The organism is Pseudomonas sp. 50_B (assembly GCF_017491625.1).
GTDB lineage: Bacteria > Pseudomonadota > Gammaproteobacteria > Pseudomonadales > Pseudomonadaceae > Aquipseudomonas > Aquipseudomonas danubii.
Window position 1 is genome coordinate 57,014 of record NZ_JAFGYX010000001.1, and the last position, 446,757, is coordinate 503,770.

The 446,757-nt window shown below is 62.9% G+C and carries 427 protein-coding genes, 1 other RNA gene and 3 pseudogenes (2 of these 431 only partly in view); 218 read left to right on the forward strand and 213 right to left on the reverse strand.

Going from position 1 to position 446,757, the window contains the following annotated elements; translation table 11 throughout:
* Both J5M73_RS00265 and J5M73_RS00270 read right to left on the reverse strand, forming a co-directional pair.
* Positions 1-53: the 5' end (the start) of a hypothetical protein gene (locus J5M73_RS00265; protein ID WP_207166840.1), read on the reverse strand. 538 nt of this gene lie to the left of the window's left edge; only the first 53 of its 591 coding nucleotides appear in the window; its start codon is at positions 51-53; the stop codon falls past the left edge of the window.
* Complete coding sequence (locus J5M73_RS00270) at positions 19-759, reverse strand: SURF1 family protein (RefSeq protein ID WP_102862480.1); 741 nt, start codon at positions 757-759, stop codon at positions 19-21. The genes J5M73_RS00265 and J5M73_RS00270 overlap by 35 nt, the downstream gene beginning before the upstream one ends.
* Before the next feature lie 70 nt (positions 760-829).
* On the opposite strand from J5M73_RS00270, the gene J5M73_RS00275 reads away from it, so the two are divergent.
* Entirely contained in the window at positions 830-1,033 is a 204-nt protein-coding gene (locus J5M73_RS00275; protein ID WP_016967712.1) for a twin transmembrane helix small protein, read from the forward strand.
* A gap of 14 nt (positions 1,034-1,047) precedes the next feature.
* On the opposite strand, the gene J5M73_RS00280 is transcribed toward J5M73_RS00275, so the two are convergent.
* From J5M73_RS00280 to coxB, 4 genes are all read right to left on the reverse strand, one after another.
* The gene (locus J5M73_RS00280; RefSeq protein ID WP_102862479.1) at positions 1,048-1,935 is read right to left on the reverse strand and encodes a cytochrome c oxidase subunit 3; all 888 of its coding nucleotides are present in this window, start codon (positions 1,933-1,935) and stop codon (positions 1,048-1,050) included.
* 33 nt (positions 1,936-1,968) lie between these two features.
* Complete coding sequence (locus tag J5M73_RS00285; protein ID WP_102862478.1) at positions 1,969-2,526, reverse strand: cytochrome c oxidase assembly protein; 558 nt, start codon at positions 2,524-2,526, stop codon at positions 1,969-1,971.
* Positions 2,527-2,625: 99 nt separating this feature from the next.
* The gene (ctaD, locus tag J5M73_RS00290; RefSeq protein WP_102862477.1) at positions 2,626-4,221 is read right to left on the reverse strand and encodes a cytochrome c oxidase subunit I; all 1,596 of its coding nucleotides are present in this window, start codon (positions 4,219-4,221) and stop codon (positions 2,626-2,628) included.
* 82 nt (positions 4,222-4,303) lie between these two features.
* Positions 4,304-5,431 (reverse strand): cytochrome c oxidase subunit II, encoded by a 1,128-nt coding sequence (gene coxB / locus J5M73_RS00295; protein ID WP_102862476.1) that lies wholly within the window; start codon positions 5,429-5,431, stop codon positions 4,304-4,306.
* A gap of 369 nt (positions 5,432-5,800) precedes the next feature.
* On the opposite strand from coxB, the gene J5M73_RS00300 reads away from it, so the two are divergent.
* Complete coding sequence (locus tag J5M73_RS00300; RefSeq protein ID WP_102862475.1) at positions 5,801-6,451, forward strand: hypothetical protein; 651 nt, start codon at positions 5,801-5,803, stop codon at positions 6,449-6,451.
* 65 nt (positions 6,452-6,516) lie between these two features.
* On the opposite strand, the gene J5M73_RS00305 is transcribed toward J5M73_RS00300, so the two are convergent.
* The 3 genes from J5M73_RS00305 to J5M73_RS00315 form a co-directional block, all read right to left on the reverse strand.
* Complete coding sequence (locus J5M73_RS00305; protein ID WP_207814905.1) at positions 6,517-8,052, reverse strand: SulP family inorganic anion transporter; 1,536 nt, start codon at positions 8,050-8,052, stop codon at positions 6,517-6,519.
* Between the two features lie 91 nt (positions 8,053-8,143).
* A complete protein-coding gene (locus J5M73_RS00310; protein WP_102862473.1) occupies positions 8,144-8,878 on the reverse strand; it encodes a carbonic anhydrase in 735 nt (244 codons plus the stop codon).
* A 242-nt stretch (positions 8,879-9,120) separates the two neighbouring features.
* Positions 9,121-10,179 (reverse strand): PA0069 family radical SAM protein, encoded by a 1,059-nt coding sequence (locus J5M73_RS00315; protein ID WP_102862472.1) that lies wholly within the window; start codon positions 10,177-10,179, stop codon positions 9,121-9,123.
* A 193-nt stretch (positions 10,180-10,372) separates the two neighbouring features.
* On the opposite strand from J5M73_RS00315, the gene J5M73_RS00320 reads away from it, so the two are divergent.
* Positions 10,373-10,729 carry a hypothetical protein gene (locus tag J5M73_RS00320; protein ID WP_102862471.1) on the forward strand — a complete coding sequence of 119 codons (357 nt, stop codon included), beginning with the start codon at positions 10,373-10,375 and terminating at the stop codon, positions 10,727-10,729.
* Between the two features lie 46 nt (positions 10,730-10,775).
* Here the strand turns inward: J5M73_RS00320 and J5M73_RS00325 are convergent, their stop codons facing one another.
* The 5 genes from J5M73_RS00325 to prlC all read right to left on the reverse strand — a co-directional run bounded on the left by J5M73_RS00325 (position 10,776) and on the right by prlC (position 17,388).
* Positions 10,776-12,080, reverse strand: coding sequence for a cytochrome c (locus J5M73_RS00325; protein WP_207814906.1), 1,305 nt, complete (start codon positions 12,078-12,080; stop codon positions 10,776-10,778).
* Between the two features lie 12 nt (positions 12,081-12,092).
* Positions 12,093-13,877 carry a GMC family oxidoreductase gene (locus J5M73_RS00330; RefSeq protein ID WP_207814908.1) on the reverse strand — a complete coding sequence of 595 codons (1,785 nt, stop codon included), beginning with the start codon at positions 13,875-13,877 and terminating at the stop codon, positions 12,093-12,095.
* 2 nt (positions 13,878-13,879) lie between these two features.
* Positions 13,880-14,632, reverse strand: coding sequence for a gluconate 2-dehydrogenase subunit 3 family protein (locus J5M73_RS00335; protein WP_207814910.1), 753 nt, complete (start codon positions 14,630-14,632; stop codon positions 13,880-13,882).
* A 429-nt stretch (positions 14,633-15,061) separates the two neighbouring features.
* Positions 15,062-15,340 carry a YheV family putative zinc ribbon protein gene (locus tag J5M73_RS00340; RefSeq protein WP_047290196.1) on the reverse strand — a complete coding sequence of 93 codons (279 nt, stop codon included), beginning with the start codon at positions 15,338-15,340 and terminating at the stop codon, positions 15,062-15,064.
* Positions 15,337-17,388: an oligopeptidase A gene (prlC, locus tag J5M73_RS00345; protein WP_347709940.1), complete on the reverse strand. Its 2,052-nt coding sequence runs from the start codon at positions 17,386-17,388 to the stop codon at positions 15,337-15,339. The genes J5M73_RS00340 and prlC overlap by 4 nt, the downstream gene beginning before the upstream one ends.
* A gap of 114 nt (positions 17,389-17,502) precedes the next feature.
* Here prlC and J5M73_RS00350 point away from each other — a divergent pair, with 114 nt between their 5' ends.
* Together J5M73_RS00350 and J5M73_RS00355 are read left to right on the forward strand one after the other, a co-directional pair.
* Positions 17,503-18,048 carry a gamma carbonic anhydrase family protein gene (locus J5M73_RS00350; protein ID WP_207814914.1) on the forward strand — a complete coding sequence of 182 codons (546 nt, stop codon included), beginning with the start codon at positions 17,503-17,505 and terminating at the stop codon, positions 18,046-18,048.
* A gap of 27 nt (positions 18,049-18,075) precedes the next feature.
* On the forward strand, positions 18,076-18,726 hold the full coding sequence (locus tag J5M73_RS00355; protein ID WP_102862466.1) for an HAD family hydrolase: 651 nt from the start codon (positions 18,076-18,078) through the stop codon (positions 18,724-18,726).
* 27 nt (positions 18,727-18,753) lie between these two features.
* Here J5M73_RS00355 and J5M73_RS00360 read toward each other — a convergent pair whose 3' ends face one another.
* The gene (locus tag J5M73_RS00360; RefSeq protein ID WP_207814916.1) at positions 18,754-19,863 is read right to left on the reverse strand and encodes an aminopeptidase; all 1,110 of its coding nucleotides are present in this window, start codon (positions 19,861-19,863) and stop codon (positions 18,754-18,756) included.
* Between the two features lie 270 nt (positions 19,864-20,133).
* Here J5M73_RS00360 and J5M73_RS00365 point away from each other — a divergent pair, with 270 nt between their 5' ends.
* The gene (locus tag J5M73_RS00365; protein WP_102862464.1) at positions 20,134-20,553 is read left to right on the forward strand and encodes a hypothetical protein; all 420 of its coding nucleotides are present in this window, start codon (positions 20,134-20,136) and stop codon (positions 20,551-20,553) included.
* 6 nt (positions 20,554-20,559) lie between these two features.
* Here J5M73_RS00365 and J5M73_RS00370 read toward each other — a convergent pair whose 3' ends face one another.
* Both J5M73_RS00370 and J5M73_RS00375 read right to left on the reverse strand, forming a co-directional pair.
* Positions 20,560-20,793 carry a DUF1161 domain-containing protein gene (locus J5M73_RS00370; RefSeq protein ID WP_102862463.1) on the reverse strand — a complete coding sequence of 78 codons (234 nt, stop codon included), beginning with the start codon at positions 20,791-20,793 and terminating at the stop codon, positions 20,560-20,562.
* A gap of 151 nt (positions 20,794-20,944) precedes the next feature.
* The gene (locus J5M73_RS00375; protein ID WP_102862462.1) at positions 20,945-21,376 is read right to left on the reverse strand and encodes an OsmC family protein; all 432 of its coding nucleotides are present in this window, start codon (positions 21,374-21,376) and stop codon (positions 20,945-20,947) included.
* 240 nt (positions 21,377-21,616) lie between these two features.
* Here J5M73_RS00375 and J5M73_RS00380 point away from each other — a divergent pair, with 240 nt between their 5' ends.
* On the forward strand, positions 21,617-22,618 hold the full coding sequence (locus tag J5M73_RS00380) for an LLM class flavin-dependent oxidoreductase (protein WP_102862461.1): 1,002 nt from the start codon (positions 21,617-21,619) through the stop codon (positions 22,616-22,618).
* Between the two features lie 66 nt (positions 22,619-22,684).
* On the opposite strand, the gene J5M73_RS00385 is transcribed toward J5M73_RS00380, so the two are convergent.
* On the reverse strand, positions 22,685-22,909 hold the full coding sequence (locus tag J5M73_RS00385; protein ID WP_102862460.1) for a DUF1161 domain-containing protein: 225 nt from the start codon (positions 22,907-22,909) through the stop codon (positions 22,685-22,687).
* 134 nt (positions 22,910-23,043) lie between these two features.
* Complete coding sequence (locus tag J5M73_RS00390) at positions 23,044-23,259, reverse strand: dodecin (protein WP_016965134.1); 216 nt, start codon at positions 23,257-23,259, stop codon at positions 23,044-23,046.
* Positions 23,260-23,417: 158 nt separating this feature from the next.
* Here J5M73_RS00390 and J5M73_RS00395 point away from each other — a divergent pair, with 158 nt between their 5' ends.
* Positions 23,418-23,744, forward strand: a complete 327-nt coding sequence (locus J5M73_RS00395; protein ID WP_102862459.1) for a DUF883 family protein — start codon at positions 23,418-23,420, stop codon at positions 23,742-23,744.
* On the opposite strand, the gene J5M73_RS00400 is transcribed toward J5M73_RS00395, so the two are convergent.
* Complete coding sequence (locus tag J5M73_RS00400; RefSeq protein ID WP_102862458.1) at positions 23,741-24,634, reverse strand: LysR family transcriptional regulator; 894 nt, start codon at positions 24,632-24,634, stop codon at positions 23,741-23,743. The genes J5M73_RS00395 and J5M73_RS00400 overlap by 4 nt on opposite strands.
* Positions 24,635-24,764: 130 nt before the next feature.
* Here J5M73_RS00400 and trpB point away from each other — a divergent pair, with 130 nt between their 5' ends.
* Both trpB and trpA read left to right on the forward strand, forming a co-directional pair.
* Positions 24,765-25,985, forward strand: a complete 1,221-nt coding sequence (trpB, locus tag J5M73_RS00405) for a tryptophan synthase subunit beta (protein ID WP_102862457.1) — start codon at positions 24,765-24,767, stop codon at positions 25,983-25,985.
* Positions 25,985-26,797: a tryptophan synthase subunit alpha gene (gene trpA, locus J5M73_RS00410; protein WP_102862456.1), complete on the forward strand. Its 813-nt coding sequence runs from the start codon at positions 25,985-25,987 to the stop codon at positions 26,795-26,797. Before trpB ends, trpA begins: the two co-directional genes overlap by 1 nt.
* Before the next feature lie 88 nt (positions 26,798-26,885).
* Here trpA and J5M73_RS00415 read toward each other — a convergent pair whose 3' ends face one another.
* Together J5M73_RS00415 and J5M73_RS00420 are read right to left on the reverse strand one after the other, a co-directional pair.
* Complete coding sequence (locus J5M73_RS00415; protein ID WP_102862455.1) at positions 26,886-27,212, reverse strand: DOPA 4,5-dioxygenase family protein; 327 nt, start codon at positions 27,210-27,212, stop codon at positions 26,886-26,888.
* 105 nt (positions 27,213-27,317) lie between these two features.
* On the reverse strand, positions 27,318-28,316 hold the full coding sequence (locus tag J5M73_RS00420) for a LysR family transcriptional regulator (RefSeq protein WP_102881422.1): 999 nt from the start codon (positions 28,314-28,316) through the stop codon (positions 27,318-27,320).
* 232 nt (positions 28,317-28,548) lie between these two features.
* Between J5M73_RS00420 and ubiA (J5M73_RS00425) the strand changes: the two genes are divergently transcribed.
* Both ubiA (J5M73_RS00425) and J5M73_RS00430 read left to right on the forward strand, forming a co-directional pair.
* On the forward strand, positions 28,549-29,457 hold the full coding sequence (gene ubiA, locus J5M73_RS00425; protein WP_102862453.1) for a 4-hydroxybenzoate octaprenyltransferase: 909 nt from the start codon (positions 28,549-28,551) through the stop codon (positions 29,455-29,457).
* A 53-nt stretch (positions 29,458-29,510) separates the two neighbouring features.
* A complete protein-coding gene (locus tag J5M73_RS00430) occupies positions 29,511-29,972 on the forward strand; it encodes a DoxX family protein (protein WP_102862452.1) in 462 nt (153 codons plus the stop codon).
* Here J5M73_RS00430 and J5M73_RS00435 read toward each other — a convergent pair.
* Complete coding sequence (locus J5M73_RS00435) at positions 29,938-30,888, reverse strand: LysR family transcriptional regulator (protein ID WP_115581296.1); 951 nt, start codon at positions 30,886-30,888, stop codon at positions 29,938-29,940. The genes J5M73_RS00430 and J5M73_RS00435 overlap by 35 nt on opposite strands.
* A 114-nt stretch (positions 30,889-31,002) precedes the next feature.
* Between J5M73_RS00435 and betC the strand changes: the two genes are divergently transcribed.
* The 3 genes from betC to J5M73_RS00450 all read left to right on the forward strand — a co-directional run bounded on the left by betC (position 31,003) and on the right by J5M73_RS00450 (position 35,147).
* On the forward strand, positions 31,003-32,517 hold the full coding sequence (betC, locus tag J5M73_RS00440; RefSeq protein WP_207814918.1) for a choline-sulfatase: 1,515 nt from the start codon (positions 31,003-31,005) through the stop codon (positions 32,515-32,517).
* A 15-nt stretch (positions 32,518-32,532) separates the two neighbouring features.
* On the forward strand, positions 32,533-33,450 hold the full coding sequence (gene choX, locus J5M73_RS00445) for a choline ABC transporter substrate-binding protein (protein ID WP_207166825.1): 918 nt from the start codon (positions 32,533-32,535) through the stop codon (positions 33,448-33,450).
* Between the two features lie 128 nt (positions 33,451-33,578).
* Entirely contained in the window at positions 33,579-35,147 is a 1,569-nt protein-coding gene (locus tag J5M73_RS00450) for a SulP family inorganic anion transporter (protein ID WP_207166824.1), read from the forward strand.
* Positions 35,148-35,321: 174 nt separating this feature from the next.
* Here J5M73_RS00450 and aroE read toward each other — a convergent pair whose 3' ends face one another.
* Both aroE and hemF read right to left on the reverse strand, forming a co-directional pair.
* On the reverse strand, positions 35,322-36,143 hold the full coding sequence (gene aroE / locus J5M73_RS00455) for a shikimate dehydrogenase (protein WP_115581293.1): 822 nt from the start codon (positions 36,141-36,143) through the stop codon (positions 35,322-35,324).
* Positions 36,144-36,236: 93 nt separating this feature from the next.
* Positions 36,237-37,154, reverse strand: coding sequence for an oxygen-dependent coproporphyrinogen oxidase (gene hemF / locus J5M73_RS00460; RefSeq protein ID WP_102862446.1), 918 nt, complete (start codon positions 37,152-37,154; stop codon positions 36,237-36,239).
* A 168-nt stretch (positions 37,155-37,322) separates the two neighbouring features.
* Between hemF and J5M73_RS00465 the strand changes: the two genes are divergently transcribed.
* A complete protein-coding gene (locus J5M73_RS00465) occupies positions 37,323-38,300 on the forward strand; it encodes an NADPH:quinone reductase (protein ID WP_102862445.1) in 978 nt (325 codons plus the stop codon).
* A gap of 64 nt (positions 38,301-38,364) precedes the next feature.
* On the opposite strand, the gene J5M73_RS00470 is transcribed toward J5M73_RS00465, so the two are convergent.
* A complete protein-coding gene (locus J5M73_RS00470; RefSeq protein WP_102862444.1) occupies positions 38,365-38,922 on the reverse strand; it encodes an L-threonylcarbamoyladenylate synthase in 558 nt (185 codons plus the stop codon).
* Between the two features lie 54 nt (positions 38,923-38,976).
* A complete protein-coding gene (gene dprA / locus J5M73_RS00475; protein ID WP_207166821.1) occupies positions 38,977-40,083 on the reverse strand; it encodes a DNA-processing protein DprA in 1,107 nt (368 codons plus the stop codon).
* Positions 40,084-40,482: 399 nt separating this feature from the next.
* Here dprA and def point away from each other — a divergent pair, with 399 nt between their 5' ends.
* The 5 genes from def to J5M73_RS00500 all read left to right on the forward strand — a co-directional run bounded on the left by def (position 40,483) and on the right by J5M73_RS00500 (position 45,160).
* The gene (gene def, locus J5M73_RS00480; protein ID WP_102862442.1) at positions 40,483-40,989 is read left to right on the forward strand and encodes a peptide deformylase; all 507 of its coding nucleotides are present in this window, start codon (positions 40,483-40,485) and stop codon (positions 40,987-40,989) included.
* A 69-nt stretch (positions 40,990-41,058) separates the two neighbouring features.
* Complete coding sequence (gene fmt, locus J5M73_RS00485; protein ID WP_207814920.1) at positions 41,059-42,018, forward strand: methionyl-tRNA formyltransferase; 960 nt, start codon at positions 41,059-41,061, stop codon at positions 42,016-42,018.
* A complete protein-coding gene (gene rsmB / locus J5M73_RS00490) occupies positions 42,015-43,340 on the forward strand; it encodes a 16S rRNA (cytosine(967)-C(5))-methyltransferase RsmB (protein ID WP_110594144.1) in 1,326 nt (441 codons plus the stop codon). The genes fmt and rsmB overlap by 4 nt, the downstream gene beginning before the upstream one ends.
* 22 nt (positions 43,341-43,362) lie before the next feature.
* On the forward strand, positions 43,363-44,736 hold the full coding sequence (gene trkA / locus J5M73_RS00495) for a Trk system potassium transporter TrkA (RefSeq protein WP_102862439.1): 1,374 nt from the start codon (positions 43,363-43,365) through the stop codon (positions 44,734-44,736).
* Positions 44,737-44,842: 106 nt separating this feature from the next.
* Positions 44,843-45,160 (forward strand): tetratricopeptide repeat protein, encoded by a 318-nt coding sequence (locus tag J5M73_RS00500; RefSeq protein WP_207814921.1) that lies wholly within the window; start codon positions 44,843-44,845, stop codon positions 45,158-45,160.
* 152 nt (positions 45,161-45,312) lie between these two features.
* Here the strand turns inward: J5M73_RS00500 and J5M73_RS00505 are convergent, their stop codons facing one another.
* From J5M73_RS00505 to tag, 3 genes are all read right to left on the reverse strand, one after another.
* Positions 45,313-45,552 carry a PilZ domain-containing protein gene (locus J5M73_RS00505; RefSeq protein WP_092318073.1) on the reverse strand — a complete coding sequence of 80 codons (240 nt, stop codon included), beginning with the start codon at positions 45,550-45,552 and terminating at the stop codon, positions 45,313-45,315.
* A 72-nt stretch (positions 45,553-45,624) separates the two neighbouring features.
* Positions 45,625-46,512 carry a lysophospholipid acyltransferase gene (locus J5M73_RS00510; protein ID WP_102862437.1) on the reverse strand — a complete coding sequence of 296 codons (888 nt, stop codon included), beginning with the start codon at positions 46,510-46,512 and terminating at the stop codon, positions 45,625-45,627.
* A gap of 43 nt (positions 46,513-46,555) precedes the next feature.
* Positions 46,556-47,119, reverse strand: a complete 564-nt coding sequence (gene tag / locus J5M73_RS00515) for a DNA-3-methyladenine glycosylase I (RefSeq protein WP_115581289.1) — start codon at positions 47,117-47,119, stop codon at positions 46,556-46,558.
* A gap of 81 nt (positions 47,120-47,200) precedes the next feature.
* Here tag and glyQ point away from each other — a divergent pair, with 81 nt between their 5' ends.
* From glyQ to J5M73_RS00535, 4 genes are all read left to right on the forward strand, one after another.
* Positions 47,201-48,154: a glycine--tRNA ligase subunit alpha gene (gene glyQ, locus J5M73_RS00520; RefSeq protein ID WP_003177094.1), complete on the forward strand. Its 954-nt coding sequence runs from the start codon at positions 47,201-47,203 to the stop codon at positions 48,152-48,154.
* On the forward strand, positions 48,151-50,205 hold the full coding sequence (gene glyS / locus J5M73_RS00525; RefSeq protein WP_102862435.1) for a glycine--tRNA ligase subunit beta: 2,055 nt from the start codon (positions 48,151-48,153) through the stop codon (positions 50,203-50,205). The genes glyQ and glyS overlap by 4 nt, the downstream gene beginning before the upstream one ends.
* Positions 50,206-50,222: 17 nt before the next feature.
* Positions 50,223-50,756, forward strand: a complete 534-nt coding sequence (gene gmhB, locus J5M73_RS00530) for a D-glycero-beta-D-manno-heptose 1,7-bisphosphate 7-phosphatase (protein ID WP_092318060.1) — start codon at positions 50,223-50,225, stop codon at positions 50,754-50,756.
* Between the two features lie 82 nt (positions 50,757-50,838).
* Positions 50,839-51,609, forward strand: coding sequence for a lysophospholipid acyltransferase family protein (locus J5M73_RS00535; RefSeq protein ID WP_102862434.1), 771 nt, complete (start codon positions 50,839-50,841; stop codon positions 51,607-51,609).
* Positions 51,610-51,790: 181 nt separating this feature from the next.
* Here the strand turns inward: J5M73_RS00535 and J5M73_RS00540 are convergent, their stop codons facing one another.
* From J5M73_RS00540 to J5M73_RS00550, 3 genes are all read right to left on the reverse strand, one after another.
* Positions 51,791-54,109 (reverse strand): CHASE2 domain-containing protein, encoded by a 2,319-nt coding sequence (locus J5M73_RS00540; protein WP_115581288.1) that lies wholly within the window; start codon positions 54,107-54,109, stop codon positions 51,791-51,793.
* Positions 54,110-54,127: 18 nt separating this feature from the next.
* Complete coding sequence (locus tag J5M73_RS00545) at positions 54,128-55,126, reverse strand: FecR domain-containing protein (RefSeq protein WP_115581287.1); 999 nt, start codon at positions 55,124-55,126, stop codon at positions 54,128-54,130.
* Between the two features lie 401 nt (positions 55,127-55,527).
* Positions 55,528-55,818 (reverse strand): hypothetical protein, encoded by a 291-nt coding sequence (locus tag J5M73_RS00550; RefSeq protein WP_115581286.1) that lies wholly within the window; start codon positions 55,816-55,818, stop codon positions 55,528-55,530.
* Positions 55,819-56,048: 230 nt separating this feature from the next.
* Here J5M73_RS00550 and J5M73_RS00555 point away from each other — a divergent pair, with 230 nt between their 5' ends.
* The gene (locus J5M73_RS00555; RefSeq protein ID WP_102862430.1) at positions 56,049-56,777 is read left to right on the forward strand and encodes a response regulator transcription factor; all 729 of its coding nucleotides are present in this window, start codon (positions 56,049-56,051) and stop codon (positions 56,775-56,777) included.
* Positions 56,778-56,804: 27 nt separating this feature from the next.
* On the opposite strand, the gene J5M73_RS00560 is transcribed toward J5M73_RS00555, so the two are convergent.
* From J5M73_RS00560 to dnaA, 8 genes are all read right to left on the reverse strand, one after another.
* Positions 56,805-57,125 carry a hypothetical protein gene (locus tag J5M73_RS00560; RefSeq protein ID WP_180988543.1) on the reverse strand — a complete coding sequence of 107 codons (321 nt, stop codon included), beginning with the start codon at positions 57,123-57,125 and terminating at the stop codon, positions 56,805-56,807.
* Positions 57,122-57,607, reverse strand: coding sequence for a DUF4265 domain-containing protein (locus J5M73_RS00565; protein ID WP_102862428.1), 486 nt, complete (start codon positions 57,605-57,607; stop codon positions 57,122-57,124). The genes J5M73_RS00560 and J5M73_RS00565 overlap by 4 nt, the downstream gene beginning before the upstream one ends.
* 25 nt (positions 57,608-57,632) lie before the next feature.
* On the reverse strand, positions 57,633-57,908 hold the full coding sequence (locus tag J5M73_RS00570; RefSeq protein ID WP_207814922.1) for a hypothetical protein: 276 nt from the start codon (positions 57,906-57,908) through the stop codon (positions 57,633-57,635).
* 22 nt (positions 57,909-57,930) lie between these two features.
* Complete coding sequence (locus tag J5M73_RS00575; RefSeq protein ID WP_102862426.1) at positions 57,931-58,335, reverse strand: Imm1 family immunity protein; 405 nt, start codon at positions 58,333-58,335, stop codon at positions 57,931-57,933.
* Between the two features lie 121 nt (positions 58,336-58,456).
* Positions 58,457-60,874, reverse strand: a complete 2,418-nt coding sequence (gyrB, locus tag J5M73_RS00580; protein ID WP_102862425.1) for a DNA topoisomerase (ATP-hydrolyzing) subunit B — start codon at positions 60,872-60,874, stop codon at positions 58,457-58,459.
* A 4-nt stretch (positions 60,875-60,878) separates the two neighbouring features.
* On the reverse strand, positions 60,879-61,982 hold the full coding sequence (recF, locus tag J5M73_RS00585; protein ID WP_102862424.1) for a DNA replication/repair protein RecF: 1,104 nt from the start codon (positions 61,980-61,982) through the stop codon (positions 60,879-60,881).
* Positions 61,983-62,002: 20 nt separating this feature from the next.
* Entirely contained in the window at positions 62,003-63,106 is a 1,104-nt protein-coding gene (gene dnaN, locus J5M73_RS00590; protein WP_011058392.1) for a DNA polymerase III subunit beta, read from the reverse strand.
* A gap of 38 nt (positions 63,107-63,144) precedes the next feature.
* A complete protein-coding gene (dnaA, locus tag J5M73_RS00595) occupies positions 63,145-64,686 on the reverse strand; it encodes a chromosomal replication initiator protein DnaA (RefSeq protein ID WP_060842037.1) in 1,542 nt (513 codons plus the stop codon).
* A gap of 566 nt (positions 64,687-65,252) precedes the next feature.
* Between dnaA and rpmH the strand changes: the two genes are divergently transcribed.
* The 5 genes from rpmH (at position 65,253) to mnmE (ending at position 69,196) form a co-directional block, all read left to right on the forward strand.
* Positions 65,253-65,387, forward strand: coding sequence for a 50S ribosomal protein L34 (rpmH, locus tag J5M73_RS00600; RefSeq protein WP_003213577.1), 135 nt, complete (start codon positions 65,253-65,255; stop codon positions 65,385-65,387).
* 16 nt (positions 65,388-65,403) lie between these two features.
* Entirely contained in the window at positions 65,404-65,805 is a 402-nt protein-coding gene (gene rnpA, locus J5M73_RS00605; RefSeq protein WP_197662869.1) for a ribonuclease P protein component, read from the forward strand.
* On the forward strand, positions 65,798-66,043 hold the full coding sequence (gene yidD, locus J5M73_RS00610) for a membrane protein insertion efficiency factor YidD (protein ID WP_003213574.1): 246 nt from the start codon (positions 65,798-65,800) through the stop codon (positions 66,041-66,043). Before rnpA ends, yidD begins: the two co-directional genes overlap by 8 nt.
* Before the next feature lie 2 nt (positions 66,044-66,045).
* The gene (gene yidC / locus J5M73_RS00615) at positions 66,046-67,746 is read left to right on the forward strand and encodes a membrane protein insertase YidC (protein ID WP_110652498.1); all 1,701 of its coding nucleotides are present in this window, start codon (positions 66,046-66,048) and stop codon (positions 67,744-67,746) included.
* Positions 67,747-67,825: 79 nt separating this feature from the next.
* Positions 67,826-69,196, forward strand: a complete 1,371-nt coding sequence (gene mnmE / locus J5M73_RS00620) for a tRNA uridine-5-carboxymethylaminomethyl(34) synthesis GTPase MnmE (RefSeq protein ID WP_115581267.1) — start codon at positions 67,826-67,828, stop codon at positions 69,194-69,196.
* 61 nt (positions 69,197-69,257) lie between these two features.
* Here the strand turns inward: mnmE and J5M73_RS00625 are convergent, their stop codons facing one another.
* The gene (locus J5M73_RS00625) at positions 69,258-70,091 is read right to left on the reverse strand and encodes an AraC family transcriptional regulator (protein ID WP_102862420.1); all 834 of its coding nucleotides are present in this window, start codon (positions 70,089-70,091) and stop codon (positions 69,258-69,260) included.
* Between the two features lie 345 nt (positions 70,092-70,436).
* Between J5M73_RS00625 and J5M73_RS00630 the strand changes: the two genes are divergently transcribed.
* From J5M73_RS00630 to J5M73_RS00750, 25 genes and pseudogenes are all read left to right on the forward strand, one after another.
* Positions 70,437-71,825, forward strand: a complete 1,389-nt coding sequence (locus tag J5M73_RS00630) for an amino acid permease (RefSeq protein WP_207814923.1) — start codon at positions 70,437-70,439, stop codon at positions 71,823-71,825.
* Positions 71,826-71,873: 48 nt separating this feature from the next.
* Complete coding sequence (locus J5M73_RS00635; RefSeq protein WP_102862418.1) at positions 71,874-72,695, forward strand: phytanoyl-CoA dioxygenase family protein; 822 nt, start codon at positions 71,874-71,876, stop codon at positions 72,693-72,695.
* A gap of 128 nt (positions 72,696-72,823) precedes the next feature.
* A complete protein-coding gene (locus J5M73_RS00640) occupies positions 72,824-73,156 on the forward strand; it encodes a hypothetical protein (protein ID WP_102862417.1) in 333 nt (110 codons plus the stop codon).
* Positions 73,157-73,716: 560 nt separating this feature from the next.
* The gene (mnmG, locus tag J5M73_RS00645; protein WP_110594158.1) at positions 73,717-75,609 is read left to right on the forward strand and encodes a tRNA uridine-5-carboxymethylaminomethyl(34) synthesis enzyme MnmG; all 1,893 of its coding nucleotides are present in this window, start codon (positions 73,717-73,719) and stop codon (positions 75,607-75,609) included.
* 5 nt (positions 75,610-75,614) lie between these two features.
* On the forward strand, positions 75,615-76,250 hold the full coding sequence (gene rsmG / locus J5M73_RS00650) for a 16S rRNA (guanine(527)-N(7))-methyltransferase RsmG (RefSeq protein WP_170001428.1): 636 nt from the start codon (positions 75,615-75,617) through the stop codon (positions 76,248-76,250).
* 18 nt (positions 76,251-76,268) lie between these two features.
* Positions 76,269-77,066: a ParA family protein gene (locus J5M73_RS00655; protein ID WP_011064388.1), complete on the forward strand. Its 798-nt coding sequence runs from the start codon at positions 76,269-76,271 to the stop codon at positions 77,064-77,066.
* Between the two features lie 9 nt (positions 77,067-77,075).
* Positions 77,076-77,948 carry a ParB/RepB/Spo0J family partition protein gene (locus J5M73_RS00660; protein WP_011064387.1) on the forward strand — a complete coding sequence of 291 codons (873 nt, stop codon included), beginning with the start codon at positions 77,076-77,078 and terminating at the stop codon, positions 77,946-77,948.
* A gap of 148 nt (positions 77,949-78,096) precedes the next feature.
* A complete protein-coding gene (locus J5M73_RS00665; RefSeq protein WP_016964883.1) occupies positions 78,097-78,504 on the forward strand; it encodes a F0F1 ATP synthase subunit I in 408 nt (135 codons plus the stop codon).
* 16 nt (positions 78,505-78,520) lie between these two features.
* On the forward strand, positions 78,521-79,393 hold the full coding sequence (atpB, locus tag J5M73_RS00670; protein ID WP_102862414.1) for a F0F1 ATP synthase subunit A: 873 nt from the start codon (positions 78,521-78,523) through the stop codon (positions 79,391-79,393).
* Between the two features lie 133 nt (positions 79,394-79,526).
* Positions 79,527-79,784: a F0F1 ATP synthase subunit C gene (gene atpE, locus J5M73_RS00675; protein ID WP_002555987.1), complete on the forward strand. Its 258-nt coding sequence runs from the start codon at positions 79,527-79,529 to the stop codon at positions 79,782-79,784.
* 57 nt (positions 79,785-79,841) lie between these two features.
* Complete coding sequence (locus J5M73_RS00680; RefSeq protein ID WP_011064385.1) at positions 79,842-80,312, forward strand: F0F1 ATP synthase subunit B; 471 nt, start codon at positions 79,842-79,844, stop codon at positions 80,310-80,312.
* A 12-nt stretch (positions 80,313-80,324) separates the two neighbouring features.
* Positions 80,325-80,861, forward strand: a complete 537-nt coding sequence (locus J5M73_RS00685; protein ID WP_102862413.1) for a F0F1 ATP synthase subunit delta — start codon at positions 80,325-80,327, stop codon at positions 80,859-80,861.
* A gap of 21 nt (positions 80,862-80,882) precedes the next feature.
* The gene (gene atpA, locus J5M73_RS00690; RefSeq protein ID WP_102862412.1) at positions 80,883-82,427 is read left to right on the forward strand and encodes a F0F1 ATP synthase subunit alpha; all 1,545 of its coding nucleotides are present in this window, start codon (positions 80,883-80,885) and stop codon (positions 82,425-82,427) included.
* Positions 82,428-82,477: 50 nt separating this feature from the next.
* Positions 82,478-83,338 (forward strand): F0F1 ATP synthase subunit gamma, encoded by an 861-nt coding sequence (gene atpG / locus J5M73_RS00695; RefSeq protein WP_011064382.1) that lies wholly within the window; start codon positions 82,478-82,480, stop codon positions 83,336-83,338.
* A 27-nt stretch (positions 83,339-83,365) separates the two neighbouring features.
* The gene (atpD, locus tag J5M73_RS00700; RefSeq protein ID WP_007924510.1) at positions 83,366-84,742 is read left to right on the forward strand and encodes a F0F1 ATP synthase subunit beta; all 1,377 of its coding nucleotides are present in this window, start codon (positions 83,366-83,368) and stop codon (positions 84,740-84,742) included.
* Positions 84,743-84,787: 45 nt separating this feature from the next.
* On the forward strand, positions 84,788-85,213 hold the full coding sequence (locus J5M73_RS00705) for a F0F1 ATP synthase subunit epsilon (RefSeq protein ID WP_011064380.1): 426 nt from the start codon (positions 84,788-84,790) through the stop codon (positions 85,211-85,213).
* A gap of 115 nt (positions 85,214-85,328) precedes the next feature.
* Positions 85,329-86,696, forward strand: coding sequence for a bifunctional UDP-N-acetylglucosamine diphosphorylase/glucosamine-1-phosphate N-acetyltransferase GlmU (glmU, locus tag J5M73_RS00710; protein WP_102862411.1), 1,368 nt, complete (start codon positions 85,329-85,331; stop codon positions 86,694-86,696).
* 187 nt (positions 86,697-86,883) lie between these two features.
* Positions 86,884-87,651 (forward strand): DeoR family transcriptional regulator, encoded by a 768-nt coding sequence (locus J5M73_RS00715; RefSeq protein WP_102862410.1) that lies wholly within the window; start codon positions 86,884-86,886, stop codon positions 87,649-87,651.
* Positions 87,652-87,661: 10 nt separating this feature from the next.
* The gene (gene glmS, locus J5M73_RS00720) at positions 87,662-89,494 is read left to right on the forward strand and encodes a glutamine--fructose-6-phosphate transaminase (isomerizing) (RefSeq protein ID WP_110594160.1); all 1,833 of its coding nucleotides are present in this window, start codon (positions 87,662-87,664) and stop codon (positions 89,492-89,494) included.
* A gap of 98 nt (positions 89,495-89,592) precedes the next feature.
* Positions 89,593-89,913: a hypothetical protein gene (locus J5M73_RS00725; protein ID WP_102862408.1), complete on the forward strand. Its 321-nt coding sequence runs from the start codon at positions 89,593-89,595 to the stop codon at positions 89,911-89,913.
* A 70-nt stretch (positions 89,914-89,983) separates the two neighbouring features.
* Complete coding sequence (locus J5M73_RS00730) at positions 89,984-90,886, forward strand: LysR family transcriptional regulator (RefSeq protein WP_102862407.1); 903 nt, start codon at positions 89,984-89,986, stop codon at positions 90,884-90,886.
* A 125-nt stretch (positions 90,887-91,011) separates the two neighbouring features.
* Positions 91,012-91,641: a glutathione S-transferase gene (locus J5M73_RS00735; protein WP_102862406.1), complete on the forward strand. Its 630-nt coding sequence runs from the start codon at positions 91,012-91,014 to the stop codon at positions 91,639-91,641.
* Between the two features lie 25 nt (positions 91,642-91,666).
* Positions 91,667-92,542 (forward strand): annotated as a pseudogene (locus tag J5M73_RS00740) (pyridoxamine 5'-phosphate oxidase family protein); the annotation flags it as partial.
* Between the two features lie 156 nt (positions 92,543-92,698).
* On the forward strand, positions 92,699-93,901 hold the full coding sequence (locus J5M73_RS00745) for a DUF3142 domain-containing protein (RefSeq protein ID WP_102862404.1): 1,203 nt from the start codon (positions 92,699-92,701) through the stop codon (positions 93,899-93,901).
* Positions 93,888-96,038, forward strand: a complete 2,151-nt coding sequence (locus J5M73_RS00750; protein WP_102862403.1) for a hypothetical protein — start codon at positions 93,888-93,890, stop codon at positions 96,036-96,038. The genes J5M73_RS00745 and J5M73_RS00750 overlap by 14 nt, the downstream gene beginning before the upstream one ends.
* Positions 96,039-96,383: 345 nt before the next feature.
* Here the strand turns inward: J5M73_RS00750 and J5M73_RS00755 are convergent, their stop codons facing one another.
* Positions 96,384-97,013, reverse strand: coding sequence for a LysE family translocator (locus J5M73_RS00755; protein ID WP_207814924.1), 630 nt, complete (start codon positions 97,011-97,013; stop codon positions 96,384-96,386).
* A gap of 145 nt (positions 97,014-97,158) precedes the next feature.
* On the opposite strand from J5M73_RS00755, the gene J5M73_RS00760 reads away from it, so the two are divergent.
* Positions 97,159-97,632, forward strand: coding sequence for an Lrp/AsnC family transcriptional regulator (locus J5M73_RS00760; RefSeq protein ID WP_016966246.1), 474 nt, complete (start codon positions 97,159-97,161; stop codon positions 97,630-97,632).
* A gap of 170 nt (positions 97,633-97,802) precedes the next feature.
* Here the strand turns inward: J5M73_RS00760 and J5M73_RS00765 are convergent, their stop codons facing one another.
* The 6 genes from J5M73_RS00765 to J5M73_RS00790 are packed head-to-tail and all read right to left on the reverse strand — an operon-like array spanning position 97,803 to position 103,552.
* The gene (locus tag J5M73_RS00765) at positions 97,803-98,735 is read right to left on the reverse strand and encodes a phosphatidate cytidylyltransferase (protein ID WP_102862402.1); all 933 of its coding nucleotides are present in this window, start codon (positions 98,733-98,735) and stop codon (positions 97,803-97,805) included.
* 1 nt (position 98,736) lies between these two features.
* A complete protein-coding gene (locus tag J5M73_RS00770) occupies positions 98,737-99,360 on the reverse strand; it encodes a lysophospholipid acyltransferase family protein (RefSeq protein ID WP_207814925.1) in 624 nt (207 codons plus the stop codon).
* 9 nt (positions 99,361-99,369) lie between these two features.
* Complete coding sequence (locus J5M73_RS00775) at positions 99,370-99,825, reverse strand: hypothetical protein (protein WP_102862400.1); 456 nt, start codon at positions 99,823-99,825, stop codon at positions 99,370-99,372.
* Positions 99,815-101,161, reverse strand: a complete 1,347-nt coding sequence (locus tag J5M73_RS00780; protein ID WP_207814926.1) for a phosphatase PAP2/dual specificity phosphatase family protein — start codon at positions 101,159-101,161, stop codon at positions 99,815-99,817. Before J5M73_RS00780 ends, J5M73_RS00775 begins: the two co-directional genes overlap by 11 nt.
* The gene (locus J5M73_RS00785) at positions 101,161-102,918 is read right to left on the reverse strand and encodes a bifunctional alpha/beta hydrolase/class I SAM-dependent methyltransferase (RefSeq protein WP_207166803.1); all 1,758 of its coding nucleotides are present in this window, start codon (positions 102,916-102,918) and stop codon (positions 101,161-101,163) included. Before J5M73_RS00785 ends, J5M73_RS00780 begins: the two co-directional genes overlap by 1 nt.
* A 10-nt stretch (positions 102,919-102,928) precedes the next feature.
* Positions 102,929-103,552, reverse strand: a complete 624-nt coding sequence (locus J5M73_RS00790) for a CDP-alcohol phosphatidyltransferase family protein (RefSeq protein ID WP_102862398.1) — start codon at positions 103,550-103,552, stop codon at positions 102,929-102,931.
* A gap of 646 nt (positions 103,553-104,198) precedes the next feature.
* Between J5M73_RS00790 and J5M73_RS00795 the strand changes: the two genes are divergently transcribed.
* The 4 genes from J5M73_RS00795 to cfaB all read left to right on the forward strand — a co-directional run bounded on the left by J5M73_RS00795 (position 104,199) and on the right by cfaB (position 107,412).
* Entirely contained in the window at positions 104,199-104,450 is a 252-nt protein-coding gene (locus J5M73_RS00795; RefSeq protein WP_102862397.1) for a hypothetical protein, read from the forward strand.
* Positions 104,451-104,515: 65 nt separating this feature from the next.
* Positions 104,516-105,361: a DUF692 domain-containing protein gene (locus J5M73_RS00800; protein ID WP_102862396.1), complete on the forward strand. Its 846-nt coding sequence runs from the start codon at positions 104,516-104,518 to the stop codon at positions 105,359-105,361.
* Positions 105,352-106,170 (forward strand): DNA-binding domain-containing protein, encoded by an 819-nt coding sequence (locus tag J5M73_RS00805; protein WP_207166802.1) that lies wholly within the window; start codon positions 105,352-105,354, stop codon positions 106,168-106,170. The genes J5M73_RS00800 and J5M73_RS00805 overlap by 10 nt, the downstream gene beginning before the upstream one ends.
* 54 nt (positions 106,171-106,224) lie before the next feature.
* Positions 106,225-107,412 (forward strand): C17 cyclopropane fatty acid synthase CfaB, encoded by a 1,188-nt coding sequence (cfaB, locus tag J5M73_RS00810; RefSeq protein WP_102862394.1) that lies wholly within the window; start codon positions 106,225-106,227, stop codon positions 107,410-107,412.
* A 36-nt stretch (positions 107,413-107,448) separates the two neighbouring features.
* Here cfaB and cls read toward each other — a convergent pair whose 3' ends face one another.
* Positions 107,449-108,888: a cardiolipin synthase gene (gene cls / locus J5M73_RS00815; RefSeq protein WP_207814928.1), complete on the reverse strand. Its 1,440-nt coding sequence runs from the start codon at positions 108,886-108,888 to the stop codon at positions 107,449-107,451.
* A gap of 132 nt (positions 108,889-109,020) precedes the next feature.
* Between cls and J5M73_RS00820 the strand changes: the two genes are divergently transcribed.
* Positions 109,021-109,545 (forward strand): DUF3617 domain-containing protein, encoded by a 525-nt coding sequence (locus tag J5M73_RS00820; protein ID WP_102862392.1) that lies wholly within the window; start codon positions 109,021-109,023, stop codon positions 109,543-109,545.
* Positions 109,546-109,639: 94 nt separating this feature from the next.
* Here J5M73_RS00820 and thrS read toward each other — a convergent pair whose 3' ends face one another.
* The 8 genes from thrS to folE2 are packed head-to-tail and all read right to left on the reverse strand — an operon-like array spanning position 109,640 to position 117,210.
* The gene (gene thrS, locus J5M73_RS00825; RefSeq protein WP_207814930.1) at positions 109,640-111,529 is read right to left on the reverse strand and encodes a threonine--tRNA ligase; all 1,890 of its coding nucleotides are present in this window, start codon (positions 111,527-111,529) and stop codon (positions 109,640-109,642) included.
* Positions 111,530-111,559: 30 nt separating this feature from the next.
* Positions 111,560-112,894, reverse strand: a complete 1,335-nt coding sequence (locus J5M73_RS00830) for a dihydroorotase (RefSeq protein WP_102862390.1) — start codon at positions 112,892-112,894, stop codon at positions 111,560-111,562.
* Between the two features lie 2 nt (positions 112,895-112,896).
* On the reverse strand, positions 112,897-113,457 hold the full coding sequence (locus J5M73_RS00835; protein ID WP_102862389.1) for a carbonate dehydratase: 561 nt from the start codon (positions 113,455-113,457) through the stop codon (positions 112,897-112,899).
* Positions 113,447-113,890: a phosphoribosyl-AMP cyclohydrolase gene (gene hisI, locus J5M73_RS00840; RefSeq protein WP_102862388.1), complete on the reverse strand. Its 444-nt coding sequence runs from the start codon at positions 113,888-113,890 to the stop codon at positions 113,447-113,449. Before hisI ends, J5M73_RS00835 begins: the two co-directional genes overlap by 11 nt.
* Positions 113,887-114,771: a metal ABC transporter substrate-binding protein gene (locus tag J5M73_RS00845; protein ID WP_207814932.1), complete on the reverse strand. Its 885-nt coding sequence runs from the start codon at positions 114,769-114,771 to the stop codon at positions 113,887-113,889. Before J5M73_RS00845 ends, hisI begins: the two co-directional genes overlap by 4 nt.
* Positions 114,772-114,782: 11 nt before the next feature.
* Complete coding sequence (locus J5M73_RS00850; RefSeq protein ID WP_207814933.1) at positions 114,783-115,649, reverse strand: metal ABC transporter permease; 867 nt, start codon at positions 115,647-115,649, stop codon at positions 114,783-114,785.
* Positions 115,649-116,317, reverse strand: coding sequence for an ATP-binding cassette domain-containing protein (locus J5M73_RS00855; protein ID WP_102862385.1), 669 nt, complete (start codon positions 116,315-116,317; stop codon positions 115,649-115,651). Before J5M73_RS00855 ends, J5M73_RS00850 begins: the two co-directional genes overlap by 1 nt.
* On the reverse strand, positions 116,317-117,210 hold the full coding sequence (folE2, locus tag J5M73_RS00860) for a GTP cyclohydrolase FolE2 (RefSeq protein ID WP_207814934.1): 894 nt from the start codon (positions 117,208-117,210) through the stop codon (positions 116,317-116,319). Before folE2 ends, J5M73_RS00855 begins: the two co-directional genes overlap by 1 nt.
* A gap of 130 nt (positions 117,211-117,340) precedes the next feature.
* Here folE2 and J5M73_RS00865 point away from each other — a divergent pair, with 130 nt between their 5' ends.
* Positions 117,341-118,564 (forward strand): N-acetylmuramoyl-L-alanine amidase, encoded by a 1,224-nt coding sequence (locus J5M73_RS00865; protein WP_102862383.1) that lies wholly within the window; start codon positions 117,341-117,343, stop codon positions 118,562-118,564.
* Positions 118,565-118,672: 108 nt separating this feature from the next.
* Here J5M73_RS00865 and J5M73_RS00870 read toward each other — a convergent pair whose 3' ends face one another.
* A complete protein-coding gene (locus tag J5M73_RS00870; RefSeq protein ID WP_102862382.1) occupies positions 118,673-119,047 on the reverse strand; it encodes a glutamine synthetase in 375 nt (124 codons plus the stop codon).
* 122 nt (positions 119,048-119,169) lie between these two features.
* On the opposite strand from J5M73_RS00870, the gene dksA reads away from it, so the two are divergent.
* The 4 genes from dksA (at position 119,170) to J5M73_RS00890 (ending at position 122,651) form a co-directional block, all read left to right on the forward strand.
* Complete coding sequence (gene dksA, locus J5M73_RS00875) at positions 119,170-119,574, forward strand: RNA polymerase-binding protein DksA (RefSeq protein ID WP_102862381.1); 405 nt, start codon at positions 119,170-119,172, stop codon at positions 119,572-119,574.
* 29 nt (positions 119,575-119,603) lie between these two features.
* A complete protein-coding gene (gene zigA / locus J5M73_RS00880) occupies positions 119,604-120,812 on the forward strand; it encodes a zinc metallochaperone GTPase ZigA (protein WP_102862380.1) in 1,209 nt (402 codons plus the stop codon).
* Positions 120,812-121,519, forward strand: a complete 708-nt coding sequence (locus J5M73_RS00885; protein WP_102862379.1) for a DUF1826 domain-containing protein — start codon at positions 120,812-120,814, stop codon at positions 121,517-121,519. Before zigA ends, J5M73_RS00885 begins: the two co-directional genes overlap by 1 nt.
* A 169-nt stretch (positions 121,520-121,688) precedes the next feature.
* Entirely contained in the window at positions 121,689-122,651 is a 963-nt protein-coding gene (locus J5M73_RS00890; protein WP_102862378.1) for a CobW-like GTP-binding protein, read from the forward strand.
* A 21-nt stretch (positions 122,652-122,672) separates the two neighbouring features.
* On the opposite strand, the gene J5M73_RS00895 is transcribed toward J5M73_RS00890, so the two are convergent.
* Positions 122,673-123,065 (reverse strand): DUF3301 domain-containing protein, encoded by a 393-nt coding sequence (locus tag J5M73_RS00895; protein WP_102862377.1) that lies wholly within the window; start codon positions 123,063-123,065, stop codon positions 122,673-122,675.
* 117 nt (positions 123,066-123,182) lie between these two features.
* On the opposite strand from J5M73_RS00895, the gene pdxY reads away from it, so the two are divergent.
* Entirely contained in the window at positions 123,183-124,055 is an 873-nt protein-coding gene (pdxY, locus tag J5M73_RS00900; RefSeq protein ID WP_102862376.1) for a pyridoxal kinase PdxY, read from the forward strand.
* 21 nt (positions 124,056-124,076) lie between these two features.
* Here pdxY and J5M73_RS00905 read toward each other — a convergent pair whose 3' ends face one another.
* Positions 124,077-125,471: an APC family permease gene (locus J5M73_RS00905; RefSeq protein WP_102862375.1), complete on the reverse strand. Its 1,395-nt coding sequence runs from the start codon at positions 125,469-125,471 to the stop codon at positions 124,077-124,079.
* A 261-nt stretch (positions 125,472-125,732) separates the two neighbouring features.
* Positions 125,733-126,218, reverse strand: a complete 486-nt coding sequence (locus tag J5M73_RS00910; protein WP_102862374.1) for an acyl-CoA thioesterase — start codon at positions 126,216-126,218, stop codon at positions 125,733-125,735.
* Positions 126,219-126,505: 287 nt separating this feature from the next.
* On the opposite strand from J5M73_RS00910, the gene J5M73_RS00915 reads away from it, so the two are divergent.
* Positions 126,506-128,269: a cation:proton antiporter gene (locus tag J5M73_RS00915; protein WP_102862373.1), complete on the forward strand. Its 1,764-nt coding sequence runs from the start codon at positions 126,506-126,508 to the stop codon at positions 128,267-128,269.
* Positions 128,270-128,320: 51 nt separating this feature from the next.
* On the opposite strand, the gene J5M73_RS00920 is transcribed toward J5M73_RS00915, so the two are convergent.
* From J5M73_RS00920 to uvrD, 4 genes are all read right to left on the reverse strand, one after another.
* On the reverse strand, positions 128,321-128,728 hold the full coding sequence (locus tag J5M73_RS00920) for an SMI1/KNR4 family protein (protein WP_102862372.1): 408 nt from the start codon (positions 128,726-128,728) through the stop codon (positions 128,321-128,323).
* 136 nt (positions 128,729-128,864) lie between these two features.
* Positions 128,865-129,740: a Tim44 domain-containing protein gene (locus J5M73_RS00925; RefSeq protein ID WP_102862371.1), complete on the reverse strand. Its 876-nt coding sequence runs from the start codon at positions 129,738-129,740 to the stop codon at positions 128,865-128,867.
* 181 nt (positions 129,741-129,921) lie between these two features.
* Positions 129,922-130,362, reverse strand: a complete 441-nt coding sequence (locus tag J5M73_RS00930) for an EamA family transporter (protein ID WP_102862370.1) — start codon at positions 130,360-130,362, stop codon at positions 129,922-129,924.
* Between the two features lie 101 nt (positions 130,363-130,463).
* Entirely contained in the window at positions 130,464-132,647 is a 2,184-nt protein-coding gene (uvrD, locus tag J5M73_RS00935; protein WP_102862369.1) for a DNA helicase II, read from the reverse strand.
* A gap of 246 nt (positions 132,648-132,893) precedes the next feature.
* On the opposite strand from uvrD, the gene J5M73_RS00940 reads away from it, so the two are divergent.
* From J5M73_RS00940 to J5M73_RS31800, 3 genes are all read left to right on the forward strand, one after another.
* Positions 132,894-135,758: an EAL domain-containing protein gene (locus tag J5M73_RS00940; RefSeq protein WP_102862368.1), complete on the forward strand. Its 2,865-nt coding sequence runs from the start codon at positions 132,894-132,896 to the stop codon at positions 135,756-135,758.
* A gap of 167 nt (positions 135,759-135,925) precedes the next feature.
* Complete coding sequence (gene hexR / locus J5M73_RS00945; protein ID WP_011064325.1) at positions 135,926-136,792, forward strand: transcriptional regulator HexR; 867 nt, start codon at positions 135,926-135,928, stop codon at positions 136,790-136,792.
* Between the two features lie 106 nt (positions 136,793-136,898).
* A complete protein-coding gene (locus J5M73_RS31800; protein ID WP_081002137.1) occupies positions 136,899-137,111 on the forward strand; it encodes a hypothetical protein in 213 nt (70 codons plus the stop codon).
* On the opposite strand, the gene J5M73_RS00950 is transcribed toward J5M73_RS31800, so the two are convergent.
* On the reverse strand, positions 137,053-138,015 hold the full coding sequence (locus J5M73_RS00950) for a LysR family transcriptional regulator (protein ID WP_102862367.1): 963 nt from the start codon (positions 138,013-138,015) through the stop codon (positions 137,053-137,055). The two genes, J5M73_RS31800 and J5M73_RS00950, sit on opposite strands and share 59 nt — an antisense overlap.
* A gap of 189 nt (positions 138,016-138,204) precedes the next feature.
* Between J5M73_RS00950 and J5M73_RS00955 the strand changes: the two genes are divergently transcribed.
* The 4 genes and pseudogenes from J5M73_RS00955 to J5M73_RS00970 all read left to right on the forward strand — a co-directional run.
* Positions 138,205-139,620: an acetyl-CoA carboxylase biotin carboxylase subunit gene (locus tag J5M73_RS00955; RefSeq protein ID WP_025131542.1), complete on the forward strand. Its 1,416-nt coding sequence runs from the start codon at positions 138,205-138,207 to the stop codon at positions 139,618-139,620.
* A gap of 11 nt (positions 139,621-139,631) precedes the next feature.
* Positions 139,632-141,440: a sodium-extruding oxaloacetate decarboxylase subunit alpha gene (oadA, locus tag J5M73_RS00960; RefSeq protein ID WP_102862366.1), complete on the forward strand. Its 1,809-nt coding sequence runs from the start codon at positions 139,632-139,634 to the stop codon at positions 141,438-141,440.
* A gap of 270 nt (positions 141,441-141,710) precedes the next feature.
* Positions 141,711-142,985: a HipA domain-containing protein gene (locus tag J5M73_RS00965; RefSeq protein WP_207815002.1), complete on the forward strand. Its 1,275-nt coding sequence runs from the start codon at positions 141,711-141,713 to the stop codon at positions 142,983-142,985.
* Positions 142,982-143,245: pseudogene (locus J5M73_RS00970) on the forward strand (helix-turn-helix transcriptional regulator); the annotation flags it as partial. The gene J5M73_RS00965 and the pseudogene J5M73_RS00970, both read left to right, overlap by 4 nt.
* A gap of 90 nt (positions 143,246-143,335) precedes the next feature.
* On the opposite strand, the gene J5M73_RS00975 reads toward J5M73_RS00970, so the two are convergent.
* Together J5M73_RS00975 and J5M73_RS00980 are read right to left on the reverse strand one after the other, a co-directional pair.
* Positions 143,336-144,172: an amino acid ABC transporter permease gene (locus J5M73_RS00975; RefSeq protein WP_207814938.1), complete on the reverse strand. Its 837-nt coding sequence runs from the start codon at positions 144,170-144,172 to the stop codon at positions 143,336-143,338.
* On the reverse strand, positions 144,169-144,990 hold the full coding sequence (locus J5M73_RS00980; RefSeq protein WP_102862363.1) for an ABC transporter substrate-binding protein: 822 nt from the start codon (positions 144,988-144,990) through the stop codon (positions 144,169-144,171). The genes J5M73_RS00975 and J5M73_RS00980 overlap by 4 nt, the downstream gene beginning before the upstream one ends.
* A 110-nt stretch (positions 144,991-145,100) precedes the next feature.
* Between J5M73_RS00980 and J5M73_RS00985 the strand changes: the two genes are divergently transcribed.
* Positions 145,101-146,000, forward strand: coding sequence for a homocysteine S-methyltransferase family protein (locus tag J5M73_RS00985; protein ID WP_102862362.1), 900 nt, complete (start codon positions 145,101-145,103; stop codon positions 145,998-146,000).
* Positions 146,001-146,183: 183 nt separating this feature from the next.
* Here J5M73_RS00985 and J5M73_RS00990 read toward each other — a convergent pair whose 3' ends face one another.
* Genes J5M73_RS00990 through J5M73_RS01000 form a run of 3 tightly spaced genes read right to left on the reverse strand, consistent with a single transcriptional unit; the run spans position 146,184 to position 147,975 of the window.
* Positions 146,184-146,855: a GNAT family protein gene (locus J5M73_RS00990; protein ID WP_102862361.1), complete on the reverse strand. Its 672-nt coding sequence runs from the start codon at positions 146,853-146,855 to the stop codon at positions 146,184-146,186.
* A 19-nt stretch (positions 146,856-146,874) separates the two neighbouring features.
* Positions 146,875-147,321, reverse strand: a complete 447-nt coding sequence (locus J5M73_RS00995; RefSeq protein WP_102862360.1) for a GNAT family N-acetyltransferase — start codon at positions 147,319-147,321, stop codon at positions 146,875-146,877.
* Positions 147,322-147,351: 30 nt separating this feature from the next.
* Positions 147,352-147,975, reverse strand: a complete 624-nt coding sequence (locus J5M73_RS01000; protein ID WP_102862359.1) for an FMN-binding negative transcriptional regulator — start codon at positions 147,973-147,975, stop codon at positions 147,352-147,354.
* Between the two features lie 102 nt (positions 147,976-148,077).
* On the opposite strand from J5M73_RS01000, the gene J5M73_RS01005 reads away from it, so the two are divergent.
* Complete coding sequence (locus J5M73_RS01005) at positions 148,078-149,628, forward strand: PLP-dependent aminotransferase family protein (RefSeq protein ID WP_102862358.1); 1,551 nt, start codon at positions 148,078-148,080, stop codon at positions 149,626-149,628.
* A gap of 40 nt (positions 149,629-149,668) precedes the next feature.
* Positions 149,669-150,880, forward strand: a complete 1,212-nt coding sequence (locus tag J5M73_RS01010; RefSeq protein ID WP_102862357.1) for a YeeE/YedE family protein — start codon at positions 149,669-149,671, stop codon at positions 150,878-150,880.
* Positions 150,881-151,049: 169 nt separating this feature from the next.
* Here J5M73_RS01010 and J5M73_RS01015 read toward each other — a convergent pair whose 3' ends face one another.
* The 5 genes from J5M73_RS01015 to J5M73_RS01035 all read right to left on the reverse strand — a co-directional run bounded on the left by J5M73_RS01015 (position 151,050) and on the right by J5M73_RS01035 (position 158,368).
* Complete coding sequence (locus J5M73_RS01015; protein WP_102862356.1) at positions 151,050-152,150, reverse strand: polyamine ABC transporter substrate-binding protein; 1,101 nt, start codon at positions 152,148-152,150, stop codon at positions 151,050-151,052.
* Between the two features lie 12 nt (positions 152,151-152,162).
* The gene (locus J5M73_RS01020) at positions 152,163-153,194 is read right to left on the reverse strand and encodes a histone deacetylase family protein (protein ID WP_102862355.1); all 1,032 of its coding nucleotides are present in this window, start codon (positions 153,192-153,194) and stop codon (positions 152,163-152,165) included.
* Between the two features lie 163 nt (positions 153,195-153,357).
* The gene (locus J5M73_RS01025) at positions 153,358-155,271 is read right to left on the reverse strand and encodes an ankyrin repeat domain-containing protein (protein WP_102862534.1); all 1,914 of its coding nucleotides are present in this window, start codon (positions 155,269-155,271) and stop codon (positions 153,358-153,360) included.
* A 110-nt stretch (positions 155,272-155,381) separates the two neighbouring features.
* Entirely contained in the window at positions 155,382-157,178 is a 1,797-nt protein-coding gene (locus J5M73_RS01030; protein WP_243433637.1) for an ankyrin repeat domain-containing protein, read from the reverse strand.
* Positions 157,179-157,375: 197 nt separating this feature from the next.
* Positions 157,376-158,368 carry an AraC family transcriptional regulator gene (locus J5M73_RS01035; RefSeq protein ID WP_102862353.1) on the reverse strand — a complete coding sequence of 331 codons (993 nt, stop codon included), beginning with the start codon at positions 158,366-158,368 and terminating at the stop codon, positions 157,376-157,378.
* Positions 158,369-158,565: 197 nt separating this feature from the next.
* On the opposite strand from J5M73_RS01035, the gene J5M73_RS01040 reads away from it, so the two are divergent.
* The gene (locus J5M73_RS01040; protein ID WP_102862352.1) at positions 158,566-159,111 is read left to right on the forward strand and encodes a hypothetical protein; all 546 of its coding nucleotides are present in this window, start codon (positions 158,566-158,568) and stop codon (positions 159,109-159,111) included.
* 72 nt (positions 159,112-159,183) lie between these two features.
* On the opposite strand, the gene J5M73_RS01045 is transcribed toward J5M73_RS01040, so the two are convergent.
* The 29 genes from J5M73_RS01045 to aspA all read right to left on the reverse strand — a co-directional run bounded on the left by J5M73_RS01045 (position 159,184) and on the right by aspA (position 189,848).
* A complete protein-coding gene (locus J5M73_RS01045; RefSeq protein ID WP_102862351.1) occupies positions 159,184-160,185 on the reverse strand; it encodes an asparaginase in 1,002 nt (333 codons plus the stop codon).
* Positions 160,186-160,289: 104 nt separating this feature from the next.
* Complete coding sequence (locus J5M73_RS01050; RefSeq protein ID WP_102862350.1) at positions 160,290-161,729, reverse strand: alanine/glycine:cation symporter family protein; 1,440 nt, start codon at positions 161,727-161,729, stop codon at positions 160,290-160,292.
* Positions 161,730-162,177: 448 nt separating this feature from the next.
* A complete protein-coding gene (locus J5M73_RS01055) occupies positions 162,178-163,407 on the reverse strand; it encodes a hypothetical protein (protein WP_102862349.1) in 1,230 nt (409 codons plus the stop codon).
* A gap of 324 nt (positions 163,408-163,731) precedes the next feature.
* The gene (locus J5M73_RS01060; protein WP_102862348.1) at positions 163,732-164,691 is read right to left on the reverse strand and encodes a PDR/VanB family oxidoreductase; all 960 of its coding nucleotides are present in this window, start codon (positions 164,689-164,691) and stop codon (positions 163,732-163,734) included.
* A gap of 58 nt (positions 164,692-164,749) precedes the next feature.
* The gene (locus tag J5M73_RS01065; protein ID WP_115581240.1) at positions 164,750-165,784 is read right to left on the reverse strand and encodes an aromatic ring-hydroxylating dioxygenase subunit alpha; all 1,035 of its coding nucleotides are present in this window, start codon (positions 165,782-165,784) and stop codon (positions 164,750-164,752) included.
* A 21-nt stretch (positions 165,785-165,805) separates the two neighbouring features.
* On the reverse strand, positions 165,806-166,033 hold the full coding sequence (locus J5M73_RS01070) for a recombinase-like helix-turn-helix domain-containing protein (RefSeq protein ID WP_102862346.1): 228 nt from the start codon (positions 166,031-166,033) through the stop codon (positions 165,806-165,808).
* A 27-nt stretch (positions 166,034-166,060) separates the two neighbouring features.
* On the reverse strand, positions 166,061-167,026 hold the full coding sequence (locus J5M73_RS01075) for a VOC family protein (protein ID WP_102862345.1): 966 nt from the start codon (positions 167,024-167,026) through the stop codon (positions 166,061-166,063).
* Positions 167,023-168,519, reverse strand: coding sequence for an aldehyde dehydrogenase (locus tag J5M73_RS01080; protein ID WP_102862344.1), 1,497 nt, complete (start codon positions 168,517-168,519; stop codon positions 167,023-167,025). The genes J5M73_RS01075 and J5M73_RS01080 overlap by 4 nt, the downstream gene beginning before the upstream one ends.
* Before the next feature lie 113 nt (positions 168,520-168,632).
* Positions 168,633-169,436 (reverse strand): aspartate dehydrogenase, encoded by an 804-nt coding sequence (locus tag J5M73_RS01085; RefSeq protein WP_102862343.1) that lies wholly within the window; start codon positions 169,434-169,436, stop codon positions 168,633-168,635.
* 10 nt (positions 169,437-169,446) lie between these two features.
* Positions 169,447-171,129 (reverse strand): thiamine pyrophosphate-binding protein, encoded by a 1,683-nt coding sequence (locus J5M73_RS01090; RefSeq protein ID WP_102862342.1) that lies wholly within the window; start codon positions 171,127-171,129, stop codon positions 169,447-169,449.
* Positions 171,122-171,919, reverse strand: a complete 798-nt coding sequence (locus J5M73_RS01095) for an SDR family oxidoreductase (protein WP_102862341.1) — start codon at positions 171,917-171,919, stop codon at positions 171,122-171,124. Before J5M73_RS01095 ends, J5M73_RS01090 begins: the two co-directional genes overlap by 8 nt.
* Before the next feature lies 1 nt (position 171,920).
* Positions 171,921-172,754, reverse strand: a complete 834-nt coding sequence (locus tag J5M73_RS01100; RefSeq protein ID WP_102862340.1) for an IclR family transcriptional regulator — start codon at positions 172,752-172,754, stop codon at positions 171,921-171,923.
* Positions 172,751-173,629: an alpha/beta fold hydrolase gene (locus J5M73_RS01105; protein ID WP_102862339.1), complete on the reverse strand. Its 879-nt coding sequence runs from the start codon at positions 173,627-173,629 to the stop codon at positions 172,751-172,753. The genes J5M73_RS01100 and J5M73_RS01105 overlap by 4 nt, the downstream gene beginning before the upstream one ends.
* 4 nt (positions 173,630-173,633) lie before the next feature.
* Positions 173,634-174,170 (reverse strand): cupin domain-containing protein, encoded by a 537-nt coding sequence (locus J5M73_RS01110; protein WP_060845001.1) that lies wholly within the window; start codon positions 174,168-174,170, stop codon positions 173,634-173,636.
* Positions 174,171-174,182: 12 nt separating this feature from the next.
* A complete protein-coding gene (locus J5M73_RS01115) occupies positions 174,183-174,947 on the reverse strand; it encodes an SDR family oxidoreductase (RefSeq protein WP_102862533.1) in 765 nt (254 codons plus the stop codon).
* Positions 174,947-175,723 (reverse strand): ABC transporter permease, encoded by a 777-nt coding sequence (locus J5M73_RS01120; protein WP_102862338.1) that lies wholly within the window; start codon positions 175,721-175,723, stop codon positions 174,947-174,949. Before J5M73_RS01120 ends, J5M73_RS01115 begins: the two co-directional genes overlap by 1 nt.
* 29 nt (positions 175,724-175,752) lie before the next feature.
* Positions 175,753-176,754: an ABC transporter substrate-binding protein gene (locus J5M73_RS01125; protein ID WP_102862337.1), complete on the reverse strand. Its 1,002-nt coding sequence runs from the start codon at positions 176,752-176,754 to the stop codon at positions 175,753-175,755.
* 37 nt (positions 176,755-176,791) lie between these two features.
* Positions 176,792-177,628, reverse strand: coding sequence for an ABC transporter ATP-binding protein (locus J5M73_RS01130; RefSeq protein WP_162884164.1), 837 nt, complete (start codon positions 177,626-177,628; stop codon positions 176,792-176,794).
* Positions 177,629-178,014: 386 nt separating this feature from the next.
* The gene (locus J5M73_RS01135) at positions 178,015-179,031 is read right to left on the reverse strand and encodes an aromatic ring-hydroxylating dioxygenase subunit alpha (protein ID WP_102862335.1); all 1,017 of its coding nucleotides are present in this window, start codon (positions 179,029-179,031) and stop codon (positions 178,015-178,017) included.
* Complete coding sequence (locus tag J5M73_RS01140) at positions 179,028-180,200, reverse strand: hypothetical protein (RefSeq protein WP_243433623.1); 1,173 nt, start codon at positions 180,198-180,200, stop codon at positions 179,028-179,030. Before J5M73_RS01140 ends, J5M73_RS01135 begins: the two co-directional genes overlap by 4 nt.
* Positions 180,164-181,318, reverse strand: a complete 1,155-nt coding sequence (locus J5M73_RS01145; protein ID WP_115581232.1) for an ATP-grasp domain-containing protein — start codon at positions 181,316-181,318, stop codon at positions 180,164-180,166. The genes J5M73_RS01140 and J5M73_RS01145 overlap by 37 nt, the downstream gene beginning before the upstream one ends.
* Positions 181,306-182,664, reverse strand: a complete 1,359-nt coding sequence (locus tag J5M73_RS01150) for a F390 synthetase-related protein (RefSeq protein WP_207814939.1) — start codon at positions 182,662-182,664, stop codon at positions 181,306-181,308. Before J5M73_RS01150 ends, J5M73_RS01145 begins: the two co-directional genes overlap by 13 nt.
* Positions 182,654-183,508, reverse strand: a complete 855-nt coding sequence (locus J5M73_RS01155; protein ID WP_102862331.1) for an MBL fold metallo-hydrolase — start codon at positions 183,506-183,508, stop codon at positions 182,654-182,656. Before J5M73_RS01155 ends, J5M73_RS01150 begins: the two co-directional genes overlap by 11 nt.
* Positions 183,505-184,512, reverse strand: a complete 1,008-nt coding sequence (locus J5M73_RS01160) for an NAD(P)-dependent oxidoreductase (RefSeq protein ID WP_207814940.1) — start codon at positions 184,510-184,512, stop codon at positions 183,505-183,507. Before J5M73_RS01160 ends, J5M73_RS01155 begins: the two co-directional genes overlap by 4 nt.
* A complete protein-coding gene (locus J5M73_RS01165; RefSeq protein WP_102862329.1) occupies positions 184,512-185,531 on the reverse strand; it encodes a beta-ketoacyl-ACP synthase 3 in 1,020 nt (339 codons plus the stop codon). The genes J5M73_RS01160 and J5M73_RS01165 overlap by 1 nt, the downstream gene beginning before the upstream one ends.
* A 36-nt stretch (positions 185,532-185,567) precedes the next feature.
* Complete coding sequence (locus J5M73_RS01170) at positions 185,568-186,227, reverse strand: YcxB family protein (protein WP_102862328.1); 660 nt, start codon at positions 186,225-186,227, stop codon at positions 185,568-185,570.
* 99 nt (positions 186,228-186,326) lie between these two features.
* A complete protein-coding gene (locus J5M73_RS01175) occupies positions 186,327-187,106 on the reverse strand; it encodes a hypothetical protein (protein ID WP_240321938.1) in 780 nt (259 codons plus the stop codon).
* A gap of 132 nt (positions 187,107-187,238) precedes the next feature.
* Positions 187,239-187,592, reverse strand: a complete 354-nt coding sequence (locus J5M73_RS01180; protein WP_060844991.1) for a DUF3077 domain-containing protein — start codon at positions 187,590-187,592, stop codon at positions 187,239-187,241.
* Between the two features lie 831 nt (positions 187,593-188,423).
* The gene (aspA, locus tag J5M73_RS01185; RefSeq protein ID WP_102862326.1) at positions 188,424-189,848 is read right to left on the reverse strand and encodes an aspartate ammonia-lyase; all 1,425 of its coding nucleotides are present in this window, start codon (positions 189,846-189,848) and stop codon (positions 188,424-188,426) included.
* A 181-nt stretch (positions 189,849-190,029) separates the two neighbouring features.
* Here aspA and J5M73_RS01190 point away from each other — a divergent pair, with 181 nt between their 5' ends.
* The 5 genes from J5M73_RS01190 to J5M73_RS01210 all read left to right on the forward strand — a co-directional run bounded on the left by J5M73_RS01190 (position 190,030) and on the right by J5M73_RS01210 (position 194,019).
* Complete coding sequence (locus J5M73_RS01190; protein WP_102862325.1) at positions 190,030-190,947, forward strand: LysR substrate-binding domain-containing protein; 918 nt, start codon at positions 190,030-190,032, stop codon at positions 190,945-190,947.
* Between the two features lie 458 nt (positions 190,948-191,405).
* Positions 191,406-191,897 (forward strand): 5-(carboxyamino)imidazole ribonucleotide mutase, encoded by a 492-nt coding sequence (purE, locus tag J5M73_RS01195; RefSeq protein WP_016967060.1) that lies wholly within the window; start codon positions 191,406-191,408, stop codon positions 191,895-191,897.
* Between the two features lie 11 nt (positions 191,898-191,908).
* Positions 191,909-192,991 (forward strand): 5-(carboxyamino)imidazole ribonucleotide synthase, encoded by a 1,083-nt coding sequence (locus J5M73_RS01200; RefSeq protein ID WP_102862324.1) that lies wholly within the window; start codon positions 191,909-191,911, stop codon positions 192,989-192,991.
* Positions 192,992-193,098: 107 nt separating this feature from the next.
* Positions 193,099-193,344 carry a GlsB/YeaQ/YmgE family stress response membrane protein gene (locus J5M73_RS01205; protein WP_102862323.1) on the forward strand — a complete coding sequence of 82 codons (246 nt, stop codon included), beginning with the start codon at positions 193,099-193,101 and terminating at the stop codon, positions 193,342-193,344.
* Positions 193,345-193,482: 138 nt separating this feature from the next.
* Entirely contained in the window at positions 193,483-194,019 is a 537-nt protein-coding gene (locus J5M73_RS01210) for a DUF3299 domain-containing protein (RefSeq protein WP_102862322.1), read from the forward strand.
* Between the two features lie 216 nt (positions 194,020-194,235).
* Here the strand turns inward: J5M73_RS01210 and J5M73_RS01215 are convergent, their stop codons facing one another.
* Together J5M73_RS01215 and J5M73_RS01220 are read right to left on the reverse strand one after the other, a co-directional pair.
* A complete protein-coding gene (locus J5M73_RS01215; protein ID WP_102862321.1) occupies positions 194,236-195,135 on the reverse strand; it encodes a D-hexose-6-phosphate mutarotase in 900 nt (299 codons plus the stop codon).
* Between the two features lie 40 nt (positions 195,136-195,175).
* Entirely contained in the window at positions 195,176-195,580 is a 405-nt protein-coding gene (locus J5M73_RS01220) for an acyl-CoA thioesterase (protein ID WP_003229628.1), read from the reverse strand.
* 403 nt (positions 195,581-195,983) lie between these two features.
* Here J5M73_RS01220 and J5M73_RS01225 point away from each other — a divergent pair, with 403 nt between their 5' ends.
* The 10 genes from J5M73_RS01225 (at position 195,984) to J5M73_RS01270 (ending at position 207,668) form a co-directional block, all read left to right on the forward strand.
* Positions 195,984-197,273: an MFS transporter gene (locus J5M73_RS01225; RefSeq protein WP_180988453.1), complete on the forward strand. Its 1,290-nt coding sequence runs from the start codon at positions 195,984-195,986 to the stop codon at positions 197,271-197,273.
* A gap of 262 nt (positions 197,274-197,535) precedes the next feature.
* Positions 197,536-198,519, forward strand: a complete 984-nt coding sequence (locus J5M73_RS01230) for a phosphate ABC transporter substrate-binding protein PstS (RefSeq protein ID WP_102862319.1) — start codon at positions 197,536-197,538, stop codon at positions 198,517-198,519.
* A 222-nt stretch (positions 198,520-198,741) separates the two neighbouring features.
* Complete coding sequence (locus tag J5M73_RS01235; RefSeq protein ID WP_102862318.1) at positions 198,742-201,027, forward strand: ABC transporter permease subunit; 2,286 nt, start codon at positions 198,742-198,744, stop codon at positions 201,025-201,027.
* A 15-nt stretch (positions 201,028-201,042) separates the two neighbouring features.
* On the forward strand, positions 201,043-202,713 hold the full coding sequence (gene pstA, locus J5M73_RS01240; protein ID WP_207814941.1) for a phosphate ABC transporter permease PstA: 1,671 nt from the start codon (positions 201,043-201,045) through the stop codon (positions 202,711-202,713).
* 90 nt (positions 202,714-202,803) lie between these two features.
* Positions 202,804-203,637 (forward strand): phosphate ABC transporter ATP-binding protein PstB, encoded by an 834-nt coding sequence (gene pstB / locus J5M73_RS01245; protein ID WP_102862316.1) that lies wholly within the window; start codon positions 202,804-202,806, stop codon positions 203,635-203,637.
* 113 nt (positions 203,638-203,750) lie between these two features.
* Positions 203,751-204,512, forward strand: coding sequence for a phosphate signaling complex protein PhoU (gene phoU / locus J5M73_RS01250; protein ID WP_025130765.1), 762 nt, complete (start codon positions 203,751-203,753; stop codon positions 204,510-204,512).
* A 166-nt stretch (positions 204,513-204,678) separates the two neighbouring features.
* Positions 204,679-205,632 (forward strand): response regulator, encoded by a 954-nt coding sequence (locus J5M73_RS01255; protein ID WP_102862315.1) that lies wholly within the window; start codon positions 204,679-204,681, stop codon positions 205,630-205,632.
* 435 nt (positions 205,633-206,067) lie between these two features.
* A complete protein-coding gene (locus J5M73_RS01260) occupies positions 206,068-206,403 on the forward strand; it encodes a type II toxin-antitoxin system RelE/ParE family toxin (RefSeq protein WP_102862314.1) in 336 nt (111 codons plus the stop codon).
* Complete coding sequence (locus tag J5M73_RS01265; RefSeq protein ID WP_102862313.1) at positions 206,396-206,710, forward strand: XRE family transcriptional regulator; 315 nt, start codon at positions 206,396-206,398, stop codon at positions 206,708-206,710. The genes J5M73_RS01260 and J5M73_RS01265 overlap by 8 nt, the downstream gene beginning before the upstream one ends.
* Before the next feature lie 61 nt (positions 206,711-206,771).
* Positions 206,772-207,668: a peptidoglycan DD-metalloendopeptidase family protein gene (locus J5M73_RS01270; RefSeq protein ID WP_102862312.1), complete on the forward strand. Its 897-nt coding sequence runs from the start codon at positions 206,772-206,774 to the stop codon at positions 207,666-207,668.
* A gap of 58 nt (positions 207,669-207,726) precedes the next feature.
* Here the strand turns inward: J5M73_RS01270 and J5M73_RS01275 are convergent, their stop codons facing one another.
* From J5M73_RS01275 to phoB, 3 genes are all read right to left on the reverse strand, one after another.
* Complete coding sequence (locus J5M73_RS01275; RefSeq protein ID WP_102862311.1) at positions 207,727-209,067, reverse strand: hemolysin family protein; 1,341 nt, start codon at positions 209,065-209,067, stop codon at positions 207,727-207,729.
* A 117-nt stretch (positions 209,068-209,184) separates the two neighbouring features.
* Complete coding sequence (gene phoR, locus J5M73_RS01280) at positions 209,185-210,513, reverse strand: phosphate regulon sensor histidine kinase PhoR (protein WP_102862310.1); 1,329 nt, start codon at positions 210,511-210,513, stop codon at positions 209,185-209,187.
* Between the two features lie 91 nt (positions 210,514-210,604).
* A complete protein-coding gene (gene phoB, locus J5M73_RS01285) occupies positions 210,605-211,294 on the reverse strand; it encodes a phosphate regulon transcriptional regulator PhoB (protein ID WP_003177195.1) in 690 nt (229 codons plus the stop codon).
* Between the two features lie 151 nt (positions 211,295-211,445).
* Here phoB and J5M73_RS01290 point away from each other — a divergent pair, with 151 nt between their 5' ends.
* Positions 211,446-211,829 (forward strand): hypothetical protein, encoded by a 384-nt coding sequence (locus J5M73_RS01290; protein ID WP_102862309.1) that lies wholly within the window; start codon positions 211,446-211,448, stop codon positions 211,827-211,829.
* A 107-nt stretch (positions 211,830-211,936) separates the two neighbouring features.
* Here J5M73_RS01290 and ubiA (J5M73_RS01295) read toward each other — a convergent pair whose 3' ends face one another.
* Together ubiA (J5M73_RS01295) and J5M73_RS01300 are read right to left on the reverse strand one after the other, a co-directional pair.
* Positions 211,937-212,827, reverse strand: a complete 891-nt coding sequence (gene ubiA, locus J5M73_RS01295; RefSeq protein WP_102862308.1) for a 4-hydroxybenzoate octaprenyltransferase — start codon at positions 212,825-212,827, stop codon at positions 211,937-211,939.
* Positions 212,827-213,390, reverse strand: a complete 564-nt coding sequence (locus tag J5M73_RS01300; protein ID WP_102862307.1) for a chorismate lyase — start codon at positions 213,388-213,390, stop codon at positions 212,827-212,829. The genes ubiA (J5M73_RS01295) and J5M73_RS01300 overlap by 1 nt, the downstream gene beginning before the upstream one ends.
* A gap of 202 nt (positions 213,391-213,592) precedes the next feature.
* Between J5M73_RS01300 and J5M73_RS01305 the strand changes: the two genes are divergently transcribed.
* The 8 genes from J5M73_RS01305 (at position 213,593) to J5M73_RS01340 (ending at position 218,584) form a co-directional block, all read left to right on the forward strand.
* Entirely contained in the window at positions 213,593-213,760 is a 168-nt protein-coding gene (locus tag J5M73_RS01305; RefSeq protein WP_025130776.1) for a rubredoxin, read from the forward strand.
* Between the two features lie 42 nt (positions 213,761-213,802).
* Positions 213,803-214,951 (forward strand): FAD-dependent oxidoreductase, encoded by a 1,149-nt coding sequence (locus J5M73_RS01310; protein WP_102862306.1) that lies wholly within the window; start codon positions 213,803-213,805, stop codon positions 214,949-214,951.
* A 189-nt stretch (positions 214,952-215,140) separates the two neighbouring features.
* Positions 215,141-215,416, forward strand: coding sequence for an HU family DNA-binding protein (locus J5M73_RS01315; protein ID WP_102862305.1), 276 nt, complete (start codon positions 215,141-215,143; stop codon positions 215,414-215,416).
* 166 nt (positions 215,417-215,582) lie between these two features.
* On the forward strand, positions 215,583-216,107 hold the full coding sequence (locus tag J5M73_RS01320; protein ID WP_102862304.1) for a hypothetical protein: 525 nt from the start codon (positions 215,583-215,585) through the stop codon (positions 216,105-216,107).
* Positions 216,095-216,466 carry a hypothetical protein gene (locus J5M73_RS01325; protein WP_102862303.1) on the forward strand — a complete coding sequence of 124 codons (372 nt, stop codon included), beginning with the start codon at positions 216,095-216,097 and terminating at the stop codon, positions 216,464-216,466. Before J5M73_RS01320 ends, J5M73_RS01325 begins: the two co-directional genes overlap by 13 nt.
* 129 nt (positions 216,467-216,595) lie before the next feature.
* Entirely contained in the window at positions 216,596-217,030 is a 435-nt protein-coding gene (locus tag J5M73_RS01330) for a DcrB-related protein (protein ID WP_102862302.1), read from the forward strand.
* Between the two features lie 22 nt (positions 217,031-217,052).
* Positions 217,053-218,312, forward strand: a complete 1,260-nt coding sequence (locus J5M73_RS32030; protein WP_102862301.1) for a PAAR domain-containing protein — start codon at positions 217,053-217,055, stop codon at positions 218,310-218,312.
* Positions 218,313-218,320: 8 nt separating this feature from the next.
* Complete coding sequence (locus J5M73_RS01340; RefSeq protein ID WP_102862300.1) at positions 218,321-218,584, forward strand: hypothetical protein; 264 nt, start codon at positions 218,321-218,323, stop codon at positions 218,582-218,584.
* 18 nt (positions 218,585-218,602) lie between these two features.
* Here J5M73_RS01340 and J5M73_RS01345 read toward each other — a convergent pair whose 3' ends face one another.
* The 13 genes from J5M73_RS01345 to tssA all read right to left on the reverse strand — a co-directional run bounded on the left by J5M73_RS01345 (position 218,603) and on the right by tssA (position 236,672).
* The gene (locus J5M73_RS01345) at positions 218,603-219,031 is read right to left on the reverse strand and encodes a DUF1629 domain-containing protein (protein ID WP_102862299.1); all 429 of its coding nucleotides are present in this window, start codon (positions 219,029-219,031) and stop codon (positions 218,603-218,605) included.
* 4 nt (positions 219,032-219,035) lie between these two features.
* Positions 219,036-219,662 carry a hypothetical protein gene (locus J5M73_RS01350; protein WP_102862298.1) on the reverse strand — a complete coding sequence of 209 codons (627 nt, stop codon included), beginning with the start codon at positions 219,660-219,662 and terminating at the stop codon, positions 219,036-219,038.
* A gap of 15 nt (positions 219,663-219,677) precedes the next feature.
* The gene (locus J5M73_RS01355) at positions 219,678-224,138 is read right to left on the reverse strand and encodes an RHS repeat-associated core domain-containing protein (RefSeq protein ID WP_102862297.1); all 4,461 of its coding nucleotides are present in this window, start codon (positions 224,136-224,138) and stop codon (positions 219,678-219,680) included.
* A gap of 9 nt (positions 224,139-224,147) precedes the next feature.
* Positions 224,148-224,573, reverse strand: a complete 426-nt coding sequence (locus J5M73_RS01360) for a DcrB-related protein (protein WP_060844974.1) — start codon at positions 224,571-224,573, stop codon at positions 224,148-224,150.
* An 18-nt stretch (positions 224,574-224,591) separates the two neighbouring features.
* Complete coding sequence (locus J5M73_RS01365; protein WP_102862296.1) at positions 224,592-226,529, reverse strand: type VI secretion system tip protein VgrG; 1,938 nt, start codon at positions 226,527-226,529, stop codon at positions 224,592-224,594.
* A 182-nt stretch (positions 226,530-226,711) separates the two neighbouring features.
* Positions 226,712-229,387 (reverse strand): type VI secretion system ATPase TssH, encoded by a 2,676-nt coding sequence (gene tssH, locus J5M73_RS01370; protein WP_102862295.1) that lies wholly within the window; start codon positions 229,385-229,387, stop codon positions 226,712-226,714.
* A complete protein-coding gene (tssG, locus tag J5M73_RS01375) occupies positions 229,380-230,432 on the reverse strand; it encodes a type VI secretion system baseplate subunit TssG (protein WP_102862294.1) in 1,053 nt (350 codons plus the stop codon). The genes tssH and tssG overlap by 8 nt, the downstream gene beginning before the upstream one ends.
* A complete protein-coding gene (gene tssF / locus J5M73_RS01380) occupies positions 230,396-232,255 on the reverse strand; it encodes a type VI secretion system baseplate subunit TssF (RefSeq protein ID WP_207814945.1) in 1,860 nt (619 codons plus the stop codon). The genes tssG and tssF overlap by 37 nt, the downstream gene beginning before the upstream one ends.
* Positions 232,252-232,767 carry a type VI secretion system baseplate subunit TssE gene (tssE, locus tag J5M73_RS01385; RefSeq protein ID WP_102862292.1) on the reverse strand — a complete coding sequence of 172 codons (516 nt, stop codon included), beginning with the start codon at positions 232,765-232,767 and terminating at the stop codon, positions 232,252-232,254. The genes tssF and tssE overlap by 4 nt, the downstream gene beginning before the upstream one ends.
* Before the next feature lie 171 nt (positions 232,768-232,938).
* Positions 232,939-233,427, reverse strand: coding sequence for a type VI secretion system tube protein Hcp (locus tag J5M73_RS01390; protein WP_011064257.1), 489 nt, complete (start codon positions 233,425-233,427; stop codon positions 232,939-232,941).
* Positions 233,428-233,545: 118 nt separating this feature from the next.
* Positions 233,546-235,039 carry a type VI secretion system contractile sheath large subunit gene (gene tssC / locus J5M73_RS01395; protein WP_102862291.1) on the reverse strand — a complete coding sequence of 498 codons (1,494 nt, stop codon included), beginning with the start codon at positions 235,037-235,039 and terminating at the stop codon, positions 233,546-233,548.
* A gap of 16 nt (positions 235,040-235,055) precedes the next feature.
* Positions 235,056-235,571 (reverse strand): type VI secretion system contractile sheath small subunit, encoded by a 516-nt coding sequence (gene tssB / locus J5M73_RS01400; RefSeq protein WP_025130792.1) that lies wholly within the window; start codon positions 235,569-235,571, stop codon positions 235,056-235,058.
* An 81-nt stretch (positions 235,572-235,652) separates the two neighbouring features.
* Positions 235,653-236,672 carry a type VI secretion system protein TssA gene (gene tssA / locus J5M73_RS01405; protein ID WP_207814952.1) on the reverse strand — a complete coding sequence of 340 codons (1,020 nt, stop codon included), beginning with the start codon at positions 236,670-236,672 and terminating at the stop codon, positions 235,653-235,655.
* 393 nt (positions 236,673-237,065) lie between these two features.
* On the opposite strand from tssA, the gene tagH reads away from it, so the two are divergent.
* The 13 genes from tagH to J5M73_RS01470 all read left to right on the forward strand — a co-directional run bounded on the left by tagH (position 237,066) and on the right by J5M73_RS01470 (position 254,934).
* Complete coding sequence (gene tagH / locus J5M73_RS01410) at positions 237,066-238,517, forward strand: type VI secretion system-associated FHA domain protein TagH (RefSeq protein ID WP_102862289.1); 1,452 nt, start codon at positions 237,066-237,068, stop codon at positions 238,515-238,517.
* A 64-nt stretch (positions 238,518-238,581) separates the two neighbouring features.
* Positions 238,582-239,088 carry a type VI secretion system lipoprotein TssJ gene (gene tssJ / locus J5M73_RS01415; protein ID WP_102862288.1) on the forward strand — a complete coding sequence of 169 codons (507 nt, stop codon included), beginning with the start codon at positions 238,582-238,584 and terminating at the stop codon, positions 239,086-239,088.
* Between the two features lie 15 nt (positions 239,089-239,103).
* Positions 239,104-240,438: a type VI secretion system baseplate subunit TssK gene (gene tssK, locus J5M73_RS01420; protein WP_102862287.1), complete on the forward strand. Its 1,335-nt coding sequence runs from the start codon at positions 239,104-239,106 to the stop codon at positions 240,436-240,438.
* Positions 240,439-240,444: 6 nt separating this feature from the next.
* On the forward strand, positions 240,445-241,770 hold the full coding sequence (locus J5M73_RS01425) for a DotU family type VI secretion system protein (protein ID WP_102862286.1): 1,326 nt from the start codon (positions 240,445-240,447) through the stop codon (positions 241,768-241,770).
* The gene (tssM, locus tag J5M73_RS01430) at positions 241,767-245,273 is read left to right on the forward strand and encodes a type VI secretion system membrane subunit TssM (RefSeq protein ID WP_102862285.1); all 3,507 of its coding nucleotides are present in this window, start codon (positions 241,767-241,769) and stop codon (positions 245,271-245,273) included. Before J5M73_RS01425 ends, tssM begins: the two co-directional genes overlap by 4 nt.
* Positions 245,270-245,923 (forward strand): type VI secretion system-associated protein TagF, encoded by a 654-nt coding sequence (tagF, locus tag J5M73_RS01435; RefSeq protein ID WP_102862284.1) that lies wholly within the window; start codon positions 245,270-245,272, stop codon positions 245,921-245,923. The genes tssM and tagF overlap by 4 nt, the downstream gene beginning before the upstream one ends.
* A complete protein-coding gene (locus J5M73_RS01440) occupies positions 245,924-246,658 on the forward strand; it encodes a protein phosphatase 2C domain-containing protein (RefSeq protein ID WP_102862283.1) in 735 nt (244 codons plus the stop codon).
* 2 nt (positions 246,659-246,660) lie between these two features.
* Positions 246,661-249,774 (forward strand): serine/threonine-protein kinase, encoded by a 3,114-nt coding sequence (locus J5M73_RS01445; protein ID WP_207814959.1) that lies wholly within the window; start codon positions 246,661-246,663, stop codon positions 249,772-249,774.
* On the forward strand, positions 249,774-250,490 hold the full coding sequence (locus J5M73_RS01450) for an ABC transporter ATP-binding protein (RefSeq protein WP_102862281.1): 717 nt from the start codon (positions 249,774-249,776) through the stop codon (positions 250,488-250,490). The genes J5M73_RS01445 and J5M73_RS01450 overlap by 1 nt, the downstream gene beginning before the upstream one ends.
* On the forward strand, positions 250,490-251,692 hold the full coding sequence (locus J5M73_RS01455; protein ID WP_102862280.1) for an ABC transporter permease: 1,203 nt from the start codon (positions 250,490-250,492) through the stop codon (positions 251,690-251,692). Before J5M73_RS01450 ends, J5M73_RS01455 begins: the two co-directional genes overlap by 1 nt.
* Positions 251,670-253,397 carry an SUMF1/EgtB/PvdO family nonheme iron enzyme gene (locus J5M73_RS01460; RefSeq protein ID WP_180988546.1) on the forward strand — a complete coding sequence of 576 codons (1,728 nt, stop codon included), beginning with the start codon at positions 251,670-251,672 and terminating at the stop codon, positions 253,395-253,397. Before J5M73_RS01455 ends, J5M73_RS01460 begins: the two co-directional genes overlap by 23 nt.
* 83 nt (positions 253,398-253,480) lie before the next feature.
* On the forward strand, positions 253,481-254,410 hold the full coding sequence (gene tagQ, locus J5M73_RS01465; protein WP_102862278.1) for a type VI secretion system-associated lipoprotein TagQ: 930 nt from the start codon (positions 253,481-253,483) through the stop codon (positions 254,408-254,410).
* A gap of 140 nt (positions 254,411-254,550) precedes the next feature.
* Positions 254,551-254,934, forward strand: coding sequence for a helicase (locus J5M73_RS01470; protein ID WP_102862277.1), 384 nt, complete (start codon positions 254,551-254,553; stop codon positions 254,932-254,934).
* A 34-nt stretch (positions 254,935-254,968) separates the two neighbouring features.
* Here J5M73_RS01470 and J5M73_RS01475 read toward each other — a convergent pair whose 3' ends face one another.
* From J5M73_RS01475 to exbB, 6 genes are all read right to left on the reverse strand, one after another.
* Complete coding sequence (locus tag J5M73_RS01475; protein WP_102862276.1) at positions 254,969-256,369, reverse strand: aminoacyl-tRNA deacylase and HDOD domain-containing protein; 1,401 nt, start codon at positions 256,367-256,369, stop codon at positions 254,969-254,971.
* 79 nt (positions 256,370-256,448) lie between these two features.
* Positions 256,449-258,524, reverse strand: coding sequence for an ATP-dependent DNA helicase RecG (recG, locus tag J5M73_RS01480; RefSeq protein WP_102862275.1), 2,076 nt, complete (start codon positions 258,522-258,524; stop codon positions 256,449-256,451).
* A 9-nt stretch (positions 258,525-258,533) separates the two neighbouring features.
* A complete protein-coding gene (locus J5M73_RS01485; RefSeq protein ID WP_102862274.1) occupies positions 258,534-259,454 on the reverse strand; it encodes a hydrogen peroxide-inducible genes activator in 921 nt (306 codons plus the stop codon).
* 147 nt (positions 259,455-259,601) lie between these two features.
* Entirely contained in the window at positions 259,602-260,354 is a 753-nt protein-coding gene (locus tag J5M73_RS01490; protein ID WP_102862273.1) for an energy transducer TonB, read from the reverse strand.
* Positions 260,351-260,779, reverse strand: a complete 429-nt coding sequence (exbD, locus tag J5M73_RS01495) for a TonB system transport protein ExbD (RefSeq protein WP_102862272.1) — start codon at positions 260,777-260,779, stop codon at positions 260,351-260,353. Before exbD ends, J5M73_RS01490 begins: the two co-directional genes overlap by 4 nt.
* A gap of 6 nt (positions 260,780-260,785) precedes the next feature.
* Positions 260,786-261,796: a tonB-system energizer ExbB gene (gene exbB / locus J5M73_RS01500; RefSeq protein ID WP_207814961.1), complete on the reverse strand. Its 1,011-nt coding sequence runs from the start codon at positions 261,794-261,796 to the stop codon at positions 260,786-260,788.
* Between the two features lie 190 nt (positions 261,797-261,986).
* On the opposite strand from exbB, the gene J5M73_RS01505 reads away from it, so the two are divergent.
* Positions 261,987-262,844, forward strand: a complete 858-nt coding sequence (locus J5M73_RS01505) for an SDR family oxidoreductase (RefSeq protein WP_207814963.1) — start codon at positions 261,987-261,989, stop codon at positions 262,842-262,844.
* A 42-nt stretch (positions 262,845-262,886) separates the two neighbouring features.
* Here the strand turns inward: J5M73_RS01505 and J5M73_RS01510 are convergent, their stop codons facing one another.
* From J5M73_RS01510 to J5M73_RS01535, 6 genes are all read right to left on the reverse strand, one after another.
* A complete protein-coding gene (locus J5M73_RS01510; protein ID WP_207814964.1) occupies positions 262,887-263,627 on the reverse strand; it encodes a hypothetical protein in 741 nt (246 codons plus the stop codon).
* Between the two features lie 55 nt (positions 263,628-263,682).
* On the reverse strand, positions 263,683-264,063 hold the full coding sequence (locus J5M73_RS01515; RefSeq protein WP_007921133.1) for a Rid family detoxifying hydrolase: 381 nt from the start codon (positions 264,061-264,063) through the stop codon (positions 263,683-263,685).
* Positions 264,064-264,087: 24 nt separating this feature from the next.
* Positions 264,088-266,193: a bifunctional GTP diphosphokinase/guanosine-3',5'-bis pyrophosphate 3'-pyrophosphohydrolase gene (spoT, locus tag J5M73_RS01520; protein ID WP_102862268.1), complete on the reverse strand. Its 2,106-nt coding sequence runs from the start codon at positions 266,191-266,193 to the stop codon at positions 264,088-264,090.
* A gap of 57 nt (positions 266,194-266,250) precedes the next feature.
* On the reverse strand, positions 266,251-266,514 hold the full coding sequence (gene rpoZ, locus J5M73_RS01525; protein ID WP_007921129.1) for a DNA-directed RNA polymerase subunit omega: 264 nt from the start codon (positions 266,512-266,514) through the stop codon (positions 266,251-266,253).
* A gap of 167 nt (positions 266,515-266,681) precedes the next feature.
* Positions 266,682-267,302: a guanylate kinase gene (gene gmk, locus J5M73_RS01530; RefSeq protein ID WP_102862267.1), complete on the reverse strand. Its 621-nt coding sequence runs from the start codon at positions 267,300-267,302 to the stop codon at positions 266,682-266,684.
* A gap of 10 nt (positions 267,303-267,312) precedes the next feature.
* Positions 267,313-268,176 carry a YicC/YloC family endoribonuclease gene (locus J5M73_RS01535; RefSeq protein WP_102862266.1) on the reverse strand — a complete coding sequence of 288 codons (864 nt, stop codon included), beginning with the start codon at positions 268,174-268,176 and terminating at the stop codon, positions 267,313-267,315.
* A 272-nt stretch (positions 268,177-268,448) separates the two neighbouring features.
* Between J5M73_RS01535 and rph the strand changes: the two genes are divergently transcribed.
* Together rph and J5M73_RS01545 are read left to right on the forward strand one after the other, a co-directional pair.
* On the forward strand, positions 268,449-269,171 hold the full coding sequence (rph, locus tag J5M73_RS01540; protein WP_207814965.1) for a ribonuclease PH: 723 nt from the start codon (positions 268,449-268,451) through the stop codon (positions 269,169-269,171).
* Positions 269,172-269,201: 30 nt separating this feature from the next.
* A complete protein-coding gene (locus J5M73_RS01545) occupies positions 269,202-269,570 on the forward strand; it encodes a DUF4870 domain-containing protein (RefSeq protein WP_102862265.1) in 369 nt (122 codons plus the stop codon).
* Between the two features lie 57 nt (positions 269,571-269,627).
* On the opposite strand, the gene J5M73_RS01550 is transcribed toward J5M73_RS01545, so the two are convergent.
* Positions 269,628-270,407 (reverse strand): exodeoxyribonuclease III, encoded by a 780-nt coding sequence (locus J5M73_RS01550; RefSeq protein WP_102862264.1) that lies wholly within the window; start codon positions 270,405-270,407, stop codon positions 269,628-269,630.
* A gap of 80 nt (positions 270,408-270,487) precedes the next feature.
* On the opposite strand from J5M73_RS01550, the gene pyrE reads away from it, so the two are divergent.
* Positions 270,488-271,132, forward strand: coding sequence for an orotate phosphoribosyltransferase (gene pyrE, locus J5M73_RS01555; RefSeq protein WP_102862263.1), 645 nt, complete (start codon positions 270,488-270,490; stop codon positions 271,130-271,132).
* Positions 271,133-271,300: 168 nt separating this feature from the next.
* On the opposite strand, the gene argB is transcribed toward pyrE, so the two are convergent.
* From argB to coaBC, 4 genes and pseudogenes are all read right to left on the reverse strand, one after another.
* On the reverse strand, positions 271,301-272,206 hold the full coding sequence (argB, locus tag J5M73_RS01560; RefSeq protein WP_011064225.1) for an acetylglutamate kinase: 906 nt from the start codon (positions 272,204-272,206) through the stop codon (positions 271,301-271,303).
* A gap of 24 nt (positions 272,207-272,230) precedes the next feature.
* Positions 272,231-273,631 (reverse strand): annotated as a pseudogene (locus J5M73_RS01565) (phosphomannomutase/phosphoglucomutase); the annotation flags it as partial.
* A gap of 262 nt (positions 273,632-273,893) precedes the next feature.
* A complete protein-coding gene (gene dut, locus J5M73_RS01570; RefSeq protein ID WP_102862261.1) occupies positions 273,894-274,349 on the reverse strand; it encodes a dUTP diphosphatase in 456 nt (151 codons plus the stop codon).
* Between the two features lie 5 nt (positions 274,350-274,354).
* Complete coding sequence (coaBC, locus tag J5M73_RS01575) at positions 274,355-275,563, reverse strand: bifunctional phosphopantothenoylcysteine decarboxylase/phosphopantothenate--cysteine ligase CoaBC (RefSeq protein ID WP_102862260.1); 1,209 nt, start codon at positions 275,561-275,563, stop codon at positions 274,355-274,357.
* Between the two features lie 132 nt (positions 275,564-275,695).
* On the opposite strand from coaBC, the gene radC reads away from it, so the two are divergent.
* On the forward strand, positions 275,696-276,370 hold the full coding sequence (gene radC, locus J5M73_RS01580; protein ID WP_102862259.1) for a DNA repair protein RadC: 675 nt from the start codon (positions 275,696-275,698) through the stop codon (positions 276,368-276,370).
* A gap of 48 nt (positions 276,371-276,418) precedes the next feature.
* On the opposite strand, the gene J5M73_RS01585 is transcribed toward radC, so the two are convergent.
* Positions 276,419-278,002 (reverse strand): ABC transporter substrate-binding protein, encoded by a 1,584-nt coding sequence (locus J5M73_RS01585; protein ID WP_102862258.1) that lies wholly within the window; start codon positions 278,000-278,002, stop codon positions 276,419-276,421.
* Positions 278,003-278,477: 475 nt separating this feature from the next.
* Here J5M73_RS01585 and rpmB point away from each other — a divergent pair, with 475 nt between their 5' ends.
* Together rpmB and rpmG are read left to right on the forward strand one after the other, a co-directional pair.
* Positions 278,478-278,714 (forward strand): 50S ribosomal protein L28, encoded by a 237-nt coding sequence (gene rpmB / locus J5M73_RS01590; RefSeq protein WP_011064219.1) that lies wholly within the window; start codon positions 278,478-278,480, stop codon positions 278,712-278,714.
* A gap of 11 nt (positions 278,715-278,725) precedes the next feature.
* Positions 278,726-278,881: a 50S ribosomal protein L33 gene (rpmG, locus tag J5M73_RS01595; protein ID WP_003177274.1), complete on the forward strand. Its 156-nt coding sequence runs from the start codon at positions 278,726-278,728 to the stop codon at positions 278,879-278,881.
* A gap of 58 nt (positions 278,882-278,939) precedes the next feature.
* Here the strand turns inward: rpmG and J5M73_RS01600 are convergent, their stop codons facing one another.
* Entirely contained in the window at positions 278,940-279,302 is a 363-nt protein-coding gene (locus J5M73_RS01600) for a cupin domain-containing protein (RefSeq protein WP_102862257.1), read from the reverse strand.
* 238 nt (positions 279,303-279,540) lie between these two features.
* On the opposite strand from J5M73_RS01600, the gene J5M73_RS01605 reads away from it, so the two are divergent.
* Both J5M73_RS01605 and J5M73_RS01610 read left to right on the forward strand, forming a co-directional pair.
* Positions 279,541-281,034 (forward strand): aldehyde dehydrogenase, encoded by a 1,494-nt coding sequence (locus J5M73_RS01605; RefSeq protein ID WP_102862256.1) that lies wholly within the window; start codon positions 279,541-279,543, stop codon positions 281,032-281,034.
* Between the two features lie 173 nt (positions 281,035-281,207).
* Positions 281,208-282,356, forward strand: a complete 1,149-nt coding sequence (locus tag J5M73_RS01610) for an MFS transporter (protein ID WP_102862255.1) — start codon at positions 281,208-281,210, stop codon at positions 282,354-282,356.
* Positions 282,357-282,360: 4 nt separating this feature from the next.
* Here the strand turns inward: J5M73_RS01610 and J5M73_RS01615 are convergent, their stop codons facing one another.
* Positions 282,361-283,932 carry a phospholipase D family protein gene (locus tag J5M73_RS01615; protein ID WP_102862254.1) on the reverse strand — a complete coding sequence of 524 codons (1,572 nt, stop codon included), beginning with the start codon at positions 283,930-283,932 and terminating at the stop codon, positions 282,361-282,363.
* A gap of 69 nt (positions 283,933-284,001) precedes the next feature.
* Positions 284,002-285,426, reverse strand: a complete 1,425-nt coding sequence (locus J5M73_RS01620; protein ID WP_102862253.1) for a PLP-dependent aminotransferase family protein — start codon at positions 285,424-285,426, stop codon at positions 284,002-284,004.
* A gap of 180 nt (positions 285,427-285,606) precedes the next feature.
* Here J5M73_RS01620 and J5M73_RS01625 point away from each other — a divergent pair, with 180 nt between their 5' ends.
* Positions 285,607-285,849 (forward strand): DUF1127 domain-containing protein, encoded by a 243-nt coding sequence (locus tag J5M73_RS01625; RefSeq protein WP_102862252.1) that lies wholly within the window; start codon positions 285,607-285,609, stop codon positions 285,847-285,849.
* A 27-nt stretch (positions 285,850-285,876) separates the two neighbouring features.
* Here J5M73_RS01625 and J5M73_RS01630 read toward each other — a convergent pair whose 3' ends face one another.
* The gene (locus J5M73_RS01630) at positions 285,877-287,190 is read right to left on the reverse strand and encodes an FAD-binding oxidoreductase (RefSeq protein ID WP_102862251.1); all 1,314 of its coding nucleotides are present in this window, start codon (positions 287,188-287,190) and stop codon (positions 285,877-285,879) included.
* Positions 287,191-287,338: 148 nt separating this feature from the next.
* Between J5M73_RS01630 and J5M73_RS01635 the strand changes: the two genes are divergently transcribed.
* Positions 287,339-287,692, forward strand: a complete 354-nt coding sequence (locus J5M73_RS01635; RefSeq protein WP_102862531.1) for a YkgJ family cysteine cluster protein — start codon at positions 287,339-287,341, stop codon at positions 287,690-287,692.
* A gap of 47 nt (positions 287,693-287,739) precedes the next feature.
* Here the strand turns inward: J5M73_RS01635 and J5M73_RS01640 are convergent, their stop codons facing one another.
* The gene (locus J5M73_RS01640) at positions 287,740-288,228 is read right to left on the reverse strand and encodes an Lrp/AsnC ligand binding domain-containing protein (RefSeq protein ID WP_011064210.1); all 489 of its coding nucleotides are present in this window, start codon (positions 288,226-288,228) and stop codon (positions 287,740-287,742) included.
* Between the two features lie 157 nt (positions 288,229-288,385).
* Here J5M73_RS01640 and dadA point away from each other — a divergent pair, with 157 nt between their 5' ends.
* From dadA to J5M73_RS01670, 6 genes are all read left to right on the forward strand, one after another.
* On the forward strand, positions 288,386-289,687 hold the full coding sequence (dadA, locus tag J5M73_RS01645) for a D-amino acid dehydrogenase (protein WP_102862530.1): 1,302 nt from the start codon (positions 288,386-288,388) through the stop codon (positions 289,685-289,687).
* On the forward strand, positions 289,659-290,012 hold the full coding sequence (locus J5M73_RS01650) for a RidA family protein (protein ID WP_102862250.1): 354 nt from the start codon (positions 289,659-289,661) through the stop codon (positions 290,010-290,012). Before dadA ends, J5M73_RS01650 begins: the two co-directional genes overlap by 29 nt.
* A 92-nt stretch (positions 290,013-290,104) precedes the next feature.
* Positions 290,105-291,178, forward strand: a complete 1,074-nt coding sequence (gene alr / locus J5M73_RS01655; RefSeq protein ID WP_102862249.1) for an alanine racemase — start codon at positions 290,105-290,107, stop codon at positions 291,176-291,178.
* A 132-nt stretch (positions 291,179-291,310) separates the two neighbouring features.
* Positions 291,311-291,859: a cupin domain-containing protein gene (locus J5M73_RS01660; RefSeq protein WP_102862248.1), complete on the forward strand. Its 549-nt coding sequence runs from the start codon at positions 291,311-291,313 to the stop codon at positions 291,857-291,859.
* A gap of 182 nt (positions 291,860-292,041) precedes the next feature.
* Positions 292,042-292,458 carry a c-type cytochrome gene (locus J5M73_RS01665; RefSeq protein WP_102862247.1) on the forward strand — a complete coding sequence of 139 codons (417 nt, stop codon included), beginning with the start codon at positions 292,042-292,044 and terminating at the stop codon, positions 292,456-292,458.
* Between the two features lie 136 nt (positions 292,459-292,594).
* Positions 292,595-294,523, forward strand: coding sequence for an acetyl-CoA hydrolase/transferase C-terminal domain-containing protein (locus J5M73_RS01670; protein WP_102862246.1), 1,929 nt, complete (start codon positions 292,595-292,597; stop codon positions 294,521-294,523).
* 113 nt (positions 294,524-294,636) lie between these two features.
* Here the strand turns inward: J5M73_RS01670 and J5M73_RS01675 are convergent, their stop codons facing one another.
* Together J5M73_RS01675 and rep are read right to left on the reverse strand one after the other, a co-directional pair.
* Positions 294,637-295,209, reverse strand: coding sequence for a xanthine phosphoribosyltransferase (locus tag J5M73_RS01675; protein ID WP_016968070.1), 573 nt, complete (start codon positions 295,207-295,209; stop codon positions 294,637-294,639).
* Positions 295,210-295,264: 55 nt separating this feature from the next.
* Positions 295,265-297,274 (reverse strand): DNA helicase Rep, encoded by a 2,010-nt coding sequence (gene rep / locus J5M73_RS01680; protein ID WP_102862245.1) that lies wholly within the window; start codon positions 297,272-297,274, stop codon positions 295,265-295,267.
* 267 nt (positions 297,275-297,541) lie between these two features.
* Between rep and J5M73_RS01685 the strand changes: the two genes are divergently transcribed.
* The gene (locus J5M73_RS01685; protein WP_102862244.1) at positions 297,542-299,215 is read left to right on the forward strand and encodes a bifunctional diguanylate cyclase/phosphodiesterase; all 1,674 of its coding nucleotides are present in this window, start codon (positions 297,542-297,544) and stop codon (positions 299,213-299,215) included.
* Positions 299,216-299,269: 54 nt separating this feature from the next.
* On the opposite strand, the gene J5M73_RS01690 is transcribed toward J5M73_RS01685, so the two are convergent.
* On the reverse strand, positions 299,270-300,670 hold the full coding sequence (locus J5M73_RS01690; RefSeq protein ID WP_180988542.1) for a NorM family multidrug efflux MATE transporter: 1,401 nt from the start codon (positions 300,668-300,670) through the stop codon (positions 299,270-299,272).
* A gap of 157 nt (positions 300,671-300,827) precedes the next feature.
* Here J5M73_RS01690 and J5M73_RS01695 point away from each other — a divergent pair, with 157 nt between their 5' ends.
* Together J5M73_RS01695 and J5M73_RS01700 are read left to right on the forward strand one after the other, a co-directional pair.
* A complete protein-coding gene (locus J5M73_RS01695; protein ID WP_102862242.1) occupies positions 300,828-301,748 on the forward strand; it encodes a LysR substrate-binding domain-containing protein in 921 nt (306 codons plus the stop codon).
* A gap of 193 nt (positions 301,749-301,941) precedes the next feature.
* Entirely contained in the window at positions 301,942-303,918 is a 1,977-nt protein-coding gene (locus J5M73_RS01700) for a methyl-accepting chemotaxis protein (protein ID WP_102862241.1), read from the forward strand.
* Positions 303,919-304,004: 86 nt separating this feature from the next.
* On the opposite strand, the gene J5M73_RS01705 is transcribed toward J5M73_RS01700, so the two are convergent.
* On the reverse strand, positions 304,005-304,931 hold the full coding sequence (locus J5M73_RS01705) for an ABC transporter six-transmembrane domain-containing protein (protein ID WP_180988541.1): 927 nt from the start codon (positions 304,929-304,931) through the stop codon (positions 304,005-304,007).
* 113 nt (positions 304,932-305,044) lie between these two features.
* Here J5M73_RS01705 and J5M73_RS01710 point away from each other — a divergent pair, with 113 nt between their 5' ends.
* Positions 305,045-305,623 (forward strand): TetR family transcriptional regulator C-terminal domain-containing protein, encoded by a 579-nt coding sequence (locus J5M73_RS01710; protein ID WP_102862239.1) that lies wholly within the window; start codon positions 305,045-305,047, stop codon positions 305,621-305,623.
* A 113-nt stretch (positions 305,624-305,736) separates the two neighbouring features.
* Complete coding sequence (locus tag J5M73_RS01715) at positions 305,737-306,951, forward strand: aldose 1-epimerase family protein (RefSeq protein WP_102862238.1); 1,215 nt, start codon at positions 305,737-305,739, stop codon at positions 306,949-306,951.
* Between the two features lie 4 nt (positions 306,952-306,955).
* On the opposite strand, the gene J5M73_RS01720 is transcribed toward J5M73_RS01715, so the two are convergent.
* Both J5M73_RS01720 and J5M73_RS01725 read right to left on the reverse strand, forming a co-directional pair.
* On the reverse strand, positions 306,956-308,449 hold the full coding sequence (locus tag J5M73_RS01720; RefSeq protein ID WP_102862237.1) for a YifB family Mg chelatase-like AAA ATPase: 1,494 nt from the start codon (positions 308,447-308,449) through the stop codon (positions 306,956-306,958).
* Between the two features lie 178 nt (positions 308,450-308,627).
* Complete coding sequence (locus J5M73_RS01725; protein ID WP_072451854.1) at positions 308,628-308,888, reverse strand: accessory factor UbiK family protein; 261 nt, start codon at positions 308,886-308,888, stop codon at positions 308,628-308,630.
* Positions 308,889-309,304: 416 nt separating this feature from the next.
* Here J5M73_RS01725 and glnK point away from each other — a divergent pair, with 416 nt between their 5' ends.
* The 4 genes from glnK to sutA all read left to right on the forward strand — a co-directional run bounded on the left by glnK (position 309,305) and on the right by sutA (position 312,075).
* On the forward strand, positions 309,305-309,643 hold the full coding sequence (glnK, locus tag J5M73_RS01730) for a P-II family nitrogen regulator (protein WP_002555808.1): 339 nt from the start codon (positions 309,305-309,307) through the stop codon (positions 309,641-309,643).
* A 33-nt stretch (positions 309,644-309,676) separates the two neighbouring features.
* Positions 309,677-311,014: an ammonium transporter gene (locus J5M73_RS01735; protein ID WP_102862236.1), complete on the forward strand. Its 1,338-nt coding sequence runs from the start codon at positions 309,677-309,679 to the stop codon at positions 311,012-311,014.
* Between the two features lie 209 nt (positions 311,015-311,223).
* Positions 311,224-311,649 carry a secondary thiamine-phosphate synthase enzyme YjbQ gene (locus tag J5M73_RS01740; RefSeq protein ID WP_102862235.1) on the forward strand — a complete coding sequence of 142 codons (426 nt, stop codon included), beginning with the start codon at positions 311,224-311,226 and terminating at the stop codon, positions 311,647-311,649.
* Between the two features lie 102 nt (positions 311,650-311,751).
* Complete coding sequence (gene sutA, locus J5M73_RS01745) at positions 311,752-312,075, forward strand: transcriptional regulator SutA (protein WP_007926654.1); 324 nt, start codon at positions 311,752-311,754, stop codon at positions 312,073-312,075.
* 124 nt (positions 312,076-312,199) lie between these two features.
* On the opposite strand, the gene J5M73_RS01750 is transcribed toward sutA, so the two are convergent.
* From J5M73_RS01750 to J5M73_RS01775, 6 genes are read right to left on the reverse strand one after another with little or no spacing between them, the layout of a single operon-like run.
* The gene (locus J5M73_RS01750) at positions 312,200-312,904 is read right to left on the reverse strand and encodes an HAD family hydrolase (RefSeq protein ID WP_207814966.1); all 705 of its coding nucleotides are present in this window, start codon (positions 312,902-312,904) and stop codon (positions 312,200-312,202) included.
* Positions 312,904-313,800, reverse strand: a complete 897-nt coding sequence (gene xerC / locus J5M73_RS01755; RefSeq protein ID WP_102862233.1) for a tyrosine recombinase XerC — start codon at positions 313,798-313,800, stop codon at positions 312,904-312,906. The genes J5M73_RS01750 and xerC overlap by 1 nt, the downstream gene beginning before the upstream one ends.
* A gap of 2 nt (positions 313,801-313,802) precedes the next feature.
* Positions 313,803-314,528: a DUF484 family protein gene (locus tag J5M73_RS01760; RefSeq protein WP_102862232.1), complete on the reverse strand. Its 726-nt coding sequence runs from the start codon at positions 314,526-314,528 to the stop codon at positions 313,803-313,805.
* Positions 314,529-314,541: 13 nt separating this feature from the next.
* Positions 314,542-315,372, reverse strand: coding sequence for a diaminopimelate epimerase (gene dapF, locus J5M73_RS01765; protein ID WP_102862231.1), 831 nt, complete (start codon positions 315,370-315,372; stop codon positions 314,542-314,544).
* A 4-nt stretch (positions 315,373-315,376) separates the two neighbouring features.
* Positions 315,377-316,624, reverse strand: coding sequence for a diaminopimelate decarboxylase (lysA, locus tag J5M73_RS01770; protein WP_102862230.1), 1,248 nt, complete (start codon positions 316,622-316,624; stop codon positions 315,377-315,379).
* Positions 316,625-316,633: 9 nt separating this feature from the next.
* Positions 316,634-316,792, reverse strand: a complete 159-nt coding sequence (locus J5M73_RS01775) for a lipoprotein (RefSeq protein ID WP_082729310.1) — start codon at positions 316,790-316,792, stop codon at positions 316,634-316,636.
* Between the two features lie 239 nt (positions 316,793-317,031).
* Between J5M73_RS01775 and cyaY the strand changes: the two genes are divergently transcribed.
* From cyaY to rnk, 3 genes are all read left to right on the forward strand, one after another.
* Positions 317,032-317,364, forward strand: a complete 333-nt coding sequence (gene cyaY, locus J5M73_RS01780) for an iron donor protein CyaY (protein WP_102862229.1) — start codon at positions 317,032-317,034, stop codon at positions 317,362-317,364.
* A 4-nt stretch (positions 317,365-317,368) separates the two neighbouring features.
* Positions 317,369-317,602, forward strand: a complete 234-nt coding sequence (locus tag J5M73_RS01785; RefSeq protein WP_102862228.1) for a DUF1289 domain-containing protein — start codon at positions 317,369-317,371, stop codon at positions 317,600-317,602.
* A gap of 142 nt (positions 317,603-317,744) precedes the next feature.
* Complete coding sequence (gene rnk, locus J5M73_RS01790; protein ID WP_011064182.1) at positions 317,745-318,158, forward strand: nucleoside diphosphate kinase regulator; 414 nt, start codon at positions 317,745-317,747, stop codon at positions 318,156-318,158.
* A 7-nt stretch (positions 318,159-318,165) separates the two neighbouring features.
* On the opposite strand, the gene J5M73_RS01795 is transcribed toward rnk, so the two are convergent.
* From J5M73_RS01795 to J5M73_RS01805, 3 genes are all read right to left on the reverse strand, one after another.
* Positions 318,166-321,012 carry a class I adenylate cyclase gene (locus tag J5M73_RS01795; protein WP_102862227.1) on the reverse strand — a complete coding sequence of 949 codons (2,847 nt, stop codon included), beginning with the start codon at positions 321,010-321,012 and terminating at the stop codon, positions 318,166-318,168.
* 167 nt (positions 321,013-321,179) lie between these two features.
* Positions 321,180-321,425 (reverse strand): TIGR02647 family protein, encoded by a 246-nt coding sequence (locus J5M73_RS01800; protein ID WP_025130885.1) that lies wholly within the window; start codon positions 321,423-321,425, stop codon positions 321,180-321,182.
* 193 nt (positions 321,426-321,618) lie between these two features.
* Positions 321,619-321,903: a hypothetical protein gene (locus J5M73_RS01805; RefSeq protein ID WP_102862226.1), complete on the reverse strand. Its 285-nt coding sequence runs from the start codon at positions 321,901-321,903 to the stop codon at positions 321,619-321,621.
* 125 nt (positions 321,904-322,028) lie between these two features.
* Between J5M73_RS01805 and J5M73_RS01810 the strand changes: the two genes are divergently transcribed.
* A complete protein-coding gene (locus tag J5M73_RS01810; protein ID WP_102862225.1) occupies positions 322,029-322,676 on the forward strand; it encodes a glutathione S-transferase in 648 nt (215 codons plus the stop codon).
* A gap of 60 nt (positions 322,677-322,736) precedes the next feature.
* On the opposite strand, the gene argH is transcribed toward J5M73_RS01810, so the two are convergent.
* Positions 322,737-324,131, reverse strand: a complete 1,395-nt coding sequence (gene argH / locus J5M73_RS01815; protein WP_102862224.1) for an argininosuccinate lyase — start codon at positions 324,129-324,131, stop codon at positions 322,737-322,739.
* Between the two features lie 622 nt (positions 324,132-324,753).
* Here argH and J5M73_RS01820 point away from each other — a divergent pair.
* The 7 genes from J5M73_RS01820 to rsd all read left to right on the forward strand — a co-directional run bounded on the left by J5M73_RS01820 (position 324,754) and on the right by rsd (position 331,079).
* Positions 324,754-325,500, forward strand: coding sequence for a LytTR family DNA-binding domain-containing protein (locus tag J5M73_RS01820; protein ID WP_102862223.1), 747 nt, complete (start codon positions 324,754-324,756; stop codon positions 325,498-325,500).
* 126 nt (positions 325,501-325,626) lie between these two features.
* Complete coding sequence (hemC, locus tag J5M73_RS01825) at positions 325,627-326,568, forward strand: hydroxymethylbilane synthase (protein ID WP_102862222.1); 942 nt, start codon at positions 325,627-325,629, stop codon at positions 326,566-326,568.
* Positions 326,565-327,332 carry a uroporphyrinogen-III synthase gene (locus tag J5M73_RS01830; RefSeq protein ID WP_102862221.1) on the forward strand — a complete coding sequence of 256 codons (768 nt, stop codon included), beginning with the start codon at positions 326,565-326,567 and terminating at the stop codon, positions 327,330-327,332. Before hemC ends, J5M73_RS01830 begins: the two co-directional genes overlap by 4 nt.
* 17 nt (positions 327,333-327,349) lie before the next feature.
* Positions 327,350-328,489, forward strand: coding sequence for a uroporphyrinogen-III C-methyltransferase (locus J5M73_RS01835; protein WP_102862220.1), 1,140 nt, complete (start codon positions 327,350-327,352; stop codon positions 328,487-328,489).
* A complete protein-coding gene (locus tag J5M73_RS01840) occupies positions 328,486-329,724 on the forward strand; it encodes a heme biosynthesis protein HemY (protein ID WP_102862219.1) in 1,239 nt (412 codons plus the stop codon). The genes J5M73_RS01835 and J5M73_RS01840 overlap by 4 nt, the downstream gene beginning before the upstream one ends.
* 166 nt (positions 329,725-329,890) lie before the next feature.
* Positions 329,891-330,412 (forward strand): disulfide bond formation protein B, encoded by a 522-nt coding sequence (locus J5M73_RS01845; RefSeq protein ID WP_102862218.1) that lies wholly within the window; start codon positions 329,891-329,893, stop codon positions 330,410-330,412.
* 208 nt (positions 330,413-330,620) lie between these two features.
* Complete coding sequence (gene rsd / locus J5M73_RS01850; protein ID WP_102862217.1) at positions 330,621-331,079, forward strand: sigma D regulator; 459 nt, start codon at positions 330,621-330,623, stop codon at positions 331,077-331,079.
* Positions 331,080-331,140: 61 nt separating this feature from the next.
* On the opposite strand, the gene J5M73_RS01855 is transcribed toward rsd, so the two are convergent.
* Complete coding sequence (locus J5M73_RS01855) at positions 331,141-331,806, reverse strand: FKBP-type peptidyl-prolyl cis-trans isomerase (protein WP_102862216.1); 666 nt, start codon at positions 331,804-331,806, stop codon at positions 331,141-331,143.
* A gap of 193 nt (positions 331,807-331,999) precedes the next feature.
* Here J5M73_RS01855 and J5M73_RS01860 point away from each other — a divergent pair, with 193 nt between their 5' ends.
* Positions 332,000-333,103 (forward strand): AlgP family protein, encoded by a 1,104-nt coding sequence (locus J5M73_RS01860; RefSeq protein ID WP_102862215.1) that lies wholly within the window; start codon positions 332,000-332,002, stop codon positions 333,101-333,103.
* On the opposite strand, the gene J5M73_RS01865 is transcribed toward J5M73_RS01860, so the two are convergent.
* A complete protein-coding gene (locus J5M73_RS01865; protein WP_102862214.1) occupies positions 333,100-333,564 on the reverse strand; it encodes a TIGR02444 family protein in 465 nt (154 codons plus the stop codon). The genes J5M73_RS01860 and J5M73_RS01865 overlap by 4 nt on opposite strands.
* A gap of 50 nt (positions 333,565-333,614) precedes the next feature.
* Between J5M73_RS01865 and J5M73_RS01870 the strand changes: the two genes are divergently transcribed.
* The 3 genes from J5M73_RS01870 to J5M73_RS01880 all read left to right on the forward strand — a co-directional run bounded on the left by J5M73_RS01870 (position 333,615) and on the right by J5M73_RS01880 (position 336,928).
* Positions 333,615-335,525, forward strand: coding sequence for an ATP-binding cassette domain-containing protein (locus tag J5M73_RS01870; RefSeq protein WP_102862213.1), 1,911 nt, complete (start codon positions 333,615-333,617; stop codon positions 335,523-335,525).
* Positions 335,525-336,106 carry a mechanosensitive ion channel family protein gene (locus J5M73_RS01875; RefSeq protein ID WP_102862212.1) on the forward strand — a complete coding sequence of 194 codons (582 nt, stop codon included), beginning with the start codon at positions 335,525-335,527 and terminating at the stop codon, positions 336,104-336,106. Before J5M73_RS01870 ends, J5M73_RS01875 begins: the two co-directional genes overlap by 1 nt.
* A 189-nt stretch (positions 336,107-336,295) precedes the next feature.
* Positions 336,296-336,928 (forward strand): LysE family transporter, encoded by a 633-nt coding sequence (locus tag J5M73_RS01880; protein ID WP_102862211.1) that lies wholly within the window; start codon positions 336,296-336,298, stop codon positions 336,926-336,928.
* A 58-nt stretch (positions 336,929-336,986) separates the two neighbouring features.
* Here J5M73_RS01880 and J5M73_RS01885 read toward each other — a convergent pair whose 3' ends face one another.
* From J5M73_RS01885 to J5M73_RS01905, 5 genes are all read right to left on the reverse strand, one after another.
* Positions 336,987-337,730 carry a penicillin-binding protein activator LpoB gene (locus tag J5M73_RS01885; protein WP_102862210.1) on the reverse strand — a complete coding sequence of 248 codons (744 nt, stop codon included), beginning with the start codon at positions 337,728-337,730 and terminating at the stop codon, positions 336,987-336,989.
* 3 nt (positions 337,731-337,733) lie between these two features.
* Positions 337,734-338,321 (reverse strand): penicillin-binding protein activator LpoB, encoded by a 588-nt coding sequence (gene lpoB, locus J5M73_RS01890; RefSeq protein WP_060841666.1) that lies wholly within the window; start codon positions 338,319-338,321, stop codon positions 337,734-337,736.
* 33 nt (positions 338,322-338,354) lie between these two features.
* The gene (locus tag J5M73_RS01895) at positions 338,355-338,726 is read right to left on the reverse strand and encodes a YcfL family protein (RefSeq protein WP_060841665.1); all 372 of its coding nucleotides are present in this window, start codon (positions 338,724-338,726) and stop codon (positions 338,355-338,357) included.
* Positions 338,727-338,738: 12 nt separating this feature from the next.
* Positions 338,739-340,232 carry a hypothetical protein gene (locus J5M73_RS01900; protein ID WP_102862209.1) on the reverse strand — a complete coding sequence of 498 codons (1,494 nt, stop codon included), beginning with the start codon at positions 340,230-340,232 and terminating at the stop codon, positions 338,739-338,741.
* Positions 340,233-340,436: 204 nt separating this feature from the next.
* Positions 340,437-340,709, reverse strand: coding sequence for a hypothetical protein (locus J5M73_RS01905; protein ID WP_102862208.1), 273 nt, complete (start codon positions 340,707-340,709; stop codon positions 340,437-340,439).
* 47 nt (positions 340,710-340,756) lie between these two features.
* Here J5M73_RS01905 and J5M73_RS01910 point away from each other — a divergent pair, with 47 nt between their 5' ends.
* Both J5M73_RS01910 and J5M73_RS01915 read left to right on the forward strand, forming a co-directional pair.
* Positions 340,757-342,655, forward strand: a complete 1,899-nt coding sequence (locus J5M73_RS01910; protein WP_102862207.1) for a cytochrome c/FTR1 family iron permease — start codon at positions 340,757-340,759, stop codon at positions 342,653-342,655.
* 82 nt (positions 342,656-342,737) lie between these two features.
* The gene (locus J5M73_RS01915; protein WP_102862206.1) at positions 342,738-343,193 is read left to right on the forward strand and encodes a YaiI/YqxD family protein; all 456 of its coding nucleotides are present in this window, start codon (positions 342,738-342,740) and stop codon (positions 343,191-343,193) included.
* A 42-nt stretch (positions 343,194-343,235) separates the two neighbouring features.
* Here the strand turns inward: J5M73_RS01915 and elbB are convergent, their stop codons facing one another.
* On the reverse strand, positions 343,236-343,904 hold the full coding sequence (gene elbB, locus J5M73_RS01920) for an isoprenoid biosynthesis glyoxalase ElbB (protein ID WP_102862205.1): 669 nt from the start codon (positions 343,902-343,904) through the stop codon (positions 343,236-343,238).
* 49 nt (positions 343,905-343,953) lie between these two features.
* On the reverse strand, positions 343,954-344,580 hold the full coding sequence (locus J5M73_RS01925; protein ID WP_102862204.1) for a DedA family protein: 627 nt from the start codon (positions 344,578-344,580) through the stop codon (positions 343,954-343,956).
* A 207-nt stretch (positions 344,581-344,787) separates the two neighbouring features.
* On the opposite strand from J5M73_RS01925, the gene hemB reads away from it, so the two are divergent.
* Positions 344,788-345,801: a porphobilinogen synthase gene (hemB, locus tag J5M73_RS01930; protein ID WP_060841658.1), complete on the forward strand. Its 1,014-nt coding sequence runs from the start codon at positions 344,788-344,790 to the stop codon at positions 345,799-345,801.
* An 18-nt stretch (positions 345,802-345,819) separates the two neighbouring features.
* Positions 345,820-348,033, forward strand: coding sequence for a polyphosphate kinase 1 (gene ppk1, locus J5M73_RS01935; protein ID WP_102862203.1), 2,214 nt, complete (start codon positions 345,820-345,822; stop codon positions 348,031-348,033).
* A 177-nt stretch (positions 348,034-348,210) separates the two neighbouring features.
* Here the strand turns inward: ppk1 and ppx are convergent, their stop codons facing one another.
* The 5 genes from ppx to J5M73_RS01960 all read right to left on the reverse strand — a co-directional run bounded on the left by ppx (position 348,211) and on the right by J5M73_RS01960 (position 352,710).
* Positions 348,211-349,713, reverse strand: coding sequence for an exopolyphosphatase (gene ppx / locus J5M73_RS01940; RefSeq protein ID WP_102881245.1), 1,503 nt, complete (start codon positions 349,711-349,713; stop codon positions 348,211-348,213).
* A 153-nt stretch (positions 349,714-349,866) separates the two neighbouring features.
* The gene (locus J5M73_RS01945) at positions 349,867-350,601 is read right to left on the reverse strand and encodes an amino acid ABC transporter ATP-binding protein (protein ID WP_102862201.1); all 735 of its coding nucleotides are present in this window, start codon (positions 350,599-350,601) and stop codon (positions 349,867-349,869) included.
* Entirely contained in the window at positions 350,588-351,238 is a 651-nt protein-coding gene (locus J5M73_RS01950) for an amino acid ABC transporter permease (RefSeq protein ID WP_102862200.1), read from the reverse strand. Before J5M73_RS01950 ends, J5M73_RS01945 begins: the two co-directional genes overlap by 14 nt.
* Positions 351,235-351,903: an amino acid ABC transporter permease gene (locus tag J5M73_RS01955; RefSeq protein WP_102862199.1), complete on the reverse strand. Its 669-nt coding sequence runs from the start codon at positions 351,901-351,903 to the stop codon at positions 351,235-351,237. Before J5M73_RS01955 ends, J5M73_RS01950 begins: the two co-directional genes overlap by 4 nt.
* A gap of 21 nt (positions 351,904-351,924) precedes the next feature.
* Entirely contained in the window at positions 351,925-352,710 is a 786-nt protein-coding gene (locus tag J5M73_RS01960; protein WP_102862198.1) for a transporter substrate-binding domain-containing protein, read from the reverse strand.
* Between the two features lie 255 nt (positions 352,711-352,965).
* Here J5M73_RS01960 and J5M73_RS01965 point away from each other — a divergent pair, with 255 nt between their 5' ends.
* From J5M73_RS01965 to J5M73_RS01990, 6 genes are all read left to right on the forward strand, one after another.
* Complete coding sequence (locus tag J5M73_RS01965) at positions 352,966-353,670, forward strand: FadR/GntR family transcriptional regulator (RefSeq protein ID WP_102862197.1); 705 nt, start codon at positions 352,966-352,968, stop codon at positions 353,668-353,670.
* A 120-nt stretch (positions 353,671-353,790) separates the two neighbouring features.
* A complete protein-coding gene (trxA, locus tag J5M73_RS01970) occupies positions 353,791-354,120 on the forward strand; it encodes a thioredoxin TrxA (protein WP_016967174.1) in 330 nt (109 codons plus the stop codon).
* 247 nt (positions 354,121-354,367) lie between these two features.
* Positions 354,368-355,627, forward strand: coding sequence for a transcription termination factor Rho (gene rho / locus J5M73_RS01975; protein ID WP_017125454.1), 1,260 nt, complete (start codon positions 354,368-354,370; stop codon positions 355,625-355,627).
* 125 nt (positions 355,628-355,752) lie between these two features.
* Complete coding sequence (gene ubiD / locus J5M73_RS01980; RefSeq protein ID WP_011064155.1) at positions 355,753-357,219, forward strand: 4-hydroxy-3-polyprenylbenzoate decarboxylase; 1,467 nt, start codon at positions 355,753-355,755, stop codon at positions 357,217-357,219.
* Positions 357,219-358,187, forward strand: coding sequence for a CDP-6-deoxy-delta-3,4-glucoseen reductase (locus tag J5M73_RS01985; RefSeq protein ID WP_102862196.1), 969 nt, complete (start codon positions 357,219-357,221; stop codon positions 358,185-358,187). Before ubiD ends, J5M73_RS01985 begins: the two co-directional genes overlap by 1 nt.
* A gap of 212 nt (positions 358,188-358,399) precedes the next feature.
* Positions 358,400-359,050, forward strand: coding sequence for a gamma-glutamylcyclotransferase (locus J5M73_RS01990; RefSeq protein WP_102862195.1), 651 nt, complete (start codon positions 358,400-358,402; stop codon positions 359,048-359,050).
* A gap of 12 nt (positions 359,051-359,062) precedes the next feature.
* Here the strand turns inward: J5M73_RS01990 and J5M73_RS01995 are convergent, their stop codons facing one another.
* Positions 359,063-360,040 carry an NADPH:quinone oxidoreductase family protein gene (locus J5M73_RS01995; RefSeq protein WP_102862194.1) on the reverse strand — a complete coding sequence of 326 codons (978 nt, stop codon included), beginning with the start codon at positions 360,038-360,040 and terminating at the stop codon, positions 359,063-359,065.
* Positions 360,041-360,198: 158 nt separating this feature from the next.
* Here J5M73_RS01995 and J5M73_RS02000 point away from each other — a divergent pair, with 158 nt between their 5' ends.
* On the forward strand, positions 360,199-360,606 hold the full coding sequence (locus J5M73_RS02000; RefSeq protein ID WP_102862193.1) for a flagellar basal body-associated protein FliL: 408 nt from the start codon (positions 360,199-360,201) through the stop codon (positions 360,604-360,606).
* Between the two features lie 101 nt (positions 360,607-360,707).
* Here J5M73_RS02000 and J5M73_RS02005 read toward each other — a convergent pair whose 3' ends face one another.
* From J5M73_RS02005 to J5M73_RS02020, 4 genes are all read right to left on the reverse strand, one after another.
* Positions 360,708-361,826: an ABC transporter permease gene (locus J5M73_RS02005; RefSeq protein ID WP_102862192.1), complete on the reverse strand. Its 1,119-nt coding sequence runs from the start codon at positions 361,824-361,826 to the stop codon at positions 360,708-360,710.
* Positions 361,826-364,540 carry a ribosome-associated ATPase/putative transporter RbbA gene (gene rbbA, locus J5M73_RS02010; RefSeq protein ID WP_102862191.1) on the reverse strand — a complete coding sequence of 905 codons (2,715 nt, stop codon included), beginning with the start codon at positions 364,538-364,540 and terminating at the stop codon, positions 361,826-361,828. The genes J5M73_RS02005 and rbbA overlap by 1 nt, the downstream gene beginning before the upstream one ends.
* Complete coding sequence (locus J5M73_RS02015; protein WP_102862190.1) at positions 364,537-365,502, reverse strand: HlyD family efflux transporter periplasmic adaptor subunit; 966 nt, start codon at positions 365,500-365,502, stop codon at positions 364,537-364,539. The genes rbbA and J5M73_RS02015 overlap by 4 nt, the downstream gene beginning before the upstream one ends.
* A 184-nt stretch (positions 365,503-365,686) precedes the next feature.
* Positions 365,687-366,136 (reverse strand): EVE domain-containing protein, encoded by a 450-nt coding sequence (locus J5M73_RS02020; protein ID WP_102862189.1) that lies wholly within the window; start codon positions 366,134-366,136, stop codon positions 365,687-365,689.
* 47 nt (positions 366,137-366,183) lie between these two features.
* Between J5M73_RS02020 and J5M73_RS02025 the strand changes: the two genes are divergently transcribed.
* Positions 366,184-366,480, forward strand: a complete 297-nt coding sequence (locus tag J5M73_RS02025; RefSeq protein ID WP_102862188.1) for a hypothetical protein — start codon at positions 366,184-366,186, stop codon at positions 366,478-366,480.
* Positions 366,481-366,513: 33 nt separating this feature from the next.
* Here J5M73_RS02025 and J5M73_RS02030 read toward each other — a convergent pair whose 3' ends face one another.
* The 4 genes from J5M73_RS02030 to J5M73_RS02045 all read right to left on the reverse strand — a co-directional run bounded on the left by J5M73_RS02030 (position 366,514) and on the right by J5M73_RS02045 (position 367,940).
* Positions 366,514-367,119, reverse strand: a complete 606-nt coding sequence (locus tag J5M73_RS02030) for a 5-formyltetrahydrofolate cyclo-ligase (RefSeq protein WP_102862187.1) — start codon at positions 367,117-367,119, stop codon at positions 366,514-366,516.
* Between the two features lie 89 nt (positions 367,120-367,208).
* Positions 367,209-367,387, reverse strand: a non-coding RNA gene (gene ssrS / locus J5M73_RS02035) — 6S RNA.
* 23 nt (positions 367,388-367,410) lie between these two features.
* Positions 367,411-367,734, reverse strand: a complete 324-nt coding sequence (locus J5M73_RS02040) for a cell division protein ZapA (protein ID WP_016962902.1) — start codon at positions 367,732-367,734, stop codon at positions 367,411-367,413.
* The gene (locus tag J5M73_RS02045; RefSeq protein ID WP_011064144.1) at positions 367,731-367,940 is read right to left on the reverse strand and encodes a TIGR02449 family protein; all 210 of its coding nucleotides are present in this window, start codon (positions 367,938-367,940) and stop codon (positions 367,731-367,733) included. The genes J5M73_RS02040 and J5M73_RS02045 overlap by 4 nt, the downstream gene beginning before the upstream one ends.
* Before the next feature lie 234 nt (positions 367,941-368,174).
* On the opposite strand from J5M73_RS02045, the gene J5M73_RS02050 reads away from it, so the two are divergent.
* The 9 genes from J5M73_RS02050 to gcvH all read left to right on the forward strand — a co-directional run bounded on the left by J5M73_RS02050 (position 368,175) and on the right by gcvH (position 377,649).
* Positions 368,175-368,732 (forward strand): YecA family protein, encoded by a 558-nt coding sequence (locus tag J5M73_RS02050; protein ID WP_102862186.1) that lies wholly within the window; start codon positions 368,175-368,177, stop codon positions 368,730-368,732.
* 23 nt (positions 368,733-368,755) lie between these two features.
* Positions 368,756-370,090 (forward strand): Xaa-Pro aminopeptidase, encoded by a 1,335-nt coding sequence (gene pepP / locus J5M73_RS02055; RefSeq protein ID WP_102862185.1) that lies wholly within the window; start codon positions 368,756-368,758, stop codon positions 370,088-370,090.
* Positions 370,087-371,274: a 2-octaprenyl-6-methoxyphenyl hydroxylase gene (gene ubiH, locus J5M73_RS02060; RefSeq protein ID WP_102862184.1), complete on the forward strand. Its 1,188-nt coding sequence runs from the start codon at positions 370,087-370,089 to the stop codon at positions 371,272-371,274. The genes pepP and ubiH overlap by 4 nt, the downstream gene beginning before the upstream one ends.
* Entirely contained in the window at positions 371,267-371,752 is a 486-nt protein-coding gene (locus tag J5M73_RS02065; protein ID WP_102862183.1) for a DUF4442 domain-containing protein, read from the forward strand. Before ubiH ends, J5M73_RS02065 begins: the two co-directional genes overlap by 8 nt.
* 9 nt (positions 371,753-371,761) lie before the next feature.
* Positions 371,762-372,979, forward strand: coding sequence for a 2-octaprenyl-3-methyl-6-methoxy-1,4-benzoquinol hydroxylase (locus J5M73_RS02070; RefSeq protein ID WP_162884162.1), 1,218 nt, complete (start codon positions 371,762-371,764; stop codon positions 372,977-372,979).
* 137 nt (positions 372,980-373,116) lie between these two features.
* Positions 373,117-374,118 (forward strand): extracellular solute-binding protein, encoded by a 1,002-nt coding sequence (locus J5M73_RS02075; RefSeq protein ID WP_102862181.1) that lies wholly within the window; start codon positions 373,117-373,119, stop codon positions 374,116-374,118.
* A gap of 241 nt (positions 374,119-374,359) precedes the next feature.
* The gene (locus J5M73_RS02080) at positions 374,360-375,976 is read left to right on the forward strand and encodes an iron ABC transporter permease (RefSeq protein WP_102862180.1); all 1,617 of its coding nucleotides are present in this window, start codon (positions 374,360-374,362) and stop codon (positions 375,974-375,976) included.
* A 154-nt stretch (positions 375,977-376,130) separates the two neighbouring features.
* Positions 376,131-377,213, forward strand: coding sequence for a glycine cleavage system aminomethyltransferase GcvT (gene gcvT, locus J5M73_RS02085; RefSeq protein ID WP_102862179.1), 1,083 nt, complete (start codon positions 376,131-376,133; stop codon positions 377,211-377,213).
* 52 nt (positions 377,214-377,265) lie between these two features.
* Positions 377,266-377,649 carry a glycine cleavage system protein GcvH gene (gcvH, locus tag J5M73_RS02090; RefSeq protein WP_102862178.1) on the forward strand — a complete coding sequence of 128 codons (384 nt, stop codon included), beginning with the start codon at positions 377,266-377,268 and terminating at the stop codon, positions 377,647-377,649.
* Positions 377,650-377,707: 58 nt separating this feature from the next.
* On the opposite strand, the gene J5M73_RS02095 is transcribed toward gcvH, so the two are convergent.
* On the reverse strand, positions 377,708-378,847 hold the full coding sequence (locus tag J5M73_RS02095) for a DegT/DnrJ/EryC1/StrS aminotransferase family protein (RefSeq protein ID WP_207814967.1): 1,140 nt from the start codon (positions 378,845-378,847) through the stop codon (positions 377,708-377,710).
* Positions 378,848-379,038: 191 nt separating this feature from the next.
* Between J5M73_RS02095 and gcvP the strand changes: the two genes are divergently transcribed.
* Positions 379,039-381,912 carry an aminomethyl-transferring glycine dehydrogenase gene (gcvP, locus tag J5M73_RS02100; RefSeq protein WP_207814968.1) on the forward strand — a complete coding sequence of 958 codons (2,874 nt, stop codon included), beginning with the start codon at positions 379,039-379,041 and terminating at the stop codon, positions 381,910-381,912.
* 7 nt (positions 381,913-381,919) lie between these two features.
* Here gcvP and J5M73_RS02105 read toward each other — a convergent pair whose 3' ends face one another.
* The 6 genes from J5M73_RS02105 to J5M73_RS02130 form a co-directional block, all read right to left on the reverse strand.
* Positions 381,920-382,852: a fumarylacetoacetate hydrolase gene (locus J5M73_RS02105; protein ID WP_207814970.1), complete on the reverse strand. Its 933-nt coding sequence runs from the start codon at positions 382,850-382,852 to the stop codon at positions 381,920-381,922.
* Positions 382,853-382,858: 6 nt separating this feature from the next.
* On the reverse strand, positions 382,859-384,136 hold the full coding sequence (locus J5M73_RS02110; protein ID WP_207814972.1) for an MFS transporter: 1,278 nt from the start codon (positions 384,134-384,136) through the stop codon (positions 382,859-382,861).
* A 110-nt stretch (positions 384,137-384,246) separates the two neighbouring features.
* On the reverse strand, positions 384,247-385,296 hold the full coding sequence (locus J5M73_RS02115) for a type III polyketide synthase (protein ID WP_102862173.1): 1,050 nt from the start codon (positions 385,294-385,296) through the stop codon (positions 384,247-384,249).
* A gap of 208 nt (positions 385,297-385,504) precedes the next feature.
* Positions 385,505-385,945, reverse strand: coding sequence for an OB-fold domain-containing protein (locus J5M73_RS02120; RefSeq protein WP_102862172.1), 441 nt, complete (start codon positions 385,943-385,945; stop codon positions 385,505-385,507).
* Positions 385,946-385,957: 12 nt separating this feature from the next.
* Positions 385,958-387,154 carry a thiolase family protein gene (locus J5M73_RS02125; protein ID WP_102862171.1) on the reverse strand — a complete coding sequence of 399 codons (1,197 nt, stop codon included), beginning with the start codon at positions 387,152-387,154 and terminating at the stop codon, positions 385,958-385,960.
* A gap of 29 nt (positions 387,155-387,183) precedes the next feature.
* Entirely contained in the window at positions 387,184-388,272 is a 1,089-nt protein-coding gene (locus J5M73_RS02130) for a hydroxymethylglutaryl-CoA synthase (RefSeq protein ID WP_102862170.1), read from the reverse strand.
* A 462-nt stretch (positions 388,273-388,734) separates the two neighbouring features.
* Between J5M73_RS02130 and J5M73_RS02135 the strand changes: the two genes are divergently transcribed.
* Positions 388,735-389,337: a TetR/AcrR family transcriptional regulator gene (locus tag J5M73_RS02135; RefSeq protein WP_102862169.1), complete on the forward strand. Its 603-nt coding sequence runs from the start codon at positions 388,735-388,737 to the stop codon at positions 389,335-389,337.
* A 52-nt stretch (positions 389,338-389,389) separates the two neighbouring features.
* On the opposite strand, the gene J5M73_RS02140 is transcribed toward J5M73_RS02135, so the two are convergent.
* On the reverse strand, positions 389,390-390,274 hold the full coding sequence (locus J5M73_RS02140) for a 2,4-diacetylphloroglucinol hydrolase (RefSeq protein ID WP_102862168.1): 885 nt from the start codon (positions 390,272-390,274) through the stop codon (positions 389,390-389,392).
* Between the two features lie 142 nt (positions 390,275-390,416).
* On the opposite strand from J5M73_RS02140, the gene J5M73_RS02145 reads away from it, so the two are divergent.
* The gene (locus tag J5M73_RS02145; protein WP_102862167.1) at positions 390,417-391,091 is read left to right on the forward strand and encodes a TetR/AcrR family transcriptional regulator; all 675 of its coding nucleotides are present in this window, start codon (positions 390,417-390,419) and stop codon (positions 391,089-391,091) included.
* Positions 391,092-391,163: 72 nt separating this feature from the next.
* On the opposite strand, the gene J5M73_RS02150 is transcribed toward J5M73_RS02145, so the two are convergent.
* The 6 genes from J5M73_RS02150 to J5M73_RS02175 form a co-directional block, all read right to left on the reverse strand.
* On the reverse strand, positions 391,164-391,481 hold the full coding sequence (locus J5M73_RS02150; RefSeq protein ID WP_016966055.1) for a DUF2388 domain-containing protein: 318 nt from the start codon (positions 391,479-391,481) through the stop codon (positions 391,164-391,166).
* 71 nt (positions 391,482-391,552) lie between these two features.
* Positions 391,553-392,002, reverse strand: a complete 450-nt coding sequence (locus J5M73_RS02155; protein WP_102862165.1) for an NfeD family protein — start codon at positions 392,000-392,002, stop codon at positions 391,553-391,555.
* A gap of 10 nt (positions 392,003-392,012) precedes the next feature.
* On the reverse strand, positions 392,013-392,933 hold the full coding sequence (locus J5M73_RS02160) for an SPFH domain-containing protein (protein WP_102862164.1): 921 nt from the start codon (positions 392,931-392,933) through the stop codon (positions 392,013-392,015).
* Between the two features lie 138 nt (positions 392,934-393,071).
* Positions 393,072-394,679 (reverse strand): methyl-accepting chemotaxis protein, encoded by a 1,608-nt coding sequence (locus J5M73_RS02165; protein ID WP_102862163.1) that lies wholly within the window; start codon positions 394,677-394,679, stop codon positions 393,072-393,074.
* A gap of 80 nt (positions 394,680-394,759) precedes the next feature.
* Complete coding sequence (locus tag J5M73_RS02170) at positions 394,760-396,538, reverse strand: GspE/PulE family protein (protein WP_102862162.1); 1,779 nt, start codon at positions 396,536-396,538, stop codon at positions 394,760-394,762.
* Between the two features lie 111 nt (positions 396,539-396,649).
* Positions 396,650-396,979, reverse strand: coding sequence for a hypothetical protein (locus J5M73_RS02175; RefSeq protein ID WP_102862161.1), 330 nt, complete (start codon positions 396,977-396,979; stop codon positions 396,650-396,652).
* 124 nt (positions 396,980-397,103) lie between these two features.
* Here J5M73_RS02175 and J5M73_RS02180 point away from each other — a divergent pair, with 124 nt between their 5' ends.
* Entirely contained in the window at positions 397,104-397,574 is a 471-nt protein-coding gene (locus tag J5M73_RS02180) for an Lrp/AsnC family transcriptional regulator (protein WP_065902318.1), read from the forward strand.
* A 9-nt stretch (positions 397,575-397,583) separates the two neighbouring features.
* Here the strand turns inward: J5M73_RS02180 and J5M73_RS02185 are convergent, their stop codons facing one another.
* Positions 397,584-398,951, reverse strand: a complete 1,368-nt coding sequence (locus tag J5M73_RS02185) for a CYTH domain-containing protein (protein WP_102862160.1) — start codon at positions 398,949-398,951, stop codon at positions 397,584-397,586.
* 159 nt (positions 398,952-399,110) lie between these two features.
* On the opposite strand from J5M73_RS02185, the gene argE reads away from it, so the two are divergent.
* From argE to coaA, 11 genes are all read left to right on the forward strand, one after another.
* Positions 399,111-400,268, forward strand: coding sequence for an acetylornithine deacetylase (argE, locus tag J5M73_RS02190; RefSeq protein WP_102862159.1), 1,158 nt, complete (start codon positions 399,111-399,113; stop codon positions 400,266-400,268).
* A 136-nt stretch (positions 400,269-400,404) separates the two neighbouring features.
* Entirely contained in the window at positions 400,405-401,703 is a 1,299-nt protein-coding gene (gene argA, locus J5M73_RS02195; protein WP_102862158.1) for an amino-acid N-acetyltransferase, read from the forward strand.
* Between the two features lie 499 nt (positions 401,704-402,202).
* Positions 402,203-403,576 carry an OprD family porin gene (locus tag J5M73_RS02200; protein ID WP_102862157.1) on the forward strand — a complete coding sequence of 458 codons (1,374 nt, stop codon included), beginning with the start codon at positions 402,203-402,205 and terminating at the stop codon, positions 403,574-403,576.
* A 274-nt stretch (positions 403,577-403,850) separates the two neighbouring features.
* Positions 403,851-404,489 (forward strand): peroxiredoxin, encoded by a 639-nt coding sequence (locus tag J5M73_RS02205; RefSeq protein WP_102862156.1) that lies wholly within the window; start codon positions 403,851-403,853, stop codon positions 404,487-404,489.
* A 312-nt stretch (positions 404,490-404,801) separates the two neighbouring features.
* Positions 404,802-405,395 (forward strand): NADPH-dependent FMN reductase, encoded by a 594-nt coding sequence (gene ssuE, locus J5M73_RS02210; RefSeq protein WP_102862155.1) that lies wholly within the window; start codon positions 404,802-404,804, stop codon positions 405,393-405,395.
* A gap of 90 nt (positions 405,396-405,485) precedes the next feature.
* Complete coding sequence (locus J5M73_RS02215) at positions 405,486-406,451, forward strand: sulfonate ABC transporter substrate-binding protein (protein WP_102862154.1); 966 nt, start codon at positions 405,486-405,488, stop codon at positions 406,449-406,451.
* Between the two features lie 24 nt (positions 406,452-406,475).
* Positions 406,476-407,624: an FMNH2-dependent alkanesulfonate monooxygenase gene (ssuD, locus tag J5M73_RS02220; protein WP_102862153.1), complete on the forward strand. Its 1,149-nt coding sequence runs from the start codon at positions 406,476-406,478 to the stop codon at positions 407,622-407,624.
* Positions 407,625-407,633: 9 nt separating this feature from the next.
* Complete coding sequence (gene ssuC, locus J5M73_RS02225) at positions 407,634-408,422, forward strand: aliphatic sulfonate ABC transporter permease SsuC (RefSeq protein WP_102862152.1); 789 nt, start codon at positions 407,634-407,636, stop codon at positions 408,420-408,422.
* Positions 408,419-409,225: an aliphatic sulfonates ABC transporter ATP-binding protein gene (ssuB, locus tag J5M73_RS02230; RefSeq protein ID WP_102862151.1), complete on the forward strand. Its 807-nt coding sequence runs from the start codon at positions 408,419-408,421 to the stop codon at positions 409,223-409,225. Before ssuC ends, ssuB begins: the two co-directional genes overlap by 4 nt.
* Positions 409,226-409,260: 35 nt before the next feature.
* The gene (locus J5M73_RS02235) at positions 409,261-409,476 is read left to right on the forward strand and encodes a TOBE domain-containing protein (protein WP_011064106.1); all 216 of its coding nucleotides are present in this window, start codon (positions 409,261-409,263) and stop codon (positions 409,474-409,476) included.
* A 120-nt stretch (positions 409,477-409,596) separates the two neighbouring features.
* On the forward strand, positions 409,597-410,514 hold the full coding sequence (gene coaA / locus J5M73_RS02240) for a type I pantothenate kinase (RefSeq protein ID WP_102862150.1): 918 nt from the start codon (positions 409,597-409,599) through the stop codon (positions 410,512-410,514).
* Between the two features lie 4 nt (positions 410,515-410,518).
* Here the strand turns inward: coaA and J5M73_RS02245 are convergent, their stop codons facing one another.
* Both J5M73_RS02245 and J5M73_RS02250 read right to left on the reverse strand, forming a co-directional pair.
* Positions 410,519-411,157, reverse strand: coding sequence for a TetR/AcrR family transcriptional regulator (locus J5M73_RS02245; protein ID WP_102862149.1), 639 nt, complete (start codon positions 411,155-411,157; stop codon positions 410,519-410,521).
* A gap of 132 nt (positions 411,158-411,289) precedes the next feature.
* Positions 411,290-412,666, reverse strand: a complete 1,377-nt coding sequence (locus J5M73_RS02250; RefSeq protein ID WP_085581012.1) for a glutamine synthetase family protein — start codon at positions 412,664-412,666, stop codon at positions 411,290-411,292.
* Between the two features lie 278 nt (positions 412,667-412,944).
* On the opposite strand from J5M73_RS02250, the gene J5M73_RS02255 reads away from it, so the two are divergent.
* The 8 genes from J5M73_RS02255 to J5M73_RS02290 all read left to right on the forward strand — a co-directional run bounded on the left by J5M73_RS02255 (position 412,945) and on the right by J5M73_RS02290 (position 422,130).
* Positions 412,945-413,727: a gamma-glutamyl-gamma-aminobutyrate hydrolase family protein gene (locus tag J5M73_RS02255; protein ID WP_102862148.1), complete on the forward strand. Its 783-nt coding sequence runs from the start codon at positions 412,945-412,947 to the stop codon at positions 413,725-413,727.
* Positions 413,728-413,765: 38 nt separating this feature from the next.
* Positions 413,766-415,124, forward strand: a complete 1,359-nt coding sequence (locus J5M73_RS02260) for a glutamine synthetase family protein (RefSeq protein WP_102862147.1) — start codon at positions 413,766-413,768, stop codon at positions 415,122-415,124.
* Between the two features lie 56 nt (positions 415,125-415,180).
* Complete coding sequence (locus tag J5M73_RS02265; protein WP_102862146.1) at positions 415,181-416,545, forward strand: aspartate aminotransferase family protein; 1,365 nt, start codon at positions 415,181-415,183, stop codon at positions 416,543-416,545.
* A 185-nt stretch (positions 416,546-416,730) separates the two neighbouring features.
* On the forward strand, positions 416,731-417,828 hold the full coding sequence (locus J5M73_RS02270) for a polyamine ABC transporter substrate-binding protein (protein ID WP_102862145.1): 1,098 nt from the start codon (positions 416,731-416,733) through the stop codon (positions 417,826-417,828).
* Positions 417,829-418,017: 189 nt separating this feature from the next.
* Positions 418,018-419,112, forward strand: coding sequence for a polyamine ABC transporter substrate-binding protein (locus J5M73_RS02275; RefSeq protein WP_102862144.1), 1,095 nt, complete (start codon positions 418,018-418,020; stop codon positions 419,110-419,112).
* A gap of 71 nt (positions 419,113-419,183) precedes the next feature.
* The gene (potA, locus tag J5M73_RS02280) at positions 419,184-420,326 is read left to right on the forward strand and encodes a polyamine ABC transporter ATP-binding protein (protein WP_041120308.1); all 1,143 of its coding nucleotides are present in this window, start codon (positions 419,184-419,186) and stop codon (positions 420,324-420,326) included.
* A 35-nt stretch (positions 420,327-420,361) separates the two neighbouring features.
* Positions 420,362-421,243, forward strand: coding sequence for an ABC transporter permease subunit (locus J5M73_RS02285; protein WP_177431301.1), 882 nt, complete (start codon positions 420,362-420,364; stop codon positions 421,241-421,243).
* Positions 421,240-422,130, forward strand: coding sequence for an ABC transporter permease subunit (locus J5M73_RS02290; protein ID WP_102862142.1), 891 nt, complete (start codon positions 421,240-421,242; stop codon positions 422,128-422,130). Before J5M73_RS02285 ends, J5M73_RS02290 begins: the two co-directional genes overlap by 4 nt.
* A gap of 186 nt (positions 422,131-422,316) precedes the next feature.
* On the opposite strand, the gene J5M73_RS02295 is transcribed toward J5M73_RS02290, so the two are convergent.
* Positions 422,317-424,725 (reverse strand): penicillin acylase family protein, encoded by a 2,409-nt coding sequence (locus J5M73_RS02295; RefSeq protein ID WP_207166723.1) that lies wholly within the window; start codon positions 424,723-424,725, stop codon positions 422,317-422,319.
* Between the two features lie 107 nt (positions 424,726-424,832).
* Positions 424,833-425,411 (reverse strand): DUF6436 domain-containing protein, encoded by a 579-nt coding sequence (locus J5M73_RS02300; protein ID WP_102862140.1) that lies wholly within the window; start codon positions 425,409-425,411, stop codon positions 424,833-424,835.
* A 111-nt stretch (positions 425,412-425,522) separates the two neighbouring features.
* On the opposite strand from J5M73_RS02300, the gene J5M73_RS02305 reads away from it, so the two are divergent.
* On the forward strand, positions 425,523-426,461 hold the full coding sequence (locus J5M73_RS02305; RefSeq protein WP_102862139.1) for an alpha/beta hydrolase: 939 nt from the start codon (positions 425,523-425,525) through the stop codon (positions 426,459-426,461).
* Positions 426,462-426,608: 147 nt separating this feature from the next.
* Here the strand turns inward: J5M73_RS02305 and J5M73_RS02310 are convergent, their stop codons facing one another.
* Positions 426,609-427,361 (reverse strand): DUF2059 domain-containing protein, encoded by a 753-nt coding sequence (locus J5M73_RS02310; RefSeq protein WP_102862138.1) that lies wholly within the window; start codon positions 427,359-427,361, stop codon positions 426,609-426,611.
* 162 nt (positions 427,362-427,523) lie between these two features.
* Here J5M73_RS02310 and J5M73_RS02315 point away from each other — a divergent pair, with 162 nt between their 5' ends.
* Together J5M73_RS02315 and J5M73_RS02320 are read left to right on the forward strand one after the other, a co-directional pair.
* Entirely contained in the window at positions 427,524-428,156 is a 633-nt protein-coding gene (locus J5M73_RS02315; RefSeq protein WP_162884161.1) for a 2OG-Fe(II) oxygenase, read from the forward strand.
* 2 nt (positions 428,157-428,158) lie between these two features.
* Positions 428,159-428,647 (forward strand): DUF523 domain-containing protein, encoded by a 489-nt coding sequence (locus J5M73_RS02320; protein ID WP_102862529.1) that lies wholly within the window; start codon positions 428,159-428,161, stop codon positions 428,645-428,647.
* 151 nt (positions 428,648-428,798) lie between these two features.
* Here J5M73_RS02320 and J5M73_RS02325 read toward each other — a convergent pair whose 3' ends face one another.
* Positions 428,799-429,584 (reverse strand): transporter substrate-binding domain-containing protein, encoded by a 786-nt coding sequence (locus J5M73_RS02325; protein ID WP_102862136.1) that lies wholly within the window; start codon positions 429,582-429,584, stop codon positions 428,799-428,801.
* 132 nt (positions 429,585-429,716) lie between these two features.
* Between J5M73_RS02325 and J5M73_RS02330 the strand changes: the two genes are divergently transcribed.
* Complete coding sequence (locus J5M73_RS02330; protein ID WP_102862135.1) at positions 429,717-430,154, forward strand: DUF4399 domain-containing protein; 438 nt, start codon at positions 429,717-429,719, stop codon at positions 430,152-430,154.
* A 123-nt stretch (positions 430,155-430,277) separates the two neighbouring features.
* On the opposite strand, the gene serA is transcribed toward J5M73_RS02330, so the two are convergent.
* Complete coding sequence (serA, locus tag J5M73_RS02335; RefSeq protein ID WP_011064084.1) at positions 430,278-431,507, reverse strand: phosphoglycerate dehydrogenase; 1,230 nt, start codon at positions 431,505-431,507, stop codon at positions 430,278-430,280.
* Between the two features lie 204 nt (positions 431,508-431,711).
* Between serA and J5M73_RS02340 the strand changes: the two genes are divergently transcribed.
* The 4 genes from J5M73_RS02340 to J5M73_RS02355 all read left to right on the forward strand — a co-directional run bounded on the left by J5M73_RS02340 (position 431,712) and on the right by J5M73_RS02355 (position 435,916).
* Complete coding sequence (locus tag J5M73_RS02340; RefSeq protein WP_102862134.1) at positions 431,712-433,106, forward strand: FAD-binding oxidoreductase; 1,395 nt, start codon at positions 431,712-431,714, stop codon at positions 433,104-433,106.
* Positions 433,107-433,149: 43 nt separating this feature from the next.
* Positions 433,150-433,815 carry a fumarylacetoacetate hydrolase family protein gene (locus J5M73_RS02345; protein WP_102862133.1) on the forward strand — a complete coding sequence of 222 codons (666 nt, stop codon included), beginning with the start codon at positions 433,150-433,152 and terminating at the stop codon, positions 433,813-433,815.
* A gap of 162 nt (positions 433,816-433,977) precedes the next feature.
* Positions 433,978-434,910: an SdiA-regulated domain-containing protein gene (locus J5M73_RS02350; protein ID WP_102862132.1), complete on the forward strand. Its 933-nt coding sequence runs from the start codon at positions 433,978-433,980 to the stop codon at positions 434,908-434,910.
* A 97-nt stretch (positions 434,911-435,007) separates the two neighbouring features.
* Entirely contained in the window at positions 435,008-435,916 is a 909-nt protein-coding gene (locus J5M73_RS02355) for an SdiA-regulated domain-containing protein (protein WP_102862131.1), read from the forward strand.
* A gap of 84 nt (positions 435,917-436,000) precedes the next feature.
* Here the strand turns inward: J5M73_RS02355 and rpiA are convergent, their stop codons facing one another.
* Positions 436,001-436,672 carry a ribose-5-phosphate isomerase RpiA gene (gene rpiA / locus J5M73_RS02360; RefSeq protein ID WP_102862528.1) on the reverse strand — a complete coding sequence of 224 codons (672 nt, stop codon included), beginning with the start codon at positions 436,670-436,672 and terminating at the stop codon, positions 436,001-436,003.
* Between the two features lie 227 nt (positions 436,673-436,899).
* Here rpiA and ilvA point away from each other — a divergent pair, with 227 nt between their 5' ends.
* Genes ilvA through J5M73_RS02380 form a run of 4 tightly spaced genes read left to right on the forward strand, consistent with a single transcriptional unit; the run spans position 436,900 to position 440,619 of the window.
* On the forward strand, positions 436,900-438,414 hold the full coding sequence (gene ilvA, locus J5M73_RS02365) for a threonine ammonia-lyase, biosynthetic (RefSeq protein WP_102862130.1): 1,515 nt from the start codon (positions 436,900-436,902) through the stop codon (positions 438,412-438,414).
* A 40-nt stretch (positions 438,415-438,454) separates the two neighbouring features.
* Positions 438,455-438,883: a DUF2269 family protein gene (locus tag J5M73_RS02370; protein WP_102862129.1), complete on the forward strand. Its 429-nt coding sequence runs from the start codon at positions 438,455-438,457 to the stop codon at positions 438,881-438,883.
* Between the two features lie 15 nt (positions 438,884-438,898).
* On the forward strand, positions 438,899-440,155 hold the full coding sequence (locus tag J5M73_RS02375; protein WP_102862128.1) for an SDR family oxidoreductase: 1,257 nt from the start codon (positions 438,899-438,901) through the stop codon (positions 440,153-440,155).
* Positions 440,152-440,619, forward strand: a complete 468-nt coding sequence (locus J5M73_RS02380) for a DUF2269 domain-containing protein (RefSeq protein ID WP_102862127.1) — start codon at positions 440,152-440,154, stop codon at positions 440,617-440,619. The genes J5M73_RS02375 and J5M73_RS02380 overlap by 4 nt, the downstream gene beginning before the upstream one ends.
* A gap of 52 nt (positions 440,620-440,671) precedes the next feature.
* On the opposite strand, the gene J5M73_RS02385 is transcribed toward J5M73_RS02380, so the two are convergent.
* Positions 440,672-441,328, reverse strand: coding sequence for an HAD family hydrolase (locus J5M73_RS02385; protein WP_102862126.1), 657 nt, complete (start codon positions 441,326-441,328; stop codon positions 440,672-440,674).
* A gap of 144 nt (positions 441,329-441,472) precedes the next feature.
* On the opposite strand from J5M73_RS02385, the gene J5M73_RS02390 reads away from it, so the two are divergent.
* A complete protein-coding gene (locus tag J5M73_RS02390; RefSeq protein WP_011064073.1) occupies positions 441,473-441,952 on the forward strand; it encodes an RNA pyrophosphohydrolase in 480 nt (159 codons plus the stop codon).
* A 22-nt stretch (positions 441,953-441,974) separates the two neighbouring features.
* The gene (gene ptsP, locus J5M73_RS02395) at positions 441,975-444,254 is read left to right on the forward strand and encodes a phosphoenolpyruvate--protein phosphotransferase (protein WP_102862125.1); all 2,280 of its coding nucleotides are present in this window, start codon (positions 441,975-441,977) and stop codon (positions 444,252-444,254) included.
* A 73-nt stretch (positions 444,255-444,327) separates the two neighbouring features.
* Here the strand turns inward: ptsP and J5M73_RS02400 are convergent, their stop codons facing one another.
* Positions 444,328-445,074 carry an NRDE family protein gene (locus J5M73_RS02400; RefSeq protein ID WP_102862124.1) on the reverse strand — a complete coding sequence of 249 codons (747 nt, stop codon included), beginning with the start codon at positions 445,072-445,074 and terminating at the stop codon, positions 444,328-444,330.
* A 123-nt stretch (positions 445,075-445,197) separates the two neighbouring features.
* On the opposite strand from J5M73_RS02400, the gene J5M73_RS02405 reads away from it, so the two are divergent.
* Both J5M73_RS02405 and lgt read left to right on the forward strand, forming a co-directional pair.
* Positions 445,198-445,980, forward strand: coding sequence for a sulfite exporter TauE/SafE family protein (locus tag J5M73_RS02405; protein WP_102862123.1), 783 nt, complete (start codon positions 445,198-445,200; stop codon positions 445,978-445,980).
* A gap of 81 nt (positions 445,981-446,061) precedes the next feature.
* Positions 446,062-446,757: the 5' portion of a prolipoprotein diacylglyceryl transferase gene (gene lgt, locus J5M73_RS02410; RefSeq protein ID WP_102862122.1), read on the forward strand. The gene runs 114 nt beyond the window's last position; the window shows 696 of its 810 coding nt (coding positions 1-696); its start codon is at positions 446,062-446,064; its stop codon lies beyond the right edge, outside the window.

A 446,757-nucleotide genomic window follows, 5' to 3' on the forward strand; every position in this document is an offset into this window, starting at 1 on the left:
CGGTTGGGCACCTGGGCGTCAGAGATGTTGGGTGGATTCATGGCCGTTCCCATGGCGGTTCTCCCGTGCGTTGTGCCAGCCGAAATAGAGATAGAGGAGCAGCAGGGCCAGGGCCATGGCGAACCACTGCACGGCATAGCCCAGGTGTTTTTCCGGCCCCATGGCCACCACCGGCCAAGCCGTCAGGTAGGCGCCAGCACCGGACTCCTGACGCACTTCATGCTTGAAGCCGCTGCGGCCAAGCTCGGCCCAGAGAGCCTCCGGGTTCACGGCGGTGATCAATCGTGGCCAGCGCGCAGCCGCCGGGTCGGCCTGCAGTTGGAACGCCGCGCCCGGAGAAACGTAGACCCAGGCATCCAGACTCAGGCTCTGTTCCGGGGTGCTGAATGCCGCAGGCGTGCGCCGATCGGGCCAGGGCAGCCAGCCACGATTGACCAGCAACCAGCGCCCGCTGGCCTGATCGAGGAAGGGTTGCAGCAGCTCGACCCCGACCTGGCCGTCGTGCAGGCGGTTGTCCAGGAGCAGGCTGTGATCGGCATCGAAATGACCGTGCAGGCGCACCCGGCGAAAGGCCGGGTCCTCGACCGCCAGCAACTCGAACAACGACACCGGCTCGGCCGCGCGGCGCTCGGCGTAGCTGGTCAGCAATTGGCGCTTCTGCTCGCCACGGCTCAATTGCCAGAAGCCCAGGGAAACCAGCGCAGGCAGCAGCAACAGCACCACCAGGGTCGGCACGACTCCCGGCCGGAAGCCTTTCATGAACGGCCCGCAAGGCTGAGAAATCCACTCGCTATACTGCTGTACATCGCGTTTCCCCCGGAGTCCCACCATGCTCAAAGCAGCCATCGTCCTGATGCTGATTGCCACGGTTATCAGCCTGTTCAGCGGCCTGTTCTTTCTGGTCAAGGACGACAGCCAATCCAAACGCCTGGTGACCGCCTTGAGTATTCGGGTATGCCTGGCCGCGATCACCGTGGGCTTGATCGCCTGGGGTTTCTTCAGCGGCCAGCTGGTGTCCCACGCGCCCTGGTAGGGCGCAGCAGGCCCTCAGAGCACGTAGACAAAAACGAACAGGCCGATCCACACCACATCGACGAAGTGCCAGTACCAGCTGGCTGCTTCAAAGCCGAACTGATGTTCGGCGTCGAAATGCCCACGCATGATGCGCATCAGCATCACGAACAGGATCAAGGTGCCGATGGTCACGTGGGCGCCGTGGAAACCGGTGAGCATGAAGAAGGTGGCGCCGTAGATCCCCGAGCCCAGCGTCAGGCCCAGCTCGCGATAGGCGTGGATGTACTCTTCGGCCTGGAAGCCGAGGAAGGCGCACCCCAGCAGCACGGTCAGCGCCAGCCAGATTTTCAGCGCTCCACGATGGCCTTTCTTCAGGGCATGGTGGGCGATGGTCACGGTGACACTGGAACTGACCAGCAGCACAGTGTTGAGCAGCGGCAAGCCCCAGGGGCTGATGGTGCCCGTGGGCGATGGAAAGAGTTTCGGATCGGGGTTGTTGAGCAGGGGCCAGACGAACTCGAAGTTCGGCCAGAGCATATGGGCGATGCCCTTGTTCCCCTCACCGCCGAGCCAGGGCCCGGACAGGTGTCGCACATAGAACAGCGCGCCGAAGAAGGCCAGGAAGAACATCACTTCGGAAAAGATGAACCAACTCATGCCCCAGCGGAACGAGCGGTCCAGCTGAGCACTGTACAAGCCGGCGCGGCTTTCCTTGATCACCGCGCCAAACCAGCCGAACAGCATGTAGGCCAGCAGCAGGCTACCGACGAAAAAGATCAGCGGGCCATGGGATTCCGGGCGCGCCGCCTTGAGGTCGTTGAACCAGGTCGCCAGGCCGAACACGGTGACGAACATGCCCACCGTCGCAATGATCGGCCACTTGCTCTGGGCAGGAACGTAATAGTGCTCATGAGTCGCCATGGGTTGTTCTCCTTATCGGGCACGCCAGATCGTCTATCCACCGGTCTTGGCGGCAACCGCCACCGGTGGATGACGCGCGGTGATATCGAACAGCGTGTAAGCCAACGTCAGGTGCTTCACATCCTTGGGCATGTCGCGGTCAACGATGAAACGCACCGGCATCTCGATCTTCTCCCCGGGCTGCAGCACCTGCTGGGTAAAGCAGAAGCACTCGGTCTTGTGGAAATACATGGCCGCGCTGCTGGGGGAGATGCTCGGGATGGCCTGGGCGCTCATCGGGTGATCGCTGGGGTTGCGGGCGATGAAGACCATCTCGTTCACCGCCCCCGGATGGACCACGATGTCATCGGACTTGGGATAGAACTCCCAGACCATGTCGATGGCATTGGTGGACAGGAACTGCACCCGCACCTGGCGCGAAGCGTCGATCTGCTGCCCCTGGTCCGCGTACTGCCCGCCGGTCTTGCCATTGATGCCCAAGGCCTTGCACATCACGTCGTAGATCGGCACCAGGGCAAAACCGAAAACGAACATCGCCGCCACCACCAGCAACAGGCGGGTCACCAGCTTCTTCAGCGAGATCTCGGCCATCTCAACGTCCTCCCGAACCTGTAGGAGCCGGCTTGCCGACGAGCAGGGCACCACCTTCTGGCGCCTTCGCGAGCAGGCTCGCTCCTACAACACAGCTGTTCATTTCACTTCCGGTGGCGTGACGAAGGTGTGGTACGGCGCCGGCGATGGAATGCTCCACTCCAGCCCTTCGGCCCCTTCCCACGGCTTGGCCGGGGCCGGTTTGCCACCGCGAATGCACTTGATGACGATGAACAGGAAGAAGATCTGCGTCGCGCCGAAGGTGAAGGCACCGATAGAGGACACCATGTTGAAGTCGGCGAACTGCAGGTTGTAGTCCGGAATCCGCCGCGGCATGCCCGCCAGACCCACGAAGTGCATAGGGAAGAACGCCAGGTTCATGCCGACGAAGGACAGCCAGAAGTGCAGCTTGCCCAGGGTTTCGTCGTACATGTACCCGGTCCACTTGGGCAACCAGTAATAGGCCGAGGCGAAGATCCCGAAGATCGCCCCCGGCACCAGCACGTAGTGGAAGTGCGCCACCACGAAGTAGGTGTCCTGGTACTGGAAGTCCGCCGGGGCGATGGCCAGCATCAACCCGGAAAAGCCGCCAATGGTGAACAGAATGACAAAGGCCACGGCGAACAGCATCGGCGTCTCGAACGTCAGCGCGCCCTGCCACATGGTGCTCACCCAGTTGAACACCTTGACCCCGGTGGGCACGGCAATCAGCAGGGTGGCGTACATGAAGAACAGTTCGCCCACCAGCGGGATGCCCACCACGAACATGTGGTGCGCCCAGACGATGAACGACAGGAAGGCAATGGCTCCGGTGGCATAGACCATCGAGGTGTAGCCGAACAGCGGCTTGCGGCTGAAAGTGGGGATGATCGAGCTGACGGCGCCGAAGGCCGGCAGGATCATGATGTACACCTCGGGATGGCCGAAGAACCAGAACACGTGCTGGAACAAGACCGGGTCGCCGCCGCCGGCGGCACTGAAGAAGCTGGTGCCGAAGTGGATGTCCATCAGCATCATGGTCACGCAGCCGGCCAGCACCGGCATCACTGCGATCAGCAGAAAGGCAGTGATCAGCCAGGTCCAGACGAACAGCGGCATCTTCATCAGGGTCATGCCCGGGGCACGCAGGTTGAGGATGGTGGCGATCACGTTGATCGCCCCCATGATCGAACTGATACCCATCAGGTGGATGGCGAAAATGAAGAAGGTCACGCTTTCCGGGGCGTAGGTGGTGGACAGCGGGGCGTAGAAGGTCCAGCCGAAGTTGGGCCCGCCGCCGGGCATGAATAACGTCGAAACCAGCATCAGGAAGGCCGCCGGCAACAGCCAGAAGCTGAAGTTGTTCATCCGCGGCAGGGCCATGTCCGGGGCGCCGATCATCAGCGGAATCATCCAGTTGGCCAGGCCGACGAAAGCCGGCATCACCGCGCCGAAGACCATCACCAGGCCATGCATGGTGGTCATCTGGTTGAAGAACGCCGGCTCGACGATCTGCAGCCCGGGCTGGAACAGCTCGGCGCGGATCACCATGGCGAACGAGCCGCCGAGGAGGAACATGCTGAAGCTGAACCACAGGTACAGGGTGCCGATATCCTTGTGGTTGGTGGTCAGAACCCAGCGCATCAGGCCCTTGGCGGGACCATGGGCGTGGTCATCATGGCCGGCGTGGCCGTGGTCATCGATCACTGCACTCATGCCCTGTCTCCTGCAAACGGGTGGGCTGGACGCTCAGGGACACTGCACCCCGAGCGGTTGCGGAAATACCCAATAAGCCGGCTCATTTGCTTTCCGCCTGTTTCAGCGCCAGCACTTCTTTTGGCGTGACCATGTCGCCCTTGTTGTTGCCCCAGGCGTTGCGCTCGTAGGTCACCACCGCAGCGATGTCGACTTCCGACAACTGCTTGCCGAAGGCCGCCATGGCAGTCCCCGGTTTGCCGTGAAGGACGATATTCAAGTGATCGCCCTTGGGCCCGGTGGCGATCTTCGAGCCCTTGAGGGCCGGGAACATCGGCGGCAGGCCCTGGCCTTCCGCCTGGTGACAGGCGACGCAAGCGGTGTGGTAGACCTTATCGCCACGGGCCACCAGCTCATCGAGGGTCCATTCCTTGCTGGTCAGCTCCTTGAGCTTGGCGGCCTCGGCCTTGCGCTCGCCCATCCAGGTGTCGTAGTCGGCCTGGCTCTTGACCTCGACCACGATCGGCATGAAGCCGTGGTCCTTGCCGCACAGCTCGGCGCACTGGCCACGGTAGATGCCGGGCTTGTCGACCCGGGTCCAGGCTTCGTTGACGAAGCCCGGGATGGCGTCACGCTTGACCGCAAAGGCCGGCACCCACCAGGAGTGGATCACGTCGGCGGCGGTCACCAGGAAGCGCACCTTGGCCCCCACCGGCAGCACCAGGGGCTGGTCGACTTCCAGCAGGTAGTGCTCGCCCTTGACGCTCTTGTTGTGGATCTGCTCGGCGGGGGTGGCCAGGTTGCTGAAAAACTCCACATCCTGGCCGAGGTATTTGTAGTGCCACTTCCATTGGTAGCCGGTGATCTGGATGTCCACATCCGGCTCGCTGGTGTCGTACATCTTGATCAGGGTCGCCGTCGCCGGGACGGCCATGGCCACCAGGATCAGGAAGGGGATGATGGTCCAGAGGATTTCCACGGTGGTGCTTTCGTGGAACCGGGCCGGGACCTGGCCCGTGGAGCGACGGTGAACGATCATTGACCAGAACATCGCGCCGAAGACGATGACGCCGATCACCACACAGATCCAGAAGATGGTCATGTGCAGGTCGAATACCGCGTGGCTTATCTCGGTAGCCCCAGGCGTCATATTCACCGTCCAGGCGGCTTGCGCCTGGCTGAATATCGACAACAACAGGAGGCCCATCCAGACATGTGGATGTCGCATCATTGCGGGTTCCCCTTATCGTTCTTGTTATCCCGCCGGCTTAACACCTGCGGCAAGGGAGCGGCTGCCTAGACTACGAACTTAAACCGGCCGGGCCTCGCTGCATCTGCAGTCGGGCATCATCAGCTAACTTCACACAATGGCGAGTATAGACAGCGACTCTGACCTCGCAACGCGAGGGCGTAAATCAGCTGAAACACTGGAAAGCAGGTTTGCAGGCCACGGCACAAAAGGGGTCGAGTGCCCGGGATGGCAGAGCGATATAACCCCACCGTCTAAGCATGAAATAATTATGACAAATGCGTCTTAAGCATTTTCGTAAGCAGGCTAACTTATGTGCTCCCTATTCATGTCCTTGTCCCTGGAGTTTTCATGAACACCGCCGCATTGCGCGAGCAGATCCAACTGGCCCGGCAACACGAAGCCAGCACAGGCCTTCTGACCCGTCAGTTGGAAACGCAACTGCCTCACCTGCACCCCGCCATCCAGCTGCCCGAAGTCGACGCCAAGGACGTCATGACCCGTTTCGTCAGCGCCTACATCGACCAGGTTCCAGACCTGCTGGACGCCGCCAATGCGGTGGCCCGTGAAGCCGGAATCGAATCGCAGATCAAGCCGGTACTGAAGATCGCCGAGCAATTCTTCCTCCAGCCGCCGGCCATCATGGACGGCCACGTCGGCCTCGACAGCCTGCTGGACGAAGCCTACCTGGCCCTACGCCTGGTGGAAGAAGTCAACGACCTGTACATCAAGCACTTCGGCCGTCCACTGATCCCCCTGGACATGACGGTCGCCAACCTCATCGCCCACCAACTGATCGGCGAAACCTTCGCCAACCAACTGGACGAAGCGGTGCACCACGCGGTCGACGCCATGCTCAACGAAGAAAGCTTCGCCCTGGAATCCGTGGAAGCCTACCGCGACACACTCAATAGCCCGGACACCGAGGCCGCGTGGAAGCGCTGGCCCTGCCTGTCGCGCCAGCTGGGCGTGGAGCTAGAGCTCGACCAGCCCGCCGCCTGAACCCACTCCTCGCCAGCAAGGCTCGCAACGAGCCTTGTGGCGAAGGGGCAGCCCATTCCCTGCCATCAACTTCTTGCTGACGCCACTCCAATCCCACCACCACTGCTCAAGCGTCCTTCCAGGCGTCGCTTCAAGCCCCGCGCCTCAATCATCAACCGCGAACCCTTGGCCTGATTGGCCCGAGTCCATTCCTCCAGCAGCTCCAGGCAGGCGTGATCGATGTATCTGAGGTGGTTGAGAGGCACATGCACCGTTGTCGCCGGTGGAATGCTCGCCAGAACCCGAGTCAGGGCCGGCACTTTGAGAAAGGTCGCGGCCCCCATCAGTCGCAGCTCCATCTCGCCAGCGGCTGGAAGGTCGATCAGGCTGATCTTCAAGCGCGAGGCCTTGAACGCCAGCTTGGCCAGCGTCAGGGCAAAACCTATCAGCACACCGGTCAGCAGATCGCTGAAGACAATCGCCAGGGCCGTCACCGCGTAGGTCAACATCGGCATCCGCCCGTAGCGCCCCAGGCCGCGAAACACCTTGAGGTCCACCAGCTTGAAGCCGGTGTAGACCAGCACCCCGGCCAGGCTCGCCACTGGAATGCTCTGCAGCACGCTGGACAGCAGCAACACGAAACCCAGCAGCCACAGACCATGGAAGATCGTCGAGAAACGGGTCTGGGCCCCGGCCTGGACGTTGGCCGAACTGCGCACGATGACCCCGGTCATCGGCAAGGCCCCAAGCAGGCCGCAGAGCATATTGCCCACGCCCTGGGCCGACAGTTCACGGTCGAAGTCCGAACGCACGCCGCTGTGCATGCGATCCACTGCAGCGGCAGACAGCAAGGTCTCGGCGCTGGCAATGAAAGCCACGGCGAAGGCCGCGATCAACAGGTTGGGGTCCGCCAGATTGAGCAGGTCGGCGGGGCGCAGCCAGTCGATGGCCTCACTCAGGTTGGCCGGCACCTCGACCCGCTTCACCTCCAGGGCCAGGACCAGGCTGGCCAGGGTCGCCAGGCCCACCCCCAGCAAAGCCCCCGGAATGAAGCGCAGCGATTGTGGCCGCCACTTGTCCCACCCCCACATCAGCGCGATGGTCGACAACCCCAGCAAGCCCGCCTGCCAACCCAGGCTCGGCAAGGCCTGGGCCAGCGCCTGAGGGAAACCGACAAGGTTAGCCAGCCCCGAGGCCTGGGGCGCGGCATCAAGCATCACATGCACCTGGGACAGCACGATCAACACACCTATGCCCGCCAGCATGCCGTAGACCACCGCCGGCGCCGTGACCCGGAACCAGCACCCCAGGCGCAGACGCCCGGCCAGCAATTGCAGCAGCCCGGCCAACAGCAGGATCGGCCCGAGCATGGCCACACCGTGCTGGCGCACCAGTTCGAACACCAGCACCGCCAGCCCGGCAGCCGGACCGCTGACCTGCAAGGGCGAGCCCGCCAGCCAGCCCACCACCAGCCCGCCGATGATCCCGGTGATCAGGCCCTTGGCTGGCGGCAGGCCCGAGGCAATGGCGATCCCCATGCACAGGGGCAGGGCCACCAGAAACACCACCACCGAAGCCAGCAGCTCCCGTGGCAGGACACTTTTCAACTGTGCTGCACGCATGACAGTTCTCCTGACTTTTGTTCAGGCGTGGCAAAGCCGGACCGCCAAACGGCGGCCCTGGCTACAACCACTCAGGTGTATTTAGGCGGGATTAGAAGCGCGCTTTGGGCGTCGCCACGGGGATCGGATGAGTGCCATCGAGCGGCAGGAAACAGCCCTTGTCCGCGTCGTAGGCCTTGATCGAACTGGTCTCGATGTCGTAGACCCAGCCATGGATGAACAATTGGCCGTTGGCCATGCGCGAAGCCACCGAAGGGTGGGTGCGCAGATGCTGCAACTGGGCGATGACGTTCTCCTCGGTCAGCACATGCATGCTGGAGGATTCATCGGCGCAATCGCAGTTCTCGTGGACCATGGTCCGCGCCACTTCGGCGTGCCGCAGCCAGGCCTTGACCGTAGGCATTTTCTCCAGGCTTTGCGGATTGAGCACCGCCCGCATGGCGCCGCAGTCCGAGTGCCCGCAGACGATGATGTGGTGCACCCCAAGGGCCAGCACCGCGTATTCGATCGCCGTGGAAACACCCCCGTTCATCTGCCCATAGGGCGGCACCACGTTGCCCACGTTGCGGGTCACGAACAGGTCGCCGGGAGAGCTCTGGGTAATGAGTTCGGGAACGATGCGCGAATCCGCGCACGCAATGAACATCGCCCTTGGCCGCTGGGCGGTGGCGAGTTTCTTGAACAGCTCTTCCTGCTGCGGGAAGACTTCATGATGAAAATGCAAAAAGCCGTCAACGATATGCTGCAGCGCTGCATCGGCGGTTTCGGCAACCTCGGTGGGTGCGGGAGCCGACGCAGCCAACGGCTGTTTATCCTTGTCACTCATGATTCAGCCTCTCTGTCGGATTTGGTGAATTTTCCAGAATTATCCGGCACGACGCCAGTAATCGATTAAAAAATAACCGGGGCGCCGACCGCGACCCGTCGGTCACTTGATGGGCAAGGTAGCGCTAAAAACTTAACTCAAACTGAATGGAACGCTCTAGAACGCCACTATGGGCGATGTCAAAAGGTGACCAGCGGACCTCCGTCAGCAACATCCGCTAGGCAACCATAGGCCAATGCTTCTCACAGCAACGACATCTGCCCCCCCGGCGGACAGAAGGCCGAGCAATCAAGATCGAAGCCCGCGCGCCGATCGAGCCCCAGGCGCTTGAGCGCCTTGGCGAAACGCTGGGCCAACAGGTCGGCGAAGGGTCCCTCACCGCGCATGCGGCTGCCGAAACGGCTGTCGTAGAGCTCACCACCCCGGCTCTGGCGGATCAGGCTGAGCACATGGGCGGCCCGCTGCGGGTAATGCGCCGCCAGCCACTCCTCGAACAGCGGCGCCACCTCCAGGGGCAGGCGCAGCATCATGTAGGCCGCGCTCTGCGCACCGGCGGCATGGGCCTCGCCGAGCAGGCTTTCCAGCTCGCTGTCGTTGATCATCGGGATCATCGGCGAACACAGCACCCCCACCGGAACGCCCGCTTCACGCATCACCCGGATCGCCCGCAAACGCGCCTTGGGCGCCGCCGCGCGGGGTTCGAGAATGCGCTTCAACTCATCGTCCAGGGTGGTCAGGCTGATCATCACCGCCACCAGCCGCTGCCGGGCCAGCTCGACCAGCAGGTCCAGGTCCCTCAGGACCAGCGAGCCCTTGGTGACGATGGTCACCGGATGCCGATAGCGCAGCAGCACTTCCAGGGTGCGTCGGGTCAGTTGCTGCTCACGCTCGATGGGCTGGTAGGGGTCGGTATTGGACCCCAGGTTGATCGGGGCACAGCGATAGCCGGGCTTGGACAGTTGCTGCTCCAGCAGCGCGGCGGTGTTGCTCTTGGCGATCAGCTTGGTTTCAAAATCCAGCCCCGGGGACATATCCCAATAGGCATGACTGGGCCGCGCATAGCAATAAATGCAGCCGTGCTCACAGCCGCGATAGGGGTTGATCGAGCGATCGAAGGGCAGGTCAGGCGAGGTGTTGCGGGTAATGATGGATTTCGCCGTTTCAAAACGCACCTCGGTGCCCTGGGTCAGCGGCACTTCCTGGTACCAGCCGTCGTCCTCGGCCACCGAACGATTGGGCGCGAAACGATTGTGCGGATTGCTCGCGGTACCGCGACCACGGGGAGGCAGGGGGGTGAACATGGGAGCGCTCCATTACTGTATGCATACACAGTAATGGAGCCGGATTTATCTGACCAGCACCGCCGGACCGAAACCCACCCCCTGCAAGTGAACGCTCCCCAGCGCACACAGGCCGCACCTTCGCCGGCAAGCCGGCTCCTACAGGTTTGTGGCGTTGGGGTATAAGGCAGGCTCAAAGAACAGGAGCGCAAACATGCCCAGGACACCTGGCAGGCTGGAAAAGATCTTCTACGCAGCGGATGCCTACCTCCCCAGCTACGAACAAGGCGCCGACCTGATCATCGTCAGGGCGCCCGATGGCCAGCTCTGGGGCGTGGCCTGCGAATTCGAGCTGTGCACCCAGGACATCGAAAAGGCCGCGGTGAACAACCAGCAACCTTTCGATGAAGCGGACCCGAAGTTCGCCGCGGTGCGCTGGAGCGCCCACCACAATGGCATCGGCCTGCTCCCCGCAAGCTGGGAAGACCTGATGAACGCCGGACTGGCGGACTGCATCGCCGGCTATCAACTGGAAAGCCGCTTGGGCATCCAGCGCTTTACCCAGGACTGAACAGCCACCGCCGGACCGACGCCAGCAGCGGGCGCCGGCCTCGACGCTAGCGACCAGTGAACGGCCCCAAATCATCGTTGGACGTGCTCTGCAGGTCGCCATTGCGCAACGCCGCCACGTCCCCGGCCTTCACCGCCGACGCCTGGTTGCCCCAGCTGCCGCGGATGAAGTTGACCACATCGGCCACCTCCTGGTCCGACAGGCGCCAGGCGAAAGGCGGCATGGTGAAGGTCGACGGCGCGCTGTGGGTGGCCGGCAAGGTGCCGCCCTTGAGCACGATGTGAATCAGCGAGGTGGCATCCGCCGATTGCAGCACCGGATTGCCCGCCAGCGCCGGGAACACCCGGGTGTAGCCCTGGCCGTCGGTGCGATGGCAGGCTGCGCAGTTGTCGATGTACACCGCCGCACCGGGCTGGCTGTCGTCACCTTTCCACAGAGCCTCGGCCACCTGCTGGTCATACGAGTGCGGCTGATCCTTGGGATCATTGGCCGGCAGCGACTTGAGGTAGCGGGCAATCGCCGTCAGGTCGGCCTCGCTCATGTACTGCATGCTGTGCACCACCACATCGCTCATGCCGCCAAACACCGCGCTGCGATCGCTGCGGCCGGTCTTGAGGAACTGCACCAGTTGCTCTTCGCTCCAACTGCCCAGGCCATCCTTGTGGTCACCGCGCAGGCTCTTGGCGATCCAGCCCTCCAGCGGCGCACTGCCGGACAGGAAAGCACTGCCGTCGCTGGCGCTCAGGGCCTTCTCCTGCATGGTCAGGGCCCGGGGCGTGTGGCAGGCACCACAGTGGCCCAGGCCCTCCACCAGATAGGCACCGCGGCTGATCACCGGATCGCTGCCGGTCGCGAGCGCCGGGGTCTCCACGCTCGGGGCGAACAACCAGCGCCAGATCGACAGCGGCCAGCGCATGCTCAGGGGCCAGGGAATGTCGCTGTCCTGGTTGTCCCTGGCCACCGGCGCCACGCCCTTCATGAAGTAGGCGTAGAGCGCCTGCATGTCGGCGTCGCTGACCCGGGCATAGGACGGGAAGGGCATGGCCGGGTACAGGGTACTGCCGCCCTTGGCCACGCCATGGCGCACGGCCTGGTCGAAGTCCTCGAAGCTGTAGTCGCCGATGCCGGTCTTGTCCGGGGTGATGTTGGTGGAATAGATCACCCCGATGGGGGTTTCCATCGCTAGCCCGCCGGCGAACGGCTGGCCGTCCTTGGCGGTGTGGCAGGCCACGCAGTCACCGGCACGGGCCAGGTACTCGCCCTGCTGCACCAGGGCCTGCTGATCCGCTTCGGCGGCGCTGACCGAGGCGCTGCCCAGCAGCGCCAGGGTGGCGATAACGAGTGCTTTCATGGTCATCGCTCCTTATGCCTGCACCAGCGGGCCGGGGTTTTTCAGGTACTGCTCGCGGATCGCCCGGGCCGACCAGTAGGTCAACGCCGCCACCAGGCCGGTGGGGTTGTAGCCCAGGCCTTGAGGGAAGGCCGAAGCCCCGGGAACGAAGACGTTGTGCACGTCCCAGCTCTGCAAGTAGCGGTTCAGGGCACTGGTCTTGGGGTCGGTGCCCATGATCGCGCCACCGTTCAGGTGCGTGGTCTGGTAGGACGCGGTGTTGAAGTGCTCCCCTACCTGCTTGCCCAGCCGGGCAATGGCCTTGGGATTCATCGCCTCGGCGATCTTGCCCATCTTCTCGACCATGAAGCGGTTCATCTTGATGTCGTTTTCCTGCCAGTCGAAGGTCATCCGCAGCAGCGGCAAGCCGTAGGCATCGCGGTACACCGGGTCCAGATCCAGGTAGTTGCCACGGTAGGACTGATGCGCGCCGTGGGCGTCCATGGATACCTGGTGGGTGTAGTAATCGGCAGTGGCCTTCTTCCAGGCGCTGCCCCAAGTCGGGGTGCCCGGTGGGTTCGAGGTGCCGGCAATCGGCCGGCTGCCGGCCTGGTTGACCCACATCGGCGAGCCGCCGACGAAACCGTGCGGGCCGTGGTCGAAGTTATCGGCGTTGAAGTCGTCCACCGCCACACCGTTGCCGCCAGCGCCGATGAAGTTGTTGGTGTGCACGTCCTTGTCGAAGTAGGCCTTGATGGTGGCCATGTTCTGGTAGGCGAAGTTCCTGCCCACCACGCCTTCGCCGCTGATCGGGTCGTAGGGCTTGCCGATGCCCGACAGCAGCATCAGGCGCACGTTGTGCAGCTGGAAGGCGCCGAGGATCACCAGGTCCGCCGGCTGCTCGATCTCCCGGCCCTGGCCATCGACATAGGTGACGCCGGTGGCGCGGGTCTTGCTGCTGTCGAGGTTGACCTTGAGCACGTGGGAATTGGGGCGCAACTCGAAATTCGGCAACGGCTTGAGGGCCGGCAAAATGTTCACGTTGGGCGAGGCCTTGGAATACATGTAGCAGACGTAGCCGCTGCAGAAGCCGCAGAAATTGCACGGGCCCATTTGCGCGCCATAAGGGTTGGTGTAAGGCCCTGAGGTATTGGCCGACGGCAGGTTGTAGGGCTTGTAGCCCACTTCATGGGCGGCTTTCTGGAACAGCTGTGCGGAATAGGTGTTTTTCTGCGACTCCAGGGGGAAGTGGTCCGAGCGATCCGGTGCATAAGGGTTGCCGCCCTTGCCGTCGCCCACCAACTGGCCCTTCACGGTCCAGGCCTGGCCGGAGGTGCCGAAGACCTTTTCCGCGAAGTCGAAGAACGGCTCCAGCTCTTCGTAGCTGACGCCGAAGTCCTGGATGGTCATGTCCTTGGGGATGAAATGCTTGCCGTAGCGCTCTTCGTAATGACTGCGCATGCGCAGTTCGATGGGGTCGACGCGAAAGTGCACGCCAGACCAGTGCAGGCCGGCGCCGCCCACGCCGTTGCCCGGCAGGAAGGCGCCCAGTTGCCGGTTGGGCAAGGCCACGTCGTTGACGCTGTGGCGAATGGTCACCGTTTCTTTGGAAATGTCCTGGAAGAGTTTCTTGCGCACGCTGTAGGTGAGCTCGTCGATCACCTGGGGATAACTGCCGTCAGGGTAGGTGTCCTGCATTGGCCCGCGCTCCAGCGCCAGCACGCTGAGCCCGGCTTCGGTCAGCTCCTTGGCCATGATCGCGCCGGTCCAGCCGAAACCGACGATCACTGCGTCGACCTTCTTCATCACTGTTGCCATGCTCAAGCCCTCTGGCCGCGAATCGATACTGCCGGGAAGGGGTATTGCTCGTTGCGCTCCACCCAATCCATGAAATCGGCGCGTGCGCCGGGAAAGCCGATCAGGGTCCAGCCCACCAGGCCTTGGTTGCCACCGTGGATCGGATCGCTGAAGAAGCCTTCCTTGGTGTTTTGCAGCAGCAGATTGAAGAAAAGCTTGGCCGGGAGCGCCTCGAACTGCGGGGTTCCGGCCTCCAGCTGCTTGAGCAAAGCGTCTCGGGTAGCGCTGTCTTGCGCAGCAAAAACTTGACCTTTGAGGTCTTTGCACCATGCATCCACAGCGGCAATGCCCAGGCGATAGATGTCCTTGGGCACCAGCTTGCTCTGCCAACCCATCTCCGGTGCGGCGTCGGCCTTGAACGGACCTTGCATGTACCACAGGGCGCCGGCGGCGTAGGGGGTGTTCATTTGGCGGTCGATGTACTCCGGCACCCCGGCTTCCAGGGCACCTGGCCCCATTTCGTCCGCCGGGATCAGGCGCTCTACCGCCGCCTTGATGAAGGCCCACTCTTCGGCGCTGAAGTAACTGGGCTCATAGTTCTGGCTGCCGCTGGGCAGCTTGCTCGGCGCCGCCGGCCTGGCAGGGGCGGCCGTCTCGGGCGCGGCCGCCAGCATGGAACTGCCCAGGCCGGTACTGGCGACAGTGACCACAGGGATCAAGGTCAAGGATTTACGCAAAAACTCACGCCGCGGGTTGTCTCGATCTTGATCAGACATGGGTGCACCTCATCAGGCATTGATGGAAAGGTCAGCCGCGTCATGGCGCGACTTTGTGTTTTGGCAACGCAGAAGGCCGGGCAAGACCCGGTTTTTATGAGCACATCAGCAAAATTTGGTTACAAATGGTAGCAGGCTAAGCATTTGGATGAACCGTTTCAGGCGAAAAAAAGATCAGAAGCGGCGGAAAATTACGTATCAGCTTCACGTTTCTCTGACAGTTGGCTCACGGGGCTTTGCTGGCCAATGGCGGCTGCAGCACCCGTGTGTTCGCCACCTGTTCGGTGAAAAGCTGGTTCGAAACGGTGGGGGTCAGGGGGCCGCGTAGGAGCGAGCTGGCTCGCCAAAGCCCACGGGGCGAAGGAAGGATGGCGAATCGTTTCGCCGGCAAGCCGGCTCCTAACAGGGAGCCGGCTTTGTCTGGCGTGGTCAGTCGGTTTTTTTCTTCAACTTGGGGTTGGGGAAGAACTGCACCGATTGCACCTTGGTGTCAGCCACCTTGGGCGTCGCGCTGTTGACCCGGGTCCCGAGTTCCTTGGGCACCGACAGGCCCTGCTCGTTGAGGGTGTCGGAGTAGCCACAGGCCACGCACTCGCGATGGGGTACGTCGTCCTCACTCCACATCATCAGCTTGTCCTGCTCACTGCACGCCGGGCACACCGCGCCGGCGATAAAGCGTTTCTTGGTCTTCACGGGTGCGTCACTCATGCTGCCGCGTCCTCGCTGAGGCCGCTGTGGCGCAAGAGTGCGTCAATCGACGGCGCCCGTCCGCGGAAATCGACAAACAGCACCATCGGCTCCTGGGAGCCGCCACGGGCCAGAATCGCCTCGCGGAACGCCCGCCCGGTGGCCGGGTTGAGCACGCCGTCTTCCTCGAATTTGGAGAAGGCATCGGCCGACAGCACTTCCGCCCACTTGTAGCTGTAGTAGCCCGCGGCATAACCGCCGGCAAAGATGTGGGCGAAGCTGTTGGGGAAACGGTTGTAGGCCGGCGGACGCATCACCGAGACCTCGTCACGCACGGTTTCCAGCACTTGCAGCACGCTGCGGCCATCGCCGTGGGTGGCATGCAGTTCGAAGTCGAACAGCGAGAATTCCAGCTGGCGCACCATCATCAGCCCGGACTGGAAGTTCTTCGCCGCCAGCATCTTCTGCAGCAGGTCCTGGGGCAGCGGCTCGCCGGTTTCATAGTGACCGGAGATCAGCGCCAGGCCTTCCGGCTCCCAGCACCAGTTCTCCATGAACTGGCTCGGCAGCTCCACCGCGTCCCAGGCCACGCCGTTGATACCGGAGACCCCGGCATGCTCGACCCGGGTCAGCAGGTGGTGCAGGCCATGGCCGAACTCGTGGAACAGGGTGGTGACTTCGTCGTGGGTCAGGAGTGCAGGCTTGCCGCTGTCGGCCGGGGTGAAGTTGCACACCAGGTTGGCCACCGGGCTCTGCAACACACCGTCAACGGTGCGGCGACGGTCGCGGGCACCGTCCATCCAGGCACCGCCACGCTTGTTGGAGCGGGCGTAGAGGTCGAAGAAGAAACGGCCGACGTGCTGACCGTTTTCCTTGATTTCGAACAGGCGCACGTCCGGGTGCCAGCTGTCGAAGCCCTGCTGCTCGGCAATCTCGATGCCGTACAGGCGCTGGACAATGGCGAACAGGCCGCCAAGTACCTTGTCGATGGGGAAGTAGGCGCGCAGGGCTTCCTGGGACACGCTGTAACGCTGCTCACGCAGCTTCTCTCCATAGAAACCGCTGTCCCAGCTTTGCAGGTCGGGGCAGCCCTGTTCGGCGGCATAGGCCTTGAGCTGTTCCAGGTCCTGAGCGGCAAAGGGTTTGCTGCGCTTGGCCAGGTCCCGCAGGAAGCTCAGCACCTGATCGCTGGACTCGGCCATCTTGGTGGCCAGGCTCAGCTCGGAAAAGCAGGCAAAGCCCAGGAGCTTGGCCAGTTCCTGACGCAGGTCGAGGATCTCTTCCATCACCGGGCCGTTGTCGTGCTGACCGGCATTAGGGCCTTGGTCCGACGCCCGGGTGCAGTAGGCGGCATAGACCTCTTCACGCAGGGCACGGTCCTGGGCGTAGGTCATCACCGCGTAGTAGCTGGGGAATTCCAGGGTGATCAGCCAGCCGTCCAGGCCTTTGGCCTGGGCCGCGGCGGCCATCTGCGCCTTGGCCGAGTCGGTCAGGCCGGCCAGGGCCGCTTCGTCGGTAATGTGCTTGGTCCAGGCCTGGGTGGCGTCCAGCAACTGGTTGGAGAAACGGCTGGCCAGCTCCGAGAGCCGGCTTTGTACCTCTGCGTAGCGCTGTTGCTGCTCGGGCGGCAGGTCGATGCCCGACAGGCGGAAGTCCCGCAGGGAGTGTTCAAGGATGGTTTTCTGCGCCACGTCGAAACCGGCGGCTTCGGGGCTCTTGGCCAGGGCGTCGAAAGCCTGGAACAGCTCGCGGTTCTGGCCCATTTCCGTGGAGTAGGCGCTCAAGGCCGGCAGGCAGGCCTCGTAGGCTTCACGCAGTTCGGCGCTGTTGCACACCGCGTTGAGGTGGCTGACCGGGCTCCAGGCCGCGCTCAGGCGGTCATTGAGCTCGTCCATGGCCAATACCAGCCCGGCCCAGGTGGGCTGGGTGGCTTGGGTCTTGAGGATTTCAGCGATGGCGGCGCGGTTGTCAGCCAGGATCTGTTCGATGGCCGGTTGCACATGCTCGGCGCGGATCGCCGAGAACGGCGGCAGGTCGTAGGGCTGCAGAAGAGGGTTGTTCACACTCACGGTGGGCACCTTGGCTGGAAGAAACATGCAGGGAAACGTAGCACCATCTTAATTACAATGAGCGGCCACCGCAGCTATAGCCCCCATTAATAAATCTCAGAGAGGCATTCGCACTTGGCCATTCGCAGCTATCAGAACCACACCCCGAGCCTGGGCGAACGGGCCTTTGTCGACCACTCGGCCGTGGTCATCGGCGACGTCGAGATCGGCGCCGACAGCTCGGTCTGGCCCCTGACGGTAATCCGCGGCGACATGCACCGCATCCGCATCGGCGCGCGCACCAGCGTGCAGGACGCCAGCGTGCTGCACATCACCCACGCCGGCCCCTTCAACCCCGACGGCTTCCCGCTGCTGATCGGCGACGACGTGACCATCGCCCACAAGGTCATGCTCCACGGCTGCAGCATCGGCAACCGGGTGCTGATCGGCATGGGCAGCATCGTCATGGACGGCGCGGTGGTGGAAGACGAGGTGATCGTCGGCGCCGGCAGCCTGGTGCCACCGGGCAAGCGCCTGGAAAGCGGCTTTCTCTACGTCGGCAGCCCGGTGAAGCAGGCGCGCCCGCTGACCGACAAGGAGCGCGCCTTCTTCACCTACAGCGCCGCCAACTACGTGAAGCTCAAGGACCTGCACCTGGCCGAAGGCTACGACCGTCCCTGATCTGCTACTGACTGCCGAGGAATTGCCATGCATTACCAAACCGTCCTGTTCGACCTCGACGGCACCCTGACCGATCCCCGCGAAGGCATTACCCGCTCGATCCAGTTCGCCCTGGGCAAGCTGGGGATCGACGAGCCGGACCTGACCCGGCTGGAGCACTTCATCGGCCCGCCGCTGTTACAGGCTTTCATGCAGTTCTACGGTTTCGACGAAGCCCGGGCCTGGGAGGCGGTGAACTTCTATCGCGAACGCTTCAAGGTCACCGGCCTGTATGAGAACCGGGTCTTCGACGGGGTCGCGCCGCTGCTGGAAACACTCGGCGGGCAAGGGCGCCAGCTGTACATCGCCACCTCCAAGCCCTGGGTGTTTGCCCGGGAAATCGCCCGCCACTTCGACTTCGCCCGGCACTTCAAGGTGATCTACGGCAGCGAACTGGACGGTACCCGCACCGACAAAGTGGAGCTGATCGCCCATTTGCTGGAGCAGGAACAGCTGGACCCGGCCAGCACCCTGATGATCGGCGATCGCAAGCACGACCTGATCGGCGCCAAGCGCAATGGCCTGGACGCGGCGGCGGTGGGGTATGGATTCGGCAGCCGTGAGGAGCTGAGTGCCGAAGCTCCGGCCTATCACTTCGAGACGCTGGCCGAGTTGCATCAGGCGTTTTTGCGGCGTTAGAACCGCTGTTCGCCGGCAAGCCGGCGCCTACCGGTCAGGGGTGGGAGCCGGCTTGGTGGATAAGGCGCTCTGCAGCCTGAGCAAATCAGCCTTGCGCTGCTCGGCCGGCAGGCGCCCCAGTTTCTCCACTGCAAGGAAAAACGCCGGCCAGTCGCCATTGACCTCCTTGAACAGCGCGGCAAACGCCGGCACCCATTGGTCGTACAGACCGAAGGGCAGCAGCCGGGCGTTGTTCAACGGTGCGTTGATCCAGGCGTCATAGCGCTTGGAACCGGCCCACTCGCGGTCCCGCAGCTGCCGATAATCCCGGCGCAGCACTTCGAACTCCTGGGCCTTGCGCTGGCGCATCTGCTCGGCGGACAAGGGTTGGGCATACAACTGCTCCAGGCGTTTGCGAGCATCCAGCAACAGCTGGATGAACTGATCCCGTTGACGGACATCAGCGTTGTCCTGAGGCGGCAACCCACGATAGGCCCGCCACTGGCGGGTGCCTTCCTGCTCGACGAAAGTGGCGAAGGACTCATTGAACTCGGTGTCGTCCTTCACATAGAAGCGCTGGTGCGCCAGCTCGTGGAAGATCAGGGTCGCCAGACGCTCATCGCCCCAATGCATCATCGAACTGATGATCGGGTCATCGAACCAGCCCAGGGTCGAATAGGCCTCCACCCCGCCGATCGCCACGTCCATGCCTTTTTGCCGCTGCAGCGCCGCCTCGCCCCGGGCGGCGCCCTGGCTGTAGTAGCCGCGGTAGGCCACGCAACCGGCAATGGGGAAGCAATGGGTCTGCGGGCTCAGGGAAAACTCCGGGGTCGCGAACACGTTCCACACCACATAGGGCCGGCCGATGTCGACGTACAGCCGGTAGCTGTTGTTATCCGGCAGGTGCAGATGCTGGCTGGCAAAGGTACGGGCCCGTTGCGACTGGGCCAGATGGGCCCGCAGGGTCGGGTCGCGGGTGGGGTCGGCGACCACCTGGGCCACCGGCGTGCGAGCCCGCAACAGGTGCATCTGGCCGCTGGCCAACTGGCTGTAGTACGCAACGCTGCTGCAACCGTTGAGCAGCAAAAGCGTCAGGGCCGCAAACAAAAAGCGCAAAAGAGGATCAAGTAACCCATGGCTTGAACGCGGCCTATTCAATTGGAATCATCCACAGAGAGTCTGCCCGCAAGACTATCTCGCCAGCCTGGAGTTTCGCCATGTGCGTGTTACTGCCGACGGCCGCACTCTTGTCTTTCGCCGGCGGCGCCGGACTGCCCGAACCGGCCCCGGCGCAAGCCTGGATCGACCTCGAGCCCCCCAGGACCGCCACCTGCTGGCTGATGAGCAACACACCCTGCTAGAGCGGCGGGCTGCCAGCGCAATTGATCGGCGCTATGCTGAGGGCCTTTCGCTTATTCGGCCTCCGTCATGCGCCCACTTCTGTTGATCCTTGCCCTTGCCACCCTCAGTGCCTGCAGCACACCCCTGCCCAGTGTCGATCCGCAACAGGCCTGGATCGACCTGGCCACGCCGACGCCGGGGGGCAAGCTGGTCATGGCCGAACGCCTGGACAACCAGCGCCTGCGGGACGGGCGTTTCTTCCAGGTCAGCCCCGGCAGCCACGAGCTGATGGTGCGTTTCGACTTCGAGGTATTCGGTGGCGGCATGGGGATGACCACCGATCCCCAGGAGCGACTGTGCTACCTGAGCCTGCGCTACGACCATTTTGAGGCCGGCCAGCGCTATCGCCTGGAGGCGCGCAACCTGGCCTTCACTCCCAGCGCCCGGCTGTACAACGCCAAGCGCGAGATCGTCGCCGAGGAGCGCCTGATCAACTGCGTGCCGTGAGCCGGCTCAGCGATCGTTCTTCTGATAGATGATCTTCTTCGTGCCGTTCTCACAGCTGCCGACCACCATGTTGTTGTCGTGGACCTCGTCGTTGGTGACGATTTCCAGCGTGTAGGAGGCAACGCCCTGGGCCTGGATCTTGGCTTCGATCTCAGCCTTGAGTTCCTCGCAGGGCTTGGGGGCGGCGAAGGCCGATGTGGCCAGCGCACAGCAAACAACCGCCAAGGCAAAACGTTTCATGATCTCAAGCTCCCTTGCTACGGCGCGCACGAGCGTGCGCTGAAGCCGCAGTCGCGTATTCGACCACAGGTTCTTGTCCGCCGCACAGACGCATTCACCGGCATGCCGGCTCCTAGCAACCGAAGCAGGAGCTGGCTTGCCGACGCAACGCTCAACCCAGCAGCGTCGCTTCCAGGCTGATCTTGGCATTGAGCACCTTGGACACCGGACACCCTTCCTTGGCCTTGTTGCTCAGTTCCGTGAACTGCTGCTGGCTGGCGCCGGGGATCTTCGCCTTGAGGATCAGGTGCACCGCCGTGATGGCGAAGCCGCCGTCCACCTGATCCAGGGTCACTTCCGCCTGGGTATCGATGCTGTCCGCCTTGAGCCCGGCATCACCGAGAATCATCGAAAACGCCATGGAGAAGCAGCCCGCATGGGCCGCACCGATCAACTCTTCCGGATTGGTGCCCTTGCCACCTTCAAAACGTGCCTTGAAGCCATAGGGCGCCTCACGCAACACCCCGGTTTCGGTCGAGATCGAGCCGATGCCGGTTTTCAGATCACCTTCCCAATGAGCCGAAGCCTTCTTTTTGATACTCATCTCTTTCTCCTCAAGAACCGGGTGCGAAGGGTCGCACCGCACTTGTTTCTGTTGCCTAAGGGTTCTGAGGATAGATCCGGCGGCAAAGTTCAGCCGGTGTGCGCGACGTCTATTTACCCGACAAATTCACTCTGACTATTGAAACTCGGGTATATGCCCACATTGCATGAGTCTGACATACAAATTTCGGCAGGTTTTGGCTCATGACAAAGGCCTGCACCCCTATGGAGAAGCAGGCCTATGAAACCGCTGTCCGCTGTTAAATTCTCGACCCTCGATCTGGTGCCCGTGCGTGAAGACGGCAGCCCGGCGCAATCCCTGCGCAATTCCCTGGACCTGGCCCAACACGTGGAAAAGTTCGGCTACACCCGCTTCTGGGTCGCCGAACACCACAACATGGATGGCATCGCCAGTTCCGCCACTTCGGTGTTGCTGGGTTATCTGGCCGGTGGGACATCGAGCATTCGCGTCGGCTCCGGCGGGGTCATGCTGCCCAACCACGCACCGCTGGTGATCGCCGAACAGTTCGGCACCCTGGAAAGCCTGTACCCGGGACGCATTGACCTGGGCCTGGGCCGCGCCCCGGGTTCCGACCAGATGACCGCCCGCGCCCTGCGCCGGGAACGCTCCGGCAGCGCCGACGATTTCCCCGAGGACGTGGCGGAACTGATGGCCTACCTCGGCCCGCGTACTCCGGAGCAACGGGTGATCGCAGTACCGGGCACCGGCACCAACGTACCGGTGTGGCTGCTGGGCTCCAGCCTGTTCAGTGCGCAATTGGCCGGGGAACGGGGTTTGCCTTACGCCTTCGCCTCGCATTTCGCACCGCGCTACATGCATGAGGCGATTCGCGTCTATCGCAATCACTTCAAGCCTTCCGCGGTGCTCGACAAACCTTACGTGATGCTGGGCGTGCCTCTGGTAGCAGCGGATACCGATGAACACGCGGATTACCTGGCCACCTCGGTGTACCAGCGGATTCTCGCCCTGATGCGCGGCCAGAGTCTGGTCCAGCGCAAGCCGGTCAACAGCATGGACGGCCTGTGGCTGCCCCATGAGAAGGAGGCGGTGTCGAGTTTCCTGGGGTTGGCGATGATCGGCAGCCCGGCGAAGATCCGCGCCAAGCTGGAGGTGCTGATCGAGCAGACCGGCGCCGACGAACTGATCTTTACCTGCGACCTGTACGAACACGCCGATCGCCTGCACTCCTATGAGTTGCTGGCCCAGGTGATGAAGGGCTAAGGCTGCTTTCGGGCACAAAAAAGCCGACGCTGATGCGTCGGCTTTTCAATGGGCGTCTACAAAGGCTCAACCGCGCTTGTAGACAATCTCCTTGGTGCCGGCTTCGCAGGAGCCAACCACTTTGCCGTCAGCCGCCGCGCCTTTGTCGACCACTTCCAGCGAATAGTGGGTGGCGCCTTTGGCATCGATCTTCGCGGCGATCTCGCTTTTCAGCTCTTCGCACGGCTTGCCGGCGGCAAGGGCAGTTCCCGCAAGACTCAACAAAGCAGCAGCTAATACTAGTTTTTTCATCGGTCACATTCCCTGGTCGGATCAAAAGAGGCGGCGTTGCAGCCAGCCTGACAGAGGCTCAAGACAGTTGTAGCGCTTTGCCACTTCCTATGGCACTCGGCCAGCGCACAAGTTCCAGAGCCTAGCCCAAGCTTTCAACTATTGGCAATCCGGAAGCCTACCTTGAGGGTGACCTGGAAATGCGCCGCTTTACCGTCCTTGATATGACCCCGGGTTTCGGTCACTTCGAACCACTCCAGGTGCTTGATGCTCTTGTGCGCCTCGGCCAGCGCGTTGTTGATTGCCTCTTCGATGCTGTTCGGCGACGAACCCACCAGTTCGACTTTCTTGTAGGTGTGATGATCGGTCATGGCGCTCTCCTTTTTTGCTGTGAAATACAGCCTAGCAGTGATTTTTCTTATTACTTGGGGCGCCAGTGCCAAGGGGTAAGTTCAGATTTTCTGCACTTTCCCAACAGGCCGCAGTCGGAACCTACACAGCCTATTCATCACCCCGCAGGAGAGCCGACATGGCCAACACCTCGTTACGCAAAGCCTCACTGGAAAGTATGGAAGCCGAGATCGAAAGCCTGCTCAAATCCCTGGAAAGCCTCAAGGACGATGCGACTGACGAATCGCGCAAGACCCTCAAGGCCCTCAAGAGCAACGCCGAGAATGCGCTCAAGCATTCCCGCAGCCTGATCAGCGATGCCTATGAAGAAGTCAAAGTCAAAACCCGCGAAACCGGGATCGCCACTCGCGACTACGCCCAGGAACACCCCTGGACCACCGCGGGCGTGGCGGTAGGCGCCATTGGTCTGCTGGCCGCCTACCTGCTGTGCAAGCGCGGTAACTAGAGCGCCTGGCGCAGTTCGTTTTTCAACCACTGCGCCAATTGCCGGGCGCGCCCATCGGCGGCGCGCTTGGGTAACCACAGCGCCAGTTGCCCCGGGGTGTCGGAAAACCCCCACGGGGCAACCAGCCTGCCCGCCAGCAAGTCCTCGGCCACCAGCGGCTCAGGAGCGATTGCCACGCCCAGCCCGGCCACGGCCGCTTCCAGCAAGTAATACAAATGCTCGAAACCCTGCCCGTACTTCAGCGCCTCGGCGCTGATGCCGTTGTGCCGTGCCCAACTGGGCCAGGCCTGGGGACGCGAGGTGGTGTGCAGCAGCGATTCTGCCGCCAGGGCCGCCGCTGGCGCTTCGCGCAAATGCGAGTAACCGGCATAGCGCGGGCTGAGCACCGGCCCGATTCGCTCGCTGGCCAGCTCATAGACCTGCATGTCCGCCGGCCAGGGGGGCTCGGCAAACACCAGCAAGGCATCCAGCCCCGGGCGCCGGGGGTCCAGATCGCCTTCACCGGCAGAAAGGTGCAGGCGCAGGTCCGGCAAGTCGGCATTCAGGCGCCCCAGGCGCGGAATCAGCCAACGCGCCAGCAGGCTGCCGGAGCAGCCGAGCACGAAGGGCGCAGCGGCACTGCCCCGGGTCAGTTCGCCACAGACGTCCCGCAGGCGCTCGAAGGCCTCGCTGCTGGCATCGCGCAGGCGAACCCCGGCATCTGTGAGTTTAATGCCACGGCCATCCTTGACGAAAAGACTCAGGCCCAGGTGTTCTTCCAGCACCTTCAACTGCCGGCTGACTGCGCCGTGGGTCACGTGCAGTTGTTCGGCAGCCTGGCTGACGCTGTTGAGCCGGGCAGTGGCTTCGAAGGCCCGCAGGGCGTTCAGGGGGGGCAGGTCGCGGCTCATGGGATAGGTGAGTTTTCCTGACAGGTTGCGGCGATCTTATCGGTTTTCAGGCTCCAGTGTCAGGGGTAGAGTGGACTCCATTGTCCTTCCACGAATCTGTCATTCCACACACTTCCCCGGGAGCGCTCCAATGACCCAGTCCCAATTGCGTAATGGTCCTGACGACAACGGCCTGTTTGGCGCGTTCGGCGGCCGTTATGTGGCAGAAACCCTGATGCCGCTGATCCTCGACCTGGCCCGTGAATACGAAAAGGCCAAGGAAGATCCCGAGTTTCTCAAGGAGCTGGCCTACTTCCAGCGCGACTACGTCGGCCGTCCCAGCCCGCTGTACTTCGCCGAACGCCTGACCGAACACTGCGGCGGCGCGAAGATCTACCTCAAACGCGAAGAGCTGAACCACACCGGCGCGCACAAGATCAACAACTGCATCGGCCAGATCCTCCTGGCCCGGCGCATGGGCAAGAAACGCATCATCGCCGAGACCGGCGCCGGCATGCACGGCGTAGCCACCGCCACCGTGGCCGCGCGTTTTGGCCTGGATTGCGTCATCTACATGGGCACCACCGACATCGAGCGCCAACAGGCCAACGTGTTCCGCATGAAGCTGCTGGGCGCCGAAGTGATCCCGGTCGTCGCCGGCACCGGCACCCTGAAAGACGCGATGAACGAAGCCCTGCGTGACTGGGTAACCAACGTCGACAGCACCTTCTACCTGATCGGCACCGTGGCCGGCCCGCACCCGTACCCGGCCATGGTCCGCGACTTCCAGGCCGTGATCGGCAAGGAAACCCGCGAGCAGATGCAAGCCCAGGAAGGCCGCCTGCCGGACAGCCTGGTGGCGTGCATCGGCGGCGGCTCCAACGCCATGGGCCTGTTCCACCCGTTCCTCGACGACAAAAGCGTGCAGATCATTGGCGTTGAAGCCGCCGGCTACGGCATCGAGACCGGCAAGCACGCCGCCAGCCTGAACGGCGGCGTACCGGGCGTGCTGCACGGCAACCGCACCTTCCTGCTGCAGGACGACGACGGCCAGATCATCGACGCCCACTCGATTTCCGCCGGCCTCGACTACCCCGGCATCGGCCCGGAACACGCCTGGTTGCACGACATCGGCCGCGTCGAATACACCTCGGTGACCGACGACGAAGCCCTGGCCGCGTTCCACCAGTGCTGTCGCCTGGAAGGCATCATCCCGGCCCTGGAAAGCGCCCACGCCCTGGCCGAAGTCTTCAAGCGCGCACCGACCCTGCCCAAGGATCACCTGATGGTGGTCAACCTCTCGGGCCGCGGCGACAAAGACATGCAAACCGTCATGCACCACATGCAACAGTCCCAGCAGGAGAAACACTGATGAGCCGCCTGCACACCCGCTTTGCCAAGCTCAAGGAACAGAACCGCGCCGCCCTGGTGACCTTCGTCACCGCCGGCGACCCGAACTACGACACTTCCCTGGCGATCCTCAAGGGCCTGCCCGCAGCGGGTGCCGACGTGATCGAACTGGGCATGCCCTTCACCGATCCGATGGCCGACGGCCCGGCGATCCAGCTGGCCAACATCCGCGCCCTGGGGGCCAAGCAAAACCTGGCGAAAACCCTGCAGATGGTCCGCGAGTTCCGCGAAGGCAACCACGAAACGCCGCTGGTGCTGATGGGCTACTACAACCCGATCCACCATTACGGCGTGGCGCGCTTCATTGCCGACGCCAAGGCATCTGGTGTGGATGGCCTGATCGTGGTGGACATGCCGCCGGAACATAACAGCGAGCTGTGCGACCCGGCCCAGGCCGCCGGCATCGACTTCATCCGCCTGACCACCCCAACCACCGACGACGCGCGCCTGCCCAAGGTGCTCGACGGCAGTTCAGGCTTTGTCTACTACGTTTCGGTAGCCGGGGTGACCGGTGCCGGCGCCGCCACCCTGGAACATGTGGAAGAGGCCGTGACCCGCCTGCGGCGCCACACCGACCTGCCCATCAGCATCGGTTTCGGCATCCGCACCCCGGAGCAGGCCGCCGCCATCGCCCGTCTGGCAGACGGCGTGGTCGTGGGCTCGGCACTGATCGACCACATCGCCAACGCCGAGTCTTCCGAGCAAGCGGTGGATGGCGTCCTGAGCCTGTGCGCAGCCCTTTCCGAAGGCGTACGCAAGGCTCGGGTCAGCTGAAGGTAAAGACCAGACCGCAAGATCAGGGGGGCGCAACCAAAGGTTGCGCCCCCCTTTTGCATGGTGTGCACGAGCAACCACCGGCTCCTTAGAACCCCGTCAGATCCAGCGGCCGCATGGCCCCCATCCAGATCGCATGATCGGTGTGATCGAGCAAATCGTCCCCGGTATCCGGGTGCAGGAACACCACCAGCCCCCGGCGATTGAGGGCTAGCCACGGCACTACCTGGGCAAACACCTCAGGGGCGAACGCCAACTGGCAACTCCAGTCCGGATGGGGCCCCACCGGCCGCTCGTGGACCCGACCCATTTTCAGGTCAAACAGCTGCGCGGCCTGCTCGCACAAGGCTCGCGCCTGGTCGATGGTACTGGCGTCGAAGTAGACGTGGGCGTGATAGCCCTTGATCCGTTGCATGCAAACCCTCGCGATAAAAGACCAAGCCTCAAGGCTCGTCACAGAGGCTGAGCAGCCTCTGTGGAAAAAACACCGGCCCCATGAAAACACCGAAAGCCGAGCAGCTCAAAGCGGTTGCGCCAGCGCGCCTGCCACCTCCAGCAACTGCTGGCGCAACCAGAGATGGGCCGGGTCTGCCGTGTTGCGTCCATGCCAGATCGCCAACAGCGACGACGCTTCAACCGCCAGTGGCAGCGCCCGCTGACACAGGCCAAAGCGCTGTTCGAAAGCCCGGGCCAGCGGCCCCGGCACAATCGCCACCAGCCGCGACTGTTCCAGCAACTGCGGCAGCACCAGGGCATGGGGCAGGGTGACCTTGTACTGGGGACTGCGGCCAATCGCCGCCAGCGCCTGCTCCAGGCGCTGGCGATCGAACATCTCCGACTGCCGGGCAATACCGCGCTCAAGAATGTAGCCGTTGACCGCGCCTTCCTCCTGCCCGCCTACCGACAGTGTGATCAATGGCTGGTCCGCCAGGGCCTCAAGGGTCAACTCGGGCAGGTCGAGCAAGGGATGCTCGGGACACATCAGCAACACATCCTGCTGCTGCCAGAGACGGGCGCTGTGCACTCGCTGCGGCAGCTCGGCAAACACCCCCACGGCCAGGTCGATGCGCCCGACGTCGATCTGCTCGGCCAGATCCAGGCGGGTCGCCGGGCGCACCACCAGGTCCACCCCCGGAGCTTCCTGGGCCAGGCGCCGCAATAGCGGTGCCAGCAGCACCGAACTCAGATAGTCATTGGCGGCAAGGGTGAAGGTCCGCGTTGCGCTGGCGGGGTCGAACGCCTCCACGCCCACGGTGCGCTGAATGGTCAGCAGTGCTTCGCGCAGCGGGCCGGCAATGGCTTCGGCACGGGCCGACGGCTGCATGCCCTTGGCGGTGCGAATAAACAACTCGTCCTGCAGGGACTCACGCAACCGGGTCAAGGCATGGCTGACCGCCGACTGGCTCAGATGCAGGCGCTTGCTGGCCAGCAGGATGCTGCGGTCCTCATAGACGGCATCGAAAACCCGTAGCAGGTTGAGGTCGATACGCGGGACGCGGGGCACTTCATCACGGAGCATATTGCATATCCTGCAGGAGGCTATTGCGGATTGTTCCCTTGCCCCAAGGGGCGGGCGCGGGCAACTTTAGCGCATCCGACAAGCGAGCAGATGGCACTGAAAATCAAACCGTGCGATCACGGCCACGGCTTGCCCGAAGTTCAGTGAACGCAACTGACCTGAGTGTTTTTCGACCCCTTTAAACCTCGTCCTCAGTTGCGATCAAGACCGTGCTCAAGTTCAGGGAACCAAGATGCCCGCAAGCCCCGACCTCAATGACATTCGCGCCCACGATTGGGTCGCCACCCGGCTGCCCCGCTCCTGGCAGGCCTACGCCCGCCTGATGCGCCTGGACCGGCCCATCGGCACCTGGCTGACCCTGCTGCCGGCGCTGGCCGCGCTGATCCTCTGCGCCGGACGTATTCCGCAGGTCGGCACCGTGCTGGTGTTCGCCCTCGGCGCCCTACTGATGCGCAGTGCCGGCTGCTGCATCAACGACATCCTCGACCGACGCTTCGACGCCCAGGTCAACCGCACCCGCCAGCGGCCCCTGGCCAAGGGCTCACTGAGCCTGAATCAGGCCCTGGCTTGCCTGGTCGTACTCTTGCTGCTGGCGGCCGCATTACTGCCCTTGCTGCAACCACTGACGGTGCTGCTGGCCCTGGGCTGCGTGCCGCTGACCCTGGTCTACCCGCTGTTCAAACGCTTCACCCACTGGCCCCAGGCGTTTCTCGGCGCGGTGTTCAACTGGGGCGTGCTCATGGCCAGCGTGGAAACCACCGGCAGCCTGCAACCCAGTGCGCTGGCGCTGTGGCTGGGCTGCCTGTTCTGGCAGTTGGGCTACGACACGCTCTATGCCTACAGCGACCGTGAGGACGACCTGAACATGGGCCTGCGCTCCACCGCGACGCTGTTCGCCGAACGGGGCAAGACCTGGATCGCCGGGTTCTACGCCATGACCCTGCTGTGCTGGTGCGGCGCGGGCCTGCTGGCCGGTGCCAACCCGGGCTTTTTCATCGTGCTGCTGCCGATCGCCTTGTCCCTGGCCTACCAGCTCAGCCTGTTCAGTCCGGACCACCCGGAGCCCTGCAACGACCTGTTTCGCAGCAACTTCCACGTCGGCGTGCTGCTACTGGCCGGCGCCTCGGTGGCCATCGTTTAACCGCTGAACACTCAGCAATCGGCAACATTCCCAACCACACAAGGACTTGTCATATGCCTGCCCGCTCAATCGCATCACCACTCTCGGCACCGGAACAATGGGCCGCTCTGTTCCTGCGCCTGGCCCTGGGCGCCATGTACATCGCCCATGCGCTGTTCAAAGTCCTGGTCCTGGGTTGGCCGGGCACCCTCAAGCTGTTCGGCGCCACCGGCATGCCCGAGTGGCTGACCTACCCGGCGGTGTGCGCCGAGCTGGTGGGGGGCTTGTTGCTGATACTCGGGGTCGGCGTGCGCTGGATCGCCCTGGGGCTGCTGCCGATGCTGCTGGGGGCGATTGTCTTCGTCCACGGCGCCCACGGCTGGATCTACACCAGCCCGGGCGGCGGCTGGGAATACCTGGCCTTCCTGGCGGTGGTGTCGGTGTCGCTGGTGTGCCTGGGCAACGGCGCACTGTCCCTGTTGAGCCTGTTCAAGGCGCCGCCTACAGGGCAATGGACGGCAACGACAGCCCCTTGAGAGATTGAGCGCTGCCGGCTTGCTCGGCCATCAGCCAGTCGACGAAGCGCTGGATCAACGGACCACGGCGCTTGCGTGGCGGCAGCACCACGTAGTAGCCGTAGGCGGACAGCGCACTCTGGGCGATCGGCCGGCACAACAGCCCCTGCGCCAGCAAATCGTCCACCAGATGACGCCAGCCGATGGCCACGCCCTGGCCGCCGATGGCCGCCTGGATCAGCAAGGTGTAGTTGTCGAAACGCAATTGCCCCGGGGGCGGGGCGCCAGCCAGGCCCAGTTCGCGGAACACCCCGCTCCAGTCGAACCAGTGGCTGGCGTTTTCACCCCGCAGGTGCAGCAGCGGCATCTCCAGCAGGGCATGGGCGGGCAGGGGAGCCAGACGCTCCTTGAGCAGCAGCGGGCTGCACACCGGAAATACTTCCTCGCTGAACAGCCAGCGACTTTCGCCATGCTTGAAACGCCCGTCGCCGAACAGCACCGCCACGTCGATATCGCTGCGCAGCATGCTGTGGCTGCGTTCACTGGTCACCAGGCTGACGTCCACCTGGGGATTGGCCTCATGAAAGCGATGCAGGCGCGGCATCAGCCAATAGGCGGCGAAGGCGAAGTCCGTGGCCACCTGCAGCACCTCGTGCTGATGCTGTTGGCTCAGGGCACTGAGGCCAGCATCGATGCTCTGCAAGCCAATCTGCACCTGTTCCAGTAACAAGGCGCCGGATTCGGTCAGTTCGATACCGCGGTAGATCCGGTCGAACAGGCGCACGTTCAACCGCTCCTCCAACCGTTTGATCTGCTGGCTGATGGCCGGCTGGGTGGTCCCCAGTTCCACCGCCGCGGCGGTGAAGCTGCGCAAACGGGCCGCTGCTTCAAACACCCGGAGCAGGTCCAGGGACAGGTCGCCAAGGGCTTCATACATAAGCTGTGCTTATCCTAGTCATTGCCGTGCATGGGCTTTACCGCCAAAGACATGGAATCCATGCTCGATCGCAGCACTTTCGCATAACCATCGACTATGGAATGCCGCGAATCCATGAAGCGCAAGAACATTCTTTTCATCATGGCCGACCAGATGGCCGCGCCCTTGCTGCCGTTCTACGGTTCATCGCCGATCAAGCTGCCGCACCTGAGCCGCCTGGCCGCCCGGGGCGTGGTATTCGATGCTGCCTACTGCAACAGCCCACTGTGCGCGCCGTCGCGCTTTACCCTGGTCAGCGGGCAGTTGCCGAGCAGAATCGGCGCCTACGACAACGCTGCGGACTTTCCCGCCGACGTGCCCACCTACGCCCACTACCTGCGGCGCCTGGGCTACCGCACCGCGCTGTCGGGCAAGATGCACTTCTGCGGCCCGGATCAGTTGCACGGCTATGAAGAGCGCCTGACCACCGATATCTACCCCGCCGACTACGGCTGGGCGGTGAACTGGGATGAACCCGAAGTGCGTCCCAGCTGGTACCACAACATGTCCTCGGTGCTGCAGGCTGGGCCCTGCGTGCGCACCAACCAGCTGGATTTCGATGAAGAGGTGGTGTTCAAGGCCCAGCAGTACCTGTTCGACCATGTCCGCGAAGCCGCCGACCAGCCGTTCTGCCTGACGGTGTCCATGACCCACCCCCACGATCCCTACACCATTCCCAAGGCCTTCTGGGACCTGTACCGCGACGACGAAATCCCACTGCCCCAGACCCCGCCGCAGAGCGAACTGGACCCGCATTCCCAGCGCCTGCTCAAGGTCTACGACCTGTGGGACAAGCCGCTGCCTGTGGATAAGATCCGCGATGCGCGACGGGCCTACTTCGGCGCCTGCAGCTACATCGACAGCAACGTCGGCAAGCTGCTGCAGACCCTGGAAGACACCGGGTTGGCGGACGACACCCTGATCGTGTTTTCCGGCGACCACGGCGACATGCTCGGCGAGCGCGGCCTCTGGTACAAAATGCACTGGTTCGAAATGGCCGCCCGGGTGCCGCTGTTGATCTGCGCGCCGGGGCAGTTCGCCGCCGGGCGAGTCAGCGCGGCAGTCTCCACCGCCGACCTGCTGCCGACCCTGGTGGAACTGGCCGGCGGCCGGGTGGAAGCGGACCTGCCCCTGGACGGCCGCTCCCTGGTCCCCCACCTGCTGGGGCAGGGCGGCCACGATGAGGTCTTCGGCGAATACATGGCCGAAGGCACCATCAGCCCGCTGATGATGATTCGTCGGGGCGCCTACAAATTCATCTACAGCGAAGACGACCCCTGCCTACTCTTCGATGTAGCCAACGACCCTCAGGAACACCGCGACCTCAGCCAGTCGGCCGAGCATCGAGCGCTGTTCGACGCCTTCCTCGCCGAAGCCCGGGCCAAGTGGGACATCCCCACCCTTCACCAACAGGTCCTGGCCAGCCAGCGCCGTCGCCGCCTGGTGGCCGACGCCCTGGGCCGGGGCACACGCAAGAGCTGGGATCACCAGCCACTGGTAGACGCCAGTGCGCAATACATGCGCAACCACATCGACCTCGACGATCTGGAGCGCAAGGCGCGTTACCCACAACCCTGCCAACACCAATAATCCAAGGGGAAGAGCATGCAAAAGTTATCCACAGCGCTGGCCGTCGGGTTCCTGGCTCTGGGCAGCACAACCGCCTGGGCCGACTCGTGCGCAACCGTGAAGATGGCCGATCCGGGCTGGAGCGACATCGCCGCCACCAACGCCATCGCCAGCTTTCTACTGGACGGCATGGGCTACAAGGCCAAGATCGACACCCTGGCGGTGCCGATCACCTACGGCGGCCTCAAGGACGGCCAGGTGGATGTGTTCCTGGGCAACTGGATGCCGGCGCAACAGGGCTTCTACGACAAGTTCGTGGCCAATGGCGAGGTGATCCAGCTGGCGAAGAACCTGGAAGGCACCGAGTTCACCCTGGCAGTTCCAGACTACGTGTGGGACGCCGGGGTGCACGACTTTGCCGACCTGAGCAAGTTCGCCGACAAGTTTGACCAGAAGATCTACGGCATCGGCTCCGGTGCCCCGGCCAACCTGTCGCTGCAGGAAATCATCAAGAACAACGAGTTCAGCCTCGGCCAGTGGAAGCTGATCGAGTCCAGCGAGCAGGCGATGCTCGCCGAAGTGTCCCGGGCCACGAAAAAACAGCGCTTCGTGACCTTCCTCGGCTGGACCCCGCACCCGATGAACGTGCAGCTGAACATGCATTACCTGACCGGGGGCGAGAAGTACTTTGGCGCCAGCGGCAGCGTCTACACCCTGACGCGCAAAGGTTATGCACAGGCCTGCCCGAACGTCGGCAAGCTCCTGACCAATCTGCGGTTCACCCAGGACATGGAGAACGCCATCATGGCCGAGGTGGTGAACAAGAAGGTCAGCAACGCCGACGCCGCCAAGGCCTGGATCAAGGCCAACCCGGCGGTGCTGGAGCAATGGCTGGAAGGGGTCCGGACCCTTGATGACAAAGAGGCCCTGGCGGCGGTGAAGGCCAAGTTGTAGCCCGAGGTGCGCCGGCCATTTGCCGGCAAGCCGGCTCCTGGGGGATCAGGGGCCGGCCTCGGCACATGCCCAAGACCGGACAATGCTTTACCCTGGCCCCCCCTGAATCTACCCACCCGTGAGGAACCATGGCCTGGCCCAACCGCCATTCACTCCTGCCTTTCCTCGGCTGGCTGCCACAGCAGACCCGGGCCAGCGTTGGCCGGGATCTGCTGGTGGGCCTGAGCGGCGCGATCCTCGCCCTGCCGCAATCGATCGCCTATGCGCTGATCGCCGGCCTGCCGCCGGAGTACGGCCTGTACGCGGCCATAGTCCCGGTGCTGATCGCCTGCCTCTGGGGTTCGTCCTGGCACCTGATCTGCGGGCCCACGGCAGCGATCTCCATTGTTCTGTATGCCAGCGTCAGCCCTCTGGCCGTGCCGGCATCCGAGGACTACATCACCCTGATCCTGCTGCTGACCCTGCTGGCCGGGGTCTTTCAGTGGCTGCTGGGGCTGCTGCGCTTCGGCGCCCTGGTGAACTTCGTCTCGCATTCGGTGGTGCTGGGTTTCACCCTCGGTGCCGCGGTGGTGATCGCCCTGGGGCAATTGCCCAACCTCCTGGGCCTGGACCTGCCGAACCAGGCCACCGCCCTCAATAGCCTGAGCTTGCTGCTGGAACACCTGGACGCTGTGGACAAGCCTTCGCTGTTGCTGGGGCTGGGCACCCTGATCGTCGGCCTCGGCCTGAAGCTGCTGGCGCCGCGCTGGCCCAGCCTGTTGCTCAGCCTGGTCCTCAGTGCACTGGTGGTCTGGCTGCTGCCGGGGGTGTTCGGGCACGTCAAATTGGTCAGCGCCTTCGTGGGCCGGCTACCGCCCTTGAGCCCGTTGCCACTGGACCTGGATCTGGTCCTGCGGCTGCTGCCCAGTGCCGTGGCGGTGGGGATGCTGGGGCTGGTCACCAGCCTGTCGATTGCCCGCTCACTGTCGGCACGTTCGGAACAACTGCTCGACGCCAACCAGGAAGTCCGCGCCCAGGGCTTGTCGAACATGGTGGGGGCGTTTTTCTCCGGCTACCTGTCCTCCGGCTCCTTCACCCGCTCGGGCTTGAGTTATGAAGCCGGTGCCCGCTCGCCCCTGGCCGGGGTGTTCTCGGCGCTGTGGGTGGCACTGTTCGCGGTGGCCGGCGCCGGGCTGATCGCCCATATCCCGATTCCGGCCATGGCCGGGAGCATTCTGCTGATCTGCTGGGGCCTGGTGGATCATCGGGGCATCCGCGCGCTGTTCCGGGTCAGCCGCGCCGAATTTGTGGTGATGAGCCTGACCTGCATCGCCACCTTGCTCCTGGAGTTGCAGACGGCGATCTATGCCGGGGTCCTGGCGTCGCTGTTCTTCTACCTCAAGCGCACCTCCCAGCCACGGGTGCAGCACTCCAGCGAGGGCGATGCAGACATCCTGCGGGTGGGTGGCTCGATCTTCTTTGGCGCCAGTCATTACCTGCAAGTGCGCATGCAACGCTGCCACGCACCGAAACTGGTGATCGACGCCCGGCAGATCAACTTCATCGACTATTCAGGGGTGGCGATGCTGCACCAGGAGGCGCGCCGGCTGAAACGCCAGGACCGCAGCCTGACCCTGCGCCGGGCACGGCAGACGGTGAAAGAGGAATTGATCAAGCTCGAAGGACCGGAGCACTGCCCGATCCGCTTCGAAGACTGACCCCAAGGTTTGAGGGAGACACCACCTGTGGCGGGCGAGCTTGTTCGCGCTGGCTTGCGCAGCAAGCCCAAGGCCGGCTTCCCGGTTTTGCCTGTCGCTGCGCGATAGCCGGTTTACGACCGCTGCGCGCCCGAGCGGGAGCAAGCTCCCTCGCCACACATAATCTTCAGGGGTTTACAGGGCCAACTGGCGGCGCAGTTCGGCCAGCACCGGGGCGCTGTCCGGGCGCACGCCGCGCCACAGGTAGAAGGCTTCCGCCGCCTGTTCGGCCAGCATGCCCAAACCATCCAGCACCAGCGCCGCGCCATGTTCACTGGCCCAACGGCAGAACGGCGTCGGCTCCTTGGCGTACATCATGTCGTAGCACACCGTTTTGCCCGGCTCGATCAGGCTGCTGGCAATCGGTGGCAGTTCACCCGACAGGCTGGCGGAAGTGGCATTGATGATCAGGTCCACCGACTCCTGCAGCCAATCGAAACCACTGGCCGACACCGGCCCCAGGTCGGCGAACAGTTCGGCCAGCAACTCGGCTTTTTCCACGGTGCGATTGGCGATCACCACCGACGCCGGCCGCTGCGCCAACAGGGGTTCCAAGGCTCCACGCACGGCGCCCCCGGCGCCCAAAAGGAGGATGCGCTTGCCCTTGAGGCTGACCCCGGCGTTGACCGTCAGGTCACGCACCAGTCCGGCGCCGTCGGTGTTGTCTCCCAGCAGAGTGCCGTCCGCTTGCTTGCTCAGGGTGTTCACCGCACCGGCCCGCTGGGCGCGCTCGGTCAGGCTGTCGCACAGGCGATAGGCGTCTTCCTTGAACGGCACGGTGACGTTGGCACCGCGGCCCTGGGCGAAGAAATCGCGGGCGGCACCGGCGAAATCGTCCAGAGGCGCCAGCAGGGTGTTGTATTCCAGTTGCTGGCCGGTCTGCTGGGCGAACAGCCGATGGATCAAGGGTGATTTGCTGTGGCCGATCGGATTACCAAAGACAACGTACTGATCCATCTCTCATCCCATTTGCTCAACACACTGGCAGGAACCGCGTCCGCCTTGAAGGCCTCTTCACCGGCAAGCCGGCTCCTGCGCAGTGGGTGCGGTTTAATTGCTGGCGGCCAGCCAGTCGCGGTCTTGCAGGAAGTATTCGGTCAGGCGCGCTTCTTCGCTGCCCGGCTCGGCCTTCCAGTCGTAGCCCCAGCGCACTTGCGGCGGCAGCGACATGAGGATCGACTCGGTGCGACCACCCGATTGCAGGCCGAACAGGGTGCCACGGTCGTAGACCAGGTTGAACTCCACATAGCGACCGCGACGGAACTCCTGGAACTCGCGCTGCTGCTCGGTATAGGCGTCAGCCTTGCGGCGCTGGACGATGGGCAGATAGGCCTCGATGTAGGCATCGCCGATGGCGCGCATGAAGGCGAAGCTGGTGTCGAAGTCCCATTCGTTGAGGTCGTCGAAGAACAGGCCACCGATGCCCCGCGGTTCGTTGCGGTGCTTGATATGGAAGTAGCTGTCGCACCAGGCCTTGTAGCGCGGGTAGACGTCCGGGCCAAAAGGCGCACAGGCGCGCTCGGCAACCCGGTGCCAATGCACGCAGTCTTCTTCATTGCCGTAGTAGGGGGTCAGGTCGAAGCCGCCGCCGAACCACCAGACCGGCTCTTCACCTTCCTTCTCGGCAATGAAGAAACGCACGTTGGCGTGGGACGTCGGCACATGAGGGTTGTGTGGGTGAATCACCAGGGACACGCCCAGGGCCTCGAAACCCCGGCCGGCCAGTTCCGGACGGTGGGCACTGGCCGAGGGTGGCAGGCCGCTGCCGAACACATGGGAAAAGTTGACCCCACCCTTTTCGATCACTGCGCCGTCGCCGATCACCCGGGTGCGACCGCCACCGCCGGCAGGGCGGGTCCAGGCGTCCTCGATAAAGCGTGCGCCACCGTCTTCGGTTTCCAGTGCAGCGCAAATGCGGTCTTGCAGGTCGAGCAGGTAGGCTTTTACGGCCTCGGTGCGGGTAGTCATGGCATCACCTTGAATCGGGCAAAGCTACGCGGCGCTAGGGATGGAGCAGGGGACGCGCGCAAATGGGCGCGTAGCATAACACCGCGTCGGGGCGCTCCGCAGTTGACGAAGGTCAAGCACAGGAGTCCGATAGAGCACTTTCACGACACGACCAAGGAGAGAGTGCAGATGGCCAAACGTATCCAGTTCCGTGCCCATGGCGGCCCCGAAGTACTCGAGTATGTGGATTACCAGCCCGCCGAACCTGGACCACAGCAGGTTCGCGTCAGCAACAAGGCCATCGGCCTGAACTTCATCGACACCTATTTCCGCAGTGGCCTGTATGCCCCACCAGCATTGCCATCCGGCCTCGGCGCCGAAGGCGCCGGGGTGGTGGAAGCGGTGGGCAGCGCTGTGACGCGCTTCAAGGTAGGTGATCGTGTGGCCTATGGCAGCGGCCCACTGGGCGCCTACAGCGATGTGCATGTACTGCCGGAAGCCAATCTGGTGCATCTGCCAGAGGCCATCAGCTTCGAGCAAGCCGCCGGGGTGATGCTCAAGGGCCTGACCGTGCAGTACCTGCTGCGTCAGACTTATGAACTCAAGGGTGGCGAAACCGTACTGTTCCACGCCGCAGCGGGGGGCGTCGGTTCCCTGGCCTGCCAATGGGCCAAGGCCCTTGGGGTAAAACTGATCGGTACCGTCAGCTCGCCGGAAAAGGCCGCCATTGCCAAAGCCCTCGGCGCCTGGGAAACCATCGACTACAGCCATGAAGACGTCGCCAAGCGCGTGCTGGAACTGACGGATGGCAAGAAGTGCCCGGTGGTGTATGACGGTGTCGGCAAAGACACCTGGCTGACCTCCCTGGATTGCCTGGCACCGCGCGGGCTGATGGTCAGCTTCGGCAATGCCTCGGGAGCGGTGGACGGGGTGAACCTGGGGATTCTCTCAGCCAAGGGCTCGCTGTACGTGACCCGGCCGACCCTGGCCAGCTACGCCAACAATGCCGAGAACCTGCAGCTCATGGCCGACGACCTGTTCGGCATGATTGTCAGCGGCAAGCTGAAGATCGAGATTGGCCAGCGCTTCGCTCTGGCGGACGCGGCCAAGGCCCATATCGAGTTGTCGGCCCGGCGTACTACCGGCTCGACCGTGTTGTTGCCTTAAGCGCTTTCGCCGGCAAGCCGACTCCTACGGATGTTCATAGGAGACGGCTTGCCGGCGAAGCGGTTCAGGAAGGCCGCACCACCTTGCCGGTGGCCAGATCCCGAATCAGGCTCGGGTTCTTGCGCCCGCCCAGGCTGCCGGTGAGCACCAGGTCCAGTTGTCCACGGAAGTACTGCTCGATGCGCAGCCGCGTACGCGCTGCCGGCCGCCCCTGGGGATTGGCCGAAGTGGAAATCAACGGCCCCACCAAGGCACAGAGTTCACGGACCAGCGGATGGTCGCTGACCCTCAACGCCACCGTGTCATGCACCCCGGTCACCCACTCCGGCAGCAGGTTCTGATGGGGCACCAGCCAGGTATTGGGCCCCGGCCAGGTACTGGACATGCGCTCGATCCAGGTATCCGGGAAATCCTCGAAGAGGAAATCGAACTGGTGGATGTTGTCGGCGATCAGGATCAGGCCCTTGTCCACCGACCGTGACTTGATTGCCAGCAGGCGATCCACCGCCTCTTCATTCCACGGATCGCACCCCAGGCCCCAGACCGCTTCGGTTGGATAAGCAATCACCGCCCCTGCGCGAATCTCTCGTGCGGCTTGCTGCACACGCCAACTGCTGACCATTGCCGAATCTCCAGATAAAAGCTGTGCGCAGTTTACCGATCCTGCCTATAAAACCTAGCTCAGACGCGCAAACCAGCGGCCGTTTTCGTTGACGGCCCGCGCCTCGATTTCCAGCTCGGTCAGTGCCGCCAGCACCCGGGGCAGGGACCAGCCGCTGGCAAGCGCCAGGGCCTCGCTGCTGTGGGGGGCCGCCTGAAGCAGCGCCAGCAGCGGATGCTCGCTGGCCTCCAGCGGCGCTGCGGCCGGCGGCGGCAGGTGTTGCCAACCTCTCAGGGTTTCCAGGATGTGCTGCACGCTTTCCACCAGCACCGCGCCGTCACGGATCAGTTGATGACAACCCCGGGCACCGGGGTGATGAATCGAACCGGGGATCGCGTATACCTCGCGGCCTTGCTCGGCCGCCAGGCGGGCGGTGATCAGCGAGCCGCTGGCGACACTGGCTTCCACTACCAGCACCCCCAGGGACAAGCCACTGATGATCCGGTTGCGCCGGGGGAAGTGCTCCGGACGTGGGCCAGTGTCCAGGGGGAACTCGGAAATCACTGCGCTGCCCTGCTCGATCATCGCCCTGGCCAAGGCCCGATGCCGCTGTGGATAACATTTTTCCAGGCCCGTGCCCAACACCCCCACGGTACGCCCACCCACGTCCAGGGCCGCCTGGTGCGCAGCGCCATCGATGCCCAGGGCCAGGCCGCTGGTGATCACGAATCCGGCGGCGGCCAGACTCCGGGAAAACGCCGCGGCCGTGTCCAGTCCCGGACGCGAAGCCCGACGGCTGCCCACCAGCGCCAGCTGCGGCCGTTGCAGAATCGACGGATCGCCGGCCACGAACAACAGCGGTGGGGCATCCTCCAGTTGCGCCAGCAGCGGGGGATAGTCGGGCTGGTCCCACATCAGCAAATGCTGGGCCTGGTTGTCTATCCAGGCCAGTGCGCGGCGGGCGCCTTCCCGGACTTCGACACTGCGCCGGGCATCGGTACAGGCCGTCGGCAGACCCAGGGAGTGCCAGGCGCGGGCCGGGGCACTGAGGGCCTTGGAGGCTGAACCGAAGGCCTGGAGCAAACGCCCAAAGCGCATCGCGCCCAGGGCCGGCAGGCCATGCAAACGTAAACGGGCTTCCAGTTCCGCGGGGGAAATGGCAGCACTGATCGAGTGCGACATGGATCATCCTTGATCGTCATCGGTCCGGCGAAAGCCGGAACAAGCTGTGGATAAGTCTGTTGGTAACTTGTTGAGGAAAGGTTTCCTGCTGCGCCAGGGAGATGCCCTGCCGAGGTCGGCCAAGCGCTGCCCAACCACCCGTGCAGCCAACCGCAAGCACGCCAATCAGGCCTGACGCAGCCGCTTGCAGGTCCAACCGATGGCGGTCCAGCCCAGTAGCAGCAGGGCGAACAGACATTTCCTCAGGGGCTGAATCCCTTTATTATGTGCGTTCGCGTAAAACGCCAGAGCCTGCGCGGCTCGCTCCTTTGCAGAGCACGTTTTGCATCGGCGGCCCAGGTCCAGGACCTGCCAGGACGCCGACTCCGCCCTTACTTCACACGTGTAGCAATTACGCTTATGGCCATTTTAAACATCCTCGAATTCCCCGATTCGCGCCTGCGCACTATCGCCAAACCCGTGGCCGTAGTGGACGACGAAGTGCGTCAGTTGGTCGATGACATGTTTGAAACAATGTATGAGGCCCCAGGCATTGGTCTGGCGGCGACCCAGGTCAACGTGCACAAACGCGTCGTGGTCATGGACCTGTCCGAAGATCGCAGCGAGCCCCGGGTGTTCATCAACCCCGAGTTCGAAGCCCTGACCGACGAGATGGACCAGTATCAGGAAGGCTGCCTTTCGGTGCCGGGTTTCTACGAGAACGTCGACCGTCCGCAGCGCGTCAAGATCAAGGCCCTGGACCGCGACGGCCAGCCCTATGAGCTGATCGCCGAAGGTTTGCTGGCGGTGTGCATCCAGCACGAATGCGACCACCTCAACGGCAAGCTGTTCGTCGACTACCTGTCCACGCTCAAGCGTGACCGGATCAAGAAGAAGCTGGAAAAGCAGCATCGCCAGCAGGCTTGATGACCGTCTTGCAAAGGCTTGCCACGGCAAGCCTTTTTCTTTTCCGCATGTTTAACATCGAGAATTCCCATGACTGAGCCACTGCGCATCGTCTTTGCCGGCACCCCCGAATTCGCCGCCGAACACCTCAAGGCCCTGCTCGACAGCCCTCACCAGATTGTCGCGGTCTACACCCAGCCGGACCGTCCGGCGGGGCGCGGGCAGAAGCTGATGCCAAGCCCGGTCAAACAGCTGGCCCTGGAGCACCAGATCCCGGTGCTGCAACCACCCACCCTGCGCAATGCCGAGGCCCAGGCCGAACTGGCGGCGCTCAAGCCGGACCTGATGGTGGTGGTGGCCTACGGCCTGATCCTGCCTCAGGTGGTACTGGATATTCCGCGCCTGGGCTGCATCAACAGCCACGCCTCCCTGCTGCCGCGCTGGCGCGGTGCCGCGCCGATCCAGCGCGCCGTAGAAGCCGGCGACGAGGCCAGCGGCGTGACCGTGATGTGCATGGAAGCCGGCCTGGACACCGGGCCGATGCTGCTCAAGGTCAGCACCCCGATCAGCGCCCAGGACACCGGCGGCAGTCTGCACGACCGCCTGGCCGAGCTGGGCCCGCCGGCAGTGCTGCAAGCCATCGAAGGCCTCGCCGCCGGCACCCTGGAAGGCGAAATCCAGGACGACAGCCTGGCCACCTACGCCCACAAGTTGAACAAGGATGAAGCGCGCATCGACTGGAATCGCCCGGCCGTGGAGCTGGAGCGCCTGGTCCGGGCCTTCAATCCCTGGCCGATCTGCCACAGCACCCTCAATGGCGAAGCCCTGAAAGTCCTGGCAGCCACCCTGGCCGAAGGCCGTGGCGCCCCGGGCGAGATCCTCGGCGCCAGCAAGGATGGCCTGATCGTCGCCTGCGGTGAGCAGGCGCTGTGCCTGACCCGCCTGCAACTGCCCGGGGGCAAGGCGCTGAACTTCAGCGACCTGTTCAACAGCCGCCGCGAGAAATTCGCCATCGGCACCGTCCTCGGCCAGACGGCGGACGCCCAATGAACCCGCGCCTGGCCGCCGCCAAGGCCCTGACCGCGGTCCTCAACGGCAAGGCCTCGCTCAACAGCTCGCTGCCGGTCCAGCTGGACAAGGTCGAGGTCCGGGACCGCGGCTTCACCCAGGACCTGGCGTTCGGCACCGCGCGCTGGCAGCCGCGGCTGTCGGCGCTGGCGGCCAAGCTGCTGCAGAAGCCGTTCAAGGCCGCCGATGCCGATGTCGAGGCGCTGCTGCTGGTGGGTCTCTATCAGTTGCTCTACACCCGGGTGCCGGCCCACGCCGCCATCGGCGAAACCGTGGGCTGCGCCGACAAGTTGAAAAAGCCCTGGGCCAAGGCTCTGCTCAACGCCGTGCTGCGCCGCGCCCAGCGTGAAAGCGAGGCCCTGTTGGCCGAGCTGGAACATGATCCGGTGGTGCGCACCGCCCACCCACGCTGGCTGCAGAAGTCCCTCAAGGCCTTCTGGCCCGAGCAATGGGAAGCCATCTGCGCCGCCAACAACGCTCACCCGCCGATGATCCTGCGGGTCAATCGCCGTCATCACTCCCGGGATGCCTACCTGAAGCTGTTGAGCCAAGCGGGGGTTGCGGCCAAGGCCTGCGTCTACAGCCAGGACGGCATCGTCCTCGACGAAGCCGGTGATGTGCGCAGCCTGCCGGGCTTTGCCGAAGGCTGGGTCAGCGTCCAGGACGAAGCCGCACAACTGGCTGCCGATCTGCTGGAACTGGCCCCGGGGCAACGGGTGCTGGATGCCTGCTGCGCCCCGGGCGGCAAGACCTGCCACATCCTCGAAGTGCAGCCGCAATTGGCTGGCGTGGTGGCAGTGGACCTGGAAGCCAAGCGCCTGGTGCGAGTGCGAGAAAACCTCGACCGCCTGGGGCTCGATGCCCAGCTGATTGCCGCCGACGGCCGGGATACCCAGGCCTGGTGGGACGGCCAGCCGTTCCAGCGCATCCTGCTGGACGCTCCCTGCTCGGCCACCGGGGTGATTCGTCGCCACCCGGATATCAAACTCACTCGCCAAGCCGAAGACATCGCCGCCCTGGCGCAACTGCAAGGCGAACTGCTGGACGCCCTGTGGCAGACCCTGGAAGTGGGCGGCATCCTGCTCTACGCCACCTGCTCGACCCTGCCCACCGAGAACACCGAAGTGATCGAGGCCTTCCTGTCCCGCACCCCGGGAGCTCGTGAGTTGGACATCGGCGGCCAACTGGGGCAGCCTGCGGCCGGCCTCAAGCAGCCCCACGGACGCCAGTTGCTGGCACAAGAGGGCGGCCACGACGGCTTCTATTACGCCAAACTGATCAAGATCGCCGCAGCTCGCGGCTAAACGGTTTTAAGGGAGTGACTGGATGAAGATCATCATCCTCGGCGCCGGGCAAGTGGGCGGCACGCTGGCGGAACACCTGGCCAGCGAAGCCAACGACATCACCGTGGTCGACACCGACGGCGAACGCCTGCGCGACCTCGGCGACCGCCTGGACATCCGCACCGTGCAGGGCCGCGCCTCGTTCCCGACGGTGCTGCGCCAGGCCGGCGCCGACGACGCCGACATGCTGGTGGCGGTGACCAACAGCGACGAAACCAACATGGTTGCCTGCCAGGTCGCCCACACCCTGTTCCACACCCCGACCAAGATCGCCCGGGTGCGCGAAGCCGCCTACCTGACCCGCGCCGGGCTGTTCGACAACGACGCGATCCCGGTGGACGTGCTGATCAGCCCCGAGCAGGTGGTGACCAACTACATCAAGCGTTTGATCGAACACCCCGGCGCCCTGCAGGTGATCGACTTCGCCGAAGGCAAGGCGCAACTGGTGGCGGTCAAGGCCTATTACGGCGGTCCGCTGGTGGGCCAGCAGCTGCGTCAGTTGCGCGAGCACATGCCCAATGTCGATACCCGGGTGGCGGCGATCTTCCGCCGCGACCGGCCGATCATGCCCAAGGGCGATACGGTGATCGAGGCCGACGACGAGGTGTTCTTCATCGCCGCCAAGGCCCACATCCGCGCGGTGATGAGCGAAATGCGCCGCCTGGAGGAATCCTACAAGCGCATCGTCATCGCCGGTGGCGGGCAGATCGGCGAGCGCCTGGCCGAGGCCATCGAAAGCCGCTACCAGGTGAAGATCATCGAGATGAACCCGGCCCGCTGCCGCTACCTGTCCGACACCCTGGACAGCACCGTGGTGCTGCAGGGCAGCGCCTCGGACCGCGATCTGCTGCTGGAAGAGAACATCGCCGACGCCGATATCTTCCTGGCCCTGACCAACGACGACGAGGCCAACATCATGTCCTCGCTGCTGGCCAAGCGCCTGGGGGCGAAGAAGGTCATGACCATCATCAACAACCCGGCCTATGTCGACCTGATCCAGGGCGGCGATATCGACATTGCCATCAGCCCGCAACTGGCCACCATCGGCACCCTGCTGGCCCACGTGCGCCGCGGCGATATCGTCAGCGTGCACTCCCTGCGCCGTGGCGCGGCGGAAGCCATCGAGGCCATCGCCCACGGCGACGCCAAGTCGAGCAAGGTGATCGGCCGCGCCATCGAGAGCATCGGCTTGCCGCCGGGCACTACCATCGGCGCGATCATTCGCGACGAGGAAGTGCTGATCGCCCACGACGACACGGTGATCGAAGCCGGCGACCACGTGATCCTGTTCCTTGTGGATAAAAAGCACATTCGCGACGTGGAGAAACTGTTCCACGTCGGCCTGAGCTTCTTCTGATCAACCACTGTGTAGCCGCTGCCGCAGACTGCGATCGACTGCACCGCAGGCGCTGCCCTTGCGCAGCCTGCGGCAGCGGCTACATGAGCCCACAGGAGTGACAACGATGCTTGAATCGCTGGAAAAAATGCTCGCCAAGGGCGTGGACAACGCCTTGCTGCGCTTTGGCCTGGGCAAGGGCTATCTGGACCAGGGCGATTTCGCCAGGGCCGCCGAGCACCTGCAGCACTGCGTGAGTTTCGATCCCAAGTATTCAGCGGCCTGGAAGCTGCTGGGCAAGGCTTGCCAGGGACGGGGCGACCTGGCGGCGGCGCGTCAGGCCTGGGAACAGGGCCTGGAAGCGGCCCGGGGGCATGGCGACAAACAGGCAGAAAAGGAAATGACCGTGTTCCTGAAAAAACTCGACCGCCAGTCTCAAGGCTGACCTCTATCCCCTGTAGCCGCTGCCGAAGGCTGCGAACGGCCCGCAGGGACGCAAAGACCTTGAGACGACACAGGTTCGGCTGGAGATCGCCAAGCAAGGCCCTTCGGTCCTTTTCCCAGCCTCGCGGGCTCGGCAGCGGCTACAGGACGATTTCACAGGTAGCGCAGGGCGATCCCTTCCGCGTCCGCCTGGACCACTTCCATGCGCACCCTGGGCGCCGCCGCCGGCAAGCCCTGCACCTGGCCATAGACCACCGCGCCCTTGGGCAATTGCGCCAGGACCGGGCTTTGCACATAGACGCCACTGGCAGACAGGTTGCGAGTCTGCCCCAGGCATTCGCCTATGCTCTCGTGGGAAATCTTGATGCGAAACGACTTGCGGTGCTCGGACATCTTCTGCGCCCTTGTTGTGTGTGCTGTGGATAACGCCCTACGCGAAGTTATCCACAGATCGTGCCAGCTCGGTCAGTACCAGCGTGCCTCACCCGGCGGGCGCTTCTTGAAGCGTTTCATGCTCCACATGTACTGGCTCGGATACGCCCCGACATAGCGCTCGACCACCTTGCTCATGGCCGCACAGGAGGTTTCGGTATCGGTGCTGTACATCTCTTGCGGCGCCGCCTCGAGGATCACCTTGTAGCCCGAGCCATCGGGCAGGCGCAGGGCATGGAGGAACACGCCCACTGCCTTGCCGCCGGCCAGCATGTTCGGCACGAACTTGCTGGTCAGGGCCTGGGTGGCGAAGAAGGGCACGAAGATCCCGGCGGATTCGGCCGGTTCCGGGTCGGCGGGAATGCCCACCGCACCGCCTTTGCGCACTTCCTTGATGACGCTGAGGATGCCTTCCTTGGTGGAGGCCGCCACGCGGTTGCCCAGTTGCACCCGCTGCTTGCGCAGCAGTTCGTCCACCGCCTTGAGCTTGGGCGGACGGTAGAAAATGATCGGTTTGCACTGGCTGCAATAGAAGTGGTTGAGCACTTCCCAGTTGCCCAGGTGGCTGGTGATGCCGACCACGCCCTTGCCCGAGGCCAGGGCGTCCTTGAGTACGTCCAGGCCCTCGACCTCCCGCACCAGAGCAATGGAGCGCTCCGCTGGCCAGATCCAGGCGCAAGCGCTTTCGGTCAGGGACTTGCCGATGTCTTTCAGGCTCTGTCCCACCAGACGCTCGCGCTCGGCGGGGTCCATCTGTGGAAAACATTTGGCCAGGTTGATGCGCACCACGTCGCGGGAGCGATTGGGGGTCTTCCACATGATCCAGCCGATGGCCGCGCCGACCGCCTGCACCGCGCGCCAGGGCAGCAGGGCAAACAACCGCAGAGCGCCCACCAGCAGGGCGCCTTTGAACTTATCCACAAATGACTCCTGATCTGTCGGTCTGAAGCGTGTCGCGAGCCGGCTATTCTAACCGCGCGTTGGTGAGGATGGCGTAACGATCACAGTCGCGGGTGTGATCCATGACCATGCCCGAAGCCTGCATCAGCGCGTAGCAGATGGTCGGGCCGACGAAGGTGAAACCGGCTTTCTGCAGGCCGCGGCTCATGGCTTCGGCCTCCGGGGTCACCGCCGGCACTTCGCTGCGGTCCCGGAAATGATTGATCTTGGGCACACCACCGACGAAGGACCAGAGAAAGGCCACCGGGTCTTCCAGCTCCAGCCAGGCCTGGGCATTGCGCCGGGCGGCGTTGAGCTTGAGGCGGTTGCGGATGATGCCGGGGTCCTGCATCAGGTCCTCGATCTCGGCGTCGCTCATCTGCGCCACGCGCTGCACATCGAAGCCGAACAGCACCTGGCGATAGCGCTCGCGCTTCTTCAGCACGGTGATCCAGGACAGCCCGGCCTGGAACCCTTCGAGCAATAACAACTCGAACAGACGCTGCGCATCGCGCAGCGGCACGCCCCACTCCTGATCGTGATAAGCCATGTACAGCGGATCGTCGGAACACCAAAAGCAGCGTGGCATAAGGCTCCAGGGGGCGTGCGCAGGACTGAATCGGGTATACTCCCGCTCCTTAAATCGCAGCCCAAGTAACAGGTGAATTTCGTGAGCCAGCCTACGCCAGCCGTGCGTACCTTCCAAGACTTGATCCTCGCCCTCCAGCAGTACTGGGCCGAGCAAGGTTGTGTGGTACTTCAGCCCTACGATATGGAAGTAGGCGCCGGCACTTTCCACACCGCTACATTCCTGCGGGCCATCGGCCCGGAAACCTGGAACGCCGCTTATGTGCAGCCCAGTCGTCGCCCGACTGACGGCCGCTACGGCGAAAACCCCAACCGCCTGCAGCACTACTATCAGTTCCAGGTGGTCTTGAAGCCCAACCCGGAGAACTTCCAGGAGCTGTACCTGGGTTCCCTGAAGCACGTGGGCCTGGACCCGCTGGTGCACGACATCCGTTTCGTCGAGGACAACTGGGAATCGCCGACCCTGGGCGCCTGGGGCCTGGGCTGGGAAGTCTGGCTCAACGGGATGGAAGTGACTCAGTTCACCTACTTCCAGCAGGCCGGTGGCATCGAGTGCTACCCGGTGACCGGCGAGATCACCTACGGCCTGGAACGCCTGGCCATGTACCTGCAGGGCGTGGACTCGGTGTACGACCTGGTCTGGGCCGACGGCCCGTTCGGCAAGGTCACCTATGGCGATGTGTTCCACCAGAACGAAGTGGAGCAGTCGACCTACAACTTCGAACACGCCAACGTCGAGAAGCTGTTCGAACTGTTCGATTTCTACGAAAGCGAGGCCAAGCGCCTGATCGAGCTGGATCAGCCGCTGCCGCTGCCGAGCTATGAAATGGTCCTCAAGGCCTCGCACACCTTCAACCTGCTGGATGCACGCCGGGCGATCTCGGTGACTGCGCGTCAGCAGTACATCCTGCGTGTGCGCACCCTGGCGCGTTCCGTGGCGCAAGCCTACCTGCTGGCTCGCGCCAAGCTGGGCTTCCCCATGGCGACCCCGGACCTGCGTGATGAAGTGTTGGCTAAGTTGGAGGCGGCACAATGAGTGCGCAAGATTTTCTGGTTGAACTGGGCACTGAAGAACTGCCACCCAAAGCCCTGAACACCCTGGCCGAAGCCTTCCTGGCCGGCATCGAGAAAGGCCTGCAGAGCGCCGGCCTGAGCTTTCAGGCCAAGCACGTGTACGCCGCGCCACGGCGCCTGGCGGTACTGATCACCCAGCTGGACACCCAGCAGCCGGATCGCAGCATCAACCTCGACGGCCCACCACGCCAGGCGGCCTTCGACGCTGAAGGCAACCCGACCCAGGCGGCCCTGGGTTTTGCCAAGAAGTGCGGCGTCGAACTCAGCGAGATCGATCAGAGCGGCCCGAAACTGCGCTACAGCCAGAGCATCAAGGGCAAGCCGACCGCCAGCCTGCTGCCGACCATCGTCGAAGACTCGCTGAACGACCTGCCGATTCCCAAGCGCATGCGCTGGGCCGCGCGCAAGGAAGAGTTCGTGCGTCCGACCCAATGGCTGGTGATGCTGCTGGGTGACGACGTTATCGACTGCACCATCCTGGCCCAGAAGGCCGGCCGCGATTCCCGTGGCCATCGCTTCCATCATCCGCAAAGCGTGCGCATCACCTCGCCGGCCAACTACCTGGCCGACCTGCGTGCCGCCTACGTACTGGCCGACGCCAACGAGCGTCGCGAGCTGATCAGCAAGCGCACCGCGGAACTGGCGACCCTGCAGGAAGGCACGGCGATCGTCCCGGCGGACCTGCTGGACGAAGTGACCGCCCTGGTGGAATGGCCAGTGCCACTGGTGTGCTCGTTCGAGGAGCGGTTCCTTGAAGTGCCCCAGGAAGCCCTGATCACCACCATGCAGGACAACCAGAAGTACTTCTGCCTGCTGGACGTGGACGGCAAGTTGCTGCCGCGTTTCATCACCGTGGCCAACATCGAGAGCAAGGACCCGCGCCAGATCATCGAGGGCAACGAGAAAGTCGTGCGCCCACGCCTGACCGACGCCGAGTTCTTCTTCAAGCAGGACAAGAAGCAGAAGCTCGAAGACTTCAACCTGCGCCTGCAGAACGTGGTCTTCCAGGAAAAACTCGGCAGCGTCTACGACAAGGCCGAGCGGGTGTCCAAGCTGGCCGCCTTCATTGCCCCGCGTATCGGCGGCGACGCCCAGCGCGCCGCCCGTGCCGGCCTGCTGTCCAAGTGCGACCTGGCCACCGAAATGGTCGGTGAGTTCCCGGAGATGCAAGGCATCGCCGGCTACTACTACGCCCTCAATGACGGCGAGCCGGAAGATGTGGCCCTGGCCCTCAACGAGCAGTACATGCCCCGTGGCGCCGGCGCCGAGCTGCCAAGCACCGTGACCGGTGCCGCCGTGGCCATCGCCGACAAGCTGGACACCCTGGTGGGGATCTTCGGCATCGGCATGCTGCCCACCGGCAGCAAGGACCCCTACGCCCTGCGTCGCGCGGCCCTGGGCGTGCTGCGTATCCTGATCGAGAAGAAGTTCGACCTCGACCTGAACGACGCCGTGGCCTTCGCCGTCAGCGCCTTCGGCAGCAAGGTCAAGGCCGCCGGCCTGGCCGACCAGGTGCTGGAGTTCATCTTCGACCGTCTGCGTGCCCGTTACGAAGACGAAGGCGTGGATGTGGCCACCTACCTGTCGGTACGTGCCCTGAAGCCGGGCTCGGCCCTGGACTTCGACCAGCGCGTGCAAGCCGTGCAGGCCTTCCGCAAGTTGCCGGAAGCCGCCGCCCTGGCCGCGGTGAACAAGCGCGTGTCGAACCTGCTGAGCAAGATCGAAGGCAATGTGCCGACCACCGTCGAAGCCAAGTACTTCGACAACGCCAACGAGTTCTCCCTGTACTCGGCGATCCAGCAGGCGGACCAGGCCGTCCAGCCGATGGCCGCAGCGCGTCAGTACAGCGAGACCCTGGCCCGCCTGGCCGCCCTGCGCGAGCCGGTGGACGCCTTCTTCGAGGCGGTGATGGTCAATGCCGAGGACGCCAAGGTGCGGGCCAACCGCTATGCGCTGCTGGCGCGTCTGCGGGGCCTGTTCCTGGGTGTGGCGGACATTTCGGTACTGAGCTGATCAGGTAAGGAAAGGCTGTGAAACTGCTGATACTCGACCGTGACGGCGTGATCAATCATGACTCCGATGCCTACATCAAATCGGTGCAGGAGTGGATTCCAATCCCCGGCTCGATCGAAGCCATTGCGCAGTTGAGCAAGGCCGGCTGGACGGTGGCGGTCGCCACCAACCAGTCCGGCATCGCTCGCGGCTACTACGACCTGGCCACCCTCGACGCCATGCATGCGCGCCTGCGCGAGCTGGTGGCGGAGCAGGGCGGCGAGGTCGGGCTGATCGTCTATTGCCCCCACGGCCCCGACGAAGGGTGCGCCTGTCGCAAACCGAAACCGGGCATGCTGCGGACCATTGCCGAGCATTACCAGGCAGAACTGACAGGTCTATGGTTTGTCGGTGACAGTCTCGGTGACCTGGAGGCCGCAAAAGCCGTCGACTCTCAGCCAGTATTGGTAAAGACCGGGAAAGGCGAAAAGACCCTGGGGAAAACCCTGCCGGTAGGCACCTTGATTTTTGACGACCTGGCGGCCGTTGCCGCTGAACTTATCCACAATTAGGCCCCTTCTGGCATCCTGACCAAGGACTGTTCGGGAGAGCGCTTTTTAACAGGCGGGCATGCCCGCAATGGTAAATGCCGCTATGTCGATCCTGCAGGCCATCAGAACCTTCTTCTTTTACCTGCTGTTGGGCACCAGTTCCTTGCTGTGGTGCTCCCTGAGCTTTTTTATCGCGCCGTTCCTGCCCTTCAAGGCGCGCTACCGCTTTATCAACGTCTACTGGTGTCGCTGCGCGCTGTGGCTGACCAAGGTATTTCTGAACATTCGCGTGGAAGTGAAGGGCGCGGAAAACGTCCCCGAGCGGCCCTGCGTGATCGTCTCCAATCACCAGAGCACCTGGGAGACCTTCTTCCTCTCGGCCTATTTCGAGCCTTTGAGCCAGGTCCTCAAGCGTGAGTTGCTGTATGTGCCGTTCTTCGGCTGGGCCATGGCCATGCTGCGCCCCATCGCCATCGACCGCGACAACCCCAAGGCCGCGCTCAAGCAGGTGGCGAGCAAGGGCGACGAACTGCTCAAGGACAATGTCTGGGTGCTGATCTTTCCGGAAGGCACTCGCGTGCCCTATGGCACCGTCGGCAAGTTCTCCCGCAGTGGCAGTGCCCTGGCGGTAAACGCCGACCTGCCGGTGCTGCCAGTGGCCCACAACGCCGGCAAGTTCTGGCCGAAGACCGGTTGGGCCAAGCGGCCCGGTACCATTACCGTGACCATTGGCGCGCCCATGTACGCCGAAGGCAGCGGCCCACGCGCCATCGCCGAGCTCAACGACCGGGTGGCGGCCTGGAATGAACAAGCCCAGCGAGATATGGGCTCATTGCCACCATTGGCGACTTCCACGGATAAGATTGCTGTATGAGCTTCTGTGGATAACCTGTGTACGACTATTCGTACAACGGCTGAAATTGACGCATAAATCACTGATTTATATGTATATTTCCCAAGCTCATAAAATGTGGAAAAACGTGCATAAGTTTTACCGCAGCCAAAAAAACCGGCCTTGATGCCGGTTTTTTTTCGCCTGGAATATCCCCGCGCCCTTATTCCTCCAGCAAGGGCAGCTCAAGGATGAAACAGGAACCCTGGCCCACCTCGCTGCGGCAGCTGATCCGCCCTTGATGCCGGTCCACCACCGCCTTGACCATGGACAGTCCCAGGCCCAGGCCATCGATGCCCTTGGCCGAGGCAAACCGCTGGTACTGACCAAACAACAGGGGCAGTTCCTGGGCCGCAATGCCCCGGCCCTGGTCGATGATTTCGCAACGCAGCCAGCCCTCGGCACAGCTCACCCGAACATTGACGGTGGAATTCGCCGGGCTGTACTTGATGGCGTTTTCCAGCAGATTGAACAGGGCCCGGGTCAGCAGCGGCTGATCTGCCAGGACCATGCTCTCGCCTTCCTCGTCCAGATCGTGCACCAGGTGGATATGCTTCAACTGGGCCAGGGTCGTGGCCTGGTCGAAGGCGTCCAGGACCAGCATGGCAAACATGCTCGGCGCGAACTGATAGGCCTCCGACTCGGCCTTGGCCAATTGCACGAATGCCTCGGTCAGCCCCAGGGCTCGACGCACCTGCTGCTCGATCTGGCTGTAGACCTGCCTGGGTGGCGATGGCTGGCGGCTCTGCACGTCCAGCAGCGCGAGGATCGCCGAATGGGGCGCGCGCAGATCATGGGAAAGAAAACGCAGCAGTACGCCCCGTTGCTGTTCGGCGTCCCGCTCGACGCTGAGGTCGGTGAGGCTCAACAACCAACCGATGGCGTTGTCACTGTCCACCGGCAGCAACGGCGCCAGTTCCATGCGCAGGCTGCGTTGCTGAATGTCGCGAAACTCCAGCGCCGTCAGTTGCTCAAGCCTGGGATAGTGCGCAGGTTCCGTCAGGCCCGGATAGCCCAGGGCGGCCAATTGCGCGATCAAGGGCTGCCCGACCAGTGAGTGGGCGAAGACTTCCCGGGCATTGCGATTGGCCAGCAGAATCTTGCCGTCCGGGTCGCTGATCAGGGTCGCCACCGGCAGGTACTCCAAGCCGTCGGCGATAAAGCGCCGGGTATCCCGGGTCCGGCTCAGGGCCTGTTCCAGGGCGACGATCTGCCCTTGCAGCACATCACCGGCGGGGGTCTGGCTACGACGGCGCTCCGGCAACACCTTGGGCTCGTTGTCCAAGCGCTCCAGCTCCCAACCGAAATAGGCCAGGATCACGCTGAGCCGACGCCAGTTCCAGATCAGGTACGCCAGCAGCATGCCCAGCAGGCTGGCCACCGGCGACCACCAGTAGCCCAGACGCAACATCAGCACCGATCCCAAGAGCGCCAGGCCCATGCAACCCAGGGTTATCCACAAGGCGTGACGCGGTCGCCAGAGCAACAACCCGAGCAAGGCTGCGGTCAGGGCCATGGACCACAGCATCCCCGACCACTGGCCCAGGTCGACGATGCTGCGATGCTGCAACAGGCCATTGAGCAGGTTGGCCTGGATCTCCACCCCCGGGGTGGTGCCCTGGCTGCCGGATTGCGGGGTGACATAACGGTCGCCCAGCCCCGGGGCGGTGGAACCGACCAGGATCAGCCGGTCACGCAGCAACTCGGCGGGCACCTCGCCACGCAGCACGCTGACATAGGGCACGCTGGGAAAGCCCGCCGCCTTGTCGATAAAGGCAATACGTACCGGGTTGGCTCGCAGCCAACCCCTGCTGATCTGTGGAGTCGCGGGGCCCGGCATCAGCGGCGACAGCGGGTCGGCTTCGGTGAGCTGGTAGAGCAACCAGGTCAGCTGCGCCCGCGGTGCCTGCTGCGGACCTTCGCGCAGGTAGACGCTGCGCACGGTGCCGTCGGCATCCGCTTGCGCATTGATATGCCCCAGGCCCCGGGCGCAGTGGCGCAGCACCGGCACCGGTGGGATCTCCTCCAGGTCCTGGCCATAGCGAGCAACCCCCTCGCGCAGCACCGGCAGGAACACCGTGCCGGCGCGGCACAGGGCGGCGGCCAACCGGGTGTCGTTTTCCACAGAGCTGCCGGGCTCGCTGAGGATCACATCGAACAGCACGCCTTTGACCTTGGCGTCCGTCAGCCGGTCCAGCAGCTGTCCATGCATCGTCCGGGGCCAGGGCCAGCGTCCCAGTTGCTGCAGGCTGTAGTCGTCGATGGTCACCAACAGAATGCGCGGATCGACCGGCAGCGGGGTAAAGCGTCGCAGGTTGTCATAGAACAGGTTGTTTAACGCCAGGCCCTGGCTCAGGGACAGCAAGGCCGTCAGGGGCAGCAGTATCAGGCCAACCCACAGCCATTCACGTACCAGGCGGCGAAACAGACGCTGGGCCTGGGTCGGTTCACGGCCGTTGGCCCTTTGCTTCCAGAGACTCATCGACGGTCTGCCGACGGCTTATTGAACACGAGTGGTCCTGGGGTAGTAGAAGATGTCATAGACCCCGGTTTCTCCTTCCAGGCCATGCTCATCGAACGCCGAGAGCCGTACATGATAGAAAAACGCCTTCAGGCCAGTGAAGTTCACTTCCGGGGTGCTGGAGAACTGTTCCTGCTTGATGTTGAGGAAATCCTTGTCGGTGGCCACCTGGGCCCGATAGCGACGGGCACCCGGCAACGGTTGCAGGATCAGTTGCCAGACGGGCAGGGCGCCGGTTTGTCCGGCCTGCCCCAGCAGTCGGGGCGCGGCCAGCAGTTCCACCGGTTTGAGCTCGCCCTGCTTCTGAATGCGCAAACCCTGGCGCGCCATGACCTGGACTTCCCCTGGCCGCGGACCTGCAGGTTTATCCACAACGCGCTTGCCGGTACGTTGAGCAGCCTTGCTCGGCGGCTCGTCTTCGCGGCTCACCGCCACCTGGCCGTTGAGCACCTCCACCAGGGATTGCTGATCGTCATTACGCACCCGGAAGTGAGTCCCTCGTACCCCCAACACGCCCACGGGGGTCACGATCTGGAAGCGGTCGTGGTCACTGTTGCGCTTGATCACATAGGACTCGATCTGGCCCTGTTCCAGGACCACCTGAGGAATGCTGTATTGCGTATTGAGTTGCAGGGTGACCTGGGAACTGGAGGGCAACACCACTCGCGAACCATCCCCAAGGGACAGGCTGACGAAAGCCGATGGCGAGGTTTTCACCCCTTCTTTCTCATCGATGCTCATGCCTTCTTCCAGGGCCACCTCGCGGCCCTTGGCATCCAGTTTCCAGGCATCACCCGTCAGATGCTCGACGGTAGCCGGCAAGGGCTGGCCACGGCATTGCTGGTTGTCATCTATATAGGGAAGGCGTTGCGGGGCAGCCTGCACGGCGCACGATGGCAGGATCAGACCCGCTAGCAGCAATGCGGCGCACGCCACCTGCAACCGGCCAACGGACGGAGAAGGGCAGAGGTCATTCATGAATATGCTTTGAGCCTTTGGGAAAACCACGGCGAAATCCTACGCACCATACCTGAGGCAGCGCGTGGGCAGAAAGCCGGACGCTGCGCGGCGTCGCCCAGAGGAGAGAGGACGGGTCGGAACCGGGAGGGAAGCGCACAGGGAGCGAAGAAAGTGACACGTCCCTGTGTCGGAACCGAGGCGACAGGTCGCCCGGCCCAAAGTCCTGAGGAGGCACTCCCTGTATTCCCCTTCAACGACGCACGCAAGCGCGCGTTGTGCCGCCAGCCTGGCGGTTGACACTCCCTGTGTCGGAGCACTTCCAGGTGCCCCCGTGTGCCACTCAGCGAGGAGCAATGTAACGCTGGCCGAGAGGCTGCGACGGATTTGCAATATTTGTTCAGAATCATCGCCGCGTCCTCTTAGAAGACCCACCGCGGCGCGGGTTGCTGCTGAGTCGAAGGCAGGGCTATCCGCCCTATCACCGGTTCGGCGTCCAGGGTCAGGGTCGAGTCACGGCTGACGGGCAAGACCGCCGTCGGCTGGTAGCCATCGACGCTTGTTGCCTGATAGCGGGGGCAGGTCAACGAAGGCAATGCACTGGCACTTATCCCCAGATAAGCAGCCAGCATCAAGCTGAAGAGGCGCACCGGGTCGTCGCCGCTGAATATTCTGACCAGCGCGACCTGGCCTTTCCTTAGCATGTTCCCCATGGTTCTTTTCCTTGCTTGTGCGAGCCGGTATCGTGCTGCTGCAGTAGCCCGCAGGCCCCCGTGCTCCAGGGGCCTTACCGGCTATTTGATATCAGCGTACCGAGGGACCGGGGGCTCAAGAGCAATTCGCCACAATTGTTCAGAATCAGCCAAGACACCTAAACTTCCCCCAGCCCACAGCGCACAAGCGGCTGCCTCGGGCACTCTCGAACCAGAAGGAACGGCCTTGCATGCGTGTCGCAATACTGGATGACGAACCCGCAGAACTGGCACGGGTGGAACAGACACTGCGAGAAATGCCCGGCCCGGGCGAACAGTCCTGGACCCTGCACCGTTTCGAACGGGGAGAGGACCTGTTACGCCAACTGCGGCGGGAAACCTTCGACCTGCTGATTCTCGACTGGCAAGTGCCAGACCTCAGCGGCCTGTCGTTGCTGCGCTGGACCCGCGAGCACATGGACTCGCCTCCGGCGGCCATCATGCTCACCAGCCGTGATGCCGAGAGCGATATCGTCCAGGCCCTGAACACCGGCGCCGATGACTACCTGAGCAAGCCTTTTCGTCCCAACGAACTCAAGGCCCGGGTCAATGCGGTGCTGCGCCGCCACGGCCTGCAGCGCAGCAGCAGCGAGGAGGTCCTGACCTTCAATGACTTGAGTTTCGATGACGCCGAACTGACCGTCACCCGCGCCGGTGCCCCCATCAGCCTGACCGAGCGCGAGTACCGCCTGGCCCGCTGCCTGTTCGCCAACCTGGGCCGGCCGCTGTCCCGGGAGTACCTGTACGAGCGTTTCTGGACCCACGAAGAAATGGTTTCCTCACGGCCCCTGGATACCCACATCTACCGTCTGCGCAACAAGCTCGGACTGACTGCGGACCGTGGCTGGCAGTTGCTGACGATCTACGGCTACGGCTACCGGCTGGAAAGTGTCACGTCACCTGACGAGCAGGGCAACTGACTGCTTGCCGTCAAAAGCGGCTTGAAATCACTGCGGGTCCTGCCAGACATCTTCATAGCCGGCGCGGTCGATGATGAAACGCGTCCCGCTCGGCAGATACAGGTAATCGATCACCTCTGGCAACAGCTCGGGCAGGTGCTCGGCGCACAGGGGCTGGTAGAAATCCACGGCTGTGGAATGTTCGCCGCAGTGGATAAACCAACTGATCGTGCCGTTCTCCGGCAACTCGACCCGGGTGCCATAGATGGGCGACTGCGCCAGGGAACCGGTGGCCAGTGCAATCATCGGCTCCGGTGCCTGGGGGGCGAGGTCGTAGCGTTCACAGATAAGCTGCTGTCTTTCGTTCATTGCTCCAGCCACCAATTGAGCAAGGTCTCGTCATCGGTGTCATCGAGGTTTTTATAGATGTTGGCGTAGTACCACTCGATGCCCGTGGTCTCGCGGAAGCGGTTGAAGAACCGGGCGATGTTGTCCATGCCGTTTCGCGCCGGCACCGACAATGTCAGATTGCCCTTGTAGCGCCCGTCGAGCATGCCGCCCAATTCGCTCGCCACATCCGCCGCCAGGGCAACGATATGTTCTTCAGGAATGTGATCCGCATAAATGTGGATGCAGAAGTTGCCGCCTCGCTTGAGCACCACGGCGGGGGCCTGGGGGTCCTTGATTGAAATGATGTCGCCCTTGGCCAGGTTCAGCGTCAGCCCCGGTGAGTAGAGAATCTCGTAACTGTCCTCATCGAGCCGCCGTACATGCAGCGGCTCATAGACCGGGCCGTGGCTGTTCTGCCCCGCAACAACCCGGATCGATATTTCCTGGTTTTCATCATCCATAACAAATTTCCGAGCAATTGCTGTTTTAAAAAAAGGGTGAAAAGAGCCTGGCCGGGCCCAGCCGCCGCTCGAAGAACAATGACGACTCTCCGCGCTGGGCAAAATCCAGCGTGGTTTTTTCATGGCATTGAAACAGGCTGGGCACTGGAATGAACCGGCCCCACGGCACCTGTGACTCTGCCTGATCAAACAGTACAACGCGCTGTTTATCGTCAGCACTCAGACCACAATCTGCGGCGTTGAAACGCCAGGCGATGGGGAAGCGTGCTTCATCGCATAGGTGGCTGCTTGTACCTGCCAAGGTCAACGTCCTTATTGTCCAGTTAGCCTTCCACTTCCCAGGCCAGATCGGGATCAGCCGAGCCATAGGCCGAGAAATAAGCCAGGGCCTGTCTCGCTCGCTCTTTAACCACACACTGATACCGAGGGTAACTGCCGGACTGGCCGCCGGCGAACAACTCAACCTGCTGATCGTCAGGACTGTCTGCGCTGAGCAGGGTCTGCAACGATTGATCGACGTCCTGGGCGATAAAGACCACATACTGATCGGCCGCACCGCCCCCGATATGCATCAGGGTCTGGTCGCTGAAGAAAAAAACCGTCGAGCTGAAAGCCTTTCCGTCCAGGCGGTTGAACGCGGACAGCACCTGCGTCGAGTCGGGATTCAACCACTCATGGGTGTGACAACGATTACCGGCATATTCATCTTCAATGATTTTCTTGAGCATTTGCCATGACTGCCTTGTCCGGATAAAAACGCAAATCGTTATGGATGAGGGATTGAACAATCTGCCAATAAAAAAGGCCAACGCAAGCGTCGGCCTTTTTATTGTCAGCTGTGTCGCTGGATCAGAAGTCCAGGTTGGACACCGCCAGGGCGTTGCTTTCGATGAAGTCGCGACGAGGCTCGACCGCATCACCCATCAGGGTGTTGAAGATCTGGTCGGCGCCGATGGCGTCCTCGATGGTCACCTTGAGCATGCGGCGCATGCTTGGGTCCATGGTGGTTTCCCACAGCTGGTCAGGGTTCATCTCGCCCAGACCTTTGTATCGCTGGATGGTGTGGCGCTTGGTGCTTTCCGCCATCAGCCAGTCCAGGGCTTCCTTGAACTCGGTGACGGCTTTCTTGCGTTCGCCGCGCTGAACATACGCGCCTTCGTCCAGCAGGGTGCTCAGTTGAGCGCCGAGGGAGACGACGGTCTTGTAGTCGTTGCTGCCGAAGAAGTCGCGGTTGAAGGTGACGTAGTTGGACAGGCCGTGGGAGATCAGCTCGACCTCTGGCAGCCACACATTGCGTTCACGGTCTTCGCGCAGGCTGGCCTTGTAGACCAGGCCCGACTTCTCGGAGGTGCGCAGGCGGGCGTCGTACTTGGCCAGCCAATCCTGCATGGCGGCGTGATCGGACAGTTGCTCCATGGTCACGGCCGGCAGGTAGATGAAGTGCTCGGTCAGTTCCTGCGGGTACAGGCGCGACAGGCGCTTGAGGGTCTTCATCACCATGCGGAAATCGTTGACCAGGCGCTCCAGCGCCTCGCCGGAGATTCCCGGAGCTTCATCGTTCAGGTGCAGGCTGGCATCTTCCAGAGCCGACTGGGTCATGTAGTCTTCCATGGCCTCGTCGTCTTTGATGTACTGCTCTTGCTTGCCTTTCTTGACCTTGTACAGCGGCGGCTGGGCGATGTAGATGTAGCCGCGCTCGATCAGCTCCGGCAACTGACGGAAGAAGAAGGTCAGCAGCAGGGTACGGATGTGCGAACCGTCAACGTCAGCATCGGTCATGATGATGATGTTGTGATAACGCAGCTTGTCGATGTTGTACTCTTCGCGGCCGATGCCGCAGCCCAGCGCGGTGATCAAGGTGCCGACCTCTTGCGAGGAGATCATCTTGTCAAAGCGCGCCTTCTCGACGTTGAGGATCTTGCCCTTGAGCGGCAGGATCGCCTGGGTCTTGCGGTTGCGTCCCTGCTTGGCGGAACCGCCAGCAGAGTCACCTTCCACCAGGTAGAGTTCGGACAGGGCAGGGTCCTTTTCCTGGCAGTCCGCCAGTTTGCCCGGCAGGCCGGCGATATCCAGCGCGCCTTTACGACGGGTCATTTCACGGGCTTTACGCGCCGCTTCACGAGCACGAGCAGCGTCGATCATCTTGCCCACCACCAACTTGGCTTCGTTGGGGTTTTCCAGCAGGAAGTCGGAGAAGTACTTGCCCATTTCCTGTTCGACAGCGGTCTTCACTTCGGAAGACACCAGCTTGTCCTTGGTCTGGGAGCTGAACTTAGGGTCCGGCACCTTCACCGAGATGATCGCGGTCAGGCCTTCACGAGCGTCGTCACCGGTGGTGGCAACCTTGTGCTTCTTGGCCAGGCCTTCGGCTTCGATGTAGGTATTAAGGTTACGCGTCAGAGCAGAACGGAAACCCACCAAGTGGGTGCCGCCATCGCGCTGTGGAATGTTGTTGGTGAAGCACAACAGGTTCTCGTTGAAGCTGTCGTTCCACTGCAGGGCGATTTCCACGCCGATGCCGTCTTCACGCTGGATGTTGAAGTGGAACACCTGGTTGACCGCTGTCTTGTTGGTGTTCAGGTATTCAACGAAGGCACGCAAGCCACCTTCGTACTTGAACAGTTCTTCCTTGCCGCTGCGCTCGTCCTTGAGGACGATGCCGACACCGGAGTTGAGGAAGGACAGTTCACGAATCCGCTTGGCCAGGACGTCCCAGCTGAAGTGGATGTTCTTGAAGGTTTCAGCCGAAGGCTTGAAGTGGATCTGGGTACCGGTGGTTTCGCTGTCGCCAACGATCTTCATCCGCTCTTGTGGAACACCGTGGACATAGGTCTGTTCCCAGATCTTGCCGCTGCGGCGCACAGTGAGGATCAGCTCTTCGGACAGGGCGTTCACTACCGATACACCTACGCCGTGCAGACCGCCGGAGACCTTGTAGGAGTTATCGTCGAACTTACCGCCGGCGTGGAGCACGGTCATGATGACCTCTGCCGCCGAGACGCCTTCTTCTTTATGCACATCCACCGGGATGCCGCGACCGTTGTCGCGAACGGTGATGGATTCGTCCGGGTGGATGATGATGCTGATGTCGTCGCAATGACCGGCCAGCGCTTCGTCGATGGAGTTGTCGACCACCTCGAACACCATGTGGTGCAGACCGCTGCCGTCATCGGTGTCGCCAATGTACATACCGGGACGTTTGCGTACGGCATCCAAACCTTTCAGCACCTTGATGCTGGTCGAGTCGTACGTATTTTCTTCGCTCATGCCTTCACTCCCGATGGTCGTGGGTCTGGGTGATACGGCCTTGTTCCACGTGGAACAAAGCGACTGGCGTTTCCGTCTGCCAGCCTTCCCTCAATAATTCGTGGTCTACACAGGTGATAAACACCTGGCAGCGTAAGTCTTCCAACAAGCGACAAAGTGCGCGGCGATGCTGCTCGTCCAACTCGGACGGCAAGTCATCCACCAGATAAATACACTGACCGCGACGGGCCTGGCTCACCAGGTGCCCCTGGGCAATGCGCAAGGCACAGACCACCAACTTCTGCTGGCCACGGGACAAGATGTCCGCGGCGTTGTGTCCGCCTAAGCGCAGACGCAAATCAGCACGTTGTGGACCGGCCTGGGTATGACCCATTTGCTGATCACGGTGCAGGGCGGCCGCGAGCACTTCACTGAGCTCTCGGTCCTTGTCCCAACCACGGTAATAGCTAAGCGTCAGGCCCTCGAGCTGCAACAACTCGCCCAAGGTCCGCTCAAAGACTGGTTTCAAGGCTTTGATGTATGCGCGGCGGTATTCATCGATTTCAGCGCTGGCCTGACACAGTTCCCGGTCCCAGGCCGCTTGCGAAGCGGCGTCAAGTGTACCATGCCGCAGCCATGAGTTCCGCTGCCGCAGGGCCTTCTGCAAGCGCTGCCAGGTGGACATGAAGCGAGGTTCCACATGGAACACTCCCCAGTCCAGGAACTGTCGGCGGATCTTTGGAGCGCCTTCCAGCAGACGAAAGCTGTCCGGATTGATCAGTTGCAGCGGCAGGATTTCCGCGAGCTGCGCCGCGCTGCGGGCATTCTGACCGTCGATGCGGATCTGGAATTCCCCCTGACGATCCCGGGATATCCCCAGGCTGCTGTGCCCACCCTGGGCCAACTCCACCTGGCCAAAGACCGTACAAGCCAGCTGTTCATACTGGATCACCGGCAGCAGGCGGGCACTGCGAAACGAGCGGGCAAGCCCCAGCAGGTGGATGGCTTCCAGCACGCTGGTCTTGCCACTGCCGTTGGCGCCGTAGAGAAGGTTGATGCGGGGAGAGGGGGAGAAGGTCACCGGGTGCAGATTGCGCACCGCGGTGACCGAGACGCGACTGAGGGACATCTAGCTTCTGCTGAGCATGATTACAGGCGCATCGGCATGACAACGTAAGCCGAGTCATCGTTGTCGGATTCCTGCACCAGCGCACTGCTGTTGGAATCGGACAGGATCAGGCGCACCTGTTCGGTGGTCATCACGCCCAGCACGTCCAGCAGGTAGCTGACGTTGAAGCCGATTTCCAGCGAGCCGCCGTTGTATTCAACACCCACTTCTTCTTCCGCTTCTTCCTGCTCCGGGTTGTTGGCCTGGATCTTCAACTGACCATTGGCCAACTGCAGACGGATACCACGGTACTTCTCGTTGGACAGGATCGCGGTACGGCTGAAAGCTTCACGCAGGGCCTGACGGTCACCCAGTACCAGCTTGTCACCGCCTTTTGGCAGCACGCGCTCGTAGTCAGGGAACTTGCCGTCTACCAGCTTGGAGGTGAAGGTGAACTCGCCGGTAGTGGCGCGAATGTGGTGCTGACCCAGGACGATGCTGACGTTGCCATCGGGCTCGGTGAGCAGACGGGCCAGCTCCAGGATGCCTTTACGCGGCACGATCACCTGGTGACGATCGGGCTGGCCGATATCCGCCTGCATCGAGCACATGGCCAGACGGTGACCGTCGGTGGCCACGGCGCGGATGATCCCGGCGGACACTTCCAGCAGCATGCCGTTGAGGTAGTAGCGCACGTCCTGCTGGGCCATGGCGAAGCTGGTGCGTTCGATCAGGCGACGCAGGCGGCTCTGCTCCAGCTGACAGGTCAGCGAACCCGGGCCTTCTTCCACGGTAGGAAAATCGTTGGCCGGCAGGGTCGACAGAGTGAAGCGGCTACGACCGGCCTTCACCACCAGTTTCTGCTCGTCGACCTTGATGTCGATCAGCGCGTCGTTGGGCAGGCTCTTGCAGATGTCCATCAGCTTGCGCGCGGGAACGGTGATTTCCCCCGGCTCTGCAGGCTCTTCAAGTTGCACACGACCGACCAGCTCGACTTCCAGGTCGGTACCGGTCAGCGACAGTTGCTGGCCTTCGACAACCAGCAGCACGTTGGAAAGTACCGGCAAGGTCTGACGGCGTTCGACGACGCCGGCGACCAGTTGCAGGGGTTTCAACAGGGCTTCGCGTTGAATGGTGAAATGCATGGTCTAGTCCCTTGCCTTAATAAGCTGCGTTGGAGTCATCAAGTGGTCAGAGTACGCAGCAGGTTCTTGTAGTCCTCGCGGATGTCCGCGTCGGATTCCTTAAGTTCATTGATCTTGCGGCAGGCGTGCAGCACCGTAGTGTGGTCGCGGCCACCGAACACATCGCCGATTTCCGGCAGGCTGTGGTTGGTCAGTTCCTTGGACAGGGCCATGGCCACCTGACGGGGGCGGGCTACCGAACGCGAACGTCGCTTGGACAGCAGATCGGAAATCTTGATCTTGTAGTACTCGGCGACGGTGCGCTGGATGTTATCCACAGACACCAGCTTGTCCTGCAGCGCCAGCAGGTCCTTCAACGATTCGCGAATCAGCTCGATGGTGATGTCGCGCCCCATGAAGTGCGAGTGGGCGATGACCCGCTTGAGTGCGCCTTCCAGTTCACGGACGTTGGAACGAATTCGCTGAGCAATGAAGAACGCCGCATCGTGGGGCAGTTCGACTTTGGCCTGGTCGGCCTTCTTCATCAGGATCGCCACCCGGGTTTCCAGTTCCGGCGGTTCGACCGCTACCGTCAGGCCCCAGCCGAAGCGGGACTTGAGGCGTTCTTCCAGGCCTTCGATTTCCTTCGGATAACGGTCGCTGGTGAGAATCACCTGCTGGCCGCCTTCGAGGAGGGCATTGAAGGTGTGGAAGAACTCTTCCTGGGAACGCTCCTTGCGAGCGAAGAACTGGATATCGTCGATCAGCAATGCGTCGACCGAACGATAGAAGCGCTTGAATTCGTTAATGGCGTTGAGCTGCAACGCCTTGACCATATCCGCAACAAAACGCTCGGAATGCAGGTACACGACCTTGGCATTCGGGTTCTTCTTTAATAAGTGGTTACCCACGGCATGCATCAAGTGGGTCTTACCCAGACCGACGCCGCCATAAAGGAAGAGCGGGTTATAGCCATGCTTGGGGTTGTCCGCCACCTGCCAGGCCGCTGCCCGAGCCAGTTGGTTGGACTTACCCTCGACGAAGTTTTCAAAGGTGAAGGTGCGGTTCAGGTAGCTGGTGTGCTTGAGCGCACCTTCTACCTGGACAGTACGCTGCTCAGCGCGTACCGGTGCCTGCTGCGAGCTGGCGCCCGCCATCGGGTCGAAGCTGTCACGAGAGGGTTCTTCGCTGACCTCGGCACTCTTCTGCGCCGCGGCTTTCTTGGCCGGAGCTGAAGTGGGTGCCGGAGTTGGCGCAGGAGCCGCCGCCGGGGTGGCATTGGCTGCTGCCGCTTGCAGCGCTTGCGAGGCAGCGGCGGCCAGTGGCGCATTAGGTGCAGCGCGAGGCGCCGAACTGCGTTTGCTGCCTATTAATAAGGAAAGAACCGGCGCACTGCCGTTGCCGTGTTCATCCAGCAGCTCGAGCACGCGGCCCAGGTACTTTTCGTTGACCCAATCGAGAACAAAACGATTCGGTGCGTAGACACGCAACTCGTCGCCTTCGGCTTCGACCTGTAGCGGACGGATCCAAGTGTTGAATTGCTGGGCAGGCAGCTCATCACGCAGAAGCTCCACGCACTGCTGCCAAAGTTCCACTGACACGGATATCCCCTAAGTTGAAAGCCGGTGAGGCAAAAACAAGCGGCCATTGTAGCGATCAGCCGTCCACTTATCCACATGTAGCGTGCCCTCAGGACACTAAGAATCAACGCCTTACCCCGAATAAACACGACCAATGGTATGTGCATAAGCTCTGTGGATAACCCCACCTGAGGTCATTGCACAACTCGGGTCAAAACTCTGTGGGTAACTCGCCTGTGGATAACCTCTCGTTCCACACACAGGTTTTCCGATAGCGCAGCACAGGCAGGACACCGTTTCTCAACCGTGTTGTCATCCTCTGTACAGTACGGACTATAAGGGCTTAAGCCAGTTATCCACAGAAGGTGCCGTCCCTAGCCTTTATAAGCTTTACAGAAAAGCTTTAAATACTTTCCTTCTTTATTTTTATATCTAGCCAAGACTGACTCACAACCCAGGACCCGGACATACATAGATAAAGGAAAAGCTGGTTGGAAATTGACCTAGAGGCTTGCTTTCTCTAGAATCGCCGATCTCTTAAAACGGGGGCCATTCCGGCCCGTTGTGGACGAACCAGGTAACACGACATGAAACGTACTTTCCAACCAAGCACTATCAAACGCGCTCGTACCCACGGTTTCCGTGCTCGCATGGCTACCAAGAACGGTCGTGCCGTCCTGTCGCGTCGTCGCGCCAAAGGTCGTGCGCGTCTGGCAGTTTGATAATCCGGCACTGGAGGTGAGTCAGGACTTCAGTCGGGAAAAGCGTCTGCTTACCCCCCGGCACTTCAAGGCGGTCTTTGACTCCCCTACCGGCAAGGTTCCGGGGAAAAATCTCCTGCTCCTTGCGCGCAACAACGACCTGGATCATCCCCGTCTGGGGCTCGTGATCGGGAAAAAGAGCGTAAAGCTCTCCGTTGAGCGCAATCGCCTCAAGCGTCTGATGCGCGAATCGTTTCGTCTCCACCAGGACTCACTGGTCGGATGGGATATCGTTATCGTCGCGCGCAAAGGTTTGGGCGATGTAGAAAACCCCGAATTGATTCAGCATTTCGGCAAACTCTGGAAACGTCTGGCACGCAACAAGCCGGAACCAGCAGTCAAATCCGAAACTGTAGGGGTAGACAGTCCCGATGCGTAAACTGGCACTCGTTCCGATCCAGTTTTACCGCTATGCCATTAGTCCTCTGATGGCCAATCACTGTCGTTTCTACCCCAGTTGTTCCTGCTACGCGTTAGAAGCCATCGAAAATCATGGCCTTCTGCGCGGTGGCTGGCTGACCTTTCGTCGTTTAGGTCGCTGTCATCCGTGGAATCCCGGTGGTTATGACCCGGTTCCACCTATCCCTACCTCCCGTTCTTCTTCGATGGCCGAGTAATCATGGATATCAAACGCACGATCCTGATCGTCGCCCTGGCAATCGTGTCCTATGTCATGGTTCTTAAATGGAACCAGGATTATGGCCAGGCTGCCCTGCCGACTCAGAATGTTGCTTCCAGCACGACCGCTCCGGGCTTGCCGGATACGCCAACTGGCACTTCCGCTGCCAACGACGACATTCCACGCGCCGCAAGCGATACCACTGCACCCGCAGAAGCGCCGGTTGCTGCAAGCAAAGATCTCATTCAGATCAAAACGGATGTGCTCGACCTGGCTGTCGATCCACAAGGTGGGGATATCGCGCAACTGCGTTTGCCACTGTATCCACGTCGTCAGGACCACCCGGAAATTCCTTTCCAGCTGTTCGATAACGGCAACGAACGGACTTATCTGGCACAAAGTGGCCTGATTGGCAGCAGCGGCCCGGACGCCAACCCGGCCGGTCGCCCGATCTACTCGGCAGAGAAGAAAAGTTATCAACTGGCTGACGGTCAGGACCAATTGGTGGTCGACCTGAAGTTCAGCAAGGACGGCGTCAACTACATCAAACGCTTCACCCTGAAGCGTGGCCTGTACGACATCACCGTTTCCTACCTGATCGATAACGAAAGCGCGCAACCTTGGACCGGTGCGATGTTCGCCCAGCTCAAGCGCGACGCCAGTTCCGATCCATCCTCCAGCACCGCCACCGGCACTGCGACTTACCTGGGCGCCGCCCTGTGGACAAGTTCCGAGCCGTACAAGAAAGTGTCCATGAAAGACATGGACAAGGTGAACGAGGACAAAACCAAGGCGCCCATCACTGAAAATGTTCAGGGTGGCTGGGTAGCCTGGCTGCAGCACTACTTCGTGACCGCCTGGATTCCGCCAAAAGGCGAAAACAACCAGGTTCTGGCGCGCAAAGACAGCAAAGGCAACTACATCATTGGCTACACCGGCCCTTCGATGACCGTTGCTCCAGGCGCCAAGGCCGAAACCAGTGCCATCTTGTACGCCGGTCCGAAAAGCCAGGCCGTGCTGAAAGAGTTGTCCCCAGGTCTGGAACTGACTGTCGACTACGGCTTCCTGTGGTTCATTGCCCAGCCGATCTTCTGGCTGCTGCAACATATCCACAGCCTGGTGGGTAACTGGGGCTGGTCGATCATCTTCCTGACCATGCTGATCAAGGGGATCTTCTTCCCACTGTCGGCTGCCAGCTACAAGTCGATGGCGCGCATGCGTGCCGTGGCTCCTAAACTGGCCGCGCTGAAGGAAAAATTCGGCGACGATCGTCAGAAAATGTCCCAGGCGATGATGGAGCTGTACAAGAAAGAGAAGATCAATCCGCTGGGCGGCTGCTTGCCGATCCTGGTGCAGATGCCGGTCTTCCTGTCCTTGTACTGGGTACTCCTGGAAAGCGTGGAAATGCGCCAGGCACCGTTCATGCTGTGGATTACCGACCTGTCGATCAAGGATCCGTTCTTCATCCTGCCGATCATCATGGGCGCCACCATGTTCATCCAGCAGCAGTTGAACCCGACGCCTCCGGATCCGATGCAGGCCAAGGTGATGAAAATGATGCCGATCATCTTCACCTTCTTCTTCCTGTGGTTCCCGGCCGGTCTGGTGCTGTACTGGGTAGTGAACAACTGCCTGTCGATCGCACAACAGTGGTACATCACTCGTAAGATCGAAGCGGCTACCAAGAAAGCGGAAGCCTGACCTACGCTGTGGATAACCACACAAGACGCCCCCTAGTGGGGCGTTTTGCTATCTGTCACTTTTGTCTGGATGTCGGGTTATGAATGTCCCTCGTGAAACCATCGCCGCTGTCGCCACTGCCCAAGGTCGCGGTGGCGTGGGCATCGTACGGATTTCCGGGCCCCTGGCGAGCCTGGCCGCCAAGGCCATCAGCGGCCGCGAATTGAAACCGCGGTTTGCGCATTACGGCCCCTTTCTCAGTGAACAGGGAGAGGTGCTGGATGAAGGCATTGCCCTGTATTTCCCGGGGCCGAACTCCTTTACCGGCGAAGATGTGCTGGAGCTGCAGGGCCATGGTGGCCCCATCGTCCTCGACATGTTGCTGCAGCGCTGCCTGGAGCTGGGCTGCCGGCTGGCCCGACCTGGAGAGTTCAGCGAGCGCGCCTTTCTCAATGACAAGCTCGATCTGGCACAAGCAGAAGCCATTGCCGACCTCATCGAGGCCAGTTCTGCACAGGCCGCGCGCAACGCCTTGCGCTCGCTGCAGGGCGCATTCTCCCAGCGTGTGCATAACTTGACCGAACAGCTGATTGCCCTGCGGATCTATGTCGAAGCGGCGATTGATTTTCCCGAGGAGGAAATCGACTTCCTCGCCGATGGCCATGTGTTGAGCATGCTCGATGCGGTCCGCGACGAGTTATCCACAGTACTGAGGGAGGCCGGGCAGGGCGCCTTGCTGCGTGACGGCATGACGGTGGTGATCGCTGGCCGTCCGAACGCCGGCAAGTCCAGCCTGCTCAATGCCCTGGCCGGGCGTGAGGCGGCCATCGTCACTGATATCGCCGGCACAACTCGGGACATTCTCAAGGAACATATCCACATCGACGGCATGCCGTTGCACGTGGTGGACACCGCCGGCCTCAGGGACACCGAGGATCAAGTGGAAAAAATCGGCGTCGAACGTGCGCTCAAGGCCATCAGTGAAGCCGACCGGGTATTGCTGGTGGTGGACGCCACTGCAGCAGAAGCGGCTGATCCCTTCGCCCTGTGGCCTGAATTTCTTGAGCAGCGTCCGGACCCGGCCAAGGTGACCTTGATCCGCAACAAGGCCGATCTGACTGGAGAGCCCATCGCTCTTGAAACCTGTGAGGATGGCCATGTGACCATCAGCCTCAGTGCCATGTCTGCCGGTGTCGGGCTGGATTTGCTACGTGAGCATCTCAAGGCTTGCATGGGTTATGAACAGACGTCGGAAAGCAGCTTCAGTGCCCGCCGCCGGCACCTCGAAGCGTTGCGCTACGCCAGTGCCGCACTGGAGCATGGCCGTGCCCAGCTGACCTTGGCCGGCGCCGGTGAGCTACTGGCCGAGGATCTGCGGCAGGCCCAGCAGTCCCTGGGAGAAATCACCGGGGCCTTCAGTTCCGATGATCTGTTGGGACGGATCTTTTCCAGCTTCTGCATCGGCAAGTAGAGCCGCACCCAGTGAGCTCCGGCAGAGGTTATCCACACCCCCTGCCGGTAGCGGACGGCGTTTATTCCACCGACAGGTAGATGCGCGTCTGCAACTGTGCGGGTGGGGTGACGCGTGGATCGTTCACATAGTGTTCGAACATCGGAAAATCCCCTGGTGTCAGCCCACTGTCAGGCAGCCACTCGGAGAACATCCAGGCATAGGCTTTATCCATCTCGTTGTAGGGGCCCACGTAATTCAGGATTGCGTAGCGCCCTGGAGGAATGTCGAACCTTTCCAGCTGTTCGCCCAAGTCTGCATCGGGCGCGACCGCGACTCCGGCTAGCGAGCGCAATTGCTCAGTCGGGACCTGCTCGGGGTCGTTGAAGTAGACACCGAATCCGCTGGTGTCCGAATGCATGAGCCCCCGGCTGGCGGCCAGCATGAAAGCGCGGGTGAACACCGGACCGATTTCCTGGTAAGAGCCCTGATGAGGCAGGGCTGCCAGAACAACGCCGGGGAAGGTTTCGATTGTGATGGGGTACATATTTGACACCTCAGGGTCGAAAGGACGGGAACGGGTTGCGCGATAACGCCCAGGCGGCAACCCGAAAACACCAGAGAATGCCCGGTTGAACGCCGCCCCCGACTCGTAGCCGGCACGCAAAGCCACCTCGGCCAGATCCGCGTCAGTGCCTGCCAGCGCTGCGGCTGCCAGGTGCATGCGAATGCGTTGCACCGTGGCGTTCAGCGTTTCTCCCATCATTGCGCGGTAGATGCGATGAAAGTGGTAAGCCGACATACAGGCCAGGTCCGCCAGGTGGTACAGGTCCGGATCGCTGTGTGGATGGCTTGCCAGCCAACGCAGCACCGGCTCCATGCGCTGGCCGTAATGGATTCGGGTTGCAGGTTTCATAAGGCCTCCTTGGTACTCCACTGTAGCGACGGCAGATTTGCAGATTTTGCGATTTTTACCGGCCCCGGGGGACAACGACGTTACCTTTACCCCCTTTCCCGATTCCAGCCGATGAACCTGCGGTCTTGAGTAACAGGTCCATTTCGTAAATGGGCTCAAGTTTCCGCCATTTATCCGCACCATCCGACGCGTTCGGCACTTTTATCCTTCATTCCCCAAGTGGTACCTGATTTGCATCCTGACGGGTGTACAGGTTTGTACACCTGAGGAAATAGTCCGGCTATTGCCCCTGGGTCGGCCGATGGACGCCGACGGGGTCGACAGTCCGGCATTCAAGGAACAGAAATGGCTAGCACGACTGCGTTAAACCGTGGCTTGAGCACCCGGCACATCCGTTTCATTGCGCTGGGTTCAGCCATCGGCACCGGGTTGTTCTACGGTTCGGCGGCCGCCATCAAGCAGGCCGGTCCTTCGGTACTGCTGGCGTACCTGATCGGCGGAGCGGCGATCTACCTGACCATGCGCGCCTTGGGGGAAATGGCTGTCAGAAACCCGGTATCGGGTTCCTTCGGGCATTACGCCAGTTGTTATCTCGGACGCTTTCCGGGGTTTCTCACCGGCTGGAGTTATGCTTTTTCGATGCTCATGGTGTGCTTGGCGGACGTCACCGCCTTTGGTGTCTACATGAGCTTGTGGTTCCCCGATACGCCCCGCTGGATCTGGGTGCTGAGCATCGTGCTGGGGATCGGCGCCTTGAACCTGTGCAATGTGCGGATCTTTGGCGAAATGGAGTTCTGGCTATCACTGCTCAAGGTCGCGGCGATCATCGCAATGATCGGCGGAGGCTTTGCGGTACTGCTCTTCGGTATCCAGCTGGGTGACGGACAGCATTCTGTGGGCCTGAGCAACCTGTGGGCCTATGGTGGTTTTTTCCCCAATGGCCTGGAGGGCATGATCGCCTCGTTCACCATTGTCATGTTCGCCTTTGGCGGGATCGAGGTCATTGGCATCACGGCGGGCGAAGCCAAGGACCCGCAACGCATGATTCCCAAAGCGATCAACTCCGTGCCACTGCGGATTCTGATCTTCTACATCCTGACCCTGCTGGTGTTGCTGATGCTGTTTCCCTGGTCCGGTATCGGCAGCCAGGGCAGTCCCTTCGTGCAGATCTTCAGTGGCCTGGGGATAAATTCAGCGGCAACGGTACTGAACCTGGTGGTGATCTCCGCGGTGTTCTCGGCGATCAACACCGACATTTTCAGTGCCGGCCGCATGATGTACGGCATGGCGGCGATCGGTCAGGCCCCTGCGGCGTTTGCCAGCACCTCGCGCTTCGGAGTCCCCTGGATGACGGTGCTGGTGATGTCCGTGGCTCTGCTGTTCGGTGTTTTGCTCAACTACCTGGTACCCGAGGAATTGTTCCTGGTGTTTGCTTCGCTGGTGACCTTCTCGGTGGTCTGGGTATGGCTGATGATCCTGCTCTCGCAGATGGCCATGCGCCGTAGCATGAGCCCGGAGGAAATCGCTGCCCTGGGCTTTCCCGTACCTTTCGGCGCCGCTGGCCAGGTCTGCGCGGTGCTCTTCATGCTGTTCATCTTTGTGGTGCTCGGCGCCTTTGCGCAAACCCGCCTGGCGCTTTATGTCGGTGTCGGCTGGCTGGCCTTGCTGTCACTGGCCTACTGGATATGGATCAGGCCGAACACCGCCCTCACTGATGTGCCCCTCCCGGACTGAGGATCTCGGCCGTTGTGCCGCCCTCCATTGGACGAAAAGGAAAACACCATGCAAGCGTTCCACCTGCCCCCTTCAACCATCGAGGCGTTTCAGCGCGATGGTGCCGTGTGTATTCGCCAGCTGTTCAGTGCCGACGAAGTGGCGCTGCTGGAGCGGGGGATCGAACACAACCTGGCCAGCCCCAGCGAGCGGGCCAAGGTCGCTAGCCAGGCGGATGATCCTGGCTGGTTCTTCGAGGACTTCTGCAACTGGCAGGACAACCCCGACTACAGGCGCTTCATCTTCAACAGCCGGGTAGGCCATGTCGCCAGCCAGCTGATGCAAAGCGACAACGTGCGGCTCTATCACGATCACCTGCTGGTCAAGGAGCCCAACACTCGGCAAGCCACGCCCTGGCATCAGGATCAGCCGTACTACAACGTCGAGGGCCAACAAAACTGCAGCATGTGGATGCCCGTGGACCCGGTGGCGCGGGCATCCACACTGGAGTTTGTCGCCGGTTCCCATCGTGGTCCCTGGCTGATGCCGCGAACCTTCCTGGACAATCAGGCCAAATGGTTTCCCGAAGGCAGTCTGGCGGACCTGCCGGACATCGAAGCCGATCGCTCGGCCTTCACTATCCTTGGCTGGGCCCTGGAACCCGGGGACGCGGTGTTCTTCCACATGCTCACCCTGCATGCCTCTGGCGGTGTGGGGGGAGATCGCCGGCGTCGGGCATTTTCGCTGCGTTTTCTGGGAGATGACATGCGTCATGCCCCCCGACCCTGGCGCACCTCGCCCGAGTTTCCAGGGCTGGCCACGGCTCTGCCTGCCGGGGCGCCGATGGAACATGAGCTTTTCCCTTACTTGTGGACATGCCAGGGCAAATGAAGCCTGTGCAGAAACCAGCGGATCAGCGGCTTGAGGCCGTCGGAAGAATCGGAATCAGCTGATATTCATTCGTTCAAGCCCCGGCCAGCATCCGCGGTCGCTGCTATCAAATGGATGGAAAGGTGTTTATGCGCTTTTGTAGCTATCTCGCGGTACTGGGTCTGGCCCTTGTCTGCCAAGGCAGTTGGGCTCAACTTCCCTCGGATCAGGCGCCTGTGGCGGAGGGTGTCGCCGCCTTCGAGCCGTCCGCCGTTTCGGCCCAGAACTCCCCAGAGGTTGAAGCTCAAAGCTTGAACGACGGGATCTCGACGAACCCATCTCTGGCGGGCAATGACATGGCCAGCGCCTCGATACTCGATAGCGCCAAGGCTGGTTTGAAGAAATACTGGCTGGTCCTGGTCATTGTCACGCTGGCGTTGAGTTGGTGGATACAAGGTCGCCTGGTCAAGCGCCCCGAGTAACCGCTGCAATCATCACCTGGTGTTATCCACAGACAGGCTCGCGCAGCCTGTCTGTTTCTCCCTCTCCCTGATCGATCCGTTGTAGCCGTTGAGGCCACAACAAGGTCGACCTGTGCCTGAGTTTCCCTGGACGCGGATGTTTTCTGTGGATTAAGCCCTGTGAATAACTGCCCTTCAGCTCGGTTGATAACCAGGCTTCAAAACTGAGGAAAACCACGCCTGTGGATAACCACCCCATTCATCCACAGGTTTAAACCGCTTATCCAAGGGCCTCCTGGCCACCTAATCACAGAGTTTAAAACCTCTGTACATATTGAATATAAAGGTCTGTAGCAATCTATCCACAGAAAGGCGTGTGTATAAGAATAAACATAAAAACAAGGATTTAATAAATTTCTCTCTTTTAATTTCTATTGACCGTGATTCATCCACAGCTGGTTAAATTTTGTGCAAAGGGTTCTTTAGGAAGGGCTAAGTCCCTATACTTGCCGCCTTGGTCCAAAAACCAACCCGACAACTACTCCTAATTACTCCTACTTGAAGCAGGCACGAGGTGCGTGGTGGATTTCCCTTCCCGTTTTGAAGTGATCGTCATCGGCGGCGGTCATGCCGGTACCGAGGCAGCACTTGCATCAGCACGCATGGGGGCCAAAACCCTGTTGCTGACGCATAACGTGGAAACCCTCGGAGCAATGAGCTGCAACCCCGCAATTGGTGGGATCGGCAAGAGCCATCTGGTCAAGGAAATCGATGCCCTAGGTGGCGCGATGGCCATGGCGACCGATAAGGGCGGTATTCAGTTTCGTGTGTTGAACAGCCGCAAAGGCCCAGCCGTGCGCGCTACCCGCGCCCAGGCCGACCGTGTTCTGTACAAGGCGGCGGTGCGCGAGATCCTCGAGAACCAGCCGAACCTGTGGATATTTCAACAAGCCGCAGATGACCTGATCGTTGAACAGGATCAGGTACGCGGTGTTGTGACCCAGATGGGTCTGCGTTTCTTCGCGGAATCCGTGGTGCTTACCACCGGAACCTTCCTCGGTGGACTTATCCACATCGGAATGCAGAACTACTCCGGCGGTCGCGCAGGTGATCCACCTTCGATCGCCCTTGCACAACGTCTGCGGGAGTTGCCACTGCGGGTCGGCCGCCTGAAAACCGGTACTCCGCCACGCATCGATGGCCGTTCTGTGGATTTCTCGGTCATGACCGAACAGCCTGGGGATACACCGATTCCGGTGATGTCGTTCCTGGGCTCGAAAGAACAGCATCCACAACAGGTCAGTTGCTGGATTACTCACACCAACGCCCGCACCCACGAGATCATCGCCTCGAACCTCGATCGTTCGCCGATGTATTCCGGGGTGATCGAAGGCATTGGCCCGCGTTACTGCCCGTCGATCGAAGACAAGATCCATCGCTTTGCCGACAAGGAAAGCCATCAGGTGTTTATCGAACCTGAAGGCCTGACCACTCATGAGCTGTACCCGAACGGGATATCCACATCCCTGCCGTTCGACGTGCAGTTGCAGATCGTGCAATCGATCCGCGGCATGGAAAACGCACACATCGTGCGCCCGGGTTATGCCATCGAGTACGACTACTTCGATCCGCGGGATTTGAAATACAGCCTGGAAACCAAGGTCATTGGCGGCCTGTTCTTCGCCGGTCAGATCAACGGCACCACCGGGTACGAAGAAGCCGGCGCCCAGGGTTTGCTGGCCGGGGCCAACGCCGCACTGCGTGCCCAGGGCAAAGACAGCTGGTGCCCGCGCCGCGATGAAGCCTATATCGGTGTGCTGGTGGATGACCTGATTACCCTGGGTACCCAGGAACCGTACCGGATGTTCACTTCCCGGGCCGAATACCGCCTGATTCTGCGCGAAGACAATGCCGACCTGCGCCTGACCGAAAAGGGCCGGGAACTGGGTCTGGTGGATGACGTGCGCTGGGCCGCTTTCTGCAAGAAACGCGAAGGCATTGCCCAGGAAGAGCAACGCCTGAAGTCCACTTGGGTCCGTCCGGGCACCGAGCAGGGCGATGCCATTGCTCAGAAATTCGGTACGCCGCTGACCCACGAGTACAACCTGCTGAACCTGCTGAGCCGTCCGGAAATCGACTACGCTGGTCTGGTCGAAGTGACCGGATACGGCGCAGAAGATCCACAGGTCGCGGAACAGGTCGAGATCAAGACCAAGTACGCCGGCTACATCGATCGCCAGCAGGACGAAATTGCCCGTCTGCGCGCCAGTGAAGACACCAAGCTGCCTGTGGATATCGATTACACCGGCATTTCTGGCCTGTCGAAGGAGATCCAGAGCAAGCTCGGCGCAACCCGTCCGGAAACCCTGGGCCAGGCGTCGCGTATTCCCGGCGTGACCCCGGCGGCGATTTCCCTGTTGATGATTCATTTGAAAAAACGCGGCGCGGGCCGTCAGTTGGAGCAAAGCGCTTGAGTTCTATGGTCACCCCACAACACGCGGATGAGTTATCCACAGGCGCTCGCCAGCTCGGTGTCAATCTGAGCGCAGCCCAGCACGAATTGCTGCTGGGTTACCTGGCCCTGTTGATCAAGTGGAACAAGGCTTACAACCTGACGGCGGTGCGCGACCCGGATGAAATGGTCTCCCGCCATCTGCTCGATAGCTTGAGCGTAATGTCGTTCATCGAAAACGGCCGCTGGCTGGATGTTGGCAGCGGCGGCGGGATGCCCGGTATCCCTCTGGCAATCCTGTTTCCCGAGTCGCAAGTCACCTGCCTGGACAGCAACGGCAAGAAAACCCGCTTCCTGACACAGGTCAAACTCGAACTCAAGCTGGATAACCTGCAAGTTATCCACAGCCGGGTCGAGGCCTTCACGCCTGAACAGCCTTTCAACGGGATCATTTCCCGGGCGTTCAGCAGCATGGAGAACTTCACCAACTGGACCCGCCACCTGGGCGACCGCGATACACGCTGGCTGGCAATGAAGGGCGTCCATCCCTCGGATGAGCTGTTAGCATTGCCGGCAGACTTCCACCTCGATAGCGAACACGCCTTGGCCGTACCCGGTTGCCAAGGCCAACGCCATCTGCTGATACTGCGCCGCACGGCATGATTGGGAACACAAGCAAGAATGGCTAAGGTATTCGCGATAGCGAACCAGAAAGGTGGCGTGGGCAAGACCACCACCTGCATCAACCTCGCAGCATCCCTGGTAGCGACCAAGCGCCGGGTGCTGTTGATCGATCTCGATCCACAGGGCAACGCCACCATGGGTAGCGGTGTGGATAAACACGGTTTGGAAAACTCGGTCTATGACCTGCTGATTGGTGAATGCGACCTGGCCCAGGCCATGCACTTCTCCGAACATGGTGGTTATCAATTGCTGCCGGCCAACCGCGACCTGACGGCCGCGGAAGTGGTGCTGCTGGAAATGCAGATGAAGGAAAGCCGTCTGCGCAGCGCCCTGGCGCCGATTCGTGAAAACTACGACTACATCCTGATCGACTGCCCGCCGTCGCTGTCGATGCTCACCCTCAACGCCCTGGTGGCCGCCGATGGGGTGATTATCCCCATGCAGTGCGAGTACTACGCGCTGGAAGGCCTGAGCGACCTTGTGGATAACATCAAGCGTATCGCTGAACTGCTCAACCCCGAGCTGAAGATCGAAGGCTTGCTGCGTACCATGTTCGACCCGCGCCTGAGCCTGATGAACGATGTTTCCGCGCAGCTCAAGGAACACTTCGGCGATCAGCTGTACGACACCGTGATTCCGCGCAACATCCGTTTGGCCGAGGCGCCGAGCTACGGCATGCCGGCATTGGCGTACGACAAACAATCCCGTGGCGCGCTGGCCTACCTGGCCCTGGCGGGCGAGATGGTTCGCCGGCAACGTAAACAATCGCGCGTCGCAGCCGCCCAGCCAACTTAAGGAATCCCCATGGCCGTCAAGAAACGAGGTCTCGGACGTGGACTGGATGCACTGTTGAGTGGTCCGACTGTCAGCGCACTGGAAGAACAAGCGGTGCAGGCCGACCAGCGTGAGTTGCAACACCTGCCTCTGGACCTGATCCAGCGTGGCAAGTACCAGCCACGCCGGGACATGGACCCGCAGGCACTGGAGGAACTGGCCAACTCGATCAAGAGCCAGGGTGTGATGCAGCCGATCGTGGTCCGTCCCATTGGTGGTGGTCGTTTCGAGATCATCGCCGGTGAACGCCGCTGGCGCGCCAGCCAGCAGGCCGGCCAGGAAACCATCCCGGCGATGGTCCGCGATGTACCGGATGAAACCGCTATCGCCATGGCGCTGATCGAGAATATCCAGCGCGAAGACCTCAATCCCATCGAGGAAGCGGTGGCCCTGCAGCGCCTGCAGCAGGAATTTCAGCTGACTCAGCAACAGGTCGCCGAAGCGGTGGGCAAGTCCCGCGTCAGTGTGGCCAACCTGCTGCGCCTGATTGCCTTGCCTGAGGTAATCAAGACCATGCTGTCCCACGGCGACCTGGAAATGGGTCATGCCCGTGCCTTGCTCGGATTGCCGGAAAATCAACAGGTTGAAGGGGCGCGACACGTTGTCGCACGAGGTCTCACTGTACGTCAGACCGAGGCGCTGGTTCGCCAGTGGCTGAGCGGCAAACAGGAGCCTGCTGAACCGGTCAAGCCAGACCCGGATATCGCCCGTCTCGAGCAGCGCCTGGCCGAGCGCCTAGGCTCTGCGGTGCAGATTCGTCATGGGAAGAAGGGCAAGGGACAGCTGGTGATCGGCTATAACTCCCTGGATGAGCTGCAAGGCGTCCTCGCTCACATTCGCTGAAACATTTCCTCATGTAGCGCGCAGTCGGAAATCACTACCCGGCAGTTGAATAGGGGCTGAACCGCCCCTATACTCTGCGCGCATTTTGTCGGCACAAATTATGCCAAGTTATTGAATTCTGGCGGCCGACCCTTGAGGAGCAAGAGCGATGGAAACCCGCACGCCAAACCGCTTGCCGTTTCATCGCTTGGCGGTTTTTCCGGTTTTATTGGCTCAGTTGGTCATTCTGCTGATAGCCGCTCTGGCGCTTTGGCAATGGCGTGGAGTCGTTGCCGGGTACTCAGGCCTTTGCGGAGGACTGATAGCCTTGCTACCCAATGTGTATTTCGCTCACAGGGCATTTCGGTTTTCCGGCGCTCGAGCGGCCCAAGCCATAGTCCGGTCTTTTTATGCCGGTGAGGCGGGCAAACTGATTTTGACGGCGGTGCTGTTTGCACTGACGTTCGCAGGTGTGAAGCCATTGGCGCCGCTGGCTGTATTCGGCGTCTTCGTGCTGACCCAGCTGGTCAGCTGGTTCGCTCCCCTGCTAATGAGAACAAGACTTTCGAGACCTTAGGGCGTTTGAGGCAACCATGTCAGCAGAAACAACCGCTTCGGGCTATATCCAGCACCACTTGCAGAACCTGACCTTCGGTCAGCTACCCAATGGGAGCTGGGGCTTTGCCCACTCCGCAGCAGAAGCCAAGGAAATGGGCTTCTGGGCATTCCACGTCGATACCCTCGGCTGGTCTGTCGCACTGGGTGTGATCTTCATTCTTCTGTTCCGCATGGCGGCTAAGAAGGCGACTTCCGGCGTGCCGGGCGCTTTGCAGAACTTCGTTGAAGTCATGGTTGGCTTCGTCGATGGCAGCGTGAAGGACAGCTTCCACGGTCGCAGCCCGGTGATCGCACCGCTGGCGTTGACCATTTTCGTCTGGGTGTTCCTGATGAACGCCATCGACCTGGTACCGGTGGACTGGATTCCACAACTGGCCATGTTGATCTCGGGCGATCCGCACATTCCATTCCGTGCCGTATCCACCACTGACCCGAACGCCACCCTGGGCATGGCCCTGTCGGTATTCGCGCTGATCATTTTCTACAGCATCAAGATCAAGGGCATCGGCGGCTTCATCGGCGAGTTGACCCTGCATCCGTTCGGCAGCAAGAACATCTTCGTTCAAGCGCTGCTGATTCCGGTGAACTTCCTGCTGGAATTCGTGACTCTGATTGCCAAGCCGATCTCTCTGGCACTGCGTCTGTTCGGCAACATGTATGCCGGCGAACTGGTGTTCATCCTGATCGCTGTGATGTTCGGCAGTGGTCTGCTGTGGCTCAGCGGCATGGGTGTGGTTCTGCAATGGGCGTGGGCTGTGTTCCACATCCTGATCATTACCCTGCAGGCCTTTATCTTCATGATGCTGACCATCGTCTACCTGTCGATGGCGCACGAAGAGAACCATTAAGACCAGTCTCGACTAGTCTGATGTCCCTCTCGTTGCGGCGAGAGGGGGCCCGTCTCGGGCTCGATGAAACGATTTGTTTTACCGCTTTAATCTAAAAAACCTAAACCATACGACGTAAAAGTCGGGAGGAAAGATGGAAACTGTAGTTGGTCTAACCGCTATCGCTGTTGCACTGTTGATCGGCCTGGGCGCACTGGGTACCGCAATTGGTTTCGGCCTGCTGGGCGGCAAGTTCCTGGAAGGCGCTGCGCGTCAACCAGAAATGGTTCCAATGCTGCAAGTTAAAATGTTCATCGTTGCCGGTCTGCTCGACGCCGTAACCATGATCGGTGTTGGTATCGCTCTGTTCTTCACCTTCGCAAACCCCTTCGTTGGTCAACTCGCTGGCTAATCACTCGAGTATTCGAGTTGATTGGTGTGACGGACAACGAACGAGCGAGGTGTTGGCGTGAACATTAATGCAACCCTGATTGGCCAGTCCGTTGCGTTCTTAATTTTTGTATTGTTCTGCATGAAGTTCATTTGGCCTCCGGTCATTGCTGCTTTGCACGAACGTCAAAAGAAGATCGCGGATGGACTGGACGCTGCCAGCCGAGCAGCTCGTGACCTGGAACTGGCCCAAGATAAAGCGGGTCAGCAACTGCGCGAAGCTAAAGCTCAGGCAGCTGAAATCATTGAGCAAGCCAAGAAGCGCGGTTCTCAGATCGTCGACGAAGCCCGTGAACAGGCTCGTGTCGAAGCTGAACGTGTGAAGGCTCAGGCTCAGGCCGAGATCGAACAGGAACTGAACGGTGTCAAAGACGCGCTGCGTGCCCAACTGGGTAGCCTGGCCGTCAATGGCGCAGAGAAGATCCTGGGTGCCACAATCGATCAAAACGCGCACGCAGAGCTGGTTAACAAACTGGCTGCTGAAATTTAAGCGAGGGCGATCATGGCAGAACTGACCACGTTGGCCCGACCTTACGCTAAGGCGGCCTTCGAGCACGCTCAGGCCCACCAGCAGCTGGCCTCTTGGTCAGCCATGCTCGGCCTGGCTGCAGCGGTGTCACAAGATGACACCATGCAGCGCGTGCTTAAGGCCCCGCGACTGACGAGCGCAGAAAAGGCCAACACTTTTATCGAAGTGTGTGGCGACAAGTTTGATGCACAGGCACAGAATTTCATTCACGTTGCCGCCGAGAACGACCGTCTCCTGCTGTTGCCGGAGATCGCCGCTCTGTTCGACCTGTACAAGGCCGAGCAAGAGAAATCGGTGGATGTGGATGTAACCAGTGCGTTCGCATTGAACCAAGAACAGCAAGACAAACTCGCCAAGGTTCTCAGTGCACGGCTCGGCCGGGAAGTGCGACTGCACGCTGCGGAGGATGCCAGCCTTATTGGTGGCGTCGTAATCCGCGCCGGCGACCTGGTTATCGATGGCTCGATTCGCGGCAAACTCGCGAACCTTGCCGAAGCATTGAAATCTTGAGTTTGAAGGGGCAGCAGAGCAATGCAGCAACTCAATCCTTCCGAAATAAGTGAAATTATCAAGGGCCGCATCGACAAGCTCGATGTGACCTCCCAAGCCCGTAACGAAGGCACTGTCGTCAGCGTATCTGACGGCATCGTGCGGATTCACGGTCTGGCCGACGTCATGTACGGCGAGATGATCGAGTTTCCGGGCGGCGTCTACGGTATGGCCCTCAACCTGGAGCAAGACTCCGTAGGTGCCGTTGTATTGGGCGCGTACACCAGTCTGGCTGAAGGCATGAGCGCCAAGTGCACCGGCCGCATCCTCGAAGTTCCGGTTGGTAAGGAACTGCTGGGTCGCGTAGTCGACGCACTGGGTAACCCAGTTGACGGCAAAGGTCCGCTGAACAACACCGAGACCGATGCGGTCGAGAAAGTTGCTCCAGGCGTGATCTGGCGTAAGTCGGTAGACCAGCCTGTACAGACTGGCTACAAGGCTGTCGATGCCATGATCCCTGTCGGCCGTGGCCAGCGTGAGCTGATCATCGGTGACCGTCAGATCGGTAAGACCGCTCTGGCGATCGACGCGATCATCAACCAGAAAGACAGCGGCATTTTCTGCGTCTACGTAGCGATCGGTCAGAAACAATCGACCATCGCCAACGTGGTTCGCAAGCTGGAAGAAAACGGTGCCCTGGCTAACACCATCATCGTTGCTGCCAGTGCTTCCGAATCGGCTGCACTGCAGTTCCTGGCACCGTACTCCGGTTGCACCATGGGCGAATACTTCCGCGACCGCGGTGAAGACGCGCTGATCGTTTATGACGATCTGTCCAAGCAAGCAGTGGCTTACCGCCAGATTTCCCTGCTGCTGCGCCGTCCACCAGGCCGTGAAGCCTACCCAGGTGACGTGTTCTATCTCCACTCCCGTCTGCTGGAGCGCGCTTCCCGCGTTTCCGAAGAGTACGTAGAGAAGTTCACCAACGGCGCAGTGACTGGCAAGACCGGTTCCCTGACCGCTCTGCCGATCATCGAAACCCAGGCTGGCGACGTTTCCGCGTTCGTTCCGACCAACGTGATTTCCATCACCGACGGTCAGATCTTCCTGGAATCGGCCATGTTCAACTCCGGCATCCGTCCGGCTGTGAACGCCGGTGTTTCGGTATCCCGTGTGGGTGGTGCCGCTCAGACCAAGATCATCAAGAAGCTGTCCGGTGGTATCCGTACCGCTCTGGCTCAGTACCGTGAACTGGCGGCATTCGCCCAGTTCGCTTCTGACCTGGACGAAGCGACCCGTAAGCAACTTGAGCATGGTCAGCGCGTTACCGAGCTGATGAAGCAGAAGCAATATGCGCCGATGTCCATCGCCGACATGTCCTTGTCCCTGTACGCCGCTGAACGTGGCTTCCTGACGGACGTCGAGATTGCCAAAGTTGGTAGCTTCGAACAGGCCATGATTGCTTACTTCAACCGCGATCACGCCGACCTGATGGCGAAGATCAACGTGAAGGGTGACTTCAATGACGAAATCGACGCTGGCCTGAAAGCCGGTATCGAGAAGTTCAAAGCCACCCAAACCTGGTAAGCCGCAGCGGGAGCCGCAAGGCTCCCGCTTGCTAACCTGATAGGTGTTACATGGCAGGCGCAAAAGAGATTCGCAGTAAGATTGCGAGCATCAAAAGCACGCAAAAAATTACCAGCGCCATGGAAAAAGTGGCGGTCAGCAAAATGCGCAAGGCACAAATGCGCATGGCTGCTAGCCGTCCTTATGCGGAGCGCATCCGCCAGGTTATTGGTCATCTGGCCAACGCCAACCCGGAATATCGTCACCCGTTCATGATCGACCGTGCTATCAAGCGCGTCGGTTACGTTGTGGTGAGCAGTGACCGTGGTCTGTGTGGTGGCTTGAACACCAACCTGTTCAAGGCCCTGGTCAAGGACATGGCGGTAAACCGCGAACAAGGCGTCGAGATCGATCTGTGTGTGGTCGGTAGCAAGGGTGCGGCCTTCTTCCGCAACTTCGGCGGTAACGTCGTTGCAGCTATCAGCCATCTGGGTGAAGAGCCGTCGATCAATGACCTGATCGGCAGCGTCAAGGTGATGCTGGATGCGTACCTGGAAGGCCGGATTGACCGCCTGTCCGTGGTATCCAACAAGTTCATCAACACCATGACCCAGCAGCCGACCGTGGAGCAGTTGATTCCACTGGAGGCAACCCCGGATCAAGAACTCAAGCACCACTGGGACTATCTCTACGAACCGGATGCCAAGGAGCTGCTGGACGGCTTGATGGTCCGTTACGTGGAGTCGCAGGTCTACCAGGCGGTGGTCGAGAACAACGCAGCTGAACAAGCGGCGCGGATGATCGCAATGAAGAACGCTACCGACAACGCCGGTGATTTGATCAGCGATTTGCAGCTGATCTACAACAAGGCGCGTCAGGCTGCGATCACCCAAGAGATCTCGGAAATCGTCGGCGGCGCTGCCGCGGTTTAACGGTTCAAATATTCAGAGGATCCAGCTATGAGTAGCGGACGTATCGTTCAAATCATCGGCGCCGTTATCGACGTGGAATTTCCACGCGACAGCGTACCGAGCATCTACGACGCCTTGAAGGTTCAAGGCGCCGAAACCACTCTGGAAGTTCAGCAGCAGCTGGGCGACGGCGTGGTGCGTACCATTGCGATGGGCTCCACCGAAGGCTTGAAGCGCGGTCTGGACGTCAACAACACTGGCGCAGCCATCTCCGTACCGGTCGGTAAAGCGACCCTGGGCCGGATCATGGACGTACTGGGCAACCCAATCGACGAAGCCGGTCCTATCGGTGAAGAAGAGCGTTGGGGCATCCATCGTCCAGCTCCTTCCTTCGCAGAACAGGCAGGCGGCAACGACCTGCTGGAAACCGGGATCAAGGTAATTGACCTGGTTTGCCCGTTCGCCAAGGGCGGTAAAGTCGGTCTGTTCGGTGGTGCCGGTGTAGGCAAGACCGTAAACATGATGGAACTGATCCGTAACATCGCCATCGAGCACAGCGGTTATTCCGTGTTCGCCGGTGTGGGTGAGCGTACTCGTGAGGGTAACGACTTCTACCACGAGATGAAGGATTCCAACGTTCTGGACAAGGTTGCTCTGGTCTACGGCCAGATGAACGAGCCACCAGGAAACCGTCTGCGCGTAGCGCTGACCGGCCTGACCATGGCCGAGAAGTTCCGTGACGAAGGTAACGACGTTCTGCTGTTCGTCGACAACATCTATCGTTACACCCTGGCCGGTACCGAAGTATCCGCACTGCTGGGCCGTATGCCTTCCGCAGTAGGCTACCAGCCGACCCTGGCTGAAGAGATGGGCGTTCTGCAAGAACGTATCACTTCGACCAAGCAAGGCTCGATCACCTCGATCCAAGCGGTATACGTACCTGCGGACGACTTGACCGACCCGTCGCCAGCGACCACCTTCGCCCACTTGGACGCCACCGTCGTTCTGTCCCGTGACATCGCTTCCCTGGGTATCTACCCAGCGGTAGACCCACTGGACTCGACTTCCCGTCAGCTGGACCCGAACGTGATCGGCAACGAACACTACGAGACCGCTCGCGGCGTTCAGTACGTACTGCAGCGTTACAAAGAGCTGAAGGACATCATCGCGATCCTGGGTATGGACGAACTGTCGGAAGCCGACAAGCAGTTGGTATCCCGCGCTCGTAAGATCCAGCGCTTCTTGTCGCAGCCGTTCTTCGTGGCTGAAGTCTTCACTGGTTCTCCAGGCAAATACGTTTCCCTGAAAGACACCATCGCTGGCTTCAAAGGCATCCTCAACGGTGACTACGACCACCTGCCAGAACAAGCGTTCTACATGGTCGGCGGCATCGAAGAAGCGATCGAGAAAGCCAAGAAACTGTAATCCCGGCGCCCGGCAACGGGCGCTAATTTAGGTTGAGGCAAGCAGATGGCTATGACAGTCCATTGCGATATCGTCAGCGCGGAAGGGGAAATCTTCTCCGGTCTGGTGGAGATGGTGGTTGCGCACGGTGAACTGGGTGATCTTGGTATCGCTCTGGGTCACGCACCGCTGATCACCAACCTGAAGCCAGGTCCGATCCGCTTGATCAAGCAGGGCGGGGAAGCCGAGGTGTTCTACATCTCCGGTGGTTTCCTCGAGGTTCAGCCGAACATGGTCAAGGTTCTTGCCGATACCGTGCAACGCGCTGCCGACCTGGACGAAGCCTCCGCTCAGGAAGCCGTCAAGGCTGCTGAGAAGGCCCTGAATGAAAAAGGCGCAGATTTCGACTACGGTTCTGCTGCTGCACGTCTGGCCGAGGCCGCAGCTCAGCTGCGTACCGTCCAGCAGATCCGCAAGAAGTTCGGCGGCTAAGTCGCAGGCTTTCTGTGTGATTGATTAAAAAGGGTAGCCTCGGCTACCCTTTTTATTTTCCGCCATTCACCCCCCTTGGTCGCAGTCGCCGGCCCCCCAGGATTGGTAGCCAGTCATGTCTCTCGAAATCGTTATCCTCGCCGCGGGTCAAGGCACTCGTATGCGCTCGGCGCTGCCGAAGGTGCTTCACCCGGTCGCCGGCAACTCCATGCTCGGGCATGTTATCCACAGCGCCCGGCAACTCGACCCACAGCGGATCCACGTGGTGATCGGTCACGGCGCGGACGCGGTGCGTGAGCGCCTGGCGGCCGATGACCTGAATTTCGTGTTGCAGGACAAGCAACTGGGCACCGGCCACGCGGTGGCCCAGGCTGTACCTTTCATTACCGCCGACACGGTGCTGATCCTCTATGGTGATGTGCCACTGATCGAAGTCGAGACCCTGCAGCGCCTGCTCAAGCAAGCGGGACCTGAACAACTGGGCCTGCTCACCGTCGAGCTGGATGACCCGACCGGCTATGGGCGCATCGTCCGTGACGCCAGTGGCAAGGTCACCGCCATCGTCGAGCAGAAGGATGCCAATGAAGCCCAGCGCGCGATCACCGAAGGCAACACCGGGATTCTCGCGGTGCCCGGCAAGCGCCTCGGCGACTGGACCGGCCGCCTGTCCAACAACAACGCCCAGGGCGAGTACTACCTCACCGACGTGATTGCCATGGCAGTCAGCGACGGCCTGATTGTCGCCACCGAGCAGCCCCACGACGCCATGGAAGTGCAGGGCGCCAACGACCGCAAGCAACTGGCCGAGCTGGAGCGCCACTACCAGCTACGCGCCGCGCGCCGGCTGATGGCCCAGGGCGTGACCCTGCGTGACCCCGCGCGTTTCGACGTGCGCGGCGAAGTCACGGTCGGCCGCGACGTGCTGATCGACATCAACGTGATTCTCGAAGGCCGAGTGGTGATCGAGGACGACGTGGTGATCGGTCCCAACTGTGTGATCAAGGACAGTACCCTGCGCAAGGGCGTGGTGATCAAGGCCAACAGCCACCTGGATGGCGCGGTACTGGGCGAGGGCAGCGATGCCGGCCCGTTCGCTCGCCTGCGTCCCGGCACCGTGCTGGAGGCCCGTGCCCATGTGGGTAACTTTGTCGAACTGAAGAATGCCCACCTGGGCCAGGGCGCCAAGGCCGGTCACCTGACTTACCTGGGCGACGCGGTGATCGGTGCCCGCACCAACATCGGCGCTGGCACCATCACCTGCAACTATGACGGGGTGAACAAGCACAAGACTGTCATGGGCGAAGACGTGTTCATCGGGTCCAACAACTCCCTGGTGGCACCTGTGGATATCTTGTCCGGTGCTACCACGGCCGCCGGCTCCACCATCACCCAGAACGTAGCGCCAGCCCAACTGGCAGTGGGTCGGGCCCGGCAGAAGAACATCGACGGCTGGAAGCGGCCGGAGAAGATCAAGAAAGACTGAGGTTATCCACAACCGCGGCGGACCTGTTCGCCGGTCAGCCAGCTCCTATGCTCAGCGGTAGGGGCTGGCTGAATGTGGGTAACTTCCTACCCAACAACTGCGTTTTTTTCACTTCCTCCGCTTGACGAAGTTTCGATCATAGGTTTTTATTGCGCCTGTTATCTTTCGAATCGAAACTTAAGCCGCCATGTCGAAGCGCAATACCCCCCAACGCCGCCACAATATCCTTGCCTTGCTCAATGAACAGGGCGAAGTGAGCGTTGATGCTTTGGCCAAGCGTTTCGAAACCTCTGAAGTTACGATTCGAAAGGATCTGGCCGCTCTGGAAAGCAATGGCTTGCTACTGCGTCGTTACGGCGGCGCCATCACCATGCCTCAGGAACTGGTCAGCGATCTTGGCCAGCCGGTGTCCCTCTACAAGCAGGCGATTGCCCGGGCCGCGGTACAGCGCATCCGGGAACACGCACGAATCATCATCGACAGTGGCAGCACCACCGCCGCCATGATTCCCGAACTGGGCCAGCAACCCGGCCTGGTGGTGATGACCAACTCGCTGAATGTGGCCAACGCCCTGAGCGAGCTGGAGCACGAACCCGTGCTGTTGATGACTGGCGGCACCTGGGACCCCCATTCCGAATCCTTTCAGGGCCAGGTGGCTGAACAGGTTCTACGCTCATACGACTTCGACCAGCTGTTTATTGGTGCCGACGGCATCGATCTGGCCCGCGGCACCACCACCTTCAACGAATTGCTGGGGTTGAGTCGGGTCATGGCCGAAGTGGCTCGTGAAGTGGTGGTGATGGTCGAATCCGACAAGATCGGCCGCAAGATTCCCAATCTGGAGCTGCCATGGAGCAGCGTCCATACCCTTATTACCGATGATCGCCTGCCCTTTGAGGTCCGCGACCAAATCCAGGCCCGCGGCATAACTCTGATTTGCGCGGCTGTCAGCTAGGAGAAAAACCATGTGTGGAATTGTTGGCGCCGTTGCTGAACGCAATATCACCGCCATTTTGCTGGAAGGCCTCAAGCGTCTCGAATACCGCGGCTATGACAGCGCCGGTGTGGCGGTCTACACCAACGCCGGCAAGCTCGAGCGCATGCGTCGCCCGGGCAAGGTCAGCGAACTGGAACAGGCCCTGGCCAGCGAGCCGCTGGTTGGCCGCCTGGGCATCGCCCACACCCGCTGGGCCACCCACGGCGCGCCGTGCGAGCGTAATGCCCACCCGCATTTCTCCGGCGACCTGGCGATCGTGCACAACGGCATCATCGAGAACCACGAAGCCCTGCGCGCGCAGCTCAGCGCCCTGGGCTACGCGTTCACCTCGGACACTGACACCGAAGTCATCGCCCACCTGCTGAACCACAAGCTCAAGGACCTGGGCGACCTCACCGTGGCGCTCAAGGCCACCGTCAAGGAACTGCACGGTGCCTATGGCCTGGCGGTGATCAGCGCCAGCCAGCCGGACCGCCTGGTGGCAGCCCGCAGCGGCAGCCCGCTGGTGATCGGCCTGGGCCTGGGGGAAAACTTCCTCGCCTCCGACCAACTGGCCTTGCGCCAGGTCACCGACCGCTTCATGTACCTGGAAGAAGGCGACATCGCCGAGATCCGCCGCGACAGCGTGCAGATCTGGGACATCGACGGCAAAGCGGTTGAGCGCGAAGCGGTGCAGTACCGCGATGGCGCCGAAGCGGCGGAGAAGGGCGAGTTTCGTCACTTCATGCTCAAGGAAATCCACGAGCAGCCATCCGTGGTGCAGCGCACCCTGGAAGGTCGCCTGAGCGCTAATCAGGTGCTGGTCCAGGCCTTCGGTCCGCAAGCCGCCGAGCTGTTCGCCAAGGTGCGCAATGTGCAGATCGTTGCCTGCGGCACCAGCTACCACGCTGGCATGGTCGCCCGTTACTGGCTGGAAGAACTGGCCGGCATCCCCTGCCAGGTGGAAGTGGCCAGCGAGTTCCGCTACCGCAAGGTGGTGGTGCAGCCCGACACCCTGTTCGTGACCATCTCCCAGTCCGGCGAAACCGCCGATACCCTGGCGGCCTTGCGCAACGCCAAAGAGCTGGGCTTCCTGGCCAGCCTGGCCATCTGCAACGTCGGCATCAGCTCCCTGGTGCGTGAGTCCGACCTGACCCTGCTGACCCAGGCCGGTCGCGAAATCGGCGTGGCCTCGACCAAGGCCTTCACCACCCAACTGGTGGGCCTGCTATTGCTGACCCTGTCCCTGGGCCAGGTACGTGGCACCCTGGCCGCCGGCGTCGAAGCCGAGCTGGTAGAAGAACTGCGCCGCCTGCCGATCCGCCTGGGTGAAGCCCTGGCCATGGACGGCGTGGTGGAGAAGACTGCCGAACTGTTCGCCGACAAGCACCACACCCTGTTCCTTGGCCGTGGCGCCCAGTACCCGGTAGCGATGGAGGGCTCCCTCAAGCTCAAGGAGATTTCCTACATCCACGCCGAAGCCTACCCGGCCGGCGAGCTCAAGCACGGTCCCCTGGCGCTTGTGGATAACGACATGCCGGTGGTCACCGTGGCGCCGAACAACGAGCTGTTGGAAAAACTCAAATCCAACCTGCAGGAAGTGCGTGCCCGTGGCGGCGAGCTGATCGTGTTTGCCGACGAACAAGCCGGCATGACCAATGGCGAAGGCACCCACGTGATCCAGATGCCGCACATCCACGACATCCTCTCGCCGATTCTCTACACCATCCCGCTGCAACTGCTGTCCTACTACGTTGCCGTGCTCAAGGGCACCGACGTCGACCAGCCGCGCAACCTGGCCAAGTCGGTGACCGTGGAGTGAGTTATCCACAGCTGTCTGCCAGGCAGCTGTGAACCCATCACCCAGAAAGTCCCGGCTTGTGCACAGGCCGGGACTTTTTATTGAGCTGTGGAAAACCTATGAAACTGCGTTTGATTTATGGATGGACGCTGGTCCTGATGCTGGTTGTCCTGCTGCTGGGCGGGCTGACTCCGGTGCTGTCCAACAGCCTGTTGCTGCTCAAGGACCGGGCCAACTTCATTCCCGCCGAATCCTCCATCTGGACCTTCGAGCCGACCCTGATTAATCAGGGTTCTTCTTCCTATTGGTTGTACGGGGAAGATCGGCACTACTACTTCTATTTTTCCTACGCCGAAGATCAGCCTTACCGACTGATTGCCAAGAACAACCCGTGCCCGGGATTCGATCGGCACGATGTCGGCACCTGGTGTATCCCCTGAAGCCCGGGCCCTGGATTATGCTGCTGGCTCGCGGCGCTCACCGGGCAGGCGCTGGCAGTTGAGGTAGGGCATGGACAGGTTCCAGGAAATGCAGGTGTTCGTTTGCGTCGCTCAGGAGCAAGGCTTCGCTGCTGCCGCTCGGCGCCTGAGTCTGTCGGCCGCCAGTGTGACCCGAGCCGTCGCCGCGCTGGAGCAGCGCATCGGCACTCAGTTGTTGATCCGCACCACCCGCAGTGTGCATTTGAGCGAAGCCGGGCAAGGCTACCTGGAGGATTGCCGGCGCATTCTGGCCGAGGTCCAGGACGCCGAGGCTTCGGCCGCTGGCATCCACGCCCAGCCCCGGGGTCAATTGACCCTGACTGCGCCGGTGCTGTTCGGTGACCTCTTCGTCACTCCACTGCTGGTGCGCTACCTGCAACGTTATCCACAGGTCAACGTCAACGCCCTGCTGCTGGACCGGGTGGCGAGCATGGTGGAGGAGGGCATCGACGTGGCGATACGTATCGGCGAGTTGCCCGACAGTGGCCAGCACAGCGTCCGAGTCGGCGAGGTGCGCCGCGTTGTCTGCGCCGCGCCGGAGTTTCTTGCCGTCCACGGCCGTCCCCAGCATCCCGATGACCTGCGCCAGGCGCCGGTGATCGCGCCGTCGTCCGTGGGCCAGGCGCGCAACTGGCAGTTCAACGATGCCGGTCGGCCCTTGAGCATTCGGCCCGAACCGCGGTTGCTGGTCAGCGCCAATCAGGCGGCCATCAGTGCCGCCTGCCTGGGGTTGGGCCTGACCCGAGTGCTGTCCTATCAGGTCGCCGACCAGGTCGCGGCGGGGCAGTTGGAAATTGTCCTCCAGGCCTTCGAGCTGGCGCCCTTGCCGATCCATGTGGTGTACCAGGGCGGGCGCAAGGCGCCGGCGCGAGTGCGCAGCTTTGTCGACTTCGCCGTACAGGCTTTGCGTGAGCATCCATCGCTCAATCCTTGATCAGCGTTGTTGCGCTGGATGAAAGGATGGATTGCGATTTCTGGTGATTCTGTTGTTTTTTCCCAGGGATCAAGATGGGGCTCCCAGCGCGGCACTTCGACCGCGCCTCGTTCGCGGAGTCGACCATGTCTCAGCCACCTATCAAGTTCTACAACTTTCCCCGTTCCGGGCATGCCCATCGGGTCGAGCTGATGCTGTCCCTGCTGGACCTGCCCAGCGAAACCATCTTTGTCGACCTGGCCAAGGGCGCCCACAAGCAGGCGGACTTCCTCGCCCTCAACGTCTTTGGCCAAGTGCCGGTGATCGACGACCAGGGCGTGGTGCTGGCCGATTCCAATGCGATCCTGGTGTATCTGGCCCAGCGTTATGGTCAGGGCCGCTGGTTGCCCAGCGATCCGGTGGGCGCGGCCCAGGTGCAGCGCTGGCTGTCGGTGGCGGCGGGGCAGATCGCCTTTGGACCGGCGGCGGCGCGGTTGATCACGGTGTTTGGCGCCTCGTTCAATGCCGAGGAAGTCATCGCCCGTGCCCACGCGCTGCTCAAGATCATGGATCAGGAGCTGGCGAGCCGGCCCTTCCTGGTAGGGCAGCAGGCGACCATTGCCGATGTCGCGGGCTACAGCTACATCGCCCACGCCCCGGAAGGCAACGTGTCCCTGGACGCTTACCCCCATGTACGGGCCTGGCTGCAGCGTATTGAAGCCTTGCCCGGCTTTGTCCCCATGCCATCCACGGCGGCGGGTTTGAAAAGCGCCTGAAGAGCCACTCTGCGGAGGCCACCACATGAGCACGCATTCACCTTGGCATGCCGGCGAACGGCAATTGCAGCTCCAGGCAGGGGTGGCCGAGCGCATGGAAGCCTTCGGCGCCAAAGTCATCCGTGCGGCCATGCCCGAGCAGCACCAGCAGTTCTTCGGACAACTGCCGTTCATCCTGGTGGGCGCGGTGGATGCCCGAGGCGATCCCTGGGCGAGCCTGCTTGAAGGGCCGCCCGGTTTTGCCCAGGCCCCGCAAGCCAACCTGCTGCGCCTTGCCAGCCTGCCGGCCGCCGATGATCCGCTGCAGTTGCAGGAAGGCGCGGCAGTGGGCCTGTTGGGGATCGAACTGCATACCCGGCGACGCAATCGTCTCAACGGTCGTATCGACGAGCTCGATAGCCGAGGCTTTTGCCTCAGGGTGCAGCAGTCGTTTGGCAACTGCCCGCGCTACATCCAGTTGCGCGATCTGCAGCGGGTGCCCTTGAGCGATCCGGCCAGCCGCCCGGCCCAGCACCGACAGGACCTGGACCCGGCGGCCCGGGCCCTGATCGGCGCCGCCGATACCTTCTTCGTCGCCAGCTATGTCGATGTGGAGGGCCAGCGTGCGGTAGATGTCTCCCATCGTGGCGGCCCGGCCGGGTTCGTTCGGGTCGAAGGCAACTGCCTGACCATCCCGGATTTCGCCGGCAACCTGCATTTCAATACCCTGGGCAACCTGCTGCTCAATCCCCGGGCGGGCTTGCTGTTCATCGACTTTCACAGTGGCGAGTTGCTGCAACTCAGTGGGCGTACCGAAATCATCTTAGGCGGCCCGCTGCTCAGCACCTTCCAGGGCGCCGAGCGCGTGTGGCGCTTTACCGTGGAGCGGCTGGTGCGGCGGCCGGCAGCCCTGTCCCTGCGGGGCTTGTAACGGGCCCTGGGCGCCTGCAGAAAAAAGTCTTCGCCAGCGATTGCCGCCAGCCGCGGCCCTGCGTAGGCTGGCGCGATCTCAAGGTTGATCATCTGCAGAGCGCCCGGCACGCCGGGGCTTTGTTGCGTTAAAGGGAATCAACGATTCATGCTGCCCCGGGTCTTGCTCCGCCTCTTCGCCCTATTGCTTTGCCCGGTGCTGCTCAGCGCCTGCCGCCTCGAAGACGCCCCCCCTCTGGATCAACAACTCTACATCTGGCAACGGCAGTGGACGCCTGCCCACGCCGACGCTCTGGCCGGTTCCCGGGCCGACTTTTCCACAGCCCGGGTCCTGGCCCTGCAGGCTTTTCCACAGGCTGGCTGGAGCCGTGCGCGGATCGACGCCGGCTTGCTCAAGCAGGATGCCCGGCCGTTGATCGCGGTGATCCGCCTCGACGGGCAACTGCCGTCCCTGGATCAGGACGAGATCATCCGTCAGGTCCAGCAACTGCTGACGGACTGGCAGGAGCAGGGCCTGACTCTGGCTGGGATCGAGATCGACCACGATGCCGGCAGCGCGCGCTTGCCTGCCTACGCCAAGCTGCTTGAGCGCTTGCGGGCTGTACTGCCGAGCCAACTGCCCCTGAGCATCACCGCCTTGCCGGCCTGGCTCGACAGTCGTGAGTTGCCGGGCCTGCTGGCCAAGGTCGACAGCAGCGTGCTGCAGGTGCACGCCGTGAGTGATCCTCGGCAGGGCCTGTTCGATCCACGACAAGCCGAGCAATGGGCCCGGCGTTGGGCGCGCATCAGCGACAAACCCTTCTATCTGGCCTTGCCCGCCTACGGCGTCGCCTTGCTCCCCGCTGCCGAAGGCGCGCCCCTGGTGGAAAGCGAGGCGCCGCTGCGACGGCGCGGTCAGCGCCAGGAACTGATGGCCGACCCCGAGCAACTCAGCCAGTTGGCCAGGACCCTGCGCAACGACCCGCCGCCGCACCTGGCCGGTCTGATCTGGTTTCGCCTGCCGCTCAAGGGCGATGTGCGGGCCTGGAGCCTGGAGACCCTGCGGGCGGTGGCCCGGGGCGACGCCCTGGCCGGCCAACTGGGCATCCGCCTGGAGGAACAGGACGGCCTGTTCGACATCCGCTTGAGCAACGCGGGCAACCTCGATCGGCCCTTGCCTGAACAACTGACCCTGGCCGTTGCCCAATGCGACGGATTCGACGGGCTGGGCGGCTATGCCGCGCAGCTGCGCGACGGCCAACTGCGGTTGACCCGCCAACAGACCGGGCGTCTGGCCGCTGGCGCCAGTCGCGCTGTGGGCTGGGCCCGCTGTACAAAAATTGACCAAGGAGCTGCGCATGTTCGTCCCTAGATCCCGTCACCTGCTGTGCCTGAGCCTGTGCCTGCCCCTGGCTCCGGCCCTGGCCTGCGGACCGACTTTCCCCATGCGCCTGCTGGACGACCGCCCACAGACGCTGGCGCAGCTGCCCGAAGGCAGTTTCCAGTTCGAGATCAGCCGCCTGGGTCAGCCCATCGTCGGGCTCATGCCGGTCGCCAAGAATGGCTTCAGTGTCGATTACAGCCTGCCTGACAGCTATTCGGTGCAAGAGCGTAACTGGGCCGAACAGCAAGGGCTGGACCAGGCTCAGCAAACCCTGGTCGGCCAGCTGCGCAAGCTCAATGACGCGCGCGTGGCGGAGCAACAGGGGGCCAGCCTGCCGCTGGAGATCAAGCTCTACACCGCGGGCGCCGTGGCCTTCAGCGTCGGGGATCATGAGTTGGCGGCGGAGTATTTCCGCAAGGTGCTGGCGCTGCCCGCCGAGCAACGCGCCCTGCGCAGTACCTGGGCGGCCTATTCCCTGGGGCGGGCCCTGTCCTTTATCAGCGAGCAAGCCAACGAGCTGGACGATCAGGGCCGGCGCGACATGCGCCAGTCGGCGCGCCAGGCGTTCGCCCAGACCCGTCAGCTGAGCATCGACGCCTTCAGCGATCCCTTGAGCCTGGGCGTCGCCAGCCTGGGGGAGGAGGCCCGCATCCTCAAGGATCAGAACGACTGGAGCCAGGCCATCGATCTGTATGCCGTCCAGAACCAGCTGGGTTCGGAGGTCGGCTACAGCTCCCTGAAGCAGGTGGTGGGCGAATTGAGCGGCCTGCCGGACGCGCAATTGCTGGAGCAGCTCAAGCATCCTTCCGTAGCCCGCTTGCTCACCGCTTCGTTGATCTCCCATCAGGGCTGGTCCTTCGGCGAGCGGCCCGAGTCGGAGGTGAAACTGATCAAGCTGCTGAGCCAGGGCACTGCGGGCAGCTTCGACAACGCCGACCGGCTGGCGGCGCTGAATTACCAGAATGGCGATTTCACCACCGCCCAGCGCTTGCTCGAGCATGCCGGTGATGGCGGCCTGGCCTGGTGGCTGCGGGCCAAGATGGCCCTGCGTGATGGCGACAAGGCGGCTGCTGCCGCCGCATACGCCAAGGCCGCCGCGGCCTTCCCCCGCGACGAGAGCTGGGGCTTTCGCGGCGATTACGACGGCAATTACGAAGACCTCAAGCCCGGTTGCCGGGTCGAAGGCGAAAGCGCCCTGCTGGCCCTGGATCGTGGCGACTACGTGCAAGCCTTCGAGCTGCTCTACCGCAGCGGCGACATCTACTGGCACGACGCAGCCACGGTGGCGGAGCGGGTGCTGACCCTGGATGAACTCAAGCAGTTCGTCGATACCCAGGTACCGGCACCGCCGCCGACGCCCAAGCAGCCGGACGCCTACTACGAAACCCTGCCGATTGCCGCCCAGGTGCGCGAATTGCTCGGCCGGCGCCTGCTGCGCGAAGGCCGCTACGAAGAGGGTTGGGGCTACTTCGACAGCCCGGAGCGCCAGGCCATCGCCAAGGCTTACGGTGAGTACCGGCGCAGCGCCGAGTCGGCCTGGTTGCCCACGCGCCGGGCAGAGGCCTATTACCAGGCCGGCAAGCTGGCCCGTGCCTCGGGCATGGAGATCCTGGGTTACGAAATGGGCCCGGACTATCACAGCCTCTGGGGCAGCTACAGCCTGGAGATCCCGCCGGTGCAGGCCGGGCCCTTTGTCAGCGCCGATGAAGTGCAGCGTCAGCAAGCCACCACCGCCGCGCCCGACGTGCGTTACCACTACCGCTACCTGGCCGGGGAGCTGGGCAACCAGGCCGCGGACTTCCTGCCTCACACCAGCCAGGCCTATGCCGCGGTGCTGTGCAAGGCGGCGCGCTGGACCCGGGGTAGCGATGCGGAGATCGCCTACTACCGGCGCTACGTGGAAAACGGCCCCTTTGTGGAGTGGGCCGGCAACTTTGGCATGAACTGCCAGGAGCCGGACTTCGGCAGCGCCAACAAGCGCTACCTGACCCAGTGGCTGGACGCATCCCGTTCCGCGGTGGCCGAGCACAGGCTGGTTGCTGGCGCCGGTGCCGGCGTGCTGCTGTTGGGGGCGGCCTACCTGTTCCGACGCCGCCGCGCGGTGCCCTCGCACAAGGCGACATAAAGGCGTGCCCCGGATCCTGTAGCCGCTGCCGCAGGCTGCGAACGAGCTGGGCGGCACTCCGACGCAGCGGTCGCGGCGATCTCTGGGGCGCACATTTTGTCGAGGGATCGCCAGGCAAGGTCCTGCGGACCTTCGCGCAGCTTCGCCGAGGCTCAGCAGCGGCTACAGAGCCGTGCTGGTCGGCTTTTTGTAGCCGCTGCCGCAGGCTGCGAACGAGCTGGGCGGCACTCCGACGCAGCGGTCGCGGCGATCTCTGAGGCGCACATTTTGTCGAGGGATCGCCAGGCAAGGTCCTGCGGACCTTCGCGCAGCTTCGCCGAGGCTCAGCAGCGGCTACAGATGCCGTCAGGCCTGCTGGACGAAGGTCAGGCGCAAGGCAAAGCCGATCAGCAGGCTGCCGAACAGCCATTGCTGCACGCGCTGGGCCGAAGGGCTGCGCTGCATCCAGCGGCCCAGCCCGGCGCCGGCCAGGGCGTAGCAGCAGTCGAACAGTCCGCCCACCGCCACCAGCAACACACCCAGGGTGACGAATTGGGGGGCTACCGCGCCGGCCTGGGGATCGATGAACTGCGGCAGCAGCACCGAGCAGAACAGCAGCGCCTTGGGGTTCAGCAGGTTGGTCAGCAGGCCGCGCTGGATCGCCTGGCGCCAGCGCAGGGGCGTGGCCACCACGCCGGCGCTGTCGAGGTTGGGCAGCAGGTTGGCGCGCAGGCACTGGATACCGATCCACAGCAGGTAGGCGGCGCCCGCCAGGCGTACCACGTCGAAGGTCCAGGGGGCGGCCTTGAACAGCGCCGCCAGGCCCAGGGCGGCCAGGGCGACGTGGCAGCCGCGGGAGATCGCCAGCCCCAGGGCCGTGGCCAGTGCCTGGGCCTTGCCCTGGCGGGCACCGGTCTGCAGCAGCAGGATCATGTCGGGGCCGGGCAGCAGGTAGACCACCGCCAGAGCCAGGAAATACATCCACAGTTGCGCCACCTTGCACCCCCATTCGTTGTCGACTCGGTGCGCCCAGTTTAGGGCCACAGGGGCGGGCAGGTGCTTGCGTAATCAACCAGCAAGACGGTGAAAATTGGCATAATCTTCCAGCTTTCAATGGAGCGGCCATCCGGATATGCCAAACATGAAACTCGATGCCTACGACCGCAAGATCCTCGCTGCCCTGCAGCGCGACGGCCGCCTGAGCAATGTGCAACTGGCCGAGGAGATCGGCCTGTCGCCGTCACCCTGTTTACGTCGGGTGCGCATGCTGGAGGAGGCGGGGGTGATCCGTGGTTACCAGGCGACCCTGGACCGGGATGAAGTGGGGCTGGGGCTGACGGTGTTCGTCGGGGTCAAGGTGGAGCGGCACAACGACGCCGAGGCCGAAGCCTTCCGCCAGGCGGTGTTGCAGTTGCCGGAGGTGATCTCGGCGTTCCTGGTGTCCGGCGAGTCGGACTTCCTGCTGCAGGTGGTGGTCCCGGACCTGCGCGGTTACGACCGGTTTCTCACCGGCTGCCTGCTGAAGATCCCCGGGGTCAGCGACATCCGCAGCAACTTCGCCATTCACACGGTGAAAACCCCGGGGCCCCTGCCATTGGGGCACTTGCCCGGCTGATGACCCTGGCCAGCCGGGTCAGCGCCTCACCGGCTTGCTCTAGCTACTGTGGCGAGGGAGCTTGCTCCCGCTCGGTCGCGCAGCGGCCGCAGAATCTGGCTACGCGGGGTGTCAGGTACTTTGCGTTGGCCGGGCCTGGGGCCGCGTTGCAGCCCAGCGCGAGCAAGGGCTCAGGTCCACCAGTAGCGCACCAGGTGGAAGAAGATCGGTGCAGCGAAGCACACCGAGTCCAGGCGATCGAGCATGCCGCCGTGGCCTTCGATCATGTGGCCCCAGTCCTTGACCCCGCGGTCGCGCTTGATCGCCGACATGACGATGCCGCCGGCAAAGCCCAGCAGGTTGATCAGCAGGGCGATCAGGAACGACTGCCAGACATTGAACGGGGTGATCCAGAACAGCGCGCCGCCGATCAAGGACGCCAGGAGGATGCCACCGACAAAGCCCTCGACGGTCTTGGACGGCGACAGGTTGGGGGCGATCTTGCGCTTGCCGAAGAGTTTTCCACAGACGTACTGCAGCACATCCGAGAGCTGCACCACGATCACCAGATAGGCGATCAGCAGCAGGTTGCGGCCTTCGTAGCCGGCGATGTCCAGGGTCAGCAGGGCCGGCACGAAGGACACGCAGAACACCGCGATCATCAGCCCCCACTGAACCTTGGAGGCGCGTTCCAGAAAGTGCGTGCTGTCGCCCCCCAGGGACGCCAGGATTGGCAGCAGCAGGAACACGTAGACCGGGATGAAGATCGAGAACAATCCGTACCAGTCGGAGTAGATCAGCAGGTACTGCAGGGGCAGGGCCAGGTAGAAGGCTGCCACCAGGGCCGGGTAGTCGCTGCGCCGTGTGGGGGTCAGGGTGAGGAATTCGCGCAGGGCGTAGAACGACACCGCGTAGAACAGCAGGATCACCGCCGCCGTGCCGAGCCAGAAGGCGATGCCGATCACCAGCACCATCACCCACCAGGCATTGATCCGCGCATTGAGGTTGTCGATCACCGGGTTGGGTGTGCCGCGGGTGCGCCACTTGAGGATGAAACCGATCAGCGAGGCCAGCACCAGAATGGCGCCGATGCCGCCGAACAACATCAGGGTCTGCTTATCCATTTCAGCTGTGCTCCGGGGCCAGGGCCAGCAGCGCGGCGCGGCTGCGTTCGAGGAAGTGTTCCTTGCTTTCATCCTCTTCCAGGGTCAGTGGCGCACCGAAGCTGGTGGTGCACAGCAGGGGCAGGGGCAGGAAGCGGCCCTTGGGCATGACCCGGTTGAGGTTGGCGATCCACACCGGAATCACCTCTACCTGTGGATAACGTTTGGCCAGGTGGTAGATCCCGCTCTTGAACGGCAGCAGGCCGTCTTCCAGGTTGCGCGTGCCCTCCGGAAAGATGATCAGCGAGTCACCCTGGTCCAGGGCATCGAGCATCGGCTGCATGGGATTGTTATCCACAGCCTCCTTGCGCTCGCGGTCGATCAGCACGCCGTTGAACACCCGGTTGATGATGTAGCGGCGCAGGGGGCTTTTCTGCCAGTAGTCGGCACCGGCCACGGGCCGGGTCAGTTTGCGCAGGGCCGGCGGCAGAGAGGCCCAGAGCAGCACGAAGTCGCCGTGGCTGCTGTGGTTGGCGAAGTAGATCCGCTGCACCGGCTGCGGCGCGGAGCCGAGCCACAGGCTGCGGGCGCCAGTGATGCTGCGGGCGGCGGAGGTGATGAGGTTGGCAACCAGGGGTTCGAACATGGGCATTCCTTATCCGGCGAAGGTCAGCCAGGGGCTGGCCAGGATCAAGCTCAACAGCACCAGCACTTGTGCCGCCAGCAGCAACGCCTGGCGGCGCAGCAGGCCAAGGGCTCCGCGGCTGCGTTGGTCCCAGGGCCGGCCGCCTTTTTCCACAGGCTGCAGGCCGAGGGCGCCCAGGGCCTGATCCAGGGCCTGGGTGCTGTGTTCGAGGGACGCGGGACTATCGGCCACGCGCTGAAACAGATCGGCGTCGAAGGCCACGCGCAGCGCCAGGTACTTTTCCACCAGCCCCAGCAGCACCAGGGCGAGGCTGACGATCAGGCCTCCCAGGCTGACACTGGCCAGCAGGTACTGGCCCAGGCCATACAGGGCGCCCAGTAGGGTCAGGCCTGTGGATAACTGATCCAGGGCCCGGCCCCGGCGCAGCAGGCTGGCGACGCTGTAGAGCTGCATCTCACTGGACATGGGCCGCTCTCTTGCTACTGATCAGGGTTTCCAGCGCCTGCCGATGGGCCGCTTGCAGGACGATCTGCGGGCGTGCCCGCTGGATCTGCACGATGGCCGCGTCCACGGTGGCGGCGCGGCCGCTGTGCAGTAGCCAGGCGGCAATCGCCGTGGCACTGCGCGAATAGCCCAGGGCGCAGCACACCAGCAGCGGGCCTTGCTGGCGCAGGCGTTCAACAGCTTGCGCCGCAGCCAGGCATTGCTCGGGGCTGAGGGCGCACAGGTCCAGTACCGGCAGGCTCTGGTAGGCCTGCAAGCCACGGCGGTCCAGGGACAGCTCGGCGCACAGGTCGAGCACCGCGACAAAGGGGCTGTCCTTGAGCTCGGCTGGGGTGGGCAGGCGGCCGAGCCAGACGTTATCCACAACCTGATCCGGCTGTGGATGTTTTTTTGTCCACAGCCGCGAGTTGATCCAGGCCGCTGCCAGATAGGGCGCCAGCAACCAGCGGGCGGCGGGGCTCAGGCGTCCGTCCTCGCGTTTCTGGAACCCTGCGGCGCCAAGCAGCGCGTAGTTCAGGGCCACCAGCAACAGCGCCACGGCGGGCCAGATCAACCACAGCCCGGTGCCGCCCCAGGTGAAGGCGGCCACCGCCAATAGCGCCGCGCCCAGGGCGTAGCGCCAGGCCAGTTGGCGGCGCCGCGGGTCTTGGGTCCGTTGTGCGCTGAACAGCGGGCTGGGGCGATCCAGCGGCCACAGCCAGACGCACAGCCAGCCGGCCAGGGCGCCGGTGGGCACGTCGACAAAGTGGTGTTGATAAGTGGTGAGCACCGACACCCCGATCAAGCCGAACCAGCCATGCACCAGCCAGCGCCAGAAGCCCTGGCTATGCCGGGCGTAGCAGACCCACAGCACCACCAGCAGCGCGATGTGCAGGGAAGGGGCCTGGTTGAAGGGCTTGTCGAAGCCGGCCAGCACCTCGAACAGCCAGCCGAAGACCCCGTCCAGCTCTGGCCGGGCAAAGGTGAAGCGCAGCGGCCAGAGCAGGAAGCAACTGACCGCGATCACCTGGGCGGTGAGCAGGCGCAGGGCGTGGCGCTTGAGCTCGTCCCGGCTGCGCGGCAGCAGCAGGGAGAAGCCGTAGAGCAGGTCGATGGACCAGTAGGGCACGATGGTCCAGGCCCAGAACGGCATATGCCGCTCCCAATCGAAGACCAGGCTGCCGACGTCGTCGCGCTGGGCCGTGACCCAGGTGGCGAAGCCGTAGGTGCTGAAGAACAGCGGTGCCAAGAGCAGCAGCCAGAGCACCGCCGGTTTCAGCAGGCCCGGCTCCCGCGCCGGCAAGGCGCCCGTACTCATCATTGCACCCGTTGCGCCAGGGACACACTGAAGATCCCCCACTCATCCACGCGCATGGTGATCTTGCGAAAGCCTGCGGCTTCCACCAACTGATCCATTTCCGCCTGGGTGCGGCGGCGCATGACCCAGGCCTGGCCTTCGCGGTGGCTGGTCAGGGCGCGGGCGATCAGTTCCAGTTGCGGGTGCCACGGCTGGCCGGTGTACACCAGGTAGCCGCCGGGTTCCACGGCGCTGGCCAGCCCCGCCAGGGAGCCGCCGACCATCTGGTTGTCGGCGAACAGTTCGTAGAGCCCGGAGACCACCGCCAGGGTCGGCTTGGGATCAAGGGCCGCCAGGTCCTCGCGATCGAAGGCGTTGCCTTTGACGAAGCGCGCGATGTCACCCAGGCCCTTTTCCTGGATCAGGGCACTGCCGTCGCGCACGTTGATGTCGCTGTAGTCGCGCAGCAGGATCGATTCCGGCAGCGGGCTGACCCCTTGCAGGGCTTCGAGGATGTAGCGGCCGTGGCCGGCGGCGATGTCGACGATGCGCACTTCGCTGTCCTGCTCACGGAGCTTTTCCATGGCCAGGCGCAGCAGCTCCTCCACGTGCAGCTTGCGCTGGCGAATGCCGCGCCAGCCGATGGAGTTCAGGTAGTTCTGGTCGATCAGCCGGCCCAGGGCGGAATGCCCGGTGGGCTGGTTGCGGTAGACGTAGTCCAGGGTGCTGCCGGAGTCGAAGCCGGTGTCGAAGCCCAGCTTGACCCCCGCCGACAGCTGGCTGCCCAGGCGCATGCTGGCGCGGGTCGCGCGCCAGTACAGGTCGCGCAGGGAGTTGTGCGGCAGCGGCGCGGCCAGGGCTTCAGATTCGGCGCAGGTCACGCCCAGGCGGTCGGCGTCCAGCAGGGCAGGGCGGTTCAGCGGGCGGGCGAAGTTCTGCAGGATGAAGCGGCGGATGCTGGCCATGGCCGGCGCGCGGTTCTTTTCTCCCAGGGTGTCGTGGAAGAAGCCCGGGAGGATGTGTTTTTCCTTGTGCAGGCTGCCCAGGCGTTCGAAGAACTGCTCCTGGGGCTTGCGGTGCACCACGAAGTCCGAGCCGGAGATCAGCAGTTGGGTCGGCACCTGAATGGCCTGGGCATCGGCCACCACCCGGTCGGCTGCTTCATACAGGCCCAGCAGCACGTTGACCGAGATCGCCTTGGTGATCAGCGGGTCGGCATCGTAGCTGTGGACCCGTTCCGGGTCGTGGCTCAAGAAGCGCGCCTTGACGTAGCTGTTGACGAAGAAGTTGCCGCGAAAGCGCCGCATCAGGGCCAGGCCGGGGCGGGCGAAAGGCACGTACAGCTTGACCTTGAACGCCGGCGAGGCCAGCACCAGGGAGCGAATCCGTGGGGCGTAGTCGTGGACCCAGGTGGAGGCGATCACCGCACCGACGCTCTGGGCCACCACGGCGATGTTTTCTTCATCGATGCCGTGGGCGCTGCCCAGGTGGTCGCAGAAGGTCTGCACGTCGCGCACGCTGGTGGCGAAGCTCGGGCTGTCGCCCCGGGCCCCCGGCGATTGGCCGTGGCCACGGGCGTCCCAGGCGAAGAAGTCGACCTGCGGCAGGTTCAGCTCGTCCACCAGATGGGCAATGCGCCCGGAGTGTTCGTGACCGCGATGAAACAGCATCACCGCCTGCCGCGGTTCGCCGGGGGCCACTTCAGTGGCCGGCCAGTGGCGGTAAAACAGTTCGACGCCGTCATGGGTCCGGAACGTCTGGTGTTGAGCGTCGCGCATTACCATTTCCTTATGCAGAGGGAGCGTTGTGCTGAACTTCTTTGAGGCCCTGGCGGACCCGATTGATCAGGGTGTAGACCAGCAAAGCGGCGACCAGTGCCAACACGCCGTTGATCCACAGGGCGCCGAGCCAGCCCAGGGCGATGCCGGTGGCCAGCACGCCGAGGATGAAGGCGCGGTCGCTTTTGCCCATGGGCCCGTCGTAGCGCCGTGAGGCGCCGACCATCGGCCCGAGCACTCCGGCGTATTCGCTGAACAGCGCCAATAGGGTCACGGCCAGCACCAGCAGCAGGCTGACGCCCGGGAGCAGGGCGAAGGGCAGGATCAGGGCGCTGTCGGCGACCACGTCGCACAGTTCATTGAGGTAGGCGCCCAGGCGCGATTGCTGGCCGAATTCCCGGGCCAGCATGCCGTCGATGGCATTGAGCGCCATGCGCAGGATCATCCACAGCGGAATCAGGGCGAACAGCCAGGTGTGGCTGGCGAACAGGGCGATGACGGTGCCGACCAGGAGTGAGACGACGGCGGCCAGGACGGTGATCTGGTTGGCCGTGGTGCCGTTGTCGTACAGGCGCTGCACCAACGGCCGCAGCAAGTTCTGAAAGCGCGGTTTGAGCTGGTAAATCGAGAGCATGATGGGACGGTTCCTTGTCGCACGCGGTGAGCAGGGCTGGATTATTGCCTTAAATGCCAGGGGCTGACATCAGAAGTTTCTGCTTGAGCAACTGGCTGCCAGTTGTGTCTAGTCTCTGTACGGAAAGCCTGGATACTCGGCGATGCTGTGTTGAAAACGGTCTCGTGCGCGAGTCTGATCGGGATGCTCATTTACACCCCGTAAAGTCGAACGCGACTCAGGCCGTTCCTCGATCGTTTTCGCTTTGCCTGACCTTCGTCTCAAAACTTTTCGTATAGAGACTACGACGCACGCCGTAGCTGAAAAGGCATGGCGTGCGACAAAAAATTCACTCGATGGCTAATACAGCAACGCATTGCCCCAGCGTTATCCGCAGCGCCGGCGCGCCTGGCAGTATTGATCGGCGCGCAATTCCGGGTACTGGTGGATGGTCCGCCGAGCCTGCCGAGCAAAGCATCCGGGTCGCGGTCATGAGTAAGGTTCCACGTGGAACACATGAACTGGGTAGCCCGTGGATTCCCACCGCAAGGCCGCCGCGCAGAATATTTTCATCCCGGCTGTAACGCCGGGGGGCTTCCTCTCTCTAGTGCTATGACGGGATTGCACACGCCTCCCGTCGTCCCCTGCGATTATTGAGGAACAAAAAATGAACATGAAGAAAACCGCTGCTGGTGCTGCCCTGGCTTTCGCTGCCGCCACCCTGTTTGCCGGTGTTGCCACTCAGGCGTCGGCAGCTGATGCCCAGGTTCATTGTTATGGCGTCAACGGCTGCAAAGGCCAGAACGACTGCAAGACCAAAGACCACGCCTGCAAAGGCATGGGCGCTTGCAAAGGCCAGGGCTTCAAGGCGATGACCCAGTCGGAGTGCGAAAAAGCCGGCGGCAAAGTCGGCGAGTAAGCGGCGAATCCGTGCAGCCGCAGTGGGACTGACGACCACTGCGGCCACCTTGCGAGGAGTTCGCTATGTCTGACCTTTCTTCCTGCCTGGGCTATGGCCTGGGTTTGCGCAGCGCCTACTACCAGCAGATTCTCGATGAAGCACCGGACGTCGACTGGTTTGAAGTGGTGTCCGAGAACTTCATGGTCGAGGGCGGCAAGGCTCTCTATTACCTGGACGCCATTGCCGAGCGTTACCCCATCGTGATGCATGGGGTGTCGTTGTCCATTGGCGGTCCCCATGCCCTGGACCTGGACTACCTCAAGCAACTCAAGCAACTGGCCCGGCGGGTTGAGCCGGCCTGGATTTCCGATCACCTGTGCTGGAGCCGCGGCAACGCTCATCAACTGCACGATCTGCTGCCCTTGCCCTATACCGAGGAAAGCCTGGAATACGTGGCGGGCCGGGTGCGCCAGGTGCAGGAGGTGCTGGAGCGTCCCCTGGTGCTGGAGAACGTCTCCAGCTATGTGCGCGCCGCCGCCGATCAGTTCAGCGAGTGGGAGTTTCTGGCCGCCTTGAGCCAGCTCAGTGGCTGCGAGCTGCTGCTGGACGTGAACAACGTCTACGTCAGTTCACGCAATCACGGTTTCGATCCCTGGCAGTTCATCCAGGGGCTGCCGGCGCAACGGGTGCGGCAATTGCATCTGGCCGGGCATCAGGATCATGGCGACTACGTGATCGACACCCATGACCAGCCGGTGTGCGATCCGGTCTGGGCGCTGTATCAGCGCACCCTGCAACACCTTGGACCGGTCGCGACCCTGCTGGAGCGTGACGATCATTTTCCGCCGTTGAGCGAACTGCTCGGCGAACTGCACAAGGCTCGCGCGCTGGGGCAACGGGCGCTGTCCGGGAGGCTTGAATGCGCCTGAACGAATGGCAACTGGCCTTTGAACGCTACCTGCTGGCCGAGCAGTCCCAGGCGGACAGCCTGCTGGGCAACAGCCTGATCGGCGGACCGACCCTGAATGTCGCCACCGGTCTGGCGATTTACCACAACGCCTACCAGGCGCGGCTGCTGGAAGTCATGGTGGCGGACTTTCCGACGATCCTGCAGTGGCTCGGCGATGAGGAGTTCGCGTCACTGGCCGGCGCGTATATACGCCAATCGCCCTCCCTGCATTTCAGCCTGCGCTGGTTGGGGCAGGGCTTCGCCGAGTTCATCCGGGGCCATCTGGTGCCGGAGCAGGGCCTGCCCCTGGCGGAACTGGCGCGCCTGGAGTGGGCGTTCACCCTGGCCTTCGACGCCGCCGAGGCCCAGGTGCTGACGGTGGCGGACATGGCGGCCCTGGACGCCGAAGAGTGGCCGTTGCTGCAACTGCAACTGGCGCCTTGTGTGCAGTGGCTGGACTGCCGCTACAACAGCGTCGCCCAGTGGCGCGCGGTCAAGGATCAGGCGGATTTCCCCGAAAGTGCTTTACTCGAACAAGAGCAGCCTTGCCTGGTATGGCGGGTGGATCGGGTCTGCCGCTATCGCAGCTTGTCGTCAGCAGAAGCCCAAGGGTTGCGAGGCATGATCGAGGCGCAGTGGAGTTTCGCGGAACTCTGTGCCGAGCTGGCCGTCACTTACCTTGAGGGGGCCCCGTTGCAGGCTGCTACCTGGCTCAAACAGTGGGTCGAAGATGGCCTGGTGGTACGCCGCGAGTCCTGGAAAACGGCTGGAAATTCGATAGCCAGCTAATTTCCCAAGATGGTCTACCCTCATTTCAGACGTCTGAAACAAGGGGGATTTTTCATGCTCGCGCAACTTCCACCGGCCTTACAGAATCTGCAATTACCCTTGCGCCTGCGGCTCTGGGATGGCCATGAATTCAATCTTGGGCCGGAGCCCAGCGTCACCATCGTGGTCAAGGACCCGCAGCTGGTTGCGCAATTTACCCATCCCAGCCTGGACGCACTGGGGGGCGCCTTTGTCGAGGGCAAGCTGGAACTCGAAGGCTCCATCAGTGAAGTCATCCGGGTGTGCGATGAGCTGAGCCAGGCCTTGCTGGACGAGGATGACGACGATCAGCCGGTGCGCACACAGCACGACAAGGCCACGGACGCGGCGGCCATTTCCTACCATTACGACCTTTCCAACGCCTTCTATCAGCTCTGGCTCGACAGTGACATGGCCTATTCCTGCGCCTACTTCGAGACCGGCAGCGAGTCCCTGGAGCAGGCCCAGCAAGCCAAATTCCGCCACCTGTGCCGCAAGCTGCGCCTGCAACCGGGGGATTACCTGCTGGATGTCGGTTGCGGTTGGGGCGGGCTGGCCCGTTACGCTGCCCGCGAGTTCGGCGCCAAGGTCTTTGGCATCACCTTGAGCAAGGAGCAACTGGCCCTGGCCCGTGAACGGGTCAGTGCCGAAGGCCTGGACGATCTGGTGGAGCTGCAGCTGCTGGACTATCGCGACCTGCCTCAGGATGGCCGCTTCGACAAGGTGGTGAGCGTCGGCATGTTCGAACATGTGGGCCATGCCAATCTGCCGGAATACTGCCGGACCCTGTTCAACGCGGTGCGCGAGGGCGGCTTGGTGATGAACCACGGCATCACCGCCAAGCACACCGACGGACGTCCCGTGGGCCGGGGCGCCGGGGATTTCATCGAGCGGTATGTATTCCCCAATGGCGAGCTGCCGCACCTGGCGATGATCTCGGCGCAAATCAGCGAGGCCGGGCTGGAAATCGTCGATGTCGAAAGCCTGCGCCTGCATTACGCCCGCACCCTGGATCACTGGAGCGAGCGCCTGGAAGACAACCTGGAGGCGGCCGGCCAGCAGGTGCCGCCGCAAGCGCTACGGATCTGGCGGCTGTACCTGGCGGGTTGCGCCTATGCGTTTGCCAAGGGCTGGATCAATCTGCACCAGATCCTCGCGGTCAAGACCCATGCCGATGGCAGTCATGAGTTGCCCTGGACCCGGGACGACCTCTATTACCCCTAGGCCCGGCAGCGTTTGCTGCAGACCTTGAGTGGCTCCCTAGAGGATCGGTGAAATCAGCCGCGCGACCCGCATGCCCAGTTGTTGCAGGCGGTGAGTCTGGCGGCTTTCTTCCCGGGCGATTTCCCGGGCCTTGGCGAAGTCGGCGTCCAGCATCTGCTCCACCTCGGTGGCGAAGTCGTCGTCCACGGTCAGCAGCATCACTTCGAAATTCAAGCGGAACGAACGGTTGTCCAGGTTGGCGCTGCCAATGGCGCTGATCTCGTTGTCGATTAACACCACCTTTTGATGCAGGAACCCTGGCTGATAACGGAAGACCCGGACCCCGGCGCGCACCGCCTCGAAGGCGTAGAGGCTGGAGGCGGCGTAGACGATGCGATGGTCCGGGCGCGAGGGCAGCAGGATGCGCACGTCCACATCCCGCAACACGGCCAGGCGCAGGGCGGCGAAGACCGCTTCATCGGGAATGAAATACGGGCTGGTGATCCATACCCGTTCGGTGGCGGAATGGATCGCCTCGACGAAGAACAGCGAGCATGTTTCGTAGGCATCGGCGGGGCCGCTGGCGAGCAATTGGCAGAGCACGCCGTCATCCGGGTAGGTGTCCGGAAGGATCAGCGGTGGCAGTTCCCGGGCCGCCCAGAACCAGTCTTCGGCAAAGGACTCCTGCAGGCAGGCCACCACCGGGCCGCTGACCTGCACGTGGGTATCGCGCCAGGGCGCCAGGGGCGGTTTCTTGCCCAGGTATTCGTCACCGACGTTGTGCCCGCCGACAAAACCCAGCAAGCCGTCCACCACCACAATCTTGCGGTGATTGCGGAAGTTCACCTGGAAGCGGTTGAGCCAGCCACTGCGGGTGGCGAAGGCATGCACCTGGACCCCGGCGTCACGCAGGGTCTGCACATAAGCGGCGGGCAGGGAATGGCTGCCGATGCGGTCGTAGAGCAAGTGGATGGAGACGCCTTCGGCGGCCTTTTCCAGCAGCAGGCGTTGCAGGCGTCGGCCCAGCTCGTCGTCGTGAATGATGAAGAACTGGATCAGCACCGCCTTGTGGGAGCGGCGGATGGCATTGAAGATCGCTTCGAAGGTGGCGTCGCCGTTGACCAGCAGGCGCACCTGATTGTTGGCCAGGCACGGCATGCGCCCCAGCTTGGGCATGGCCCGCAGCGTGGCGTAGGCCTGGGAGGCGCGGGCGGTGAGCGCCTCTTCGACCCAGGGTCGCCAGTTCAGCTCATTGATGGCCTTGTGCATTTCCACGTTGGCCTGGCGCCGGGCCTGGATGTAGGCATCGAAGGTGCTGCGGCCGAACACCAGGTAGGGAATCAGGGTCAGGTAGGGCATGAACATCAGTGACAGGGCCCAGGCAATGGCGCCTTGGGCGGTCCTGACGGTGAGCACCGCGTGGATCGCGGCGATCAGCCCGAGAAAATGCAACAGTGCGATGAGATAGCCGAAGAGGTGCGGGCCAAAATAATCCATGGGGCAACCTTTGCTCCTGAAGATTCAATGCCTAACAGACCATGTTCCACAGCGAATGTCGCTATTTTATTCTGCATGCAACGCCGTGCCTTGGCCGAAGTCTAACGGCCACTACTGTCTAGGAGTCATTCGATGAAACTTCGTTTACTGGGTTGGGCCTTGGCGGCGGGATTGGCGCTGCCATTGGCTGCGCAGGCGCAGATGCTGCAACCGGGCTTGTGGGAGCTGACCAGCAGCAACATGAAGGTCGATGACCAGAACTTGCCGGACTTGTCGCTGATTCTTGGCCAGTTGCAGCAACAGATGACCCCGGAACAACGGGCGATGCTGGAGAAACAGGGCGTGACCATGGGCGGCAAGGGTATTCGGGTGTGCTTGACGCCGGACCAGGTGAAATCCGACACCATTCCGCTGCAGGACCCGCAATCGGGTTGCCAGCAGCAGGTCACCGAGCGCAATGGCAATCAATGGAAGTTTCGCTTCAGTTGTCCCAAGGCTCAGGGTAACGGGGTGGCCAAGTTCATCAGTGATCGCGAGTTCACCACCAACGTGATCGGCACCTTCAATGCCACCGGCCTGCAGCAAAAGGGCAGCATGGACACCCGTGCCGTATGGCTGGGCCAGGACTGCGGCACGGTCAAACCCCGCGCCTCCTGACCGACCCTGTAGCAGCGACGGCCGCTGCGCTTGTCGGCGAAGCGGCCCTCCAGGCACCTGGACCAGGGCCTTCGCCGACAGGCCCGGGCACCGGCTAGCCCATCCGTTCCACTACCTGTTCCAGCGTCAGTTGTCCCAGATCCTCGCCATCTCTGCTGCGCAGGCTGACGTAGCCTCCGGCTTTCTCCTTGTCCCCGATCACCAGCAGGTAGGGCACTTTCTGCAGGCTGTGCTCACGGATCTTGTAGCCGATCTTTTCGTTGCGCAGGTCGGCACTGGACCGCAGCCCCTCTCGGCGCAGGCGTTCGCTGATTTCCCAGGCATAGTCCGCCTGAGCTTCGCTGATGTTGAGCACCACCACCTGCTGCGGCGCCAGCCACAAGGGCAGGGCGCCGCCATAGTGCTCGATGAGAATGCCGATGAAACGTTCCAGGGAGCCGAACAGCGCGCGGTGCAGCATCACCGGTTGCCGGCGTTCGCCGTTGTCGGCGATGTAGCTGATGGCGAAGCGCTCGGGGAGGTTGAGATCCACTTGCAGGGTGCCGCACTGCCAGTCGCGGCCGATGGCGTCGCGCAGCACGAACTCCAGTTTCGGACCGTAGAAGGCGCCTTCTCCCGGGTTGAGCCGATAGTCGATCTGCATGCTTTGCAGGGCGCCGACCAGGGCGCTTTCCAGCTGATCCCAGACCTCGTCGCTGCCGATGCGGTTGGCCGGGCGCGTAGAGAGCTTCACCGCCACCTCGTCAAAACCGAACTCCTTATAGATGTCGAACACCAGGGCGATGGTGCGGGCGCATTCGTCCTGCATCTGTTCCGGGGTGCAGAAGATGTGGGCGTCGTCCTGGGTGAAGTGGCGGACCCGCAGCAAGCCGTGCAGTGCCCCTGAAGGTTCATAGCGATGGACCTTGCCGAATTCGGCGATGCGCAGGGGCAGGTCGCGGTAGCTCTTCAAGCCGTGGCCGAAGATCGCCACCGCGCCGGGGCAGTTCATGGGCTTGAGGGCGAAGGTGCGCTGGTCCTCGGTGCTGGTGGTGAACATGTGGTCGCGGTAGTTCTGCCAGTGCCCGGAGGTTTCCCAGAGGCTGCGGTCCATCACATCCGGGGTGTTCACTTCCTGGTAGCCGGCCTGTTCCTGGCGCTGGCGCATGTAGCCGATCAACAGCTTGAACAGGGTCCAGCCCTTGGCGTGCCAGAACACTGAGCCCGGCGCGCAATCGTCGAAGTGGAACAGGTCCAGTTGCTGCCCCAGCTTGCGGTGGTCGCGCTTGGCGGCCTGTTCCTGACGCAGCAGATAGGCGTCCAGATCCTGGCGGGTGGCCCAGCAGGTGCCGTAGATCCGTTGCAATGGCGCGTTGCTGGCATCGCCGCGCCAATAGGCGCCGGCCACCTTGGTCAGCTTGAAGGCCCGCAACTGGCCGGTGGTACGCACGTGGGGGCCGCGGCACAGGTCTTCGAAATCACCCTGGCGGTACAGCGACAGTACGGCCTCCGGGGGCAGGTCGCGGATCAGCTCGACCTTGTAGTGCTCGCCCTGGTCGGCGAAGTGTTGCAGCGCCTGCTCCCGGGACAGCTCGCGGCGGCGCAAGGTGTGGTTGGTGGCGGCAAGGCTGTGCATGCGCGCCTCGATCAGTTCCAGATCCTCGGGGGTGAAAGGGCGCTCATAGGCGAAGTCGTAGAAGAAGCCGTCCTCGATCACCGGGCCGATGGTGACCTGGGCCGAGGGATACAGCTGCTTCACCGCCATGGCCAGCAGGTGGGCGCAGGAGTGACGCAGGACTTCCAGGCCATCGGCATCGGTCGCGGTGACGATGCTCAGGCGGGTGTCGGTGTCCAACAGGTAGTCACAGTCCACCAGCCGGCCATCGACCCGTCCGGCCACGGCGGCTTTGGCCAGGCCGCTGCCAATGCTGGCGGCCACTTCGAACACGGACAACGGCTGGTCGTACTCACGGCACGCGCCATCAGGCAGGGTGATGCGGATCATCTTCGGTGGTCCTTGGTCAGGCTTGGGGGATTAGCGGATGAAGCGCAGGGGCAGGCCCTGACAGTGGTCATACAGACGCCCCTGGTGCCAGGCGAGCTGACCCGAGACCAGGGTGGTGGCGACGCTATGGCGAAAGCGTTGGCCGGCAAACGGCGTCCAGCCGCATTGGGCAAGAATTGGCTGGCGGTCCACAGCCAGGCCCTCGGGCTCGGCGCGGATCAGCACCAAGTCGGCCCAGTAGCCTTCGCGCAGGTAGCCACGGTCGGGGATGGCGAACAGGTCGGCTACCCGGTGGCTGGTCTTGGCCACCAGGGTGGTCAGGGGCAGGACCTGGTCCGCCACCAGTTCCAGCAAGGCCGGCAAGGCGTGCTGCACCAGAGGCAGTCCGGCGGGCGCACGGGTGTAGGGCTGCTGTTTCTGCTCCCAGGTGTGGGGCGCGTGGTCACTGCCGATGATGTCCAGGCGGTGACTGTTGAGGGCCTGACGCAAGGCGTCGCGATCGGCCTGGGTCTTGATCGCCGGGTTGCATTTGATCAGGTGGCCAAGACGCGAGTAGTCACGGTCATCGAACAGCAGGTGGTGCAGGCAGACTTCGGCGGTGATGCGCTTTTCGGCCAGGGGCCGGTCCTCGAATAGGGCCAGTTCCCGGGCGCAGGTCAAGTGCAGGACGTGCAGGCGGGTGCCGTGTTTTTTCGCCAGTTCCACCGCCAGGGACGAGGAGCGGTAGCAGGCCTCGGCGTCGCGAATGCGCGGGTGAGCGGCAGCGGGAATCTGATCGCCATAGAGTTGCTGCCAGCGTTGTTGCTTGAGCTGGATGCTCGGGGTGTGTTCGCAGTGCGCCAGGAGGAGGGTCGGTACCTGGCGAAACAGCCGGTCCAGCACGTGCGGATCGTCCACCAGCATGTTGCCGGTGGAGGCGCCCATGAACACCTTGACCCCGGCGACCTCGGTGGGATCGAGGGCGGCGACGGTGTCGAGGTTGTCGTTGCTGACGCCGAAGTGAAAGCCGTAGTTGGCCACTGAAGCGACCGCTGCGCGGCGTTTCTTGTCGGCCAGGGCGGCCAGGGTCAAGGTCGCCGGCGAGGTGTTGGGCATGTCCATGAAGCTGGTGATGCCACCGGCCACTGCGGCGCGCGACTCGCTATGGATGCTGCCTTTTTCCGGGGCGCCGGGATCGCGAAAGTGCACCTGGTCGTCGATCATCCCTGGCAGCAGCCATTGGCCCTGGGCGTCGATTTCCAGTTCGGCGCTGAGGTGGTCGAGGCTGCCGATGGTCTCGATGCGTCCATGATTGACCAGCAGGTCGGCGTCGAACTCCCGTCCTTCGTTCACCAGGCGGGCATTGCGGATAAGGATTCGGCTCATGCTCAAAACTCGTTCTGCAGGGCCTTGTAGCCGCGGACCAGATCGACGTTGGTACGGGCCACGTCCTCGGAAAACTCCGAGGCGCTGATGCTCACCGGAGGGAACTGCGCCAGGTCGGTCTTGGGGCCGATGCGGGTGGTGGAGGGCACGTAGAAGCCTGGGGGCAGGTCGCGACCGTCCACCACCGAGTTGTGGCGGACCACGCTGCCGTCGCCCACCACGCAGTTGAACAGCACGCTGTTGAAACCGATGAACACCCGGTCGCCGACCACGCAGGGGCCGTGGACGATGGAGCGGTGGGCGATGGAGGTGTGCTGGCCGATGGTGACGGCGGCGCCGGATTTGGAGTGGATCACCACGCCGTCCTGGATGTTCGAATTGGCGCCGATGGTGATGGCTTCCATCTGGCCGCTGGCGTCGACCTCGTCGGCGCGGATCACCGCGTAGGGGCCGACGAACACGTTGTCACCGATCACCACCTTGCCGCAGATGATGGCGGTCTTGTCCACGTAGGCGGATTCAGCGATCACCGGCAGATCGCCGGAAGGGTTTTTACGAATCATGGCGCGAGTCCTTCAAGGGGGAACTGATGACTTCCACCGCGCCATCGCGAATGGCGTTGTAGAAACAGTTGGGGCGGCCGGTGTGGCAGGCGGGGCCTTGTTGCTCCACTTGCAGCAACACGGCGTCGCCATCGCAGTCCAGGCGCGCTTCGATCAGGCGCTGGCGGTGGCCCGAGCTTTCGCCCTTGCGCCACAGGCACTGGCGCGAGCGCGACCAGTAGCAGACCTGGCCGCTGGCCAGGGTTTCGGCCAGGGCCCGGCGGTTCATCCAGGCCAGCATCAGCACCTCACCGCTGTCGTGTTGCTGGGCGATGGCGGCGATCAGTCCGTCGCTGTTCCAGGGCAGGGCATCGAGCACCGCGGTCAGCGGCCAACGACTGCCCTGGGCAGCGCTTTCCAGGTCCAGCAGTGTCAGCGGCGGGCGTTGGATCATGGTCGGCTCAGGGCGTCGTATAGGGTGTTGAGGTTGTATTCGAACAGCCCGATGAAGGTGCTGGCCGGGCCGCTGGCGGAGAGGGCGTCGGAGTACAGGGTGCCGCCGATATGGGCGCCGCTTTCGTCGGCAATCTGCTTGAGCAGGCGGGCGTCCTTGATGTTCTCCATGAACACCGCCTTGATCTTGGCGTTGCGGATCTGGGTGATCAGCGCCGCGACTTCGGCGGCCGAGGGTTCGCGTTCGGTGGACAGACCCTGGGGCGCCATGAAGTCGATACCGTAGGCCTGGCCCAGATAGCCGAAGGCGTCGTGGGAGGTGACGATCTTGCGGTTGCCCGGGGGCAGGGCGCCGAGTTTGGTCTTGGCCTCGGCCAGCAGGCGGTAGATCTGTTGCAGGTAGGCCTGGCTGTTGCGCTGATAGTCAGCCTGGTGGGCCGGGTCGGCGGCGATCAGTGCCTGGGTGATGGTGTTCACATAGAGTTCGCTGTTGGCCAGGTTGTGCCAGGCGTGCGGGTCGGGCACCTGTTCGCCGTCCTCGTCCAGGGTCCGTGGAATCACCCCGCGACTGGCGGTGATCACTTCAGTCTTGGTAGCCGAGCTGGCCACCAGGCGATCCAGCCAGGGTTCGAAGCCCAGGCCGTTCTTGATGATCAGCCGGGCTTTGAGCAGGGCCTTGGCATCGTCCGGCGTGGGTTCGTAGGTGTGGGCGTCTTCATCGGCGCCTACCAGGTTGGTGATCTGTACATGCTCGCCGCCGACCTGGCGGGTGATGTCGGCGAGGATGCTGAAGCTGGTGACCACGGCCAGCTTGTCCGCGGCCTGGGCGGTGGACCACGACAGTGGCAGCAGCAGGCTGAACAGCACGAGTAGAGCGCGCATCGGGAAACACCTCATGGGGATGTGAGCAACGGCGGGCGGTGCAACAGGCCGTGTACCGGACCGAACACCACGGACAGCAGGTACAGGCTGCCCGCCACCAGCACGATGGCTGGTCCGCTGGGCAGCGAGTAATGGAATGACAGCAACAGGCCGAGCCACACCGAGAGACAACCCAGCAGCGCGGCGATGCCCATCAACAGCGGCAGCCGCCGGCTCCAGAAGCGCGAGGCGGCGGCCGGCAGCATCATCAGCCCCACCACCATCAGGGCGCCGATGGCCTGGAAACCGATCACCAGATTGAGCACCACCAGGGTCAGGAACAGGCCGTGAGCCAGGGGACCCAGGCGACTGACGCTGTGCAGGAACAGTGGGTCGAGGGTGTCCAGCAGCAGGGGTTTGTAGATCAGGGCCATGGCCATCAGGCTGACGGCCGAGACCAGGAGCATGCCGTTGAGGGTCGGGCCGTCCACCGCCAGGGCCGAGCCGAACAGCAGGTGCAACAGGTCCAGGCGTTTGCCCGCCAACCCGAGGATCAGTACGCCGCTGGCCAGGGAGATGGGATAGATAGCCGCGATGCTGGCGTCTTCCCGCAGGCCGGTGCGGCGGGTGATCCAGGCCGCGAGGCCGGCCATGCCCAAGCCGGCGCCCAGGCCGCCGAAGGTCAGGGCCGGCAAGCTGAGACCGGCGAACCAGAAGCCCAGGGCGGCGCCAGGGAGGATGCCGTGGGCCACCGCATCACCGATCAGGCTCATGCGCCGCAGGATCAGGAAGACGCCCAGAGGGGCGGTGCTGCAGGCCAGGACCAGGCCGCCGAGCAAGGCCCGGCGCATGAACACGAATTCGCTGAAGGGTTGCCAGAACTGTGCGGCGAACTGCATCACGCCACCTGCGTCTGGAAGGGCGGGGCAATCAGTTCTTGGCTCGGGCCCAAGACACAGCCGCTGCTTTTGACCCACAAGGTCTGAGGGATGTGCTGGCGCACGGCGGCCAGGTCATGACAAACCACCACCAGCGTCCGGCCCTGGGCGTGCCAGCTGTGCAGGTGTTGCCAGAGCAAGGTCTGGCCCGCTTCGTCGAGGGCGGCGTGGGGTTCGTCCAGGAGCAGCAGAGGCGCTTCGGTCAGGCTCAGTCTGGCCAGCAGCGCGCGCTGTAATTCCCCACCGGAAAGGGCCATCAACGGGCGACTTTCCAGACCACTCAAATGCCAGTCTTCGAGCACCGCCTGCAGTTTTTCTGCCCTGGCCCTGGCGGGTTCACGCTTGCCCCAGAAGCCTGCGGCCACCAGCGCTTCGAGGCTGATGGGGAACTGGCGATCGAGGTGTTGCTGTTGCGGCAGAAACGAAAAGCCGCCCCGTTTGGGCGCCGCCAGATCGACCTTGCCGGCCAAGGGCTTTTGCAGCCCAGCCAGGACTTTCAGCAGGCTGCTCTTGCCCGAACCGTTGGCGCCGATGATGGCGCTCAGGCTGCCGCTGGGCAGGTGCAGGTCCAGGGCTGGAGTCAGGGGTTGGCCCGGCGCGCCCCAGCGCAAACCTCGGCAGCGGATCATCAGGCCTCCCAGTTCCAGCGGCTTTGTGCCACGGCGTCGTGGGCGTGCAGGCTTTCCGCATGCACGACCCGCAGTTGGAAGGCGTTGACCCCGGGGGAGCGACGCAGGGCCAGATTCAACCGGCGGGCGGCGTCTTCGCAGAACATCAGGTTTTGTCCGTTGGCCAGGGCGAAGGCCTGTTCATCGGCGCGTTTGACCGCCGTTTGCACGGCGGTGCCCAGGGCGTTTTCCGCGTCGTTGATCAGTGCAATCAACGGCAGTTCGTCGAGGAAGTCGTCCAGGCGCAGATGCAGTTCGGCGTTGCTGCGTTGGCTATGGGGCGTGGCGACTATGCCTTGGGTCGAGCCCAGCCAGGCCAGGATCTCGGCGTGCTGCAATGACCGGTTGGCGAAATCGTCGACGAATTGCTGTTGGATCAACTGACGGGACAGGGCGGCCGAGCAAGGACAGGTGGAGGAATAAGGCACGACGATTTTTAGTTCCACGTGGAACATCGCGTTTTTCAGCCGTGCTTCGATGCTCAACGGATAGCTCTTCCAACCGGCCAAAGGGCTGACCAAGGCCGGGCGTTTGAGCAGCAGATCGAAGTGCAGGCGCAGGTAGGCGCTGTTGGCCAGCCCTTCGTGACTGTCGAGAAAGCGCTGTAGCACTTGGCGCAGTAGAGCAGGCGTGAGGTTGTCCTGTTCGAGCATTTCCAGGGCCAGGTACAGTCGCGACATATGAATGCCTCGCGCCTCGCCGTCGTCGAGGCTGACTCCGGCGTCCGCTTTGGCAGCGATCCGTTGGCTGTCCATCAGTACAGGTAAGGCAATGCCGCACATGCCCACCCATTCCAGGGGCAAGGCTTGGCGTGAGGCCTGCGCGGCGATATCCGGCAGAGTCAGCGCGTTCATGAACAGGTCCGTCGTTAGGAATATTTCTGCATGTTATATTATAACAATACATCCGATGAAACATTTTTCCTCGGCGGTTCTCTGGCCTGTTCTTGTGAGTACGGACGCTCCCTCATCTGCGGTATTTGTCATGCACAGACGTCAATTGCTCAACCTGCTGTTGGCCGGCACGGCCCTGATGTTGCCCTGGGCTGTTTCTGCCGCGCAGATCCGTAATGCGCGGCTGTGGAAAGACGCCGACAAGCTGCGGCTGGTGCTCGATCTGAGTGGCCCGGTGCAGTACAAGACCTTCACTCTGAGCGCACCGGAGCGCTTGATCATCGATTTGAACGGCGCTCGCCTGAGTGGCGATTTCAGTCAGTTGCCCCTGGCCCGTACGGTGATCCGCGCGATCCGCTCCGGGCATTTTGGCCAGGGCGATACACGGATCGTCCTCGACCTGAATGAGCCGGTGCAGCTCAACAGCTTTCTCCTGCCGCCCCAGGATGGGCAGGGCCACCGACTGGTGCTGGACCTGTCTGCGGCCGGCAAGGTGCCGTTGCAGATCGCCGCGGCCGCTGCGCCCCTGGCCCAGCCCGAGGCGTCGCCGGGCAAGCCTCATCCCAAGCGCGACATCATCGTGGTGGTGGACCCTGGCCACGGTGGCAAGGACCCCGGCGCCGTGGGGGCCAAGGGTGAGCGAGAGAAGGATGTGGTGCTGTCCATCGCCCGGTTGCTGGCCAAGCGGCTCAAGCGCGAGAAGGGCTTTGCCGTGAAGCTGGTGCGCAACGACGACTTCTTCGTGCCGCTGCGCAAGCGGGTGGAGATCGCCCGCAAGCACAAGGCCGACATGTTCATCTCGGTGCACGCCGATGCGGCACCGCGCCTTAGCGCCTCCGGTGCCTCGGTGTATGCCTTGTCCGAAGGCGGGGCGACTTCGGCCACTGCGCGCTTCATGGCCCAGCGGGAAAACGATGCCGACCTGCTGGGGGCCAGCAGCCTGCTCAATCTCAAGGACAAGGACCCGATGCTGGCAGGGGTGATTCTCGACATGTCGATGAACGCCACCATTGCCGCCAGCCTGCAGCTAGGGGGCACGGTGCTGGACAGCCTGTCGGGGATCACCACCCTGCACCAGAAGCGCGTGGAACAGGCCGGCTTCGCGGTGCTCAAGTCGCCGGACGTGCCATCGATCCTGGTGGAAACCGGCTTCATCTCCAATCGCCGCGACAGCCAGCAACTGGTCACCACGCGGCATCAGCAGGCGATTGCCGACGGCCTGTTCCAGGGTTTGCAGCGCTACTTCGAAAAGAACCCGCCGGGCAACAGCTATCTGGCCTGGCTCCAGGAAACAAAGAACAGCCGCACCGTATAGGAGCCGGCTAAGAGGCCGTTGGATTGTGCGTCGCCCTGACGGTCGCGTTCGCTGGCAAGCCAGCTCCTACAGCCACCAGCGCCTGCACCTGGCGCGCTGTGGGTGCCTCTAGCAACCGCTGATGCGGCTGCAGGTGAACTTGGCGCTGCTGCCGCCAGAACTGGAGAAGCGATTGCGGGTGGTCCAGCCCACGCGCTGGCTGTAGCCCACCCAGGCTTCACCATCGGAGGCCAGGCCGGTGAAGAAGGTCAGTTGCCCGTAGCGACTGTTGGTCTGCGCCCAGTAGCGTTTGCCGATCACCTCGAACCCGCGCAAGTAAGTCGTGCTGCCCGCCGTGGCGACGCTGTAGGCGTTGCCCAAGGGATCGACGCAGGCCAGCAGGGTGGCGCTGCGGGTGCAGGTGGCCAAGGTACTGGGCATGGCGGCTGTGGCGTGGCCGGCCAGCAGCAGGCTTGAAAGCAGGGTGGGCAGGACAAGGCGCATGGCAGTTCTCGTGGCGACAGGGGCGCAGCATTGCGCCCTTCGTCGTGGTGGGCAAGGGAGTATTGGCTAATCTGCATTGTTATAATATAACATAAAATAAAGCCTGACCCGTGACCCCCGCCATGACTGAACAAGAGCTCCTCGCCGAACCCTCGGCGCATTACATGAACGACGCCCAGCAGGGCTTCTTCCGCGATCTGCTGCTGGCCCAGCGCAGCGAATTGCAGGAGCGCATTGCCGCTGAGTTCGACCAACTGCGCGAGCAGGAACCCCACAGCGACCCCGCCGATATCGGCAGCGCCGAAGAGCAGCGGCAATGGCAACTGCGCCTGCTGGAGCGGGAAAAGAAGCTCCTGGACAAGATCGACGAGGCCCTTGAGCGCCTGGCCCGCGGCGAGTACGGCTGGTGCCGCGACACCGGCGAGCCCATCGGCCTGCAGCGCCTGCTGCTGCGGCCCACCGCCACCTTGTGTATCGAAGCCAAAGAACGCCAAGAGCTGCGCGAACGCCACCAACGGGCGCTTTGACCCAGCCGCGAACCTGATGAGGAACCCCCATGACCGAGCGTCTTCCCGTTACCGTGCTGTCCGGCTTTCTTGGCGCGGGCAAAAGCACCCTGCTCAATCACGTCCTGCGCAACCGCGACAACCTGCGGGTAGCGGTGATCGTCAACGACATGAGCGAAATCAACATCGACGGCAGCGAGGTGCAGCGCGATGTCAGCCTCAACCGCGCTGAAGAGAAGCTGGTGGAGATGAGCAACGGCTGCATCTGCTGCACCCTGCGCGAAGACCTGCTGGAGGAAGTGGGCAAGCTGGCCCGCGACGGGCGCTTCGACTACCTGCTGATCGAGTCCACCGGGATCTCCGAGCCGCTGCCGGTGGCAGAAACCTTCACCTTTCGCGATGAGGCCGGGCAGAGCCTGGCGGACATCGCCCGCCTCGACACCATGGTGACTGTGGTCGATGGCATGAACTTCCTGCTGGATTACCAGGCGGCGGAAAGCCTCGCCAGTCGCGGTGAAACCCTGGGCGAGGAAGACGAGCGTTCGATCACCGACCTGCTGATCGAGCAGGTGGAGTTTGCCGATGTGATCCTGGTCAGCAAGATCGACCTGATCAGCAGCGCCGAGCGCCAGGAGCTGATGGCGATCCTGGCGCGGCTCAACGCCCAGGCAGAGATCATCCCCATGGTCATGGGCCAGGTGCCCTTGGCCAAGATCCTCAATACCGGGCGCTTCGACTTTGAACGCGCGGCCCAGGCGCCGGGCTGGCTGCAGGAGTTGCGCGGCGAGCACGTACCGGAAACCCAGGAGTACGGAATTGCTTCAACCGCCTATCGGGCGCGGCGCCCCTTTCATCCGCAGCGCTTCTTCAACTTCATCAACCGGCCCTGGGTCAACGGCAAGCTGCTGCGCTCCAAAGGCTTCTTCTGGCTGGCCAGCAAGTACCAGGAAGCGGGCAGCTGGTCCCAGGCCGGTGGCTTGATGCGCCACGGTTTTGCCGGGCGCTGGTGGCGCTTCGTGCCCAAGCAGCAATGGCCCCAGGACGAGGAAAGCATGGCGGCGATCCTGCACAACTGGACCCCGGCCACGGGCGACTGTCGCCAGGAGCTGGTGTTCATCGGTCAGAACATCGACTTCACCCGGCTCTGTGCCGAGCTCGACCTGTGCTTGCTGGATGACGATGAAATGGCCCTGGGTGTCGAGGGCTGGAGCCTGATGACCGACCCTTTCGGTGCCTGGCATGAAGAGGAGGCGGCCTGATGCTGACCCTGAGTTCCCCGGTGACTCCACTGAGCATTCCATTGGCGGCCAGGAGCTTGCTGCTGCCTTGTGCGGTGCCGCTGGTTTCCCGGCGCGTGGCCATTGGCCCGACCCCGGCGGTCCTGGCCGAGGTGCTGGACGATGAGGTCAACCTCGGCCTCTGGCAGCGCCAGTTGCCGGCGCACATCGAGGACTTCGGCCAGTTGCTGTTGTCCCTCAACGAGCCCTTGGCCGAGTCCCTGTCCCTGGAACTGCCGGATGAGGATTGCCTACCGAACCTGCGGGGCCTGGCCTCGCGCTTCAGCGACTTGCACGGTTATGACGGCTTTATCGCCGACGTTTCCTGGCTGGTCAGCGCCTTTGCCTGCCTGTTGGGCGCCAAGCGCGTGGGCTTGCGCTTGCGGGTGCTGGACAAGGCCATGTGCCCGCGCTTTCACGTCGACCATGTGCCCGTGCGCCTGATCACCACCTATGCCGGGATTGGCAGCCAGTGGTTGCGCGAGGGGGCGATGGACCGTCGACAACTGGGACAGGCCAGTGCTGAACCCCGAGATCCGGCGCTGATCCAGCAGATCGGCAGCGGTGAGGTGGCGCTGTTCAAGGGCGAGAAGTGGCACGGCAACGAAGGTTTCGGCCTGATCCACCGCTCGCCGCAACTGGCGTCGGGGGAGCGCCGGCTGATCCTTACCCTTGATTGGCTGGGTTGAGCCAGGCGTGTAGCCGCTGCCGAGCCTGCGAGGCTGCGCCAAGGTCCGCAGGACCTTCAGTGCGCTCAAGAACGGCGTCTGCTGCGGCGTCGTTCTTGAGCGCGCGGATTTTCGCCCTGCACGGGAAGGGCGTAGCATCACCTCACAGGCTTTCCGGACCCCCCTTCCCATGCTGCAGAACATTCCTACCCATGTGATCGCCGGCCCCCTGGGGGCCGGCAAGACCAGCCTGATCCGTCATCTGCTGAGCCAGCGCCCGGCCCATGAGCGCTGGGCGGTGCTGATCAATGAGTTCGGCCAGATCGGCCTGGACGCGGCCTTGCTGACTCGGGATGACGATGGCATCGCCCTCGGCGAAGTGGCCGGCGGCTGTCTGTGCTGCGTCAACGGCGCACCGTTTCAGGTGGGCTTGGGGCGCCTGCTGCGCAAGGCCAAGCCGGATCGTCTGTTCATCGAGCCTTCCGGCCTCGGTCACCCGGCGCAATTGCTCAAGCAACTGAGCGTCGCGCCCTGGCAAGGGGTGCTGGCGTTGCAGCCCTGTGTGCTGGTGCTCGACGCCCAGGCCCTGGCGGCCGGCAAGCCGCTGCCCCAGGCCCAGCAGGACGCCCTGTCCAGCGCCGGCTTGTTGGTGTTGAACAAGGACGAACTGCTCAGCGACAGCGATCGGCTGCGGGTGCTGGAGCAGTTGCCGGACCTGCCCTTGTTCTGGACGCGCCACGCCGCCTTGCCCCTGGCCGAGCTACCGGGCCTGGAGGTCAGCGCCGGGGCGACGCTGGAGCACCTGGATGTTCCCCAGGGCCTGGCACAGTTACCGGCGGTGTGGAGCGATCCGGCGTTGCCGATCTGCCTCAGTCAGTCTCAGGAGGAGGGCTGGAGCATCGGCTGGCGCTGGCACCCGAGCCAGCAGTTCGACCTGACCCGGGTCGATCACTGGCTGCAGAACCTCGACTGGCGTCGGGCCAAACTGGTGATCCACAGCGATGAGGGCTGGCGCTCGGGCAATGGCTTGGATAATTCACCGCTGAGCTGGCTGCCCAGCGAATGGCGACGGGATTCGCGCCTGGAGTTGATTTTCAGTGCCCCTCAGGACATGGCCGCCCTGCAAGCCAGCCTCAGCGCTTGCCGCCTGTAGGCGCAGGCTTGCCTGCGCCTCTCACGGCTTGAACTTGCGATGCTCTTCGCGCCACTGACTCAGCTCGATCACCTCGGCGCTGGGCAACGGCTCTTTCACTTCGAATGGATAGGGTGCCAGCTCGATGTGCGCGCTGTGGGCTCCGAACTGAGTGATGGTTCCGGCGTGGCGGGTTTCGCCAGTCACGGTGAATTCGAAGTTGTAGATTCGCGCCAGGCGCCGACGGCCGTTGGCGTCCTTGACCAAACCGATGCGCTTGAGTGCGACGTTGCCGTCCAGCAGCTCGATGTCGAGCCGTGCACAGTGCTGCTTGACCCGCGCCAGCGCCCGTTCCCGCAGGCCGTGGTTGTGCCATAGCCAGGCGGCGCCGGTCGCCAGCAGCATCAGCACAAAAATGTTTCCAAGGGTCAGCATGAAGGTTTGCTCCAACGAAGTGGCGTCAGCTTAACTGCGTCTCCGGTCTGTCGTACAGGCTGCGTTTAGTCGCATACTGCGCGGCTTGAATTCCACCGGTTTTATGGAAAATCCTGCATGAAACGTACGCCCCACCTGCTTGCGATCCAGTCCCATGTGGTTTTCGGCCACGCCGGTAACAGTGCTGCGGTGTTTCCCATGCAGCGGGTCGGGGTGAATGTCTGGCCCCTGAATACCGTACAGTTCTCCAACCACACTCAGTATGGTCACTGGGCCGGAGAAGTGTTGGCGCCCCAGCAGATTCCCGAGCTGGTGGAAGGTATCGCCGCCATCGGCGAGTTGGGCAACTGCGATGCGATTCTCTCCGGTTACCTGGGCAGCGCGGCCCAGGGCCGGGCGATTCTCAGTGGCGTGGCGCGGATCAAGGCGACCAACCCCAAGGCCTTGTACCTGTGCGACCCGGTGATGGGCCATCCGGAGAAGGGCTGCAGCGTGCCGGCGGAAGTCAGCGACTTTCTGCTGGATGAAGCGGTGGCCATGGCGGATTTTCTCTGCCCCAACCAGCTGGAACTGGACAGCTTCTGCGGGCGCAAGCCGCAATCGTTGTTCGATTGCCTGGGCATGGCCCGCTCGCTGCTGGAGAAGGGCCCCAAGGCGGTGCTGGTCAAGCACCTGGACTACCCGGGCAAGTTGGCGGAAGGCTTCGAGATGCTGCTGGTGACCGCCGAGGGCAGCTGGCACCTGCGGCGTCCGCTGCTGGCGTTCCCGCGCCAGCCGGTGGGAGTGGGCGACCTGACGTCGGGTCTGTTCCTGGCCCGGGTGCTGTTGGGTGACAGCCTGGTAGCGGCGTTCGAATTCACCGCCGCGGCGGTGCATGAAGTGCTGCTGGAAACCCAGGCCTGCGCCAGCTACGAGCTGGAGCTGGTGCGGGCCCAGGATCGCATCGCCCATCCGCGGGTGCGGTTCGAGGCCACGCCGATCGGCTTCTGATGGCGACCGGCGTTCAGTGACTCAGGCCTGCTCGGAGAATTGCACCGTCGGCGCCGGCTGACGGAAGCCCCGGGTGTGTACGCCCAGGTACGCCAGGCCCAAGGCGAACCAGGCCAGGCCAATCCCCAGGGTCAGGGCCGAGAGGCTGGTCCACAGCCAGACGATCAGGCCGAAGCCGATCAACGGCAGCAGGCCGTACTGCAGCAGTCGCGCCCCCGTGCGCGGCTGCCCCTGTCCCAGGTGACTCTTGATCACCGCCAGGTTGACCACCGAGAACGCCACCAGCGCGCCGAAGCTGATCATCGACGCCAGGGTGGTGAGGTCGATGACTACTGCCAGCAAGGACACCAGCGACACCAGGACAATGGCGATCACCGGGGTCTTGTAGCGCTCGGACAGGGTGCCGAACACTCGCCGTGGCAAGATGCCGTCGCGGCCCATGCTGAACAGGATGCGCGACACCGAGGCCTGTGACGCCAGGGCCGAACCGGCAGCGCCAGCGACATAGGTGGCAGTGAAGAACATCTCCAGGAAACGTCCGCCGGCGTGCAGCATCACCTCGCTGGCTGCCGAATCGGCGTCCTTGAAGCTGCTGCCGGGGAAGGCCAGCTGGCTGGTCATGGCCAACAGGATGAACAGCAGGCCCGCGCCCAGGGTGGTGATGACAATGGCCCGGGGAATGTCCCGGCGTGGGTCGCGGGTTTCCTCGGCCAGGGTCGATACCGCGTCAAAGCCGAGGAACGACAGGCACAGCACCGCCGCTCCGGCCATTAATGGCAACAGTCCGCTCTGGCTGCCGTCGCCGACCCAGGGCGCGCTCAGGTCCAGGCTCTCGGCCCCGGCCAACTGGCGAATCACCAGGGCCACGAACACCACCACGAACACCATCTGCGCGCAGACGATCAGGTTGCTCATGCTCGATACCGAACCGATGCCGCGAATGTTCAGCAGCGTCACCAGGCTGATGGTCGCCACCACAAAGACCCAGGCTGGCACGGCGGGAAAGGCCAGGTTGAGAAACAGGCCGATCACCAGGTAGTTGATCATTGGTAGAAACAGGTAATCCAGCAGCAGCGACCAGCCGGCAAGAAAGCCGATGCCCGGTCCGAAACTGAGGCTGGCGTAGGAATAGGCCGAGCCGGCAATCGGGTACTTCCTGACCATGACGCTGTAGGACAGGGCGGTGAAGAGCATGGCCAACAGGGTGATCACGTACGCGGCGGCGGTACGCCCGCCGGTGATCTGGGTGACCACGCCGTAGGTGGTGAAGACGGTCAGCGGGACCATGTACACCAGGCCAAAGAACACCAGGGCCGGCAGCCCGAGGATGCGGCGCAGGGAGGTGCCCTGGGCACTGTGGGTGAAATCGCTGGGGGCGAGGGTGGGATTGTCGGAGAGAGTATTGGCGCTGGGCATTGTTATTGTTCTCACGCGTTCGTGGGTTCGAAGGCTCCCCAAACGGGGAGTGCGCTTGTGCCTTGCCCAACGATTCTGGCAGCGGTGCCCCTGGGGCATAACTCTCTATGTGGTCAAAAAGGGATGGATGTGGCCATTCGGGATGACCGCAGAAGACTGCCTGGAGCAGTGGAGGGAGAGGGGGCGAGTGCGCAAGGCTTTGCAGGGGCGTGGCGAGGGGACCGTCCGTGGTCCTGCTGAATCAGCGTATCTGTCTGAGGATCAAGGGCCGTCGGCCTTGATTTCCTGGTAGCGCTTTTCCAGCTCCTGGCGGATCTGCCGACGCTGCTGGGCCTGGATATAGCGGCGCTTGCCGTCGGCGGTCTCGGGCTGCAGCGGTGGCACCTGGGCCGGTTTGCGTTGGTCGTCCACCGCCACCATGGTGAAGAAGCAGCTGTTGGTGTGGCGCACCGAGCGCTCGCGGATGTTCTCGGTCACCACCTTGATACCCACCTCCATGGAGGTGTTGCCGGTGTAGTTGACCGAGGCCAGGAAGGTCACCAGTTCGCCGACATGCACCGGCTCGCGGAAGATCACCTGGTCCACCGACAAGGTCACTACGTAGCGGCCGGCATAACGGCTGGCGCAGGCATAGGCGACTTCGTCGAGGTACTTGAGCAGGGTGCCGCCGTGGACATTGCCAGAGAAATTGGCCATGTCAGGGGTCATCAATACCGTCATCGACAGCTGGGCGTTTCCGGGTTCCATAGCACACTCACGGTTCAAGGCAGGGGTTGCTGGAGCACCTCTGCGGGTGCTGGTTTCAAGGATTTTCAAACCATCGATAACGGGACGCCGGGCCGCGTCGTGCCGTCACGCTCCGGTGGATCTGTTTCCTAATATTGCATCGCCTTTCTGCCAGAAGTCCCGGTGTTAACCTGAAAAACACCCGTTCCAGGGCTTTTTCCGATCATATTTTGGATATTTCTTTGTACTGATCAGATTTTTCTTTTTAGGCGATCTGCGCCGCCCAGCGTTCAAGGAGAACCCCGTCCATGCATGCCATCAGCTTCATTCAGGACTTGGCCGTGATCATGCTGGTCGCAGGTGTAGTGACCATTCTCTTTCATCGATTCAAGCAACCGGTGGTGCTGGGCTACATCGTCGCTGGCTTCATCATCGGTCCCCACACACCGCCGTTCGGCCTGATCCACGACGAACAGACCATCAAGACCCTGGCCGAGCTTGGGGTGATTTTCCTGATGTTCTGCCTGGGGCTGGAATTCAGCCTGCGCAAGCTGTTCAAGGTGGGCGCCACGGCGTTTATCGCGGCGTTCCTGGAAATCGTCCTGATGATCTGGATCGGCTACGAGATCGGTCGCTGGTTCGATTGGAGCACCATGGATTCGCTGTTCCTCGGAGCGATCCTGGCCATTTCCTCCACCACCATCATCGTCAAGGCGCTCAACGACCTGAAGATGAAGAACGAGCGCTTCGCCCAGCTGATCTTCGGTGTGTTGATCGTCGAAGACATTCTCGGCATCGGCATCATAGCCTTGCTGTCGAGTATTGCGGTCAGTGGCACCGTGAGTTCCGGCGATGTGTTCTCCACCGTCGGCAAGCTTTCGCTGTTCATGATCGTGGCGCTGGTGATCGGCATTCTGCTGGTGCCGCGCCTCTTGGCCTACGTGGCCAGGTTCGACAGCAACGAGATGCTGCTGATCACGGTGCTGGGGCTGTGCTTCGGCTTCTGCCTGCTGGTGGTGAAGCTGGAGTACAGCATGGTCCTGGGCGCCTTCCTGATCGGCGCGATCATGGCCGAGTCCCGTCAGTTGCTGAAGATCGAACGGCTGATCGAGCCGGTTCGTGACCTGTTCAGTGCCATCTTCTTTGTCGCCATCGGTCTGATGATCGACCCGCAGATCCTTCTGCAATACGCCTGGCCCATCGCCGTGATCAGCGTGGCAGTGGTGCTGGGCAAGATGCTGTCCTGCGGCATGGGCGCCTTTATCGCGGGTAACGATGGACGGACCTCGTTGCGAGTCGGGATGGGCCTGTCACAGATTGGCGAATTTTCGTTCATCATCGCCGCCCTGGGCATGACCCTGCAGGTCACCAGCGATTTTCTCTATCCGGTCGCGGTTGCCGTGTCGGCGATCACCACCTTGCTCACGCCTTATCTGATTCGCGCGGCCGATCCTTTGTCGCACAAGCTGGCTGGAGTCCTGCCTCAACGCCTGAGCCGGGTGCTGGGCATGTATGGGGAGTGGTTGCGCAGTATCCAGCCTCAGGGGGAGGGCGCATTGCTGGCGTCGATGATCCGCAAGATCCTGCTGCAAGTGGGGGTGAATCTGGCGCTGGTGGTGGCGATCTTCTTTTCCGGCGGCTATTTCGCCAAGCGCATCGGCACTTATCTGGAGGAATGGGTCAGTGATCCTAGCTGGCAGAAGGCGCTGATCTGGGGCGCAGCGTTGCTGCTGTCCCTGCCATTCCTGATTGCCGCCTACCGCAAGCTCAAGGCGCTGTCGATGCTGCTGGCGGAGATGGGGGTCAAGGCGGAAATGGCCGGGCGTCATACCCAGCGAGTGCGTCGGGTGATCGCCGAGGTGATTCCGATCCTGTCGCTACTGGTGATCTTTCTGCTGTTGGCGGCGCTGTCGTCGAGCATCCTGCCGACCCTGGAGTTGCTGGTACTGATTGCCGTGGTGGCGGCGGTGGTGGCCGCGGTGTTGTGGCGCTGGTTCATCCGCGTGCACACGCGGATGCAGGTGGCGCTGATCGAAACCCTCGATCACAGCAAGGACAACGGCGGACATTGACCTTGCCGCTCGCCAGCAGGGCGCTGGCGAGCCGGTTGCAACGGCGGGGGCTCAGCTTTCCAGCCAAACGTCCCGCGCCCAGTGCCACACCGATTCCCAGGACTCTTCGGTGATCAGCTCTTCTTCGCCGGACCACAGCACCACGGTGCCGTCTTCTTCGACGCAGTAGTAGTCGTCGCCGTCCTGGCAGATCGGGATCAGCTCACGAGGCACGCCCAGGTCCCAGGCGGTCGCGGCCACTTCCGGCAGGTAGGTGTGGGATTGCGGGTCGGTGACGGTGACCGGTTCCAGGCTGCCGTAAACCACGTCGCTGACCGTCAACAGGAACTCTTTGAAGACGAACGGGATATTGATGAACAGCTGTTCTTCAATTTCCACCAGTTGGTCTTCGTCCGGCAGTTCCAGGGGGACGGGTACCGGTTCGTTGGCTTCTCGGAGTTGTTCGATGACTTCTTCCACGGCCTGGGTCCTCTTTGCTCTATGGCGCGGTTGTTTGACGGCGGTTTATACAGTAGCTCGCTATAAGTGCAATCGTGAAATGCAAAACCCCGACCTGAGTCGGGGTTTTGCCTTACAGCTGTGACAGCAGAATGAATCAGCCGTTCTGGCGGATACCTGCCACCAGCCATGGCTGGTTGTCGCCCTGGGCGCGTTCCATGTTCCAGCTTTCGCTGAACACTTCGCCCTGGTCGAAGCGCGAGGTCTTCGATACACCGCTGAAGGTCAGGGTGGCGATGGTCTTGTCGGCACGGTCATCCACGCCTTCCAGCTGCACTTGCAGGTTGTCGATGTAGGTGGACTGGAAGCCGTCGCCCAGATCGGCACGTTCCTGTTTCAGGAACTGCAGCATCTGCGGGGTGACGAACTCGGCAATCTTGTCCATTTCGTTGGCGTCCCAGTGTTGCTGCAGGGACTGGAAGTGATTGCGCGCCGCTTCAATGAAGCGCTCTTCGTTGAACCAGGCCGGAGCGTTGATCACCGGACGCGCGGCAGGGGCTGCTGAGCCACCGAAGATCGAACCGCCAGCCGGTTGCTGAGGCTCGAACGCTTCACGCTGCATCGGTGCGTGACCCGCTGGAGCGAACTGCTCCTGCTGCTTGCGACGGCGAGCGGCGATAAAGCGGAAGATCACAAAGGCGATGACCGCCATGATCAGGATGTCGAAGATCTGCATGCCCTGGAAGCCGTCACCCATGAACATGGAGGCCAGCAGGCCACCGGCTGCGATGCCGGCCAGAGGGCCGAGCCAGCGCGAAGCACCACCGGCCTTGGCCGCGGCACCTGCGGCTCCGGCTGCGCCAGCGGTGGCGGCAGCGGCAGGCGCGCCCGGAGTGGTTGGCGCCGCCTGGCGAGTCTGGTGGGTCGGGGCAGCGCCGGCGCTTTTGCCGCCGCCGAAGCGCTTGGCGTTGGCGTCGAGGCTCATCGTCAGGCCGATGCACAGCGCCATGGCGATGCTAAGAAAACGTTTCATAAAGGGGGTTCCCATTTGTGGATGGCACGCGCGCCATATTGCACAGGTGAAGTGTCAGTAGCGAGCGGCATAATGTTTCGGGCTTTTGCCTGACAGGCTCGGTTCAGCTCCGTTCGCCGGCATGCTCGCCGATAGGTTTTTTGTCCTCAAGGACGCGGCTTTGGTTCAATTGCGTCGCCGTTCAGCGACGCAGTGCCAGGAGCACGACGCCGGCGGTGATCAGGCCGATTCCGCCCCACTGGCGCAGATCGAGTTTCTCGCCCAGCAGGGCCACGCCGATGACTGCGACCAACACCACGCTGAGCTTGTCCGCCGGCGCCACCAGAGAGACCGGGCCGAGTTTCAGGGCGCGGAAGTAGCACAGCCAGGAGGCCCCGGTGGCCAGTCCCGACAGCAGCAGGAACAGATAGCTCCTGGTGGAAATCGATCCCAGGGACTGATATTGGCCCGTTGCGTACAAAATCAAGGCCAGGCTGACCAGGACCACCACGGTGCGCAGCAGGGTGGCGAAGTCTGAATTGACGTTTTCTATCCCGACTTTGGCGAAGATCGCCGTCAAAGCGGCGAAAGTTGCCGAGAGCAGCGCCCAGAATGTCCACGAGGAAAAAAAGCCTGAACCCATGTTCGCGCTGCCTTTTCTGCACTGACCTGGCGGAGCCGGCTTGCTGGCGAAGAGGTGGTGCGCCAGTGAGCTTCACCGGCAAGCCGGCGCCTAGGGTCGGGTTAGATGGCTTCCAGCTTGGCGTAGCCGAGCATCAGCCATTTGCTGCCTTCGCTGAAGTTGACCTGGACCCGGGCCTGGGCACCGGCGCCTTCGAAGTTGAGGATCACCCCGTCGCCGAACACCGAGTGCCGCACCGCCTGGCCCAGGCTCAAGCCGATGTCCGGAATCTCGCTGCCGCCGAACAGGCTGCTGGTGCTCTGCGACTGGCCACCGCCGAAAGGCCGGCTGACGCTGTTGGACAGGCGCACTTCCTGAATCAGCCCCTTGGGCACTTCGCGGACGAAGCGCGACACCTTGTTGTAGGTTTCGCTGCCGTACAGGCGACGGGTTTCCGCATAGGTCATCACCAGGTTCTGCATCGCCCGGGTGATGCCGACGTAGGCCAGGCGGCGTTCTTCCTCAAGGCGGCCGGGTTCTTCCAGGCTCATCTTGTGCGGGAACAGGCCTTCTTCCATGCCCACCAGGAACACGTAGGGGAACTCCAGGCCCTTGGCGCTGTGCAGGGTCATCAGTTGCACGCTGTCTTCGTGCTCGTCGGCCTGGGTATCGCCGGCTTCCAGGGACGCGTGGCCGAGGAAGGCCGCCAGCGGCGTCAGGTCCTCGTCTTCTTCGGTGTTCTCGAAGTTGCGCGCGGCGCTCACCAGTTCCTCAAGGTTTTCCACCCGGGCCTGGCCTTTCTCGCCTTTTTCCGCTTCGTGGTAGGCGATCAGCCCTGACTGCTCGATCACCGTCTGGGTCATCAGGTGCAGGGGCATTTCCAGGGTCTTGGCCGCCAGGTTCTCGATCAGCTCGATAAAGGCCCCGAGGGCGCCGGCCGCACGACCGGTGAGGCCTTTATTGGCCACCAGTTGGCGCATGGCTTCCCACATCGACACATCGCTGTGGCGCGCGTGCTCGCGGATGGCTTCGACGGTCTTTTCGCCGATGCCCCGGGCTGGAACGTTGATCACCCGTTCCAGGGCTGCGTCGTTGCCCCGGCCTTCCAGCAAGCGCAGGTAAGCCATGGCGTTCTTGATCTCGGCCCGTTCGAAGAAGCGCTGACCGCCATAGATGCGGTACGGAATGCGCTCGCGCAGCAGGGCTTCTTCCAGCACCCGGGACTGGGCGTTGGAGCGGTAGAGAATGGCGATGTCGCTGCGGGCCAGGCCGGTTTTCAGCGCGCTCTCGATGGTTTCCACGACATAGCGGGCTTCATCGTGCTCGTTGAAGGCGGCGTACAGGTTGATGGCTTCGCCGTCGCCGCCGTCGGTCCACAGTTCCTTGCCCAGGCGTCCGGTGTTGTTGGCGATCAGGGCGTTGGCGGCCTTGAGGATGCCGGCGGTGGAGCGGTAGTTCTGCTCCAGGCGGATCACTTCGGTGTCCGGGAAGTCGGCGGAATACTGATGGATGTTCTCGATCTTCGCTCCACGCCAGCCGTAGATCGACTGGTCGTCGTCGCCCACCACCATCAGGCTGTCGCCCCCCTGGGCCAGCAGCCGCAGCCAGGCGTATTGCACGGCGTTGGTGTCTTGGAACTCGTCCACCAGCACATGGCGGAAGCGCTTCTGGTAGTGCGCCAGCAGGCCCGGGTGGTCGCGCCACAAGTCCAGGGCGCGCAGCAGCAGTTCGGAGAAATCGATGACTCCGGCGCGCTGGCAGGCGGCCTCATAGGCCTCATAGATGCCGCGCATGGTGGCCAGGAAAAGATCGCCGCTGGCCTGGATGTGTTGCGGGCGCAGGCCTTCGTCTTTCTGTCCGTTGATGAACCACTGGGCCTGACGGGCCGGCCAGCGCTGCTCATCCAGGCCCAGCTCGCGGATCACCCGCTTGACCAGGCGTTGCTGGTCGTCGCTGTCGAGAATCTGGAAGGTCTGGCTCAGGCCGGCTTCCTGCCAGTGGGCTCGCAGCAGGCGGTGCGCCAGGCCGTGGAAGGTGCCGACCCACATGCCCGCCGGGTTGATGCCCAGCAATTGCTCGATGCGGTGGCGCATCTCGGCGGCGGCCTTGTTGGTGAAGGTCACCGACAGGATCGAGTGGGGCGAGGCGTTCTCGACCTGGATCAACCAGGCGATACGGTGCACCAGCACACGGGTTTTGCCGGAGCCAGCACCGGCCAGGACCAACTGACGACCCACGGAGGCAGCTACGGCCTGGCGTTGGGCATCGTTGAGGGAGTTCAACAGGAGGGAGAGATCATCGCGCATCGGGGCATTCTAGGGGGCCGCGTCACCCCGGGCAAACCCGGCATTGCATTAGCCGATAAAACAACGGCCGGGGACGACCGGTTGGTCACAGGCCGCAGCCATTGGTGTCTCGCGCGCGCGCACTTGCACGGCGGATTACGGCGGGATTTGTTTTATCGATTTTATGATCCAGAGCAGTTTGGCTCGAGCTTGTGCTTGTGTATGCTCCGCCGACGTTTCGGGCTCTACATTATAAGAATACTGCCTATGACACTTAACCCCGACCCGTCCGGGCCCTTCATGGCGCCGGGGGGCATCCGCCAGCATTACGCCGTCGAGATGGCAGTGGAGCGTACGCGCCTGCTGTATCAGGGCTCGCTGCTGCCGACCCTTTTCATGCTGCTCAACGGTCTGGTGTGCACCTGGTTGCTCTGGAGTCCGGCGCGCTATCTGTTGCTCAGCGTGTGGATGGTCTGGCTGCTGGCCCTGGTGGCCTTGCGGGTGATCCAGGTGGCGGCGTTCGACTCGGCGATTCCCAGTCGCCAGGCGCAGCCCATCTGGCAGCGCATGTTTCTTCTGGGGTCGGCGGTCAGTGGCCTGACCCTGGCCTGCGCCGGCATCGCCCTGGTGCCCACCGACAGCTTTTTGCAGCAGGCCTGGGTTTTCGGCCTGATCGGCGCGGCGATTCTTTCCGCCAGCGTGGCCTACGCGGTCAGCCTGCAGGCCTTTCTCTCCTTCACATTGCCCTGCCTGTTGCCGGCCATCGCCTATCTGTTCTGGGGCGGAGACGATCAGCAGCGCGGCTGGGGCTGGCTTGGGCTGATTCTCCTGGTATCCCTGAGCGTGGTGGCCTGGCAGGTCAACCGCCTGATTCAGCGAGGCCTGTTGCGGCGCTTTCAGAATCAGGCGCTGATCGAGCATCTGCAGGATGCCCAGAGCCGCGGCAGCCAGCTCAACCGCGAGCTGGCCCGTGAGATCGAACAGCGCCGACGGGCCGAAGAACAATTGCGTGAAGCCCAGGCGGGACTGGAGCAGCGGGTGGCCCAGCGCAGCCTGGAGCTGGACCAGGCCAACCAGGCCCTGAGCAAGAGCGAGGCGCGCCTGGCCCTGGCCCTGAATGCCAGCGAGCTGGGACTTTGGGACTGGAACCTGCAGACCGACGAAATCCATCACACCCAGATCAAGGAACTGTTTGGCCTGGAACCCGAAGACGTCACCGCGATGCTCAGCCATCTCAAGCCGCGCCTGCACCCCGAGGATTTGCCGCTGCTCAAACGTGCCCTGGTGGAGCATCTCAAGGGCCGCAGCGAGGATTACCAGGTGGAGTACCGGGTGCGTCATGGCGATGGCCATTGGGTGTGGATCGAGGACCGGGGCAGGGCGGTGGAGCGCAGTCCTGGTGGAAGGGTGTTGCGCATGGTGGGCACGCGGCGGGATATCAGCGCCGACAAGGAAGTGGAGGTGCAGCGCAATCTGGCGGCGACAGTGTTCGAGGCGGCCAGTGAAGGCATCGTCATCCTCGACCCCGAGTACGCCCTGATCGCTGCCAATCAGGCCTTCAGCCAGGTCACGGGCTATCAGATCGAGGACATGCTCGGGCGCAATGTGGTGGAACTGTCCTGTAGCCGCGATGCCCGCCGGCATTACCCGTTGATTCATCAGGCCCTGGAGCAACACGGCAGTTGGCAGGGCGAGCTGGTGGAGACCCGCAAGAACGGCGAGCTCTATCCGCAATGGCTGCAATTGAATGTCGTGCGGGATAAACGAGGGAAAATCCGCCACATCGTGGGCTTCTTCGCCGATCTATCGGCTCGGCGCGAGTCCGAGGAGCGCATGCGCTACCTCACTCACTACGATGAACTCACCGGGCTGGCCAACCGTTCCCTGTTTCGCGAGCGCCTGGGCGAGGCCCACCAACGGGTACGCCAGGGCGGCCGCAGCCTGGCCTTGCTGCACATCAATCTGGATCGCTTCAAGTTGCTCAACGACAGCCTCGGCCATGAAGTGGCCGACCAGTTGCTGCAGAAGATGTCCAGACGACTGGTCAATGCCCTGCCGGAGGCCGACACCATCGCCCGGCTGTCCGGGGATGAGTTCGCTGTGTTGTTCGACGCCTACGGCAGCCTGTCGAGCCTGACGCGGGTGGCGACCCGGCTGCTGAGCAAGCTGCGCCTGCCGATCACCGTCGATGGCCATGAATTGGTGGTCAGCGCCTCCATGGGCATCAGCATGCTGCCGGACAGCGCCCGGGAGATTGCGGCTTTGGTCAGTCAGGCGAACATGGCCATGGCCCACGCCAAGCACCTGGGCGGCAACAACTTCCAGTTCTACACCGAGAGCCTGCAGGCCAGCACTCTGGAGCGTCTGCAACTGGAGAACCAGCTGCGCAAGGCCATCGAAGAAGGCCAGTTGATGGTGTTCTACCAACCCAAGCTGTGCCTGGCCACGGGCCTGCTGAATGCTGCCGAAGCCCTGGTGCGCTGGGATCACCCGACCATGGGCCGGGTGCCGCCGGGGGACTTCATCGGCCTGGCGGAAGAGACCGGGCTGATCGGGCCCATCGGCGAGTTTGTGTTGCGTCAGGCCTGCCGCCAAGCCTGCGACTGGCAGCGCCAGGGGCTGGAGCCGATTCGGGTGTCGGTCAACCTGTCGGTGTATCAACTGCGCCAAGGCAAGCTGGTGAGCCTGGTGCGCCAGGTATTGGAAGAAACCGGCCTGGAGCCGCATTTCCTCGAGCTGGAACTGACTGAAAGCCAGCTCCTGGACAGCGTCGAGCACATCATCGCGACCTTCCAGCAACTGCGTGATCTGGGAGTGAAGCTGGCCATCGATGACTTCGGCACGGGTTACTCGTCCCTGAGCTACCTCAAGCGCATTCCGGTGGACTACGTGAAGATCGACCAGGCCTTTATCCGTGGCCTTGCCGAAGGTGGCGAGGATGCGGCGATTACCCGGGCAATCATTGCCATGGCGCACGGGCTGTCGCTGAAAGTGGTGGCCGAGGGGGTCGAGGACCCGGCGCAGTTGACCTTCCTGCGGGCCGAACACTGCGATGAAGTGCAGGGCTACCTGATCAGTCGTCCGGTGAATGCCGAAGCGCTCGCGCAGCTGTTGCAGGCCCAGTCTCGCTAGTGGGCGGCGACGCCAGCCACAACGGCTACATAAGTCGTACCCGGCTGAAAATGGGGGGCAGGCCGGCAAATTGATGATGCATTGAACAGGCAAAAAGACGATTCCTGTAGTATAACTACAAGCTTGCTACATCCCCGGCGTCAGCCAATAACAATGAGTCCAGCCCTTTGAACCTGTTGCAGCACATCGCCCAGTCACGTCATTTGTTACGCAAATCGGAACTCAAGGTCGCCGATCACGTGCTCCTTGATCCTGCGGCCGTGATGCACAGTTCCATGGCGGACCTGGCCCACAGCGTGGGCATCAGCGAACCGACCATCGTGCGTTTCTGCCGGGCCATCGGTTGCTCCGGTTTTCAGGACCTGAAGCTCAAGTTGGCTCAGAGCCTCGCCGCCGGTGCCAGCTTTGGCCAGTTCGCGATCCATGAAGACGATTCTGTCGCTGACTACAGCCTGAAGATCTTCGACACCACCCTGCACACCCTGATGGAAGTGCGCGAGAAGCTCGATCCGGTGGCCCTGCAGCAGGCGGTGACTGCCATGTCCCAGGCCCAGCGCGTGGAGTTCTACGGCTTTGGCGCGTCTGGCGCGGTGGCGGCGGATGCCCAGCACAAGTTCTTTCGCCTGCTGCTGACTGCGGCGGCCTATTCCGACCCGCACATGCAGGCGATGTCGGCGGTGACCTTGAAGCCTACCGACGTGGCCATCTGTATTTCTCAGTCCGGGCGCTCCAAAGACCTGCTGATCACCGCCAACCTGGTGCGTGAAAGCGGCGCCTCGCTGATCACCCTGTGCCCGAGCCAGACGCCGTTGGCCGAGCTGTCCACGGTCAACCTGGCCATCGATGTGCACGAAGACACCGAGATCTACACCCCGCTGACCTCGCGTATCGCCCACCTGGTGGTGATCGACGTGCTGGCCATGGGCGTGGCCATGGCCCGCGGGCCGAGCCTGGTGAACCACCTCAAGAGCGTCAAGCGCAGCCTTCGCAGCCTGCGTCTGTCGCCCAAGTCGGTCAAAGCCCTGGACGATTGATTCCTGGAGAGGGGCGAATGTTCATCGTCCTGTAACCGACCCGCCGCCAAACCGTAACCGCCGACGTCCATCGTGAAGCTCCCGTACTCGCATTGGGAGACTCGAAATGGCCCGGCCTTACGAAGAGAGCAACAGCGCAGTCAAGACCCGTCGTCAGCAGGAAGATCAGCGCCGCATGGAATTTCGTCGTGCGATCGAACACCGCTTCGAGCTGCGTCAGTTGCAGCAGCAAATCAACGATTACCCCGAGCTTGAGGCCGTTAATTACTGGCAGGCGGCACCCGCGGCTTCCCGTCGAAGCGTTCAACCAGCCCGCTGATCTGCACGCGTTCGCTGCGGATGAATCCCAGGAACGCATGCGCTACCGGTGACAGGCGTTTGGCTTTGGCCTGCACCAGGCACCAGCTGCGAAGCAATGGCAGCTCTTCGACCGGCAACTCGATCAAGCCGCCGGTCGCCAACTCAAGGTTCAGGGCGTGGCGCGTCAGCAAGGCCACGCCCAGACCCGCCCGCACGCACTCGCGCTGAGCTTCCGCCGACGACACTTCGAGGATCTGGGTGAAGTGCACGCGCTTCTCCTTGAAGTATTCCTCGCAGGCCAGGCGGGTGCCCGAGCCGGGCTCGCGCAGCACCAGGGTGTAGGGCTCCAGGTCCTGCAGGCGCAGCGGACCCATGTGGCTCAGGGGATGATCCGGCGGCGCCACGGCGACGATGGGGTTGTTGAGGAAGGGCAGGAACTCCAGCTCCATGTCCTGGGGCACCATGGACATGATCACCAGGTCATCGCGGTTGTCCGAGAGGCGGCGGATCACCTGGGAGCGGTTGACCACCGTCAGTTGCAGGTGGACTTCCGGATGCTGGCGCTTGAAGGCGGCGAACAGGTGCGGGACGAAGTATTTGGCGCTGGATTCCACCGCCAGCTTGAGCTGGCCCTGCAGTGAGCCCTGCATGTCCGAGAGCTGCATGTCGAGGTTTTCCAGGCGCCCGAAGATGTCCCGGCTGGCCCGTTGCAGGGCCTCGGCGGCTTCGGTCATGTAGAGCTTCTTGCCGACGTAATCGAACAGCGGCTGGCCGATCAGCTCCTCCAGCTGACGGATCTGCAGGCTGACCGCGGGCTGGGTGAGATTCATTTCATCGGCGGCGCGGCTGTAGGAGCGTAGATCGCAGACTTCATTGAAAATCTGCAACTGACGTAATGTCAGTCTCATCAAGGACTTACGCATTTTTCAGTGCTCGCGCCAAGGGCTGGTAGCACAACTATAAGTCTTTACTTATGCCCAACCCAATAATTATTGATTTTTGTTAATCCCTCTGCAGAGCTAGTGTGACGCGGCGACTGACTTGAAACATTTGGTCACGCGCCGACTCGGTCTAGCGGGTCGTTTGTTCCAACGGCTCAAGGGAACCTCCAAGTGATAAAAAAGATCCTGATCGCCAACCGTGGTGAGATCGCCGTACGAATCGTGCGTGCCTGCGCCGAGATGGGCATCCGTTCGGTAGCGATCTTCTCCGACGCTGATCGCCATGCCCTGCATGTAAAGCGTGCGGATGAGGCCCACAGCATTGGCGCCGAGCCGCTGGCCGGCTACCTGAACCCCCGCAAGCTGGTGAACCTGGCGGTGGAAACCGGCTGTGATGCCTTGCATCCCGGCTATGGTTTTCTTTCGGAAAACGCCGAACTGGCGGACATCTGCGCCGAACGTGGCATCAAATTCATCGGCCCGTCGGCGGAAGTCATCCGCCGCATGGGCGACAAGACTGAAGCCCGCCGCAGCATGATCAAGGCCGGCGTGCCGGTGACCCCGGGTACCGAAGGCAACGTCGCGGATATCCATGAAGCCCTGACTGAGGGCGACCGCATCGGCTACCCGGTGATGCTCAAGGCCACCTCCGGTGGTGGCGGCCGCGGCATTCGTCGCTGCAACAGCCGTGAAGAGCTGGAGCAGGCGTTCCCCCGAGTGATTTCCGAAGCCACCAAGGCCTTCGGTTCGGCGGAAGTGTTCCTGGAAAAATGCATCGTCAATCCCAAGCACATCGAAGCGCAGATCCTCGGCGACAGCTTTGGCAACGTGGTGCACCTGTTCGAGCGCGACTGCTCGATCCAGCGCCGTAACCAGAAGCTCATCGAGATCGCCCCGAGCCCGCAGTTGACCCCGGAACAGCGCGCCTACATCGGCGACCTGTCGGTGCGCGCGGCCAAGGCCGTGGGCTACGAGAACGCCGGCACCGTGGAGTTCCTGCTCGCCGAGGGCGAGGTGTACTTCATGGAGATGAACACCCGGGTGCAGGTGGAGCACACCATCACCGAGGAGATCACCGGCATCGACATCGTTCGCGAGCAGATCCGCATCGCCTCGGGCCTGCCACTGTCGGTGAAGCAGGAAGACATCCACCACCGTGGTTTTGCCCTGCAGTTCCGGATCAACGCCGAGGACCCGAAGAACAACTTCCTGCCCAGCTTCGGCAAGATCACCCGTTACTACGCCCCCGGCGGACCCGGCGTGCGCACCGACACGGCGATCTACACCGGCTACACCATTCCGCCGTTCTACGACTCCATGTGCCTGAAGCTGGTGGTCTGGGCGCTGACCTGGGAAGAGGCGATGGACCGTGGCCTGCGCGCCCTCGACGACATGCGTCTGCAAGGGGTCAAGACCACCGCCGCCTACTACCAGGAAATCCTGCGTAACCCGGAATTCCGTAGCGGTCAGTTCAATACCAGCTTCGTTGAAAGCCATCCGGAACTGACCAACTACTCGATCAAGCGCAAACCCGAAGAGCTGGCCCTGGCCATCGCCGCCGCCATCGCCGCCCACGCAGGCCTGTGAGGAATAAAACAATGTCCAAGAAGATTCATGTAACCGACACCATCCTGCGCGACGCCCACCAATCGCTGCTGGCGACTCGCATGCGCACCGAAGACATGCTGCCGATCTGCGACAAGCTCGACAAAGTCGGCTACTGGTCCCTGGAAGTCTGGGGCGGCGCGACCTTCGACGCCTGCGTGCGCTTCCTCAAGGAAGACCCCTGGGAGCGCCTGCGCCAATTGCGCGCGGCGCTGCCCAACACCCGTCTGCAGATGCTCCTGCGTGGCCAGAACCTGCTGGGCTACCGCCACTACAGCGACGACGTGGTCAAAGCCTTCGTGGCCAAGGCCGCGGTCAATGGCATCGACGTGTTCCGCATCTTCGACGCCATGAACGACGTGCGTAACCTGCGGGTCGCCATCGAGGCGGTGAAGGCCGCCGGTAAGCACGCCCAGGGCACCATCGCCTACACCACCAGCCCGGTGCACACCATCGAGGCCTTCGTGGCCCAGGCCAAGCAGATGGAAGCCATGGGCTGCGACTCCATCGCCATCAAGGACATGGCTGGCCTGCTGACCCCTTATGCCACCGGCGAGCTGGTCAAGGCGCTGAAGGCCGAGCTGTCGCTGCCGGTGTTCATCCACTCCCACGACACCGCCGGCCTGGCTGCCATGTGCCAGCTCAAGGCCATCGAGAACGGCGCCGACCATATCGACACCGCCATCTCCAGCTTCGCCTGGGGCACCAGCCACCCGGGCACCGAGTCCATGGTCGCGGCCCTTAAAGGCAGCGAGTTCGACACCGGCCTGGACCTGGAGCTGCTGCAAGAGATCGGCCTGTACTTCTACGCCGTGCGCAAGAAGTACCACCAGTTCGAAAGCGAATTCACCGCGGTCGATACCCGGGTGCAAGTCAACCAGGTGCCGGGCGGGATGATTTCCAACCTGGCCAACCAGTTGAAAGAGCAGGGCGCGCTGAACCGCATGGGCGAAGTGCTGGCCGAGATCCCGCGGGTGCGTCACGACCTGGGCTACCCGCCGCTGGTGACCCCGACCTCGCAGATCGTCGGCACCCAGGCGTTCTTCAACGTCCTGGCCGGCGAGCGCTACAAGACCATCACCAACGAAGTGAAGCTCTACCTGCAGGGCGGCTACGGCAAGGCCCCGGGTCAGGTGGACGAAAACCTGCGGCGCCAGGCCATCGGCAGCGAGGACGTGATCGATGTGCGTCCGGCCGACCTGCTGAAACCGGAAATGACCAAGCTGCGCGGCGAAATCGGTGCCCTGGCGCATTCCGAGGAAGACGTGCTGACCTACGCCATGTTCCCGGACATCGGGCGCAAATTCCTCGAAGAGCGTGAGGCCGGCACCCTGGTTCCGGAAGCGTTGCTGCCGATCCCCGAAGCCGGTGGCGTCAGCAAGCCGGGCGGTGAAGGCGTGCCTACCGAGTTCGTCATCGATGTCCACGGCGAAACCTACCGCGTCGACATCACTGGCGTCGGGGTCAAGGCCGAAGGCAAGCGCCACTTCTACCTGTCCATCGACGGCATGCCGGAAGAAGTGGTGTTCGAGCCACTCAACGAGTTCGTCGGCGGCGGCACCAGCAAGCGCAAACAGGCCAGCGCCCCGGGCCATGTCAGCACCACCATGCCGGGCAACATCGTCGATGTGCTGGTCAAGGAAGGCGACGTGGTCAAGGAAGGTCAGGCGGTGCTGATCACCGAGGCCATGAAGATGGAAACCGAAGTCCAGGCGGCCGTCGCCGGCAAGGTCGTGGCGATCCACGTGGCCAAGGGCGACCGGGTCAACCCGGGCGAAATCCTCATCGAAATCGAGGGCTGAGTTCAGGCCCTCATCTGCAACGGTTTACCTCGGGGGAGCTACGGCTCCCCTTTTTTTGGCTTTTTTGAAGTGTCATTTAATGCATTTTATCCAGCCAATAGTTCATTGAAATGTATTTAGATGCACTTATTGGCTCGGAGGCTTGGAATAACTGCAATATAATGCACGGATGATTGAGGCGGAGTCTCTATACACGTGCAGCAAATGACAGGTACCCCAATGCTCCGGCTGACGTTGCAGCTCTACGGCGCAGGGGCGTGGACCGATGCCATGACCCTGAGTTTCGACAACCCCGAAGCGGGCTTTGCCAGCCCTTGCAGCTTTGGTTATGTCCCGCAGTATCTGGTGGACAACCTGGACGCGGTTGCCAGCCCGCTGAGCCGCTCGGTCAGTGCGCAGATACCCTTGGGCTGGGAGCCCTGGCGAGAAGACCGGGCGCCGGCCTTTCTTTATGACCTGGTCGCCACGCCGGCGGCGCGCCGCTTTTTGCTGCGGCAGATCGGCCATGAGCGGCCCGATGGCATGGGCAGCGAGTTGTTCCTCCTGGCCCGAAGCACCGCGGCGCCCATTGGCCATCTGCGGATCAAGGAGTCCCTGGCAGGGCTGCACAGGCGTCCGGCCCTGGACTTCACCCGGGAGCAGGTGGTGACCCTGGATAACCGTTTTCTGGAATACGCCCATGAGCAGGCGGCGGCTTTTGGTGGCACGGCGAGCATCGGCGACGAAGCGCCCAAGCTGTTGCTGACGGAAAACCGCGAGGGCTTGTTGTACCCCGATGCGTTGCTCGATGACGCTTGTGCAGCGCGTCACTGGTGGGTGAAGTTTCCCCGTAACCCGGCTTCGCCGACTGCCTGCGACATTCTCAGAAGCGAGTTCCATTACTACCGGGCGCTGCAGCAGCTGGGTATCGAGACCTTCCCGGCGCCTGGGCTGGCGCTGGAAGAGGGGCGGCGGCCAAGCCTGTGGATGCAGCGTTTTGACCGTCGGCTAACGCCCGCCGGAGTCGAGCGTCTGGCGGTGGAGTCGATCTATTCCCTGGCCGCTCTGGTGGGCCATGGCCAGGGCATGCGCCATACCGAGGTCCTGGGGATTCTCGCCGAACTGTGGCGCGCCACCGGCCAGGAGGCGTCGATCCCTGAACTGGTGGCGGACTACCTGCGGCGCGACCTGCTCAACAGGATTCTCGGCAACACGGACAATCATGGCCGCACGCTTGCGGTGGTTCGCACGGATACAGAGGTGCGCCTGGCCCCGATCCATGACCTGGCGCCCAAGGTCATGGATGACCAGGGGATTGCCCGCACCACCAAATGGCCCGGACGCATGGAAGTAGCCGGTGAGGTCGACTGGCGCCTGGTGTGCGCCAGCCTCAAGCCGCTGCTCGACCCCGAGGCCGCCCTCACGCGCCTGCGCGCAGACGCCGAACAACTGCGGGCCCTGCCGGACCTGCTGAGTGCCGGCGGCCTGCCCGAAGCCACCTTCAATCATCCGCGCATTCACCTGCGCCACCTGGACCGACGCCTGCAGGAGTGGGGATTGCGATGAACATGACGCTGGAAGAGCGCGGGGCCTTGATCGACCACATCCAGCAGGAGCTGGCGGGCGGTCGCTTGTCGCTTGGCGACGCGGTCAAGCGCCTGCGCACTGAAGTCACTGGGCTGCATCAGAGCCAGTTCGCCAGGATGTGCCGGATTTCCCTGCGCACCCTGATCCACATCGAACACGGTGACGGCAACCCGACCCTCAAGTCATTGACGGCGGTGTTCAAGCCATTCGGCCTGCAGATGGGGGTGGTGAAGGTGCAGAAGACCAGCCGCGCCCGTTCGCTGCTCGATGAACTTGAGCACTCGGCAAGAAGCCCGGTTATTCCCGGGCCTTCGACGCTTGCCTGAGCCTTAGCCGCGTTTGGCGTAGCCCTTGCCGTAATGCTTTTCCATCCGTGCCTGGATCAGTTCCAGGCCGATGGACAGCAGCCAGTAGATCAGCGCCGCGGTGCTGAGCATCTCGATGTAGCGGTAGCTGGAGCGGCCATAGGACTGGGCCAGGAACATCACTTCCCAGACCCCCATCACCGAGATCAGCGACGAGTCCTTGAGCATCGAGATGAACTGGTTGGTGGCCGGCGGAATGATGGTGCGCATGGCCTGGGGCAGGGTCACCTGCCAGAAGATCACGCTGTCACTCATGCCCAGGGCCAGGGCCGCCTGGCGTTGGCCGTGGGGCACGCCAAGGATGCCGGCACGGAAAATCTCGCTGAGGTAGGCGCCGTAGTTCAGCGACAGGGCGATGATCCCGGCGGTAATGGCGCCCGGCACCACCCCCAGTTGCGGCAGGCCGAGGTAGATCAGCAGGATCTGGATCAGCAGCGGCGTACCGCGAAAGAACGAGGCATAGAAGCTGGCGATGCCGAAGGCCACGGCGCTGGAAGACAGGCGCGCCAGGGCGGTGACAAAGCCCAGCAGCGACGAGGCGACGATGGAGCAGGCGCAGAGGAACAGGGTCAGCGCCGCGCCCTGGAGAAAGCCGCTGGGGGACAGGTGCAGGCCCAGCAGGTTCGGCAGCTTGTCGAGGATGATCGAGAACTTCAGGTCGAAGCTCAGGAAGAAGCTGGCGAACAGCACCAGCAACGCCACCCAGGTCAGGTACAGACGAGTGCGAAAGCCCAGCAGACGCTTGAGCAGCGGTTCAGCCACCGGTTGCGGTGGCTGAGGCGGTGGCGTGTAGGCAGTCATTGGCTGATATCGGCGCCGATCCATTTCTGCGACAGCTTGCTCAGGGTGCCGTCTTGCTTCAGCTGGGCGAAGACCTCACGCACCTTGGCGTTCCACTGGGCATCGCCTTTCTCGATGGCCACCGAGTTGGGCTCGGCGTACAGCGCCTCGCCGGCCAGCTTGAAGCGCGCATCCTGGGTCAGCCGTGGCTGGGCGGTGACCAGGTTGGTGAGGATCGCATCCAGGCGCACGCCCGGTCCCAGGCCGAGGTCCTGGAAGGCCACGTTGTCGGTGTCGTAGGGGGCGATCTGTACGTTCTCGAAGGGATATTGCAGGTGGGTGTCTTCAGCGCCTTCGATCACCAGGCTCTTGTTCAGGTAGCTCTCGTAGCTGGAGGCGGCGGTCAGGCCGACCTTCTTGTCGCTCAGGTCCTTGGCGCTATGGATACGATCATCCTTGGCGTTGACCACAATCACCGCCGGCGAGGCGTAGTACTGCACCGGGAAGTCGAAGACTTCGGCGCGAGCCTTGCTCGGGGTCATGGAGCAGATGCAGATGTCGTAGCGTCCGCTCCAGCGTCCCGCGGCGATCACATCCCAGGACGGGGTTTCCAGGCGCAGCTTGACGCCGAGCTTGTCGGCCACGGCCTTGGCCACGTCGACATCGAAGCCGTCCAGCTGGTTCTGGTCATTGAGGAACGAGAAGGGCGGGTAGCTTTCCATCAGCACCCCGACCAGCTCCTTTTTCTGCTCGATACGCTCCAGGGTGGCGCCGGCGAAGGCTTGGGAAGAGGCGGTAAGCAGGGTCAGGCCGAGGGCCAGCAGCGGTTTGAAATTCATCGGAATCCTGACTGAAAAAGAGTTGTTATTAACCGAATGGTGCGTATTTAATAGTTATAAGAACGACTCCGGTAGTGAGTTATTTTCATAAGCATATGAGTAAAAAGCATATGGGCGCAGGTAGCACGGTAATTCTGGATGGCGGTATGGGTCGTGAGTTGCAGCGCCGTGGTGCGCCGTTCCGGCAGCCCGAGTGGTCAGCCCTGGCGTTGAGCGAGGACCCCCAGGCGGTGGAGGCGGTGCATGCGGCCTATATCGCCAGCGGTTCCAACGTGATCACCAGCAACAGCTACGCCGTGGTGCCGTTCCACATCGGTGAAGAGCGCTTTGCCGCCGAAGGCCAGGCCCTAGCGGCCCTGGCCGGTGAGCTGGCGCGCCGCGCAGTAGAGGCCTCAGGCAAGCCGGTGCGAGTGGCGGGTTCGTTGCCGCCGCTATTTGGCTCCTATCGCCCGGACCTGTTCGATGCGTCCCGGGTCGAGGAAGTGCTGAGCCCGCTGGTTAAGGGGCTGGCGCCTTTCGTGGACCTGTGGCTCGCAGAAACCCAAAGCTCGATCGCCGAGGCGCGGGCCATCCACGCCGGACTGCCCAAGGATGGCAAGCCGTTCTGGCTGTCCTTCACCCTCAAGGACGAAGAGGTCGATGAAGTGCCGCGCCTGCGTTCCGGCGAGCCGGTGACTGAAGCGGCGGCGGTGGCGGCGCAGTTGGGCGTGCAGACCCTGCTGTTCAACTGCAGCCAGCCGGAGGTGATTGGTGCGGCAGTGGATGCCGCTCGCGAGACCTTCGAGCGCCTGGGGGTGCAGATCCATATCGGCGTGTACGCCAACGCCTTCCCGCCGCAGCCCGAGGATGCCACCGCCAACGACGGCCTGTGCCCCCTGCGCGAAGACCTGGACCCGCCGGGTTATCTGCAATGGGTGGCGGACTGGCACCAGCGCGGTGCCAGCCATGTCGGCGGTTGCTGCGGCATTGGGCCGGAGCATATTGCGGTGCTGGCGCAGAAACTGGGCTGACCCCGTAGCCGCTGCCGCAGGCTGCGCCAAGGTCCGCAGGACCTTCCGAGGCCTTCAACGGCGGCGCCCGCTGCGTCGGATGCCGCCCAGCCCGTTCGCAGCCTGCGGCAGCGGCTACAGGTCTTCTACCAGGCCGGGCTCACCGCCCCCTTGTAGGCGCCGGCTTGCCGGCGAAAACCACGGTTACCCGCGACACTCCGCCAGCGACTTGAGCTGCCCCGCGCCGCTCTGGTTCTCATCGCTGAGCCATTGTTCGAAGCCCTTGGCGATCGCCGGCCATTCCCCGTCCAGGATCGAGAACCACGCGGTATCGCGGTTCTGCCCCTTGGCCACCATGTGCTGGCGAAACACCCCCTCGAAGCTGAAACCCAAACGCTCGGCGGCATAGCGCGAGCGGGCGTTGTCGTTGTTGCACTTCCACTCCAGGCGTCGGTAGCCCAGGGCGAAAGCTTCCTTGGCCAGCAGGTACACCGCCTCGGTGCTCTTGGGCGAGCGCTGCATCGGTGCGCCGAAGGTGACGTGGCCGATCTCGATGCGGCCCTGGGCCGGGACGATGGACATCAGGCTGATCAGGCCCTGGGCCTGGCCACTGGCGCGGTCGATCACGGTGAAGAAATACGGGTCACTGGCAAGGGCGTGGTTAGCGAGCCAGGCATCGAACGCCGCACGCTCGGGGAAGGGGCCATAAGGCAGGTAGTTCCACAGTACGGGGTCTGCGTCCGGGCCTTGCAGCACCTGGAACAGCTCGTCGCCATGGCGCGCCGGGTCGAGCCTTTGCAAACGGATGAAGCGCCCTTCAAGCAGGGTGGCCGAAGGGGCGGGAACGCCTTTCCAGTCGGCGAGAGAAATCGACATGCAGTGGCTCCTTGCGGGTTCAGAGGGGTTTGCGGAACTGGATAAAGCCCGGGCGCTCGGCGATGCGCTCGTAGAGCTGGATGGCCGTGGCATTGGTTTCGTGGGTCAGCCAATGCACCTTGGCGCAGCCGTCCTGTTTCGCCTGGGCGTAGACGAACTCGATCAGCTGGCGGCCGACGCCGGTGCCGCGCTGGTCCGGGGTCACCAGCAGGTCTTGCAGGTAGCAGGCGTTCTCGATGCTCCAGTTGGAGCGGTGGTAGATGAAATGCACCAGGCCCACGGCGCGCTCGCCGTCCCAGGCCAGGGCCGCGTGGGTCGGTTCGCGGGCATCGAGGAAGCGCTGCCAGGTGCTCTGGGTCACGGCGTCCGCCAGTTCGGTTTCGTAGAAGCGCAGGTAGGCCTGCCACAACGGCAGCCAGGCGGCGTGGTCGGCGGTGGTAACCGGGCGGATCTGGATCTGGCTCATGAAAGCTCCTTTATTGTTCTGGGCGGGCACTCAGCCCATCAGTTGCGACAGGTGTTGGTCACGCGGGTCGGCGCTGGCCGCCAGACCGTCGCGGACCCCGGCGATATCTTCGGCATTGCGGTTCTGGCTGAGCTTGCGCTTGCCCTCCAGGCGCTGGATCGGCAGGGCGAAACCGACAATCGCTTTGAGCATGCCGTCGATGTAGTCGGCCGGGGCATCGGCCACTTTCCACGGCTGCGGGCGACCGGCCTCGTGACGTTCGGTCAGGCCCTCGACCACCTGCAGCAACCGCTGCGGGTCGGTGAAGACCTCCGGCTGGCCATAGGCGTGCACCGCCACGTAGTTCCAGGTGGGCACCACTTTGCCGTGTTCGGCCTTGCTCGGATAGAACGAAGGGCTGATATAGGCATCCTCGCCCATGAAGATCAGCAACGCTTCGGCGCCACTGGCGAGCTCGGCGCACTGTGGGTTGGCCTTGGCCAAGTGTCCGTAGAGGGTGCCATTGGCCCCCTGTTCGGGGTCCAGCAGCAGTGGTACGTGGCTAGCCTGCAGGCCCAGGGCGCCCCAGGTCACCAGGGTCGCCAGGCGGCTGTGTTGGATCACGTCCTGCAGGCGGGGGAGGTCTTCATCGACGAAAGCGCGCGGTAGGTACATGGAAAAAATCCTTGGCGAGTGGCTGCATCCTAGGCAGGCTAATGGTTCGTTGTAAGAGCCATCTTTGGTCTATTTTATGGGTCCAATCCCTGGGGCGCCTCGATGAACAGTGCTTTGCCTCCGCTGTCTTTCAACCCTGCCGGGATCGAGCTGGATCGCCGCCAGGGCCTCAGCCGCCAGCTGTACCAGGCTCTGCGCCTGCGGGTGCTGGACGGGCGCCTCGCCAGCGGCACGCGCTTGCCGGCCAGCCGTGATCTGGCGGCGGCATTGGGGATTTCCCGCAACAGCGTGGTGCGCGCCTATGACCAGCTGTATGCCGAGGGTTTTATCGAAGGCCGGGTCGGCGATGGCACCTACGTGGCCCAATTGCCAGAAACCCGCTTACCCATCAAAAAACTATCCACAAAAGTATCCACAGGGTTGTCAACAGGCTTACCCACAGGTTTATCCACAAAATCGACAGAAATAACTGGTGATGCATCCAGTAAAGTTATCCACAGCAGTGGTGTGCAGCGCCTGCAAAAGCATCATCTGAGCACGCCACCCAGTGGCCCGCCGCGGGCTTTCCGGGTCGGCGTGCCGGCTTTCGATCTGTTCCCGTTCGAGGTCTGGGCCAAGCTGAATGCGGCTTTCTGGCGCAGGCCGGACCTGCACCAGCTGTGCTACGGCGATTCCGCTGGCGATTCGCGACTGCGCAGCCTGATCGCCGCTTACCTGCGCAGTGCCCGTGGGCTGCAATGCAGCGCTGAACAAATTGTGATCACCAGTGGCGCGCAACAGGGCATCAGCCTTTGTGCACAGCTGCTGGTGGAGCCCGGCGACAGCGTGGCTGTGGAAAACCCCGGCTATCGGGCGGCCGGTCACGCCTTCGCCGTGGCCGGGGCGCAGTTGCAGGGCGTGGCGGTGGACCAGGAGGGCATCGACTGCCGTCAGCTGGAGCAGTTGCCCACCTGCCGCCTGGCCTATGTCACCCCGTCCCACCAGTACCCCACCGGGGTGATCATGAGCCTGGCCCGGCGCCTGGAGCTGCTGGCCTGGGCCGAGCGCAGCGGCGGCTGGATCGTCGAGGACGACTACGACGGCGAGTACCGCTACAGCGGCGCGCCCCTGGCCCCCCTGGCGGCGCTGGACCGGCAGGGCCGGGTGATCTACGTCGGCACCTTCGGCAAGGTGGCGTTCCCGGCCTTGCGCCTGGGTTACCTGGTGCTGCCGCCGAATCTGGTGCAGGCCTTCGCCCAGCGTCGGGCGGTGGACGTGCGCCACTCCGAGGTCAGCACCCAGGCGGTGATGGCCGAGTTCATGGCCGCCGGGCATTTCCAGCGGCATATCCGGCGCATGCGCCGGGCCGCCCTGAGCCGGCGCAACACCTTGCTCGCCGGCTGGCCCGAGGCGATCCCAGGCGTCGGACCGCTGCCCACGGTGGCCGCCGGGTTGCACCTGACAGTGCGCGTGGACAGCCTGGCCCGGGAGCAGCAACTGCTGGAGCAGGCGGCCAGTGTCGATGTCGAGGTGAACGGCTTGAGCACTTACTGGTTGCCGGAAACCCGGTTGCCCGAGGACCAACGGGCTGGGCTGGTGCTGGGCTTCGCCGCGGTGCCTGAGGCCGATATCCAGGCCGCCCTGGGCCGCCTGCGTCAGGCCTGGCGGGTCTGACGGGGTATACTCGCGGGCCTTTTCCTGCCCGAGAGCCCTCATGAGCCAGACCCTCTCCCTGGCGCCTGAACGCAAGTTCGGCGCTCCGCTGTTCGCCTTGTTGCTCCTGGTGGGCGGTGCCCTGTTCCTGCAGACCCAGGTGGGGGCGCGACAGGTGCTGCTGTTACTGCTGGGTGCCGCCCTGGGGCTCACCCTGTACCACGCCGCCTTCGGTTTCACCTCGGCCTGGCGGGTGTTTATCCGCGATCGGCGCGGTGCTGGCCTGCGCGCGCAGATGGTCATGCTGGCCATGGCGGTGTTGCTGTTCTTCCCGGCGTTGGGGGCGGGCAGCCTGTTCGGCCAGCCGGTGGTGGGGCTGGTGGCGCCGGCCGGGGTGTCGGTGATCTTCGGTGCCTTCATTTTCGGCATCGGCATGCAACTGGGGGGCGGTTGCGCCTCGGGCACCCTGTTCACCGTCGGCGGCGGCAATGCGCGAATGCTGGTGACCCTGGCGTTCTTCATCTGCGGCTCGCTGATTGCCACCCATCATGTGGACTGGTGGTTTGCCTTGCCGTCGCTGCCACCGATCTCCATCGTCCAGAGCTTCGGCGTCGGCCCGGCCCTGGGCTTGAGCCTGTGCCTGTTCGCGCTGATCGCCTTGCTCACCCAGAGCCTGGAAAAACGCCGCTACGGCAGCCTCGAAGCCCCGGTCGCCAGCCAGCACCAGGGCTGGCGCCGCCTGCTGCGCGGCCCCTGGCCGCTGGTCTGGGGCGCGGTGGCCCTGGCGTTGCTCAACTTCGCCACCCTGGCCCTGGCCGGGCGCCCGTGGGGCATCACCTCGGCCTTTGCCCTGTGGGGCGCGAAAGTCGCCAGTGGCTTGGGCGTGGACGTGGGCAGTTGGGTGTTCTGGCAGGGCGCGGCAAACGCCAAGGCCCTGGCGGCCCCGGTGTGGCAGGACATCACCAGCGTCATGGACATCGGCATCGTCCTGGGGGCCTTGCTGGCAGCGGGACTGGCGGGACGTTTTGCCCCCAACCTGAGAATCCCCACCCGTTCCCTGGTGGCGGCGGTGATTGGCGGGCTGCTGCTGGGCTACGGTTCGCGCCTGGCCTATGGCTGCAACATCGGCGCCTACTTCAGCGGCATCGCCTCCGGCAGCCTGCATGGCTGGCTGTGGCTGGTGGCGGCCTTTATCGGCAACGGCGTCGGCGTGCGTCTGCGGCCCTGGTTCTTCGCCGAAGAGCGCAGCCCCCAAGGCCTCAGCGGCTGCTAACCACTTTTCGTGGCGAGGGAGCTTGCTCCCGCTCGCCGCGCAGCGCTCGTAACGCCGACGGTTGCGGTGTATCAGGCAGAACCGGGAAACCGCTCTTGGGCTTGCTGCGCAATTCAGCGCGAGCAAGCTCGCTCGCCACAGGGCGCGCGGTTCCCGTCCTGGATGAGGGTCAGGTACCGGACTTGATCTTGGTCCAGGCCCGGGTCCGCGCCCGCTCTGCATCACGGGGCAGCGGTTGCAGGGTGTACAGGGTGCTCATCGCCGCTTCCGTCGGATACAGGTTGGGGTTGTTGCGGATCGAAGGGTCCACCAGTCCGGTGGCGTCCTTGTTCGGGTTGGGGTAACCGACAAAGTCGCTGACCGGGGCGATCACCTGGGGTTGCAGCAGGTAGTTGATGAAGGTGTAGGCATCTTCCGGGTTCTTGGCGCCTTTAGGGACCGCCAGCATGTCGAACCAGATCGGCGCGCCTTCCTTGGGCAGGCGCATGTCCACGGTCACGCCGTTCTTGGCTTCCTTGGCGCGGTTGGCGGCCTGGGAGAAGCTCCCCGAATAGCCCACGGCCACGCAGATGTCGCCGTTGGCGATATCGGCCATGTACTTGGACGAATGGAAGTAGGTGATGTACGGCCGGATCTTCATCAGCAGCGCTTCAGCTTTCTCGTAGTCCGCCGGCTTCTTGCTGTTGGGGTCCAGGCCCAGGTGCTGCAGGGCCAGGGGCAGGATCTCCGAAGGCGAATCCAGCAGGGCCACGCCGCACTGCTTGAGCTTGCTGATGTTCTCTTCCTTGAAGATCAGGTCCCAGCTGTCCACTGGCGCCTTGTCGCCCAGGGCGGCCTTGACCTTGTCCGGGTTGAAGCCGATCAGGATGGTGCCGTACATGTAGGGCACGGCGAACTGGTTGCCCGGGTCGTTGGCCTCGATCAGCTTCATCAGCTTGGGGTCCAGGTGGTTCCAGTTGGGCAGCTTGCTGCGGTCCAGGGGCTGGAACACCCCGGCCTCGATCTGCTTGGCCAGGAACACGTTGGACGGCACCACCACGTCATACCCGGAGTTGCCGGTCAGCAGCTTGGCTTCCAGGGCTTCGTTGGTGTCGAAGATGTCGTAGACCAGCTTCACCTGACTGTTCTGCGCCTTGAAATCTTCCAGGGCCTTGGGGGTGATGTAGTCGAACCAGTTGTACACCCGCAGCGTGCGCTCCTCGGCGTGGGCGGCGGTGCCCAGCAGGCTGGCGCACAGGGCGGGAACCATTAAGCGTTTGAGTCTTTGCATGATGCGAGTCCCTCACTGGGCGCTTTGAAAACCTTCGAGAACGTTCACGGCGTTGATGCCGATTTCCTCTACCGCGTAACCGCCTTCCATGACGAACAGCGTCGGCTTGCCGAGGGCGGCGATGCGCTTGCCCATGGCCAGGTAATCCGGGCTGTCGAGTTTGAATTGCGAGATCGGGTCGTCCTTGAAAGTGTCCACGCCCAGGGACACCACGATGATGTCGGCGTCATAGCTGTGGATCTGGTTGCAGGCCTGCTCCAGGGCTGCGCTCCACACATCCCAGCCGCTGCCGGCGGCCAGCGGGTAGTTGAAGTTGAAGCCTTCCCCGGCGCCTTCGCCGCTTTCGTCGGCATAGCCCAGGAAGAACGGGAACTCGGCTTCCGGGTGGCCGTGGATCGAGGTGAAGAGCACGTCGCTGCGTGCGTAGAAGATCGACTGGGTGCCGTTGCCGTGGTGGTAGTCGACGTCGAGGATCGCGACTTTCTTGCGGCCCTGGTCGAGGAAGGCCTGGGCGGCGATGGCCGCGTTGTTCAGGTAGCAGTAGCCGCCCATCAGATCGCTGGCGGCGTGGTGTCCTGGTGGCCGGCACAGGGCAAAGGCACTGCGGGCACCGCGCTGGATCACCGCCTGGGCGGTGAGGGCCACTTGCGCCGCGCTGTAGGCCGCCTGCCAGGTGCCGGCGGTGATCGGCGCGCCGCCGTCGAAGCTGTAGTAGCCGAGCTGGCCATGGAGGCTGGTGGGAATCACGCTGCGCAGGGTGCGCGCCGGCCAGGTGTAGGGCAGCAGGTCGCCGTCGATGCCCTGTGCCGCCCAGCGCTCCCAGGCGCCTTTGAAGAAGTCCAGGTAGGCCCGGCTGTGGACACGTTCGATGGGTCCCAGGCCGAAGTCCTTGGGCGCCTCTACCGGGCCAAGGTTGCGGTACTTCACCCGGTCCAGCACATGGTCGGCCCGGGAAGGCATTTCAAAGCAGGGCATCAATTGCCCGTCGATAAGTTCACAACGGCCGTGGTGCAGGTGGTGATCGTCCGAGTAGATCGTCAGCATTTTCTTGTTCTCCGCAGGCTGATTCGGTGGATCACAGTCTTGCGGGGCGCGGGGTTTCGGAGAACGGCAGGAGCGGCCAAAAGGGGATTTATCTGGCCAAAGTGTTTGACCGAAATTCGCCCCTTAAAGAGGCGCGGCGCCCCATTGCGGGGCGCCACGGGGTTCAGCCGGCCGGCGGGGCGGGAACGTAGCGCTGCAGCACTCTGAGCATGTCCTCGCGTTTGTTCCGGGCGATGGCTTCCAGCAACAGCGCGTAGCCCTTTTTCTCGCAGTGCTGGCCGACATTGGGATCGGCGCCTTTTTCCAGCAGAAGGGTGAACAGCTCCAGGGTGTCCTGCTGGCTGACGTAGGGCGCCTTGTCGTCGGCGGAAGTCTTGTCGGCCACCAGGGTCAGCAGGCTCTCGCCGACGGGCTGGTTGTAGCAGGTGCCACGGCCGTAGCTCAGATTGAGGTTGGCACCAGCGGCTATCAGTTGTCGTACGGCTTCGTAGTTGTTGCCCGAGAACGCCCGATACAGCGCGGTTTCACCATTGTCGGTTCTGCGCCGGTCGAGGTTTTGCGGGTGTTGCAGCAGCCAAGTGAAGCCTTGCAGGCTGCGCTTGTTCTCGGCCATCTGCATCAGGGGCGTCTGGCCCTGGCTGTCGGGCTCGTCGAGGGCGACGCCAGCGTCGATGAGGAATTTCAGGCGCCCGCCCAGGCTCAGGTCGGGGCTGTCGCCCAGATCGCGGCGCATGGCCAGGGTCGCCAGGGTGGTCCAGTTGTACAGGCCGCTGGTGTGGGCGCCGTGCTCCAGCAGCAGACGGGCGATGTCCAGGCGCGGGGCGTCCAGGGCATGCAGCAAGGCGCTGCGACCATCGTCGGCCATGACCTCGCCGCTGATGCCACTGGCCAGCAGGCGCTGCACTTCGGCCAGATCGCCGGCATCCACCGCGTCCACCAGCGGCCAGAAGCCCTGGCACGCCTGTGGGTTGGCGGCGTTCAGGCCCAGGCGCTGCAGGACCCGGGGCGGGATGCTCATCTGGCGTTTCAGGCGCAGGCCGCAATACACCCGGTAACCCTCGATGGCCCGGCCCTGGTGGATGTTGTCCTGCGTGCGTTGTTGGTAGATCGCCCAGTCCAGGTCCGCCAGGTTGAGGTAGGTCGGCATGCGCCCGGGGTCACGGCGCAGCACTTCCTTGAGCCAGGGGCGGGCGGTTCTCAGGTGCCCGGCTTCGCTGGTCCAGTAGGCGATGTCGTTGAGCAGGCCGGCGTATTCACGGCGCTCGGTGGCGATGCTGCGAAAGTCACGGGTGACGAAGAAGTCCTCCACCCGGTTGATGCCCGGTTGCTTGTCCTTGGCGGTGCGCAGTTGTTCGTGCAGCGCGCGGAATTCTTTCCAGATGCTGTCCGGGTTCGAGGCTGGCGCTGGCACAAAGGCGTTGACGGTGATCGGCCCGCTGCCTTGGGTGAAAGGGCGGAACCACGGCGGGAATGTCTCCAGGGCCTGCAACCACTGGCGCCCGGTTTCATCGCTGATGGGTTGCAGCGGGGTGAACTCCATCTGGGTCAGGTCCCGGCGGTGACTGATCGCCAGCAGCGGGCGCTGCGGATCGCGCTGGTCGATCAGCAGGTAGCGTCGGCTGAGTTGCCAATCGCTGGGCTCCTGGCACTTGAAGTCGAGCGAGGTCAGGGTGATGCCGGTGTCCAGGGTATTGCTCGTGGGCCAGTTGTCGGCGACTGGCACCGGATACTCCGGGGCCGCACAGGCCCGCAGTTCTTCGGGGCTGAACAGGGCCATGGGCGGCGATTTGTAGACCCGCTGCTGGTACTTCAGGTCCTGATAGGCGTTGAGGTAGAACAGCCCGCGGTACTGGGTCAGGATGATCCGCGCCGGCACTCGCTCCAGGCCCGGCACGGGGAACGGCTTGAGCTGCAGGGTGGCGGTTTCCGGGTAGTCGATGACGAAGTAGCGAGCCATTCCCGACCATTTGATCGCGCCCAGGTCCAGGTCGAAGGCCTGGGCGGCGGGTGCGCCAGCCAGCAGCGCCAGTGCCAGGCCGAGCCCGCGAATGCCGATGCGCCGGGCGATGGCGGTCAATAGGTTCACGTGTGCAGTCCCTTGCCGGTAGAAAGCTCGGCAATGTAATGCAATCGGCGCCGTTGTGCCGGGCTTTGTTTCAGGGGGCTCAGCGGGTTCGGCGCCACGCCTCAAAGGCGAAACGCCGTCGCCGGCGGTGGCGGCGCAAAGCTTTGCAGCACCTTGAGCATGTCGTCGCGCTTGCGTCGGGCCATGATCTCCAGCAGCCAGGTGTAGCCGTTGTTCTTGCAGTAGCGGCCGAGGTTGGGGTCGGCGCCTTTTTCCAGCAGCAGGGTGAACATGTCCAGGCTCTCTTGCTGGCTGACCCAGGGATTGATGACCTCGGGCGAGCCCTGTTCGGCGACGATCATCAGCAGGCTTTCGCGAATCGGCTGCTGTGCGCAGGAATCGCGGCCGTAGCTCAGGTTGAGGTTGGCGCCGGCTTCCACCAGTTGCCGGGCGGCGGCGTAGTTGCCGCCCTTGAGCGCCAGGAACAGCGCGGTTACCGCGTCTGGCCCGCTGCGCTTGTCGAGGTCCTGGGGGTGTTGCAGCAGCCAGTTGAAGCGCTCGATGTCCTCGCGGTTTTTCGCCATTTCCTGCAGCGCGGTGCCGCCCTGGGCATCCTGCTCATCGATGGCGGCACCGGCCTGCAGCAGGAAGTTCAGGCGCTTGGCCTGGTTCAGGTCGGGGTTGTCCTTGAGGTCGCGGCGCATGGCCAGGACCACCTGGGTGCGGCCGTTGTACTGGCCATCGGGGCGGGCGCCATGGGCCAGCAACAGCCGGGCGATGTCCAGGTCGGGCTTGTCCAGGGCGTGCAACAGCGCCGGGCGCCCATCGGCGGCGATCACGTCGCCACTCAGGCCCTTCTCCAGCAGGCGCCGGACTTCGCCCGCGTCACCCTGGTCCACCGCTGTCACCAGCGGCCAGGCGCTTTGGCAGGCCGGTTCGCTGGGGGCCTCAAGGCCCAGGCGCTGGGTGACCCTGGCGGGGACCCCAAGCTGGCGTTGCAGGCGTAGCCCGCAATACAGCCGATAGTTCTCCATGGCCCGGCCCCGGTGCCGGGTGTCTGCGGGCTGCTGTTGGTACAGGCGCCAATCCAGGTCCGCCAGATTGAGGTAGGTCGGCATGCGCCCAGGGTCGCGACGCAGCACGTACGCCAGCCACGGTCGGGCGCTCTGCAACTGGCCGGCCTCGGTGGCCCAATAGGCGATGTCGTTGAGCAGGCCCGGGTAGGTACTGCGCTCGGGGGCGATCGCGCGAAAGTCATGACGGCTGAAGAACTCTTCCACCCGGGCGATGCCCGGAGCCTTGTCTTTGGCATCGCGCAATTGCGTGTGCAGCTGGCGAAATTCTGTCCAGACCTGCTCCGCGCTGGGCGGCGGCGCATAGGGCTTGACGCGCAGCTGGCCGCTGCTGGCGTCAAAGGGTTCCAGCAGCTTCGGGTACTTCTGCAGGGCTTGCAGCCATTGCTGCTGCAGTTCGGGGGTGATCGGTTGCTGCGGGGTGAAGTCGATTTGTGCCTCGCCCTGGCGCTGACCGATGGCCAGCAACGGCCGCTGGGGATCGCGGCTGTCCACCAGCAGATAGCGATTGCTCAACTCCCAGCCTGGGCTCTGGCAGTCGAAACTCAGTTTGGTCAGGCTCAGGGCGGATGCCAGCTGCTTGCTCGACGGCCAGTTGTCCGTGGCCCCAACGGGTCGCTGCTCGGGCACGCAGGCCTGTAGTTCCTGGGCGTTGAACAGCGGCAGGGGCGGCGACTTGTAGACTCGCTGCCGGTACTGCCCATCCGCATAGCCATTGAGATAGAACAGGCCGTGGTATTGGCTGAGGATCACTCGGGCCGGCGCCTGGGCCAGCCCGGGCAGGGCAAAGGGTTCGAGTTGCAGCGTGGCGGTTTCCGGATCGTCCAGGAGGATGTCGCTCTGCATTTCCCACCAGCGGATTTGGGACAGCTCGAAGGCCTGGGCGAGGGGGAGGCCGGCTAGCAGCACCAGCGCCAGGCACCCCCCGCGAATACCGATGCGCCGGGCGATGGCGCCTGTGATTGGGTTCAAGCTTGCAGTCCCTTGCCGGTTTCAAAGCTCGGCAATGTAATGCAATCGGCGTCTTTATGCCGGGGTTTGTCTCAGGGCCGGAACTGGCTCGGCGCCACACCGCTCCAGCGGATGAAGGCATGGCGAAAGCTCGCGGTCTCGCTGAAGCCCAGGGCTTCGGCAATCCGGTAGATGGGCATCTGGTCTTCGCAGAGCATTTGCTTGGCCCGCTCGAAGCGCAGCTCGTCCAGCAGCTCCTGATAGCTGCAGCCCAGGTCGCGCAGGTGGCGGCGCAGGGTCCGGGCCGAGCAGTTCATCTGTTCCGCCAGCCCTTCCAGCCCCGGCGCGGCGTCCAGTTGCGCTGCCAGCAGCTGGCGGATGCGCCCGAGCCAGGCCTGGCGCCCGGTGAACTCGGTGTTCTGTTTGCGGCAACGCTCGGCCATGGCCTGGTGGGTGATGGCATCCGCCAGGGGCAGGGGGTGTTCGAGCCATTGCTGGTCGAAGGCGAAGGCGTTGCTGCGGGCGTTGAACTGCAGCGGACAGTCGAAGGCTTCGCGGTAGCGCTGTTGATAGTCCGGTGCCGGGTAATCGAAGCGCGCCCCCAGCAGCGGCAGGGGGTGGCCCAGCAAGTCGTCGCAGATGACCTTCAGCGACACCAGGCAGAACTCGGTATTGAACGCCGCCAGGGCCGGGCTTTCGCGGTAGCCGGCGGCGGTGAACCAGATGCGCGGGCCGTCGGCTTCCAGGCTCAGTTCGAAAAGTGTTCCCAACAGCGCCGGATAGCGCATGGCCAGGCGCAAAGCGTCACCTAAGGTGGCACTGGTGAGCAGGGCATAGCCGAGCATGCCGTAGGAGGAAACGTGCATGCGCCGGCCCAGTTCCAGGCCGATATCCCGTTGCAGGGCCACGGCATTGGCGCACACCAGCATCTCTTGATTGGTGGTGATGCGGGTGTCGGCGCGGCTCAGGTCGGCGGGGTTTATCCCGCTGCCGGCCAACAGGGCTTCACTGTCCTGGCCCTGTTCCTTGAAGGTGTTGAGCACCAGGGAAACGGCGTTGAGGGTGGTGAGGTGCGAGTGCAGCATGCGCAGATTCCAGCCAGGGGAAGACCCTTAATCGGAGCAAGTTGCATGCCGCCCGCGATCAGACCTGCGGTTTGCCGGCCCGCTGCATGGGGCATTCCGAGCGTTGTGTGGCTAGTGACTTGGCGCTTGATTGGTGCAACCTGCCTGCCATTCATCGCCTGAAGTGGCGGTGCAGCAACCTCGATAAAGGACTATGTATGACCCTCATCCCTGCGCGTTCCCTGCTTCTGGTCTCCGGCTTGCTCCTGAGTTCGCTGTGCCTGGCCGAGGCTGAGCCAGGCAGCGAAAGCACCATCAAGGACTCTGCCAAGTCAGCCGTCTCATCAGCCATTTCGGCAGGCAAGAACCTCTTGGGCGGCGTCAGCGAAGGTGTGCTCGATGGTCGCCAATCGGCGCAAGGCGTCGACGGTGCCTCGATCATTTCCTCCCGTGAGCAAATGAAAGGCCGCGTCGATGTCCAGGTATTGAAAACCGAAGCCGTCGGCGACAGCTTCAACGTCACTCTGGGTTTCAAGAACAGCAGCGACAGCCAGTTGCGACTGATCAACCTCAAGCAGACCGGCGCCCTGCTGGCGATCGACCAGGACGGTTACGCCAACAATCTGACTGTCAGCCTCGACAACCCGGACGAAGTCACCATCCCGGCCAAGGCGGCAGTGCGGCAGAAGTTCGTGTTTGAAGGGCCGATCGAGAGCTCGAGTTCGGTGCGGGTCTGGGGCCAGGATTACGCGGTCAAAAAGTAACCTGACAGCCACCCTCTGCTCGTCGTCGAGCCGGCAGCTACCGCAGTAGCCACCGGCTCCCGAGCGCGAGCTTCAGCTCAACTCGCCACACAGATCGAGTTCGACCAGGCGCCGCACTTCGGCGCTTTCCAGCCCGGCACCGAGCAGCGCATTGAGCTTGCCGAACGCCGCTTCGCGAGTCATGCCGCCACCGGACAGCACGCCCACGCCGCGCAGGCGGCTGCCGGCTTCGTAGATGTCCAGATCCACACCGCCTTCATGGCACTGGGTCACCGCCACCACGACGATGCCTTGCTCCTGTGCGCGCTTGAGGCTGGCCAGGAACGCCGGGTTGTCGCTGGGCCCGGTGCCGCTGCCGAAGCATTCCAGGACCAGGGCCTGGATGCCGCTGTCGAGCACGCCGTCCAGCAGCTCGGCGCCGATGCCGGGGAACAGCGGCAACACACCGACCTTGGCCAGTTGCTTGGCCTGGCGGTAGTCCAGCGCAGCAGGAAGCGCTTCGGCCTTGGCGCCGCCGCCATTGCGTTGCAGGGCGGCGAACGGGTGACGGCCGAAACTGCGGATTTTCGCGCAGCGGGTCGGCGCCAGCAGCTCGCCGTGGAAGTACAGGTGCACCCCCGGTGCCAGGCCCTGGCCCAGGGCCAACAGGGCGCCACTGAGGTTTTCCCAGGCGTCGCTGTCAGGCACACCGGCCGGCAGCATCGAGCCGGTGAACAGCACCCGCGCCGGCAGCCCCAGCAACTGGAAGCTCATGGCGGCGGCGCTGTAGGCCAGGGTGTCGGTGCCATGGAGGATCAGCACGCTGTCGCAACCCTGATCCACGGCTTCGACCACCGCTGCACGCAGGCGCTGCCAGTAGTCGGGGGTCATGTTGGCGCTGTCGATCAGCGGCGCCATCTCGCGAAAGCGCCAGGCCGGCACCACCAGTTCGGGCTGGCTGTCGAGGTAGGCGCGCATGCGCACGTCGAAACCGGACGCCGGGGCCAGGCCGTCGGCGCTGGCCTGCATGCCGATGGTGCCACCGGTGTAGAGCACCATGACGTGCTGGGCGGCAGGGTAGGTCGAAGGGTTCATGGGATTCTCCGAAACGGTGAGTTCCTGTGGGAGCGGGCAAGCCCGCTCGCACATTTATCGCACTGTAACCGACGGGTGCAGAGGATGCGCCCGTCGTTCACCCGTCAGCGTTGCGCTGCGGGCACGCCTTGCGGCTCGGCCTGGGTGACGGCCGAAGATTCGGCAGGCCAGGCCTTCAGGTCCAGGTCCAGATCGGCGAACTTGCGCGAGTCGAACACCGGCTGGTCGACACCGGCGCGGCGCTGCTCGTCGTAGTCGCGCATCACCCGCAGGCCGACCTTGAACAGCATGGCCAGGGCCACCAGGTTGACGAAGGCCAGGCAGGTCATGGTGATGTCGGCGAAGGCGAACACGGTTGTAAGGTCCTGCATCGAACCCCAGACCACCAGCGCCAGCACCAGGCCGCGGAACAGCATCAACACAGTGCGGTTGCGGGTGAGGAACTGCAGGCTGTTCTCGCCCAGGTAGTAGTTGTAGAGGATGCAGGTGAAGACGAACAACGACAGCGCGACACTGACGAACAGGCGGCCCCAGTCACCGACCACGGCGGCCAGCGAGTTCTGGGTCAGGACGATGCCGTCGCCTTCGAAGCCCGGGGTGTAGAAGCCCGACAGCAGGATCAGCAGCGCGGTGCAGGTGCAGATCACGAAGGTGTCGAGGAACACGCTGAAGGCCTGGACCACGCCCTGGGCGCCCGGGTGCTTCACGGCGGCCACGGCGGCCACGTTCGGCGCGCTGCCCAGGCCCGCTTCGTTGGCGAACACGCCACGTTTCACGCCCATGACGATGGCGCTGCCCAGCAGGCCAGCGAAGGCCGGGTCGAGGCCGAAGGCGCTCTTGATGATGGTTTCCAGCATGGCCGGCACGTGTTCGATCTGGGTGCCGATCACGTACAGGGTCACGGCGATGTAGGCCAGGGTCTTGATCGGGACCAGCAGGTCGGACACCGCGGCGATGCGCTTGATGCCGCCGATGAAGGTGATGGCCAGCAGCACCGCCAGGACGATGCCAGTGTGGCGTGGGTCAAAGGCAAAGGCGTCCTGCAGCGAGTGCGTCACGGTGTAGGACTGCAGGCCGATGAAGGCGAAGCCGTAGGTGACCAGCAGCAGGATCGAGAACACCACCGCCATGCCCTTGAGCTTCAGGCCGTGCTGGATGTAGTAGGCCGGGCCGCCGCGGTACAGGCCGTCGCCGTCGGCGCGCTTGTAGACCTGGGCCAGGGTGCACTCGAAGAAGCTGCTGGACATGCCGACCAGCGCGGTCACCCACATCCAGAACACCGCGCCAGGGCCGCCCAGGGTCACGGCGATGCCGACGCCGGCGATGTTGCCCGCGCCGACCCGGCCAGCGAGGCTGAGCATCAGCGCCTGGAACGAGCTGAGCTGGCCGCCGCTGCTTTTCAGGCTGTCGCGGAACACCGCGAACATATGGAGGAAGTGGCGCAATTGAACGAAACGCGAGCGGATCGTGAAGTAGCTGCCGAGCCCGACAATGAGCACGATCAGCACTTTCCCTGAGAGGAAGTCGTTGATGACTTCGAGCATGGATTATTCCTCGCTGTTTTTTGTGTAGGCAAAAGCAGAACGGACGGAAACATTCAGTTACACCGCTGATTGCACGCACGGCAAGGCGGTGGGGCGAGCGTTCGTCCCGGTTCTATATTTCGCGGGTTGTTATTAGTTCGGGTTTCCCGTGGGGTTGAGCCTCGTTACCGACGGCTGTCCACGTGAAGAGGGGGCGCACTATACCGGTGCGCGGGCTCGCCGTCTGCATGTTGCGTGTCGAGCCGAGGAACGGCAGTGCCGGCGGTGGGCTGAAACGGTTCTTGTCCTGCCCGGAAAATCCCGCGAACAGAGGCTCCAAGGGGCCCGTATCATCCCCGCGATACCGTTGCCAACCGTAGGAGCTGGCTGGCCAGCGAAGGGGGCCGCTTGAGCGGTGTCCGTCTTGAAGCCCTGTTCGCCGGCCAGCCGGCTTCTACGGAGCGTGGGATCAGAAGTAGTAGCCGATGTTGATATTGGTCCGGTAATACCACTGGTTGCTGCCGCTGGAGGTGGTGCTGGTGAAGCCGCTGCCATTCTCGGCACCGCCGTAAGGGTTGGCGTTCCTGGCCCAGGTCAGGTCCAGCCAGGCCATCACCGGCAGTGCCAGGAACTGCGCGCCAACGGTGTACATCTGCGAGTCGTCCCAACCTTGTTGGTCTTTGCGCATGTGGCTGTAGTCGTTGTACAGCTTGATCCGCTTGAGTTGCCCAAGCCCAGGAGTGTCGATGTCGTACCCCAGGTTCAGCGAGGCCACGCTGGCCCGGGAGGCGATCAGGTAGGCCGGGGTCAGGCCGTTGCCGCCCATCAACACCGAATGCTTGCTGACGCCATTGGGGTTTTGCGGGTCGAACTGGTAGCGGATGGCCTGGCTGGTCAGGGTCCAGGGACCATGATTGATCACCGCGTGCAGCCCCGCGGCCCAGTAGTCGCCGTTGTCCCGGGTGCTGGCGTTGTACAGCTGGGCGGTGGCGAGCGACACGCCAAGCTCGGTCTTCCAGTCGTCGACGCTGAAGGTCCTGGCCAGCCGGGCGTTGACCTGGTTGCGTTTTTCGTTGTCTTGGCGCGATTGCACGGCGGCGATGGCATTGTCCTTGAGGTCGACGTAGCGGCCGACCTCTGGTGAGAAACGAAGGTCACTGGGCAGCATCCGCGGGAAGTACGCCAGTTGCACATCCCAGCCTTGGTCCTTGTGGCTGTACTTCAAGCCACTGGCGCTGCTGGAGCCGTAGCCGAGAAAAAACGGGATGTGATAGCTCCAGCCGAATTGCGGGTAGGGCTCCAGGCCAAAGGGTTTGAAGGGCGCTCCCAGTTGCAGGGTCGATTGACTGTTCAGCCGATAGCCGACGAAGCCCCGGTCGATGGCGCGCTTGCCGTCATCCTGGAACCAGTAGCCCAGGTCGCCATAGAACTGTTTGTGGCTGGCCTGGATATCCAGGCGGAAGGTGTCGAACAGCAGGCGGCCGTTGTTTTCCGTGGTCTGCCAATGCTCGTCGCGATAATTCAGGCGCAGGGCGCCGCCGATGTCCAGGCTGCTGTCGCCGTCCGTGCTGCGCCAGGAAACATGCGGGAATGGCTTGTTGGCGGCGTTGGCGCGCACCGGTTCGGAAGGCACCGGTTCAACGGCGAAACCGGCGCAACTGATCACTAGCAGGCTGGCACCCAGAGCGTGACGCTTCATCTTGATCTCCTCCTTAATGAATTGAGGAGGGCAAGAGCAGAAACCATGCCAGTCGCCACGCTGTTTTATTATGAGAAAATACTTTTAAATCAATGGTTTATATGAGAAACAAGGCTCCCTTGTACAACCCTTGGAACAGCGGGTTACAGAGGTAACAGGGGGCCTTGCCCGGTGCGTCTTTATTGCACCTTGGGGGTATTACGCGGGCAGGGTGTTTTATGGGCGAACCGATGAGCGGCGTGATCAGGAGCCGGGCTGCCGGCAAAGAGGCGGGCAAAAAAGGCCGATCCCCAGGACCGGCCCCAATTCCTGCAACAGCGAGGTTTACAGATCCAGCACCAGGCGCTGGCTCTTGCAGCCTGAGACACAGACCATCATCGAACGGTTGGCCGCCCGTTCGGCCTTGCTCAGGACCCCGTCGCGGTGGTCAACCTCGCCTTCCAGGACCCGGGTCTCGCAGGAGCCGCAAACCCCTTCGCGGCAGCTGTGGTCGATGTCGCAACCGGCCTCCAGCAGCACCTGTAACAGGCTCAGGCCTGGGGCCACTGCCAGGGTCCGTCCCGACCTTTTCAGCTCCACGCTGTAGTGGCTCCGGGCGTCGGCGCTGGCCGCGATTTCGCCGGCGCTGAAGCGCTCGACATGGCTGTGAACGTAGCCCAGGCGTTCACAGGTGCTTTCAAAGGCATCGAGCATCGGCGTCGGGCCACAGCAATAGAAATGGGTGTCGCCGGGGTAGCCGGTCAGGTAGTCCCCCAGATCCGGCGGCAGGCCCTGCTCGTCGTTGAAGTGGTAACGCACCGGGGCTCCGAGGCTGTCGAGGCTGGCCACCAGCGCCGCTTCCTGGCGCGAGCGGGCGCAGTAGATCAGCTCGGCGGATTTTCCCAGGGCCAGCAGTTGGCGGAACATGCAGTAGATCGGCGTGATGCCGATGCCGCCGGCTACCAGCACGCTGTGCTCGGCAGCCAGATCGAGGGCAAAGTTGTTACGCGGCGCCGAGATCGACAACGCCATGCCCACCCGCAGCTGGCTATGGACGTACTCCGAGCCGCCGCGACTGTTGCGATCACGCAGGATGCCCACCCGGTAATGCCCCGGATCGCCAGGGGCATTGAGCAGCGAATAGCTGCGCACCAGGCCGTTGGCCAGGTGCAAATCGATATGGGCGCCGGCCTCGAAGTCCGGGAACCGGGTGTCGCCCAAGGGCCGCAGTTCGACGCTGATGATGCCCTCGGCTTCATAGTGCAGGCTTTGCACACGGGCCTTGAGGAGCGGGGATGTGCCCATCATTCACCTCTTTCAAGACAGCGCCGGCAGGGGTCGAGCCGACCCCTGCCGGTCAGGTTCACGCCAGTTGCTTGGCGTCGATCAGTTCCAGCTGGGCCTTGGCGGCGTTCTTCAAGTAGCGCCGCAGGCGCACCACTCCCAGGTCGTGCTGGTAGAGGTTCTCCCGCTGGTTGGCGTCAGCCTCCATGAACTCCAGCAGCACCCGGTCCTGCTCCAGCACTGCCCAGTGACGCGCTTCCAGGCGGTTCTTGTAGAGGAACCGCCAGGTGTCGCGCTGCCAGCCGGTCAGCGGCCGGCAGCGCCAGTGGAACACCGCCGCCAGGGCGCGACTGCTGGGGGTGTAACTGCCGATGATGGTGAAGTTGCCTCCCGGGCCGCCGGTTTTCGGGTAGGGAATTTCCAGGCGCAGCCAGTGGCAGCCGTTGTCGAGGAATTCGGTCCAGTCGAAGTTGACCCCGCGTTGGCCTTCCTTCTCGAAGAAAAAGCCCTGGTCGGTGTCGCGGGTGACGAAGCGCGCGGTGGCCTCGCCTTCGCTCATCGAGTGGGACATCTTGTGCAGATAGGTGCCGTGCATCGGGTCCATGACGTTGTCCAGCACATAGCGGTAGTCGCCTTGCCACTCGGTGTAGCAGAGGAAGTGGCTCCATTCGGGATCAGTCAGTTGCTCCGGCAGCACCAACTCCGGCGCCTGCTCCAGATGGGGATCGCTGGCGTTGAACAGGAAGATCGCCCCGGCCGCTTCACGGGTATGGAACATCCGCGTCGGCCGGCTGCCTTCAAGCTTGCACCCGGGGCTGCCGGGCACCTTGAGCACGGTGCCGTCGCAGCGCACTTCGATGCCGTGATAAGGGCATTGCAGGCGATCGCCCAGCACCGGGCCCTGGGACAGCGGCGCGCCACGGTGCGGGCAGTGGTCCTCCAGGGCATGGACGCGGCCATCGTTGTCGCGCCACAGGGCGATCTTGTAGCCCAGGCGGCGGATGGACACGGGCTTGTCCCCCAGGTGCTCCGACGGCAGCACGGGAAACCACAGGTCTTTCAGGCCATTGGCCAGGTGTTGCTCAACAGGATCGACGGTCAGTTGCAGGTTCATTTCTTATTGTCCTCCGACGGGTCATTCGCCCAATCGAGCCATGAGGGTTTTATAGGCATCCGCTGTCCACTTGCCATGGGTCAGCGGGCAGGGTGGGCCTGCCTGGTCGAGGTGCGCCAGCAGGGCCGGCAGTTCGCTGATGCCGTTGCCGAAGGCACGTTCGATGGCGTCGCCCAGCAGATCCTCGAAGGGCGTACTGGGACGTTTACGAGCCTGATGCGGCTCCAGATAGGGTGCGCGGGCGGTCATGTCATGGGTCTCCTTTACGGGGGCTGCTCAGGCTTTGGGTTTATCAGTGAGAAATTTGCCCTGGGGCGCCTCGACGTGTGGCTGGCGCCGGGTGTGGCCGTCGATGCCACCGGCAATCGCCCATTCGGCGAACACCGTGGGCCCGGGCTCGAAGCTGCGGGGCTGCCATTGCCCGGTCAGTTGGTCCTCGTCGGCGTAGTACTCCACCAGGGCCCCGGCGGGGTTCTTGAAGTACCAGAAGAACGCCGACGACACCGGGTGCCGGCCCGGGCCGATTTCCGTGCTCCAGCCGCAACGGGAAATGTGCATGCCGCCGCCAAACACCTCGTGCACATCGCGCACGGTGAAGGCCACATGGTTGAGTCCGGCCCGCGGCGCCGGCAGTTGCAGCATGAACAGGTCGTGATGGCCGCCTTCCTCGGCGCTGCGCAAAAAGGCCCCACGATCCGGGTAGCGGTCCGAGGCCTGGAAGTCGAAGCGCTCGCTGTAGAAGGCTTCGCAGGCGTTCACGTCCTTGACGAAAAACACCACGTGGCCGACCTCGATCGGTGTGGCGCGTTCGTAGATCGGCGCCGGCTTGTTGATCCGGCCCTTGGTCTGCCAGGTGTTGTGGCCACTGCACTCGATGTCCAGGGCGCGCTTGCGGGTCACCTGCAAGCGGATGGCCAGACCGTTGGGGTCGGTGCAGCCGATATACCCGTCGGCTTCGACGAAACCCGGGTCGCTGGCGATGCGCTGGCGGTACAACGCCAGGTCGGCGGCGTTTTCCACGCCCCAGACCACTTCGCGCACCGTGGAACCAGCTTCGATCGCCGGCGGCAGGCCGGGACGGTTCAGGTCCGCCAGCACCACGCGACAGCCGTTGAGGGTTTCAAAGACCACCTCATCCGCCCGGGCGCTGACCTGCTGCAGGCCCCAGTCGCGGAAAAACCGCACGCAGGTGTCGAGGTCCTCGACGCCGTAAGTGACTTCATCAATGCCCAGAACACTCATTGCGCTACCTCGTTGCCCAGACCGGCCCAGGCCAGTGGTTGTGAATTCATGCCCCAGTAGAGGCTCTTCTGTTCCATGTACTGCAGGATCCCCAGGCGGCCCTTTTCCCGGCCCAGGCCGCTGTCGCGCCAGCCGCCGAAGGGGGTGGAAATCGAGAACTGTTTGTAGGTGTTGATCCACACCGTGCCGGCCTGGAGCTTGCGGCCCAGGGCCCAGGCGCGCTTGTAGTCGCGGCTCCAGATCCCGGCCGCGAGGGCATACAGGCTGTCGTTGGCCTGTTCCAGCAACTGCGCTTCATCCTCGAAGGGCAGGGCCACCAGCACTGGGCCGAAGATCTCTTCCTGGCACACCTGCTGCCGGTTGTGCAGGCCTTCGAGGATGGTCGGCGGGTAGTAGAAGCCACGCTCGTAGGCCGCTCCCGCCAGGCGTTCTCCGCCCAGGCGCAGGCAGCCGCCAGCGGCCAGGCCCAGGGCCACATAACGCTCCACCGACTGGCGATGCTCGGCGCTGATCAACGGCCCCATCTGGGTGCGCTCGTGCGCCGGGTCGCCGACCCGCAGCCGGCTCGCCGCGTCCACCAGCCGGTCCATGAACGGCTGGTACAGGCGCCGGGCGACAAACAGCCGCGACCCGGCGATACAGGCCTCGCCCGAGGAACTGAAGATGCCGTACAACACCCCGGCCACGGCGTGGTCAAGGTCGGCGTCGTCGAGCACGATGGTCGGCGACTTGCCGCCCAGCTCCAGGGACACCGGCATCATCTTGTCGGCGGCGATGTGGGCGATGTGCTTGCCAGTGCGGGTGCCACCGGTGAACGAGACCTTTTTCACCAGTGGGTGGCGGGTCAGGGCGTCCCCCAGCAGCGAGCCCTTGCCCGGCAGGACGCTGACCAGCCCCTTGGGCAGCCCGGCGTCGTCACAGATGCGCGCCAGCTGCAGGGCCAGCAGCGGGGTGATTTCCGCCGGTTTGACCACCACCGCATTGCCGGCCGCCAGGGCCGGCGCGATCTTCTGCGCCTCACTGGCGATGGGCGAATTCCAGGGGGTGATCGCGGCGATCACGCCCATGGGTTCGTAGACGCTCAGGCTGACGAAATCCCCCCGGGATGGGGTGATGGTTTCTTCCAGGGTTTCGCAGGCGGCGGCGAAGAACTGAAAGGTCGCAGCCGCACTGGCCACCAGAGCCCGGGTTTCATTGATCGGCTTGCCGTTGTCCTGGCGTTGCAACTGCGCCAGCTCCTCGCTGCGCTCACGGATCAGCCCGGCGATGCGCAGCAGCACCGCCGCCCGCTCATGGGGTTTGCGCTGGGCCCAGCCGCTGTGCAGAAACGCCTGGTGGGCGCCCTGCACCGCCTCCTCGACATCCTGCAGATCGGCGGCATTGAGCCAGGCCACCACCTCGTTGGTGGCGGGGTAGCGGCTGGCATAGCGGGCTCCACGGCCCAGGCGCCAATCACCGGCAATGCAAATGGGTAACGACTGCTCGACGTTCATAAAAACCTCAGCTGCAAGCTGCAAGCTGCAAGCCGCAAGCTACAAGTGACGGCAAGAGCGCTGCGTGCGCTTTGACTTGCCGCTTGTAGCTCAACGCTTGGCGCTGCTCTTACTCATATGGATAGGCCGTGGGCGTGGTTGCCCAGGGCCCGGATCACGCTGTAGACGGTCAGTGCCGACGTCTTGGGATTGGCCGCCAACGGCTTGCCCCGCAGGCTCAGTTCAAAGCCGCCAAAGGCACCTCGGGCCTGGAACTGGTGGACGTTCTCGTCACTGTGGGGGTCGGCGATCAGCGTCACCCGGGTTCGGTCCAGGCCGATCCCGGCCAGGGACAGGGTGGCGGCGACGTTGGCGTTCCTCGGGTACAGCCGCGCGGCTTCCCGGGCGCTGCCCTGGAAAATCACCGTGGCTTGGCTGATGCGCTCCAGGTCGCAGGCCTGTTCGCCAGGGGTGTTTTTCCAGGCCCGGGCCGGTTTGCGCCCGGTGTAGTCCACCGAGTCCAGGCCGCCGACCTTGGCCGCCGACAGCGCGTCGATGCCGCCGATGGCCCCCGGCAGCAGCTCGATACGGGTTCGGCCGCGCTCGGCCGCGGCTTCCAGGCGCTCCACCAGGCCCGGCTGCGAGAGCGCGCCCACCGAGACGATCAGGCAGGCGATGCCCCGTTCCAGCGCGGGCAGTACGTGTTCCTCCAGGGCCTGGTGGCCGGCGCATTCCAGCAGCAGGTCGGGCCGAGCCTCGGCTGGCAGGGCGCTGAGCACCTGGGGTGGATGCTGGAAGCGGGCCAGGCGCTGACGGGCGGCGGCTTCGGAGCCGGGCGAAACGATTACCCGGTCCACCCGCAGTTGCCGGTCCTGTTCCAGCAGTTCCAGTACGCCGAGGCCAATGGCCCCGCAGCCGATCATGGTGATGTGCAACATGGCGCATTCCTCAGGCATTGGCTTTCTGGGCTTGGGTTTCGCTGTTGGGCGGCCCGGCGAACGCGGTGGCGAAGTTGCCGACGCTGAGCATGTCCACCTCCAGCAGGAAGGGGCCGGGCTCGCTCTGGGCGCGGTCCAGCAGGGCGCCGAAATCCTTGAGGTCGCTGACCCGGCCGTGACGCAGGCCAATGGATTCGGCGAGCTTGCTGTAGTCCGGTGTGTGCAGGTCGACGTAGCAGTGACGGCTGCCGTAGACCGCGTCCTGGATGTTGCGGATGACCCCGTAGCGCTGGTCGTTCATCAGCAGGATCACCAGGTTGACGCGCTCCTGGACCAGGGTCGCCAGCTCACCCAGGTTGAGGATGAAACCGCCGTCGCCGGCCAGGGCAAAGACCTTGCGCTGCGGCGCATTGACCGCTGCGGCAACGGCGGCGCCGATGCCCATGGCCAGGCCCTGGCCGATACCGCCGCCCAGGGCGTGGATGCCGCAGCGCGGGTGATAGAGGGTCAGCAGGCGGTTGCCCCAGAGGCTGTTGGACAGGGTCACGTCGCGCACCCAGGTGAAGTCGCGGCCAGTGTGGGTCTGCAACTGCTCGACCATGGCCGAGTAGGGCCCCAGGTCCGCCAGCAACTGCTGGCGCGAGGCGGCGCGCACCGCCTTGAGTTCAGCGAGGAACTCCGGGTCGCCGTGCAGGCGTCCTTCAAGGCGGTCGGCCAGGCCTTCCAGGGCCAGGGCGGCATCGCCACAGACAAACAGCTCGCTGGGGTAGCTGCGGCCTTCGATGGCCGGGTTGGCGTCGATGCGCAACGTGTTGTGGGGCAGCTTCAGGCTGTACTTGAAGGTCTCGTTGCTGCGCAGGCGTGAGCCGGCGATCAGCAGCGCGTCGCAGCTTTGCAGGAACTGCTCGACCTGTTTGTTCTGCGAGAAGGCGCCAAGGCAGCGTTCATCGTCCTCGTTGACCACGCCCCGGCCCTGGGTCGAGGTGATGATCCCCAGCCCCAGGTCCATCAAGCGCTTGACCTGAGGCCCGGCGTGCCGCGCCCCGCCGCCCAGCCAGAGCAGCGGCCGACGGGCTTGCGCCAGGCGTTCGGCCAGTTGGTCCAGGGCCTCGGCGGCGGGCACCGCCACGGCCACTGGCAAGGGCGAGAGGTCCGTGGGCATGGGGATCAGGGTCGACTGGATGTCGATGGGGATTTCCACACTCACCGGCCCGCTGGGCGCGGTCAGGGCGGTCTGCACCGCCAGCTTCAGGGTACTCAGGGCGGTTTCCACGCTGCGCACCCGGAAGGCCGCTTTGGACACCGCCTTGAGCATGCTCAGCTGGTCCCGGGCTTCGTGGATGTAGGCCAGTTCCTGGTCCAGGTAGGGGGTTTCGATCTGCCCGGTCAGGTGCAGCAAGGGCGTGCCGGCGGTCAAGGCTTCGACCAGGGCGCCGGCAGCATTGCCTGCCGCGGTGCCGGTGGAGGTCAGGCACACCCCCAGGCCGCCGCTGGCCCGGGCATAGGCGTCGGCCATGTTGGCCGCCCCGGCTTCGCCCCGGGCCATGACGAAGCGGATATTGCCGCGCACCGCGAAGGCATCGAGGATCGGCATGTTGTGGATCGAGATCACGCCAAAGGCGGCCTTGACGTCGCACTGTTCGAGAAAGGCGGTGATGACCGCTCCGACGGTGACCATTGGTTCATTACGCATGGCGGCAGAGGCCTCCGGAAACATCGATATGGCTGCCCGTGGTGTAAGCGCTTAGAGGCGAGGCCAGGAACAGGATGGCTTGAGCTGCCTCGATCGGCAGGCCCAGGCGTCCCAGGGGAATCTGTTTGCGCTGGGCCAGTTGGGCGGTCCACTGCATCCAGTCGAGGTGGCGCTCCTCCCGGGCTTCGAAGCGCCGGCGCCATTGCCCAGACTCCACCAGGCCCAAGAGGATGCCGTTGACCCGGATGCCATCGGCGGCGAACTCGCTGGCCAATGAGCGCACCAGATTCAGCACCCCGGCGCGGGCCGCGGACGTGGCCACCATGTGTGGTTCTGGCTGGCGCGCCAGCAGCGAGTTGACGCAGACGATTGCCGCTGCGGGCTGGCCATCGAGCTGGGGCTTGAAGGCGTGCACCGGGTTGATCACCGAGAACAACTTGAGGTTGAACTCTTCGCTCCAGGCCGCGGCGCTGGTGTCGGCGAAGGTCGACACCCGGCCTTGCCCGGCGTTGTTGACCAGTACGCTGGCCGGGCCCAGGGCTTTCAGGCTGGCGCTGGCGAAGGCCTCCATGGCGTCGGCATCGAGCACATCGCAGACCCGCGCCAGCAGCTGCGCCTCGGGGAAACGTTCGCGCAGGCTGTGTTCCGCCGCTTGCAGGCGGCCCGGATCGCGGCCACAGAAGGCCACCTTGGCGCCAGCCTGCAGCAGCAGTTCGACGCAGGCCAGGCCGATGCCCGAGGAGCCGCCAGTGACGATGGCCGTGCGGCCTTGCAGTTGATAAAGGCTCATTTCAATCCCTCATCAAGGCGGTGACCCGCGGCAGCCCGTTGTGGGCGGCGCTGTTGTAGTTGAGCAGGCGCGACAGCTCGTCGGCGCTGCGGCGTACCTGCAGCAGCAGTTCGTTGTAGTTGATGTGGCCGACCTGGGCGGTGGCGATGGTCACTCCCAAGGCGGCGACGATGCTGCCGCTCTGATCACGCACCGGGGCCGCCACCGTGGAAATGCTCGGCTCGAAGAACCCTTCGCCGCTGACAAAGCCGCGCTGGCGGTCGGCCTGGACCATGTCGAACAGCGCCATCACGGTGTTTGGCGTGCTGGGGGAGTGCTGTTCCAGGTGTTCCTCCGGGTACAGCTCGCGCAGCTCGGCCAGGGACAAATCCCCCAGCAGCACGCGGCCGAGCACCGTGGCGTGGGCCGGCAGGCGGGTGCCGACACTGACCGCGCTGGAGAACACCGAAGGTGGCGAAACCTTGGCCACGTAGACGATCGAGCGACCGTCGCGCACCACCAGGTTGCTCGGGTAGTTGAGGCGGTCGCACAGCCGCGCCAGCAGTGGCTGGCCCAGCTCGGTGAGCTCCAGCGACGCCAGGTATTCGAAGCCCAGGCGCAGCACCGACATGCCCAGGCGGTATTCATTGCCGCTGCGGGTGACGAAACCCATGGTTTCCAGGGTGGTCAGCAGACGGAAGATGGTCGAGCGCGGCAGGGCCAGGCGCCGGGCCAGCTCCGGGGCAGTGAGGGTGCGGTTGCTGCGGCTGAACTCGCACAGCAGCAACAGGCCCCGTTCCAGGCCCGGGACTATGTATTTGTCCTGAGGGTCCTTCAGCGGATCGGCGTCGTTCATAGGGGTCTACCTGTCAGGGATTCTTCGATGGCGCAGGCCAGGCGGCCCGCCACCACCAGCGGTTGTTCGACGGGGCTGGCGTGGCCCGCGTCGGCGATCAGGTTGAAGCGCGCGCCCAGCGCCTTGGCCAGGGTCCGGCAACCCTCGGCCGGGGTGATGCGGTCGGCTGCGCCGCAATGCACTTCGCAGGGCATGCCGGGTGGGCCATGGCGCAGCAGATCGTCGCCGCACAGCAGCTCGATGGCCTGGCGATACCCGGCAGGGTTCAGCCGCGCCATGTTCCAGCGCACCCAGGCCAGGGCCTGGGGCGTGGCGGAGGGCGAGAGCATCTGGGCGCTGCGCTGTTCGGCCAGGCCGGCGATGCCCAGGCGCTCTAGCGTGTCCAGGCGTTGTTGACGCACCTGCCGGCCCTGCTCGGCCAGCGCTGGCGCGCCGTAGCCCCGGGCCGGGCTGATCAGCAGCAAGCGGCTGACCCGCCGGGCCTGGGTGCTGCGAGCCAGGGCCAGGGCCGGCAACGCGCCCAGGGAGTGCCCCACCAGCACGCATTGCTCGATCTGCAGCGCATCGAGCATCTGCAGCAGCCGGGCGGCGTAGTGCTCGGCTTTCGGCGCGGGGGGTTCCAGCGGGCTGGAGTCACCGTAGCCGGGCGCGTCCCAGGCAATGACCCGGGCCTTGGGCGCCAGGTGCTGTGCGACTTCCAGCCAGGAGGCCGCCCCGGAGCCGATGCCGTGCAGCAGCACCAGCGCCGGCCCCGCGCCGCCTTCACGCAGGGCCTGGCGGCCACCGCTGGCCGTCACCAGGCGCTGGGGAAAGTCCCGGGCCAGCTGGGCTTTCAGGTCTGCCGTCGCTGCCGGTTGAGAGAGGCCTGGGAACATGGCCTTACCCGCGCTTGATCGAAGCCAGAGGGTGCTCTGGCGGGTAAGTCGGGGTGATCGGCTTCTTCGCGCCGAGCATCACGCACATCAGCGCGTCTTCATCGCCGATGTTGATCTCCTCGCGGTACACCCCCGGTGGCACCGACACCAGGTCACGTTCGTTGAGGATGGTTTCAAAGCGCTCGCCGTCCTTTTCCAGCACCAGCTTGAGCCTGCCGCGCAGGACGAAGAACACTTCCTCCACATCAATGTGCAGGTGCGACGGGCCTTCGTGGCCGGCGGGGATGACCATGGTGGAAAAGGTGAAGTGCTCGGCCGGGACGGTGTTGCTGTCGTTGCTGACCCCGGTGCCGCCGGTGCCGATGTAGCGCATCTGCGCGCGGCGGTACTTGGGGTCGTAGTCGGCCTGGAACTTCAGCGCATCCCAGTCGTACTGGCGGGTTGCGTAGCGGGCGATGCGCGTGTTCATCCAGCTTTCCAGGCTGGCCCCGGCCGGGCGTTCCCAGCTTTTGGCTTGCGAGTTGGCGGATAGATCGGTCATGGCAGTCTCCATTCAGGGCATGACGAACCCGCCGTTGACCGGCAGGGTTTGTCCAGTGATGAAACGGGCAAGGTCGGACAGGGCGAACAGCACCGCGCCGCTGACGTCCTCGGGCAGTTGCGGGCGTTGCAGGGCGCGCTGTTCCAGGTACAGGCGATGGCGCGCCTCGGGTACGTAGGCGGTGGCTTCCACTTGCACCAGGCCCGGGGCGATGGCGTTGACGGTGATCCCGTCGCCGCCCAGCTCCCGCGCCAGGCTGCGGGTCATGGCGATGATCGCGCCCTTGCTGGCGACATAGGCCAACAGGTTCGGCGCGCCCCACAGCGGCGTGTCCGAGGCCAGGTTGACGATGGCCCCGCGCCCGCTGGCGCGCAGGGCCGGCAGGCAGCCCTTGGTCATCAGCCAGGTGCCGCGCACGTTGACCTGCATCACCTGATCCCAGGTTTCCAGGGTCAGTTGCTCGCAGCTCTTGCCCCCGGAATGGGTTATCGAGGCGTTGTTCACCAGGCCGTCGAGGCCACCCAGCAGCTCCACGGCGGCGTTGATACAAGCGTCGATGGCGTCGGGGTTCGCCAAGTCCAGGCTCAGGGCGCGGACATCCAGGCCCTGGTGGCGCAGGTCGACGGCGGCCTGTTGCACCCGCTGCTCCAGCACATCGGCAATCACCACCCGGGCTCCGGCGCGGGCGATGGCTTCGGCGAAGGCGTAGCCCAGGCCACGGGCGCCACCGGTAATCAGGACCCGACGGTCCCGCAGCAGATCGTTTGGGGTGTTCATCATTGGCTACTCAACATGGCTTTGGGCAGGTAGTGCAGGACGCGTTTTTCCGCCCAGACCACGGCGCCGTAGGCGATCACCCCGATCAGCGTCAGCATGACGATGGCGACGAACACCCCGGCGGTGTTGCCCTGGCCCTCGGCGTCCACCAGGAGGAAGCCCAGGCCCTGGTTGCCGCCCACCAGCTCGCCCACCGTGACCCCGATCACCGCCAGGGTCGAGGCGATGCGCAGGCCGGAGAACAGCGCGGCCATGGCCGAGGGAAACTCCACCAGGCGGAAGATCTGCCAGCGGCTGGCGCTCATGGTGCGCACCAGATTGATCATGTCCGGGTCCACGGTGCGGATCGCCGACAGCACGTTGATCATCACCGGGAAGAACACGATCAGGATGGCGATCAGGATCTTCGGGTAGACGGTGTAGCCCAGCCACATCACGAACAGCGGGGCGAAGGCCACCTTCGGCGCGATCTGCAAGGCCAGGATGTAGGGCGAGAGCACCGCCTCGGCGGTGGGCGACAGGCCCAGGGACACGCCGATGGTCAGGCCCAGGAAGGCGCCGAGGGCGAAGCCGACGATGATTTCCAGGGCGGTGACCAGGGTGTGCTGCCAGAGGTTGCCGGTCTGCCACATGACCAGGCTTTCCTGGGCCACGCGGCTGAGCTTGGGCATGACAAATTCCGGCATGCCCAGCAGGCCCGGGCCCCACTGCCAGAGCAGCAGGAACACCAGCAGCAGCGCGGCGCTGCCGAGCACGGAGTGATTGAGGGTTTTCATCCGGGGTTGTACCTCGCGAGGGGCGGCGCTCATTGCGCAGCCACCGGGCTGTCGATGAACTGGTTGGTGTAGAGGTCGTCGAGCCTGGGTTCCTGGCTGACGATGCCTTCGCTGACATAGAACTGGCGCACCTGCTCCAGGCGCTGGGGATCGATGCGCCCCAGCACCTGTTGACCGGCATAGACGTGCTCGACATAGAGCTTGAAGATCCGCTCCAGAGCATCCTCCTTGCCGGCGTAGGCCGGTACTGCCTGGGCGAAGGTCAGGGCCGCGGCGCGCGGGTCCTGGATGATGTCGCGCATGCCTTGCAGGGTGGCCTGGACCACCCCGCGCACCAGTTCCGGCTGGTCGCGGATCGCCGTGTCGGAGGCGAGGATCGCCTGGGCCATGCTTTCGAAGATCTGTTCCCGGGGAATCAGTTGCACCTTGATCCCGGCGTCCTCGGCATTGATCACCCAGTCCGGCACCGCGGCCATGGCCTGGGCCTTGCCGGCGGAAAACAGCTGCCAGACCCCGGACGGGCCAGCGGCCTGGATGTCCACATCGCTCTTGCTCAGGCCGGCTTTGCGCAGGGAGGCAAGCAGCGCGTAGTAGGTGGTGTCCGAGTAGGACATCACGGTCAGGGTCTTGCCCTTGAGGTCGCCGATGGCCTTGATCCCGGCGTTTTGCGGTGTGGCGATCAGGGTCACCCCGCCGGCCCCCAGCAGTGCCACCGCGCGCACCGGAATGCCATTGGCCCGGACCACGATCGGGGTGTCGCCGATGGCGCCGCCCATCAGCGCGTTGCCGGCGCCGATCTGCTTGGCCACGTCGACCCCGCCCTTGGCGGCGATAAAGGTCAGGTTGAGGTTGCGGGCGGCGTAGTAGCCCTTTTCCTTGGCGATGATCCACGGCGCGAACGCCGGCAGGTTGGGTGGCGCCGGCAGCAGGTAGGTGACCTCCTGCGGGGCGGCCAGCGCGCCCTGCGCCAGGGTCAGGCCGAGGGCGACAGTAGCGGTGCGGCCGAGTCTTTGAAGCAGCGACTTGAGCATGGGTACTCCTGAATCGGTTGCGGCCTGAGGGCCTTGATCAATGCAGTTCGAGGTCCTGGCCGACTTGCAGCAGCTCCATCAGACGCCCCACCAGCGGGCCGATCTCCGGCAACTTGCGGCGCTCCAGAGGGTTGTCCCGCAGGGGCAGGTCGACGCTGATTTCCTCGACGATGGTTCCCGGGCGGGCGCTCATGACCAGCAGCCGGTCGGACATGGCGATGGCTTCCACCAGGTCGTGGGTGATGAACAGCGCGGTCTTCCCGGTGTCGGCCAGCATCCGCGCCATGTCCTGTTGCAGGATCATCTTGGTCTGGGCGTCGAGGGCCGAGAACGGCTCGTCGAGGAATAGCACCTGGGGGTCGATGGCCAGGGTCCGGGCCAGGGCGGCGCGCTGGCGCATGCCGCCGGACAGCTGGAACGGGTAGTGCTCGGTGAAGCCCTTGAGGTGGCAGCGTTCGAGCAAGTCATTGGCCACTGCTTCCCGGGCGCTGGCCGCCACGCCCTGGATCTCCAGGCCCAGCTCGACGTTACGGCGAATGCTGCGCCAGGGCATCAGCAGGTCTTTTTGCAGCATGAAGGCCACCCGGCGCACCGGCCCGGTCACCGCCTCGCCGCCCACCAGCACCTGGCCTTCGCTGGGCAGGTATAGGCCCGAGCCCATATTGAGCAGGGTGCTCTTGCCACAGCCGGAAGGGCCGATGATCGACACCACCTCGCCGCGGCGGATCTTGAAACTCACGTCACGAATGGCAAAAGGCGCGCTGGACTGACCCTTGCTCGGAAAACACTTACCGACTTTGCGAAATTCGATTTCAGTCGGTGCCAACTCTTCCTGAGGAACAGGGGTATTCCATTGCGGCACGACGGCGTACATCTCTTTCACAGCCATTGGGATAGTTCTCAAGTCTGTTTTATAGGTGATACGTCGTTTAGTGCATGAACAATGCCAGTGAATTTAAGATCTGGTTTTAAGTTATAAAAATCGTTATTAATCAGTTACTTGTAATAAGTAATTTGATTTTTGCTGTGTTTTATATATGAAACGATGTTTATTATCTGGCACGAAACTGCCCAACACTTGGAAGTGGCCTGGGAAGTTGCGAGAGAAGAAGGCTTTGCGGGTAACGGGAAAAACGCGATAAATGCCTTGTTTGTTTTATATATGAAACATGGCACGCGCCAGTCAGCGGCTCTTCATATAAGAGCAGCGGCACCGCAATGATCTATTGCCGAAAGTATCGGGGTGCAAGACGTATCGGGTTACAGCCAGAAGGTTTCATGCCGCTCCTGGAAGTTGTGTATTTCACCCTGTTCCAGCAACTGGCGAATCCACGGCCCCAGCAGATCCAGCGAGCTGTCCAGAGGCGTGGGCCGCTGCCAGCGCAGCGGCACCCGGGCAAAGCGTTGCTGGTTGGCGCTGACGTTCTCCAGGATCTGCCGGTCCTGCTTGAGGATCACCTTGAACAGCGGCTGCAGCACGCCGCGTTTGAGCCAGCCCGGCAGGCGGCCCTGGGCTGTGGCGATGCGGGCGAACAGCCGCAACTGGCCCTCGGCGGCCGGGCTCAGCCAGGCGCTCACCAGCAGGTTGAGCCGGCCCTGGCGGTCGCGGTATTCGATTTCCGCCAGCCCCGGCAGACGAAAGCGCCCCATGCTCAGGCCGCGTTCGCCTTCGAACAGCCGGGAAATCAGCCCGGATTGGGTGCCTTCTTCGCTGTACTGCGCTTCAACCCCGTCTTCGAGCCGATGCACCCAGGCGCGAATGCGCTGGCGCTGGCGATCGTGGCGAATCCAGCCGGCGTGCACGAAGTGGGTGTGGAAACCGTCGAGGAAGTTCTCCGCGGCGTCCTGCAAGCTGCACTGCACCCGGTCGCTGATCCAGAACACATCCAGGGCCTGGGCCTGTTCGGCGGCGGCTACTGGCGGCTCATCCGGCCGCTCGCTGGCAAGGCTGGCCCACACCAGCCCCTGGGCTTCGCAGCTGTGCAGCGGCTGCAGCAAGGGCTGGCTGCAACGCTGCTGCTCCAGCCCGGGCAGTTGAGTACAACGGCCCTGGGGATCGAAGCGCCAGCCGTGGTAGGGGCACTGGATCTGCCCGTCGCGCACCCGGCCGGCGCTCAGCGGCGCAAAGCGATGGGGGCAGCGGTCCGGTAATACGGCAGGGGCGCCCTCGGCGTCGCGAAACAGCACCAGCGGCACGCCGTGCAGGGTGCAGGCCAGGGGCTGCTTGTGCAGTTGCCGGCTGAGGGCGACGGGCCACCAGCCCGAGTGACTGTTCACAGTTTGAGCTTCCTCATCAGCGGTACGCCGATCCGTTGCAGCAGCATCCCCATCAGTTGCCACACCAGCCTGCGCGGCCAGGGCAGGTGGGCGACGTGGATCAGGCTGTATTCGATTTCGGGCTGGCCGCCACGCAGGCGCTTGAAGGCGGCGGCGCCGGAGCTGAAGTTGAGCACCTGACGGCGGTTCACCGCTTCTTGCAGGCACAGCCTTGTCAGTTGCCGGTACAGCCCGGCGCGCTGGGGCAGGGCGGTGTCGTAGCCAACGATGGGGGTGCTGATCAGCGCGCTGTTGGCGAACCAGCCCAGGGCGCCGTCGATGCGGCCTTCGGCGTTGCGCAGGGCGCGCACTTGCAGCCAGCCTTCGGCCTGCCCGCGTTGCAGCCATTGGGCGCTGTAGTGGGGGTTGAGGCGGCTGTATTTATCCAGGTACAGCAGGTTGTACAGCTGCTCGATGCGCTGGAAGTCGGCTTCGTTCAGCTGGCTGCCGGGCACCACTGTATAGGGGCTGCGACGCAGCAAGGTGGCGTCCAGACGAGTGTTGTGGTGGCGCAGGAAGGCTGAATTTTCGCCCTCGCGGCCGTCGAACAGGTACACCTGGCGGCTGGGAATCGCCAGGTAGCCCAGGGCTTGCAGGCGCTTGCGCAGGGCGCGGTTGCTGAAGTCGTTGAGCGAGCGAAAGCCAAAGCCGTGGTCGGGAAACGCCCGGCGCAGCAGCTCGGTGATTGCCGGCAAGTCCGCGCCGTCCCAGTCGGCCGGGTACAGGTTGGTGGACAGCAGCCAGTTGTTGACCTGCACCAGCCGGTCGACCTTGGCCGCGCTCAGCAGCCGGTCTACGCCCTGGGTCAGCAGCCTCAGCGGCCGGGCCAGCCAGGGCCGTTTCAGGCGCTGCAGTTCTTCCCGGGCATAGCCGCTGTAGGCGGTTTGCGGCGACACCACGTAGCAGTTATCCACAGGGTCGTGGCCGTGGTTGATGCTCACCGGGAACTGATGATGGCCGGTGTCCAGCAGGGCCAGGGCGGTGCTGACGTTGCCGATCAGCGCGCCGCCGGCGCAGGTGCGCACGTACTGCCGGGCGTGGCTGTCGTCGGCGCTCGTGGGCTCAAGGGCCAGTTGCTCGGGCATCCACAGCTTCATCGGCGCGTTGCCCCCAGGGGCTGGCCGTTCCATTCGATATCGGCGGTGGAGGCGGCCAGCAGCCCGCAGCGGCGGGTCAGGGCGCGGCCGATGATCTCGCTCAGGCTCAGCAGCTGGGCGGTCAGCGGGCCACGGTCGCCGTCCTGGACGATCACGTCTCGGGCTTGCCGGTAGTCGTGCCAGAACGCCCGGCTCAAGGCCCGTTGCGGCGCGGCCAGAAGCAGCATGGCCAGGGCGATCATCCTGGGTTCCAGGGTCGCCTCCAGCGCAGCGCCGGCTTCGCTGCCCAGCGCCGCTACCAACGGCACACGCTGATCGTCGAACAGGTGCACGCCGCTGGTGGCCCTGGGGTTGCACTCCAGCACGTGGAAGCGGCCGTGCGGGTCCTCGATGAAGTCAAAACCCACCTGCCCGGTGTAGCCGGTGGCCCGGCCGAACTGCTCCAGGAAGGCGCGGATCGGCGCCGGGGCGCAGCTGTGAAAGTAGATTCCCGAGCCACGCCCGACCCGGTAGCGCGGCTGGTAGCTGCTGTGGGCGCGCAATTGGCCGTCCACCAGCACGCTGAAGCTGCAGTATTCCTGGCCGGGGACAAACTGCTGGGCCACCCAGGGCGCCTCGCTGCTGGGCCGGACTTTCGCCAGTTGCGCCGGGCTCGGGCGGATCAGGGTCTGGGAGGCGAAGCGCGAATAGGCCGGCTTGAACACCAGGGCGTCGTGCTCGGCGGCCAGGGCCTGCAACGCGGCCGGGTCATGCAGCACTCGGGTCGGCGGCGCGGCCACGTCCCAGCCCTGGGTCATGGCGGCGAAATCGCCCTTGTGGTGCAGGCGGTGCAGCAGCTCGAAATCGCTGGTGAACACCCGGCACAAAGGTCGCAGGCGCTCCAGGCCGTGGGCCAGGTAGAACACCTCTTCGCAGGTGGGCAGCAGCAGGTCGATGGCCTGTTGGCGGATGACCCCGGCCAGGGCCTCGATCCAGGCATCCGGGTCGTGGCGCGGCTCCGGCAGGCGCACGAAGTGCTCGGCGGCGCGGCTGAAGCGGCTCAGGGGCTGGGCCAGGGAATCGGCCACGGTCACCGTCCAGCCGGCTTGGCTGAAGGCCCGGGCCCACTCCAGGCAGGCCGGGGCCCGGGCGCCGAGAATCAATACACGCATGGCAGTCCCTCGGGTAGTTGCAGCATCAGCAGGCGGCGTCTTTTCGTCTGTGGCGGCGGCGCCTGCCAGTGGCCGAAGCTCAGCTGCGGCGCCTGCAGCCCCTGTTGCGCGCAGAGCTCGGCGAGGGCCTCGCTCAAGCGTTGGCACAGCCCGTGGTAGTCGCCCGAGGTGCGCAGGTTGACCTGCCAGAGCAGTCCGCGCTGGTGGATCTGGTATTCCTCAAGCGTCGCCCCGAGCATCAGCAGGGCCCGGCGCAACAGGTCGGGGTAGAGCGGTGCCAGCTGCTGGCCGTCGAGCCGCGGCAGCCAGAGGATCTCGTCGGCGCGGCCTTCCACGGCGGCGATGGCCCGTTCCGCGCGGCCACAGGGGCAGGGCGCGTCGGCCACTCGCAGGATGTCGTTGAGGCGATAACGCACGATCAGCTGCGTACGCCGGGAAAAGTCGGTGATGATCGGCTGAAAGCGCGTGCGCTCAGGGTCCAGCCACTGCGGCTCGATGTGCAGGTGGCTTTCATTCAGGTGCAGGGTGCCGGCCTCGCAGGTGTAGCCGAGGAAGCCTTCGCTGGCCTGATAGATCTGCCGGGGCTTGAGCCCGAAGGCCTGCTGTACCACCTCGGCGTCGGTAGTTTCCAGCACTTCGGCCACCGACAGAATGTGCCGGGGGCGGATCGTCAACTGCCCGGCCAGGGCCGCCTGGGCCAACCCGCGCAGCACCGTGGCCGGGGCCACCAGCACGTCCGGGTTCTGATGGTTGAGGCGTTGCAGGGAGGCGCTCAGGCCCAGGGTCAGGTCATGAAAGGCGAAGTCGATGCGGCGGCTGGCCAGGGTGGTGTACAGGCGGCTGTTGGCTCGCAGGAAGAAGGCGATGCGCAGCGGCGCCAGCCAGGGGCACAGCAGCCGGGGCAGCAGGGCCCGGGGCAGGGTCCGCGCCAGCAGGATGCCGGCCCAGCGTTGGCGTTCCACGCTGCTGACCAGGAAGACCCCCTGGGCCCCCGAGGTGCCGCTGGACAGGCCTACGGTGATGTCCCCCAGGGTCGGGCTGAAGTCCCGGGAACGCTCGGCCTGCAGGGCCACCGGTAATACTTGTTCCAGGCTCAGGGCGCGGGTGTTGTAGCCGGCGAAATCGCTCATCAGGCTGGCCTTGTCCATGATCGGCAAGCTGTGCAGGCCATCGTGGGTCAGCCCGTTGAAGCGCTGGCCACGGGGCATGACCCGCGCCATGAAGTGCTTGAGGCGTCGGGCCTGCCAGGCTTCCAGGCGCTCGCGGCGACGAAAGCGCAGGGCGTAGCGGCTGAACACGAAGGCGCCGATGCTGCGCAGGGTGCCCAGCAGGCGTTCACTGTTCATGGGCGAACGCCTCCCAGGCCTGGGTGCAATGGGACGGCAGCACCGCCACCGCCGGTTCGCGGCGGATCAGCTGGCCCAGGCCTCTGTAGGTGCGCACATATTGCTGACGGTCGGCGCTGGCAAACCACAGTGCCGGGGCGGCGGGCAGGCGTTCGGCGCGGCAGGCCGGCACCGACCAGCAGGCGTCGGCCACCAGGAACACCGGTCGGCCCTGGGCATCGGGGATGAACAGGCCCAGCTGGCCTTCGCTGTGCCCGGGCAACGGCACGCCGATCAGGCTGCCATCGCCGAACAGGTCCAGGCCCTGCTCGAAGGGTGCTATCCAGCTTGGCAGCGCACAGCTGGGGCTGGCTTCGGCCAGGCGCAGGCGGGCGCTGAAGTCGTCCGGCAGCAAGCCCGGCAGATGGCCGCCGAGGGTGGCGCGCCAACGCTGACCGCGCAGGCTGTCGATATGCCGGTAATCGGCTTCCAGGGCAATGAAACGCGCGTTGGCAAAGTCCCGCAGCCCGGCGATATGGTCGGCGTGGAAGTGGGAAATGATCACATGGCGGATATCCCCCGGGCCGATGCTCAGCTCATGCAACTGCGCCCCCAGCTGTTCGGCCACCGGCAACTGCACCGGCACCGCACTGCGGTACAGGCGCTCGGGCAGGGCGCGGGTGGCCTGGAAGAAGTGCTCGGCGTAGCCGGTGTCGTACAAAATCCAGCCGTGGTCCGGGTGCTGGATCAGCCCGCACAGGGCCGGAAACTGCACCGGCGCCAGGCGCCCGCCACGGTCGGCCATGCATTCCAGATGCTGGCACCAGCCGGCCCGGAGGATCTTCAAACTCACGCTGCGGCTCATGCTCGTTGCCTCTGTTGGGCCAGCCACCATTGGGCGTGCTGGGCGATGCCCTGGTCCTGGCTGATCACCGGGCGATAGCCCAGCTCGCGCTGGATGGCGCTGATGTCCAGGGTCTGACTGAAGGCCAGGACGCCGGCGCCGTAGCGGGTGATCAGGGGTTCGGCGCCGTTGCCCAGGCGCGCCTTGAGCTCCAGCAGGTGCGCCACGCCGTGCACCAGGGGCCAGGGCAGGCGGCGGGTGCGCAGCGGCAGCTGGAAGTGCTCGGCCATCTGTTGCAGCAGGTCCTTGAAGGCCAGCGGCGTGCCATTGCTCAGGTTGTAGACGCACAGCGGGCGCGGCAGGGGCCGGGTCAGGGCCAGCCACACCGCGTGCACCAGATTGTCGACGCAGGTCAGGTCCAGCTGGGCCCGACCGCCGCGCATCAGCGGAATCGCCCCGCGCTGCATCACCCGCAGCAGGCGCGGCATCAGGGTTGCGTCCCAGGGGCCGAACACCGCCCGGGGCCGCAGGATCACGCACTCGGGCAGCTTGGCGTCTGCCAGCAGGGTTTCGGCCTGGGCCTTGCTGCGGGCGTAGTCGTTCACCGGGTTTGGCAGCGGCTGGTCTTCGCGGATACCCAAGCGGTCGCTGAAGTCGAAGTACAGGCTCGGGGTGGAGATGTGCACCAGCCGCGGGATGCGGTTCTTGCCGCAGGCGTGGATCACCTCGGCGGTGGAGTCGAGGTTGGCCCGGGCAAACGCCTGGGGCGACCCCCAGGGTGACGACAGGGCGGCGCAATGCACGATGGCGTCATGCTCGCGGCTGGCGTCGGCCAGCAGGCGCTTGGCCAACGGGCTGCCGTGCTCCAGCGGCAGCCAGCGCACCGGCGCCGGGCTGTGGGCAATCACCTCGGCCGCCGCCTCGGGGTTGCGCCCGCTGAACTGTACCTCACAGCCTTCGGCGGCCAGCTTCCAGACCAGATGCCGACCGATAAAACCGGTACCGCCGGTGACCAGGATCTTCATCAGAACTCCAGGATCATGCCGCCGAGGGACAGGCCCGCGCCGGTGCCGATCAGCAGCAAGGTGTGTCCGCGTTGAATGCGCCCGTCGCGCACCGCGATGTCCAGGGCGGTGGGCAGCGAGGCCGCCACCTGATTGCCGTGCTGGGCAAAGATATCGATGACCTTGTCCGGCCCCAGGCTCAGGCGCTTGGCCGCATGCTGCATGGCCTGCTGGCTGGCTTGATGAGGGATCACCCAGTCGATTTGCCCAAGGGAGAGCCCGGCTTGCAGCAACAGATCGTCCATCAGGTCCGGCAGGTGTTTGGCCGCGAGACGGAACACGCCCTTGCCCTGCATGGCGAAGCTGGTCAGGGGCTCGAACGGCACGTCGATGCGCCGCGGATGAAAGCGCGAACCGCCGGCGGGGATCTGGCACAGCGCCGCGCCTTCGGCGTAGGTCTTCAGGCGCGAGGCGAGGAGCTTCTGCCCGCCATGGCCCGGGCCCAGCACCACCGCCGCCGCGCCGTCGCCGAAGATGCCGCAGACCTCCACCTGCTGCCAGTCCAGGCCGCAGGAAGCGATATCGGCGCACACCAGCAGCACGCGCCGGTAATGCCCGGCCTGGATCGGCCAGGACAAGGTATCCAGGGCGGCGATAAAGCCCAGGCAACTGGCGTTGATGTCCATGGCCGGAATGCCCGACTGCCCCAGGCCCAGCTCCCGTTGCAGCAGCGCGGCGTTGCAGGGCATGCCCTGGTCCTGGGTGCCGCTGGCGCAGACGATCAGGTCCAGCTGGCCAAGCTCCAGGCCGGCCGCCTGCAGGGCCTGGCGCGCGGCACGGGCGCCGAGGCTGGCGGCGGTGTCCGCAGGATCGGCGACGTGGCGCTGCTGCACCCCGCTGATGCGCGCCACGCTACCGGCTTCCAGGCCGAGCTGGCGGTCCAGCTCGGCACTGCTGACCACCCGCTGCGGCAGGGCGTGGCCGGTGCCGAGGATGGCCAGGGCGCGGGCCGGGCGGGGGGAGGACGCTGATGTGTGCATGCAAATTCCGTGTGTGGGGCGTCGGGGGAGGCTTGGTCAGGTGGCGGACGGCGCGACCGGGCATTGGCTCAGAAAGGCTTGCAGCCCTTGCTGATACTCCTCGGCGTCCATCAGTTCGCTGTGTTTGGCGATGCAGTAGCCCATGTTCTTGCGTTGCAGCTCGGCACAGGCCACGACGTAGAAATCGGGGGTTTCCCGCAAGTGAACAACCTGTTCCCAGGCCAGGCCGCTCTGCTTGCCCCGGGCCTTGCTCAGGCTGAAACCCTGGTCGTCGAAGCTCAGGTGGTAAGTGCCCTCGGCCGCCTTCAGCGGCGCGCGCAGGCGGGCTTCGATCAGGCGCTGGTTCACACCCTGCAAAGGCTTGCCGGGCTTGGCGTGATGGGCGGCGATACGGGCGTGCAGGTGGGTGAGCCAGCGCTTGGAAAAGCGCCACCAGAGCATGCTGAAAATCAGCACGAACACCAGCATGGCAATGACTTTTTCCGGGGTGAAACGCTGTTCGGGGAAATAGATCGCCAGGCCGCCGCCGATCAGGCAGAGGGTGAACATCAAGGGGCCGATCAGTCGGGTCTGCCAACGGGCGACGCTGGCCATGATCCGCGCCTGCTGCTGGTCCTGCCTGAGCATTTCCTGGGGCAGTTGTTCGGCGAGCCGGGCTTGGGTGTTGGCAGAGGTGATGCTGTAGTGCAATTCCATGGAGGAGCGAGTCCGAGGTCCGTGTTCGGTGAGGGCGGCAGTCTACCGACTTCTGAGCTGTGGGTAGCAGCGGCGTATGCACCCAGGTCGCCCCTCTGCTCAGGCGGGGAACTGCTCTGTATGCCGCTCTACCCACTGATACAGGCGTTCGTCCAATAGCGGCCGCTGTTGCTGGAAGTGATCCTGGCAGCGGTTGAAGAGCGGGTCCTGGTTGATGCGCATGGCCAGCTCGACGGGGCCTTCGCTTCCGCCATGGGCGGCTCGTAGCTGCTGCTGGCGCTGATCGGCCTGCTCCAGGGTGACCGCCAGGTCGTCCAGTTGCAGGAGCCTGAACTGAGCGATGGCCTGGGACAGGTGAAAGTGCAGGGCGCTGTCGAAACCTTCCCAGCCCTCGAAGGCCAGCCACTCGTGCAGGATCATGAAGCAGCGCGGTGCTGGGGGCAGTTGCTCCAGCGCTGCGAAATCCAGCCAGTACTGACGCGGCAATTGCTCGGCGGTTTCGATGGCCTGGGCGATCAGGTCCAGGGCCTGGCCCGGGTCCCGGTGATGTTTGCGCAGAATGCGCTGGGTCAGGGTGAAGCGCGCTTCTTCTATAGCGTGCAGGGCGCGGTTCAGGTCGTAAGCGGCGTTGAGCAAGTGCTCCCGGGCTTGCTCTTGGGGCAAGCCGGACTTTTCTACCAGCACTTGCAGCAGATCGGATTTGTACAGTTCGGCGGCTTGCTGCGGATTATTGGCGCAGCGGGCGAGCAGGGCCTGGGCGTGGCGCAGGCCGATGGGGATCAGGTGGCGTAGCTGTTGCAGAGCTTGGGTGTGCGTCGGGTCCATCGACAGGGTGCCTTGGTCGTCATTGCCGGTGGCGGCGGGAGGCTGATTATCCACCGTGCCGAGCAAAACCTGTAGCCGCTGCCGCAGGCTGCGAACGGCCCGAAGGGACGCGGGGTTCTCAAGGTCGCTGAAGGTCCTGCGGACCTTGTCGCAGCCTCGCGGGCTCGGCAGCGGCTACAGGTTGCGTCAGGGAGTGGGGCGGGCGCCGTCGAGCAGGGCATCCACCACGGCGCGGGCCATTTCCACGGAATGCACCATGGACCAGATCAGTCCGCGCTCGATGCCGCTGGCCCGTTCGGTGATTTCATCGGACACCTCTTCGGCGCATTTGAGCAGCAAGGAAACGTGCATCAGCGCGTCTTCGGCATTCACCTGGGGCTGTACGGCGAACAGCGGGTGGCCCTGGGCGTCGCGCAGGCCGAAGGGGCGATGGCGGGTGCCATTCAAGGCGGCCAGCAGGTTGGCGTTGGCGCGGTCCAGCTCCGGGTCGCGGCGTGGATGATCGGTTTGGAGAGGTGGGTCGGGGACGAGCTTTTTCATGACTGTCACTCACTCAGTAGTTAACGGACTGCCGAGCTCACTTCCACATGAGGGGTGGCAGTTGTGCGAGGGTGTGGAAGACCGGGACTGAGTAACCCAGCACACCCGAAGGTGTCCCGCGCACAACCGCCATAAAGCGATGCCAACGAAAATACGTCGAGCCATGCTCATGAGCGCTCATGCTTACTCAGGTCCGAACTTCCACATCCGGGCCGCTGATTTGGCAGCGGCACCGGGAGACTGCCTGATCGTTCGAAGGGGTACAAGGCGCTCAAAGGCGTGGGGGATTCTCTCGGATTTGCCCTACAAAACAAAGCGAAACGGCTCCGGCACTGGGCGGTATTCCCTGACAAATCGGGTGCTGGGTAGGGGGATAGGGGCTGTGTTGAATGTGCGAGTGGGGTCGGGCAGGCAGAGTGTGCTGGCAGGTTTTGCGGCCCCTTCGGTGCCGTTCGCAGCCTCGCGGGCTCGGCAGCGGCTACATAGAGGTTGCGGCCGCAGTTCAGGTTGGGGGTGTAGCCGCTGCCGCAGGCTGCGAACGGCCCGAAGGGACGCGGGGTTCTCAAGGTCGCTGAAGGTCCTGCGGACCTTGTCGCAGCCTCGCGGGCTCGGTAGCGGCTACAAAGAGGTGGCGGTCGCAGTTTAGGTTGGGGGGGTAGCCGCTGCCGCAGGCTGCGATCGGCCGCGCAGCGGGCGCGGCGATTTCAACAGCAGGCAAAAACAGCAGGCAAAAAAAAGGGCCTGGAGACGTATCTCCAAGCCCTCAAAAGGTGAGAGGTGTCTAGTCCCTCAACCTGGTGAGCGGTGTTGCATGTTTCGGGGGCGCGGCGGTTACGCTTTCAGCGGAACCAGGCGCGGGGCAATCATGTTTTCCGGACGCAGGATGTCGTCGAGCATGGCGTCGTCCAGCAGGCCTTCTTCGCGCACCAGTTCCAGTACGCCACGGCCACTTTCCAGGGCGATGCGGGCGATACGGGTGGCGTTTTCATAGCCGATGTACGGGTTCAGCGCGGTGACCAGGCCGATGGAGTGCTCCACCAGTTCGCGGCAACGGGTTTCGTTGGCGGTGATGCCGGTGATGCAGTGCTCGCGCAGCATGTCCATGGCGCGTTGCAGCAGGCGGATCGAGTCGAAGATCTTGAAGGCGATCAGCGGCTCCATCACGTTCAGTTGCAGCTGGCCGCCTTCGGCCGCGATGGTCAGGGCCAGGTCGTTGCCGATGATCTGGAACGCCACTTGGTTGACCGCTTCCGGGATCACCGGGTTGACCTTGCCAGGCATGATCGAGCTGCCGGGCTGACGCGCTGGCAGGTTGATTTCGTTGATGCCGGTGCGTGGGCCGCTGGACAGCAGGCGCAGGTCGTTGCAGATCTTCGACAGCTTGACCGCGGTGCGCTTGAGCATGCCGGAGAACAGCACGAAGGCGCCCATGTCGGAGGTGGCTTCGATCAGGTCGGCCGCCGGTACCAGCGGCTGGCCGCTGATGGTGGCCAGGCGTTGTACGGCCAGGGCCTGGTAGCGCGGGTCGGCGTTGATGCCGGTGCCGATGGCGGTGCCGCCCAGGTTGACTTCGGTCAGCACTTCCGGCGCCAGGGTCTTCAGGCGAGCCAGGTCTTCACCCAGGGTGGTGGCGAAGGCCTTGAATTCCTGGCCGAGGGTCATCGGCACGGCGTCTTGCAGCTGGGTACGGCCCATTTTCAGGACGTGGCTGAATTCTTCACCCTTGGCGGCGAACGACTGGATCAGGCTGTCGAGGCTGGCCAGCAGGGCGTCGTGACCCAGCAGCAGACCCAGGCGGATCGCGGTCGGGTAGGCGTCGTTGGTGGACTGCGCCATGTTCACGTCGTTGTTCGGGTGCAGGTACTGGTATTCGCCCTTGCTGTGGCCCATGGCCTCCAGCGCGATGTTGGCGATGACTTCGTTGGCATTCATGTTGGTGGAAGTGCCAGCGCCGCCTTGAATCATGTCCACCACGAACTCTTCGTGGAAGTCGCCGCGGATCAGGCGGGCACAGGCCTCGCTGATGGCCGCATGCTTGGCTTCGCTCAGATGACCCAGTTCGCGGTTGGCGTCAGCAGCTGCCTGCTTGACCATTGCCAGGGCCACGACCAGTTTTGGGTAGTGCGAAATCGGAACGCCGGAGAGGCGGAAGTTGTTCACCGCTCGCAGGGTCTGGATGCCGTAATACGCTTGAGCCGGTACTTCGAGTACGCCAAGCAGGTCTTTTTCTGTGCGGAAAGATGCAGCGGAGGACATGACGGAGATCATCTCGGTAGGGACCCGGTCTGTGCCGGGAACGCTGCGAATCCTAGGCCGAAGGGAATTTTTGGGCCAATGCTGTTAAACACTGGGCTATGCATATTCGGCATAATGCCGGTGTGACGCCGCTTTGCCGGCGAGCGTGTGACCTAAAATGGTGCGTGTCCGGGAGGACGTGATGAATCTGGAAAGCAAATGGCTCGAGGACTTCAGTGCCCTGGCCGCCACCCGCAGCTTTTCCCAGGCTGCCGAGCGACGTTTCGTGACCCAGCCGGCCTTCAGCCGGCGCATTCGCAGCCTGGAAGCGGCCCTGGGCCTGACCCTGGTCAACCGCTCGCGCACGCCGGTGGAACTGACGGCGGCGGGGCAGCTGTTCCTGGTCACCGCGCGCACCGTGGTCGAACAGCTCGGCGAGGTGGTGCGTCACCTGCATCATCTGGAAGGTGGCCAGGGCGAGGTGATGCAGGTGGCGGCGGCTCACTCCCTGGCGCTGGGCTTCTTCCCGCGCTGGATCGCGCAACTGCGCAATGAAGGGCTGAACATCGCCACGCGGCTGGTGGCCACCAACGTCGGCGATGCGGTGCACGCCCTGCGCGAAGGCGGCTGCGACCTGATGCTGGCCTTCTATGACCCGGACGCGGCCTTGCAGATGGACTCGGAAATCTTCCCCTCGCTGCACCTGGGGCACACCGAGATGCTCCCGGTGTGCGCTGCCGATGCCCAGGGCAAGCCGCTGTTCGATCTGGAAGGCGAGGCCAGTGTGCCGTTGCTGGCATACAGCGCCGGGGCCTTTCTCGGGCGTTCGGTGAACCTGCTGCTGCGCCAGCGCAACCTGCGTTTCACCACGGTTTATGAGACCGCCATGGCCGACAGCCTAAAGAGCATGGCGTTGGAAGGGCTGGGCATTGCCTGGGTGCCGCAATTGAGCGTGCGCGCCGAACTGGCCCGGGGTGAACTGGTGGTGTGCGGCGGCGCGCAATGGCATGTACCGCTGGAGATCCGCCTGTATCGCTGCGCCCTGGTGCGCAAGGCCAACGTGCGTTTGCTCTGGCGCAAGCTGGAAGGCGCCGCCGCACAAGCGACGGGCAACACATGAGCCTGTTGCCGGTGTTGCAGATCGCGAGGGATTTTCAGCGTCGGCAACGCCAGGCCCTGTAGCCGCGGCCGCAGGTTCGGGCCGCGTTCGGATGATCGGCACCGCAGTGGCCGCCACACCTGGCGCTGCGGAGTGTCTGAAGGATTGGGGATAGAGCTCTGGCGCCGGCTGCGCCGTCGTTCGCAGCCTGCGGCAGCGGCTACAGGGAATTGGTCAGGCTGCGAGGGGCTTTCAGTTCGGGGAGACTGACTTCAGAGTCAATAAAACCGGGGTTTTGCGCCGGAAATACTTTGTTCGACAGATGGTCGGCGAAAGTGCGTTTAGCGCGGCTTTTTCGGTATACTGCGCGGCCTTCGGCCGGTTCGTCCGGCCATAATTCGTACAGTCAAGCCACGCATTTTCGCGTGGCTTGTTGTTTTTGACGCGCCCGCGGGCGCCCAGAGAGAAGAGGCACGACGATGAGTGCACTGGTTGGCGTGATCATGGGCTCCAAGTCCGATTGGTCCACCCTTAGCCACACCGCCGATATGCTGGAAAAGCTCGGCATCCCTTACGAGGTGAAGGTGGTGTCCGCACACCGCACCCCGGACCTGCTGTTCCAGTACGCCGAAGAGGCTGAGGCGCGTGGCATCGAGGTGATCATCGCCGGTGCCGGCGGCGCGGCGCACTTGCCGGGCATGTGCGCGGCCAAGACCCACCTGCCGGTGCTGGGCGTGCCGGTGCAGTCGTCGATGCTCTCGGGCGTGGATTCGCTGCTGTCCATCGTGCAGATGCCCGCCGGCATCCCCGTGGCCACCCTGGCCATCGGCAAGGCCGGCGCGATCAACGCGGCCCTGCTCTCGGCGAGCATCCTGGGCGCCAAGCACCCGCAGTTCCATGCGGTGCTGAAAAAATTCCGTGCTGAACAGACAGACAGCGTCCTGGACAATCCAGACCCGCGCGTCGCCTGAGGTTGTTGACGATGAAGATCGGTGTAATCGGTGGCGGCCAGTTGGGCCGCATGTTGGCCCTGGCGGGGACTCCGCTGGGAATGAACTTCGCTTTTCTCGACCCGGCGCCGGATGCGTGTGCCGCTGCCCTGGGCGAACACCTGCGGGCCGACTACGGCGACCAGGACCACCTGCGCCAGCTGGCCGATGAAGTGGACCTGGTGACCTTCGAATTCGAGAGCGTGCCGGCGGAAACCGTGGCCTTCCTCTCGCAGTTCGTGCCGGTCTACCCGAGCGCCGAAGCCCTGCGCATCGCCCGTGATCGCTGGTTCGAGAAGAGCATGTTCAAGGACCTGGGGATTCCTACCCCGGAGTTTGCCGACATCCAGTCCCAGGCGGATCTCGACGCCGCCGTGGCGCGCATCGGCCTGCCGGCCGTGCTCAAGACCCGCACCCTGGGTTACGACGGCAAGGGCCAGAAGGTCCTGCGCAGCGCCGCCGACGTCGCAGGCACTTTCGCCGAACTGGGCAGCGTGCCTTGCCTGCTGGAAGGCTTCGTGCCGTTCACCGGTGAAGTCTCGCTGATCGCCGTGCGTGCCCGTGACGGTGAAACCCGTTTCTACCCGCTGGTGCACAACACCCACGACAGCGGCATCCTGCGCCTGTCGGTGGCCAGCAGTGATCACCCGCTGCAGGCCCTGGCCGAGGACTACTCCAGCCGCGTGCTCAAGCAGCTGGATTACGTCGGCGTGATGGCGTTCGAGTTCTTCGAAGTCGACGGCGGCCTCAAGGCCAACGAGATTGCCCCGCGGGTGCACAACTCCGGGCACTGGACCACCGAAGGCACCGAGTGCAGCCAGTTCGAAAACCACCTGCGGGCGGTAGCCGGTCTCCCTCTGGGTTCCACAGCCAAAGTCGGTGAGAGCGCCATGATCAACTTCATCGGCCAGGTGCCGCCGGTGGACAAGGTCATCGCCATCGACGACTGCCACCTGCATCACTACGGCAAGGCCTTCAAGGCCGGACGCAAGGTCGGCCACGCCAACCTGCGTTGCGCCGATCAGGCGACCCTGCAAGCGCAGATCCTCAAGGTGCAAGCGCTGATCGCCGAGTAACAAATCCTCCGGCTGGCGGGAACCTTCGTTTCCCGCCGTTCTCTGATAGCAGGATGCCAAAGTGCTGGCTAGGCTTTGGCTTGATCCCCCCTTACAGAGGAACAGCCATGGGCATTATTGGAACCATTTTCATCGGCTTGATCGTTGGTCTGCTGGCGCGTTTCCTCAAGCCGGGAGACGACAGCATGGGCTGGATCATGACCATCCTGCTGGGTATCGGCGGCTCGCTGGCGGCCACTTATGGCGGTCAGGCGCTGGGTATTTATCAGGCTGGCCAGGGCGCCGGTTTCATCGGTGCGCTGGTGGGCGCGGTCGTCCTGCTGGTGATCTACGGCTTCGTCAAGAAAAGCTGATTCCCCCCTGCAAGCCCCCTCTGCCGCTCGTGCCGAGGGGAGCCCTTTTCTTCATCTGAAACTTCAACGCAGCCGACGCTTTGGGCACTAGAATGCCCGGGTTTTTCCGTCCTTCCTTTTTGACCGAGCCACCCTCTCATGCGCCGTCTTCTATTGACCTTTGTTCTGCTGGGCTGCGGCCTGGCCCAGGCTGGCGAACTGCCGGAAACCGACTGGCTGGAGCTGATGCCCAAGTCGGACCAGAAAGCCCTGGAGCAGATGCCGGAAATCGACCACAACTCCCCCGAAGCCAATGGCACCTTCACCGAAAAGGGCGGCCTGAAGCAGAGCAAGGGCTTGCCGGCGGTGATGTATTCCACCAAGACCGTGCCGGCGATGAACGACAAGCAGATCCGCCTCGGCGGCTATCCGGTGCCGCTGGAGGCTGATGCCAAGGGGCGCAGCACGCTGTTCTTCCTGGTGCCGTACCCGGGCGCCTGCATCCACGTGCCGCCACCGCCGCCCAACCAGCTGGTGCTGGTGCGCTTTCCCAAGGGCGTGAAGCTGGAGGACATCTACACGCCGCTGTGGGTGACCGGCACCTTGAAGATCGAGTCGGTCAGCAATGACCTGGCCGACGCGGCCTACGCCCTGGATGCGGCGAAGGTGCGGGTGGTGCAGGAATCCGACCTGTAGCGGGACTGAGGGGATTAGCCAGGAATTTGGGGCCAGGAGGGCTGTTGTGGCGAGGGAGCTTGCTCCCGCTCGGGCGCGTAGCGGCCGCAAGACCTGAGTACGCGTTCTGCCTGACAGACCGCGGATTCAGGACTTGGGAAGGCTGCGCCTTCCAGCGGGAGCAAGCTCCCTCGCCACGCCCAGCCTGAACACAGGACCCATCAGCGCAATCGTGGGTCAGAGCGGGGCGGCGCTGATGCTCACGCTCAGGGTGTGGCGGGCGCCAGGTGCCAGGGTGACGATGTCGTCCATCACGTTGGCGGTCTCGATGCACAGCATGCGCTGCCAGCCGTCGTTGGCCATGTCGCTGAACTGCGCGGCGCGGTCGATCCAGGGGTTCCAGATCACGGCGGTGCGTGAGCCTGCGCTGGTCAGGCGAATCCGTCGTTGCCAGTCCGGATCGACGATATCCAGCTGCGCCGGGACGTTCAGGTAGATGCGGTCGGTCTCGCCGCTAAAGTGCAAGGCGCCGCTCTGGACCTTGGTGGTCCAGTCTTCCAGGGTTTCGATGTAGTTCAGCCCGTCCAGGCCTTCGACCTGCACGTTGCGCACATCGCTGACCGCGAAATAGCTGTGCAGCGCCTGGCTGATGCTCACGCTTTCTGTGCTCAGGTTATGGCTGGTGAGGCTGATGTGCAGTTGCTCGTCGAGGCGGATGCTCAGGCTCGGTTCCACCTGATGGGGCCAGCCAGGAAAGCCGCCAGCGGGGCAGGGCAGGCGCAGCCGTACCAGCAAGCTGTCGCCGTCGCTTTCGATGCCTTGCAGTTCCCAGTCGCTGGCCCGCACCAGGCCGTGGGCCGGTGCCGGTTCAGCGCTTTGGCGCATGGCCTGCACGCTTTGCGGGTTGCGTGCAAAGTTGCCGAACCAGGGCCAGCACACCGGAACCCCGGCGCGGATGCTCTTGCCGGTCTTGAACTGCGCCTCGTCGTTGAGCCAGATCAGCGGCTGTTGCCCGGCTACTTGATAACTGAGGATGTGCGCGCCTTGCTGGGCCACCAGCAGTTCGGCATCACCGTGGCGGATGCGCCAGCAGTTCAGTTCATCCAGTTTCACCGTTTCAACGTGGGGCGTGGGCATGCTGCTGATCTCGTTAGAGTGGCTTGGGCGTTGTAGGAACCTAGCGCGCTCGGGGCGGAACCGAACGGGTGCGGCCGCTGCCGTCGATGGCGACGAACACGAACACTGCCTCGGTGACCTTGCGCCATTCGCTGGACAGCGGGTCGTCGCTCCACACTTCCACCATCATCTGGATCGAGCTGCGGCCGATCTCCAGGGTCTGGGTATAGAAGGACAGTTGCGCGCCCACCGCCACCGGCACCAGGAACGCCATGCGATCGATGGCCACGGTAGCGACTCGACCACCGGCGACGCGGCTGGCCATGGCAGTGCCCGCCAGGTCCATCTGCGCCACCAGCCAGCCGCCGAAAATATCGCCAAAGCCGTTGGTTTCCCGGGGCAAAGCGGTGATTTGCAGGGCCAGGTCGCCTTGCGGGATTGGATCTTCTTGTTCGAGTTCTATCATGCCGAGGGGCCTCTGACCCGTGACGCTTCATGGTGACTTCAGGTGAATAGCCGTCTTCAGGAAAAACGATTCAGCCCGAACACACTGCGTTCGTCACGTTCTTTCTAAGGCGTGCTAAAGGGAAACTCTGCGAAATCGACTGGCACTGTCCAGGGACTGGGGCGCGCAGCAGCGTTTTCGCACAGCAACCCTTGCCAGAAGCGGCTTTGCGCTTCGAGGTTTGCGAGTATATCGGTCGATAGACTCCGCGACGACCCACTCAGTTCGCAAATTTGTGAGTCATTTGTGCGCTGCTGTGTACGCATTCGAACAATTTGCTATCGTGCCGAACCTGCCAGGCCCCAACCAGCGCTGTTGTGGTTGCCGGAACCGACTAATAAGAGAAGCCCTTGCCATGACCACTGTGCCCTCGAGCGCCGCGCAGCCAGCGCAGCCCGCCCGTCCCTTGACCCGTAGTGATTACAAGACCCTGTCGCTGTCTGCCTTGGGCGGCGCGCTGGAGTTCTACGACTTCATCATCTTCGTGTTCTTCGCCACCGTGGTCGGCAAGCTGTTCTTCCCGGCGGACATGCCCGAGTGGCTGCGCCTGATGCAGACCTTCGGCATCTTCGCCGCCGGCTACCTGGCCCGTCCTCTGGGCGGGATCGTCATGGCGCACTTCGGCGACCTGCTGGGGCGCAAGAAGATGTTCACCCTGAGCATCTTCATGATGGCGGTGCCGACCCTGATCATGGGCCTCTTGCCGACCTACGCGCAGATTGGCCTATGGGCGCCGATCCTGCTGTTGCTGATGCGGGTAATCCAGGGCGCGGCCATCGGTGGTGAAGTGCCCGGCGCCTGGGTCTTTGTTTCCGAACACGTGCCTCAGCGGCATATCGGCTACGCCTGCGGCACCCTGACGGCGGGCCTGACCGCCGGGATTCTCCTGGGCTCGCTGGTGGCCACCGCCATCAATAGCATCTACACCCCGGTGGAAGTGGCCGACTACGCCTGGCGGATCCCGTTCCTGCTGGGCGGGGTGTTCGGCCTGTTCTCGGTGTACCTGCGCCGCCTGCTGCACGAAACCCCGGTGTTCGCCGAGCTGCAATTGCGCAAGGCCCTGGCCGAAGAGCTGCCCCTGCGTACCGTGCTGCGCGATCACCGTGGCGCCATTGTCATTTCCATGCTGCTGACCTGGCTGCTGTCCGCCGGGATCATCGTGGTGATCCTGATGACCCCGACGGTGCTGCAGACCGTCTATAAGTTCCCGGCCATCACCGCCCTGGAAGCCAACAGCCTGGCCATTGTGTTCCTGAGCCTGGGCTGCGTGATCTCCGGGGTTCTGGCGGATCGTTTCGGCGCTGGCAAGGTGTTCGTGTTCGGCAGTGCCTTGCTGTTGGCCACTTCCTGGACCTTCTATCACGGCTTGCTGGATAACCCGCAGTGGCTGTTCCCGATGTATGCCCTGACCGGCCTGTTTGTCGGCACCATCGGCGCGGTGCCTTATGTGATGGTCAAGGCGTTCCCGGCGGTGGTGCGTTTCAGTGGCCTGTCGTTTTCCTACAACCTGGCCTACGCGATCTTCGGTGGCCTGACGCCGATGGTGGTGACCTGGCTGCTCAAGGAAAGCCCGATGGGCCCGGCCTATTACGTTGCAATCATCTGCGGCATCGGCCTGCTGGTCGGCCTGTACCTGTGGGCCAAGGGCCGCTGATCGCCGCCAGCTTGTAGCCGCTGCCGCAGGCTGCGACAGGGCCGCAGGCCCTGCTGGGCGCTGAAGAGTGTCGCGACCCTGCGGGTCGGTCGCAGCCTTCGGCGGCGGCTACAGAGGTTTTTATCGCCGTATAAAGAAAGGCCAGCTTCCGTTCAGGAGTGCTGGCCTTTCATCTAATTGTCATATTCCGGACATAGAGTGTTCACACGGCCTACAGATACTTGGCCCCGACTTAACACACCCTATCTGCTAGGAGTAAGGCATGAAACTGAAGCGTTTGATGGCGGCAATGACCTTTGTCGCCGCTGGCGTTGCGACTGCCCACGCGGTTGCCGCTGTTGACCCTGCTATCCCGAGCTACACCAAGACCACTGGTGTGTCGGGCAACCTGTCCAGCGTCGGTTCCGATACTTTGGCGAACCTGATGACCCTGTGGGCCGAGAACTACAAAAAGGAATACCCGAACGTCAACATTCAGATTCAGGCCGCCGGCTCCGCCACCGCGCCACCGGCGCTGACCGAAGGCACCTCCAACCTGGGCCCGATGAGCCGCAAGATGAAGGACACCGAGCTGGCGGCCTTCGAGCAGAAGTACGGCTACAAGCCAACCGCTATCCCGGTGGCCGTGGACGCCCTGGCGGTGTTCGTGCACAAGGACAACCCGATCCAGCACCTGACCATGGAACAGGTCGACGCGATTTTCTCGTCCACCCGTCTGTGCGGCGCCAAGGCTGAGGTAAAAACCTGGGGCGACCTGGGTGTGAAGGGCGATCTGGCCAACAAGCCGGTGCAACTGTTCGGCCGTAACTCGGTATCCGGCACCTACGGCTACTTCAAGGAAGAAGCCCTGTGCAAAGGCGACTTCAAGCCTAACGTCAACGAGCAGCCAGGTTCGGCTTCGGTGGTGCAGTCCATCAGCTCCTCGCTGAACGGCATCGGCTACTCGGGCATCGGCTACAAGACCGCCAGCGTGAAGACCGTGGCCCTGGCCAAGAAAGGCAGCAGCGACTTCATCGAAGACACCGAAGAAAACGCCCTGAACGGCAAGTACCCGCTGTCGCGCTTCCTCTACGTCTACATCAACAAAGCCCCGAACAAGCCTCTGGCCCCGCTGGAAGCCGAGTTCGTGAAACTGGTCCTGTCCAAGCAGGGTCAGGAAGTAGTGGTCAAGGACGGCTACATCCCGCTGCCAGCCAAGGTGGCCGCCAAGGCCCTGGCTGACCTGGGCCTGAAAGAAGGCGCATAAGCCGCCGCAGAAGGTCCGGGCTCCCCGGACCTTCTCGTTTTCGTAGGAGCGGGCCGGGCGGCGCAAGCGCCCGCAAGGGCGACCCAGGCTCAAGGCCGGCTCGTCGGCCAGCCGGCTCCTGCAACCTCATTTTTCAACCCGCTGCCGGCTTTGCCATGTGGCGGATTTGCTGCGTCACTGCATTGTCATCTTTCTGTCATACAGGATCGCTAGGGTGTGCGCATGAATGATCTGGCCAATTCCCCCATGACTACGACTTCTCCCCCCAAGCGCATTGACTTCAATACGCCTGAACTGCAACGCAAGCGTCGCATTCGCGCGCTCAAAGACCGCCTGACCCGCTGGTACGTCCTTGTTGGCGGACTGGCGGTACTGGGTGCGATCACCCTGATCTTTTTCTTCCTCGCCTATGTCGTGGTGCCGCTGTTCCAGGGCGCCGACCTGACCGTCAAGGACCCGCTGACCCCGGCCTGGATGCAGGACGCCGGCAAGCCGCTGATGTTCTCCCTGGAAGAGCAGAACCAGGTCGGCATGCGTGTCTCCGACAAGGGCCAGGCGCTGTTCTTCGACATCGACAGCGGTGCCGAGCTGCGCAAGGTCGACCTGCCGATCCCGGCCGGCGCCAACGTGGTGTCCATCGGCAAGGACCAGCCCGGCAATCCGCTGGTGGTGGTCGGTCTGTCCAACGGTCAGGCCCTGGTGTTCCGCCACACCTACAAGGTCAGCTACCCGGACGGCAAGAAGACCATCTCACCGGCCATCGAGTACCCCTACGGCGACAGCCCGATCACCCTGAACGAGCAGGGTGGTGCCCTGGAGCACGTCAACCTCAACGCCACTGATTCGTCGCTGATCATCGCCGGTTCCACCGGTGCGCAACTGCATGTGCTGAAGCTGACCCGCGAAGAAAACATGATGACTGGCGAGGTCACCAGCGAGCAGAGCCGCATCGAACTGCCGCAGATGACCGAGGCGGTGAAGGCCATGTACATCGATCCGCGCCAGCAGTGGCTGTATGTGATCAATGGCCGGGCCCAGGCCGACGTGTTCAGCCTGCGGGACAAGAGCCTCAACGGTCGCTACAAACTGCTGGAAGACGCTGACACCGAAGTTACCGCCAGCACCCAGCTGGTGGGCGGCATCTCGCTGATCATCGGCACCTCCAAGGGTGGCCTGGCCCAGTGGTTCATGGCCCGCGACCCGGATGGCGAACTGCGCCTGAAGCAGATCCGCACCTTCCAGATGGGCACCGCGCCTATCGTTGAAATCACTGCCGAAGAGCGTCGCAAGGGCTTCGTTGCCCTGGACGCCGCCGGCAAGCTCGGGGTGTTCCACAGCACCGCCCACCGCACCCTGCTGGTGGATCAGGTGGTGGATGGCCAGGGCCTGTTCGGCCTGTCGCCACGGGCCAACCGGGTGATCGTCGAGGCCGGTGGCAAGCTGCAGCCGCTGCTGCTGGACAACCCGCACCCGGAAGTGTCCTGGAGCGCGCTGTGGAGCAAGGTCTGGTACGAGAACTACGACGAGCCTAAATACGTCTGGCAATCCACCGCGGCCAACACCGACTTCGAACCCAAGCTGAGCCTCTCGCCCCTGACCTTCGGCACTCTGAAGGCGGCGTTCTACGCCATGCTGCTGGCGGCACCATTGGCCGTGGCGGCAGCGATCTATACCGCCTACTTCATGGCCCCGGGCATGCGCCGCAAGGTCAAGCCGGTGATCGAGCTGATGGAAGCGATGCCCACGGTGATCCTCGGCTTCTTCGCCGGCCTGTTCCTGGCGCCCTATGTCGAAGGTCATCTACCGGGCATCTTCAGCCTCTTGATGTTGCTGCCAATCGGCATTCTGGTGGCCGGTTTCATCTTCAGCCGCCTACCGGAGTCGATCCGCCTGAAAGTGCCGGATGGTTGGGAAAGTGCGCTGCTGATTCCGGTGATCCTGTTCGTGGGCTGGTTGTCGCTGTACATGAGCCCGTTCATGGAAAACTGGTTCTTCGGCGGCGACATGCGCATGTGGATCTCCCACGACCTGGGGATCACCTACGACCAGCGCAACGCCCTGGTGGTCGGCCTGGCCATGGGTTTTGCGGTGATTCCGAACATCTACTCGATCGCCGAAGACGCCGTGTTCAGCGTGCCTCGCGGCCTGACCCTGGGCTCTCTGGCCCTGGGCGCCACGCCGTGGCAGACCATGACGCGGGTGGTGATCCTCACCGCCAGCCCGGGAATCTTCTCGGCACTGATGATCGGCATGGGCCGCGCCGTGGGCGAGACCATGATTGTGCTGATGGCCACCGGCAACACCCCGATCATGGAAATGAACCTGTTCGAAGGCCTGCGCACCCTGGCCGCCAACGTCGCGGTGGAAATGCCCGAATCGGAAGTCGGCGGCAGCCACTACCGCGTGCTGTTCCTCTCGGCGCTGGTGCTGCTGTTGTTCACCTTCGTCATGAACACCCTCGCAGAACTGATTCGTCAGCGTCTGCGCAAGAAATACTCGTCGCTTTAAGAAAGGTAGAAGTCTGTGAAACAGAACTCCCTAAAAGACTGGTTCAAGAGCGGCGCCCCGGGCGTCTGGATCAGCGGTGGCGCGGTGTCCATCGCGGTCATCATGACCATCGGCCTGCTGGCGGTGATCGCCGTGCGCGGCCTCGGCCACTTCTGGCCGGCCGACCTGGTGCACGCCAGCTATGACGTGCCGGGCCAGGCCAACCACCTGGTCATCGGTGAAGTGGTGCAGAAGGAAGAAGTGCCCCGGGCGCGCCTGAAGAGTGCCGGTTTGCCGGTGCCCGACCAGGGCCCGGAGTTCATGACCCGGGAGCTGATCAAGGTCGGCAACCGTGACCTGAACGGCAACGACTTCACCTGGATCGTCGGTGAGTGGCTGACCAACCAGAGCTACCCCAAGGAGCTGATGGCCATCGAGCGCCGTGAGTGGGGCAACTTCTACGGCTACCTGGTCAACGTCAAGGAAAGCGGCAAGGTGGTCGCCGAAGGCGAGGCCGCCTGGCCTGAGCTGCAAGCACGGATCAACCGCGTGAACCAACTGGCGGCCCAGCTCAAGAGCCTGGAGAAGTCCGACATCGGCGCGATCAACGCCGGTCTGGAGCGCCTCCGCCTGCACGGTCGCAAGCTGGAGCTGGAGGGCCGGATGAGCCCCGCCGCTCAAGCCGACATGGACGCCGAGCGGGCCGAACTCAATGCCCGTTACCAGGACATCGAAGCCCGGCTCAATGACCTGCACGCCCAGTTCAATCGCGACAGCCTGACCGCCCGCGATGCCAACGGCAAAGTGCTGGAGATCAGCCTGGGCAAGGTGGTGCACGCCTACCAGCCGAATGCCATGGGCACCTTCACCAAGATCGGTTTCTACTTCAGCAAGATCTGGGAATTCCTCAGCGACGACCCCCGTGAAGCCAACACCGAAGGCGGGATCTTCCCGGCGATTTTCGGCACCGTGATGATGACCCTGATCATGGCCATGATCGTCACCCCGTTCGGCGTACTGGCGGCGGTCTACCTGCGTGAATATGCCAAGCAGAACACCCTGACCCGGGTGATCCGCATCGCGGTGAACAACCTGGCAGGGGTTCCGGCCATCGTCTACGGCGTATTCGGCCTGGGCTTCTTCGTCTACGTGCTGGGCGGTTCCGTGGACCGGCTGTTCTTCCCCGAAGCTTTGCCGGCGCCGACCTTCGGCACCCCGGGCCTGCTCTGGGCTTCCCTGACCCTGGCGCTGCTGGCAGTGCCGGTGGTGATCGTGGCCACCGAGGAAGGCCTGGCGCGGATTCCCCGCACCGTGCGTGAAGGTTCCCTGGCCCTGGGCGCGACCAAGGCCGAGACCTTGTGGAAGATCGTCCTGCCGATGGCCAGCCCGGCGATGATGACCGGCATGATCCTCGCGGTGGCCCGTGCCGCCGGTGAAGTGGCGCCGCTGATGCTGGTGGGTGTGGTGAAACTGGCGCCGTCGCTGCCAGTGGACGGCAACTACCCGTACCTGCACCTGGACCAGAAGATCATGCACCTGGGCTTCCACATCTATGACGTCGGCTTCCAGAGCCCCAACGTCGAGGCGGCGCGGCCGCTGGTGTACGCCACCGCGCTGCTACTGGTGCTGGTGATCGCCGTGCTCAACCTGTCGGCCGTATGGATTCGCAACCACCTGCGCGAGAAGTACAAGGCGCTGGACAGCTAATCGGCTGGTTTCTACAGAACAGAATGATGTCACCGCAGGCCAGACGCCTGCGGTTCACGACAAACGAATTGGTAGCACAGGGAGCATCCCATGCAACACGAAGCACATACTCACGGCATCAACATGTCCGCCCTGGGCCGCGACAAGCAGAGCCTGAGCCTGGAACAAGAGACCGTGGCCATCGAAGTGCCCGGCCTGAGCCTGTTCTACGGCGAGAAACAGGCACTGTTCGATGTCAGCATGAACATCCCCAAGCAGCGTGTGACCGCTTTCATCGGCCCGTCCGGTTGCGGCAAGTCGACCTTGCTGCGGACCTTCAACCGCATGAACGACCTGGTGGACGGCTGCCGTGTAGAGGGTGCGATCAACCTTTACGGCAACAACATCTACCGCAAGGGCGAAGACGTGGCCGAGCTGCGTCGTCGAGTCGGCATGGTGTTCCAGAAGCCCAACCCGTTCCCCAAGACCATCTACGAAAACGTGGTCTACGGCCTGCGTATCCAGGGCATCAACAAAAAGCGTGTGCTCGACGAAGCCGTAGAGTGGGCGCTCAAGGGCGCGGCGCTGTGGGATGAGGTCAAGGACCGCCTGCACGAATCGGCCCTGGGCCTGTCCGGCGGCCAGCAACAGCGTCTGGTGATTGCCCGGACCATCGCCGTGGAACCGGAAGTGTTGCTGCTGGACGAACCCTGCTCGGCCCTGGACCCGATCTCGACCCTGAAGGTCGAAGAACTGATCTACGAGCTCAAATCCAAGTTCACCATCGTCATCGTGACCCACAACATGCAGCAGGCGGCGCGGGTTTCCGACTACACCGCGTTCATGTACATGGGCAAACTGGTGGAATTCGGCGATACCGATACGCTGTTCACCAATCCGGCGAAGAAGCAGACCGAAGACTACATCACCGGGCGTTACGGCTAGAAAGCAACTGCAAGCCGCACGCTTCAAGCGGCAAGTAACAGCAGTTCAACGCGACGAAACCTATCAACTGGCAGCTTGTAGCTTGCGGCTTACAGCTTTTGTGGAGCAGAACCATGATTTCGAAGGAAGGCCTCACCCACCACATCTCCGCGCAGTTCAATGCCGAGCTGGAAGAGGTGCGCAGCCACCTGCTGGCCATGGGCGGGCTGGTGGAGAAGCAAGTCAATGACGCGGTCACCGCGCTGATCGAAGCCGACTCCGGGTTGGCCCAGCAGGTGCGCGAGATTGACGATCAGATCAATCAGATGGAGCGCAATATCGATGAGGAATGCCTGCGCATCCTCGCCCGTCGCCAGCCGGCGGCTTCCGACCTGCGCCTGATCATCAGCATCTCCAAGTCGGTGATCGACCTGGAGCGCATCGGCGACGAAGCCACCAAGATCGCCCGTCGGGCCATCCAGTTGTGCGAAGAGGGCGAAGCTCCTCGTGGCTACGTGGAGGTGCGGCACATCGGCGACCAGGTGCGCAACATGGTGCGCGATGCCCTGGACGCTTTTGCCCGCTTCGATGCCGACCTGGCACTTTCCGTGGCTCAGTACGACAAGATCATCGACCGTGAATACAAGACCGCACTGCGCGAGCTGGCCACCTACATGATGGAAGACCCGCGCTCTATCTCGCGGGTTCTGAGCATTATCTGGGTGCTGCGTTCGCTGGAGCGGATCGGCGATCACGCGCGCAACATTTCCGAGCTGGTGATTTATCTGGTGCGTGGCACCGACGTGCGCCATTTGGGGCTCAAGCGCATGAAGGAAGAAGTTGAAGGCACAAGTGGCGAATCCGCTAATGTTCCGGATCAAGCTGACGATAAGTAAGAGTGCCCGAGAAGAGCGCCCGGCCCTTTGGCCGGGCGTTTTTGTTTGTGCTCCTCGAATTTGAAAAGCAGCACCCGCGAACGAAAAGTCCCGGCGTGACTGAAGAGTTTTGGCAAAGTGCCATCAGCCAGCGTTATGCTTGCCGGGATTTTTAAAGGGGTGGTCGATGAGTAAGGTAAGTGTGTTGGTGGTGGATGACGCTTCGTTCATTCGTGACCTGGTGAAGAAGTGCCTGCGCAACTACTTCCCTGGCATCAAGATCGAAGATGCGATCAACGGCAAGAAGGCCCAGGCGATGCTCGCCCGCGAAGCCTTCGACCTGGTCCTGTGCGATTGGGAAATGCCGGAAATGTCCGGCCTTGAGCTGCTGACCTGGTGCCGTGAGCAAGAGGCGCTGAAAACCATGCCGTTCGTCATGGTCACCAGCCGTGGCGACAAGGAAAACGTGGTGCAGGCGATCCAGGCCGGGGTTTCCGGCTATGTGAGCAAGCCTTTCACCAATGAACAGCTGCTGACCAAGGTCAAGCAGGCGCTGAACAAGGTCGGCAAGCTCGACACCTTGATGAACAGCGCGCCGACCAAGATGAACTCGGCCTTCGGCAATGACTCCCTGAGCGCCCTGACCGGCGGCAAGCCGGCGGTGGTGGGGGCGGCTTCGGCCCCGGTCAATCCGTTTGCCAAGCCGGCCGCCCCTGCGCCGGCCTCGGCAGCCGCAGCGCCGGCGCGTGGTTTGCTCAACAGCCCTCCGGTCAAGGCGCCGACGCCCGCAGCAGCGGCCAGTGGCGGTCGTGGCCAGGGCCAGCTGCGGTTGTCCAGCGGCAATCAGCCGTGCGTGATCAAGGCCCTGAGCATCAAGGAAGCGTTGCTGGTGGTGAAGCGTACCGACAGCCTGCCTCAAGTGCTGGAGAGCGCGGTGCTGGACCTGGAGCAGGGCGACAACGCTGAAGTGGCGCGGCTCAACGGCTACCTGCATGCGGTGGTGGCGTTGGAGCCCAAGCCGGACAGCGATTGGCTGCAACTGACCTTCCGTTTCGTCGACCAGGACGCGCAGAAGCTCGATTACATCTCGCGCCTGATCGCCCGCGGCACCGCGCAGAAGCATTTCGTTCCCGGCGCCTGATCCTCCCAGTCCGCTTTGTAGGAGCTGGCTTGCCAGCGAAAGCGTCCACAAGAGCAACACAAGGCTTGCGGGTCTCTTCGCCGGCAAGCCGGCTCCTACGAGGATCAAAGCTGCGGAAATCTGCGGAAAACACTTTTCCCGTTGCGGACTTTTGCCTTGCGCTGAGACGGCCTGCTGCACCATCCCGCTATCGAGCGAACCACTCGCAACATAGGCCGTAACCCTCAAGCCGCAAGGCTTTCGCCGTACCCCTCGATACTTTCTGGCGTACGTCCGATTGATCTTTTTGTCCTTGATTTATATCTGTTTGGATATAGATTGCGCGTAGCGCTAAGTGCCTTTCAGCGCTTGTGGCCATGCCTTGAAACAACCCGGCGCGGCCGGTCCTGGCCGTGTTGATTAGCCTTGTTCCTGGTCATTAACAGGAGAGGTTCGATGCCCAGGCACAAGGATGTGGTGTTTGTCGGGAGCGCGCTGCGAGATCTCCGGGCGTTCCCTGAAGATGCCCGTCGGGCCGCCGGTTTGCAGTTGGATCTGCTGCAGCAGGGTGAACAGCCCTACGATTGCAGGTCGGTGAAGACCATCGGTCCGAGCGTTTTCGAGATCAGGGTCCATGAGGATTCAGGGGCGTTTCGGGTGTTCTATGTGGTCAAGCGGCCGGCAACCATCTATGTGCTGCATGCGGTGCGCAAGACCACCCGCAAGACCGAAGCGCGGGAGATCGAACTGGCTCGCGCCAGATATCAGGAAGCAGGTTCACGCCATGACTGATTCACCGGTTACTCAGCGGTTCACCAGTGTCTGGGATGCCCTTGAGGCCACTCCCCAGGAAGCCGCCAACATGCGCCTGCGGGCCAAGCTGATGCTTGAGCTGGGCAAGACCGTACAAGCCTGGGGCCTCTCGCAGAAGGAGGCGGCCAAGCGCCTCAATATCTCCCAGCCACGCCTCAATGACGTACTCAGCGGCAAGATCAACAAGTTCTCCCTCGATGCCCTGGTCAACCTGTCGGAGGCCGCGCAACTGGGCGTGGATATCCATTTCGATGCGTCGGGCACGCACCCTCTGGCCCCGGCCTGATTCACACAAGCTCCATATCCGGCTGTTAGCGTGCCTGCATAACCTGCCAAGAGGCTGCCCAATGCTTGTGCGCCTGCTGCTGTTGTGCGGACTGTCCCTGCTGGCCACCTCGCTGGCGGCGATGACCGTCTACAAATCCGTCGACGCCGATGGCGTGGTGTCCTACAGCGACCGGCCTTCGCCGGGAGCCCAGGCGTTCGTGTTCCGCGATCGCATGGAGGAACACCTGGAGCGCCAGGTGCGCCTGGATATCCAGAAGCACAAGGACGGGGACGCGGTGTATGTGCGCAACGACCTCTACGCGCCGGTGGAGATCGAGTTGGGCTTTGCCGGTTTGCACAACGTCAGTGGAGCGCCCGGACGCCCGATCCGACAGGTACTGCCGGCCCGCAGCAGGCAGCGCCTGGCGCTGCTCACGGCGATTCGCGCCGATCAGCCCTTGAGCTATGTCCCCAGGTTCCGTTATTCCCTGGGGGACCCGGCAGGCGCCACCCAGGCCTATCGCTACCCGCTGCCCTGGCGCGGCGGGCCGTTTCGCCTGACCCAGGGCGCCAATGGCCAATACAGCCATTTCGGTCCCAGGAGCCGTTACGCCATGGACATCGCCATGCCCGTGGGCACGCCGATCATCGCCGCCAGGGGCGGGGTGGTGGTCAAGACCGAGAATGCGCAGAACGGGCGGGGCGACAACCCGGCGGGCAACTTCGTCCGGGTGCTGCACGATGACGGCACCATGGGCGTGTACCTGCACCTCAAGCAAGGTTCGGTGACTGTGCGCGAAGGGCAGCGGGTGGCGGTGGGCAGCCCGTTGGGGTTGTCGGGCAATACCGGCAACAGCAGCGGGCCGCACCTGCATTTTGTGGTGCAGCGCAATACCGGGCTGGGGCTGGTGTCGATTCCCTATCAGTTCAACCAGCCGCTGGGGGATCTGCCGAATTTTGCCTTGGGCAAGAAATGACCCGCTGCTGTAGGCGCCAGCAGGAGCCGGCGTGCCGGCGAACGGGCCAAAGGGCCCGTCAATCCAGCATCAACACCTTGGCCAGGATGATCTTCGGTCCCTTCATCTTCTTGATGATGATGCGCAGGCCTTCGACTTCCAGCACTTCTTCCTCTTCCGGCACCCGTTTCAGGGTTTCGTACACCAGGCCGGCGAGGGTTTCGGCTTCGATATGGTCCAGGTCGATGCCCAGCAGGCGCTCGACCTTGAACAGTGGCGTGTCACCGCGCACCAGCAGCTTGCCTGGCTGATAGGCGAGGATGCCGCGCTCGGTCTTGCGGTGTTCGTCCTGGATGTCGCCCACCAGCACTTCCAGCACGTCTTCCATGGTCAGGTAGCCAATCACCTTGCCGTCGGCTTCTTCCACCAGGGCGAAGTGCGAACCGCCCTTGCGGAACTGCTCCAGCAACTGTGACAGCGGCATGTGCCGCGACACGCGCTCCAGCGGACGAGTCAGCTCGGCCAGGTTGAACGACTCGGGAATATGGTCCAGGGCCGCCAGTTCCAGCAGCAGGTCCTTGATGTGCAGCAGGCCGACGAACTCGTTGCGCTCGCTGTCGTAGACCGGATAGCGGCTGAACTTGTGGCGACGGAACAGGGCAAGGATTTCCTTGAGCGGCGCGTTGAATTCGACGCTGACCAGGTCCTCTCGGGAGTTGGCCCAGTCCACCACTTCCAGTTCGCCCATTTCCACGGCCGAGGCCAGTACGCGCATGCCCTGGTCGCTGGGGTCCTGGCCGCGGCTGGAGTGCAGGATCAGCTTGAGTTCTTCACGGCTGTAGTGATGCTCGTGGTGCGGGCCGGGCTCGCCCTGGCCGGCAATGCGCAGGATGGTGTTGGCGCTGGCATTGAGCAGGTAGATGGCCGGGTACATCAGCCAGTAGAACAGGTACAGCGGTACCGCCGTCCACAGCGACAGCAGCTCGGGTTTGCGGATCGCCCAGGATTTGGGCGCCAGCTCGCCGACCACGATGTGCAGGTAGGAAATGATGAAGAACGCGGTGAAGAACGAAACGCCGCGGATCACTTCCGGGGAGTTCACGCCTACGGCGCCCAACAGCGGCTCCAGCAGGTGGGCGAACGCCGGCTCACCGACCCAGCCCAGGCCCAGGGAGGCCAGGGTGATGCCCAGCTGGCAGGCCGACAGGTAGGCGTCCAGCTGGCTGTGCACGGTACGCAGGATCTGCCCGCGCCAGCCGTTCTTGTGGGCGATGGCTTCGACTCGAGTCGAGCGCAGCTTGACCATGGCGAACTCTGCGGCAACGAAAAAGCCGTTGAGCAGGACCAGGATCAGAGCAAAAAGAATCATGCCGAAGTCGGCGAACAGAGACGCGAGGGTGAAACCAGGGGAAGGGTCCATGATGGAGTTTTGCGGGTTCCGTGTATTCGAAGAAGAAGGAAAGGCGGTGCCTGAATGGCAGGCACAAGTGACGCAATGTAGCGGCTGACGGGGCGATTGCCTAGGGGCAAACCACGGTCAGCGCTGTTCGGTAAGGCTGCCAGCTGCGGCTTTTTTAACCTGGGCCGGGGCGAAATGGCAGGTAAAGGTACTGCCGTGGCCCAGTACGCTGCTGATTTCCAGGCGTGCGCGATGACGCAGCAGCACGTGCTTGACGATGGCCAGGCCCAGGCCCGTGCCGCCGGTATTGGAGTTGCGGCTCGAATCCACGCGGTAGAAGCGTTCGGTGAGGCGCGGCAGGTGCTTGCTGTCGATGCCGATCCCGGAGTCTTGCACGCTCAGGTGCGCGCCTTGGTCGTCGCCCCACCAGCGGATGCGGATATTGCCTTCGGCCGGGGTGTATTTCACCGCGTTGAACACCAGGTTGGAGAAGGCGCTGCGCAGTTCCGCCTCGCTGCCCTTGAGCTGTACCGAGGCGTCGGCTTCCAGGGTGATGCGCTGGTTGCGCTCCCCGGACAGGGCCTGGGCATCGCTCTTGATCGATTGCAGCAGCCCATCGATGGGCACCGGCTGGTTGTCCGAGGGGTAGTCGGTGGCTTCCAGCTTGGCCAGCAATAGCAGGTCGTTGAGCAGGGTCTGCATGCGCCCGCCTTGCTGCTGCATCTGTTGCAGGGCACGGCTCCAGCGCGGATTCACTTCCTCGACGTTGTCCAGCAGGGTCTCCAGATAGCCGCAGATCACCGTCAACGGGGTACGCAGTTCGTGGGACACGTTGGCGATGAAGTCCTTGCGCATCTGTTCCAGCTGGTGGATGCGGGTCACGTCGCGCACCAGCATCAGGTGCTCATTGTTGCCGTAGCGGGTGATGTACAGCTGGATGCGCACCCGGTCGTTGGCCGGGGAGGGGATCTCCAGCGGTTCGGCGTAGTTGTCTTGCTCGAAGTATTCCTTGAAGCGCGGATGGCGCACCAGGTTGGTCACCGGCTGACCGCTGTCCTGGGGCGTCTTGAGGCCCAGCAGGGTTTCGGCGGCGCGGTTCCACCATTCCAGGTTGCCGTCGCTGTCGAGCATGATCACCGCGTCTTTCAGGGCTGCGGTGGACTCCTGGACCCGGTCGATCACTGCCTGCAGGCGCCCGCGCACCCGTTGGTCGCGGCGTTGCAGGTGATAGATGCTGTCGAACACCTCACCCCACAGGCCATAGCCGTCGGGCGGTGCTTCGTCGGGTTGATGCAGGCGCAGCCATTCGTGCAGGCGCAGCAGCTGCTTGAGGGTCCAGGCCAGGTAGAGCCCTAAGCCGGCGGCCAGGCTCCAGCCGTAGTAACCACTGATCAGGCCCACCAGCAGGCAGCCGGTGATCAACAGCAGCAGGTGGCGAATCAGGGTGCCATGCCAGTTTTGATTCACTTGAAACACGTCCGTGGGGGTGAAGCAGCTCCGAGCTGCAAGTGTTGAAGCGGTCACTCATCGGCGCGCCGCTTGTTGCTTGCCGCTGTTGTCAGGCCTTGGTGGAAAAACGATAGCCGGTGCCGCGCACGGTTTGTACCAGATTCTCGTAGGCGTCACCCAGGGCTTTGCGCAAGCGGCGGATGTGCACGTCTACGGTGCGTTCCTCGACATACACATTGCCGCCCCAGACCTGATCCAGCAGCTGGCCGCGGGTGTAGGCACGCTCCTGGTGGGTCATGAAGAATTGCAGCAGGCGGTATTCGGTGGGGCCCATTTCTGCCGGCTTGCCGTCGATGGTCACCCGGTGGCTGATGGGGTCCAGCAGCAGGCCGCCGACTTCGATCGGCGCTTCGCCATCGGTAGGGCCGGCGCGGCGCAGCACGGCCTTGAGGCGGGCCACCAGCTCACGGGGCGAAAACGGCTTGGTGATGTAGTCGTCGGCGCCGACCTCCAGGCCCTGGATCTTGTTGTCCTCTTCACCCTTGGCGGTGAGCATGATGATCGGGATGTCCCCGGTCAGCTCGTCGCGCTTGAGGCGTCGGGCCAGCTCGATGCCGGAGGTGCCGGGGAGCATCCAGTCCAGCAGGATCAGGTCCGGCTTGCGGTCGACGATAATGGCATGGGCCTGCTGAGAGTTCTCTGCCTCCATGCAGTCATAGCCGGCCATTTCCAACGCAACGGCGATCATTTCGCGAATCGGCGCTTCGTCGTCAACGATCAGAATGCTTCTGCCAACCATGCTGGAACCTCTTGTCATTTAACTGTCTTGCGCCGCATTAGATAACGGAATTATTGCAGTCGTGTGACAGTATTTCAGGTCGCGAGGCGCGGTGCAGCTTCGTCGACTACGCTTTGGGTCCGATTCCTGACAACCACAAAAGAAGGTTTCCATGACTCTGTTCAAGCAATCGTTGAAAGTCCTGCTGGTAGGCGCTGTCCTGGCCTTGCCGACATTTGCCCTGGCCGCCGACCCGGCGATGAGCAAGGACGGCGTGCTGGTCAATCTCCAGGGCATGACCCTCTACACCTTTGCCAAGGACACCGGTGGCAAGTCCATGTGCAACGACAAATGCGCCGCCAACTGGCCGCCGCTGATGGCCGAGGGCAGCGACAAGGACATGGGCAAGTGGACGGTGATCAAGCGTGACGACGGCAAGATGCAATGGGCTTATGACGGCAAGCCGCTGTACAGCTTCGTGATGGACAAGAAGGCCGGCGACATGACCGGTGACGGCAAGATGGACGGCGCCTGGAAGGTCGCCAAGTCCGACTGACCTTTTCGGGTCGTTCGCAGCCTGCGGCAGCGGCTACACCGATCTCTGTAGCCGCTGCTGAGCCATGGCGAAGCTGCGAAAAGGCCCGCAGGGCCTTGCTTGACGCTCTAGCGCAACGCGTAATCCAGGACCACGCCGATAAAGATCGCCATGCCGGCCCAGTGGTTGTGCAGGAAGGCCTTGAAGCATTTCATCCGATCGCGATCTCGGGTGTACCAGAACTCCCAGGCAAAACACGCCGCCGCCACCAGCAGCCCCAGGTGGAACCAGCCCCCCAGATGGAAGCGTGCGCCGGCCAGCAGCAGGCAGCCCAGGGACAAGCCCTGCAGGGTCAGGATGATCACCCGGTCGGCATCGCCGAACAGGATCGCCGTGGACTTGACCCCGATCTTCAGGTCGTCGTCGCGGTCGGTCATGGCGTAGTAGGTGTCGTAGCCCACGGTCCACAGCAGATTGGCGATGTACAGCAGCCACGCACTGGCTGGCAGTTCGCTGTTCTGCGCGGTGAAGGTCATCAGAATGCCCCAGGAATAGGCTGCGCCCAGGACCACCTGTGGGTAATAGGTGTAGCGCTTCATGAAGGGGTAGCAGGCCGCCAGGGCCAGGGCGCCGAACGACAGCCAGACCGTGGTGGCGTTGGTGCACAACACCAGCAGGAAGGCTGCGCCCATGAGGAGCGCGAACAGTGCCAGGGCTTCCTTGGCGCTGACCTTGCCGGTGGCCAGGGGCCGCTGGTCGGTGCGCTTGACCTGGCCGTCGACCTTGCGGTCGGCGAAGTCGTTGATGGCGCAGCCGCCGGCTCGGGTCAGGATCACGCCGAAGGTAAAAATCAGCACATGGCTCAGGGATGGCTGGCCCTCGGCGGCGATCCACAGGGCCACCAGGGTCGGCCACAGCAGCAGGTAGATGCCGATGGGCTTGTCCATGCGGGTCAGTTGCAGGAAGTCCCAGGCCCGTGGATGCAGGCGATTGAGGGATTTGAGCAGGCTCAGGTACATCAGCAGGCCTCCGGTTGGGCTTCGATGGCGCGCCACAGGCTGGGCAGGAAGACCTCGGCGACCAGCAGGCTCAAGGGGCCGCGATCGAAACGCGAGCGCCGGCCCCAGAGCCCCTCGGTGGCCACAGCAGTGGGCAGCCAGGCTTGCGGATAGCGGCAGACTTCGATGGGCTGGCGGGTAAAGGCTTCATCGCAGAACAGCAGTTCCCCGAGGGAGCGGCTGCCCAGTTCGTCGATGTTCAAGCCGCCTTGCTGCAAGGCGCTGCGGGCGGCCACGCTGCGGGCGAACACCCAGGCTTCGCCGTGGCCCCGCAGGTACACCTCGCGAACCCAGCCTTCACTCTGTTCGGGCAGGCCCAGGGCCACGCACTCGTCGTTGCGCAGGGTTTGCCATTCCTCCACCAGCGGCGTGACGCTGAAGCCGTCGCGGGAGAGTCGGGTCAGGCGCCGGGTCAGCGACCCTTCATCGAACAGCCAGTTGGCAACGGCTGAGCCGGGGAAGGGGGACAGACGGCTTTGCACCAGCCAGGTCGGGGCCGGTGCGGGGGGCATTGAGTGCGGCACAGTGGGTCAGTATTGGCAGCAAATGAGGCGGCGAGCTTAGCATGGCAACCGCCGGTTTTGATTGATCCAGGACGCCTGGCAGCACGAACGTGCTTGCATCTGCCGGTAGTGATCAGTAAAAAACCCCAGTGCCGGACGCTGATCAGCGTGGCCTTTAGAGTCGATCCATCGACCGAGCCTGAACTCCCGAGGAAATGCATCAATGAAAAAGTGGCAATGTGTGGTCTGCGGCCTGATTTATAACGAAGCGGAAGGCTGGCCGGACGACGGTATTTTGCCGGGTACCCGTTGGGAAGATGTGCCTGAAGACTGGCTCTGCCCGGACTGCGGCGTGGGCAAGATGGATTTCGAAATGATCGAGATCGCCTGATCGAATTCTGTGGATTGAACGACCAATAACAAGGAGCAGGGAATGAGCGCACCGGTGGTGATCGTGGGAACAGGTCTGGCGGGTTACAACCTGGCCCGGGAATTTCGCAAGCTCGACGGCCAAACGCCGTTGTTGCTGATCACTGCCGATGACGGCCGTTCCTACTCCAAGCCGATGCTGTCGACCGGTTTTGGCAAGAACAAGGACGCCGACGGCCTGAGCATGGCCGAGCCCGGCGCCATGGCCGAGCAGCTCAAGGCCGAGGTTCGCACCCACACCCGCATCAGCGGTATCGACCCGGGCCACAAGCGTTTGTGGATTGGTGAGGAGGCGGTGGCCTACCGGGATCTGATCCTGGCCTGGGGCGCGGAAACCGTACGGGTGCCGGTGCAGGGTGACGCATCCGAACTGATTTTTCCCATCAACGACCTGGAAGACTACGCACGCTTTCGCGCCGCGGCGGCGGGCAAGCGGCGGGTGCTGTTGCTGGGGGCCGGGCTGATCGGCTGCGAGTTTGCCAACGACCTGATCCTTGGCGGCTACAGCGTGGATCTGGTGGCCCCGTGCGAACAGGTGATGCCGACCCTGCTGCACCCGGCTGCCGCGGCGGCGGTCCAGGCCGGACTGGAAAGCCTGGGCGCGCGCTTCCACCTGGGACCGGTGCTCAACCGCCTGCAACGCTGCGCCGACGGCCTGGAAGCCCATCTGTCCGATGGCCAGGTGATCGCCTGCGATCTGGTGGTCTCGGCCATTGGCCTGCGCCCGCGCATTGATCTGGCCGCGGCTGCCGGGTTGGTGGTCAATCGCGGCGTGGTGGTGGACCGCGAGCTGAAAACCTCCCACGCCAATATCTATGCCCTGGGCGATTGCGCCGAGGTCGACGGCCTCAACCTGCTGTACGTGATGCCGTTGATGAGCTGCGCCCGGGCCCTGGCGCAAACCCTGGCCGGCAAGCCCACCGCAGTCAGCTACGGGCCGATGCCGATCACCGTGAAGACCCCGGTCTGCCCGCTGGTGGTGTCGCCACCGCCACGGGGCGCCGAAGGTGTCTGGACCGCTGAAGGGCAAGGGGCCGACATCAAGGTGCTGTGCCGTGACGCTAGCGGCCAGCTGCTGGGTTACGCCCTGACCGGGGCGGCGGTGATGGAGAAACTGGCCCTGAACAAGGAACTCCCGGCCCTGCTGGCTTAAATACCGGTCGTTCTGTCGGAATAACCGGGTTTTTGCACCTACAAAGGTCGTGGCAAGACTGGCGCCACTCTCAAGCGCGTGCCATCCTCACTCCCGTCTGCCGCAGCGTAGAGCCTGCGGCGCCTTGGGCGCTGTTCCCGTGAACAGCACGGACATAACAACAAAAAACCGTCAAAGAGGCTTCACACTATGCGTAAACCAGAACTCGCCGCAGCCATTGCTGAAAAAGCGGACCTGACCAAAGAGCAGGCCAATCGCGTGCTCAATGCCATCCTTGAAGAGATCACCGGGGCTCTGCACCGCAAAGACAGCGTCACCCTGGTTGGTTTTGGCACCTTCCTGCAACGCCACCGTGGCGCCCGCACCGGCAAGAACCCGCAAACCGGCGAGCCGGTGAAGATCAAGGCCAGCAACACCGTGGCATTCAAACCGGGCAAGGCGCTGAAAGACAGCGTCAACCCATAAGCATTGAGCGAGCTCCCGGCAGCGGGAGCTCGCAGGGGAAAATAGGCACGCCGAGCGCATCGGGTGCCTATTTTTTTTGCCCGCTGATTGCTTGCGGATCAGCTTGCGAAGCCGCGGTGGCGTGGCTAGGATGCGCGATTGTCCGACACGTGATCTAAGGCCAAGGATGACCCGTTCCACTGACAAACCCCCGGCACGGGTGGCCGCGTTGCGCTACCTGGGGCGCCCCGATATCGCCGCCATGCTACTGGGCTGCATCCTCTCCCTTGGCCTGTCATCGGCCTTTGCCGGCAGCGACTCGCGACTGGCCCAGATCGGCTATCGCGAGGCCCTCAACTGGTTCCACAGTCAGAAATACGACAGCGCCGGCGTCTGGCTCTGCGGCTATTCCCTGGCCCGCGAGGACTACAGCGTGGCGCCCAAGGCGCCGCGTTTGCTGGTGGAAGTGGATGAGCGCTTTCTCTACCTCAAGACCGGCGGGCAACTGGTGGAACTCACCGGCGCCGCCCAGGGCCCCGAGCGCAGCGAGTACCAGAATGCCGGCGCCCATATCCGCGTCACCCTGAACATCCTCAAGCGCAACAACTTCAGCGAGTACCAGGAATCCCACGACCGCCAGGTGCTGGCAAAGATCGAGATGAACGATCAGATCCAAACCCTGACCCTCAAGGGGCAATCATGCGGTACTTGAACCGGGTGGGCCTGAGCCTGCTGCTCAGCGCTTGCACCCTGCCGGCCCTGGCCGATGAGGCCAATCCGGGTCAAGGCTGCTACGGCTACCTCACCGAAATGGTCAGGAGCAGTGATTTTCCCTACCGCGACTTCACCACCCCAGAGCGGCTCAAGCTGCTGATCGACCGCGATGATGGCGATGAACTGAGCCTGCAGCTGTTCTACGAAACCTCCGGCAGCGGGATCATCGGCTGGGTTCGCTACGACGTGCCGCAGCAAGCGCTGTGGAATGTCAGCATCGATCCCGAAGAGCCCCAGGCCCTCAAGTTCGACCGGCGCTTTGCCCAGGCTTACGCCTCCTGTCTGAAAGCACGCTGAGCCTGATCCGGGTGCCTTTGCCGGGCTGGATCGGTTTGTTCAAAGTTGCCGACGGGTTCCTTGATTGTTGCCGGTCATTGCTTGAAAATCCGCCGCTGTCCGACCCCCTCAGCATGGAACGCGAACCTCTTGTCCTCTTACCGCATTCAAGAAGCCGACCTCGACATCCCTGACGCCTGGCAGGACCAGAGCATCAATATCTTCAAGCTGCCGGCTGTGGGCGGCGCCCAGGAAGCCAGCTTCGTCATCAGCCGCGACCCGAGCCAGGGCGACGCTTCATTCGCCGATTACGTGGCCCGGCAGCTGAGCGGTGCCGAGCAGCAACTGCCGGGCTTCACCCTGATCAAGCGCTGGGAGTTCGACATGCACGGCCACGCCTCGGTCCTGCTGGACTACAGCTGGAAACGCGAAGGTCGCGAGCTGATGCTGCGCCAGGTGTTCATCGAGCGTAAGCCGGCGGTGCTGATCACCACCCTGACCACCACGCCGCAAGACCTGGTGCACCACGAGCCGGCCTGGAAACAGGCCATGCAGAGCCTCAAGCCTCAGCCTTCGCGGGCCTGATCCCTTCGCTGAGTAGCGCACCATGGATATGTTGGCAGCAGCGCGCCTGGGGGATGAGATCGCCCACGGTTTTGGCGTGGCGGCGATGGTGGCGGGGGCCGTTGTCGGTGCCCTGATTGGCGCCGCGGTGGTGGCGGCGACCGTGGCCACCGGTGGCGTGGCGATCGCCATCATCGCCGGGTCGGTTGCGGCCGGCGGTTTGTCGATGTTCCAGATCGCCAAGGGCCTGAGCACGATCTTCAACCTGCCCGAACCCAGCACGGGGGTGCTGGTGGAGGGCAGCTTCAATGTCCGCATCAACCTGCGCAACGCCATGCGCGCGGGCCAGGATCATTCGTCCTCGTGCAGTGGCCTGCCGCTGAATCATCCGATCTGGCCGTTCCCGGTGCTGATCGCCGAGGGCAGCGCCAAGGTCACCATCAACGGCAAGCCCGCCGCGCGCCTGCAAAGCAAGATGGTTTGCGGCGCCCACATCAAGACCGGCAGTGAAAACACCTTCATTGGCGGGCCCACGGTGCAGGTGGCCTTCGTCCTGGATATCGAAGGCTGGATGCACACTGGGCTGGAGGCATTGGGGCTGTTGGCGGCCGGCGGGGCCCTGGTATTGGCGGCCTGCGCCGGAGCGGCGGCATTTTTCGGGGCCCTGGCCATTGGTGGGGTGATGTTCGCCGGGATGTCCCTGCTGGGTGACCTGGGCGATCGCCTGGGCCCCGGCTATCGTGACTTGCTGCAAGGCGTTGCCGGCATGGCCTTGCTGGGCCTGGGGCCGAAGATGGCCAAGGGCATCAAGCCGCCCCAGTTCAAGCCCGGCTTCAGCGAGGCGGATATCCTGGCGATTCCCAAGGGCTCGCGCCCGGACCCTTCGGAATACCTGACGCCCCAGTTTATGTCCAAGCACCTGGCGCAGTTCGACAAGGGCGCCTCGCGCCTGATGAGCAAGGGCAACCTGGACAAGTACGGCATCGGCCAGAAGGACGGCACCTCGTTTATCGCCCCCAGGCACGAAATCGACCAGTTGCTGGCCCGCACCAAGGGCAATCCCCGGGCGCTGGAAGACGCCCTGGGCCTGCCGAAGAACTTTTTCGAATCCGGTGGCGAGCTGGTGCGTGTCGACCTGCCGAAGCCCCGGGACATGAACCTGCGCATTCCCTCAGGCAACGAGGCCGGCGCCAACGAGAGCTGGATCCCCGGTGGTAAGCTGCCCGAGGGCACCAGCGAGGCAGTGATCGACGCCGGCGGCCTCAAGACCAGTGACCTGGACTGGAAAATCCTCACCTTCTAAGGACCGAAATGAAATTCAACGATCTGTTTGTCAGCCGTGAAGAGATGTTCTCGATGGGCATCGAAGAAGTCTCCGGCCAGCACTACGTCTCCTTTCCGGTCAGCAACGGCATGGTCGATTACGAGGAGTACTACGCCATCGACCAGGCGACCTTTGAGCTGTTCCAGAACGACCTGCAAGCCGCGCTGGAATTTGTCGCCCGCGCCAGGAAGCGCGAGCTGGATCAGTTGCTGATCATCCAGCCGGGGAAGAATCGCGGTACCGCGATCTGACCCGGCTTCGCCTTGGCATCAGGCCTGGTTGCGGTATGGCATGAAGCGACCTTCGGCCCGGTAGAGGCCCAGGCCTTTATCGCCCTTGAAGCCTGTGTCGATCAGGCCATCGGCCAGGGCGCCCGAGATCAGCAGGTCCCCCGAATCCGGTTCCCTGGCGATCTGCTCCATCCCGGCGACGCTGTCGAGGAACCAGGTCTTGTTGAAGTAGAGAAGGGTGCCGTCGTCCGTCCGTTCCGCTTCGGAGCACGTGTGGTCGATGGCCTTGACGGCCTGGATGGCGTTGACGATGTAGTACGGCTGGCTGACCGCCTGGTGGTCGGCAACCAGGCGCAGGGGCTGGATCAGCTCGACATCGGCCGGCGCCTGCTGGTGGAGAAAGTCCGCCAGGCGCGCCGACACCAGGGGAATGCCCCCCAGCAGCCACAGGCAATCATGCTCCAGCAAGCGCTCAGCTCAGCGCCGCCAGGAGTTGCTTGTTGAACGACGCTTTCAGTTCCTGGTTGTTGGTGTAGCCCAGGGTCTGCTCGCTCATAATCTTCGCTAGCGTTGCGTCGTCCGGTTGGATTGCGTTGGTTTTCAAGGCGATAAAAATCAGCGGAACCGGATAGGCGTAATACTTTGGCCTCTCGATGACATCGCTCACCAGTGCGGGGCTGACGTTGAAGAGGTTGAACAGGATAGGCAGGTGAACATCCTGGAGCCGGCGCAGAATCACCTGGCAGGTATTTTCAATGCCTTGTTCGGTCACGGGCAGCAGTGGACAGCCGTCTTTTTCGCTGACCGTCGACATGCAGTAGAGCAATTTCGGATTGGCCAGGTTGGACGGGTAGGGCGGGCTTATCCGCTCGATCTCCGCCTGCAGGGCCGGGTGTTCGACAAAGATGATGATTTCGTAGGCGCGGGTGTTGGCCAGGTACTCGAAATGCAAGGTCGCCACGGCGCCCGATTCTTTATGTGCAATCACCACTTTGTTCCTGGTGACTTTGACTCCGGGATAAGCCGAGAGCTCGCTCTTCAAGAAAAGCTGGAGTGCCTTTTCGAAGTTGCTGCGCAATTCCTTGGTGTCTGCTTTCATTTCTCGATTACTCGTTCAATAGCGAAGAAGCCAGAAGTTGGCCGGATGCTGTGCGCCATTTCCACCGAACGGTGTGCCTTTGCCGCTTTTGGTCGCAACTTCGAACTGGCCTTGGGTGGCGCCCGACGGCTTGATCAGGCCGCCGCCCAGGCCACCGTTGGTATTGGCCGGATTGCTCATGTCGAACATCCCCGATCCCTGTTGGTTCTTGGTCAGTTTGCCGCTGCCATTTTTGACTTCGAACACGTGGTAGTTGCCGGCTTTGTCCTTGGCGATGATATCTGCCCTGATGCGGTAGGACTTCTGGGTGACAGGATGCTTGACCTTCATGGTCAATTCTTCACCTACCACCGTGAAACCGTTCCTTTCGAGGTCGGCCTTGGCCTTTGTGGTGCCCCTTCTGCCGCTGTAGGCCGATTTGCAGATCCAGCCCAGCGGGTCGATCCAGCCGATGGGGTTGGGAGCATAGTGATAAAGGTTCAAGCCTCCGGCCAGGCCGATGGGGTCCGGCGTGGTGAAGCGCCCGATATCCGGGTCGTAGAAACGGAACGTGTTGAAGTGCAGCCCGGTCTCGCGGTCCAGGTACTGGCCCTGGAACCTGAGATTCTGTTCCTCGATGTAGTAGGGCTCGCGTATTTCTTCGAGGGTGTTGCCCCAGACCTGATAGCGGGCCTGCCAGACGCTGTGGCCGTCAGGCTCGCAAAGCTGGTGAGGCAGGCCATTCAGGTCGTTGTGGTAGTAGCGGATCTTCTGCTGCGCGCCGAGGCCATCGACCCGCGCCAGGGGCGCGTGGCCCAGGTCTTCATAGACATAGAGGCTGGTCTGTTGATTGCGCTGTTCCTGCAGCAGCCGCAGGCCATCCCAGATGAATCGGGTTTCACCCAGAAGGTTGCCCTGGCTGTCGTACTCACGCTTGCTGATGCGTCGACCCAGGACGTCGTAACGCATCCTGACCAGGGTTTCGCCGCTGGCGGTCTGATTGCGCACTTCGATCAAGCGGTGTTCGGCATCGTAGGCAAACCGTTGCACGCCTCGCCGACCACTGCGTTTTTCAATCATTCGCCCAAAGGCATCGTAGCGGTAGCGCTTGTCCTGGTAGGTCAGCAACTTGTTGTGCACCACCAGCCCGGCGCCTGCTTTCGGGCCGTCAAGCAAATTGGCGGCGGCGTCGTAGGCGAAGGTTTCCTTCTGGCCCTGCAGGCCGTCCTGGCTGGCGATGATTCGCCCGGTCGCGTCGTAATGGAACAGTTGCCGATATTGCCCGTTGACATGCCGCTCGGCCAGGCCCACCAGGTTATCGCTGTCGTCGTACTCGAGGTGCCGTTCCGGGGCTGTCGGCAAGGTGTTTGCCAGCAGGCTGGAATGCCGCAGGCGTGCGCGCAGGCGGCCACAACGGTCGTATTCGCTGTGGGTGCTGATCTGACCCTGGGTGCGCAGCACTTCACGGTGCAGGCGATCACGTTGAAAATCGCTGATTACCTGGCCATCGAGATTGATCTGGTGCAGATGGCCGCTGCCGTAATAGAGCCGATTGAGCCAGCGCGCGTCCGGTAGCTGGGTCTGAGTCAGATTGCCCAGTTCGTCGTATCGGTGTTTCAGGCTGCCGGCCGCTGTGTGTTCTTCGAGTAATTGGCCCAGGGCGTCGTAGCAGAAACTCAGTGCCTGCTGGTTGCCGAGGTTGTCGGTAAAGCTGGCGGCGGTCAGTTGGTTCAAGGGATCGTAGGTGTATTGGCTGCGCCCATCGTCCGTGATCTTGGCCAGCAGCCGCCCCACGGCATCGCGCTCGAACCTGTGGATGATCGGCGCGACTGGTTGCGCGGGCACGGCGCTCAGTCCGGTGCCATAAGGCGCGGCATGGGCCTGGAGTTCGACGACGTTGTTCAGTGGGTCATAGCCATAGCGCTTGGCACTGCCGTCGAGGTCCTGCTGTTCGCTCAGACGGTTGCCGGCATCCCAGGCAAAGCGATAGCTTTCGCCGTTTTCGTTGGTGAGTGCCAGCAGCCGTCCGAACGCGTCATAGTCGAACCGGACCTGCCGGCCGTGGGCGTCGGTGCGCTGGCGTATCTGCCCGCGCCGGTTGTACTGGTAGAGCGTGGTGTAGCCGGACGGGTCGGTGTAGCCCTGCAGTTGGCCGTTGCTGCTGCGTTGAAAATGCTCGGCGCGGCCATCGGCCAGTTGGCTGCTCAGCAACCGTCCCTGGCCGTCGTAATGGAACCGGGTGTACTCGCCAAGGGCATCGATGATGGCTTTCACGTTGCCACGTCGATCGTATTCGAAGCGGGTCGGATAGCCCGAGCAATCCAGGTGTTCAAGCAGTTGTCCGGACGAGTTCCAGCGCATCTTCCGGCTTCTTCCCGCGGCATCGATGATCTCCACCACCTGCCCGTGTGCGTCGTGGCGGTACTGAGTCACCTGGCCTAACGGGTCTGTTTCGGCGATGCAATTGCCTCGGGGGTCGTAGCGCAAGTGCCAGCTTTTGCCGGCAGGGTCGGTCAGGGTCTGTGGCAGCGACCAGTGCTCCAGCCACAAGGTCGAGTGGCTGTGTCCCAGAGGATCGGTCTCGGCGATCAGGTTGCCGGTTTCGTCGTAGCTATAGGCATAGCGCCCTCCCAAGGGGTCGGTGGCGCTGAGCAGTTGGCGTTCGTCGTTCCACTCGAAGGCCCATGTCTGGTTGAGGTTGTCGGTGTACTCGACGATCTGCAACTGGCTGTTCCAGCGGCGGCGGCTGAGGCGTTGCAGGCTGTCGGTGACCTGGGTGATTCCGGCCTCCAGATCATAGTCGTACTGATAGCTATCGCCTTCGTCGGTCCAGTGACGGGTCACTCGCCACTGCTGGTCGGCGAACAGTGTCCACTGGTAGAAGCAGCGCAGTCCGGTGGCCAACTGGTGCTCGGTCATCCGGTGGCCGGCGTCATAGGCGAAGCGCCGCTGGACCTGCCCTTCGCTATCGCGGACCTGTGCCAGGTTCCCTGCGGCATCGTAGTCATAGCTGACCATCACTTCCCGTTGCTGGTCGGGGTACAGCCGTTCAACCTGGGCAATCCGACCGGGCCAGCGCGTGCTGTAGCCCAGTTCGAGCTGCGCCTGTTCAAAGGTATCGCGCAGCAGCCAGAGCCGCCCGGACGAGTCGTATTCCAGGTGCAGGCGATTGTCGTTGCGGTCCCCCAGCTGGCTCAGGCGCAACCGCGAAGGGTCGCCCGCCAGCGGCTCGAACAGACGGTAGAGGCCGTCGCTGCTTTCGATCAGCAACTGCCCGTTGTCGTTGCGTCGCACGCTCAAGCCTTCACCGGGGCTGAAGGCTCCGCCGCCCAGGGCAATGGCACCCATGTCGATGCGGCGTCCCTGCTCATCAATGTAGAGCAGGCGTTCGCCGCCCTCGGGATGGGGCTCGATCTGGATGCCGACCTCGTAAGGCAGGCTCCAGCCGGCCCCGAGCAGGCCGTCACGGCGTTCGTCGCGGCTGTTGTAGAAGCGTTGCCATTCGATGGGCATCAGCCCTGGCAGGGTGAAATCCAGATCGTCGTCGGCCCCGAGCACCTTGGCCCCGGTTGCGGCATGCACCGGATGGGTCGAGGCGACGACGGCCTGGGTCAGCGCATTGGTGGCCTGGCTGACGACAAACGAATTGACCCCGGCCATCAGCATGCACGGCAGGTTGCTGAGGAACTTGCCCTTGCCGCCCTTGAGCATCATCAGCGCGCTCACCGCCAGGCCAACCCCCGGGGTCTTGCCGCTGCGGATCTCGCGCACCACCACCGAGCCGCCGCCGATGGTCACGTCGGGAGAGATCGGTCCGGCGGACACCACCTTGGCGTCGCAGGTGCTGCGGTCGCCGCTGCGCACCGCCGGCTGGCCGTCGATGCTGACCTTCTCCGAGCCTTCGGCCAGGTACTGCAGGGGCATCGGCGGGTGCTTGGTGCAGGTCACCAGGTCCAGTTCCTTGGTCTGCGAGCCGGGCGCCGGGGAGGCCACGGTGGGCCGCCACATCTGCGAGAAGAATTCCTTGGCCATGTCGAGAAAGCCCGGGCCTTCTTCCGGGGTCGCCGAAGGGGTGTCGGTGGCTTCGCCTTCTTCGGCGCCGTCGCCGTTGATATGCGACGGCGGGGCGATACCGGCCGCGCGGGCCGCCGGTTTGTTGTTGGTCAGGACCTTTTTCGAACCGCTGGCGATGGTGGCCTGGATCGAGGGCGGGAACAGGGCATTGGCGATGCCCTCGCATAAATTGCTCAAGCCCTTGTCGGCGCCGGTCTTGCTCATGACCACGCCGACCACCACGCCCACCACCAGCCCCAGTACGCAGGCACCGAGGCCGCCGGTGGCCACGGTGATGCCCGCCGCCGCGGCCACCGCCATGGTCGCCAGGGCGCCGATGGCGACGTTGGCCGCCACCTCCAGCACGCCGCCGAGGATGTCGGCCATCATCGAGGTGTGTTCCAGCCCGTCGCCCAGTCGGGCGGCCCACAGCGCGTCAGACATGCCCCGGTCTCAGCCCAGCACCAGGCTGTGCTTGATCTGCGCCCAATGCGCGGCTTCGGCGTCGCCGAGTTTCTGCGCCTTGACGTAGCTCATGGCGAGCATCTGCCGGGTGCCCGGCAGCACCAGGGCCAGCTGGAACTGGAACACCTTTTCGCTGCCCTTGCTGAACTGGCTGCGCAGCTCCAGGCCCGGAATGTCCTGGGCCGGGCCCAGCAGCACCGGCTGCGGACCCTTGACCCGCAGTTCCTGCACTTGCTGTTCCAGCCGCTGCAACTGGCTGGCCAGGCTGCTCTCCAGGGTTTCGCCGTCGCCCAGCAGGCTGCGGCTGACGATCAGCGAAGTGCCCAGGGCCGGGAACTTGAGGATGTTGATCGAGGCGTCCTGCAGTTCGCCGGCAGGGGGCTGGAACTGCAATTCATTGAGGCGATAGGTCATGGCATGGGCATCCGTTCGTTAGCCTTTGGGGGCGGAAAAGGGGGCTTTGGCCTTGGCGCTGATGGCGCCCTGCACACCCTGGCCCTCGGTGGTGGTGCCCGGGCCGCCGCCGTTGTTCAGGTGCAGCACGCCACCGGTATTGATCTCGGCATCGGCCGAGGCATGCACGCTGATGTTGACCCCGCACAGGTTGATCTGGCCGCTGGCATTGAGCTCCAGGATGCTGGCCCCGCACACCAGGCGCAGGCGTTCGCCGACCTCGATCACGTAGCTCTGGCCGATGCTGTCGAGCTTCTTCTCGCCCACCGTCAGCTCATCCACGTGCTGGACGATGCGCGTGCGCTTGTTGCCGATGGTCACGTACTCGTCGTGGCCGATGCTCTTGTTGCGGTTGTTGCCCACCGAGTGGCTTTCGTTGACCTCGACCACGATGTCCTGGTTGCGCTCGGCGTGGATGTACAGCTGCTCGGCGCCCTTTTTGTCTTCCATGCGGATTTCGTTGAAGTTGGCCGGGCTGCCGCCCTTGCTCGAACGACTCTTCATCCCGCTCTGGGTGGCGTTGGCCGGCAGGTCGTAGGGCACGGTCTGCTCGGCGTTGTACACCCGGCCGGTGATGATCGGGCGGTCGGGGTCGCCTTCGAGGAAGCTGACGATCACCTCCTGGCCGATGCGCGGGATCTGCATCGAGCCCCAGTTCTTGCCGGCCCAGGCCTGGGACACGCGAATCCAGCACGAGCTGTTCTCGTTGGACTGGTCGTGGCGGTCCCAATGGAAGTGCACCTTGACCCGGCCATATTGGTCGGTCCAGATCTCTTCCCCGGCCGGGCCCACCACCCGCGCGGTCTGCGGGCCCTGGACGATGGGTCGCTGGGTCTTGGCCAGGGGGCGGAAACTCTGCTGGGCGTCGATGCAGGTCAGGTGGCTTTCGAACTGTGCCGAGCCGCCGCTGCCGCCGGTCTCCAGGCTCTCCTGGACCACGTAGTAGTGGATGCCGACGATCAGGTACTCGCGGTTCTGGTCCTGGCGGCTGAAGCCGGTGAGGTTGAACAGGTTGCCCACCCCCAGGCCACGGGCATTGCCGCTCAGTTCGATGCGCTCGTGCAGGCTTTGCAGGGCTTCGATGCGGGTCTGCGCGTAGTGCTCGCCGTCGCTGCTCTGCACGTAGGTGCCGGGGTAATCGTAAAGCGGGTAGTCGCCGGCGCTGTGGGGGCGCGGCATGGCCGAGCGCACGTCGATCCGTGCGCTGGGGCGCTGGAAGTCGTAGTCGTTGAGCTCAAGGGAGCCGGGCTGGACTTCCTGGGCCAGGTGCCAGTCGAAGATATGGTCGCGCTCGCGCTGTTGCTCGTCCCGGGGGTAGTAGGGCACCGAGGCGTAGCCGGGCACGCTGCTGTGGGCGCCGTAGGCGTCAGCCAGCACCAGCACGTGGCGGTCCTTCTCGTGGCGGAAGAAGTAGTAGATGCCTTCCTGTTCCATCAGCCGGCTGACGAAGTCGAAGCTGGTCTCGCGGTACTGCACGCAGTATTCCCACTCCCGATAGGGACGGCTCAGGGCGTCTTCGAAATCGGAAAAGCCCAGGTCGCGAAACACCTGCTTGATGATCTGCGGGATGCTCAGGTGCTGGAAAATCCGGCAGTCGGAGGTGCGGCTGAGCAGCCACAGCCAGGGGCGCAGGGTCACCTGGTAACTGGCGAACTGGCCGCTGTCGACGTTCTGGCTGCAGCGGGCCACGATGCCGTGGAAATAGCGCTGGCTGCCGTCGTCCAACTGCACGCTCAGGCCCATGGGTTTGCCCAGCAGCTGGTTGAGGTCGATGTTGGCGTCGCTGGAAGTCAGCTGCAGCTGGTAATCGAACAAGCGCCCCAGCTCTTCGCCGCCGCCCATGCTGTTGAGCAGCAGGACATCCGGTCCCAGTGGGCAATTGACCTGTGCCAGTCGTGTGGATTGCTGAAATAGCATCGTCAGTCTCGTTGAATGCGTGGTGTGCCTGAACACTGCGTCCGGCGCGCTCCCTGTAGCCGCTGCCGCAGGCTGCGACAAGGCCCGAAGGGCCTTCTCTGGCCCTCAAGGGCGCGACCGCTGCGGCGCAGTGCCGCCCAGCTCGTTCGCAGCCTGCGGCAGCGGCTACAGGGAACCCGGGCTCAGGCCGGCTCGCTGAAGTCGTAGTGCAATTCGTTGTCCCGCTGGCGAATGCGCACCCCGGCCAGCGCGCGGCCTTCGAGCATGCGGGTGAGGAACTCGCGGCTCATGTCCGGCAGCAGGCTGTTGGTGAGGATGGCGTCGATCATGCGGCCACCACTCTCGGTCTCGGTGCAACGGGAAACGATCAGGTCGATGACCTCGTCGTCGAAATCGAAATCCACCTTGTGGGTGCTTTCCACGCGCTTCTTGATCCGTCCCAGTTGCAGGCGGGTGATCGCCTTGAGCATGTCGTCGCTCAGCGGGTAGTAGGGGATGGTCACCAGGCGCCCCAGCAGCGCCGGCGGGAAGATCTCCAGCAATGGCTGGCGCAGGGCCTTGGCGATCTCTTCCGGCTCGGGCAGGGTCTGCGGGTTCTTGCAGACGTTGGCGATCAGCTCGGTGCCGGCGTTGGTGGTGAGCAGGATCAGGGTGTTCTTGAAGTCGATCATGCGGCCTTCGCCGTCTTCCATGACGCCTTTGTCGAACACCTGGAAGAAGATCTCGTGCACATCCGGGTGAGCCTTTTCCACTTCGTCCAGCAGCACCACGCTGTACGGCTTGCGCCGCACCGCTTCGGTGAGCACGCCGCCTTCGCCGTAGCCGACATAGCCCGGCGGGGCGCCCTTGAGGGTGGACACGGTGTGGGCTTCCTGGAACTCGCTCATGTTGATGGTGATGACGTTCTGCTCACCGCCGTACATGGCTTCGGCCAGGGCCAGGGCGGTTTCGGTCTTGCCCACCCCGGAGGTGCCCGCCAGCATGAACACACCAATCGGCTTGTTGGGGTTGTCGAGGCCGGCGCGGGAGGTCTGGATGCGCTTGGCGATCATCTGCAGGGCGTGGTCCTGGCCGATGATGCGTTTCTTCAGGTGCTGGTCGAGGTTGAGCACGGTTTCCAGCTCGTTGCGGGCCATGCGGCCCACGGGAATCCCGGTCCAGTCGGCGACCACCGAGGCCACCGCCTGGTAATCCACGGTCGGCAGGATCAACGGGGTTTCGCCTTGCAGGGCCGTCAGGCGCTGTTGCAGGTCCAGCAGCTTTTCCCGCAGGCCATGGCTTGCGTCGCCAACGTCGCTGTCCACCAGGCCGACGTTTTCCCGCAGTTGGGCGCGGGTCGCCAGCAGTTCGTCCACCAGGGTCTTCTCTTGCGCCCAGCGGCTTTCCAGTTCGGCCAGGCGCTCGCGCTCGGCGGCCAGGAGGTTTTCGCTGTTGACCTGACGGTTGCCGATGGCCACGCCGATCGCCTGTTCCCGGGCGATGATCTGCAGCTCGGTTTCCAGGGCCTCGATGCGCCGGCGGCTGTCGTCCACCTCGGCCGGCACGGCGTGCAGGCTGATGGCGACGCGGGCGCAGGCGGTGTCCAGCAGGCTGACGGATTTGTCTGGCAACTGGCGCGCCGGAATGTAGCGATGGGACAGTTTGACCGAGGCTTCCAGGGCTTCGTCGAGGATCTGCACCTGATGGTGCTGCTCCATGGTCGAGGCCACGCCGCGCATCATCAGCAGCGCCTTGTCTTCCGACGGCTCGGCCACTTGCACCACCTGGAAGCGCCGGGTCAGGGCCGGGTCTTTCTCGATGTGCTTCTTGTACTCGGCCCAGGTGGTGGCGGCCACGGTACGCAGGGTGCCGCGGGCCAGGGCGGGTTTGAGCAGGTTGGCCGCATCGCCGGTGCCGGCGGCGCCACCGGCGCCCACCAGGGTGTGGGCTTCGTCGATGAACAGGATGATCGGCTTGGGCGAAGCCTGGACGTCTTCGATGACCTGGCGCAGGCGCTGTTCGAACTCGCCCTTCATGCTGGCACCGGCCTGCAGCAGGCCGACATCCAGGCTGCGCAGTTCGACATCCTTGAGCGCGGGCGGCACGTCGCCGGCGACGATGCGCAGGGCGAAACCTTCCACCACCGCGGTCTTGCCGACCCCGGCTTCGCCGGTGAGGATCGGGTTGTTCTGGCGGCGGCGCATGAGGATGTCCACCAGTTGGCGAATCTCTTCGTCACGGCCGACGATGGGGTCGAGCTTGCCGCTACGGGCCTGCTCGGTGAGGTCGACGGTGAAGCGCTTGAGGGCTTCCTGCTTGCCCAGGGCGCTGGGGGCCATGGCGCCGCTGGCTTCGCCCGGCACCGCGCCGGCAGTGAAACCGTCGCTGGCGCTCAGGGCGTTTTCCGGCGAGTCGCCGATGTACTCGTCAAAACGCTCGCACAGGGCCTCGATCTTGATCTTGTCGAACTCCCGGGACAGCCCCAGCAGCGCGTGGCGCAGGCTCGGCGTCTTGAGGATGCCGATCACCAGGTAGCCGGTGCGCACCTGGCTTTCGCCGAACATCAGGCTGCCGTAGACCCAGCCGCGTTCCACCGCTTCCTCGACGTGGGACGACAGGTCGGTGATCGAGGTCGAGCCCCGGGGCAGGCGATCCAGGGCTTCGGTCAGGTCCTTGGCCAGGCGCGCCGGCTCCAGGTTGAACTGGCGGATGATGCGGTGCAGGTCCGAGTCCGTAAGTTGCAGCAACTGGTGCAGCCAGTGGGCCAGTTCCACATAGGGATTGCCCCGCAACTTGCAGAAGACCGTGGCGGCTTCGATGGCTTTGTAGGCAACGCTGTTGAGTTTGCCGAACAGCGCCGCGCGACTGATTTCACCCATGCTCTGTGCTCCTTGGTGTACGTGAGGTAGTGGCCAGGTCGGCGTAGTGCCGGGCCAGTATGAGATCCTTGGCATCACTGCCGGGTTGACCGAGCCAGGTGTTGAAACCCAGGCGCTGGCGGCCGTTGAGTTGCAGCCTGGGCACTTCGTCCTTGAGCAGGACCAGGTTCAGGTCCCAGTCCAGCTCGAAGCCCAGGTATTCGGCAACCCAGGCCACCAGTTCCTTGAACGGCTGGCCGTCGGGCAGCATCCCCTGGTAGTCCTCCAACTTCAGCGGACCCAGGCGAATGCGGAATTTGTGCTGGCGGTCCCAGACGTGGCTGCCCAGGCAGAAGTCCACCCCCAGCTGATGGGACTGCACCCCGACCCGGCTGCGCTCGGGCAGCTCCAGCCACTGGCCGACGTATTCCTCGATCGCCACCGGCAGGCCGAAGTACTCGCCGATGATGGCGCGCAGGCCGTCCGGGTAGCGGGTCTGGGCCGCCAGGTGGCCGCTGTAGTGCAGCTTGGCGGTGTCGGGAATCAACCCCTGTTTGAGCAGGCTGGGCATGCCCCGGCCACTCAGGGCCGCCAGGCGCGCGGACCAGTAGTCGTCGTCCGGGCGGTCGTGGCTCACCGTCGGCCGGGCTTCGGCCCAGGCGCGGTAGAACAGGCTCAGCAGGCGATGGTGGAACACATCGAGAAAGCGCTTGCTGGTGCTGTCGGCGTTGTTGCGCTGGCGTTCGCGCACGTACTCGGTGATGTGCAGCGGCAGGGGGCCGTTGGGCCCGCCCAGGCCGAAGAAGAACTGCTCCAGGCGCGTGGCCGCGCCGTCGCTGCCCGGGGTGACCGAAGCCAGGGTCGAGGGCGCGAAGGTGCAATCGGCCTGTTGGCCCAGGCGCAGCGGATCGTCCGCCAGGCGCAGGGAGTGACCGAAGCGCGGCAGTTGCGGCGACAGGCATTCGATACGCCGCAGGGCCTGGAAGAAGTCGTACTCCCAGGGCTCGGCGTGCATCGCCGTCAGCGTATTCAAAGAGTCGGACGACGTCCGGGCTTGGCTTTCCATCGCATGATCTCGCCGCGTTCGGTGGTACGGATCACCGTCTCGGTAAAACTGTTGATCGACACGTAACGTGCCAGGAAGCGCTCGAAGACCGCGCCGAGCAGGAACACCCCGGTGCCGCGAAACGCGTTTTCGTCGAATTGCAGGGTGATCTCCAGGCCCCGGCCGAAGACGATCGGCCCGGGCATCGGCAGGCGCCGGGTCACCGCCTTGCTGCTGACTTCCCGCAGGCCCTCGATCTGCAATTGCAGGGCCGCGTCGTTGCTGTCGCCGTACAGCCGCAACAGCTCGCGCAGGGCCGCTGCGCCCTGGCCCTGTTCGCTCAGGGACAGGTAGTTCAGCGACAGCTGGCTGATCAGGCGCCAGGCCTTGCCGTCATGGGCGTGGCTGGGGCGTGGTCGGCTGGGGCCGGCCAGGCAGCGGATGGCCTGCACCGGGGCGCTGTCGGCCAGGGTGAAGTCGGTCTTGGCGTTGCCGGTGTTCATGAACAGCGGCAGGTCGCGGTTGGTGCACAGGGCGCTGACCCCGAGCTGGCGCAAGTCATGGCGGTAGGGCGCCTGCTGGCTGTCCACCAGGCTGACGAAGGATTCGCTGCCGATGTAAGTGGAGCGCGGGCCGTTGCGGCGCTGGTCGCTGGACAGCACCCGGGGTTCGCGGCGGACGATGTAGTAAGCCTGGTCGCGGCCGTAGCGGGACGGGTCGCGCACCGCGTAGAACGGCAGGAATGGCTGCTCCGGCCCGGTGCCGTGGCCACTGATGGCGGTCAGCGAGTGCACTTCGAAATCCATGGGCCGGGTGCGGTCGGCGATCACATGGTGCTCGTTGACCCGGTCGGACAGGTGGATGCGGTCCAGGCGCTTGGGAAACAGGTTGATCGCCGGGGTGCAGAAGGGCACGAGCTGGGCGGTGCCGACGCCGCCTTCCAGGCTCTGGTCGAAGCGCTCGAAGAGCACGATCAGCTCCAGCTCCTGGCCGGCGCAGCGTTGTACCGCACGGCCCAGCTGGGCGAATTCGACGAACAGGAAGCGGTTGGGCAGGGCGAAGTATTCCTGCAGCAGGCGATAGCCCTGGAAGGCCTGGGGCACCACCGGCAGGGCCGCGTCGCGGTCGTCGAAGCCACGGGAGCGCAGGGCGTCCAGTGGCAGGCGCTCGACCCAGTCGCTGCCCGGAGCCCGGGCGAACACCGCACAGGCGTTGCCCAGCAACTGTTCGTAGAGACGGAACGGCAGCTCGTCGTTGCCATTCAGGTACAGCGGCAACTGCTCCAGGGCCAGGCTGTTGAACGGCAGTTCGGCGCCGGTGCGCAGGGTCAGGCGCAGCCCGGCCTTGGCCTTGGGCTCGTTGGCGGCCAGGCGTCCGAGCACCGCTGCCGGGTTGCCGAAGTATTCGGCCTGGCTGACTTGCAGCGGCCACAGCGTCACCGCGTGGGCGGTGCGGTACTCGCAGCAGGTCTGGGTGTCGCGGCTCAGGGCGGCCCGCAGGCTGGTGTCGCGCTCCAGGGTGAAGCCGCTGCTCAGGGAGCCTTCATCGGGATCGGCCTGTAACTGCACCACGGTCATCGACGGGGTCGGCGCCAGGTAGTGCGGGTAGGCGATCTCCAGCAAGTTGTGGGTGAAGGTCGGGTACTCGGCATCGAGCTTCAACTGCACCCGGGCGGTCAGATAGGCGAAGCCTTCCAGCAGGCGCTCGACATAGGGGTCGGCGCAGTCCATGCCCGACAGGGTCAGGCGGCTGGCGATCTTCGGGTATTCCTTGGCGAACTCCGCGGCGCTTTCGCGCACGTGGTGCAGTTCCTGGTTGTACAGCTCCAACAGGCGCGGATTCATGAGCGCCTCCGGGAGTCGGCTTGCACCACCCGGACATGCCCGGATTCCAGGTCCATGTCGGTTTGCAGCAGCAGGCGCAGGGGCATCGGCTGGGCCCACAGATCGCCCTCGATCTCGAAGCTCAGGGCGTTGTGGTTCATCTCGCCGGGCGCGGTGCGCGCGCGAACCCGCAAGGTGCTGCGCAGGATGCGTGGTTCAAAGGTGGCGATGGCCTGGTGGATCAGGCTTTCCAGGGCCGGAATATCGATGCTCGACGCGCTGTACCCGGCCAGGGCCGGCAAGCCGTAGTTGACCACCGACGTACCGGCGGGGGTGTGCAAGGTGGCATCGGCTTCCAGCAGGGAAGTGGTGTTGAGCAGCCATGCCAAGTCGCGCAGTACCGAGGCCTTGAGCTGGCTCAGGGACAGCACGCGCTTGTCCGGGCTTTCTTTCAGGTTGCCGGGTTCATCGTCGGTCAGACGATCCAGCAAAGAGGGTTGCAAGCGATCGCGGGCGGCGATGTCGGTTACCAAAGGGTTCGCTCCAGGATCGGATTGCGCAGGCATGACGTCACGAAAAGGGGCACAGGCGCACACCCCTGTAGCCGCTGCCGCAGGCTGCGAACGAGGACAACGTCCTCGCAACCCGGGCCAAGCATGCAGCATGGCCCGGATCTTTCGCCGCCGCGGCGCGACCGCAGCGGATCAGCGCTTGGTGTTCGAGCGGATGTTCCAGCCGTACTTGATCGGGCCGCCGTCCTTGGTGCCGTCGGCTTTCTGCGGCTGGTACTCGACCATCACCTGAGCGAAGTTCAGGGTGATGTTTTCGGTCAGGCGGTCATCGCTGCCCGAGCCGCCGGTGCTCAGCGAGGTGATCAGCACTTCTTCCAGGTCGATAATCATGTACTCGACCTGGCTTTCGCCGCCGGCCTTGCGCACGGTCAGGCGCACCTTGTCGATGTGCTTGCCGCTGGAGCAATGCATCATCAGGTTCGGCGAGGCCTTGTCGACGTACTTGGTCAGCGACAGGTCCTGGATGTTCACCTTGCCCGCACCGCCGCCGCCACCCACGTGCATGTTGCCGGACTGGGACATGCCCCAGCTCCAGTTCAGCACGTCGATTTCGTCTTTGTGGGCTTTGTCCATGGACTCGCCCTTGATGTCACCGATCTTGATGAAAATATCAACAGCCATGTTTTCTCCCTGTGTGGCACTTGCCACGATGTTGATTCAGCGTCTGGCGCCGCTGCGCGAGGCCCTGGGGACCTTGCGCGGCTTGTGGCGACGGCGACAGGTTTGAGTCGGTTATGGGTCAGGCGCCCTTGGCGGACGGCAGTTTGGATACCAGGCGCAACGACACGGTCAGCCCTTCGAGCTGGTAGTGCGGGCGCAGGAAGAACTTCGAGTTGTAGTAGCCCGGGTTGCCTTCGACTTCCTCGACCACCACTTCCGCCGCGGCCAGTGGGTGCTGGGCCTTGGTGGTTTCGGTGGAGTGCGCCGGATCACCGTCGACGTAGTTGAGGATCCAGTCCTGCAGCCAGCGCTGCATCTCGTCCTTCTCTTTGAAGGAGCCGATCTTGTCGCGCACGATGCACTTCAGGTAATGGGCGAAGCGGCAGGTGGCGAACAGGTACGGCAGGCGCGCGGCCAGGTTGGCGTTGGCGGTGGCGTCCGGGTCGTCGTACTCGGCGGGCTTCTGCAGCGACTGGGCGCCGATGAAGGCAGCGAAGTCGGTGTTCTTCTTGTGCAGCAGCGGCATGAAACCGTTCTTCGCCAGTTCCGCTTCACGGCGGTCGGAGATGGCGATCTCGGTCGGGCACTTCATGTCCACGCCACCGTCGTCGGTGGGGAAGGTGTGGGCCGGGAGGTTTTCCACCTCGCCACCGGATTCCACGCCGCGAATCCGCGAGCACCAGCCGAAATGCTTGAACGAACGGTTGATGTTCACCGCCATGGCGTAGGCCGCGTTGGCCCAGGTGTACTTGGAGCTGTCGGCGCCGTCGGTGTTTTCTTCGAAGGCGAAGGCTTCCACCGGGTCGGTCTTGGCGCCGTACGGCAGGCGCGCCAGGAAGCGCGGCATGGTCAGGCCGATGTAGCGCGAGTCTTCCGACTCACGCAGCGAACGCCAGCCGGCGTATTCCGGGGTGGTGAAGATCTTGGTCAGATCGCGCGGGTTGGACAGTTCCTGCCACGAACCCATGCCCATCACGGTCGGCGAAGCCGCGGCGATGAACGGCGAGTGCATGGCGGCGCAGACTTTCGACAGCTCGCCCAAGAGCTCGACATCCGGTGGCGACTGGTCGAAGTAGTAGTCGCCCACCAGGCAGCCGTAAGGCTCGCCGCCGAACTGGCCGTATTCCTCTTCGTACATCTTCTTGAACAGCGGGCTCTGGTCCCAGGCCGTGCCCTTGAATTTCTTCAGGGTCTTGTGCAGCTCCGGCTTGGAGATGTTGAGCACGCGGATCTTCAGCTGCTCGTCGCTCTCGGTGTTGTTGACCAGGTAGTGCAGGCCACGCCAGGCGCTTTCCAGTTTCTGGAATTCCGGGTGATGGATCACCTGGTTGACCTGGGCGGTGAGCTTGGCGTCGATGGCGGCGATGATCGATTCGATCGACTTGATGGCGTCGTTGGACACCAGGTCGGTCTGCGCCAGGGCCTGTTCGGCCAGGGTCCGCACGGCGGTTTCCACGGCTTCGCGAGCGCGCTCGGTCTTGGGTTTGAATTCCTGCAGCAGCAGCGAAGCGAATTCGCTGGCCTGCTCGGTGGCGCCGGGTTGGGCCTGATTGTCACGCATCAATTCGGTCATGATCGTTGGTCCTGATTTACGCGTTCGGCTCGGAGTCCACAGGTTTTGGCGCACTCGCCAGGGCCTGGAGCAACGCCGGATCCTTGATGGCTTTCATGATGATTTCTTCAGCGCCGGTCTTGCCGTCCATGTAGGTCAGCAGGTTGGCCAGTTGGGTACGGGCCTCCAGCAGCTGGTTCAGGGAGTCGACCTTGCGTGCCACCGCGGCGGGGCTGAAGTCGTCCATGCTCTCGAAGGTGATGTCCAGGCTCAGGTTGCCTTCGCCGGTCAGTTCGTTGGGCACGTGGAACGCGACCCGTGGCTGCATGGCCTTGAGGCGCGAGTCGAAGTTGTCGACGTCGATTTCCAGGAACTTGCGATCGGCCACCGCCGCCAGAGGCTCTGCAGGCTTGCCGGCCAGGTCAGCCATCACGCCCATGACGAAGGGCAGCTGGACCTTTTTCTCGGCGCCGTAGAGTTCGACGTCGTACTCGATCTGCACCCGGGGCGCGCGGTTGCGCGCGATGAACTTTTGAGAACTTTGCTTCGCCACGTTGTGCTCCTGGTCGCTGTTGCGACGGTGTTGGCGTCGGTCGGTGATTGCCGCTGACGATACTGTTCGGCCGTACCGGGGTTAGTCGGATTCGGGGCCGCGCAGGTTTTCAAATTGGGACATGCCATCGGGGATCAGATTGCGCACGATGGCCGCGAAATCGGCGTTGACCAGATTCTTGGCTCGGTTGAGCAGCACCGGCAGCGGGCTCGAAGGCTCGTGACGGCTGTAGTAGGCCAGAAGCCGGTCAAGGCTGCGTAGCACGTCCTCACGGCTGTTGATCTCGCCGGAAATCCGCGTTGCGGCTGGCGCCACGGGCGCGTTGCCGGCCTCGTTCGCGGGGGCTTCGGCGGGCTCATCGGCCGGGCTTTCGCTGGTTTGCGGGGCGTGCAGGCTTAGCACCTGCAGCGCCAGGCGCAGGGGCTGCTTGAGGGCGCTGAGGTCAACGCCGCTGGCGGAACCCACTTGTTCGCTGACCTGCTTTTCGATGGATTCGGCCGCCGAGCGAGCGCTGCTCAAGGCGTGGCGAATGGCTTCCAGGTGCTCTGGGTCGCTGTCTTGCAGGGCCCCGGCCAAGTGATCGGAACCCAGGCTTTCGCCCGAGAAGTGCTGCAGGCCGGCGGCGTTCAGTGCCGCGCGCACGCTCACCGGGCCGAAGGTCCGGGAACGGGTGAGGATGGCTTCGCGCAACAGGCCGATAGTGGAGTCTGCGGCCAGGCCGGCCAGGGCATTGATCCGCACCGTGGGGTCGTTGTCGTCTTCGGCGTCCAGGCGCGGGTGCAGCTCGGCCCAGTAATCACGGAGCAAACCGTTGATCAGGTCGAGACTGGTGGCCAGGCCCGGCAGGCCTTCAAGGGCCAGGGTACTTTGCAGGAGGAAATGGGTGATGCGCAGGTCTTTGCTGCGGGCCAGCAAGTCCAGGCTCTGTTGCTGGACGCTGCGCCAGTCCGGCGGCTCGGCCGGCAGGATCGAGTCGCCCATGCTGCGCTCGGGCTGGCCTTGTGCGGCCCGCTCCAAGTGCAAGAAATCCGCGTCATATTCCAGGTCTTCGCCACAAGGCGAAGTTGCTGAAATAGCGGCGAGCAACATCGGTACATCCACCTGGTTCGATCTCCCTATCAGCCTGCAGGACAGTCAGGCAATTAATGCACTAGTTGTTTGTGAACTCGCGCACATTTCTTGGTTAACATGGACTCATTGATACTAGTGAGCCATCATCCGTGTTCAAGAAGTTGTGCATTTTTGGTGTAGTAGTTGTGGCTTGTCAAGGTAAGCTATTCGCCCCGCATGACACTGTTATGTCGACTTACTTAGTTCCTTGACCGGCGAGTCAGATTGGGGCGGGACGAAAGGCTTTTGTCATCTGTGTAGTTTAAGTTGAGCGATCATGCTGTGAACGGTGCTGTTTAAAGGATTTTTTGCGGGTTTTTCTTTTTTTTACGGAACTTTTTCCCCGCCGCCGGTTCGCACGCGGAAGTACAGCAAGGAGGCGCAATGTCGCTGTGTTTGACTATCACTAGTTATCACAAGATCACCCCTGGTCAATGCCCTGAGAAACTAATGGATCAGGGAATGATGGCAATTGGCCGCAGTTCCGATAATGACTGGGTACTTCCTGATCCCGAGCGCTTAGTTTCAGCGCGACATTGTGTCATCCAATACAAGGATGGCCGTTATTATTTGACCGATAACAGTACTAATGGTGTGGAGTTAGTCCGTGCCGGTATTCGTATGCGCCGGGGTAGCAGTGAGCCATTGGAAGATGGCGAGGTTATTCGCATTGGCGATTATGAAATCAGTGCGCGGATCGATTTCAGTCTCAATCGTGCCCAGGTTGAGGCCTTTTCCGGGGACAGCTCCAACAGTTTCGAAGCGCTGATGGGGCGCCACTCGTCGCCTCCCACGCCGATCGAGCCGATTGCCATGGCGCCGGTGGCGCATTTTCAGGGGGCTTCTGCCCAGGACACCTTTCCTGACCTGTTCGATTTCCTGACTCCGAGCGCCACGCCTCCGGCCACTCAGCCCGATCATGTGCCCGCCGAGCAGCACGACTTTCGCCCGCCGACCCCCACCACCGTGCCTCAGCCCGTAGCTGCGCCTCAGCCGGCTGCGCCCCAGGGCGCGGCGGTGATTCCGGAGGACTGGGACCTGTTCGGCGAAACACCGGCCCGACCGGCTCCGGTGGCGAGCGCAGCGCCAGTGGCAGCGCCGCCTGTTGTCCCGGACCCCTTTGCCAGCGTCGCTGAGTTCAGTGCAGTACCACCGCAGCCGCAACCGATCGAGGTCGCAGCCGTGGTGCCCGTTGCCCCTGTCGCCCCTGCGGCTCCTGTTTCGCCAGCGGCCGAGCCGGAGCCACACACCGACCTGTTGCAAGCCTTCCTGCGGGGCGCCGGGCTGGACCAACTGCGCATCGACCCGCAGCAGGCCCAGGCGCAGATGGAAAGCCTGGGGCGCAGCTACCGCTTGATGGTGGAAGGCCTGATCGATGTGTTGCGTGCCCGCAGCAGCCTCAAGGGCGAGTTCCGCATGCAGCAGACCATGATCCGCCCGGTGGAAAACAACCCGCTGAAGTTCGCCCCTAACGTGGACGAAGCCATGCTCCTGCTGTTGCGCCACAGCAACCAGGCGTTCATGGCCCCGGACCAGGCGGTGCAGGAGAGCTTCGACGATTTGCGGGCTCACCAGCTGGCCGTCATGGCCGGCGTGGAAGCCGCGATCAAACACCTGCTGGGGCGCTTCGAACCCACTGAGCTGGAAGCCCGCATGGCCCGTCCCGGTGGCCTGGGCAACCTGTTCAGCGGTTCGCGGCAGGCGCAGAACTGGCAGCAGTTCACGGCGCTCTACAAACAGATTTCCCAAGAAGCCCAGGACGATTTCCAGGACCTTTTCGGTCGTGAATTCAGTCGCGCCTACGAAGAGCATACCCACCGGCTGCGCCGTTCCTGAGCGCGCCTGGAACCCCCCGAACACACGGATACACGGACAGCTGACACGTCATTGAGGACGCAGGATGATTCAACGATTACTGACATTGGTCGCCATGCTGGTACTGGCAGCCTGTGCCAAGGACGCACCAACGCCCGCCGAGCCGGCCAAGGACGAACCTGGCGCCACCACCGTGGAGCTGCGTTTCCAGGCCGTGGCCGGGCTCAACCCGGGCCCTGACGGCCTGAGCACCCCGGTGCGGGTGCGGATCTTCGAACTCAAGAACCCGGCCACCTTCATGCGCGCCGACTACTTCGCCCTGGCGGAGCGGGCCCCGGCCACCCTGGGCCCGGACCTCATCGACCAGGATGAAGTGCTGGTCAAGCCCGGCGACCAGTTCACCCTCAAGCGCACCCTGGACCCGGCCACCCGTCAGGTCGGCCTGTTGGTGGGCTATCGCGAAGTGGACCAGGCCCTGTGGCGAGTCGGGGTCAACACGGCGCAGCGCCTGAACAATCAGTATCAGATCGTCCTCGATGTCCGCGCGATCAGCGCCGAGCTCGTGGCCCCCCCATCCAGCCCTGCCCAATAGGCAATCGGAGCAACCATGTCCTGGAACAATCGCGTGGTCTGGTCGGAAGGCATGTTCATTGGAACCCAGCACTTCCAGCAGCATGACCGTTACCTGGAAAACCTCATCGATGCCCGCAGCCGTCCGCTGTCGGCGGGGGCCTGGGGATTCTCCGAGCTGCGTATCGATCAGGGCCTGCTGGCCCAGGGCAAGCTGGCCATTGTCAGCGCCCGCGGCCTGTTGCCCGACGGCACACCGTTCAACATTCCCCATGACGACCTGGCGCCGAGCCCGCTGAGCATCGACGACAGCCTGCGCGATGGCCTGGTGTACCTGGCGCTGCCGCTCAAGCGCGCTGGCGCCCGGGATACCGTGGACGAAGGCGAGGAACTGGGCGCTGCCCGCTACCTGAGCCAGGTGCGCGAGGTGCGGGACGACAACGCCCCCTTTGAAAACCGTGCGCCGGTGGCGGTGGGTTCCCGGGCCTTGCGCCTGCTGACCGCGGCGGACGGCCTCAGCGACTACGCCGCCATCGGTGTGGTGCGGGTCAAGGAAAAGCGCGCCGACCGTGCCCTGGTGCTGGATGACAGCTACATCCCGCCGCTGCTGGATGTGGCCGCGTCCAAGCCCTTGAGCGCCTTTCGCAGCGAGCTGCTGGGCCTGCTGCACCAGCGGGGCGAAGCCCTGGCCGGACGGGTGGTGGCTTCGGGGGCCGGAGGCGCTTCGGAAATCGCCGACTTCATGCTGCTGCAACTGGTCAACCGCGCCCAACCGCTGGTCAGCCACCTGAACCAGATCAGCCCGCTGCACCCCGAGCGCCTGTACAGCGAGCTGGTGAGCCTGGCCGGTGAATTCTCGACCTTCTCCAACAGCGCTCGACGTCCCGCCGAGTACCCGCAGTACCAGCACGATGAGCTGGCCCTGAGTTTTGCCCCGGTGATGCAGGCTTTGCGCGAGGCCCTGTCGATGCTGATCGACAGCAAGGCGACGCCGATCCCGATCGTCGAGAAAGCCTATGGCGTGCATGTGGCGATGCTGGCCGACCGCACCCTGCTGGAGAGCGCCAGCTTCATCCTGGTGGTGCGCGCCGACGTGCCCGGCGAGACCCTGCGCGGGCGCTTTGCCCAGCAGAGCAAAGTGGGCTCGGTGGAGCACATCCGCGATCTGGTCAACCTGCAGTTGCCGGGCATCGGCCTGTTGCCGCTGCCGGTGGCGCCACGGCAGTTGCCGTATCACGCCGGCTCCACCTACTACGAGCTCGACCGTGGCAGCGAGCACTGGAAGCAGCTGGTTCATTCCGGCGGCTTCGCGTTCCACGTCGCCGGGGAATTCCCGGGCTTGAACCTGGCCTTCTGGGCCATTCGAGGATAAGTCGCGATGCATCCTTTCGACGATTCGGCAGGGCAGCCGTCCCCGGCCAATGACCGCACCCAATTCATGCCGCGCCCCGGTGGCCGTGCGCCCGAGCCCGGGCGTCCGGCTCCGGCGCCAGCGCCGTCCCTGGCCATGCCGGCGGCACCGCTGCCGGCCGGCCAGGCCCAGGGCCTGAACCCCCTGGAGAGTGCTGCCGGCCCGCTCCTGGCCTTGCTCACCCGGCTGCGCAACACCCTGGCCCATCCGGCCCCGGCCAGCCTGCGGGCGCAACTGCTGGCCTACCTGCGCCAGTTCGAGGAGCGGGCCGAGGCCGCTGGCGTGCCGCGCAACGATGTGCTGCTGGCCCGCTATGCGCTGTGCACTGCCCTGGATGAAGCGGTGCTCAGCACCCCCTGGGGCAGCACCAGCGACTGGGGCAAGCAGAGCCTGCTGATCACCGTGCACAACGAAGCCTGGGGCGGCGAGAAGGTCTTCCAGTTGCTGGAGCACTGCCTGCAAAGCCCCCGCGAGCGCCTGTACCTGCTGGAGCTGCTGTACCTGTGCATGTGCCTGGGTTTCGAAGGCCGCTACCGGGTGATGATCGACGGTCGCAGCCAGCTCGAAGCGCTGCGCGAGCGCACTGCGGCGATCATCCGCAGTGCCCGCGGCGAGCACGAGCGCGAGCTCTCGCCGCATTGGCGCGGGGTCAGCGTGGCCCGTGACCGGCTGGCCCAGTTCATGCCGCCCTGGGTCGGTATCGCCATCGGTGTGGCCCTGCTCCTGGCGCTGCTGTTCGGCCTGCGCCTGAAGCTGGCGGCGGACGCTGAGCCGGTGTTCAAGAACATCCATGCCCTGGGCGAGATCCCGGTGCAGACCCTGGACCGCCCAGTGATCCAGCCCAAGATTGTCGAGCGTCCGCGCCTGGCGGGCTTTCTTGCCGAGGACATCAAGGCCGGGCGGGTGGCGGTGGAAGACGCCGTCGACCGTTCGGTGGTGACCATCCGTGGCGACGAGCTGTTCGCCTCGGCCAGCGCCAGCATCCTCGACGACTATCAGCCGCTGATGCTGCGCATCGCCGACGCGGTGCGCAAGGTCAAGGGCCAGGTGCGCATCACCGGCCACAGCGACAACCGCCCGATCGCCACCTTGCGCTTCCCGTCCAACTGGAAGCTGTCCCAGGCCCGCGCCGAATCGGTGTTGCAGATTCTCGCAGCGAAGACCGGCCAGCCGGAGCGCTTCAGCGCCGAAGGCCGCAGCGATACCGAGCCGTTGGCAACCAATGCCACCGCTGAAGGGCGGGCGCGCAATCGTCGGGTAGAAATCAGCGTATTGGCGGAGGGAGTCGAGTGAAGGCGTTTTTCAGTTTTGTGACGCGCTGGGTGATTCCACTGCTGGGGCTGATCGCCCTGAGCCTGATCATCTGGTTCATTGGCCCGCTGCTGGAGTTCCTGGTGCCGGAAGGGCGGCGTTGGGCGCTGATCATTGTCATTTTCGCGGTGTGGATCGGCTACCGGGTGTTTCGCATCATCCAGGCCCGCCGGCACGCGGCCAAAGTCCTGCAAAGCCTGGCCGCCGATACCCCGCCGGACCCGGACAGCGTGGCCACCGCCGAGGAACTGGCGGCCCTGCGCCAGCGCATGGACGAAGCCCTGGCGCTGTTGAAGAAGGCCAAGCTCGGCGGTGACGAGCGGCGCAACCTCTACGAGCTGCCGTGGTACGTGATCATCGGGCCACCGGGCTCGGGCAAGACCACCGCGCTGGTCAATTCCGGCCTGCATTTTCCCCTGGCCGCGCAGCTGGGTGCCGGTGCCGTGCGCGGCGTCGGCGGCACCCGCAACTGCGACTGGTGGTTCACCGACCAGGCGGTATTGCTGGACACCGCTGGGCGCTACACCACCCAGGACAGCCATGCCGCGGTGGACAAGGCGGCCTGGCTGGGCTTTCTCGACCTGCTGAAAACCCAGCGTTCGCGGCGGCCCATCGATGGCGCCTTCGTCGCCATCAGCCTCTCCGACCTGCTGCTCAGCAGCGAAGCCGAGCGGGCGGCGCATGCGGCGGCGATTCGCCTGCGTATCCAGGAGCTGTACACCCAGCTGGGAGTGCGCTTCCCCATCTATCTGATGCTCACCAAGCTCGATCTGGTGCCGGGTTTCATGGAGTTCTTCGATTCCCTGAGCAAGGAAGAGCGGGCCCAGGTCTGGGGCATGACCTTCGCCCTGGACGACGGCAAGAGCGGCGACAGCCCCCTGGCCCAGTTGCCGGCGGAGCTGGCGGCCCTGGAACAGCGCCTCAACGAACGCCTGGTGGAGCGCCTGCAACAGGAACGCGATCCGGCCCGGCGCGACCTGATCTACGGCTTCCCGCAGCAATTCGCGGCGCTCAAGGAGTCCTTGCAGGGCTTCCTCGAAGGCGTGTTCAAACCCAATGCCTTCGAAGAGCGCGTGCTGCTGCGCGGGGTGTATTTCACCAGCGGCACCCAGGAAGGCAGCCCCATCGACCGCCTGATCGGCGCCATGGCCCAGAGCATGAATCTGGACCGCCAGCACCTGGCGCGGCAGACCGGTACCGGGCGCAGCTACTTCATCGAGAAACTGTTCAGCGCGGTGGCCTTTGCCGAGCGCGGGCTGGTGGGGGTCAACCCCAAGGTCGAGCGGCGGCGCAAATGGATCGCCCGGGGCGCCCTGGCGGCCACCGTGGCCCTGGTGCTGGTGGTCAGCACCCTGTGGATCATCAGCTACCGGGCCAACCAGGCCTATATCGCCCAGGTCGACCAGCGGGTCGGCCCGGTGCGTCAGGACGTGCAAAGCCTCAGCCCGGCCCAGCGCGATGTGCTGGCGGTGCTGCCGCTGCTCAACGCCACGCGCAACCTGGCCGGCGATGCCCCGGGCTGGGCCGAAGGCCTGGGCCTGTATCAGGGCGACATGCTCGAGGCCGAGGCCGCCAGCGTCTATCGCAAGCTGCTGGTGGCGGTGTTCGCCCCACGGCTGATGACCCGCATCGAGGAGCAGCTGCACAGCGGCGGCAACTCGGACTTCCTCTACGAGGGGCTCAAGGCCTACCTGATGCTGGCGGACAGCGAGCACTACGATCCGGACTTCATCAAGGCCTGGATCACCCTGGATTGGGACCGCACCCTGGCCCGCGACCTGCCGCCCGAGCAGCGCCAGGCCCTGACCGGCCACCTGCAGGCGCTGTTCGAAAAACATCCACCCAATGCGCGGCTGGACCAGCGCCTGATCGACGACCTGCGCCGCCAGCTGCAACAGCTGCCGGTGGCCCAGCGCGTGTATGACCGGGTCAAGCGCGCCAAGCTGCCGGACGGTGTGCCGGACTTCCGTCTCAGCGAAGCCGGTGGCCGTGACGCGGCGCTGGTGTTCACCCGCAAGAGCGGCAAGCCGTTGAGCGAACCCCTGAGCGGGCTGTTCACCGCCAAGGGCTACCGCGAAGGCTTCCTCCTGGCCAGTCTCAACCAGGCCGGCACCCTGGCCGAAGAGCAGTGGGTACTGGGCCGCGATCAGGCCGACCAGCAGAACGTCGCCAGCCTCGCCGCCGACGTGCGCCGCCTGTACTTCCAGGACTACCTGCGCCAGTGGGACGCCTTGCTGGCGGACATCGACTTCGTGCCGATCACCAGCGTGGCACAGGCCGCCGACGTGCTGCGGATTCTCTCCGGGCCCACCTCGCCGCTGAAGAAGCTGCTGGTGGCGGTGGCCAAGGAAACCGATCTGCAACAGGAAGAACGCCTGTTGGCGGCCCAGGGCCAGAAGGTCGAGGGCGGTGTGGATCAACTCAAGCAGCGCCTGGGTTCCCTGCTGGGCCAGGAACAGGCAGGCAATCCGGCGGCCGTGGCCAGCAGCGAAGACCCGGTAAGCGCGCACTTTGCCGAGCTCAACAGCCTGGTGAGCAAGGGCGAAGGCGAGCCGGCGGCCATCGACGGCCTGCTGGCGGACATGAATGCCCTGTACGTGCAGGTCAGTGCCATGGTCGGGGCCAGCGGCGATGCCCTGCTGGGCGAGGCCAAGAACCAGGCCAGTGCCGCGGCGGCGCGGGTCAGCCTGACCGCCGAGCGCCAGCCGCCGGTGGTCCAGGGGCTGGTGAAATCGGTGGTCAGTTCCACCACCAACACCATGATGGGCGGGGTGCGCAACCAACTGAATGCGGCCTGGGTCAGCGAGGTGGTGAACGTTTATCGCCAGTCCCTGAGCGGGCGTTATCCGATGTCGCCGGGCAGCTCGCGGGACGCGACCCTGGAAGACTTCGGCCAGTTCTTCGGCACCGGCGGGGTGATGGACAACTACTTCCGCAAGTACCTGCAGCCTTACGTCAACACCTCGACCACCACCTGGAGCTGGCAGCCGGGCGCGGCGCAGAAGCTGGGCATTTCCCCCGGCGTGCTGCAAACCTTCCAGCGCGCCTCGAACATCCGCGATGCGTTCTTCCGCTCCAGTGGCGGGACCCAGCCGGCGGTGCGTTTCGAGCTCAAGCCGGTGGCCATGGACGCCAACATCAGCCAGTTCCTGCTCGACCTGGATGGCCAGCAACTGAGCTACGACCACGGTCCGAGCCGGCCGGTGGCCATGCAATGGCCGAACCCGGGGAGCATCGGCGTGGTGCGCCTGTCGATCATGCCGCCATCGGCCACTGGGCGCTCCGGGATCACCCTGGACGGTCCCTGGGCCTGGTTCCGTTTGCTGGAGCAATCGGACCTGACCGCCACCAACTCGCCGGACCGCTTCAACCTGCGGCTGCGGGTGGATGGCGCGAGCATCTCTTACGAACTGCGGGCCAGCAGTGCCTTCAACCCGTTCAAGAGCCGGGTGCTCAGCGGCTTCAGCCTGCCGGAGCGGCTATGACGGTGGTCGGCCTGTACGGCAAGTTGGCCAGCCGCGGCGATTTTGTCAGCCGTGGCTTGCCGCAGAGTTTCATCGGCCCTTGGGACAGTTGGCTGGCGGCGGGGTTGCTGGCCAGCCAGAACGCCCTGGGCGAGCAGTGGCTGAACGCCTACCTGGTCAGCCCGCTGTGGCGTTTTGCCCTGGCCCCGGGAGTCTGTGGGCCCCAGGCGGCGGTGGGCGTGGTGATGCCGAGCATCGACCGGGTCGGGCGTTACTTCCCCCTGACCGTGGCCGCCTTGCTGGCGCCTGAAAGCGATGTGGCCTCCCTGGTGAGTGGTCCGCAGCTGTGGTTCGAACAGGTGGAAGAGCTGCTGCTGGCGACCCTGGACCAGGACGCCAGTTTCGAAGCCCTGGAGGACGGGTTGCAGGCCCTGGGAGCGCCGAGCCCGGCGACTCGCGCCGAATGCAGCCATTTCGCCGGCCTGCAGCGGTTTTATGTCAGCGATCCACAGTCCCGTGGCGCGGTCCTCGCGACCCAGGGCAGTGAAGGGTCGAGCGCCTGGTGGGGCCGGGGTTCGCCGTCCATCAGCCCGATGCTCCTGCGTTGCCAGGGGCTGCCGCCGGCCAGCGATTTTGCGCAATTTTTGCTCGGACAAGAAGGTGCCGTCTAAATGGGTTCAGCGCCACAACTGTCCTACCAGTCCGCCAGCTACAGCCATGTCGGCATGGTGCGGAAAATCAATGAAGACGCCTGGCTCGAAGCCCCGGAAGCCGGCCTCTGGCTGGTGGCCGACGGCATGGGCGGGCACGCTGCCGGGGATTACGTCAGCAGCCTGATTGTCGATAGCCTGCGCGGCATTGCGCCGGTCGATAGCCTCGACCATTACGTCGCCGCGCTGCGCAATGGCCTGGCGGCGGTGAATGCTGCCGTGCGCGAGGAAACCGCCAATCGCGGGGTGACCATGATGGGCAGCACCGTGGTCCTGCTGGCGGTGCGCGGTGCTCGGGCGGTGTGCCTGTGGGCCGGCGACAGTCGCCTGTACCGGCTGCGGGACGAGCAACTGGAAAGCATTTCCAGGGATCACAGCTACGTTCAGGACCTGCAGGACAGCGGCCTGCTCAGCGAAGCCGAGGCGCGGGTGCACCCCCGGGCCAATATCGTCACCCGGGCCATTGGCGTCGAAGCCCAGTTGGAGCTGTCCCAGGTCGACCTGCAGGTGGAGGACGGCGACACCTTCCTGCTGTGCAGCGACGGCTTGAACAAGACCGCCGAAGACTTCGAGCTGCGCGATGTGCTCAGCCACAGCGAGCCCAACGACGTGGTGCGCAGCCTGATTCACCTGGGCCTGACCCGGGGTGCGCCGGACAACATCACCGCCATCGTGATCAAGGCCGCAGGACAGTGACCATGGACATTCTGATTCCCGGCTTTGACATCCAGGGCGAGATTGGCGAAGGCGCCATGGCCACCGTGTACCTGGCGACCCAGCGTTCGCTTGAGCGCAAGGTGGCGCTCAAGGTGATGGCCGCGGCGCTGGCCGCCGACCCGAGCTTCTGCGAGCGCTTTTTGCGCGAGGGCAAGACCCTGGCGCGCCTGTCCCATCCGCACACCGTGACCATCCACGACATCGGCAATGTCGGCGAGCTGTACTACATGGCCATGGAGTACCTGCCCAACGGCACCCTCAAAGAGCGCATTGCCGCCGGGCTGACCCCGGAGCAGGGCCTGGCCTACATCCGCCAGATCGCTTCGGCCCTGGGTTATGCCCACGCCCAGGGGTTGGTGCACCGTGATGTGAAGCCGGCCAACATCCTGTTCCGCGCCGACGGCACGGCGGTGCTTTCGGACTTCGGCATCGCCAAGTCCCTGGATGACCGTACCCAGTTCACCCAGGCCGGTTTTGCCGTGGGCACGCCGAGCTACATGAGCCCGGAACAGGCCCGTGGCCAGGACATCGACGGGCGCGCCGACCTCTATGCCCTGGGCGTGGTGCTGTATGAAATTCTCGTCGGCGAGTTGCCTTACAACGGCACCGACGCGCTGTCCACGGCCCTGGCCCACCTCACCGAGCCCTTGCCGGAGCTGCCGCTGCACCACGGGCGCTACCAGCACATCCTGCGCAAGCTGCTGGCCAAGGACCCGGCGGAACGTTATCCGGATGCGGCGGCCTTGCTGACGGCCCTGGACAACCTGCCGCCTGAGGCGACCGAGGTCGAGGCGACGCTGATCCAGCCGTTGCCGCTGCCGCCTCAGGCTGCACCTCAGCCTGTACCTCAGCCTGTAACTCAGCCTGTAACTCAGAGCCACGACCTGGCCGGGTTGACCCCGGTGTCGATCGAGATTCCCCGGCAGGCGCCTGCGCCACAACCGGCGCCGCGCCGCGAGCCGCCCAAGGAGCCAGCGGCGCCGCCGCGCACCTCCAATCTGCCACCAGCCGGCAGTGGGGCTTCCGAACAGCACCGTGGCCCGGTGCTGGCCCTGGCCGGCGTCGCCGTGGCCGTCGCCCTGGCGGTGGCCGGCGCTGGTTATTGGTGGCTGTCCGGTGACAGCCCGGCGCCTGCGCCCAAGACCGCTTCGACGGTCAGCACCCCGCCTGCCGTGGTGGCGCCGCCGGTGGAGCAGCCACTGGCAGCGGATGTCGATGGCGGCCAGCGACCGTTGCTCATGCCGGGCAAGAAGACCCTGTTCCAGCGGGTGCTGAGCAAGCCGGGGGCGAGCTTTTCCAGCGAGCCGGGGGCCACGCCGGACAAGTCGGTGCCGGCGTTCTCGGTGCTTTACGTGTACCAGCGCAAGAACCTCGACGGCCGCTCCTGGCTGCGCCTGGGCGCCGCCAGTGACGGGCGCAGCGCCGGCTGGCTGCCGGCCGAGCAGGTCAGCGACTGGAAGCAGAGCCTGGTGCTGAAGTTCACCGAGCGTTCCGGTCGTGCACCGGTGATGTTCGTGCGTCAGGCCAGCGAACTGGAGCGTTTGCTGGCGGACCCGGCGGCGGCCAAGAACCTGCTGCTCAGGGCGCAGAAGAATCCTCAGGACGAGCAGCAGGTGCTGGCCCTGGAACCCAATGCCAGCGCGGTGCCCCAGGAGCAGTTCTACCTGCTGCCGATCTTCGATTCCAAGGAGAGCTTCGACGAGAGCGGCCAGCCGGTGCAGTTGCTCAATGTCGCCTCGATCGACCCGGGCAACAGCCCGCAGAGCATCAGCGACAGCAGTGGCCAGCGCCTGCCGGCGAACAGCCCGCCGGCCGCCGCCGATGCCTTCCGCACGGCAGTGGTGCTGGTGGTGGACACCTCGGTGTCGATGCAGCCGTACATCGATCAGGTGCGCGACGTGGTGCACGAGCTGCAGAGCAAGATCGCCGAGCGTGGCGAGCTGGACAGTGTCAGCTTCGGCCTGGTGGGGTTTCGCAACAACACCAGCAAGACCCCGGGCCTGGAGTACGTGACCAGGACCCTGGTGACCCTGGATCAGGGTCGCGACCCGCAGCGTTTCCAGGAGCTGGTGAGCCAGGTCAAGGCCACCAGTGTCTCCAGCCACTCGTTCAACGAAGACGCCTTTGCCGGGGTGATGCAGGCCGTGGAAGGCATGGACTGGAAGGGCTACGGCGGACGCCTGATCCTGCTGGTCAGTGATGCCGGGGCCCTGCGCAAGAACGATCCTTACAGCCGTACCCAGATGAACGAAGCGGAAGTGCGCCAGGCGGCTTTGGGCAAGCAGATCAAGATCTATGCCCTGCACCTGCGCACCGATGCCGGCAAGAAAAACCACGCCCAGGCGGAAACCCAGTACCGGGTACTGACCGCCGACGCCAACCCGAAGATCGGCGACCTGTACATTCCGGTGCCCGGCGGCGATGTGCGCAAGTTCGGCGAGCAGGTCGACGAGATCGGCACGGTGTTCGCTGACCTGGTGCATCAGGTGCGCAGCAACCAGAACCAGGACGTCCCGCAGCTGGCGGCGGCGCCGAGCATCGCGCAGAAGTCGGCGGCCATCGGCTACGCCATGCACATGGATTTCCTCGGTCGCAAATCCGCGAGTCAGGCGCCGCAGCTGGTCAGCGCCTGGACCGCCGACCGCGACCTGACCAACCCGGCGCTGCCGGCGTTCCAGGTCTGCGTGATGCTGACCAAGCTGCAGCTCAACGACTTGCAGCAGTCGCTGAAGCTGATTGTCGATGCGGCACGCAAGACCCAGACTTCGCCCAAGGATTTCTTCCAGGAAATCGCCAGCGCCAGCGCCTACATGAGCCGCGACCCCTCGGCCCTGCGCAAGGGCGGCAACCTGGCCGACGGCGGCGTGCTGGGGGAATACCTGGAAGGGCTGCCGTACCGCAGCAAGTCGCTGAACATGACCCAGGACCTGTGGCTCTCCCTGAGCGTGGCCGAGCAGGAAGATTTCATCGACGAGCTGGATTCGAAGATCCGTCTCTACGAGACCTTCCACAACGACCTGGCCAACTGGGTGCGCTTCGGCGATGCCGAGCCGGGTGATGCCCTGTACCGCGTTCCGTTGTCGACGCTGCCGTGATGCTCGATCTGGCAGAGGTGCGCAAGAGTCGCGGCGAGGGTCGCCAGCGCTACAGCCTGGTGATCCCCAGGCTGCAATTGCGCGCGGGCGATCAACTGGCGGTGGTCGGCCCCAGCGGCTGCGGCAAGAGCACGCTGCTCGATCTGCTGGCGCTGGTGCTGGCTCCGGACTCGGCGGCGCGCTTTGAATTCGCGCCGGCCAATGACCCCATCGACATTGCCGGCATCTGGCGCGGCACTGGTCACAGCGCCCTGGCGCAGTTGCGCAGCCAGCACCTGGGTTATGTGCTGCAGACTGGCGGTCTGCTGGGGTTTCTTGATGTGCGCAGCAATATCAGCCTGCCCCGGCAGTTGCTGGGGCTGGCGGACGAGGGCATTCCTCGGCGTTTGGCCGAACGCCTGGAAATCGCTGATCAACTGCACAAGAAACCCGCCGCCCTGTCGGTGGGCCAGCGTCAGCGGGTCAGTTGTGCCCGGGCCTTGGCCCATGGCCCGCAGGTGCTGCTGGCGGATGAGCCGACCGCGGCCCTGGACCCCTTGAACGCTCAGCGGGTGATGCAACTGTTGGTGCAACAGGCGCGGGATCAGCGGCTGTGCTGCGTGATCGCCACCCACGATGAGGTGCTGGCCCGGGCCAACGGCTTGCAGGTGCGGCGCATTGCCTGCCAGCGCGATGCCGACGGCGGAGTCACCGCGACGCTGGGGGAGGCCTGCTGATGCGTGCGTCCCTGACCGCTGCCCTGGCCTGGCAGGACTACCGCGCCGATACCTGGTTGTCGGCCTGTTCGGTGCTGGCCCTGGTGGCAGTGATTGCGCCGTTGCTGGTGCTGTTCGGGCTCAAGTTCGGGCTGGTGAGCAGCCTCACCGAGCGCCTGGAAAAGGACCCGGCGGTACGCGAGATCATTCCCCTGGGCGGTGGACGTTTCAGCGCCAGCTTCATTGCTGAACTGGGCCAGCGTCCGGACGTCGCCTTTGCCTTGCCGCGCACCCGGCAGATTGCCGCGACGGCGGACTTGTCCCGGGGCACGGGGGATATCGGACTGACCGTGGAAATGTTGCCGACCGCTGTCTCGGACCCCTTGCTCGGGCGTTTGCCGGTGCCGCGGAACATGAGTGGCGTGCTCCTGAGTCGTACCGCCGCCGAGAAGCTTGGCGTACAGCCTGGAGATTGGCTGCAGGCAAGCTTCGGCCGGCAGGTGGCAGGGCGCAGCGAAGTGCAGCGGACCCGGGTCCAGGTGGAGGGTGTATTGCCCCTGGAAGCCTTTGCCCGGGATGCCCTGTTCGCCCCTCTGGCCTTGCTGGAGGCCGCCGAGGACTACCGCGACGGCCGTGCCGTGGCGGCCCTGGGCTGGCTCGGCGAAGCGCCGGCCGCGTCCGCGCAGCGGGTCTACCCGGCCTTTCGCCTGTATGCCCGCAGCCTGGATGACGTCGAACCCTTGCGCCGCTATTTCGCCGAGCGTGGCCTGTTGGTGGCGACCCAGGCCCAGACCATCGCCCAGGTGCAGTCCTTGAGTCGCAACCTGTCCATTGTCTTCTGGGTGATCGCCGGGCTGGCCCTGGCGGGCGCCTTTGCGGCGATCTTCGCCGGGGCCCTGGCGGCGGTGGAGCGCAAGCGCCGGGAGTTGTCGGTGCTGCGCCTGCTGGGATTCTCCACCGGCGCCCTGTTGTTGTTCGTGGTGGCCCAGGCGCTGTACAGCGCCGGTTTCGCTGCGTTGTTGAGTGGCGCTCTGTATGGCCTGGCCCAGGCCGGGCTGAATCATTTGTTCATGCAGGTGCCCGGCGAGTACGCCAGTCATTTGCTGCCGGCCCATTACGGGCTGGCCCTGTTGGCGACGCTGGGCGTCAGCACCCTGGCCGCCGCGCTGGGCGGCTGGCGGGTGTCGCGCATTGAAGCCTGTGAAGGAATTCGCGATGTATAAGTTGATCGGCACCGTGTTGGCCATGACCCTGGCCGGCGCCGCGTGGGCGCAAGAGCCCGGTAACAAGATGGACAACCCCAAGCCCTTGCCGGACGACGTCAGTCTGCCGCTGCCCTGTGAAGGCGAGATGGTGTTCCGCTATGTCTACGTGTTGGCCCAGGGCACCCTGGACGACCGTGAGGTCAACCTCGGCTATCCCTTCAGCGAAGGTGAGAGCGGCTACCAGCAATCGTTCATCTCCGGTTATCGCCGGGACTACATCAATGGCCAGTTCACCCTCAAGGACCTGCCTGGTGCCTGGAGCAAGACCATTGCTCCGGCCTTGCCGAAAACCGGTGCCGGGGTGCCTCTCAAGCCGATGCTGTATTTCATCGGCAAGTACGAAGTCACCGCTCGTCAGTATGCCCAGGTGATGGCCCAGGCCCAGTCCCTGGCCAGCGGCGAGCCGGCCCCGGCCTGTGAAGCCTCGGAGGGGATGCAGGGGCGTTTGCCCAAGGTCAAGCTGTCGCGCTTCGAGGCCGAGCGTTTCGCGGCGGTGTACAGCGCCTGGCTGATGAAGCATCACCGTGACTTGCTGCCGGTCAGCGGCCGCGGCGGCTCCTCCGAAGACGGCGGCCTGGGCTTTGTGCGCCTGCCCACCGAAGTGGAGTGGGAATACGCCGCCCGTGGCGGTCAGGCGGTGAGTCGCCAGGAGCTGGAAGGGCGGCTGTTTCCACGGCGCCTGGAGGGCAGCGAGAGCGATGGCCCGCTGGCGGACTGGGCGGTGTTCAATCAGGTGGCCGGCGGCACGGGTCAGGCGGCGCGGCTGATGCCGATCGGCACCAAGCTGCCCAACCCCATCGGCCTGTTCGACGTGATCGGCAATGCCGCCGAGATGGTCCAGGAGTCGTTCCAGCTGGTGCGCGCCGGACGGCGCCAGGGCACCTACGGTGGCTTCGTGGTCAAGGGCGGCAATTACCTGGAAGGCGAGGGCACGCTGTTTACCGGCATGCGCCGCGAGTACCCGCTGTTTGGCGCCGACGGCACCGAGCAGAGCAATGAAACCACGGGTTTTCGGGTGGCCATCGGCGCCTTGTCGGCCCCGCGTTCGCGCTACAAGGAGCTGTTCGCCCAGTGGCAGAAGGAAGGCCGCCTGGCGTCCCTGACCGACGCCATCGATGACGCCCAGGACCCCACCAAGCGCCTGGACGCCATCATCGCCGCCAGTGTCGACCCGCGTCTGCAGGCGGAGCTGGGGCTGGTCAACGAAGAGCTCAAGCGCAACGTTTCGCTGATCGCCCAGCAGCGCGAGGAGGCGGCGGGCAACCTGATCCAGTCGTCGGCCCTGGTGGCCGAGACCATCAATAACTACAACATCCGCCTGACCAACCTGAAGAAGAGCCAGCAGCAGGCCATCGATGCCAAGGACGAACCCAGCGCCAAGCTGTTCGCTGAAGCCATCGACAACGGCCGCAGCGCGCTGGACGGGGCGGTGGCGATCTACATCGACAACCTGGCCACGGGCACCCGTTACACCGACGCGGTGATCCAGGCGCAATTTCAACGGATCAAGGAAGAACTCAATCGCAAGCCGGTGCTCGGCAAGAGCCTGGTGACGCGCGCTACGTTATTCGTCCGCCATGTCGGGAATTATCGCCAGCAACGGCGAGCCGACCCGGCGACGATTTTGAAGGAACTGCTCGCATCGACCGGTCAGAAGTCATGACCGGCCGCTGTCTGTCGAGCCTGGAGGAGCTCGGACGACCTGGCGTCGTACCGAGTTGGTCAAACTTAATCGAGATCACGAACATGCTTTTTTCCCGCAACCCATTTGCTTCAACATCCAAGCGTCACCTGTTGTTGGTTGCCGCCGGGTTCAGCACCGTATTGACCGGTTGCGCGACCTCTCCGGTGTCCAAGGTCGCCTCCACCACCAAGGTCGAGTACTACCCGAGCTGCTACGAGCCGGTGCAGCACCTGCGCGCCACTGATTCGGACATGACCAAGTCGGTGGTCACCGGTGCCGCCCTGGGCGCTGCTGGCGGTGCCTTGCTCGGCGCCCTGACCGGCGACGGCGACAACCGTGGTCGCAATGCGGCCATCGGTGCGGCCGGTGGTGCCCTGGCCGGTGGTGCCGCCGGCTACTACACCGAGCGCCAGAAGCAGATCGCCGATGACAATCAGCGCATCGCTTCCTACGCCGCCGACGTCAACAAGAGTGCTGCCGACATCGATCGCAGCACCGCCTACGCTCGTGCTTCGCAGACCTGCTACCAGCGTGCCTTCGACAGCCTGATCACTGCCCGCAAGGCCAACAGCATCAATGATGTGGAAGGGCGCAAGCGCCTGGCGGAGATCGTCAGCGGCCTGAAAGAGTCCAATGACCTGATCGCCGCGGTGAACGGCCGGGCCAGCGAAGACCTGAGCAAGTACAACCAGGCCTACGAGCAGGATCTGCAGCAAGTGGGCGTGCAACGTACCGACGTGGTGAAAGTCGCCACCGCCGACACCACCCCGGTGACCACCACCGGTGGCAGGAAGAAGCAGCAGAAGGTCAAGCAACCCAAGCTGCCGACTGTACCGACGGAAGCGGTGAGCACCGAGAAGTCGATCCAGCAGGCCAAGACCAAGCAGGCCGAGAGCAACAAGGTCGCTACCACCGGCCAGACCCAGGTCAACAGCATGTGCAAGAGCCCGGACCTGGGTGATTGGGCACCGGTGCCTTGCCCTAACGTGTGAGTCAGTGATTGTCTGACAAGATGTAGCGATAAGCGTTGAACGCCAGTCGATCTCCGAGTAATCGAGCAGATCGGCTGGCGCTCTTCGAGTTACAGGTTAAACTGCGGCGGCCATCCAATAATTCCACTGAGGCGCCGTGCATGAAATTCCGTTTTCTTCTCTGGGTGCTTGGCCTGTTGATGGGCAAAGCCAGCCGCAACAATCCTGCTTTTCAGCAACAGTTGGGTGACAAGGAACTGGTATTCCAGTTGCAGACGCTCGACGGCAAGGTTGCTCGACACTTCTTCGTCAAAGACCAGCGCGTGACCAGTCGTTCGGGGTTCTATCCGGAGCCGGCGTTCGCCATTGCCTTCAAGGATGCCGCTTATGGCTTCGCCACGATGCAGGCGAAGAACAAGCAGTTGGCGTTCATGACCGGGATTCAGGACAAATCGATCCAGATCAAGGGCAATCCGGCGCTGGTGATCTGGTTCCAGGGCTTGACCAAGTATTTGAAACCGAAGAAGGCCAAGCCCAAGGCTTGAGGGTGGGACTTCGCCGGCTAGCCGGCGAATGGGGTCAGGCCTGGCTGAACTGCGAAGCCAGTTCCCGCAGCAGCACTTCCGCTTCCAGCACTTTGCTCACCACGTCTTCGGCCTTGTCGCGGCTCAGGCCCAGGCGCTCGAACAGGGCGTCGGGAATTTCCTCGTGGGGGCCGGAACCGATGCCACGGCTGCGCAGCAGGCGCACCGCCAGGCACACCAGATTCGGGTACTCGGCGTAGGCGCCGTCGTAGCTCGGGTCGTGCTGGAAGCGCAGGGCGGTGGACAGCTCGTCCGGCATGTCCCAGTAACGCATCAGCCAGGAACCGATCTGTTCGCGGCTGATGCCCAGCAGGTGCTGCTCGACATAGCTGTGGCACAGGTGCGGGTTGACCTCCAGGTGCCGGCAGATCAGCGAGAAGTGCGGTGGGAATACGTGGGCCAGCAGCAGGTAGCCGAAGTTGTGCAGCAGGCCGGCGAGGTAGGTCAGGCCGGCTTCCGGGCGCTGTGCGCGGGGCATGGCGCGGGTCAGGCCTTCGATCACCGCGGCGGTGTAGATCGATTGCTGCCAGTAGGGCGTGGCGTGCTGCGGCTGGTCCTTGGGCAGGCTCAGGGTCTTGCCCAGGGCCAGGCCCAGGGCGAGGTTGATCACCAGGTCAAAGCCCAGCACGCGGACGATGGCGTCCTCCACCGAGCGGATCTTGCCCGGCGACGCGTAGTAGGGCGAGGCGGCCCAGCTGACCACTTGCGCGGCCAGGGCCGGGTCGGTCTCCACCACGCCGGTGATGTCGTCGATGGTGGCGTTGGGGTCGACCCGCAGCTTGATGATCTTCTGCGCGGTTTCCGCCAGCGGTGGGATCTCGATGGTGGCTTCCAGGCGTTGCTGGATACGCCGCGCGGTGAACGCCTGCATGGCCTGGGTGATTTCCTCGCGGTCGTCATCCGGGCGATCGAGGTTGGGGCGGATGCTGCTCAGGGGTTCGCCGAAATGCCCGGCGCTGGCCTTGTTGAGCATGCTCTTGAAGGCTTCGCTGGTGATTTCCAGAAGCACGCCCGGCTCGCCCGAATAGATCAGCAGGCTGGGTTCGCGCAGCAGGCTTTCTTCGTACAGGCAGGGGGAACTGGTGAGTGCCGGCAGGCCGGGCAGCAGGCTCAGGCTGTGTTTGCCGAGCATGCGCTCCAGGCGTTCGGTGGACACCGCGGTGAGACGGCGGCCGGTGAGTTCGGTGAGGCGGTTGAGGTCCAGTAGCTGGCTCTGCGGAAACAGCACCATCAGCGCGCCGACGGCATCGTCCAGCAGCACTGCCTGGACCTTGCGCGCAGCCGGCAGGCCCGGCTGGTCGAGCACTTCGTTGTAGCTGATGGCCAGCTTGCCGAGCAGCAACCGGATAACAGACGGAGCGTGTGGGGTTGCAATGTCGAGGGCAACTTCTGTCATGGTCTGGTATCCGTTTTTCTACAATTTGACGAGTATAACCAGCTTGGTTATGCCCATGGTCCATTAACTGAGCGTTGGTTCACACTTGGCCGTATTGCTGGCCGTGGCGCAGCCAGCGTTCCAGCAGCGGGCTCACATGGTCCGGCCAACGCTCCAGCAAGGCCTGCGCGGCGTCGCGCACGGCCGGTAGCAGGTCAGCGTCACGCATCAGGTCGGCGACCTTGAATTGCAGCAGGCCGGTCTGGCGGGTGCCGAGCATTTCCCCGGGGCCGCGCAGTTCCAGGTCCTTTTCGGCGATGACGAAACCGTCGTTGGTCTCGCGCATGATGCCCAGGCGCTGCCGCCCGATTTGTGAAAGCGGCGGATGGTAGAGCAGCACGCAGTGGCTGGCGGCGCTGCCGCGTCCGACCCGGCCGCGCAGCTGGTGCAGTTGCGCCAGGCCCAGGCGCTCCGGGTTCTCGATGATCATCAGGCTGGCATTGGGCACATCGACCCCGACCTCGATCACGGTGGTGGCCACCAGCAGTTGCAGGTTGCCGGCCTTGAACTCGGCCATCACCGCGGCTTTCTCCGCCGGTTTCATGCGGCCGTGAATCAGCCCCACGCGCAGTTCGCCCAGGGCGCTGGAGAGGTCTTCGAAGGTGGTTTCGGCCGCCTGGCAGGTGAGCTCTTCAGACTCTTCGATCAGGGTGCAGACCCAGTAGGCCTGGCGCCCTTCGGCGCAGGCCGCGCGCACCCGCTCGATCACTTCGACGCGGCGGCTGTCGGTCACCAGCACGGTGTTGACCGGGGTCCGGCCGGGCGGCAGTTCGTCGAGGATCGAGGTATCCAGGTCGGCGTAGGCGCTCATCGCCAGGGTTCGCGGAATCGGTGTGGCGGTCATGATCAGCTGGTGCGGACAGAGGCGGCCACCCACGCCTTTCTGGCGCAGGGCCAGGCGCTGCTGGACGCCGAAGCGGTGCTGTTCGTCGATGATCACCAGGGCCAGGTTCTTGAACTGCACTTCATCCTGGAACAGGGCGTGGGTGCCCACCACCATCGGCGCGCCGCCGGCAATCTGTTCCAGGGCCGCAGCGCGGTTCTTGCCCTTGAGCTTGCCCGCCAGCCAGGCGACTTCCAGGCCCAGGGGCTCGAGCCAGCGCTTGAAGGTAATGAAGTGCTGCTCGGCGAGGATTTCCGTCGGCGCCATCAGCGCCACCTGGTAACCGGCTTCCAGGGCCTGCAGGGCGGCGAGGGCGGCGACCACGGTCTTGCCGGCCCCTACGTCGCCCTGGATCAGGCGCAGCATGGGCTCCGGCTGGCTCAGGTCGTAGGCGATTTCGTTGCCGACTCGCTGTTGCGCGCCGGTGGGGGCGAAGCCGAGGTTCTTCAGGTATTTGGCCGGCAGCTTCTTGGCCAGGGGCAGTACCGGGGCGCGCTGGGAGCGCAGGCTGTCGCGCAGGCGTTGCTGGGACAGCTGATGGGTCAGCAGCTCTTCGAACGCCAGACGGTGCTGGGCCCAGTGGTGCCCCAGGGCCAGTTCGTCGACATCGGCGTCCGCCGGCGGGTGATGCAGGTAGCGGATCGCATCGTCCAGGGGCGCCAGCTGATAGTCGCGGGCCAGTTCTTCGGGCAGCCAGTCGGGCAGGCTACGCGGGCCCAGCAGCGCCAGGCTCTGCTGGCAGAGCAGGCGCAGGCGCTGTTGGGTCAGGCCTTCGGTCAGGGGGTAGATCGGCGTCAGGGTCTGATCCACCGGCGGCGGCTCGTCACCACTGATGGCGCGGTATTCGGGGTGGTAGATCTCCAGTCCTGAGGCGCCGGGTCGGGCTTCGCCGTAGCAGCGCACGCGGGTGCCGCGTTTCAGGCCGTCTTTCTGGGCGTTGCTGAAATGGTAGAAGCGCAGGCTCAGGCCGCCGGTGCCGTCTTGCAGGCGCACCAGCAGGCTGCGGCGTTTGCCCATGACCACATCGGCGCCGCTGACGGTACCTTCGATCACCGCATCCTGGCCGGGGCGCAGAGCGCCGATCGGCACCACTCGGGTACGGTCCTGATAGCGCAGGGGCAGGTGGAACAGCACGTCCTGAAGGTTCTCCAGGCCGACCTTGGCCAGCTTCTCGGCCATGGCTTCGCCGACGCCCTTGAGTGCCGTGACCGGCACTTTCGACAGCTCAGTCATTGCGCTTGCTTAGCTCGCGGCGGGCGGCTTGGCCACCGAGCACAGGCGGATCGAGTCGGCGAGGATCTCGATGGCCTTGGGCCGCGGGAAGCTGGCGCGCCAGGCGATGGCGACGGTGCGAAACGGTACCGGCGGGGTCAGTGGGCGGACTTCGATCACGCCGGGAGCGTAGTGATGGCTGTCCACTGCCGACAGCGGCAGGATCGAGATGCCCAGGCCGGAGGCGACCATGTGGCGGATGGTTTCCAGGGAACTGGATTCCACGGTGGTGTGCTTGGCGCCGTCGTTGCCCTTGGTCAGGGTCGGGCAGGCTTCCAGTACCTGATCGCGGAAGCAGTGGCCTTCGCCCAGCAGCAACAGGCTCTTGTCGTTGAGCAGGCTGGCGTCGATGGTTTCCTTCTTGGTCCAGGAATGGCCGCTGGGCATCAGCACATAGAAGGGTTCGTCGTACAGCGGCAGGGTCAGGACATCGGCCTCGTTGAACGGCAGGGCGATGATGATGGCGTCCAGCTCGCCGTTGCGCAGTTTGTCGCGCAGGACGTGGGTGAAGTTCTCTTCGATATACAGCGGCATCTTCGGAGCGACCCGGTGCAGCTGGGGAATCAGGTGCGGGAACAGATAAGGGCCGACGGTGTAGATGGCGCCCACCTTCAGCGGTGCGGTCAGCTGGTTCTTGCCGGCCTGGGCCAGTTCGCGGATGCCTTGGGCCTGTTCCAGGACCTTCTGCGCCTGGGCAACGATGGTTTCGCCTACCGGCGTCAGGCGTACCGCGCTCTTGCTGCGCTCGAAAATCAGCACACCGAGTTCGTCTTCAAGCTTCTTCACGCCTACCGAAAGGGTCGGCTGGCTGACATGGCAACGCTCGGCGGCGTGGCCGAAGTGCTGCTCTTGGGCGAGGGTAACGATGTAGCGCAATTCTGTGAGAGTCATAGCGGGCGTCCATGAGGTTGCGGCCAAGCATAACGGCTGCAATCGATAGACGCACGTTATCAGACAGAGGGTGGAGTGCGACACCCGCCAATGTCTGCTTCAGGCTGCACAAGCGACAAGGGCACCCTGAGGTGCCCTTGCGTTGTATCAGCGGCGGCCGCGGCTTCTGTCGATCTCGTAGTTGTACGAGGCGGTGATTTCCACGCTGCCGTTGGTGAGCATGTCGGCCGGTGGCTTGGGCAGTGGCTGGGCCCGCCGGATCATGTCCAGGGTGGCCCGGTCCAGATCAGCGTTGCCCGAGCGTCCCACCAGCTCGTAGGACAGCACCTTGCCTTCGGCATCCACCACGAAGCGCAAGGAGTTGGTGCCTTCCTTGCCGCGCCGCTGGGCTTCGCCCGGGTAGCGCTTGTACTTCGCCAGGTGGGCCTGCAACTCACCCTGCCAGTTGGCCTTGGCGGCGGCCTGGGCCGGTGATGGGCCTGGGGTCGCTGGAGCGGGCTGCTTGGACGGCGACGGGGTTACCGGAGCGTCGCTGGGCTTTTCCTCGGAAGGTTTCTCCTTGGGCGGCTCGGGCTTGACCACCGGTTTTGGCGGCTGCGGCTTGGGCTTCTGCTTGGCCGGCTTGGGCACCGAAATAGTCGGTTTCGGTGCTTCGGCGAGCTTGGGCAGCGGCAGTTCTTCCACGGGCGCCGGCGGTTGCGGCGGGGTCACCACTTTCGGTGGTGCCGGGGGAGGCGGCACAGGGGCAGGCGCCAGTTCGACCACCATGGCTTGTGGTGGAATGGGCATCGGCTGTGGCTTGGACCAGTTGAGGGCGAGCAGGATCGCCACCGCATGGACGCCCAGCACCACCGCCAGGCTACCGCTGTAACGCGTCAGTCTTTGGCGCGTCGTGATCATTTCTTGGCTGCCGTCTCAAGTCCGACCAGGCCGACTTTCAGGTAGCCGGCGGCGCGCAGGGTGTCCATCACGCTCATCAGGTCGCCGTAGTCCACGCCCTTGTCAGCCTGGAAGAAGATCGTGGTGTCCTTCTTGCCCTGGGTACGGGCGTCAAGGATGGCCCCGAGGGTTTCGGCCTTGACCTCATCTTCACCCAGGAACAGACGCTGATCGGCCTTGACGCTGAGGAACACCGGTTTCTCTGGGCGCGGCGCCGGCTTGGCGCTGGAGGCAGGAAGATCAACCTTGATGTCCACGGTGGCCAGAGGGGCGGCCACCATGAAGATGATCAGCAGCACCAGCATCACGTCGATGAACGGCGTGACGTTGATTTCGTGGTTTTCGGCCAGGTCGTCGCCTGCGCCTTCTTTCAAATGCAAGCCCATGGCTGATTACCCCACTTTCACCATGTGCGGTTGTGCGGAGCGCTCGGTCGGCTGGTGATCCAGGTCACGGCTGACCAGCAGCAGGACTTCTGCCGAGGCGTCTGCCACCTGGGCCCGATAGCCGGTGATGGAGCGAGCGAAGACGTTGTAGATCACCACCGCGGGAATCGCTGCGACCAGGCCCAGGGCGGTGGCCAGCAGGGCTTCGGCGATACCCGGGGCGACCACGGCGAGGTTGGTGGTCTGGGTTTTGGCGATGCCGATGAAGCTGTTCATGATGCCCCAAACGGTACCGAACAGACCGACGAACGGTGCGGTAGAGCCGATGGTGGCCAGTACCCCGGTGCCGCTGCTCATGTTGCGGCCGCAGGCGGCTACCAGGCGCTCCAGGCGGAAGCTGACCCGTTCCTTGATGCCTTCTTTCTCACGGCTATTGGTCGACAGGCGCATTTCTTCCAGGGCGTCGTGCACCAGCAGGTGGGCGAGGGTGCCCTCCTTGGCGGCCGTGGCGCTGGCTTCTTTGAGGGTGGTGGCTTTTTTCAGGGCGGCGATTTCGCTGCGCAGGCGGCGCTTGGCGCCCAGCAGTTCGAAGCCTTTGGCGATCCAGATGGTCCAGGTGATGATCGAGGCGATGGCCAGCCCGATCATTACCAGTTTCACGATGATGTCGGCGTTCTGGTACATGCCCCACGGCGACAGGTCGTGGGCCATGCCCAGGCTGTTGTCGGCTTCGAGGACTTCGGGAGCGTCTTCAGCAAGCACTGGCTGGCCTTCGACCTGAGCCGGTTCGCCAGCCACTGGGGCGGCGGTGGGAGTTGCCGGGTTGGCAGCCGGAAGCTCGGCGGCCGGGGCAGTCGCGGTCGGTGCGGTGGCGGCGGTGGTGGCCGGTGCGTGTTGGTCGGCGAAGGCTGCGGTCGGTGCCAGCAGCAGGCTGCACAGCAGCGCTGCAACCGCGCTCACGGCGCGCAGTGGGCTTGGGCGTTTGGTTGGCGAGGCGGAGAGTTGATTGCTTGTCATGCTGGCCGGACCTGAGAGGAAAAAAGGGTGAAATGTCCTTCTAGGCCTCGCAGGGCCGAGAACAAAATGGGTGGGCATTATTGCAAGTAATTCTTGTTAACAGAAGTAATAGAGTATCTTTTTTTCCTTGATTGCTAGCCGTTCGTCCAGTGCCGAGGCTAGTCTTGACCTTTCTGAAAGGAGTTTTCTGATGTCCTTCCCCTCTGTTTTGATCGCCGGTTGCGGTGATGTCGGGAGTCGCCTGGCGACCCAATTGCTGGTCGAGCAATGGCAGGTTTATGGTCTGCGTCGCAACGTTTCGCGCTTGCCGCAGGGGGTGGTGGGTGTCGCCGCAGACCTGTTCAGCGAGCAATGTCCGGCCCAGTGGCCGCAAGCGCCCGTGGATTATCTGGTGTACTGCGCGGCGGCCACGGAGCATGACGAGGCCGGGTATCGTGCGGCCTATGTCGAGGGCTTGCAGCATGTCCTGAGCTGGCTCCAGCAGCATGGCCAGCAGCCCAAGCGCTTGTTGTTCGTGTCCAGCAGCAGTGTTTACGAGCAAAAGGGCGGCGAGTGGGTCGACGAGAACTCCCCGACCCTGGCGACCGGCTACTCGGGCCGTTTGATGCTGGAGGCGGAGCAGGTGGCCTTGAACAGTGGGATTCCTGCCAGTCGGGTGCGTCTGACCGGTATCTATGGACCGGGCCGTGAATGGTTGCTGACTCAGGTGCGTCGCGGCTATCGGGTGGCGATTGAGCCGCCGTTGTATGGCAATCGCATCCATGCCGACGATGCGGCGGGGTTGCTGGCGTTTTTGCTCAAGGCTGACCAGGGTGGTGCTGTCCTGGACGACTGCTATATAGGCGTGGATGACGCGCCTGCGCCTCTGGCGGAAGTGGTTGGCTGGCTGCGTGAACGCCTGGGCGTGACTGAGTGGTCCGATGATGCCAGCGTTCGGCGCACGGGCAGCAAGCGTTGCAGCAATGCCCGGGCCCGGGCCTTGGGCTGGGTGCCGCGTTACTCGAGTTATCGCGAGGGGTATGCGGAGATTCTTCAGGGCCAAGCTTGAACCGGGCTGTAGCCGCTACCGTTGGCAGCGGCTACAGGAGGGTCATTGTTTTTCCAGCAGCCATTGCTGACTGCCCGGTGTCAGCGAGGGCACTTCATCCGCCAGTGCGGTATTCACCGCCTGGAAAATTTCCAGCTGCTGATCCTTGCGGACGAAGATCCAGGAGTTGCCCTGGCCATTGAGCTGCAGCCAGATGCTGTCGTTGCCACCGCTCATGGAGGCGCAGTCACCGGCCAGGCACAGGGCGTAGCGATCGGCGCCTGGCAGGCCTTGCACGGCGCCGTTGGCCTGGAACTGTACTTCGTTGCCCAGCCCCGGACCGCTGACGATTTTCCATTTGCCACCCAGATAGGCCGAATACAAGGCACGCTCGAAGTTGGCGCCCAGTGGTGCGCCTTCAGGTGCCGGGTCTTTGGGCGTGGCAAACACTTGTTCAGGCTCGTTGTCGTTGGCCACTTGCAGCAATTGCTTGCCGTTGCGTTTGAGTTCGGTGGCGGCGCTGCCATAGAACTCGACCTTTGTGGTGTTTGAGCCGTCGCCGATGATCTTGCCTTCGATGGTCTCGAAGCCATTGGTGTAGCGTGCCTGGCCGGCTTTGGTGTTGAGTTCCCATTCCAGGTTCGGGCCGTAAGCCTGGAGGGCTTCACGCAAAGGGCCGCCCTTGGAGGCTGCGTCGACCGCTACCTGATTGATCCAGATGCCGCCTACATCGTTTTTGGCGGGGTCGCTGGCACAACCGCCGAGCAATAAGGCGAGCAGCGAAACAGCTAGCGCTTGGCGCATGACGAAATCCTTTCAGAACGAAAACGGCGCAGCCTGAAGAGCTGCGCCGCGGGTGTTACTCGATGACCAGAATGGCATCCATTTCAACCTGTGCGCCCTTGGGCAGGGCGGCCACGCCGATGGCGGCGCGGGCTGGGTAAGGCTGTTGGAAGTACTTGCCCATGATCTCGTTGACCTTGGCGAAGTGGCTCAGGTCGGTGAGGAAGATGTTCAGTTTGACGATGTCCTTGAACGAACCGCCAGCGGCCTCGGCTACCGACTTGAGGTTCTCGAAGACCTGGACGGTCTGGGCTTCGAAGCCCTCCACCAGTTCCATGGTTTTTGGATCGAGGGGAATCTGGCCCGACATGTAGACAGTGTTGCCCGCCTTGATGGCCTGGGAGTAGGTGCCGATGGCGGCCGGGGCCTTGTCGCTGGTGATAACGGTCTTGGTCATGAATGACTCCTTGTAATGGACGGGCTACGCGCGCATGCGGGTGATGCGGATGACCCCGGTCAGGGCGCGCAGTTTCTTGATCACGCGAGCCAGGTGCACGCGGTCGTGCACGCTGACCACCAGTTGGACCACGCTGATGCGACCATCGCGTTCGTCCATGCTGATTTTCTCGATGTTGCCGTCGGCGGCATTGACGCTGCTGGCCAGCAGCGCGATCAGGCCGCGCTGGTGTTCCAGCTCGACGCGCAGTTCGACGTTGAATTCGCCGGTGACATCCTTGGCCCAGGACAGCTGGATGCATTTTTCCGGGTTGTGACGGATTTCGCTGATATTGCGGCAGTTGTCCAGGTGCACCACCATCCCCTTGCCGGCGGACAGGTGGCCGACGATCGGGTCGCCGGGGATCGGCGTGCAGCATTTGGCGTAGCTCAGCACCAGGCCTTCGGTGCCGCGGATCGCCAGCGGGCCTTCCGGGCTCGGCAATTGTTCGCCTTCGCCCAGCAGGCGGCGGGCGACCACGTAGGCCATGCGGTTGCCCAGTCCGATGTCTTCCAACAGGTCTTCGATCAGCTCCAGGCGGTATTCCTGAAGAATCGCCTGGATACGCTCCGTCGGGATTTTTTCCAGGGAGCTGTCGAAGCCGTTGAGCACCTTGTTCAGCAGGCGTTCGCCAAGGCTGATGGACTCGGAGCGACGTTGCAGCTTGAGGGCGTGACGAATATGGGTGCGAGCCTTGCCGGTGACCACGAAGTTGAGCCAGGCCGGGTTCGGCCGTGCTCCCGGGGCGCTGACGATCTCCACGGTGGAGCCGCTTTGCAGGGGTTCCGACAGCGGGGCCAGGCGGCGGTTGATCCGGCAGGCGATGCAGCTGTTGCCCACGTCGGTGTGCACCGCATAGGCAAAGTCCACCGCGGTGGAGCCTTTGGGCAGCTCCATGATCCGGCCTTTGGGCGTGAACACGTAGACCTCGTCCGGGAACAGGTCGATCTTCACGCTTTCGATGAATTCCAGGGAGTTGCCAGCACGCTGCTGCATCTCCAGAACGCCCTTGACCCATTGGCGGGCGCGGGCATGGGTGCTTTTCGGCTGTTCGTCGCCACTGGATTTGTACAGCCAGTGAGCGGCGATGCCGTTGTTGGCCATTTCTTCCATTTCCCGGGTACGAATCTGGATCTCGATTGGTACTCCGTGCATACCGAACAGCGTGGTATGCAGCGACTGATAGCCGTTGGCCTTGGGAATGGCGATGTAGTCCTTGAAGCGTCCCGGCAGTGGCTTGTACAAATTATGTACAGCGCCGAGCACGCGATAGCAGGTGTCTACTTTGTCGACGATGATACGGAACGCATAGACGTCCATGATCTCGTTGAAGGCCCGGCGTTTGCCGCGCATCTTCTTGTAGATGCCATACAGGTGCTTCTGGCGACCGCTGACCTCGCCCTGTATGCCGTCGATGGCCAGGCAGTGGCTGAGGGACTCTTCGATCTTGTTGACGATTTCCTTGCGGTTGCCCCGGGCGCGCTTGACCGCCTGGTAGATCCGCGCGGAGCGCATCGGGTGCATCGCCCTGAAACCCAGGTCTTCGAATTCGATGCGGATGCTGTGCATGCCCAAGCGGTTGGCTATGGGAGCGTAGATCTCCAGGGTTTCCTTGGCGATTCGCCGACGTTTTTCGCCGGACAGCACTTCCAGGGTGCGCATGTTGTGCAGGCGGTCGGCCAACTTGACCAGGATCACGCGAATGTCGCGAGCCATGGCCATGGCCATCTTCTGGAAGTTTTCCGCCTGGGCTTCGGCCTTGGTCTCGAAGTTCATCTGGGTCAGTTTGCTGACCCCATCCACGAGTTCGGCCACGGTTTCACCAAACTGCGCACTGAGCGCTTCCTTGGCAATTCCGGTGTCTTCGATCACGTCATGCAGCATCGCGGCCATCAGGCTCTGATGGTCCATGTGCATGTCGGCAAGAATGTTCGCTACCGCGAGTGGGTGCGTGACGTACGCCTCGCCGCTGCGACGGCGTTGACCGTCATGGGCTTGTTCGGCGTAGAAATACGCTCGGCGGACCAGATTGACCTGGTCCGTGCCGAGATAGGTCGATAAGCGATCGGCGAGGGCGTCTATGCTCGGCATGATATCTCCTGCCGTAAGCTGTGATCCCGCGCCGTGCTACGTCGACCAGGCATAGGCTCAGACGGCCTCGTTGGACTCGTCCTCGAAAGCAGCAAAAAGCGGTTCATCTTCAACGATTTCGGCTTCGGCGATAGCTGCGTAGTCGATCAGGCCTTCAGCGATTTCGCGCAGGGCGACAACGGTAGGCTTGTCGTTTTCCCATGCTACTTTCGGCTCTTTGCCGCCGGTTGCCAGTTGACGGGCACGCTTGGTAGAGAGCATGACCAGCTCAAAGCGGTTATCCACGTGTTCTAGACAGTCTTCAACGGTTACGCGGGCCATGGTCTTCCTCGTAGCAAATGCAATATGCGCGCTGCCCGGATGGGCGAGCGGACTCAACAGTTTAAAAAATCACCAGCGTTTAGGGAAGCGCTGATTTTTTGACCAAGCTCTTCAACGCGCTGCAAGTGCCAATGTAAAGCGCTTGCAGCGGTTTTGGGAAGTGCTGTTTAACCAAGCAATTCAGCGAGCAGTTTGCCAAAGCGCTGCTGCTGACGTTTCTGTTGCAGCTGATTGGAGCGGAAAATCGCTTTCAGATCTTCCAGCGCGTGGGCGAAGTCGTCGTTGATGATCAGGTAGTCATAGTCGACGTAGTGGCTCATTTCGCTGACGGCTTCACGCATCCGCCCTTCGATGATTTCGTCGCTGTCCTGCCCGCGGTTGGTCAGGCGCTGGTGCAGGGCCTGCAGTGACGGCGGCAGAATGAAGATCGAGCGTGCCTGAGGCATGAGCTTGCGCACCTGCTCGGCACCCTGCCAGTCGATTTCCAGGATCAGGTCGTGGCCTTCGTCCAGGGTCTGCTGCAGGTGGCTTTGTGAGGTGCCATAAAGGTTGCCGAAGACTTCGGCGCGTTCGAGAAAGTCGCCGTGCTCGATCATCTTCACGAACTCGCTGCGTTCGACGAAGTGATAGTTCACGCCATTCACTTCACCTGGGCGCATGGCGCGGGTGGTGTGGGAGACGGAGACGCGGATCTCCTGGTCGGCGTCGGTCAGGGCCTTGACCAGACTGCTTTTGCCCGCGCCCGACGGGGCGGAAATGATGTACAGGGTGCCGGTGCTGTGGGTCATGTCAGTTGCCTTACTCAATGTTCTGCACTTGTTCGCGCATCTGCTCGATCAACACCTTGAGGTTGACCGCAGCCTGGGTGCTGCGCGGGTCGAAGGCCTTGGAGCCCAGTGTGTTGGCTTCGCGATTGAGCTCCTGCATCAGGAAGTCCAGGCGCCGACCGGCAGCGCCGCCGGACTTGAGCACGCGGCGTACTTCGATGATGTGGGTGCTCAGGCGGTCCAGTTCTTCAGCGACATCGCTCTTCTGCGCCAACAGGACCATTTCCTGCTCGAGACGGGTAGGGTCCAGTTCGGCCTGCATGTCGGCGAAGCGGTCGAGGACTTTCTGGCGCTGGGTCGCGAGCATCTGCGGGACCAGCTCACGCAAGGTCGCCACGTCTTCTTCAATGGAGGACAGGCGCTCGTTGATCAGCCGGGCCAGTTCGGCGCCTTCGCGCTCGCGACCATTCTTCAGGTCTTTCAGGCCCTGGTTGAACAGGGCCAGGGCATCGCTGTTCAAGGCTTGCGGGTCGGTGGCATCGGCCACCAGCACGCCGGGCCAGGCCAGGACTTCCAGTGGATTCAGGGCTGCCGGCTGCTTGATCAGGCTGGCGACGGTTTCAGCGGCGGCCACCAGTTGTGCCGCACGTTCACGGTCGACTTGCAGCGGCTTGCCGGTGGTCTCTTCAGTGAAGCGCAGGGTGCATTCGACCTTGCCCCGGGACAGGCCCTGGCGCAAGGCTTCGCGGACTGCGCTTTCGAGGTCGCGAAAGGCTTCCGGCAAACGCAGGTGCGGCTCCAGGTAGCGGCTGTTGACCGAGCGCAATTCCCAGCTCAGGGTGCCCTGAGTGCCGGCCCGTTCGACTCGGGCGAAGGCGGTCATGCTGTGCACCATGGAGGTACCTCCGATTCAGCGCCGGCACCAACCCCAGGAGGATTGAGCGGGCCTGATAGTGATGAATTGAAGCCGACAGGCTGCGAAGGCGCAGGATTGTAGCGCAGTGCGGCCGGAGGCCCCAATCCCTGGCGCTGACAATGGGCTGCAGGTCATCGCTACAGGACCGATCTGACGCGTAAATATGCCTTTGGCCGTTTTAGGCGTGCCCTGGCGCGGTTGCGGGCTTTATAATGCTCGGCAGTTTTCCGTCCTCGTACAGGTGTTCCCCTATGAAACGTCCAAGTTGTCGCGCTGCCGATCAGCTCCGCTCGATCCGCATCACCCGCAACTACACCAAACACGCCGAGGGATCTGTACTGGTCGAGTTCGGTGATACCAAGGTGATTTGCACTGTCAGTGTCGAGAATGGCGTGCCGCGCTTCCTCAAGGGACAGGGTCAAGGTTGGCTGACAGCCGAATACGGCATGCTGCCGCGGTCCACCGGCGAGCGTAACCAGCGTGAAGCCAGCCGTGGCAAGCAAGGCGGCCGCACCCTGGAGATCCAGCGCCTTATCGGTCGCTCCCTGCGCGCCGCCCTGGACATGTCCAAGCTGGGCGACATCACCCTGTATGTCGATTGCGATGTGATCCAGGCTGATGGTGGCACCCGTACCGCATCGATCACTGGCGCGATGGTGGCTCTGGTCGACGCCTTAAAAGTGATCAAGAAGCGCGGTGGCCTGAAAGGCGGCGATCCATTGAAGCAGATGATTGCGGCAGTATCGGTGGGTATGTACCAGGGTGAGCCGGTCCTGGACCTGGATTACCTGGAAGACTCGGCCGCCGAAACCGACCTCAATGTCGTCATGACCAGCACCGGTGGTTTCATCGAAGTGCAGGGCACTGCCGAAGGTGCGCCGTTCCAGCCGGCCGAACTGAATGCGATGCTGGCCCTGGCCCAGCAAGGCATGAACGAAATCTTCCAACTGCAGCAGGCGGCACTCGCCGATTGATGGGCGCCGGTCTTCAGCAAGGAGAGCAGCATGAGTGATGAGCAGCTACCCCAGCCCACCCCGAGCCATGAAGTTCGGCAATGGGCAATGTTTTGTCACTTGTCCGCCTTGCTGGGGATCTGGGTTCCATTCGGTACATTGATCGGGCCGCTGATTCTTTGGCAGATGAAGCGCGAGACCGATCCCTTCATTGATGCACAAGGTAAGGAAGCGCTGAACTTTCAGTTGACTGTCGCTATCGCTTCGGCAGTCTGTTTCCTGCTGATGATCGTGATAATCGGTTTCTTTATGTTCGGCCTGCTGGCGATTGGTGCCCTGGTGTTGACCATCATCGGCGGAGTCAAGGCTGGAGAGGGAGTGCCATATCGGTACCCTTTCACCTGGCGCCTGATCAAATAGAGCGAGCACAAAAAAGCCGACTGTGATGTCGGCTTTTTTGTGGCTGTGAACGGACGCTTAGATGGTCAGTGTCCAGTCATAGTCCACGATCAGCGGCGCATGCTGCGAAAAACGCGGCTGACGCGGCAAGCGTGCGCTGCGGACAAAACGGCGCAGGCCGGGAGTCAGCAACTGATAGTCGAAGCGCGAGCCCAAGTTGAGCATCTCAGCCTGTTCGTTGTCCGGCCACCAGCTGTACTGGTCGCCTTCGCGACTGACTTCGCGCAGGGCATCGACATAGCCCATGTTGCCGATAATCTCGTCCATCCAGGCGCGCTCAGGTGCCAGGAAGCCCGGAGATTGCTGGCCGTCACGCCAGTTCTTGATATCCAGCTTCTGTTGCGCCACGTACAGCGAGCCACAATAAATGTACTCGCGACGTTTGCGTCGCTGCTTATCCAGATAGCGGGCGAAGTCGTCCATTAACTTGAACTTCTGGTTCAAGTCTTCATCGCCGTTCTGCCCTGATGGAAGCAGCAAGGTCGCGATGCTGACCTTGTCGAAATCGGCTTGCAGGTAGCGCCCGTAACGATCGGCTGTCTCGAAGCCGAGGCCGCTGATGACCGCCTTCGGCTGCAACCGCGAATACAAAGCCACACCGCCTTGGGCAGGGACTTCAGCATCGCAGGCATAAAGGAAGTAGCCATCCAGTTGGAAGGCTGGGTCGTCCAGTTCAAAGGCAGAGGCGCGGGTGTCCTGCAGGCAGATGACGTCGGCATTCTGTGCCTGCAGCCAACTGAGCAAACCACGCTCCACTGCAGCCTGAATACCATTGACGTTCACACTGATGATCCGCATAAATGGCCCCAAAAATCACGTGCGTGTATGATACCCGAGCTCTACCTAATTAGCTAAATCCGTGGTATCTGGGGTTTTTCATGCAGGCGTATCAGCGCGATTTCATTCGTTTTGCCATCGATCGCGGGGTTTTGCGCTTCGGTGAGTTCACCCTGAAGTCCGGGCGCACCAGCCCTTACTTCTTCAATGCCGGCCTGTTCAACAGCGGTTCGGCCCTGGCCCAGCTGGGGCGTTTCTATGCGGCGGCGATTGTCGACAGCGGCATTCCCTTCGATGTGCTGTTTGGCCCGGCTTATAAAGGCATTCCCTTGGCAGCAGCCACTGCAGTGGCTCTGGCTGAACATCATCAGCGCGATCTGCCTTGGTGCTTCAACCGCAAGGAAGCCAAGGCGCACGGTGAAGGCGGTAGCCTGGTGGGTGCGCCATTGACCGGCGATGTGCTGATCATCGATGACGTGATCACCGCCGGCACGGCAATTCGCGAGGTGATGCAGATCATCGAGTCCCAGGAAGGCGCCAAGGCGGCAGGTGTATTGATCGCACTGAACCGCGAGGAGCGTGGCAACGGTGAGTTGTCGGCGATCCAGGAAGTCGAGCGTGACTTCGGCATTCCAGTGGTGAGCATCGTTTCCCTGACCCAGGTCCTGCAGTTCCTGGCGGACGATCCGGCGCTCAAGCAACATCTGCCGGCAGTGCAAGCCTATCGCGCGCAGTACGGAATCTGACACTGTAGGAGCCGGCTTACCGGTGAAGAGACCTTTGAGTCCTGAGTTGCGCGTGTGAGCGCCTTCCCTGGCAAGCCTGCTCCTACACGAGCCAGCTCCTACAAAGATTGCGTAAATAAAAAAGCCCCCGCCCGAGATACCGGGCGGGGGCTTTTTTGTGGCTGTCGCTTAAGGGCGCTTGCGGTTGCTGATCAGGGTGCCGACACCGGTATCGGTGAAGATCTCCAGCAGAATCGCATTGGGTACGCGACCGTCGATGATCAGGGAGCTGCCGACGCCACCTTGTACCGCTTCCAGGGCGCAGCGGATTTTCGGCAGCATGCCGCCGTAGATAGTGCCATCGGCGATCAGTTCGTCCACCTGCTGGGTGCTAAGGCCGGTCAGGACCTTGCCGGACTTGTCCATCAGGCCAGCGATGTTGGTCAACAGCATCAGCTTTTCAGCTTTCAGTGCTTCAGCCACCTTCCCGGCGACCAGGTCGGCGTTGATGTTGTAGGACTCACCGTTGGCGCCCACGCCAATCGGCGCGATCACCGGAATGAAATCGCCCTTGACCAGCAGGTTCAGCAGATCGGTGTTGATCCCGACCACTTCGCCCACATGGCCGATATCGATGATTTCCGGCGTGGTCATCTCTGGAGTCTGGCGGGTCACGGTGAGCTTTTTCGCACGAATCAGCTCGGCATCTTTACCGGTCAGGCCGATGGCGCTGCCGCCGTGACGGTTGATCAGGTTGACGATGTCCTTGTTGACCTGGCCGCCGAGGACCATCTCCACCACGTCCATGGTTTGCGCGTCGGTCACGCGCATGCCATCGACGAAGTGGCTTTCGATCGACAGGCGCTTGAGCAGGTCACCGATTTGCGGGCCACCGCCGTGCACCACCACCGGGTTGATCCCGACAGCCTTCATCAGGACGATGTCGCGGGCGAAGCCGGTTTTCAGCTCCTCGCTCTCCATAGCGTTGCCGCCGTACTTGATCACCAGGGTCTTGCCGACATAGCGGCGAATGTAAGGCAGCGCTTCGGATAGGACCTTGGCGGTATTGGCGGCGGCATCGCGTTCGATGGTCATTCAGGGCTCCGGTGCTTCAAACAGTCAAAACGGTAGTTGGAGGTCAGGTGCAACACGTTTCAGCTGGACGTGGAACACGTCCTTAATCCGCTGCAGCTCGGCTTCGTCATCAGCCTCGAAGCGCAGCACCAGCACAGGGGTAGTATTGGAGGCGCGAACCAGGCCCCAGCCCTTGGCATAGTCGACTCGCACCCCGTCAATGGTGGTCAGGTCAGCGCCTGCGCCCCACTGCGCGTCGTGCAAGGCATCAATGATGCTGAATTTGCTCTCTTCGGTCACATGGATATTGATTTCCGGCGTAGAAATATCGTTCGGGAAGGTCGCGAACAGCTCTTCTGCGGTGGATGTTTCCTTGCTGAGAATCTCCAGCAACCGTGCGGCGCTGTAAATGCCGTCGTCGAAACCGAACCAGCGCTCCTTGAAGAACACATGGCCGCTCATCTCGCCGGCCAGCAGGGCGCCGGTTTGTTTCATTTTCTTTTTGATCAACGAGTGACCGGTTTTCCACATTAGCGGGCGACCGCCATATTCCTTGATCAGCGGAATCAGGCGCCGAGTGCACTTGACGTCGAAGATGATCTCCGCATCCGGGTTGCGCGCCACCACGTCCTTGGCGAACAGCATCAGCAGGCGATCGGGGAAGACGATGCTGCCAGTGTTGGTCACCACGCCGACGCGATCGCCGTCACCGTCGAAGGCCAGGCCCAGGTCGGCGCCGGTTTCCTTGACCTTGGCGATCAGGTCTTCAAGGTTCTCGGGTTTGCCCGGGTCCGGGTGATGATTGGGGAAGTTGCCGTCTACCTCGCAGAACAACGGAATGACTTCGCAGTTCAAGGCCTCGATCAGTTGCGGAGCAATGACCCCGGCGGCGCCGTTGCCGCAATCCACCACGACTTTCAGGCGGCGAGCCAGCTTCACGTCTCGGGCGATCTCTTCGGCGTAGCGCGGCAGGATATCGACCTTGGTGATGCTGCCCTGGGCGCTGCTCAGGTTGTTGGTCTTGAGGCGCTGGTGCAGGGCTTGGATCTGTTCGTTGGCCAGGGTGTCGCCGGCGATGACGATCTTGAAACCGTTGTAGTTCGACGGGTTGTGGCTGCCGGTGAGCATCACCCCGGACTTGCCGGCCAGGACGTTGGCGGCGTAGTACAGGGCGGGGGTCGGCACCAGGCCGACATCGCTGACGTGGCAGCCGCTGTCGTGCAGGCCCTGAATCAGTTGCTCCACCAGCTCCGGGCCGGACAGGCGGCCGTCCCTGCCTACGCAGACGTTGGGTTCGCCCTGAGCCAGGCTCTGGGAGCCAACGGCGCGGCCGATCCAGTAGGCGGTCTCTGCGGTCAGGGTTTGCGGTACAACACCGCGGATGTCATAGGCGCGGAAGATGCTCTCGGGAAATGTCGGGGCGACTTTGGCTGCGTTGCTCATCACTGAGGGTGCTCCATTTGAAGAGGGGGCAGTACGGCCGGGGAAATGACGGGCCGGCGGGCTCAAACTGAAGGGTATGACGGCGTTTTCAGCGTAGAGTTCGTACTGTGTAAGTGCCATCTGGAGGGCACTTGCCGCTCCGCGGACGCTCAAGGGCCTGATTTGACGGGCCCGAGGGGGCATGCGGAAACCGGCGGTCATTTATCCTGAAGTGCCCTGCCGTCACCCTGGGGGCGGACCAGGTGTCCGGCCCCAGGGCACGCAATCAGTGACTGCCGGAGTGGCCGAAACCGCCTGCGCCGCGCTGGCTTTCATCAAAAGCCTCAACCACTTCGAAGTGCGCCTGCACTACCGGCACCAGCACCAGTTGGGCGATACGCTCGCCGACGGCGATATTGAAGGCGGTCTGGCCGCGGTTCCAGCAGGAAACCATCAGTTCGCCCTGGTAGTCCGAGTCGATCAGGCCGACCAGGTTACCCAGCACGATGCCGTGTTTGTGGCCCAGGCCGGAGCGCGGCAGGATCAGCGCCGCCAGGCCCGGATCGCCAATGTAGACCGACAGCCCGGTCGGGATCAGCAGCGTCTGGCCTGGCTCCAGGATGGTGTCTTCCTTGAGCATGGCGCGCAGGTCGAGGCCGGCGGAGCCCGGCGTGGCGTACTGCGGCAGAGGGAATTCGTTGCCGATGCGTGGGTCGAGGATCTTGGCTTGTAGAGCGTGCATTGAAGTTAAACCTGGTTCAGCCGTTCGGCGATAAAAGAGATCAGTTGGCGGGCAATCTTGCCCTTGCTGGTCTGGGCGAAGAGAGTTGCGTGCAACTCCCGGTCAATCACGCTGCAGGCGTTTTCCTCGCTGTTGAAGCCAATGCTCGGGTTGGCTACGTCGTTGGCGACGATCAGGTCGAGGTTCTTGTCCTTCAATTTGCGTGCAGCGTAGTCGAGCAGATTTTCGGTTTCGGCGGCGAAACCGACACTGAATGGCCGATCCGGCCGCGTAGCGATGGTGGCCAGGATATCTGGATTGCGCACCATCTGTAGTAGCAGGCCGTCACCTTTCGTAGGGTCTTTCTTTAATTTCTGTGGGGCGACGACTTCCGGGCGGTAGTCCGCGACCGCCGCGGAGGCGATGAAAACGTCACACGGAATGGCCGCCTCGCAGGCCGCGAGCATGTCGCGAGCGCTGACTACGTCGATCCGAGTGACTCTGTCGGGGGTCGGCAGGTGCACCGGTCCGGTGATCAGGGTGACCCGGGCGCCGGCCTCGACGGCTGCCTCGGCCAGGGCGAAGCCCATTTTTCCTGAGCTATGGTTGGTGATGTAGCGCACCGGATCGATGTTTTCCTGAGTCGGCCCGGCGGTGATCAGCAAGTGTTTGCCGGTCAGTGCCAGGTGCTGGAAGCAGTCGGCGGCGCACAGCGCCAGATCGTTGGCTTCCAGCATGCGGCCCAGGCCGACGTCGCCACAGGCCTGGCTTCCGGAGGCTGGGCCGAAGACTCGCAGGCCACGGCTTTGCAGCAATTGGGTGTTGGCCTGGGTGGCCGGGTCGCGCCACATGGCCTGGTTCATCGCTGGAGCGATGGCGACGATGGCGTCCGTGGCCAGGACCAGGGTGGTCAGCAGGTCATCGGCGATGCCCTGGGCCAGGCGGGCGATCAGGTCGGCCGTGGCGGGGGCGATCAGCACCAGATCGGCCCATTTGGCCAGTTCGATGTGACCCATGGCGGCTTCGGCGGCCGGGTCCAGCAGGTCGAGGTGGACCGGGTGCCCGGAGAGGGCCTGCATGGTCAGCGGGGTGATGAACTCACTGCCGCCCCGGGTCATGACCACACGCACTTCGGCGCCCTGGTCGAGGAGTCGGCGAACCAGCTCCGCGCTCTTATAGGCGGCAATGCCGCCGCCGACGCCGAGCACGATGCGTTTCCGATACAGCCGCTGCATAGGCCTGTTTTTCCGTTAAGTGATTGCTGCGTGGCATGCCCCCTCCCCAGGTGAAATACCACGCAAAAAAGAGGGGGCTAAGATAGCACAGCGCCCGCTGCCGAACAGCGGCGCCATGCACAGGGAGGTGTGATGAGTATTCGTGATTGGCCTGCGGCGGAGCGCCCGCGGGAACGGCTTCTGGAGCAGGGCGCCATAAGCCTTTCCGACGCCGAATTGCTGGCTATTTTCTTGCGCACCGGGGTGGCTGGAAAAAGTGCGGTCGACCTGGCGCGGCACCTGTTGCATCGCTTCGGCAGCTTGCGCAGTCTGCTGGAAGCCGATCAGTTGACCTTCACCCGCCAGCTGGGATTGGGGCCGGCCAAGTACGCACTGTTGCAAGCGGTGTTGGAGATGGCGCGTCGGCATCTGGCAGAAAAACTCCACCGCCAGTCAGCCTTGGAAAGTCCGTTGGTGGTGCGCGATTACCTGAAGTCGATGTTGCGACATGAGCCCCACGAGGTGTTTGGCTGTCTGTTTCTCGACACCAAGCATCGGGTGCTGGCCTTTGAGGTGCTGTTCCACGGTTCCATCGACAGCACCACGGTGTACCCGCGACAAGTGCTCAAGCGCACCCTGGCGCATAACGCGGCAGCGGTAATTCTCTGTCACAACCACCCATCGGGCATCTCTGAGCCCAGCCCGGCCGATCGGGTGGTGACCCGGCGTTTGCAAGAAGCCCTGGAGTTGATCGATGTAAGGGTGCTGGATCACTTCATCGTGGGAGAGGGCGATCCGTTGTCCATGGCCGAGTATGGCTGGATCTGAAGGCAGCCAGCCTCAAGGTCGGTACTGACCCTGAAGCTGGCCGACGTGTCACTTGACGCTGACCTTCGAGTAATCCTGGCGGCCGAAGGGGCTCACTTGATAGCCCTCGACCTGTTTGCGGGTCAGGGCGAAAGCGGTCGGGTGAGCCAGAGGGAGCCACAGCGCTTGCTGCTGGATCTGGGTCTGGGCCTGCTGGTACAGCTTGCTGCGCACACCCTGTTCGCTGGTGGTCTTGCCGGCGGTAATCAGCTTGTCCAGGTTCTGATCGCAGTAGCGTGCGAAGTTGGTGCCGGATTTGACTGCTGCGCAGGTGAACTGTGGTGTGAGGAAGTTATCCGGGTCGCCGTTGTCGCCGGCCCAGCCCATGAACAGCAGGTCATGTTCGCCGGCCTTGGCTCGGCGGATCAGCTCGCCCCATTCGATCACGCGGATTTCTGCCTGGATTCCCACTTGGGCCAGGTCCGCCTGCAGCAGTTGGGCGCCCAGGCTCGGGTTGGGGTTGAGCAGGCTGCCGGAAGGGCGGGTCCAGATTGTGGTCTCGAAGCCGTTTTTAAGGCCTGCCTTGGCCAGCAGTTGACGAGCCTTTTCCGGGTCGTGGGTGTAGCCCGGCAGCTCTTTGGCGTAGCTCCAGGTATTAGCCGGGTAGGGGCCATTGGCGGCCTCGGCGGTGCCTTCGAACACAGTCTTGAGGTAATGGGCCTTGTCAAAGGCCAGGTTGATCGCCTGGCGCACTTCGGGTTTGTCCAGGGGCGGATGCTGGCTGTTGATCGCAACGAAGGCTGTCATGAAGGCTGCCGTTTTCTCGATCTTCAGCGTTGGATCATCACTGGCGGCTTGTACGTCCAGGGGCTTGGGTGACAGGGCGATCTGGCACTCATTGCGCCGCAGTTTCTGCAGGCGCACGTTGGCGTCCGGAGTGATGGCGAAAATCAGGGAGTCCAGCGCCGGTTTGCCAGCAAAGTAGTCGCGGTTGGCCTTGTAGCGGATCGAGGCGTCTTTCTGGAAGCGCCCGAAAATGAACGGGCCGCTGCCGATGGGCTGGCTGTTGAGCTTCTCCGGGGTGCCGGCCTTGAGTAACTGATCGGCGTACTCCGCGGAGTAGATCGAGGCAAAGCCCATGCTCAGGGTGGGGAGAAAGGTCGAGTCAGCGTGATCCAGGGTAAAGCGCACCGTCAGCGGGTCCAGGGCGTCGATCTTCTTGATCAGGCTGGGCAACTGCAGGGATTGTGCGTGTGGGAAGCCGCTCTGGGCGATCTTGTGCCACGGGTGGGCTGGGTCGAGCATGCGCTCGAAGCTGAATTTGACGTCTTCGGCGGTCAGCTCGCGGCTGGGATTGAAGTAGTCGGTACGGTGAAACTTGACCTTGGGATGCAGCTTGAAGACATAGCTCAGGCCATCCGGTGAGACTTCCCAGCTATCGGCGAGGCTGGGGACCACCTTGCCGCTGACGGCGTCGAATTCCACCAGGCGGTTCATCAGCACGTCGGCGGACGCGTTGGTGGTGGTCAGCGAGTTGTACTGCACCACGTCGAAGCCCTCCGGGCTGGCTTCGGTGCAGACGCTCAACGCGGCGGCCTGGGCCAATGGGCTCAGAAGAGGGGCGAGCAGGAGCGGGAGGGCGGCAAGACGCATGGTCGGGTTCCTTGTGCAGATCGAAAGCCCATCTGCGAGTGCAGTCTGGAAATGCCTTACCCTAGTGGCCTCTTTGTAAAATGACTATCCCTTTTGTATTCGACATTGAAACCTGGGACGCGGTCAGGGCTGGAGCCGTGATTTTGTGTAGGGATGCTCGTGTTCAGCAGCAGATTTTTTCCCGAGGTTTCGAGAGAAATATATTCTGCGACGAGCGGTAGATTTCTGCGGTAGCCTTTGCCGCAGGCGTCCGGCGCAAGAAAATCAGGACTTTTCATCATCCTGCACACAGCGGCTGTTGTTGCTATGGGGTCTTTCTGGTATAAAGCAGCGCTCTTTTCTAGGGGCCCGGTTCCTTCGCTTGTAGGTGTAGCCGGTAAGACCCTAAAGAAACGCGGCGCCTGGCGCCAAATGACTGAGAGATTAAGCGGCCAACCCATGCCGGGTTGGGCATGTGGTTTTAGAGGGCTGAGGCATGTCTAGAGTCTGTCAAGTTACCGGTAAGGGTCCGGTGACTGGGAATAACATTTCCCACGCAAACAACAAAACCCGTCGTCGTTTCCTGCCGAACCTGCAGCATCACCGCTTCTGGGTTGAGTCCGAGAAACGCTTTGTGCGTCTGCGCGTATCTGCCAAAGGCATGCGTATCATCGACAAGCGCGGCATTGATGTCGTGCTGGCCGAAATCCGTCGCGATGGCGGCAAGGTTTAAGGGAGCTAATCATGCGTGAATTGATTCGTTTGATCTCGAGCGCCGGTACTGGTCACTTCTACACTACCGACAAGAACAAGCGTACTACTCCGGACAAAATCGAGATCAAGAAATATGATCCGGTTGTTCGTAAGCACGTGATCTACAAGGAAGGCAAAATCAAGTAATTGATTTTTCTTCTGACAAAAAAACCCGCCTTCAAGCGGGTTTTTTTGTGCCTGGGATTCAGGCCTTCTGTTCGAAGGCCACGTAGACCTTGCGGCAGGGCTCCAGCACTTCCCAGGTGCCTTTGAAGCCGGCCGGGATCACAAAGCGGTCGCCAGAGCGCAGGGTCTTGGCGTTGCCATCGTTGTCTCGCAGCACCGACACGCCCTGGAGAATCTCGCAGTATTCGTGCTCGGTGAAGTTCACCGTCCATTGGCCCACCGCGCCTTCCCAGATCCCGGCATTGAGTTGCCCGCACGGGCTGGCGTAGTGGTTGAACACCGCTTGCTCGGGATCGCCCTTGAGCACTTTTTCCGGAGCGGGGCGGTAGCGTTCGCCCTCGGTGTTGGCCTGGCTGAAGTCGACGACGTTGTGGATGCTCATTCTTGTATTCCCCCGTGATTGCGGCGCGAGTGGCTATGAAGGCCAGAGTCTATGTTTATTAAAATGCACATAGCAATGCTGTTTGCCCGGGCTTTGTCAAATATATTGAAAGTACAGGGGTCGCTGGTTTAGGGTGGCGGGTGCCTTTGGCCGAAAACAGGCTGGCCGGGCAGAATTCTTCATGAGTGCCGGCGTAGTTCGCATGGCGCTTGTATTCAAATAAGAGGAGGACACTCGTATGACCACCCTGACTCGTGCCGATTGGGAACAACGTGCCCGCGACCTGAAAATCGAAGGCCGCGCCTACATCAATGGTGAATACACCGCTGCTGTTTCCAATGACACCTTCGAGTGCATCAGCCCGGTAGACGGTCGTGTGCTGGCAACCATTGCCAGCTGTGACGCCGCCGATGCCCAGCGTGCCGTGGACAATGCCCGCGCCACCTTCAACTCTGGCGTCTGGTCGCGCCTGGCGCCGGCCAAGCGCAAGTCCGTCATGATTCGTTTTGCCGGCCTGCTCAAGCAACACGCCCAGGAGCTCGCGCTCCTGGAAACCCTGGACATGGGCAAGCCCATCACCGACTCCCTGGAAATCGACGTGCCCGGCGCGGCGCAAGCCCTGAGCTGGAGCGGCGAGGCCATCGACAAGATCTACGACGAAGTCGCGGCCACCCCCCATGACCAACTGGGCCTGGTAACCCGTGAGCCGGTGGGTGTAGTTGCGGCCATCGTGCCGTGGAACTTCCCACTGATGATGGCCTGCTGGAAGCTGGGGCCGGCGCTGTCCACCGGTAACTCGGTGATCCTCAAGCCTTCGGAAAAATCCCCGCTGACCGCAATTCGCATTGCGGCTCTGGCGGTGGAAGCCGGGATTCCGGCTGGCGTGTTCAACGTGCTGCCCGGCTACGGTCACACCGTCGGCAAGGCCCTGGCCCTGCACATGGACGTGGACACCCTGGTGTTCACCGGCTCCACCAAGATCGCCAAGCAACTGCTGGTGTACTCCGGTGAATCCAACATGAAGCGCGTCTGGCTGGAAGCCGGTGGCAAAAGCCCGAACATCGTATTTGCCGATGCCCCGGACCTGCAGGCCGCCGCCGAATCGGCCGCCAGCGCCATTGCCTTCAACCAGGGCGAAGTCTGCACCGCCGGTTCCCGTCTGCTGGTGGAGCGTTCCATCAAGGACAAATTCCTGCCGCTGGTGATCGAGGCCCTGAAAGCCTGGAAACCGGGCAACCCACTGGACCCGGCCACCAACGTCGGCGCCCTGGTGGACACACAGCAGATGAACACCGTGCTGTCCTACATCGAGGCCGGTCACGCCGATGGCGCCAAGTTGGTGGCCGGTGGCAAGCGCACCCTGCAGGAGACAGGTGGTACCTACGTCGAACCGACGATTTTCGACGGCGTCAGCAACGCGATGAAGATTGCCCAGGAAGAAATCTTCGGCCCAGTGCTGTCAGTGATTGCGTTCGACAGCGTGGAAGAGGCGATCCAGATTGCCAACGACACTCCGTACGGATTGGCGGCGGCGGTCTGGACTGCAAACATCTCCAAGGCGCACCTGACGGCCAAGGCGCTGCGTGCCGGCAGCGTCTGGATCAACCAGTACGACGGTGGCGACATGACCGCGCCGTTCGGCGGCTTCAAGCAGTCGGGCAATGGTCGGGACAAGTCGCTGCACGCGTTCGACAAGTACACCGAGCTGAAAGCGACCTGGATCAAGCTCTGAATCTTCGGGGTTGAGGCAATGGCGTCCGCAAGGGCGCTTGCGCCGACAAGCGCCACGCCTTACAGGCGTCTTTGTCCGAAGCTGTTGATCCACAGCGCAGCCGGACTTCCCGCGAGGGGAGTCCGGCTGTGTTGTCTGTGGCTTGCAGAATAATCATCCACAGGAGTGTGGAAATGCCTTGGGCGACCTATTTCGCCGTTTTATCCGCTGTCTTGAGTGTCGGCCTGGCCTTGGGCATGACCATGCCGCTGGTGTCCTTGCGCCTGGAAAGCTGGGGCTACGGACCCTTTGCCATCGGCGTGGTAGCGGCGATGCCGGCCATTGGCGTGCTGCTGGGCGCGAAGATTTCCAGTCGGCTGGCGGCCCGCTTCGGTACCGCCAACCTGATGCGCCTGTGCCTGTGGGCGGGTGCGCTCTCTATTGGACTGCTGGCGCTGTTGCCCAGCTATCCGGTGTGGCTGGCGTTGCGCCTGATTCTGGGCGTGGTGCTGACCATCATCTTCATTCTGGGGGAAAGCTGGATCAATCAGCTGGTGGTGGAGCAGTGGCGGGGACGGCTGGTGGCGTTGTATGGCAGCGGCTATGCCCTGAGTCAGCTGGCCGGCCCCTTGCTGCTTGGCGTCCTGGGGACCACGCAGGACTACGGCTTCTGGGTCTCGGTGGGATTGCTGGTGGCGGCGCCCTTGCTGCTGTTGGGGCGTAGCGGAGCGCCGAGCACCGAGTCTTGCAATGTCACCCTGATCGACCTCTGGCGCTTCTGTCAGACGTTGCCGGCGATTGGTTGGGCGGTGGCCTTGTTCGCGACTTTCGAGGCTCTGATCCTGACCTTGCTTCCGGTTTATTGCTTGAGCCAGGGCTTCACCGAGGACGTGGCCCTGGCCATGGTCAGCACCGTAGTGGTGGGCGATGCGTTGTTGCAGCTGCCGATCGGCGCCTTGGCTGATCGCGTCTCCCGGCGCGGCCTGTTCACCGGTTGCGCGGTGATCCTGCTGTGCTCCAGCCTGGCCATTCCCCTGCTGTTGGACAGCGTATTGATCTGGCCGTTGTGGGTGCTGTTCGGGGCCAGCGCTGGTGGGCTGTTCACCTTGTCGCTGATCCTGATCGGCGAGCGTTATCGCGACGATGCTTTGGTACGAGCCAATGCTCATGTGGCGCAGCTGTGGGGTATCGGTTGTCTGATCGGTCCCTTGGTGGCAGGGGCGGGCAGCCAGTGGGTCAGCGGCCATGCGATGTTGCTGCTGGTGGCGGCGGGCGCCTTTGGCCTGTTGCTTCTGCTGCTGCGTCAGGGCGCTTTTGGCAGCGTCCAGGCGCAACCCTTGTAGCGCTTCAAAGCATGCGCTCCAGACCGATGCGAGTGCTCAGCCAGGCATTGATGCGTCGCCACCAACTGCCGGGCTCGTGGCTCAGACTGTGCAACTGCCCATGGTCCTCGGTGATCCAGACCAGCTTGCCGTCCTCCAGTTTGACCTGGTAGCTGAGGGGCGGCGCCATCCCTTGCAGGGCCAGGGCGCGTACATGCTCGGCCAGTTCGGGGCTGTCCACCAGCACCCCGACCTCGGTGTTCCACAGCACTGAGCGTGAATCGAAATTGAACGAGCCGATAAAGCTCTTCTGTCGGTCGAAGACCATCGCCTTGCTGTGCAGGCTGGAGTCCGAGCCCTTCAAGGAACGGCTGTGGAACAGCCGCGGACCGCTGCCGCCGCCCCGCTCTGCGGGTTGCCTGCGCAACTCGTAGAGCTTCACGCCGTGTTCCAGCAAGGCCTTGCGATAGGGCGCGTAGCCGCCATGCACCACCGGCACGTCGGTGGCTTCCAGGGCGTTGGTCAAGAGGCTGACCGCGACCCCGGCGTCAGCCCGGCCGGTCAGGTACACCAGCCCCGGCTGGCCCGGGACGAAGTAGGCCGAGACCATGATCAGTTCCTTGCTCACGCCCTTGAGTTCCGGTGCCAACTGGGTGGTCAGCAGCAAGTGCGGGTCGGGATCGCCCTTGGCCAGGACCTTGGTGGGGGCGTCCCACAGGGCCTGGTTCCAGGCCCAGATCAGTTCCTTGCGCCAGATATCCATGCGCGGCTGGGTCTGGTAGGTCATCAGCTGGCGATACAGGGCCTGGTTTTGCCGGTGGCTGTCCTGTAGCGACTCTTCCAGGCGCTGGCGGGTGTTGTTCAGGGCCTGGGTTGAAGGTGCGTAAGACAGGAACTCGCCTATGGGCCGGCTCAGGGCACTGTTCCAGTATTGATCGAAGCTATGGCCCAGCTGTTCGGCCACGGGGCCTGCGCTGAACATGTCGATGTCGGTGAAGTTGAGATTGGGTTCGGCATCGAAGTATTCATCGCCGATGTTGCGCCCGCCGACGATGGCCACGCTGTTGTCCGCCAGCCACAGCTTGTTGTGCATCCGGCGATGCTGTTGCGACAGGTTGAACAGGCGGCCCACGGCTCGGGTAACGCCGGTGCTGCGGCCCAGGTGCAGCGGGTTGAACAGGCGGACCTGGATCTGCGGGTGGGCGGCCAGGGTGGCGATGATCTGGTCCAGCCCGTCGCTGGTGGTGTCGTCCAGCAGGATGCGTACCCGCACACCTCGATCGGCAGCCTTGAGCAACTCGTCCACCAGCATCCGGGTGCTGATGCCGTCATGAACGATGTAGTACTGCAGGTCGAGGCTGCTCTGGGCGTTGCGGATCAGCTCGGCGCGGGCCATGAAGGCTTCGGTGCTGTTGGGCAGCAGGCGAAAGCCGGAGCGTCCCTGGTAGGGGGCGGCCTGGGCCCGGATGGACTGGGCGAAGCTGGAGTCACTGGCGGCCAACGCTTGGCTGGGCTGGTAAGGCACTTCCTGGGTGGCGCAGCCGCCTAGCCCGAGGGTCAGGATCAGCGGCAGGATAAACCCCTGTTTACGGCTCAAGTCAGGTCGTCTCGCATCGCGGCGCGGGTTGGCATGGGGCAGTGGGCTTCCTGCAACGTGACCCGGGGTTCAGTCCTGGGTTTCGCTGAGCAGCTTGATGGCTGCGGAGCCGACTTTGCGTACCGCGTCTTCGATCTGCGCGGTTGGCTTGGCAGCGTAGTTCATCCGCAGGCAATTGCGGTATTTGCCCGAGGCGGAAAAGATACTGCCCACGGCGATCTGCACGCCTTGGTCGAGCAATGCCCGGTTGAGTTTCAGAGCGTCGAAGCCTTCGGGCAGTTCGATCCACAGCATGAAACTGCCCTGGGGGCGACTGGCGCGGGTGCCCGTGGGGAAATAGCGGCTGACCCAATCGAGCATCAGGTCGCGATTGCGCTGGTATTGAGTGCGCATCTTGCGCAAATGTGGCTCGAAATGACCGCTTTTCAGGAATTCGGCGATGGCCACCTGGGGTTGCGGGGCGGTGGAGCCGGTACTGATGTACTTCATGTGCAGCACCCGCTCCAAGTAGCGGCCGGGTGCGACCCAGCCGATACGCAGGCCGGGGGCCAGGGTCTTGGAGAAGGAACTGCACAGCAGAACCCTGCCGTCATCGTCGAAGGACTTGATGGTTCGCGGGCGTGGATAGGTGTAGGCCAGTTCGCCATACACGTCGTCCTCGATGATCGCCACGTCGAAGCGCTGGGCCAGGGTCAGCAGGGCCCGCTTGCGCGACTCCGGCATGATGTAGCCCAAGGGATTGTTGCAGTTGGGGGTCAACTGTATGGCCTTGATCGGCCACTGCTCCAGGGCCAGTTCCAGGGCTTCCAGGCTGATCCCGGTAATAGGGTCGGTGGGGATTTCCAGGGCCTTCATGCCCAGCCCCTTGAGGGTCTGCATGGCGCCGTGAAAGCTCGGCGAGTCTACGGCGACGATGTCCCCGGGCTCGCAGATAGCGCGAATGCTGGAGGACAGGGCTTCATGGCAGCCAGTGGTGATCACCAGGTCATTGGCCCCCAGCTGGCAGCCCGAATCCAGCATCAGCCGCGCCACTTGCTCGCGCAATTCCAGCACGCCGTAGATGTTGTCGTAGTGCAGGCCGGGCATGTCCTGGCGCCGGCTGAGCCGGGCCAGGGCCCGTAGCAAGGGCTTCATGGTTGGCGTGGTGATGTCCGGCATGCCGCGGCCCAGTTGCACCACATCCTTGCGCGGCACCGCGCGGATCAATTCCAACACCTGGTCCCACTGGGAGATTTCCACCGGCCGCTGGGCCGGGCGACCGACTGCCGGCAGCGCAGGCAACTCACGGCTGGGGGGGACGAAGTACCCGGATTTTGGCTTGGGCATGGCCAGGCCGTTGTCTTCCAGTACACGGTAGGCCTGCTGCACGGTACTCAGGCTGACCCCGTGTTCTACGCTCAGCGCGCGCACCGAGGGCAGTCGATCACCGGGGCGATAGAAGCCCTGTTCGATGCGGGTGCCCAGGAGTTCGGCGAGGTTCACGTAGAGGGTCATGGCGTTGGCTCGAAGTGGCAGTCATGGAGGACCAGTACAGATGAGGCAAAAATACGGCATTCAGCGGGAATTTTGGCAAATCTGTATGGAAGTAATGCCGCTGTATTGGGTCTGTATTGGTTTTGCTATGGCGCCCATCATGCTCGCTCATGGCAACTTGAGTAAACAGGAGCAATGGAGATGAACGGCTTGAGCGATGTGCGGCTGTCGTTACGCGGTCAGGAGCTGGAAGTCGAGCAGGAGCGGGCGGCGGCGACCCTGTCGCGCACTACGCCGTCCGGGCTGGGAACCTGGGACCTGTACTGGCATCGATTGCGTACCCGCAAGGCGTTGCTGGAGTTGACCGCCGAGGAGTTGCGGGATGTGGGGCTGAGCCGCGAGGAGGCGCGGGCCGAAGGCCTCAAGCCTTTCTGGCGGCTGTAATCCGCGGCGACAAGGAGCCGCGGAAGATCAGGCCAGCTCTTTCAGGCGATGCCAGAGCATGCCCAGGGCCAGCAGTGGCGAGCGCAGGTGCTTGCCGCCAGGAAAGGTGATGTGCGGCACCTTGGCGAACAGGTCGAAGCCGCCGCCCTGTTGACCGCTGATGGCCTCTCCCAGCAACTTGCCCGCCAGGTGCGTGGCGTTCAGCCCATGGCCTGAATAGGCCTGGGCGTAATACACATTGGGCTGGTCCTTGAGTCGGCCGATCTGTGGCAGGCGGTTGGCGCCGATGCCGATCATGCCGCCCCACTGGTAGTCGATCTTCACCTTGGCCAGTTGCGGGAACACTTCCAGCATCTTCGGCCGCATGTACGCGGCGATGTCCTTGGGGTCGCGTCCCGAGTAGTGGCAGGCACCGCCGAACAACAGGCGCCGATCGGCCGAGAGCCGGTAGTAGTCCAGAGCGACGCGCTGGTCGCAGACCGCCATGTTCTGTGGCAATAGCTCTTGCGCCTGGGCCTCACTCAAGGGTTCGGTGGCAATGATGTAGCTGCCGGCCGGCAGCACCTTGCCCCCCAGCTCCGGGTTGAGGTCGTTGAGGTAGGCGTTGCAGCCCAGCACCAGGGTCTTGGCGCGGACCGTGCCGCGATGGCTGTGGACCTTGACCTCGGGCCCGTAGTCGATGCGAGTCACCGCCGAATGCTCGAACAGACGCACGCCCATCTGCTGCGCCGCCCGGGCTTCACCCAGGGCCAGGTTCAGTGGATGCAGATGGCCCGAGCCCATGTCGATCAGCCCGCCAACGTAGCGTGTGGAGCCCACTACGCTGTGCATTTCACTGGGCTGCAACAGGCGGGTTTCGTGGCGATAGCCCAGGCTGCGCAGCTCTTCGGCGTCTTCGGCAAAACCCTCAAGGTCTGCTGGCTTGTTGGCCAGGTCGCAGTAGCCCCAGGTCAGATCGCAGGGGATCTGCAGGCGTTCGATACGCTGGCGGACGATTTCCACCGCCTCCAGGCCCATGAGCTTCATCTGCCGCACGCCGTCGCTACCGATCACCTTGGTGAACTGCTCCAGGCCGTGGCCGACCCCGCGAATCAACTGCCCACCGTTGCGGCCGCTGGCGCCCCAGCCGATCTTGCGGGCTTCCAGCAGGATCACGCTGAACCCGCGTTCGGCCAGTTCCAGCGCGGTATTGAGCCCCGAGAATCCGCCGCCTACCACGCACACGTCCGCCGTCAGCTCGCCTGCCAGTGTCGGGTAGTCCGGCTGCGGCAGGCTGCTGGCGGCATAGTAAGAGGCGGCGTGCCGATCGCTGGCGGCGGATGGCTGAGCACTGGCGGGCATGGAAAGTGTCCTGATCAGGGGGTCTTTAAAAATTGCCGGAGCATAAGCCGCGGCTTTCGTTTGCGGCAACCGCAGGACGCCCGGCCCTGTCTGCTGCCAGGCATTTAGGGCAGAATTCATGGCTATTCATGCCCCGGTAGCCTTTTTCATGAGCTGTAACCGTCAAATCGTCCGTAGTTTGCGTCAGCAGATTCCCTCGTTCGAGTGCGTTCCTGGTTGCCACGACTGCTGCGGCCCAGTCACCACTTCGCCTGAAGAGATGTCCCGCCTGCCGCGCAAGACCGCTGCCGAGCAGGACGCCGCCATGGACGAGCTCAACTGTGTGCACCTGGGCCCCAATGGCTGCACGGTGTATGACGAACGCCCGCTGATCTGTCGCTTGTTTGGCACCACGCCGAGCCTGCCGTGCCCCAACGGCCGGCGTCCCGTGGAGATGATCCACCCCCGGGTCGAGAAGCAGATCCACGACTACATGGCCAGCAATCGTCAGGTCCTGGTCTAGCCCCTGGCGCTCCGAGCCAGCTTGCCGCGGAACCGGCGCCCCTCATCTCAATCCGGAATCGGCAGGCTCAGGCTTTCCTTCACTTCCTCCATCACGATGTAGCTCTTGGACTCCCGTACATGGGGCAGCTTGAGCAGGATGTCCCCCAGCAGCTTGCGATAGGACGCCATCTCCGAGATCCGCGCCTTGACCAGATAGTCGAAGTCCCCGGACACCAGGTGGCACTCCAGCACGTGCGGCAGCTTCAGTACCGCCCGGCGAAACTCCTCGAAGGTATCCCCTGACTTGTAGTCCAGGCTGATCTCGACGAACACCAGCAGGCTGCCCTTCAAGTGCTGCGGGTTGAGCCGGGCGTTGTAGCCCATGATGATTCCTTCGCGTTCCAGGCGGCGCACTCGCTCGGTGCAAGGGGTGGTGGAGAGTCCGACCCGTTCCCCCAGCTCGGTGAAGGAAATGCGTCCATCGGCCTGCAGAATTCGCAGGATATTGCGATCTATCTTGTCCAGGGCACGACGGGTCTGATGATTGGTGCGCATAGGGGATGCCCCTCCGTGAAAAGCGATATTGCCGAGAATTCTCGCCAAATATAGGCGGTTATATAGTGAAAATCACTGCTCAATGTTTCTTACACTGCGCCCATCTTTGCTCTGAATAACAAACGTCAGCGGTCAAGCCGCGATGAGGGATATGAAAATGCGCGTTCTGGTCTTGGGCAGTGGCGTTATCGGAACCACCAGTGCCTATTACCTGGCTCGAGCCGGGTTTGATGTGACCGTGGTGGACCGCCAGCCGGCTGCAGCCATGGAAACCAGTTTCGCCAACGCCGGCCAGGTTTCCCCTGGCTATGCCTCGCCCTGGGCTGCTCCGGGCGTGCCGCTCAAGGCCATCAAATGGCTGCTGCAGCGCCACGCACCGCTGGCAATCAAGGCCACCGCCGATATCGACCAATACCTGTGGATGGCGCAGATGCTGCGCAACTGCACTGCCAGCCGTTATGCAGTGAACAAAGAGCGCATGGTGCGTCTGTCCGAATACAGCCGTGACTGCCTCGACGAATTGCGCGCGGAAACCGGCATCGCCTACGAAGGTCGCAGCCTGGGCACCACCCAGCTGTTCCGCACCCAGGCGCAACTGGACGGTGCGGCGAAAGACATCGCTGTGCTCAAGGAATCCGGCGTACCGTTCGAGCTGTTGGATCGCGAGGGCATCGCCCGGGTCGAGCCGGCTCTGGCCAGCGTCACCGACATCCTTGCCGGTGCCCTGCGCCTGCCGAATGACCAGACCGGCGACTGCCAGATCTTCACCACGCGTCTGGCTGAAATGGCCATCAAGCTGGGTGTGGAGTTCCGTTTTGGCCAGGACATCCAGCGCCTCGACTTCGCCGGCGACCGGATCAATGGCGTGTGGATCGACGGCAAACTGGAAACCGCCGACCGCTACGTGCTGGCCCTGGGCAGCTACTCGCCGCAATTGCTCAAGCCGCTGGGCATCAAGGCCCCGGTGTACCCACTCAAGGGCTACTCCCTGACCGTGCCGATCACCAACCCGGCCATGGCCCCGACTTCGACCATCCTCGACGAGACCTACAAGGTCGCGATCACTCGTTTCGATAACCGTATCCGGGTCGGTGGCATGGCCGAAATCGCCGGTTTTGACCTGTCGCTGAACCCGCGCCGGCGTGAAACGCTGGAGATGATCGTCAACGATCTCTATCCTCAGGGCGGCGATCTGTCCCAGGCCAGTTTCTGGACCGGGCTGCGTCCTACCACCCCGGATGGCACGCCCATCGTCGGTGCCACGCCGTTCCGCAATCTGTTCTTGAACACCGGTCATGGCACCCTCGGTTGGACCATGGCCTGTGGTTCCGGTCGTTTGCTGGCGGACCTGATGGCCAAGAAAAAGCCGCAGATCAGTGCCGAAGGCCTCGATATTTCCCGTTATGGCAACCCTCAGGAGTCAGCTAAACATGTCAATCCAGCGCCAGCTCACCAATGAGCGCATGAGTCAGATCGTCGTTCACAGCGGTACGGTGTATCTGTCCGGGCAAGTCGGCGATGACATGAGTGCCGGGATCGAACAGCAAACCCGGGAAACCCTGGCCAACATCGAGCGTCTTCTGGACCTGGCGGGCACCGACAAGAGCAAGCTGCTGTCGGTGACCATCTACCTCAAGGACATCGATGCCCACTTCGCAGGCATGAACAGTGTCTGGGACCAGTGGCTGCCAAAAGGCGTGGCCCCGGCCCGGGCCACTGTGGAGGCCAAGCTCTGCGAGCCGGAAATCCTCATCGAGCTTTCCGTGGTGGCTGCTCTGCCTTGAGCGACAAGATCCCTCTCCCGGTGCCGGTGGCGGCCAGCCGTCATCCAGCACCGGTTTTTTATTCCCCCATGACCGCCTAGAAGTCTGCCGCCATGCGCCCTGCCCGTGCCCTGATCGATCTCCAAGCCCTGCGTCACAACTACCAACTGGCCCGTGAAGTCTCGGGTGTTCGCGCCCTTGCGGTGATCAAGGCTGATGCCTACGGTCACGGCGCCGTGCGTTGCGCCCGGGCGCTGGAGGCCGAGGCCGACGGCTTTGCCGTGGCCTGCATCGAAGAGGCCCTGGAACTGCGCGCCGCCGGTATTGGTGCGCCGATCCTGCTGCTGGAAGGTTTCTTTGAGGCCTCCGAGTTGGCGCTGATCGTCGAGCATGATTTCTGGTGTGTGGTGCATTCGCTGTGGCAGCTCGAGGCTATCGAGCAGACACCGGTGGCCAAGCCGCTGACGGTCTGGCTCAAGCTGGATTCGGGCATGCACCGGGTTGGCCTGCATCCCAAGGATTACCAGACGGCCTATCAACGGCTGCAGGCCAGCGGCAAGGTCGAGAAGATCGTGCTGATGAGCCACTTCGCCCGTGCTGACGAGCTGGACTGCCCGCGCAGCAGTGAACAGGTCGCGGTATTCGAGGCGGCTCGTCAGGGGCTGGGGGCTGAAATCAGCTTGCGTAACTCGCCGGCGGTCATGGGCTGGCCGAGCGTGCCCAGTGACTGGGTGCGTCCCGGCATCATGCTTTATGGCTCTACGCCGTTCGAAGAAAACAACTCCGTGGCTGAGCGACTGCAGCCGGTCATGACCCTGGAATCCAAGGTGATCTGTGTGCGTGAGCTGCCCGCCGGCGAGCCGGTGGGCTATGGCGCCAAGTTCATCACCGACAAGCCGATGCGCATCGGCGTGGTCGCCATGGGTTATGCCGATGGCTATCCGCGCCACGCGCCGACCGGCACTCCGGTGCTGGTGGACGGCCAGCGCAGCCGCCTGCTGGGCCGGGTGTCCATGGACATGCTGTGTGTCGACCTGACGGATGTGCCACAGGCCGGGCTGGGTTCCCGGGTGGAATTGTGGGGCAAGAACATCCTCGCCAGCGAGGTTGCCCTGGCCGCCAATACCATCCCTTATCAGCTGTTCTGCAACCTGCGTCGGGTGCCGCTGGTGTACTGCGAAGACTGAGATTACGCGGGTTGTACCGAAAGTCGCCTGCCCTCGGGGGAATCGGGGCCAAGTGTTGTAAATACTGAACGCTGTCGCCATGATAACGCTCAATTACAACAACGCCTGATTCCCGCCTAGGAGGCTGCCGCATTGGACGTCGGTGAACGACTACAATCCATCCGTAAACTGAAAGGTCTTTCCCAGCGTGAACTCGCCAAGCGTGCGGGCGTCACCAATAGCACCATTTCAATGATCGAAAAGAACAGTGTCAGTCCCTCGATCAGCTCGCTGCGAAAGGTGCTGGGCGGCATTCCCATGTCCATGGTCGAGTTCTTTTCCGAGGAAATCCTCCAGGAAACGCCTTCTCAGATTGTCTACAAGGCCCACGAACTGATCGATATCTCCGATGGCGCAGTCACCATGAAGCTGGTGGGCCGGGCGCATCCGAGTCGTGCTATTGCGTTTCTCAACGAAATCTACCCGCCCGGCGCCGATACCGGGGAAGAGATGCTCACCCACGATGGCGAGGAAACCGGCATTCTTCTCGAAGGTCGCCTGGAACTGGTGGTAGGGCTGGAGACATTTGTCCTGGAGGCCGGTGACAGCTACTACTTTGAGAGTACGAAGCCGCACCGTTTCCGTAATCCGTTCGATGCTCCGGCGCGACTAATCAGCGCAGCCACTCCGGCAAATTTCTAGACCAAGAGGCATCCTGCAAGGTTTGCAGAGAGGCCCCCAGCGACATTTCGCCGCGATTAAGACCCCTTCGACTTTGGGGTTGTTTCAGTGTGGCGGGCTAACCGTTATACTTTCGCCCGCCTGCGAAACCGTGGCCGCAGGCGTGACTAGCCACCATTGAGGGTGTACGCGTGAACCTAATTATGAAAATGCTGGCCGCACCAGCAACCGTATTGGTCCTTTGGGCAGTCAGCGCTCAAGCTGCGACTAATGATGACATTGCCAAGCGTCTTGAGCCTGTTGGCCAGGTCTGCGTTCAGGGGCAGGAATGCAAGGGTATGGAAGTCGCTGCTACTGCAGGTGGTGGCGGTGGTGCGAAATCCCCGGATGACGTGATTGCCAAGCATTGCAATGCTTGTCACGGCACCGGCCTGTTGGGTGCGCCGAAAATCGGTGACACCGCAGCCTGGAAAGAGCGTGCCGATCACCAGGGCGGCCTCGACGGCATCCTGGCCAAGGCCATCACCGGTATCAACGCCATGCCGCCTAAAGGCACCTGCGCCGATTGCACCGATGATGATCTCAAAGCTGCTATCCAGAAGATGTCCGGCCTGAAATAAGTCGCCATCTTCAGCGAAAAAGCCGCTTACGAGCGGCTTTTTTGTGGGCGTAATTCAGCCAGTGCACTGTTCAAGGCAGCAAACTCCCGGCAAGCTCGGTCCAACCTCAATTCATGGATGGTCCCCGGAGGGTCAGATGCTGCAATCCTGTTCTATCGAGCATGCGGTAGATGAAGTGCTCGCCCGTTTGCCGCAACACATTCACATGGGCATGCCCCTGGGCCTGGGCAAACCCAACCGTTTTGCCAACGCTCTGTATCGCCGCATTGGCCAATTGCCCGAACGCCAACTGACGATCTATACCGCCCTGAGCCTGGGCCGTCCGTCCCTGGGCGACGGTTTGCAGAAGCGCTTTCTCGAACCCTTCGTGGAGCGGGTGTTCGGCGACTATCCGGAACTGGATTTCCTTGCCGACCTGCACCGTGACAGCCTGCCGGCGAACATCCGCGTCGAGCAGTTCTTCATGCAGCCCGGCAGCCTTTTGCACAGCGCCGCAGCGCAGCAGGACTACGTCAGCAGCAACTACAGCCATGCCGCCCGGGACATCAACGCCGCCGGCCTCAACCTGGTGGCGCAACTGCTGGCCCGCGATCCGCAACACCCCGGCCGCCTGAGCCTGAGCTGCAACCCGGATATCACCCTCGACATGCTGCCGATGATCGCCAAGCGTCGTGCGGCGGGGGAGACCATCCTGATTCTCGGCCAGGTCCACAGTGACCTGCCTTATATGCCCGGGGACTCCGAGATCGATGCTGCGGACCTCGATCTGCTGATCGACGAAGAAGAGCGCAGCACCCTGTTTTCCACGCCGAACATGCCGGTGGGGATTCAGGACCATTGCATCGGCTTGCATGCCAGCACCCTGGTGCGCGACGGCGGCACCTTGCAGATCGGCATTGGCTCCATGGGCGACGCGCTGACCGCAGCCTTGCTGGCACGGCAGGCCGACAACGACGGTTATCGTGCCCTGCTGGCGGATCTGCAGGTTGACCACTGGCAGGCGCTGATCGACCGCGAAGGCGGCGTCGAGCCCTTTGCCCAGGGGCTCTATGGTTGCAGTGAAATGTTCGTCAACGGTCTGCTGGCCCTGGCGGATGCCGGCATCGTGCGGCGCAAGGTCTACCCGACCCTGGAGCTGCAACAGCAAGCCAACGCCGGCACTCTGGATGCGGCCACGGCTGGCGGGGTCTCGGTCCACGGTGGTTTCTTCCTTGGCCCGCGCAGTTTCTATCAGCGGTTGCGCGAGCTGCCCAAGAGCAAGCTGGCGCAGTTCAACATGACCGCCATCAGCTACATCAACGAGCTGTATGGCCATGAAGAACTCAAGCGCCTGCAGCGCCGGGATGCGCGATTCATCAACAGCGCGTTCACCATGACCCTGATGGGCGCGGCGGTGTCCGATCAGTTGCAGGGCGGGAAGGTGCTCAGCGGTGTGGGCGGGCAGTACAACTTCGTTGCCCAGGGACATGCTTTGGCAGATGCCCGATCAGTGCTGATCCTGCGCAGTTGGCGCGAATCCGCTGGCGAGGTCAGTTCCAACATTGTCTGGGAGTACGGCCATTGCACCATCCCGCGCCATCTGCGGGACATCGTGATCACCGAGTACGGTATTGCCGATCTGCGGGGTAAAACGGATGCGCATGTGATCGAGGCGCTGCTCAACATCAGCGACTCACGCTTTCAGCCGGGGTTGCTGGAGCAGGCACAGAAGGCCGGAAAACTGCCGAAGGATTTTCGTCTGAACCCGCGTTTTACCGACAACAGCCCACAGCGTTTGCAGAACATTCAGGCGCGTCATCGCCACCTGTTTCCCGAGTATCCGTTGGGCAGTGATTTCAGCGATGAAGAGCGTGACCTGCTGCGGGCGCTGAACTGGCTCAAGAGCAAGTTCAAGCTCAGCGAGATCCTTGAGCTGGGCAAGGCGGCACTCGATGCGCCGGAGCCTGAGGCATTTGCGGCGCACCTTGAGCGCATGGGGCTGGAGCAGCCCGATGGGCTGCGCGAGGAACTGTATCAGCGCTTCCTGCTGGCCGGGCTGCAGGCCACGGCACCCACCTTGTCGTAGGTGCCGGCTTGCCGGCGAATGGGCCATCAAGCCTTGCGCTGCTCTCAAGGGCGTCTTCGCTGGCAAGCCAGCTCCTGCACAATTCAACTCCTGAGCAGGCCTGGCGGGCGAGGTTACTCGATGAAGGTGACCACGCCACCGGCCAGGGATTTGACCCGGGCCAGGGATTCCACGCGGTAGCCCTGAGCGTCCAGCTCGGCACGGCCGCCCTGGAAGGACTTCTCGATCACGATGCCCAGGCCGGCCACGGTGGCACCGGCCTGCTTGATGATCGAGATCAGTGCCTGGGACGCCTTACCGTTGGCCAGGAAGTCATCGATGATCAGCACACGATCGCTGCTGGTCAGGTGCCGTGGGGAGATGGCGACGGTGCTTTCCACCTGTTTGGTGAAGGAGTACACAGTGGCCGACAGCAGGTTCTCGGTCAGGGTCAGGGACTGGTGCTTGCGGGCGAAGATCACCGGCACGCCCAGGTTCAGGCCGGTCATGATGGCCGGGGCAATCCCCGAGGCTTCGATGGTGACGATCTTGGTGATGCCCGAGTCCTTGAACAACGTGGCGAATTCATCGCCGATCAGCTTCATCAACTGCGGGTCGATCTGATGGTTCAGAAAGGCGTCGACTTTCAGTACTTGATCGGAAAGCACGATGCCTTCTTCGCGAATTTTCTTGTGCAGTGCTTCCACGGAGCTTCCTCAAATAGCGCCTGTTGCGCCAAAGGTCAGTTAAAAATAGTCGATTTTAGCGCTTTAACATCGCGCGTATATCCGCCAAAGCGCTATTGCCGCGAACGGCTTTGACTTCGGTCGGCGTGTCGTCGTTGCCTTCCCAGGCCAGGTCGTCCGGGGGCAATTCATCGAGGAAGCGGCTCGGTGCGCAGTCGATGATTTCACCGTATTGCTTGCGCTTGGCCGCGAAAGTGAAGGCCAGGGTCTGGCGAGCACGGGTAATGCCCACGTAGGCCAGGCGTCGTTCTTCCTCGATGGTATCGGCTTCGATACTGGAGCGGTGCGGGAGGATTTCCTCTTCCATGCCCATGATGAACACGTAGGGAAACTCCAGCCCCTTGGAGGCATGCAAGGTCATCATTTGTACACCTTCGGCGCCGTCTTCCTCTTCCTGCTGGCGTTCCAGCATGTCCCGCAGGACCAGCTTGCCGATGGCGTCCTCGACGGTCATTTCGCCGTCTTCGTCTTTTTCCAGGGTGTTCTTCAAGGCCTCGATCAGGAACCAGACGTTGCCCATCCGGTAGTCCGCGGCCTTGTCGCTGGAGCTGTTGGTGCGCAGCCAGTTCTCGTAGTCGATGTCCATGACCATGCTGCGCAGGGCAGATATCGGGTCTTCGCCGGCGCATTGTTCACGGACCCGGTCCATGAAGCGCTTGAAGCGCGCCAGGCGATCAGTGAAACGGCTGTCCAGGTGCTCGCCCAGGCCGATCTCATCGGTGGCGGCGTACATCGAGATCTTGCGCTCGGTGGCGTAGTTGCCGAGTTTTTCCAGGGTCGTGGAGCCGATTTCCCGGCGCGGCACGTTGATCACCCGGAGGAAGGCGTTGTCGTCGTCCGGGTTCACGATCAGGCGGAAGTAGGCCATCAGATCCTTGACTTCCTGGCGTCCGAAGAAGCTGTTCCCGCCGGACAGGCGATAGGGCACCTGGTGGTGCTGCAGCTTCAGTTCGATCAGCTTGGCCTGGTAGTTGCCCCGGTAAAGAATGGCGAAGTCGCTGTAGGGCCGGTCGGTGCGCAGGTGCAGGCTGAGGATCTCCATGGCCACCCGTTCGGCCTCGGCGTCTTCGTTGCGGCAGCGGATCACGCGTATCTCGTCGCCGTGGCCCATCTCGCTCCACAACTGCTTTTCGAACTCGTGGGGGTTGTTGGAGATCAGCACGTTGGCGCAGCGCAGGATACGGCTGGTGGAGCGATAGTTCTGCTCCAGCATCACCACTTTCAGGGACGGGTAGTCGTCCTTGAGCAGCATCAGGTTTTCCGGGCGCGCGCCACGCCAGGCGTAGATCGACTGGTCGTCGTCGCCCACCACGGTGAACTGGTTGCGTTTGCCGATGAGCATTTTCACCAGCAGGTACTGGCTGGCGTTGGTGTCCTGGTATTCGTCCACCAGCAGGTAGCGGACCTTGTTCTGCCATTTCTCCAGGATGTCGGCGTGTTCTTCGAACAGCTTCACCGGCAGCAGGATCAAGTCATCGAAGTCCACCGCGTTGAACGCCTTGAGCGTGCGTTGGTAATGGGTGTAGACGATGGCTGCGGTCTGTTCCTTGGGGTTGCGGGCATTTTCCAGGGCTTGGGCCGGCAGGATCAGGTCGTTCTTCCACGAACCGATCATGTTCTTGATCTCGTCGACACCGTCGTCCCCGGAGTACTCCTTCTGCATGATGTCGGTCATCAGGGCCTTGACGTCGGCTTCGTCGAAGATCGAGAAGCCCGGCTTGTAGCCCAGCCGCGCATGCTCCTTGCGGATGATGTTCAGGCCCAGGTTGTGGAAGGTCGACACGGTCAGGCCACGGCCTTCGCCGGCGCGCAGCAGGGTGCCGACCCGCTCCTTCATTTCTCGCGCGGCCTTGTTGGTAAAGGTCATGGCGACGATGTACTGGGCGCGGATGCCGCAGTTCTGGATCAGGTGCGCGATCTTGCGGGTGATCACGCTGGTCTTGCCGGAGCCTGCGCCGGCGAGCACCAAAAGAGGGCCGCCGACATAGTTCACGGCTTCTTGCTGCCGGGGATTGAGTCGGGACATGACGGTAAAAAGGGATCGGTTACGAAAAGGGCGGGCATTTTAACAGGCTGGACAGATTCTGCTGCTCTCTCCGACTTGTGACGCACAACGCTATCTAAATTTGCCGGTTTTGATACTTTCCCTCAGGATGCGCGCTGAATATGCGTCTAATGTTCGAGTTAGAGCGGTACAAGAAATTGCGTATGATAATCAATATCAATTGTTATTGCTTATTTGCGCGCCATAATGCCCGCCGCCAACTCATTTTGCAGAGTCTAGGGAGCTAGCTTGTCTAAGCCTGTCGAACCCTTGCGTTTGCTGCTACTGGCCGAAGAGCCTGTGTGGACAGCGTTGTTGCGCGAGTGTGTCGCTCCGTTGGGAGACTCGGTGGTATTGATCAGTGCTCCCACCTGGGAGTCGGTCAGTCGTTTGTTCGAAGACGATCGCAATGCGGTCCTGTTGACCATTCCACGCCTGCAGCCCGGTCCCGGGCGTTGCAGTTTGCCCACCATTCTATTGCTGGACCATGAGCCCTCAGTAGCCCCGGTGGGTGTCAGCGACTGGCTGGTGGGTTCTTGCCTGAGTACCGACGCCCTGCGTCGCTGCCTGCGTCATGTCCGCGAGCGCGGTGTGCTGGAAAACACCCTGCAACGCCTGGCCGAGCAAGACCCCTTGACCGGCATCGCCAACCGCCAGGGCTTCCAGACCCTGCTGGCCGCACGGCTGGCGGAAAACGACGGTCGCGGCCTGGCCCTGGGGCACCTGGACCTGGACAACTTCCGCCACGCCAACGACGCCCTCGGCCACCAGGCCGGCGACCGCCTGATCTTGCAGGTGGTGTCGCGGCTCAAGAGCCAACTGGAGGCTGGTGACCAACTGGCCCGCCTGGGCAGCGACGAGTTTGCCCTGCTGATCGACACCCGCCGCGCGCCGCAGCGCGCCGAATGGATGGCTGAACGCATCACCGAAGCCATGGCCGAACCCTATTGGGTCGATGGCGAAAGCTTGTTGATCGGCTGCAGCCTGGGGATTGCCCATGCGCGAGCCAATGCCGGCGCCGACCCGTTGATGTGGCATGCACATATCGCCATGCAGCAGGCCAAGAGCACCCAAGGCTGCACCTTTCATATCTTCAATGAGCGGATCAACCGCAACGCCCGCAGCCTCGCCGATCTGGAAAGCGAACTGCGCCGAGCCTTGCGCCGTGATGAGCTGGAGCTGCATTACCAACCCCGGCTGAACCTGCATGACGGCAAGATCGTCGGCCTCGAAGCCCTGGTGCGTTGGCGCCACGGCGAGCGCGGCTTGCTGCCTCCCAGCGAGTTTGTGCCCCTGGCGGAACAGAGCGGGCTGATCGTGCCCTTGGGCTACTGGGTGATTTCCCGTGCTCTGCGAGACATGCAGGCCCTGCGCGAGCGTGGGCTGCCCTCGCTGCACATGGCGGTCAACCTGTCGTTCCGCCAGTTTCAGGACAGCCAGTTGCTCTCGACCCTGAGCCGGCTGATCGCCGAGCGCGGGGTTGAGGCCCAGTGGCTGGAGTTCGAGCTGACGGAAACCGCAGTGATGCGCCGCAGCGATCTGGTGAAGCAGACCATGGATGCCCTGGGGCGCCTGGGGGTGCGTTTTTCCCTGGACGACTTCGGCACCGGTTTCTCTTCCTTCGTCCACCTCAACAGCCTGCCGATCACCCTGCTCAAGGTCGACAAGAGCTTTGTCGGGGGCATGGAGCAGCGTGAAGAGAACCGCAAACTGGTACACGCCATGATCAACCTGGCCCACAACCTCAATCTGGATGTGGTGGCCGAAGGTGTGGAAACCGCGGAGCAACTGGCGTTGCTACGAGGCTTTGGCTGCGATCAGGTCCAGGGCTACCTGATCAGCAAGCCGTTGCCCCTGGCGGACCTGATGGAGTACCTGACGTTCGGCAGCAGCCAGCAGTCGCTGCAGGAGGGGATGCTTTAAGCGACGGATACCGGTGCTGATCCAGCGCCTTGGGCGGCGGGGACCCGCTCCCCGTCAATCCGCGCTGCTGGCTTGAGCGTTCATCGCCGCAACCACGGGCTCGTGCTTGATCATGCGGCGCATCCGCCACTCGAACGCCAGGGTCAGGCTGATGGCCGCGCAGGCCAGGCCCAGGGCCAGTCCCCACCAGACACCGGTCGGTCCCCAGCCCAGGGTAAAGGCCATCAGCCATGCCGATGGGGCACCGATCAGCCAGTAGCAGCCCAGGCCCACCAGGAAGGTGGTCTTGGCATCCTTGAGACCGCGGATGGCGCCCATGGCGATGGTCTGGGTGCCATCGAACAGCTCGAACCAGGCCGCTACCGCCAACAGGCTCACCGCCAGTTGAATCACCTCGGCGAAGGCCGGGTCGTTATGGTCGAGGAACAGCCCGATCAACTGGTTGGGCAGCAGCCAGAAAACCATCGCGAACCCCAGCATCGCCACCGCGCCGAAGGCGATGCCGACCCGTCCGGCCAACCGTGCATCCAGCAGTTGTCCGGCGCCGTAGTGCTGGCCGATGCGCATGGTGATGGCGTAGGAGATACCCGCCGGTACCATGAACGCCACCGACACGATCTGCAGGGCGATCTGGTGCGCCGCCAGCTGGGTGCTGCCCATGGTGCCCATGCACAGCGCGGCGAAGGCGAACAACCCGACTTCCACCGCATAGGTGCCGCCGATGGGCAGGCCCAGGCGCCACAGTTCGCGCAGGTAATGGGTGTTCAGCCGGGCCAGGCCCTGGCGCAATGGGTACGCGGCATAGGCTGGATGGCGCTTGATGTGCCAGGCCAGGGCCAGCGCCATGCAGTTGGCGACGATGGCGGTCACCAGGCCGATGCCCATCAGGCCGAGTTTCGGCAGGCCGAACATGCCGGTGATCAATGCATAGTTGAGCAGGAAGTTGGCCACAGTCCCTGCCAGGCTGATGACCATCACCGGCGTCGCCCGGCCGATGGCGCTGGTGAAGCCGCGCAAGGCCATGAAGCTCAAGTAGCCGGGCAGGGCGAACGGCAGGATCAGCAAGAACTGGCCGGCAGCCTGGACGTTGCTTTCAGTCTGGCCAAAAAGCAGCAACAGCGGTTTGAGGTTCCACAGCAGCAGGCCGGCGACCAGGGCCATGATCCAGGCCAGCCACAGGCCGGCCTGGGTCAGGCGGGCGGCACCCTGGATGTCTCCGGCGCCCTGACGAATCGCCACCAGGGTGCCGACCGCGGCAATCACGCCGATGCAGAAAATCGAGACAAAGGAATAGCTGGCGGCGCCCAGGCCACCGCCGGCCAGGGCTTGCGGGCTGAGGCGGGCCATCATCAGGGTGTCGGTGAGAACCATCAGCATGTGCGCCAGCTGGGAGGCGATCAGCGGCCCCGCCAGCCGCAGGATGGCCCAGAGTTCGGTACGTGCTGGATGCTGCATGGTCATCAGGCTCGATCAGGGTAAAGTCGGGGAGAGCGCTGATTCTCGGCGCTTCCGGGCCATAGCACAAAGGGATAAAAATACTTGCTGGCATGATAAAAACTCATGCGAATATCTTTCTGGTAGCGTTGCGTCATTCCGCTGCTGGAGCGCGTCCATGTCCCGTCGTCTTCCTCCTCTTTATGCCCTGCGCGCCTTTGAAGCGGCGGCGCGGCACAGCTCGTTCACCCGCGCGGCCGAGGAACTGTCCATTACCCAGAGCGCTGTCAGCCGGCATATCCGCACCCTGGAGGAGCACTTCGCCTGCCGGCTGTTCCAGCGCAGCGGGCGCAATCTGCAACTGACCGAAGCGGCGCGCTTGCTGCTGCCGGGTATCCGCGAGGGTTTCGGTGCCCTGGAGCGGGCCTGCAATACCCTGCGGGCCGAAGACGACATCCTGCGCATGAAGGCGCCGTCGACCCTGACCATGCGCTGGTTGCTGGCCCGCCTCAGCCGCTTCCGCCATCTGCAGCCGGGCAACGAAGTGCAGCTCACCAGTGCCTGGATGGACGTGGACTCCGTGGACTTCAACCAGGAGCCCTTCGACTGCGCGGTACTGCTGAGCAACGGACACTTTCCACCGGACTGGGAAGCCAGCTACCTGTTCCCGGAGTTGCTGATCCCGGTGGGTGCTCCGAACTTGCTCGAAGACCCGCCCTGGGATGTGGCGCGGCTGGCGGCCACGGAGTTGTTGCACCCGACTCCGGACCGGCGGGACTGGCGCAGTTGGCTGGAGCAAATGGGGCTCACGGATCAGGTTTCCCTCAAGGGCGGGCAGGTGTTCGACACCCTGGAACTGGGGATGATTGCGGCGGCTCGGGGTTACGGCGTGTCCATGGGGGATCTGCTGATGGTGGCCGAAGATGTGGCTCAGGGTCGCTTGAGCCTGCCCTGGCCGACCGCCGTCGCCAGTGGCTTGAACTATTACCTGGTGTGGCCCAAGACCCGGCCGGGAGGCGAACGTTTGCGTCGCCTCAGCGACTTTCTCCAGGGCGAGGTCCAGGCCATGCAACTGCCCGAGGTAGAGCGCCTCGGCTGAAACGATGCAGTGCCCGGCCGACGGGGGCGCGGAGATATCCTTGCTAGGCGCTCAAGTATTCGTGGGCGCCGCCGAATCCATGGGTTATGGAACCAGCGTTCAGGAAGGTCCTAAATTACTAAAAATCCTAGAATATTTACTGCCGAGTGTGCTGATCGATCAGGATGATCCGCCTTCTCGGGAAGGAGCCATCATGTCCCAACCCCGTGCCCGGATAGCCTCCCAGCTAGGGCTTGCCCTTGCCCTGATACTCGCTCTGGTGATCAGCGGCAGTACCCTGTTTGCCCTGCGTTCTCTGGATTCGGCGAATCTCGACACTAGAGAGGAGCACCTGGCCAGCGAAGCGCGCCTGCTGGCGGATCAGCTCAACACCTTTCACAGCAGCCTGCGCGAAAGCACCCAGCGCCTCAGTGGCTTGTTTGAAAACCGCTTCCGCAGCGGCCTGAGTCTGCATCCCGAACAACCGGTGAGTGTGGCCGGGGTCCAGACCCCGGGCCTGCACCTGGGGGACGTGGTGCTGAACAACAACTTCGAGGAAGTGGACGAGTTCAAGCAGATGACCGCCGGGGTGGCGACCCTGTTCGTGCGCAGCGGCGACGACTTCATCCGGGTCAGTACTTCCTTGAGCAAGCAGGACGGCAGCCGGGCCATTGGCACCTTGCTCGACCACGCCCACCCGGCCTATCAGAAACTCATGGCGGGGCAGGGTTATGTCGGCCGGGCGCTGTTGTTCGAACGTTTCTACATGACCCAGTACACCCCGGTGCTGGATCGTGCCGGCAAGGTGATTGCCGTGTTGTTCGTTGGTTTTGACTACACCGATGCGCAGAACGCTCAGTTCGACAATCTCCAGCGCTTTCGCATCGGACACAGCGGCTCCCTGGCCTTGCTGGACGAACAGCACAAATGGCTGGTGCCACCGGCGGGCGTGCAAGGCCTGGATCAGGCCGCGCAGGTCATGACCGATGCAGCGCAGCAGCCGGGCAAGGGCCGCTTCTGGAGCGACCAGGGCGAAGACTTCTACAGCCTGGCGGTGCCTTTTGCCGGTGGGCCCTGGTCGGTGGTGGCGAGCATGCCCAAAGCCGAGATTCGGGCGGTGACCTGGAGCGTCGGCATCCGTCTGGTGATCGGCAGCCTGTTGGCGATGTTGTTGGCGGTGGGCGCTACGGTCTGGCTGCTGCGCAGCAAGCTGGCGCCCTTGAGTGATCTGGTGCGTCAGGCCCAGGCCTTGGGCGGCGGCGACCTGAGTGCGCGGTTGAATGTGTCCAGCCACGATGAGATCGGCCAACTGGCTCGCAGTTTCAACCAGATGGGTGAAGCCTTGTCGACCATGGTCGAGCACATCCGCCGTTCTGCCGCAGAGGTCAACGGTCGGGCCCAGGCCTTGTCTGGCCTGTCCAGCGGTGCCTATGAAGGTATGGAGCAGCAGTCGGGCGAGATCACCAGCATGGCGGGGGCGGTTGAGGAGTTCAGCGCCACGTCGCTGAACATCGCCGACAACATGGGCAGCACCCAGCGCCTGGCCGAGGAAAATGCTCAGCAGACCCATATCGGTCGCGAGTCCATGGAGCAGGCGTCATCGTCCCTGGAGCAGATTGCCGGGGCGCTCAACAGCACAGCTACGGTAATCAACACCCTGGGCCAACGCTCCCAGGAGATCGGCGGAATTGTCGGGGTGATCACCGCGATTGCCGACCAGACCAACCTGCTTGCTCTCAACGCCGCCATCGAGGCGGCCCGTGCCGGCGAGCAGGGTCGCGGCTTCGCCGTGGTGGCGGATGAGGTGCGCAACCTGGCGTCGCGTACCCGCGAGGCCACCGACGAAATCTCGCAGATGATCAACAGCATCCAGCAGGAAACCGGCCATGCCATCGAGACCATGGAACAGGGCAACCGGCTGATGCAGGAAGGCTTGTCGCGCAACGCCGATGTGGCTTCGGCCCTGGCCCTGATCGACGAGCAGAGCCGCAGCGCCGGCGAGCAGTTCGCCGCCATCACCACGGCCACCCAGGAGCAGAGCAGCACCGCCACGGTGCTCAGCAGCAACCTGCAGAGCATTGCCCAGGCCAACAGCGAGCAACGGGAAGTGGTGTCCAACCTGGCGCTCACTGCTCGTGAGCTGGAAACACTGGCCGCCGACCTGCGACAGGAAGTCGACCGCTTCCGCTGACAGTGGCCCTTTCGCCCCGCAACCCTGGGTTGCGGGGCAAGGTCCTGCTGCACGCCGGCGGCTATCGCGTCCGGCGGTTCTGAGGTTTAGCGGGGTTCGGTCGGTTCACTCAGCCCCGGGTCAACGCGCTTGCCGATGTCCCGCAGGCGTGCCAATTGATCGACCATGGTCGGGGCCTCGTCGACGCTGCTGACGAAGGTCCACAGATAAGTCATTACCGCATACACATGCCCGGCCTTGACCTCGGGTGACAGCGCCAGCTGACTGATGGCGATGACGAACAGAATCGCCGCCACGGTGCCCAGAAACAGATAGGCCGCCGCCTCCCGGTCCGAGAGCCAGATGCGCAGCCGCGACAGCAGCCGATAGTGACGCTTCAGCGAGGCGGCGCCGACCTTGGCCACCAGGCCGATTTCCTTTTCCAGTCGATCGTTCAGGCGTTCGTGCAACTGCTGATTGCGCCGTGCAAAGCGCGGCAGCAGGGTGACGCACAGCAGCAGGGCGCCCAGGCAGGCCAGGCCGATCCAGGGCTCGATCACCAGCAGCATGACCGCGGCACCGACAATCGATACCAGGGCGGTGGCGATGGTCGGCACATGCTTTTCGAAGAAGTCGACGAACTCCCTGGCCAGCACCACCCGCGCCGCTGCCGTGGAAGTGTTTTGCTGCTGCAGGCGCTGATTGAGGATCACCGGCACCGCCAGGTCGGCGTAGATGCGGGTGAAGGTGCGGGTGTCCACCGCTCGCCGCGCGGCCCCCACGACCCAGAAGCCCAGCACCACCAGGGCATAGATCAGCGCGTGGGTGGTGTCACCCCGCAGGATCGAGTCTACGGCGAACCCGGCAAACAGCGGGTAGGCCAGCAGCAGGGCGTTCTCTAGCGCCACCAGGGACAACGTGACAAACAGCTTGCCCGGGTACGCCCGGGCAATGGCCTTGAGCGTCTGGCCGGCCGATTGCTGGCCGATCTTTTGTGTGGAGTCGACGATAACGGATGGGGTGACGACAGACATGAGTGCACCACAGGTGTGATAACGGTTAATATTGAGCGACTGCTCAATTATCTTTGAGCGATCGCTCAAAATGCAAGCGCCGTCCATCTCGGCGTCAAGAGGCCCGATTGCCCATGTCCCGTAACGACCGTAAAGACCAGATCATCGGCGCGGCCCTGGAGTTGTTTCGCAGCAAGGGGTTCGCCGATGTCTCCACTCGCGACCTGGCCGAACATGCCGGGTTGTCCCGCAGTCATGTCTATCACTACTTCAGCGATTGGAAGGAGCTGCGCCGCGAGGCCTTCATCCGTTTTGCCAATGAGCAACTGGAGGCGGTGGGCGAACCGCTGCAAGGCGTCGCGCCCTTGGAGGCGCTGCAGGGTTTTCTTCGCGATTGCCTGCCCGATTCCGCCGAGGACGGCTGGGCGCTGTGGCTCGATGCCTGGGACGAGGCCATGTATGACCAGGAGCTGGCCGAGGCCTACCTGAAGATCAACGGTCAGTGGCAGCAGATGTTGGCGCAGATCGTCCACCGTGGGGTCCAGGCCGGAGTGTTCCGCTGCTCCAGCCCCGAACGCGTGGCACGACAGTTGTTCGCGCAAACCATGGGCTATGCCGATGACCTGCTGCTGCGGGCCTCGCCCGAAGCTGCCGAGGCTGCCTTGGCAGAAGTCTTGGAAGTGGCGGGTTTGCTGTTGGGGTTCGAGGACTAAGGGCCTCAGTACAAATGATGGGATCTTGTGGTGGTTAGCGCGATTTATTGGCTTGCTGAAACGATTCTTCAGCGCTATAAAAATCGTACAACTCCAATAAAGGCAATCCCTCGATGAAGTCCCTCAAACTGCTTGTTTCCCTCGCCGCGCTGAGCGCCGCTTCCCATGCCATGGCCTGGGACTATGTATTGCTCGACAGCGACAAGGCCGCCGACAACCTGCACCTCACCAGCCAGCAACTGGGGGTAAAGACCGAGCGGCCTTTTTCCGTGACCTTGCGCACCTTGCATGGCGGTCGCCAGGAAGGGGTGAGCATCATCGACATCGACAATGGTGTGATGAAGCTCTCGGTGGTGCCGACCCGGGGCATGAATGTGTTGCAGGCCTCGGTGGGCGATGTGCGCCTGGGCTGGGATTCACCGGTCAAGGAAGTGGTCAATCCGGCGTTCATCGAACTCAATGGCCGTGGTGGCCTGGGCTGGCTGGAAGGCTTCAATGAGCTGGTGACGCGCTGCGGCTACGAGTGGGTCGGGCACCCTGGCCTGGACAATGGCGAGTTGCTGACACTGCATGGCCGCGCGGCGAACATTCCCGCCAGCAAGGTCACCCTGCATATCGACGAGAAACCGCCTTACGCCATTCACTTGCGGGGCGAGCTCAAGGAGCAGGCGTTCAAGAAGGTCGATTTCAGTGTCGCCACCGAACTGGTTACCGAGCCCGGCAGCACCAGTTTCACCCTCAATGACCGGTTGACCAACAACGGTGATTATCCGAAGGAATACCAGGCGCTGTACCACAGCAACTTCAGCACGCCGTTCCTCGAACAGGGGGCCAAGTTTGCGGCACCGGTGAAACAAGTCTCGCCCTTCAACGACAAAGCCAAGGCTGATCTGGCGGACTGGCAGACCTATCGCGGCCCGACCCGCGACTATGACGAGACCGTCTACAACGTCGTGCCTTATGCCGACGCCAAGGGCGAGACCCTGGCGGTGCTGCATAACAAGGCGGGTAGTCTCGGCGTATCGCTGGGCTTCAATACCCAGCAGTTGCCGGTGTTCTCGCTATGGAAGAACACCGACACCCAGGGCCAGGGTTATGTGACGGGACTGGAGCCGGGCACCAGTTTCTCTTACAACCGCCGCTATCAGCGTCCGCTGAATCTGGTGCCGACCATCGGCGCCAAGGAGCAACGGCAATTCCAGATCCGCTACAACCTGCTGGCGGACAAGGCTGCGGTGGATGATGCGCTGAGTCTTGTCGGCAAGATTCAGGATGGACGCCAGACCGAAGTGCGTCCCACGCCGCTGGTGGATCTGTCCAAGGAGTGACCCTTCAACCTGTGCTCGGCCGGTAATGCAGGGCTTCTGCCAGATGCTCGCGGTTGATCCGTGCCGCCTGCTCCAGGTCGGCCAGGGTCCGGGCCACCTTCAGCAGGCGGTGGGCGGCTCGTAGCGACAGGTCCAGGCGTTCGCAGGCCGCTTCCAGCCAGCGTTCGTCAGCCGTGGATAGCCGGCAATGGCGCCTCAGGCCGGGGAGGTCGAGATGGGCATTGGCGCAACCCTGGCGTTGGCGTTGCAGCTCGCGAGCTTGAGCCACCCGGGCGGCGGCGCTGGCACTGTCGTCCCCCGGTTGCGGCTCGGGGTTCAGGGCGGTGGCTTCGCGGGCCACGGTCAGGTGCAGGTCGATGCGATCGAGCAAGGGGCCGGACAGCTTGTTGCGATAGCGCTGGATCTGTTCCGGCGTGCAGCGACACCGTCCGTTGGGGTCGCCAAGGTAGCCACAGGGGCAGGGGTTCATGGCGGCTACCAGTTGGAAGCGCGCTGGAAACTGTAGCCGGTCGCGGGCGCGCGAGATGACGATCTGGCCCGACTCCATGGGCTCGCGCAGAACCTCCAGGACCTTGCGGTCGAACTCCGGCAGTTCATCGAGAAACAACACACCGTGATGGGCCAGGGTGATTTCTCCCGGACGAGGTTTCGAACCGCCACCCACCAGTGCAGGGCCTGATGCCGAATGATGGGGCTGGCGGAAGGGGCGCTGCGGCCAGTGGCGCAGCGGCTTGTGGCTGCTCACCGATTGAATGGCTGCGACTTCCAGGGCTTCGTCTTCCTGCAAGGGTGGCAGCAGGCCGGGCAAGCGACTGGCCAGCAAGGTCTTGCCGGTGCCGGGCGGGCCGCTGAACAGCAGGTTGTGGGCACCGGCGGCAGCGACCAGCAAGGCACGCTTGGCGGCCAGTTGGCCCTGGACTTCCCGCAGGTCGGGGTAGGGCGTCTGATTCTCCTGCAAGCCGTCGCTGACGTAAGCCGCGATGGGGACGTGGCCATTGAAGTGGGCGACGGCCTCCAGCAGATGGTCTACGGCGATCACTTCCAGGCCCGAGGCCAGGCAGGCTTCCTCGGCATTGGCCCGGGGCACCAGCAGGGTGCGTCCCGCCTTGCGTGCCGCCAGAGCGGCCGGCAGCACACCGCGTACTGCTCGCACCGCGCCGGACAGAGCCAGCTCACCCAGGCATTCGATGTTGTCCAGCGCCAGGGCCGGCACCTGCACGCTGGCGGCGAGGATGCCCAGGGCGATGGCCAGGTCGAATCGTCCACCGTCCTTGGGCAAGTCCGCCGGAGCCAGGTTGAGGGTGATGCGTCGCGGCGGGAAGTTGAATCCGGCGTTGAGGATGGCGCTGCGCACCCGGTCCTTGCTTTCCTTGACTGCAGCTTCCGGCAGCCCGACCAGGGTCAGGCTCGGCAGGCCGTTGGCCAGGTGCACTTCAACGCTGACAGCCGGAGCCTGTACGCCCACTTGGGCACGGCTGTGGATGATTGCCAGGGACATGGGAAGATCTTCCTTGAGACAGCGGGAACCGCGTCCTGCGGTGCTGCAAGGATAGATGAGGGCTTTGGCGGGAGGAGCTTTGAATGCGCACAGGATATGTCGCCGGCGCTACGGCTTTCGTTGGCAAACCGGCTCCAGGTTTGTAGGAGCCGGCTTGCCGGCGAATCGCGGGTTCAGCTCATTGCGCTGCCGGATTGAGCCGGGCTTCCAGCTCCGCCACTTTGGCCTCCAGGCTTTCCAGGCGTGCCCGGGTGCGGGCCAGGACCACCATCTGGCTGTCGAATTCTTCCCGGCTGACCAGGTCCAGTTTGCTGAAGCCGCTTTGCAGCAGGGCCTTGAACTGGCTTTCGATTTCATTGCGAGGCAGAGGTGTTTCACCGCTGAGCAAACGCGAGGCGTGGCCGCTCAGGGCATCGAGAAGGTCTTTGGGCGCGAGCATGGGAGTGTCCTGAATAGCAGATGGGCCGCAGTGTATCACGCACGGCTCAAGGGCTTGGTGGTGCCCGCTCTGCACGTTTTTCGCGCATCCGGGCGGGCGCTCGCGCACCGTTATTGTGCGTATCCGCGGTGCCGATTTGTGGCAAGCCCGAACGGCTGTGGGCAAGAGACTGAAATCACTGATTTTTCCCGAGCTGGCAAGCTTTCTGCTTAGACCTTGGTGACCCATGCACTGATGCAGTCGCTGTGACGAATGCAGTGCGGCAGGCGGAGCGGGGAGTGTTTCGTCAGAAGCGGTTAGCTGGCGTCGGTCTGGCTGAGGAAGGCCGACGATGCGTTACAAAGCCAGGCACTGCGCTTAGACTTGAGTCGGGTTTGTTTTCCTGGGGCAAGTCCACCAATTCGGGAGAGAGTTTCATGAAGCTAGTCACTGCCATCATCAAGCCGTTCAAGTTGGACGACGTGCGCGAGTCGCTGTCCGAGATCGGCGTGCAGGGCATTACCGTCACTGAGGTCAAAGGCTTCGGCCGGCAGAAGGGTCACACCGAGCTGTATCGCGGTGCGGAGTATGTGGTGGATTTCCTGCCCAAGGTGAAGATCGATGTCGCCATTGACGACAAGGATCTTGACCGGGTTATCGAGGCGATAACCAAGGCCGCCAACACCGGCAAGATCGGTGACGGCAAGATCTTCGTGGTCAATCTGGAACAGGCTATTCGCATCCGTACCGGCGAAACCGATACCGACGCAATCTAAGCCGCCAAACCCAACGCCCCAGGAGAAAACAATATGACTCTGCGTAAATTCGCAGGGCTAGGAGCCCTTTTGTCCCTCGTAATGCCTGGCCTGGCCATGGCGGCAGACGAAGTGGCGGCTCCAGTCCTCAATTCCGGCGACACCGCCTGGATGCTGACTTCCACAGCCTTGGTGCTGTTCATGACCATTCCTGGCCTGGCGCTGTTCTACGGCGGCATGGTGCGGTCGAAAAACATTCTTTCGGTGCTGATGCAGTGCTTTGCCATTACCGGCCTGATCAGCATTCTGTGGGTCATCTATGGCTACAGCATTGCGTTCGACACGACGGGCATGGAGCAGGGCGTCGTCAACTTCAACTCCTTCTTCGGTGGCCTGGGCAAGGCCTTCCTGGCGGGCGTGACCCCAGCCAGCGTAACCGGCCCAGCGGCGCTGTTCCCTGAAGCGGTGTTCATCACCTTCCAGATGACTTTCGCCATCATCACTCCGGCGTTGATTGTCGGTGCCTTCGCCGAGCGGATGAAGTTCTCCGCCATGCTGATCTTCATGGGCGTCTGGTTCACCCTGGTGTATGCACCGATCGCGCACATGGTCTGGTCCGGCAACGGCGGCCTGATGTGGGACTGGGGCGTGCTGGATTTCGCCGGCGGCACCGTGGTCCACATCAATGCCGGTATCGCAGGCCTGGTGGCGTGCCTGGTACTGGGCAAGCGCAAAGGCTTCCCTACCACGCCGATGGCTCCCCACAACCTGGGCTATACCCTGATGGGCGCGGCCATGCTGTGGGTCGGTTGGTTCGGCTTTAACGCCGGTTCCGCCGCTGCGGCCAACGGTACTGCCGGCATGGCCATGCTGGTGACGCAGATCGCTACTGCCGCCGCGGCCCTGGGCTGGATGTTTGCCGAGTGGATCACCCACGGCAAGCCAAGCGCGCTGGGTATCGCTTCGGGCGTGGTCGCCGGCCTGGTAGCCATCACTCCGGCAGCGGGCACCGTTGGCCCGATGGGCGCCCTGATCATCGGCCTGGCCGCTGGCGTGGTGTGCTTCTTCTGTGCCACCAGCCTCAAGCGCAAGCTGGGTTATGACGACTCCCTGGATGCCTTCGGCGTTCACGGCATCGGCGGTATTCTTGGCGCGATCCTCACCGGTGTGTTCGCCGCTCCATCTCTGGGCGGCTTCGGCACCGTGACCGACATCGCCGCGCAAGTCTGGATTCAGTGCAAAGGTGTGGGCTTTACCGTGATCTACACCGCGATCGTGACCTACATCATTCTCAAGGTCCTGGATGCCATCATCGGGCTTCGGGTTACCGAGGAAGAAGAAGCGGTCGGCCTCGATCTGGCACAACACAACGAGCGGGGTTACAACCTGTAATCGCGCCTGAAAAAACGCCCGGCTCCGGCCGGGCATTTTTTTGCCTGGCATTTGTCATTGAGAAAGGCTGAATGGATTTACTGACAAGCATTGGCGTGTATGCCGTGGCGATTTCCAGCAGGACAAATGCTTACACTAAAGCAGGATTATTCGGCGCTTTGTTTTTTCCCTGAGCGCGCTAGAATGCGCGCCGAAGCGTGGAGATCGGTATGTGGCAACAGACCCTGATTACCCTGCGGGCCAGGCCCCGGGGCTTTCATCTGGTGACGGACGAGTTGCTCGCCGGCCTGCCTGAGTTGAGGGCATGTCGGGTTGGTCTGCTGCATTTATGGCTGCAACATACCTCGGCCTCGTTGACCATCAACGAGAACGCCGATCCGGCGGTACGGCGTGACTTCGAGCGTTTCTTCAACACCCTGGTGCCTCAAGGCATGGCCGGGTACGAACATGACGACGAGGGCGCGGACGACCTTCCGGCGCACTTCAAAGCCAGTTTGCTAGGCTGTCAGCTGACTTTGCCGGTAGCGGCGGGGCGCTTGGCGCTAGGCACCTGGCAAGGTGTTTATCTGGGCGAGCATCGCGATCATGGCGGTGCTCGCAAAGTCCTTGCCACCCTGCAGGGTGATAGGGCATAAGCCGCTGAGTATCAGTGGACGTTGATTTTTTTCCGGCAGCCTTCGACAGTCGGCGCAGCTGGGCTATAACTAATCTGCTTTTCGCAAGTCATGAGGTAGAACATGAGCGACGATGATCTGGAAAACGACGACCTCGAAGTAGGTGACGAAGACGAAACCGAAGAAGGTCTTGAAGCGGCCGCCGACGATGTGGCGGAAGACGACGGCAGTGATGTTCCTGCTCCGACCGCCAAAGGCAAGGCCAAGGCCGCGGTCTCGGTAGACGAGCTGCCGAGTGTCGAAGCCAAGAACAAGGAGCGTGATGCACTGGCGCGTGCCATGGAAGAGTTCCTGGCCCGTGGCGGCAAAGTGCAGGAAGTCGAGGCCAATGTGGTCGCCGATCCGCCCAAGAAGCCTGATAACAAGTACGGCAGCCGGCCGATCTGAGCCTTGTTACTTGCTTGCTGAAAAAGCCCGCCGTCGCTGCGGGCTTTTTCATGGGCGCGTGCCGGGTAAATGGCGCCGCGTGGCGGCGATCGCGAGCAAGCTCGCTCCTACAGAACGAGCCGCATCAGGTGCCGCTGTGCCAGCGACCCAGCAGTGCTGGCAGTTCTTTGAGGCTGCGAATCTCGGCATCAGGGGCGCGCTCGGCTTCCCAGGCCTTGCCCGCAGGATTGAACCAGATGGCCCGCAGGCCCGCCTGCTGGGCGCCGGCAATGTCGTCGCCCGGGTGATCGCCGATGTGCACGGCAGTATCCGCGGTGGCACCACCGCGCTGCAGGGCTTCATGGAACAGCCGTGCATCCGGCTTGGCGACCCCGATGTCTTCGGCGCACAGGGCGAACTTGAAGTAGTCCGCCAGGCCCAGGCGACGTACGTCGGCATTGCCGTTGGTGACGACACCAAGGGCGAAATGATTGGCCAGGGCCTCCAGGGTCGGCAGCACCTCGGGGAAGATGTCCAGCTGATGCCTGGCATGCAGGAACACTTCGAAGCTCTGATCGGCCAGCTGGCTGGCTTGGCTGTGCTCATACCCGGCCTCTTGCAGGGCATGGAACAGCACCCGGCGGCGCAGGGCGCTGATCCGGTACTTGAGCGTCGGCTCGTCCTGCAGCACCCGTTCGCGAATGGCCCACAGATGCTCCACCGGCACGCCGCCGAGATTCGGTGCGTGATCGGTCAACCACTGGCGCAGGGTGGCTTCGGCGCTGACAATCACCGGCGCGGTATCCCACAAGGTGTCGTCGAGGTCGAAGGTGATCAGCTTGATGGTCATTACTCACCGCCTTTGTTGCGTTTGGCCCGTGGATGGGCGCTGTCATAGACCGCTGCCAGGTGCTGGAAGTCCAGGTGGGTATAGATCTGAGTGGTCTTGATGTCCGAATGCCCCAGCAACTCTTGCACGGCTCGCAGGTCCTGGGAGGACTCCAGCAGGTGGCTGGCAAAGGAGTGGCGCAGCATGTGCGGGTGCAGGTTCTGTCCCAGTTCCCGCTCGCCGGCGGCCTTGACCCGCAACTGAATGGCTCGTGGCCCCAGGCGGCGCCCCTTCTGGCTGACGAACAGGGCGCCGTCCGGCGGGTTGCTCAGGGCTCGCAGCGGCAGCCACAGCGTCAGGGCTTCCCGGGCCTTCTTGCCCACCGGCAGCACACGGGTCTTGCTGCCTTTGCCCAGCACCTGCACCAGGCCGTCGGCCAGATCCAGCTGTTCGAGGTTCAGGCTGGTCAGCTCGGAGAGACGCAAGCCGCAGGAGTAGAACAGTTCCAGGATCGCCTGGTCGCGATGGGCCAGGAAGTCGTCTTCTACCGCGCCGTCGAGCAGTTGCAGGGCGCGATCGGTATCCAGGGTCTTGGGCAGGCGACGTTCGCCCTTGGGCGGTGCCAGGCCGTTGGCCGGGTCGTGATCGCACAGCCCTTCGCGGTTCAGGTAGTGATAGAGCCCGCGCACGGCGGACAGAAGGCGTGCCAGGCTGCGTGATGACTGACCTTGCTGGTGCAGGCGGGCAATCATGCTGCGCAAGCCCTGGATATCCAGGTCGGTCCAGCTGCGCACCTGCTGCTTTTCACAGAATCCCAACACCTTGTCGAGATCGCGCCGGTAGGCCAGCAGGGTATGGGCCGACACCTGGCGCTCACTGCGCAGGTGTGCGCAGTAGGCATCCAGTTGCTGCTGCATGGTCAGCGTACCGAGCGCAGCGAGTGAGTGAAGCGCGGCAGCACGCGGCCGGTGACTTCAGCAATGTAATTGAGGAACAGGGTGCCTACCGAGCTCTTGTAGTGCTGCGGGTCACGGCTGGCGATAGCCAGTACACCGTGCATGCCCTGGTGCGCCAGGGCGACTACCGCAGTGGAGCCGATCTGCTTGCGCTGTTCTTCGCCGAAGAGAAAGTCCAGTTCGTGCTCGCGCAGACTGCCACTGACACTCTTGCCTTCTGAAAGCAGGCCGCCGATGGCGCCCTGGGCTTCGGCGGCGCAGACCCAGCGGCCTACCGGCATGGGGCTGTCGCTGAACAGAATCAGGCTGACGAAGGGCACCTGGAAATCCTGGCGCAGGCTGTCTTCGACACTCATCACCACCTCTTCCAGGCTGGTGGCGTCCATCAGGGCCAGGATCAGGCGTCGGGTCTTGTCGAACAGCCGGTCGTTGTCCCGGGCCACGTCCATCAATTGCGACAGGCGATGGCGCATCTCGATGTTGCGCTCGCGCAGGATCTTCATCTGCCGCTCCACCAGCGATACGGTGTCGCCGCGCTGGTGCGGAATGCGCAAGGCCGGGAGCAACTCGTCGTGCTCGACGAAGAAGTCCGGATGGGCCTCCAGGTACGCGGCAACGGCGGCTGCGTCCAGGTCGGCAGAAGGCGTTGGGTCGGGCTTTGCGGCGGGAGCCTGCGGCTGATCAGTCATGGATTTCGCTCACTTAAAGACGCACCTGTCCTTCGTATACGCGCACTGCCGGACCGGTCATCATCACCGGTTGGCCAGGGCCTGCCCATTCAATGGACAGGCGCCCGCCCGGCAGGTCGATCAATAGGGGCGAATCCATCCACCCCTGGCTGATCGCGGCCACTGCGGCTGCGCAGGCGCCGGTACCGCAGGCCTGGGTTTCCCCGGCGCCACGTTCCCAGACCCGCAATTGCGCGCGTTGACGGTCCAGCACCTGGAGAAAGCCGACATTGACCCGCGCCGGGAAGCGCGGGTGATGCTCGATCTTCGGCCCCAGTTCGTGTACCGGCGCGCTGTTGATGTCATCCACCCGCAACACGGCGTGAGGGTTGCCCATGGACACGGCGGCCAGCTCGACCTGCAGGCCGTCGACGTCCAGCGTGTAGCTGTCGGCCTGGGCCGGGGCCTGGAACGGAATGTCCGCCGGCACCAGGCGCGGAGCCCCCATGTTGACGCTGATCTGTCCGTCGTTGCGTACATCCAGTTCGATGACGCCGCTCTTGGTCTCGACGCGGATCTGACGCTTGGTGGTCAGGCGCTTGTCCAGTACGAAACGGGCGAAGCAGCGGGCGCCGTTGCCGCACTGTTCCACTTCGGAGCCGTCGGAGTTGAAGATCCGGTAGCGGAAGTCCACGTCCGGGTTGCTCGGGGCCTCGACGATCAGCAGTTGATCGAAGCCGATTCCGGTATGGCGATCACCCCATTGTTTGGCGTGCTTGGGCAGAATATGCGCGTGCTGGCTGACCAGGTCGAGAACCATGAAGTCATTGCCCAGGCCATGCATCTTGGTAAAACGCAGCAGCATGGTCTTACTCCGGCAGCAGGCTTTCGCCAGCGAATAACTCGGCTACCGTCTCGCGGCGACGCACTTCAACAGCCTGGTCACCATCGACCAGTACTTCTGCGGCACGGCCGCGGGTGTTGTAGTTCGAGCTCATGACGAAACCATAGGCGCCAGCAGAATGCACCGCCAGCAGATCGCCCTCGGCCAGGGCCAGGTTGCGTTCCTTGGCGAGGAAGTCGCCGGTTTCGCAGATCGGTCCGACGATGTCGTAGGTGCGGGGTTCGGCATCCCGCGGCTGGACGGCACTGACATCCATCCAGGCCTGGTACAGCGCTGGGCGGATCAGGTCGTTCATGGCGCCGTCGACGATGGCGAAATCCTTGTGTTCGGTGTGCTTGAGGTACTCGACACGGGTCAGCAGTACACCGGCGTTGGCCACGATGAAGCGGCCCGGTTCGAACACCAGGGCCAGGTCGCGGCCATCCAGGCGTTCACGCACGGCCTTGATGTAGTCGGCGGCCAGTGGCGGCTCTTCGTCGCGATAACGCACGCCCAGACCGCCACCCAGATCGATGTGGCGCAGGTAGATGCCGCATTCTCCAAGACGGTCCACCAGATCCAGCAGGCGGTCGAGGGCGTCGATGAAAGGGGCCAGGGTGGTGAGTTGCGAGCCGATGTGGCAGTCGACCCCGACGATATCCAGGTTCGGCAGCTGCGCGGCGCGGATGTACACGTCCTCGGCAGTCGCAATGTCGATGCCGAACTTGTTTTCCTTGAGCCCGGTGGAGATATACGGGTGAGTGCCGGCATCGACGTCGGGATTGACTCGCAGCGAGATTGGCGCGCGAACACCCAGTTCGGCGGCCACCAGCTGCAGGCGCTCAAGCTCTTCTGCGGACTCGACGTTGAAGCAATGGACGCCCACTTCCAGGGCTCGGCGCATGTCGTCACGGGTCTTGCCGACACCGGAAAAGACAATCTTGTCGGCTTGGCCGCCAGCCGCCAGGACGCGCTCCAGCTCGCCCCGGGAGACGATGTCGAAGCCTGCGCCCAAGCGCGCCAGGACATTCAGCACACCCAGGTTGGAGTTGGCTTTTACCGCGAAGCAGACCAGGTGCGGCATGCCGGCAAGCGCCTCGGCATAGGCCAGGTACTGGGCCTCGATGTGCGCTCGGGAGTAGACGTAGGTCGGCGTGCCGAAACGCTCGGCAATGGCGGACAGGGCTACGCCTTCCGCGAACAGCTCACCGTCGCGGTAGTTGAAAGCGTCCATGGTGAGCCCTTAGTAGGTGTCGTGCTTGTGCGACTTCGACTGCGATTTCGCCTGTTCTTCTGGGGATTTGCTGTCATCGGGCAGATACAGCGGGCCTTTCTGGCCGCAGGCGGTAACAAGGCAGGCAACCGCGACGAGCGCAGCAAGGGAAGAGATCAGGCGCTTCATGGCGAAATCCTTGAGAATGCGTAAATTGCGCCCGAGTATACCGGCCACCCGGCAGCTTGCCTATGCAGCGTAACTCCCGTCCAGCGGGCCTTTGCCAGGGGCTGCTCAGAGGCTTTGGTCGGCTTCCGACACAATGGGCGTCGCATTTATCCACCTGTTCGGTATCCTTTGCATTCGCCGGGGAGCGTCCGTATCTTGCGGCGCTTGAGCGTGAGTAGACACTTTTTGAGGTTCCTGCAATGAGTTTGACCGAAGCCCGTTTTCACGACCTGGTGGACGCCACCCAGCAGACGCTGGAGGATATTTTCGATGAGAGCGACCTGGACATTGACCTGGAAAGCTCCGCCGGAGTGCTCACCGTCAAGTTCGACAACGGCAGCCAGGTGATCTTCAGTCGCCAGGAACCTTTGCGCCAGCTGTGGCTGGCCGCCCGCTCCGGTGGTTTCCACTTCGACTACGACGAGGAAAGCGAGCGCTGGATGTGCGACAAGAGTGAAGAGCAGCTGGGGGAGATGCTGGAACGCATCGTTCTCGAACAGGCGGATATCAAGCTCGATTTCGAAGGGCTCTGAGGTCGTGACTCAGCCCGCCGCAGCCCGACCGCCCAAGCCGCTCTACAGTAATGTCAGCCCAGCGGTCAGTTCGCCGTGCATCAGTCTGTGCCGTCTCGATGAGGAGAAGGTCTGCCGCGGCTGTTTCCGCCATGTGGAGGATATTCGCGAGTGGCGTTCGGCCGATGACGAGCGGCGGCGAGTGATCTGCGCACAAGCGCTGCAGCGCAAACAGAGCGGTACAGCCGGGGGACTTTAGGTTCGTACTGGTACGGTTTGTTTATTCAGTGTGCTGTGATAGTGTCCGACTTCGCCTCGCTACATTGAGGCCGGTGAGAACCCCGTCTTATTTGGCGGGGTTTTGCTTTTTTGTGCAGAAAAAATAGGAGTCAGCCAGGATCATGAGTACTGCACCATCCATCATCCTTACCCGCCTTGACGTGCAACGTCTGGAGCGCCTGATCGACAGCCTGGACGACTCGCTGCCAGGCGTCATTGCACTGCAAACCGAGTTGGATCGTGCCGAAACGCTGGTGGGTCACGATGAAGTACCGGCCGGTGTCGTAACCATGAACTCGCGTGTGCATTGCCGTGAGGAAAGCAGTGGCAAGGACTATCACCTGACCCTGGTTTATCCACAGGACGCCAACGCCGACGAAGGCAAGATTTCGATCCTTGCACCCGTGGGCAGTGCCTTGCTGGGCTTGCAGGTGGGTCAATACATCGACTGGCCGGCGCCGGGTGGCAAGACCCTGAAGCTGACTCTGCTGGAAGTGGAATACCAGCCGGAAGCCGCGGGCGACTACCACCTCTGATTTGCGGCTAGACCTGCTCGAGCGCGTCGTTCAGTGCGCGCTCCAGGCTGGCCTTGTAGCGCAGATACACAATGCTCGAACTTTGCATATCACCGAGCAGGCCGGACAGGTCCAGGTCGGTGATGTAGCAGCGATAGCGTTCCGGTTCACGGCGCTGTCCGACGATTTCCTGGGCCACCGCGCTGAATAGCTGGTTGCCATATTCCAGTTCGGAAAACTCCCGTTGATTGCAGTACAGCGAGACTTGCACCTGGCCAGGTGCAGCCTTGCCGATGATCGCCTGCACGTCATAAAAGGCTTTGTCCACCGGGGTCGCAGGTGCTGGTCGCGGCTCTACCCGGCGCGCCCGACCGGTGCCTGAGGGCAGTATCTGCAAGTAGAGTGTGTCCAAAGGTTTCTCGCCCTGGCTACTGTCCATCGACTGTAGCGCTTCACGGCGGTAGAGGATCGACTGCAGGAAGCGCTGCAGGGGCACCAGCAGGCTTTGTTCGTCGTGGTACGCCAGGGTCTGCTGCCACAGGGCGTTGTGCTCATCGAGGATATAGAGTTCGGCGTGCTGCTCGATGATCCGATAGAACACCTGAATGCAGTCTGGCTGGCCCATGGGCAGGATCAGCGCCAGGTCGTGATCTTCCAGGGCCATGGGATCGAGGTGCAGGGGGCTATAGCGGGCTTGCTCCTGGCCCAGGTATTCAAGCAGTGCGGCGGGTGTCGCCATGGCCCGATGCCGAACCTGGCCGGGTACCAGTTCGAGGACGTGAAAGTGCTGCTGGACCTGGATCAGGTAGCGGTAGTTGAGCTGACTGAGCAGGAGGTGGTGCGCGGTTTCGAACAGCTCCTCCACCCGCCGAGCGATGAACTGTGCGCGGTTGTGGCAGAAGCAGCGGACCCGCAACCGTGGTTGTGAGTCGGACGGCAGGTTATTGAGGTAGTCCCGCAGGCATTCGAGCAAGGCATGTTCAGCGTCATAGCGCCCGACCATGACCTCGTTCCAGCTATTGAGGGTGACCTGATCCAGGGTCAGCACCAGGTTTTCCCGCACCCCGGCGTAGCTCAGGGAGTCGGTGCGCTCGGTGGTCATGAGAATGTTCAGGTCGCGGTGATGCTTGAGCGGGTCGACTCCGACGTTCACCAGGATCAGCACTTCGCCGGGTACGCTGGCATGCAGCAGCTGTTCTTCGTCGACGGTGGTCAGTGGCAGGGCCACCGTCTGTTGCAGGCTGCCAAGCAAGTTGAACAGCTCGAACTCGCTCAGGTCGCTGCTGCCAGGGTGCAGGGCCAGGCGCGTGCTGCTATCGATCACCCCATTGCGATGGCACCAGGTCAGCAGCTCAAGCAATTCACGGCTGCGCTTGATAGGCGCGAAGTGCTCCCACTCCAGGGCGGTCAGATTGCCGTTGTACAGGCCCCAATGAGTCTGCCCTGGTTCTTTCTTGTTCGGCGATTGCACCAGGGTCAGGGTGTCTTCCGCGAGGTCCGGGGCGATGCCGGGATTGATGAACTCGATTTTCCCCGCCTTGCGTTCGAATGCCGCGTACAGGCGTCGGCCCAGCACGTTCAAGTCGCGTTTATTGATCAGGCTGGCGGCCTGTTCGGTGCGGGCGAACTGGGTCAGGAAGCGGTAGCTGTAGTTGAGCTCGTTGACCAGCGCCCGGCGCTCGCTGCTGACTTGGCGCACTTTCCATTGGCTGCGACTGTCCAGCAGGGCCAACTGGCGCTGATCCCAGCCCCATTCGCTGGCCAGGCGCTCAAGCAGTGCCCGCTGCCAGCTCGGGCTGCGAGCGCCATTGCCGCTGGAAAGCTTGCGGTTGACCTTGAGGTACAGGCTGCGCCGTACCAGTTCCAGACGCTCGGGCTCGCCACGGGCCTTGAGGTATTCCTCGATGCGTCGGTAAACCACGATATAGGGGTCGAGCTCGTCCAGGTCCAGGCGGTTGGCGAACACCGCCTGCTTGAAGCGCAGGCTCAGGCACTGGACCCTGGGATGCTCACTGGCGTAGACCTCGATCAGCAGCAGCTTGAGTACTGATTTGTAGGGGGACTCGATGCCCTTGAACAGCTGCCAGAGTCCGGCTCCGATGAACTCGCCGGGCGGAATGCGTGCCATGTGGCCCAGGTCCAGGTTCTCTTCGGCGGGTACGAAGCGCTTGGAGAGCAGGGTGTGGATGTAGCGCTCGTAGCGGGACTCCTCGTACACCGGCACCAGCCACCACAACGGCGTGCGTCCGGCCAGCCAGATGGCGGTGCGGTAGAACTCGTCGAGCAGCAGGTAGTGCTGGGTGGTGCCGCAATCATCCGAACTCAGCTGTGTATCCCGCTCACCGCGAACAAAGCGGTTGGGGTCGATCAGGAAAAAATGCGCCTCGGCGCCCTGGCCCGCGGCCCAGGCTTCCAGCAACTGGCATTTCTTCTGCAGTTCGGCCAGCTCGGTTTCGCTCAGGTCCGGCGCATGGCACACCCAGACATCCATGTCGCTCTGGTCCGCCTGGGCCAGGGTGCCCAGGCTGCCCATGAGAAACAGGCCGTGGATAGGACGAGGTGGATTGCCATGACGAGGCTTGTAGGAAAAGGAACGGGTCAGGCGCTGGGCTTCAGCCAGGGCTTGCGGGTCGGGCTCGTAGTTGGACAGTCCCGCCGGGGTAGCGCCGGAAACGTAGCCGGGCAGCAGGGGGTGATTGACGTGAAAGAACAGTGGCAGCAGGTTGAGGACCAGCTGCTGGCGTGCCGACAACCCTTCCATTGCCCGAGCCATGCGTCCGGCATTGAGGGTGAGAAAACGCGCGCGCAGTTGACTGAGAACCTTGCGATCGATTCCTTCATCCAGATCGGGACGGATTTCATGGGTATGGGGCATTTCAAGCTGAGCTCGAACGTGGCGGTTTGAGGACGGCAGCAGTTTATCGTCAGACAAGACCGAGCCTTAAGCTGATTTTGTTTTTTGACGCCAGATTTCTAGCGTATTGGCGGGAGGGTGCCTACGGAATCCGACAGACGGGAACCCCGCAGGCCGAGGAACGGTGTTCAGGCGGTTTCTTTGACGCTCAGGATGGTCAGCAGGCCTTGGGCATGTTCAGCAGCATCCCGGCCAAGGCTGGTCAGGTAGCCCCCATCGGGCTGGGTAATCAGTTCTTTGTCAAACAGGCGTTGGGCGGCGGCGATGGCAGAAGGGGCGGCGGTCTGATGGATTTTCAGGCCTTCCTGGGAGTTGTCCAGGTTGAAGAGTGCAAGGATTTCCAGTTCGGCAACCAACTCAGGGGTATACGACATAAGGACTCCAGACTTTCTAGGAATGAGAGGTCAGCGTTCTTAAGGTGACCGCAGAACGGCGGCGTGTCCAGCATTCGCTGAGGACTTTTGTACCTGGGGGCAGCGGTCTTTGGCCGCAGGGTGCCTGCAGTGTAGTCAGGTCGGGAGTGGCGTGCCGGAGCGTTGCTGCGGGCAGCGCTCCGGTGGTAGCGGCTTACTGCTTCTCTGGAGGCAGTTCCGGCAGGGCGCGCAGCGCGGCTTCGTACCATTGGGTATCGAAGGCGCGGTCTTCCTCGAGGATCGCATCGATCTCGACAGCCAGGACGTGGGCCATCAGGTTGAGGATTTCTTCCCGCTCGTAACCCACCAGAGTCAGCTTGTTGAAGGTGGCCTTGGCTGCTGGCGGATTGTCGCTTTCGATCTGGTTCTCGATCGCTTCGATCAGGGTGTTTTCGGCGAACTCTTCTTCGTCGTTGTCGATATCGGTTGGCTCGCTCATGGCAGGCTCCTCAAGGAAAGGTCGCCAGTTTACTCGTATTCAGAGGCTGGATGCTGCTGGTCAGAAGTGGATTAACCTTCTATAAAAAGTCCTGCCGACCCCCTGCACGGCCTGGAGGCTATGGGATGTTCAAGCTTTATGGGTTCGCCATCAGCAACTACTACAACATGGTCAAACTGGCCCTGCTGGAAAAGGGCCTGCCCTTCGAGGAGGTGTTGTTCTACGCCGGCCAGAGCCCCGAGGCGCTGGCCATCAGTCCTCGGGGCAAGGTTCCGGTGCTGGAAGTGGAGCAGGGCTTTATCAGTGAAACCAGCGTGATTCTCGATTACCTGGAGCAGGTCCATCCCGAGCCGGCGTTGCTACCGGGAGATGCCTTCGAGAGGGCACAGGTGCTGGCACTGGCCAAGGAGATCGAACTCTATATCGAGCTGCCGGCCCGAGCCTGTTTCCCCGAAGTGTTCTTCGGTGCAACGCTGCCCGAGGCCATCAAGGAAAAGGCTGGAGTTGAATTGCTGCAGGGGTTTGCCGCATTGCGCCGGCATGCTCGGTTCGCGCCTTATGTGGCGGGTACCAGCCTGAGCGTGGCGGACCTGTATTTCCAGTACAGCGTGAACCTGGCCCTGGTCGTTGGGGACAAGCTGTTCGGGATCGATTTTCTGGCCGATATGCCAGAGGCCAGGGCCCTGTTGGAGCGCCTGGAACAGACGCCCAACGCCAGGCGGATTGCTGCTGACAAGGCTGCGCTCATTACCGCCAGGCGATCGGGGCGCTAGCGTCGGGTAGCCCGCTTGCAGGGACCGGCAGAAGAGTTGCCGGCCCCTAAGGGCAGGGGCTTAGCGGCTGGCCAGCAACGCCTGGCCGCGAGCCACGGCAGCCCGGACCTGGGCTGGAGCGGTGCCGCCGATGTGATTACGAGCATTCACCGAACCTTCCAGGGTCAGCACGGCAAACACGTCCTGCTCGATCTGGTCGCTGAATTTGCGCAGTTCTTCCAGGCTCATTTCTGCCAGGTCCTTGCCAGTCTCCACACCGTACTTCACGGCGTGGCCGACGATTTCGTGGCAGTCACGGAACGGCAGGCCACGGCGCACCAGGTAGTCCGCCAGGTCGGTAGCGGTGGAGAAGCCACGCAGGGCCGCTTCACGCATGATGGCGTGCTTGGGCTTGATGGCCGGGATCATGTCGGCGAAGGCCCGCAGTGAGTCGCGCAGAGTGTCGGCGGCGTCGAACAGCGGTTCCTTGTCTTCCTGATTGTCCTTGTTGTACGCCAGGGGCTGGCCCTTCATCAGGGTCAGCAGGCCCATCAGTGCGCCAAACACTCGGCCGCTCTTGCCCCGCACCAGCTCTGGTACGTCGGGGTTTTTCTTTTGCGGCATGATCGAGCTGCCGGTGCAGAAGCGGTCCGGCAGATCGATGAACTGGAACTGCGCGCTGGTCCACAGCACCAGCTCTTCGGAGAAGCGCGACAGGTGCATCATTGCCACGCTGGCGGCGGCGCAGAATTCGATGGCGAAGTCACGGTCGGAGACGCTGTCCAAGGAGTTGCCGCCCACGGCTTCGAAGCCCAGCAGCTGGCAGGTCAGCTCGCGGTCGATGGGGTAGGTGGTGCCGGCCAGCGCAGCGCTGCCCAGGGGCATGCGGTTGGTGCGCTTGCGGCAGTCCACCAGGCGCTCGTAGTCGCGGCTGAGCATTTCGAACCAGGCCAGCATGTGGTGCCCGAAGGTCACGGGCTGGGCGGTCTGCAGGTGAGTGAAGCCCGGCATGATGCTTTCGGCTTCGCGCTCGGCCAGCTCCAGCAGGCCTTTTTGCAGGCGGGTGATCTCGGCCAGGATCAGGTCGATTTCGTCCCGCAGCCACAGGCGGATGTCGGTGGCCACCTGATCATTGCGGCTGCGTCCGGTGTGCAGCTTCTTGCCGGTGATGCCGATGCGGTCGGTCAGGCGCGCTTCGATGTTCATGTGCACGTCTTCAAGGTCCACGCGCCAGTCGAAGCTGCCGGCCTCGATCTCGCCCTGGATGGTCTTCAGGCCGTCGATGATGCTGTCACGCTCGGCGTCAGTGAGCACGCCAACCTTGGCCAGCATGGTGGCATGAGCGATGGAGCCCATGATGTCGTGGCGATACAGGCGCTGGTCGAAAGTGACAGAGGCGGTGAAGCGGGCGACGAAGGCGTCGACGGGTTCACTGAAGCGGCCGCCCCAGGACTGATTGGTCTTGTCAGTGCTCATGAATTCGCTCGTGATCTGCTGAAGGAAGATGGCGTAAAAAACAGGCGCCGATAATAACAGGGTTGCCTGGGCTGTCGCTGGCACTGGTCGGCAGCTTTTTTCTCCGGGCCTGTCTGCGTGGCTTGTCGCCGGTCCCTAGGGCGCAGAGACTGAGGTCGGCACAATCCGGAGTGGATCAGGACAGGGGGGCTTGAGTGCGGAAGGTGATATCGATCAAACGATATTTATCGATTGAGCAATATCGTCTTGGCAACCGTCTACAGTTGGACAGGAGGACCGGCACAATTGCGTAACACCCCTCGCGTGTTCGCAGTGAGTCTGTCCATCGAGTTCACTCCGCGCAGGTCCATGCAACCCGCCCACGAAACGAGGCAGGTGCGGCCAGGGTGGACACCGACCACAGTAACGAGGGGGGCTTTGTGTTGAATACCAGCATTCCCTGCAACGCCGTCGCGCATCCACCGACCTTGGGCGGTATCGGGCAGGTCCGGGTAAATATTGGTGCCCGACTTGCGGCACTTTTTGGCCTTCGCACTAGTCTTATCGTGGATCGCCGTGACGGACGTCACTCCACCTGTCTACGCTATCCTTGTGCGAGACTCACGCAGGAATCCAGCGCAATATGAATGTCCTGATCGTTGATGACGAACCCCTAGCCCGCGAGCGCCTGAGCCGGATGGTCAGTGAGCTTGAGGGATACAGTGTCCTGGAGCCCAGCGCCACCAATGGCGAAGAGGCACTGAGCCTGATCGACAGCCTGAAGCCGGATATCGTCTTGCTCGATGTCCGTATGCCGGGTCTGGACGGTCTGCAGGTCGCCGGAAAATTGTGCGAACGCGAGACGCCTCCGGCGCTGGTGTTTTGCGCGGCCCCGGACGAATTCGCCTTAGAGGCCTTCGATGCCAGCGGGGTCGGGCACCTGGTCAAGCCCGTGCGCCCAGAACTGCTGCTGGAGGCGCTGAAAAAGGCCGAGAAGCCCAATCGTGTGCAGTTGGCGGCCCTGACCCGGCCGGCGGCGGAAAGCGGCAATGGCCCGCGTAGTCACATCAGCGCCCGCACCCGTAAGGGTATCGAGCTGATTCCTCTGGCTCAGGTGGTGTATTTCATTGCTGACCACAAGTATGTGACCTTGCGCCACGAAAGCGGCGAGGTGCTTCTGGATGAGCCATTGAAGGCATTGGAAGACGAATTTGGTGAGCGCTTTGTGCGTATTCACCGCAATGCGCTGGTGGCGCGAGAGCGGATCGAACGACTGCAGCGTACGCCCCTGGGACATTTCCAGCTGTACCTCAAGGGGCTCAATGGTGATGCCCTGATCGTTAGCCGACGTCATGTGGCGGGTGTACGCAAGATGATGCAGCAGCTCTAGAACGCGACTCAAGGCCCACAAAAAGGCAAGCCTGGCGTCGGGAGGGCGCTGCGTTTCTGATACAAGTCAAAGCTGCTTTGGCTGAGCTGTTATTATCTGCCGTATCTATTCAGTACGGATTGATCCATGTCCTCTCGCGAAATCCGCATCGCTACCCGCAAAAGTGCACTGGCCTTGTGGCAGGCCGAATACGTCAAAGCCCGTCTGCAGGAGGCCCATCCGGGCCTCGTCGTGACCCTGGTGCCCATGGTCAGTCGCGGTGACAAACTGCTGGACTCGCCCCTGTCGAAAATCGGCGGCAAGGGCCTGTTCGTCAAAGAGCTGGAAACCGCACTGCTGGAAAACCAGGCCGACATCGCTGTGCATTCGATGAAAGATGTGCCCATGGACTTTCCCGAAGGCCTGGGGTTGTTCTGCATCTGCGAGCGTGAAGATCCACGTGACGCCTTTGTTTCCAATACCTACGCCAGCCTTGAGCAATTGCCGGAAGGCAGCGTGGTGGGTACCTCCAGCCTGCGCCGCCAGGCCCAACTGCTGACCCGTCGCCCTGACCTGCAGATTCGTTTTCTGCGGGGCAACGTCAATACTCGGCTGGCCAAGTTGGATGCCGGTGAGTACGACGCCATTATCCTGGCCGCCGCCGGCCTGATCCGTCTGGGCTTCGAAGACCGCATCAGTTCGTCCATCAGTGTCGATGAGAGTCTGCCCGCCGGTGGCCAAGGCGCAGTCGGCATCGAGTGCCGTAGTGCCGATACTGAAATTCACGCGTTGCTGGCGCCTCTGCATCATGCCGACACAGCCAGCCGGGTGACTGCCGAGCGAGCGCTGAACAAGCATTTGAACGGTGGCTGCCAGGTTCCGATTGCCTGCTACGCGGTGCTCGAAGGCGATCAGATCTGGCTGCGAGGCCTGGTCGGTGAGCCTAGCGGTGGACTGTTGTTGAGCGCGCAAGCGCGTGGCCCGCGAGCGTCGGCCACTGAGCTGGGGGTGAAGGTGGCAGACGACCTGCTGGCCCAGGGCGCCGATGACATCCTGCGCGCGGTCTACGGCGAGGCGGGCGAAGAGTGATCGGGTGGCGCCTGCTGCTGACCCGGCCGAGCGAGGATAGTGCTGCATTGGCAGCGACCCTGGCCGAGGTCGGTGTCTTCAGCAGCAGCCTGCCGCTACTGGAGATTCAAGCCTTGCCTGTCAGCGATTCGCAGCGGGCGATCCTGCTGGAACTGGATCGTTACTGTGCGCTGATCGTGGTCAGCAAGCCTGCCGCGCACCTTGGCCTTGGCTTGCTGCGAGCCTATTGGCCTCAGCCTCCCGCTCAAAGCTGGTTCAGTGTCGGTGCCGGTACCGGGCAGATCCTTGCGGATGCCGGTCTGCAAGTTTTCTACCCTCAAACAGGTGATGACAGCGAAGCCTTGCTTGAGCTTCCCCAATTGCGCGAGGCTATCCGGCGACCTGAGCCACGGGTGCTGATCGTCCGCGGAGAGGGCGGTCGCGAGCTGCTCTCTGAGCGCTTGCGTGACCTAGGTGCTAGTGTCGATTATCTGGAACTCTACCGCCGGTGCCTGCCGCATTACGCCAAGGATGCGCTGCTTGAGCGGATTGAGGGGGAACGCTTGAACGGCCTGGTGGTCAGCAGTGGACAGGGTTTCAGCCACTTGCAGCAGTTGGCCGGCCCAGCCTGGTCGCAGTTGGCGAAGATGCCGTTGTTTGTTCCAAGTCCCCGGGTCGCCGAAATGGCACGTGCCGCCGGGGCGGAAAAAGTTGTGGATTGTCGCGGCGCCAGTGCCGCGGCTTTGCTAACGGCGTTACGGGAGCAACCCGTGCCCGTTCTCTAAACGCAAAGGATGGATACGTGAGCGAAACAGCCTTGCCTAAAGATGAAGTGCGGCCGGTGCCTGAAGCACCTGCCGAGCCCACGACCCCAACCGTTGAGCGTCGTGGCAACGGGGTGGCGATACTGGCCCTGCTGCTGGGGGCGGCGGGTGTCGCCGCTGGCGGCTGGGGGATCTGGCAGGTGCGCAGCCTGCAAGCCAACAACCAGCAGCAACTGAGCCAGCTGCAGGCCCTGGGGGATCAGGCGCAGAGTTTCAAACTCAGTGAACAGCGCCTGAGTGCACGCCTGGAACAACTGCCGGCAGCCGATGAGCTGGAGGACCGGCGGCGGCTGGTGGCCCAGTTGCAAGGTGATCAGCAGCGCTTGAGCCAGCGCTTGGAAACCGTGCTCGGCGCCAGCCGCAAGGACTGGCGCCTGGCCGAGGCCGAGCATCTGCTGCGTCTGGCCAGTCTGCGTCTGTCTGCACTGCAAGACATCAGCAGTGCTCAGGCACTGGTCCAGGGCGCAGACGATATCCTGCGGGAGCAGAACGACCCGGGCTCTTTCGCTGCACGCGAGCAGTTGGCCAAGAGCCTGGCGGCCTTGCGCAGTACCGAGCAACCAGATCGCACCGGCCTGTTCCTGCAACTGGGAGCCCTGCGTGATCAGGTCCTTGAACTCAGCGCCGTGGCTCCGGAGTACAAGGACCGCGGCGAGTCACTGCTGGGGCTGACCGCCGACGGTGACGGCGCGAGCCGCTGGGCGCAGTGGTGGGATCAGATCTCCCGCTATTTCCGCATCGATTTCAATGCCGACAAGAACATCCGTCCGTTGCTGGCCGGCCAGGGGCTGACTCAGGTGCGCCTGGCCCTGAGCCTGACGTTGGAGCAAGCACAGTGGGCCGCCTTGAATGGTCAGGCGGCGGTCTATACCCAGGCACTGACCGAGGCACGTGATGTACTGACCAGCAACTTCAATCAGGACAATCCGCAAAGCAAGATCATGCTTGAGCGCTTGTCCGAACTGAGCAAGCAGCCCGTGACCGTTGTCACCCCGGATCTGGCCAAGACCCTGAGCACGGTCCAGGCCTATCTCGAGCGGCGCAATCTGAACGCTGAAGATTCAGTCAAGCCTCTGGCCAAACCTGCGGCGAACACCGCCCAGGAGACGAGCCCATGAAGCGCGTCTATGTGATCGTTCTACTGCTCATCGCAGCCATCGGCCTGTTGGGGTTGGCCATTGCCGAGCATCCCGGGTACGTGCTGATCGCCTACAGCAACTTCCGCTACGAATCGAGCCTGTGGGCAACCCTGGCCCTGGTGGCGCTGATCTGGTTGGTGATCTGGGGCATCAAGCTGCTGATCGAATTGGTGATGGTCTCTGGTGGTGTGGTCAATCCCTGGTCGCGGCGCAATCGGAGTCGCCGGGTACAAATCGCCATCGAGCAGGGCCAGATGGACCTTGCCGAAGGTCGTTGGGCCAGCGCGCAAAAACACCTGCACCGTGCTGCAGAGGCCGAACGTCAACCACTGTTGTATTACCTCGGTGCGGCCCGCGCCGCCAACGAGCAAGGCCACTATGAGGAGTGCGACCAGTTGCTGGAGCGGGCACTGACTCGCCAGCCCCAGGCCGAGCTGGCGGTCGCCTTGAGTCATGCCCAGTTGCAGACCGACCGCGGTGATACCGAAGGTGCCCTGAGCACCCTGCAAGCGATGCATGAGCGCCATCCCCATAGCGTTCAGGTCCTGCGCCAGTTGCAGCGCCTGCATCAACAGCGTGGTGACTGGTCGGCGCTGATCCGTTTGCTGCCCGAGTTGCGCAAGGACAAGGCCCTGCCGGCCAGCGAGCTGCAGGAGCTGGAGCGTCGCGCCTGGGGTGAGAACCTGACCTTGGCGGCACGGCGCGAAGAGGATCAGGTGGCAGGCCTGCAGTCTCTCAATCGAGCCTGGCAGCAACTGACTTCGGCCCAACGCCAGGAGCCACAGCTGGTGCTGGCCTACGCCGAACAACTGCGTCAGCTGGGGGCAGGAGCCGAGGCTGAAGAGGCTCTGCGCACAGCCCTCAAGCGCAAATATGAAAGCCACCTGGTACGGCTCTACGGATTGGTGCGCGGCAGCGATCCATCGCGCCAGTTGCAGACTGCCGAGCATTGGTTGAAGGAGCATGCGGACGACCCGAGTTTGCTACTGACCCTGGGCCGTCTGTGTCTGCAGAACAGTCTGTGGGGCAAGGCCCGGGACTACCTGGAAAGCAGCCTGCGACTGCAGCGCAATCCTGAGGCCTGTGCCGAGCTGGCTCGTTTGCTGGCTCAGTTGGGCGATACCGAGCGCAGCAACCAGCTGTTCCAGGAAGGCCTGGGAATGCTCGACGAGCGCCTGCTGGCGTCACCGTTGCCGGTTCCGGTACGGATCTGAAGCGTCTTCAGGGCCGGTTGCCGGTTGCAGGCAACCGGCCTGTTTTTATTTGGGGTTGATGGCTCATTCACGGTTGATTGTCGATCCGCTGCGGCATAGCGCTTCTTGAAAGGAGCGAGCGCTTTCTCTACCGTGGCTGCCTGTTTCTCTCCGTTACGGATATCTCATGTCGCTGGCCGGCTCTCGCTTGCTGTTCTCCCTGGTGTTCCTGGTGGGGGCTTTTGCCTCGTGGGCGGCGTTCAACCTGCAATCCGGTGGTGGCCTGGAATCCTGCACCTTGTGGGGCGTGCAACGCTTGCTGCTGATGATGTTCGCTGGCGTCAATCTACTGGCTGTGGTGCAGGGGCCGGGGCGCATGGGACGAGCTGTCTACTGGGCGCTCAACCTGATACTGGGCCTGTTCGGAGTGATCACTGCCGGGCGTCATGTGTTGTTGCAGAACATTCCTTCCGAGCAACTCCTGGCCTGCCTGCCGGACATGCCGTTCATGCTGCGCAACCTGTCCTGGTGGCAGGCACTGCAATTGACCTTCGTGGGGACATCGGACTGCGCGGAGGTCACCTGGACCCTGCTCGACATGAGTCTGCCGGAGTGGAGCCTGCTGTTTTTCGTGATCATGCTGATCTTCAGCGGCTACCGTCTGCTGCGCCTGTCTCGAGCCAGTCGCAAGGCTGCAGCGTTGCCCTGAGTCATGGTTTGGTGGGAGGGCGCGGATTAAACGCTTGTATGAACTTTATCTCCTGCGTACCTTGATGCTGTTGTCGAGCGGGCATAATCTGGCCCGCACGCGTCACTGGAATTATGTTGCTCGATGCTGTTGCGCCTGACCGGATCCAGAGTCTCCAGAAGGGGGGCGGCGGGCAAGCGGCATGACCCATAAGGGAAGAGAGATCACCATGCTCGAAAGTTGTCAGAATGCTCAGGAACGCTGGGGTGGAGTGCATCTGCTGATCGACCGCTGGTTGCAGGAGCGTCACGAACTGGTTCGAGCCTATGATGCGTTGGGTGCCGAGCCCGAAGCCCTGAGCGAGAGCAAGAAATCGCTGCAGGAATTCTGCGGGATTCTGGTGGACTACGTTTCCGCCGGTCATTTTGAAATCTACGAGCAGCTCACCAGCGAGGCCAAGGCCTTTGGCGACAAGCGCGGGCTTGAGCTGGCCGATACCCTCTATCCGCGTATTGATGTGATCACTGAAAAGCTCCTGGCGTTCAACGACCTGTGTGATGCGGGTCAGTGTGTGGCGCAGAAGTTCAAGGAGCTGGGCGGCCTGTTGCACGAACGCTTCGAACTGGAAGATTGCCTGATCGAAGTGCTGCATAACGCCCACAAGCAGGACGCGGTGGCTCAGGCCTGAAAACAGGGTGGAGCAATACAGGAACGGCACGCCTTGGCGTGCCGTTTTTCGTTCCTGTGCCTTAGTCAGCAACGCCCAGCAGTTCGATCTCGAATACCAGGGGGGTGTAAGGCGCGATCAGGTCGCCTGCGCCTTCGGTGCCGTAGGCCTGATTCGAAGGAATCACCAGTCGCCATTTGGCGCCGGTGGGCATCTGCGACAAGGCGCTGCGCCAGCCTTCGATCACACTGTCCAGGCGAAACCACTGCGGTTGCTGGGTCTGGTCGAACACGGTGCCATCGGGCAGGCGTCCGGTGTAGCGCACCTGGACTGAACCGTTGGGGCGGGCCTTGTTGCCACTGCCAGGTGCCAGCTCGGTCAGGAGAATGCCATCGGCCAGTTGGCGCACGCCGGGCTTGGCCTTTTCCTGGTCGAGAAAACGTCGTTCGTTTTCCAGGGCCGCTTCAGTTTTCGACTTGCTCGACTGCTCGCTGATCCGTGCATCGTGCTGAGCCAGGATCTGTTCGATGCGTTCGGTTTTTAGGGTCAGTGGCTTGCCTTGATAAGCGGCTTTCAAACCCTCGACCAATGCCTGGATCTGCAGATCGGGCACTTCGTCACGCAGTCGTTCACCGAGGCTTGCGCCCAGGCTGTAGGCAAGGTCGTGAGCGTCATTGGGCGGCGCTTCGGCAGCAGCCTGAGCCAGTGGCAAGAACAGGCTCAGGGATAAAAACAGGTAACGCGACATGGGCACTCTCCGGCCTGAGTAGCGGTGGATTATGCCAGCGACAAAGCACGGGTTGGTGAGCAACTTCGATGACGGCGAAGAACATTTTCAATCCGCTGCAACGCCGGGCTTTCGATACTGTCAACATGCCCTAGCGGCGGTAGCAGCAGAGGTCTAGTATGAGCCGCAACTCACGTCAGCCAGGAGGTAAACCATGTCGGCCAATAAGAAGCCTGTAAATACTCCGTTGCATTTGCTCCAACAGCTGTCGGGCAGCCTGCTCGAACATTTGGAAAACGCTTGTTCCCAAGCCTTGGCTGATGCTGAAAAACTGCTCGCCAAGCTGGAAAAACAACGGGGTAAGGCGCAGGAAAAACTGCACAAATCGCGCACCAAATTGCAGGACGCTGCGGCGGCCGGCAAGGCCAAGGCACAAGCCAAGGCCAAGACCGCGGTGAAAGAACTCGAAGACTTGCTGGACGCATTGAAAGAGCGCCAGGCACAAACCCGCAGCTACATTCTGCAACTCAAGCGCGATGCCCAGGAAAGCCTGAAACTGGCTCAAGGCGTTGGTCGTGTGAAGGAAGCGGTGGCCAAGGCATTGAGCACTCGTGATGCCAAGCCGGTAGCTGTCGCAGCGAAGAAACCAGCGGCCAAGCCTGCAGCTAAAGCACCTGCCAAATCTGCCGCCAAACCAGTGGCGAAAAAAGCGTCTGCCAGCGCAGCTAAACCCGCGGCGAGCAAACCCGCAGCGGCTAAACCTGCCGCCAAGCCTGCGCCTGCCAAACCTGTTGCCGCCAAGACCGCTGCCGCCAAGCCAGCAGCCAAAGCCGCCGCAGCCAAGCCTGCCGCCGCCAAGCCAGTGGCCAAACCTGCCGCCAAATCTGTAGCAGCCAAACCTGCCGCTAAACCAGCAGCCAAGCCTGCGGCCAAACCCGCAGCGGCTAAAACAGCTGCCGCTAAACCTGTAGCAGCCAAATCCGCAGCCAAACCTGCCGCCGCAAAAGCGCCGGCCAAACCTGCTGCCAAACCCGCCAGCAAACCTGCAGTAGCTGCCAAGCCAGCAGCATCGTCGGCTGCTAAACCAGCAGCCAAGCCGGCCGCCAAACCGGCTGCGAAAAAGCCGGTGGCCAAGCCTGCAGCAGCCAAACCCGCTGTGGCCAAACCCGCCACCCCGGCAGCCAAGCCAGCGGCTCCAGCACCGGCTGCGGCCAAGCCAGCTGCACCCGCGCCAGCAGCCTCGCCAGCAGCGGCTGCGAGCACAGCTCCTGCCGCTCCCGCTCCGGTAACTGCCGGTACTCCTTCCAGCGCTTCTTAAGCGCCGGTCGCCGCGACGCGCAGCACCTGCAGCGCGTCGCGGTTGCGTTCGGCGGCTCCGGCCGCCAATCCTTCAAGCCAGTCTTCCAGGCTCTTCGCTTGAACCTCCGGCCATTCCCGTACCCGCTCCTGCAAACGCAACAGCAATTGCCGTTCGGCTTCCAGTTCCAGGGTCTTGACCTGTTCGCGCAAGGCACTCAACTCAAGGTCTTCGCGGGCCGCATCGCGCCAGCCAATGCGCAAGTCGCGCAAGGGTTGAACCACGTCCCGGTGCCAGGGCGCCGCGAGCTCATTCAACTGCTCCAGGCGCTGGCTATCGCAGCGGACGCCACGCTGGCCAAGCCAGGCTCCACAGAGCAGCAGGCAGACATTGGCCCCTTCGTCCTGTAGCTGCAGGCAGGCTTCCTGCACGCCGGAAAGGGCATAAGTGGTCAGGGAAAAATTCCACAGGTCAGAGGACATAGTGCTACTCGCGCCAGTTGCGAGCGAAGCTGGTAGACTCCGCCGCCATTATGATTCGACTTCAGAACCTGACTTTACAGCGTGGCCCGCAACGTCTGCTAGAAGACGCCGAGCTGACCCTGCACGCCGGCCAGAAAGCCGGCCTGATCGGTGCCAACGGCGCCGGCAAATCCAGCCTGTTCGCCTTGCTGCGCGGCGAGTTGCATCCGGATTCGGGTGACTGCTTCCTGCCCGCCGATTGGCGCATTGCCCACATGCGTCAGGAGGTCGACACCCTCGAGCGCCTGGCCGTGGACTATGTGCTCGACGGCGACCTGCGTCTGCGCCAGGTGCAGCGTGAACTGGCCGCCGCCGAAGCGGCCCATGACGGTGGCGCGCAAGCGCGCCTGCATGCCGAGCTGGATAGCGCCGATGGCTACACCGCTGACGCGAGGGCGCGCAAGCTGCTGGCCGGACTGGGCTTCACCAACGAACAGATGGACCGCCAGGTCGGCGATTTCTCCGGGGGCTGGCGGATGCGCCTGAACCTGGCCCAGGCGCTGATGTGCCCGTCGGACCTCTTGCTGCTCGACGAACCCACCAACCACTTGGACCTCGATGCCATCATCTGGCTCGAAGACTGGCTCAAGGGTTATCCCGGCACCTTGCTGTTGATCTCCCACGATCGGGATTTCCTCGATGCCGTGGTCGATCACGTGGCTCACGTCGACCAGCGCAAGATCACCCTCTATCGCGGTGGCTACAGCGCCTTCGAGCGGGCCCGTGCCGAGCGACTGGCCCAGCAACAGCAGGCCTACGAGAAGCAGCAGGCGCAACGGGCGCACATGGAAAGCTACATTGCCCGCTTCAAGGCCCAGGCCACCAAGGCTCGCCAGGCCCAGAGCCGGATCAAGGCCCTGGAACGGATGGAAGAGCTGTCGGCGGCCCATGTGGACTCGCCGTTCGACTTCACCTTCCGCGAGTCGACGAAGATCTCCAGCCCGCTGATCGACCTCTCTGATGCCCGTCTGGGGTATGGCGAGCGCGCGGTGCTGGAGAAGGTCAAGCTGCAACTGACGCCGGGCGCACGGATCGGCCTGCTGGGCCCCAACGGCGCCGGCAAGTCGACCCTGATCAAGAACCTCTCCGGTGAGCTGCAGCCGTTGTCCGGCCGCCTGACCCGGGGCGAGAACACCGTTGTCGGCTACTTCGCCCAGCATCAGCTTGACTCCCTGGATTCCAAGGCCAGCCCCTTGCTGCACCTGCAGCGGCTGGCGCCCACCGAGCGCGAGCAGACCCTGCGCGACTTCCTCGGCGGTTTCGACTTCCGCGGCGCGCGGATCGACGAGCCGGTGCTGAATTTCTCCGGCGGTGAAAAGGCTCGCCTGGCCCTGGCCCTGATCGCCTGGGAGCGGCCGAACCTGTTGCTGCTCGACGAACCCACCAACCACCTGGACCTGGAGATGCGCCTGGCCCTGACCATGGCCCTGCAAGAGTTCAGCGGCGCGGTATTGGTGGTCTCCCACGATCGCCATCTGCTCAAGAGCACCACGGACAACTTCTTCCTGGTGGCCGACGGCAAGGTCGAGGAGTTCGACGGCGACCTGGATGACTACACCCGTTGGCTGGTGGACTACCGCCAGCGCAATGCCCCGGTCAGCAACACGCCGGTCAACCCGGACAAGACCGACAAGAAAGCCCAGCGCCAGGCCGCGGCGGCTTTGCGTCAGCAGTTGGCACCGCACAAGCGCGAGGCCGACAAGTTGGAAGCCGAACTGGGCAAGGTCCATGAGCGCCTGGCCAAGATCGAGACCAGCCTGGGTGACAGCGGTCTTTACGAAGCGGCGCGCAAGGACGAGCTGCGGGACCTGTTGGCTGAGCAAGCCAAGCTCAAGACCCGCGAGTCCGAACTGGAAGAGGCCTGGATGGAAGCCCTGGAGTTGCTGGAAAGCATGCAGGCAGAACTCGAGGCACTGTCCTGATGGAAGCGTTGCAACTGCCATTGCCGGCGCAGTGGGTCGCTCCGTTGTGGGTGGGCGTGCAGATCCTGCTGATTCTCCTGGCGGGCTATCTGGCCCAGCGTTTTGTCGCCCGTGGCCTGACCCGCCTGGGCGAGCGTTACCCGTTCCCGCCGCAGTTGCTGATGCCCCTGCGGGGCGGTCTGCGCTGGCTGATCATGGGCAGCGCGGTGATCTTCGTCCTGGAGCGCCTGGGGGTTTCCGCCACGGTGTTGTGGACCGCCCTGTCCGGCTTTGTCGCCGTGGCGGCGGTGGCCTTCTTCGCCATGTGGAGTGTGCTCTCCAACCTGCTGTGCGCGATCCTGATCTTCACCGTTGGCCCCTTCCGCCTGGGTGACGTGGTGGAGTTGGTGGACACCGTCGACAAGCCTGGCGTCAAGGGCCGGGTCGTGGCGATCAACCTGCTGTACACCACCCTGATCGAGTCCGAAGAGGCCGGCACCGGCAGCGCCATGGTCCAGGTGCCCAACAGCCTGTTCTTCCAGCGCTCGGTGCGTCGCTGGCGCGGCAGCGATGTGCTGCCGGTAGGAGCTGGCGAAAAGTAATCCCTTCCTCTGTAGCCGCTGCCGCAGGCCGCGAACGGCTGTGCAGCTATTGCCCCGTCCTGCGGACCTATCGCAGCCTGCAGCAGCGGCTACAGGGCCGTGCATCACCTTTGGGCGAAAAAAATATAGTCAGCCGCGGGTCGGAGGATTAGCTTAGGCAGTCACGACCAATCCGATCCGAGGTGTGCGATGGTGCTTGAAACATGGTTGGCGTTCTTTGCCGCCAGTTGGGTAATCAGTCTTTCTCCGGGCGCCGGCGCCATTGCGTCGATGTCCTGTGGCTTGCAATACGGTTTCTGGCGCGGCTACTGGAACGCCCTGGGCCTGCAACTGGGCCTGGCCCTGCAGATTGCCATTGTCGCCGCCGGTGTTGGCGCCATCCTTGCTGCTTCTGCCACCGCCTTCTATGCAATCAAGTGGTTTGGTGTGGCCTACCTGGTGTACCTGGCGGTCAAGCAATGGCGCGCGCTACCCAGCGATCTCAGCGATGACGCGGCCATCCGTCCCCTTGGCAAGCCTCTGGCCCTGGTGTTTCGCGGCTTCCTGGTGAACATCAGCAACCCCAAGGCCCTGGTGTTCATGCTGGCGGTACTGCCGCAGTTCATCGACCCCCATGCGCCCCTGGTCAAGCAGTACCTGATTCTCGGCGCCACCATGATCGTGGTCGACCTGATCGTGATGGCCGGCTACACCGGGCTGGCGTCCAGGGTCCTGCGTCTGTTGCGTACCCCGGTTCAGCAGCGGCGCATGAACCGTACCTTCGCCGGTTTGTTCCTCGGCGCGGCGGGCTTCCTGGCGACCATTCGCAAAGCCGCGGCCTAGGTTATCCAGAGACAAAAAAAGGCGACCCCACGGGTCGCCTTTTTCGTTTGCGTACGGCTTAGCGCAGGATTACCGGCGCTGTGTCCGGCGGCAGGTTGTTGCGCATCGGCGCTTGCCCCGGTTGCTCGTAACCACCGCGACCCAGCTGCTCGGCCATCTGCCGGGTAACGTCTTCGCCCAGGGCCTTGGAGACTTCGCGTACCACCCGTGGCCGGTTCAGCGAGACACGGATGTCGCGGCTGTTCACCAGCTTGGTGTCCTGGCCTTCGCCCATGGCGGTGAACGCCGAGGTGATCTCGAAGGTGCGGGTGTTGATCAGGCTGAAGTCCGCCACCAGGGTCAGGCCCAGCACCGCCGAGTAGCTGTTGGTATTGGCCAGCTCGTTGATGTCCTGGGTGAAGTCGATGTCCGACACCGTGCCGAACAGCACGTAGTCGGCACCCTTGAAGTTGCCCGCCTTGATGCGCTTGATGATGTCGTAGACGTTGGTCTTGGACGCGTCGGTGTGGGGCGAACCCTGCACCAGCTGGAACATCCCGGACTTGAGAATCCCGCCCTTGATATCACCGGTGAACTTGCGCAGTTCGCCTTCTTCGATGTAGCTGGTGCTGGCTTCCAGTTCGTTGTAGCTGGCCGAACCGCTGGAGCTGTAGTAGCCCTCGCGGTAGCTCTGCTGGGCCGAAACCACGTGAATGTATTCCTGCACACGTTCCTGGTAGGCCAGGTCCATGACTGCAACTTTCGGGGCCGCCTGGGCGCTGAACGCACAGGCCAGGGCCAGGATGCCAATCCATGCACGCATTGCTTAGCGCTCCGTGGTCTTGCGGATCTCTTTCTCGTCCATCCACTCGGCCAGACCGCTCTCGACGTCGATCAGTTGCAGGCTGAATTTGTAGAAGACGTCCTTGTAGTCGCTGCTGCGCTTGACGATGGAGCTGATAGAGCCCTCAAGGCGGTACTTGGCGGCGACCATGTTGCCGGTCTTGGCCACGGTGGACTTCTTGTACAGGCCGCTCTGGTTCTGCAGCTTGAGCTGGTCGACCTGGCTCTGCATGGCGGTGTTGTCGCTGGCGAAGCGGGCGGTGCCGGATTTCATCAGCTGGGTCTTGATCGAGGTGGTGATCTCGCGGGTATCGATGTACTCGCTGGTCTTGTTCTTCACGTCGTAGACCTGCACCACCGGGCGGCCCTGGAGGATGCCGGACTGGGCCAGGGAGCGGGTCATGGATTCGGCGATCATCTGCAGGTCGGTGGAACCGAACTCGTTGGTCACCAGTTCCACGGCCTTGCTGTCGCCGTAGCTGATGTTCTTGCCGCCCAGGACCGGGGAGTTGTTGGCGCAGCCGCTGGCCAGCAGGGCGACCACGGCGAGGAAGGAAAAGCGTGCAAACATGGAAGTGCTCTCTTGATCGGGTTCAGGAACGGCTTATTGGGTTTTGACTTCCAGGCGGAAGTCAGTGGCCTTGGGCACCGGCGCGATGGCCGGCAGGAAGGTGGCCTGGGCCGCGTACAGGTTGAAGACTTTCCAGCTTTCTTCATCGGCAACCGGGAAACCGTCGTCACCCAGCCAGACAAAGCGGTAGTACATGGTCATGTTGGTGTGGCTGGTGTTGTTCAGTGCCACCTTGACCGTCAGGAAGCCGTTTTCACGGGCGACCCGCATCGCGCCGATGGCGATGTTGTTGAACTTGTTCATCACCACCACCTTGCTCGCGGCGCTGCCGGGAGCAGGAGGTGGCGGGGTGGCGCAACCGGCCAGTAGGGCCAGTGCGGCGACAGCGAGAAGTTTCAGGCGCATGGGGGGCTCCGCTTAAGGACGTTGGTTGCTGGCCATGTTCTGGCCGGCGTTGTTCGGGATGACATGAGCGGCCAGGCCGCTGCTGAACACCTGGTTGCCCACCACGCGCAGGGCGATCACCTGATAGCGCTGATCAACCTTGACCTGCACTTGAGTGCCGCCCTGGGCGTTAGGCAGGCTGAGGCTGTGCTCGCCCTGCTTGAGACGCAGGCGGGCGACCTGGGTGTTGTCCGGCAGGGTGCGCCAGGTGCGGGTATCGGCCCCTTCGGTCACCGCCGAAGCCAGGCCCACGGCCAGGCCGGCCAGGGGGTTGACCTCGTTGAGGTTCTTTTGCGCCACGCCACGGGTCACTGCACGCACGGTGGTGCGCAGGATGATCCCCGGCATGTCGTCACGCAGGGCGCGGCGGGACATGGCGGTGGTGCTGTTGAGCAGGGTCAGGTTCTGCTGCTGACCATCGATGCCGATCTGGGTGAAGGTCTGGGTCGAGGTATCGGCCTTGATCACCGGGAACGACAGTGGAGTGATGACCAGGTTGCCGTTGATTGGCAGCGGCAAGGGAATGCGCACCGAGTCCCGGGCCGGGGCCAGGCCGCTTTGCACCACGATCAGCACGTCGCTCTCATCGGCCGCCAGGGCCGCTACCACCGGAGCCTTGACCGGAGCTTTGGCGGGCGTCTTGCGTTTGGACTTGGTCGAGGATTTGCCCGGGGCTTCGACTTTCACCGGTTCCACGGGGGCGTCCAGGTTCAGCAGGGCCTGTTCCAGCAAGGGCGTGTTGGGACGCAGTTCCGCAGCCTTGCGGTAGCCGGGAGCCGCCAGGTCCTTCTCGCCCAGGGCTTCATAGACGAAGCCGGCCAGGTAGTGGCTGAACGCACTCTGGTAGCTGTTCTTCAGGTTGACCACATCGGGAGCGTCGAGGGCTTCCACGGGATAGCCCTTGAGGTCCTTGTACTCGGTTTTAACCCCTTGCTTCTCGGCTTCGTCCTCGCGCTTGAGGTATTCCTTGTCCCGCAGTTCGGCGATCACCGCTTCGCGTTCGTGGGTCTTCTTGATCGCCATGCGGGCGCCGTCGAAGTCGTTGCTGGCCAGCAGGTTCATGGCCATCTGGGTCGTCAGCATGACCTTTTCGTAGTCATAGCCTTCGTAGCGACGGACTTTGTCGTTGACCAGGAAACTGCCGAACTGGGCCAGGTACTTGTCGGTGTCGAGCTTGACCGAGTCTTCCCAGTTGCCCACGACCTGATCGGCATGGCCCCAGGCGGCCTGGCTGCCATTGAGGTCGCCCTTGGCCCGCAGCAACTCGCCCTTTTCGAAGTAATAGAGCAGGTCCTTGTCTTCACCCTTGTTGTTTTTTTCCAGCAGGGTCAGGGCGGCATCTAGGTTGCCGGCACGCAGTTGCTGGTTGGTTTCCTGAAGCTCGTTGTCGTAGCTGCGGAAGGCCGAACAGCCTGCGAGCAGGGTGACTGCGCCGAGCGCAATCGAGGTGAGGACGCGGGATGCCATGGGTACTTCTTCTTCCCTGAATGAGACAGCCTGGCGTGCGGGTCGGGCTGGACGAACCCATTGGCAGGAACTGCGGCTACGCTGCCAATTCCTCATAAAAAGAGGAGCTTAAATGCCGTCTCGCTATAACGAGGGCGCGGCATTATAAACGTGGATTCTGGCGCTGTAATGGCTTTTTAACTTCAATTTGATTGGTGTTTGCCACTATGTGAGCGGCTGCTCATTGGTGGTCGAACCAGGCTGCCAGCGGGCTCTTTTCCAGGGTCGCGGGGCGATGACGAAAAGCTCATCGCCCACGCGCCGCAGGCTGATGACCTGGTAGCGCTGGTCCAGCTTGAAGCGCAGTTCGCCGGTCTTGCCCAGGGGCAGTCGGTGTTGGCCTTTTCTCAGGCGCAGGCGGGTCACCTGGGGGGTGTCGGGCAGGCGCTGGTCGGCGCAAGTGTTGCAACAGGCGGATAAGCCTTGAGTGAAACTCATTGGGAGTGAACAATATGTTACTTCGTATTTCCATTTGAGATTCGTTCATGACTGGCCCTTCCCGTTTACTGGCATTGCTGGTGCTGCCGCTGCTCGCGCTCTGCAGCTTCAACCTGCTGGCCGATACCGTCGATGGCGCGCCCAAGGCCCTGCATCTGCTGGATTACATTGGCGCCGACTACCCGCCCACGGTTGAAGCCGGCAAGGTCATCGACGAGTCCGAATACCGCGAGCAGGTGGAGTTTCTCGGGGTCCTGCAGGGGCTGATCGCCGACCTGCCGGCCAAGCCGGAGAAAGCCGAGCTGGAGCAGGGCATCGTCAACTTGCGCAAGGCGGTGGACGACCGCGTCGAGGGCAGCCAAGTGGCACGCCTGGCGCGGCAGATGGGGGCCAAGCTGGCGGTGGCCTATGAGGTCAGCCAGGCGCCGGTCATCACCCCGGACCCTGCTCGCGGTGCGCCGCTGTATGCCCAGCATTGCTCGGTCTGCCATGGGGAGAAAGGCGCAGGCGATGGTCCGGCAGGTGTGGGCATGACCCCGCCGCCGGCCAATCTGCGGGATGCCGAGCGCCTTGATCGCCTGAGCCTGTACGCGGTCTACAACACCCTGGGGCTGGGTGTCGAAGGCACCGACATGCCGGCCTTCGCCGATCAGTTGGATGACCGGCAGCGCTGGGACCTGGCCACCTACATCGCCGGGTTCAGCGCCGATCCTGCGGCGGCCAAGGGCGAGCAGAGCTTCAATCTGGCCGACCTGGCCCGGCAGACGCCTGCTGAAGTGCTGGCTGCTCAGGGGCCGCAGGCAGCGGCCACTTTCCGTGCCCAGCGGGCCCAGCCGCCTCAGGTCAAGCGTGGCCCGGCGCAGTTGCTGGACTACACCGCTTCGACCCTGGACAAGAGTCTCGCGGCTTATCGCAACGGCGAGCATGAGCAAGCCTACGATCTTTCGGTAGCGGCTTACCTGGAAGGTTTCGAACTGGTGGAAAGCTCCCTGGACAACGTCGATGCCACGGTGCGCAAGGACACGGAGAAGGCCCTGATGGCCTACCGGCAGTCGTTGCAGGACGGATTGCCGGTGGCCCAGGCCGAACAGCGCCTGGACGCCGCCAAGGCCAAGCTCAAGGCGTCCGCCGAGTTGTTGGGTGGCGACAGCCTGAGCTGGTCCCTGAGTTTTATCTCCGGTTTGCTGATCCTCCTGCGCGAAGGCCTGGAAGCCATTCTGGTGCTGGCGGCGATCCTTGCGTTCCTGCGTAATACCGGCCAGCAATCGGCGGTGCGCAGTGTCAACGTCGGCTGGGGCCTGGCGCTGTTGGCCGGCCTGGCCACCTGGGCCCTGGCGGCTTATGTGATCGACGTCAGCGGTTCCCAGCGGGAGCTGCTGGAGGGGGCCACGGCGTTGTTCGCCAGTGTCATGGTGCTGTGGCTCGGGGTATGGATGCATGATCGTCGGCATGCGGCGGCCTGGCAGGATTACATCAAGAGCAGCCTGGTGGGCGGCGGCGGGCGTTTCGGTTTTGCCGTGCTGGCGTTCTTCTCGGTGTACCGCGAGCTGTTCGAGGTGATCCTGTTCTACGAGACCCTGTGGCTGCAGGCAGGCCCAGCCGGACATAACGCGGTCATGGCGGGTGGTGCCACCGCTCTGGTGTTGCTGGTGGGCCTGGCGTGGGTGATCCTGCGGGGCTCGGCCAAGCTGCCTCTGGCGCTGTTCTTCGGCATCAACGCGGCGTTGCTGTGTGCCTTGTCGGTGGTATTTGCCGGGCACGGGGTCAAGGCGTTGCAGGAAGCGGGCATCTTCGGCACCCGGCCAGTAGCCTTCTTCGATTTCGACTGGCTGGGCATTCATGCCGATGCCTACTCGCTGGGGGCTCAGGCTGTGGCGATCCTGGCGATCGTGGTGCTGTACAGTCGCAGCCGCATGAGTGAGAAGCAGCGACTGCGCGCGTCTTGAGTCGACAGCGTCGCTGATCGCGGGCGAGCCCGCTCCTGCGGGGGCTGGCTTGCCCGTTTTGCATTTTGTGAGGAGAACATCAATGCGTGTCTGGATCGATGCCGACGCTTGCCCCAAGGCGGCCAAGGATCAGGTGGTGCGCTTTGCCTTGAAGCGCCAGTTCGAGGTGGTGCTGGTGGCCGGGCAAGCGCAGATCAAGCCGGCTTTCGCCTGCGTCAAACTGATTGTGGTGCCCAGCGGTCCGGATGCTGCCGACGATTATCTGGTGGAGCATGCCGTGCCCGGTGAGCTGGTGATCTGCAGTGATGTGCCCTTGGCCGACTGCTTGGTGAAAAAGGGTGTGTCGGCCCTGGACCCGCGTGGCAAGGAATTCGATGCACAGAACATGGGGGAGCGCCTGGCGGTGCGTAATCTGTTCACCGATCTGCGGGAGCAGGGGCAGGTCAGTGGCGGACAGGCGCCTTATGGCGAGCGGGAGAAGCAGGCCTTCGCCAATGCCCTGGACCGGATTCTGACCCGGCTGGCGCGTCAGGCCTGAGGGAGGAACCAGCGGCTCCTCCTGAAGCGGGGTGTCAGGGAGTCACTGCTCGCCTTCGTGGGTCAGTTCCAGCACCCGGTCGACCAGTTTGTTGATCCCGGAGGCGGCTTCGCTGATGGATTGCGCCAGCATATAGGCCGGGGTGCTCACCAGTTTGCGTGCTTTGTCTTCGACGATGTCGCCTACTGCGCATTCGGTGTGGCTGGCGCCCATCTTGCCCAGGGCCGCTGCGGTATCGGCATCGTTGCCGATGGTGCAGGTCACGCCAGGACCATAGATCTTCGCCGCCAGGGCCGGAGCGATGCACATCAGGCCCACCGGTTTGCCCGCTTCGGCAAAGGCTTCGGCCAGAGCCAGGACGTCCGCCTGGACTGTGCAGGCCGCGCCTTCGGTGGCGAAGCTGGAGAGGTTCTTGGCTGCCCCGAAACCGCCGGGCACGATCAGCGCGTCGAAGTCTTCGACATTGGCCTCGCGCAGGTCCTTGACCTGGCCACGAGCAATGCGCGCCGATTCCACCAGCACGTTGCGGGTCTCGGGCATGGCTTCGCCGGTCAGGTGGTTGAGCACATGCATCTGCGGGATGTTCGGGGCAAAGCACTGCACCTGGGCGCCGCGTTGGTCGAGGCGCAGCAGGGTCATCACGCTTTCGTGGATCTCGGCACCGTCGAACACGCCGCAACCGGAAAGGATCACTGCAACTTTTTTGCTCATGGTTTTTCTCCAGGTTCAGGGTGCTGACAGCATGCCAATGACCGGCGCGTTACTCCACTGATGTCGTCGAAGCCTTGGCCTTGGCCTGTTCGGCGGCTTGTTCGGCGTCATAGATCTGCTTGGCCAGACGGGCGTTCTTGAAGCGTCGGCGCAGCCACAGGCCGAAACCCAGCACCAGCAACGCGCCCAGCACCCACAGCTCGTACTTCTTGATGCTGCCGAGCATGCCTTCCATGACCGCGCCGAAATGGTAGGCGGCCTGGGCCAGGGCCACGGCCCAGACGGCCGCGCCGATGCCGTTGAGCAGCAGGTAGCGGCCCGGCGGATAGCCTGACAGACCAATGGCCACTGGCATCACGGTGCGCAGGCCATAGACGAAGCGGAAGCTCAGCACCCAGATATCCGGATGCTTGCGGATATGTTCCAGCGCCCGATCGCCCATCATTTGCCAGCGCGGTTTGCGCGCCAGCAACTTGCGGCCATGCTTGCGCCCCAGGAAGTACCACAGCTGGTCACCGGCGTAGCTGCCGAAGAAGGCAACCACCATCACCAGGTTGATATCCATGTATCCGCGGAACGCTAGAAACCCGGCTAGAACCAGAATGGTTTCGCCTTCGAAAAACGTACCGAGAAAGAGGGCGAAATAGCCGAAATCCTGAAGAAATTGTTGGAGCATTGTCTGGATGCTGGCGAAATGAACGCGCAGCCTACCCCTTCGACGACGTTGGGGAAAGTATCGAAATGTGTCTCGACGTGAACAATTGGGCCAATGACAATGAGTGTTGCTGCCGGTCAACAGCTTGAGCACAACTGTCATCTGTTCGTCATAATGCCCGCTTATAACTGTCACGCTCGCCCGCCAGCGCGGGCCCTGGAGTCCGCCGTGAGCTTTACCCCTGCCAGCCGCCTGTTCCCTGCCACTCGTCTGCGGCGTAACCGCCGTGATGATTTCTCGCGCCGTCTGGTGCGTGAAAACCGGCTGAGCGTGGACGACCTGATCCTGCCGGTGTTTGTGCTCGACGGTGAGAATCGCCGTGAGGCGGTGGCTTCGATGCCGGGCGTGGAGCGCTTGACCATCGACCTGTTGCTGGAAGAGGCGGCGCATTGGGTCGAGCTGGGGATTCCGGCCCTGGCGCTGTTCCCGGTGACGCCGGCCGGGCTCAAGTCCCTGGATGCGGCCGAGGCCTGGAACCCTGAAGGGATTGCCCAGCGTGCCACCCGCGCCTTGCGCGAGCGCTTCCCGGCGCTGGGCGTCATCACCGATGTGGCCCTGGACCCGTTCACCACCCATGGCCAGGACGGCATTCTCGACGAGCAGGGTTATGTACAGAACGACATCACTGTCGATGCCCTGGTGCGTCAGGCCCTGTCCCACGCCGAGGCCGGCGCCCAGGTGGTGGCGCCGTCGGACATGATGGACGGGCGGGTCCAGGCGATCCGCGAAGCCCTGGAACTGGCGGGACACGTCAACGTGCGGATCATGGCCTACTCGGCCAAGTACGCCAGCGCCTATTACGGCCCCTTCCGCGATGCGGTGGGTTCGGCGCTGAACCTGGGCAAGGCCGACAAGGCCTCGTACCAGATGGACCCGGCCAATGGTGACGAAGCCCTGCATGAAGTGGCGGCGGACCTGGCGGAAGGGGCGGACATGGTCATGGTCAAGCCGGGCATGCCGTACCTGGATATCCTTTTTCGGGTCAAGGATGAATTCAAGGTGCCGACCTTTGTCTATCAGGTCAGCGGCGAATACGCCATGCACATGGCGGCGATCCAGAATGGCTGGTTGGGTGAAGGGGTTATTCTTGAATCCCTGACCGCTTTTAAACGTGCAGGTGCTGATGGCATCCTGACTTACTTTGCCGTTCGTGCTGCTCAGTTGTTACGAGAGCAAAAATAGCCCTCCCAGGAACACGCGATGAATACTGAAGGACTCTCAGAAGTTGCCGTAAAAGACGCTCAGCCGGTGGTCGAGCCAGTGGTTGAAACCTCGCCGGAGCTCGAGCCCGTGCCCGTAGTGGCCGAGGTGCAACCGACGCCGGCCATTGTCATCCCCAACCTGGATGACAGCAGCCTGTACATTCACCGCGAACTCTCGCAACTGCAGTTCAATATCCGCGTGCTGGAACAGGCGCTGGACGAATCCTACCCGCTGCTGGAGCGCCTGAAGTTCCTGCTGATCTTCTCCAGCAACCTGGACGAGTTCTTCGAGATCCGTGTCGCGGGCCTGAAGAAGCAGATCACCTTTGCCCGGGAACAGGCCGGTGCCGACGGCCTGCAACCGCACCAGGCCCTGGCCCGCATCAGCGAGCTGGTGCATGGTCATGTCGATCGCCAGTACGCGATCCTCAACGACATTCTGCTGCCGGAACTGGAGAAGCATCAGATTCGCTTCATCCGTCGCCGTCACTGGACCACCAAGCTCAAGACCTGGGTCCGGCGCTTCTTCCGCGACGAGATCGCGCCGATCATCACCCCCATCGGCCTCGACCCGACGCACCCGTTCCCGCTGCTGGTGAACAAGAGCCTGAACTTCATCGTCGAGCTGGAAGGCATCGATGCCTTCGGTCGCGATTCGGGCCTTGCGATCATCCCGGCTCCGCGTCTGTTGCCGCGCATCATCAAGGTGCCGGAAGAGGTCGGCGGCCCTGGCGACAACTATGTGTTCCTTTCGTCGATGATCCACGCCCACGCCGACGACCTGTTTCAGGGCATGAAGGTCAAAGGCTGCTATCAATTCCGCCTGACCCGTAACGCCGACCTGGCGGTGGACACCGAGGACGTCGAAGACCTGGCCCGCGCCCTGCGCGGCGAGTTGTTCTCCCGTCGCTACGGTGACGCGGTGCGTCTGGAAGTGGCCGACACCTGTCCGAAACATCTGTCGGACTACCTGCTCAAGCAGTTCAACCTGCACGAGACCGAGCTCTATCAGGTCAACGGTCCGGTGAACCTGACGCGACTGTTCAGCATCACCGGCCTGGACAGTCATCCGGAGCTGCAATACACCCCGTTCACCCCGCAGATCCCCAAGCTGCTGCAGAACAGCGAGAACATCTTCAGCGTCATCAGCAAGCAGGACATCCTGCTGCTGCACCCGTTCGAGTCCTTCACCCCGGTGGTCGACCTGCTGCGCCAGGCCGCCAAGGACCCGCATGTGCTGGCGGTGCGCCAGACCCTGTACCGCAGCGGCGCCAACTCGGAGATCGTCGACGCCCTGGTGGACGCGGCGCGCAACGGCAAGGAAGTCACCGCGGTGATCGAACTGCGTGCGCGGTTTGACGAAGAGTCCAACCTGCAGATGGCCAGCCGCCTGCAAGCGGCCGGCGCGGTGGTGATCTACGGCGTGGTGGGCTTCAAGACCCACGCCAAGATGATGCTGATCCTGCGTCGCGAGGCCGGTGAGATCGTGCGCTATGCGCATTTGGGCACCGGTAACTACCACGCGGCCAACGCCCGCCTGTACACCGACTACAGCCTGCTGACCTCCGACGATGCCTTGTGCGAAGACGTCGGCAAACTGTTCAGTCAGCTGATCGGCATGGGCAAGACCCTGCGTATGAAGAAACTGCTGCATGCGCCGTTCACCCTGAAAAAGGGCATGCTCGACATGATCGCCCGGGAGACCCAGTTCGCCCTGGACGGCAAGCCGGCGCACATCATCGCCAAGTTCAACTCGCTGACCGATCCGAAAATCATCCGCGCGCTGTACAAGGCCAGCCAGTCCGGCGTGCGCATCGATCTGGTGGTGCGCGGCATGTGCTGCCTGCGTCCGGGGATTGCCGGGGTGTCGCACAACATCCATGTGCGCTCCATCATCGGTCGCTTCCTGGAACACACTCGGGTGTTCTACTTCCTCAACGGCGGCGAGGAGCAGATGTTCCTTTCCAGTGCCGACTGGATGGAGCGCAACCTCGACAAGCGGGTCGAGACTTGCTTCCCGGTGGAAGGCAAGAAGCTGATCCTGCGGGTCAAGAAAGAGCTGGAGAGTTATCTCACCGACAACACCCACAGCTGGAGCCTGCAGTCCGACGGCCGTTACATCCGCAACACGCCGACCGGCAACCAGAACCCGCGCAGCGCCCAGGCGACTTTGCTGGAGCGTCTTGGCAGCCCGGTGTTGCCAGTGCGCTAAGCGCCACAGGCGCCGTAGACAAAAAGGCCAGCCCGTTTACCGGGCTGGCCTTTTTTATTGGCTTGCGTTGGGTGTTTGGTAGGAGCTGGCTTGCCAGCGAAAGCCCCGGCAAGAGCGATTCAGGGCTTGGGGCCTGTTCGCTGGCAAGCCGGCTCCTAAGGTCGGCTTGTTCAGGTCTCAGCGAACGTTGAGCACGATGCCGACCCGGGTCAGCCATTCGGCTTCCAGGGCGAAGTCGGCCTGGGTCAGCTGGTTTTCATCCAGCCAGTTTTCCGGGAACTCCACATCCAGATGGTCGCCTTCGGCGCTCAGGCTCACCTGAGGCATCTGCTGGGTGCCACGGATGTGATGGAACAGGATGGCGAAGCGCAGCAGCACGCACAGGCGGATCAGCTTGATGCCGTCATCGCCGAACTCGGCGAATTTTTCCTTGGGAATGTTGCGGCGGTGGCCGCGCACCAGCAGCGCCAGCATCTGCTGGTCTTCCCGGGAGAAGCCGGCCAGGTCCGAGTGCTCGATCAGGTAGGCGCCATGCTTGTGGTAGTGGTAGTGAGCGATATCCAGTCCCACTTCGTGGACCTTGGCGGCCCAGCCCAGCAGCTCGCGCCAGACACCGTCCTCCAGGTCCCAGTCCGCCGCCACCTGGTCGAAGGCGCGCAGGGCCTTGCCTTCGACTCGCGAGGCCTGCTCCAGGTCCACGTGGTAGCGCTCCATCAGCGAGCTGAGGGTACGTTCACGGACGTCTTCGTGATGATGGCGGCCCAGCAGGTCGTAGAGCACGCCTTCACGCAGGGCGCCTTCGCAGTGGTCCATGCGCTGCAGTTCCAGGGCGTCGAAGATGGCTTCGAGAATCGCCAGGCCCGCCGGGAAGATCGCCCGCCGATCGGGCTTGATGCCTTCGAAGTCGATTTTCTCGGCATCCCCCAGCTTGAACAGCTTGCGCTTGAGCCAGGCCAGCCCCTCGGCGTTGACCTCGCCACTGCCCTGGCCGCCGGCCTTGAGGGCCAGGCCGATGGCGCGGATGGTTCCGGAAGAGCCGATGGCTTCGTCCCAGGTCAGGCGATGCAGGGCATGTTCGATGCTCATGATCTCCAGCCGCGCGGCGGTGTAGGCCTGGGCGTAGCGGGCCGGGGTGATCTTGCCATCGCGGAAATAGCGCTGGGTGAAGCTGACGCAGCCCATCTGCAGGCTTTCCCGCAGCAGGGGTTCGAAGCGCTGGCCAATGATGAATTCGGTACTGCCGCCACCGATGTCGGCAACCAGGCGCTTGCCCGGGGTATCGGCGAGGGTGTGGGACACCCCGAGGTAGATCAGTCGGGCCTCTTCACGGCCGGAGATGACCTCCACCGGGTGGCCGAGGATCTCCTCGGCGCGGCGAATGAACTCGCCACGGTTGCGGGCTTCACGCAGGGCGTTGGTGCCGACGATGCGTACGGTGCCCGGTGGCATGCCGTTGATCAGTTGGGCGAAGCGCTTGAGGCAGTCGAGCCCGCGCTGCATGGATTCTTCGTTGAGCTGGCGTTCTTCGTTGATTCCGGCGGCCAGTTGAACCTTTTCACCGAGCCGCTCGAGAATGCGGATTTCACCGTTCCGGGCCTTGGCCACGACCATGTGAAAGCTGTTGGAGCCCAGATCGATCGCGGCGATCAGGGACAGATTCTTGGCTTGGGATTGGGGCATGGTTGGGGGTCTCGGTCGATAACCTCGCCATCCTGCCACGATCAACGGCTCGCGCCAACGCGCAGTGTCCAATGCGTTGATTCAACGCATAAAACCCTCGGCAGGCTGTGCTGTCGCTGTGCGCGGCTATCCGGCTCCTACGACACGGGAGCCTCAAGCCTGCTCGGTGCTGCCAATGAAGTTCGCCAGCTCGGCGGTCTGCGGATGAGCGAACAGCTGCTTGGGATCTCCCACTTCATGCACCTTGCCCTGGTGCATGAACACCAGCTTGTCGCCCACTTCCCGGGCAAAGCGCATCTCATGGGTGACCATGATCAGGGTCATGCCGTCCCGGGCCAGTTGGCGCACCACGCTGAGCACTTCATTGACCAGTTCCGGGTCCAGGGCCGAGGTGATCTCATCGCACAACAGCACCTTGGGCGACATCGCCAGGGCTCGGGCAATGGCGACCCGTTGCTGCTGGCCGCCGGACAGTCGATCCGGAAACGCATCGAACTTCTCCGCCAGGCCAACCCGGGCCAGCATCTGCCGCGCCAGCTCGGCAGCCCGGGCCTTGGGCACCTTCTGCACCACTTGCGGGGCCAGCATCACGTTCTCGCCCACGGTCAGGTGAGGGAACAGGTTGAACTGCTGGAACACCATGCCGACCTTCTGTCGCAGGCTGCGCAGATCGGCGCGGGCAGCGTCCAGGTACTCGCCGTCGACCTCGATCACCCCGTCGTTGATCGACTCCAGGCCGTTGAGGGTGCGCAGCAGGGTGCTCTTGCCCGAGCCACTGCGACCGATGATTGCCACTACCTGGCCCTCCTCGATGCTCAGGTCGATGCCTTTGAGCACATGGTGCTCGCCGTAATATTTATGCAGGGCGGAGATTCTAAGCAGAGGCATGCAGTTTCCTTTCCAGGTAGCGCGCGCTGAGGGACAGGGGGTAGCAGAGCAGGAAGTAACCGAGGGCCACCAGGCCGTAGACCATGAAGGGCTCGAAGGTGGCATTGGCCAGCATGCCGCCGGTCTTGGTCAGCTCGGTGAAACCGATGATCGAGGTCACCGCAGTGCCTTTGACCACTTGCACCGAGAAACCCACGGTGGGCGCCACGGCGATACGCAGCGCTTGCGGCAGGATCACGTAGCGCAGTTGCTCATAGGGATTGAGCGCCAGGCTCGACGAGGCTTCCCACTGCCCGTGGGGGATCGACTCGACGCAACCGCGCCAGATCTCCGCCAGGTAGGCGCTGGTGAACAGGGTCAGGGCGATAGCGGCCGCCAGCCAGGGTGAGATATCCACACCCAGCAAGGCAATACCGAAGAACACCAGGAACAACTGCATCAACAGCGGTGTGCCCTGGAACAGTTCTATATAGGTGCGGGCGAAGGCGCGGGCAAAGGTCTTGTCGGAGATCCTCAGGGTCATGACCAGCAGGCCGATCACACCGCCGCCAACAAAGGCCACCAGGGACAGCAACAGGGTCCACTGCAGGCCGCTGAGCAGGTTGCGCAGGATGTCCCAGAAGGTGAAGTCGCTCATCGGCCGTTCCTCAGGATGTAGCGTTGGCCGAACCAGTTCAGTAGTTGGCGGATCAGCAGGGCCATGCACAGGTAGATCAGCGTGGTCAGGGCGTAGGTTTCAAAAGCGCGGAAGTTGCGCGACTGGATGAAGTTGGCGGCGAAGCTCAGCTCCTCGGTGGCGATCTGCGAGCACACCGCCGAGCCCAGCATGACGATGATGATCTGGCTGCACAGGGCCGGCCAGACCTTGCCCAGGGCCGGCAGCAGCACCACGTGCCGAAAGGCTTCGAAGCGGCTCATGGCCAGGGCTGCGGCGGCTTCCAGCTGGCCCTTGGGAATGGCCTGGATGCCGGCGCGGATGATTTCCGTGGAGTAGGCGCCGAGGTTGATCACCATCGCCAGCACCGCCGCCTGCCACTCGGAGATCTGCAGGCCCAGGGATGGCAGGCCGAAGAAGATGAAAAACAACTGCACCAGGAACGGCGTGTTGCGGATCAGCTCGACGTAGACGCCGAAGATCGCCGCCAGGGGCTGGATCTTCCAGGCCCGCACCAGAGCCCCGGCTATCCCCAGGCTGCCCCCCAGCAGGGTGCCTATGGCGGTCAACTCCAGGGTGAACAGGGCGCCGCGTAGCAGCAGGCCGGTATTTTCCAGCACCGGCAGGAAGTCGAACTGATAAGCCATGCTCAAGCTCCGGGGCGCCGATCAGAGGTCAGCCGGCAGCGGCTCTTTGAGCCACAACTGGGAGTTCTTCTCCAGGGCGCCGTCAGCCTTGGCGGCACTGAGGATCTGGTTGACCTTGTCCAGCAACTCCGGCTGGTTTTTGTTGACGCCGACGTAGACTGGGGAGTCCTTGAGCTTGATCTTCATCGCCGGGATGCGTTTCGGGTTGCGCTGGCTGATGGCGACCATCACCACGTTACCGCTGGCGATCAGGTCGACCTGGCCGGCGAGGTAGGCGGCGATGGTGGAGTTGTTGTCCTCGAAACGCTTGATGGTCGCGCCTTGTGGGGCCACGGCGCTCAGCTCGATGTCTTCGATGGCGCCTCGGGTGACGCTGATGGTCTTGCCCTTGAGGTCGTCAAGGCCGGCGATGGCCGCCTCGGGCGGGCCGAAGACTGCGAGGTAGAAGGGTGCGTATGCCTTGGAGAAGTCGATGACCTTTTCCCGTTCCGGGTTCTTGCCGAGGCTGGAGATCACCAGATCCACCTTGCCGGTGGTGAGGAACGGAATGCGGTTGGTGCTGTTGACCGGGGTCAGCTCCAGCTTGACCTTGAGCTGCTCGGCCAGCAGGCGCGCGGTGTCGATGTCCAGGCCCCGGGGCTGCATATCCGGGCCCACCGAGCCGAAGGGCGGGAAGTCCTGAGGCACGGCGACCTTGAGGGTGCCGCGGGCCACCACGTCGTCCAGGGCATTGGCCTGGGCTGGGGCCTGGGCCAGCAGCAGGCTGGCAAACAGGGCAGAGAGCAGGGCGCTACAGCGTTTGGTCATGGCGAATCTCCGCAAGTCGTAGGAAGTGGTTTCTGTGTGGCGACAGAGCACAGGCCATGCCAACACGCGGAAAAGGCCCTGGAAATATGGGTTTTATTGGCTTTGGTCGGTCTTACTGGTCTGAACAGTTGGGTGTTTTTTCGCACTCGGATCGGGCATGGGGTCGTACCCTCGAACCCCCTTGGGGCACGACTTGCCGGGTTCGGCGAATAGCTTTACAAGGGAGCTTTTCCTGCACTGGCCAGCCTCAAGCCCATGAATTCGATTACTCGTGCCGTACCCGAAGTGGCGCTGCAAGCCATTCGCCAGTTGATCAGCGAGCAGGGCTTCGGCCCCGGTGATGCGCTGCCTTCGCAGCGGGATCTGGCGCTGCAGTTGGGGGTCAGTCGGGCGTCGCTGCGTGAGGCGTTGTCATCCTTAAGCGCGCTGGGGGTGATCAGTGTGCAGCCGGGCAAGGGGGTGTTCGTCCAGGCTCCCGAGGCAGCGGCAGCCGGTGCCGGCTTGAGTTGGCCGTTCGCCGCTCAGGCTTCGCCTGTGGATATCTTTCAGTTGCGCTATGCCCTGGAGGGGTTTGCCGCGGGGTTGGCGGCAGTGACCCTGACCGCCGATGAGCTGGATGCCCTGGAAGACAATGTCGAGGCCATGCGTTGCCAATTGCGGGTCGGGGATTTCGAGGCGGCGGCGCGGCTGGATTTCGAGTTCCACCAGAAGATTCTCCTGGCCAGTGGCAACCAGGCGATGTTGAGCATCCTCAGCACCAGCGCCGAGATCTTCCTGGAAAGTCAGAAACTACCGTTCATCCGACCCGAGCGGGCCATGGAGACGTGGCAGGAGCACCGCAAGATCCTCCGCGCCCTGGCCCGGCACGCTTCGGGGGCGGCACAAAAGGCCATGCAGGAGCATGTGCGCAATGCCGCTCTGCGCACTGGAATCGCCTTTGTCACCCCCACATCTTCGTGAGCTGAGCTATACCCAAACTCATGGGGCACCATAGTTAGAGTCAATCATCTCCGGCTTCCTGAACGCGGGAAGGGCGGATATGATGGGCCACGTTTTTTTGCTTACAACCTGGAGAATTCCATGAGCAGCGATCTTATCAAACACGTCAGCGATGCCAGCTTCGAGGCCGACGTACTCAAAGCCGAAGGCGCTGTACTGGTCGACTACTGGGCTGAGTGGTGCGGCCCATGCAAAATGATCGCTCCGGTTCTGGACGAAATTGCTGAAACCTACAAAGGCAAACTGACCGTTGCCAAGCTGAACATCGACGAAAACTCGGAAACCCCGGCCAAGCATGGCGTGCGTGGTATTCCGACCCTGATGCTGTTCAAGAACGGCAACGTCGAAGCCACCAAGGTCGGCGCACTGTCCAAGTCGCAGTTGGCAGCGTTCCTCGACGCCAACATCTAAGCGTCGATTTTCAGTGCCCTGGAAAAGCCCCGCAAAACGCGGGGCTTTTTCGTAATTGAGGGCTAGACGCTCCGAAACTCAGGTGTTACATTCGGCCCCGCACTGGTTTCTCCAGTGCCCCCTGCAAGCCGTCGCCGACGCTCTCCTTTTCGAATAAGTACGCGATCCTGTCGCCTTCTCTGCGGCGCGGCCTCATTAAGCCAAAAGCTTAATTTCCCCCCTCTATAAATGATTACGTCATTCCTATATGAATCTGACTGAACTCAAGCAAAAGCCGATTACCGAACTGCTCGAATTGGCCGAACAGATGGGCATAGAAAATATGGCCCGTTCGCGCAAGCAGGACGTGATTTTCTCCCTGCTGAAAAAGCACGCGAAAAGCGGTGAGGAAATCTCCGGTGATGGCGTGCTGGAGATCCTCCAGGACGGCTTCGGCTTCCTCCGCTCCTCCGACGCCTCCTACCTGGCCGGCCCGGACGATATCTACGTCTCGCCAAGCCAGATCCGTCGCTTCAACTTGCGTACCGGTGACACCATCGTTGGCAAGATCCGCCCTCCGAAGGAAGGCGAGCGGTACTTCGCGCTGCTCAAGGTCGATACCATCAACTACGACCGTCCCGAGAACGCCAAGAACAAGATTCTGTTCGAAAACCTGACGCCGCTGTTCCCGACCGTGCGCATGAAGATGGAAGCCGGCAACGGTTCCACCGAAGACCTGACCGGTCGTGTCATCGACCTGTGCGCTCCGATCGGTAAAGGCCAGCGTGGTCTGATCGTTGCTCCGCCAAAGGCGGGCAAGACCATCATGCTGCAGAACATTGCTGCGAACATCACCCGCAACAACCCTGAAGTTCATCTGATCGTGCTGCTGATCGACGAGCGTCCGGAAGAAGTGACCGAGATGCAGCGCACTGTGCGCGGCGAAGTGGTTGCCTCCACCTTCGACGAGCCGCCAACCCGTCACGTGCAAGTGGCCGAGATGGTGATCGAGAAGGCCAAGCGCCTGGTCGAACACAAGAAGGACGTGGTGATCCTGCTGGACTCCATCACCCGTCTGGCCCGTGCCTACAACACCGTGATCCCGAGCTCCGGCAAGGTCCTGACTGGTGGTGTGGATGCCCACGCCCTGGAGAAACCGAAGCGTTTCTTCGGCGCCGCGCGGAACATCGAAGAAGGCGGCTCGTTGACCATCATCGCCACCGCGCTGGTTGAAACCGGCTCGAAGATGGACGAAGTGATCTACGAAGAGTTCAAGGGTACCGGCAACATGGAACTGCCCCTGGATCGCAAGATCGCTGAAAAGCGCGTCTTCCCGGCCATCAACATCAACCGTTCCGGCACCCGCCGCGAAGAGTTGCTGACGGCCGACGACGAACTGCAGCGCATGTGGATCCTGCGCAAGCTCCTGCATCCCATGGATGAAGTCGCTGCCATCGAGTTCCTGGTCGACAAGCTGAAACAGACCAAGACCAACGATGAGTTCTTCCTGTCGATGAAACGCAAGTAAATCGATCAGGCCAGCAAGAGCCGGGGAAACCCGGCTTTTTGCTATCTGACATTCTCTATTCTGAACCTGTGGGTTCGGCGCTAAACTGCCTGCCCCGAATGCCACGGCGAAAACGAGGCTCACGCATGCAGTATCGCGACTTGCGCGACTTTATCAGCGGCCTGGAACAGCGCTCCGAACTCAAGCGCATCCAGGTTCCGGTGTCCCCAGTGCTGGAAATGACCGAGGTCTGCGATCGCACCTTGCGTGCCAAAGGCCCGGCCCTGTTGTTTGAAAACCCCACCGGTTATGACATCCCCGTGCTCGGCAACCTGTTCGGTACCCCCGAGCGCGTGGCCCTGGGCATGGGCGCCGAAGCCGTCAGCGAACTGCGCGAGATCGGCAAGCTGCTGGCGTTCCTCAAGGAGCCGGAGCCGCCCAAGGGCTTGAAGGATGCCTGGTCCAAGCTGCCGATCTTCCGCAAGATCATTTCCATGGCGCCCAAGGTGGTCAAGGATGCGGTCTGCCAGGAAGTGGTGATCGAAGGCGACGACGTCGACCTCGGCATGCTGCCGGTGCAGACCTGCTGGCCAGGCGACGTCGGTCCGCTGATCACTTGGGGCCTGACGGTGACCAAGGGGCCGAACAAGGACCGGCAAAACCTGGGCATCTATCGTCAGCAGGTAATCGGCCGCAACAAGGTGATCATGCGCTGGTTGAGCCATCGTGGTGGCGCCCTGGATTACCGCGAGTGGTGCGAGAAGCACCCGGGCCAGCCGTTCCCGGTGTCCGTGGCCCTGGGCGCGGACCCGGCAACTATCTTGGGCGCCGTGACCCCGGTGCCGGACAGCCTCTCCGAATACGCTTTCGCCGGCCTGCTGCGGGGCAACCGCACCGAACTGGTGAAGTGCCGTGGCAACGACCTGCAAGTCCCGGCCACCGCCGAAATCATCCTTGAAGGGGTGATCCATCCCGGCGAGATGGCCGACGAAGGCCCGTACGGCGACCACACTGGCTACTACAACGAAGTCGACAGCTTCCCGGTGTTCACCGTGGAGCGCATCACCCATCGCATCAAGCCGATCTATCACAGCACCTACACCGGCCGGCCGCCGGATGAGCCAGCGATTCTCGGCGTGGCGCTGAACGAAGTCTTCGTGCCGATCCTGCAGAAGCAGTTCCCGGAAATCACCGACTTCTACCTGCCGCCAGAAGGCTGCTCGTACCGCATGGCGGTGGTGACCATGAAGAAGCAGTACCCGGGCCACGCCAAGCGGGTAATGCTGGGGGTCTGGTCGTTTTTGCGACAGTTCATGTACACCAAGTTCGTTATCGTCACCGACGACGATATCAATGCCCGGGACTGGAACGATGTGATCTGGGCCATCACCACGCGCATGGACCCCAAGCGCGACACGGTGATGATCGACAACACCCCGATCGACTACCTCGACTTCGCCTCGCCGGTGTCCGGCCTGGGCTCGAAGATGGGGCTCGATGCCACCCACAAGTGGCCCGGAGAAACCACCCGAGAGTGGGGCCGGGTCATCGTCAAGGATGAGGCGGTCACCCGCCGGATCGATGCCATCTGGAATCAGTTAGGAATAGATTGATGCGTGTAACCTTGCAGCCCTCCGGAGCGGTGCTTGAGACGCTGCCCGGCGAGCGGATTCTCGATGCGGCGCGGCGCTTGGGCTATGAATGCCCGCAGAGCTGCCGCAATGGCAACTGTCACGTGTGCGCGGCCCTGCTGGTGGAGGGCAGTGTGCAGCAAGCCGGCGATGTGCGTGATCATGGTGAGTTCTACACTTGCATTGCAGAGCCGCTGGAAGACTGCATTGTGCTGTGGGATGGCGTCCTTGCGCTGGGAGAGTTGCCGGTGCGCAGCTTGTCGTGTCAGCTCACTGAGTGCCTTGAGGTCGGCGGCGATGTCTGGCGGGTCAGGCTGCGAGCGCCGGCCGGCAAGCCACCCCGCTATCATGCGGGCCAGTACCTGATGCTGGAGCGGGATAACGGCGAGAAGTCGGCCTTCTCCCTGGCTTCAGCGCCCCATTGCGGGCGTGATCTGGAGCTGCATGTGCTGGTGCGCGAAAACAGTGCGCAGAGCTTGATGGAGCAGTTGCAGCGCAACCGCATGGCTCGGGTCGAATTGCCTTTTGGCGACACTCACCTGGCCGAGTTGCCGCAGGGCCCGCTGGTGCTGATCGCTGCCGGTACCGGTATGGCGCAGATGCACAGCCTGATCGAGCACTGCCGAGCCAAAGGCTTCAAGTATCCGGTGCACCTGTATTGGGGCGTACGCCGGCCGGAAGATTTCTATCAGTTGGAACACTGGGATGAGTGGCAGCAACTGCCTAATCTCTATCTGCACAAGGTGGTCAGCGACCTGTGCGGTTGGGAGGGGCGCTGCGGCATGCTGCATGAGGCGGTTTGCGAGGACATCACCGACCTGTCGTCGGTGCATGTCTACGCCAGCGGCTCGCCAGCCATGATCTACGCCACCCTGGACGCTCTGGTGAATGCCGGGATGGATGCCCATCAGATGCGTGCGGACGTGTTCGCCTACGCCCCGCGGCCCTGACTGCATCGGGTCCTTGCCCTTCGTTATAACTCTGTATATAGCCCATCGGTATTTATCTAATTAAATAAATGCCGGTAGGTTATATATAAGCCTTCAACTTGAGTGCTGCTCTAGTGGCACTTAACTTGCCTTGAAACTTATGTGTCTTGTAGTTACTGCCAAGCGTTCTATTAAGTAACTTCTTTTACGCGGGGAGCCGAACGCTATTCGCCATGACAGCCCTTGAATCCAGTTATCTGAATCTGGCTTACCCTCCGCGGCTCGATCTGGGGCCGCAGCTGACCCACGAACAACTTCTCAGCTCCATGCAGTCCACCATGGCCCGGCACAAGGGCGGCCCGGTCTGGCTGTTTGCCTACGGTTCATTGATCTGGCGCCCGGAGTGTTCGGCGGTCGAGCGCATGCGTGGCCGGGTGCATGGTTATCATCGCGGTCTGTACCTGTGGTCCCACGAGCATCGCGGCACGCCTGAACTGCCGGGGCTGGTGTTTGGCCTGGATCGTGGCGGCTCCTGTAGCGGCTTCGCCTACCGGCTGCCGGAGGAGCATCTGGATGCCTCGTTGTATGCCCTGTGGCAGCGTGAAATGCCTTATCCCTCTTACCGTCCGCACTGGCTCAACTGCCGTCTCGAGGATGGCAGTCAGGTCCAGGCCTTGGGTTTTGTGCTGGAGCGGCACCTGCCCAGCTATGCCGGCAATCTGCCGGATCATGTACTGAGCCAGGTGTTCGAAAGCGCTTGCGGGCGTTATGGCACCACCCGCGATTATGTTGAACAGACCATTCAAGCCCTGCGCAGCCACGCCATGCCGGATCGCAACCTGGAGGCACGGCTCAAGCGCTGCAAGGGTGCTGTGGCCTATTGACGGAAGCCGGCCTCAGCGGACCTGCACCACCACTTTGCCCACTGCCTTGCGCTGCCCCAGATCATCGATGGCCCGGGCGGCTGCCGTCAGAGGATAGACCTGGGACACCAGCGGCTTGAGCTTGCCTTCGGCGAACCAGCCGAACAGCTGCTGGAAGTTCGCCGCGTTGTCCTGAGGCTGGCGCTGAGCGAAGGAGCCCCAGAACACGCCCACCACCGCCGCGCCCTTGAGCAGCGCCAGGTTCACCGGCAATTCGGGAATGCGTCCGCTGGCAAAGCCCACCACCAGCAAGCGACCGTTCCAGGCGATGGAGCGCACCGCCTGATCGAACAGGTCGCCGCCCACCGGGTCGTAGATCACGTCGGCACCGTTGCCATCGGTCAGGCGCTTGATCTCGTCCTTCAGGTTGCTTTCGCTGTAGTTGATCAGCTCATCGGCACCGGCGGCCTTGGCCACGGCGAGCTTTTCTGCGCTGCTGGCGGCGGCGATCACCCTGGCGCCCATGGCCTTGCCGATTTCCACCGCCGCCAGCCCGACCCCGCCCGAGGCACCGAGCACCAGCAGGGTCTCACCCGGCTGCAGGTTGCCCCGTTGCTTGAGGGCGTGCATCGAGGTGCCGTAGGTCATGCTGAAGGCGGCAGCGGTGTTGAAGTCCATGGCGGCGGGAATGGGCAATACGTTGTAGCCCGGCACCGCCACCTGTTCGGCAAAACTGCCCCAGCCGGTCAGGGCCATGACCCGATCGCCGACCTTGAGATGGCTGACTTTCTCGCCCACTGCGCTGATGACACCGGCCGCTTCGCCGCCCGGGGAGAAGGGGAAGGGTGGCTTGAACTGGTATTTGCCCTCGATGATCAGGGTGTCCGGAAAATTCACCCCTGCGGCATGCACGTCCAGCAGGACCTCGTTCTTCTTCGGCACGGGACTTGCGACCTCTTCCAGCACCAGCGTTTCGGCGGGGCCGAAGGCTTTGCACAGCACGGCTTTCATCAGGGCTATTCCTTTGGGAGTGGTGGCCGATAAGTGTAGGAGTGTGAATCAGGCGGTCAACGAGCATGCCCGGCCCTGATGGTCAGCCATAAGCTTGTGCTTGGGCTCAGGCGGGCGGGCCTTTATGCTAGGCCGCAAACCGGATTAAGGAGCGAATTGTGAAAGCGTGGATCATGTTGCTGCTGGCCCTCTCCCTGCCGATGGCAGCCGGGGCTGAAGAGGCTAAAGAAGGCGAAGCACCGAAAGTCAGCTACATCAGCCTGAGCCCGCCCTTTGTCGGTAACTACGGCCTGGATGGCGGCCCCAAGCTCAAGGTCTACAAGGCTGACGTGGCCCTGCGGGTGACCGGCGACGCTTCGGCCCAGGCGGTCAAGGCCAATGAGCCGCTGATCCGCAACCAGTTGGTGGCGCTGTTTGCCCAGCAGACCGTCGACACCATGAACAACGTCGAGGCCAAGGAAAAGCTGCGCCAGGAAGCCCTCAAGCAGGTGCAGCAAGTCATGAATGACGAAACCGGCAAGCCGGTGGTGGAAGACCTGTTGTTCAACAACCTGATCATCCAGTAACGCTCAGCTGTTGGAGCTGGCTGGCCAGCGAAGGCGTCCGAGAGGGCGACGTGGGGCTTGAGGGCCCTTTCGCCGGCCAGTCGGCTCCTACAGCGTGTGGCTCATGAGGCGAGGCTTTTGCGAAAGCGCGCCAGGGCAATGGCGAAGAACAGCAGACCGATCGTCGCCAGGGCCAGCAGGTCGGGCCAGACCACACTGACGCCCGCATCACGAAACAGGATCGCTGCGCTGAGGCTGACGAAGTGTGTTGATGGCGAGCCCTGCATCACCCATTGCAGCCATTGCGGCATGCTGTCCAGCGGTGTGCTGCCACCGGACAGTAGCAGCATCGGGATGATCACCGGGATCGCCAGCAGGCCGAACTGCGGGGTGGAGCGGGCCAGGGTGGCAAGGAAGATCCCCAGTGCGGTGCTGGCGAACAGATACAACGCGGTGACCATCAGGAACAGCCCCATCGAGCCCGCCAGCGGCACGCCCAGCACGCCTTTGACTATCACTTCCAGCGATATCCAGGTGCACAGCACCACCACCAGCATATTGCTCCAGATTTTCGCCAGCATGATCTCCAGGGCCGTCAGCGGCAGTACCAGCAAGTGGTCGAGGGTACCGTGCTCGCGCTCGCGCAGCAGCGCGGTTCCGGTGAGCACGATGGCCAGGATGGTGATGTTGTTGACGATCTGGATCACCGCAAGAAACCAGCCTCCCTCCAGGTTGGTATTGAACAGCGCGCGGGTGGTCATCAGGGCCGGGGCCTTGCTCGCTGCATCCGCCTGGTTGGCATAGTTGAGCAACTCGCGCTGGAAGATTCGGCCAATGTAGCCGGCGCCCATGAACGCCTGGCTCATGGCGGTGGCGTCGACGTTGACCTGCACCGCCGGCTGACGGCCGGCCAGCAGGTCGCTCTGGAAGTTGGCAGGGATGTTGATCACGAAGGTGTACTGGCCGCTGTCCATCACCTTGTCCAGTTGGTCGTAGGGCAAGGCGACCGGGTTCTGGAACTCCGGCGGTTGCAGGGCCTCTGCCAATTGTCGTGACAGTGCGCTGTGGTCTTCATCCACCAGGGCCACACTGGCGTTGTGTACGCCAATGACCGAGCCGGCTGCCGGCAGGTAGATGGCCACGGTGAAGGCGTAGAACAGGAACAACAGCAAGACACTGTCGTGACGCAGGCTGGTGAGCTCCTTCAGACCCAGGCGCAGGATATGGGCGAGCCTGTTCATCAGACCTCCTGCTTTTTCAACATGACCAGGCTAAGCCCGGTGAAACCGAGGAAGAACCCGATCAGTGCCAGGCACTGAGGCCATAGCTCCCGCAGGTCCAGGGCCTTGGTGAAGGTGCCGACGGCGATGTCGAGGAAGTGCCCGGCGGGGAACAACTGCCCCATGATCGCCGCCGAGCCTTCCAGGGACGAGCGCGGCACGATCAACCCGGAGAACTGGATGGTCGGCAGGCTGGTGATGATCATGGTGCCGAGGATCGCCGCGATCTGGGTGCGGGTGAAGGCCGAGATCAGCAGGCCCATGCTGGTGGTGGCCAGCACGTAGAGGACGCCGCCCAGGGCCAGGGTCAGTCCGCTGCCCTTGAAGGGCACGCCGAACAGCCAGCGGTTCATGGCCACCAGCAATCCCAGGTTGATCAGGCTCACGGCCAGGTAGGGCGCCTGCTTGCCCAGGAGGAACTCCAGGCGGGTCAGGGGCGTGGCATAGAAGTTGGTGATCGAGCCCAGTTCCTTCTCGCGAACGATGCCCAGGGCGGTGAGCATGGCCGGAATGAACGCCAGGATCAGCGCCATGACCCCGGGCCCGATGGCGTTGACGCTGACCACGTCCTGGTTGTAGCGAAAGCGTGTTTCCAGCTTGGCGGCGGATCTTGTGTTCAGTGCCGGGCTGCTGTGTTCGGCCAGGAGTTCGAGGTTGGCCTGGTGTACCGCCTCGACATAGTTGCGGCTGGTTTCCGCGCGAAACGGCATGCCGCCGTCCAGCCAGGCGGCCACCGTCGGTTGGCGCCCGGCATACAGATCGCGGCCAAAGCCGGAAGGGATTTCCAGGGCCAGCTTGATCTCCGAGCGCTGCAGGCGCCGATGCAGTTCGGCGGAGCTGCGGATGGTGGGTTTTTCCTCGAAGTAGCGTGAGCTGCGAAAAGCCTCCAGATAGGCGCGGCTTTGCGGCGTCTGATCCTGGTCGTAGACGGCGAAGGCGAGCTTTTCCACATCCAGGGAAATGCCGTAGCCAAAGATCACCATCATGAAGATCGCCCCCAGCAGGGCAAAGCCCAAGCGCACCTTGTCCCGCAATAGCTCCTTGCCTTCCCGGGTGGCCACTGCCAGCAGCCGGGCCAGGCTCAGGCCCGAGCGCGGAGGCGCGATGGCGTGGCTGGCGGCAGCCGCCGGAGGTGGCGCTGCATCCGCGGCTCCTTGGGCTTCTTCCAGGCAGCGGACGAAGGCGGCTTCCAGGGTGTCGCCGGAAAACTGCTGTTGCAGCGCCGCTGGTGTGTCACAGGCCAATACCTTGCCGGCGTGCATCAACGAAATGCGGTCGCAGCGCTGGGCTTCGTTCATGAAATGAGTGGACAGGAAGATGGTCACGCCCTGTTCCCGGGACAGTTCGATCAGCAGTCGCCAGAAATCGTCACGGGCTGCCGGATCAACCCCTGACGTGGGTTCGTCGAGGATCAGCACTTCCGGGCGGTGCAGCACCGCCACGGCCAGGGACAGGCGCTGGCGCAGACCCAGGGGCAGGGCGCCGGATTGCTGCTCGGCGATTGCGCCCAGGTCGAAGCGCTGGATCAGTTCCTCGATGCGTGGGCCGCTCTCGGCTTTCGGCAGGTCGAACAGGCGGGCATGCAGCTCCAGGTTCTGGCGCACGCTGAGTTCGCCGTACAGGGAAAAGCTCTGGGACATGAAGCCGACCCGCTTGCGGGTGGCCAGGTCCTTGGCGTCCACCGGATTGCCCAGCAACTTGGCGCTGCCTTCAGTGGCGGGCATCAGCCCGGTGAGGACCTTCATGGTGGTGGTCTTGCCGCAGCCGTTGGAGCCGAGGAAGCCGAAGATCTCCCCGCGACCGATGGCGAAGCTGACTTTGTTGACGGCGGTGAAGTCGCCGAAGCGCAGGGTCAGCTCGTGGGCCTCGATGGCGATGTCCTGGTTATCGCCAGAACGTGGCGGGATCACCAGTGGCTGATTGTCATGGCCGCTGTCGCCCTGGTAGTGAGTGAAGGCATCGTCCAGCTTGCCGCTGCCCGTTACCTGCGCCAGCTCCCGGCTCAGGCCCTGGGCGATCAACTTGCCTTGGTCGAGCATCAGGCAATGCTCGAACTGTTCGGCTTCTTCCATGTAGGCGGTGGCCACCAACAGGGTCAGTTGTGGTCGTTGCTGGCGCACATCCTCCACCAGTTCCCAGAAGCGTCGGCGGGAAAGCGGGTCGACCCCGGTGGTGGGCTCGTCAAGGATCAACAGATCCGGTTCGTGGATCAGCGCGCAGCACAGGCCGAGTTTCTGTTTCATCCCACCGGACAGCTTGCCCGCCGGGCGTTCGGCAAAGCGCAGCAGGTCGGTGGCCAGCAACAGGCTGTGCATGCGCTGGTCGCATTCGTCACGTGGCAGGCCGAACAGGGTGGCGAAGAAGCGGATGTTCTCGCTAATGGACAGGTCGGGATACAGGTTGCCCCCCAGCCCCTGGGGCATGAAGGCGATGCGCGGGTATAGGCTTCTGCGGTGGCGGCGCTGGGAGATGGCTCCGCCGAGTACCTCGAGCTCGCCTTGCTGAAGCTTCTTGACCCCGGCAATCAGCCCGAGAAGGCTCGACTTGCCGGCACCGTCAGGACCGATCAGACCGCAGCGTGTGCCTGCCGGCAGGCTGAAACTGATGTCGATCAGAGCCTGCTGGGCACCGTAGCGATGGCTGATGCCGGTGGCGTGCAGCGCCAGGGCATTCATTGCAGGTTAGCCGGCCAGTCCACGGTGGCTGTGCGCACATAACCGGCACCGGGCATGCCCGGTTTGGCCTGGGGCACGGCGGCGGGTTGAGTCAGGCGCACCTTGACCCGGAATACCAGTTTCTGGCGTTCGTCACGGGTTTCCACTTCTTTGGGGGTGAATTGCGACTTGGCCGCGACGAAGCTGATCTTTGCCGGCAGTGGCTGGTTGGGCAGGGCGTCGAGAACAATCCGCGATTCATCGCCCACCGTCAGGCGCCCGGTGACCGAGGCTGGCAAGTAGAGGTTCATGTATTGGTCGTTGGGGTCGATCAACAGCAGTACTCGGCCGCCGGCACCCAGGACTTCGCCAGGCTCGGCCAGACGCAGTTGGATGATGCCGTCGATGGGGGCTCGCAGGCTGCTGTCGTCGATCTCGCTGGTGAGCTGCGCAACCTGGGCCAGGGCGGCGCCGATAGCGGCCTTGACCGCCGCAACCTGGGCCTGGGCCGCCAGCACGGCGGCATTGCCGGTGTTCAGCCGTGCCTGTTGCTGATCGATGATCTGCTGGCTGGCGAAGCCGCGCCTGAACAGTTCCTGGGAGCGCTTGAGTTCCTGATTGGCCAGGAGCAATTCGCTCTGGCGCAGTTGCACGTTGGCTTCTGCGGCGGAGAGGTTTTCCCGGGCGCGCAGCACTTCGGCTTCGGCCTGGCTGCGCTGGGCTTCCAGGGTGCGGGTATCCATCCGGGCCAGCAGTTGGCCCTGGAGCACTTTGTCGCCTTCATTGACCCGCACTTCCGCCAGGCGTCCGGGAATCTTGCTGGCGATCTGCACCTCAGTGGCTTCGAGACGGCCATTGCCCATGCTCAGCCCTTCCGGCAGACGATCCTGGAGGGATTTCCAGTAACCGAAGCCACCAGCGGCGAGCAACAGAATCAAGAGGGAGACAGCGAAAAGGCGGGAAGAACGGTGGTTCGTCGACATGTGTTCTGCGTCCTGCGGCTATAGCGTCCTAGTCTGACGTATCAAGGCTTTTACCCGCTTGATGCTCGTCAAATGAAAGGGCCAAGCCTAAACCTATTGTTCGCAGGCTGCATGGCGATCGGGGCAAAAAACTGGCGCCAGTGCCGTTGCGCTTGCTAGGCCACGGCACACCGGGGCGGGTTGCTCAACGTAGAGAGAGCACAGCCGCCCATTGCTCTGCGGTCACTGGCATGACTGACAGGCGACTGCCTTTTTGCACCAGGGGCATTTCAGCGAGGGCAGTCTGCTGCTTGAGATAGTCCAGGCGCAGGACCTTGTTGAAGGTTTCCACGTGGGCTACGTCGATTGCGCTCCAGGCATTTTTCTCGGCGCTGGACTTGGGGTCGAAATAGACGCTGTCCGGTTCCAGGGCGGTGGGGTCCGGGTAGGCCGCCTTGATGATTTGGCCGATGCCAGCGATGCCTGGCTCCGGACAACTGGAGTGGTAGAAGAAGAACTCATCGCCGACGGCCATGGCGCGCAGGAAGTTGCGTGCCTGGTAGTTGCGCACACCGTCCCAACGGGCCTTTCCAAGCTTGTTCAGGTCCTGGATCGAGAGTTCGTCTGGCTCGGATTTCATCAGCCAATAGGCCATGTTTCTTACCCTCCAAAGGGTGGTTGGGCAGGTTGTCGGAGGATTTTATGACAAACCGACAGTCGGTTGACGCCAGCATTTGCGTGTCGGTTCACGTTATCGCAGAATGCCGGGATTTTAAGCTTGACGCTGCTGCACGGCCTGTTATGGAAACCGTTGCTGTCATCGTGTGTGACTTGCCCGAGGGGGGGCAATCGATGAAACGCCAACCGGATTTACTATGGATTTTGGTTATTTTGTTCGGTTTGGGCGTTGTGACCACTGGTTATGCGCAGAGCTTATGGGCCAACAAGACCGATGCCCCGATCGAGATTGCCCAACAGCCGCAACCCTTCAAGCGTTGAATCCGTCCCGGCGTCGCTGAGCCAGCGCGACGTCTATCGGGCGCAGTACCATCCCTGATCAGTCACGGTGCCCTGTAGCGGCACATCCCAGCTGGCCTGATCCAGTCTCGCGACCTTCTGACATTCATGGGCCAGCCCCAGCAGCTTCGGCTTGCGCCAGCTCTTGCGCCGCGCCAGGTAAGCCAGGCTGCGGTCGTAGAAGCCGCCGCCCATTCCCAGGCGTCCACCGTCTTCGTCAAATCCCACCAAGGGCAGGAGCACCAGATCCAGCGCCCAGACCTTGCGTTGGCGTGCGACGTTGATCCTGGGTTCGAGGATGCGAAAGCGGTTGGGGCGCAGTTTTTCTCCGGGCCGTACGCGCTGGAAGACCATCTTGGTCCGTGGCCAGGCACTGAGCACTGGCAAGTAGGTGGCCTTGCCCCGGCGTTGCGCGGCACGTAGCAGCAGGCGCGGATCGATCTCTCCGTCAGTGGGCAGGTACAGGGACAGGTGTCGGGCTCGGAGAAACACTGGATTCTGCGCCAACTGGCGGTACAGCCCGCTGGCGGCCTGGCGTTGCTGGGCAGGTGTCAGGGAGCGACGGGCTTTACGCAGCATGCGTCGAAGTTGCGGGCGGGAAAGCGGCGCAGGTTCGGTCATGGATGAGGCTATGGAAAGTCGGACATGGCAGAACAGCCTACCCGGAAAAACCAATGCCAGCATGGATAACTGGCATTGGCTGAGAATTCAGGCTCCCCAGGCGAACCGCTGTCGACTTAGCCCTTGAACCCGAAAGTTCAAGGCGGAAGATGCAGCAGGCTTTAAGGCTTTCCGTCTAGCGGACATGCACACCAGCCCAACGTGCAACTTCCAGGGTAGTGCGAATCGGCTCAGGGACATCGCCAACTGGCAAGCACCCCAGGGAGTGGCGGGAGTATACCGCAACCGCTGTCAGGAATCAGCCTTGCTTGCGTCCGAATCGGTGGCCAGGACCAGGTCGACGCGTTCCAGAAGATCGCGCACTTGTTCGCGAGTGGTGGCGCTGGCCTGCACGTCCGGACGCTCCTGGCGGTGCAGCAGATCGTGGGTGATGTTCAGCGCGGCCATGACCGCGATGCGATCGGCACCGATGACTTTGCCGCTGCTACGGATCTCGCGCATCTTGCCGTCCAGGTAACGGGCTGCGCTCACCAGATTGCTGCGCTCTTCCTGGGGGCAGATGATCGAATACTCTTTGTCGAGGATCTGCACGGTAACGCTATTGCTTGAACTCATGAGTCTTGCTCCAGGGCCTTGAGGCGCGAAATCATCGATTCGACCTTACGCCGGGCGATTTCGTTTTTTTCAATGAGGTGCGCGCGTTCCTCGCGCCAGGTCTTTTCCTGAGCTAATAAGAGTGCGTTTTGACTCTTTAGTTGCTCGACCCGGGTAATAAGCAGTTCGAGTCTGGCCATCAGTGCGTGCAGGTCGGTGTCTTCCATTGTGTCCCACTGAAGTTGGTCTGATGAGTGGCAACTGGCTGGGCAGCGCCTGGACGGCCCGAACAGTCCTGGCGCATCGGGTGCTGTCGGTCGGCAATCTGTCCGTCGCCCCAGGCCCCGCGGACCGTTGTAACGGGGCGCAAGGCGCAACGCGGCGCTGGCAATGAATGATGACACGCCCTACGATACAAGGCCTTCATTCTAGACATTGCGCCGCTTGGCGCCTAGCTGCCCATGCCCATTCAGAATTCCCCGTACAACGCCTTCGCCACCCTGCTCAGCAGCAGCGGTCATCCTGTTTCTCCTGCCGAATTGCACGGCCTGTTGCTGGGCCGTAGCTGCGCTGGCGCCGGCTTCGAGGTCGACGGCTGGCTGGTGGACGCTTCCGAGCTGCTCGAAGGCGAGCCACAAGAAAATGTGCGCAACGCCCTGATCGGCCTGCAGGAAATGGTCAAGGGCGAGCTCACCAGCGACGACATGACCGTGGTCCTGCTGCTGCCCAGCGACGACGCGCCATTGACCGAACGTGCCGCGGCCCTGGGCCAGTGGTGCCAGGGTTTCCTCGCCGGTTTCGGCCTCAATTCCCGTGACAGCAGCGCCCTGAGCGTCGAGGCCACGGAAGTGTTGCAGGACCTTGCAGCCATCGCTCAGGTACAGGATGCGCTGGAAGAGTCCGACGACGGTGAAAGCGACTACATGGAAGTGATGGAGTACCTGCGGGTCGCGCCATTGCTGCTGTTCACCGAAACCAACAAGACCGTTGCACCGGCTGCCAAGCCTTCTCTGCACTGACTGACAGGGAACTGCATCTGCCCATGATTCATATCCCTAGAGCGGAATACAGCCGTCGCCGCAAGGCGCTCATGGCGCAGATGGAGCCCAACAGCATCGCGATCCTGCCGGCGGCGGCCGTGGCCATTCGCAACCGCGATGTGGAGCACGTCTACCGCCAGGACAGCGATTTCCAATACCTCAGCGGTTTTCCCGAGCCCCAGGCCGTGATCGTGCTGATGCCCGGTCGCGAGCATGGTGAGTACGTGCTGTTCTGCCGTGAGCGCAATGCCGAGCGGGAACTGTGGGATGGCCTGCGGGCTGGTCAGGAAGGCGCGATCCGTGACTACGGTGCGGACGATGCGTTTCCCATCACTGATATCGATGACATTCTCCCGGGGCTGATCGAAGGTCGTGACCGGGTCTATTCGGCCATGGGCAGCAACCCCGAGTTCGATCGCCACCTGATGGACTGGATCAACGTGATCCGCTCTAAAGCGCACCTTGGCGCCCAGCCGCCGAACGAATTCGTTGCCCTGGATCATCTGCTGCACGACATGCGCCTGTATAAATCGGCGGCGGAAGTGAAGGTGATGCGCGAAGCCGCACGGATTTCCGCCCAGGCCCATATCCGGGCCATGCAGGCCAGTCGCCCCGGATTGCACGAGTTCAGTCTGGAAGCCGAGCTGGACTACGAGTTCCGCAAGGGCGGGGCGAAGATGCCGGCTTATGGTTCCATCGTCGCTGCCGGGCGCAACAGCTGCATCCTGCACTACCAACAGAATGACGCCCTGCTCAAGGACGGTGATCTGGTGTTGATCGACGCTGGTTGTGAAATCGACTGCTATGCCAGTGATATCACCCGGACCTGGCCGGTCAACGGTAAGTTCTCGCCCGAGCAGAAGGCGATCTACGAACTGGTGCTGGCGGCCCAGGAAGCGGCGTTTGCCGAGATCGCCCCGAACAAGCACTGGAACCAGGCCCATGAGGCAACGGTCCGGGTGATCACCGCCGGTCTGGTGAAGTTGGGTCTGTTGGAAGGCGCAGTCGACGAGCTGATTGCCAGCGAGGCTTACAAGACGTTTTACATGCACCGCGCCGGGCATTGGCTGGGCATGGATGTACACGATGTCGGCGAATACAAGGTCGGCGGCGAGTGGCGGGTGTTGGAGGTCGGCATGGCGCTGACCGTGGAGCCGGGCATCTACATCTCCCCGGACAACCAGCAAGTGGCGAAGAAGTGGCGCGGCATTGGCGTGCGCATCGAGGACGACGTGGTAGTGACCAAGCAGGGCTGTGAAATTCTGACAAGCGGCGTGCCCAAAAGCGTCGCCGAGATCGAGGCGCTGATGGCAGCAGCCCGAGTTCAGGCCTCATGAGCCGGGTCAATCTGGCCATCATCGGTGGCGGCTTGGTCGGCGCAAGCCTGGCCCTGGCTCTGCAGGCCGGAGCCAAGGCCCGGGGCTGGAAGATCGTGCTGATCGAACCCTTCGCCCCCGGCGACAGCTTCCAGCCCAGCTACGATGCGCGTTCTTCGGCACTGTCCTTTGGCGCCCGACAGATCTACCAGCGCCTGGGCTTGTGGCAAGCGATCTCCCGGCGCGCCGAGCCGATCAAGCAGATTCATGTGTCCGACCGTGGGCGGTTTTCCACTGCGCGCCTGTCGGCCATGGAAGAAGGGGTTCCGGCCCTGGGTTATGTGGTGGAAAACGCCTGGCTCGGTCAATGCCTGTGGCAAGGACTGGACAAGGACGTGATCAGCTGGCGCTGTCCGGCGGAGGTCACTCGCCTGGAGCCTCTGGAAGGCGGCTATCGCCTGACCCTGAATGACGAAACCACACTGGAATGCGACCTTGCGGTGCTCGCCGACGGTGGCCGCTCCGGCCTGCGCGAACAATTGGGTATCGGGGTCAAGAATCGCCCCTATAACCAGAGCGCGCTGATTGCCAACATTACCCCCAGCGAAGCCCACAACGGCATGGCCTTCGAGCGCTTCACCGATGACGGACCGATGGCGTTGCTGCCATTGCCGGAAAACCGCTGCGCGCTGATCTGGACCCGCCAGGGCATGGACGCTCAGCGTCTGGCCGACCTGGATGACCGTAGTTTCCTCAGCGAATTGCAGGGCGTATTCGGTTATCGCCTGGGCACCTTGAAACAAGTGGGTGCTCGGCATTTGTATCCGCTGTCCCTGGTAGAAGCCGAAGAGCAGGTGCGCTCCCATCTGGTGGTGCTGGGCAATGCCGCCCACAGCCTGCATCCGATTGCCGGACAGGGCTTCAACCTGTCGCTGCGTGATGCCCAGGCCCTGGCGGATGCCTTGCTGGCCAGCGAACAACTGCCGGGCGATTTTGCCGTGCTGCAGGCTTATCGCGAGCGCCAGCGCCTGGACCAGAGCCTGACCGTGGGTTTTTCCGATCAGGTCACGCGGCTGTTCGGCAGCAAGCTGCCCCTGCTGTCGGTGGGGCGCAATCTTGGCTTGCTCGGACTGGACCTGCTGCCCCCGGCCAAGCGCTGGTTCGCGCGCCAGGCCATGGGCCTGGGCACTCGTCCGGATGCGTGAGTGGCTGACTCGACGCGTCGGCAAGGCACGCTTGCTGCGCTGGGTGATGAACCTGTATCCGCCCTATCTGGGGGCAGGTGTGCGGGTTCGCCAGATCAGCGCGGATTTCCGCGAAGTCCAGGTCTCCATGGGTCTGGGCTGGTACAACCGCAACTATGTCGGCACCCAGTTCGGCGGCAGCCTGTATTCGATGGTGGACCCGTTTTTCATGCTGATGCTGATGGAGAACCTGGGACGCGACTACATCGTCTGGGACAAGGCCGCGGCCATCGACTTCATCGCCCCGGGCAAGGGGCCGGTGTTTGCTCGGTTCAGCATTGACCAGGCGCTGCTCGACGAAGTGCGCCAGCAGACCGCAACGGGCGAGAAGTACCTGCCGCAGTTGCAGGTAGAGATTCATGACGGCTCCGGCACCCTGGTGGCGCGGGTCGATAAAACCCTTTATGTGCGGCTCAAGCCGCAAGCGAGACAGGCCTAAAGCATGGAAATGCGCGCAGATGTGCTGATTGTCGGAGCTGGAATGGTCGGCAGTGCCTTGGCGTTGGCGTTGCAGGGCAGCGGCCTGGAAGTGCTGCTGCTCGATGGCGGCTCCCTGAGTGTCAAACCCTTCGACGCCGAGTTGCCGTTCGAACCCCGGGTCAGTGCCTTGTCGGCCGCCAGCCAGCGGATTCTGCAGCGCCTTGGCGCCTGGGACGGTATTGCCGCACGGCGCAGCAGCCCCTACTGCGACATGCAGGTCTGGGACGGCAGCGGCACCGGGCAGATTCACTTCTCGGCCTCCAGCGTGCATGCCGAGGTGTTGGGACATATCGTCGAGAACCGCGTGGTTCAGGATGCCTTGCTTGAGCGTTTGCACGAGTGCGACATCGGTTTGTTGGCCAATGCCCGCCTGGAGCAGATGCGCCGCTCCGGCGATGACTGGCTGCTGACCCTGGCGGACGGCCGGGTCCTGCGAGCGCCTTTGGTCATCGCCGCCGATGGCGCCAACTCGGCCGTGCGTCGCCTGACCGGTTGTGCTACCCGGGAGTGGGATTACCTGCATCACGCCATCGTCACCAGTGTGCGCAGCAGCCAGCCCCATCAACTGACCGCCTGGCAGCGTTTCACCGACACCGGCCCGTTGGCGTTTCTGCCGTTGGTACGGGACGGGCAGCACGACTGGTGCTCCATTGTCTGGTCCACCACGCCCACCGAGGCCGAGCGCTTGATGGCCCTGGATGACGCCGCGTTTTGTGCTGAGCTGGAGCGCGCCTTCGAAGGTCGCCTGGGCACCGTGCTCAGCGCCGACCCTCGGCTTTGCGTGCCGCTACGCCAGCGCCACGCCAAGCGCTACGTGGCCGAAGGCCTGGCCCTGATCGGCGACGCCGCCCATACCATTCATCCGCTGGCGGGACAGGGGGTCAACCTGGGTTTCCTCGATGCCGCAGTGCTGGCCGAAGTGCTGCTGCAAGCGGCCAGCCGTGGCGAGCGCTTGGCCGAGCTCAAGGTGCTGAGCCGTTTCGAGCGTCGGCGCATGCCTCACAACCTGGCGCTGATGGCGGCCATGGAAGGCTTCGAGCGGCTGTTCCAGGCCGATCCGTTGCCGCTGCGCTGGCTGCGCAACACTGGCCTGAAGATGGTCGACCAGATGCCCGAGGCCAAGGCGCTGTTCGTGCGTCAGGCACTGGGCCTGAGCGGCGATCTACCAGAGCTGGCCCAAGCGTAGGCGCCGGCTGGCCGGCGAAGCTTCCTGGCGGACGGCTCTACGCAACATCTGGTAACGCCTCGGCGTCAGGTTCGGTTGAGAAGGCAAATGGGAGTCCTTATCATTTCGCCTCATTTTATAATCGAGAGACTGCTCCCATGTTGGCACCGAAGCGTCTACTGACCGCCCTGGCACTCACTTTCATCGGCACCGCCGCCCATGCTGCCGATGAAGTCGTGGTCTACTCCTCGCGTATCGATGAGCTGATCAAGCCGGTGTTCGATGCCTACACCCAGAAGACCGGGGTGAAGATCAAGTTCATCACCGACAAGGAAGCGCCGCTGATGCAGCGGATCAAGGCCGAGGGCGAAAACGCCACCGCCGACCTGCTGCTCACCGTGGACGCCGGCAACCTCTGGCAGGCCGAGCAGATGGGCATCCTGCAACCGTTCACCTCCAAGGTCATCGACAGCAACATCCCTCTGCAATACCGCTCTTCCAACCACGCCTGGACCGGCCTGAGCCTGCGGGCGCGGACCCTGGCCTACTCCACCGAGCGGGTCAAACCTTCCGAACTGACCACCTATGAAGCCTTGGCCGACAAGCAGTGGGAAGGCCGTCTGTGCCTGCGTAGCGCGAAGAAGGTCTACAACCAGTCGCTGACTGCCACCCTGATCGAGACCCACGGCGCGGCGAAGACCGAAGAGATCATCAAGGGCTGGGTCAACAACCTGTCCACCGATGTGTTCTCCGATGACATCGCGGTGCTGGATGCGATCAACGCCGGCCAATGCGACGTTGGCATCGTCAACACCTACTATTACGGCCGCTTGCACAAGCAGAAGCCCGACCTGGCGGTGAAGCTGTTCTGGCCGAACCAGGGCGATCGCGGGGTGCACGTCAACCTGTCGGGTATTGGCCTGACCAAGTACGCGCCGCATCCGGAGGCGGCCAAGGCGCTGGTGGAGTGGATGACCACGCCTGAAGCGCAAAAGATCTTTGCCGACGTCAACCAGGAGTTCCCGGCCAACCCGGCGGTGGCGCCTTCTGCGGAAGTGGCCAGCTGGGGCAAATTCGTGGCCGATACCCTGCCGGTTGAGATCGCCGGCAAGCGCCAGGCCGAGGCCATTCGCTTGATGGACCGCGCTGGCTGGAACTGAGACTGCCGTTATACTGCGCCCCGCTTTTGCGGGGCGTTTTGTTTAACGGTTGGGCTTTTGTGGCGAGGGAGCTTGCTCCCGTTCCACCGCGTAGCAGTGGCAAGCCCTGAATACGTGATTCAACTGGCGTAACGTGGTTGCAGCCGTTGGGGCGGCCATGGCACCCAGCGGGAGCAAGCTCCATCGCTCCACGCGTTTTGCGCAAGTATTTTTGTCTGTTCCACCTGCCCGAGAGTTCTTTGTGGCCCATCCTGCCCAACGTCGCTGGTATCCCCTGGTCTTCGCCGTAGCGGCCCTGGTCCTGTTGCCGCTGAGTGTGCTGCTGCTGTCCTGGCAGGCCGTCGACCAGCAGATCTGGTCCCACCTGTGGGACACGCAGATGCCGCGTCTGTTGAGCAACACCCTGACCCTGGTGTTCGGGGTCGGCGTTGGCGTCACGCTGCTGGGGGTGAGCCTGGCCTGGCTCACCAGCCTCTGCGAGTTTCCCGGACGGCGCTGGCTGGATTGGGCGCTGATGCTGCCCTTCGCGATCCCGGCCTATGTACTGGCCTTTGTCTTCGTCGGCCTGCTGGATTTTTCCGGACCGGTGCAAAGTCTGCTGCGGGAATGGTTCGGCACAGGCTTGCGGCTACCGAGAGTGCGCTCCACCGGCGGCGTGATCCTGGTGCTGGTGCTGGTGTTCTATCCCTACGTCTACCTGTTGGCACGCAACGCCTTCCTGGCCCAGGGCAAAGGCTTGATGGAGGCCGCTCGGGTGCTTGGGCAGTCGCCCTGGCAGGCCTTTTGGCGCGTGGCGCTGCCGATGGCGCGGCCGGCCATCGGCGCTGGGGTCGCCCTGGCGCTGATGGAGACCCTGGCGGATTTCGGCGCGGTGTCGGTGTTTAACTTCGACACCTTCACTACCGCTATCTACAAGACCTGGTACGGGTTTTTCAGTCTATCCAGTGCCGCGCAACTGGCCAGCCTGTTGCTACTGGCGGTGATGCTGGTGCTGTACGGCGAGCGACGCGCCCGCGGCGCCAGTCGCACCGGCAACGAGCGGCCCCGGGGCAAGGCGCTGTACCACCTGTCTGGGCTCAAGGCCATGGCGGCTACGGGCTGGTGCCTGCTGGTATTTGCCTGTGCCTTCGTGATCCCGCTGCTGCAACTGCTGGTGTGGTTCTGGCAGCGCGGGCGCTTCGACCTGGATGAGCGCTATGCCGGGCTGATTGTCCACACCCTGTACCTGGGAGGCATGGCGGCGCTGATCACCGTCTGCGTGGCTTTGCTGTTGGCATTCGCCCGACGCTTGGCGCCGACCCGAGGCATCCGCGCCGGGGTCAGCCTGGCCAATCTCGGTTACGCCTTGCCCGGCTCGGTGCTGGCGGTATCGATCATGCTGGCCTTCAGCTATCTGGACCGGGAACTGGTGATTCCGTTGTCCGGCTGGTTGGGCGGGGCCGGCAAGCCGCTGTTGCTGGGTAGCCTGTCCGCCTTGTTGCTGGCCTACCTGGTGCGTTTTATCGCGGTAGCCTACGGACCGCTGGAAAACAGCCTGGAGCGGATTCGCCCGTCGCTGCCCGAAGCCGCGCGCAGCCTGGGGGTGGGTGGGCCGCGACTGTTTTTCAAAGTGTATCTACCGTTATTGCTGCCCGGGACCCTGAGCGCGGCCTTGCTGGTGTTCGTCGATGTGCTCAAGGAAATGCCCGCCACCTTGCTGATGCGCCCGTTCGGCTGGGACACGCTGGCGGTGCGGATCTTCGAAATGACCAGTGAAGGGGAGTGGGCGCGAGCTTCGTTGCCGGCGCTGACCCTGGTACTGGTTGGCCTGCTGCCGGTGATTGGCCTGATTCGTCGCTCAGCCCATCGAATCGGTTAGGTGCCAGCCTTGCACCTTGCGGCTACAATGCGCGGCATTCGGTGCGGCCTGTTGTTTGGCCGGGACGCTGAAATCGGCTGCAAGCCATCTATTTCAAGGCTTTCACCCTAGCAGCGCCAGTCCGCACCCTCGCCACGCCCGGAAGGAGAAACCCATGGGACAGCGTACGCCTCTGTATGACCTGCATCTCGCCCTCGGCGCGAAAATGGTCGATTTTGGCGGTTGGGATATGCCTTTGCATTACGGCTCGCAGGTCGAGGAGCACCATCAGGTGCGACGTGATTGCGGTGTGTTCGATGTATCGCACATGACCGTGATCGATGTCAGCGGCGCCCAGGCCAAGGCCTGGCTCCAGCACTTGCTGGCCAATGATGTCGAACGTTTGCAGCACCCTGGCCAGGCCTTGTACAGCACCATGCTCAATGAGCGCGGCGGCATCGTCGACGACATGATCGTCTACCGCCTCGAGGACGCTTATCGCCTCGCGCTCAACGCCGCCACCCGGGATCAGGACCTGGCCTGGATGCAGGCGCAGTTGGGTGAGTTCCAGGTGCAACTGCGCGAGCGACCGGAGCTGGCCATGCTGGCGATCCAGGGACCTCAGGCCCGGCACAAGATCGCCGAGTTGGTGACCCAGTCCCGTGGCGCCCTGATTCAACAGCTCAAGCCTTTCGAAGCCGGCACCGACGGTGACTGGTTCATCGCCCGTACCGGTTACACCGGTGAGGATGGACTGGAAATCGTCCTGCCCGCCGATCAGGCGCCGGCCTTTTTCAACGATCTGGTGGGAGCGGGGATCTCGCCTATCGGCCTGGGCGCCCGGGATACCCTGCGCCTGGAAGCCGGCATGAACCTCTACGGCCAGGATATTCACCAGGATGTTTCGCCCTTGGCAGCGAACATGGCCTGGAGCATTGCCTGGGAGCCGTCGTCACGCAAATTCATCGGTCGTACCGCTCTGGAGGCTGAGCGAGCGTCCGGGGTGAAGCAAAAGCTGGTGGGGTTGGTACTGGAAGAGCGTGGGGTTTTGCGCGCGCATCAAGTGGTTCGCATCGCCGATGTTGGCGAAGGTGAGATCACCAGTGGTAGTTTCTCCCCTACGCTGAGTAAATCGATCGCACTGGCGCGGGTGCCGATGGCCACCGCTGACCGTGCCGAAGTGGAAATCCGCGGCAAGTGGTACCCGGTCCGGGTGGTCAAACCGACCTTCGTGCGCCACGGCAAGACCTTGATCTAACTATTTCCAGCCGGCATTGCGCCGCTGACACTTCTTCTTGAGGACACAGAACATGAGCGATATCCCTGCCCACCTGCGTTTTGCCGATAGTCACGAATGGGCCCGTCTGGAAGCTGACGGCAGTGTGACCGTGGGTATTAGCGACCACGCCCAGGAAGCCCTGGGCGATGTGGTATTCGTCGAGCTGACGGAAGTTGGCAACGTGTTTGGCGCAGGGGACCAGGCGGGCGTGGTGGAGTCGGTCAAGGCCGCTTCCGACATCTATGCCCCGGTGGCCGGTGAAGTGATCGCGGTCAACGAAGATCTGAGCACCAGCCCCGAGCTGCTCAACAGCGAGCCTTACGACGCCTGGATCTTCAAGCTCAAGCCGAGCAACCCGGCCGATCTGGAGAAACTGCTGGACGCCGCCGGCTACAAGGCCGCCATCGGCGAGTAAGGCATTCCTGCAAGCAGGCCCGCTCCTGTTGTGCAGGAGCGAGCTTGCTCGCGAAGGCCTAAGCCTGCAACACCTCTTTCACCGCCGCCACCGCACGTTCCACGTCGGCCTTGCTCATGGCGGTGAACATCGGCAACGAGACGATCAGACGACCGACCCGTTCCGCCACCGGGAACATTCCCTCCTTGAAACCGCGCTCGCGGTACAGGCTCAGCAAGTGAATCGGCGGATAGTGATAGCCGATGCCGATGCCCCGTTCCTGCATCTGCTCCATGAAGGTGGCGCGGGCCGGCTTGCCGTCCTTGCGCTCCGGAAGCACCAGCTGGAACAGGTGCCAGTTGCTGTTGCTGAAATCCGCCGGCGGTAGCTGGGCGCCATAGCGGGCCTCGAAGTCGCTGCCGAAGCATTCGAAGTAGTGCCGGGCCAGCTCACGGCGATGGGCGGTGATCGCCTCGATATGGGCAAACTGCCCCAGGCCGATGGCGGCGGCGACGTCGGTCATGTTGAACTTGCCCCCCAGCACATCCACATCCAGACCGTCGAAGCCGTTGCGGGTGACCCCTTGCAGGCGGTACTTCTCGGCCAGGCGCACTTCTTCAGGGGTATTGAGGACCAGGCAGCCGCCCTCGGACGAAGTGACGTTCTTGTTGGCCTGGAAGCTGAAGGACACGAAGTCGCCACCGGCGCCGATGCGTTGGCCATTCCAGCTGGAACCCAGGGCCTGGGCCGCGTCTTCCACCACCCGCAGGCCGTGTTTCTTGGCCAGGGCATACAAGCGGCTCATGTCCACCGGCAAGCCGGCCAGGAACACCGGGATGATGGCTTTGGTGCGTGGCGTAATAGCAGCTTCCACCTGGGCCAGGTCGATGTTGCGGGTGATCGGATCAATGTCGGCGAACACCGGCGTGGCACCCACTTCGAGAATCACGTTGGCGGTGGCCACCCAGGAAATCGGCGTGGTGATGACTTCATCTCCAGGGCCGATGCCGGCAATGCGCAAGGCGATCTCCATGGTGCAGGTGCCGGAGTTGAAGGTACGCACGCTGCGTCCGCCGAAGAACGCCGAGAGCTGGGCTTCGAACGCCTGGACCTTGGGGCCGCTGGTGATCCAGCCCGAACGCAGCACTTCGCCGACGGCGGCGATGGTGGATTCATCGATGGTGGGTTTGGAGAACGGCAGGAAAGACGGTTGGCTCATGACGATGGGGCACCCGATAAGCGGACGATGAGAGCAGGGGTTGCGGCGCACCGGGGCCGGCGCGCGGACGCCCTGCATGATGGTACCGATTGCCTCGGGATGCCAGCGCGTCGACGCGCAGAATCGGCTGCTATGCTGCTTGGCACCCTGTTGCATCGAAGCTGAGCGCCGCTTATCGGAGAGAGCCTGCCATGTCCCTGTCGCCATCCCTGAGCCAGTTACGCGAGCCCAACGCATTTCTCCACCGGCACCTGGGGCCCGATGCCGAGGAGCAGCAGGCGATGCTTGCCAGCCTCGGGCTGGGGAGTCGGATCGAGCTGGTCGAGCAGACGGTGCCGCCGGGCATCCGCCTCAATCGCGCCCTGGACCTGCCACCGGCACTGGATGAACAGGCGGCCCTGGCCAAGCTCAAGGGGTATGCCGCGCAGAACCAAGTCTGGACCAGCCTGATCGGCATGGGTTACCACGGCACCCTGACGCCGACGGTGATCCTGCGCAACGTGTTGGAAAACCCCGGTTGGTACACCGCCTACACGCCCTACCAACCGGAAATCGCCCAGGGCCGACTCGAAGCCCTGCTGAATTTCCAGCAGATGACCATCGACCTCACTGGCCTTGATCTGGCCAACGCCTCCTTGCTGGACGAGGCCACCGCAGCGGCCGAAGCCATGGCCCTGGCCAAGCGCGTGGCCAAGTCCAGGAGCAATCTGTTTTTTGTCGATGAACACTGCCATCCCCAGACCATCTCCGTGGTGCGCACCCGGGCCGAGGGGTTCGGTTTCGAGGTGATCGTCGACGCTGTGGATAACTTGCCCGCGCATCAGGTGTTTGGCGCGCTGTTGCAGTACCCGGATACCCACGGCGAGATCCGCGACCTGCGGCCGTTGATCGATCAGTTGCATGCCCAGCAGGCCCTGGCCTGTGTGGCCACCGATCTGCTCAGCCTGTTGGTACTGACCCCGCCCGGCGAGCTGGGGGCCGATGTGGTCCTGGGCTCCTCCCAGCGCTTCGGCGTGCCCATGGGATACGGCGGTCCTCATGCAGCGTTTTTCGCTTGTCGCGACGAATACAAGCGGGCGATGCCCGGGCGCATCATCGGCGTGTCCAAGGATGCCCGCGGGCAGGTGGCCTTGCGCATGGCTCTGCAAACCCGCGAGCAGCATATCCGCCGCGAGAAGGCCAACTCCAACATCTGCACCGCCCAGGTGCTGCTGGCCAACATCGCCGGCTTCTATGCGGTCTATCACGGTCCGGCTGGCCTCAAGCGCATTGCCCAGCGGGTGCATCGATTGACCTGCATCCTCGCTGCGGGCCTTGAGCGCCACGGCATAACGCGGGTCAACCGGCACTTCTTCGACACCCTGACCCTGGAGGTGGGCGGCAGTCAGACCGCGATCATCGAGAGCGCCAAGGCGCTGCAGATCAACCTGCGGATTCTCGGCCGTGGCCAGTTGGGCCTGAGCCTTGATGAGACCTGTGACGAAACCACCGTGGCCCGGCTGTTGGACGTGTTTCTCGGCGCGGATCATGGATTGGACGTCGCCGAACTGGATGCCGAGGTGCTGGCCTCGGGTCTTCCTGACAGCCTGTTGCGCCGCAGCCCCTACCTGACGCATCCGGTGTTCAGCGCCCATCACAGCGAAACCCGGATGCTGCGCTACCTCAAACAACTGGAGAACAAGGACCTGGCGCTCAACCAGTCGATGATCCCCTTGGGCTCCTGCACCATGAAGCTCAATGCCAGCAGCGAGATGGTCCCCATCACCTGGCCGGAATTCGCCAACCTGCACCCCTTTGCACCTCGGGAGCAGGCCGTCGGCTACACCTTGATGATCGAGGAACTGGAGCGTTGGTTGTGCGCCATCACCGGCTTCGATGCCATCTGCATGCAGCCCAACTCCGGTGCCCAGGGCGAATACGCGGGGTTGCTGGCCATTCGTCGTTACCACGAGAGCCGCCAGCAAGGCGGGCGGCACATTTGCCTGATACCGGCCTCGGCCCATGGCACCAACCCGGCCTCGGCCCAAATGGCCGGGATGCAGGTGGTGATCGTCGAATGCGATGAGGCTGGCAACGTCGACCTGGAGGATCTGACGGCCAAGGCCCAGGCCGCCGGTGATCGGCTGTCCTGCCTGATGGCCACTTACCCCTCGACCCATGGCGTCTATGAAGAGGGCATCAGCCAGATCTGTGAAGTTATCCACAGCCACGGCGGCCAGGTGTACATGGACGGCGCCAACCTCAATGCCCAGGTGGGCCTGACTCGGCCTGCGGACATCGGCGCCGATGTCTCGCACATGAACCTGCACAAGACGTTCTGTATTCCCCATGGCGGCGGCGGGCCGGGGATGGGGCCGATCGGCGTGCGAGCCCATCTGGCGCCCTTTGTCGCCAATCACCCGGTGGTGCCCATCGACGGGCCGCTTGCAGAGAATGGCGCGGTCAGTGCGGCGCCCTGGGGCAGCGCCAGTATCTTGCCCATCAGCTGGATGTACATCGCTTTGATGGGGCCGCAACTGGCGGATGCCAGCGAGGTGGCGATCCTCGCCGCCAACTACCTGGCCGCCCAGCTCAGCGGCGCCTTCCCGGTGCTCTATAGCGGGCGTAATGGCCGAGTGGCCCATGAATGCATCCTCGACCTGCGGCCGCTCAAGGCGCTGACCGGGATTACCGAGGAGGATGTGGCCAAGCGTCTGATGGATTACGGCTTTCATGCCCCGACCATGTCCTTCCCGGTGCCGGGCACGCTGATGGTGGAACCCACCGAAAGCGAGTCCAAGGCTGAGCTGGACCGCTTTGTCGAGGCCATGCTGAGCATTCGTGCCGAGATCGCCCAGGTCCAGGAGGGCAACTGGCCGGCCGAGGACAATCCGCTCAAGGGGGCTCCCCATACCCTGGCGGACATCACCGGGATCTGGGAGCGGCCCTACAGCATCGAGCAGGCGGTGCTGCCCAGTGGCCATGCCCGGGCCCACAAGTACTGGCCTGCGGTGAACCGAGTGGACAACGTCTACGGCGATCGCAACCTGTTCTGCGCCTGTGTCCCGGTGGCGGCCTATCGCTGAGTCCGCCTCAGTAGTGCTGGCGTAGCCGCGTGGGACGGCTGCCGTGGGCGCGGCCCCGGTGTGGCTGACTCTCCAGGGGATAGAGGTGCAGCAGCTCTTCTTCGCTGACCTGGTTGCTCAGGCCCAGCTCCAGCTCCGGGCAGTCCAGGTCCAGCCAGTCGCCGTGCTGCAGCTGCAGTTCGTTCTCACGCCGGCAGGCACTGTGGAACACGTAGTGGACCATGCCCGGTTGCAGGAACTGCTCATGCTGTTCGAGGAAGGCCTGGGAGTATTTGCGGATCGCCCACCAGTTCTGCAGATCAAGGCGATAGCTGAGGTAGGACAACTGCACGCCCTGGCGTTCAACCCGTACATTGAGTGACAGGCTGCTCTGCAGCTCGCCGAGGATCAGCGCCGGAGTGATGGCGCACTGGCGCAGGCGTGATTGTGCGCAGGAACTGGCGTCCTGGCGGCTGAGCAACGGGTCATGGATGTCATGACCCAGGCTGAAGCCGACAAAGCGCAGTTGCTTGAAGTGGTCCACCAGATACACGCAGAACACGCCCGGCTGACTGCAAATGCTCAGGGCGTGATACGGGATCATCAGCGCCTCGCCGTCGGTCTTGAGCAGGCTGCCGTTGCCCTTGTAGAACCAGCCCTGGCGGGTGTTCGGGGTGTTCAGGCTGACCTCGCTGACCTGGGCCAGGAGGCTGTCGCTGGGTTTGAGTGGCGGACGCAGCGGCCCTTGCGGGTGTCCCTCGCAAGGCTGTTGCGGATGGGCTGGCAGGCTGCGCAGGTACTCGCTCCAATCCAGGTGTCGGCGGGCGCAGAAATGCAGGGTTTCGTATAACCCACCGTGTTCGGACAGGGCATGCATGCTGCGACCATTGTGCAAGTCGAACAGCCCGATGGCGCGCTGTTCCTTGTGGCAGACATCCAGCAACAGCAGGTAATCGTCCATGATTCTCTAGTCCTTCAGGGGCAAGGGGGCGGGGAGGATGGGCAGCGGCTCGGGGGCTCGCGTCCGGCGAGGTTCGAGCGCACTTTCCTTGAGCAGAAATGACATCAGCAAGCCGATCAGGCTGCCGCTCAGGGCCACGTACAGGATCGACGGCAGGCCGAAATGGCTGGCGGCAAACCCGGCCACGGCCGGGGACAGCCCGCCCCCGAGAATCTCGCCGAAACCCACGACAATCCCGGTCGCCGTCGGCAGCAGGGCCGGGGTCACGGATTCACTGGTCAGCGGGCCGACCGTCATGCAGATCAGGCTGAAATTGAAAAACGACAGCAGGAACAACAGCAGAAACAGCAGCCAGGGAATCGCCGGGCTGACGATCAGCAGGCCCACCAGGGTGCTGCTGGTCATGAAACAGGCCGATACCACCGGTTTGCGTCCGAGGCGGTCGGACATTCCAGGAATGATCAATTGGCCGATGAAGCCGCCCAGGCCGATGGCCGAGATGACAAAGGCCATGGACAGGGTTTCCAGGTGCAGGTGGTCGGTCAGGTAACTGGGCAGCATGGCGCAGAGCACGAACTGACAGGTGAGGATGCAGAACATGATCAGGATGTTCAGGCTGACGTTGCCGCTCTTGAACGCCACCAGCCAGTTGCGCCCGGCGCTGCCAGACAGGCCTGCGGTGGAGGGCGCCGGCAGCGGCCGGTAGACCTTCCACAGGTAGCCGGCCAGCAGCAGGCCCGGCAGGGAAATGATGGCGAACACCGCCCGCCACGAGCCGGAAAGCTGCAGCAGGTAGGCGGCGATCAGTGGCCCCAGGCACAGGCCGAGAATCGGGAACAGCGCCTGCTGGATACCCAGGTTCAGCCCGCGTCGGTCAGGGCGCGAGACTTCGTTGGTAACAATGATGCTGGTCGGGGTAAAGGCGCCTTCGCAGATGCCCATCAACCCGCGCAGGATCACCAGCCCCAGCACGCCGGTGGCCAGCGCGGAGAAGCCGGACAGCAGCGACAGCACGGCAATCGAGGCCACCAGCACGCGGCGGGTGCCCAGGCGTTCGATCACGCCGCCCATGCCCAGGGCGGACAGCCCCCAGGTGAAGGCCAGCGCGGCGGACAGGTAGCCCAGGTCCTGATAGTCCAGTTGCAGGTCGTGCATGATCACCGGAAACAGCGGCAGGATGATGAAGCGATCAAGCCCCACCAGCCCGAAACTCAGTGACAGCAACAGCACCATGGATCTTTCGTAACGGCTGTCGGCAGCCGTGGTTGGTATTCCAGCGTTCATCGCTCTGCTTCCTTGAAAACCATGAACCCGGCGCGGCGCGCCGTGAGGGTGCGGCCTGACGTTGCCTTACAGCCCGGCAACGTCAGGTCGGACAGACGCAGGTTTTCCCGTCAGGCGGTCCACTCACCGACGGCCATTTCCGCAGTGAAGCCTGGGCCGAAGGCTGCCAGCAGGCCGATATCGCCGCGATTCAGGTTGGAATCGAACTGGCGCTTGAGCACGTCGAACACCACCACGCTGGCGATGTTGCCGGCTTCCGAGAGGCTGCTGCGCGATTGCGAGACCCGGTTCGAGGCCAGGTCCAGGTGCATCACCAGCTCGTCGAGGATCTTGCGTCCCCCGGTGTGGAAGATGAAGAAGTCGTTGTGCGCGCAGTTCTGTTCGAACGTCTCGTAGTTGAGCTTCTCCATCACCGGCGCCACATCCTTGATGGAGTTCATCACCGCCTTGTCCAGGGTGAAGTGGAAGCCGGTGTCCTTCACGTCATATTTGATGTAGTGCTCGCTCTTGGGCAGGAAGAACGACTCGGTCTTCTTGATCTTGAAACCGCCGGCCTGGTCGTCGGCGCGCAGCACGCAGGCCGACACCGCATCGCCGAACAGGGCCGCGGAGATGAAGGCATGCAGCTTGGTGTCGTCTGGCTGATAGCACAGCGAAGAGAACTCCAGGGACACGATCAGCACATGGTTGCGTGCATCGAGCCGGGCGAAATCGTTGGCCCGGTTGATGGCCGCGGCACCGGCCACGCAGCCCAGCTGGGCGATGGGCAGTTGCACGGTGGAATTGGGCAGGCCGAGGTCGTTGATCAGGTGCGCGGTCAGCGACGGCATCATGAAGCCGGTGCAGGAGGTGACGATCACCATGCGGATGTCGCTGATCTGCAACCCGGCATTTTCGATGGCCTGGCGCGCCGCCGCCGACGACATCTGCCGGGCTTCACGCTCATAGACGATGCTGCGGTGGGTGAAGCCGGTGTGTACCGCCAGTTCGTCGATCGGTAGCACCAGATGGCGCTCGTTGACTTCAGTGTTGGCGATCATGCGTTTGGCCAGGGCCATGCGCGGATGGTCGGCGTGGAGGTTTTCCAGGTGATCAACCATCTGCTGTTGGGTGATCTTGTGTTGCGGAAACATGACGTGTGGAAGGCAAAGAGTAGACATGATGGGTCCTTGGCTCTAAGTAAGCCAATAAGTTAAGGGGTGGGGATAGTCCCCGTTCATAGGCACAGGAATCTGTAGGCCCTAAAGGAAATCAGGGCCTTAAGGCAACTTCGAGGCGTGAAGCGGCCGTTGATGTAACTTTTAAGTTGGATTTTATTTTAATGGCTAACTTCAAGGTGCCTTATATAAAGGCACCTTGAACAACAACTTATATATCCAGTACGAACTTATAAGCGTATTGCCAGGCCAGGTTGCTTTCGCGCACATGCTTGCGAATCACCATGCGCACTGGCGCGCCGACTTTCAGCTGCTGTGGATCGCAGACATCGACGATCTCCGAGGCAATCACCAGGCCGTCATCCAGGCGCACCATGGCCATGACGCGCGGCACGGTTTCGCCATAACCCATGGCGGCCAGGACCGGGTTCTCGGCGTGGGCCATGACTTCGATCTTGCCCGTGCGCTTGCAGCGGTAAGGCTTCACGCTCAGGGAATTGCAGGCGCCGCAGACGGTGCGCCTTGGGAAGAAGATTTCGTTGCACTCTTCGCACTGGCTGCCTTCGAGGCGGTACTTGCCGCCATGCTCGCGCCATTCGCGGAGCATGCTGGCAGTGGTCATTCTGTGGATCTGTTCTGGGTACATGGACATGGTCCGGGCTCCTTAGTCGTTCGAGAGGACAATCACTGAGTTGTGCGCCGCATAACCGCCAAGGTTCTGCGACACGCCGATGCGTGCGCCCTTGACCTGGTTGTCGGATTCACCCCTCAGCTGCCGGAACAGCTCGGTGATGTGCAGGATGCCGTCGCAGCCCGAGGCGTGGCCGCGGCCGATGTTGCCGCCGTCGGTGTTCAGTGGCAGTTGGCCGTCCAGGGCGATGCCGCCTTCGAGTACGAAGTCGCCGGCCTGGCCCTTGCCGCAGATGCCCATGGATTCCATCTGGATCAGCCCGGCGCCGAGCAGGTCGTAGACCTGGGCCACGTCGATGTCCTTGGCGGTGATCCCGGCTTTCTTGTAGGCAATTTCCGCGCAGGCGATGGAGTTGGCCGAGACGGCCATGCCCACGTCCTTGGGCAGGCCCGGGTGATGCAGGGTCGGATTGTGGAAGCGCGTGCCGAAGTAGTGTGAGACCCCGGTGTAGGCACAGCCGCGCACGAACACCGGCTTGTCGGTGTACTTGTGGGCCAGGTGTTCGGCCACCAGGATGGCGCAGCCACTGGCTTCGCCCCAGGCCAGCATCGAACCGCAGGCTTCGCTGTTCTTCAGCGCTTCCAGGGTGGGAATCGGCTGGCCATAGCGGGTGGCGGTCGGGGTGTTGTGGGCATAGATGCGCATCTGCCGGCCAAATGTGGCCAGTACATCAGCCTCGCGACCGGCGTAGCCGAACTTCTGGAAGTACTCGGCGGTGGCCAGGGCGAAGGCGTCAGTGTGGGAGATGCCGAGGAAGTAATCGTATTCACATTCAGTGCTGGAGCCGATGTACTCGGCGTAGTTGAAGTGATCGGTCATCTTCTCGAAACCGCCGCACAGGACGATGTCGTACTCACCGGACGCGACCATCTGGTGACCCATCTGGAACGACACCGAACTGCTGGTGCAGTTGGCGGTGCTCATGAAGGTCGGCGCCGGGCTGATGCCCAGGGCGTCGGAAATGGTCGGCCCCAGGCCGCCATATTCGGAAATGCCTTCACCGTGATAACCATAGGCGACCCCCTGGATTTCCCGGGGGTGCATCTTGGCGTCCTTGAGGGCTTTATAGGCGGACTCGACGATCATTTCCTTGAACGTCTGCCGAACTCGTGAACTTCCGGGCTTCGGCGTATAGGCGGCCGAAACGATTGCAACACGACGTGCGCACATGTACATGCTCCTTGCGTAGACAGGCGTAATCAGAGGTAGGCGGTCAGGGCGTAGTCAGCCCGCAGGTACTTGAACTCGTACTTGATGGAGGTGCCGTAATCGACATAGGTCTTGGCTTCGAGCAGTTCGCGCAGGGGTGTGTTGTGCTTCTGGTACTGCTCGATGGCGTCGGTGACGGTCAGGGCAATGGCGTCACTGCCGGCCCCGAAACCATAGGACACCATGAGGATCTTCTGCCCCGGACGGGCCTGGTCCAGCACGTTGATCAGGCCGAGCAGCGGGCTGGCGGCGCCAGTGTCACCCACATCGCCGGCGTAGATCCCCGGTTCGATCTGCTTGGTGTTGAAACCCAGGTGCTTGCCCAGGGAATAGGGCGTGGACACCAGGTTCTGCTGGAACACCACGTAGTCATAGTCGGCGGCGCTGGTACGCAGTTTGGCCATCAGGCCTTCGGCGGCGCGGCGGGTCTGATCTTCCAGGCCGATGCTGTTCTTGTCCGAGCCCAGGCCCATCCCGGAACGAATGTAGCGATCGCCCTGGGGGCGGATGTTGTCGGCGATATCGGCGGCGCAGGAAAAACTGCCGTCAAACTCGGCGATGACGTTCTGATTGCCGATCAGCAGGGCGGCGGCGCCGGCTCCAGCATAGGACTCGGTCAGGTCGCCCGGCGCGGTGTTACGGTTGATGGTGTCGGCGCCGATGGCCAGGGCGCTGCCGGTCATGCCGGAGGCCACCAGGGCCTGGCAGATCTGCAGGGCGGAGGTGCCGGACTTGCCGGCAAACTGCACGTCGGCGCAATAGGCGTCGTAACCGCTGCCGAGCATTTCCAGGATGATCGAAGCCGAGGCTCGTGAGTCGTAGGGGTTGGTGCAGGTACCCAGGTACAGGGCTTCGAGCTCATGGCCGGGGACTTTATCCAGGGCCCGTTGCGCCGCCAGCACACCGAGGGTGATGACATCTTCATCGGGCTGCAGCACGGCTCTTTCAGTGACGCCGAGGTTTTCCTCGACCAGCTTGAGCTCGGTGTTTTTCCAGACGTTGATCACGTCCTGGACTTTGAGGCGGCATACCGGAATACCCGCGCCATAGCTGACAATGCCTACTTTTTTCACGTTCATTTTCCTCTTGATTCCATTCTTTTTGAGAAAACTGGGTCGTGCCTGCTCAGAAGCACCCTTGAAACATACGGAAAACAATTTTGCTGTCTGTCTCGTGGCGACACCGCATAAACCGGCGGCCCAGAGGGGGGGGACAGCAGACTCCGAATAGGGGAAAACCCACTCGAAAGCTGTTTTTCTTAACCTCTCTATGCTATGATACGGAACGTTTCGTTTAGTAATAATTTCAGACGATCTAGTCTCTTTTTGGGAAGCGGGCCGCAGCCTCGAATCCGAGGGACTCGCAGTTGCAGGGCCTGATTTACTCAACCCTAATGAGATACTTTAAAAACTAGATAGATCGGTGCAAGAAGTTCATGATTCTTTTAAGAATGAAACGAAACGGACCGTTTCATTTCGATTCGGAGGAATCCTATACCCTGCGTTGCGTTTGTCAAGCGCCCTGCCTGGAGATTTTTTATTGTGGCTCGTACCCCATCTCGCAGCTCCATCGGCTCGTTGCGAAGTCCCCATACCCATAAAGCCATCCTCAGTTCCACCATCGAAATCCTTAAGGAATGCGGTTATTCCGGGCTTAGTATCGAGTCCGTCGCCCGCCGGGCGGGTGCCAGCAAGCCGACGATCTATCGGTGGTGGTCGAACAAGGCGGCATTGATCGCGGAAGTTTATGAAAACGAGAGTGAACAGGTCAGGAAATTTCCTGATCTCGGCTCGTTCAAGGCGGATCTCGACTTTTTGCTACGCAATCTCTGGAAAGTCTGGCGAGAAACCATATGCGGAGAGGCTTTCCGCTGTGTCATCGCTGAAGCGCAGTTGGATCCAGCAACATTGACCCAGCTCAAGGATCAATTCATGGAGCGCAGAAGGGAGTTGCCGAAAAAACTGGTGGAAAATGCCATCAGCAATGGCGAGCTCCCCAAGGACACCAACCGTGAATTGCTGCTGGATATGATTTTTGGTTTTTGCTGGTATCGGTTGCTGACCGAGCAGTTGACGGCGGAACAGGACATTGAGGAGTTCACTTCTCTGCTGATCAACGGTGTTTGTCCTGATACGCCACGTTGATTCATTGCCAGCCATTAAGCCCTTGAGTTGTGCGGGCTTAATGGCTGTTGTTTCAGGCTGAAGTCGCGCCGAACTCCCGATACAGGTCCGGCAGGAAGCTGGCCAGATGATTGAACTCGCACATATCGTGCACGGCAAATTCATAGGCCAGGGTTTCCAGCTCGGCTTCGCCAAAGCCACTTTCCTTGAGCAGCGCCGATGCTTTTTCAGCTCCGGGAAAGCGGGCCATCGATGGGTGCGATCCGACCCAGTAACGGCTGGTCAGGTACATGCCGCCCGGCACCTCCTTGAACAGATGCACCATCAATGACACCGGCACCTCTGGGTGATCGGCCAGGCTCATCAAGGCACTGACGCTGCCGTCGATTTTCGCTTCGCGATACAGGTCAGGGTCAAGGCCCAGGCTGGCTGGTTCCTGAAAATCGATGTGCAGGTGCATCAGGCGATCGCCGACATACTCCGATGCGCAGAAAGTGTTGCCATACAGCCGCTCCTCGAAGCTCAAGGATTCGTCGCTCAGGCGCTGATGGTTCACGCAGGGGTTGCTGACATGGGCGTAGGGGAACCACAGGGTATAGCGCTCCGATTCCGCCGGGTGCCACATGAACCACCACTTGAACATCTGTGCGGTGCAGCCGGGGAAGAACTTGCGGCTTTGCACATAAGCCATCGGCCCCGGTAGCAGGGCGTAGCCGGACTCCTCACTGACGAAGTCCGGGTCGAGCAGACGATTGATGTCCTCGACGCTTGGGGTCAGGGTGTCTTTCAGGTCCATCGGGCCTTGTTGGATCTTGCGTACAGCGGACAGCGGCACGCGCATTTCCGAGCGGAAATACTTGGCGTAGGGCTTGTTTCGGATTGCCACCTGGTTACGCAGGAAGAGCTTCTGCATGGGCAGTGAGAAGTAGGTGAAGGGAGTCATGATGCGCGCTTCCATGCTGATATCCTTTGGCGTGAATTGACGAGTAGCCGCCACGTTCGTGCAATCCGCTCGCGGAGTTGAACGAGAAACTGGCGCTTTTTAGCTAAGCAGTCCATAAGCAAAAGTCAAATTTGAATTTAACTTAGTGAGAGCGTCTATGGTCGTTTCCGCTTCCCCGCCGCCTGCTGCGGCCCGTGCGCCGCGTCAGGATGGCCAGGCAACTCGCCAGCAGATCCTGGAAACGGCTGGCCAGCTCTTTGCCGAGCTGGGGTACGCCAACACCACCAGCAAGCAGATTTGCGAAAACTCCAAGGCCAACAACGCCTCGGTCAACTATCACTTCGAGAACAAGGACGGCCTGTACCGGGCGGTGCTGCGCGAAGCCCACGATCGCCTGGTGCGGATCGAGACCATGATCAGCCTGAGCGAGAGCCAGGACAGTGCCGAAGATAAGCTGCGGGCGATCATCACTGTGCTGATCGAGGGGCTGAACAATCAGCGCGAGGGCTGGGCACTGAAAGTGCTGACCCGCGAGCTGCTGTCGCCTTCGTCGGTGCTGCCGGCGGTTCTGGAGGAGCAGGCGTTCCCCAAGGCGAAGATCGTGCGCACCATTCTCGGCCAAATCATGCACCTGTCGCCGGAAGATCCGGCCACGTTGCGCAGTGCCGTCAGTGTGTTCGCGCCCTGCCTGTTCCTGCTGATCGCCCATCAGCCGCTGGCGCGCAACGTACTGCCCGGCCTGGAGCTGGACCCGCCGGCCCTGATCGAGCACATGATGAGCTATGCCCTGGCTGGCCTGGCGGCGGTGGCCCGGGCTTCTGGCAGAGCCTAGCGTGTCATTCGGGCGAAAAAAAACGCCGACCCTGAGGTCGGCGCTTTCTGTCAGCCATCCCTGGGACGATCCTTACTCCTGTGCGACGGCGTTCTTCGCCAGGATCGCGTTGGCCAGTTCCATATCAGTGGCCTTGAGGCCGGGATTGTCGGCGCGGACTTTCTGCATGGCGGCTTCCAGGTACGGGCCGCGAATGCTGCCTTCGCTGGCGACGAAGCTGCCGGCGTCGTCCTGGGCGGCGACGATCAGCTTGTGATCCTTGAAGGTCAGGTAAGTGGAGCCGGTGGTGGCGCCGGAGGAAATGACGTTACGCCAGAAGGTGTCGGCCATTGCCGAACCAACGGGAAGAGAAAGCAGGGCAAGGGTGGCGACAGCTATTTTCAGACGCATGATGGGTGACTCCAACTGGGGGTTATCTGCACCGTTTGATTCTAGATACCCCAGCGGAGTTCCGTGACCCATCAGTCAAGGTTTTCGACCAGCAGAATGGCGCCTTCCTGGCCAATCACACGTACCCGGGCGCCCACAGGCGCGTCGGCGCCCTTGGCGATCCACACCCCATCGGCGACCTTGATCCGGCCACGGCCGTCAACAATCGCCTGATGCACCACGAAGGTCTTGCCGACCAGCTCCTGCCCTCGCAGGTTCAGGTTCGGCTGGTCGCTGGGGCGCACCACACTGCGTTGGCGACGCCACCAGTAGAGGGCGGTCAGCACCGATAGCAGGCCGAACAGGAGGAACTGCACCTCCCAGGTCAGGCCGGGAATCAGAAAGGTCAGGACCCCTACGGCGGCAGCCGCCAGGCCGATCCACAGCAGGTAGCCGCCGGCACCGAACACTTCGAGAATCAGCAATACGGTGCCCAGGGCCAGCCAGTCCCAGAACGATAGGGCGTGCAGGAATGCCAACATGGATCGGGCCTCAGACCTTCTTGCCGTCGAACGTGGCCTTGACGATTTCGCCAATGCCGCCCACGGCGCCGATCACCTGGCTGGCTTCCAGTGGCATCAGGATCACCTTGCTGTTGTTGGCCGACGCCAGCTTGCCCAGGGCATCGATGTACTTTTGCGCGACGAAGTAGTTGATCGCCTGGACGTTGCCGCTGGCGATCGCCTCGGATACCACCTGGGTCGCCCGGGCCTCGGCTTCGGCCTGGCGCTCCCTGGCTTCGGACTCAAGGAAGGCTGCCTGACGTTCACCCTCGGCTTCCAGAATCTGCGCCTGCTTCTTGCCTTCGGCGGTCAGAATGGCCGCTGCCCGCAGGCCTTCGGCTTCGAGGATCTGGGCACGCTTGACCCGTTCGGCCTTCATCTGCCCGGACATGGCCGCCATCAGGTCGGCAGGCGGGCTGATGTCCTTGATCTCGATACGGGTGATCTTGATTCCCCAGGGCGCGGTGGCTTCGTCAACGGTTCGCAGCAGTTTCTCGTTGATGCCGTCACGTTGGCTCAGCATCGCGTCCAGTTCCATGGAACCGAGCACGGTACGGATATTGGTCTGCAGCAGGTTGCGGATGGCGTGCTCTAGGTTGTTGACCTCGTAGGCCGCCTGGGCGGTGTTGACCACCTGGAAGAAGCACACGGCGTCGATCTGTACCGTGGCGTTGTCGGCGGTGATGACTTCCTGAGGGGGAATGTCCAGCACGCTTTCCATGACGTTGATCTTGCGACCGATGCGGTCCATCACCGGAATGATGATGTTCAGCCCCGGCTTGAGGGTGTTGGTGTAGCGACCAAAGCGCTCCACTGTCCACTGGTAGCCTTGGGGCACGACCTTGAACCCCATGAACACCAGGGCCACCGCGAGGCCGACAAAAAGTAACAGCACGCTTCCGATCTGCATAACATTCACCTGTTCAGTCATTGCTCAAGGGCTCGAGGAGCACGAGTGTACGGCGGTGTCCGGCCCGGCGCCGGCATACCTTGGTCCTTGCATCATCAGGACACACATCACCGGCGCGATTCGGGCACGCCGCAAGGTTCAAAGCTGGAAGCGGGTGACCGAGGTTTGCAGGGTCGCCACAGAGTTTTCCATCTGCTCCACCGTTTGGGTCAGCTCACGCATGGCCTGGCTGTTGCGCCGGGCTACCTGACTGATCATCTCCACCCGTTGCGCCACTTCGCTGCTGGCCTTGGACTGCTCGCCGATGGTGTGGGAAATCTCTTCCACCATCAGCGCCGAACGTTGGGCTCCCTGGCGAATCTCGTTGATCGAAGTCCCCGCCTGCTGGGCCATGTGTACCCCGTCGCTGACCCGGCTGACCCCGGTTTGCATGCTGCTCACTGCTTGCTCGGTGGTTTCACGGATGCGCTCGATCATGCCGGTGATCTCCCGGGTGGATTGCGCGGTGCGCGCCGCCAGGTTGCGCACCTCGTCGGCGACCACGGCGAATCCGCGTCCGGCCTCGCCGGCCCGGGCCGCTTCGATGGCGGCATTCAGGGCCAGCAGGTTGGTCTGCTCGGCGATGCCATTGATCACCTGGATGATCGAATGGATCTCCTCCGAGGACTGGCCCAGGGCGGTGATGCTCTGGGACGACTGGTTCACCGCCTCGGCGATGTGGCTCATGCCGTCCACGACCCCGAGGATCACCTGGCCGCCGCTGCCGGCCAGGGACTCGGACTGGGCGGCAATGCCCTGGGCGTTGCGGGCGTGCTCGGCGACCTGGGCAATGTTGCTGATCATCTGCTCCATGGCTGCTGCCATGTCGGTGGCGCCGTCGGCCTGCTCGGTGGCGCCGTCGGCGATGCCCAGCGAGGTGTCGCTGAGGCTGTGGGAACGCCCCCGCAACTCCTCGCTCTCATGGCGGATGGTGGTGATCATCTGCCGCAGGTTGTCCTGCATTTCGCCAAGGGCCTGTTGCAACTGGCCGGCTTCGTCCCGGCTGTCGACACTGATGGGCATGGTCAGGTTGCCCTGGGCGATGGCCCGGGCCGTGGCGACGGATTTTTCCAGGGGCTTGAGGACCCGGATGAGCAACTGGCGGGTCAACAGGCACAGGGCCAGGGCGGCAATCAGACTGCCGCCGATCAGCCACCAGGCGGCTTGGCGTACGGCGGTTTCACTGTCTGCGCTGGTCTGTGCGGTAGCGGCTTCGATCTTGCTGCTCAGTGCCGAGTTGCGGGTCTCCACTTCACTGAAACGCTGAGAAAACTCCGGCATTTGCAGGCGCGCGGCCTGGGGGTCCTTGAGGGCCTGTTCGGCGATGCTTTCGGCCGCATGAATGTAGCTTTCCAGGACTGGCTGCAACTCGCTGATGGCATCGCGGATATCCGGCGCCAGGGGCAGCCGGGCGTTTTCCGCCAGGGCCTTGCGGAACCAATCGCCGTGTTCGCGCAGACTGTTGCGCACCTCCTCTGCGGCCGCGCTGTCGCCAGGCTGGCTGCTCAGAGCCTCCAGCACATCGGCCCGCAGGGCGTCGTGCATCATGTCGGCTTCCAGGTGATTGCGCAGGGCACTGGCATTGACTTCATTGTCATGCAGGGCCTTGGCCAGGCGTGACTGTCCCCAGAGGCCGAGGCCGGCTACCAGGGCAATGGCCAGCAGGCTGAGAACCCCGGAGGCGATCATGTTGTGACGAATATTCATGCCTGGCTTCCTGCTTGTCTTGGCGGTGGTTAAAGCGTAGCCCAGCACTTGGGGTTCGCCTCCGGGCGAGCGGGGTCTGGTTACTGGTTTTCGCTTTGAGGTGTCACCCGCAGCACTTCCTCCAGGCTGGTCAGGCCATCGGCAAGCTTTTGTGCGGCGGCCAGGCGCAGGCTGCGCATGCCGTCGTCGCAAGCCTGGCGACGCAGGCCGGCGAGGTCGAGGTCGTCTCGAACAAGGGCTTTGAGCGGGGTACTCAAGGGCATGATTTCGTAGACGCCGGTACGTCCGTGATAGCCGGTGCCACGGCACTCTGCGCAGCCCACGGCCTTTTTGCTCAGGGGCGGGAGCGGCAATTGTCGGGGGGAGGTCAGGCTCTGCCAGTCATCCGGGGCGAGGGCGGCGGGCGCCTTGCAGTGGGGGCACAGGGTACGCAGCAAGCGTTGGGCCATGACGCCGATCAGGGTGGCCTTGATCAGATAGTGAGGCACTCCCAGTTCCAGTAGGCGGCTGATGGCTCCGGGGGCATCGTTGGTGTGCAGGGTGGAGAGCACCAGGTGCCCGGTGAGTGCAGCCTGGATAGCCATTTCGGCGGTCTCCAGGTCGCGGATCTCGCCGATCATGATGATGTCCGGGTCCTGGCGCATCAATGCACGCACGCCGCTGGAAAAACTCAGGTCGATATTGTGCTGCACCTGCATCTGGTTGAACGCCGGCTCGATCATCTCGATCGGGTCTTCGATGGTGCACAGGTTGATCTCGGGGCTCGCGAGCTTTTTCAAGGTGGTGTAGAGGGTGCTGGTCTTGCCCGAGCCTGTGGGGCCGGTCACCAGGATGATGCCGTGAGCCTGCGCGGTCATGGCTTGCCAACGGTTCAAGTCGTCGGCGCCGAAGCCCAGCTGATCGAAATCCTTGAGCAGCACCTGCGGGTCGAAGATGCGCATCACCAACTTTTCGCCAAAGACCGTGGGCAGGGTCGAGAGCCGCAACTCGATCTCGCTGCCTTCTGGAGTACGGGTCTTGACCCGGCCATCCTGGGGTTTGCGTTTTTCCGCGACGTTCATCCGTCCCAGGCTCTTGAGGCGGCTGACGATGGCCAGGGTCACCTGGGGCGGGAACTGGTAGACGCCGTGCAGCACCCCGTCGATGCGAAAGCGCAGGGTGCCGTGCTCGCGGCGGGGCTCGATATGGATATCGCTGGCCCGTTGCTGGAAGGCGTACTGAAACAGCCAGTCGACGATGTTGATGATGTGGGCGTCGTCGGCATCCGGCTCCTGGTCGCTGGCCCCGAGCTTGAGCAGTTGCTCGAGGTTGCCCGGGCCGCTTGTCCTTTGCTCGCTGCTGGCCCCGCTGACCGATTTGGCCAGGCGATAGAACTCCAGGGTCAGGCGCTGGATATCCACCGGGCTGGCCACCACCCGGTGGATCGAGCGCTTGAGGACATGGGCCAGATCGGCCTCCCAGGCGCTGACATAGGGCTGGGCGCTGGCCACGGTGACGCTTTGGGCATCCACCGCCACGGCGAGGATCTTGTGCCGCTGGGCGAAGGCGCAGGACATCAGCGGGGTGATGCTGGCGACGTCGATCTGCAACGGGTCGATGCGCAGGTAGGGCTGGCCGGCGCGCCGGGCCAGCCACGCGGTGAGGCTGTCCAGGTCCAGATGCTGGCCGGGACGCTGCAAGTCCGGCAGATGCTGACTGGCAATCAGTTCCAGGGGATGCAAGGGGGGGCTGGTGCCATGACGTCGGATGCTGAGGGCCTGTTCGGCGGCATCCTGGCTGATGCGGCCCTGGGCCAGCAGTTCACGCAGCAGCTCACTGAGGTCCAGCCAGTGATCCTGGGCAATGTGTGCGGCAGCCATGGGGGCTCCTTGGGGCTGTTGTCCAGACGCGGGTCTCTGACCACAAATGGCCAAGAATAGCCCCGCCAGACTGGGCCGCCGCCTGCCAAGGGTTGCAGGGTTTTTCCGGCCTCAGCCAGCGGCCTGCAGTTGCGCCGGCTCTGCCCGTTCCAGTTCTACCGAGCAGACGCTGATCAGGTTGCGCAACTTGTCGCCGATCACCCGAGCCCGGTGCCAACTCAGGCCGTCGAGTTCCACGTCGATGTGCAGCGTGGCGTCTTGCTGGATCACCGTGACCCGCTGGGGCACCAGAAATTGCAGGGCGAAGTGGTTGAGCACCCGACACAGGACATCGGCTTCGGCCTCGGCCGTCATCTGATAGCGCACGCGACAGTGGATATTGTTCTGGTTCCAGACATCGGCGCGGGATGATTGGCCAGGAGCGGGTTCGAGATGGGGCATGGCAGTCTCCAGATCAGTGGAGAAATTTTTACATTCGGTTTCGGGTATTTCTTATCTAAGATTGAGCGGAATTCATGAAAGTAGAATTGTTTGATTCAAGTTTTTATAGATAAGGGAATTTATTATGCATAGCGAGCTGGACGCCTACGACCGCCGGATACTCGCGTTGCTGCAAGAGGACGCGTCACTTTCCAGTGCGCAGATTGCCGAACAGGTGGGCTTGTCCCAGTCACCGTGCTGGCGGCGGATTCAACGCTTGAAGGAAGAGGGGGTGATCCGTGGCCAGGTGACCTTGCTTGATCGCAAGAAGATCGGCCTCAACACGCAGATCTTTGCCGAGATCAAGCTCAACGCCCACGGACGCTCCAACTTCACCGAGTTCACCGAGGCGATTCGCGGTTTTCCGGAGGTGCTGGAGTGTTATGTGCTGATGGGGGCGGTGGATTTCCTGCTGCGCATCGTGACCGCGGACATCGAAGCCTATGAGCGGTTTTTCTTCGAGAAACTGTCCATGGTACCCGGCATTCAGGAGGTGAACTCGATCGTTGCCCTGTCGGAGATCAAGTCCACCACCAGCCTGCCGGTACTGCGCTGAGGGGGCGGCTTACATGCGCAGCAGGGTTTTCCAGGCGCGGTTCTGGAACACCGCGATGGCCTGTTGCTTGCGGGCATCGAGGGCTTCGTCGGTAATGGGCTCGTTGGCCAGTTGTGCCAGCTTGTTCAGTTCACCGTAGAGGCGGTCCAGCTCCGGAATGTCCAGCGCGGCGCGGGCGTGGTGCAGCCAGGCCTGGATACGTTCGATCCGCGGCAACTGCTCGGCCAGATCTTCCGGCTGCTGCTGGTAGCGCGGCAGTTGCAGGGAGGTCGCTTCCTCGGCCAGCAGGCGTGGCAGCCAGCTGCCCAGTTGCGCAGCACCCTGGCGGTTGCCACGGGTGTTGCGCTCGGCGGTCCAGGCTCGGGCCAGCAGCCAGCGCGAGGTGTTCAGGGAGAACAGGCCCCAGCGTACGTCCTGCAGTTCCTCGATGAACTGCTCCGGCGCGGCTTTGCGCACGTCTTCATCGTCGAGGCCGGCTTGTACCAGCGGACGCCAGTCTTCCAGCAGGGCATCCAGGGCGCTACGCAGCTCAGCGGTGGATTGGCGTGGCGCGGCTTGGCCCAGGCTGCTGGCCAGAGCTCGCAGCTCGGCGAGGTTATCCACCCAGTCCTGCAGCAGGCGCCAGTGACCATTGAAGCGATACTGTTCGGCCAGGCGCTGGCTGCTGCCCAGCAGGTGCCAGGCCAGGGCGGCGAAGGCATCGTCCAGCGGGGTTTCGGCGCTCAGCTGTGGCGCCGGCAGGCTCAAGGAGTAGCTACCGGCATCGAACAGGCGATAGCCACGCTCGGCCTTGCTGATGTCGCAGGGCATCAGGGGCAGGGTGAGGGCCAGCTCCGCCGCCAGTTCCAGCAGAGCAGCGGGTTCGCCTTCACGCAGTTCCAGCTCCAGCTCGCAGATTTCTTCCTTGTGCTTGCCGGCGATCACCTGGCCCAGGTCCAGGGCCGCCTCGATCACCACTTTGGCCTTGCCACGGCCCCAGGCGATTTCCGCGCGTTCACGGACAAAGTCGGTGGTGAACAGCGGCTTGAGGGTCTTTTTGTCCAGCTCGGCCAGGGCTTCGGGCCAGCATTCGCCGTCGAGTTTTTTCACGTCGAGCTTGGCTTTGGCCAACGACCAGTCGTACTCGTTGCGCTCGGACAGGCCGGCAACGCTCTGGCCGCTGGTCTTGAGGGTCTGGATCACTGCGTCACCGTCACGACGCAGGCGCAGGGCGACTTTGGCCCGGGCCAGATCGCGCTCTGGGGTGTCGAAGTACTGGTTCATCAGCTCACGGCGTTCCCAGCCACTTTTGTTGCGTTTTTTCAGTAGCGGGTGCTCGCGCAGGGCGGCGAGGGTTTCGCGGCTGACGCGGAGTTTGATTTCGGTTTCTTTCTGCATGGCCGGAAAATCCAGGATCGGGAGTGCAGCCGGGGGAAGAGTTGGCTGCCAAGGCCGTGCAGTGTACAGGACCAGGCGCCCGGAGGCGCCACGACGGTTCCTTCCTCTCACGAGATGCCTCTATGATGGTCCTCATCTTGGGATTTGCGGAGCCAGTTCATGCCATTGCCGTCCATGAAAGATCAGTTCGCTGCACTGATCGCCGCGCCGTCGGTGAGCTGCACTCAAGCTGCGCTGGACCAGTCCAACCGTCCGGTCATCTACTTGTTGGCCAGTTGGCTTGGCGACCTCGGTTTTGCCTGCGATATCCAGCAGGTCAGCCCCGGCAAGTTCAATCTGCTGGCCAGCTTCGGTAGCGGTCCCGGTGGCCTGGTACTGGCCGGGCACAGTGATACGGTGCCGTTCGATGCCGCTTTATGGCAGACCGATCCGCTGAAGTTGACCGAGGTCGACGGCCGCTGGGTCGGTCTGGGCAGTTGTGACATGAAGGGCTTTTTCGCCTTGATCATCGAAGCGGTGCGACCGTTGCTGGAGCAGCCATTCAAGCAGCCGCTGCTGATCCTTGCGACCTGTGATGAAGAAAGCTCCATGGCCGGTGCCCGGGCCCTGGCGGAAGCCGGGCGGCCCCTGGGGCGCGCGGCGGTGATCGGCGAGCCCACGGGCCTCAAGCCGATCCGCCTGCACAAGGGGGTGATGATGGAGCGCATCGATATCCTCGGGCGCAGTGGTCATTCCTCTGACCCGCGCCTGGGGCGTAGCGCTCTGGAGGCCATGCACGACGCCATCGGCGAACTGCGGGGGTTGCGGCTGCTGTGGCAGCGCGAGTACCGCAATCCACAGTTCAGCGTGCCGCAACCGACCTTGAACTTCGGCTGCATCCACGGTGGCGACAACCCCAACCGTATCTGCGGCCAGTGCTCCCTGGAGTTCGACCTGCGTCCCTTGCCGGGCATGGACCCGCAAGTGCTGCGCGAGGCGATCCGGCAGAAACTTCAACCCATTGCCGAGCGGCATGAAGTGCAGATCGACTATGCGCCGCTGTTCCCTGCGGTGCCGCCGTTCGAGCAGCCCGAGGACGCTGAGCTGGTGCGGGTGGCGGAGCGGCTTACCGGGCATCGTGCCGAAGCAGTAGCGTTTGGCACTGAAGCGCCTTATCTTCAGCGCCTTGGCTGCGAGACGCTGGTGCTGGGCCCGGGCGATATTGCCTGCGCCCACCAGCCTGGGGAGTACCTCGAAATGTCACGCTTGCAGCCTACTGTGCAGTTGCTACGAGAGTTGATTGAACATTACTGCCTGACGCCGGCCCAATTTCAGTAAATTACCGGCGTCCTGATCCGTACCCATGAGGAGAGTAAGCGTGTTGCCAAGCCTGTTCCGACGATAACCATCAGCCCGCTGTGCGTTTTCCGTTTCGTCCTTTTATAGGCTGCTTTTTATTTACAGGCTCAGGTTCATGCCCGAATACGTCAATTGGCTCCGCCACGCGTCTCCCTATATCAACGCTCACCGTGACTGTACCTTCGTGGTCATGCTCCCCGGCGACGGCGTTGAGCACCCCAACTTCGGCAATATCGTCCACGACCTGGTGCTGCTCCACAGCCTGGGGGTTCGCCTGGTGCTGGTGCACGGTTCACGGCCACAGATCGAAGCCCGTCTGGCGGCTCGCGGTCTGGCGCCCCATTACCATCACGGCCTGCGGATTACCGACGCGGCGACCCTGGAGTGCGTGATCGACGCCGTGGGCCAGTTGCGCATTGCCATCGAGGCGCGTCTGTCCATGGACATGGCCTCCTCGCCCATGCAGGGCTCGCGGTTGCGGGTCGCCAGCGGCAACCTGGTGACGGCCCGTCCGATCGGCGTGCTGGAAGGTGTCGACTACCACCACACCGGTGAAGTGCGTCGGGTCGATCGCAAGGGCATCAATCGCCTGCTGGACGAGCGCTCCATCGTGCTGCTGTCGCCTTTGGGGTATTCGCCCACTGGCGAAACCTTCAACCTGGCTTGCGAGGACGTGGCAACTCGCGCCGCCATCGATCTGGGGGCCGACAAGCTGCTGCTGTTCGGCGCCGACCCGGGGCTGCTGGATGAAAACGGCAAGCTGGTGCGCGAGTTGCGCCCGCAACAGGTTCCGGCCCACTTGCAGCGCCTGGGCAGCAATTACCAGGCCGAACTGCTGGATGCCGCTGCCGAGGCCTGTCGTGGGGGTGTGGGACGTAGCCACATCGTCAGTTATGCCGAAGATGGCGCCCTGCTGACGGAACTCTTTACCCGTGATGGCGGCGGCACCCTGGTGGCCCAAGAGCAATTCGAGCGGGTGCGCGAGGCGGCGATTGAAGATGTCGGTGGTTTGTTGGATCTGATCAGCCCGCTGGAAGAACAGGGCATCCTGGTACGGCGCTCCCGGGAGGTGCTGGAGCGTGAGATCGAACAGTTCAGCGTGGTCGAGCGCGAGGGCATGATCATTGCCTGCGCTGCCTTGTACCAGATTGCCGACTCCGACGCCGGCGAGCTGGCCTGCCTTGCGGTGAACCCGGAGTATCGTCATGGCAAGCGCGGTGATGAACTGTTGGAAAGGATTGAAACCCGGGCCCGTGCTCAAGGGTTGAAGACTTTGTTCGTCCTCACTACCCGCACCGCCCACTGGTTTCGCGAGCGGGGTTTTGTGCCCAGTAGCGTCGAACGTCTGCCGTCGGCCAGGGCCTCGCTGTACAACTACCAGCGCAATTCGAAGATCTTCGAAAAGGCCCTCTGAGTCCATTTCTGTTCTGCAATACACAGCGCCTCGACCCCAGGATCGAGGCGTTGTCGTTTTCTGCACATGTCAGAAAAATTTCATTTCGACACAAAAACTGTAACAAATTGACGGGAGGATAGGCTCTTAGCCATGATGCGTCGCTTTTTCGATCCTCCATGACGTTTTACGCCTCTGGCGCGGGGAGGACCTTGAAGGGCTGAATCGGGGAAATATTTTCAGAAATAAGCTTGCGAGTGCCTAGGCCGGGACTCTCGGCTTTACAGTGGCTAGCGTTATTCCTGAAAAGCATGAAAAAGGACTAAACAATTCTTTTTGGGTTTATGAGTAATTCATTACCCTGCATGGACCAAATCACTGCGATTAGACCATGGTCGTAGACATAGATAGTTACGATTGACTTGTCGGTCACGGTCTGGCGCTAATCGCGCATCTGTGGCACCCGGGCGTTCGATCTGGGGCCAGGAACCACAAGAATTAGAAACGAGAGGAGCGAAACATGAACAAGTCCACCTTGGCCCTGGCTGTGGCCGTAGGGGTTTTGGCGCAGCAGGCAGGCGCCGCCGGTTTCATCGAAGACAGCAAGGCTACCTTGGGGCTGCGCAACTTCTATATCAATACCGATAACCGCGATGGCGATGCCAAAGCTGCGGGTGCCCAGAGTAAGCAGGAAGAGTGGGGCCAAGGCTTCCAACTCAACTTCACTTCCGGTTACACCGAGGGCACCGTCGGTTTCGGTCTGGATGCAATCGGCTTGCTGGGCATCAAGCTGGACTCGGGCGGCGGTACTAACGGCGCCACCTCCACTTCCTATGGCGGCACCGTCTTCCCAAGCAAGTCTAATGGCGAAGCCGTTGATAACTATTCCAGCCTGGGCCTGACTGCCAAAGCCAAGGTCTCGCAGACCGAACTGAAGCTGGGCACCCTGCAGCCAAAACTGCCGGTTATCGTGACCAACGATGGTCGCATGCTGCCGCAAACCTTCCAGGGCGGCCAGATCACTACCAACGAGATCAAGGATTTGACTCTGGTCGGTGGCCAGATCGAGCACGCCAAAGGTCGTAACTCCAGCAACAACGAAGAGTTGTCCATTGCTGGCGCCAATGCTCACACAGCAGCAGGCCGTGATAGCAACAAGTTCATCTACGGTGGCGGTGACTACAAAATCACCAAAGACCTGACGGCTCAGTACTACTACGGCAACCTGCAAGACTTCTACAAACAGCACTTTGTGGGCCTGCTGCACAACTGGGCTATCGGCCCGGGCGTATTGAAGTCTGACCTGCGCTACTTCAACAGCCGTAACGACGGTGCCAATGGCCACGACTCGGCTTACTACACCACCGGTGACTACGGCACTGGCATCACCAAGGGCAAGGTTGATAACCGTCTGCTCAGTGGCTTGTTCCTGTACTCGGTTTCCGGCCACACCTTCGGCGGCGGCTATCAGGTCAGCAACGGTGACAGCGATTTCCCTTGGCTGAACCAGGGTGACGGCTCGTCGGCTTACCTGACCACCGACATGCAGATCCAGAAATTCGCCCGTGCCGGCGAACGCACCTGGCAAGCTCGCTACTCCTACGATTTCGCCAAAGTGGGTCTGCCAGGTCTGACCGCAGGTGTGGTTTACCTGCGTGGCGACAACATCGATACATCCGGCAAGGTGGGGTCTACCACTCCTCAACGTACAGTTTCGGCCACTGGCCGCTCCGAGTGGGAACGTGACCTGACCGTTGCCTACGTGATTCCGGAAGGTCCGTTGAAAAACCTCGGCCTGACCTGGAAGAACGCCATGTGGCGTAACGACATCCCGGGCCAGCGCGATCAGGACGAAAACCGTCTGATCGTCAGCTACTCGATCCCGCTGTTGTAATAGCGAGATAAAGCCTCGCCCGGCGCAATGCCGGGCGAGGTATTGCTTCAAGTCAGGCCCACCCCCGTGAGCCCTTCCTGAATCCCCCTCGTTGTACAGCTACTCAAGGCCTTCTCGAACCTTGTTGAGAAGGGTGGTCTTCGCCTGCGCGCGCGTCCAGTGAAGAGATTTTTAATATTCAATTTGGTTATGAATAAATCGATATTTATTCTTTTTAAATAAGCTCCGGTGCAGGCAGAGTAGCTCCATCACGCACTCACAGGAGCAGCACCCCATGAGCCTCAGACTGGGCGACATCGCCCCCGACTTCGAACAGGATTCCAGTGCCGGCAAGATTCGTTTCCACGAGTGGCTGGGCGATAGCTGGGGCGTGCTGTTTTCCCACCCCGCAGACTTCACGCCGGTGTGCACCACCGAGCTGGGTTTCACCGCCAAGCTCAAGGATGAGTTCGCTCAGCGCGGAGTCAAAGCCATTGCCCTGTCGGTGGACCCGGTGGATTCCCATCACCGCTGGATCGAAGACATAAACGAAACCCAGCACACCATCGTCAATTTTCCGATCCTGGCGGACGCCGATCGCAAAGTGTCGGACCTCTATGACCTGATTCATCCCAATGCCAGCGACACGCTGACCGTGCGTTCGCTGTTCGTCATCGACCCGAACAAGAAGATTCGCCTGACCATCACCTATCCCGCCAGTACTGGGCGCAACTTCCACGAAATTCTCCGGGTGATTGACTCGTTGCAACTCACCGACAACTACAAAGTGGCCACTCCGGCCAACTGGCAGGACGGTGACGAGGTGGTGATAGTGCCCTCGCTCAAGGACGAGGAAGAGATCAAACGCCGCTTTCCCAGAGGTTATCGCGCAGTGAAGCCTTACCTGCGCCTGACGCCGCAGCCCAATCGCTGACCCACTCACCGCTGTAGGAGCCGGCTTGCCGGCGAAGGTGGTGGTGAGGCCGGTGCAGGTTTTGCGGACTCTTTCGCGGGCAAGCCCGTTCCTACGCTGAACGCCGAGGTAACAGAACCACAAAGCAGGGGTTTTAAGGCCGTTTCGACGGCCTATTTTTTTGCCTGGAAATCATCGTTCCTTATATTCATTTAAGGAATAAACAAATGAATAAATAAGATTTATGGATATAAAAATAGGCTGTTAAGGTCTGTTCAGTCCGGCGAGATCGCATCCCGCGAATCGCTTTATCTTGTTCAAGGAATCCCCTGCATGCTGGTGGTCTCTCTCGGTGGCAGTCCCAGCCAACGCTCCCGTTCCGGGGTGCTGCTGGAGTTGGCCAAGCGCTGGTTGCAGCAGCAAGGCGTGGAAGTGGTCAGTTACCAGGTGCGGGACTTCCCGGCCGAGGATCTGCTTCACGCTCGCTTTGACAGCGCCATGGTCATCAACCTGCTGCAACACATTGAACAGGCCGACGGCCTGCTGATCGCCACACCGGTGTACAAGGCGTCGTTTTCCGGGGCGCTGAAAACCCTGCTCGATCTGCTGCCGGAACGCGCACTGAGCCACAAGGTGGTGCTGCCCATGGCCACAGGTGGCAGCATCGCCCACATGCTGGCGGTGGATTACGCCCTCAAGCCTGTGCTCTCGGCACTCAAGGCCCAGGAAATGCTCCAGGGCATCTTTGCCGAGGACAGCCAGATCGCTTATGGCGAAGGCAGTGTGCAGCCGCAGCTGGCCGAGGCTCTGGAGCTGCGTTTGAAAGAGGCTCTGGAGCAGTTTCACAGCGCCATGGCCCGTCGCCCCAAACCGCTGGACCCGCATGTATTGAATGAACGGCTGTTGAGTGCTCGCTGGAGCATTTGAGCCACACCCCTGATTTGAAGTACTGGCCTTACTCGCCCGCCAACGGGCAAGCAGGTGCAGCCACAACCCCACAGCAAAAAGGAGAGCGCCATGCGCCCTGTCATTTTGCGTCGCGGTCTGGTCGCTCTGTTTGCTGCGGCTGTGTCCTTCGGCGCCATTGTTCAAGCTCAAGCCGAGACCTTGCGTATCGGTTATCAGAAATACGGCACCCTGGTGCTGCTCAAGGCCAAGGGCACCCTGGAAAAGCGCCTGGCGCAGCAGGGTGTGGACGTGAAGTGGACCGAGTTTCCGGGTGGTCCGCAGTTGCTGGAAGGGCTGAACGTCGGTTCCATCGACTTCGGCGTGACCGGCGAAACCCCGCCGGTGTTCGCCCAGGCCGCCGGTGCCGACCTGCTCTATGTGGCCTACGAACCACCGGCGCCCCATAGCGAAGCGATCCTGGTGCCCAAGGACTCGCCGATCAAGTCGGTGCAGGACCTCAAGGGCAAGAAAGTGGTGCTGAACAAGGGCTCCAACGTTCATTACCTGCTGGTCCGCGCCCTGGAAGACGCCGGCCTCAAGTACAGCGATATCCAGACCGTGTTCCTGCCTCCGGCCGATGCCCGAGCGGCGTTCGAGCGTGGCAGCGTCGACGCCTGGGTGATCTGGGACCCCTACCAGGCGGCAGCCGAGCAGCAACTGCAGGCACGCACGCTGCGTGACGGCAGTGGCATCGTCGACAACCACCAGTTCTACCTGGCGACCAAACCCTACGCACAGCAGCACCCCGAGGTGATCAAGGCCCTGGTGGAAGAAGTGCGGGCCGTGGGCGAGTGGTCCAAGGCCAACCCGCAGGAGGTCACCCAGCAAGTGGCGCCGCTGCTGGGTCTGTCTACCGACATCACCCTGACCTCGGTGAAACGCCAGGGCTACGGTGCGGCCTTCCTGACCCCGGAAGTGATCGCCGCGCAGCAGAAAATTGCCGACAGCTTCTATCAGCTCAAGCTGATTCCCAAGCCGCTGAGCATCAAAGACGTGATCTGGACGCCCCCTGCCGCCGTGGCCAAAGCGCCGTAAATCGACCCCTTAGGAGACAACTCCATGAGCCTCAACATCTTCTGGTTTCTGCCCACCCACGGCGACGGCCATTACCTAGGCACCGCCGAAGGCGCTCGCGCCGTGGATCATGCCTACCTGCAGCAGATCGCCCAGGCCGCCGACCGCCTGGGGTTTGGCGGGGTGCTGATCCCCACCGGGCGCTCCTGCGAGGATTCCTGGTTGGTGGCGGCTTCGCTGATTCCGGTGACCCAGCGTCTGAAGTTCCTGGTCGCCCTGCGCCCCGGGATCATTTCCCCGACGGTGGCGGCGCGTCAGGCGGCAACCCTGGATCGCTTGTCCGGTGGCCGGGCGCTGTTCAACCTGGTGACCGGGGGTGATCCGGACGAACTGGCCGGCGATGGCCTGTTCCTCGACCATGAAGAGCGTTACCAGGCCTCCGTGGAGTTCACCCGTATCTGGCGCCGGGTGCTGGAAGGCGAAACCGTGGACTATGACGGCCAACACATCAGCGTGAAGGGCGCCAAGCTGCTCTATCCACCGCTGCAGCAACCGCGCCCGCCGCTGTATTTCGGTGGCTCTTCGGAAGCCGCCCAGGATCTGGCCGCCGAGCAGGTGGACATGGTCCTGACCTGGGGCGAGCCACCGGCCGCCGTGGCCGAGAAGATCCAGCAAGTGCGGGACAAGGCAGCCAAGCTCGGACGCTCCGTGCGCTTCGGCATCCGCCTGCACGTGATTGTGCGGGAAACCAATGCCGAGGCCTGGCAGGCCGCCGAGCGCCTGATTTCCCATCTGGACGACGACACCATCGCTCGGGCCCAGGCGTCCCTGGCGCGCTTCGATTCCGTGGGCCAGCAGCGCATGGCGGCCCTGCATGGGGGGCGTCGCGACAAGCTGGAAGTCAGCCCCAATCTCTGGGCCGGAGTGGGTCTGGTGCGTGGCGGGGCCGGCACCGCACTGGTGGGCGATGGCCCTACGGTGGCGGCGCGGATGAAAGAGTACGCGGACCTGGGCATCGATACCTTCATCTTCTCCGGTTATCCACACCTGGAAGAGTCCTATCGCGTGGCCGAGTTGCTGTTTCCGCACCTGGATATCGAACGGCCCAAGCTGCCCGAAGCCGCCGGTTACGTCAGCCCGTTCGGGGAGATGGTCGCCAATGACATCCTTCCCAAAGCCGCGTCCCAGAGCTGAGGTGCGGCCATGAATGGACAACGCATAGTGCATCGGCTGGCGCCCTGGGGGCTGCCGTTGCTGTTGCTCGCGGTGTGGCAACTGTCGGTGTCGGCGGGTTGGCTGTCGACCCGCATCCTGCCGGCTCCCAGCGCGGTGATCGAAGCCGGGATCAGCCTGGTCCGCAGCGGTGATATCTGGACCCACCTGGCTATCAGTGGCTGGCGTGCGGGGCTGGGCTTTGTCATCGGTGGCGGTATCGGCCTGGTGCTGGGCTTCATCACCGGCTTGTCGAAATGGGGTGAACGCTTGCTGGACAGCTCGGTGCAGATGATCCGCAACGTACCGCACTTGGCGCTGATTCCCCTGGTGATTCTGTGGTTCGGCATCGACGAGTCGGCGAAGATTTTCCTGGTGGCGCTGGGCACTCTGTTTCCGATCTACCTCAACACGTACCACGGCATTCGCAACGTCGATCCGGCGCTGGTGGAAATGGCCCGTAGCTATGGCTTGTCGGGGTTTGCGCTGTTTCGCCAAGTGATCCTGCCGGGAGCCTTGCCCTCGATCCTGGTGGGCGTGCGTTTTGCCCTGGGCTTCATGTGGCTGACCCTGATCGTCGCGGAAACCATCTCCGCCAGCTCCGGCATCGGCTATCTGGCCATGAATGCCCGGGAGTTCCTGCAGACCGATGTGGTGGTGCTGGCCATCGTCATGTATGCGCTGCTAGGCAAGCTTGCAGACCTTGCGGCGCGGGGCCTGGAACGAGTCTGGCTGCGCTGGCATCCGGCCTATCAAGTGGCCAGGGGAGATGCCCAATGACGGCTCAACAACCTCCACGGCTGCTGCGGGGCATTCCCCTGGCCGTGCGCAAATTGCAAAAGACCTTTGGGGCGCGGCAGGTGCTGCGGGAAATCGATCTGCACATTCCTGCCGGTCAGTTCGTGGCTGTGGTGGGCCGCAGCGGTTGCGGCAAAAGCACCTTGCTGCGCCTGCTGGCCGGTCTCGACCAGCCTTCGGGCGGTGAGTTGCTGGCCGGTTCCGCGCCCTTGAGCGCAGCCATCGAAGACACCCGGCTGATGTTCCAGGAGGCGCGTTTGCTGCCCTGGAAGAAAGTCATCGACAACGTTGGGCTCGGCCTCAAGGGCCACTGGCGGCCCCAGGCCCTGGAAGCCCTTGAGGCGGTGGGCCTGGCCGATCGCGCCCATGAATGGCCGGCGGCGCTGTCAGGTGGCCAGAAGCAGCGGGTGGCCTTGGCCCGAGCCCTGATTCACCAGCCGCGACTGTTGCTGCTGGACGAGCCGCTGGGAGCACTGGATGCCTTGACCCGGATCGAGATGCAGCAGTTGATCGAACGTTTATGGCAGCAACATGGCTTCACCGTATTGCTGGTGACCCACGATGTCAGCGAAGCCGTGGCAATTGCCGATCGGGTGATCCTGATCGAGGACGGCGAGGTGGGCCTTGACCTGCACGTCGAGCTGCCACGCCCGCGGGTGCGCGGTTCCCATCGCCTGGCGGCCCTGGAAACCGAAGTCCTCAATCGCGTGCTGTCACTGCCAGGCTCACCGCCGGAGCCGGAACCCGTTTCACCCTTGCCCACGCAGTTGCGCTGGGCTCTTTAAAACAGCGACTCATATTCGACCCCAGGAGAAATACCATGACCATTAAAGCCATCAACGTACGCAATCAGTTCAAAGGCACCATCAAGGAAATCGTCGAAGGTGATGTGCTGTCGGAAATCGATGTGCAGACGGCTTCCGGGATTGTCACTTCGGTGATCACCACCCGCTCGGTCAAGGAGCTGGAACTGTCCATCGGCAGCGAGGTGATTGCCTTCGTGAAATCCACCGAGGTGTCGATCGCCAAGTTGTGAGCGATGCAGTGCAACAGCCCCGAAGGGTGCGAGTCCTTCGGGGCTTTTTTCATGGACGCTGTAAATAACGGTCAGATTTGATACTTTCCCTGCTTTCGGCAAGGCCTGAACAGTACAAACATGACAACAGAGCAGGGTCCAAACGTAGGGTATCTGGAGTTTGATCGCGAGCGCTGGTCAGCTCTGCGGGCCGCAGAACCCATGAGTCTGTCACCGTCCGAGATGGAGACGCTGACCAGTCCGACCCAGCCCATGGCGCCCGAGGAGGTGAGGCAGATCCTGCTCCCGCTGTCGCGCCTGCTGCATTTGCATGCGGCCCAGGTAGAGTCACTCAAGGCCCCCCAGGCAGGTTTCAAGGCGCCTTATGTCATAGGTGTTTCCGGCAGTGTCGCGGTGGGCAAAAGCAGTTTTGCCAGGGTCCTGGCGGCCCTTCTGGCCTATTGGCCGGACAAGCCCAATGTGCATCTGGTGACTACGGACTCCTTTCTTTTCCCCCTGGCGACCCTTCAGGAAAAAAATATCCTGCACCGCAAGGGATTTCCCGAGTCCTACGATGAGCCGTTGTTCGTGGATTTTCTGCAATCGGTGTGCAGGAAGGGTGAGTCCGTGAAGATCCCCATCTACTCCCACGTCCGCTACGACATCCTGGCCGATGAGGCGCAGTCGGTGGAGGCTCCGGACATCATCATCCTCGAAGGCCTGAATGTACTGCAGGGGGAGCAGGGGCAAGGCCTGAGCTCCCTGGATTTCATCGACTTCTCCATTTACGTCGATGCGTCCGAGGAGGCGATCAAAGCCTGGTACCTGGAGCGCTTTGTCTACTTGAAGAACACCGCTTTTCAGGCGGCAGATTCCTATTTCAACAAGTACAAGGGGCTTTCGGACCTTGACGCCTTGTCGGTGGCGTCCGATACCTGGGACCGGGTCAATCTGAAGAATCTCGTCGAAAACATCCTGCCGACCCGGGAACGGGCGAACCTGATCATTCACAAATCAGCGGATCACAGCATCGACAGGTTGCTGCTGCGGCAGGTGTGAGCGCTCAGAGCGGCGTTGGGCGCTTGGGCAGGTAGGGCGGCAAGTAAAGGCTCAGGTAGGCATCGAAGACCCGCATGCCTTCCTCCGCCATGCGCGGGGTGATCTGCCCGTGCTGCTGCACCGATCGCGCGTACACCCGGTCTCCCAGCTCCATGGCCAGGGCGAATACATCCACATCCTGGGGCAGTGTCGGCAGCTCGAAGTGGTGATTGAACCGCTTGTGCATCAGGTCACCCAGCTCAATGTCGTGCTGGCGATCGGCCTGGGTGACTTCCGTCAAACCGTGCTGGGCAAGGATCAACTGGCGGGCCGCCGCGTCCTCGCCGTAGATGTCGAGCATGCGTTGTTCGACCAGGCGTGACAGGTCCCGCCAACTGTCGAGCCGGTCGTGGTCGATGGGCGCTTGCAGGCAGGCGCGAAACGCTTCGTGGACATCGGCGGTCAGGGCTTCCAGCAGGGCCGGGACACTGGCGAAGAAGTGATAGACCGAGGACGGTGGAATCTGCGCCCGTTCGGCCACGCTGTAGATCGACAGGCTGGCCACACCCTCGCTGGCGAGCAGGGTCCGGGCGGCGTCGAGTATCGAGTCGATCCGGGCCTGGCTGCGTGCACGGGGTTTGCGAAGAGGGGCGGTGCGCGTCATCGGTGTCTCCTACTGGGCAGCGGGCATTGTACGCGAGAGCGTCAGAGTTCCTGTATCCGCCGGCCATGGATCAGTGGCACAAAAAAACGCCGCGGGGCTGTCAGCTCCGCGGCGTTTTTTTGCAACAACCGCTTAAACGGTGTGCAGGTACCAGTTGTACTCGAGGTCGGAGATGGAGTGTTCGAACTCTTCCAGCTCGCTCTCTTTGCAGGCCACGAAGATATCGATGTACTTCGGATCGATGTACTTGGCCATTACCTCACTGTCGTCCAGCTCGCGCAGGGCATCGCGCAAGTTGTTCGGCAGGCTCTGCTCGTTCTGCTCGTAGCTGTTGCCTTCGGTCGGCGCCGGTGGCTCGATCTTGTTGGTCAGGCCGTGGTGCACGCCCGCCAGGACCGAGGCCATCAACAAGTACGGGTTGGCGTCGGCGCCGGCGACCCTGTGTTCCAGGCGCACGGCATCGGCCGAACCGGTCGGCACCCGCAGGGCCACGGTGCGGTTGTCCAGGCCCCAGCTCGGCGAGTTCGGCACATAGAACTGTGCGCCGAAACGACGGTAGGAGTTGACGTTCGGGCAGAGGAAGGCCATCTGCGCCGGCAGGGTCTCGAGCACACCGCCGATCGCGTGACGCAGTGCGGCGTTCTGCTCGGGATCCTCGCTGGCAAAGATGTTCTTGCCATCTTTATCCAGAACCGAAATGTGGACGTGCAGACCGTTGCCCGCCTGGCCTGGGTAAGGCTTGGCCATGAAGGTGGTATCCATCTCATGGTCGTAGGCGATGTTCTTGATCAGGCGCTTGAGCAGTACCGCGTAGTCGCATGCCTTGATCGGGTCGGCCACGTGGTGCAGGTTGACTTCGAATTGTGCCGGGGCACTTTCCTTGACGATGGCGTCGGCCGGGATGCCTTGTTCCTTGGCACCTTCCAGAATGTCCTGGAGGCAGTCGACGTATTCGTCGAGATCGTCGATCAGGTAGACCTGGGTGGAGTGCGGGCGTTTGCCGGAGATCGGCGAACGTGGCGGTTGTGGACGGCCGTTCACGTTCTCCTGGTCGATCAGGTAGAACTCCAGTTCGAAGGCGGCGCAGATGGTCAGTCCCAGTTCGTCGAACTTGGCCACGACCTGGCGCAGTACTTCTCGTGGATCGGCGAAGAACGGATCGCCTTCAAGCTCGTGCATGGTCATCAGCAGTTGCGCGGTAGGACGCTTCTGCCAGGGCTCGTTGCACAGGGTATCGGGGATTGGATAGCAGATTCGGTCAGCATCGCCGATGTCCAGGCCCAGGCCGGTGCTTTCCACCGTAGAGCCATTGATATCCAGGGCAAACAGGGAGGCCGGCAGGTTGATGCCTTTCTCGTAAACCTTGTGGAGGCTGGTGCGTTCGATGCGCTTGCCGCGCACCACACCATTCATATCCGCAATCAGAAGGTCAACGTACAGAACCTCAGGATGTTCCTTAAGGAACGCGTTCGCTTCGTTGAGCTGAACGGCACGCGGGGGTACCGACATGATGCAACACCTTTGTTGTTAAAAATATCAATCATTGATCTTTTCTGGTTTCAGTCAACCCGAACGGCATGCCGAAGTCAAGTAAGGCTCTTTACGCCCTAATAAAGGGCTGGCGAGGCTCTTTTGGGGCAAAACAGGGCGTTTTTTGGGACTCGACTGCCTCGGGTAGCGCAGACTTGAGCGGGCCGTGTTGTATTTTTTACGGGGGTGTTGTGTAAAAAAATGAACAAGGCTAAGCTCGAATCAAACCCATAACAGCAATAATACCGGGGTGTTTCATGTCTCGCCTGCCGTTAATCGGCATCACCGCCTGCTCCAGGCAGATCGGTCTGCATGCCTATCACATCAGTGGCGACGAGTATGTACAGGCAGTAGCCAGCGCAGCCCAGGGCGTGCCGGTGATTCTTCCGTCCGTGGCGCAGTTGCTTTCCCCGTCCGATATTCTGGACGGTCTGGACGGCATCCTCTTTACCGGTTCTCCCTCCAATATCGAACCTTTCCATTACCAGGGGCCTGCCAGCGCGCCGGGCACTGCTCATGATTCTGCACGGGACGCGGCCACTCTGCCGCTGTTGAATGCCGCCGTCGAAGCCGGTGTTCCGGTGCTGGGCATCTGTCGTGGATTCCAGGAAATGAATGTAGCCCTGGGCGGCAGCCTTCATCAGAACGTGCATGACGTGCAGCCGTTCATGGACCACCGCCATGATGACGAGCCTGGTCAGCCCCTGGATGCCTGGTACGCGCCTGCCCATGATTTGCACGTCCAGGCGGGTGGGGTCCTGGCAAATCTGGGCCTGCCGCAGAAGATTCAAGTCAACTCGATTCATGCTCAAGGCGTTGAACGTCTGGCGCCGGGCCTGCGGGTCGAGGCGCTGGCGCCTGACGGTCTGGTGGAAGCCATCTCGGTCGAGGGAGGCAAGGCATTTGCTTTGGGGGTGCAATGGCACCCCGAATGGCAGGTAAGCTGCAATCCTCACTATCTGGCCATCTTCCAGGCTTTTGGTGATGCCTGCCGCAAACGGGCAAAACAACGCGACGCTGAAGCGTCACACAACGCCTGACTTAATAGAGAGTCAGGAAACTCAGCCTAGAGGCATTTATGAGTAACAACCTCGACCAGCTCACCGATTGGTTGAAAGACCACAAGATCACAGAAGTCGAATGCATGATCGGCGACTTGACCGGTATCACCCGGGGCAAGATCTCGCCGACCAACAAGTTCATTGCCGAAAAAGGCATGCGCCTGCCCGAGAGCGTGCTGTTGCAGACCGTGACCGGCGACTATGTCGAAGACGACATCTATTACGAGTTGCTGGACCCGGCGGACATCGACATGATTTGCCGCCCCGACCAGAACGCGGTGTACCTCGTGCCCTGGGCCATCGAACCCACTGCCCAGGTGATCCACGACACCTACGACAAGCAGGGCAACCCTATCGAGCTGTCGCCTCGCAACGTCTTGAAGAAGGTGCTCAAGCTCTACGCCGACCACGGCTGGCAGCCCATCGTGGCGCCGGAGATGGAGTTCTACCTGACCAAGCGCAGCGACGACCCGGACTACCCGCTGCAGCCGCCGATCGGCCGTTCCGGCCGCCCTGAAACCGGTCGCCAGTCGTTCTCCATCGAAGCGGCCAACGAATTCGATCCGCTGTTCGAAGATGTCTACGACTGGTGCGAACTGCAGGAGCTGGACCTGGACACCCTGATCCATGAAGACGGCACGGCGCAGATGGAGATCAACTTCCGTCACGGCGACGCCCTGTCCCTGGCCGACCAGATCCTGGTGTTCAAGCGCACCATGCGCGAGGCGGCCCTCAAGCACGACGTGGCGGCCACCTTCATGGCCAAGCCCATGACCGGCGAGCCTGGTAGCGCCATGCATTTGCACCAGAGCATCATCGACATCAACACCGGCAAGAACGTCTTCTCCAACGAAGACGGAACCATGAGCCAGCTGTTCCTCAACCACATTGGCGGGCTGCAGAAGTTCATCCCCGAGTTGCTGCCGCTGTTCGCTCCCAACGTCAACTCGTTCCGCCGCTTCCTGCCCGATACCTCGGCGCCGGTAAACGTCGAGTGGGGCGAAGAGAACCGCACCGTGGGCCTGCGGGTGCCGGATGCCGGACCGCAGAACCGTCGGGTGGAAAACCGTCTGCCGGGCGCCGACGCCAACCCTTACCTGGCCATTGCTGCCAGCCTGTTGTGCGGCTTCATCGGCATGGTCGAAGGCCACAACCCGAGCGCGCCAGTGGTCGGTCGTGGTTATGAACGACGCAACCTGCGCCTGCCGTTGACCATCGAGGACGCCCTGGAGCGTATGGAAAACAGCAAGACCATCGAGAAGTACCTGGGCCAGAAGTTCATCACCGGCTACGTCGCGGTGAAGCGGGCCGAGCACGAAAACTTCAAGCGCGTGATCAGTTCGTGGGAGCGGGAATTCCTGCTGTTCGCCGTCTGATTCGCCGGGCGCCGCTGCCCCCCAGCGGCGCCTTCACTGACACTTAGGAGAGATTGATGACTCATAAAAACCCGCAAACCCGCGAGTGGCAAACCCTCAGCAGTGATCACCACCTGGCGCCTTTCAGTGACTTCAAGCAATTGAAGGAGAAGGGGCCGCGGATCATCACCCATGCCAAGGGTGTGTACCTCTGGGACAGTGAAGGCAATCAGATTCTCGACGGCATGGCCGGCCTGTGGTGCGTAGCCATTGGCTATGGCCGTGATGAACTGGCGGAAGCGGCCAGCAAGCAAATGCGCGAACTGCCCTATTACAACCTGTTCTTCCAGACCGCCCACCCGCCGGTGCTGGAGCTGTCCAAGGCGATCGCTGATATCGCGCCAGAAGGCATGAACCACGTGTTCTTCACCGGTTCCGGCTCCGAAGGCAACGACACCATGCTGCGCATGGTCCGCCATTACTGGGCGATCAAGGGCCAGCCGAACAAGAAGACCATCATCAGCCGGGTCAACGGCTACCACGGTTCCACCGTGGCCGGCGCCAGCCTCGGCGGCATGACCTACATGCACGAACAGGGCGACCTGCCGATTCCGGGTATCGTTCATATCCCGCAACCGTACTGGTTCGGTGAAGGTGGCGACATGAGCCCCGAAGAGTTCGGTATCTGGGCGGCCAACCAGTTGGAAGAGAAGATTCTGGAACTGGGTGTGGATAACGTCGGTGCCTTTATCGCCGAGCCGATCCAGGGCGCTGGCGGCGTGATTGTGCCGCCGGACAGCTACTGGCCGCGGATCAAGGAAATCCTCGCCAAGTACGACATCCTCTTCGTCGCCGACGAAGTGATCTGTGGCTTCGGCCGCACCGGTGAGTGGTTCGGTAGCGATTTCTACGACCTCAAGCCCGACATGATGACCATCGCCAAGGGCCTGACCTCCGGCTACATCCCCATGGGCGGCCTGATTGTCCGTGACGAAGTGGTGGCGGTGCTCAACGAGGGCGGCGATTTCAACCACGGTTTCACCTACTCCGGCCATCCGGTGGCCGCAGCCGTGGCCCTGGAAAACATCCGCATCATGCGCGATGAAAAAATTATCCAGCGCGCCCACGAAAAAGCGGCACCCTATTTGCAGAAACGTCTGCGTGAGCTGAGTGATCATCCGTTGGTGGGTGAGGTTCGCGGGGTAGGCCTGCTGGGGGCGATCGAGCTGGTCAAGGACAAGGCCACCCGCGCGCGCTATGAAGGCCGCGGCGTGGGCATGATCTGCCGACAGTTCTGCTTCGATAACGGTCTGATCATGCGTGCCGTGGGCGACACCATGATCATTGCGCCACCGCTGGTGATCAGCGAGGCGGAGATCGACGAACTGGTGGCCAAGGCGCGCAAGTGCCTGGATCTGACCTTGAGTGTGCTGCAGAACTGAGTGCTAGGCTTTGAGCGTGGTGCTTACGGGCACGGCGCTCGAAGCAGATATAAAGGATGGGTCTTTCCTTGAAAGCCGGCCTTGGATCTTGCCAGACTACCCGCCGTTTTGGTTGCCCTGAGACTGGCCGCTGAGCGAGTGGTTAAAAAAGAATAATTGGAGCATTACGCATGAAGGCATTAGGTATGAAGTTAGCTGGCAAGACCCTCCTCGCCATGTCCCTGATGGGCGTGATGGCGGCGGCAGCGCAGGCGGACGATAAAGTACTGCACGTTTATAACTGGTCCGATTACATCGCCCCGGACACCATCAAGAAATTTGAAGCCGAGTCGGGCATCAAAGTGGTCTATGACGTGTTCGACAGCAACGAAACCCTGGAAGCCAAGTTGCTCGCCGGCAAATCCGGTTACGACGTAGTCGTGCCTTCCAACAACTTCCTGGCCAAGCAGATCAAGGCCGGTGTCTATCAGGAACTGGACAAGTCCAAGTTGCCGAACTGGAAGAACCTCAACGAATCGCTGCTCAAGGCGGTATCGGTGAGCGACCCGGGCAACAAGCACGCCTTCCCTTACATGTGGGGTTCGATCGGCATCGGTTTCAACGCCGAGAAGGTCAAGGCGGTATTGGGTGCCGACGCACCGACCAACTCCTGGGACCTGCTGTTCAAGCCGGAAAACGCCGAGAAGTTGAAGGCTTGTGGCGTCAGTTTCCTCGATTCGCCAACCGAGATGATTCCGGTGGCGCTGCACTACCTGGGCTACCCGACCGACAGTCAGGACAAGAAGCAACTGGCTGAAGCCGAAGCCCTGTTCCTCAAGATCCGTCCTTCGATCGCCTATTTCCACTCGTCCAAGTACATCTCCGACCTGGCTAACGGCAATATCTGCGTCGCCGTGGGTTACTCGGGCGATATCTATCAGGCCAAGGCCCGCGCCGCCGAAGCCGGTGACAAGGTCAAGGTCAGCTACAACATTCCGAAAGAGGGTGCTGGCAGCTTCTACGACATGGTCGCCATCCCTAAAGACGCGGAAAACGTCGACGGCGCCTACAAGTTCATGACCTTCCTGCAAAAGCCTGAAGTCATGGCCGAAATCACCAACGCCGTGCGTTTCCCCAACGGTAACGCGGCTGCAACCCCGTTGGTCGATAAAGACATCACCAGCGACCCGGGCGTTTACCCGCCAGCTGACGTACAGGCCAAGCTGTACGCGATTGCTGACCTGCCGGCCGCGACCCAGCGCATCCTGACCCGCAGCTGGACCAAGATCAAATCCGGCAAATAAGCCAATTTGCAGCACGACCTGTTGCCGTCATCGTGGCGAGGGCGGCAACAGGTAACAATTAAATGACAGAAAGTTTTGCTGGATTGGTTTATCGAGGGTAAGTTGCGCGCCGGTTTTGTTGCTGGGCAGCTCGGAGGCTGTCAGGTAGCGCGGGGCAACTTGGGCCCAACTATTTAAGAGGACCTCCACTTGCCTATTTCTTTATTTCGCAAAGCCATGCTGGTCGCCGCCAGCCTGACGCTGGTGGCTGGCGCGCAGGCTGCACCGACCGTGCATATTTATAACTGGTCCGACTACATCGGTCAGAACACCCTGGCCGAATTTGAAAAAGCCACGGGCATCAAGCCGGTGTATGACGTTTTCGATTCCAACGAAACCCTGGAAGGCAAGTTGCTGGCCGGTCGTACCGGTTATGACGTGGTGGTGCCGTCCAACCACTTTCTGGGCAAACAGATCAAGGCCGGGGCTTTCCAGAAACTCGACAAGAGCCTGCTGCCTAACTACTCCAATCTCGATACGGCGCTGCTCAAGCGTCTGGAGATGAACGACCCGGGCAACCAGTACGCGGTGCCGTACCTGTGGGGCACCAATGGCATTGGCTACAACGTCGACAAGGTCAAGGCCGTGCTGGGCGTGGACAAGATCGACTCCTGGGGCGTGCTGTTCGAGCCGGAGAACATCAAGAAGCTCAACAGCTGCGGCGTGGCCTTCCTTGATTCTGCCGATGAAATGATGCCCACGGTCCTCAATTACCTGGGCCTGGATGCCAACAGCACCAACCCCCAGGACTACAAGAAGGCCGAAGCCAAGTTGCTGGCGGTGCGTCCCTACGTGACCTACTTCCACTCGTCCAAGTACATCTCGGACCTGGCCAACGGCAATATCTGCGTGGCCATCGGCTTTTCCGGCGACGTGTTCCAGGCCAAGGCCCGGGCCGCCGACGCTGGCAAGGGCGTGAACATCGCCTACGCGATTCCGAAGGAAGGCGGTGCCCTGTGGTTCGACATGCTGGCGATCCCCAAGGACTCGACCAACGTCAAGGAGGCTCACGCCTTCATCAACTATTTGCTGCAACCTGAGGTGATTGCCCAGGTCAGTGACTACGTCGGTTACGCCAACCCCAACCCCGGGTCGGACAAGCTGATGGAGCAGTCCATTCGCACTGACGAAGCGGTTTATCCACCGCAAGCTGTACTCGACAAGACCTACGTGTCCATCGAGTTGCCACCCAATATCCAACGCTTGATGACCCGTAGCTGGACCAAGGTCAAGACGGGTAAGTAGTTCCACAGGCTCAAACTATCCAAGGTCCGCCCACGTGGGGCGGGCTGCAAATTTTGTTGGGAGTTTCGCAAATGGCAGTTGCCTCCGGCGCCTATAAGAAAGCCCTCGAGGGCGACCAGACACCTAAGCAGGTGCTGGTCAAAATCGACCGGGTCACGAAGAAGTTCGACGAGACGGTTGCCGTGGACGATGTGTCCCTGGAAATCAAGAAGGGCGAGATCTTCGCCCTGCTCGGCGGCTCGGGTTCGGGCAAGTCCACCTTGCTGCGGATGCTGGCTGGTTTCGAACGGCCAACGGAGGGGCGAATCTTCCTCGATGGTGTGGACATCACCGACATGCCGCCCTATGAGCGGCCGATCAACATGATGTTCCAGTCCTACGCGCTGTTCCCGCACATGACCGTGGCCCAGAACATCGCCTTCGGCCTCAAGCAGGACAAGATCCCAGCGGCCGAAATCGACGCCCGGGTGGCGGAGATGCTCAAGCTGGTACAGATGAGCCAGTATGCCAAGCGCAAGCCGCACCAGCTGTCCGGTGGCCAGCGCCAGCGCGTGGCCCTGGCTCGCTCCCTGGCCAAGCGTCCCAAGCTGTTGCTGCTGGACGAACCCATGGGCGCCCTGGACAAGAAGCTGCGCTCGCAGATGCAGCTGGAACTGGTTGAGATCATCGAGCGCGTAGGCGTGACCTGCGTGATGGTGACCCACGACCAGGAAGAGGCCATGACCATGGCCGAACGCATCGCCATCATGCACCTGGGCTGGATCGCCCAGATCGGCAGCCCGATCGATATCTACGAGACTCCGGTCAGCCGCCTGGTCTGCGAATTCATCGGCAACGTCAACATCTTCGAAGGTGAAGTGGTGGACGATGCCGAAGGTCACGCCCTGATCACCTGCAAGGACCTGGACCGCAGCATCTATGTCGGCCACGGCATCAGTACCTCGGTGCAGGACAAGTCGGTGACCTACGCGATCCGCCCGGAAAAGCTCCTGGTGACCGCCGAGATGCCGACCTGCGAGTACAACTGGTCCAGCGGCAAGGTGCACGACATTGCCTACCTGGGCGGCCACTCGGTGTTCTACGTCGAGCTGCCGAGCGGCAAGCTGGTGCAGTCCTTCGTGGCCAACGCCGAGCGTCGCGGCGCCCGGCCGACCTGGGGTGACCAGGTTTACGTGTGGTGGGAAGACGACAGCGGCGTGGTACTGCGCTCATGAACATGCGAAAGCTCAAGCGCCGACTCAATCGAATAATTCCCGGTGGCCGTCAGCTGGTCATCGGGGTTCCGTTCATCTGGCTGTTCCTGTTCTTCATGCTGCCGTTCTTCATCGTGCTGAAGATCAGCTTCGCCGAAGCGGACGTGGCCATTCCGCCGTATACCGAGATCTACAGCTACGTCGACCAGAAGCTGCAGGTGCTGCTCAACCTGGGCAACTACGCGATGCTCGGCGACGACGAGCTGTACATCGCGGCTTACCTGGGCTCGCTGAAGATGGCGTTCTTCAGCACCATCCTCTGCCTGCTGATCGGCTACCCGATGGCCTATGCCATCGCCAGTGCCCGTAAAGAGCTGCAGACGGTGCTGGTGCTGCTGATCATGATGCCGACCTGGACCGCGATCCTGATTCGGGTCTATGCCTGGATGGGCATCCTCAGCAACAACGGCCTGCTCAACGGCTTCCTGCTGTCCATGGGCTGGATCAACGAGCCGCTGCAGATCCTCAACACCAACATCGCGGTGTACATCGGCGTGGTCTATTCCTACCTGCCGTTCATGATCCTGCCGCTGTACGCCAACCTGGTGAAGCACGACACCAGCCTGCTGGAGGCCGCGGCCGACCTGGGTTCGAGCACCTTCAACAGCTTCTGGAAGATCACCGTGCCGCTGTCCAAGAACGGCATCATCGCCGGTTGCATGCTGGTGTTCATCCCGGTGGTGGGCGAGTTCGTGATTCCGGAACTCTTGGGCGGCCCGGAAACCCTGATGATTGGTAAGGTGCTCTGGCAAGAGTTCTTCAACAACCGTGACTGGCCGGTGGCATCCGCCCTGGCGGTGGTGATGCTGGCGATCCTGATTGTGCCGATCATCCTGTTCAACCGCAGTCAGGCCAAAGAAATGGAGGGCAAGGAATGAAGCGCTTCAGTTTCTCAAGCATGATGCTGGTGCTGGGCCTGTTGTTCATCTACCTGCCGATGCTGATCCTGGTGATCTACTCGTTCAACGCCTCGAAACTGGTGACGGTCTGGGGCGGCTGGTCGATCAACTGGTACATCGGCCTGCTGGATAACACTCAGCTCATGGGCTCGGTCCTGCGCTCCCTGGAAATTGCCTGCTACACCGCCGTTGCCGCGGTGGCCCTGGGCACCCTGGCGGCGTTCGTCCTGACCCGGATCACTCACTTCAAGGGCCGCACCCTGTTCGGTGGCCTGGTGACGGCGCCGCTGGTGATGCCTGAAGTGATCACCGGCCTGTCGCTGTTGCTGCTGTTCGTGGCCATGGCTCAGGCGGTCGGCTGGCCTCAGGAGCGTGGCATCGTCACCATCTGGATTGCCCACACCACGTTCTGCGCGGCTTATGTGGCGGTGGTGGTGTCGGCTCGCCTGCGCGAGCTTGACCTGTCCATCGAAGAGGCGGCCATGGACCTGGGCGCGCGGCCGTGGAAGGTGTTCTTCCTGATCACCATCCCGATGATCGCGCCGTCCCTGGCAGCGGGGGGCATGATGTCCTTCGCCCTGTCCCTGGATGACCTGGTCCTGGCGAGCTTCGTCTCTGGCCCTGGCTCCACCACCTTGCCGATGGAAGTGTTCTCGGCGGTGCGCCTGGGGGTCAAACCGGAGATCAACGCCGTGGCCAGCCTGATCCTGCTGGCGGTGTCCCTGGTGACCTTCCTGGTCTGGTTCTTCAGCCGCCGCGCCGAAGAAGCTCGCAAGCGCGCGATCCAGCAAGCCATCGAAGAGAGTGCTGCCGACTCCTGGAAGCAGCCTGACGTACGTCGGGCCCAGGCGCCGGAAGCGGTCTGACCTCAGGTTCGCAACACCTCAGGTTCGCAATAAAAAACCTCGCCCCGTAACCGGGAGCGAGGTTTTTTATTGCCTCATGCCGCCTGTTTCGCCGTAGGAGCCGGCTTGCCGGCGAAAGCGTTCGCGAGATGTACGCCAGGCTTGCAGGCTTCTTCGCTGGCAAGCCAGCTCCACGGGGCGGGGCGCTCAGGGGCGGCGGGCCGGCAGCAGCTTCAGGGTGCTGCGGGTGTTGGCGGTGACTTCCTCTTCGCTGAAGTGCGCCTGTTGGTAGACCCCTTCGATGTAGGCCTCGGCCTGGTCGTCGTAGTGCTTGTCGAACAGCACGCCGCTCTGGCCCACCGGGTTGATGGTCAGGCTGTGGGCCGGGTCGGCGAAGTCGATGATGCGCCGGGTCGAGGGGCCATACACCACGGACCAGGGCGCCGGACCGATCTTGGCAGTGAGGTTGTTAGGCACTTCATGGCTGCCTGGGGCGTCCAGGGGGCCGACGTTGAATACCCGGTCCAGAGGCTTCTGCATCCCCAGCGGGTGGCCGTGGGTCAGGGTATGGGCGCTGCCCCAGCGCCATTGCGCGGGGTTGGCGCCCAGGGTGCGCTTGAGGTGGTCGATGCTGGCGTGCCAGGCCACCTTGACCGTGTCGGCCCGGCTTTCACGCTGGGGCGTGGTGCGGTTGTCCCACCAGGGGGAATCGGGATCGGCCGCCAGCCGGGGCAGGGCAGCATCCACCACTCGGGCCTGGATCAGGGCGTCGAAGTAGGCGTCGCCGAGTTTTTCATGGAAGGTGGCGTTGGCCAGCTCGAACAGGAATTGGTTGAACAGGGTGGCGCTGGTGGAGTCCAGCGGGTAGTCGCCCTGCCACTTGGCCAGTTGCTCCACCAGTTTCAGTTCCTCGGGGGCGTCGACCACTTCCCGCAGCACGGGCAACAGCGGTGCCAGCAGGCGCGGCCCGTAGGCGGTTGTCGTGCCCAGCTGCAGCTTCTGGGTGTTTTCCAGGTCCCATTTCACGCTTTTGTCACTGAGTTGACGGTCCAGTTGCTGGCCCCGGTCGGCGAGGTTGTAGTAGCCGGGGATCTCCATGCCGGTCGGGGAGACGGGCTGGAAGTTGGCGGAGACGATATAGCCCCGGGCCGGGTTCTCTTCCTGGGGATTGGCGCTAAAGGGGTAGAAGCCCTCCTTGTCAGCCATGGCGGTGCTGCCGTCGAGCAGGAACGCCGGTTTCGCCCCGGTCGGGCGCTTGGGCAGCAGCGCCGCCGCCCACCAGCCGATATCGCCCTTGGCGTTGGCCCAGACAATGTTCAGGCCGGGGGCGTGGATCTTGGCGGAGGCCGCTCGGACCTTGACCAGGGTATCGGCGCGGTTGAGCTGGTAGAAACCATCGAGGATCGGGTTGGGGGTTTCCAAAAAGCCCCACCACATGGCCACCGGGGCCTTGCCCACGGTGGTGCCGAGCATGTCGTTGATGATCGGGCCGTGGGGCGACTGGCGCAGGGTCAGGGTCACCGGCGCCTGTCCCTTGACTGCAATCTGCTGCTCGCTGCTGATCAGATCGACCCATTTGTCATGGAACCAGACCTGATTGGGGTTTTCCGGGTTGACCTTCTCGACGATCAGGTCGAGATCGTCGTTCTGGAACATGGTCAGGCTCCAGCCGAAGTCCAGGTTGTGGCCCAGGAAGGCGAAGGGCACCAGGGCCTGATGATGGCCGTAGAGTTCGAAGCCCGGTGCCGAAAGCTGCGCCTCGTACCACACCGACGGCAGGGAGTAGCGGATGTGCGGATCGCCGGCCAGCAGCGGGCGTCCGCTCTTGGTTCGAGCGCCGGCCACGGCCCAGGCGTTGCTGCCTTCAAATTGCGGCAGTCCGGCCTCGCTCAGGGCTTGCTGGCTCAGGAGGGCGATCTGCCCCAGGTCCTGCCAGTCGACAGCGGCCAGGGGCTGTGAAGGTTGCGGCTTGCCTTTGGCCAGCACGCCCTTGGGCTGCCAGTCGAGGTCGAAGACCTTCAGGTAATCGTTGCCCAACTGGTCGCGGATGTAGGTCAAGAGCGGTTCGGTGCGAAAGGCCATGGCGAAGCTGTAGGCCATGAAGCCGGCGACGCTGACGGTGTCTTCTGCGGTGAATGGCCGCTTGTGGATGCCCAGGACATCGAACTCCATGGGGCTGGCGTGGCTGTCCTGATACTGGTTGATGCCATCCAGATAGGCTTCCAGGGCCTTCCAGGCGGGAGACTGACGGTCGAGCCCGGCCACATAGCTGTCAGCGCGCTCGCGGATGCGCAGGCTGCGGAACAGTTTGTCGGTATCCAGTAGCTTGGGCCCCAGGACCTCTGCCAGTTCGCCCCGGGACAGGCGCCGCAAGACTTCCATCTGGAACAGTCGGTCCTGGGCGTGGACGTAACCCAGGGCGCGATACAGGTCGGTTTCGTTCTCCGCGCGGATATGGGGCACGCCACGCTCGTCGTAACGCACAGTGACCGAGCCTTGCAGGCCACGGACTTCCACCTGGCCCTGCCGCGTCGGCTGCTTGCTGTAGAGATAACCGACGACACCCGCCAGCAGGGCGAGGATCAGGACAGCGACGACGGTCAGGCTGCGTTTCATGCGGGCTCCTTGCTGTTGTTTTCAGTGCCGCCCTGGAAGAGCAGCAGAGATTTAGCACAAGTCATGGGCCTCGCGCAGGAGGCAGTCCTTGAATAGTCGCGAATGCCTTAATTGGCAGTGACTGGCCAGGGACAGTAGCAGCCTACCGCCAGGGTGTGGGTGGCATTGATCTGGCGATGGTTCTCGAGCGCCTGGAGGATAGGCTCGATGAAGCTGTTGCTGGAGTTGCAGGTCAGGCCTTCGCTGTAGGGCCCGAAGTATGCCAGCTTGCCGTTGCGGTCCCAGATCGCCACCGCCGGACTGGCGGGAATCTGTTCGGCACCGGGCAGGCTGTCGAGGGGCTTCAGGCGGCCCAGGGTGGCGGGCAGTTGGCCGTGGCTGCCGGGCTTCTGCACGGAATAGAACTCCACGCCCCGCGGACCATAGGTTTCGATCAGTTCAGCCAGGTGCTGCTGGTTGCCGACGTTGCAGGGGCAGGCCGGGTCCCAGAAGTGCACCAGGCGGATGGCGCCGGGGCCGGCCAGCTCGGCGGGCAGTTGCAGCGGGTCGCCGGAGAACACCGCGGTGTGCTCACTGAAGGCCCGCAGATAGCGTCCCTGGAACCAGTCGTAGGCACACCACAGCACAACGGTGCAGATCAGGACGAGCAGGCTGGCAAGCAGGGAGGTGCGGTAAGGCTGGCGCATTAAGATCGGTCCTCGAAGGTCGCGTAGCTTGCCATGCTTGCCGCGACAGATGAATATCGCAGGCCTAGAAAGCCTGTTTTATCCCCGGTGCCCCCCGCTTTGGAAAATCCCATGTCCGTGACCTTCGACCCCGACCACCTGCGTGCCAGTCTGCAACCTCTGGTGGCTGGGCAGCCCTTGTCGGTGGAGGCCCAGGCCTATCAGCGCTTCTATGGGCTGGACTTCGCCGGACGGGCGCTCGTGCCACGCAGTCGCCTGGGGCGCTTTCAAGTGGAGGGCTACGAGGTGGTCACGCAGGTGTGGTGGCCGGAACAGCCACAGGCAACGCTGTTTCTGTTCCACGGTTTCTACGATCACATGGGCTTGTACCGGCATGTGATCGAGTGGGCTCTGCAGCGCCGCTTCGTGGTGATTTCCTGTGACCTGCCCGGGCACGGCCTGTCCAGTGGCGAGCGCGCCAGCATCGATGATTTCGCGGTGTATCAACAGGTACTGCAAGGCCTGTTCGCCGAGGCGCGGTCTCTGGAGTTGCCCCAGCCCTGGCACTTGTTCGGGCAAAGCACCGGTGGCGCGATCATCATGGATCACTTGCTCAACCAGGGTGCCGAGAGCCCGGCCCAGGGGCAGGTGGTGCTGCTCTCGCCCTTGGTACGGCCGCGGGCCTGGGGCTGGTCGATGCTCAGCTATTACCTGTTGCGGCCATTTGTCAGCGGCATTGCCCGGCGCTTCAGCGAGAACTCCAACGATCCGGATTTTCTTGCCTTCCTCCAGGCCGATCCGTTGCAGCCACAACGTTTGCCCACTGCCTGGGTCGGCGCGTTGGCGCGTTGGATCAAGCGGCTGGAAGCGGCCCCGCGCAGTTCAAGGCAGCCGCTGATCGTGCAGGGGCAGGCGGACATGACGGTGGATTGGGAGCACAACCTGCAAGTGATTCGCGGTAAGTTCACGGCCCCCGAGGTCTTGATGCTGCCTGAGGCGCGGCATCACCTGGCCAATGAAATTCCCTTGTACCGCGATCAGTACTTCGCCTTTCTGACCCAGCACGTCTGAGCCCCGGGAGATGGGTGTAGCCGCTGCCGTAGGCTGCGAACGGCCCGAAGAGTCGCTGGAGGTTCGGCGCTGGATTGCCAGGCAAGGTCCTGCGGAGCTTTGCGCAGCCTCGCGGGCTCGGCAGCGGCTACAGGTGAGTTGGCTGGATCAGGGGGCGAGGCTGGAGGTACTCTGGCCGACCGCCAGACCGGCGCGAATCGCTGCCAGGGCTGCCTGGTAATAGGCCTTGCCCTCAGTGGATTCGGCGAAGGTTGCGAACTCTTCCAGCTCGGTGTCGGACAGGTCCCGGTAAACGTACAGCAGGGTGTTGTTCAGGTCGTTGCCGATCTGCTGCATCAATCGCTGGCGCTGACCATTGAGCATGCCCTGGGCCTGCCCCCCTCCCAGCAGGCCGGGAATCATCTGGCTCAGGCTGTCTGCGGCGACTCCGGCGATCGCCAGGCTGACCTCCGCGCCGGCCTCCTTGGCCGGCAGTGCCTGGGCCAGGTGGCCGATGATCAATTGGCGGTTATCGCTGACCTGCATCTTCGGCAGGCCCTGAGCATTCTTGGCCAACTGGTCGCGACGGGTGGCCAGCAGTTCGGCGGCGACGATCTTGCGGCCCAGGGGCGACTGGAAGAAAGCCAGGGCGGGGGCGGGATTGGCGAGATGCCGGCGCAGTTGCTCTTCGGCGCGACGGTCCACGGCCTGGGGCGCAAAGCGCTGGTTGCTGTTGTCCACCAGGGCCTGGTAGACCGCTGGCGGCAAGCTGTTCTGGTAGCGCTGCTGGGCGGCGCTGAGGGCATCGTTGAAATGCGCGCGCTGTTCCGGCCAACCGGCGACCTTGTACAACTGGTCGTGGCTGTCTGCCCAGGCAGGCAAGGCGCAGAACATCAACAGTGAGAAAAGCAAACGGCGCATAAGGACTCCTGTCAGCAGGCGACTATTCTCCGGGGCAAGGCGATGGTTGTCGAGAATTCGTATCAGGATCGCCCGCTAAAGTAATGAGTGGAAAGTGCATTGAAAAAAAATGCGTGATCCTCCGCTCTGTGGCTCTGTCAGATTTATCTGATGCTGGATACTATGCGCGCCATGCAAATACCCTCTGATCATCCGCTGTTGTTGCGTATCGTCGACGACCTGGCCGCCTGTGGCTGGTCGCAGCAGAATATTTTCCTGCCCGAGGGTCTGACCCTCGAACTGGCGGCTGAGTGCCGTAAACGTGCAATAGAAGGTGAACTGGCGCCTGCGGCGGTAGGGCGAGGCCCGGCCCAGGAGATACGCGAGGGTATTCGCGGCGACCATATCCAGTGGCTCGAGCCCGGCCAGGCCGAGGCCGTCGATACCTATCTGGGGTTGATGGACAGCCTGCGCGAGGCCCTCAATCGAGGCCTGTTTCTCGGGCTTGAGGATTTCGAATGTCACTTCGCGATGTACCCGCCGGGCGCCTTCTACAAGCGTCACGTGGATCGCTTTCGCGATGACGACCGGCGCATGGTGTCGGCAGTGATCTACCTCAACTCGCAATGGTTGCCCGAACACGGCGGGCAACTGCGCATGTACCTGAACGATCAGGAACCATACGATGTAGCCCCCGTCGGGGGCCGGCTAGTGGTGTTTCTCTCTGGCGAGGTACCCCATGAAGTCCTCCCAGCGACCCGGGAACGCCTGTCCTTGACCGGTTGGTTCCGGCGTCGTGGCAACGAGCCGTTCTGATGATGCACAAGGTTCTGGTCAGTCGCTGTCTGTTGGGCCACCGCGTACGCTACGACGGCGGCGCCAGCGGCCCGTTTGATCAACTGGCCGCCTGGCTGCAAGAGGGGCGGGTGGTTGCGCTCTGTCCGGAAGTGGCCGGTGGCTTGCCGACGCCACGGGCGGCGGCGGAGATTCCCGGTGGTCAGGGCGGCGATGTGCTTGCAGGGCGGGCACCGGTGATGACCACGGAAGGCGAAGATGTCAGCGCCCAGTTCCTCTCTGGGGCGCGCCAGGCGCTTGAGCTGGTGGAACAGCACGGGATTCGCGTTGCCGTGCTCAAGGCCAACAGCCCATCCTGCGGCAACCTGCTGACCTACGACGGCACCTTCAGCGGGGTCAAAGTCCAGGGCGAAGGGGTGACCGCGGCTTTGCTGAAGCGGCACGGGGTTCAGGTCTTCAGCGAACTGCAACTCCCCGAAGCCGCTGCCGCCCTGGCCACATTGTCCTTGTAGCCGCTGCCGAGCCCCGGCGAGGCTGCGAAAAGGCTCGCAGAGCCTTGCCTGGCGGTCTCTCGCCGACCTCTAGCGGCCAAATCCCTGCGTCCCTTCGGGCCGTTCGCAGCCTGCGGCAGCGGCTACAGCTCAATCCGGCAGGTTGTGTCGTTTACTGCCCGGCGTCGCTCTTGGGCGGTTTGCTCGCATCCATGCCGAACCATTTTTCCGACAGGGCCATCAATCGCCCATCGGCCTTGATTCGCTGCAGGGCGCTGTCCAGGCTCGCCTGGAACGCCGGGTTTCCTTTCTGGAAGGGAATCGCCAGGCTCAGGGTCGGGCCCACCTTGGCGCCTTCCTTGACTGGCAGGCGACTGTCGCGAATGGCGTAGGGAATCAGCAGGCGGTCGCTGATGGCCGCGTCGATCTGTTTGTCCGCCACATCCTTGATCGGTTGCTGGGCATCGGCATAGCTGCGCAGGTTGATGCCTTCCACGGTCCGTGCCTGATCAACGAACTGGCTGCCCTGAGCCACGCCCAGCGCCTGGCCACGCAGGGCCTGGAGGGAGAGCAGCGGGCGTTGTTCTTCCTTGCGCACGATCAACTGGGCGCTGGAATAGCTATAGGGCTCGCTGAAATCGAAACGATCCTTGAGTTCCGGGGTCACTGCTATGTGGTTGATGGCCACGTCGAACTTGCCGCTCTCCACACCCGGCAGCAACTCGGCCGCCGCGGTCACCACGAAGTCCGCGCGCACGTCCAGCTCACTGGCCAGCAACTGCCCCAACTCCACCTCGAAGCCGGTGAGTTTGCCGTCGTCCTTGAAGTTGAAAGGTGGCGTATTGGCTTCCAGGGCGATGCGCAGTTCCCCGCGGTCATTGATGTCGTCCATCAGTTCGGCTTGAGCGCCAGTGCTCACAAGGGGTAGCAAAAGTATCAGGCCAGGCAGGAAACGCATGGTCACTCCTTGAATTTATATGAGCGATGCGCCGTTCAGGCTCGCTTTGCTAAGGTGTTGAGTGCCTTCGACAACGAATCGCCACGAAGTTGTCATAACCGTAAAAGATTTGCGGAAAAACTGGAGAAGATAATGAAAAATTTTATGTCCCGTGCGGCCTTGGCCAGTCTGTTGCTTGGAGCTTCGATGCTGGCGGGCGCGGCGGATATTCCTCGTACTCAGGCACCAGCGGGCGCCAAGGTGTTCATCGTTTCACCTGCTGATGGAGCCACCGTGGACAAGACCTTCAAGGTCAAGTTCGGCGTTGAAGGCATTGCCCTGGCACCGGCGGGCGATCAGACCGCCAATACCGGCCACCATCACCTGCTGATCGATGTCGATCAACTGCCGGCCGAGAACCTGCCGATCCCGATGGACGCCAACCACCTGCATTTCGGCAAGGCCCAGACCGAAACCGAAGTGACCCTGACCCCGGGCAAGCACACCCTGCAGTTGGAGCTGGGCGACAAGAACCACGTGCCGTTCAGCCCGGTCATCGTCTCCAAGAAAATCACAGTAATAGTGAAATAATCGTAAACGCTGCGCAAAAAAAGGGAGCCTTGATGGGCTCCCTTTTTTGCGCAGCTAGCTGCAAGGTTTCAGCTACAAGCTGCAAGCCAGTTATGGCTTGCAGCTTGAAACTTGCCGCAGCTCTTAGAACAGCACACGGCAACGGATGGTGCCGTTGATGTGCTGCAGCTTCTCTTGCGCCAGGTCCGAGTACTCGGCGTCGACGTCGATTACCACGTAGCCGACCTTTTCGTTGGTCTGCAGGAACTGACCGGAGATGTTGATGCCGTTTTCGGCGAAGACCTTGTTGATCTCGCTCATCACACCCGGGATGTTCTCGTGGATGTGCAGCAGGCGGTGCTTGCCAGGGTGGGCCGGCAGCGCCACTTCCGGGAAGTTGACCGAGGAGACCGAAGTACCGTTGTCGCTGTACTTGACCAGCTTCTCTGCCACTTCCAGGCCGATGTTGGCTTGGGCTTCAGCGGTGGAGCCGCCGATGTGCGGAGTCAGGATCACGTTGTCCAGGCCGCGCAGCGGGCTTTCGAACTCTTCGTCGTTGGAGCGCGGTTCAACCGGGAACACGTCGATGGCCGCGCCGATCAGGTGCTTGTCCTTGATCGCGTCCGCCAGGGCGTCCAGCTCAACCACGGTGCCGCGAGCGGCGTTGATCAGGATGCCGCCTTTCTTGATGGCACGGATTTCCTTTTCGCCGATCATCCACTGAGTGGCCGCGGTTTCCGGCACGTGCAGGGTGACGATGTCGGACATGCCCAGCAGTTCGTGCAGGTTGCCCACCTGGGTGGCGTTGCCCAGTGGCAGCTTGGTCACGGTGTCATAGAAGAACACCTGCATCCCCAGGCCTTCGGCCAGGACCGACAGCTGAGTACCAATGGAGCCATAACCGACGATACCCAGCTTCTTGCCGCGGATTTCGAAGGAGTTGGCCGCGCTCTTGATCCAGCCGCCACGGTGGCAGGAAGCGTTTTTCTCAGGGATGCCGCGCAGCAGCAGGATGGCCTCGGCCAGTACCAGTTCGGCGACCGAACGGGTGTTGGAGTAAGGCGCGTTGAACACCGCGATGCCGCGCTCGCGAGCGGCGGACAGGTCAACCTGGTTGGTGCCGATGCAGAAGCAACCCACTGCGACCAGTTTCTTCGCGTGGTCGAAGATCTCTTCGGTCAGTTGAGTGCGGGAGCGAATGCCGATGAAGTGTGCATCGGCGATCTTTTCCTTGAGCTGGGCTTCCGGCAGAGAACCGGTGAGGTACTCGATGCTGGTGTAGCCGGCGGCCTTGAGGACGTCGACAGCGGATTGGTGGACGCCTTCGAGGAGAAGGAACTTGATCTTGCTCTTATCGAGAGAAGTCTTGCTCATCTGCGTAAACCTGTGTCCCGGAGAAAAATGGCAGGGAAATGGACAGCTTGAGCTGACCTGGACGGCATGCAACCGCCACCGCGGGAAGGCCCTTGGGCACTCTCCTGCGGGGGCGGTATGCTAGCATACGCGCCCCGCTAAACACTCATTCCTGCGACGTGAAGCGTTCTCAGGATGACCATGAATTGTTCGAGAGTTCTGTCGATGACCAATCCTGCCCTGATTGATGAACTGAAGACCCTGGTTGAGCCTGGCAAGGTGCTGACCGACGCTGACTCCCTGGAAGCTTACGGCAAGGATTGGACCAAGCATTTCGCCCCGGCCCCCACGGCCATCGTGTTTCCCAAGACCATCGAGCAGGTCCAGGCGATCGTGCGCTGGGCCAATCAGCACAAGGTCGCGCTGGTGCCTTCCGGCGGGCGGACCGGGCTCTCGGCCGCTGCCGTGGCAGCCAACGGCGAAGTGGTGGTGTCCTTCGACTATATGAACCAGATACTCGACCTGAACCTGACTGACCGCACCGCGGTTTGCCAGCCGGGTGTGGTCACCGAACAACTGCAGAACCTGGCGGAAGAAAACGGCCTCTACTACCCGGTGGACTTCGCTTCCGCAGGTTCCAGTCAGATTGGCGGCAATATCGGCACCAATGCCGGTGGTATCAAGGTGATTCGCTACGGCATGACCCGCAACTGGGTGGCCGGCATGAAAGTGGTGACCGGCAAGGGCGACGTGCTGGAGTTGAACAAGGATCTGATCAAGAACGCCACCGGCTATGACCTGCGCCAGTTGTTCATCGGCGCCGAAGGCACCCTGGGCTTCGTGGTCGAGGCCACCATGCGTCTGGATCGGGCGCCAAAGAACCTCACCGCGATGGTGCTCGGCACCGCCGATTTCGACTCGATCATGCCGGTGCTGCACGCTTTCCAGAGCAAGCTCGACCTGACCGCCTTCGAATTCTTCTCCGACAAGGCCCTGGCCAAGGTCCTGGCCCGTGGTGACGTGCCGGCTCCCTTCGAGTCCGACTGCCCGTTCTACGCCTTGCTGGAGTTTGAAGCGACCACTGAAGAAGTGGCCAACCACGCCCTGGAAACCTTCGAGCATTGTGTCGAACAGGGTTGGGTGTTGGACGGGGTGATGAGCCAGAGTGAAACCCAGTTGCAGAACCTGTGGAAGTTGCGGGAATACATCTCCGAGACCATTTCCCACTGGACCCCTTACAAGAACGATATTTCGGTCACTGTTTCGAAAGTGCCGGCTTTCCTCAAGGAAATCGATGCCATCGTCGGTAAACACTATCCGGACTTCGAAATCGTCTGGTTCGGTCATATTGGCGATGGCAACCTGCACCTGAACATCCTCAAGCCGGACAACCTGAGCAAGGACGAGTTCTTCGCCAAGTGCGCCACGGTCAACAAGTGGGTATTCGAAACCGTCGAGAAGTACAACGGTTCGATTTCCGCCGAGCATGGCGTGGGCATGACCAAGCGTGATTACCTGACCTACAGCCGCTCGCCGGTTGAGATCGAGTACATGAAGGCAGTCAAGGCAGTGTTCGATCCGAACGGCATCATGAACCCGGGCAAGATCTTCGCTGTTTGAGTGCAAGCAGCGCCCTGATGAAGCACACGAGCAGGAGTCGGTAATGAGCTATCAGCACCAGTATGTCGACGGTACCCGGATTCATTTCCCTCTGGGCAAGGTGGTTTGCATCGGTCGTAACTACGCCGAGCACGCCAAGGAGCTGGACAACCCGGTTCCCACCGAGCCCCTGCTGTTTATCAAGCCCGGCAGTTGCGTGGTGCCGCTGGAAGGTGGTTTTGCCATTCCCACCGAGCGCGGCTCGGTGCACTACGAGGCGGAAATCGCCGTGCTGATCGGCAAGCCATTGTCCACCAAGCCCAGCCGCGAAGAAGTGCTGGACGCCATCTCCGGTTTCGCCCCGGCCCTGGACTTGACCCTGCGCGACAAGCAGGCCGAGCTCAAGGCCAAGGGCCTGCCTTGGGAAATCGCCAAGTCGTTCGATGGCGCGGCGGTTATCGCGCCATTCGTGGTGGGCAGCAGTTTTGCCGACCTGACGGATATCGGCATTCGCCTGACCATCAACGGTGAGGTACGCCAGGACGGCAACAGCAGCGATATGCTCAATCCCATCGTGCCGATGATCCAGTACATGGCCGGCTGCTTTTCCCTGCAGGCCGGCGATGTAATTCTCACCGGCACCCCGGTTGGCGTCGGGCCGCTGAATGTCGGTGATGAACTGGTGCTGGAGCTGCCGGGCGTCAGTCGATTCACCAGCAGCGTCCGTTGATCGGGAACTTTCTACGAGGACCCGGGAATCCGGCACACCTCGTAGAAAGATCATGGCCTTTTACTGTTTTTTCACATTCGTTCCGGATAATTCTTAGGTCTATGGTTCGCCGATCTGAACACTGCGTGCTATTAACCATGGCCGACCTCTGGAACTCTTGTGATGGATGCTCCTCCCCTGACTAAGCCTCTCGGCAGTCGTATGTCGCGTATTCGCCTGCGCATGCGCTGGTACTCCTGGCTGCTGCTGGCGGGTGTGATCTGCTATGGCGTTGCCAGTCTCCTGCATTGGGACGACCGTGGCGCGCTCTGGGTGCAGGAGCGGTTTGTCAGTCCTTCCGAGCGCAGCGCCAGCATCTGGCTACCCGGTTACCGCGTGGTCATCGATGCCAAGGCGCTGCCTGGCATGGAGAGCGATGAAGCGTCGGATCTCTCCTACAACCCGCAGACCAAAACCCTGTTTTCGGTCATGGGCAAGCATCCGTTCCTGGCGGAGCTGACCCTGCAAGGCGACGTCCTGCGCAAGATCCCTCTGGTGGGCTGGAGCAACCCGGAAGGGGTGGCAGTCCTGGAGAATGGCTTACTGGCGATAGTCGATGAGCGTCAGCATTCGCTGGTGATCGTCAAAGTTGATGCCAGTACCAAAGAGCTGAACATCGCCGATTTTCCGCGCTACGACCTGGGCCCTTCGGAAGATCAGAACAAGGCTTTTGAAGCCATTGCCTGGAACCCGCGCAAGCAGCAACTGCTGTTGGGCGAGGAGCGTCCAGCGGCACTCTTCACCTGGAGCAGCGATGGCAGCCAGGTGCTCAAGGGCAGCAAACAGAAACTCGCCAGTGAGGAGCTCGATTTGCGCAACCTCTCGGCCCTGGGCATTGACCCGCGCACCGGTCATACCCTGGTGCTGTCCGCCGACTCTCATCTGTTGCTGGAGCTGGACGAGCAGGGTGAGCAAGTCAGCTTCATGGCCTTGCTCGGCGGCTTCAACGGCCTGCAGAACACCATTCCCCGGGCCGAAGGCGTGGCCATGGATGAGGCCGGCAACCTGTACATGGTCAGCGAGCCCAATCTGTTCTATCGCTTCGAGAAGCAATGATCTCCTGGTCCGGCGCCTTTGCCGGATCGTCGATTAAGCTTGAATTCAGACGGCTGTGATATTTCATCAGCCTGTCCTGATTTCGAGTTCGCCCGCCATGTATCGTCTGACCCGCTTGCAACCTCTCTATCTGATCCTCTGCCTGATGGCGGTGCTGCTTGCCGCGTTTGCCCACAACCATCGGTTGTGGCAGCGCGCCTGGTTCGACTGGCAATCCTACTGGCAAGTGACGGCCCCGCAATCTCTGGGCCTGGGTGATTATCGAGTGGTACTGGAGGCGCAGCCTATTGAGGGGCTGGATGAGGTTTCGGCACTGACCTACGATCCGCTGCGCAACAGCCTGTTCACCGTGACCAACAAGAATTCCGAGCTGGTAGAGCTGTCCCTGGACGGGCAGGTCCTGCGGCGTATCGCTCTGCTGGGCTTTGGTGATCCGGAGGCAGTGGAGTTCATCAGCGCCAATACCTATGTGATCAGCGATGAACGGCAGCACCGGTTGATCAAGATTCAGCTGGACGACGAAACCACCGTGGTGGATGCGGCAGAGGCCGAGCAGATCACGCTCGGCGTGCACCTTTCGGGGAACAAGGGCTTTGAAGGCCTGGCTTACGATTCACAGGGCCAGCGCTTGTTCGTCGCCAAGGAACGCGACCCGATGCTGATCTATGAGGTGCAGGGCTTTCCCCATCACGATCCGGAAAAGTCCTATGGGGTGCATGTGCTGAACAACCCCAAGCGGGATGCCGGGCTCTTTGTACGCGACCTCTCCAGCCTGCAATACGACGAGCGCAGCGGCCATCTGCTGGCCTTGTCGGACGAGTCGCGCCTGGTGGTGGAACTGGACGTCGACGGGCGCCCGCTGAGCACCCTGGCATTGGGCAAGGGCCGCCAGGGCCTGAGCAAGGCCGTGCCCCAGGCCGAAGGAATAGCCATGGATGACGACGGCACCCTGTATCTGGTGAGCGAGCCGAACCTGTTCTACGTCTTCAAGAAGCCTGAACTGTAGAGGCGGTCGGGCGGCATTCTGCTTGCCGGCGAGGCCCTTGGGACGTCCCTCGCCGGCAAGCCTGAGCCTACCCGCAGGGCAGGCTCAGGCCTTGAGGGTTTTCACCCCTTCGGCCGTACCCAGCAGCAGTACATCGGCGGGGCGCGCGGCGAACAGACCGTTGGTGACCACGCCAACGATGGCATTGATCTGGCGTTCCAGCTCCACCGGGTTGGTGATCTGCATGTTGTGCACGTCGAGGATGATATTGCCGTTGTCGGTGATCACCCCTTCGCGGTACACCGGGTCGCCGCCCAGTTTTACCAACTCGCGGGCTACGTGACTGCGGGCCATCGGGATCACTTCCACCGGCAGTGGGAAGTTGCCCAGCACCGGTACCAGCTTGCTGGCGTCGGCGATGCAGATGAAGGTCTTGGCCACGGCGGCGACGATCTTTTCCCGGGTCAGGGCTGCGCCGCCGCCCTTGATCAGGTTCAGGTGCTCGTCGCTCTCGTCGGCACCGTCGATGTAGAACTCCAGGTCGCTGACGGTGTTGAGCTCGTACACCGCAATCCCGTGGCCCTTGAGGCGTGCGGCGGTGGCTTCAGAGCTGGCTACGGCGCCGTCGAAGGCGCCCTTGTGCAGGGCCAGGGCATCGATGAAGCAGTTGGCGGTGGAGCCGGTGCCGACCCCGACGATGCTCTTGTCATCGAGTTTCGGAAGGATAAGGTCGACGGCGGCCTGGGCGACTGCCTGTTTGAGTTGATCCTGGGTCATGCGGGCTCCGAAGCGGGCAATGGGGGGCACAAAGGCCGGCATTATAGGCGCCGCGACAGATCCGGTCATTGCCCGTTTGGCTAATCGGCCAGGCCGGGCAGGAGAGTTGGCAATCCGCAGGAGGGCGGCGAGGGCGCCGGCCAAAACCTCTGTATTCGTGTGGTCGCCCGGGCAAACGCTGGGTTAGACTCCTTGGCCCTGCCCAACCCGCTCAGTGATGCTTTCCGATGCTCGAACAGTACGTCAAGAAGATCCTCACCTCGCGCGTTTATGACGTTGCCGTAGAAACCCCATTGCAGACTGCCCGCCAGCTCTCCGAGCGGCTGGGCAATCAGGTCTGGCTCAAGCGTGAAGACTTGCAGCCGGTGTTCTCGTTCAAGATTCGCGGCGCCTACAACAAGCTGACCCAACTCAGCGACGCCGAGCGCGCCCGTGGGGTGGTCACCGCATCGGCGGGTAACCATGCTCAAGGCCTGGCCCTGGCGGCCAAGGTGCTGGGGGTCAAGGCCACCATCGTGATGCCCAAGACCACGCCGGAGATCAAGGTTGAAGGCGTGCGCTCCCGCGGCGGCAAGGTGGTGCTGCATGGCGACTCTTTCCCCGAAGCGCTGGCCTATTCGCTGAAGCTGGTGGATGAAAAAGGCTACGTCTATATCCATCCTTACGACGATCCCCACACCATTGCCGGGCAGGGCACTGTGGCCATGGAGATTCTGCGCCAGCACCCGGGGCCACTGGACGCGATTTTCGTGCCGGTGGGCGGCGGCGGGCTGATCGCCGGTATTGCCGCTTATGTGAAGTACCTGCGTCCTGAGATCAAGGTGATCGGTGTCGAGCCGGACGACTCCAACTGCCTGCAAGCGGCCATGGCAGCGGGTGAGCGGGTCGTGCTGCCGACGGTGGGCATTTTCGCCGACGGCGTGGCGGTGGCGCAGATCGGTCAGCACACCTTCGATATCTGCAAGGACTATGTGGATGAAGTGATCACCGTCAGCACCGATGAAATCTGTGCGGCAATCAAGGACATCTACGACGATACCCGCTCGATCACCGAACCTGCCGGCGCTTTGGGCGTTGCGGGGATCAAGAAGTACGTCGAGCAGCGCGGTATCACCGGGCAGACCCTGGTGGCCATCGATTCCGGGGCCAACGTCAATTTCGACCGCCTGCGCCACGTCGCCGAGCGCGCCGAGCTGGGCGAGGGCCGCGAAGCCATCATCGCCGTGACCATTCCCGAGAAACCGGGCAGCTTCAAGGCGTTCTGCGAGGCAGTGGGCAAGCGTCAGATCACCGAATTCAACTACCGCTACAACACCGGCAGCGAAGCCCATATCTTTGTCGGCGTTCAGACCCACCCGGAAAATGATCCACGTAGCGCCTTGATCGCCAGTCTGACCGAGCAGGGTTTTCCGGTGATCGACCTGACCGACAACGAACTGGCCAAGCTGCATATCCGTTACATGGTCGGTGGCCATGCCGAGAAGGTCAGCGACGAAGTGGTGCTGCGCTTCGAGTTCCCGGAGCGTCCGGGGGCATTGTTCAACTTCCTCAACAAACTGGGCGGGCGCTGGAACATCTCCATGTTCCATTACCGTAACCATGGTGCGGCCGATGGCCGAGTGGTCGCCGGCCTGCAAGTACCGGCCGATGAGCGTCATCTGGTACCGGCGGCTCTGGAGCAGATCGGCTATCCGTACTGGGATGAAAGCGATAACCCAGCTTATCAGCTGTTCCTCGGCTGAACGACTACGCTGAGGATCGGAGCCTTAAGGAAGCGAGAACATGGAAACACTGACCACGCTGAAGACGCTTCATGTGCTGGCCAACGTGCTGCTCTTGGGCAGTGCGCTGGGTTTGGCGATCTGGGTCTGGCGCCTGCGCCGCCAAGGTGATGCGACGGTCTACAGCCGCGTGCTGCACCGCCCGGGACTGTTCGGCTGGCTGCTGCTGGCGGTGGGTTTGCTGGCCCTGCCATTCAGCGGCTGGTGGCTGGTGCATCTGGTGGGTTGGCCGCTGGGGCAGACCTGGATTCTGGGCTCCAGTGTGCTCTACACCCTGGGCGCTCTGGCCTGGCTTTGGCTGATGGTGCGCCTCAACCGCCTGCGTCTGGCCAAGGCGGCCAGTGGCCTGACCTTCACCCTGGCACTGGCAATCTTCAGTGCGGTGTGTTTCGTCACCATTGCTGGCCTCATGGGCGCCAAGCCGGTCTAAGCCTTAAGGATTGCCATGAAGGTTGTTCTGGTGGGGGCGACAGGGTTTGTCGGCCGTCATCTGCTGGCGGCGTTGCACGCCGCCGGCCATCAACTCATCGCCACCAGTCGCCATCGGCAAACCCGGAGTCTGCCTGGCGTGGAATGGCGGCAACTGGACCTCGATCGCCTGGGCCTTGAGCCCCAGCCTTTTGACTTGCCCGCTGATACCGACCTGTTGATCAACGCTGCGGGGTTGTTGAGCAATGATGCCCAGGCGTTGACCCTGACTCAGGATCTGGGGACTCGTGCGCTGTTTGATCTGGCGGCGGCCCGGGGTGTGCGGGTGTTGCAGATTTCCGCCTTGGGCGCCGGCCAGCAGCCGCAAGTGCCGTTTCTGGCGAGCAAGGCGGCTGCGGATGATTACCTGCTGCGCCTGGGGATTCCGGCCGTGGTGTTGCGTCCATCCCTGGTGCTCGGCGCGGGTGGCGCCAGCAGTGGCTGGCTGGCCCGGCTGTCGCCCTGGCCGCTGATTCCGTTGTTGTCCGCCAAGGCCCGAATGCAGCCCCTGCATGTGGATGACCTGAGCGCTGCCGTGCTTGCGTTGATCGGGCAATGGCCCGCGCAGTCCATGGTGCTGCCGCTGGTTGGCCCTGAACGGATGACCATGGCGCAGTTGCTGGATCGTCTGCGTGCGGCCCAGGGCTGGGCCCCGGCGCGCTATTTCCAGTTGCCCTCAGTGGTCCTGGCGCTGGTCGCAAGGGTGGGGGAGCGCCTGGGCTGGCGGGCCCTGAACCGGCAGAGTCTGAGCATGGCTCGTTGCGACAACCTGGGGGACCCAGAAGTACTGGCGTCGGTCTGCGGTTATCACGCCGCGCCCTTGGCAGCCCGGCTGCAAGACTGGCCGCAGGCCGCGCAGAGCACCCAGTTGGCCCTGCGACCGCTGCTGCTGGCGGTCATGGTGCTGATCTGGCTGGGTACGGCGGTGGTGTGCATCGGTCCCGGCTACGACTGGGGCCTGCGGATCATGGCCGAGGCCGGGGTGCAGGGCGCCTGGGCGGTACTGGCGGTGATCGCGGGATCGCTCTGCGACGCGGTGCTGGGTGTCGGTCTGCTGCTGCGGCGTTGGCGCCGGCGGGCCCTGCAGGCGCAGCTCGCACTGATGCTTGGCTACACCCTGATCATCAGCCTGATCCTGCCGCATTTCTGGTTTGACCCTTATGCCGCCGTGGCCAAGAACCTGGTGCTGATGGTGGCGACCCTATGGCTGTTGTGGACTGAACCCCGTCGATGAGTGCTTATCTGCTGCTGAAAACCCTGCATATCCTGTCCTCGACCGTTCTTTTCGGCCTCGGCGCGGGCTCGGCCTATTACGCACTGCGGGCCTGGCGCAGCGGCAAGCTGGAAGTGATTGCCGTGACGTTCAAGCATTTGGTGTTCGCCGATTGGGCCTTTACTGCAACGACGGCCGTCTTCCAGCCGTTGAGTGGGCTGGGATTGGTGCATCTGGCGGGCTGGCCAATCCAGCAAGCCTGGCTGATGTGGAGCTTGGGGCTCTATGTCCTGGCGGGGCTGTGCTGGTTGCCGGTGGTCTGGTTGCAGATCCGGGTGCACAAGATGGCTGAGCAGGCGCTGCGGGACGGCGTGCCGATGCCACTGCGGGCCAATCTTTACATGCGCTGGTGGTTCGCCTTGGGCTGGCCGGCGTTTCTGGCCTTCATGGCGATTTTCTATCTGATGGTGGCCAAGCCGGTTTAGCAGCCTTCGCCGGCAAGCCGGCTCCTACGGCTTGCAGGAGCCGGCGAAGCGCTCAATCCCGCAGGCTGATCACCTGCCAGCCGCGCTTGAGAGCCTCGGCACGCAGGTTTGGATCAGGGTCGACGGCCACTGGGGTGGCCACTTGCTCCAGCAACGGCAGATCGTTCATCGAGTCGCTGTAGAAGTAGCTGCCTTCCAGGTCATGACCGGTTTCTTCCAGCCAGCGCTGCAGGCGGATGACCTTGCCTTCACGGAAGCACGGTACGTCGGTGCTGCGTCCGGTGTAGCGGCCGTCCTGCATTTCGCATTCGGTGGCGATCAGGTGTTCCACCCCCAGGCGCTCGGCGATCGGCGCGGTGATGAAACGATTGGTGGCGGTGATGATCACCAGCTTGTCGCCGGCCTCGCGGTGCTGGGCCAGCAGGGCCTGGGCCTTGGGCAGCAGGATGGGCTCGATGCAGTCGCGCATGTAGTCGCGATGCCATTGCTCGAGCACGGCCATCTCGGTGCGGCCGAGGATTTCCAGGCAGAAGTTCAGGTAGGCGGCGTTGTCGAGTTTGCCGGCCAGGTAGTCCTGGTAGAACTCGTCGTTGCGGGTCTTGTAGGCGACGGCGTCGAGGAAGCCCCGCTCGCACAGGTAGTCGCCCCAGGCGTGGTCGCTGTCGCCGCCCAGAAGCGTGTTGTCCAAGTCGAATAAAGCCAGGCGCATTGCAGTTACTCGCTGAAAAGTCGCGGAAAAAGGTGCCCAGAATACGGTCTTTTCACAAGAGTGCACATAAGGTAAGCAGCCTCGTTGCTGCATTCCCAAGCTTTGTGGAACAATGCGGCGACATGCGTTTGCGAGGTTGTAGCCGTGATCGACCCCGATGGTTTCCGCCCCAATGTCGGGATCATTCTGACCAATGATGCCGGACAGGTGCTATGGGCTCGCCGTATCAATCAAGATGCCTGGCAGTTTCCTCAAGGGGGCATCAACCCCGACGAGACGCCGGAAGACGCCTTGTATCGCGAGTTGAACGAAGAAGTAGGGCTGGAGCGCGAAGATGTGCAAATTCTCGCCTGCACCCGGGGCTGGTTGCGCTATCGTTTGCCGCAGCGCCTGGTCCGGACCCACAGCCAGCCGCTGTGCATCGGCCAGAAACAGAAATGGTTTCTCCTGCGCCTGATCTCCAACGAGCAGCGGGTGCGGATGGATTTGACCGGTAAACCGGAATTCGATGGCTGGCGCTGGGTCAGTTATTGGTATCCGTTGGGCCAGGTGGTGACATTCAAGCGCGAAGTGTATCGCCGCGCTCTCAAAGAGCTTGCCCCGCGCCTTTTAGTGCGCGACTGACGACGGAGTTCGACCCCGAGCCATGCTCAATACGCTGCGCAAGATCGTCCAGGAAGTTAACTCCGCCAAGGATCTCAAGGCGGCGTTAGGGATTATTGTATTGCGCGTCAAAGAGGCCATGGGCAGCCAGGTCTGCTCGGTCTACCTGCTGGACCCGGAAACCAACCGTTTTGTGCTGATGGCCACTGAAGGCTTGAACAAGCGTTCCATCGGCAAGGTCAGCATGGCCCCCAACGAAGGCCTGGTGGGCCTGGTGGGCACGCGGGAAGAGCCCCTCAACCTGGAAAACGCCGCCGATCACCCGCGTTATCGCTACTTCGCCGAAACCGGTGAGGAGCGTTACGCCTCGTTCCTCGGCGCCCCGATCATTCACCATCGCCGCGTAGTTGGCGTACTGGTCATCCAGCAGAAAGAGCGCCGCCAGTTCGACGAGGGTGAAGAAGCCTTTCTGGTGACCATGAGCGCGCAACTGGCCGGGGTGATCGCCCACGCCGAGGCCACCGGTTCGATCCGCGGCCTGGGGCGTCAGGGCAAGGGGATTCAGGAAGCCAAGTTTGTCGGCGTGCCAGGTTCCCCCGGCGCCGCGGTAGGTAGCGCGGTGGTGATGTTGCCACCGGCTGATCTGGATGTGGTCCCGGACAAATACATCACCGACATCGACGCTGAACTGGCGCTGTTCAAGACCGCCCTGGAAGGGGTGCGCGCCGATATGCGCGCGTTGTCGGAAAAACTTGCGACCCAACTGCGTCCGGAAGAGCGCGCGCTGTTCGACGTCTATCTGATGATGCTCGACGACGCCTCCCTGGGCAGCGAAGTGAAGACCGTGATCAAGACCGGGCAATGGGCCCAGGGTGCGTTGCGCCAAGTGGTCACCGATCACGTCAACCGTTTCGAACTGATGGACGACGCCTACCTGCGCGAGCGCGCCTCGGACGTCAAGGACCTGGGGCGGCGGCTCCTGGCCTATCTGCAGGAAGAGCGCCAGCAGACCCTGGTCTACCCCGACAACACCATCCTGGTCAGTGAAGAACTGACCCCGGCCATGCTCGGCGAAGTGCCGGAAGGCAAGCTGGTGGGGCTGGTCTCGGTGCTGGGTTCGGGCAACTCCCACGTGGCCATCCTGGCCCGGGCCATGGGCATTCCCACGGTGATGGGCCTTGTCGACCTGCCGTATTCCAAGGTCGATGGCATTCAGATGATCGTCGACGGCTATCACGGCGAGGTCTATACCAACCCCAGTGACGTGCTGCGCAAGCAGTTCGCCGATGTGGTGGAAGAAGAGCGGCAACTGGCCCAGGGCCTGGACGCCTTGCGCGACCTGCCTTGCATCACCCCTGATGGCCACCGCATGCCGCTGTGGGTCAACACCGGCCTGCTGGCCGATGTGGCCCGGGCGCAGAAGCGCGGTGCCGAGGGCGTAGGCCTGTATCGCACCGAAGTGCCGTTCATGATCAACCAGCGCTTTCCCAGCGAGAAAGAACAGCTGGCGATCTATCGCGAGCAGCTGGCGGCCTTCCATCCGCAACCGGTGACCATGCGCAGCCTGGACATCGGTGGCGACAAGTCGCTGTCGTACTTCCCGATCAAGGAAGACAACCCCTTCCTCGGCTGGCGCGGCATCCGCGTGACCCTCGACCACCCGGAAATTTTCCTGGTGCAGGCCCGGGCCATGCTCAAGGCCAGCGAGGGCCTGAACAACCTGCGCATCCTGCTGCCGATGATTTCCGGTATCCATGAGCTGGAAGAAGCCCTGCACCTGATCCACCGTGCCTGGGGTGAAGTCCGCGATGAAGGCACCGACGTGCCCATGCCGCCAGTGGGGGTGATGATCGAGATTCCGGCGGCGGTGTATCAGACCCGGGAACTGGCGCGCCAGGTGGACTTCCTCTCGGTGGGCTCCAACGACCTGACCCAGTACCTGCTGGCGGTAGACCGCAACAACCCGCGGGTCGCCGACCTCTACGACTACCTGCATCCGGCCGTGCTGCAAGCGCTGCAGAACGTGGTGCGTGATGCCCATGCCGAAGGCAAGCCGGTGAGCATCTGTGGCGAAATGGCCGGCGATCCGGCGGCGGCGGTGCTGCTGATGGCCATGGGTTTCGACAGCCTGTCGATGAACGCCACCAACTTGCCGAAAGTGAAGTGGATGCTGCGTCAGATCAACATGAGCAAAGCCAAGGAACTGCTGGACGAGATGATGACCATCGACAACCCGCAAGTTATCCACAGCTCGCTGCAATTGGCGCTGAAGAAACTCGGCCTGGCACGGATGATCAATCCGGCTTCGAGCAAGACCCTGTAATCGAAGTATTTGCTTCGCCGGCCAGCCGACTCCTACAACGGCCTGTGTAGGAGCCGGCTGGCTGGCGAACGTTTCACACTTTCAGCTCGACCTCTCCCAGATGCCCGCCATAAGGGCCAAAACTGCGCTCCAGCAGATGCCGCGAGCCGTCCGCGTTGACGATCAGCGCGGTGCTGGCGCGGGTGCCGTAGCTGGGGCTGGCGATGAATACGCTGGACAGCAGGCTTTCCGTAGCCAAACCCACTCCGGTGTCCGGCAGTTCGGCGAAGGGCGCGGTGTGCGGATCGCTGAGTAACGCCAGCAGGGCTTGGGGTTGTGGATTGGACAGCACTTCCTGCAGCGCGGCCTTGGCCTTGAGCAGCTTGGGCCACGGCGTATCGAGCCCGGCATTGGACAGGCCGTAGACGCCGGGCTTGAGCAATTGCGGTTGCACATCCTGAGCGTTGTAGTGCCACAGTTGCTCTGCTGTGCCCAGCAACAGGTTGAACCCGGCGTACTCCACCGAGCGGCCCACCACATCGTGCAGATAATCTTCCAGGGCTACGTCGCCTTCGAGAAAGCGCGCCACCAGTTCGCCCCGGGAGCGTCGTGCCGGGGGCTGATGCGGGTTGCGGATATTGGTCAGGGCGGCAAAGCGGCCCTTGGCACCGACACCAAGCCAGGTGCCTCCGGCCTCCAGGTCGCGTCCGGCGTGGATCTGCGGCGACTCCGGCCATTGCCCCAGGGGCAGGCTGGGCCGGGCGTAGAATTCGTCACGGTTGGCCGCGACGATCAGTGGCTGAGCATGACCCGGCCGCCAGGCGAATACGATCAAGCACATTAAGGTGGCCCCCTGTGTGTTTTTGCCCACTTTACGCACAGATCCAATGGGTATCCATCGCCATCCAGTGGAGTCCGGGGCGGCGCATCCGTTACCATGCCGGTCTTATTTTCGGATGCTCCCATGGAATTTCTGCTCTATCTGCTGCTGGGCGCCTGTGCAGGTGTGCTGGCCGGGCTGTTCGGCGTGGGCGGCGGGATCATCATTGTCCCGGTGCTGGTGTTCAGTTTCACCCTGCAAGGCTTCGATGCCTCGGTGCTGACCCATCTGGCGGTCGGCACTTCTTTGGCCAGCATCATCTTTACCTCGGTCAACGCCGTTCGCGAACACCATCGCCGTGGCGCGGTGCGCTGGCCGATCTTCGCCTGGATGGCCCTGGGCATCCTGCTGGGGGCCGGTTTCGGCGCGCTGACCGCCGAAGCGATTTCCGGCCCGCACCTGCAAAAAATCATCGGCGTCTTCGCCCTGGTGGTGGCCTTGCAGATGACCCTGGAGCTCAAGCCCAAGGCCAGTCGCCAGGTGCCCGGCAAGCTGGGTTTGGCGGCGGCCGGCGGTGTGATCGGCTGGGCTTCGGCGATCTTCGGCATTGGCGGCGGTTCGCTGACGGTGCCGTTTCTCACCTGGCGCAGCGTACCGATGCAGCAGGCGGTGGCTACATCCTCGGCGTGCGGCTTGCCCATCGCCCTGGCCAGCGCCTTAAGTTTCATGATTCTGGGCTGGCATGATCCGCAGCTTCCGGCTCATAGTCTCGGCTTCGTTTATCTGCCGGCGCTGCTGGGCATTGCCCTGACCAGCATGGTGTTCGCCCGTATCGGTGCGCGCCTGGCCCACACACTGTCGCCACGCCTGTTGAAACGCTTGTTCGCCGCGCTACTGTTCTGCGTGGGGATCAGCTTCCTGTTCTGAGTGGTGACGCAATCCTGGCTTAATCCTGGGCTGGCAGTTTGCCCCGGGACATTTGAGTTCTAACCCTTACGAGGAGTCGCAATGCTGCCTTACCCGCAGATTGATCCGGTGGCCCTGGCCATCGGCCCGCTGAAAATCCACTGGTACGGCCTGATGTACCTGATCGGCATCGGCGGTGCCTGGCTGCTGGCCTCGCGCCGGCTGAACCGTTTCGATCCGACCTGGAGCAAGGAAAAGCTCTCGGACATGGTGTTCTGGATGTCCATGGGGGTGATCGTCGGTGGGCGACTGGGTTACGTGCTGTTCTACGACCTCAGCGCCTATCTGGCCAACCCGACCCTGATCTTCGAGGTGTGGAAGGGCGGCATGTCGTTCCACGGCGGTTTCATCGGAGTAATGCTGGCGGCCTGGTGGTTCGGCAAGCGCAACAACAAGACGTTCTTCGAACTGATGGACTTCGTCGCGCCCATGGTGCCAATCGGCCTGGGTGCCGGGCGAATCGGCAATTTCATCAACGCCGAATTGTGGGGTAAACCCACCGACGTGCCATGGGCGATGATCTTCCCGCCGTTCAGCGATCCGGCGCAGTTGCCGCGTCATCCGTCGCAGTTGTATCAGTTCGCCCTGGAAGGCGTGGCGTTGTTCCTGATCCTGTGGCTGTTCTCGCGCAAACCCCGGCCGACCATGGCGGTTTCCGGTATGTTCGCCCTGTTCTACGGGATCTTCCGTTTCATCGTCGAGTTCGTCCGGGTGCCGGACGCACAGCTGGGCTACCTG

Excerpts from the sequence above, each read along its gene's own strand:
- J5M73_RS00270 (WP_102862480.1), bottom strand. The coding sequence starts at position 759 with ATGAAAGGCTTCCGGCCGGGAGTCGTGCCGACCCTGGTGGTGCTGTTG.
- J5M73_RS00275 (WP_016967712.1), top strand. The coding sequence starts at position 830 with ATGCTCAAAGCAGCCATCGTCCTGATGCTGATTGCCACGGTTATCAGC.
- J5M73_RS00280 (WP_102862479.1), bottom strand. The coding sequence starts at position 1,935 with ATGGCGACTCATGAGCACTATTACGTTCCTGCCCAGAGCAAGTGGCCG.
- J5M73_RS00285 (WP_102862478.1), bottom strand. The coding sequence starts at position 2,526 with ATGGCCGAGATCTCGCTGAAGAAGCTGGTGACCCGCCTGTTGCTGGTG.
- ctaD (WP_102862477.1), bottom strand. The coding sequence starts at position 4,221 with ATGAGTGCAGTGATCGATGACCACGGCCACGCCGGCCATGATGACCAC.
- coxB (WP_102862476.1), bottom strand. The coding sequence starts at position 5,431 with ATGATGCGACATCCACATGTCTGGATGGGCCTCCTGTTGTTGTCGATA.
- J5M73_RS00300 (WP_102862475.1), top strand. The coding sequence starts at position 5,801 with ATGAACACCGCCGCATTGCGCGAGCAGATCCAACTGGCCCGGCAACAC.
- J5M73_RS00305 (WP_207814905.1), bottom strand. The coding sequence starts at position 8,052 with ATGCGTGCAGCACAGTTGAAAAGTGTCCTGCCACGGGAGCTGCTGGCT.
- J5M73_RS00310 (WP_102862473.1), bottom strand. The coding sequence starts at position 8,878 with ATGAGTGACAAGGATAAACAGCCGTTGGCTGCGTCGGCTCCCGCACCC.
- J5M73_RS00315 (WP_102862472.1), bottom strand. The coding sequence starts at position 10,179 with ATGTTCACCCCCCTGCCTCCCCGTGGTCGCGGTACCGCGAGCAATCCG.
- J5M73_RS00320 (WP_102862471.1), top strand. The coding sequence starts at position 10,373 with ATGCCCAGGACACCTGGCAGGCTGGAAAAGATCTTCTACGCAGCGGAT.
- J5M73_RS00325 (WP_207814906.1), bottom strand. The coding sequence starts at position 12,080 with ATGAAAGCACTCGTTATCGCCACCCTGGCGCTGCTGGGCAGCGCCTCG.
- J5M73_RS00330 (WP_207814908.1), bottom strand. The coding sequence starts at position 13,877 with ATGGCAACAGTGATGAAGAAGGTCGACGCAGTGATCGTCGGTTTCGGC.
- J5M73_RS00335 (WP_207814910.1), bottom strand. The coding sequence starts at position 14,632 with ATGTCTGATCAAGATCGAGACAACCCGCGGCGTGAGTTTTTGCGTAAA.
- J5M73_RS00340 (WP_047290196.1), bottom strand. The coding sequence starts at position 15,340 with ATGAGTGACGCACCCGTGAAGACCAAGAAACGCTTTATCGCCGGCGCG.
- J5M73_RS00355 (WP_102862466.1), top strand. The coding sequence starts at position 18,076 with ATGCATTACCAAACCGTCCTGTTCGACCTCGACGGCACCCTGACCGAT.
- J5M73_RS00365 (WP_102862464.1), top strand. The coding sequence starts at position 20,134 with ATGCGCCCACTTCTGTTGATCCTTGCCCTTGCCACCCTCAGTGCCTGC.
- J5M73_RS00370 (WP_102862463.1), bottom strand. The coding sequence starts at position 20,793 with ATGAAACGTTTTGCCTTGGCGGTTGTTTGCTGTGCGCTGGCCACATCG.
- J5M73_RS00375 (WP_102862462.1), bottom strand. The coding sequence starts at position 21,376 with ATGAGTATCAAAAAGAAGGCTTCGGCTCATTGGGAAGGTGATCTGAAA.
- J5M73_RS00380 (WP_102862461.1), top strand. The coding sequence starts at position 21,617 with ATGAAACCGCTGTCCGCTGTTAAATTCTCGACCCTCGATCTGGTGCCC.
- J5M73_RS00385 (WP_102862460.1), bottom strand. The coding sequence starts at position 22,909 with ATGAAAAAACTAGTATTAGCTGCTGCTTTGTTGAGTCTTGCGGGAACT.
- J5M73_RS00390 (WP_016965134.1), bottom strand. The coding sequence starts at position 23,259 with ATGACCGATCATCACACCTACAAGAAAGTCGAACTGGTGGGTTCGTCG.
- J5M73_RS00395 (WP_102862459.1), top strand. The coding sequence starts at position 23,418 with ATGGCCAACACCTCGTTACGCAAAGCCTCACTGGAAAGTATGGAAGCC.
- J5M73_RS00400 (WP_102862458.1), bottom strand. The coding sequence starts at position 24,634 with ATGAGCCGCGACCTGCCCCCCCTGAACGCCCTGCGGGCCTTCGAAGCC.
- trpB (WP_102862457.1), top strand. The coding sequence starts at position 24,765 with ATGACCCAGTCCCAATTGCGTAATGGTCCTGACGACAACGGCCTGTTT.
- trpA (WP_102862456.1), top strand. The coding sequence starts at position 25,985 with ATGAGCCGCCTGCACACCCGCTTTGCCAAGCTCAAGGAACAGAACCGC.
- J5M73_RS00415 (WP_102862455.1), bottom strand. The coding sequence starts at position 27,212 with ATGCAACGGATCAAGGGCTATCACGCCCACGTCTACTTCGACGCCAGT.
- J5M73_RS00420 (WP_102881422.1), bottom strand. The coding sequence starts at position 28,316 with ATGCTCCGTGATGAAGTGCCCCGCGTCCCGCGTATCGACCTCAACCTG.
- ubiA (WP_102862453.1), top strand. The coding sequence starts at position 28,549 with ATGCCCGCAAGCCCCGACCTCAATGACATTCGCGCCCACGATTGGGTC.
- J5M73_RS00430 (WP_102862452.1), top strand. The coding sequence starts at position 29,511 with ATGCCTGCCCGCTCAATCGCATCACCACTCTCGGCACCGGAACAATGG.
- J5M73_RS00435 (WP_115581296.1), bottom strand. The coding sequence starts at position 30,888 with ATGTATGAAGCCCTTGGCGACCTGTCCCTGGACCTGCTCCGGGTGTTT.
- betC (WP_207814918.1), top strand. The coding sequence starts at position 31,003 with ATGAAGCGCAAGAACATTCTTTTCATCATGGCCGACCAGATGGCCGCG.
- choX (WP_207166825.1), top strand. The coding sequence starts at position 32,533 with ATGCAAAAGTTATCCACAGCGCTGGCCGTCGGGTTCCTGGCTCTGGGC.
- J5M73_RS00450 (WP_207166824.1), top strand. The coding sequence starts at position 33,579 with ATGGCCTGGCCCAACCGCCATTCACTCCTGCCTTTCCTCGGCTGGCTG.
- aroE (WP_115581293.1), bottom strand. The coding sequence starts at position 36,143 with ATGGATCAGTACGTTGTCTTTGGTAATCCGATCGGCCACAGCAAATCA.
- hemF (WP_102862446.1), bottom strand. The coding sequence starts at position 37,154 with ATGACTACCCGCACCGAGGCCGTAAAAGCCTACCTGCTCGACCTGCAA.
- J5M73_RS00465 (WP_102862445.1), top strand. The coding sequence starts at position 37,323 with ATGGCCAAACGTATCCAGTTCCGTGCCCATGGCGGCCCCGAAGTACTC.
- J5M73_RS00470 (WP_102862444.1), bottom strand. The coding sequence starts at position 38,922 with ATGGTCAGCAGTTGGCGTGTGCAGCAAGCCGCACGAGAGATTCGCGCA.
- dprA (WP_207166821.1), bottom strand. The coding sequence starts at position 40,083 with ATGTCGCACTCGATCAGTGCTGCCATTTCCCCCGCGGAACTGGAAGCC.
- def (WP_102862442.1), top strand. The coding sequence starts at position 40,483 with ATGGCCATTTTAAACATCCTCGAATTCCCCGATTCGCGCCTGCGCACT.
- fmt (WP_207814920.1), top strand. The coding sequence starts at position 41,059 with ATGACTGAGCCACTGCGCATCGTCTTTGCCGGCACCCCCGAATTCGCC.
- rsmB (WP_110594144.1), top strand. The coding sequence starts at position 42,015 with ATGAACCCGCGCCTGGCCGCCGCCAAGGCCCTGACCGCGGTCCTCAAC.
- trkA (WP_102862439.1), top strand. The coding sequence starts at position 43,363 with ATGAAGATCATCATCCTCGGCGCCGGGCAAGTGGGCGGCACGCTGGCG.
- J5M73_RS00500 (WP_207814921.1), top strand. The coding sequence starts at position 44,843 with ATGCTTGAATCGCTGGAAAAAATGCTCGCCAAGGGCGTGGACAACGCC.
- J5M73_RS00505 (WP_092318073.1), bottom strand. The coding sequence starts at position 45,552 with ATGTCCGAGCACCGCAAGTCGTTTCGCATCAAGATTTCCCACGAGAGC.
- tag (WP_115581289.1), bottom strand. The coding sequence starts at position 47,119 with ATGCCACGCTGCTTTTGGTGTTCCGACGATCCGCTGTACATGGCTTAT.
- glyS (WP_102862435.1), top strand. The coding sequence starts at position 48,151 with ATGAGTGCGCAAGATTTTCTGGTTGAACTGGGCACTGAAGAACTGCCA.
- J5M73_RS00535 (WP_102862434.1), top strand. The coding sequence starts at position 50,839 with ATGTCGATCCTGCAGGCCATCAGAACCTTCTTCTTTTACCTGCTGTTG.
- J5M73_RS00540 (WP_115581288.1), bottom strand. The coding sequence starts at position 54,109 with ATGAGTCTCTGGAAGCAAAGGGCCAACGGCCGTGAACCGACCCAGGCC.
- J5M73_RS00545 (WP_115581287.1), bottom strand. The coding sequence starts at position 55,126 with ATGAATGACCTCTGCCCTTCTCCGTCCGTTGGCCGGTTGCAGGTGGCG.
- J5M73_RS00550 (WP_115581286.1), bottom strand. The coding sequence starts at position 55,818 with ATGGGGAACATGCTAAGGAAAGGCCAGGTCGCGCTGGTCAGAATATTC.
- J5M73_RS00555 (WP_102862430.1), top strand. The coding sequence starts at position 56,049 with ATGCGTGTCGCAATACTGGATGACGAACCCGCAGAACTGGCACGGGTG.
- J5M73_RS00560 (WP_180988543.1), bottom strand. The coding sequence starts at position 57,125 with ATGAACGAAAGACAGCAGCTTATCTGTGAACGCTACGACCTCGCCCCC.
- J5M73_RS00565 (WP_102862428.1), bottom strand. The coding sequence starts at position 57,607 with ATGGATGATGAAAACCAGGAAATATCGATCCGGGTTGTTGCGGGGCAG.
- J5M73_RS00575 (WP_102862426.1), bottom strand. The coding sequence starts at position 58,335 with ATGCTCAAGAAAATCATTGAAGATGAATATGCCGGTAATCGTTGTCAC.
- gyrB (WP_102862425.1), bottom strand. The coding sequence starts at position 60,874 with ATGAGCGAAGAAAATACGTACGACTCGACCAGCATCAAGGTGCTGAAA.
- recF (WP_102862424.1), bottom strand. The coding sequence starts at position 61,982 with ATGTCCCTCAGTCGCGTCTCGGTCACCGCGGTGCGCAATCTGCACCCG.
- dnaN (WP_011058392.1), bottom strand. The coding sequence starts at position 63,106 with ATGCATTTCACCATTCAACGCGAAGCCCTGTTGAAACCCCTGCAACTG.
- rpmH (WP_003213577.1), top strand. The coding sequence starts at position 65,253 with ATGAAACGTACTTTCCAACCAAGCACTATCAAACGCGCTCGTACCCAC.
- yidD (WP_003213574.1), top strand. The coding sequence starts at position 65,798 with ATGCGTAAACTGGCACTCGTTCCGATCCAGTTTTACCGCTATGCCATT.
- yidC (WP_110652498.1), top strand. The coding sequence starts at position 66,046 with ATGGATATCAAACGCACGATCCTGATCGTCGCCCTGGCAATCGTGTCC.
- mnmE (WP_115581267.1), top strand. The coding sequence starts at position 67,826 with ATGAATGTCCCTCGTGAAACCATCGCCGCTGTCGCCACTGCCCAAGGT.
- J5M73_RS00625 (WP_102862420.1), bottom strand. The coding sequence starts at position 70,091 with ATGAAACCTGCAACCCGAATCCATTACGGCCAGCGCATGGAGCCGGTG.
- J5M73_RS00630 (WP_207814923.1), top strand. The coding sequence starts at position 70,437 with ATGGCTAGCACGACTGCGTTAAACCGTGGCTTGAGCACCCGGCACATC.
- J5M73_RS00635 (WP_102862418.1), top strand. The coding sequence starts at position 71,874 with ATGCAAGCGTTCCACCTGCCCCCTTCAACCATCGAGGCGTTTCAGCGC.
- J5M73_RS00640 (WP_102862417.1), top strand. The coding sequence starts at position 72,824 with ATGCGCTTTTGTAGCTATCTCGCGGTACTGGGTCTGGCCCTTGTCTGC.
- rsmG (WP_170001428.1), top strand. The coding sequence starts at position 75,615 with ATGGTCACCCCACAACACGCGGATGAGTTATCCACAGGCGCTCGCCAG.
- J5M73_RS00655 (WP_011064388.1), top strand. The coding sequence starts at position 76,269 with ATGGCTAAGGTATTCGCGATAGCGAACCAGAAAGGTGGCGTGGGCAAG.
- J5M73_RS00660 (WP_011064387.1), top strand. The coding sequence starts at position 77,076 with ATGGCCGTCAAGAAACGAGGTCTCGGACGTGGACTGGATGCACTGTTG.
- J5M73_RS00665 (WP_016964883.1), top strand. The coding sequence starts at position 78,097 with ATGGAAACCCGCACGCCAAACCGCTTGCCGTTTCATCGCTTGGCGGTT.
- atpB (WP_102862414.1), top strand. The coding sequence starts at position 78,521 with ATGTCAGCAGAAACAACCGCTTCGGGCTATATCCAGCACCACTTGCAG.
- atpE (WP_002555987.1), top strand. The coding sequence starts at position 79,527 with ATGGAAACTGTAGTTGGTCTAACCGCTATCGCTGTTGCACTGTTGATC.
- J5M73_RS00685 (WP_102862413.1), top strand. The coding sequence starts at position 80,325 with ATGGCAGAACTGACCACGTTGGCCCGACCTTACGCTAAGGCGGCCTTC.
- atpA (WP_102862412.1), top strand. The coding sequence starts at position 80,883 with ATGCAGCAACTCAATCCTTCCGAAATAAGTGAAATTATCAAGGGCCGC.
- atpG (WP_011064382.1), top strand. The coding sequence starts at position 82,478 with ATGGCAGGCGCAAAAGAGATTCGCAGTAAGATTGCGAGCATCAAAAGC.
- atpD (WP_007924510.1), top strand. The coding sequence starts at position 83,366 with ATGAGTAGCGGACGTATCGTTCAAATCATCGGCGCCGTTATCGACGTG.
- J5M73_RS00705 (WP_011064380.1), top strand. The coding sequence starts at position 84,788 with ATGGCTATGACAGTCCATTGCGATATCGTCAGCGCGGAAGGGGAAATC.
- glmU (WP_102862411.1), top strand. The coding sequence starts at position 85,329 with ATGTCTCTCGAAATCGTTATCCTCGCCGCGGGTCAAGGCACTCGTATG.
- J5M73_RS00715 (WP_102862410.1), top strand. The coding sequence starts at position 86,884 with ATGTCGAAGCGCAATACCCCCCAACGCCGCCACAATATCCTTGCCTTG.
- glmS (WP_110594160.1), top strand. The coding sequence starts at position 87,662 with ATGTGTGGAATTGTTGGCGCCGTTGCTGAACGCAATATCACCGCCATT.
- J5M73_RS00725 (WP_102862408.1), top strand. The coding sequence starts at position 89,593 with ATGAAACTGCGTTTGATTTATGGATGGACGCTGGTCCTGATGCTGGTT.
- J5M73_RS00730 (WP_102862407.1), top strand. The coding sequence starts at position 89,984 with ATGGACAGGTTCCAGGAAATGCAGGTGTTCGTTTGCGTCGCTCAGGAG.
- J5M73_RS00735 (WP_102862406.1), top strand. The coding sequence starts at position 91,012 with ATGTCTCAGCCACCTATCAAGTTCTACAACTTTCCCCGTTCCGGGCAT.
- J5M73_RS00745 (WP_102862404.1), top strand. The coding sequence starts at position 92,699 with ATGCTGCCCCGGGTCTTGCTCCGCCTCTTCGCCCTATTGCTTTGCCCG.
- J5M73_RS00750 (WP_102862403.1), top strand. The coding sequence starts at position 93,888 with ATGTTCGTCCCTAGATCCCGTCACCTGCTGTGCCTGAGCCTGTGCCTG.
- J5M73_RS00760 (WP_016966246.1), top strand. The coding sequence starts at position 97,159 with ATGAAACTCGATGCCTACGACCGCAAGATCCTCGCTGCCCTGCAGCGC.
- J5M73_RS00765 (WP_102862402.1), bottom strand. The coding sequence starts at position 98,735 with ATGGATAAGCAGACCCTGATGTTGTTCGGCGGCATCGGCGCCATTCTG.
- J5M73_RS00770 (WP_207814925.1), bottom strand. The coding sequence starts at position 99,360 with ATGTTCGAACCCCTGGTTGCCAACCTCATCACCTCCGCCGCCCGCAGC.
- J5M73_RS00775 (WP_102862400.1), bottom strand. The coding sequence starts at position 99,825 with ATGTCCAGTGAGATGCAGCTCTACAGCGTCGCCAGCCTGCTGCGCCGG.
- J5M73_RS00780 (WP_207814926.1), bottom strand. The coding sequence starts at position 101,161 with ATGAGTACGGGCGCCTTGCCGGCGCGGGAGCCGGGCCTGCTGAAACCG.
- J5M73_RS00785 (WP_207166803.1), bottom strand. The coding sequence starts at position 102,918 with ATGCGCGACGCTCAACACCAGACGTTCCGGACCCATGACGGCGTCGAA.
- J5M73_RS00790 (WP_102862398.1), bottom strand. The coding sequence starts at position 103,552 with ATGCTCTCGATTTACCAGCTCAAACCGCGCTTTCAGAACTTGCTGCGG.
- J5M73_RS00795 (WP_102862397.1), top strand. The coding sequence starts at position 104,199 with ATGAACATGAAGAAAACCGCTGCTGGTGCTGCCCTGGCTTTCGCTGCC.
- J5M73_RS00800 (WP_102862396.1), top strand. The coding sequence starts at position 104,516 with ATGTCTGACCTTTCTTCCTGCCTGGGCTATGGCCTGGGTTTGCGCAGC.
- J5M73_RS00805 (WP_207166802.1), top strand. The coding sequence starts at position 105,352 with ATGCGCCTGAACGAATGGCAACTGGCCTTTGAACGCTACCTGCTGGCC.
- cfaB (WP_102862394.1), top strand. The coding sequence starts at position 106,225 with ATGCTCGCGCAACTTCCACCGGCCTTACAGAATCTGCAATTACCCTTG.
- cls (WP_207814928.1), bottom strand. The coding sequence starts at position 108,888 with ATGGATTATTTTGGCCCGCACCTCTTCGGCTATCTCATCGCACTGTTG.
- J5M73_RS00820 (WP_102862392.1), top strand. The coding sequence starts at position 109,021 with ATGAAACTTCGTTTACTGGGTTGGGCCTTGGCGGCGGGATTGGCGCTG.
- thrS (WP_207814930.1), bottom strand. The coding sequence starts at position 111,529 with ATGATCCGCATCACCCTGCCTGATGGCGCGTGCCGTGAGTACGACCAG.
- J5M73_RS00830 (WP_102862390.1), bottom strand. The coding sequence starts at position 112,894 with ATGAGCCGAATCCTTATCCGCAATGCCCGCCTGGTGAACGAAGGACGG.
- J5M73_RS00835 (WP_102862389.1), bottom strand. The coding sequence starts at position 113,457 with ATGATTCGTAAAAACCCTTCCGGCGATCTGCCGGTGATCGCTGAATCC.
- hisI (WP_102862388.1), bottom strand. The coding sequence starts at position 113,890 with ATGATCCAACGCCCGCCGCTGACACTGCTGGACCTGGAAAGCGCTGCC.
- J5M73_RS00845 (WP_207814932.1), bottom strand. The coding sequence starts at position 114,771 with ATGCGCGCTCTACTCGTGCTGTTCAGCCTGCTGCTGCCACTGTCGTGG.
- J5M73_RS00850 (WP_207814933.1), bottom strand. The coding sequence starts at position 115,649 with ATGCAGTTCGCCGCACAGTTCTGGCAACCCTTCAGCGAATTCGTGTTC.
- J5M73_RS00855 (WP_102862385.1), bottom strand. The coding sequence starts at position 116,317 with ATGATCCGCTGCCGAGGTTTGCGCTGGGGCGCGCCGGGCCAACCCCTG.
- folE2 (WP_207814934.1), bottom strand. The coding sequence starts at position 117,210 with ATGAACGCGCTGACTCTGCCGGATATCGCCGCGCAGGCCTCACGCCAA.
- J5M73_RS00865 (WP_102862383.1), top strand. The coding sequence starts at position 117,341 with ATGCACAGACGTCAATTGCTCAACCTGCTGTTGGCCGGCACGGCCCTG.
- J5M73_RS00870 (WP_102862382.1), bottom strand. The coding sequence starts at position 119,047 with ATGCGCCTTGTCCTGCCCACCCTGCTTTCAAGCCTGCTGCTGGCCGGC.
- dksA (WP_102862381.1), top strand. The coding sequence starts at position 119,170 with ATGACTGAACAAGAGCTCCTCGCCGAACCCTCGGCGCATTACATGAAC.
- zigA (WP_102862380.1), top strand. The coding sequence starts at position 119,604 with ATGACCGAGCGTCTTCCCGTTACCGTGCTGTCCGGCTTTCTTGGCGCG.
- J5M73_RS00885 (WP_102862379.1), top strand. The coding sequence starts at position 120,812 with ATGCTGACCCTGAGTTCCCCGGTGACTCCACTGAGCATTCCATTGGCG.
- J5M73_RS00890 (WP_102862378.1), top strand. The coding sequence starts at position 121,689 with ATGCTGCAGAACATTCCTACCCATGTGATCGCCGGCCCCCTGGGGGCC.
- J5M73_RS00895 (WP_102862377.1), bottom strand. The coding sequence starts at position 123,065 with ATGCTGACCCTTGGAAACATTTTTGTGCTGATGCTGCTGGCGACCGGC.
- pdxY (WP_102862376.1), top strand. The coding sequence starts at position 123,183 with ATGAAACGTACGCCCCACCTGCTTGCGATCCAGTCCCATGTGGTTTTC.
- J5M73_RS00905 (WP_102862375.1), bottom strand. The coding sequence starts at position 125,471 with ATGCCCAGCGCCAATACTCTCTCCGACAATCCCACCCTCGCCCCCAGC.
- J5M73_RS00910 (WP_102862374.1), bottom strand. The coding sequence starts at position 126,218 with ATGGAACCCGGAAACGCCCAGCTGTCGATGACGGTATTGATGACCCCT.
- J5M73_RS00915 (WP_102862373.1), top strand. The coding sequence starts at position 126,506 with ATGCATGCCATCAGCTTCATTCAGGACTTGGCCGTGATCATGCTGGTC.
- J5M73_RS00925 (WP_102862371.1), bottom strand. The coding sequence starts at position 129,740 with ATGAAACGTTTTCTTAGCATCGCCATGGCGCTGTGCATCGGCCTGACG.
- J5M73_RS00930 (WP_102862370.1), bottom strand. The coding sequence starts at position 130,362 with ATGGGTTCAGGCTTTTTTTCCTCGTGGACATTCTGGGCGCTGCTCTCG.
- uvrD (WP_102862369.1), bottom strand. The coding sequence starts at position 132,647 with ATGCGCGATGATCTCTCCCTCCTGTTGAACTCCCTCAACGATGCCCAA.
- J5M73_RS00940 (WP_102862368.1), top strand. The coding sequence starts at position 132,894 with ATGACACTTAACCCCGACCCGTCCGGGCCCTTCATGGCGCCGGGGGGC.
- J5M73_RS31800 (WP_081002137.1), top strand. The coding sequence starts at position 136,899 with ATGGCCCGGCCTTACGAAGAGAGCAACAGCGCAGTCAAGACCCGTCGT.
- J5M73_RS00950 (WP_102862367.1), bottom strand. The coding sequence starts at position 138,015 with ATGCGTAAGTCCTTGATGAGACTGACATTACGTCAGTTGCAGATTTTC.
- oadA (WP_102862366.1), top strand. The coding sequence starts at position 139,632 with ATGTCCAAGAAGATTCATGTAACCGACACCATCCTGCGCGACGCCCAC.
- J5M73_RS00965 (WP_207815002.1), top strand. The coding sequence starts at position 141,711 with ATGACCCTGAGTTTCGACAACCCCGAAGCGGGCTTTGCCAGCCCTTGC.
- J5M73_RS00975 (WP_207814938.1), bottom strand. The coding sequence starts at position 144,172 with ATGACTGCCTACACGCCACCGCCTCAGCCACCGCAACCGGTGGCTGAA.
- J5M73_RS00980 (WP_102862363.1), bottom strand. The coding sequence starts at position 144,990 with ATGAATTTCAAACCGCTGCTGGCCCTCGGCCTGACCCTGCTTACCGCC.
- J5M73_RS00985 (WP_102862362.1), top strand. The coding sequence starts at position 145,101 with ATGGGCGCAGGTAGCACGGTAATTCTGGATGGCGGTATGGGTCGTGAG.
- J5M73_RS00990 (WP_102862361.1), bottom strand. The coding sequence starts at position 146,855 with ATGTCGATTTCTCTCGCCGACTGGAAAGGCGTTCCCGCCCCTTCGGCC.
- J5M73_RS00995 (WP_102862360.1), bottom strand. The coding sequence starts at position 147,321 with ATGAGCCAGATCCAGATCCGCCCGGTTACCACCGCCGACCACGCCGCC.
- J5M73_RS01000 (WP_102862359.1), bottom strand. The coding sequence starts at position 147,975 with ATGTACCTACCGCGCGCTTTCGTCGATGAAGACCTCCCCCGCCTGCAG.
- J5M73_RS01005 (WP_102862358.1), top strand. The coding sequence starts at position 148,078 with ATGAACAGTGCTTTGCCTCCGCTGTCTTTCAACCCTGCCGGGATCGAG.
- J5M73_RS01010 (WP_102862357.1), top strand. The coding sequence starts at position 149,669 with ATGAGCCAGACCCTCTCCCTGGCGCCTGAACGCAAGTTCGGCGCTCCG.
- J5M73_RS01015 (WP_102862356.1), bottom strand. The coding sequence starts at position 152,150 with ATGCAAAGACTCAAACGCTTAATGGTTCCCGCCCTGTGCGCCAGCCTG.
- J5M73_RS01020 (WP_102862355.1), bottom strand. The coding sequence starts at position 153,194 with ATGCTGACGATCTACTCGGACGATCACCACCTGCACCACGGCCGTTGT.
- J5M73_RS01030 (WP_243433637.1), bottom strand. The coding sequence starts at position 157,178 with ATGCAGAGCGACATCCTCCTGGACGATCCGGAAACCGCCACGCTGCAA.
- J5M73_RS01035 (WP_102862353.1), bottom strand. The coding sequence starts at position 158,368 with ATGCTGCACTCGCACCTCACCACCCTCAACGCCGTTTCCCTGGTGCTC.
- J5M73_RS01040 (WP_102862352.1), top strand. The coding sequence starts at position 158,566 with ATGACCCTCATCCCTGCGCGTTCCCTGCTTCTGGTCTCCGGCTTGCTC.
- J5M73_RS01045 (WP_102862351.1), bottom strand. The coding sequence starts at position 160,185 with ATGAACCCTTCGACCTACCCTGCCGCCCAGCACGTCATGGTGCTCTAC.
- J5M73_RS01050 (WP_102862350.1), bottom strand. The coding sequence starts at position 161,729 with ATGCTCGAAGTCATCAACGACTTCCTCTCAGGGAAAGTGCTGATCGTG.
- J5M73_RS01055 (WP_102862349.1), bottom strand. The coding sequence starts at position 163,407 with ATGAAGCGTCACGCTCTGGGTGCCAGCCTGCTAGTGATCAGTTGCGCC.
- J5M73_RS01060 (WP_102862348.1), bottom strand. The coding sequence starts at position 164,691 with ATGGGCACATCCCCGCTCCTCAAGGCCCGTGTGCAAAGCCTGCACTAT.
- J5M73_RS01065 (WP_115581240.1), bottom strand. The coding sequence starts at position 165,784 with ATGAACCTGCAACTGACCGTCGATCCTGTTGAGCAACACCTGGCCAAT.
- J5M73_RS01070 (WP_102862346.1), bottom strand. The coding sequence starts at position 166,033 with ATGACCGCCCGCGCACCCTATCTGGAGCCGCATCAGGCTCGTAAACGT.
- J5M73_RS01075 (WP_102862345.1), bottom strand. The coding sequence starts at position 167,026 with ATGAGTGTTCTGGGCATTGATGAAGTCACTTACGGCGTCGAGGACCTC.
- J5M73_RS01080 (WP_102862344.1), bottom strand. The coding sequence starts at position 168,519 with ATGAACGTCGAGCAGTCGTTACCCATTTGCATTGCCGGTGATTGGCGC.
- J5M73_RS01085 (WP_102862343.1), bottom strand. The coding sequence starts at position 169,436 with ATGTTGCACATCACCATGATCGGCTGCGGGGCCATTGGCCTCGGCGTA.
- J5M73_RS01090 (WP_102862342.1), bottom strand. The coding sequence starts at position 171,129 with ATGCGTAATGAACCAATGGTCACCGTCGGAGCGGTCATCACCGCCTTT.
- J5M73_RS01095 (WP_102862341.1), bottom strand. The coding sequence starts at position 171,919 with ATGAGCCTTTATCAACTGCAAGGCCGCACGGCCATCGTCACTGGCGGC.
- J5M73_RS01100 (WP_102862340.1), bottom strand. The coding sequence starts at position 172,754 with ATGAACGACGCCGATCCGCTGAAGGACCCTCAGGACAAATACATAGTC.
- J5M73_RS01105 (WP_102862339.1), bottom strand. The coding sequence starts at position 173,629 with ATGTTCCCAGGCCTCTCTCAACCGGCAGCGACGGCAGACCTGAAAGCC.
- J5M73_RS01110 (WP_060845001.1), bottom strand. The coding sequence starts at position 174,170 with ATGACCGATCTATCCGCCAACTCGCAAGCCAAAAGCTGGGAACGCCCG.
- J5M73_RS01115 (WP_102862533.1), bottom strand. The coding sequence starts at position 174,947 with ATGAACACCCCAAACGATCTGCTGCGGGACCGTCGGGTCCTGATTACC.
- J5M73_RS01120 (WP_102862338.1), bottom strand. The coding sequence starts at position 175,723 with ATGAAAACCCTCAATCACTCCGTGCTCGGCAGCGCCGCGCTGCTGCTG.
- J5M73_RS01125 (WP_102862337.1), bottom strand. The coding sequence starts at position 176,754 with ATGCTCAAGTCGCTGCTTCAAAGACTCGGCCGCACCGCTACTGTCGCC.
- J5M73_RS01130 (WP_162884164.1), bottom strand. The coding sequence starts at position 177,628 with ATGTACGCCGTCGTGCCGCAATGGAATACCCCTGTTCCTCAGGAAGAG.
- J5M73_RS01140 (WP_243433623.1), bottom strand. The coding sequence starts at position 180,200 with ATGGAACGGCCAGCCCCTGGGGGCAACGCGCCGATGAAGCTGTGGATG.
- J5M73_RS01145 (WP_115581232.1), bottom strand. The coding sequence starts at position 181,318 with ATGCGTGTATTGATTCTCGGCGCCCGGGCCCCGGCCTGCCTGGAGTGG.
- J5M73_RS01150 (WP_207814939.1), bottom strand. The coding sequence starts at position 182,664 with ATGAACAGTGAACGCCTGCTGGGCACCCTGCGCAGCATCGGCGCCTTC.
- J5M73_RS01155 (WP_102862331.1), bottom strand. The coding sequence starts at position 183,508 with ATGAGCCGCAGCGTGAGTTTGAAGATCCTCCGGGCCGGCTGGTGCCAG.
- J5M73_RS01160 (WP_207814940.1), bottom strand. The coding sequence starts at position 184,512 with ATGAAGATCCTGGTCACCGGCGGTACCGGTTTTATCGGTCGGCATCTG.
- J5M73_RS01165 (WP_102862329.1), bottom strand. The coding sequence starts at position 185,531 with ATGCACACATCAGCGTCCTCCCCCCGCCCGGCCCGCGCCCTGGCCATC.
- J5M73_RS01170 (WP_102862328.1), bottom strand. The coding sequence starts at position 186,227 with ATGGAATTGCACTACAGCATCACCTCTGCCAACACCCAAGCCCGGCTC.
- J5M73_RS01180 (WP_060844991.1), bottom strand. The coding sequence starts at position 187,592 with ATGAAAAAGCTCGTCCCCGACCCACCTCTCCAAACCGATCATCCACGC.
- aspA (WP_102862326.1), bottom strand. The coding sequence starts at position 189,848 with ATGTCCTCCGCTGCATCTTTCCGCACAGAAAAAGACCTGCTTGGCGTA.
- J5M73_RS01190 (WP_102862325.1), top strand. The coding sequence starts at position 190,030 with ATGAATCTGGAAAGCAAATGGCTCGAGGACTTCAGTGCCCTGGCCGCC.
- purE (WP_016967060.1), top strand. The coding sequence starts at position 191,406 with ATGAGTGCACTGGTTGGCGTGATCATGGGCTCCAAGTCCGATTGGTCC.
- J5M73_RS01200 (WP_102862324.1), top strand. The coding sequence starts at position 191,909 with ATGAAGATCGGTGTAATCGGTGGCGGCCAGTTGGGCCGCATGTTGGCC.
- J5M73_RS01205 (WP_102862323.1), top strand. The coding sequence starts at position 193,099 with ATGGGCATTATTGGAACCATTTTCATCGGCTTGATCGTTGGTCTGCTG.
- J5M73_RS01210 (WP_102862322.1), top strand. The coding sequence starts at position 193,483 with ATGCGCCGTCTTCTATTGACCTTTGTTCTGCTGGGCTGCGGCCTGGCC.
- J5M73_RS01215 (WP_102862321.1), bottom strand. The coding sequence starts at position 195,135 with ATGCCCACGCCCCACGTTGAAACGGTGAAACTGGATGAACTGAACTGC.
- J5M73_RS01220 (WP_003229628.1), bottom strand. The coding sequence starts at position 195,580 with ATGATAGAACTCGAACAAGAAGATCCAATCCCGCAAGGCGACCTGGCC.
- J5M73_RS01230 (WP_102862319.1), top strand. The coding sequence starts at position 197,536 with ATGAAACTGAAGCGTTTGATGGCGGCAATGACCTTTGTCGCCGCTGGC.
- J5M73_RS01235 (WP_102862318.1), top strand. The coding sequence starts at position 198,742 with ATGAATGATCTGGCCAATTCCCCCATGACTACGACTTCTCCCCCCAAG.
- pstB (WP_102862316.1), top strand. The coding sequence starts at position 202,804 with ATGCAACACGAAGCACATACTCACGGCATCAACATGTCCGCCCTGGGC.
- phoU (WP_025130765.1), top strand. The coding sequence starts at position 203,751 with ATGATTTCGAAGGAAGGCCTCACCCACCACATCTCCGCGCAGTTCAAT.
- J5M73_RS01255 (WP_102862315.1), top strand. The coding sequence starts at position 204,679 with ATGAGTAAGGTAAGTGTGTTGGTGGTGGATGACGCTTCGTTCATTCGT.
- J5M73_RS01260 (WP_102862314.1), top strand. The coding sequence starts at position 206,068 with ATGCCCAGGCACAAGGATGTGGTGTTTGTCGGGAGCGCGCTGCGAGAT.
- J5M73_RS01265 (WP_102862313.1), top strand. The coding sequence starts at position 206,396 with ATGACTGATTCACCGGTTACTCAGCGGTTCACCAGTGTCTGGGATGCC.
- J5M73_RS01270 (WP_102862312.1), top strand. The coding sequence starts at position 206,772 with ATGCTTGTGCGCCTGCTGCTGTTGTGCGGACTGTCCCTGCTGGCCACC.
- J5M73_RS01275 (WP_102862311.1), bottom strand. The coding sequence starts at position 209,067 with ATGGACCCTTCCCCTGGTTTCACCCTCGCGTCTCTGTTCGCCGACTTC.
- phoB (WP_003177195.1), bottom strand. The coding sequence starts at position 211,294 with ATGGTTGGCAGAAGCATTCTGATCGTTGACGACGAAGCGCCGATTCGC.
- J5M73_RS01290 (WP_102862309.1), top strand. The coding sequence starts at position 211,446 with ATGACTCTGTTCAAGCAATCGTTGAAAGTCCTGCTGGTAGGCGCTGTC.
- ubiA (WP_102862308.1), bottom strand. The coding sequence starts at position 212,827 with ATGTACCTGAGCCTGCTCAAATCCCTCAATCGCCTGCATCCACGGGCC.
- J5M73_RS01305 (WP_025130776.1), top strand. The coding sequence starts at position 213,593 with ATGAAAAAGTGGCAATGTGTGGTCTGCGGCCTGATTTATAACGAAGCG.
- J5M73_RS01310 (WP_102862306.1), top strand. The coding sequence starts at position 213,803 with ATGAGCGCACCGGTGGTGATCGTGGGAACAGGTCTGGCGGGTTACAAC.
- J5M73_RS01315 (WP_102862305.1), top strand. The coding sequence starts at position 215,141 with ATGCGTAAACCAGAACTCGCCGCAGCCATTGCTGAAAAAGCGGACCTG.
- J5M73_RS01320 (WP_102862304.1), top strand. The coding sequence starts at position 215,583 with ATGACCCGTTCCACTGACAAACCCCCGGCACGGGTGGCCGCGTTGCGC.
- J5M73_RS01325 (WP_102862303.1), top strand. The coding sequence starts at position 216,095 with ATGCGGTACTTGAACCGGGTGGGCCTGAGCCTGCTGCTCAGCGCTTGC.
- J5M73_RS32030 (WP_102862301.1), top strand. The coding sequence starts at position 217,053 with ATGGATATGTTGGCAGCAGCGCGCCTGGGGGATGAGATCGCCCACGGT.
- J5M73_RS01340 (WP_102862300.1), top strand. The coding sequence starts at position 218,321 with ATGAAATTCAACGATCTGTTTGTCAGCCGTGAAGAGATGTTCTCGATG.
- J5M73_RS01350 (WP_102862298.1), bottom strand. The coding sequence starts at position 219,662 with ATGAAAGCAGACACCAAGGAATTGCGCAGCAACTTCGAAAAGGCACTC.
- J5M73_RS01355 (WP_102862297.1), bottom strand. The coding sequence starts at position 224,138 with ATGTCTGACGCGCTGTGGGCCGCCCGACTGGGCGACGGGCTGGAACAC.
- J5M73_RS01360 (WP_060844974.1), bottom strand. The coding sequence starts at position 224,573 with ATGACCTATCGCCTCAATGAATTGCAGTTCCAGCCCCCTGCCGGCGAA.
- J5M73_RS01365 (WP_102862296.1), bottom strand. The coding sequence starts at position 226,529 with ATGCTATTTCAGCAATCCACACGACTGGCACAGGTCAATTGCCCACTG.
- tssH (WP_102862295.1), bottom strand. The coding sequence starts at position 229,387 with ATGGGTGAAATCAGTCGCGCGGCGCTGTTCGGCAAACTCAACAGCGTT.
- tssG (WP_102862294.1), bottom strand. The coding sequence starts at position 230,432 with ATGGAAAGCCAAGCCCGGACGTCGTCCGACTCTTTGAATACGCTGACG.
- tssF (WP_207814945.1), bottom strand. The coding sequence starts at position 232,255 with ATGAATCCGCGCCTGTTGGAGCTGTACAACCAGGAACTGCACCACGTG.
- J5M73_RS01390 (WP_011064257.1), bottom strand. The coding sequence starts at position 233,427 with ATGGCTGTTGATATTTTCATCAAGATCGGTGACATCAAGGGCGAGTCC.
- tssC (WP_102862291.1), bottom strand. The coding sequence starts at position 235,039 with ATGACCGAATTGATGCGTGACAATCAGGCCCAACCCGGCGCCACCGAG.
- tagH (WP_102862289.1), top strand. The coding sequence starts at position 237,066 with ATGTCGCTGTGTTTGACTATCACTAGTTATCACAAGATCACCCCTGGT.
- tssJ (WP_102862288.1), top strand. The coding sequence starts at position 238,582 with ATGATTCAACGATTACTGACATTGGTCGCCATGCTGGTACTGGCAGCC.
- tssK (WP_102862287.1), top strand. The coding sequence starts at position 239,104 with ATGTCCTGGAACAATCGCGTGGTCTGGTCGGAAGGCATGTTCATTGGA.
- J5M73_RS01425 (WP_102862286.1), top strand. The coding sequence starts at position 240,445 with ATGCATCCTTTCGACGATTCGGCAGGGCAGCCGTCCCCGGCCAATGAC.
- tagF (WP_102862284.1), top strand. The coding sequence starts at position 245,270 with ATGACGGTGGTCGGCCTGTACGGCAAGTTGGCCAGCCGCGGCGATTTT.
- J5M73_RS01440 (WP_102862283.1), top strand. The coding sequence starts at position 245,924 with ATGGGTTCAGCGCCACAACTGTCCTACCAGTCCGCCAGCTACAGCCAT.
- J5M73_RS01445 (WP_207814959.1), top strand. The coding sequence starts at position 246,661 with ATGGACATTCTGATTCCCGGCTTTGACATCCAGGGCGAGATTGGCGAA.
- J5M73_RS01450 (WP_102862281.1), top strand. The coding sequence starts at position 249,774 with ATGCTCGATCTGGCAGAGGTGCGCAAGAGTCGCGGCGAGGGTCGCCAG.
- J5M73_RS01455 (WP_102862280.1), top strand. The coding sequence starts at position 250,490 with ATGCGTGCGTCCCTGACCGCTGCCCTGGCCTGGCAGGACTACCGCGCC.
- tagQ (WP_102862278.1), top strand. The coding sequence starts at position 253,481 with ATGCTTTTTTCCCGCAACCCATTTGCTTCAACATCCAAGCGTCACCTG.
- J5M73_RS01470 (WP_102862277.1), top strand. The coding sequence starts at position 254,551 with ATGAAATTCCGTTTTCTTCTCTGGGTGCTTGGCCTGTTGATGGGCAAA.
- J5M73_RS01475 (WP_102862276.1), bottom strand. The coding sequence starts at position 256,369 with ATGACAGAAGTTGCCCTCGACATTGCAACCCCACACGCTCCGTCTGTT.
- recG (WP_102862275.1), bottom strand. The coding sequence starts at position 258,524 with ATGACTGAGCTGTCGAAAGTGCCGGTCACGGCACTCAAGGGCGTCGGC.
- J5M73_RS01485 (WP_102862274.1), bottom strand. The coding sequence starts at position 259,454 with ATGACTCTCACAGAATTGCGCTACATCGTTACCCTCGCCCAAGAGCAG.
- J5M73_RS01490 (WP_102862273.1), bottom strand. The coding sequence starts at position 260,354 with ATGATCACGACGCGCCAAAGACTGACGCGTTACAGCGGTAGCCTGGCG.
- exbD (WP_102862272.1), bottom strand. The coding sequence starts at position 260,779 with ATGGGCTTGCATTTGAAAGAAGGCGCAGGCGACGACCTGGCCGAAAAC.
- exbB (WP_207814961.1), bottom strand. The coding sequence starts at position 261,796 with ATGACAAGCAATCAACTCTCCGCCTCGCCAACCAAACGCCCAAGCCCA.
- J5M73_RS01505 (WP_207814963.1), top strand. The coding sequence starts at position 261,987 with ATGTCCTTCCCCTCTGTTTTGATCGCCGGTTGCGGTGATGTCGGGAGT.
- J5M73_RS01510 (WP_207814964.1), bottom strand. The coding sequence starts at position 263,627 with ATGCGCCAAGCGCTAGCTGTTTCGCTGCTCGCCTTATTGCTCGGCGGT.
- J5M73_RS01515 (WP_007921133.1), bottom strand. The coding sequence starts at position 264,063 with ATGACCAAGACCGTTATCACCAGCGACAAGGCCCCGGCCGCCATCGGC.
- spoT (WP_102862268.1), bottom strand. The coding sequence starts at position 266,193 with ATGCCGAGCATAGACGCCCTCGCCGATCGCTTATCGACCTATCTCGGC.
- rpoZ (WP_007921129.1), bottom strand. The coding sequence starts at position 266,514 with ATGGCCCGCGTAACCGTTGAAGACTGTCTAGAACACGTGGATAACCGC.
- gmk (WP_102862267.1), bottom strand. The coding sequence starts at position 267,302 with ATGACCCACAGCACCGGCACCCTGTACATCATTTCCGCCCCGTCGGGC.
- J5M73_RS01535 (WP_102862266.1), bottom strand. The coding sequence starts at position 268,176 with ATGGTGCACAGCATGACCGCCTTCGCCCGAGTCGAACGGGCCGGCACT.
- rph (WP_207814965.1), top strand. The coding sequence starts at position 268,449 with ATGAAACGTCCAAGTTGTCGCGCTGCCGATCAGCTCCGCTCGATCCGC.
- J5M73_RS01545 (WP_102862265.1), top strand. The coding sequence starts at position 269,202 with ATGAGTGATGAGCAGCTACCCCAGCCCACCCCGAGCCATGAAGTTCGG.
- J5M73_RS01550 (WP_102862264.1), bottom strand. The coding sequence starts at position 270,407 with ATGCGGATCATCAGTGTGAACGTCAATGGTATTCAGGCTGCAGTGGAG.
- pyrE (WP_102862263.1), top strand. The coding sequence starts at position 270,488 with ATGCAGGCGTATCAGCGCGATTTCATTCGTTTTGCCATCGATCGCGGG.
- argB (WP_011064225.1), bottom strand. The coding sequence starts at position 272,206 with ATGACCATCGAACGCGATGCCGCCGCCAATACCGCCAAGGTCCTATCC.
- dut (WP_102862261.1), bottom strand. The coding sequence starts at position 274,349 with ATGCACGCTCTACAAGCCAAGATCCTCGACCCACGCATCGGCAACGAA.
- coaBC (WP_102862260.1), bottom strand. The coding sequence starts at position 275,563 with ATGCAGCGGCTGTATCGGAAACGCATCGTGCTCGGCGTCGGCGGCGGC.
- radC (WP_102862259.1), top strand. The coding sequence starts at position 275,696 with ATGAGTATTCGTGATTGGCCTGCGGCGGAGCGCCCGCGGGAACGGCTT.
- J5M73_RS01585 (WP_102862258.1), bottom strand. The coding sequence starts at position 278,002 with ATGCGTCTTGCCGCCCTCCCGCTCCTGCTCGCCCCTCTTCTGAGCCCA.
- rpmB (WP_011064219.1), top strand. The coding sequence starts at position 278,478 with ATGTCTAGAGTCTGTCAAGTTACCGGTAAGGGTCCGGTGACTGGGAAT.
- rpmG (WP_003177274.1), top strand. The coding sequence starts at position 278,726 with ATGCGTGAATTGATTCGTTTGATCTCGAGCGCCGGTACTGGTCACTTC.
- J5M73_RS01600 (WP_102862257.1), bottom strand. The coding sequence starts at position 279,302 with ATGAGCATCCACAACGTCGTCGACTTCAGCCAGGCCAACACCGAGGGC.
- J5M73_RS01605 (WP_102862256.1), top strand. The coding sequence starts at position 279,541 with ATGACCACCCTGACTCGTGCCGATTGGGAACAACGTGCCCGCGACCTG.
- J5M73_RS01610 (WP_102862255.1), top strand. The coding sequence starts at position 281,208 with ATGCCTTGGGCGACCTATTTCGCCGTTTTATCCGCTGTCTTGAGTGTC.
- J5M73_RS01620 (WP_102862253.1), bottom strand. The coding sequence starts at position 285,426 with ATGACCCTCTACGTGAACCTCGCCGAACTCCTGGGCACCCGCATCGAA.
- J5M73_RS01625 (WP_102862252.1), top strand. The coding sequence starts at position 285,607 with ATGAACGGCTTGAGCGATGTGCGGCTGTCGTTACGCGGTCAGGAGCTG.
- J5M73_RS01630 (WP_102862251.1), bottom strand. The coding sequence starts at position 287,190 with ATGCCCGCCAGTGCTCAGCCATCCGCCGCCAGCGATCGGCACGCCGCC.
- J5M73_RS01635 (WP_102862531.1), top strand. The coding sequence starts at position 287,339 with ATGAGCTGTAACCGTCAAATCGTCCGTAGTTTGCGTCAGCAGATTCCC.
- J5M73_RS01640 (WP_011064210.1), bottom strand. The coding sequence starts at position 288,228 with ATGCGCACCAATCATCAGACCCGTCGTGCCCTGGACAAGATAGATCGC.
- dadA (WP_102862530.1), top strand. The coding sequence starts at position 288,386 with ATGCGCGTTCTGGTCTTGGGCAGTGGCGTTATCGGAACCACCAGTGCC.
- J5M73_RS01650 (WP_102862250.1), top strand. The coding sequence starts at position 289,659 with ATGTCAATCCAGCGCCAGCTCACCAATGAGCGCATGAGTCAGATCGTC.
- alr (WP_102862249.1), top strand. The coding sequence starts at position 290,105 with ATGCGCCCTGCCCGTGCCCTGATCGATCTCCAAGCCCTGCGTCACAAC.
- J5M73_RS01665 (WP_102862247.1), top strand. The coding sequence starts at position 292,042 with ATGAAAATGCTGGCCGCACCAGCAACCGTATTGGTCCTTTGGGCAGTC.
- J5M73_RS01670 (WP_102862246.1), top strand. The coding sequence starts at position 292,595 with ATGCTGCAATCCTGTTCTATCGAGCATGCGGTAGATGAAGTGCTCGCC.
- rep (WP_102862245.1), bottom strand. The coding sequence starts at position 297,274 with ATGTCCCGACTCAATCCCCGGCAGCAAGAAGCCGTGAACTATGTCGGC.
- J5M73_RS01690 (WP_180988542.1), bottom strand. The coding sequence starts at position 300,670 with ATGCAGCATCCAGCACGTACCGAACTCTGGGCCATCCTGCGGCTGGCG.
- J5M73_RS01695 (WP_102862242.1), top strand. The coding sequence starts at position 300,828 with ATGTCCCGTCGTCTTCCTCCTCTTTATGCCCTGCGCGCCTTTGAAGCG.
- J5M73_RS01700 (WP_102862241.1), top strand. The coding sequence starts at position 301,942 with ATGTCCCAACCCCGTGCCCGGATAGCCTCCCAGCTAGGGCTTGCCCTT.
- J5M73_RS01705 (WP_180988541.1), bottom strand. The coding sequence starts at position 304,931 with ATGTCTGTCGTCACCCCATCCGTTATCGTCGACTCCACACAAAAGATC.
- J5M73_RS01710 (WP_102862239.1), top strand. The coding sequence starts at position 305,045 with ATGTCCCGTAACGACCGTAAAGACCAGATCATCGGCGCGGCCCTGGAG.
- J5M73_RS01715 (WP_102862238.1), top strand. The coding sequence starts at position 305,737 with ATGAAGTCCCTCAAACTGCTTGTTTCCCTCGCCGCGCTGAGCGCCGCT.
- J5M73_RS01720 (WP_102862237.1), bottom strand. The coding sequence starts at position 308,449 with ATGTCCCTGGCAATCATCCACAGCCGTGCCCAAGTGGGCGTACAGGCT.
- J5M73_RS01725 (WP_072451854.1), bottom strand. The coding sequence starts at position 308,888 with ATGCTCGCGCCCAAAGACCTTCTCGATGCCCTGAGCGGCCACGCCTCG.
- glnK (WP_002555808.1), top strand. The coding sequence starts at position 309,305 with ATGAAGCTAGTCACTGCCATCATCAAGCCGTTCAAGTTGGACGACGTG.
- J5M73_RS01735 (WP_102862236.1), top strand. The coding sequence starts at position 309,677 with ATGACTCTGCGTAAATTCGCAGGGCTAGGAGCCCTTTTGTCCCTCGTA.
- J5M73_RS01740 (WP_102862235.1), top strand. The coding sequence starts at position 311,224 with ATGTGGCAACAGACCCTGATTACCCTGCGGGCCAGGCCCCGGGGCTTT.
- sutA (WP_007926654.1), top strand. The coding sequence starts at position 311,752 with ATGAGCGACGATGATCTGGAAAACGACGACCTCGAAGTAGGTGACGAA.
- J5M73_RS01750 (WP_207814966.1), bottom strand. The coding sequence starts at position 312,904 with ATGACCATCAAGCTGATCACCTTCGACCTCGACGACACCTTGTGGGAT.
- xerC (WP_102862233.1), bottom strand. The coding sequence starts at position 313,800 with ATGCAGCAGCAACTGGATGCCTACTGCGCACACCTGCGCAGTGAGCGC.
- J5M73_RS01760 (WP_102862232.1), bottom strand. The coding sequence starts at position 314,528 with ATGACTGATCAGCCGCAGGCTCCCGCCGCAAAGCCCGACCCAACGCCT.
- dapF (WP_102862231.1), bottom strand. The coding sequence starts at position 315,372 with ATGCTGCTGCGTTTTACCAAGATGCATGGCCTGGGCAATGACTTCATG.
- lysA (WP_102862230.1), bottom strand. The coding sequence starts at position 316,624 with ATGGACGCTTTCAACTACCGCGACGGTGAGCTGTTCGCGGAAGGCGTA.
- J5M73_RS01775 (WP_082729310.1), bottom strand. The coding sequence starts at position 316,792 with ATGAAGCGCCTGATCTCTTCCCTTGCTGCGCTCGTCGCGGTTGCCTGC.
- cyaY (WP_102862229.1), top strand. The coding sequence starts at position 317,032 with ATGAGTTTGACCGAAGCCCGTTTTCACGACCTGGTGGACGCCACCCAG.
- rnk (WP_011064182.1), top strand. The coding sequence starts at position 317,745 with ATGAGTACTGCACCATCCATCATCCTTACCCGCCTTGACGTGCAACGT.
- J5M73_RS01795 (WP_102862227.1), bottom strand. The coding sequence starts at position 321,012 with ATGCCCCATACCCATGAAATCCGTCCCGATCTGGATGAAGGAATCGAT.
- J5M73_RS01800 (WP_025130885.1), bottom strand. The coding sequence starts at position 321,425 with ATGTCGTATACCCCTGAGTTGGTTGCCGAACTGGAAATCCTTGCACTC.
- J5M73_RS01805 (WP_102862226.1), bottom strand. The coding sequence starts at position 321,903 with ATGAGCGAGCCAACCGATATCGACAACGACGAAGAAGAGTTCGCCGAA.
- J5M73_RS01810 (WP_102862225.1), top strand. The coding sequence starts at position 322,029 with ATGTTCAAGCTTTATGGGTTCGCCATCAGCAACTACTACAACATGGTC.
- argH (WP_102862224.1), bottom strand. The coding sequence starts at position 324,131 with ATGAGCACTGACAAGACCAATCAGTCCTGGGGCGGCCGCTTCAGTGAA.
- J5M73_RS01820 (WP_102862223.1), top strand. The coding sequence starts at position 324,754 with ATGAATGTCCTGATCGTTGATGACGAACCCCTAGCCCGCGAGCGCCTG.
- hemC (WP_102862222.1), top strand. The coding sequence starts at position 325,627 with ATGTCCTCTCGCGAAATCCGCATCGCTACCCGCAAAAGTGCACTGGCC.
- J5M73_RS01840 (WP_102862219.1), top strand. The coding sequence starts at position 328,486 with ATGAAGCGCGTCTATGTGATCGTTCTACTGCTCATCGCAGCCATCGGC.
- J5M73_RS01845 (WP_102862218.1), top strand. The coding sequence starts at position 329,891 with ATGTCGCTGGCCGGCTCTCGCTTGCTGTTCTCCCTGGTGTTCCTGGTG.
- rsd (WP_102862217.1), top strand. The coding sequence starts at position 330,621 with ATGCTCGAAAGTTGTCAGAATGCTCAGGAACGCTGGGGTGGAGTGCAT.
- J5M73_RS01855 (WP_102862216.1), bottom strand. The coding sequence starts at position 331,806 with ATGTCGCGTTACCTGTTTTTATCCCTGAGCCTGTTCTTGCCACTGGCT.
- J5M73_RS01860 (WP_102862215.1), top strand. The coding sequence starts at position 332,000 with ATGTCGGCCAATAAGAAGCCTGTAAATACTCCGTTGCATTTGCTCCAA.
- J5M73_RS01865 (WP_102862214.1), bottom strand. The coding sequence starts at position 333,564 with ATGTCCTCTGACCTGTGGAATTTTTCCCTGACCACTTATGCCCTTTCC.
- J5M73_RS01870 (WP_102862213.1), top strand. The coding sequence starts at position 333,615 with ATGATTCGACTTCAGAACCTGACTTTACAGCGTGGCCCGCAACGTCTG.
- J5M73_RS01875 (WP_102862212.1), top strand. The coding sequence starts at position 335,525 with ATGGAAGCGTTGCAACTGCCATTGCCGGCGCAGTGGGTCGCTCCGTTG.
- J5M73_RS01880 (WP_102862211.1), top strand. The coding sequence starts at position 336,296 with ATGGTGCTTGAAACATGGTTGGCGTTCTTTGCCGCCAGTTGGGTAATC.
- J5M73_RS01885 (WP_102862210.1), bottom strand. The coding sequence starts at position 337,730 with ATGCGTGCATGGATTGGCATCCTGGCCCTGGCCTGTGCGTTCAGCGCC.
- lpoB (WP_060841666.1), bottom strand. The coding sequence starts at position 338,321 with ATGTTTGCACGCTTTTCCTTCCTCGCCGTGGTCGCCCTGCTGGCCAGC.
- J5M73_RS01895 (WP_060841665.1), bottom strand. The coding sequence starts at position 338,726 with ATGCGCCTGAAACTTCTCGCTGTCGCCGCACTGGCCCTACTGGCCGGT.
- J5M73_RS01900 (WP_102862209.1), bottom strand. The coding sequence starts at position 340,232 with ATGGCATCCCGCGTCCTCACCTCGATTGCGCTCGGCGCAGTCACCCTG.
- J5M73_RS01905 (WP_102862208.1), bottom strand. The coding sequence starts at position 340,709 with ATGAGTTTCACTCAAGGCTTATCCGCCTGTTGCAACACTTGCGCCGAC.
- J5M73_RS01910 (WP_102862207.1), top strand. The coding sequence starts at position 340,757 with ATGACTGGCCCTTCCCGTTTACTGGCATTGCTGGTGCTGCCGCTGCTC.
- J5M73_RS01915 (WP_102862206.1), top strand. The coding sequence starts at position 342,738 with ATGCGTGTCTGGATCGATGCCGACGCTTGCCCCAAGGCGGCCAAGGAT.
- elbB (WP_102862205.1), bottom strand. The coding sequence starts at position 343,904 with ATGAGCAAAAAAGTTGCAGTGATCCTTTCCGGTTGCGGCGTGTTCGAC.
- J5M73_RS01925 (WP_102862204.1), bottom strand. The coding sequence starts at position 344,580 with ATGCTCCAACAATTTCTTCAGGATTTCGGCTATTTCGCCCTCTTTCTC.
- ppk1 (WP_102862203.1), top strand. The coding sequence starts at position 345,820 with ATGAATACTGAAGGACTCTCAGAAGTTGCCGTAAAAGACGCTCAGCCG.
- ppx (WP_102881245.1), bottom strand. The coding sequence starts at position 349,713 with ATGCCCCAATCCCAAGCCAAGAATCTGTCCCTGATCGCCGCGATCGAT.
- J5M73_RS01945 (WP_102862201.1), bottom strand. The coding sequence starts at position 350,601 with ATGCCTCTGCTTAGAATCTCCGCCCTGCATAAATATTACGGCGAGCAC.
- J5M73_RS01950 (WP_102862200.1), bottom strand. The coding sequence starts at position 351,238 with ATGAGCGACTTCACCTTCTGGGACATCCTGCGCAACCTGCTCAGCGGC.
- J5M73_RS01955 (WP_102862199.1), bottom strand. The coding sequence starts at position 351,903 with ATGGCTTATCAGTTCGACTTCCTGCCGGTGCTGGAAAATACCGGCCTG.
- J5M73_RS01960 (WP_102862198.1), bottom strand. The coding sequence starts at position 352,710 with ATGACCAAACGCTGTAGCGCCCTGCTCTCTGCCCTGTTTGCCAGCCTG.
- J5M73_RS01965 (WP_102862197.1), top strand. The coding sequence starts at position 352,966 with ATGAATTCGATTACTCGTGCCGTACCCGAAGTGGCGCTGCAAGCCATT.
- trxA (WP_016967174.1), top strand. The coding sequence starts at position 353,791 with ATGAGCAGCGATCTTATCAAACACGTCAGCGATGCCAGCTTCGAGGCC.
- rho (WP_017125454.1), top strand. The coding sequence starts at position 354,368 with ATGAATCTGACTGAACTCAAGCAAAAGCCGATTACCGAACTGCTCGAA.
- ubiD (WP_011064155.1), top strand. The coding sequence starts at position 355,753 with ATGCAGTATCGCGACTTGCGCGACTTTATCAGCGGCCTGGAACAGCGC.
- J5M73_RS01985 (WP_102862196.1), top strand. The coding sequence starts at position 357,219 with ATGCGTGTAACCTTGCAGCCCTCCGGAGCGGTGCTTGAGACGCTGCCC.
- J5M73_RS01990 (WP_102862195.1), top strand. The coding sequence starts at position 358,400 with ATGACAGCCCTTGAATCCAGTTATCTGAATCTGGCTTACCCTCCGCGG.
- J5M73_RS01995 (WP_102862194.1), bottom strand. The coding sequence starts at position 360,040 with ATGAAAGCCGTGCTGTGCAAAGCCTTCGGCCCCGCCGAAACGCTGGTG.
- J5M73_RS02005 (WP_102862192.1), bottom strand. The coding sequence starts at position 361,826 with ATGAACAGGCTCGCCCATATCCTGCGCCTGGGTCTGAAGGAGCTCACC.
- rbbA (WP_102862191.1), bottom strand. The coding sequence starts at position 364,540 with ATGAATGCCCTGGCGCTGCACGCCACCGGCATCAGCCATCGCTACGGT.
- J5M73_RS02015 (WP_102862190.1), bottom strand. The coding sequence starts at position 365,502 with ATGTCGACGAACCACCGTTCTTCCCGCCTTTTCGCTGTCTCCCTCTTG.
- J5M73_RS02020 (WP_102862189.1), bottom strand. The coding sequence starts at position 366,136 with ATGGCCTATTGGCTGATGAAATCCGAGCCAGACGAACTCTCGATCCAG.
- J5M73_RS02025 (WP_102862188.1), top strand. The coding sequence starts at position 366,184 with ATGACAAACCGACAGTCGGTTGACGCCAGCATTTGCGTGTCGGTTCAC.
- J5M73_RS02030 (WP_102862187.1), bottom strand. The coding sequence starts at position 367,119 with ATGACCGAACCTGCGCCGCTTTCCCGCCCGCAACTTCGACGCATGCTG.
- J5M73_RS02040 (WP_016962902.1), bottom strand. The coding sequence starts at position 367,734 with ATGAGTTCAAGCAATAGCGTTACCGTGCAGATCCTCGACAAAGAGTAT.
- J5M73_RS02045 (WP_011064144.1), bottom strand. The coding sequence starts at position 367,940 with ATGGAAGACACCGACCTGCACGCACTGATGGCCAGACTCGAACTGCTT.
- J5M73_RS02050 (WP_102862186.1), top strand. The coding sequence starts at position 368,175 with ATGCCCATTCAGAATTCCCCGTACAACGCCTTCGCCACCCTGCTCAGC.
- pepP (WP_102862185.1), top strand. The coding sequence starts at position 368,756 with ATGATTCATATCCCTAGAGCGGAATACAGCCGTCGCCGCAAGGCGCTC.
- ubiH (WP_102862184.1), top strand. The coding sequence starts at position 370,087 with ATGAGCCGGGTCAATCTGGCCATCATCGGTGGCGGCTTGGTCGGCGCA.
- J5M73_RS02065 (WP_102862183.1), top strand. The coding sequence starts at position 371,267 with ATGCGTGAGTGGCTGACTCGACGCGTCGGCAAGGCACGCTTGCTGCGC.
- J5M73_RS02070 (WP_162884162.1), top strand. The coding sequence starts at position 371,762 with ATGCGCGCAGATGTGCTGATTGTCGGAGCTGGAATGGTCGGCAGTGCC.
- J5M73_RS02075 (WP_102862181.1), top strand. The coding sequence starts at position 373,117 with ATGTTGGCACCGAAGCGTCTACTGACCGCCCTGGCACTCACTTTCATC.
- gcvT (WP_102862179.1), top strand. The coding sequence starts at position 376,131 with ATGGGACAGCGTACGCCTCTGTATGACCTGCATCTCGCCCTCGGCGCG.
- gcvH (WP_102862178.1), top strand. The coding sequence starts at position 377,266 with ATGAGCGATATCCCTGCCCACCTGCGTTTTGCCGATAGTCACGAATGG.
- J5M73_RS02095 (WP_207814967.1), bottom strand. The coding sequence starts at position 378,847 with ATGAGCCAACCGTCTTTCCTGCCGTTCTCCAAACCCACCATCGATGAA.
- gcvP (WP_207814968.1), top strand. The coding sequence starts at position 379,039 with ATGTCCCTGTCGCCATCCCTGAGCCAGTTACGCGAGCCCAACGCATTT.
- J5M73_RS02105 (WP_207814970.1), bottom strand. The coding sequence starts at position 382,852 with ATGGACGATTACCTGCTGTTGCTGGATGTCTGCCACAAGGAACAGCGC.
- J5M73_RS02110 (WP_207814972.1), bottom strand. The coding sequence starts at position 384,136 with ATGAACGCTGGAATACCAACCACGGCTGCCGACAGCCGTTACGAAAGA.
- J5M73_RS02115 (WP_102862173.1), bottom strand. The coding sequence starts at position 385,296 with ATGTCTACTCTTTGCCTTCCACACGTCATGTTTCCGCAACACAAGATC.
- J5M73_RS02120 (WP_102862172.1), bottom strand. The coding sequence starts at position 385,945 with ATGTCCATGTACCCAGAACAGATCCACAGAATGACCACTGCCAGCATG.
- J5M73_RS02125 (WP_102862171.1), bottom strand. The coding sequence starts at position 387,154 with ATGTGCGCACGTCGTGTTGCAATCGTTTCGGCCGCCTATACGCCGAAG.
- J5M73_RS02130 (WP_102862170.1), bottom strand. The coding sequence starts at position 388,272 with ATGAACGTGAAAAAAGTAGGCATTGTCAGCTATGGCGCGGGTATTCCG.
- J5M73_RS02140 (WP_102862168.1), bottom strand. The coding sequence starts at position 390,274 with ATGGAAGCGCGCATCATGACTCCCTTCACCTACTTCTCACTGCCCATG.
- J5M73_RS02145 (WP_102862167.1), top strand. The coding sequence starts at position 390,417 with ATGGTCGTTTCCGCTTCCCCGCCGCCTGCTGCGGCCCGTGCGCCGCGT.
- J5M73_RS02150 (WP_016966055.1), bottom strand. The coding sequence starts at position 391,481 with ATGCGTCTGAAAATAGCTGTCGCCACCCTTGCCCTGCTTTCTCTTCCC.
- J5M73_RS02155 (WP_102862165.1), bottom strand. The coding sequence starts at position 392,002 with ATGTTGGCATTCCTGCACGCCCTATCGTTCTGGGACTGGCTGGCCCTG.
- J5M73_RS02160 (WP_102862164.1), bottom strand. The coding sequence starts at position 392,933 with ATGCAGATCGGAAGCGTGCTGTTACTTTTTGTCGGCCTCGCGGTGGCC.
- J5M73_RS02165 (WP_102862163.1), bottom strand. The coding sequence starts at position 394,679 with ATGAATATTCGTCACAACATGATCGCCTCCGGGGTTCTCAGCCTGCTG.
- J5M73_RS02170 (WP_102862162.1), bottom strand. The coding sequence starts at position 396,538 with ATGGCTGCCGCACACATTGCCCAGGATCACTGGCTGGACCTCAGTGAG.
- J5M73_RS02175 (WP_102862161.1), bottom strand. The coding sequence starts at position 396,979 with ATGCCCCATCTCGAACCCGCTCCTGGCCAATCATCCCGCGCCGATGTC.
- J5M73_RS02180 (WP_065902318.1), top strand. The coding sequence starts at position 397,104 with ATGCATAGCGAGCTGGACGCCTACGACCGCCGGATACTCGCGTTGCTG.
- J5M73_RS02185 (WP_102862160.1), bottom strand. The coding sequence starts at position 398,951 with ATGCAGAAAGAAACCGAAATCAAACTCCGCGTCAGCCGCGAAACCCTC.
- argE (WP_102862159.1), top strand. The coding sequence starts at position 399,111 with ATGCCATTGCCGTCCATGAAAGATCAGTTCGCTGCACTGATCGCCGCG.
- argA (WP_102862158.1), top strand. The coding sequence starts at position 400,405 with ATGCCCGAATACGTCAATTGGCTCCGCCACGCGTCTCCCTATATCAAC.
- J5M73_RS02200 (WP_102862157.1), top strand. The coding sequence starts at position 402,203 with ATGAACAAGTCCACCTTGGCCCTGGCTGTGGCCGTAGGGGTTTTGGCG.
- J5M73_RS02205 (WP_102862156.1), top strand. The coding sequence starts at position 403,851 with ATGAGCCTCAGACTGGGCGACATCGCCCCCGACTTCGAACAGGATTCC.
- ssuE (WP_102862155.1), top strand. The coding sequence starts at position 404,802 with ATGCTGGTGGTCTCTCTCGGTGGCAGTCCCAGCCAACGCTCCCGTTCC.
- J5M73_RS02215 (WP_102862154.1), top strand. The coding sequence starts at position 405,486 with ATGCGCCCTGTCATTTTGCGTCGCGGTCTGGTCGCTCTGTTTGCTGCG.
- ssuD (WP_102862153.1), top strand. The coding sequence starts at position 406,476 with ATGAGCCTCAACATCTTCTGGTTTCTGCCCACCCACGGCGACGGCCAT.
- ssuC (WP_102862152.1), top strand. The coding sequence starts at position 407,634 with ATGAATGGACAACGCATAGTGCATCGGCTGGCGCCCTGGGGGCTGCCG.
- ssuB (WP_102862151.1), top strand. The coding sequence starts at position 408,419 with ATGACGGCTCAACAACCTCCACGGCTGCTGCGGGGCATTCCCCTGGCC.
- J5M73_RS02235 (WP_011064106.1), top strand. The coding sequence starts at position 409,261 with ATGACCATTAAAGCCATCAACGTACGCAATCAGTTCAAAGGCACCATC.
- coaA (WP_102862150.1), top strand. The coding sequence starts at position 409,597 with ATGACAACAGAGCAGGGTCCAAACGTAGGGTATCTGGAGTTTGATCGC.
- J5M73_RS02245 (WP_102862149.1), bottom strand. The coding sequence starts at position 411,157 with ATGACGCGCACCGCCCCTCTTCGCAAACCCCGTGCACGCAGCCAGGCC.
- J5M73_RS02250 (WP_085581012.1), bottom strand. The coding sequence starts at position 412,666 with ATGTCGGTACCCCCGCGTGCCGTTCAGCTCAACGAAGCGAACGCGTTC.
- J5M73_RS02255 (WP_102862148.1), top strand. The coding sequence starts at position 412,945 with ATGTCTCGCCTGCCGTTAATCGGCATCACCGCCTGCTCCAGGCAGATC.
- J5M73_RS02260 (WP_102862147.1), top strand. The coding sequence starts at position 413,766 with ATGAGTAACAACCTCGACCAGCTCACCGATTGGTTGAAAGACCACAAG.
- J5M73_RS02265 (WP_102862146.1), top strand. The coding sequence starts at position 415,181 with ATGACTCATAAAAACCCGCAAACCCGCGAGTGGCAAACCCTCAGCAGT.
- J5M73_RS02270 (WP_102862145.1), top strand. The coding sequence starts at position 416,731 with ATGAAGTTAGCTGGCAAGACCCTCCTCGCCATGTCCCTGATGGGCGTG.
- potA (WP_041120308.1), top strand. The coding sequence starts at position 419,184 with ATGGCAGTTGCCTCCGGCGCCTATAAGAAAGCCCTCGAGGGCGACCAG.
- J5M73_RS02290 (WP_102862142.1), top strand. The coding sequence starts at position 421,240 with ATGAAGCGCTTCAGTTTCTCAAGCATGATGCTGGTGCTGGGCCTGTTG.
- J5M73_RS02295 (WP_207166723.1), bottom strand. The coding sequence starts at position 424,725 with ATGAAACGCAGCCTGACCGTCGTCGCTGTCCTGATCCTCGCCCTGCTG.
- J5M73_RS02300 (WP_102862140.1), bottom strand. The coding sequence starts at position 425,411 with ATGCGCCAGCCTTACCGCACCTCCCTGCTTGCCAGCCTGCTCGTCCTG.
- J5M73_RS02305 (WP_102862139.1), top strand. The coding sequence starts at position 425,523 with ATGTCCGTGACCTTCGACCCCGACCACCTGCGTGCCAGTCTGCAACCT.
- J5M73_RS02310 (WP_102862138.1), bottom strand. The coding sequence starts at position 427,361 with ATGCGCCGTTTGCTTTTCTCACTGTTGATGTTCTGCGCCTTGCCTGCC.
- J5M73_RS02315 (WP_162884161.1), top strand. The coding sequence starts at position 427,524 with ATGCGCGCCATGCAAATACCCTCTGATCATCCGCTGTTGTTGCGTATC.
- J5M73_RS02320 (WP_102862529.1), top strand. The coding sequence starts at position 428,159 with ATGCACAAGGTTCTGGTCAGTCGCTGTCTGTTGGGCCACCGCGTACGC.
- J5M73_RS02325 (WP_102862136.1), bottom strand. The coding sequence starts at position 429,584 with ATGCGTTTCCTGCCTGGCCTGATACTTTTGCTACCCCTTGTGAGCACT.
- J5M73_RS02330 (WP_102862135.1), top strand. The coding sequence starts at position 429,717 with ATGAAAAATTTTATGTCCCGTGCGGCCTTGGCCAGTCTGTTGCTTGGA.
- serA (WP_011064084.1), bottom strand. The coding sequence starts at position 431,507 with ATGAGCAAGACTTCTCTCGATAAGAGCAAGATCAAGTTCCTTCTCCTC.
- J5M73_RS02340 (WP_102862134.1), top strand. The coding sequence starts at position 431,712 with ATGACCAATCCTGCCCTGATTGATGAACTGAAGACCCTGGTTGAGCCT.
- J5M73_RS02345 (WP_102862133.1), top strand. The coding sequence starts at position 433,150 with ATGAGCTATCAGCACCAGTATGTCGACGGTACCCGGATTCATTTCCCT.
- J5M73_RS02350 (WP_102862132.1), top strand. The coding sequence starts at position 433,978 with ATGGATGCTCCTCCCCTGACTAAGCCTCTCGGCAGTCGTATGTCGCGT.
- J5M73_RS02355 (WP_102862131.1), top strand. The coding sequence starts at position 435,008 with ATGTATCGTCTGACCCGCTTGCAACCTCTCTATCTGATCCTCTGCCTG.
- rpiA (WP_102862528.1), bottom strand. The coding sequence starts at position 436,672 with ATGACCCAGGATCAACTCAAACAGGCAGTCGCCCAGGCCGCCGTCGAC.
- ilvA (WP_102862130.1), top strand. The coding sequence starts at position 436,900 with ATGCTCGAACAGTACGTCAAGAAGATCCTCACCTCGCGCGTTTATGAC.
- J5M73_RS02370 (WP_102862129.1), top strand. The coding sequence starts at position 438,455 with ATGGAAACACTGACCACGCTGAAGACGCTTCATGTGCTGGCCAACGTG.
- J5M73_RS02375 (WP_102862128.1), top strand. The coding sequence starts at position 438,899 with ATGAAGGTTGTTCTGGTGGGGGCGACAGGGTTTGTCGGCCGTCATCTG.
- J5M73_RS02380 (WP_102862127.1), top strand. The coding sequence starts at position 440,152 with ATGAGTGCTTATCTGCTGCTGAAAACCCTGCATATCCTGTCCTCGACC.
- J5M73_RS02385 (WP_102862126.1), bottom strand. The coding sequence starts at position 441,328 with ATGCGCCTGGCTTTATTCGACTTGGACAACACGCTTCTGGGCGGCGAC.
- ptsP (WP_102862125.1), top strand. The coding sequence starts at position 441,975 with ATGCTCAATACGCTGCGCAAGATCGTCCAGGAAGTTAACTCCGCCAAG.
- J5M73_RS02400 (WP_102862124.1), bottom strand. The coding sequence starts at position 445,074 with ATGTGCTTGATCGTATTCGCCTGGCGGCCGGGTCATGCTCAGCCACTG.
- J5M73_RS02405 (WP_102862123.1), top strand. The coding sequence starts at position 445,198 with ATGGAATTTCTGCTCTATCTGCTGCTGGGCGCCTGTGCAGGTGTGCTG.